This is a genomic window from Pseudoxanthomonas sp. PXM02, assembly GCF_014851805.1.
Lineage (GTDB): Bacteria > Pseudomonadota > Gammaproteobacteria > Xanthomonadales > Xanthomonadaceae > Pseudoxanthomonas_A.
In genome coordinates this window covers 1,181,265-1,634,301 of the sequence record NZ_JACVAK010000001.1, presented here as the reverse complement: position 1 = coordinate 1,634,301, position 453,037 = coordinate 1,181,265, and the positions used below count along the sequence as shown (strand labels likewise).

Genomic DNA, 453,037 nt, shown 5'->3' with positions numbered 1-453,037 from the left:
ACGGCAAGGTGGCGGGCGATGTCTATCTGAAGCCGGGTGACCGCCTCTATCTGCCGTTCAACGATCGCAAGCAGGTGTACGTCATCGGCGAGGTGCTGCGTCCGCAGGCACTGACGTTCAAGACCACCGACATGAGCCTGACCCAGGCGCTGGGGCAGACGGGTGGCCTGAATCCGATCACCGCCAAGGGCGGCGCCGTCTATGTCATCCGTGGCATGGAAGACAACTCGCATGAGCAGGCGAAGGTGTACCACCTGGACGCCACGTCACCGGTCGCGTTCGCGCTGGCGGACCGCTTCCCGCTGCGCGCAGGGGATGTCGTGTGGGTCGGCCCAGCGGGCGTCACCCGCTGGAACCGCTTCCTGACCCAGTTGCTGCCGCTGTCGGGGATCATCAGCAACGCCGCGTCGGCGCAGTACAACTTCGACCGCAACTGATCGTGGGCCGATGCGCGTCATGCATCCAGAGGTTCTTCTTCCCGCGCGTAGGGCCGCGGCCGGGAGACCAGCGACAGCGCGGGTGAGGGCCGCGCTTCGCCCAGATGGCGCGGTGCGTTCCGGCGCGCCGCCAGCACGCGCAGGCGGTCGGTGCGCGCCAGCGCCCAACGCGCGGACCAGCGCATGCCTGCAGGCACCGAGCGCACGGCGACATTGGCCTGCGGCTGCCGGGGGTCGTCCATCAGCACGACCACCAGCCAGCCGCCACGGCATGCACTCACTTCCAGCACCGGATGTCCATCGAGATCCAGACGCGCGCCGCTCCAGTCGTCATCGGGTGCCGCCTCCACCCACTGGAAATCGTCGGGAAGTTTCATCGGAACTGCTTTCGTCATGGGGGAGGCCTTCTCGTTTTCACGGGGGGAGGTGTGATCGCAAGGCGCGATCGGGTCCGTCACCAGTGACGGACGCAACGTGGTTACGCGAGGAAAACGCAGACGTTCTTTGCGGACGTTCTTTCTTGTGTGTTCTTGCGCTTCCCGATAATAAGGATTGCGAAGGCGTCACGACGATTTCTGCTGAGTCCGCTTCAGCAACAAGCCGGTGTTGTGGACATGCGAGCACTGCGTCACATCGAGTCATGTGCATGAACGACGTTCACGCGCTCATCGCATCGCATGCGCTGAATGCGGCATTGGTGATGACACTTCGATGTCAGTGGTTCGTGCGTCGCGATCGAACAGGTGCGATACATGGATGAGCGCAAGCGCAAATCGGGATTCGCCCTGCTCACGCCAGAGCAGCGCAAGGAAATTGCGCGCAAGGGTGGGCGGGCCGCGCAGAAGCGGGGCCGTGCGCATCAGTTCGGCAGTGACGACGCGCGCGAGGCCGGCAAGAAGGGTGGTGCGAAGGTCAGCCAGGATCGCGCGCACATGGCGCGCATCGGTGCGAAAGGCGGTCGCGTGCGCCCGAGCGAACGGCAGACGCCGAGTAATGAAGAAGAGGAGTGACTCGCGCGATGCCGCGCGGCGAGGTCAGTCGACCCAGCCGCTGATCTCGCCGTGCGTGAACGGGCCGATCTTCTGGCGCGCGATGCGACCGTCGGCGTTCACCAGCACCGTGTAAGGCAGCACGCCCTTGGCATTGCCCAGCCACACGCTGGCATCGGCCGGTCCCGGCGTGTCCAGCACGATCGGATAGCGCACCGGCACCTGCGCGGTGAAGTCGCGCACACCTTCGGGCGTGTCGAGCGCGAGGCCGATCACCTGCACGCCGTCCTCGCCCTGTGCGGCAGCGAAGCGGTCCAGCTCCGGCATCTCCTCGATGCACGGCCCGCACCAGCTCGCCCACACGTTGATCAGCAACCGCTTGCCCGTATAGCGCGTGCGCAAGTCGACGACGGCGCCATCCAGTCCGGGCAGTGCGATCGCGGGCATGGGGTCGCCGATGCCGGCAGGCGTCACGCCCGCAGGCGGTGCCGGCGCGGTGGCGTTCGTGGCGGCATGCAGCGCGCGTTCGCCCACCTGCGTGCGCCAGAACGGGTTGCCGTTGAACCACAGGCTCGCCGCGAGGCCGAGGCCGCCCGCCAGGATCGCGACGGCCACGATGCGCGGCGTAGTGATCTTCATCGCGCGGCCCGTTCGAACGCCTGGCGCATCGTGTCGTGCGTCAGCACGGTCGGCAGCACTTCGCCTTCGCCGCCGTCGCGCGGATACATCACGTACAACGGCACGCCGACCGCTTTGTGCTGTTCGAGGAACGCCGTGATGGCCGGGTCCACGTTGGTCCAGTCACCGGTCATGATCACCGCGTCGTGTGCCGCGAGCAGGTCGCGGAACGCGGACGTGTTCAGCACGGCTTTTTCATTGGCCTTGCAGGTGACGCACCAGTCCGCCGTCATGTCGACGAACACGATGCGGCCTTCGGCGCGCAGTGCGGCCAGACGCTCCGCGGAATACGCCACCTGGCCTTCGGCGGTCGGTGCGGCGATGGACGCCGTCGGCAACCGGTGCACCATCGCCAGCGGCACCAGCGCCGTGGCGGCGAGCACCAGCGCCAGCACGCGTTGCAGCGGCGCGACAGCGAAACGCACGCGCTGGAAGCACCACAGGCCCAGCGCCAGCAGCACCAGCCCGACCAGCGCCAGGCCGATCGCGTCGACGCCACGCTGCTTGCCCAACACCCACAGCAGCCACGCCGCAGTCAGATACATCGGGAAAGCGAGCACCTGCTTCAACGTATCCATCCACGCGCCGGGACGCGGCAGCCGGTTCGCCAGCGCCGGTACGAAGCCGATCAGCAGGAATGGCAACGCGAGTCCCAGGCCGAGCACCGCGAACACCAGCAGCGCCAGCGGAGTGGGTGCCGTGAAGGCATACGCGAGTGCCACGCCCATGAAGGGCGCGGTGCAGGGACTCGCCACGACCACCGCCAGCACGCCGGTGAAGAAGTCGCCGACCGGGCCGCGACGCGACGCCAGACCATGTCCCGTGCCGGCGAAGCGGTGGCCGACCGCGAATACGCCCGACAGGCTCAGGCCCACGGCGAACATCACGTAGGCCAGCAGCCCCACCACCCACGGCTGTTGCAACTGGAAGCCCCAGCCCAACGCCTGGCCTGCGGCACGCAATGCGATGGCCAGAGCACCGACGGCGACGAAGCTGGCCAGCACGCCGGCCGTGTACCAGAGCGCACGACGACGCGCATCGCCGCCATCGCGTCCGCTTTCGGCCAGCGACAACGCTTTCAGCGACAGGATCGGCAGCACGCACGGCATCAGGTTGAGTACCAGGCCACCGAGCAGCGCCAGCGCGAGCGCGGCGAGCAGCGAGGTCGCGCCAGGCTGGTTGCGCGCCAGTACCTCTTCCGGCGGGCGCGTGCGCTCGACGTCGGCGTTGGCAGGCGCGGTCGCCGCAACGGCTTCCGGGGCAGTCGCCGCCGCGTCGACGGTTGCTGTCGTCGTCGGCGCCGGCGCAACAGCGACAGGCGCGGGCACGTCCGGTGTACTGGCCGGCGTCATCGTGCCGCCCGGGATGGACAACGCAACGCGACGCGTCATCGGCGGATAGCAGATGCCGTCGGTCTGGCAGCCCTGGAAGGTTACGCGCAGCGTCGCTTTCGCCGCCTCGCCATGCGCGCGTCGTAGCGGTACCGGCACTTCGGCCTGGTCGAAGTAGACCGTCACCTCGCCGAAATGCTCGTCGCGATGCGCCTTGCCGGTCGGCCAGCGTGGCGCCTGCAGCGCGATGCCCTGTGCGCCTTCGAGCGCCATCGAGGTACGGTCGCGGTAGACGTAGTAGCCGCGTGCCGGCGTGAAGCGCAGCAGCAGTTCGTTGCCGTTGAACGCGATCGCTTCGAACGCGAACGCCTGTTCTGCCGGCAGCGGCAGCGCGTCCATGCCGGCCTGCGGTTTCTGGCCCAGCAGGCCGCCGGTGAGCGCGCCGGATCCGAGCGGTACGAACGCCGCGTCGGCAGCCTCGGCCGATGGCAGCGGCACCTTCAGCGTGCGCGTCTGCGGCGGGTAGCAGATGCCGGCGTCGGCGCAGCCCTGGTACTTGATCTTCAGGGTGACGGTGTCGGCGGAAGCGCCCGGCTGACCGGGCAGGGTGGCGAGCAGCTCGCCGCGGTAGGTCTCGACGTCGCCGAAGAACTCGTCGCGGTAGGCCTTGCCCTTCGGCAGCTGCAGCGGCTGTGCGGCGAAGCCGGTGTCGGCTTCCACGCCGGTGCGGTGCCGGTACAGGTAGTAGCCGTCGGTGATCTTCCAGCGGATCTCGATGCGGTCCCGGGTCGGCGCCGTGGCGGTCAGCACAAAGGCCTCGTCCACCGGTAGCAGGTCGTCCTGGGTGATGGCCGTCGCCGCGCCGGGCGCGAACAGGCCGATCAGGAACAGCAGCAGGGCGGGCAGGGCACGGGTCAACGTCATCAGGGCACTCGGGTCAGGCGTCCGGCCGGGTTTCGGTGGCGACCCAGTCCAGGTAGGCGGGCAGGCCGGCGGCGGTTTCGACCGCCAGGATCTCCGGCAGTTCGCACGGATGGAGTTCCGCCAGCCGCGCCATCAGGGCGTCGCGGCGGTCGGCGCTGGTCTTGGCCAGCAGCTGGACTTCGTCGGCCTGCTCCACGCGGCCTTGCCAGCGGTAGGTCGACCCCACGCCGGGCAGGACGTTCACGCAGGCGGCCAGCCGTTCGTCCACCAGCGTCCGCGCCAGTCGCTGGGCGGTGTCGGCATCGGGGCAGGTGGACAGGATCAGGAAGACAGGCATCGGCCACCGATTATCGCAGACCCGTCCGCGCGGGCCGGCGACGCCGAAATTGTTTGCCCGCCGGCCCTTGAAAGCCCGCCGTGGCCCCCCGATATCCCTCGCATCCCGGCATTGCCGGGTTTTTGTCCCCGCGGCGTTGGCAGTCCCTTGAGGCGAGTGCTAACATCGCTGCCCCTTTCCCAGTCCAATCAATCACTTAAGAGGATTGACATGAGCAACATCAAGCCGCTGTACGACCGCCTGGTGGTCAAGCCGATCGAAGCCGAAGAAACCTCCCTCGGCGGCATCATCATTCCCGACGCTGCCAAGGAAAAGCCCACCAAGGGTGAAGTCATCGCCGTCGGCGAAGGCAAGTTCGTCGAAGCCACCGGTGGCGTGCGCGCCCCGAAGGTCAAGGTCGGCGACAAGGTGATCTACGGTCAGTACTCCGGTTCGGCCTACAAGCAGGACGGCATCGAGTACAAGATCATCAAGGAAGACGACGTCCTCGCGATCCTCGGCTGATCGCGCGCGGCGGCTCTGCGCCGCCGCCCACGTCACCGCAATCCTCTTGATGGCGGGCCCCGCGCCCGCCGCACGAACCCCACTCAATATTCCCGGAGTTGCACATGGCAGCCAAAGATATCCGTTTCGGTGAAGACGCCCGTACGCGCATGGTGCGCGGCGTGAACATCCTCGCCAATGCCGTCAAGGCCACCCTCGGCCCGAAGGGCCGCAACGTCGTGCTCGAGAAGAGCTTCGGCGCCCCGACCATCACCAAGGACGGCGTCTCCGTCGCCAAGGAAATCGAACTGGCCGACAAGTTCGAGAACATGGGCGCGCAGATGGTCAAGGAAGTCGCTTCCAAGACCTCCGACAACGCCGGTGACGGCACCACCACCGCCACCGTGCTGGCGCAGGCGTTCATCCGCGAAGGCTCCAAGGCCGTCGCCGCCGGCATGAACCCGATGGACCTGAAGCGCGGTATCGACCAGGCCGTGAAGGCCGCCGTCGAAGAGCTGAAGAAGCTCTCCAAGCCGACCGCCGACGACAAGGCGATCGCCCAGGTCGGCACCATCTCGGCCAACTCCGACAGCAACATCGGCGACATCATCGCCGACGCCATGAAGAAGGTCGGCAAGGAAGGCGTGATCACCGTTGAAGAAGGCTCGGGCCTGGACAACGAACTCGACGTCGTCGAGGGCATGCAGTTCGACCGCGGCTACCTGTCGCCGTACTTCATCAACAACCAGCAGTCGCAGCAGGTCGAATTCGACGACCCCTTCATCCTGATCCACGACAAGAAGGTCTCCAACGTCCGCGAACTGCTGCCGGTGCTGGAAGGCGTCGCCAAGGCCGGCAAGCCGCTGCTGATCGTGGCCGAGGAAGTGGAAGGCGAAGCGCTGGCCACCCTCGTGGTCAACACCATCCGTGGCATCGTCAAGGTCGCCGCCGTCAAGGCGCCGGGCTTCGGTGACCGCCGCAAGGCCATCCTGGAAGACATCGCCACGCTGACCAACGGCACGGTGATCTCCGAGGAAGTCGGCCTGCAGCTGGAAAAGGCGACGATCAACGACCTGGGTCGTGCGAAGAAGGTCGTGGTCTCGAAGGAGAACACCACCATCATCGACGGCGCCGGCGATGCCGAGCGCATCCAGTCGCGTATCAAGCAGATCAAGGCGCAGATCGAGGAGACCTCTTCGGACTACGACCGCGAGAAGCTGCAGGAACGCGTGGCCAAGCTGGCCGGCGGCGTGGCCGTGATCAAGGTCGGTGCCTCGACCGAAATCGAAATGAAGGAAAAGAAGGCGCGCGTCGAAGACGCCCTGCACGCCACGCGTGCGGCGGTGGAAGAAGGCGTGGTCCCGGGCGGTGGCGTGGCGCTGATCCGTGCGCTGCAGACCATCGGCAACCTGAAGGGCGCCAACGAAGACCAGAACCACGGCATCCAGATCGCCCTGCGCGCGATGGAAGCCCCGCTGCGCGAGATCGTCACTAACGCCGGTGAAGAGCCGTCGGTGATCGTCAACCGCGTCAAGGAAGGTTCGGGCAACTTCGGCTACAACGCCGCCAACGGCGAGTTCGGCGACATGATCGAGTTCGGCATCCTGGATCCGACCAAGGTCACGCGCTCCGCGCTGCAGAACGCCGCTTCGATCGCGGGCCTGATGATCACCACCGAAGCGATGGTGGCCGAGGCTCCGAAGAAGGACGAGCCGGCGATGCCGGCCGGCGGTGGCATGGGCGGCATGGGTGGCATGGACTTCTAAGTCCCGCTACCGGCTCCACCGTTCCACGAAAAGCCCCGCAGCGATGCGGGGCTTTTCTTTTGGAGGGGCAGGTTCGTCAGGCCAACCCGTAGGGCAGGTTCTGCGAGGACACGACCTTGTCGCCGACGGTGGCGCCCGCGAGAAAGCGCACGCAGTCGTGAAGCACCGACGGATCCGCCAGGACGCCGTGGTGACCCAGGTCGAGCGTGGTCAGCAGGCGCGCGGCGGACAGGTGCCGGGCGAAACGCTCGCCCTCGTGCCATGGCACCTCGTCGTCGAGCAGGTCGTGCACGACCAGCACGGGGATGCCGATCGCTGGCGCAAGGTGATGCACTTGCAGGGCGTCCAGCGTCTGGCCCATCCGCGCTTCGAGCAGGTCGCGCACGCACGCGCCTGCGCGCGAGCCGATGCCGGTGCGGCTGACGAACCGCTCCAGCGTGGCGTGCGGGTCCGCCTGCGCGGAGATCAGGATGGCGCGCTTCGCACGCAGGCCCTGATGCAGCGCGACGGCGACCGACATCGCGCCGAGCGAGTGCCCGATGACCGCCGCTGCTTCGCCACAGCGACGTCCCACTTCCAGCATGTCGTTGGCCAGGTCCAACCATGTCGATGTGCGTGAGCCCTGCCGGGCGTGCTCGCGCGCAAACGCGACGACCGCGAAGCCGGCGTCGCGCAGCACGTCGATCCATGGCGCCATGGCGTCGGCATGGGCTGCGTCCTGCGGCGGTATCAGCACGTAGGGCTGATTCTGCGGATCACCCCAGCGCATCAGCCGTATACGCCGGCCGCGCAACGACAGGACGTCCTGTTGCATGCCGTCGCCGCCGTCGAGGGCCGGCAGGCCTGCGAAGGCGGTTTCCGCGTCGAAACGCGTGAGCGCCTTGCGGGCGGCATGCCGCGGCGCAACCAGGCCGGTTACGCGGTTCAGCGCGTTGCTCCAGCGTGTCGCCGCGATGCCCGGGGGAGGAGCAGGCAGATCGGTCGGCGATGCGGGAGCGGGCAGCATGTCGTCCGTATCCGGACGATCGTCAGCGAGGGGCAAGGAGTGGCGGGTGAGCAGCATGGGAGTCCTGTCTATGCGTGTGGGTGCATGGACAAGAGCGCGCTGGCGTACCGCCGACTGACATGCGGCCGGCGCTCCGGCTGCGTTGGTTCAGGGAGCGTTGGCTGTCGTGATGGTTTCGGCCGAACGCAATGCGTCGCGTGCCGGATGTGTCGCGGGAATGGCCATGCGGTCCGCATACGCAAGGCCCTCGCGCTGCACGCGTGCAGCGGCGACGGTATCGCCACTGCGGGCATGCAGTTGCATCAGCGTGGCGTACCACGCCAGGCGGTCGTGGGGGAACGACCGGTAATGCGCTTCAACATGCACGGCCTGGTCGATCAGGCGGATGGCATCCCCATCATCACCCTGATGCGCATGCGCCAGCCCGCGGACGTACAGCGCGGTTGCGCTCAGCTGGACTTCGCCGAGCGCATCTGCGCGCCGCTGCAGGTCGAGCGCGTCGTGGCGCAGGTCGGTGGCGGCGCCGGAGAGCAGCCTCAGTCGCATCTGGCGCAGCTCCGCATCGAGCCGCTGCTCGTGCCGCGCGGGAAGCACGGCTGCCAGGTGGGCGAAGGCCTCCTCGGCGAGTCTGCGCGCACCGTGCAGGTCGCCCCGCAGCTCATCTATGCGCGACAGTTTCGCGAGCGAGAAGCCGATCCCGGGTGCGCGCGTGCGCCCGATCGCGTGCTCGATGGCCATGGCTTCGCGCAGCAGCGGCTCGGCGTCGTCCAGGCGGCCGAGCGCGAGATAGGCACTGCCCAGGTTGTGCACGCGCGGCGCCAGGTCGGCGTGCGGCCTGTCGTAGATCTTCCGCGCGATTGCAAGGGACTCGGTCAGTACCGTTTCGGCTTCCGCCAGATGTCCGCCCGCCATCAACGCGATGCCGAGGTTGCTCAGCCGGCGACAGGTCTCCTGGTGGGCGTTGCCGTAGATCCTGCGGGTCAGCGCCAGGGCGTGCCGTTGCCAGCGGATCGCCGGCTCTGGTTGATGTGCGCGCGTGTAGGCGGTGCCGAGCGCGCCATAGCTCTTGATCAGGCGCGGATCCTGCCGGGTGAGGCGCGCCTGCTGCAGGGCGATGGCCGCCAGATGGTCGCGGATGGCGGCCTGGTGCTGGTCCATCTCGCTGTGCACGATCGCGCGGCGATGGAGCGTCAGCGCAGCGGCGAGCCCTTGTGGATTGTTGCGCTGCTGTACCGCCAGCGCTTCGTCCAGCAAGGTGATCGCCGTGGAATAGTCCTGCTCGCTCGAGGCCAGCTGCCCCTGTTGGCTCAACGCCATGCCGAGCGCGCCCTGATCATCGGGTGGCAGGCGGCGCGCGACGGTGACGGCGTGGTCCAACAGCGGGCGTGCATCGTCGTAGCGCGACATCTCGTTGTAGATGCGTGCGATCACCACCAGCATCTCCACCTGCAGCGCGGGCGTGCCGGCGAGGTCCGTGCGTGCGCGCTCGGCGCCGCGTTGCAGCAGCGTCGCGGTATCCGGCAGTGCCGCACGCGGTCCGCTCGGCGCTTCGTTCTCGAACAGTTGCACCAGCAGATCACGGACGGCGTTGGCGCGCTGCGCTTCATGGCGGGCGAGGTTTGCTTGTGCCCGTGCCTGCGCGGCCGCCTGCCGGGCCGTGTGTGCCTGCCACACGGCGACGGACAGGCTGGTCAGCACCGCAGCGACCAGCACCGTCGCCACGGCCACACCGCCCCGATGGCGACGTGCGAACAGGCGGGCGCGATACAGCGGTGTGCGGACGCGCGCGCGTATCGGTTCGTGGTCCAGATACCGCTCCAGTTCGTCCGCCAGCTCGCCCGCCGACGCGTAGCGGTCTGAAGGGTGCGCAGCCGTTGCCTTGGCGATGATGTGGGCGAGGTCGCCCTTCACCCGCGCGGATACATCCGCGTCATCGGGATGTTCGCCAAGCAGCAGCTCCTGTAGCAGGATGCCGAGGGCATGCACGTCGGTCGCCGTGCTCACCGGAGCGCCGAGATACTGCTCGGGCGCGGCGTAGCCGGGCGTCAGCCCCGGCGACGCGACGCCCTCGTGTTCGTCGCCGGTCGCATCCAGCAAGCGCGCAACGCCGAAATCGAGCAGCCGCGGCGTTCCGTCCGCCGCGACCAGGATGTTGGAGGGTTTGAGGTCGCAATGCACGACCAGTTGGCGGTGTGCGGTGTCGACGGCGCGGCACACCTCGCACAACAGGCGCAGGCGTGCGGCCACGTCGAGTCCGTGCTGTGCGGCATGGCGCGTGATCGGCAGGCCATCGACATGGTCCATCACGAGATAGGGCACGCCCTGTTCCGTCACGCCCCCGTCTATCAATCGGGCGATGGCGGGATGCGTGAGGGCCGCCAGCGTTTGCCGTTCGCGACGGAACAGCTGCTGCTGAAGATCGGAGTGGAGGCCGCGGCGCAGCAGCTTGACCGCGACGCGCTGCTGGAAGTCGACATCCTCGCGTTCGGCCAGGAACACGTTGGCCATGCCGCCCTGTCCCAGTGGTTCGATCAGCCGAAACGCACCGACGCGCTGGCCGATCCATGCATGTACGGGCGAGGTGTCCTCCACCTGCAGCGCGTCCACCAGCGCAGCGACCGGGGTGTCGAGTACCGAGGGTTCGGTGCGCAGGTGGGCTGCCAGCAACGCCTCCAGTTGCCGACGTTGCACCGGATTGGCGCAGTGCCGGTCCATCCAGTCGCGCTGCTCGGGACTGGGCAGGTCGACGACGGCATCGAACCAGTGACGGAGGGAAGACATGGCGGGACTCGCAGGAAGGGATCTGCCTTTCAGCGCTTTCCAGCGGCGAACCCTGACATGCCGGCGTGCCTAGGCCGCCAACTGGGCGCCGAGGAAGGCGCGCGCGTACTGCCAGTCGCGATACACGGTGCGCACGCTGAGGTCGCAGAGTTCTGCGATGCGTTCCAGTGGCAGGCCGGCGAAGTAATGGAGCTCCACCACCTCCGCGGCCCGGGGATCGTCCTGCGCCAGGCGATGCAGGGCCTGGTCGAGCTCCAGCGCGTGCAGGGGATCGACCGTGACCTGTCCGGCCATCGTGTCGCGTAGGTCGGTGCGGCGCAGGTCGCCGCCATGCTTGATGCGCGCGCGCTGGCGTGCGCGGTCCACCAGCATGTGCCGCATCGCGCGTGCCGCATAGGCGTAGAACTGGCGGACGTGCGCGAACTGCGGCTGCTGGTGGCTCATCTCCAGATACAGCTCGTGTACCAGCGCCGTCGTGTCCAGCGTCGCGCCATCACGCGGCAGCCGTTGCCGGTGCGCCAGCCGTCGGAGTTCCTGGTAGACCTCGCCGAACAGGGGATCCAGCGGGCGGGGCGCGGCATCGTTTCGGGACATCGGCAATCCATCGGGGGGTCTGGGTGCCGTCGCCATGACCGGCACTGGATCCAACGCACAAGCACCGCCAGATGGGTCACCGCCTGGCGGTCGAGGACGTGTCAGGCCTCGCTGACGCTATCCAATGGTCGCGCCGGGATACGGGGAGACGCCCGAACAGCCGTTTCGCGCGCCGCTCCAGCGTTGCAGATGAAACATTCGACAAGCGCCGGCAGGCGTGGCCCAATGCAGCCGTGAACATTTCCCGCGCCCGCTATTGGTTTTGGTACGAAGGCTTTCCGATGCCAACGGCGGAAGCGAGGACGCATTCATTCTAGGTAAGACCCAAGAAGAATCCCCTTGAAGCCGCCAGCGAACCTGGCGGCTTTTTTGTTGACCCGGAGAACCCCATGGCCCCCCATACCGACGACCTGCGCATCCGCAAACTCGATGAGCTGGTCACGCCTGCCGCCGTCACGGCGGAACTGCCCTGCGACGATGCCGTGTCGCAGACCGTGTCCGACGCACGCGGCGCGCTGCACGACATCCTGCACGGACGCGATGACCGGCTGATCGTGGTGATCGGTCCCTGCTCGATCCACGATCCCGCATCGGCGATGGACTACGCACGTCGGCTGAAGCCGCTGCGCGATGCGCTGGCCGGCGAACTGGAGATCGTGATGCGGGTGTACTTCGAGAAGCCGCGCACGACGGTGGGCTGGAAGGGCCTGATCAACGATCCGGCCCTGGACGGCAGCTTCGACATCAACCGCGGATTGCGGCTGGCGCGCGGCCTGCTGCGCGACATCAACGCGCTGGGTCTGCCGGCGGGCTGCGAGTACCTCGACACCATCTCGCCGCAGTACATCAGCGATCTGGTGGCTTGGGGTGCGATCGGCGCGCGCACCACCGAGAGCCAGGTGCATCGCGAGATGGCCAGCGGCTTGTCGTGCCCGGTCGGCTTCAAGAACGGCACCGACGGCAACGTCAAGATCGCGGTCGATGCGGTGGGCGCCGCTTCGCATCCGCATCATTTCCTGGCGGTGACGAAGGAAGGCCGCTCGGCGATCGCGGCCACCGCGGGCAATCCCGATTGCCATGTGATCCTGCGCGGCGGCAAGGCGCCGAACTACGATGCGGCCAGCATCGACGCCGCCAGCCAGGTGCTGGCGAAGTCGGGGCTGCCGGCGCGCCTGATGGTCGACGCCAGCCACGCCAACAGCGGCAAGAATCCCGACAACCAGCCCGCCGTCATCGACGACATCGCGCGCCAGATGGAAACGGGCGAATCGCGCATCGTCGGCGTGATGGTGGAAAGCCACCTGGTGGGCGGACGACAGGATCTGGTCGATGGCCAGCCGCTGACGTACGGACAGAGCATCACCGACGGATGTCTTGGATGGGAGGCGTCGGTGGCAGTGCTCGAACGATTGGCGGCTGCCGTGCGACACCGCCGGGATCACGTGGTGTCGCGCGCCGCGTGACGTGACGCCCGCAGGTTGCGGTGAGGTGCGCGCTACCCGCTAATATCCCGGCTGCAAGTCATTGATTAATGTGAATTTCTCACATTGCTGGACGCAGCGCCTGGAGGAGACAGGCCATGCGGGGGTTATGGGAACGGCTGCGCGCGTGCTGGGCGCTGCCTGGCGCCGACGAGAGCGCCAATGGATTGTTGTTGAGCAGGCAGCTGCGCGCGCTGTTCCGTGTGGTGCCCTGGTACGTGGCGTCGAATTTCTACACCACGGGTGGCGTGCTCTGGGTCATGCGGCCCTTCCTCGACGCACGCAGCGTATGGCCGTGGCTGGCGTTCTTCGTGCTGGCCCACGCGGGTTGGGGCTGGCATGCATATCGTTGCCTTCGCCGGTCGCCGCATGAAGGCGCGCCTTCGCTGGGGCGCAGTGATCTGCGCATCGGTGCTTTGTGGTGCGGGCTGTGCGCCCTCGCTTGCGGGTCCGGCATCTACATGGGCGCTCCGCTCGCCGCCAGCGATGGCAGTCGTCTGTTGCTCAGCGCGTACACGCCGGGGTTGATCGCCACCGGCGTGCTGGTGGGGATCACCACGCCGCTACTCTCGTTCACGTGGTTGTCGGTGCTGACCGTGTCGGCCTGCCTGATGGTGGTGCGGCTGGACTTCCTGGCGCAGGGCATGACGGTCACGCTGTTGTGCAGTTATGCCTTGATGCTGTCGATCGCGCTGCTCTTCGCGTCGCACCTGTTCGTCCGTCGTGTCGAAGCAGAGCTGGCCGCGGACCGGCAGGGCCAGATCGTAGGGCTGTTGCTGCGCGACTTCGAGAGCAAGGCCAACGACTGGCTGTGGGAGAGCGACCGTGAGGGTGTCCTCACGCGTGCGGCGCATCGCCTGGCGCAGATGCTGGGATACGGCCACGCCGATCTGGTCGGCAAGCGCCTGGATGCCCTGTTCGCATCGCAACGTCTGGTGGAGGTGCAGGGCGATGGCGACGTGGGTGCTGCCGCGTTGCGGCCGCGCCTGCGGATGGGGGAGGCGTTCACGGGCGTGGTCGTGGAAGCGATGGTCGAAGGCCGGCCGCGCAGTTGGATGCTCAGTGCCAAACCCCTCCATGGATCCGGCGGCGAGTGGATCGGCTGGCGCGGCGTAGGATGCGATGTCTCCGACGCGCGCCTGCGCGAGGCCGATGCGCGCGCCCGCGAGCGCCATCTGCACCATCTCGCCCACCACGACCCGCTGACGGGCTTGCCCAACCGGCGCGCGTTCCTTGACGCCCTGGAGGCCGGAAGCGAGACATGGCATGCCGTGGCCATGATCGACCTGGACAACTTCAAGACGATCAACGACAGCCTGGGCCATGCCGCCGGCGATCACGTGCTGTGCATCGTGGCGGATCGCCTGCAGAGGGCGTGCCGCCCCGGGGACATGCTGGCAAGGCTGGGCGGAGACGAGTTCGCCGTGCTGCTGCGGGCGTTGCCTCCGCAGCATGCCGAAGAAGAAGTCCGTGCGCGCCTGTCCCTCATTCTCGAGGCGCTTCGCGTTCCCGAGCAGATCGACGACTACCGCGTCGATGTACGCGCCAGCGTCGGCGCCTCGCTGGCGTCGGACATTGCCGGTACGGGAGAACTCCTGCGACAGGCCGACAATGCGCTGTATGCGGCCAAGCGCGAAGGCCGTGACATGTTGTGCCACTACTCGCCGAGGATGAGCGAGCGGCTGCAGGAGCGCCTGGCGATGGTCAGCGATCTTGCCCTGGCCGCCCAGGCCGGTCAGCTCGAGCTCGACTACATGCCGTTGCATGCAACTGATGATCGCGGCATCCGGGGTTACGAAGCGTTGTTACGCTGGCGGCATCCGTTGCACGGACGCATCCCGCCGATGGACTTCATTCCGACGGCTGAAGAGTCCGGCCTGATCATCCCGATCGGGCTGTGGGTCCTTGAGCGGGCCTGCCGCGACGCATCGGCGTGGAGTCCGGACACCACGCTGGCGGTCAACGTCTCCGCCGTCCAGCTCGCATCCCCGACGCTGGTGGAATCCGTACTGGACATCCTGCATCGGGCCGGCATGCCGCCGGGCCGGCTGGAACTGGAGATCACGGAGTCGGTGCTGGCGCGCGATCCGGCAGCGGCGCGCAGCATGTTGCAGCGCCTGCGGAAGGCGGGCATACGCGTCGCCATCGACGACTTCGGCGTGGGTTATTCCTCGATGGCGCAACTGCGCGAACTGCCCTTCGACGGCATCAAGCTGGACCGGTCGTTCGCCACGGCACTGCTGCAGGACGAGGCACGGGACATGACCTGCTCGATCATCGCTTCCGTGGTGCACCTGGCGCGGTCGATGCATCTGACGGTGACAGCGGAAGGTGTCGAAACGGAGCTGCAGTTCCAGGCGCTGCGCGGGCTGGGGTGCACCCTGGTGCAGGGCTATCTGTTTGGGCTTCCGGGTCCGGTGAAGGCGCCATCACTAGGGGCGCCTGCCGTGAAGTGACTTCCGGCACGTCGAAGAGATGACGGCTGGCAACTGACCGGTGGCGGGTGGCGGACGAGACTGGCCGCACACACCCGCCACCGGAGCCCGCCATGTCCCGCCCCAACCATTACACGCTGCCGCTTGCCGTTGTCCTCGCCTGCTTCGGTGCTTTCCAGGTGCAGGCCGCCGACCTCACCGTGACCCTGCACGATGTACGCGCGCAGACCGGCCTGTTGAAGTTGGCGGTCGTCGATTCGCAGGCCGGCTGGGATGGGCAGGCAAAGCCGGTGAACGCCGACGGCGCGCCACCGCAGGGCACTACCGCCACCTTCGTGTTCAAGGGGCTGAAGCCCGGCGCCTATGCCGTGCTGGTGACCCACGACGAGAACGGCAACGGCACGCTCGACAGCAACATGATCGGCATGCCGATCGAAGCCTATGGCTTCAGCAACAATCCGAAGGTGATGCGCAAGCCGACCTGGGACGAAGCCCGCTTCGACGTCGGCGTGCAGGATGCCGCCATCGACATCCACCTGCGTTGAGGCGCGCCGCCATGGATCGCCGCCGCTTCCTGCGCAACCTCCTGTCCGGCGCCACCGCGCTGGCCGTCGCGCCCACCCTGCTGCGTGGCGAGAATGCCTTTGCCGGCGATCCCGCGCGCTTCGCTTCCGGCCTGCGCGAACAACCATGGCTCGCCGGCTGGAAGTCCGTGCAGTCCGAAACGCTGGGGCCGGCGACTGTGCAACTCGAAGGTCGACTGCCCGCCGGCTTCGCGGGCACGCTGTACCGCAATGGCCCGGCATGGACCGAGCGCGCCGGGTTCCGCTACGAACACTGGTTCGATGGCGACGGCATGGTGCACGGCTGGCGCTTCAACGGTGATGGCACGCTGAGCCACCACGCGCGCATGGTCGCCACGCCGAAGTTCACCCGCGAGCAGAAGGCGGGACGCTTCATGTACCCGGTCGCCGGCACGTCCATCCCGGACATGCAGCCGATCCGCAACAACGACGACGCGAATACGGCCAACACCTCCGTGACGATGATCAACGGCCGGCTGTTCGCGCTGTGCGAAGCGGGATCGGCGTTCGAGCTGGATCCGGACGACCTAACCACGCTGGGTCCGGTCACATGGCGCCCGGATCTCGCGGCGATTCCGTTCTCCGCGCATCCGCTGGTGGACCGCGATGGTTCGTCATGGAACTTCGGTTCCATCTCGATGATGGGCGGCAACGGACTGGTGGTCTGGCATATCGGGCGCGATGGCGTGCTGGCCTCGGCCGATGTGCTGGAAACGCCGGTGCCCGGTTACCTGCACAGCTTCGCGATGACCGACCGGCACCTGGTGTTCGCGCTCATCCCGTTCCGTTACCGCGAAGGATCGGGGGCGTTCTTCGAGCGCCTGCGCTTCCAGCAGGACCAGCCGTTGCGCATCGCGGTGGTCGACAAGGCCACGCCGTCGAAGGCGCAGTGGTTCGAGGCCGATTTCGCGGCGATCTACCACTTCGGCGACGCGCACGAACGCGATGGCCGCATCACCGTGCGCGCGGTGCAGCACCTGGACCTGGAGCACGCCCGCTCACCGATGCAGGCGGCGATGAACGGCGATGGGCACGGCGACGCCCACGGCGGCAAGGGACCGCTGCGCGATCTGGTCCTGGACCTGCGCACCGGCAAGGCGCGCTGGGAGGACACGGGCATCGTCGGCATCGAGTTCCCCGTGTTCGACGTGCGCACGCCATCGCGCGACGCCGCGCGCCTGTATGCGCCGGTCCATGTCGATGGATCCACCGCGCCTTACTTCAGCCGCATCGGTGCCTTCGACATCACCCGCGCGCGTCAGCAGGTGCACGACTACGGTCGCGACGTGCTGGTGGAAGAGCATCTGTTCGTCCCGCGGCCCGGCAGCACGCGGCCGGACGATGGCTGGCTGGTCGGCACGCTGCTGGATGCCGCCAAGGGCCGCAGCGGCATCGCGGTGCTGGATGCGCGGCGCGTCGACGACGGTCCGCTGGCGCAGGCGTGGCTGCCGTACACCGTGCCGCTGGGGTTCCACGGGCATTTCGCCGCGCGATGAATGCCGCACGCGCGGGCGATGCGGCATGCTGTGCGGATGGAACGGACATCCTTTCGCGCAACGGGCCTGCGCTGGCTGCGATGGGGGCTGATCGCCCTCGTCGCGGTCTACGCCCTCTACCTGGTCGCCGGCAACCTCTTCCTCAACACCGCACTCGGTGAGCGCACGCTCAATCGCAAGCCCGATCGTTTCCAGATGCGCTGGTCGTCGGGTTACACCTGGTGGCCGGGCCGGGTAAGCCTGCAGGACGTCTCGCTGCAGGGACAGGCGCGCCGCATCGCCTGGGAGGCGCAGGCGGGACGTGTGGAAGGGCGGATCGCGTTGTGGCCTTTGTTGTCGCGTCGTCTGCACGTGCCCGAGGTTCGCGCGGACGACGTGCGTGGCGGCGTGCGTCGCGTGACGAAGGAACTGGCACCGCCGCCGCCCCGCGCAGGTGGCTGGGAGTTGCAGTTCGACCGTATCGCCAGCGATTCGATCCGGCGGGGGTACTTCGACGGGATGGAACTCATCGGCACGGGACGCGCCGAGGTCGGCTTCTACAAGCAGTTGCGCGGCGGGCCGATGGAACTGATGCCTTCGATCGCGGAGTTCGTCCAGGCAAAGTTGGTCCGTAACGGCGATGAAGTCCTGCGGGACGCCACGCTGGATCTGCGATTCGCGATCGACCGGCACCGGCGCGAGGAGGCAGCCGGCCTCGACAAGCTGCTGAAGACGCGGCTGGACGTGAAGCTGGCCGGTCGCACTGCCGGCTTGAACATCGCCGTCAGCCCGCGGGGCGAGGTGGCGACGGCGCTGGTGCCTGGTGAAGGGCAGGCGGACATCGACCTGGGTTTCGAGCGGGGGCTGCTGAAGCCCGGTGGGCGCGCGACGTGGACGATGGCGGTGGCCGGCAACGACATCGCCGGTGCGAAGCGCAACGACATTCTCGGCATCGACGTGGCGGTGGACGAGGACATCGTGCTGAAGGCGGCCGTGCCGCCGCAGGCCGATGGCCGGCTGGCGGTAGAGGCGGACCTTCGACTGCGTGGGCGGCAGGTGCCCCTGCGCGATTTCGCCGGCCTGCTGCCGCGCGCCTCGGGTCATGTGGTGGGCGCCTGGCATTTCGATTCGCTGCGCTGGCTGTCGGACCTGTTCCCGCAAGCGCCGTGGCTGAAGCTCGACGGCGCCGGTGCGATCAGTGCCGACGTGCAGGTGATGGACGGCAAGCTCGCGGCAGGCAGTCGCATCGCTGTGCCCGGTGTCGACGCGACGGCCGACGTGATGGGCAACCGCATCCGCGGCCGGGCGCGCGCCGACATCCGGCTGGACGCCGGTGCGCAGGGCGAACTGGTGCCGCGCCTGCAGGCGGTGATGGAAACGTTCGATGTCGCTGCGGTGAAAGCGCCGTCGAAGTCGTACGTACGCGGCCGCAACCTGCGGCTGTCGGTCAATGCCGACGGTCCGCTCGCGCAGGCACGGGACACGCTGAAGGCACGCGTCGTGTTCGACGGCGCCACCGTGCCCGACCTGCGCGTCTACAACCCGTTCCTGCCGCGGCGGCACATGCGTTTCGAGCAGGGGGCAGGGACGCTGAGTGGGGATCTGTCGCTGGATGCGGCCGGCAACGTAGGCCATGGCGTACTGCGCATCGCTGGCCGGCGCACGCGGATGCATCTGGCCAACCTGGAGTTGCGCGGTGACATCGACCTCGACCTGAAACTTCGCCGCGCCGACCTTCGGCAGCGGTGGTTCGTCGTCGACGGCAGCACCGTACATGTCCGCAATGTCGGGTTCACCGAGCCCGGCGGCGAATCGCGCCGCGGCTGGTGGGCACGCGTGAAGCTGGACCGCGCACGGCTGGATGTCGACCGGCCGATCAGCGCCGGTGGCGGCGCCGACGTGACGATGAAGGACGTCGGCTTCCTGTTGGCGTTGTTCTCGCGGCAGAAGGAATACCCGGCGTGGGTGTACCGGCTGGTCGACGCAGGCCAGGCGCGGGTCCGGGGCCGCGTGCAGTGGCGGGACGACGTCCTGGTCCTCGACCGGATGCAGGCGAGCAACGATCGTTACGACATGCTGGCGCGGCTGCGCCTGCAGGGTGGCCAGCGGCAGGGCGACCTGTACGCCCGCTGGCGGGCCCTGAGCATCGGGATGGAAGTGCAGGGCGATCGGCGCAAGCTGCATCTCGTCCGCGCAAGAGACTGGTATGAGGGGCGCCCCCACTACCTGGATTAGGTCACTGAAACGGGGCGTTTGCGCGAGGAGGGAGGGCTAGCCCTGTTCAGGTAAATGCGATGAAGAACGTAACCGCTGTTCTGACCGTCATCTCATAAATTGGTCTGATATCGGTAACACGCAGCAACGGCGGGGGTTTTGCTCGCATTCATATTCGTGACATCACGCCTGGGTCCACTGAACCGTCCGGTTCTGTTTTGCAGTGCAGCGTGCAAGACCTGTAACCCACCCTTCACGATGGCCCCGCATCCCGACGTGGGGGAGGGAGCAAGCCCGCAATAGCCTAGCTGTTGCGGGCTTTTTTATTGCCTGCTGCCGGGGCGGCGAAGCAAGGTCGGGACGCTGGATTCCCGTTGCGGGATGCCGCGGCTGCGCCGATGCGGGAGGGCCGGGGAGTAGAATTGCCCCATGACTGATTCCGCCCGCCCGGCCAGCGCCCGGGAAATCCCCCTGCAGATCGTTTCCGCCACCGCCACGGCGCCGCTCGAAGCCGGCGCCAAGCAGCTCGGCGGCGACAAGATCGCGCGCTCGCCGGTGCAGTTCGCCGACGCCCCGGTACTGCGCAAGCCGTCGTGGATCCGTGTGCGCATCCCCTCTGACGGGGCGGTGGCCAAGCTCAAGGCCAAGCTGCGCGAGAACCGCCTGGTCACCGTCTGCGAGGAGGCCAGTTGCCCGAACATCCACGAGTGTTTCAGCCACGGCACCGCCACCTTCATGATCCTGGGTGAGGTCTGCACGCGGCGCTGCTCGTTCTGCGACGTTGCCCACGGCAGGCCGAAGCCGCCGGATCCGTCCGAGCCGCTGAGCCTGGCGAACACCGTGGCCGACATGGGCCTGAAGTACGTCGTGGTGACCAGCGTGGACCGCGACGACCTGCGCGACGGCGGTGCCCAGCACTTCGTCGACTGCATCGCGGCCATCCGCGAGCACTCGCCGGTCACGCGCATCGAGATCCTCACCCCGGACTTCCGCGGCAAGGGTCGCATGGATCGCGCGCTGGAGATCCTGGCGGTCAATCCGCCGGACGTGTTCAACCACAACATCGAAACCGTGCCGGACCTGTACACCAACGTCCGCCCGGGCGCCGACTACCAGTGGTCGCTGACCCTGCTGCAGCGCTTCAAGCAGCAGCATCCGCATCTGCCGACCAAGTCGGGGATCATGCTCGGCCTCGGCGAGACCATGGAGCAGGTGCTGGGCACGCTGCGCGACCTGCGTGCACACGACGTCGACATGGTCACCATCGGCCAGTACCTGCAACCCACCCCGCATCATCACCCGGTGCTGCGTTACTGGACGCCGGACGAGTTCAAGCAGCTGGAGGAGTACGGCATGGCGCTGGGCTTCAGCCATGTGGCCTCCGGACCGCTGGTGCGCTCGTCCTACCACGCCGACCAGCAGGCGGCGCAGGCCGCGTTCGCGACCCGTCAGGCGGTCTGAACCGTATCAGGACAGCGTGACGCCGGTCGCCGACGGCGGGGATCGCCATGTCCCGCGCCCGGTCATGGCAGGGCCGCGGTTCACCTTTCCCTACACCGTGGCCCTTAGGCTGCCGATAGACAGATGACAAGGCACGCAACTTTGTGCACTGTCCTTCTGTCGAATCCGCAATCCGTTCCAGCCTGACGGGCCCCCGGGCCATGAGTACGCAATGACACTGAAGAAAGCCCCCATTTTGTTGTTGGCCTTGGCCCTGTCGACCCCGCTGGCGCTGCTCGCGCGCGGTGATGGCGACCCGATCGCGGTGGCGCCCACCGCCGACCAGTCCAACACGTCCAAGCTGGTGTACGGGCTGCTGTCGGACAGCCGCTACGCGTATCGCCCGCGCCCGCTGGACGACGCGCTGTCGCAGCAGATCTTCAAGCGCTATTTCGAAGCCCTCGATGGGGGCAAGCAGTTCTTCACCGCCGCGGACGTGGAACGTTTCGCGCCGTACAAGACCAAGATGGACGACGCGATCCGCTCGGGCGATCTCGCCCCGGCGTACGAGATCTTCACCGTCTACAAGCAGCGCGTCGGCCAGCGCGTGGCCTATGCGCGTGCACTGCTGAAGCAGGACTTCGACTTCACCGGCGACGAGCGCTGGGAATACGACCGCGAAGATGCTCCGTGGGCAGCCGACGGCAAGGTGCTGGATACGATCTGGAAGAAGTCGGTGATGAACGACTGGCTGCGCCTCAAGCTGGCCGGAAAGAAGCCCGACGAGATCCGCAAGACGTTGGACAAGCGCTATGCGAACCTGCAGCGCAGCATCAACGAACTGAAAACCGAGGACGTGTTCCAGACGTTCCTCAATGCCTACACCAGCGCGATCGATCCGCACACGGATTACTTCACGCCGCGCACCGCCGAGAACTTCAACCAGTCGATGTCGCTATCGCTGGAAGGCATCGGTGCCGTGCTGCAGCGGCAGGACGATCTGGTGGCGATCCGCGAGATCGTGCCCGGTGGCCCGGCTGACCTGAGCGGCAAGCTGAAGGTCGGCGACCGCATCGTCGCGGTGGGGCAGGGCAAGTCCGGGCCCATGACTGACGTGATCGGCTGGCGCATCGATGACGTGGTGGCGCAGATCCGCGGCAAGAAGGACACGCAGGTCCGCATCGAGTACATCCCGGTCGAAGCCGGCATCGACGGCAAGCACGCGCAGATCACCATCGTCCGGCAGAAGATCAAGCTGGAGGAGCAGGCTGCCAAGTCCGAGATCATTTCGCTGCCCGCCAGCGCCGACGAACCGGCGCGCCGCATCGGCGTGATCAAGCTGCCCGCCTTCTACCAGGACTTCGAAGGCCGTCGCCGCAACCCGAACGACTTCAATTCCGCCACGCGTGACATCGCCAAGCTGCTCGCCCAGTTCAAGACGCAGGACGTGGATGGCGTGGTGATGGACCTGCGCAACAACGGTGGTGGTTCGCTGGATGAAGCCGTGCAGTTGACGGGCCTGTTCATCGACAAGGGGCCGGTGGTGCAGCAGCGCCAGTCCGGCGGTCGCGTCGATGTGTACAGCGACCAGGTGGCGGGCGTGGCGTGGGATGGTCCGCTGGCGGTGCTGATCAATCGCGCCTCGGCCTCGGCCTCGGAAATCTTTGCGGGCGCCATCCAGGACTACGGTCGTGGCCTGGTGATCGGCGAGACCAGTTTCGGCAAGGGCACCGTGCAGAACATGGCGGACCTGGATCGCTGGCCGGCCAACGAGGCCCCGCGCTTCGGCTCGGTGAAGCTGACCATCGCGCAGTTCTTCCGCGTCGCCGGTGGCAGCACGCAGCACAAGGGCGTGGTGCCGGATATCGCGTTCCCGGTCAGCGTCGACGCCAGCGAGTATGGCGAGAGCACCTACGACAACGCGTTGCCGTGGACGCGCATCTCGGCCGTGCCGCACACGCAGTACGGCAACTTCGCGCCGTTGCTGCCGCGGCTGCAGGCGCTGCATGCGGCACGCTCGACCAAGGACAAGGAATTCCAGTGGTGGTCCGAGGACGTCGCGCAGTTCCGTGCCGAGGCCGCCAAGAAGTACGTTTCGCTCAACGAAGCCGAGCGCCGCGCCGAGCGTGACCGTCAGGAAGCGCAGCGCAAGCAGCGGCAAGCTGAGCGCAAGACGCTGGGGCTGGCGCTGGATCCGCTGGCCGAGGACCTGGCGGACGACGGCCTGGGTGCGTCCGAGCGCGACATCGTGAAGGATGCGCAGCGCGAGAAGCTGGCCGACAAGCGCCCCGATCCGCTGCTGCGCGAATCCGCCGCCATCCTCTCCGATGCCATCGGCATCCTGGGCCAGGACCGCAAGCTGTCGGCTCAGGTGCTGCCCGAATCGCCCGGTCCGGGTCGCTGGGCCCAGTGAAGGCGTGCGCGGGAACATCGTTCCCGCGCAAGATCCGGATAGCGTCGCCTTGTCGGGCGACCTAGTCTGGACGCATGGACACCATGCCGCGCCGATCGCTTCCCACCTCTCCCTCCCTTGCCGCTGATCCACTGGACGCGGCGCGACGCCTGCTCGACGAAGGGGAACCCTCGTTGTCGGAACTGGCGTCGTACACCGGCCTGAGCGCTTCGCATCTGCAGCGACGCTTCCGCGCGCGTTTCGGATTGAGTCCGGCCGAGTATCTGGCCCGCAAGAAGCTGGGCACGCTGAAGAGCGCATTGCGCGAAGGGCGCGACGTCACCACGGCGTTGTACGACGCCGGGTACGGCTCACCGTCGCGCCTGTACGAACAAGGCGCCGCCAAGCTGGGCATGACGCCCGCCACCTACCGTGCCGGCGGGCGCGGCGTCGCGATCCGCTGGACCTTGGTGGACACCGTGCTGGGCCGCACGCTGGTGGCGGCCACCGAGCGCGGCATCTGCGCGGTGGAGCTGGGCGACGACGACGCGGCGCTGGAGCAGCGGCTGCGCGAGGAGTTTCCGCTGGCGCAGCTCGAGCGCGTCGAAGCCGGGCGCGATGATTTCCTCGCGCCCCGCCTGCGCGCCGTCGCGGAGCGGTTGGCGGGTGGCGATGCAGAGGTGCCGGTGGATCTTCTGGGCACCGGCTTCCAGCAGCGCGTGTGGGATGCGCTGATGAAGATCCCGGCCGGTGAAACCGTCAGCTACGCCGGCCTGGCGCAGTCGCTGGGCGCGCCGCGCGCCGCGCGTGCCGTGGCCAGCGCCTGCGCACACAACCGCATCGCCGTGGTCGTGCCCTGCCATCGCGTGATCCGCGGCGATGGTTCGCTCGGGGGATATCGCTGGGGACTGCCGCGCAAGCAGCAGTTGCTGGCGCGCGAACAGGCCTGACGCAGACCGCGTCCGACTTGAACTGAATTCAACACGGGCCGGAAAGGTTTCAAGCGCCGGGGCACGGGTCCGTCATCCCGTCCGCGGGCGGCTGGCCTAGAATGCATGCACGCCGTCTCCTTCCCCCGCGAACTCCCATGACTTCGTCCGCTTCCGCCGCCGCGCCTGCGCGTGGCGGCCTCGCCGTCGCTGCTGCCCTGGCCATCGTCTACGTGGTGTGGGGGTCGACCTATCTCGGCATCCGCTTCGCACTCGAAGGCGGCTTCCCGCCGTTGCTGATGGTGTCGGGCAGCCGTTTCGTGGCCGCTGGCCTGGTGATGTTCCTGTTCCTGCTGTGGCGCGGCGTCACGCCGCCGACGCGGGCGCAATGGAAGAACCTGCTGGTGATGGGCGCGCTGCTGCTGTTGATGGGCAACGGCATGGTGGTGCTGGCCGAGCAGACGGTGTCGTCCGGGCTTGCCGCTGTCGCCGTGGCGTCGATGCCGCTGTGGATGGGCCTGTTCGGCGCGATGCGCGGACAGCACCCTACGCGCGGCGAATGGCTGGGCATCATCGTCGGCTTCGCCGGCGTGGTGTGGCTCAACGCGGGCAGCTCGCTGACCGGTTCGCCGGTGGGCCTGGTGCTGCTGCTCATCGCGCCGATCGCCTGGGCCTACGGTTCGGTGTGGTCGCGCGGGCGCGATCTGCCGTCACCGTTCATGACGGCGGCGGCGCAGATGCTGGCGGCCGGCGTGATGCTGGTGGTCGCCGGTCTGTTGCATGGCGAGCGTTTCAACACGGCGGACTGGACCGTGAACGGTGCGTTGGCCGTGGCATACCTGGCGGTGTTCGGCTCCATCATCGCGTTCACCGCGTACGTGTGGCTGCTGCATCACGCGCGCCCGGTACTGGTGGGCAGCTATGCCTACGTCAATCCTGTCATCGCGGTGGCGCTGGGCGCCTTCATCGCTGGTGAAACCTTCACCCGGCACGATCTCGGTGCCATGGCGGTGATCCTCGCGGGTGTGGTCGTCATCACCCTGGCACGCGCGCGGCAGGCGAAATGAGCGCCGCACCCATCGACCGCAAAGGACTGGCGATCACCGCCGGCACGTTCCTGATCTGGGGCATCGTGCCGCTGTACTGGCACCTGCTGAAGGCGGTGCCGTCGTTCCAGATCATCGCGCACCGCATCGTGTGGAGTGCGGTGCTGGTGATCGGCTGGCTGCTGCTGAAGAACGGGCGTCGCTGGTGGCGGGAGGTGCGCGCACAACCACGTGCCGTGCCGTTGCTGGGCGTCAGCAGCCTGCTGATCGCATTCAACTGGGGCCTCTACATCTGGGCGGTCAACGCCGGCCATGTGGTGGAAACCAGTCTCGGCTACTTCATCAATCCGCTGATCAACGTGGTGCTGGGCGTCGTGGTGCTGCGCGAACGGCTGTCGCCGGCGCAATGGGTCGCGGTGGGCTTCGCGCTCGCCGGCGTCGCATGGCTGACGTTGCAGGCGGGTTCGCCGCCGTGGATTGCGCTGGGACTCGCGTTCTCGTTCGGCCTGTATGGCCTGGTGCGCAAGCTGGTGGCAGTGGATCCCGTCGCCGGCCTGGGCGTCGAAAGCCTGTACCTCTTCCTGCCGGCGCTGGCCTATGTCGTGTGGGGTGAGTTCGGCCACGGCGGTGGCTTCGTCAGCGGCTACGGCTGGAAGAACGACCTGCTGCTGATATTCGGCGGGGTGGTGACCGCGGTGCCGTTGATCGGCTTCGCCTACGGCGTGCGCCGCATTCCGTTGTCGGTGGTGGGCCTGCTGCAGTACATCGCACCGAGCATCCAGTTGTTGATCGGCGTGCTGGTGTTCAAGGAAGCCTTCGGGATGGAGCGTGCGATCGGCTTCGCGGCCATCTGGACGGGCCTGGTGATCTTCGCCAGCGATGGCCTGTGGCGTGCGCGCCGCCGCGATGTGCTCGCGGCGACGGCCACGGGACGCTAGTCAGCCGGAGGTGGTTGCGGCCGGCGTCGGGCAGGGGCCGCCTGCGGCCGTCCATGTCTTGAACGCGGCAACGAACTGGTCGTGCGGCACCGGTACCGGGGCGCGCTCGCCGCCGGGGTTCCAGCCCCACAACACTAGTTTGTCTTCCGCCACGTGCTTCACCAGCGCGTCGAAGTCGCGGTCGCCGTTGCGCTTCTTGTCCTGGATCATCGCGCACAGCTGGTCGGCGGGCAGGCCGATCCACGCCATCTTGTGGTCCGGTGGCGGCAGCTGCCAGTGCGGTGCGCCGGGTGGCGCATGCGGGCCGTAGCTCGCCGGCGAATTCTGTTCGCTGTGGCAGGTGGAACACGGCAGGCCGGGCGCGCCCTTGCCGTCGGGGCCGCGCACGACGTTCATCGCATGCGGCGTCTGCGCATCGAACTGCAGCGGCGCATCGCCCGGGATATGGCAGTTGCTGCAGCGGGGATGCTGGAACACTTTCTCCACCGTCGCGAATGCGGTCAGCGCCTGGGCTTTCTGTTCCTCACTGATGCGGGGCTTGCAGGCCACCAGCAGGAGGACGGTCAACGACATCATCAGGATGCGCATGGCGGGCCTCAGGCGGTCGGTGTGGTGGAAGCGGGCGTCGGCAGGCGCAGCGGCAGTTCGCGCAGGCGCTGCCCGGTGAGCGCAAACACCGCGTTGGCCACCGCCGGTGCGATCGGCGGCGTGCCGGGTTCGCCGACGCCGCCCATCTTCTCGGTGCTCGGCACGATGTGCACCTCGACCTTCGGCATCTCGTTCATCCGCAACACCTGGTAGTCGTGGAAGTTGGACTCCTGCACCTGGCCGTCGCGGATCGTCAGCGTCGAATGCAGCGCCGCGCCCAGGCCGAAGGCGATGCCGGATTCCATCTGCGCCTGGACGCCGGCCGGATTGACGGCCACGCCGCAGTCGATCGCGCAGACCACGCGGTGCACGCGTATCCGGCCATCCTCGATCGACACCTCGGCGGCCTGCGCCACGAAGCTGCCGAACGATTCGTGCACGGCGATGCCATGGCCGCGACCCTGCGCAGGCGGCGTGCCCCAGCCGAACTTCTCGGCGGCCAGGTTCAGTGCCGCGAGATGGCGTGGATGGTCCTTCAGCCGCTTGCGCCGGTACTCCACCGGGTCCTGGCCTGCGGCGTGCGCCAGTTCGTCGACGAAGCTCTCCATCACGAAGCCGTTGACGCTGTGGCCGACCGAGCGCCACCACAGCACCGGGATGCCGGTCACCGGCGAATGCAGATCCACCCGGTGCGCGGGCGTGCCGAGTACGTACGCCGAATCGGCGACGCCTTCGACCGACGTTGCGTCGATGCCGTTCTTGACCATCATGGCTTCCATGAAGGTGCCGGCCATGATCGACTGGCCGACCATCACGTGGTGCCACGCCACCGGGTTGCCATCCTTGTCCAGGCCGGCACTGATCTTCTCGACGAAGGCCGAGCGGTAGTAACCGCCGCGGGTGTCGTCCTCGCGCGTCCACACCGTCTTGACCGGCGCCTTCGCGGCCTTGGCCACTTCGACGGCTTCGGCGACGACGTCCGAGGTCGGCGTCGCACGACGGCCGAAACCGCCGCCCAGGAACGGCGTATGGATGCGGATCTTCTCCGGCGGGATGCCGAGGATCTTCGCGGCGCTGTTCTGGTCCAGTGTCGGGAACTGCGTGCCGCACCAGATGTCGCACTCGCCGTCGCCGATCTTCACCGTGCAGTTCAGCGGCTCCATCGCCGCGTGTGCCAGATATGGCACGGCGTACTCGGCTTCCAGCGTCTTCTCGGCCTTCGCCAGTGCGCCCGCCACGTCGCCGGCGCGGGCGGCCACGGCGCCTTCGGTGCGCGCAAGCTGCGAGAACTGCTCGCGCAGCGCCGTACTGTCTAGCTTGGCATTGGCATCGCCTTCCCAGACCACCTGCAACGCGTCGCGGCCGAGTTTGGCAGCCCAGTAGTGATCGGCGATCACCGCCACGCCGCTGGGCACCTGCACCACGTTGCGCACGCCTGCGACGGCACGGGCCTTGGTCGCGTCGAAGGATTTCACGGTGCCGCCGAACACCGGCGAGCGCAGCACCACCGCGGTCAGCAGGCCCTCGAACTGCATGTCCATGCCGAACTTGGCCTTGCCGGTGATCTTCTCCGGCGTATCCAACCGCTTGGTTGCCTTGCCGATCAGTTTCCAGTCCTTGGGATCGCGCAGCTTCAACGCATCGAGTGTGGGCGGCGTCTGCTTGCCGGCGTCGTCGGCCAGTTCGCCGTAGCGCAGGCGCGTGTTGCCGGAGACCACCGCGCCGTTCTCGGTGCGCAGCTGGTCGACGGGCACGTTGAGCCGTGCGGCGGCGGCCTGCAGCAGCATCGCGCGCGCGGTCGCGCCGGCCTGCCGGTAGCGGTCGAACTCGGACCAGGTGGTGGTCGAGCCGCCGGTGCCCTGCATGCCGAACACCGGGCTGGTGTAGGCCTTGTCGGCCGCGCCATGTTCGACGCGGATCTTCGACCAGTCCGCATCCAGTTCTTCGGCGATCAGCATGGGCAGCGTGGTCCAGATGCCCTGGCCCATTTCGGCGTGCGCCAGTTGGACCGTGATGGTGTCGTCGGCCGCGATGCTGAGGAACGCATTGGGGACGAAGGCGGTGGGTGCGGCCGCGGCGCTTTCCTGCGCCATGGCGTAGCGTCGCGCGCCGGGCACGAGGAAGCCGATGACCAGGCCGCCACCGGCCAGTGCGGTGCCGCGCAGGAAATTGCGGCGCGAAGAAGAGGTTTCGAGGTTCACGGAACAGCCTCCGTCGAACGGGGAGAAGCGGACGGCGACGCGCGTCGCCGCGCCAGGTCAGGCCTTGCCGATATCGGCGGCGCGATGCACGGCCGCGCGGATGCGCTGGTAGGTCCCGCAGCGGCACAGGTTGCCAGACAGGGCCTGGTCGATGTCGGTATCGGTGGGCGAGGGCACCTTGGCCAGCAAGGCGGCCGCGGACATGATCTGGCCGGACTGGCAGTAGCCACACTGCACCACGTCCAGTTCCGCCCATGCCTTCTGCACGGGATGCGAACCGTCGGCCGAGAGGCCTTCGATCGTGGTGATCTTCTTGCCGGCGACGGTGGAGGCGGGCGTCACGCAGGCCCGCAGTGGCGAGCCATCGACGTGTACGGTGCAGGCACCGCATTGGGCGATGCCGCAGCCGAACTTGGTTCCGGTGAGGCCCATCAGGTCGCGCAGGACCCAGAGCAGCGGCATGTCGTCGGGGGCGTCGATTTCGCGCTCCGACCCATTGACGTTCAACTTCATGGTGTCTCCCTGGCGGCGGCGTGGGACCGGTCGACAATACTCCGTGCCTCCGTGGGCTGCCAGTGAAAGCGCGGCTTCGTTCTTGCACGATCCTGCGGAATGGTTGCCCGATGTCCCGAACACTCCGCGGGCCGTTGCCATCGGGGCCGCGCTTGCGCCATCGTGGTGCGCATGTCGGTTGCCCGCCATCCACTGGAAGTCTCCGCACGCGCCAGCGACGCCGGCGACGGCAGCGCGCTGGTCGTGGTCACCGCGACCGAAGGCTCGACCTACGTGCGGCAGGGCGCCATGGCGGTGTTCGCTGCCGACGACACGCAGACCGGTTGGCTCAGTGGCGGCTGTCTTGAGCCTGAGATCGCCCGTCGTGCGCGGCACGCGGTCGTCGACGGCCATCTCGATGCGATGGAGATCGACACGCGCGACGACGAGGATCTTCTCGCCGGGTCGGCGGTCGGCTGCCGGGGGCGGTTGCATCTCGCGCTGTTGCCGCTGGACCGCCTGGCGGGCTGGTCGCAGGTAGTACAGGCGTGGTGGCAGGGTGCGGGTCCGTTGTCGTTGCGCCTGGAGGCGAGCGGTGAGGTGCATGCCTCTGCGGGTGACGAGCGGCGGCAGTGGACGCTGCCGCTCGCGACCACGGACGTCACGCTCGTCGGCGAGGTAACGGTCGCGCCGCCGCCGCGCGTGGCGATCTTCGGCGCAGGCCCCGAAACACGGATGCTGGTCGCGTCGCTGCGGCAGCTGGGTTGGCACGTCTCCGTGATCGAGCGGCGCGCCCGCTGGATTCCCGCCGACGAGATCGCCGATGCGTGGTCGATGCAGGCGCCGGATGAAGCGGCGCGTGGCCTGCATCCTGCGCCCGATGCCGCGCTGGTGATGCACCACCATTTCGAACACGATCGGGAAGCACTGGAAGCGCTCGCGCAGACGACGATCCCGTTCATCGGCCTGCTCGGCCCGGTGCGGCGACGCGAAGACCTGTTGCGGGTGATTCCCTCCGTTCTGCATGCATCGCTGTTGTCGCGGCTGCGTTCGCCGATCGGAATGAAGCTCGGCGGGCAAGGGCCCGAGGCGATCGCACTCAGCATCACCGCGCAGCTGCAGGCCTGGCATCACGGCGAACGCGAATGACGGCGACACATGCCGCTGTCGTGCTGGCGGCCGGTGGCAGCACGCGGTTGGGACGACCGAAGCAGTTGCTGACGCGTGATGGTGAAGCGCTGGTGCATCGCGCGGCGCGACTGGCGTTGGCATCCGATGCGTCGCGCGTGCTGGTCATCGTCGGCGCGCTCGCTGATGACGTCGCCGCCGCGGTGAGCGATCTGCCCGTGGAGTGTCTGGTCAACGCGACGTGGAACGAAGGTTTGGCAGGCAGCATGCGCATCGCGGCGGATGCACTCGCGGCGCATGATCATGCAACGTTGCTCCTGACCTGCGACCAGCCTGCGCTGGACGTTGCGCATCTCCAGGCACTGCTGGCGGCATCCCGGCGCGCACCCTCGGGTTCCGCCGCGACACGCTTTGGTGATCGTGTGGGTGTTCCTGCCGTCGTCGCGCCGTCGCTGCTGCGTGCTGCGCTGGCGGTGCAGGGAGATCGCGGACTGCGTGACGTGCTGAATGTCACGGGTGCGGGTGTCGTCGCCTGCGATGCACCGGAGCTCGCACATGACATCGATACGCCGGACGACATCGCGGCGGCCATCGCGAAGGGCTGGCTGGATCCGGTGTAGCGACCCGGGATCCGCATGCGGATCCCGGGGCACAGGCGTTGGTCAGGCCGCGCGCAGGGCGTCGGTGACCGGCAGGGTCGAGGCGCGCAGGGCGGGGAACAGGCCGCCGATGAAGCCGATCGCCAGCGCCCACTTGAGGCCCTCCCACAACAGCGCCGGCGTGACCTTGAACTCGAAGCTCAACTGCGCCACGCCTCCCGCGAGCGTCGAAGCGGTGTAGCCGTTGAACACCAGCCAGGCCAGCAGGCCGCCGAGCGCGCCGCCGAGCGCGGCCAGCAGCATCGTTTCCAGCATCACCGCGACCACGACGGGCGTGCCGCGGAAACCGATGGCACGCAGTGTCGCGATCTCGCGCGCCCGGGCGGCGACCGTGGCGAACATCGTGTTGAGCGCACCGAAAATGGCGCCGATCGCCATAATCGATCCCACGATGATGCCGATGATGCGCAGCACCTTGGTGATTCCTTCAGACTGCTTGCCGAAGTAGCCGCGGGTGGTATCCGCCTCGACCTGCAGGCGCGGATCGGCCTTCAGCGTCGCCTTGAAGGCCTTGAACGCCTTGGCATCGGTCAGCTGGGCGAATACCGAGGCGCGGCTGCTGCCGCGTCGGTAGGTCGTCGCCACGACCTCGGCGTCGGCCCACATCTCCGATTCCATGCCGTCGCCGGACTCGAACACGCCGACCACCGACCAGGTCTGGTTGCCCAGGCGGACGTCCTTGCCGACCTCGAGCCCCTGGAACTGCTTGCGCGCGCCTTTGCCGACCACCAGTTCGCGACGGCCGGTCTCGAAGCGGCGGCCTTCGACGAGTTTCAGGTTCGGACGCACCGTCCAAGCCATGTCGCCGACACCGCGCAGGGTTACGCTGCCATCGTCCTTGCCACCGACGCGCGGCAGGTTGGCGGCGACCACCAGTTCGGCCGACGCCATCGGGCGGCTGTCCTTGTCGCGAGCGATCTCGGGGGCACGCTCGATGGCGTTGATCTGGTCGCGCGACAGCACCGACATCAGTTCGGCGGCCGAACCGCCGCGCAGGACGATGGCGGTCTCGTCGTTGCCGGCCGCGGTCACGGTCTGGCGGTAGCCTTCGGCCATCGCCAGCAGCGCGACCAGCACGCCGACCACGCCGGCGATGCCGACGATGATCACGGACGACGCCCCAAGGCGCTGTCCCAGCGTGCTGACGCCGACCTGTGTCACCGATGCTGCCTGGCGACCGCTGCGCGTAAGCAGCATCCACAGGGCGAACAGCACCGCCGCGCCGAGCAGGGCGGGCCAGGGCAGGAAGATCCACGCGCCCAGGAACACGATCAGGACCACCACCAGCGCCGAGCCGCGGAGGAAGGATTTCAACAGTTTCATCGTGGGGTCTCCTTCAGCGGCCGGCGAGGGCATCGACGATGTTCAGGCGCATCGCCCGCAACGCGGGAAGCGCACCCACCAGCAGGCCGATGGCGATCATCAGTCCCAGTCCCAGTGCCCAGCTCTGCAGACCGATCGCCGGCAGGTTGATGACGCCGCCGCTCACCGCCGTGACGATCGGACCGATCACCGCGGCCAGGCCTAGGCCGAGCACGCCGCCCAGCATCACCAGCAGGATGGACTCGGCCAGCACCATGCCCAGCACCGAGGCGCTGGTGAAGCCGATCGTCTTAAGCACGGCGAGCTCCGAGGTGCGCTCGCGCACCGCCTGCGCCATGGTGTTGCCGGTCAGCAGCAGCAGGGTGAAGAACACCGCGCCCATGATCGAACCGACGATCAGGCCGATGTCCGCCATCTGCTTGAGTTGGGACGCCATCGCCGCCTGCTCGCTCATCGTCTTGGTCTCGTGCGGCGAGTTCATAGACAGCGCATCGATGGCCTTGGCCGCGGCATCGCTGCGGCGCACGTCCGACACGCGGCTGACGTACCAGCCCACGTCGCCGTCGACGTAGGGCGTCGATTCCTCGAAGTACTTGTAGTGCATCAGCAGCATGCCTTCGGTGAAGCCGGCGCTCTTCTTGTCCTTGGCCTTCAGCGTGCCGACGATGTCGAACGACCAGTTAAGCGTGCCGTCGCTGTTGGGGAAGATCGTCGATTGCAGCGGGATCTTCTGGCCGACCTTCCAGCCAAACCGCTTCATCAGCGCATCGCCGACCAGCACGCCGGTGCGCGTACGCGCCCAGGCTTCGCGTTCGGAGGCCGCGACTTCGATTTCCGGATAAAGGTCCAGGTAGTTCGGCGCCACCGCGAAGGTGAAGAGCTGGTTGCGCGGGTTCTGGTAGGCGCCGCCGAACCAGTTGGCGTAGGTCACCGCCTGCACGTTGTCGATCTGCTTGAGCCGTGGCTCGAGCGAGAGCGGCAGCGTCTCGATGAAGGACAGTTTCGACGCGGTCTGCAGGCGCTGCGCGCCGTCGGCGTTCTGCCCGAGTTGCGCGAACGAGGTGCGGATGCCGTCCAGCAGGCCGAACAGCAGGAACGCGGCCAGGATCGATGCCAGCGTCAGGAAGGTGCGGGTCTTGCGCCGGAAGAGCGCCGCCCAGATCAGATGGAAGTATTTCATCGCGAGGCCTCCGCTCAGGCCGCGTTTGCGGGCTGTTCGACCAAGGTGCCCTTGTCCAGGTGCAGCGTATGGGAGGCGTACTCGGCGGCCTTCGGATCGTGCGTAACCATCACGATGGTCTTGCCGTGTTCGCGGTTCAGCATCTGCAGCAGGCCGAGGATCGCCTCGGCGGACTGGCGGTCGAGGTCGCCGGTCGGTTCGTCGCAGATCAGCAGCGTGGGATCGGAGACGATGGCGCGCGCGATCGCCACGCGCTGCTGCTGACCGCCCGACAGTTCCGACGGCTTGTGCGAGGTGCGGTCCGCCAGTCCAACCAGCTGCAGCGCGATCTGCGCGTTGCGCTTGCGCTGCGCACCGCCGAGCTTGGTGAGCAGCAGCGGTAGTTCGACGTTCTTCTGCGCGGTCAGCGCCGGCATCAGGTTGTAGAACTGGAACACGTAGCCCACGTTCTGGCTACGCCAGTGCGACAGCTGGCCACCGTTGAGCTGGTCGATGCGCTGGTCGGCGACTTCGATGCTGCCGGTGGTGGGCGTGTCCAGGCCGCCGATCAGGTTCAGCAGCGTGGTCTTGCCGGAACCCGAGGGACCCATCAGGGCGACGAAGTCGCCCTCCTGGATATCGAGGTCGATGCCATGCAGCACTTCGACCTTCTCGGGGCCGCGCTGATAGGTCTTGGTCAGATTGCGGATCGATACCAGGGCAGCCATGGGAACCTCGTCGTAGTGGATGGCCGGGAACGTCCCGGCGCCGTGATGCTGGGGTGGTTCGCTAGCGGGCAGGGAACGTCACGCCCGATGGCGGTTATTCCTCTTCGTCGCCGATGGTGACCAGGCCACCGTCGGCGAGTTCCGCGGGCGGATCGAGCACGACGGTCTCGCCGGGCGCCAGGCCGGAAGTGACCTGGCGATCCTCGCCCAGCGGGCCGCCGACCTGGACCTTGCGCAGTTCCACGCGGTTCTCGTCGCCGACGACGAAGGCGGCATCGCCCCCGTCGCGCTGCACGAGGGCCGCGGCCGGCACGCGCACCCCCGTCTGCTTCGTTTCCGCAGATCCTTCCTCCGCCTTCTCCAGGAAGCTCACCGTCACGCCCATGTCGGGCACGATGCGCGGGTCCTTTTCCTTCAACGCCACGCGCACCTTCACGGTTGCCTTGCCGCGGTCGGCGGTGGGGATGATGGCGATGACCTCGGCCGGGATCTTCCAGTCGGGGTAGGAGTTCAACGTCGCCTGGACCGGCATCTTGGCCTTGACGCGACCGATATAGGCCTCGCCGACATCCACTTCGATTTCCAGCGAGTCCATGTCGACGATCGTGCCGATGCCGGTACGGGTGAAACCGCCGCCCGCCGACAGCGGCGAGACGATTTCGCCCGGCTGCGCGGCCTTGGCGATCACCACGCCGGCGAACGGGGCGCGCACGATGGTGTTGTCCAGACCGATGTCGGCGATCTTCAGGCGATCCGCCGCGGTGCGTTCGTTGCGCTGCGCAGTCTGCAGCTGCGCGCGCAGCAGGTCGCGCTGGGCGACGGCCTGGTCGTACTGCGCCTTCGACACGAGCTGCTGGGCGACCAGCGAGGACAGCCGGCGCGCATTGGCCTCGGCTTCCACCAGCTGCGCCTGCACGCCCGTCGTCTGGCTGCGCGCGGCCTGCAGCTGGCTCTGCGACAGGGCGCGGTCGGCGTCGGCATCGATCGGTTCCAGCCGCGCCAACACCTGGCCGGCTTCCACGCGCATGCCTTCCTCGATCAGCACTTCCTGCACCTTGCCGGTGACCTTGGCCGACACCGTCGCCATGCGGCGGGCGACCACATAACCGGACGCATCCAGCACCGAGGCAGCCGCACCGCCGCCGCCCAGCGCGACCGTCGGTGCCGTGCGCACCTCCAGTGGCTTCTCGCGGCCGAGCACGACCCAGGCCGCGGCAGCCAGCACCAGCAGCACGACGACCACGCCCAGCGTGATCCACAGCCCGCGGCGCGACGGCGGGGCCGGCGGCGGCGCCTTGCGGTCGATGCGGAGTTCCTTCAGCAGGTCGGCAGACGTATTCATGCGTATCCAGACGGTGAATGCGGGAAAGTGTGACCAGCAAGGGTAACGGAAGCCTAGTTGCCGGAAGTCACTTCGTGCGATCGGGGGCGGCCCGGGCCTGCCACGGGGCGCATCGTGGGCCAGCACCGGCCGGCGTCCCAGTGACAACTGTCACCTGATTCGCCTGAGGAGCCGCACTCATCACACGCCGCGTCGGCGCGCAGGATGGCCACACCTTCCGACGGGACCGTCGCATGAACGTGGCAAGCCTGACCTCCGCACCGCTGGCCCGCCTGCGCGGCGTGCGGCACCACTATGGCAAGACCCTGGCGTTGGACGGCCTGGACTTGGCGCTGCCTGCCGGCCAGGTGCTGGCGCTGCTCGGTCCCAACGGCGCGGGCAAGAGCACCGCGATCGGCCTGCTGCTGGGCCTGCAGCGCGCCGATGCCGGCACCGCCGAGCTGTTCGGCCTGCCGCCGCAGTCGCTGGCCGCGCGTCGCCGCGCCGGCGTGATGCTGCAGAGCGCCGCCGTGCCCGACACGTTGAAGGTACGCGAGCTGATCGACCTGACGCGCGCCTACTACCCGCAACCGCGCAGCGTGGCCGACCTGGTCGCGCTGGCCGGCCTCGACGGCCTGATGGAGCGCGGCTACGGCCAGCTGTCCGGTGGCCAGCAGCGTCGCGTGCAGTTCGCGCTGGCGGTGTGTGGCCGGCCGGAGCTGCTGTTCCTCGACGAGCCGACCACCGGCCTCGACATCGATGCGCGGCAGACGCTCTGGAAAGCGATCCGCGAACTGAGTGCACAAGGTTGTGCGGTGCTGCTGACCACGCACTACCTGGAGGAAGCGGAAGCGCTGGCCGACCGCGTGGTGGTGGTGAACCACGGTCGCGTGGTCGCCGAAGGCTCGGTCGCGCAGATCCGGGCGCACGTCGCCCAGCGTCGCATCCGCTGCATCAGTGCGCTGCCGACGGCGCTGGTGCAGGGCTGGCCCGGCGTGCAGCTGGCGCAACGCGACGGCGCGCGGCTCGAGGTCATCGCCGACGCCGCCGAGTCCGTCGTCCGTCGCCTGCTGGCCGAGGACCCGGCGCTGTCCGATCTGGAAGTCCAGCGCGCCGGCCTGGCCGAGGCCTTCCTTGCCCTTACCCGTGATGCCGCCAACCAGGAAGCCGCCTGATGGATACGACCGCCGCCGTTCCGTTCTCCTCTACGCGCGCCTATGTGCTGGAAGCGCGCTACGAGTTCCTGCGCCTGCTGCGCACACCGTCGTTCTCGTTGCCGTGCCTGCTGTTCCCGCCGGTGTTCTATCTGCTGTTCGGCGTGCTGCTGGGCGGCAAGGGCGGCCCGGCCGCCGCGCAGTACATGCTGGCGGGTTACAGCGTGTTCGGGGTGATGGGCGTGGCGCTGTTCGGTTTCGGCGTCACCGTCGCGATGGATCGCGAACAAGGCCTGCTGACGCTGAAGCGCGCACAGCCGATGCCACCGGGCGCGTACCTGGTGGCGAAGATGGCGATGGCCGTGCTGTTCGCGGCCATCATCCTGCTGCTGCTCGCGGTGCTGGCGATCGGCGTGGCCGGCGTGCACCTGACGGGGCTGCAATGGCTGGCGCTGGTCGCCACCTGCCTGGTCGGCGTGCTGCCTTTCAGTGCGCTGGGCCTGTGGCTGGGCACGCTGGTGAGTGGTCGCGGCGCGCCCGCGCTGATCAACCTGGTCTACCTGCCGATGGCGTTCCTGTCGGGCCTGTGGGTGCCGTTGAGCATGCTACCGTCGTTCCTGCAGACCGCCGCGCCCGCATGGCCCGCGTATCATCTGGCGCAGGTCGCGCAGAAGGTGGTCGGCGTGGATGCGGGGCGTCCGCTGCTGCTGCATGCCGGTGTGCTGGTCGCGATCACGGTGGTGTTCTTCCTGCTGGCGCGTCGCCGGCTGGCATCCTGAGCCGGCGCGCAGGCGCAAGGAGTCGTCGATGAATCTTTCCACTTCCCCATGGCTGCGCACGCTGACCCGCCTGCGGGATCGCCTGGTGCCGGAGGCGCTCGGCCTCGGCTGGATGCCGATCTTCCTGCTCGGCTACCTCGTGTTCCTGTTCGTGCCGGTGCTAGTGCCATCCAATGCCAACTGGGGCCAGAGCGTGCGCTGGTACCTGTGGCCCACGCTGCTGTCCGTGGCCGTGTTCCTGCCTATGTATTTCCTGGCGTACCGCGGCAGCGCGATGACGCGCGTGCTGTGCACGCTGGGCATCGCTGCGCTGGGCTACGGCCTGATGTCGTTCAATGCGTTCTCCAACACCTACGTGATCTACGCGGCGGCGTTCGTGGCGCTGCTGCCGGGCAGCTTGTGGACACGCGTCGGCGCGCTGCTGGTGCTGCTGGCCGGCTACTGCGGCATGGCGGCATGGTTGGGATTCCCGGCGTTCGTGCCGGCAGTGACCGCGATCATCTCGGTGGCGGTATTCACCGGCAATTACTTCCAGTCCGAGACGGTGCGCAAGCGCGCCGAGCTGAAGCTGTCGCACGACGAAGTCCGCCGCCTCGCCGCACTGGCCGAACGCGAACGCATCGGCCGCGATCTGCACGACCTGCTCGGGCACACGCTGTCGCTGGTGGCGCTGAAGTCCGATCTTGCGGGGCGATTGATCGAGCGCGATCCACAGGCGGCGCGCAACGAGATCACCGAGGTCAGTCGCGTCGCCCGCGATGCGCTGGCGCAGGTCCGTCGTGCGGTGACCGGCATCCGTGCCGCCGGACTGGCGGCCGAACTGGCCTCCGCGAAGCTGCTGCTGGAGTCGGACGGCGTCACCCTGCGTTACGACGCGCAGGAGGCCGTGGTGCCACCCGATCTGGAAACCGTGCTCGCCCTGGCGCTGCGCGAAGCGGTGACCAACATCCAGCGTCATGCGCGCGCCACGCTCGCCGAGGTGTCGCTGACGTCCACGCCCGACCACGTGCACCTGCGCATCCGCGACAACGGCGTCGGCAGCGCCGCCGTGCCGGGGAACGGCCTGGCCGGCATGCGCGAACGGGTCGAGTCACGCGGCGGACGCCTGCGTGTCGATTCGACACTGAGGCAGGGCACGAGCGTGGAGATCACGTTGCCGCTGCCGTCGCGGGAGATGGCTGATTCGGTCGAGCGGCAGTCAGCGAGCACGGAAGCAGGTGTGGGAGCGACGTAAGTCGCGATGCAATATCCCGGATGGTTCAGAGGTGTGGAAACGTGGCGAGGCGCCCGGACGCGGACTTCATGCGATCGCGACTTACGTCGCTCCCACATCGGAACTCTCCGCTTCGTCACCGGGTGAAGGGGAGATGCCTCCCAAGACCCCGCACGATTTGCTAGCGTGTCGCGCATCCCTTCCACCACGACGTGCCGATGATCCGCGTACTGCTTGCCGAAGACCAGGCCATGGTGCGGGGCGCATTGACCGCGCTGCTGGGCATGGAAAGCGACATCGAGGTCGTCGGCAGTGCCGCAGACGGCGAAGCCGCGTGGCGCGATCTGCAGCGGTTGAAGCCCGACCTGCTGGTCACCGACATCGAGATGCCGGGTCTGAGCGGGCTCGAACTCGCCCAGCGCATCCAGCGCCATGAGATGGTGTGCAAGGTCGTCATCGTCACCACGTTCGCCCGTGGCGGCTTCCTGCGGCGGGCGCTCGATGCCGGCGTGTCCGGCTATCTGTTGAAGGATGCGCCGGCCGAAGACCTGGCCGAGGCGCTGCGCAAGGTGCATCGCGGCGGTCGTGCGATCGATCCGCAACTCGCGCTGGAAGCGTGGTCCGATGCCGACCCGCTCAACGACCGCGAACGCCAGGTACTGCGGCTGGCCGGCGAGGGCCAGTCGGCGGGCGACATCGCCAAGCAGTTGAACCTCTCGCAGGGCACGGTGCGCAACTACCTGTCCGAAGCGATCGGCAAGCTGGGTGTGGCCAACCGCATCGAGGCGTATCGGATGGCGCGCCAGCGCGGCTGGCTGTAACCGCGCGAAGATGTGCCGCAGTTGGCACTTCGAGTGTGCGCCGGGTTGTCTCCTGGCGCGACGCGACCTAGTCTTCCCGTCATCGATTTCCGCACCCCACACGGAATGCCCAAGCGTCGTCTCGCCAACCGCCTCGGCCTGCTCGCCGCCGCGCTGATCTTCGTCGCGGTCGGCGTCGGGGTCGTGCTGGGTGCGCACCGCTTCATCTACGATGCCGGTCGCGTCTCCCATACCAATGAGGTGATCGCACTCGTCGGCGCGGTGGAGGCCCACCTGCGCGACGGCGAATCGGCGCAGCGCGGTTACCTGCTGACGGCCGACGTGGGCTACCTCGCCGACTACCAGCGCAGCCGCGATGAACTGCCCGGCATGATCGCGAACCTGCAGGACCTGGTGCGCGACAACCCCGAGCAGAGCCGACTGGTGCTGGCATGGAAGATCGAGATCGAGCGTCGCCTGGGCCAGATCGACGCCACGCTGGGCAACTATGCGATCGGCGGCCTTCCGGCCGCGCAGCGCTCCATCGGCAAGCAGGTGCGCCAGACGTCCGCCGCATTGCGTGCGCAGGCGCGCCAGCTGGTGGCCAATGAAACCGAGCTGCTGGTGCTCCGCGCGGAGTCCAGTCGCGACAGCGCCAATCTGCTGCGCGCGCTGGCGATCCTGGGCATTCCGCTCGGCCTGGTCATCATCGCCGTGGTGTATGGCTGGTTGGCCGCGGAGATCCGTCACCGCGCACGCGCCGAGGACGCCGGTGACCTGGCGCGCGCCGAGCTGCTGGACAACATCGATGCGCTCGAACGCCAGGGCACCGACCTCAACGAGCTCAGCCGCTACGGCGGCATGCTGCAGAGCTGCGTGAGCGTGGAAGAAGCGGTCGGTCTGGCCACGCAGTACTTCTCGCGCCTGCTGCCGGACACCGGCGGCACGCTGTACCGCGTGCGCGCCTCGCAGGATTACGCCGAAGAGGTCGCCCACTGGGGCGAACACGCGCTCAACGGTCCGGCGATGTTCCCGCTGCCGGATTGCTGGGCGCTGCGCCGCGGACAGCCGCACGTGCATCGCGCCCACCATGAGCTGCTGCCGTGCGCGCACGTCACCACCCCGACGCTCGGTGCCACGCCGACCTACGTCTGCGTGCCATTGATCGCCCAGGGCAGCCAGCTGGGCCTGCTGTACCTGTCGGCGCACGATGACGCCTTCCTCGCCCGCATGGACCTGGTGAAGACCGCGGCCGAGCAGCTGTCGATGGCGCTGTCCAGCCTGGAACTGCAGTCGCGCCTGCGCGTGCAGTCCATCCGCGAACCGTTGACCGGCCTGTTCAACCGGCGCTACCTGGAAGAGTCGCTGGCGCGCGAACTGGCGCGCTGCGAGCGCCGCGGCATGCCGCTGGGCCTGATGATGCTGGACGTGGACCACTTCAAGCGCTTCAACGACGTGCACGGACATGCCGGCGGCGACGCCCTGCTGGCCGAGTTCGGCCGCCTGCTGCAGGCGCTCTCGCGCGACGAGGACATCGCCTGCCGTTACGGCGGCGAAGAATTCACCCTGATCCTGCCCGAAGCCGACCCGATCACCGTGCAGGCGCGCGCCGAGGCGATCCGCGCCGGCGTGGAAGGCATGCGCGTCGTCCATTTGGGCCAGGAGCTGCCGCACGTCACCGTGTCCATCGGCGTCGCGATGTTCCCGCAGCATGGTGGACTGGGCGATACGCTGTTGCGGCAGGCCGACGTGGCGCTGTACCGCGCCAAGCACGCCGGCCGCAACCGGGTGGAGATTGCGGCGACCGATGTCGCCGTGGTGCAGGCCGTGGCGCCGTAGCGCGCCTTCGGCGTCGCGCAGTCCCGTAGTGCACAGCAATGGTGCCTGCCGACGCAGGGTCGCTACGTCAGGATGCGCAGCAGCACGAGGAAGGCGGCTATCGCGCTCAGGATCCAGAGGGTCTTCTTCGTCCGCGCCATCCGTTGCGCCGACGCGTCGAGCGCGTTCCGGACATGGGGGCGCAAGGCCTCGCTGCGGGCGGCATAGGCCTTGATGCGGGCATCGAACCGCGCCATCGCCGCCGGCTGTTCGTCGGGGTCTGACGCTTCAAGCTCGTCGGCGATGTCCCGCAACTCATCCTGCAGCGCGTGCGATTCCAGCCAGGTAGCGATCTCCGCATCGCGCATGCCGGTACTCCAGTGCGGAAGCAGCGGAGCCGCGTGCGTCTCGCGCAAGGCGCGGGCGCAGTGATGGATATGCTCGGCGTCCTTGTCCAGCGTATTGAGCGGGATGGGCAGCGGACCGAACGACGCATGGCGGTGTGAGCGCTGTTCGTTGATCCAGCGCACCGGACCGGACGCGTGGCGCAGGTAGCGGTAGGGGGTGCGGACGCCGAGCCACAAGGTATGCACGGTGTTGTGCCTTACCCGGATCGTCTGCAGCGTCAGGCCGATCACGTCGTCCCACGGGATGGGGCCGTACAGGGCGTGATCGATGCCCTGGCGATCGATCCTGAGCATCGGCCCCTGGCGCCATACCTGGCGCAACAGGCTCCAGCTCACGGCGATCATCACCACCAGCAGGCCCAGCGCCAGCAGTGCCAGACCGGCCCGATTGCTCATCAGGGCCGCCCAGGCGCCGACGCCGAACAGCAGGCACAGGCCGGCCAGCAGGATCATGTGGCGGGCACTCGCGGAGGCTTCGAACACGCCGGTGTGGTCGAGGGCGTCCTGCTCCTGCCGGCTGCGGTCGCGGATCAGACCGGTGATCGCGATGCCGACCAGCGCCGACGCCGCCAATACCGTCGCGGACAGGATCCAGGTGAGCTCAAGACGGGAGGAGATCGGATCGCCACCGTTCCGCGCCTTGAACCACAGGATGGTGGCCATCAGCAGGGCGAAACCGGCGACCCACGTGATCAGCCGGACCAATGATCGGAGTGTGCTCAACACGGTGTGCGCTCCCTGCACGATGACGCCGGCGCCCCGGCGGGGCGATCAGGATCCGTATCGCGCCTTCAGCATCGCATAGGCGCTGCGCAGCGCCAGCGCTTCACCGCCGGCCGGGCGTCCGGCGCGGTCGCTGTCGTTCCAGGCGTACACGTCCAGGTGCGCCCACTTCATGCCGTCCGGCACGAAGCGTTCCAGGTACAGCGCCGCCGTCACAGCGCCGGCCATGCGCGAACCCGCATTGGCCAGGTCGGCGATGCCGCTGGTCAAATAGCGCAGGTACGGACGCCACAGCGGCATGCGCCACACCGGATCGCGCATGCGCTCGCCGGCGGCGATCCAGTCGTGGGCGACGGTGTCGTCGTTCGCGAACAGCGCCGGCAGGTCCGGGCCCAGTGCGATGCGCGCCGCGCCGGTCAGCGTGGCGAAGTCCAGCAGCAGCTCCGGCGACTGCTCGCCGGCATAGGTCAGCGCATCGCACAGGATCACGCGGCCTTCGGCATCGGTGTTGTCGATCTCGACGCTGACGCCCTTGCGCGTGGCGATCACTTCGCCCGGACGGAACGCATTGGGACCGATGCTGTTCTCCACCGCCGGCACCAGCAGCGTCAGCCGGACCGGCAGGTTGCGCGCCATCACCAGGCGCGCCAGCGCGATCGCGTGCGCGGCGCCGCCCATGTCCTTCTTCATATGGCGCATGCCGTCGGCCGGCTTGATGTCCAGGCCGCCGGTGTCGAAGCACACGCCCTTGCCGACCACCGCCACGTGCGGTCGCGACGCATCGCCCCAGCGCAGCGCGATCAGGCGCGGCGCGCGGTGCGAGGCGCGGCCGACGGCATGGAGGGCGGGAAAGTTCTGCGCCAGCAGCGCATCGCCGGCGACGACGTCCACCTCGGCGCCGTGCGTGGCGGCGAGCTCGCGCACCGCGGCTTCCAGTTCGTCCGGACCCATGTGCTCGGTCGGCGTGTTGACCAGGTCGCGCACCTGCACGCTGGCGGCCAGCAGGTCCAGCGCTTCGGCATCGGCCTGTGGCAGCACCAGGCGCGCCGGCTTGCGCGGCGGCTGCTTGTAGCGATCGAACTTGTAACTGCCCAGGCCCCAGCCGAGCTGCAGCGCGACGCGGGCGTCATCGGACAGGTCGCCCGCGATCTCCCAGTCGCCCGCCGGCAGCCCAAAGGGCGCGTGCGCGTAGGCATACGGGTCGAGCGGATCGCCGATGCCGATCACCGCGCCGGCCAGTCCGTCTTCGCCAGGCAGCAACAGCAGCGAACCGGCCGAGGCGGAGAAGTTCTGCGCCTCGATCCAGGCGTTCACCGCCGGCGACTGCGTCGCGCGCCATGCGGTCAGGTGGGTGCGCTCCAGTACGTGCAGCGGACGCGCGTGGGTGGAGGAATCGGTGTAGGCGAGGGCAGCGCTCATGCGGCGGCGTGTTCCGTGGCGAAATCGGGGTGGGCGTCCAGCCAGTCGGCCAGCGCGGTCAGCGTGTTGAATTCCAGGTCGGGGCGCAGCGCGTCGTGCGGCCACGCCTGCGGTATCCCGTCGTGGTCTTCCGGACGGTTGATCCAGCAACTGCGCAAGCCGGCATGCAAGGCACCGACCACATCCATCTCGATGTGGTCGCCGACGTGCAGCACCTCGGCCGGCGGCACGTCGAGCAGGTCGCAGGCGGCGTGGAAGATGCTGGCGTCCGGCTTGGCGGCGCCATGTTCGCGCGAGTGGATCTGGTGCTTGAACAGATGGGTCAGGCCGATGCGCTGCAGGTCGGCGTTGCCGTTCGTCACGGCGGCGACCGGCAAGCGGGCGGCGATGCGCTCCAGCGCGGCCAGGGCGTCGGGGTAGTACTCGACCTGGTTGCGCGCGGCGTAGAAGGTTTCGTAGGCCGGTTCCAGCAGCGCCATGTCGGCGCCGCTCTCGCGCAGGGCGTGTTCCAGGGTCATGCGGCGCAGGCGGCTGAGGTCGTGCTTGTACTGCGGGTGGGCGAGGAAGATGTCCTCGCGCACGGCGCGCATGCGGTCGACGGGGAACATGTCGGCGGTGGCGGGGCTGTGTTCGCGCAGCCAGTCGTCGAGCACGCGTTCGATCCGGGCGCCGATGGGGGCGAACGGCCAGAGGGTGTCGTCGAGGTCGAGGGTGATGGCGCGGACGGGGAAGCTCATCGGGGCGATTTTACACCGGGGCGGCGGGCGTCCTTTCACTTGGCCGTGGTTTAGCCCCTCTCCCTGCGGGAGAGGGGTTGGGGTGAGGGGCAACGAAGTCCATTGCCTGTGCGTGTCATTGGCCTCTCAGGGCCTTGCGTTGGATTGTTGAGCCTGTCGGGATGCTTCCTCAGCGACCAGGCATGGCACCGCTCGCCGCGGGGGCCTTACTTTTCTTTGCTTGTGCAAAGAAAAGTAAGCAAAAGAAACACACCCCGGCGGTCCGCCCGCCGCTGCGCGGCGGGTTCGCAGTCCCAGCGGGAATTTTCGGACGGGGCATCCTGCCCCGGCCGAAAACGGCGCACGTCCTGTGCGCCGCCCTGCGGGTTTTACCCGCCGTGACTGCCGGACCTCAGGGGCCCCGGAAGCCGACACGGATAGATTCGGAGTGCACGCTTTTGACGTGGCTTCTTGGGTCCCCATGAGGCACGGCGAGAAGGGCGGGTACAACCCGAAGGGCGCCGTCATGGATGACGGCGTTTCCGTATGGCACAGGGATGTGCCTTACGGAAATTCCCGCCCTGCTCGCGGACCCGGAGCGAAGCGGAGGGCGTGCCGCCTGGGGTGTGTTTCTTTGATTCTTTCTTTGCACAAGCAAAGAAAGAATGCCTCCGCGGCGAGCGGCACCATGCGTCAAAAAAGAAGATCCATCCCGCAAGGCCGCAAAACCAGCGCCATCGCGGATCTGGTGAATAACCCAGGCCAGGAAAGACCGCGTCTTTGTCGCCCCTCACCCCAACCCCTCTCCCGATGGGAGAGGGGCTTCAATCACTCCAGCAACCGCGCCCATCCTTCCATGCCTTCCACCCGCGCCAGCACCAGCTTCACGCAGACCAGCAACGGCACCGCCAGCAACAACCCGATGATCCCCCACAGCCACCCGAACAACATCAGCGCCAGGATCAGCACCAGCGGCGACAGCGCCATCCGTTTGCCCAGGATGATCGGCGTGATGATCTGGCCTTCGATCGTGTGCAGCACCAGGTAGGTGATCGCCGGCAGCATCGACTGGAACGGCTGCTCGAAGCTGATGAAACCCACCAGCAGCATCGCCACCATCCCGATCAGCGGGCCCACGTACGGCGCGAAGTTCAGCAGCGCCGCCATCGTGCCCCACAGCAGCGCTTCGGCCAGCGGCAGGCCCAGCAGGTACAGCACGCCGGCGAACACGAAGCCCACCACCGTGTTGATGATGCTGATGGTCAACACGTAGCGCGACACCTCGCGCTCGATCGAGTGCAGGATCTCCACGGTGAACTTCTTCTGCTGCCGTCCGGGCAGCAGCGCGATCGCGTTGCGCTGCAGGTTTTCGCCGTAGACCATGAAGAAGAACGTCAGCAGCACCACCGCCAGCAGCGAGGCCAGCACGCGCGGCGTGGCCAGCAGCTTGCGGTAGGGATCGTCGGCCGCGGCCTGCACGATCTGCGGCTGCCGGTTCGAGGTCTGGCTGCCGGCCGCGGCGCGGGCGAAGTTTTCGGCGGCCTTGTTGGCGTCCTGCACCGGCTTGGTCAGTTCGCGCAGCTTGGGCGCCAGCTGGCGCATCTCGCGCGGTGCCTGCTGCGCCCACTCCATCGCCGACGGCAGCATCTTGTGCGCCAGCAGGCCGGCGACCGCCATGCCGCCGACCAGCACGATCAGCGCACCGACGAAGCGCGGCACGTAGATCCGTCGCAGCGTGCGGATGATGGGGTTGCCGACCAGGGCGAAGAACATCGCCAGCAGCACCGGCAGCAACACTTCCTGCGCGGCCCACAGCGTGTAGCCGACAGCGAGCGTCGCCAGCACCAGCAGCGGTGTGGAGGCGCGCGGGCGTGAGGGGGGCGGGGTGACCGGCGTGGGCGGTGCGTCGGGTGGAGCGGGTGTGCTCATGGGCGGGGCGCGACCGGGAGGAAGGCGCGATTGTGCGGGCAATCCTGTGGGAGCGACGTGAGTCGGGACGGGTGGGGGTGGCCGTCGCGGATGACGCGTTCATCCGCGCGCAAGGCAGCGGGGGGCGGATGGAAAGAGCTCGCGACTTACGTCGCTCCCACAAGAGCGTTTGTGGTCAGCGTTCGGACAGTTCGGTGGCGGCTTCGGCCGGGCGCGGTGCGACGACCACGATCTCGTCCTCGTCGAAGGCCTCGTCGACCATCGGTTCGTCGTCGGCCTGCATGTCCTCGGCGCGCTCCTGCATGTCCTGCGCGGTGTCGGCGGCGTCTTCGGCGGTCTCGGCCGCGGCGGCGGCCTGTGCCGTGGCCACGAAGCTGGAGACCGCGGTGAACATCTGCATCCAGCGCGCGCCGGTCATCGCGCGCAGCGGGTCGCTGCGTCCGGCCAGGAAGCCGCTGACCACGCCGGCGATGACGATGCGGCCGGGCGTCCAGCCGTCCTTCCACGATTGCTTGAGGATGGTCCAGTACAGCGAGGTCTGCGCGCCGCGCAGTTCCACCCGCTTCTCGGCGCGCTCCACGTGCTGCTGCAGTTGCTCGAAGCGCATCAGGGCCCTCCGTTGCCGGCGGCGGGCGGCGGGGGCGCGTCTTCTTCGTCCGCGCGGTCCTCGTCGAACAGGCCGAGCTTGGACAGCTGACGGCGCGTCGCATGCATGCCCGTGTAGTCGAAGTAGCGGCCGACCTTCCACGCCGCGAAGACCGTCACCGCCAGGCTCAGCAGCGCGGCGAACGACAGCGACTGCAGCCACGAGAAACCGAAGCGCTGCATCAGCGCGATCAGCGCGCCGGCCACCAGCAGCCAGGCCGAGGCGCCGAACACGATCGCCACGCCGGCCCACGCCAGTGCACGGCCGAACGCGCTGCGCGCCAGTGCGAAATCCGCCGACACCAGCGCACGCATCGCGCGGCCGGTGTCCTTGGCCGAGCCGAACGCCGCACGGCCGGCCTCACCGACCTCCTTCAGGCTGTCGATCAGGTCGGGCGGCGGCGGTGCGTCGGTGTCGCGGGGCGCGTCGCTCACGCGGCGGGCTTACTTGTCGCCGCCGCTGCGCGCCAGCTTGGCGATGATCCAGCCGGCCGCGAAGGCCACGCCGAACGAAGCGATGGGACGCTCGCGGATCAGGTCGGCGGCGCTGTCGATCAGGTCGCGGCCCTTGTCCATCAGCGCATCGACCTGCTCGCGCGCGGCGCCGCCACCGGCTTCGGCCGCGGCGATGCCCGACAGCGCGCTGTCGGCCAGTTCGGACTTCACGTTCGCCTTACCCAGGCGAAGTTCGTCGCCCGCGGCGCTGGCGGCGCCCTTGATGGCTTCACCGGCGGCGGCGGCGGCCGAGGCGAGGTGCGAACCGGCTTCGCCCAGGTTGGACTTCAGCGCATCGGTGTTCGTGGGCATGGTCATCATTGGCTCCTGCGGGCGGGGATGGGGTCACTCTAATGCACGGCGGTGAACGGGCTGTTATGCCGTCCACCGCCGCGGCCTCACTGCATCAGCACGCGGCCGGTGCCGCGGCCGCGCAGGATGTTGAGCACCAGCTGCGCCGGCTTGCGCTCGAAACTGGCGCGGAACCCCGGCAGGTCGCCGAACTCGCCACTGCTGCTGGCGATGATGATGTCGCCCGGACGCAGGCCGCTGTTCCAGGCGCGGCTGTCGCGCGCCACGTTGCCGACCTGCACGCCGCCCTGCGCACCGCGGATCATGCCGCGCAGCGTCTGGCGGGCGGATTCGTCCAGTTCCTTCAGCGTCGCGCCGGTCAGGCGCGCATCCAGCGATGCGCCATCGGCGGTGCGTTCGCCTTCCTTCAACGCCGCGTTGAGCTGCAGCGGCTTGCCGTCGCGGCGCACGTCCAGCGCCACGCGGGTACCCACGGGCTGCAGGCCTTCGAAGTTGTGCAGGGCCGCGCGGTTGTCGATGCGCTGGCCGTTGGCCGACACCACCACGTCACCCGGCTGCAGGCCCGCCGCGGCCGCGGCCGACCCCGGATACACGCGCGTGATCAGGGCGCCGCGGGCCACGTCCAGGCCCAGGCCGCGCGCGGTGCGCTCGTCCACGTCCTGCGATTCCACGCCGAACGCGCCCCGACGCACCACGCCGTTGTTGGCGATCAGCTGGTCCATGATCCCGCGCGCCATGTTGATCGGGATCGCGAAGCCCAGGCCGATGTTGCCGGCCATGCTGCCGCGCGGGTTGAAGCTGGCGGTGTTGATGCCGACCAGCCGGCCCTGCAGGTCGACCAGCGCGCCACCGGAGTTGCCGGGATTGATCGAGGCGTCGGTCTGGATGAAGTTCTGGTAGCCCGCCACCGGAATGCCGCTGCGGCCCACCGCCGACACGATGCCCGAGGTCACTGTCTGGCCCAGGCCGTACGGGTTGCCCATCGCCACCACGAAATCGCCGACCTCCAACTGGTCGCTGTTGGCCATCGGCACGGCGGTCAGGCCCTGGGTCGGGATGCGGATCAGCGCGATGTCGGTATCCGGGTCGGAGCCGATGAACTCGGCTTCCACCTGGCGGCCGTCGCTCAGCGTGACCGACACGCCGTCGGCGTTCTCCACCACGTGGTGGTTGGTCAGCACGTAGCCGCGCGTGGCGTCGACGATCACGCCCGAGCCCAGCGCACGCTCCACGCGTTCGCGCGGCATGTCGGGGATGCCTAGGATGCGGCGGAACACCGGGTCGTCGCCGAACGGTCCCAGCGGACTGGCCACGCGCACGGTCTGCCGGCTGTACACGCTGACCACCGCCGGGGTGACCCGCTTGAGCATCGGCGCCAGCGACGGCAGCACCTGCCCGTCCACGGCGGCGGGCAGCGCGGCGGCGGCCGGAACCGCGGCCGCGGCACTGGGGGCGGCCTGGGCGGGTTTCTGGAAGAGGTCGTTGAGGCCGGTGGCGGCGAAACCGCCGAACGCGGCAGCCGCAGACAGGGCGATCAGGGTGGGGAACGGGCGCAGCGCTTTCTTCATGGTGGGTCGGCAGCTCGTTGCGTCGGAGGGAGCGGGTGGCCGGTGGCCCCCGCGAACCTGAATGAGTCTGCTGACGGACCCCTAAACCTGCAATGAAGTTCACCCGCCGCGGCCGTCCGCCGCACCCCGCCGCGTGATGACGAACGGAGGGTGCAATGCCATGCAATTGTCATGTCAATCCGGTTGACAGGGGGGGAACCCGGGCGTAGTTTGACCACTTCGTGCTGACACAAGATGTTGCGGTCCAGCACGGGGCGGACCCAAGCACTGGTGTTTCTTTGACAAAGCCTGCGGGCATTGCGCTTGGGAAATCGGGCGCCTTTGGGGATTGGCGCATGAGGGCGAGGGAAGCAGTGGGCACCACGGCAACGGCAGGTCCCACTTCCACAATCCGGCAACCGGCGCGGCGCATCCTGTGCGGCCGCCCGCGGCGCCGTCCCCGTCGTCCGGGGCCGCACTGAATTACCGGGGCAGGCCCAGGCCTGCCCGCCACCACAGTCTTAATTAAGTAGTTCCAGTCGTTTTCAGGAGAACAACACAACCATGAGTACGGTGCGCCTCGAGGCGGTCAAGACGGAACAGCCCACCCTGATCCCCCTGCAGCCGGCATCCCAGGACATCTGGGACAAGAAGTACCGGCTGAAGACCAAGCAGGGCGAAGCCCTGGACGCCGACATCGATGGCACCTACCAGCGTGTCGCCCGCGCCCTGGCCGACGCCGAAGCCACCCCCGAGAAGCGCGCCTACTGGTACGAGCGCTTCGTGTGGGCGCTGCGCCGCGGCGCCATCCCCGCCGGCCGCATCACCTCCAACGCCGGCGCCCAGCAGCACAAGCCGGCCACCAGCACCATCAACTGCACCGTCTCCGGCACCATCGAAGACTCGATGGACGGCATCCTCGAGAAGGTCCACGAAGCGGGCCTCACCCTGAAGGCCGGCTGCGGCATCGGCTACGAGTTCAGCACCCTGCGTCCGAAGGGCGCCTTCGTCGCCGGCGCCGGCGCGTACACCTCCGGCCCGATGTCCTTCATGGATATCTACGACAAGATGTGTTTCACCGTGTCCTCCGCCGGCGGCCGCCGCGGCGCGCAGATGGGCACGTTCGAAATCTCCCACCCGGACGTCAAGGACTTCATCCGCGCCAAGCGCGAAGACGGCCGCCTGCGCCAGTTCAACCTGTCGCTGCTGATCACCGACGGCTTCATGGAAGCCGTGGACACCGACGCCGACTGGCCGCTGGTGTTCCCGGTGAACATCAAGGAGAAGGGCGACATCAACGTCGAAGACGCCAACCAGGTCGTCTGGCGCGAGTGGCCCACCCACAAGAACTACATCGTCCGCGACGACGGCCTGGTGGCCTGCAAGATCTACGGCCACATCCGTGCCCGTCATCTGTGGGACATGATCATGGTCTCCACCTACGACTACGCCGAGCCGGGTTTCATCCTGATCGACCGCGTCAACGAGATGAACAACAACTGGTGGTGCGAGACGATCCGCGCCACCAACCCGTGCGGCGAGCAGCCGCTGCCGCCGTACGGCGCCTGCCTGCTGGGCTCGGTCAACCTGACCACCTTCGTGCGTGATCCCTTCACCGACCAGGCCACGTTCGACTGGGAGGAATACAAGGAAGTCGTGCGCGTGTTCACCCGCATGCTCGACAACGTGGTCGAAGTGAACGGCCTGCCGCTGGAACAGCAGCGCCAGGAGATCCTGCGCAAGCGTCGCCACGGCATGGGCTTCCTGGGCCTGGGCAGCACGCTGACCATGCTCAAGCACAAGTACGGCAGTGCCGAGTCCTGCGAGTTCACCGAGGCGATCGCCCGCGAGATGGCCGTGGCCGGCTGGGAAATGGGCCTGGCGCTGGCCAAGGAGAAGGGTGCCGCCCCGATCATGGAAGAGCGCTTCACCGTCACCGCCGCCATGCTGCGCCAGCGCCCGGAAATGGCGACCGACGGCTGGAAGGTCGGCCAGGAAATCCCCGGCAAGGTCCTGCACGCCCGCTACAGCCGCTACATGCAGCGCGTGGCCACCGTGGCCCCGGATCTGGTGGACGAGCTGGCCGAAACCGGCAGCCGCTTCACCCACCACAGCTCCATCGCGCCCACCGGCACCATCAGCCTGTCGCTGGCCAACAACGCCTCCAACGGCATCGAGCCCTCGTTCGCGCACCACTACAGCCGCAACGTGATCCGCGAAGGCAAGAAGACCAAGGAAAAGGTCGACGTCTACTCGTACGAGCTGCTGGCCTACCGCGAGCTGGTCAACAACAAGGCCATGCCGTTCTCCGACGAGGCCGACGCCAAGCTGCCCGACTACTTCATCGCCGCTGACGACATCAGCCCGAAGGAGCACGTCGACGTGCAGGCCGCCGCGCAGAAGTGGGTGGACAGCTCCATCTCCAAGACCGCCAACGTGCCCACGGACTACCCGTACGAGCAGTTCAAGGACATCTACCGCTACGCCCACCAGCAGGGCCTGAAGGGCTGCACCACGTTCCGCTTCAATCCCGCCGCCTTCCAGGGCGTGCTGGTGAAGGAAGCCGACCTGGAAAACACCACCTACCGCTTCGAGCTGGAAGACGGCAACGTCATCGAGGTGAAGGGCAACGAGCAGATCGAGTACGACGGCGAGATGCACACCGCCGCCAACCTGTTCGATGCGTTGAAGGAAGGCTACTACGGCAAGTTCTGATGGTTCTCCTCCCCCGCGTGCGGGGGAGGATGCCCGAAGGGCAGGTGGGGGGAGCGAGCGCCGCGAGTTGCTTCTGCTCTCAGCGAAAAACGCCCCCATCCCAACCTTCCCCCGCACGCGGGGGAAGGGGCTCATCCCGGCAACTTGAACCACCGATTCATCCGCTTCACCGTTCCACCCCGCGCCATCGGGTATAGCATCGGCAGCGTCAACCAACCTCGCCCACAAGGAGGGCAACATGAGCAACGGTAATGGTGTCACGGCGACGCTTTCCGGCGCGGCCGAAAGCGTGAAGGAAACAGTAGCGGGCATCGGCGAGGCAGTGGCCAGCACGGCCAGCGAAACCGTCGCCAAGGCGAAGAAGGCCGCCAAGAAGGCCAAGAAGACGGTGACCGCCGACATCGCCAAGGCGAAGAAGGCCGTGGCCAAGCGCACCGACAAGGCCGCCAAGGCGGTGAAGAAGACCGTCGCCAAGGCGAAGAAGAAGCTGGCCGCCGCCAGCACCGCCGCCAAGGCCGAAGCCGCCACCCTCACCAAGAAGGTGACCGGCAAGAAGACCGCCAAGAAGGCCACGAAGAAGGCGGCCAAGAAAGCCACCAAGAAGACGGCGGCCAAGAAGGCCGTGAAGAAAGTCGCCAAGAAGGCCGCCGCCAAGAAGGCGCCGGTGAAGAAGGCAGCCAAGAAAGCCGTGAAGAAGGTCGCCAAGAAGGCGCCCGTGAAGAAAGCCGCCAAGAAGGCGGCGCCCAAGAAAGCGGTCAAAAAGGCCGCCAAGAAAGCCCCGAAGAAAGCTGCGAAAAAAGCAGCCCGTAAGTAAGACCTGATGCTTCACCCCTCCTCCCCCGTTCGCGGGGGAGGGTTTGGGGAGGGGGCCGCTCTTAGCGCTTCCGTCCCGTTACCTAAAACACCAAGAACACGAACAGGATTCCACCGTCATGGCCGTCAAGATCGACAAGAAAATCAAGGGCTACAGCGTGCTCACCCCGGAAGACAAGGCGCGCGAAGCCGCAGCCGCGGTCCCGGTGGCGTCGGTGCCGCGCGAGACGGTGGAAAAGGAAACTCCGCAGGACAACATCATCCAGATGCACGAGCGCATCGAGCGCCCGGAAGTCCTGATCGGCAGCACCTACAAGATCAAGTCGCCGCTGGTGGAGCACGCCATGTACGTGACCATCAACGACATCGTGTTGAACGCGGGCACGGAGCACGAGCTGCGCCGTCCGTTCGAGATCTTCGTCAACAGCAAGTCCATGGAGCACTTCCAGTGGATCGTGGCGCTGACGCGCATCATGTCGGCGGTGTTCCGCAAGGGCGGCGACGTGACGTTCCTGGTCGACGAGATGAAGGCGGTGTTCGATCCGCGCGGTGGTTACTTCAAGGCCGGTGGCGTGTACATGCCGTCGCTGGTGGCGGAGTTGGGCGCCATCGTGGAAGAGCACATGAAGTCGATCGGCCTGATCCACGATCCGGAAATGAGTGCGCACCAGCGCGCCATCCTGGCCGAGAAGCGCAAGCAGTACGAAGACCGCGCAAAAAAAAACTCTGACGTAACGGAAACTGTGACCGTTGCACCGGCCGCGCCCACCCAGGGCGCCGCCGAGGACATCGCCGTGACCGGCGATGGCGCCAGCTTCCCGCCTTCCGCGACGCTCTGCCACAAGTGCAGCACCAAGGCCCTCGTCATCATGGACGGGTGCGCGACGTGTTTGAACTGTGGGTATTCGAAGTGCGGGTGAGACTTAATTTTTAGTGAGCACAAAGCAGCTAAAGAAATGCCTTTCGCAGGCAGAGCTTGAGCTGCTAATCCACGCGTGCACCGCGATCACTCGCATCTTGCCTCATGTCGAGGTTGTGGGTTGGGTTGAAACAAAGTGGATGCCGAGCGGTGCTGTCTGGGCGTCCACAGAACGCCAAAAAATTACCTTTGTGGCGGGCGTAAAGGCGCGAGGAATTCCATCTGGCCGTGCTCTTGAGGCGACGATTCGGCGCCGTCGCGAGAGCTTAGCCTCCGGTGTTGCAAAGAGCACGTTGGATGGCCGTGAGCACAACATCTGTGCATTGATCGCGGAAGAGATTGGCGACATCTTCTCCGGTCACCGCCCCTTGCCAGAAGTGGCGCTGCCGGCGGTTACGAAAGCTTTTGATGAAAGGATTGTGGCCAGGCACTTAGCCGCACACCATGAGGTCACTCTCCCTGTCGGCGAGATGTTGAATGCACTGCATACGCTCGCGGAGCAGACCTACGAGAACAAGGCTGTCGCATTTGGTTGCGTCGTAGAGCCTCGTGTCGAAGTGGTTAATAGAAGCGCCTTTCCGAAGGAATTTCTTAAACTGAAGAAATTCAAGGCGCTGTCCGATGGGTACAGAACGGCCTATGTCGTGTCAGGGAACGGCGCGATCATCAGGTTCGTGGATCTCGATCGCTTTTCCTTGAAGCCGCTTACAGGCAAGCACTTCTATCCAGAGTGGGCCGAGGCAATGGCTAAAGCGAGCCGTGATCGACGTTTCGGAATAGTTCTTAGTCGGCAGGGCGATGTCCTCGTCTTGGAGGAAGGAACCCTTAGGTTTAGCTATCGATTCGGGAAATGGCAGTACTGGAATCATGGTCATTTGGTGAACTTGATCCGAGATTGGGCGCGTGCTCAGAAGATTCGAAAGTCGATTCTTGGGAACGTAGTGGGTGCAATCTATCGCGCAGCAATTGATGTCTCGTTTAGGCGGACTGGAGGCCTCTTCGTAATCCTAAAGAATCAAGCGATGCTGAAGGATGTAGTAAAGGCCGAGGATGTGCTTGGCGGTCAAAAAAGATCCACACAGGATGCGGAATTCGACCTGCTCCTAAAGCGTAAGACGATACAGTCATTGCCGCGAAGAGTAATGGTTGAGCTTGCAGCACTGGATGGTGCGCTGGTCATCAACAAGAGTGGAACCATACTTGCTTACGGCGCAGTGATTCAGCCAAAAAGGGCCGGTCGTTTGAAGGGGGCCGAAGGAAGTAGAACCAAGGCGGCCATCGGTGCTTCAAATTACGGGATGGCTGTCAAGATTAGTTCGGACGGCGACATCACCGTCTACAAGGAAGGTCAGCAGTACCTAACTATTTGATTGCGATTGACTGCCTCGCCAAACCGGCCAGGCTTTGTTCTTTTGGGGAGGAAAGGATGTCCGAAGGTGTTGCATCGAGCCGTCGAGAGCCGCTTCGCATACTGACCTTGGATGGCGGTGGCGCGAAAGGCTTCTATACGCTGGGAGTGCTCAAGGAGTTGGAGGCGTTTCTAGGGTCGCCGCTGCACTCGCACTTTGATCTTATCTACGGAACAAGCACCGGCTCGATCATCTGCGCTCTCCTTGGTCTTGGACACGATATCGAACACATCTTCGAGCTCTACCATCGCCATGTACCGATACTGATGAGTAAGCGGCTAGTGAGAAGTAGGACGGCAGCGCTTGAGAGTTTGGCCAATGAAGTTTTTGGTGATGCTTCTTTCTCTGACATGAAGACCAATATCGGGATCGTGGCAGTAAATTGGTTGTCCGAGCGTCCGCTAATATTCAAGTCAAGCGTTGCTCAGACTCATGGAGCGAAGCACAGCTTTGTTCCTGGGTTTGGCGTAAAAGTTTCTGATGCTGTTCGGGCATCCTGCTCCGCTTTTCCATTCTTCAAGCGAACCACCATTACTACTGCGCATAAGGAAAATGTTGAGCTCCTTGATGGTGGTTATGCGGCAAACAATCCGACGTTGTACGCCATAGCAGATGCCACTGGCCCAATGGGGTATGCGACTCACGACATCAGGGTTCTTAGCGTGGGTGTTGGTGTCTATCCGCCCAAGAAAAGGATGCTGGTTTCCTTGGCTAAGAGCATTCCCTTCAACTCGATATCTCTGCTGCAGAAGACTCTTGAGATAAACACTCAGTCTATGGATCAGCTGCGGGCCCTTCTGTATCACGATGCCCCAACGCTTAGGATCAGTGAGACGTTTGAACAGCCTGAGATGGCTACCGATCTAATGGAGCACGACATTGCGAAGCTGAATGTTCTTTGGCAGCGTGGGCGCGCTTCGTTCGCTAGAAACGAGAAGGCGATAGAAAAACTTCTTACGTGAGGGTGTCATGCCTTTTCCAGATCATCAGCTTGAAACTTGGGCGCACCAAGGATCTGTTACGCAGTCCGCATCTACTTACGCTACGGTGAAAGATGCCCTGCAGAGGTCTACGGGAAGAATATTCCTGCGCGACTACGACATATTCTTGCAAGGTTCCTACGGTAATAGCACGAATATTTGGGCTGAGAGCGACGTTGACATAGTAATAAAGCTGAAAGAGACGTTCTACAGCAATGCGGAAGATCTTCCTCCGCCGCAGTACATTCAGTGGAGAAGCGACACTTCGCCCGTAACTTATGACTGGCCACAGTTCAAGCAGGACGTCTATGAAACCTTGCGAGCGAGCTTTGGTGCTGATGTTTCATATGGAGGGAAGGCGATCTCTGTGGCGGCTAGAAATGGCCGGAGAAAGGTGGACGTAGTTGTAGCAACTTCATATAGGAAGTACCTCAGCTATGATCCCTGGAATCGGACCAACTATGTTGAGGGCATATGCTTCTGGACATCTCTTGGTGATCAGATTGTCAACTTTCCGCGGCAGCACAGTGAGAGCCTGACCACAAAGCATCAGGCTACGGGCCGGAATTTCAAGCCGCTGGTCAGGATCGTTAAGAACATGCGGTCGAGAATGCAGTCTGAAGGATTCATATCCGAAGGGGTTGCTCCTTCTTACTTCATCGAAGGAATGCTCTACAACGTGCCGCATCAAGATCTTGGTACCAGCAACGCTGGAAATCTCGTTGCGGCGTTGAACTGGCTTAATGGTCAAGCTAGCCTGCCGCACCTTATGTGTGCGAATCATCAGTCTAGATTGATTGGTGATAACGACTCAACGCGCTGGCCGTTGGCTGATGCAGCGACCTTCCTTCAGCAGCTCATCGCCTATTGGAATAGAGGTTAGGTCATTGATCTTTGGCGGCCTAGGCTTGGTTATGCGCCATTCGTTCGGGCAAGGTGGAGCTTTGCGACTTGAAGTCAGGGTTTTGACTGCAGTTTGGGTGGGTCTACATGAGGAAATTTGAAGCTCCTATCGAGCTTACCCCTCGGCAGTTCGAGTTGGCTGTCAAAGGGATTCTGGATGCAGCATGCGGGGGCTTAGAGAGTTATGAGTCGAAGCACCTGGAGAAGTTCTCTGCTTCAGATGGTGACTACGAGATAGACGTAACCGCGAGGTTTAATGCTCTCGGAGCTAATTTTCTTGTTCTTGTTGAGTGTAAGCATCACAAGAGAAAGATCGAGCGCCAGGACGTTCAAGTTCTAGATGCGCGGATCAGGTCGATGAACGCCCACAAAGGTATGATTTTTTCGACATCCGGATTTCAGGCCGGAGCAATAAGCTATGCCGACGAACATGGGATAGCACTTGTGCGCTTGGTCGATGGGAAGAGCAACTGGTTTACTAAGAGTTATGGCTCTGAAGTTCCGCCGCCGCCGTGGGTTAGGTTCTCGGAATACATCGGTTGGTGGTGTCATGGAAGTTCAATGTCGTTGATGTCTGACGATCATGTTGAGTACACCCGAATAGCTTTGGGGCTTTCAGCAGATTTCGTGCCTGATACTTAGATCGAGCGACGATCAGGCGCACTCGGTACTGGCGCATCAAGGCCCATCCAGAAATGTAAATAGACACCCCGCGATCCCCTCTGCAAACTCGCCTCCAAGGAGCGTCGAATCTCCCCTCTAGCGGCACCCACCCCGGCAACTCAGGTGGGTTTTTTGTGCCCAATGCATCGGGCGCCTCCGACGCAGTCCGTTCTACGTCGGGAGGGAGGCGGAATAGAACACCCTTCGGGGAAATACGCCCGGCCAGCTAGCGGTGGCTTCGACCCTCCCGACACCCTTGCGGACGCACGACGCGCCCGCAGGCACGCCACGTACCACGCACGCGGAAGGACTCCCGCCATGACGCACGGAAAGCACAGCGACCCCGGTTACCACCTGCCCATCGAAGCCCACGAAGAACTGCAGGCCCTGCGCCACCACCTGCACCTGCTGGCCCAGCTCAGCATCCCCGAAACCCAGAACCCCGACGACCTGGTCCTCTCTCGCACCGGCCTGGCCCACTGCTTCAGCCACCTCGCCGACACCGCCGACCGCATCGTCGCTGCCGTGGCCACGTGATCGCGTGGCCTCGCCACCACCACCGACACCACCGCACACCCACAGGAGAGCGCCACCGCCATGAGAGCGCGCATCGTGGAACTCGACGCATCGCAGGCCAGGCACTTCTGCATCCGCCTCTGGCATGAGCTGACGATCGCCGGCCGCGCTATCTGGGCCGACGAAACACTGGACCCCGCCGCACAGCTCAATGCCCTCAAGTGGCTCAACGAAATCCAGCATCGCGTAGGGGGCGCCCATGCAAACACCCGCCCCGATGCCTTGGCACACCTGCTGGACCTCATCATCAGCCACTGCGAACAAGCACCCCCGCTGCAATTCCCCGTCCGCGTGGCCTTGGACAGCGCTCTCCGCGCCACCACCGGCGCCGACGCCACACCTGACAGCAAGTAGGGCGGGCTCAAGCCCGCCGTCGCACACCTTCCGCACTCGTCGAACGGTGGGCCAAGGCCCACCCTACGATGCGCCGACGAGATCGCCTCACCGTGGCGGCTCAACCCATGTCGTCATGGCATAGTCCTGGCCCATAGGCTTTGGGGAACGCCATGGACACACTCAGTTTTACCGAACTGGACCGCCGCCTGCGTGCCGTGCCGGACGGCCCATCGGGCATCCTCAACACGCCACCGATCTACCGCAGGGCCAACATCGTTGGCGGCATCGCGGCGGTGGCCACACTGATCCCGTTCGTGCTGGTCCACGTCATGACGCCGGGCCAGTGGATGATCACGTGGGCACAGATCAGCTTCTCGGTGTTCCTGCTCGCATTGCTGCCTGACATGGTCCGTTCCTATGGCGTGCTGGGCTGGACGCTGTGGACATGGCGAGCAGATCAGGTAAGCCAGCTCGACCACGACCTGCCGCAGTTCCATACGATCCTGACGTGGCTGAGCGAGCGCCCCACGTCGGATCTGCAAGAGCATCAACGCTTGGCACGGCTCATGCTGCCGCAAATCTCGGCAAAGATCGGCCTGTTCACGGGCGGGCTGGAGCGACTGGGTGTACTGCCGGTGCTCGTGTCGGCGTATCTGTTCTTCCGCAACTGGGACGAACTGATGGAGATGCCGTACTGGCAACTCATCATCGGCTTCGGCTTGATCCTGTTCTATTTCGTCATGATGGTCGGCAACCTCAAGCGCATCCGTCTGCATCTCTACGAATCCCTGCTCTCCGAAGCGCTGACGATGAAGACGCAACGGGAGACAGTCACCCGATGAGCGAGTCGCCCAATCCTTACCAGGCACCGGCCGCCACGCTGCCAGTGCCCGCGAATCCGTCGATGCCTCCGGCGTTGCTGGCGACACTCGCGTGCTATTTGCTGCACTACGTGCTCGAAGTACTGTCCCTGTGGAAGAGTGCGGCCGGTGAGGCCGGGCTATTTCTTCCGGTGGCGACGATCAACGGCATCTACTGCATGGCTATGTGCCTGGCGCTGTGGCGGCGCTGGCAATGGGCGAGGGTGTGATTGGTGATGACGACGGTGATATCCGCCTTCGTCCTGTTGATGCTGGTGCGGCGCGGTGTGTGGGCGACGGAGTGGCTGTCCACGCTCTCGTCCGTCCTGCGTATCGCCGTGGCCGCCATGCTCTTCCTGCCCCCGGTACGCCACTGGTTCGCTCCCGCCGCCGCGCGGGAACCCGCGTAGCCCGGGTAGCCCGGGTAAGCGCAGTGCACCCCGCCGCCAAGGCGGGGAGTCTGGCGGCCGAAGCGGCATTGGTCGCATCCCGCGCTCCGCTGTCGAGAGACGAGAACTACCTGCGCGCGCTGAGGGAGCGCGTTGCGCGATCGCGCGATCCGGAGGCATTCCTCGCCATGGCCGATGCGATGGGGCCCGAGGCTTCCTCGCTTCCCCATGTCTTCGGCCCCGAGTCCGGCACCGAGGAGGCCACGCTCGCCTGGACGCTCGCGGCATGCAGGACGGGACTGGACTGCCGTTCAAACGGCGCGTTGATGACGACGTACTGCCTGGCGGGGATATGTGGCCCCTACAACAACTTCGAACAGCTCGTGTTCGAAGGCTTGCTGCCTGCCTCGGAGCGTAACAGGATCAATGAAATGGTCGGCAGGGTGATCTCGTACGGAGAGTGAAGGTTATGAAGCGTGCCCGGAATCGTTTCACGTAGTGGCCGGTGCTGAAAGCCAGCACGGGTCATGCAGCGCAGGTAGGGCGGGCTCAAGCCCGCCATCACGTACCACCGGTACCCGTCGAGTCGGGGTGGGGCGCCCACGACCGCCCATGCGCTAGCGACGGAGGGGTCGTCGGGTTACTTCCCTCCTCTTGACCGCACGCGCGATAAACTGCGCGCCGCAAATACCCATCCCCAAGAGGAACACCCCATGGCATTCACCACCACCGCGTCCGGCCTGCAGTTCGAAGACACCGTCGTCGGCAGCGGCGCCGAAGCCCAGCCCGGCCGCAACGTCGTTGTGCACTACACCGGCTGGCTGTACGAGAACGGCGAGCAGGGCGCCAAGTTCGATTCCAGCAAGGACCGCGGCGAACCCTTCATCTTTCCCCTCGGCGGCGGCATGGTCATCAAGGGCTGGGACGAAGGCGTGCAGGGCATGAAGGAAGGCGGCGCGCGCACCCTCATCATCCCCGCCAACCTCGGCTACGGTGCCCGCGGCGCCGGCGGCGTCATCCCGCCCAACGCGACGCTGAAGTTCGACGTGGAACTGCTGGGCGCCTGAGGCACGCAGGGCGGGCTCACGCCCGCCATCGCACGGGGAAGCGCCCATCGCGCGGTGGGCCGCCCCCGTCGTCGTACCTGGCGCCAACGCGCTTCGATCCGGGGCGCGTTGGCCGTAAGCTGCACCCGGGCCGGGGGTGCCTCCACCAGACGGGGGCCGCCGGGAACGACGATCAGGGAGAGAAGGGATGTCGACCTATTTCGATGCGGACGCGACCAGGCAGCTGTACCGGGAATACGACGTCGATCGCTTGATGGCCATCGCCTTGGCGACGACGGACGAGTACAGCGAAGAAGCGATCGGCCTGGCACGGCAGGAACTCATCGCGCGTGGCGTCCAGGATGCACGCTTCGATACGCCACCGGGCAGTCATGCCCCGCCGCCCATCCCCGGTGCGGACTCAGCGGACACACTGCCGCTCGTCATCAAGGTGCTGTGCGTGCTGCTGCCCGGCATCGTGATCATCCTGGCCGCCGCCTATCTGATGGCGAACAAGAAGAAAGCGGCAGGCGAAGCCCTGTTCCTGATGATGATCGGCTGGTTCTTCTGGTTGCTGCTGTTCAAGGTGCTGGGCAACTAGCTCCTGGGGCCATCGCCTAGGAAAGGCCCGAGCCTCGGCCCGGCGTTGCGTAGTACGACGGCTGTGACGGCATGCGAGGTGGCTGGTCCCGACGGCGTCAGAACGAAGTATCCGTCGCCGTTAGCCGAGGGGATCACATTCCGACAATGAGAAAACGCGCGCCAATCGCGCGCGTAACGTGGTCCTCGTGAGCAACACTTGCAGTTGGTCACCGACAGAGTTCATCGTTGGCGCTCGGCCAGCCGTCAGAACGAGGTCAGGAGGACCCCATGGCAATCCGGAGATTCACAATCGAGACGCTTGCGATGTTCTTTGCAGTCGCATGTGTTGGATTGGCAGGCTGCGTATCCGGCCCTCCCGCGCGAGCCGCGAAGCCCGACTTCAATGGTGACTGGTCGGTGAAGTGGTGTGACAGAACGAACCCGGCACTCGATTGTGGCGGCTTCAGCGTGACGCTAGTGCAGGAAGGCGACCGTATCTGTGGCGACTTCGGTGGCGCACTCGTCAATCTACGACAGATCGACGATGGAAGTGTGATCGGTGCGGCGGTTGGGAACACGGCCGTCATGGCGGTTGAAAGCTATCGAAATGGATCAATAGCATTGGTGCGCGCCACGCTGGAGGGCAGCGAGCTTCACTGGAGAGAAGTGGATAGCATCAGGCGTGGAGGGACGGATATCGCCATCATTGCCACGAATGACGTGCTAGTGAAGTCTGAAGAAACTCCGTCGCCGCCGCATGAGCGGCAAGGAGAGGAAGCGAAAGGAGCGCGTCCATGCCCGTGAGGGTGGTAGGACGACGGCATCATCGTCAATAAGAACGGAAATGAAAAAAACGCAAGGAGCAGGCGCGTGATCTACGGAAACGGTTGGACAAGTAGCTCTGAGATTTCTCACGCTGGCGTGTTGCTATCTCGCGCAGGGATCCTGAAAACAGGCGTGGCGTTCCTTGCTCTCGCGCTCGCTGCATGCCAACACGCGATACCAATGGCACAGTCTGTGCCTTCTTCGGAAGAATCTGTTGTACAGGCGGTCTCAGCGCCTAGGGTCGCTCCACCCGACCCATCAATGGTGGTGAACGAGCTGTCTGCCAGAAGTCGTATCCCGGCATCAGAACTTCTGTCGTTGCTGGATGACTGTACTCTCACGCAGCTCAGCATGAACATCTGTGCTTTCCGAGACTTTGTCGCTTCAGATCTGGAACTGGATGCGGTAATGGACGCGAAACGGGCGTCAGCGCTGCCTCAGTGTCTAGCGGGTATGGATCGTAAGCACGCTGCTTGGGAGACGAAGCGCGACAAGGCTTGCCTTGAAGAGACGGAAGAGGATAAGGGAGGATCGATGTACCCCATGCTTCTCAGCTCCTGCAAGACGGAAGCCACCAGGGAGCGCATCAGCTTCGTGAAACAGAGCGATTCGTGTTCCCTGGGGCGGTAGAACGGAATCTCCATCGCGCTTGGCGATGGCAAATCACATCTAGGAAAGGAGGCGATCATGCCGATCGATTACCAGGGGCGCACGGAAGAGCAGTATCGCCATCGGGCCAGCGTGATGATCCAGAACTTCGAAGGCTACCGTGCTGCGCCATATGACGCGGAGGACTACAAGGCCACCATCGGATTCGGCTACACGTTTAATCGCAACAATAACGTGGAGCTGTGGGACGGGGCTGGTGTACAGCTATCCCAAGCCGAGCGTCAGCAATTGTTGGCCATCGATAGAGCGCCGAACGAACAGAAAACCGCGCTCGGGCTCGCATTCGATGTTCGGATCACGCGCGAAGAAGCCAGAAGCCTGCTGGAGAGCGTTAGCCTGGCGAGGTATGAGCGTCACGCGGAGCATCTGGGGATGCCGTTCTCGGATGAGCGTGCCATTGTGGTTTCGCTTACTTACAACCGTGGCCCAGGGCGCATGGCAACTCACATGCAAGGGTTCAATGATGCAGTTGCCGACGGCGATCGCGCAGAAGCCTGGTATCAACTGCGCTACAACAGCCGAGGGACCAACGATAATGTCGGCTTGCAGCTTGGGTTGCGGGCTCGTCGAAACATGGAGTCGGAGATCTTCGGCCTCTACGATGATCCGCTCAATGTGACGGCCGACGAAGCGCGCAGTGTCTATCGGATGTTCCAGCTCCATCGTGACGACATTCTGGAGAATGAGCGCAATTGGGGTGTTGACTTGGACGGGAACCAGGCGCGAAGAAACGCCATCGCCCAAGCCAACAACAACTACCCCGATCTGGTGCGGGAATACGGGCCAGTTCAGACACTGGCATCTGCTCTCGAACCTGCCAGGAGCAGACTGCTGGAAGATCTCAGAACCGAGAATCCCGATCTGGCCGAACGTCTGAGGAATGAAGATTTCGCCACGACGGCGATCTATCTTGATCCGGGGAGAGAGCTTCGCACCGGCGCCAACCTTCGCCGGGACCAGCGCAACAACACCCCGCAGGATGTGGACCAGAGCCATGCTGCCACCCTCGACTCCCGCAGGATGCAAGGCAACGTCGAAATCGCGAGCAATGACCTGCTGATCGGCGAAGGCGGCAACGACACGCTGCGCTCGCATCGCGGGGACGACATCCTGATCGGCGGGCAGGGCCACGACCGATTGGAGGGCGGTGAAGGGCGCGACACCTACGTGGTCGATGCTGGCGATACATTGAGGGACAGCGACGGGGTGGGTGAGGTGCGCTGGAGCGGACGGCCACTGACGGGTGGCGCGCGCAGGGAATCCGATCCCGCCGATACCTACCGCAGCGACGATGGGCGCTTCGTCTACACCCTGGAGAACAACAATCTTTCGGTGATCGACACGCTGGCGTCCGATCAGACGCGACGAGAGCCTGTGGTGATCGAGAATTTCGAGAGTGGCCAGTTGGGGATAGCCCTGAGGGGGCCCACTGGCGACGGCGAACGACCGCGGGCAGACGGGCAGCGGCCGGAACATCAGGGGCGAGGACAGACGATCGAAGCGGAGCGCGCGCCCGGCGATGCCGTTCCGATGCCTTCGGCCGCCGATGCAGCCATCGACGATCGCCGAAGCGGACGTGAGCCCGAGCGTGGCCCGTTCAACGATCCCTATGTCGACAGCGTCTACGCAGCCCTATTGGCCGGCGATAGCAAGGAGCTCGACCGCATGGCCAGGGAGTTCTCCCGATCTCCGGAAGGGCAGCGCTTCATGCAGATGGGCGAGCAGATGCTGGCCCAGCAGAAGCCGCAGGAGCAGGCGCCGTTGCAGGAGCAGGGTCGAGGGTTGGGCTGAGCACGCCGCATGGCCGGGGTAGGCGACGCGGTTATTTCTCTTTCTGGAGCAACCGCGTGACCTGCGCTTCCAGCTCCCTGATGCGGTGGTCGCGCTCGTCGATGGCGCGCTGCACGTCTTCCGCTTCGAAGCGCACCGGGATGTACTTGGGGCAGTTCCAGTCGAACGCTTCCACGTGGATCCGCATCTCGCGCTGCGTGCGTCCTGTCGCCGATGATTCCTCCACTGCCAGCCGGCCCAGCAGCTTCAAGCGGTGCCGGTGTGCGTAGTCCATCAGGATCAGCGCCACGCGGTCGTCGTTGGCCAGGTTGCCGACGCTGATGAACTGCCGGTTGCCCGGCAGGTCGGTGAACGACAGCGTGGTCGGATCCACCACGCGCAGGAACCCCGGCTCGCCGCCGCGATGCTGCACGTACGGCCAGCCGGTTTCCGACACGGTGGCCATGTAGAAACTGCGCTGCGCCTGGATGAAGGCGGCTTCGTCTGGGCCGAGTTCGGCATTGCGCACGCCGTCGCCGGATTCGAAGGCACGTGCGTACTGCGCACGGCTGCCGTCGCGCGCCTGGACGTCGCGGACCGCGGGCGTGAAAGCGATGTTCGCGAAGGCGTGTCTCATCTCGTTCTCCAGCGCTCATAGAGTGGTCCCGATCCGACCCTCGCACGGTACCCGCCCGCGCCGGACGAGGGCAGGGACTTGCGTGCGGACTTACTGCGCCGGCAACTCCTGCGCAGGCCCGCCGGTGACCTTGCCGCGGGTCTTGGCGGTTTCGCCCAGGTAGGCCAGCGCGAACTGGGTGAACTTGACGCTGTGCTGCGCCGACTCGCCCATGGTCGCCAGCGTGTCATAGGACGTGTGGATGTAGGGGAAGCTGCCGCCCGGATCGCCGGCTTCGAACATCATCGCCGCCGGGTAGCCCGCGTTCGTCCACGACGCGTGGTCCGAGCAGGCATAACCGCAGGCCGTGCTGCTGCGCGTCAGGCCCATCGGGGCCAGGTAGGTGTCGAACAGGGTGATGAAGAAGTTCTTCAGGTCGGTGTTGGAGTAGTCGCTGATCAGCTTCATGTCCGTCACCGCGCCGGCCTTGTAGTTGGTCATGTCCACCTGCAGCACGCTGACCACGTTGACGCCGCTGCGACGGAACGACTGCGCGATGGCGTGGGAACCGCGCAGGCCGACTTCCTCGGCGGCATAGCCCATGAACTTCACCGTGCGGCGCGGCTGCCAGCCATCGGCCAGCGCGATGCGCAGCGTCTCGGTGAGCGTGGCGATGCCCGAGGCATCGTCGTCGGCGCCGGGTGCGTGCTGGTTGGGGTCGGGATAGGTGTTGACGTTGATCGAATCCAGGTGCGCGCCCAGCACCACCACTTCGTCGGGCAGGTCCCAGCCACGGATGGTCAGGATGACCGACGGTTGCGTGGAGCAATTGCCGCAGGCGGTGAACAACTCGGTGGTGACGTCGCTGCGGCCGGCGGCCAGCGACTGCCAGTGGTCGCGGATCCATTCGGCCGACGTCTTGCCGTGCGGGCTGGAGAAGTAGCGGTTCTGGTAGCTCGACAGGTGATTCATGGTGGCGTAGAGGCGCTGCTCCTGTACCTGCGGCAGCCAGCGGTTCACGGTGGTCTGGTTGTTCAACGTGTAGGACGCAAGCAGGGTCTTCGTCATCGCCTGCTTCGCGCGCCCCTCGCGCACGAACGCCTCGGCCTGCGCACGGCTGGGGAACGCGAAGTAACCGCCGCAGCGACGCTCGTTGACGTGCACGTAGCGGCTGATCGCGCCCAGCCGGTCGGCCCGGCTTTCGGCAATCAGCACCGGTGCGCCCGTGCTGTCGCGATGCTCCACCGCCTTGCTGGCGAAACCGCGGATGCCCTGGTAGGTGTCGCGCGAGGTGACGACATAGACGGGCGCGAACGGATCGTTCGGCAACGGCGCGGTGGTCGTTGCGGGCGACGCGACCGTTCCGCCGGTCCGGGTGCGGTGCGACGAAGACGCATCGGCAGTGTCGGCCATGCGCGGTGTGTTCCACCGCATCGCGACGGCAGGAACACCCGCGGCCTGCATCGCCCGCCCGGTGTCCGAGCGCAACAGCACCACGAACAGCAGCGCGGGGACCAGGAACGTCATCGGGCCGAACAGGAACGGTTTCATCGTGGCCTCCCCCGGAGGACAGCCTGCATCAGGGCGGCTGCCACGCTATCACTTCCATGCCCTGCCACGCTTACCGCAGGGCGGGCCCTCCGTACGCGGGGGCGGCAAGCCGGTAGCACGGGCGACGCTGGGCCAAGCCGCGTGGCGTGCGCTAGACTCCCGGCGAATACAGGGGACCCTCATGCATCGATTCTTCCGCCGCGGCCTCGGCATCGCCGGGCTGTATCTGCTTGCACCCATCGTGGCGGCGAAGTCGCCCCGCGATCCAGCGGCAGACCTGGCCGTCATGAAGACGCTGCCGGTCTACGTGATCGCGCCAGCAGTGCCGCTGCGCGCCACCATGCCGGTCCTGCAGAACAACGAGCAGGCCTCGATGCGCGCCGCCCGTACCTACGGCTTGCTGTTCAATATCGCCAGCAAGTCCCCCCTGCTCCAGTTGGTCACCTTCAAGTCGGTGCAAACGCGCGTCAACAACCTGGCCGTGCCCGGCTTGCGCACGCTCCGAGAGGGCGGCTGCCTAGTCGACGACAGTGGCGCCAACATGGGAGTTGTCGATGCCGCGCTGGAGGCGGCGGGCCTGGGCGCGGCGCCGGTCACGCGCGTCGAATCGGACAAGGACATTCCCAAGGACACGCCGCGCATCGTGATGTTTGCCGCATCCAGTTTCACGCCGGACTACGCCGCGCTCATCACGTCCTATGGCGTGGAGGTGTATGCGCCCACCATGCCGGACGCTCCGTCCCGGTGGAAGGTGAGGCCATCGCTGTCGAGCGGCATCGCGGTGGTGGCCGATAGCCTCCAGCCGCCGACCCTGGCCCGCGATGCCACGGAGGAGGTTCCGCTTCCCGCCGAGCCCGAAAGCGACGACGACGGCTCTTCCGGCACCTGGCCGCTGGCCATCGCCGCCCGCGACCGTGCCGCCACGTGGGCGCAAGATGCGTGCGCGCGCGTGAATGCCGCACTCGAGGGCAATCGTGGCGAGGGCATGCGTTTGCTCTCGCTGGCCCTGGTCGGCCAGATCCCCAAGGACCTGCCGGACGACTGGAATGCGCCCGTCTTCGGGCGGCTCCACCGCACGCTGCCGACCACGCTGGAGGAAGCGGCGCAACGCCGTCTTTATGCCGATGGCCAATGGCTCACCGTGTCGCGCCGCGCCGGTGACGACGTGGTGGTCGACTATCGCTTCGCCTGGCTTCCCAGCGACGTGGAGGCCAGCTACGACAAGCAGCACGCCGCCACGTCCAAGTGAGCGGCCGCCGTCGGGCGTCCTCCGGTGGGACGATACCTACCGGCTTCACGCTTGCGCGCTTAGGCTGGTGCTCCCTCCCACGAGGCACCGCCATGGAACCCACCATCCATCCCTTCTCCGAGCTCTTCGCCCAGCTCGGCCTGCCGAACGACAACGCCAGCATCCAGCAGTTCATCGCCACCCACTCGCCGTTGCCCGATGACGTGCGCCTGGAAGAAGCCCCGTTCTGGTCGCCTGCGCAAGCGCAACTGCTGCGCGAAGAACGCCTCGACGACGCCGACTGGGCGATGGTGGTGGATCGACTGAACGTGGCGCTGCACGCCACGCCGGCGTAAGCCCGCGATCGCAATGGATTGCGTGCAGCAGGGACGAAGGCTCGATGCGTCCGCTGACGCCCGCGCGCATGCGTGGCATAGTCGCCGCGCCCGGGCGCAGGGGTGCGCCGGACACACAGGGGACACCATGCAGGACTTTTCGAACCTGACGTTCAATCAGGACCACGGCCGTTCCATGCGGCGCCAGGCGCTGGACCACGATGTGGCCACCGGTCAGAAGATGATCATCTATGCCGTGCTCATCAACCTGCTGGTCCTGGGAATGACGGTCGCACTGCCTTCCGCCAATCTCATGCCCGACATCGGCGGCCTGCTTCTATTGGGGGGATGGGTGTTGAGCTTCGCGGCCGGCGTGGTCGCGCTGCTGGGTCTGATGCGGATCGGCAAGGGGTTCGAATGGCCGGTGATCGGCCGGCTGGCACTGGCGGTGCTGGCCTTCCTGCCCTGCATCAGCCTGCTCATGCTGTTGAGCATCAACGCAAGGGCGACCGCCCACCTGAAAGCCGCGGGCTACCAGGTGGGGCTGATGGGTGCCCGGCCCAAGCACTGACGCCATGCGACAGACGTCGCCGCCGTATCCCCGCATGCCATGAGCAAGGAGCCCGCGTCATGCATCACCCCGATATGCCGCCTGTCGAATTCCGCGACAACTCGCCGTCCGCGCATGGGTGGCGGCGGTATGGATTCCTGGTGTGGGCGGCCATCGTCCCGCTGGCCGTTGCGCTGACGCCCCGCCAGATCGATCTGCTGCCGTGGCTGGAAGAGGCACTGCGCGTGGTGCCGTTGTTGCGCAGCATGCTGGACGACGCCTCCAGTCCCGGCAAGGTGGCTGCGTTCGCCCTCGCCACGCTCGCGGCGTACCCGCTGCTGCACAAAACCTTGCTCGCTTCGCGATACACCCGGCCGAAGCCACGGCGGCCCTGGATGGGCGAGTCCTCGCCGCCGCCATGGCCGGCCTACCTGCTTGCGATCGCGATCGCGGACGTCGTCGTGCTGATCTACCTCAACGCGGATCTGCCTTCAGCGGACGACGGTCTGTCCCGTCGCGCACGGGCATTGCTGGCCTTCGTCTCGCCCGACAGCGGGGTGTTCGCGTTGGGGGCCGCCGCGATGTCCAGCGTCCTGCAGGTCACCATCGCCGCCCACGTGCTGATCCTGGGCATGGTGTTCGCGCCTGCCCGCGGCCGGCGCTAGCCCGCGTGGTGCGGCCAGCACGGCAAGTCCGGGTTTCCCATTCACCCCATCGCGATGCGCAGGGCGCTTCGCCGGAGCAGCCATGAACCCTCACGTCATCCGCGTAGTAGGCAAACACTCGCTGCTCGGCGCCGTGCTCGTGTTCTCTGCGTCCTCCTGCAATGCGCCGTCCATTGACGCCTGTCCGCGCGAGTACGTGCCGCTCAACAACATCGCGATGCCGCAGTCGCCGGACGAAGCGAGTGGTGCGTACTCGGCCCTGGTGAAGATCGGATTCGTCGTCGACGAGGAAGGTCGCGTGCGTTCCCCGGAAATCCTGTCCGAACTGTGGCGACGGGAGGGTGAACTCGAAAGCGTGCCGGACAGCTACAACGAGGCGCTGATCACGGCCGTCGAGCAGTTGCGCTACCCCGCCCAACGGAAGCCCTGTAAAGCCAGCACGGTGCTGCAGGGCAACGTGTTCGGCATGGATGAAAACTAGGTTTCCGCCACGGGCCAGCGAGGTTCGTCCGGGTGGGCGGCGTGTCCAGCCCCGGATGCAGCCTTCACCCTCATCCGGGCTACGCTTGCACCGTTGACCCGGACCCTCACCCTCGACGGCGCGCGCATCCATGACATCCCGTCGTTCTACGACGAAATCAACCGCGTCTTCATGCAGGACGTCGACTGGACGCTGGGGCCCGGCCTGGATGCCCTCGACGACCTGCTTTACGGCGGCTACGGCGCGCTCGATGGCGATGCCCCGGTGACGCTGGTCTGGACGCATTTCGCCGCCAGCCGCAACGCGCTCGGCGTCGAAGCGACGCGGCAGTACCTGCTCGCCAAGCTGGCCCAGCCCGAACGGTTCAACGCCGCGCGTTTCCAGCGCGAACTCGACGCGCTGGACGCCGGCGCCGGACAGACCTACTTCGACATCGTGCTCGAGATCATCGCCGCGCACCCGAACATCACGCTGGTGCCGGAAGGACCGGCGTAAGGCGGGCTCACGCCCCCCGCCGCACGAGATCCGCGTCGTGACGCCTGTTACCAGGTGAGGCGTTCGGCGTCACCCGCCCCACGCATCTTCACGCGATCGCGGCTACGCTGGACCTCTCCCTCACGAGACGCCGCCATGGAACCCACCATCCATCCCTTCTCCGAGCTGTTCGCCCAGCTCGGCCTGCCGAACGACAACGCCAGCATCCAGCAGTTCATCGCCACCCACTCGCCGTTGCCCGATGACGTGCGCCTGGAAGAAGCCCCGTTCTGGTCGCCCGCGCAAGCGCAACTGCTGCGCGAAGAACGCCTCGACGACGCCGACTGGGCGATGGTGGTGGATCGACTGAACGTGGCGCTGCACGCCACGCCGGCGTAAGCCCGCGATCGCAATGGATCGCGTGCAGCACGGCCGACGGCTTGATGCGCCCGCTGGCACGCGCGCGCACCTGGTGGCTCATGCCGCTTCCAGCTGACCCGCTTGCGCCAGGGCGCCGGTGATGGCCACCTCCGCATGTGCAGGGCTCAACCGCACGCCTTCTGCGCGCACCACCTCGATGCGGGTGACGCCGAGGAAGCCGAAGAAGCTGAGCAGGTACGACTCGTGATGGTCGGCCGATGCGAACGGCGAGCCGCCGGCATAGACATTGCCGCGCGCCGAGGCGATGACCACGCGCTTGTCGCCCAGCAGTCCCTGCACGCCGTGCTCGTCGTAGCGGAACGTCCTGCCCGGCACCGCCAGCGCGTCCAGCCATGCCTTCAGCTGGCTGGGCACGCTGAAGTTGTACATGGGCGCGCCGATGACGATGACGTCCGCCGCCAGCACTTCCTCCAGCACGCGGTTCACGGTCGACACGTCCTTCTGCAGACCGCTCTCGGGGGCCGGCGTGGCGATGCCGGCCGCCACGGCCAGCAACGGGCCGGATGCCTGCGGCAGCGGTTCGATGGCGACATCGCGATAGGTCACCTGTGCGTCCGGGGCAAGCGCGCGCAGGCGTTCGACCGCCGCGGCGGTCAGCTTGCGACTGACCGAATCATCACCGGTGATGCTGGAATCGATATGCAGGATCTTCATGGGGGTCATGCGCCTTGTAGGGGGAGAGTGCGGTCGCATGCGCATCGTTCTCGTGACGCCGCGGCCACCGCGTCGCGAAAATCTAGTGGCGTATAGTCGATGCAACAAGAAGGATTGATTTGAATACCAGGTATGCAAAACCATACTGAGCAGGCATGCGCGAGCATCGCCGACAACATTGACGAAGTGCACGGCGAGATCCGCAAGGCGATCGCCATCTTCGGCGGAAAGTGGAAGCTGGAGATCCTCTGGCTGCTCAGCCAGCGCATGCACCGTTTCAACGAACTGCGCCGCGCCATCCCCGGCGTCACCCAGCACATGCTGACGATGCAGTTGCGCGAACTGGAAAGCGACGGACTGGTACGGCGCACGCTCTATCCCGAGATCCCGCCGCGCGTGGAGTACGAACTCACTGACCAGGCCATGCGCCTGCGCCCGGTGTTCGAAGCACTGCTGACCTTCATGCAGGGTAGGGAACAGCCTGCGTAGGGCGGACTTGTTCGTCCTGTGGGGCACGCGGACAGATGCTGCGCGTGGCCTGACCCTCAGGGCGATGCCGTTGGGGTTCCATGTAGTGGCATCCCCCTTCTTCCCGAGACGCCCATGTCCGTGATTCCCAGTCATTCGTCGACATCCGTGCCGATCCATCGCATCACCTGCAACGGCATGCCGCTGCCCGCAACGTCGCAGTTGATCGCGCTCGACACCACGCAGGCCATCGACCGTATCGGCACCGCGACGCTGCGCTTTGTCGCGGTGGCAGCGGACCGCACGTGGGATGACCTACTACGGGAAGTACCGCTGGGTGCGATGCTGGAGATCGCGCTGGGTCACGGCGCGCAGGCGGATACCGTGTTCATTGGGACGGTACATGCGCATCGTCTGCTGTTGGCTGATGGCGGTGCGCCGGAGATCGTGCTGGACGCCGCCACACCGTCCGCCTTCAGTGCGGCGAGCGACGACGTCACCCTGACTGCGCAGTACGGTGCCACGTTGCGTGCACTCGATGTCGAGCGTTCGCTGGATGACGCCGGTGCGATACGTCTGCAGGGCCAGGCCATACTCGCCGGCACCGCACGCGCACTCCCCGGCAACCGCCTCGCCCTGCAAGGTGTGGCTGACGCCTTCGGTGGGACCTACTACATCGATGCTGTCCACCACCACGTCGATCGCGAGGGATGGATGAGCCGTTTCGATGTCCGTGCGGATGCACGCTGATAACCATTGAGCGGGCTCCTTCCCACCATCGTGATGCCTGACGTTCATCTGGTTGGCATGGCATAGTCCCGCACATCGGTGTGATGTGCGTCATGACGGCGCAGTGGAAGTGGCCAAGCCCGCCGTGCATCGGACACCGCACATCACAAGACAGGCAACGACTCGTACCAAGGCTGACAAGGAGTCAAAGTGAAGTCTGCGGATCCCGTATCGCCATGAGTCAGCCGGAAAATCCTTACCAGGCGCCGACGTCCACCATTGCGGTGGATCGCCCGGCTCCTGTCCCCCGCACGGGTCCCAGACCGCGAGCACTATGGGTGCTTCTGGGCTGTTACGCGATCACCTATGTATTGGAAGTAGTGGCACTCACGTCGATGGGTCCTGACGGAGGGCAGCAGATCACCGGCCCCCTCGGGATGGGGGCGTACTCGCTGATGATCGGCATCTGTCTGTGGCGCGGTGTCAACTGGGTGCGAATGTGGGTTGTGTTGTCGACGGTACTGACGTTGTTGGTGCTTTGGATGCTGGCGAACCGCGGCATGGTGGGTGAGCAGCCGGTGCTGGTGATGGCCTGTCTGCTAAGGATTAGTGTGGCCGTCATGCTGTTCCTGCCATCTGTCCATCGATGGTTCTCGCCACGCGGGACCTGATGCTGGCGTAGGGCGGGCTTCGGCCCACCACAAGACTACATCCTCGCAGTTCGAAGGATGGGCCAACGTCCACCCTACGTAGCCTGTCCCCGTCCGCTTGCGGACCGCGTTGGGAAGGAAGTAGGCCGGTGAGCCGGTCGTGTCCGAGGGATGTGCACGATGATCGGTGCGATGACGCGGTGTCGAACGATCCTGTTGGCGATTTTCGTGTTGCTGATGCTGAGTGCCTGCACCACCAGCCATCTGGATCCTCCCGAGGTCGCCGGTCGACCCGCCCTGGTCGACGATGCCGGTACGCCGCGACTGTGGGTGCTGACGAAGCAGGAAGAGCAGCGGCAGGTGTCGGTGCGCGGTTCGACCCTGAATTCCGGACGGTTCCGCATCGACACCTTCTTCCACTTCGACCTGCAGGCGATCGATCCCGAGACGGCGCGCCCGCTGTGGAAGGAACGGCTGCTGACGATCGGTGACGACAAAGCGCAGGGCACGCGGCCATCGCGCGTGATCGGTTCATCGGCGGAAGGCCGGCTGCTGGGCCAGGACGGTGCGGTGGTGTGGCTGCTGCTGGACAACGAGCCGTGGGCAGTCGGTGCTGCCGACGGCAAGCCATTGGCGAACGGCGAAGGTCTGGAGCAACGCAATCCGGCGCTCAAGGGGCTGCTCCCCAGCGAATCGAAGTTCTACGGCTTCGACCGGGGGCTGGTGCTGACGGCGGCCGACGCACGTCCGTTCGTGATCCGCGGTCCTGACCTGAAAGCGGTGCCGTACGCGCCCACGCCAGTGCCCGTCGCACCGCCCGAACTGAAGTCCAACGGCAGTCCGCGCATCGTGCCCCTGCGTCCACCGATCGGCGATGTCCCCGCGCGGCTGGTCGAACTCGACGGGCGCCGCATCGGCCTCTACTCCGAGAAGGAAGCACGCGACGCCGCGGACGACACGTTCGGCGACCACCTGCGCTATCCGTACAGCATCGACAACGAAGGCGTGCAGGCGCGGCGCATGTTCTGGAACGCGAACACCGTCGCCACGCAGCGGTTCGACGAGCGCTTCGACCGGTTCACCGACTTCACCCCCGTCGACGGTGCGCCGGGCTTCCTCAACGGGCGCTTCGTGAAGGTCCACGGCACGGACGATGCGGTACTGCTCGACCAACCTGCCGGCGTCCTGGTCTGGCACAACACGCGCATCGACAACCGTGGCCGGCTGGCGGTGACGCGCCTGGATACCGGATTGAAGGCGCGCTGGACCACCGAGTTGCCGATCAGCGAAACGCCGCACAGTCCCTCGATCGGTTACTGGCTGCTGCCGGGTCGCCTGCTGGTGATGGGGGCGGCGGAAAGCCTGGACGATGGCGTCACGTCGTGGAAAACCCACGTGGTGACGCTGTCCCTGGCGGACGGCAGCAGCGCGACGTGGGGCTTGCAGGACTAGCAGGGCAACGGATCAACCCGCCAACCGCACCACCAGCCACAGGAACAGCGGTGGCAGAGCCACGGCCGCGGCGTAGAGCGCGATACGAGGCGCGCACGTGCGCGACGGGGCAGGCGTGACCGTGTCGTCGTGCGGCTCCCAACCCTGGTAATGGTCCACTACGCGTGTGGCGATCGACACGGCGTAGCCGACGAGCAGGGCGAATCCACCCGCCAGGCGCAACGTCGTCGTCGCCTGCGGCATCGTCGTGGCCAGCGAGGCCAGCAACAGGGCGACGCCCAGGCCGATGGCGAGGGCCTCGTAGAGATACGCTCGCCGTCGCGCGAGTGCGGGCACTCCGGTCGCCAGGCCGTCGCGCAGGCGACGGACCCAGCGGGGGACTTCGACGAATTCGTCGGTCGGCGTGTTCATGGCGTACAACGCACGCTCCAGCACATCCACGTCCATTTTCAGAGCCAGGGCGAGCGCACGCAGCGAGGCATAGCTGACCCGATGGCCGGCCTCCAGGCGCTGCACGGTACGCAGGCCGAGGCCGCTGATCTCGGACACCTTCTCCTGCGACAACAGGTGTTTCTCGCGCAGCGTCTTGAATGACATCGGGGCCTCCGGGGACGGCGCAGGATAGGGTGGGGTGCCCACCGCCGCCACGCCAGTTTGCCGCCAATGGCCGCCGCGACGCCGTCAGGGGTGCGTGAGGGGGTGCGCCGGCGCCGGGCGAAGCGGCTGCTACCATCGGGCCGCCGATTCCGGAGCGCACCGCATGAAGTTCCTGATTGCCCTGCTGTTGCTCATCATCGCGGGACTGCCGCTGCACGCCGATGCGTGTTCCTGCGTACCGCCAGGTACGCCCGCGGAAGAGAAGGCGCAGAGCTCGCTGGTGTTCGTGGGACGTGTGCAGTCCGTCGAGGAGCGCACGCCGCGGATGGACAAGGGCTGGGTGACGGCTTTGTCCGACTGGTTCAAGGGCGTGTTCGGCAACGAGTCCGCATCGGACGAGATCAGCGACTTCCCCTACAAGCGCGTCCGTTTCGCGGTCAGCGAGACCTTCAAGGGAACGCCCGTCCGGCAGCAGACGGTGCGCACCGGCATGGGGGGTGGCGATTGCGGCTACTTCTTCGAAACCGGGCAGGAGTACGTGGTGTATGCCTGGGAAAACGGCGGTACTCCATCGGCTGGTATCTGCTCGCTTACCGGCCCGGCGTCGGATCCGCGCAGCGGGCTCAGGGAACTGCGCGCCGACAAGTAGTGGGCGCTCGGACGGCAAGCAAGTGTCATCGGGTGCGCCGCGCCGAGGGAAATACGCGCCGGATGGATCACGCATGGCGCGATGCCGTGTCTAGGATGACGGCATCCCGGCCCTGATCCACGACACCCGATGAAGCGACGTCTGTTTCTCTACGTGCTGTCCTGCATGGCGATCGCGTCCGCGCATGCGGAATCGCCTCTCCGCGAATCTTTCGACCTGAGCGTGCCGATGGCGCCGACGCGGGTCGCCATCGAGGGGCAGACGCGTCTTTTCTACGAACTGCACCTGGCGAATTTCTCACGACGACCGCTCGACCCGGTGCGCGTGGCCGTGTTCGACGCGGCTTCCGGTGCTGCACTGGCCACGTTCGAAGGCGAGGCGCTGGAGCGGCGGTTCGATCGCTCGGGCCTGCAATGGCAGGCGAAGGCAGGCGCGCCGATCGAACCCGGTCGCCGTGGCATCGTCTTCTTCGAACTGGCGCTGCCGGCGGGCACGCCCGCGCCCGGCGCGCTGCTGCATCGCGTGCACTACCGCGTGACGGAGGGCGAGGGCGAGACCGCGCGGGTGGATGGCGCTCGCGTGCCGGTCGCGCACGAGGCGGCGATGGTGATCGGTCCGCCATTGCGGGGCGGGCCGTGGATCGCGATCCATGATCCCTCCTGGGAGCGCGGCCATCGGCGCGTGGTCTACGCCATCGACGGCAAGGCGCGCACGCCCGGACGGTTCGCGGTGGACTGGGTGAAGCTGGATGCGCAGGGCCGCAAGTCGCGCCGTGATCGCGGGCTGACCGCCGATGCCTACAGCCATGGCGAGGATGTCCTGGCAGTCGCCGACGCCACGGTGGTGAGCGTGCGCGACGATCTATCGGAACGCCGACGTCTGGACGAGCGGTCGGACCACACGCTCGATACCGGCAGCGGCAATGCCATCGCCCTGGATCTGGGCGGTGGACGCTACGCCTTCTACGGTCACCTGCGCCCCGGCAGCGCGCGCGTTGCGCCGGGAGACCGCGTGCGCAAGGGGCAGAAGATCGCCGAGGTCGGTTTCACCGGCAGCGCCTCGGATCCGCAACTGCATTTCAATCTCGCCGATCAACCCGCGGCAGTGGGGAGCGAGGGCCTGCCATTCGCGCTCGACCGCTTCCGCTCGCTGGGGACCTATGCGCGGATCGACGACGTGGGAACGACGCCTTGGATGCCACGCGACGGCGGCGAAGAAGATCGTGTGCGCGAACTTCCCGCCGGCAACAGTGTGGTGATGTTCGAGGACTGAGCGACGCGGGATGCAGGAGCGGCGCGATGGTCAGCGCGTGCCCCAGCCGCTGGCGCGGGCGAGCGCGATGGCGGCGCGCTCTGCGGCTTCCGCCGTCGCATGGCGCATCGTGGTGACGACGTCGCCGCGCGCGCGACCGCCGGCCAGTTGGAACATGGCGCGTCCCTGCCAGTAGTCGTTCCCCAGGACATCGGTCCTGCGCAGCACCTGCACGGTGATCTGCTGGTCGCCTTCGACGATGGTCCTCACGCTCATCGCGTCCCCTGGTGCGTATCTGCAACGTCGATTCTAGGAATGAGGCGCCGCGACGCAAGCGGCGTGCTTAGCGTACCTGCCGCTGATAAGCGATGCTGACCTTCGGTGGCCGGACGTATCGGCGATACCGCGGGGCGACCGTTGATCGGCATGGCATGTCGTTTTTTCCACGGGGTTAATCAATGTGGACAGCGTCTCACGCAATGCTCACCGCAGGGGCGACAGGGTGGATGCCTGATCGTAGTGGAGTAACACGCATGTGGGCTTCGATGGCCATCAGGATCCGCCGCGCCCGGCTGGGCGCAGCGATGACGCAGTCGGAACTGGCCCGCCACACGGGCGTCAACCGTAGCGCCGTGGCGCAGTGGGAGCGCACGGACGGCGGCACCACACCAAGCGTGGCGAACCTCGCCGGCATCGCCGTGGCCACCAAGGTCGCCTTCGAATGGCTGGCCACGGGGCGGGGCACGCATCCCGCGCACGCACTGGAAGTACCGACGGGTCCCGTGGCCTACGCGATGGATGAGTTCGAGGCCCATTGCCTGGACAGCCTGCGGCGCCTGACCAAGCAGAGCCAACGCCTGGTCTGCGAATTGCTGGAGGAGATGACGGGCCAGCGTTGAGCGGGCCGCGGGCACGGATCCGGGCAGCAGCATCGACATGGATGGTCCGGGCGCGATGGCATACCGGGCCGAGGCATGCTGTAGTGCGGATCGAGCGTCCGACCGGGGTTTCCAACGTGACGCGTCCCTCCTTGCAGGCGGTCACCGTGAAGCGTCCCTGTCCTTCGTGCGATTCGAAGACGATTCCGGTCATGCGGTTGATGCTGTTCCGCCATCCCCACTGCGTGGCGTGCCGATCGCGCGTGGGGTTCACCTGGGCGTCCGAACTGGTGTTCCACCTGCTGACCAACATGCCGATCGCGCTGATCTCGCTGGTGCTCATCCTCACGGAGGGATTCGCCGTGGGTGCCGGCGTGGGATTCGGCCTGCTGTGCCTGCTTGTCTTCCTGTTCGCGCGGACGGCGCCGTTGCAGGTGAAGGCCGCGCGTCCTGGATGATCCTGAGGGGGCCGCCTGCATCGGTGCCTCGACCCCGCCGCGGCACACTACACTCGGCCGCATGCTCAAACACCTGACGCGTCTGTTCTCCCGCCCACACCCTGTTGCCGCCATCGCCCGTCCGCGCGTGGCGGTGCAGTTGCCTTGGTTCGCCGACACCGAGCTGCCGATCGTCGACTGGGAACGCCTGCACGAAGGCGACGCCGCGGGTCTGGAAGGCGACGCCGCGCACGCGTTGTGGGATTCCGCGGCACAGGGCTGGCTGGAAGCGCTGCGCGATGCGCTGGGCGATCACTACCGCATCACCGGATCCGACGACTTCCTGCTGCTGTCCAGCTTGGAATCGCGTCCGGCGGAGCTGTTCCTGGCTGCCTGCCAGCGCATGCGGGCGCGCATCCTGCGCAACCTCGGCACGCTGGCCGGCGACGACGGCTGGGGGCGCCACGTGGTGATGGTGTTCGAGGACCCCGACGACTACTACGCCTACGTCGGCCACTACTATCCGGAAGGTGGCCAGTACGCGATGTCGTCGGGCATGTTCATCCAGGCCGGCTATGGCCACTTCGTGATGCCGCTGGAGCAGATCGATGCGATGGAGCCGGTGATCGCACACGAACTGACCCACTGCCTGCTGGCGCACCTGCCCATCCCGGCCTGGCTCAATGAAGGGCTGGCGGTGAACACCGAGCACACGATGTTCCCGCAGCTCGCTGCACCGCACGCGCAGCTGTACTTCCCGCACGAACTGGCCGCGCAACATGCGGCGTACTGGAACGCCGACAGCATCCAGGCGTTCTGGTCGGGCAAGTCGTTCCTCGCCACCGACGACGGCAACCGGCTGTCCTACGACCTGGCGAAGAAGATCACCGCGCTGGCGGCGCGCGACGAAACCGCGTTCCGTGCCTTCGTGTCACACGCGCATCTGCAGGATGGCGGCCTGGCCGCCGAGCATCACCTCGGCTTCCCGGTCGCACATCTGGTGGAAGCGGTGCTGGGGGATGGGCCGTGGCAGCCGCAGCCGGCGACGTGGCGCGACGGGATCGAGCGCGGGCAATTCTGATCCCGCATCGTGCCGCAAGCGGGCCCGTTCTCTGTTCGGTAGATGACGTCGCGGGCCTCGATAACGTGAGGTGACGGCGGTTGCGCGAGGCACCGGTCGCGCAGCCTGCCGTTCGGTGCCTTCCCGCTGCCGCCCGTCGCCCGGCCTGTCCGGCGCGCCGGGCGTGCGTGCCCTTGCTGTGACAACATTCGCATTGAAACGTGCAACTCGTCACAGATCAGGATCGGCATGGGATACACCTCAGGGGGATGGAGCGGATGGTCTGCTCCATCGGTAGACGTGCAGGGCGCAGGCAGGGCGGGAGAATCGCAGCGCGGGGCAGGCAAGGCAGGGCGTGCAGGCGGCGTGGGTCGCGTGCTGGCGGCACTGCTGCTGGCGATGGCCGTTGCGCCGGTCGCGCAGGCGCAGGTCTTCCGCGCGTTCGACCAGCGCTACACCACCACGCTCAACGGCGACCTGGTGTTCCTCGCCAACAGCAACATGACCTGCAACAGCACGAGCGGCAGTTGCACCGGCACTACCAACGACGGGCAGACGATGGTGACGACGAAGCTGGCCACCGACACGGCGGACAGCAGCATCACCAATTCCAGCAGCGCGAACCTGGTGGCCGCCGATCTTCCGGCCGGAGCGCAGGTGGTGCGCGCGATGCTGTACTGGGGTGGCCTGGTCGCCAGCGACGCAAGCAGCCAGCCCAGTCCGTCACCGGCCACCACGGCGATCCGCTTCGGTCGCCCGGGGCTGGGTTACCAGGCGCTGTCGCCCGCCGGCTGCGATGTGTCGCCGCGCTCCACCATCTGGGGCACCGCGCAACCGCACCACGTCTACGGCTGCCGTGCCGACGTCACCGCCGCCGTGCAGGCGAGCGGCGTGGGCACCTACCGCGTCGCCAACCTGCCGCTGCAGACCAACCTGGTGAACCGCTTCGGCGGCTGGACGCTGGTGCTGGTGATCCAGAACCCCTCGCGTCCGCTGCGCAACTTCACCATCAACGATGGTCTGGCGGCCATCGCGACGACCGGCTCCAATCCGGTCAACCAGGTATCGCTGACGGTCTCCGGCTTCCGTACGCCGTGGAGCGGCGCCGTGTCGGCGCAGCTCGGCTGGATGGCGATGGATGGCGACCGCGGTGCGCCGGACGGGTTCACCTTCCAGGGGCAGGGCTCGTCGGCGATCAACGTGTCCGACGCCTGCAACCCGGCGGGCGACGTGTTCAACTCCACGATCTGCCGGCTCGGCAGCACGGTGACCCAGCGTAGTGTCGCCAACAACAACCTGGCCAACACGCTGGGCTTCGATGCCGACATCGTGCAGCTGGCGAACACCGGCAACGCGGCGCTGGCCAACGGCGCCACCTCGGCCACGCTGACTGCGCGCACCAGCAGCGAGGGTTATGCCATCTCGCTGCTGACGACGGCGATCGATGTCTTCCAGCCCACCGTCGATGCCGCCACGGCGAAAACGCAGACCAACCTGACCAACCCCAGCTTGCCCGCCGGCCAGGCACGTGCGGGCGACCGCATCCGCTACACCATCAGTCTGCAGAACACGGGTCAGGACAATGCCGTGGACGTGTCGATCCGCGATGCCATCCCGGCGAACACCGAGTACGAAGCCGGCAGCCTGCAGGTCACGGGGGGTGCGGATGTTGGCGCTCGGACGGACACGGGCGGCGACGATGCGGCAGAAGTGGCGACGGGCACCGCGGTGTTCCGTGTGGGCACCGGCGCCAACGCGAGCCAGGGCGGCGTGCTGCGCTGCCTCACGTGTATCGGTAGCCAGCCCACGGCGACGACCGTGAGCTTCGTGGTGCGCGTGCGTACGGATGCGGCCGACGGCACGGTGGTCCGCAACTCGGCGCAGGTGCGTTACACCGGCGCGGCCAGCGGCGAGGTGTTCAACGACAGCACCAACATCACCGAGTTGCGCGTGCAGGCGCCGCCGCGGCTGACGCTGGTGAAGACCATCGCCGGGCGCGCGGTGGCGACCGACCAGTTCACCGTCGCCATCGACAACGGAGGCCCCAGCGCAACCACCAGCGGCACCGCCACCACGGTGTCGACCAGCACGTTCGTCGCGACCGCAGGTACCACATACACGCTGTCGGAAAGTGCCGCCGGCACGCCCGTGGCCAACCTGGCCGTGTATGACACAAGCTACAGCTGCGTGAACAGCATCACCGGCACCACCGACGTGACGCCGGGACAGGGACGCAGTTTCCAGGTCACGCCGGTCGCAGGCGATGAGCTCACCTGCACCTTCGTCAACACGCCGCGCACGGTCGACATCGCCGTGAACAAGACCAGCGCCGTCAGCCAGGTCGTGCAGGGGGACATCATCGACTACACCGTGACCGTGGCGCATCTGAGCGGCACCGTGGCGGGCGACGGCACCGTGGTGCGCGATGTGCCCGGGACCGGACTGAGCGCGTGCATGGTGACGGGCTGCACGCCGAGCGGCGGCGGCACCTGCCCCGCAACGCCGGGCGATCTGCTGGGCACGGGCGGTACTGCGATTCCCCTGTTGCCGCCAGGCGGGCGCATCGCGTTCGCGGTGCGCTGTACCGCGGACTGACAGCTCATCGCGGATTGGCAGAGAGGGGCAGGCGCAAGCCTGCCTTTTTCTTTTGCGCGCATATGGATGTATGCCTGCTGCTCAGTGCGCAACGTGGCTGATCACCGGACACCTCACAGTAGAGGTGCGCCACACGCGCCCGTGCTTCCGCCTCTTCCTGTGACGAATGTCAGCAACAGGCTGTCCCCTAGCGGGCAGGCACTGCGAAATGTGCTGGTGTGCATCTGGCTGGGTGCGGGCTCGTCGGCATGGCTGCCGATGTCCTGAAGCACCGCGCACCGGTCGGGGAACGCGATCCCTGGAGTGGCGATGACGTCCGCAGAGGGCGTGTCCACGTCTGTCGTGGCACGCGTGCTGAGGCACGGTCATATGCGGGATCGAACTGAAACGTGGAGAAGAACATGGGTTATCGGAATTGTCAGGCGCGCCTCCGCGCATTCGCCTGCGGGATGTTTGATCGGCGCGCGCGTACTCGCGGAACAGGAAGCGCCATCGGGCATGCGACGGGTGAAAACAACGGCACGTCGTCGCTGCCGCTGGTGAGTGGCACGCTTCTCGCTGTTCTGCTGTCAGCGACGGCGAGCGTTCACGCTCAGACCTGCCCAGCGGCGCCCAGCAGGGACGTGATCCTGTTTCTGGACAACTCCGGCTCGATCACCAATGAAGAATTTGACGGGGCGCAGCAGGCCATTGCGAGCGTGGCGACCTCCATCCTCAGCCGGCCCGGCTACCGGCTGGCCGTGGTCAACTGGTCATGTACTGGCGTGGACTCGCGGGATGGTTGCCGTATCGATCTTGCTACGGCGGTGGGCGCGAACGGCGGGTGGTACACGACCGCGTCCAGCTTCGCCTATGCCGGCAACAACAGTGCGTCCAATCGGGTGTGCCGCTCGTTCGGCAACAACTCGGTTGGCGACTTCCTGCATCGGAACAACTGTGGCGGCCCCAACTTCGTCACCGCCATTCCAAACGACAACGCGCAGGATGCCTACAAGCGACTGAACACGAATCTCTACCTGGGCGGTGGAACGGGGGGCACCGACAGTTCCAATGCCGCCACGGTGGGCCTGGTTGCGCCCGTTCAGCCCTTGATGATCATCCACATGACCGATGCCAGCAACGTCTGGATGATGCGGGAGCCTGCCGCCAGTGAACTGCCGACATTGGGCTATTACTACTACACCAACTACTTCAAGAATGTACGTGATGCCCTGATAGTAGGTGTGGGGATCAACGACACCACCGCCACGCTCGCTCCGAGGAGGTCGTTGGGAGCGATGTCCAGCAAGGGGGGAAGCAGCACCGAGTACGACACGACTCACTCAGTACAAGCCTCCACGCAGGCATACGACACGGGCGCACCGCGCCTGGCCACCTATTCCTCTACCTTCAGCGCGGCGCAGATCGTGTCGGCCGCGAACACCGCCATCAACGCCACGATCCCGGCCTGCGTGATCCTGCGCAAGCAGAGTGTGGGCGGGCACGCGAGCTTCGATTTTACCGGCGGCACCAACGGCCTTCCCACCAGCCTGACGCTGACCACGTCGGCCGCCACCAATCCTGCCGGTGCGGCCTACAACCTGACTCGGTTCAACACCGCCACCGGGATTACGGAAACCCTTTCCCCGAACTGGGCCATGACCAACGTGTCGTGCGTCAATGCGTCCAATGTCGCCGTGGCGGTCACGGCCGATCCGGCGACGGGCGCGATCGCGTTGCCTGACAGCGCGATCGTTTCCGGTGCCCGACTGACGTGTACCGTAACCAACACCGTGCAGACGGATATCAGGGTGGTGAAGACCGCGTCGGCGGATCCGGTGGCGAACGGTGACGTGGTGGGGTACACGCTGGCGGTGACCAACAACGGACCCACCGATGCGACCAACGTACTGCTCACCGACTCGGCCGGCGCCGGGCAGAACTGCACGGTGCCGAGCACGACCGCCACATGTTCCGCTACGGGCGGTGCCAGCTGTCCGTCGCCGACGGTATCGGTGAGCAGCCTGCTGGGCGCGGGCATCACGATTCCGAGTTTGCCGGTCGGTGGGCAAGTCACCGTCGCGTTGCAGTGTCTGGTCACAGCCAGCGGGACGCCCTGACGCCAGCAAGTCATCTCACAAGAGACTGCGGTCTGCGGACCGCACGCAGCGGGGCATACCTGCGCGCGGCTGTCCAGCTGCGCTGGATAGCTGCGTTTCCCCGACTCGGTTCTGTTGACACTGTCACGTCTCGGACCAGCGGATGTCCTGCCTGAGAGCGTTGGCGCGAACATCCCAGTCGAGTGGGGAAGATGCCGCTGCTGACCTGTCGACGCCATGGTCAGCGACCCCCGCGTCCTCCGCGTCCTCCGCGTGATGCGAAGAGGCGCAGGCGCCGTCGATCGTACTTCGGGGAACAAGATGGACATCAGCACGCACGACGACGTTACGGTTGACGGGCCGGTTGCACGTTCGCCACTGCGCGCGCTGTCCGAACCCTGCGCATGATCAGGCGAGGTCGAACATCGATCCGCCTGCATGTGCCTGTCCGCTTGACGTTGCTTCTGCTGTTGGGCCGGGGCACGCAGGCGGATGCCAACGAGATTCCAAGCGTATCGAATTTGGATTCCACACGGGCTCGATCAGCATGAAGAAACTGGCAATCAACCCGCGGCAGTGTGCCGGTGTCAGCCGAAAAGCGTTGCTCTGGCTGATGGCGTTGCTGTGCTTTCCCGTGACGCCGCATGCATTTGCCCAGACCTGCACGGCTGTCGGCCAGCGTGTCGCCAACCCGGCGTTGGCGAACAGCTTCACTAGCTGGACACTTGCGCCTGCTTCCGGTGCCTGGACTGTCAATGCCTTGGGTTCACAGAGTGCGCAACATTCGAACGACCAGGGCGGCGTGACGGTAACGGTACCTACCGCGTTCAATACATTCACACAGGCCATCAATCGCGTTTCCGGCGGTGCGGTGCTCAGCTTCGACGTGGCCTGGAATAATGCAGACGATTCCCTGGGCGGAAATGACTCGGACGGCAACCAGGCGCGCCTGGTGTTGAGCTACAACGGTGTTCAATATGCGCAAGTCCTCACGGCGCCCTATGTGAGTGCTGCCAGTACGCCGATACCTGGCCCAACGGCCGGTTCGTCAGTGTCCGCCTTGAATGGCGCGACGCTACTGTCCGGCGCGATCCCCGCGCCGACGGCGCTTACCGCTCCCGTCCAGTTCGTCTGGGCCACGATCCGCATCCAGCTTCCCGACAGCATCGCGCAGACCGGCAATCTCGTGGTGGGCGTGCAGCGGATGGAGAATGGATTCGCAGGTGGCGCCACCGACGATTTCTATGTGCGCAACGTCAATGTCGACGACAGGACGTTGTGCCTGCGCAAGAGCACGCCCAATGGGGCCGGAAACTTCGCCTTCACCACCACCAATCTGGACACCAACCATGTAACGGCGGGCAACCAGAATGGGTCGCTGGCCATGAACACGACGGGTACCACGCCGGTGGTGATGCCGGATTCGGATACCGCCACCGCCGGCGTGCAGCCTGCATTGGTGATGGCGAATCCGGTGACGGTCACCGAATCCGCTTTGGCGGCGGGTTACAGGCTGACCGGTGTGCAATGCGACCAAGGCGTGACCGGAACCATCGGCGGCACCGCCACCGTACCCATCGCGCAGCTCAGCGCGATTCCACCCGGAACGCAGGTGACGTGTACGCTGAGCAATGAAACCTCCATCCTGCGGTTGCAGAAAGCGCTGCCCAGCGGTCGCGTGCTGTCAGGCGACCAGTTCACCCTGTCGATGACCGGCACGGGCGCGCCGGCAGCCGTGACGACCACAGGCACCGGCTCAACGGCCACCGGCACGTTGACCCACCTCAATGCGACGCCGGGCACTGCTTACACCCTCAGGGAAGCCGCCGCAGGCACGACAGCGCTGGCGAACTACACCACGACCTACCGCTGCACCAACACGCGTACAGGCGGGCAAACGCCGAGCGGCAGTGGGACCACGTTCAGTGTGACGCCAGTGGCAGGCGATGATCTGACGTGCACTTTCGAAAATGCATGGTCGCTACCGAATTTCGGCACCTGCGATGCGCGCATGTTCCTGGATCAGACCAACACTGCATTGACGTCGACTACGCTGTACAACGTGGACTACGCCAGCGCACCGTTCACTTTTACCGGTCTCGGATCGAGCATCCCGCGCCAAGGCGTGGGCTACAACCCGCTGGACAACTATATCTACGGCATCGAGTGGGGCGGCGCCAGCGGCAACGAGCTGATCCGGATCGGTGCGAATGGCAGCGCCATCAATCTGGGGGTCGTCACGGGACTGCCGGTGTCCAGCTACCACAACGGTGTCATTTCGCCGACAGGGGACTACTACGTTCTGGATGCCCTCAACGGCGGAAGCAACATGTACCGCATCAACCTTACCACCCGGGTAGCCACGCTTGTCCCGTTGAGCCGGGGCGGCATCAATTCGGCGGACATGGCCTGGTACAACGGGTTGCTCTGGGGCGTCGACAGCGTTCTCGGCGAGTTGATCAGCATCAATCCGACGACAGGGGCGGTGACGACGATCGGCTCCCCGTTGCCGCTCACCGTCGCCGTCGCGATGTGGGGCTACAGCAACGGCCTGTTCGCCAGCAGCAGCAGCACGATCTACGCCATGGACCCGGTATCGGGCGCTCCGACGGTGGTGAGCACCATGCCAACGGCAAACTATGCCGACGGCGCCAACTGTGCCGGCGCGAGCATCCAGTTCAACGCCGACCTTTCGATGACCAAGACCAACACACCCGCGTCGGGCCCGAACGATTTGCCGACTGACACGTTCGTGCCCGGCGAGACGCGCACCTACAGCATCGTGGTGACCAACCTCAATGGCTCCTTCGGCGCGCAGAACATCACGGTCAGCGACCCGGTTCCCGCAGGCATCGATGCGTCGACGGTGAGCTGGACCTGCACCAACACGTCCGGCGGTTCGCGTTGCGGCGCAACCAGCGGTACCGGCGCACTCAACGACACCGGGCTGGACCTGCCGCCGGGTGCCGTGGCGACCTATCTGGTCACGTTGACGGTGCCGACCACCTTCACGGGTGCCCTGTCCAATACGGTCACCATCACGCTGCCGAGCACGATCAACGACACCAATGCCGCCAACAACACTGCCAGCGATGTGGACCAGTCCGCACCGCAGCTGTCAATCTACAAGATCAGCCTGGGCGGCGTGGACAGCTTCGGTTTCACCGGCACCAATGGCGTGGTCGCGCAAACCTTGACCACGACGGTTGCCGGTAGCCCGGTGAGTGGCGCGACCCAGGCGCTGGGTGCGCCGGGCACCCTCACGACGATTACCGAAGCGACCACACCGGCGACGTATCGGGTAACGGACATCGTGTGCACGGGACTCGGCGCCGGCGGCACCGCCACGCCCGACCTGGCCAATCGCACCGTGACGCTCGATGCCGCGGCGACGGCGCTGGGCGCGAACATCGTGTGTACGTTCACCAATACCCTGCAACAGACCGACATCCAGGTGCTGAAGACCGCATCGCCGGGCTCAGTCGTGACTGGCGGGGTGGTGACCTACACCATCGTGGTGAGCAACGCCGGTACCGCCGCTGCCACGAACGCCGTACTGACAGACGCGCCGGGCGCGGGCCAGACATGCACCGTTCCCAGTACGACCGCCAGTTGTACCGCGACGGGTGGTGCAAGTTGCCCGGCACCGGCGGTACCGGTGGCGGACCTGCTCGGCGCCGGCATCACGATTCCCAGCCTGCCGGTCGGCGGGCAGGTGAACGTCGTCGTGCAATGCACCGTCAGTGCCAGCGGCACGCCATAACAGGGCGAACACATCGGCGCGGATAGGCTGGCGACCTTCCAACACGGAGTCGTGCCATGACCCAGACCACCCGCGAGGCCGTCATCCTGCAACTTGACCGCGTCGATACCGCACTCGAAGCCCCGGAAGCCGACAAGACCGCGATCCTGCGCGACGCGGTCGATTGGCTGGCGGACCATCCGCCCGAAAAGGCCGCGGATGCGCTGTACTACCGCGAACGCCTGCAGGTGATCCGCGAGCGCCACGGCGTGGCATGACGCTGTGCGGCATGGCGGGTTGCCGGCACATGGCATGATGCGGCGGTACTCACCGGACGCCCTGGAGATCGCATGCGCATGCTGTTGAAGGCGGGACTCGCCTCCCTCCTGTACGTTGCCGCCACGGCGGCGTCCGTGGCACGGGCCGAAGCCCCCTCGCAGGTGCGCATCGTCCACGAGGACGGTCGCTATCTCATGCATGTCGATGGCAAACCTTTCCTGGTGAAAGGCGCCGGCATGTCGGGAGACGAGCAGGAAGAGCTCGCCGCCCGCGGTGGCAATTCCTTCCGTACCTGGAGCACCGGCACCGACACGGCAAAGGTGCGCGCCATGCTCGACCGCGCGCAGCGCAATGGATTGAAAGTCGCGATGGGCATCGAAGTGGGCAATGAGCGCCATGGCTTCGATTACGACGACGCGGCCGCCGTGGCCAAGCAACGCGAGCGCATCCGCCAGGAAGTGCGCCTGTACAAGGATCATCCTGCCGTGCTGATGTGGGTCGCCGGCAACGAGCTGAACCTGCACTACGAGAATCCCAAGGTATGGAATGCCATCGGCGAGATCGCCGACACGATCCATGCCGAAGATCCTAACCATCCCGTCATGACCACGCTGGCGGGCTTCGACAAGAAATTGATCGATCTGCTCAAGGCGCGCGCACCGTCGCTGGATCTGATCGGCATCCAGCTGTACGGCGATATCGGCGCGCTGCCGGAGAAACTGGCGAGCAGTGGCTGGACGGGTCCCTACGTCGTCACCGAGTGGGGACCGACGGGGCATTGGGAAAGCCCGCTGACGTCATGGAAGGCGCCGATCGAGGATGACGCCTCACGCAAGGCGGCGTTGCTGCAGCAGCGCTACGAACAGGTGATCGCCGCCGACAAGACGCAGGGGCTGGGCTCGTACGTGTTCCTGTGGGGCAACAAGCAGGAGCGCACGCCGACGTGGTACGGGCTGTTCCTTCCGAGCGGCGAGAGCACGCCGTCCGTGGACGCGATGGAGTACGTGTGGACGGGCCGCTGGCCCGCCAACCGCGCACCGTCGATCCAGCCGCTGACGCTGGAAGGACGCTCCGCGCTGGACAGTGTGACGGTGAAGGCGGGTCAGTCCGCGGTCGCCCGCGTCGATGCACGCGATCCGGACGGCGATGCCGTGCGTTACCGGTGGACGGTGCTGCACGAGAGCACGGCCACCAGCATCGGTGGCGACCGCGAAGACGTGCCGCCGACGCTGGACCTGGCGATGGAGGACGACGGCAAGGGCGGCCTGCGCTTTACCGCGCCCGACGCACCGGGCGCCTACCGTCTGTTTGTCGAAGTGCGCGATGGCCACGGCCACGCAGCCTACGCCAACCTGCCGTTCCGGGTGGACGCGCGCTGATCACCCGGCGACGGGTGCAGCGGGTCAGGCCTGGTACTGCTTCTCTTCGATGAAGCGCGAGCCGGCCTGACGGTTGATCGCGTTCTTCACGCCGATGCGGTCGCCGTTGTGTTTTGCCACCGAGCGCGCGAGTTCGACAAACTCGGCGTCGAAGGACTGCGCGGCTTCCTTCGCGCGCAGCGCATCCTGTACGTCCCACATGCGTTCGTTGATCCGGCGCAGGTCATCCTTCAGTGCGGCCAATTCCGGCTGCGCGGTCGCGAGCTCCTGCCACAGGGTCTGCAGGCCCGCGCGCTCGACGTCGACGTGCGCGCGCTTGGCCGCATCGTCGATGCGTTCGGCCTTGATTTCGAGGATGGACAGCTTGTCGGCCAGTTCGCCGATGGCGACGGGGATCAGGATGGTGTTCATGGGGGCATTCTAGCGCCGTGCAGCGCGATGAAGCGCCTTAATCGCGCACGTCTCCCTTGGTCCGCAGATTCTCCATGGCCCGTTTGATTGACACGACCAGGCGATGCTCCGGGGGGTAGTCCTTGGACGTGACGGCGAGCGCTTCTTCCAGGATCTCCTTTGCACGTTTCCTGTCGCCGCGATCGGCCGCGATCGTGGCACGGATCATCAACGCGGCATTGACCAGGATGTGCGCCTTGGGCTTGGGCAGCCGTGGCCGGTTCTGCGCTTCCACCATCGCGAGCAGCGGATCGGCTTCTTCTGGCTTGCCGAGCTCCACCAACAGGTTGGCGAGGATGATGCGGTTGTTGTCCAGGTGGCTGTGCGCTGGCGGATAGTGCGCGGCAAGGAAGGTCGCGTTCTGCTTCAGCAGCAGCTCCGCCCGTGCGTCGTCCTCGACCGACGGCGAATCGACCAGAAAGCGGGCCAGTTGGACCTTTGCCAACGGCGGCGGCGGCAGCTTCTGCCGTTCCGAGATCGCGATCACGTCCTCCAGGATGTCCCTGGCTTCGCGCATGCGACTGATCCACTCGGGAGCATCGCGGGGCGACACGGTCAGGTTGTTGGCAAAGTTGGCGCGGGCCAGGAGAAGCACATCGTTGCCGGGCGGGTAGTGGCGCTCGAGGATCGCCAGCCCGCGACGGGTGAGCGCGGCGAGATCGTCCCAGTTCCATTGACTGTTCTCGTAGCGGAGCAGTGCAGCCTGGGCCAACAGCGCGCTGCCATAGGCGGGATGGTCTTCACCATAGGCCGTGCGTATCAGCGCCGTGCCCTGTTCGATCGCCTCGCGGCACCCGGGCAGATCGCCGGCCAGGCAGCGCGCATTGCCGAGCGCAATCAGGGCGCTGCCGGTCTTTGGGTGGTTGGCGCCGAGGAACTGCACCGTGTGCTGCCATTGCGCCACGGCGAAGGGCAGGGCCTCGTCGAAGCGCTCCTGGGCCAGCAGGCTGGTCGCCAGCGCGCGCTCGGCGTCTGCGGCCTGCAGCGGATACACGCTTAACGCCATGCCGAGCGCATGGCGCAAGTCCGTGTCGGCGGGCTTGAAGTCCTGCAGCCGCATCCGCCACTGGCCGCGCAGGGTCAGCAAGGCGACCACATCGCTGGGTTCGCTGTTCACCTGCGCCGCCGCCAGGCCGAGGGTACGGTCCAGCGTCCGCATGGCCTCATCGTGCTGTGCGAGATTCCATTGCGCTTCCGCCACCTGGGTGAGCAGCTGCAGGCGCACGCGCGACGTCGCTGCGGCCGGTTCATCGTCCATCGTCGCCAGCGCCGCCTGCGCCGTCGTCAGGGCCGTGCCGGGTTCGCCTGCGAGGGTCTGCATGGCGGCGAGCGTGGCCTGCACTTCCAGTGCCGTGTCGCCATCCGTACCGGGCAGAAGGGCGGCTTCGTCGGTCAGCGCCTTGGCCTGCCGGTAGTCCCCGATCACGGCGTAATTGCGCGCCAGTATCAGCAGGCCGCGGGCGAGGACGCCGGGGTGTTCCTGCAGCGGCAGTGTGCGCATCCGCGCTTCGGTCTGCTCGAGCAACGCCTTGGAGGAAAATGACTGCCGGCCCAGCCCGGACAACGTGGCATTGCCCAGCGTGTGCTCGAAGATGGTCGAGAGTGCAGCGTAGGACTCGGCCTCCTTCGCGGTCTGACGCGACTGCAGGTGGGCCGCCACGCCGCCAGCGCCCAGCGACGCCACCAACAGCGCGACCAGCCCGCACGCAAGCCGGTGACGGCGGACGAAGGTGAGGGCCCGATACCCCGGCGCTCCTTCGCGCGCTGCCACCGGTTGTATCCGCAGCCATCGTTGCAACTCATCGCGCAGTTCGGCGGCCGAGGCATAGCGGCGTGCCGGGTCGGGCGCACAGCAGCGGGTCAGGATGGCGTCCAGGTCACCTCGCAACTGACGCGACAGGGCACGGCCGTCGCGCACGCCGCGCGCCTGCGCCATCTGAGCCGTCGCCTCCCGCGCAAGGTGCGATGCCGGCTCGGCATGGGTGCCGGCGGAGGCGGTCAGGCGCATCCTGCCCGACGCATGCGGCAGGCGTCCGCACAGCAGCAGGTACATCACCGCGCCCAGCGAATAGACGTCCACCGCCATCGTCGGCCGGTCCGGCGACAGCGATTCGGGTGCTGCATAGCCGTGGGACACCGCGATGCGCCGCAGCGGCCGATCGCTTGCCAGCGTGGCGGCCAGGCCGAAGTCGACCACCTGCAGCTGGCCTTCCGCGGTCACCAGCAGGTTGGACGGCTTGATGTCCTGGTGCAGCACCATGCGGTGATGGGCGAATGCGAGCGCCTCGCACGCTTGCAGCACCAGCTCGATCCGTTGCCGCACGGTACTGCGCTGGTGATCGCACCATTGGTCGATGGTTTCGCCTTCGACGTAGCGCATGGCGAACCAGGGCACGCCGTGGGCGTCGATGCCGCCGTCGAGCAGGTGGGCGATGCCGGCGTGGTCGAGCTGGGCCAGCGTATTGCGTTCGTTGAGGAAGGCCTCGATCAGCGTGGGCGAGGTCAGTTCCTGGCGGATGCACTTGAGCGCCACGCGCTGCTGGTACTGCCCATCGTCACGCTGCGCTTCGTAGACGGTGCCCATGCCTCCGCTGGCGAGGACTGCCGTGATGCGCCAAGGACCGATACGGCTGCCCACGCGCAGGTCGAGTGCGGAGGCGGTCCCTGCCGGGATGTCATCCAGCAACACGCCGGGCGGTGCGTGATCGACGAGTTGCGACTGGGCATCGGCGATCAGCATGGCCTCCAGCGCGAGGTGCACGTCCGGTTCCCGCGCACGCAGCCGCTCAAGCGCCTGCGCTCGCTCGCTCGGTGCCAGCGCTACGTAGTCTTCGAATAACGACAGTGCCCGGAGTTTGGCGGCATGCGTGTTCATGGCAGAGAGGCTTCCGGCAGGCAGGAACGACGGCACCGGATCAGTCACAGAAAACCGCGCTTCCGTGCAGCGACGGATCAGCTTTTGCGGGGGCATTGGCGCTCCGTTGTACTCCATGTCGTGCACATTTGTGAACGTGCCGGCGCTCGATTCGCAGTCGAGCGTAATGAGAAGTTGCAGGGCGCTGACACAGCGTTCCACTGCAAGGGGCACGCGGGTTTGCTGCCATGCAGCATAATGAGACATGACCACGTCCTCGTTGCCGCCGGCCTCCGCGTCGAGCGCCCATCCGCTGCCCCCACGCCAGGTGGGATTGATCCTGTTCGCGCTGACGCTGGGTGGCTTCGCCATCGGCACCAGCGAGTTCGCCAGCATGGGCCTGATGCCGAACATGGTGGCCTCGCTGGGCGTGACCGAACCGCAGGTCGGGCACCTGATCAGCGCCTATGCGCTGGGCGTAGTGGTCGGTGCGCCGCTGCTGGCGATCCTCGGCGCCGGCTGGAAGCGCAAGACGCTGCTGCTGGCATTGATGGGCTTCTACGCGCTGGGCAACCTCGCCAGTGCGTTGGGCCCGACCTACGAAAGCCTGCTGGTGTTCCGCTTCATCGCCGGCCTGCCGCATGGCGCCTACTTCGGCGTCGCCGCGCTCACTGCCGTGGCGATCAGTCCACCGAACAAGCGCGGCCGCGCGATCAGCCTGGTGATGCTGGGCCTGACGCTGGCCATCCTGATCGGCAATCCGCTGGCGACCTGGCTGGGCCAGGTGATCGACTGGCGCTGGGTGTTCGCCGTCGTGGCGCTGGTCGCCTTGGCGACCGCGGCCCTGCTGGCGATCTGGCTGCCGGCCGGCATCGACGGTGAGAAAGCGCACCCGCTCGACGAACTGCGCGCTTTCAACCGCCTGCCCGTCTGGCAGGCGCTGGGCATCGGCGCGATCGGATTCGCCGGCATGTTCTCCGTCTTCAGTTACCTCGCCCCCACGATGCTGGAAGTGACACGCGTGTCGCCGGCATGGATCCCGCTGGGGCTGGCCGGATTCGGCGTGGGCGGCGTGATCGGCAATTTCGTCGGCGGCTGGCTGTCCGACCGCTACCAGTTGCGCGGCGCGTGGATGGTGCTGGCCTGGGCGCTGGTGGCGTTGCTGCTGTTCCCGCTGCTGGCGGAAGGCCTGCCGACGATCCTGCTGGCGACGATCACGATCGGATTGATGGGCGCGCTGGGGCCCATCCTGCAGTCGCACCTGATGGACGTTGCCGGCGACGCGCAGACGCTCGCGGCCGCCTCGCACCACGCGGCGTTCAACACCGCCAATGCACTTGGTCCGTGGCTGGGCGGCATGGCGATCACGGCCGGTTTCGGCTGGACCTCCACGGGTTATGTGGGCGCGGCCATGGCGGTCGCCGGCCTGCTGATCTATCTGTGGGCACAACGCACGCTGCGCGGCGCTGCGCCGCCGGCAGACGTCGCCTGCGACGCGGCGTCCTGAGTCGTGTCATCCCCGCGTCATGCGCCAACACACTGAGTACGCGCGGGATTTCGGGTGTGGTTGTGATGGCTGCGCAGGATTGTCACGAAACTGCAATAAAAAACGCCGTCGTGCGCACGTCAGTGTGACTTAACTCGTCGCGGGCGAGGCCGTTAAGAAGGGCGTCCCTCCCTTGCCCGTGTCGTGCCCCCATGTCTTCGTCCGCTTCCCGTTCCTACAGCCTGCAGGTCAAGCTGCTGGGTTCGCTGACCCTTGGTCTCGTGGTGATCCTGCTGTGCGCGCTTGCCGGCCTGGGCTCCGCCTGGCTGAGCCTGTCCACCGAAGTGCCGCCGCAGGTGGCGCAGGCCGCGGACGGTGAACGCCTGAGCCGCGACTTCCGCGTGCAGGTGCAGGAGTGGAAGAACATCCTGATCCGCGGGCACGACGAAGAGCAGCGCACGAAGTACGTGACGGCCTTCGACGAAAGGGGTCGCGAGGTCGCTGCGCTTGCCGGCTCACTGTCGACCGCGCTGGCCGATCCGCAGGCACGGCAGCTGGCCAAGGACTTCCTGGCGCAGCACACCACACTGGAGACCAACTATCGCGCGGCGCTGGAGCAGTTCGCCGCCGCCGGCTACGACACGCAGGAAGGCGACCGCCTGGTGAAGGGCATGGATCGCGAACTCGGCAAGACACTGGAAGCGCTGATCGCGCGCACCAAGGTGCTCGCCGACGAAGCGGTGATCGCACGCTCGCAGGACGCACGCAGCACGCTGGTGCTGTGCGCGGTGCTGTCGGTGCTGGCCGCCATCGCCCTGATCGCGGTGCTGGGCTGGTGGATCCGCCGTTCGGTCATCCGGCCGGTCGTCGATGCCGCCAACGTCGCCCGTGCCGTGGCGTCCGGCAGCCTGGATCCGCGCATCCATGTGCGCAGCGGTGACGAGATCGGGCAGCTGGGCAACGCCATGCTGGCGATGACGTCGACGCTGAAGGGCGTGATCGCCGCACAGGGCGAAATGGCCGAGCGCCACGATGCCGGCCAGCTCAGCTTCCGCATGGACGATGGCGCGTTCCCCGGCGAATACGGTCGCATGGTGCGCGGTACCAACACGCTGGTGGCATCGCACATCGCGGTGAAGATGCGCCTGGTCGAGATCATGCAGCGCTACGCGATCGGCGATCTGTCGATGGACATGGACCGCCTGCCCGGCGAGAAGGCGGTGCTGACCCAGGCGATGGACGTGACCAAGGCGAACCTGTCGGCGATCAACGGCGAAATTACGCGCCTGGCGTCTGCGGCGGCGGCCGGCGACTTCTCGCAGCGCGGCGACGACACGCGCTACCAGCACGATTTCCGCGCCATGGTCGGCGGCCTGAACCGCCTGATGGAAACCACCGATGCCAACCTGGCCGAGGTCTCCGCGCTGCTGCGTGCGATCGCGCGCGGCGACCTGACGGTGCGCATGGAAGGCGACTTCCATGGCGTGTTCGCCCGCATGCGCGACGATGCCAACGCGACGGTGACGCAGCTGCGCGACATTGTGGCGCATATCCAGGCGGCCTCGGGTTCCATCACGACGGCGGCCGGCGAGATCGCCGCCGGCAACGGCGACCTGTCGCGCCGCACCGAGCAGCAGGCGGCCAACCTGGAAGAGACCGCCGCCTCCATGGAGGAGCTGACCTCCACCGTGCGCCAGAACGCCGACTCCGCGCGCCAGGCCAACCAGCTGGCGATCGGCGCCGCCTCCATCGCCTCTGAAGGCGGCGCGACGGTGTCCCGCGTGGTCGCGACCATGGTCGACATCGAACAGTCGTCGAAGAAGATCGCCGAGATCATTTCGGTGATCGACGGCATCGCGTTCCAGACCAACATCCTGGCGCTCAATGCGGCGGTGGAAGCCGCCCGTGCCGGCGAGCAGGGCCGGGGTTTCGCCGTCGTGGCGAGCGAAGTGCGCACGCTGGCCCAGCGGTCGGCCAATGCAGCCAAGGAGATCAAGGGCCTGATCGAGACCTCCGTGGAGAAGGTGGCCGATGGCTCGGCGCTGGTGAACCAGGCGGGCGCCACCATGGGCGAGATCGTCGCGTCCGTGCAGCGCGTGACCGACATCATGGCCGAGATCTCCGCCGCGTCGCAGGAACAGAGCGCGGGCATCGAACAGGTCAATCAGGCCATCGTGCAGATGGACGAGACCACCCAGCAGAACGCAGCGCTGGTGGAAGAGGCCACGGCCGCTGCGCGCGCCATGGAAGAGCAGGCGCATCTGCTGACCGATGCGGTGGACGTGTTCGTGCTGGACACGCAGGAGGCGGCGCCAGTGCGGTTGCGCGCCGCCGCTTGATCCGGCGCGGACATCAGGACGCGGCGTCGACCGCGTCCAGGATGTGCAGGCCCAGGTTGAGCCGCTTCGCCCGACGCTTGGCAGCGGCGGCCTGCGAGGCGACTTCCTCGGCGGTGGAGAAGCGGCCGGGCTCTACCGGCGCCACGCCGATCGTCAGCGTGGTGAGCGGGAACGTGGCGTAACGGCCCGCCCGGTCTTCGCCTTCCAGTACGCCCCGGGCCACGTCCGCCTCGTCGAACAGCGCGCGGCTGGCGGTGTTGAACTCGCCGACCATCTCCTGGCAGCGGCGCTCCCAGTCGTCGCTCTGGAACAGCACCACGAAGTCGTCGCCGCCCACGTGGCCGACGAAGTCCCAGCGTGGTTCCGCATGCTTGACCAGCGTGCTGGCGACCAGGCGGATCATGCGGTCGCCGCGGAAGTAGCCGTACTGGTCGTTGTACGGCTTGAAGTGGTTGAGGTCGCAGTACGCGGCCATGAACGACTGCCGCGCCTCGATCAGCCGCGCGATGTGCTCGGCGATCGGGATGTTGCCCGGCAGCAGCGTCAGCGGATTGGCGTACCGTGCGGCCTCGATGCGCAATTCGGTCACGCGGCGCACCAGCGCCTCGCCGGTGCCGACGCCGGCATAGCGGCCGTCGCGCGTGATGATGAAACCATCGGACAGGTAGCGCTGGTCTTCGCCCAGCAGGATCTCCGACATCGCATCGATGCTCTGTCCCACGTCGGCCATGATCGGTGAGGCATGCATCAGCTGGATGCAGGGCTTGCGGCCCAGCAGTTCGCGCGCGAACGGCACGGCCATGCGCTCATTGAACACGCGCCGGTTGATCAGTCCCTGCGGCCGCCCATCGTGGTCGATGACGGGCAGGGCCGGCAACTGCGGATGCTGGCGGAACAGTTGCTCGGCTTCGAAGTTGCTGGCCTGGTCATCGATCGACGGGGCTTCGATCAGCAGGTGCGCGGCGGTGACCTTGGGGAACGCGGAGCGTCGGCCATCGAGCGGCCAGACCGGCAGCTTCTCGCGCGTCGCCTGGCGGATTTCCTCGGGTGCGGTGTCGGAGACGACGCTGCTGGGTCGGCCCAGCAGATAGCCCTGCGCGAAGCGGATGCCGAGGTCCTGGATGATCGCCAGATCCTGCAGGCGTTCGACGCCTTCGGCGATCAGATCCGTGCCGAGACTGTCGGCGACCTGCACCAGCGCGCGCACGATGCTCAGGCGGCCGGGGCTCTGCGCGATCTCGTGGATCAGGTAGCGGTCGATCTTGACGTACTCGGGTCCCAACTCGTGCCACAGCTCGAAGTTGGAGTGCCCGTTGCCGAAGTCGTCCAGCGCGATGCGGATGCCGGCGGCGCGCAGATAGCCCAATGCGTCCGCGAGCCGGCCCACGTCTTCGACGATGTCGCGTTCGGTGATCTCGATGACGAAGCGGCTCAGGTCCCGTCCTGCCGACTGCAGGCTTTCGATGACCTGCTGTGGACGCAAGGCGCCCTGCAGGATGGCGTGCGCGCTGAGATTGACCAGCAGGCGTCCGCCACGATCGAAGTCGAACGCCTGCGCCAGCGTGCGCGCAGCATGCGTTTCCAGTTCGCCCAGCCGTCCTGCCGTGCGCGCGCGATCCAGCAGGCGCAGCGGCGACATGTCCGCGTGGGCATGGCGCATCAGGCCTTCATGCGCGACGACCTGGCGATCCTCCAACCGCACGATCGGCTGGAACAGGGCGCGCAGACCGCCGGGGCGCAGCGCGCCGTCCAGCAGTGCGTCGAGGGAGTCGGGGAGCGGGGAGGCGAGCATGGGGGCGGCACGCTAGCGCGCTTCCGTGACAGTTCCGCGTCAGTCGCCGTCGTCATCGTGCTGTAGCGCACGCGCTGTACAACGACGGCATCGCGGAACCGCACACGTGCCGTTCGATCGGGCGCTAAAGTTCCTGCGGGAACGGCCGATACCGATGCGTCATTCTGTCCGGAATACGCGCATGGCCTCCCCCGAATCCCTGAAGTCGTCTTTCCTCCGCGCCGCCGACACCGTCGTCCGCAGTTTGCGCGGCGTGTCGTCCACGCGCCTGGCCCGCATGAGCCTGGCGGGCAAGATCCAGGCCAGTCTGCTGGTCTCCGGCCTCGGCCTGCTGGTGATCGCGCTGGCCTACTGGCGCGCCAGTGTAGGCGCGGAGCGCGCGGGCGACACGTTCGCCGGCCATCAGGCGCAGGCGGTACTGGCCGGCACGCTGGCGCAGCAGGTCGCCGAGGCGCGCCGCCTGCAGACCGCGTACGCGCACAGCCTGTCGGACGTGCATCGCAACGAGCTCGACGCAGCGCGGCAGCAACTGGCGTCCACGCTGGAGACCGCGACGAAGGTCGCGACAGGCGTGCGTCGCTCGCCCCCGTTGCAGGATGTTGCCGCGCAGGTCGCGCAGTTCGGCGACGGCATCACGTCGCTCAATGCCCGCGTGGACGAAATGGGCCAGGGCGAGACAGGGTTGCGCGCGTTGCTCGATGCGGCTGCCACCACGCTGGAGACCGACGTCGAAGCACAAGGCTCCACCGCCCTGATGGCCCACGTGCAGCGGATGCGGCGGCACGAAAGCCAGTTCCTGCTGACCGGCGATACCGCGCATACCGATCGCGTCAGCGAAGAGAAGCTGCCGTTCGACCTTGCGCTGGGCGCATCGGCGCTGCCCGCCGACGCTCAGGATGCGCTGCGCGCCGGGATGGACGCCTATCAGGGCGCGTTGCTGGCCTACACGGCGGCGCGCGTGGGGCTGGATGTCGAAGCGCAGGCGCTGGAAGACACCGCCGCCGCCATCAGTCCCGCGTTGATCGCGTTGCAGGACAGCCAGGCACAGGCGCTGGCGGCGGCACGCGCGGAACAACGCGCACGCGGCCGCTGGATCGACGGGTTCTTCATGCTGACGTGGCTGCTGGTGTCCGCCGCACTGATCGCGACGTTGTCGATGGTGTTGCGCGCGGTCCGCCGCCCCATCGAAGACACGCTGCGCTTCGCCACCGACATTGCCGAAGATCGTCTGGACACCCCGCTGACGGTACACAACCCGCACGATGAGATCGGCAGGCTGGCCGCAGCACTGACGCACATGCGGGGCCGCCTGCGCGCGCGCATCGAGGCCGAGCGGGCCGCTGCACGCGAGAACGAACGCGCACGACAGGCACTGGATTGCGCGCAGACCGGGCTGATGATGCTGGATGCCGACGGCGTGGTCGTGTATGCCAACCGGACCTTGCAGGCCGAGGTGCCGGACGTCGCGACGCTGCACAGTGCACCGGCCGCGCAGCTGCATCCGGCGTTCGGCGGCGTGCAGCACCGGCTGGGGGCGGGCGAGGCGGCGTTCGAGGAAGAGGTCGAACACGGCGGCGTGCGCTACCAGTGGGCCATCACGCCCGTTGTGGTGGAGGGGGTGCGGATCGGCGCGGCTGTCGAGTGGCGCAGCCGCGCGGTGGAGACGCTGGTCGAACGGGAGATCGCAGCGGTGGTGGATGCTGCCGCGCGTGGGGACCTGCAGGGGCGCGTGGTGCTGGAGGGCAAGCAGGGGTTCGTGCTGACGCTCGCAAGCAGCACCAACCGGCTGCTGGAGGCTTTCCAGTACAACCTGTCATCGCTGCAGGGGCTGTTGGCCGCGCTGTCGCAGGGCGACCTGACCGCGCGCATGGAGGGCGACTTCCACGGTGTCTTCGCCCGCATGCGCGACGACGCCAACGCCACCGTCGTCCAGCTGACGGAGATCGTGGGGATTATCCAGCAGGCATCGGCCTCGATCACCACCGCCGCCGGCGAGATCGCGGCCGGCAACAGCGATCTGTCGCGCCGCACGGAGCAGCAGGCGGCCAATCTGGAGGAGACGGCCGCGTCGATGGAAGAACTGACCTCCACCGTGCGGCAGAACGCCGAATCCGCCCGTCAGGCCAACCAGCTGGCGATCGGCGCGGCGAGCGTCGCTTCGCAGGGCGGCGAGGTGGTCGGCAAGGTGATCACGACCATGCAGGACATCGAGCAGTCGTCGAAGCGGATCGCCGAGATCATCGCGACCATCGACGGCATCGCGTTCCAGACCAACATCCTGGCGTTGAATGCCGCGGTGGAAGCGGCGCGCGCAGGCGAGCAGGGTCGCGGATTCGCGGTCGTCGCGTCGGAAGTGCGGGCGCTCGCCCAGCGTTCGGCCAACGCGGCCAAGGAGATCAAGGGCCTGATCGAGACCTCGGTGGACAAAGTCGCCGATGGTTCGGCGCTGGTGAACCAGGCTGGCGCCACGATGGGGAAGATCGTGGCCTCGGTGCGTTGCGTCACCGACATCATGGCCGAGATTTCCTTGGCATCGCAGGAGCAGAGCTCAGGAATCGAACAGGTCAACCGCACCATCACCCAGATGGACGAGGTCACGCAGCAGAACGCCGCGCTGGTGGAGGAAGCCTCCGCGGCGGCCCGCGAAATGGATCAGCAGGCCCGCGGACTGGAGCAGGCCGTGGCGATGTTCAGGACCGGCGTGCAGCGCCGGCCATCGATGCGCGTGGAACGGCCCGTTCCTGCGGGTTGAAGCAAGACGACGCTTACTCCGGCGACGTGGCCGCCGGAGGCGAGCCGGAACGCCAGCGCCGTGTCGTGCGCTGGAAGAACTGGCTGTTCGGAATCTGCAGCACGGTGTCGCCGCGCAGCGCGTCTTCTTCCAGCAGCGTGGTGTAGAGCAGGTTGATGTCGATGACGCGACCACGCAGGCCGGGCTTGTCGCCGTTCTCCAGCACTTCGATGTGGTCGTGCACGCGGAACGGCCGCGTGGTGAGGATCAGCACGCTGCAGAAGATGTTCGACAGCACGCTCCATGCGGCGAAGAACGCCACCGCGGCGACGGCCGTGAAGCCGGTGAGCGCCGTCCACAGGACGCTGCCGGACACGCCCAGTCGCCCCAGTGCCAGCATGAAGGCGGACATGTACACCAGCACGCCCAGCAGGCGGCGCGCGCTGACCGCCACCTGGGCCGGAAGGTGGTAGCTGTCGCAGATGCGGCGCACGATGATCCGCAGCACGCGCAGAAGCAGCCATGCGCCCAGCAGGATCGCGAGCGCCTGGGCGATCGGAATCGCGACACGGGCGCCTTCCTGCAGCCAGCCATTGAGCTCGGGCCACGACATCAGCGCACCTCAGCGGAGGGGAGGGAAGCGCACGGCGAGCAGGAGAAGAAATGCGGGATCATGCGGAAAGGGTGACGGTGCGGGCGTATGCGGTCAACCTCGCGGGCCGCATCAGGGCTCGAACGGATGCGCCTTGCCGCACGCCACGACGTGGTTGTAGTCGCTGGACATGCACTGGTAGAAATCGCGCCGCGTGCCCGTGGCGGCCTCGCAGTCCGGTACGGTCAATACGCCCAGCAGCGACTGCAGGGCGGGCGCCATGGCTTCGTAGGCGGCCTGGGTCATGTAGCCGTCCCGCCGGTTCTTTTCGGCGACCTCAAGCATCGTTTCCACGCCATGGCGCGCATTGTCCACGGCCTTGCCGCAGGCCAGCGTCGCGTCCACTTCCTGCACCTGCGCCAGGTGCTCCGCGATCGCGACGACGTCCGCCTGGACGTTCGCAGGCAGGGTGCGCGGTGGCGGTGCATCGCGGCCATGCGCGCCAGTGGCGAGCGACAGAAGGCCGGCGACAGCAACGATGCGGAGTGGGTGCCGGCGTGCGCGCATCGTGTGTTCCATGGTGCGGATTTGATGTCTGTTTGAAGTGGAAGGCGAGATTCTAAGGTGCAGGGAGCTTGTGATGTGTTGCCCGACCTTGCCAGAATGCCGTGGGGACGGATCCTTCGCGGGTGGGGAGCATGGCGCGTTGTGTCCGGGATGCCCGCTACTTCCACTATGTGAGGACCACATGACCAACAAGCTACTTGCCGCCATCGCGTTCGCCCTGGCGAGCGTGGCGCCCGCGGCCATCGCGGGTGAATGCGAGGACAACTTCAGCAAGTCCGGCAGCATCTTCTCCGGCACCGATTTCTCCAGCCGCGTCACCGTGCCCGACCAGTCGGTGAAGGATGCGATGGCGCAGATGCGCGGCATCATGATCGGCGAGAAGATGGACGTGATCACCGAAGACGTCGAAACCGGCGCGATGCTCGTCGAGCAGCGCTCCACCGGCACCACCCGCGCGATCCCGACGCTGATCAATGTCAGCGAGGAAGGCAGTGCGGCGGTGGTGCAGATGACGGTGAAGACCGAGAAGGGCCAACTGGCCAAGCAGGACGCGATGCGTCCGTACATGTGCGAGATCCTGGCCAAGCTCAAGGGTGGCAAGGAAGGTCGTACGGCGGCGGCACAAGGCGCGAAAACGCAGAACAACGCCGACGTGACCGTGAAGGACGTGTACGTGTTCTCGCGCGAGATCGCGCGCGAGGCCAAGGGCAACGCGGTGGCGGTGACCGCACGCCACAAGGGACGCAACTACGCGCTGCGTGGTCGTGTGGACTACGTGCAGGAGGATGGCGAGGACTACAACGTCTCGTTCGAGATTCCGCAGCCCGGCTCCGGTCTGCTGCAGGTGCCTGGCGACAACGAGCCGCGCGTGGGCGTGGCCTGCCTGTTCAAGCCGAACCAGCTGGCCAACGTGCTGACCTTCCGCAAGGGCGACCGGGTCGTGTTCAAGGGGCAGTTCCTGCGTTACGACGATTTCAAGCGGGTGCTGTGGCTGCAGAACTGCGTGCAGACGCGCTGAGGCCAAGGCCCTCGAACCATTGCCGCCTTGAGCGGAACGAAAAAGGGCGCCCCAGGGCGCCCTTTTTTTGCCTTTCGGCATGAGGAACGTCAGGCCATCCCGTCAACTGTCCTGGCGACGGAACACGCCGACGTTGGTGTAGCTGCGTCCATCGCTGAGGTGGCCGCGCATGCGGATCACCAGGGTATCGGCGTCGACCAGTTCGCGCTCCGACCACTGTACTTCCTGGCCGTCATGCCACGTGGTGGAGTGCAGCTGCGTGGGCGATACCGATTCGAAACTCAATGCATCCGCATGCGGAGTGCCGTGATAGGGATAAGGCGTGCCGTCGGCGCGCCCATCGAACGCCGCCCGATGGCGCTTGCCGTTCCTGCCGAACCATTCCGAGGCGATCGACAGTGCGCCGTCATCCGCACAGTCCAGACGGTAATGTCCGCGGCGGGGCGCGTGCCCCAGCTGGTAGTCGCATTGTTCGGGCAACAGCTGCCAGATGCCGGAGAACGCGGTGGCTGCATGGATCGTCATCTGCACTCCTTGTGCGGAAAACCGATGTGGGAAAGAGGCCACCATGCTAGCGAGAGCGGCGGGTGGGCTGGCTGCTAACGCCGTCTCACTTCCGTGCGTCCGCGTCACATCGGATGCGGTACGTGACCGGGTGCCGTCTTGAATGTGACGCGGAATGCGACGGACGACACAAGTACGAGTTGCACTGGGTAGCAGGGGATGCCGTTCGCATCTGTGTGGAGTTCCCGATCGATGGCGGAGGGCATTACGACCGTGCTTCCTGAAGGGCAAGCGTCACTTCCCGTCGCAGCAGGGCGGGTCATCGATCTCATCATCGTCTGCAGGTGCAGGGACGGCACCGGCAAGCCAGGGGCGCGCGTCGAGGGTATGGTCCAGGACATCGGTGACGAGCAACTGGACCAGGGCGTCATGGACGGCGGGGTCGACCGTCCGGAGGGTGGCCAGGGCCTGCGCCTGCTCCTCGTCCCCCATCTCGGAGTAGGTGTCGAACAGGAGCATCGCGAGGGCCCTGGCCTGCTTCATCGCGACGGCTTCGCAAAGAAGGTGGCGTTGGCCGGTGCGCCTTGCCGCATGGCACGGCAGTAGGCGAGAGGGCGCGAAGGGCGGGGAAGATATCGGGGCACATCAGGGCACTTCGGATATCGAATGTGATACCGGACATGCCCGCCGCTACCAAGCGGCGCTGGACTCAGAGCGGGTCAGGCAACTCGCCGTCGCCCAGATGGCTGAACAGGAACGCCCGGGCTTTACGCCAGTCACGGCGCACGGTGCGTTCGGTCACTTTGAGGACCCCGGCGATTTCCAGTTCGCTGAGACCGCCGAAGTAGCGCATCTCGACCACTTGCGCCAGCCGGGCATCCAGGTTGGCCAGGTCGTTCAGGGCCTGGTCGAGGATCAGCAGCTGTTCCAGCCGGGAGCTCTGGCCGGGCTCGGTGCTCTCGTCCAGCGGCAACAGGTCCATGCCTTCGCCGCGCTTCTCGGCGAGTGCGCGGCGGACCTCATCCAGCAGGACGAAGCGCATGGCGCGGGCGACCAGGGCCACCAGATGGGCACGGTTCTCCACGCTGAAATCGGCGCTGGCGAGCTTCAGCCATGTCTCGCTGATCAGCGAGGTCGGCGAGCGGACATGGCCCCGCCGCTGCTGCCGGATCTGCGAGCGGGCGATCTGGTGCAGGTCCCTGTACAGGAGCGCGTAAATGCGGTTCCACGCACCCGGCTGCCCGTTCTGGACCTCGTTCAGCAACTGGGTGACCGAGTCCGGGTCTGGGGGGGGGATCGACCCGACGTCGAGGGCGCCCGGCAGGTCGGTTCCCGCGGGCCACGTCCCCCCGATGTCTTGCTTGCCGGTCATGTCCGGAATGTGCCTGTCATCACGATCTTGTCCCTTGCATATATGACCCCTCCGGCGATTTTCATGCAAGCCGTAACGCCGGCTTCGCGGGATTGATTGCCGGAACGCAAGGAGTCACGGGGCGCTGGGAAGGGATGGAAGAGGTGTACAGGAACGCGACGGCCACAAGAGGATGTCATGCGGAGTTTGAAGAGTGTGGGTGGTGGGGCGGCAAAGGGGATTGAGGCAGCAGCGCATCGGAGGCCGGCACATGGGAAGTGATGCCGCGCTGCGTAGTGAAGAGGAAGCAGCGGGCGCGCGCGTCGAGTTGCCGGCGACGACGGCACCGTCCGCCACCGCGGCCACGCCACACGGCATCGGGCCGCGTGCGTTGAGCCAGTGGCCGATCATGCAACGGCTTACGCCGGAAGAATGGAAGCAACTGATGCAGGCATTGCCCGGTCGCGTGGGGGCCCGGGCGCGCCATGGTGGCAACGCGCGCCGCTTCATCGAGGCCGTCCTGTGGGTCGCACAGACCGGTGCCTATTGGTCGGACCTGCCCCCCGAATTCGGCTCTTGGCACGGCATCTACGTGCGCTTCATCCGCTGGGCGCAGGACGGCAACTGGGCGCAGGTCCTGGCGCATTTCGATCCACAGGACCCGCGCGCGCTGGACCTGAATGCGCTGATCCAGCGCTATCTGCTCCGCAACAACACCAAGTACCTCAGTCGCGCGATGCGGGCGTCCTGACGATGTCCTGCTCCCCGTGCCCTGATGCGAAGGCTAGGGGCAGGTTATTTAAAAGCGAGGTGGCTCGGCGCTGCCCGGATCCGGCCTCTCGCACACCGCTACCCGCTGGTGTTCCCCTGCCGGCGGCTAGGTGGGGCACTCCAACCCCAAGGAGTGCACCCATGCCGTCCATGCCCGACACATGGCCGGCTTCGCGCTCACGCGCCGGAGGGGGAGGTGCAACGCCTCCCCCTCTTTTTGTTTGGATGGCGCGACGAATCACTGACGTTCCACGCCGCGAGGCTTAACACCGGGTCACCTATCCTCGGGTTCCCTGTCACTGCATGCAGGAGTTCCCATGACCACGCATGTCTTCACCGCGCAGGATGCTTCCGGCCGTCGCTGCCGCATCCAGGTGAACCGGGCCGATGATGCCGAGGCCGCGCACGGCAAGGCGGCGCAAGCGCCCACCTATGTGCTCGAAGATGGCAGCCACGTGCGCCGCGTCGACAACGACACCTTCCAGATCCTCGGAACCGGTGCCTACGTCACTCGCGTAGCGGACTGAGCAGGAGCGCGCGGGCCGCGGCCAGCGATCCGGCAGTCACGTCAGTACACCGCCGCCGCGTGCAGCGGCGCAACGTGCTCCCAGGCATCGCGTGCGTGCAGGAAGCCGAGTTCCACCAGCACGCCCGTGCCGACAACCACCGCGCCCTGCTGTTCGACCAGCTGCACGCCGGCCTTCAGCGTGCCGCCGGTCGCCAGCACGTCGTCGATCACGATGACGCGTGCGCCGGCCGGCATCGCGTCCGCGTGTATCTCAAGCCGGTCGCGCCCGTACTCCAGTCCGTATTCCAGCGACAGCGTGTGTCCCGGCAGCTTGCCCGGCTTGCGCACGGGGACGAAGCCGACATCGAGTTCGCGTGCGAGCGCAGCACCCAGAATGAATCCGCGCGCTTCGATGCCCACGACGGCATCGAGCGCCACGCCGCGCCAGGGTTCCGCCATTGCGGCGATTGCGCCCGCGAAAGCCTCCGCGTCCGCCAGCACCGGCGTGATGTCCTTGAACAGGATGCCGGGCTTCGGGAAATCGGGGATATCGCGGAGCAGGTCGGTCCAGGCAGGCATGGGGCAACTCGAAGACGGGGGGCGCTGATGCTACCCCAGGCGGCCTGCCCGAGCGCTTCGAGCGCGCCTCCGCTGGGATGCACTCTCCCGCGATGACCGGCTAATCAATGTCCGCGCAGGCGCCTATCCTCACGCACCACTCTCCAGGAACGCCCTCCATGAGCGCAGCGCTGTCGATGTACCAGGTTTCCGTCCCCGTCTTCCTGCGCGCGCTGGGCAACCTGCGCCATGTGTTGGAGAAGGGAGAGGCGCATGCCCGCGAGCGTGGCGACGATCCCGCCGTCCTCCTGCAGGCGCGCCTGTACGAGGACATGCTGCCGCTGGTGCGGCAGGTGCAGATCGCGACCGACACCGCGAAGTTCGGCGCTGCGCGCCTGGCCGGGCTGGAGTCGCCGCGTTTCGAGGACACTGAAACCACGTTCGACGAACTCTACGCCCGCCTCGATGCGGTCTCGGACTACCTGCGCACGTTCGACGAAGCGGCACTGCAAGGCAGCGAGACGCGCGCGGTCACCCTGTCCACGCGTACGCGCGGCGACCTGCAGTTCGACGGTCGCGGCTACCTGTTCGGATTCGCGCTGCCGAACCTGTTCTTCCACGTCACCACGGCGTACGCGATCCTGCGCCACAACGGTGTGCCGCTCGGCAAGGTGGACTACCTGGGTCAGTGAGGCGGCTCATGCCAGCCCCTGCGCCGGCAGCGGCCAGGCAGGGGCGGGTGCATCAGCGGCCACCAGGTCGCCGCGCCACTTCCGCATCGCGGTGTCCGCCATCGCATAGCCCCAGTTGACCAGTCGCTCGTCCATGCCGGCGTCGAAGGGCGCCAGCCGCGTGGCGATGCGCCGCAATGGCTGCGACTTCTCTTTCTTCACCGGCATGGCGTCGTCGAAGCGGTAGTCCTCGACGTCGCTGGCGACGCCCCAGTACGCGCCCATCACATGTCCGGGTGTACCCGCCTCTTGGTTGAAGCGCGAGAGCAGCCAGCGCTTCCGCAGGCCACGCGACTGGTCGGTGGCGATCTCCATCGCGGCGTTGACGAGCGAGAACCAGTCGGTCTTCACCTCCGCGTCTTCCACGTAGGGCGCGCCGGCATCGCTGACCAGCACGTAGTCGTAGCGCTTCATCCAGACGGGCTCCAATCCCAGGTTGTCGTACGCACCGCCGTCAGTCAGGTGCAGCGTCGCGGGCGCGCCCGCACCCGTGGCGCGACGGTGCGAGGACAGGCGCCACAACGCCGGATCCAGCGTCAGATCCATGGGCGACAGGAACGGCGGGAATGCGCTCGAGGCTGCCACCGCTTCGCACAGGGTGGCGACATACGGATGCTCGCCCACGCGATAGTCGCTGACGCCATCCCGTTCCAGATAGACCTGCCGCCCGGTCGACAGGTTGGTGGCGCAGAAGGTGAAGCGCGGCGCGACCGGCAACTGGTCGAGTCGGGGGTTGTCGCGGAAAAGATGCTTCCGATAGGCACCGATCAATGTCTCGTTGACGCTCTTGAAAGGGTTGAGGACGCCGCCGATGATCGTGCCGGTGTCGATCCTTTCCTTGCAGAACGCCAGGATGCGCGCTTCGATGCGTCGCGCGCGATCGCGTGCATCGCCGCCAGGATGCGTGCGCAGATCATCGGCCCATACGCCCGCCGCGATGGCACCACCGGATACCGCCGACACGTGCGTGACGCGGTCGAGCACACCCAGTTCCGCCAGGCGACGCAGCGCGCCGGCATGGAACAGCGTGGCGCGGTAGCCGCCGCCGGAAAGACTCAACGCGATCGTGGGGGACATGCGGGCCTCGCAGGGCAGGAACAGGAGGGAAGTGTCGCTGACGCAGGTCTCGCGCGTTGCGACCTGTACGAGGGCAACGCGACGGGGTGCGCACTGCGGACAGCGTGCGTGCGACTCGCGACTACATGCATGTATGTCGTGAGCGGTTGGCCGATGGCCCAACGGGCGCGCGTTGGCTGGGTTGCAGGGGCAGACAAGGGCGGGCGCCGTCGATTCGATGGCGACGCCTTGCAGGGAGCGCGCGTTGAGCGTCCTGACCGACCAGATCCAGAAGGCACTCGAGCGCGACGCCGGGGTCGACGTCAGGAAGATCGCGTCCAGCAGCCGCGATGCGCCCCCCGACGAAATCGCCACCGAGCGGCAGAAGGCGGAGCGGTTGCGTTTCCTGCGCGACAGTCTCGGCGATGCGGGCGAAGCCAGGCGCGTCTACGAACGCATCATCCACGGCAACGAGATCCAGCCGGTCAACTATCTGGCGAAGGGCGCCAGGGTGGCCGATGCGGTCGCCAGGATTGCCATCCGTGATGGCGCCGGCCGGTTGCGTGGCTGGGGCACCGGATTCCTGATCGCCCCCGGGGTGCTGATCACCAATCACCATGTGTTGCCGGAAGCGGCGATCGCCGCCACGTCGCAGGCCAATTTCCTCTATCAGGCCGATCTGCATGACCGCCCGATGGCGCCGCAGGTATTCGCGCTGGAACCGTCGCGCCTGTTCTTCGCCGACGAAGCGTTGGACTTCGCCGTCGTGGCGGTGGCGGCGCGGTCGGACAACGCCGACTCGGAATTGCATGAGTTCGGTTTCCTGCCGCTGATCGGCGCCACGGGCAAGGTGGCCGACGGTGAATGGCTGACCGTCGTGCAGCATCCCAATGGTGAGCGCAAGCAGTTGTGCGTGCGCGAGAACAAGTTGCTGAAGCGCACGGAAGACGTGCTCTGGTACTCCACCGACACACTGGGCGGATCGTCTGGATCGCCGGTGTTCAACAACGACTGGCACGTGGTGGCGTTGCACCACTCCGGCATTCCGGAGATGCACGACGGCCAGATGCTGACGCACGACGGACAAGCCTTCGATCCCGCGCGCCATGCCGAATCGGACATCAAGTGGATCGCCAACGAGGGCATCCGCATATCGCGCATCGTCGACACACTGCGCGGTGCATTGCCCGACCACCCGCTGCTGCAGCCGATGCTGCGCGCCGATCCCGACTACACGCGGCTGCAACTCGATGCTGCCGCACCCTTACCGCCCACTTTCGACGAACCCAGGGAGTCCGCCATGACCACGTCGTCATCCCGCTACATCAACGTGATGCTGGAAGTGGATCCGCGCGGCACGGTCAGCATCGCCCGACAGGGCGCCCGTGCCGAGGAGTCTGCTCCATCTTGGCAGGAGGCGCGTCGCCGGCCCGAAGCGCCCGCGTCGGAGCGCGAACTTCCCTTCGACGACGGTTACGCCAATCGCAAGGGCTACCGCGCGGACTTCCTTGGGCGGGACGAACGCCTGGTGCCGCTGCCCCGGTTGTCGGACGCGCTGCAGGCCGCCGCCGCCAAACTGATCGTGCAGAAAACCGGCGCCAAGGATGACTGCGTATTGAAGTACCACAACTTCAGCGTGGTCATGCATGCCGAACGGCGTTTCGCCATCTACACGGCGGCCAACCTGGATGCCGCGAACCGTTACCACATGACGCGCCCGGCCGATGTCTGGCGTTTCGATCCGCGCATTCCCGAGAAGGCGCAGGTGGGCAACTTCTACTACCGCAACAACCGGTTCGACCGCGGGCATCTGACCCGCCGTGAGGACCTGGAGTACGGGCCGACGCGCAAGGACGCCCTGCTGTCCGCGGCCGACACCTGTCACTGGACCAACTGCACGCCGCAACACGAGCGGTTCAACAAGAACCACGAGCTGTGGCATGGCCTTGAGCGCTACATCCTGGAGGAGACCGCGGGCGAGGACGACGACCTGCGCGTGCAGGTCTTCACGGGCCCGCTGCTTGAAGAAGACGATCCCGTCTACGACGCCTTCCCGAAGATCCAGTATCCGGTGCGCTTCTGGAAAGTGGTGGTGGCCAAGCGCCGGGACGGGAAGTTGTCGGCCACGGCCTATCTGCTGGACCAGAGCGACGTCATCGCCGAACACGGTATCGAAGCGGCACCGCAGGCGCCCTACGGCGCGTACGGCACCTTCCAGGTCAAGGTCTCTGAGATCGAACGCCTCACCGATCTCCAGTTCGGCTATGGCAAGGCGGGCCTGCTGCGGAATCTCGATCCTCTGGAGGTGCTGCGTCGTCGCACGTCACGCAGCCGGGTGCGCATGCAGGAATCGGCGATCGCCAGTGGACAGCCTGCAGGCTATCTGGCGCTGGACGGACTGGCGTCGATCATCCTGGACGATTGAGCTCCCTGTAAGGAGGTGCGCGACATGGACAGGAGCCTGCAACACCATCGCTGCTGGAGGCTGCTGTGTGCAGGGTGGCTGATACTGCTGTGGGCGGTGCCCGCGTGGGCGATTGCGCCGGAGGCCGACGGCACGCAATCACCCACCGATCCATCGTCGACGTCAGCGGGCAGTGTGGTCTACCGGCAGTTCGATCCCGACGCCGATGTCGTCGAGGCGTATGCGCGCGTATCGGAGGTGTCGTTCGCCATGGCCAGCGTGCCCGACCCGCGCGTGCCGCGGCATCGGCGCATGTACGACCTGAGTGTCAGCGCGATCATGCAGGGCATGCAGGACCAGGGGTATTCGCTAGACCGCTACAGCTTCCCATGGCAAAGCGTGTTGTCCGGCGATGGCGCGTCGACGGTCCAGGCCACTGATGACTGCAGCTTCGGCATCATGCTGTTCCGGCGCGATCCATGGCGAAAGGATCTGCGGCAGGCAGGCGTGCCCGCGGCACCCTCGCTGCGCGCACTCTACGTCGTGCCGGAAACCGCGACCTACGGCATACCGTTGGCATCCGCACACGCAGCCGCGCGACGCATCCTGGCCCAGACGCTTTCCTCCGTTTCGCTGCCCGCGCCTTGCCCGGCGCCGGAAGAACAGGAGACCGCCGAGTCGACCTCCGGCAATGGCGTGATCAACGAGGTGTCCACACCGCCACGGATGATGGGGCGGCTTTCGATCCATGACCTGTGCGGCGCGTCACCGCACCTGCTCTTCTCCGGGCCGCACTTTTCCGGATCGCTGGAGTCGTTGTTGCAACTCAATGCGCTGGTGGTGAAAGACGGTGCGCCGCCGTTGTGCGCCATTTCGCCGTCGGCGACCGCGAGTTCCAACCGCCATGCCGATGGGGGAAGCCGTGGATTGCGCTTCCGCTCGATGGCGGTGGATGACGACACCAAACTCGCTGCGCTGTGGACCCTGGCGGAGCGTATCGGAACGCGCAGGACGGCGTCCGGTATCGCGATCCTGCACGACACCACCCTGTTCGGTGGCGAAGTCTGTCCGACCCTGGCCTCCTTGGGGTCGGCAAGTACGCCGATCTGCGATCCTGCACCGAAGGACGCGGCAACTGCACGCCTCTGCCTGTGCGCACGCTCCCACCAGATTTCGTATCCCTCCAACATCGCCGACATACGCGCGGCGCTGCAGCCGGACACGGAGGGCGACACGTCGCTGACACGCAAGGTGGCGCTGGGGAAGTACCTGCCGCTGGACCATGGGGCCGGCAACGGCAGCGAATTCCCCGACGGCCGGCAGTCCAAACTGACGGCCGCCGGCGGCTATCTCCAGCTCCAGCGCACGATGAACGTGCTGAAGAACCTCGATCCGCAACTGGTCATCGTGGTCGGGACCGACGTGCGCGACAGGATGTTCCTGTTCGAGCAGCTGCGCGAAGCATTGCCAAGCGCGCAGCTCGCCGACCTGGAAGCCGACACGCTGAGTGCACATCCCCAGTACATCCACGCCACACGCGGGGCGGTACTGATGGCGTCCGAACGTATTACCTGGTTCACCGCGGCACCCGCGGGCGGCATCAACATGGCGGTGGGCGCCACCGATACCCAGGTCCTGCAGCGTGCACTCGTGCGCGGTATCGATGTTGGTGGACCAGAAAGCAAGCGCACGCCGCTGCCCAAGTGCGCATCTTCGCTAGACCGCCCGCCCGTGATGCACGTGGTAGGGCGCAAGGCCGTACTACCCGTGATCTGTCCCGGCAAGAAAGAACGCTATCTGCGTTTGTACGCAGCGCCCGCGCTGGCGTTGGCTTCGTTCGGACTTTTGCTGCTGACCGCACCGATCGCGCGGGCCGTGCGGGTGGGGGAACGGCCTTCTGTCTGGTGGACTACCGGCTACCGGCACCTGCGAAATGCCGTCGGCGGCTACGACCCGGCGTTCAATCCGCGCACCGTATGGGCACTACTGGCGTTGGCGGCCATGCTGGCGATGGCCGCCGTGCTCGGCAATCGTGTGTTGGCCGCCATCGCCGTGGTGGTCGGGCCGGCCTACTGCTGGGCCATCGCCTATCTGGCGGGCGCGTTCGACACCCTGGGTGGTCCGGGTCCACGGCACGCGCGACCGGCCTACCTCCGCGCGATGGCTGGCCATGGACTGGCGGCCGTTGCCCTGTTGCTGGCCGCGACGGCGGTGGCGTTGTGGATCGGGGCCGACGCATTCGGCCAGGCGGTGATGGTGCGGCTGGGCTTCGCCGCTGGGTACGGCATGGCGCTGTGCATCGCGGTGATGCTGGCGGTGCTTCTGCTGTTGCTGGCAGACAGCGCGCTGACGGTCGCGCGAGGCGCGTCGCGCCGCAATGCCGGCGTCGTGGTACAGGCGCTCGGACTGGGCGATGACTCCGACGAGCGGCTGCGCTTGCGGCGGATGTTCCAGTGTTCGTTGTTTCCGCTCTCACCGCTGATGGCGGTGGGTGCAATCGCGCTGGTGCTGTGCGTGCTGTATGCGGTGCCGGTGAAGCTGACGCTTTTCGGCAAGGCCGCGTCGGTGCTGGCGCTGGTCTGCATGATCGCGATGAGCTACGTGTCGTTGCTGTTCCTGGTCACCGCGATCCGCATGCGGCAGCGCGCACACCGGATCGCGGCCTTGTTGAGGGACACGGTACGCGCGGCTGAAGCGGTGGAGGAAGGCGACAGTGAGGCGGTCGGCCTGTGGCCACCGGCATCGACGGCGGGCGTGCGCTTTGCCAGCACGCCGGCCGTGGCGCGTGTGCAGGATGGAGGACGCCAGGCCGTCCATCTGCTGACACCTGCGGGCCGCCCGGACTTCGCGCGCGCGTTGGCGCCGCTGACGACGCCCACCGCTGGCAGTGCCGCGAGCGCATTGCCACGCGACGCGCGGCTCGCCCTGTACGTCCTCCTGGCCAGCGAGGTATCGCTGGTGCGATGGGCGACGTTCTGCGGCGTGGCGTCCTGCCTGGCCGTGACCGGCTTCGTCTACCTGTTCCCTGTCTCGGGGGCGGATGCCTTCATCCTGTTCAACCTGGCGGTGCTGGTCCTGACCGGCGCGTTTGCCGGACACACGGCGATGTCGTTCGAGCGCAATGACGTGATGAGCAACCTGCTGTGCAATCGCAGTGCAAAGATGGAATGGTCCGGCACACTGTTCAACTACATCGCCGTGCCGTTCCTGGTGCTGGCCATCGTCATCGCCATCACCCAGATCCCGGGCGTGATCAATCTTGGCGGCGGCATGTTCGATTCCACCCTGAACCAGTTGGCCAGGACCGTGTTCGGTGGCCTGTGATGGCAATCAGTGTCAGGCGGCGCACTCGCGCGCGCGCGCCAGCAGCAGGGCCTGCTCGCGTGCATTGCGCGTCAGCGCGGCGGCACGCTCGAACTCCAGGCGTGCTTCGTCGCGACGATCCAGCTTGAACAGCAGGTCGCCGCGCACGCTGGGCAGCAGGTGGTACTGCTTCATTGCCGGCTCTTCCATCAGGCGGTCGACCAGGGGCAGTGCGCTGGCCGGCCCGGTCGCCATCGACACGGCGACGGCGCGATTGAGTTCGACCACCGGCGACGGATGCACCTGCGCCAGCGCCGCGTACAGGGTCGCGATGCGGTTCCAGTCGGTGGCGTCGGCGGTGTGCGCACGCGCATGGCAGGCGGCAATCGCGGCCTGCAGCGCGTAGGGACCGAATGCACCGCCCAAGCGTTCGGCACGTGCCAGCGCGTCGAAGCCACGCTGGATCAGCAGGCGATCCCAGCGACCACGATCCTGGTCCAGTAGCAGCACCGGCGCGCCTTCCCTGTCGACACGCGCGGGCAGTCTTGACGCCTGGATCTCCATCAGCGCGAGCAGTCCATGCACCTCCGGCTCGCGCGATGCCAGCGCGGCCAGCATGCGGCCCAACCTCAGGGCTTCCTCGCATAGCGCCGGACGCATCCAGCCTTCGCCGCTGGTCGCCGAATAGCCCTCGTTGAACACCAGGTAGATCACCCCCAGCACCGACGACAGGCGCTCCTGCAACTCGTCGCCGCGCGGCACTTCGAAGGCCACGTCGGCATCGGCCAGCGTGCGCTTGGCGCGCACGATCCGTTGCGCCACCGTCGGCTCGGAGGTCAGGAATGCGCGCGCGATCTCGTCCGTGGTCAGGCCGCACAGCAGGCGCAGCGTCAGTGCTACGCGCGCGTCCATCGACAGCACCGGATGGCACGACACGAACACCAGCCGCAACAGGTCGTCGTCGATGTCGTGGTCCAGCGCGTCCTCGTCGCGGGCACGGCGCTCCTCGTGTGCGTCGTCCAGCTCGCGCGCGAGTTCCTCGTGCTTGCGGTCGAGCAGCTGCAGCCGGCGCAGGCGATCGATCGCGCGGCGCTTGGCGGTGGTCATCAGCCACGCCCCCGGATTGTCCGGTACGCCGTCACGGGGCCAGGTCTCCAGCGCGGCGACCAGCGCGTCCTGCGCCAGTTCCTCGGCCAGGTCCAGGTCGCGCAGCATGCGGGCGAGGCCGGCGATGACGCGCGCCGATTCGATGCGCCAGACGGCGTCGATCGCGCGATGGGTAGGTGAGCTCGACATGCCGCGCATCAGACCACGGCACTGCGGCGGGCGAAAGCCGCAGTGCAGCGGGCGGGGGCATCAGGGTGGACACGACATCCCCGCGCAGGCATCACGCATCCTTTTCGCAGTTGATCATCCACGGCACGCCGAACTTGTCGACCAGCATGCCGAAGCGCACCGCCCAGAACGTCTGCGTCAGCGGCATGGTCACCTGGCCGCCGGCCGACAGCGCGCCGAAGATGCGCTCTGCATCCTTGATGCTGTCCACCGACAGCGACACCGAACAGCCCTTCACGCCCTCGTAGGGATAGTTGGGATGGTTGTCCGAGCCCATCAGCACGGTCTGTCCGAACATCACGTGCGTATGCATGATCTTCTGCTTGTGTTCGGGCGGGAAATCCTCGCAGCCCTCGGCGCCGTCGAATCGCATCAGCGGCCCCAGCTCGCCGCCGGTCGCTTGCGCATAGAAGGTGAAAGCGGCTTCGCAGTCGCCGTTGAGGATAAGGTAGGGATTGACGTTCATGTCGTGCTCCTTGGGTGGGTAAAGAAGGGGTGCCAAGACAGGGCACCGGGGCGGTCTTCCTGCAGTCGACGAACCGGCAGGTCCGGAATCGACAGGGCAGGCGGGATTTCATTCGGACGGTTGGCCGTTCAGCGGACGGGGACGCCGGTATCCGGTGCATCGTCGAGGATCGCCGCGCGCTGGCGCCGCGTCAGCCGGTCCCAGGCGTAGCCGTAGGACCAGCCCACCAGCGCCTTCAGTTCTGCAGTCGGCACGGAGGCCACGTCCACCACGGTGATCCAGCGATGGATGCCCAGCCAGCGCGCCGGCTTGATGCCGGGCTGGTCGGTCAGTTCCAGGAACCGTTCCGGCGCCACCTTGAAGCTGAAGCGCCAGCGCTCCGGTTCACTGGTCTTGAAGTAGGCGAAGCGCTTGCCGCCCACGCTGTACACCAGGATGTTGGCGGGATCCGCATACAGCTGTTCAGCGCTGCCCGGCAGCGAACGGCAATGGCGTTTGAGGGCGGCGACGTCCATGCGGGCATGCTACGCCCGCAACGGTTCTGTGCGGTGACGCTGCGATGCGCTTGCGGTCAGCCGCTGCCCTCGATCTCCGGTGCGATGTCATGCCGTCGACACGTTGCCTACCGCGGGGATGAGATGCTCTCGCCATTCATACAGCGCAGGTCGGAGCCGATGCCGCTGTCTTAAGGCGAACATACATGAAGCCACGACACACCCCTGACGGACGTTATCTCGTCGTGCGCGGACGGCTGTGGCGTGCCGCCAATCCGCACCTTCCTGCTGCCTGCCACGATGCGCTGGTGCAGGCGTTGATGCAGGCCCGGCGTGATGTGAAGGCGGCGCTCCGGAACGACGACGCAGCGTCGCTGCGACAAGCCCGTGACGCGGTGCACGCCGCCAAGCAGGCCTTGGGCGAGCGCGGGCCGGTGTGGTGGCAGGACGGCGCCAAGGACTACAACCGTCATCTGGTTAAGAACACGCCCTATGCCGACTGGTACGCGGAACTGGAAGACGACACGCTTGCGTCCGGGTGAAGGCCCTCGCCCTGGACCGACACGGACATTTCACGCAGGATTCGCGCGGTCGTGCGGCACAGTCCGGGCATGACCGATCTCAGCATCCTCTACGTCGATGACGACGACAAGCACCGCGCCCTGGTAGCCGAAGCCCTCGAACTGGCAGGCCACCGCGTCACCCAGGCGGCCACGGGAACCACCGCGCAGGCGTTGTTGCAGCAGCAGCGCTACGACTGCGTGGTGACGGACTACGACATGCCCGGCATCACCGGCGCCGCGGTGGCATCGGAAGCCCGCCGCCTGCAGCCGCATGCCACGGTCTGCATCGTGTCGGGCCATTCGCGCGACCACATGCGCGACCTGCCCACCGGTGCGCTGCTGATGACCAAGCCCTTCAGCGTGCCCTTGTTGCTCGACGTGCTGTCACCGCGTTGATCCGGTCGCATGGAGCGTATGGGTAGCTGACGTTCTGCGCTCCGGCGCACTGGCGGTGTTGCGTTTGCGGGCAACGCCATCAAGCCGGCAGGATACGGGCGGCGGTCGTCCAGTACGGTTAGCGGAAGGGGCAGGGATGCTTACAGGATTTGTTTCAATCGGGGTCATCCGAATGGTCGACGGCGTGCACGTGTCGGTGTGCACGCTGATGGGGCGTCGAAGGTTTCCCGAACTGCCCGAGATCGGCGATGTGATGTCGTTCCCTCCACGGCGCGCAGCCCGCCTGGACTTCGATGTGTGGCCGCTGGGCGGATCGCCAACCGGGGACGCCGTTCGGGCCGAGGTTTATTCCGCCAGTCGTGACCCCTTGGCGATGATGTCCGGTACGGATATCCATGTCCTCGCTTTCGAGCTTGAAGTGCCTGATCTCGACGACGCCCGCAAGCTGTGCGATTTCATGCAGCGGGAGCACGGCTTCGAGATCGATCTCTATTCGATCAATGCACTCGATCCGGGCGCGTAGCGCACACGGTTGTGGAAGTTGGAGCAGACTGTCCGCAAACCCGAATGGAGTCGCGCCATGAGCAGTCCATCCGCTTTCACCCGCCTCGCCAAGAAAGCCTCCACCTTCACCGGGCGTCCCACCTGTTTCGCGCTGGCGCTGGGCACCATCGTGGTGTGGGCGATCACCGGGCCGCTGTTCGGCTTCAGCGATACGTGGCAGCTGGTCATCAATACCGGCACGACCATCATCACCTTCCTGATGGTCTTCCTGATCCAGAACACCCAGAACCGCGACACCGAGGCCATGCAGATCAAGCTGGACGAACTGATCCGCGTCTCGCGCAGTGCCAACAATGCGCTGCTGGACCTGGAGGAACTGGAAGAGAAGGAGCTCGACGACCTGCGCGCGCACTACGAAGAGATGGCGCGGCAAGCGCGCGAGGTGCAACAGGTGCGGAAAGTGCGATGATCGGGGCACGTGGCGATAGCCAGGGATGGAGACACGGCATGAACCTGATGGCGCGCGTGGTGTTGGCGATGATCCTGTCTCCCGCAGTGGCGTGGGCACAGTCGGTGCCGAGCGTGGGAACGTTCCGTTTCCCCGAGGGCGGTCAGACGACTTACCACGAGGTCGTGCGTGGCGATGCGTCCGCCCTGGACACCCTGGTGTTCACGTACGGCGGTTCCGGCTGCGCGGACCTGGGTCGGTACTGGTTGCCCACGCTGGCCGATGGGCTGGGCATCGACGCGCGGTATGTGGCGCTCAACAAGCGCCACGTAGAGAAGGGCGCGATCGGCGACGGTGGCGGCGCGACGTGTTCGGCCGCGTTCAACCAGCACAACACGCCGCGTCAGTGGATGGCCGACTACATGACGTTCATCTCGCAGACGCTGGAGGAGCAGCCGCAGCGCTGGAAGAAGATCGTGCTGGTCGGCGGATCCGAAGGGGGTGCACTCGCGGCGCGCGTGGCACGGGCGCGTACCGACGTGACCCATCTGGTGGTCATTGGCGACGGTGGATGGAGCATGCGCGAGAACCTGTCCTCGCTCATGGGGGCCGATGTCGTGGAGGCCGCCTGGAAGCAGATCGCACGCCATCCCGACAGCGCCGACAGGACATGGCTCGGCCACCCGTACCGGTACTGGTTCGACACCTTCGACCACGTGCCGCTGATCGACTACCAGGCGCTAGAAATCCCGGTGCTGATCGCCATGGGAGAGCGCGACCTCAGCGTGCCGGTGGCATCCGGGCACGAAGTCCTGCGTGCGGCGAACGCGGCGGGCAAGAAGAACATCGGTCTGGTCGTATACCCCGGCGCCGACCATAGCCTGCGTGCCGACGGCCGTGACTACCTGCCAGAGTTCCTGCGCGGTGCAGGGCAGGGCATCGCCGGCGGACAGCTGGACTGAGCTTCGTCTGGTGGCCTGAGTCGCCGCGTCACCACCATTTCTCCATCCGGTAGTTGTGGATGGCCACGCCCGCCAGATCCAGGTCGTTGCGGCCGAGGATGAGGAAGCCACGCCGCTCGAACAACGGACGTGCCAGCTCGCTGGCCTCGACGAAGATCCTCGACAACCCCAGTCCGCGTGCATGGTCTTCCAGCGCGGCGTACAGCAGCGAACCGACGTGCTGGCCTTCGGCTTCCGGCGCCACGTAGAGGAAATCCAGGTGGCCGTCCGCTTCCAGGTCGCCGAAGCCCAGCACACCACCAGCGGCATCCTGGGCGACCAGCACGTGGCGTCCGTCGGCACAACGTGCTGCTGTCCGTTCAACGGTCGCCAGCGCCGCCCACGCTGCCACCTGTTCCTCGCTATAGGCGCGTGGCCCGTAGTGCAGGACCGAACGTGCATACAGATCCGTCAGCAGGGGCGCGTCGTCGGAACGATACGGACGTAGCGTGGGCGAGGGCATGCAGGGCGAAGAGGTGGAGACGGCGCCAGTATGACGTTCGGCGCATGGGGCGATGTCGACGACGTTGCCGGTCAGCCGGGCAGCAGGTCGCGAAGCGCGTCTTCCAGTACGGGGAAGCGGAACGCGAACCCTTCCGCCAGCGCATGCGCCGGCAGCACGCGTTGGCCGGTCAGCAGCAGCTGCGCCATTTCGCCGAACCCGGCCTTCAGCACGATCGCCGGTGTCGGCAACACGGCGGGACGACGCAGGACCTTGCCGAGCGTGCGGGCGAAGTCGCGGTTGGTCACCGGCGTGGGCGCGGTGCCGTTGTAGGCGCCGCCCGCGCGGTCGCTGTCCAAGAGCCAGGCGATCATCCGCACCAGGTCGTCGCGGTGGATCCAGCTCATCCACTGACGGCCGTCGCCCATCGGGCCGCCCAGTCCCAGCCGGAATGGCGGCAGCATCTTCGCCAGCGCGCCGCCGTCGTTGCCCAGCACGATGCCGGTGCGCACGCGGCAGGTGCGTACATCCAGGCCTTCGGCCTGCATCGCGTCGGTTTCCCAGTCGCGGCACAGCAGCGCGGCGAAGTCGTCGCCGGGGGCGGCCGATTCGTCCAGCGCTTCGTCGTCGCGCGGGCCGTAATAGCCGATCGCCGAGCCCGACACCAGCACGCGCGGCCGCACCGACTGCCGCGCCATCCATGCGATCAGCGCCTGCGTGGTGCCCAGCCGCGAGGCACGGAACGCGGCCTTGCGCGCGGTGTTCCAGCGGCCGGCCATCAGCGGTTCGCCAGCCAGGTTCACGACGGCTTCCACATCGCGCGCCTCGTCCAGGCTGGCCAGCACGCGTGCGGCGACCGGCAGCTGCGTGCGGGCGCGGACAGGATCGCGGGTCAGCACGCTCAGCGTATGCCCGGCCTGCAGCAGATGGCGGCCGAGTGCGTGGCCGATGAAGCCGGTGCCGCCGGTGAGCAGGACGTGCATGCAGGGGTTCCTGAGCGCGAGGATCGTGGAGCTTACGGCGGTCCGCGCGTTGCGGGCGTGGAACGGACCGTCGGCGCCGACTGCCGGTCAGCCGAGGTTGCGGCCACTACACTACGCAGATGGCGTCATTTCCCCTGCTCCTGTTGCCCGGCCTGCTGTGCGACGACCGCCTGTGGCACGAGCCTGCCGAGGCCCTCGCCGATGTGGCCGACATCCACCACGCCGACCTGACCCGCGACGACAGCGTCGCCGGCATGGCCGCGCGCGTTCTGGCGTCTGCGCCGCCGGTGTTTGCCCTCGCGGGGCTGTCGATGGGCGGCTACGTCGCGTTCGAGATCCTGCGCCAGGCGCCGCAGCGGGTGGCGCGGCTGGCGCTGCTGGACACCAGTGCGCGGCTGGATCCGCCCAAGCGCCTGCTGGTGCGGCAGGCCGGCCTGGCGATGGCCGAGGCCGGTCGCTTCGCGGGCGTCACCCGCAAGCTGTTGCCGCAACTGGTGCACGAGAGTCGCGTGGACAGCGCGGTGGGCGAGGAGGTCATGGCGATGGCGCAACGCGTCGGCCTTCCAGCCTTCCTGCGCCAGCAGCGGGCCATCATCGACCGCCCGGATTCGCTGCCGCTGCTGCCCACGATCCGCGTGCCCACCTTGCTGGGCGTGGGTGAGGACGACCGCATGACGCTGCCGGAGGAAACCCGGTTGATGCATGAGCGCATCCCCGGCGCACGGCTGCACGTGTTCGCGCGCTGCGGCCACCTGCCGCCGATGGAAGTGCCGCAGGAAACCGCGGCCGTCCTGCGCGACTGGCTGACGGCGCCGTGACGCGATCCCGCGCCTGCGCACGCGCCTGCACGCGCCGGGGCGGGGGATGACGGACAATGGCGGCCACTTTCTTCTTCGATTGAACCCACGGGAGTACACATGGAACTGGCGATGATCGGACTGGGGCGCATGGGCGCCAACATGGCCGAACGACTGGTGCGCGGCGGCCACGTCGTGCGTGGCTACGATCCGGGCGAAGCGGCGCGGCAGCAGGCCGAAGCCCGCGGCATCGTCCCGCACGCCAACCTGCAGAACGCCGTGTCCGCGCTGCCGTCGCCGCGCGTGGTGTGGTTGATGGTGCCGGCGGGGCAGGTGGTGGACGACACGCTGGCGCAGCTGCGTCCGCTGCTCACCGCCGGCGACATCGTCATCGACGGCGGCAATTCCAACTACAAGGACAGCCAGCGGCGCGCGCAGGATCTCGGCGACGCCGGCATCCGCTACGTGGACTGCGGCACCAGCGGCGGCGTGTGGGGCCTGGCCGAAGGCTACAGCCTGATGATCGGCGGCGATGCAGACGCTGTGGAGACGCTGACGCCGGTGTTCGCCACGCTGGCGCCGACGCCGTCGACCGGCTGGGGCCACGTGGGACCGAACGGCGCCGGCCACTTCGCCAAGATGATCCACAACGGCATCGAGTACGGAATGATGCAGGCCTTCGCCGAAGGCTTCGCGATCCTGAAGAAGAAGGAGGCGATGGACTTCGACCTCGGCGCGCTGGCCGAGATCTGGCGACACGGCAGCGTGGTGCGCTCGTGGCTGCTGGACCTGACCGCCAATGCATTGCAGAAGAATCCGGACATGGCCGGCATCGCGCCGTTCGTCTCCGACTCCGGCGAGGGCCGCTGGACGGTGGCCGAGGCGATCGACCTGGACGTGTCGGCGCCAGTGATCACCATGTCGCTGCTGGAACGCCTGCGTTCGCGCGAACACGATTCCTACGCCGACAAGCTGCTGTCGGCGATGCGCAACGAGTTCGGCGGTCACGCGGTCAAGAAGCAGGACTGATCACCCGGCCTTATCGCGCGGACCGGTAGGGTGGCGGCTTCCACGGGAGGAGCCGCCGATGAAGATCCTGATGGTGCTGACCTCGCACGACCGCCTCGGCGATACCGGTCAGAAGACCGGATTCTGGCTGGAGGAACTGGCTGCGCCGTACTACGTGTTCAAGGACGCCGGCGCGGACATCGTGCTGGCGTCGCCGAAAGGCGGGCAACCGCCACTCGATCCCAAGAGCGACGCGCCCGATGCGCAGACAGCGGCGACCGTGCGCTTCAACGAGGATGCCGAGGCGCTGTCGGCGCTGGCATCCACGCAGAGGCTGAAAGACGTGGTGGACGCCGAGTTCGATGCCGTCTTCTATCCCGGCGGACACGGTCCGCTGTGGGACTTGGCCGAAGACCAGGACTCGCTTCGCCTGATCGAACAGACGTTCTCCGCCGGCAGGCCACTGGCCGCGGTCTGCCACGGTCCGGCGGTGTTGCGCCATGCGCGCGGTGCGCTCGGCGAACCGCTGGTGAAGGACAAGCGCGTCACCGGTTTCTCCAACGAAGAAGAGGCCGCGGTGGGTCTGGCTGACGTGGTGCCGTTCTCGCTGGAAGACGAACTGAAGAAGAGCGGGGCACGCTACGAGCGGGGACCGCTGTGGCAGCCGTACGTGGTGACCGACGGTCGCCTGGTGACCGGGCAGAATCCCGCCTCATCCGCCGACGCGGCCGAGGACGTGCTGCGGCTCTTGCGCTGATGTATTCACGCATCGTTACCGGCGTGCGGGTAGCGTGGTCGCCAGGCAAGCACGGAGGTCGGTCATGACCGAGGCGCCCCCGCATCTCTACACGCAGCAGGCCGACATCGCCCGTCTCGAGGCGATGATCGGACAGCTCCCGGACGAAGCCGTGGTACGGCTGGACCTCAACGACGGCGGCAGCATCACCGGCACCGTCGCGGTACGACCCAGCGTCCAGGTATTCCGCGACGCCGACGGCCACGAGGGTTTCAACGCCGTCGTCCGCATCGACGACCGCCGCCGTCCGCAGGTGGCGCATTACCTGTGGCTGGACCGCATTGCCACGGTCACCGCGCTGGGCAGTGCCTGATGTCGCACCTGCCCACCGCCGACATCGCTTGCCCTTACTGCGGCGAAACCATCACGCTGGTGGTGGACGACTCCGCCGGTGACCAGCAGTACGTCGAGGACTGCCACGTGTGCTGCAAGCCGATCGAGGTGCGCGTCAGCGTGGACGAAGACGGCGAGGTGGACGTGGCGGCCTGGGGACAGGACGAGGCCTGATCGCCGCCGTTGATTGACGCAGCGTTCGCACCGGCACGCCTACGCTCGCGCCACCCGTTCCGGAGTGCGTGCGATGACGCCGATCCGCTGCCTGTTGCCGCTGCTGCTGGTGGGCTGTCTGTCGTGTTCCGGGCACGCCCAATCGCCTGCAGAAACCGGCCCGCAACCGACGTTGCCGGCGCCGCAGAAGCGCTGGATTCCCACCGTCAACGTGGCGCCTGCCACCGGCTGGCCGGAAGGCATGGCGCCCGCTGCCGCCGCAGGGCTCTCGGTCGCCGCGTTCGCGCGCGGACTGGACCATCCGCGCTGGCTGTACGTGCTTCCGAACGGTGACGTGCTGGTCGCCGAGACCAATGCGCCGCCCAAGCCCGCGGAGAAGAAAGGCCTGCGCACCTGGTTCATGAAGCGCACGATGAAGAAGGCCGGCGCCGCCACGCCCAGCGCCAACCGTATCACCCTGCTGCGCGATGCCGACCAAGACGGTGTGGCGGAGGTGCGCGAGGTCTTCCTGACGAACCTGATGTCGCCGTTCGGCATGGCGCTGGTGAAGGACCGTCTGTACATCGCCAATGCCGATGCCATCGTCAGCGTGCCGTACCGCGACGGGCAGACGCGCAGCACCGACGTGCCGGTGAAGCTGGTCGATCTGCCGGGCGGACCACTGAACCACCACTGGACCAAGAGCCTGCTGGCCAGCGCCGACGGTCGGCATCTGTATGTCGGCGTGGGATCCAACAGCAATGTCGGCGAGAACGGGATGGACATGGAGGTCGACCGTGCGGCCGTGCTGCAGGTGGAGCTCGCGACCGGCAAGCGGCGGGTATTCGCGGGAGGCCTGCGCAATCCGGTGGGACTGGCGTGGGAACCGAAGAGCGGCGCGCTGTGGACCGTGGTCAACGAGCGCGACGAACTCGGCGATGCGCTGGTGCCGGACTACCTGACGTCGGTGCGCGAAGGTGCGTTTTACGGCTGGCCGTACAGCTACTACGGCCAGCATGTGGACACGCGCGTCGAGCCGCCAAGGCCGGATCTCGTCGCCTCCGCCATCGCACCGGACTATGCGCTGGGTGCGCACGTCGCAGCCCTGGGGCTGGCCTTCCATGATGGCGCGGGCTGGCCGGCGGCCCTGCAGGGCGGCGCATTCATCGGCGAACATGGCTCCTGGAACCGGCGCGAACCCGCCGGCTACAAGCTGGTGTTCGTGCGTTTCGTCGACGGGCGACCACAGGGTGCGCCGGTCGACGTGCTGACTGGCTTCCTGGATCGCGAGGGCAATGCGCGCGGACGCCCGGTCGGCGTGGCGGTGGATGCGCGCAACGGCGTCCTGTTGGTCGACGACGTGGGCAACGTCATCTGGCGGGTGGCGCCGGCCGGCGGACCGTAACGTCCGTATCGCACAGGGCGGCGCTATGCTCCCTCCCGTTCCGACAACCGACCCTGGGGAGGGAAGCGATGACGAGCACGACAGGTGGGAAGCTTTCGGTGGGTTACTGGATCATCGCGGTGTTCGCGTTGATCTGGAACATGATCGGCGTGGCGATGTGGTATCTGCAGATCAGCATGACGCCCGAGCAACTGGCGATGCTGCCGGAGGCGCAGCGACAGGTGTACGAGGGCACGCCGGGCTGGCTCAACATCGCGTTCGCGGCGGCGGTGTTCGCGGGCGTGCTGGGCAGCATCGGCCTGCTGGCGAAGAAGCGCTGGGCGGCGACGATGTTCGCGCTGTCGCTGGTGGCGCTTTTGATCCAGGTGATCGCTGCGTTCACCGTCACGCCTGCGTGGACGGCCTACGGGCCGGCCGGACTGGTGATGCCGGCGGTGCTGGTGGTGATCGCACTGTTCCTGCTGTGGCATGCCAACAAGGCGAAGGCGCGCGGCTGGCTGTCCTAAGCTGCGCTCAAGCGTAAAGAAAAGCCGCCGGGACACCGGCGGCTTTTTTGTTTCTACCCTGGAAGGAAGCCCTCTCCCCCGTTGTACGGGGAGAAGGACTTCAAGCCTCGGCGTCTTCCAGATCCACGCCGATGAAGCCGCCGGACTGCCGACGCCACAGGGCGGCGTACAGGCCGTCCTGTTGCAGCAGTTCCTCATGGCTGCCGCTTTCGATCACGCGGCCGCCGTCCATCACGATCAAGCGGTCGAGCACGGCGATGGTGGACAGGCGGTGCGCGATGGCGATGACGGTCTTGCCTTCCATCAATGCGTACAACTGCTCCTGGATGGCGGCTTCGACTTCCGAGTCCAGCGCCGACGTGGCTTCGTCCAGCACCAGGATCGGCGCGTCCTTCAGCAGCACGCGCGCGATGGCCACGCGCTGGCGCTGGCCGCCGGACAGTTTCACGCCGCGCTCGCCCACCTGTGTGTCGTAGCCGCTGCGACCCTTGGCGTCCGTCAGGCCCTGGATGAATTCATCGGCATGTGCGCGCTGCGAGGCTTCCAGCAGTTCCGCTTCGGTCGCATCGGGACGGCCGTAGCGGATGTTGTCGCGGATCGAGCGGTGCAGCAGCGAGGTGTCCTGGGTGACCATGCCGATGTTCCGGCGCAGCGATTCCTGGGTCACGTGCGAGACCTCCTGGTCGTCGATCAGGATGCGACCACCCTCCACGTCGTAGAAGCGCAGCAGCAGGTTGACCAGCGTCGACTTGCCCGCGCCGGAGCGACCGACGATGCCGACCTTCTCGCCCGGCCTGATGGTCAGCGACAGGTCGTCGATCACCTTCGCCTCGCGCCCGTAGTGGAACTGGACGTGGTCGAAGCGGATCTCGCCCTGGGTAACGGTCAGGTCTTTCGCGTCCTTCGCATCGGCAATGGCCAGCGGCTGCGCCAGCGTGCCCATGCCGTCCTCGACGGTGCCGATGTTTTCGAACAGACCGGCGACTTCCCACAGGATCCAGTCGGACATCGAGCGGATGCGCATCACCAGTGCGATGGCGACCGCGATCGCGCCCATTGAGATGGACGACTGCAGCCACGCCCAGATCGCAACGCCGGCCACGCTGGCCAGCAGGAAGGCATTGAGCGTGTGTAGCGCCACGGTCAGCTGGGTGACCAGGCGCATCTGCGCGTGCACCGTGACCATGAATTCGTCCATGGCGCCGCGCGCGTAGTCCTGCTCGCGCATGGTGTGGGCGAACAGCTTGATGGTCTGGATGTTGGTGTAGCTGTCGACGATGCGGCCCGTCATCTGCGCGCGCGCGTCGGACTGCGCCATCGACACCTTCTGCAGGCGCGGCACGAAGTGGAACACCAGCAACAGGTAGCTGACCAGCCAGACCACGAGCGGCAACACCAGCCACACGTCGGCCTGTGCGACCAGCACGACGGTGCCGACGAAGTAGACGACGACGTAGACGAACACGTCCATCAGCTTCATCACCGTCTCGCGGATCGACAGTGCGGTCTGCATGACCTTCTGCGAGATGCGGCCGGCGAACTCGTCCTGGAAGAAGCCCACGCTCTGCCGCAGCAGGTAGCGGTGCGACAGCCAGCGGGCGATCATCGGGTAGTTGCCGAAGATGGTCTGGTGGATGACCAGCGACTGCACCAGGACCAGCAGCGGGTAGGCCACCACCACCAGCACGCCCATCCACAGCAGGCGCTCGCCGTGCACCTGCAGGAAGCTGTCGCGGCCCGTGCTGCCCATCCAGTCGACCAGCTGGCCCATGTAGTCGAAGAAGGCGATTTCTAGCGCGGAGATCACGCCGGTCAGCACCGACATCACGATCAGCCACGGCAGCAGCGGCCGCGAGTAGTGCAGCAGGAACGGCAGCAGTTTCCGCGGCGGCGTGGTCGGCTCGCCCTTGGGGTACGGATTGATGCGGGTTTCGAAGAATCGGAACATCGGTCGGTCCATCGTGGCGCGGTCGCGCCGCGCGTCAAGATCTGCCGGCTTCAACCGGCGGGATAGGGCCAGGCGGCGCGCGCCTGCCGCAGCGCGTGCCCGTACCAGGCGAGTTGGTCCAGCATGCGTCGCGCGGCCCGCTCGCTGGCGTCGGCAGCGTGCGGTCTGCCGGCGGCATCGAAACGGTCCCAGGCCTGGCTGAAGTACACGCCATCGCGGATCGGCACGGCATGCAGGCCGGAGAACACCTGGCGCAGCTGTTCGGCTGCGCGGACACCGCCGCTGTGGCCCCCGTAGGCGACGAACGCGACCGGTTTGGCCTGCCAGTGGGCCTGGACCGAATCGATCACGAACTTCAGCGCGGCGGGATAGCCGTGATTGTACTCCGGCACCACCACCACGAAGGCGTCGGCACGCCAGATGCGTTGTTGCAGATTCACCAGGTCGGCACTGGGCACCGCGCCGTGGCGATGGGGCAGGTCGAGCAGGGCCGGATCGATCGCATCGATCGTGTAGTCGTTGCGCCGGTCCAACTGCGTCCGCAGCCAGTCGGCCACGGTGCTGCAGAAGCGGCCTTCGCGTGTGCTGCCGTACAGCAGCGCCAGGTGCAGGGGATCGGACATCGGTCGCACTTGCGGGAGAACAGGAGTGCAGGGTAGAACCTCAAGCAATCTTGAGGTCAACCCGCCATGCCCGGAACACCGCATCCCCGTATCGAGACAGAGCTCACCGTCGGCCAGGTGGCGGCACGCGCCGGCGTGGCGGTGTCCACGCTGCACTTCTACGAGGCCAAGGGCCTGATCCACAGCTGGCGCAACGCGGGCAACCAGCGTCGCTATCCGCGCGAGGTCCTGCGCCGCGTGGCGGTGATCAAGGTGGCGCAGCGCACTGGCATTCCGCTGGCGGAAATCCAGGCCGCGCTGTCGTCGCTGCCCGAGAACCGCACGCCCACGGCGGCGGACTGGAAGAAGCTCTCCGCGCGCTGGCGCGACGCGCTCGATGCGCGCATCGCCAGCCTGACCCGGCTGCGCGACCAGATGGAAGGCTGCATCGGCTGCGGCTGCCTGTCGCTGAAGGTCTGCCCGCTGCGCAACCCGTGGGACGAACTGGGCGAGGACGGTCCGGGTGCGCGCCTGCTGGAAGAGGCATGACGGTGGATCTGGCCCTGTTCGATTTCGACGGCACGCTGACCACACGCGAGACGTTTCCGGACTTCATGCGTTATGCGGTGGCGCGGCCGAGGTTGCTGTTCGGCGGTGTGCTGCTGGCGCCGGTGGTGTTCGGTTACCGGCGTGGCTGGATAGCGGGCAATCCGACGCGGGCGAGCATCGTGCAGGTCGGACTGCGCGGCGTGGACGCGGCGCGCCTGCGCATGCAGGGTGAGGCGTTCGCGCGTGACGTGTTGCCGGGCGTACTGCGGCCTGAGGCGATGGCGCGCCTGCAATGGCATCGTGATCGTGGCGACCGGGTCGTGGTCGTCTCCGGTGGTCTGGACGTCTACCTGGCCCCCTGGTGCGCGATGCAGGGTGTCGAACTGTTGTGCTCGGTGCTCGCCGAGCGTGGTGGTCGCATCCGCGGGTATGCGGGTGCGCAATGCGTGGGCGAGGAGAAGGTGCGCCGCGTACGCGCCCTGTGCGACCCGCAGGCGTATAGCGCCGTGCATGCCTATGGCGATACGCACGAGGACCTCGCCATGCTGGCGATGGCGCACTACCGGACGTATCGCGGGGAAGCGGTGGCGTGAGGCCGATGGGGTAATCGGTGTGGGAGCGACGTAAGTCGCGATGCTTTCTGATCGATGCTAGGAAGATCTGTCGAAAGGTGGGCCTTAGGCTACCGCGATCGTCCATCGCGACTTACGTCGCTCCCACACCCGTACATCAAGGCACTCCTGACGCTGACCTCCTCAGCCCAGCGCGATCTCGCGGCGTTCCTCGCTGCTGCGCGCTCCCAGCTCGATCAACCGCATGACCTCCAGTGCCTTCTGCGGTGTCACCGGTACCGGGCCACCGTGCAGGATCGCGTCGCGCATGCCGGCGTAGTACGCCCGATAGTCGCCGTGCTCGGCACGGGCGACCTCCGTCACGAGCCGGCCATCGCGCTCCTGCACCAATTCGCCGGAACGCGGATCGACCCCCCATCCTGGCGTACCGGGCACCATGCCGGCGCGCAGCTGGTCTTCCTGGGCGTCCAGCCCATGCTTGAGGTAGCTGCCACGGGTGCCGTGCACGGCGAAGCGCAGTCCATTGCCGGCGACGAGTGCGGAGGCATGCAGGATCGCGCGGTGTCCCGGATAGCGCAGGGTCACGTCGAAATAGTCCGGTGCCTGTGCGCCGTCGCGCAACCGCGCGATGTCGGCGTTGATCGCCTGCGGCAGGCCGAACAGGTGCACGGCCTGGTCCAGCAGGTGCGGGCCGAGGTCGTACCAGAGGCCGCCGCCGGGTTCGCCGCGCTCGCGCCAGCGGTCCTGCACGACGCGACGGAAGCGGTCGAAGTGCGAGTGGAATTCCGCTACGCGCCCAAGGGCGCCTTCTTCGATCAATCGCTGCACGGTAAGGAAGTCGGCATCCCAGCGCCGGTTCTGGAAGACGCTGACGAGACGGCCCACCCGTTCTGATGCGGCGATCACGTCCTGCGCTTCCTGCAGTGTCAGCGTGAACGGCTTGTCGACCACCACGTGCTTGCCCTGGTTCAGGGCGGCGATCGCCAGCGGCGCATGCGAGTCGTTGGGTGAGGCAATCACGACCAGGTCCACGGCCGGATCGGCAAACGCCGCGTGCGCATCCGGCGTCACCGCGGTATCGGGCCAGTCGGCGTGCACCTTGGCGGCATCGCGCGACACGACCGTGTGCAGCCGCAGGCCGGGTGTGGCCTGGATCAGGGGTGCATGGAAAACCTTGCCGACGAAACCGTAGCCGACCAGTGCGACGTTGAGCGGTGTGTCCATGCGCGGTGCATCCTCATGCGGACGGTCATCGTACCGGAATGCGCGCGTTGACTTCGTGTGCACGTGCATGAACCCCGTGCAACGCCAAGCTTAACCGCCGGCATGATTTCACGCGTGTTTTCTGCATCGGCGCCGACACTCGGCACGCAACACGACCAGGAGAAAGATCATGAAAACCTTGAAGACCCGTTCGTTGCTTGCCGCCGCCCTGTCGACGGCGCTGCTGTTCTCCGCTTCGCACGTCATGGCGGCCAATCCGCCGAACGAGCCGGAAGAGAACGCGCAGAATGATTCGAACCAGCCGGTGACCGATACCTGGATCACCACCAAGGTGAAGGCCGACCTGCTGGCCACCGAGAACGTGTCCGGCCTCGACATCAAGGTCGAGACGGTCGATGGGGTGGTGACGCTGACGGGCGCGGTTGCCAACCAGTCGCAGAAGGACAAGGCGGTCGCCGTCGCCAAGCAGATCAAGGGCGTGAAGTCGGTCGAGGCCGGTGGCCTGACCCTCGCCTCGAAGTAAATCCTCATCCCGAGGTGTGGCACGAAGCGGGTGCATCCCAACGCAGGATGCATCCGCTTCTCTTTCTGCGCCGTAGGGACTGCGTCCTGTCCATCGCCGTAAAGGAGTGAACCGATGACACGCCGATCCTTCTCTTCCAGAGTGGCGCTTGCGCTGTGCCTGGGTGCCAGCGTGTTCGCTGCGCAAGCGGCCGAACCGGTCACCTCGGTGCCGCAGCTCGACATCTCGCGCTACGCCGGCCAGTGGCACGAGATCGCGCACCTGCCGATGTTCTTCCAGCGCCAGTGCGTGGGCGACATCACCGCGCGCTATTCGCTCGACGGGCCCGGCAAGATCGGCGTGCTCAACGCGTGCCGCACGAAGGACGGCAGCATGGACCAGTCCAGCGGCACCGCGCGCACCGTCGAAGGTCATCCGGGAAGGCTGGAGGTGCGGTTCGCACCCGACTGGCTGTCGTGGGTGCCGATGGTGTGGGCCGACTACTGGGTGATCGCACTGGATCCGGAGTACCAGTGGGCGATGGTCGGCGAGCCGGACCGAGAATACCTGTGGATCCTGTCGCGCGAGCCCACGATGGATCGTGCGCTGTTCGAGCAGCTGAAGGCGAAGGCCGAAGCGATGGGTTACGACCTGGAGCCGTTGATCATGGCGGCGCCGCTGCGGTGAACCGCGCCCGCTGACAGGCGTGGGAAGCCACAGGTGTGGAATGTTGGGTGTGGGAGCGACGTAAGTCGCGATGGTCTCGCCTGCCATGCAGCACTGGCACCGATCCGCCCCGATCGCGACTTACGTCGCTCCCACACCCCAATTCGAAACCCCCTCTTGCAGGGGCGACTTACAGCCGATGCGTATAACGGAACTGCAGGAAGTTCTCGCCCGGGTTCGGGCGCTTGATGCGGGCGTTGGAGAAGTGCTGGAAGCGCAATGACCACTCATGCTGGTCGTCGCTGCCGAAGCGCTTGCCCACGGCGATGTGGTCGCCGAAGTTGAAGGTGGTGCTGAATTCCTTCGAGTGCGTGTTGTACTTCGGGAAGATCACGTTGACACCGATGCCGCCCTCGACGAACCAGCCGTCGCTCCAGCCGTTCGGGCGCCAGCGCAGGGCCGGCGTCACGCCCAGCTGGGTGCTGTTCTCGCTGTCGCTGTGCCAGCGACCGACTTCGCCCTGCCACTGTCCGCTGACATGCCCGTAGCGGTACTGCTTTTCCCAGCGCCAATCACGGCTGACGCCGACCGTCAGCGATTCGGCGTCTTCGGCCGCGCCGCCCTGGACGTACCAGGCGGTGCGTGGTTCCGCGGCGAGGGCCTGCACGCTGGCGATCGCCAGCAAGGCGCCGAGCGCCAGCCGTGAGGCGACGCGCGAGGGCAGGAAGGACAGGGAGGAGGTGAGCGGGGGAAGAGGATATGCAGCGGGCACGGATGACACTCGATCAGGGGTGGGCTGCGCCCGTGGGCGCAGCATGCAATGCACTATCGGAAAGGCGGTGTGACGGCACGGGATCAGGGCAAGGCGGCGATGGCGGGGGCCACATCCTGTTCGCCCCAGCCACCCAGCGACTTGTAGATCGTCACGACGCCGACATTGACGCCGGCCTCGGCCTGCGCCAACGCATCGTCCGCCGCGAGTTGCGTGCGTTGTGCGTCCAGCAGGGTCAGGAAGTCCGACGAGCCGGCACGATACCGGACTTCGGCCAGCTCTGCTGCGCGGCGGGCGGCAACGGATTGTTCCAGCCTGAGCTTCAGCTGTTCCTGCTGCTTGGCATACGACAGCAGTGCGTTCTCCGTTTCCTCCAGTGCGCCCAGCACGGCCTTCTCGTACTGCGCGGCTACGCCGTCGGACTGCGCCTCGCTCGCACGCAGGCGTGCGCGGACGCTGCCCATGTCGAACGCGGCCCAGCTGATCGAGGGCGTCACCTGCCAGGCGCGGTTGTCGCCATTGACCAGGTTGCCCCAGCCGCCGGACAGGAAACCGATGAAGCCACGCAGGCTGACCCGCGGGAACAGGTCCGCCGTGGCCACGCCGACGCGCGCCGTGGCGGCCGCCAGGCGACGTTCGGCCGCGCGGACATCCGGACGCTGGCGCAGCAGCTCGGTGGTGTCGCCGATCGGCAATGCCTTGGCGAACGCCGGCGCCTCGCGCGGGACAAGCACGGCATCGAGTTCGCCCGGACGCTTGCCCACCAGCACCGCCAGCCGATGACGCGACTGGCCTTCGGCGGCTTCCAGCATCGGCACTTCGGCTTCGACGGCGCGTACGCGGGCGAGGCTGCTCTGCACCTCGAGCTGGCTGCCGGCGCCCAGGTCGAAGCGCGACTCGGTCAGGCGCTGCGTGTCGCCCAGCGTCTGCAGGATGCGCCGCGACACGTCCAGCCGCTTCTGCGTGCCGCGCAACTCGAAGTAGTTGCGCGCCACTTCCGCGGCCACGGTGACCTGCACGGCTTGCAGGTCATTGCGCTGTGCCTGCAGGTCCGCATGCGCGGCCTCGGCGCTGCGGCGCACGCGGCCGAACAGGTCCAGTTCCCAGGCGGCGTCGAAGCCGGCGGAGTAGCTGTCCGTCTCCACGCGGCCCTGGCCTTCGACCGGCTGCTTGCTGCGCGTACCTTCCACGCCCATCGTGACGTGCGGCGCCAGGTCCAGCCGGCGTTCGGAGAACACCGCACGGGCCTCGTTGACGCGCGACACCGCGATGCGCAGGTCCAGGTTGGCCAGCAACGCTTCGCGGACCAGCTGGTCGAGCACCGGATCGTCGAACTGGCTCCACCACGTGGCGACGGGACTGGCGGACACAAAGTCCGCCGCGCCCGCCTGCTGCAGCGTGGCCGGTGCCGTCTGCGGGGCCGCGTAGTCCGGCCCCACCGTCACGCAGCCGGCCAGCAGCACCGTTGCGATACCGATGACGAGCGAGCGGATCACCATGGCAGCACCTGGTCGAAGTAGTAGTAGCCACCGGTCGGGCCGTCGTTGTCGATCAGCGCCAGCTGCACGCTGGTGCGCGCGCCTTCCGGCACGGACAGCTCACCGTTCTGCTGGTCGCCCGACTTGTTCATGTCGGTCTGCACGTAGCCGGGGTGGATGGTGTTGACCTTGATGCCGGTGTCCTTCAGTTCGTGCGCCAGGTGGATGGTCCACGCGTTCACCGCACTCTTGGACACGTTGTAGGCCGGCACGCCCTTGAACTCGTAGATGAAGGATTCCGGGTTCTGGTGTTCCGACAGCGAGCCGAGCAGGCTGGACACGTTGACGATGCGGCCGGCGCTGGACTTGCGCAGCAGCGGCAGGAACGCCTGCGTGGTCTCGATCAGGCCGAACAGGTTGGTGTCGAACGTGGTGCGCCAGGTGTCCAGCGACTGACCGGATACGCCCTTGGTGCCGTCGTCGACCAGGATGCCGGCGTTGTTGACCAGGATGTCGAGGCGGCCGTGGCGCTGCTCGACCTCCTTGACGGCGGCGGCGATGCTGGCCGAGTCGGTAACGTCGAGCGCGATGGCCTCGACCGGCAGGCCCTGGGCCTGCAGGTCCAGCACGGCTTCGACCGCCTTGTCGCGGTTGCGGCCGGCCAGCAGGGTGTGGACGCCGGCTTCGGCCAGCTGGCGGACGGTCTCGCGACCGATGCCGCGGGTGGCACCGGTGACGAGGGCGATCTTGGAAGAAACGTTCATGGCATGACCTCGTTGGGGTAAGGGGAATTCAATCAGGCGTGTGTCGTCGCCGTGTCGGCGGCGGGGGCATGGGACACCAGCGGCTTGTTGGCCAGCTTGCGCAGGGCCACGTAGAACACCGGGGTCAGGAACAGGCCGAACAGGGTGACGCCCAGCATGCCCGCGAACACGGTGATGCCGGTGACGGAGCGCACCTCGGCGCCTGCACCGCTGGACAGGACCAGCGGGACGGTACCGGCGATGAACGCCACCGACGTCATGATGATCGGGCGCAGGCGCAGGCGACAGGATTCCAGTGCTGATTCGATGATGCCCTTGCCCTGCAGCTCCAGCTCGCGGGCGAACTCGACGATCAGGATGGCGTTCTTGCACGCCAGGCCCATCAGCACCACCAGGCCCACCTGCACGAACACGTTGTTGTCGCCACCGACCAGCCACACGCCGGCCAGGGCCGAGAGCAGCGTCATCGGCACGATCAGGATCACCGCCAGCGGCAGGGTCCAGCTTTCGTACAGCGCGGCCAGCACCAGGAAGGCCAGCAGCACGGCCAGCGGGAACACCACCAGCGCCGCCTTGCCCTGCGTGGCCTGCTGGTAGCTCAGGTCGCTCCAGCCGATGCCCATGCCGGTCGGCAGCGCCTGCTGGGCCAGTTCGGTGACCTTGGCCATCGCTTCGCCGGACGACAGGATGCGCGGGTCGGCGTCGCCCAGCAGGTCGGCGGCGGGATAGCCGTTGAAGCGGATCACCGGGTCGGGGCCGTAGGTCTGCTTGACGTTCACCATGCTGCCGATCGGCACCATCTCGCCGTTGGCGTTGCGGGTGCGCAGATTGGCGATGTCCTCGACGTTGTCGCGGAACGAGCCGTCGGCCTGGGCGATCACCTGCCAGGTGCGGCCGAACATGTTGAAGTCGTTGACGTAGGCCGAGCCCAGGTAGGTCTGCAGCGTGTCGAACACTTCGGTCAACGGCACGCCCTGCGCCTTGGCCTTCACGCGATCGACCTCGGCATCCAGCTGCGGCACGTTGGCCTGGTAGCTGCTGATCGGGAAGCCCAGGCCCGGCGTCTGCGACGCCGCACCCTGGAAGGCCTGCACCGCGCTCTGCAGTTCGCCGTAGCCCAACCGCGTGCGGTCCTCGACGAACAGCGACCAGCCGGAGCCGTTGCCCAGGCCCTGGATCGGCGGCGGCATGAAGGCGAAGGTGAAGCCTTCCTGGATGCTGGAGAACTTCTGGTTCAGTTCGGCAGTGATCTCTTCGGCACTGCGCGAGCGTTCGTTGAACGGCTTCAGGGTGAAGAACACCACGCCGTTGTTGGGCGTGTTGGTGAACTGCAGCGGATTCAGGCCCGGGAACGCGACCTCGTGCTCCACGCCTTCCACCTTCATGGCGATGGCAGCCATCTTCTTCAGCGTCGCATCGGTGCGTTCGATCGAAGCGCCTTCGGGCATCTTCACGCCGGCGATCAGGTACTGCTTGTCCTGCACCGGGATGAAGCCGGCCGGCACCGCGCGGAACATCAGGCCCGCGCCCACCAGCAGCACGGCATACACCAAGAACACCGCGCCACGACGGCCCAGCGTGCGACCCACCGCGCCTTCATAGCGCTCGGAGTTGCGCTTGAAGAAGCGGTTGAACGGACGGAACAGCCAGCCGAACAGGCCATCGATCACGCGCGACAGGCGATCCTTCGGCGCATCGTGCGGACGCAGCAGCTTGGCGGCCAGCGCCGGCGACAGGGTCAGCGAGTTGATCGCCGAGATCACCGTGGAGATGGCGATGGTGACCGCGAACTGCTTGTAGAACTGGCCGGTGACGCCGGTCAGGAACGCCATCGGCACGAACACTGCACACAGCACGAGGGCGATCGCGATGATGGGTCCGGACACTTCCTTCATCGCCAGGTGCGCTGCTTCCAGCGGCGTGGCGCCGTGTTCGATGTGGCGCTCCACGTTCTCGACGACCACGATGGCGTCATCCACCACGATGCCGATGGCCAGCACCAGGCCGAACAGGGTCAGTGTGTTGATCGAATAGCCCAGCAGGTACAGCACGGCGAACGTACCGACCACCGACACCGGCACCGCCAGCAACGGAATGATCGACGCGCGCCAGGTCTGCAGGAACAGGATCACCACCAGCACCACCAGCAGCGTGGCTTCCAGCAGCGTGCTGATCACCGACTTGATCGAGTCGCGCACGAACACCGTGGTGTCGTAGATCGACTGGATCTCGACGCCCGGCGGCAGGGTCGGGCGCAGCTCGTCCATCTTGGCCACCACCGCGTCGCGGATATCCAGCGCGTTGGCGCCGGGGGCCTGGAAGATGCCGATGGCGGACGCGTTCTTGCCGTCCAGGCGGGCGCGCAGGGTGTAGTCGCCGGCGGCCAGTTCGATGCGGGCCACGTCGGCCAGGCGCACGATCTCGCCGTCACCGCCGCTCTTCAGCACGATGTCGCCGAATTCCTCGACGGTCTCCAGGCGGCCCTTGGCATTGATCGGCAGCAGGAAGTCGCTGCCGTTCGGCATCGGTTCGGCGCCCAGCTGGCCGGCCGAGACCTGCACGTTCTGCTCGCGCACGGCACGCAGCACGTCGCTGGCGGTCATGCCGCGCGAGGCGACCTTGTCCGGGTCCAGCCACAGGCGCATGGCGTAGTCACCACCGCCGAACTGCTGCGCGTCGCCGACGCCGGGGATGCGCGCCAGTTCGTCCTTCACGTGCAGGCGCATGTAGTTGCGCAGGTACAGCGAGTCGTACTTGCCGTCGCTGGAGGTCAGGTGGACGACCATCAGGAACACCGGCGACTGCTTCTGCGTGGTCACGCCCTGGCGGCGCACGTCTTCGGGAAGGCGCGCCTGTGCCTGTGCCACGCGGTTCTGCACGCGCACCGCGGCTTCATCCGGATCGGTGCCCGGCTTGAAGGTGACGGTCAGCGAGAGCACGCCATCGGAACCGGCGACGGACTTGATGTACATCATGTCCTCGACGCCGTTGATGGCTTCCTCAAGTGGCGTTGCCACGGTTTCGGCGATGACCTTGGGGTTGGCGCCCGGATAGACCGTGCGCACGACCACCGAGGGCGGCACCACTTCGGGGTATTCACCGATCGGCAGCAGCGGGATCGAGATCAGGCCGGCGGCGAAGATCACGATCGACAGCACGGCGGCGAAGATCGGCCTGTCGATGAAGAAACGGGAGAAGTCCATGGGTGGATTTCCTGGAAATGGAGATGCAAAGGGCTGGCCACTGCCCGCAGGGGCAGTGGTTGGAATCGTGGATCCGCGTTGGAAGTGGCGGCTGTCGTTCCCGTCAGTGCGGGAACGACGTGTCGCTTACTTCATGGCGACCGTTGCGGCCGGCGCCTGGCTGGCGCCCATCGCGACGGCCTTGGCCTGCACCGGCATGCCGGGGAAGAAGACCTTCTGCACGCCGCTGACGATGACCTTGTCGCCGGCTACCAGGCCCTGCTCGACGATGCGCAGGCCATCGGCCATGCGGCCCACCTTCACGTCGCGGCGCTGCGCCTTGCCTTCCTTGTCGACCACGTAGACGTACTTGCGATCCTGGTCGGTCAGCACGGCCTTGTCGTCGACCAGCGCGGCCTTGAACTCGCCGCTGCCCAGCAGGCGCACGCGCGCATACAGGCCCGGCGTGAACGTGCGGTCGGCGTTGTCGAGGACGGCGCGGGCGCGGATGGTGCCGGTGCTGCGATCGACCTGGTTGTCGAGGAAGTCGACCGTGCCCGCGTGCGGGAAGTCGGACTCGTTCGCCAGCGCGACCTGCACCGGCACCTTGCCTTCGCGCTCGCTCGGGCGCTCGCCCTTGCGCGCCATCTCGGCGTAGCGCAGGAAGGCGCGTTCGTCGGCGTCGAAGTGCACGTGCACCTTGTCCAGCGAGACCACCGTGGTCAGGACGCTGGCGGCATCGCCGGCGCTGACCAGATTGCCGGCGGTCACCAGCGCGCGACCGGCGCGGCCATCGATGGGCGCGCGTACCTGCGTCCATTCCAGGTTGAGGCGTGCGGTCTCGACGGCGGCCTGCGCGGCGGCGACGTTCGCCTGCGCCTGGTCGGCGTTGGCGCGGCGCTGCTCGTACTCTTCGGTCGACAGCGCCTGCAGGTCGGACAGGCGCTTGGCGCGCGAGGCTTCGCTGCGGCCGAGTTCGGCCTGGGTGCGGGCACGTGCCAGTTCGGCCTGCGCGCGCGCCAGTTCGGCACGGTAGCTGCGGGCGTCGATGGTGAACAGCACGTCGCCCTTCTTCACTTCCTGGCCTTCGGTGTAGACGACGCGGTCGATGTAGCCGGACACGCGCGGACGCAGGTCGACATGCTCGATGGCTTCGACGCGGCCACTGAATTCGTCCCACTGGCTGACGGTCTTGACCGGCACGGCGGCAACGCTGACTTCGGGCGGCGGCGGGGCGCCGTTCTCGGCGGCCTGGCCGCTGCAACCGGCCAGCACGGCGATGGCGAGGGCACTGAACGCACCGAGTGCCAGCAGGCGCGACGAACGCGGGGAAACGGAAAGAGGCGTGTTCATGGGTGGTGGTCTCTTGGGGGAGAGGGGGAAACGGGTGGGAAGGGTGCGACCTGAAGTCAGGTTGAGGTCAAGCGGAAGTTCGATAGCAAGGCAGGGACGACGGACGAAGCGGTGGCGTGACAGTCAGGCGGAGGCGCGGCCGTTGCGATTCGCCCCGGCGACCGCCCACAGCGCATCCTCGAAATCGCGCGCGAGGGTCTGCTCCGGCGGTTTGGCGTCGTGCGCGGACCAGGTGACGATGGACTGCGCGGCGCGGCCGTTGCGCGACAGCAGCGACACCGCGCTGCGGCCGACCGCCAGCGCATTCGGCCACTCGGCGCACGCATTGATGGCGTTCTCGGGCGTGCACACCGGCTTGTCGACCGACAGCAGCTGCACGCGGACGCCCATCGTCTGCGCTTCTTCGTGCAACACCTGCGTCAGCATGCGCATCGCCGCGCCGGTCACCGAGGCGTGGCCATAACCGGACCAGCCGCGTTCGGCATACGGACCGCCGATCAGCACGTAGTTCGCCGCGGTCTGGCTTTCGGACAGCAGCGGCAGCAGATGGCGTGCGGCAGCGAGATGCGGGATCAGGTCCGCTTCCAGCTTCTCCAGCAGGAACGATGCCGGGCGATCCAGCAGGCGACCCGCCTGCAGCGGCGTGCCCATGCTGGCGAACACCGCACGCAGCGGGCGGCCGCGCTCGCGCACTTCGTCGGCCAGGCGCGCGGCGCCGCGGTCGTCGTGGATGCACGGCGAATGCAGCAACTGCAGCCCCGGCTCGTCGTCGAAGTGCTCGGCCAGCGCGCTCATGCGTGGTCCTTCGCGACCGACGGCCAGCACCGGGCAGCCGGCTTCGAGCAGCGCGCCGACAACGCCGAAACCGACGTTGCCACTCGCGCCCATCACCAGTGCGCCCGGGGTCAGCGATTCGTTCGTCGCGTTCACGGCTTGCTCCGTACCGGCAGCGAGGCGATGCGCGCGCTGAAGCCGGCCGACTTCACCCGCAGGCGCAGCGCGCCGCCGTCGGCCAGGTGGCGCGGCAGGGTGAATTCGCGAAAGCCGGCACGCTTGCCGGCGAACGGCAGGCGCACGGCGGACCGACCCGTCGCGGGGGAGGATGTCGACGGGTCGGTCGGCCTGCGGAAGCGTTCGACCAGCGTGCGGGCAGCGGCACGCAGCCAGCGCAGGGCGGCGCTTGTGGGAGAGGAGGGCATGGGGGCCAGTCTGGCGACCGGTGCGCCGATGGCGATATCCGGATCCTGCTGTGCGATTGCCTGATCCTGCGCGCTGTCGATGGTCGGCGCGACGTAGGCGTCGCAGCGCGCCAGGCGCAACCGCGAGGCGCCGGCGCAGCGCAGCCGATGGGCGCTGCCGTTCGTCGGAACGCGGCGGGCGAGTGTCCCGCTCATGGGATGAATCCTCCCGCGACCGGGATAATCCCAGAACCCGACATCAGGCTGCCCAGGCGGCGGCCACCTCCCAGCACACCGCCACGCTGCGAGCGCGGAGCCGCCACATGACCGGAAATGTCATGTAACAGCAGGCTCTTGCTGCGACGGAAAGCCCGCTCGGACGGGACTTCGCGAGAGTCTTCAGGGTGTTCCAGCGACTGGAAGAGGCGGGCGAACAGCATGGGGGCGGTACCCGGTGGAGGACGATGGACGCCACGTTACGCCCCCAATGAGGACTTGATTAGTCCTGATTTAGGGGAATAATCATCCCGTCAGCGGGCCAATGTGCCCTTCGCCTACCGGAGTCCCCACGATGAGCCACGATCTCAACGACACCCTGATCTTCGTCAAGGTGGTGGAGCAGGGCAGCTTCATTGCCGCCGCCAACGTGCTGCGCCTGCCGAAGACCACCGTCAGCCGCAAGGTGCAGGAACTCGAGACGCGCCTGGGTGCGCAACTGCTGCACCGGACCACGCGCAAGCTCGGCCTTACCGAAGCCGGCAACGTCTACTACGAACACTGCCAGCGCATCGCGCGTGAGTTGAACGAAGCAGCGAGCGCGGTCAGCCAGCTGCATGCCGGTCCGCGCGGCTGGCTGCGCTTCACCGCGCCGTATTCGATCGGCATCGACAAGATCGCGCCGCTGCTGGGTGAGTTCCACGCGCAGTATCCCGAGATCCGGGTCGAGATGCTGCTCGCCAACGACACCCTCGACCTGATCTCCGGCGAGATCGATGTCGCGCTGCGCATCGGCAGCCTGCCCGATTCCAACCTTGTCGCGCGTCGCCTCAGCACGCTGCGCACGCAGGTGTATGCCAGCCCGAAGTACCTGGCGCGCTATGGCGAACCGCTGCATCCGAACGACCTGCAGCATCACCGCGTGCTGGCGATGCCGAAGAACCGCCGCGGCAACGGCTTCGCGCTGACGCTGCGTGATGCCAACGGCGAGCAGGACTATCCGATCAATCCGATCCTGGTCGCCAACGATCCCGCTGCGCTGAAAGGCGCGCTGCTGTGCGGCGAAGGCCTGATGGTCGGCGCGGACGTGATGGTCAAGCCATACCTGGAACAGGGCCACCTGCAGCGCGTGCTCGCCGGCTGGGCAGGGCAGGAATACGAATTCAACGCGGTGTTCCCGCGTGGCCACGTGCAGTCGCCGAAGGTGCGCGCGTTCGTCGACTTCCTGGTCGAGCGCATGAAGTTCGACGTCGACTACATGATGCAGCACTGCCCGGTGTACCTGCAGCAGCAGGCCGAGGCGCGCGCCGCCGTGGACGCGGCGCCGGAAGTCGAGGCGGCGGCGGCCGTGGGTCGCAAGGTGCTGGCGGATGTGTTGAGCTGATGCCGTCTTCCCAGCGCACGCTGGGACCCATCTTGCTCTTGCATCCTGCTGCGGATCCGTACGGGCAACTGCCAAAGCCAATGGATCCCAGCGTGCGCTGGGATGACGGCAAGGGCAGGTGTGTGCTGTCGGTAACGCGGAGCACCCGATCCATGGGCGAACCGCGTCGACTAACGATTCCCGAACGCAATCGATCGCAGGGCTGGCTAGGATGGGAACGCATCGCCGGAGTTGGGTAGTCGCCATGGACAGGCTTCCGCACCGCGTCTCCCCCTGACCAGGAATCCGCACGATGAAGACACCGATCGCCGCGCTCGCGGCGCTATGGCTGGCGGCCTGCACGCCGGCCACTCCCGACACCACGACGTCGACACCGGAGGTGAAGCCGGCCCAGCCTGCCGCCGACGCGACACCGGCAGCGCCCGCTTCCGTGGCCGAGGTCGTCGATGATCCGCTGGCGGTCAACCAGGCTATCGACGAGGTGCTGGGCGACCACACGCGCTACGAGACGGTGATTCGCCAGTTGCAGCAGGCGGTGACGGCGAACGACACCGCGGCCGTCGCGGCGCTGGTGAACTACCCGTTCGCCACCGTGCGTGAAGGGCAGTCGATCAAGGTGGACGATGCCGATGCCTTCGTGCGGGAGTACGACCGGATCATGACGCCGGCCATCGCCGAGGCGATCAAGCGGCAGAAGTATTCGCAGTTGATGGTCAACTACAAGGGCGTGATGTTCGGCAATGGCGAGGCGTGGGTAAACGGCATCTGCAAGGACGACGCCTGCAAGGATGTCGACGTGCGCGTGGTGGCGTTGCAGCCCACGTCCTGATCGTTTCCCGGCGTCTGAAGAAAGAAGGGCGGCCCATGGGCCGCCCTTCGTCGTTCCGCATCGTGCGACGCGTTACTCCACCAGCACGTCCACGCGTCGCGCCTCGTCGGCATCACCGCTGCCGGTGGTCTGCGCAGGCTTGTCGAGCGTGATGCGCTCGGCAGCCACGCCGTTGACCACCAGCCATTGCTGGATGGCCTCGGCCCGCTGCTTTGCCAGGGCCTCGTTCGCCGCCGCGTCGCCACTGGCGTCGTGGAAGCCGGAGACGCGTGCTTGCGTCGCAGGGTCAGCCGCCAGCGTGCCCAGCACGCCGGACAGGCGTGCGCTGGTGTCCGACGGCACGACCGCCGAGCCGCTGTCGAACAGGATGCGTGCGCTGCGTCCATCCACCACGTCGCCTGCGGTCATCGGCGCGGCATGCGCGGCGACGTCGGGCGAGGTGGCGCTGCCCAGCCAGCCGTTCACCGGCAACACCGGCACCAGCAGCAGCGCGACGATGTTGATGATCTTGATCAGCGGGTTGATCGCCGGGCCTGCCGTGTCCTTGTATGGATCGCCGACGGTGTCGCCGGTGACCGCCGCCTTGTGCGCTTCGCTACCCTTGCCGCCGTGGTGGCCGTCCTCGATGTACTTCTTGGCGTTGTCCCACGCACCGCCGCCGGTGGTCATCGAGATGGCGACGAACAGGCCCGTCACGATCGTGCCGATCAGCAGGCCGCCCAGCGCCTGCGGACCCAGCAGCAGGCCGACGATGATCGGCACGATGACCGGCAGCAGCGACGGCACGATCATTTCCTTGATCGCCGACTTGGTCAGCATGTCCACGGCCTTGTCGTACTGCGGCTTGGCCGTGCCTTCCATGATCCCGCTGATCTCGCGGAACTGCCGGCGCACTTCTTCCACCACGCTGCCCGCCGCGCGGCCGACGGCTTCCATCGCCATCGCGCCGAACAGGTAGGGGATCAGGCCGCCGATCAGCAGGCCGACGATCACCAGGTGGTTGGACAGGTCGAAGGTGAAGATCGTGCCGGGGTGCGCCGTCTGCAGGTTGTGCGTGTAGTCGGCGAACAGCACCAGCGCGGCCAGGGCCGCCGAGCCGATCGCATAGCCCTTGGTCACCGCCTTGGTGGTATTGCCCACGGCGTCCAGCGGGTCGGTGATGTTGCGGATTTCCGGCGGCAGTTCCGCCATCTCGGCGATGCCGCCGGCGTTGTCGGTGATCGGGCCGTAGGCATCCAGCGCCACGATCATGCCGGCCATCGACAGCATCGCCGTCGCGGCAATGGCGATGCCGTACAGGCCGCCGAGCGAATACGCACCGAGGATCGCGATGCACACCGCAACCACCGGCCAGGCCGTCGAACGCATCGACACGCCGAGGCCGGCGATGATGTTGGTGCCGTGGCCGGTGGTCGACGCCGCGGCGACGTGCTTGACCGGCGCGTACTGCGTGCCGGTGTAGTACTCGGTGATCCACACGATGGCGCCGGTCAGCACCAGGCCGACCAGTGCGCACCAGTACAGGTTCATCGCACCGTAGGACGAATCCGCCATCAGCTGCGTGGTGATCGGATAGAACGCGATGGCCGCCAGCACGCCCGACACGATCACGCCCTTGTACAGCGCGCCCATGATCGAGCCGCCCGCCTTCACCTTCACGAACATCGCGCCGATGATCGAGGCGATGATCGATACGCCGCCGAGCACCAGCGGATAGAGCACCGCATGCTGGCCGGCCTGCGCGGCCATCAGGCTGCCGAGCAGCATGGTCGCGATGATGGTGACCGCATAGGTCTCGAACAGGTCGGCCGCCATGCCGGCGCAGTCGCCGACGTTGTCGCCCACGTTGTCGGCGATCACCGCCGGGTTGCGCGGATCGTCCTCGGGAATGCCGGCTTCCACCTTGCCCACCAGGTCCGCGCCGACGTCGGCACCCTTGGTGAAGATGCCGCCGCCCAGGCGCGCGAAGATCGAGATCAGCGAAGAGCCGAACGCCAGGCCGACCAGCGCATGCAGCGCATCGGCCTGGGTGTAGCCCATGTGGAGATGCAGCACGGCGTAGTAGCCGACCACGCCCAGCAGGCCCAGCCCGACGACCAGCATGCCGGTGATGGCGCCGCCCTTGAAGGCCACGTCCATCGCCGCGCTCATGCCCTTGTTGGCCGCTTCGGCCGTGCGCACGTTGGCGCGTACCGAGACGTTCATGCCGATGTAGCCGGCGGCGCCGGACAGCACGGCGCCGATCAGGAAACCGATCGCGCTGGGCCAGGAAACGAAGAAGCCGATCAGCACGAGCAGCACGGCGCCGGCGATGCCGATGGTGGCGTATTGGCGGTTGAGGTAGGCGCTGGCGCCTTCCTGCACGGCCGCCGCGATTTCCTGCATGCGGGCGTTGCCCGCGGGCTGTTTCAGGATCCAGCGCGCAGCCACCACGCCGTAGATGATCGCCACGCCGGCGCAGATCAGCGCCAGCGTCAAACCGTGTTGTTCCAGCATGACCCCTCCCAAGGTAGATGGATGTCGTCCAGCGAAACGCATGAACACGCAACCCAATCCCGGTGGAGCCTGTTGAACGATTGAGCGCACTCGACCGCTGCGATGGACTGCAGCACGAAACCCTTGTTCAGACATCCCTGGAGCTGGCCCGAGTATGACCGGATGCGCTGCGCGCCGCCAGCGGTGACGGGCCGGTTCAGGCTTTCCGTGCCAGCCTTGCGGCCCTGATCCTGTTTCCGCATCCGTTTCAAGGAGTTGCCATGCGCCAGACCGTCGCACTTCCCTTGCTCGCCGCGTGCTTGCTGGCGGTGTCGCCGCTGCGCGCAGCCGAGCCTGCGCCGGAGATCCAGCGTCCAGCCGGTACGCCGCAGGCCGTCGGTGCGGTGCACAGCCTGCGGCAGATTCCCGAGGCGTGCGCGCGTCTGGAAGGTGCGTTCACCGGCGACGCGGCGCAGCCCTATCGCTACGCACCCGTGCGCACCAGTCCGCAATGCCAGCCGCGGGCGCGCTTCGTCGACTTCGACAAGGCGAAGCCGTCCGTTGCCGCGGGCTGGAAACTCAACGACGTGATCCGCGTGCCGAATGCCGCGTGTCCGTCGCAGCAGGCGGTCGTACGCGTGTGGCGCAAGCCCGGCAGCGCGACACCGCCGCCGCTCGATGGCCAGGGACAGTCGCGCATCTACCTGCAGGACGCGAAGCAGCAGGCCGGTACTGCGGCGCAGGCGCCGTCACTGACGCTGTTCGCGGCGAAGCTGGATGTGGAAGGCAAAGCCTGTCGCTAGGAACCGGCCGGCGATCGTCTATCGCCCCACGCTAGTCGAGAGGAAGATCGCTCAGGCCTTGGTGCCCGCGGTCGGCGCCGCGTCCTTGTGCGACAGGTATTGCCCGAAGCGATAGCCGGCGCCGGCTACCGCGAGTCCGATGGCGATGGCGAGCACGCCGATTACCAGTTTTCGGAACATGGGGTGGATCCCGTTGTGGCGACGAATGCCACGCTAGCACCGCCGTGCACGCCGCAACGGTGCCTGAGGTCACCCTGCCTTGAGGCGGGCGCCGCGCTCGGCAAGCAGGTCGCGCAAGACCGAGCGATGGCAGTGCGCTTCATCCTCGCAATAGCAGCCGACAGAGAAATCGCTGCCGTGCGACAGCGCGGCGAGCAGGTCCAGCGTGCGCGCATTGTCGGGCGTCGCCATCTCGGTGCGGTATTTCTTCACGAAGGCGGCCCACGACTTGGGCGTGGTCGCGTCCTGCGCTTCCTTCACCAACTCGGCACTGGGCGCGAGGTTGGGGTACCAGACGTCGTACCAGTCCTGTGCCGCGAACTCGGACTTGGGCACGCCACGCGGTGGCCGGCGCACCGTGCCGATGCGCAGGCCTTCGTCTTTCGCGCGCGGACTGCCGAGACGGACGATGCGGACGGACATCCGTCCGTCAGCCTTCCCACGCAGGTAGCTTCTTCTTCACCGCCACGTTCTTCAGCGCCACGTATTTGGGCAGGCCATCCGTGCCGTACGGCGGATAGGCTTCGCCGCGGATCAGTGGCTGCAGGTAGGTGCGCGCCTTGTCCGTGATGCCGTAACCATCTTTACGGATAAAGGCGGGTGGGAATTTCTTCTCGTGGTTGGCGACCTTCGACAGCGGTGCGGCTTCGATCTTCCAGCGGAACGGCGCATCGGAGGTGCGCACGATCACCGGCATCACCGCGTTCTGTCCCTTCAGCGCGTACTGCACGGCAGCCTTGCCGACCGCCTGCGCCTGTTCCCAGTCGGTCTTCGAGGCGATGTGGCGTGCCGAACGCTGCAGGTAGTCGGGCAGGGTCCAGTGCACCTTCATGCCGAGCTGGTCCTTGACGCGCCCGGCCAGATAGGACGCCACGCCACCGAGTTGCGTATGGCCGAACGAATCCTTGCCGCCGCCGGCATCGGCCACGAAGCGGCCATCGGCGTACTGGATGCCTTCGCTGGCCACCACCACGCACCAGCCCACGCGATCGACGGTCTTCTTCACCTGGGCGAGGAAGTCGGCTTCGTCGTACGGACGCTCGGGGAACAGGATCAGGTGCGGCGCCTCATCGCGCGTCTGCCCGGCCAGGCCGGCCGCGGCCGCCAGCCAGCCGGCATGCCGGCCCATGGCTTCGTAGACGAATACCTTGGTCGAGGTCTCGGCCATCGCGGCGACATCCAGCGCGGCTTCGCGCACCGACACGGCGGTGTACTTGGCGGCCGAACCGAAGCCCGGGCAGGTGTCGGTGACGGCGAGGTCGTTGTCGACCGTCTTCGGGACACCGATGCAGGTCAGCGGGTAGTCGAAGGCCCGCGCCAACTGCGAGACCTTCCACGCCGTATCGGCCGAATCGTTGCCGCCGTTGTAGAGGAAGTAGCGCACGTCGTGCGCCTTCAGCACCGCCAGCAGGCGCTCGTACTTGGCGCGGTCGGCTTCCAGCGATTTCAGCTTCACCCGGCAGCTGCCGAAGGCGCCGCCGGGCGTGTGGGCGAGGGCGCGGATGGCCGCCGCCGACTCCTTGCTGGTGTCGATCAGCTCCTCGCGCAGGGCGCCGAGGATGCCGTTGCGCGCCGCCAAGACCTTGATTTTGCGGGCGCGGGCTTCGGTGATGACCGCCGAGGCGGAGGCGTTGATGACGGCGGTGACGCCGCCGGACTGCGCATAAAGTAGGGTGCCAGTAGCCATGTGGGGTTCGTTCCGGGTTGCCGGGATGCGGTAAGCTTCACACAGATGACGCGATGCAGCGCGGCGCCTGGCGCCTGGCGCCATGCACCGCCCGCAGGATTCTAGTTCGGGAGAGTTACAGCATGCGATTGGTTCTACTGGGCCCACCCGGGTCGGGCAAGGGCACTCAGGCAGCGCGCCTGAAGGACTACCTGCAGGTACCGCACATCTCCACCGGCGACCTGCTGCGCGCCGAAGTCGCCGCCGGCAGCCCGCTGGGCCTGCAGGCGAAGGAAGTGATGGCGCGCGGCGAGCTGGTCAGCGACGACATCCTGCTGGGCATGCTGGAAGACCGTTTCTCCCGCGACGACACCAAGGCCGGCTTCATCCTCGACGGCTACCCGCGCAACCTGGTGCAGGCGGCCGCGTTGGGCCAGTTGCTCGCCAAGCTGGGGCAGAAGTTCGATTTCGCCGTACAGCTGGAAGTGCCGACCGAGCTGCTGGTCGAGCGTATCGCCGGTCGTGCCAAGGCCGAAGGCCGCGCCGACGACAATCCGGAATCCGTGCGCAAGCGCCTGCAGGTCTACACCGACCAGACCGCGCCAGTCATCGACTTCTACCGCCAGCAGGGCGAACTGACCGTCGTCGATGGCGTCGGCTCGCTGGACGAGGTATTCACCCGCATCACCGAGGCGCTGGCGCCGGCGAAGGAAGTGGGCTGACGCCCGTTCCGCACTGCGCATGACCCTCAGAAGCCCCGCCCATGCGGGGCTTCTGCTTTCCGGGGGTGTGATGGCGGGCTGCGCTGGGACGACGTTGCGGCTGATATGGTCCGGGTCCCGAGGGATCGCCCGGAGTCGTCGATGAAGCGCATCGCCTGCCTGCTGCTTGCCTGCCTTGCCGCATCGCCCATCGTGCAGGCCAAGGACTTCCTGCGCACGCAGGGCACGCAGATCGTCGATGCCAGCGGCAAGCCGGTGATCCTGCGCGGCATGGGCCTGGGCGGCTGGATGCTGCAGGAAGGCTACATGCTGGACATTGACGGCGTGGGCACGCAGCGCAGCATCCATGCGCGCATCGCCGAACTGATCGGACCGGAGAAAGCCGACGCGTTCTACCAGGCCTGGCGCGACAACCACACCACCAAGGCCGACATCGACGCGATGGGGCGCTGGGGTTTCAACTCGGTACGCCTGCCGATGCACTACGCGCTGTACACGCTGCCGGTGGAACAGGAGCCTGTCGCCGGCCGGCAAACCTGGGTGGAGGAGGGCTTCCGCCGCACCGACGAGCTGCTGGCCTGGGCGAAGGCGAACGATCTCTATCTGATCCTCGATCTGCATGCCGCGCCGGGCGGCCAAGGCAACGACAACAACATCGCCGATCGCGACCCCACGAAACCTTCGCTGTGGGACGACCGGCGCCACCAGGACAAGATGGTCGCGCTGTGGAAGAGGCTGGCGCAGCGCTACAAGGACGAGCCGTACATCGCCGCCTTCGACATCATCAACGAGCCGAACTGGGGCTTCGCCGACAAGGCCGACAGCAACGGTTGCAAGGAGGAAGGCAACGGGCCGCTGAAGGACCTGCTGGTGCGCACCACCCGCGCCATCCGCGAGGTCGACAAACGCCACATCATCGTCATCGAGGGCAACTGCTGGGGCAACAACTACCGGGGCGTGCTCGACGACGGCCCGTGGGACGACAATCTGGTGATCAGCTTCCACAAGTACTGGAACGTCACCACGCGCGAAAGCATCGCGGACTCGCTTGCCCTGCGCGACAAGCACCGCATGCCGCTTTGGCTGGGCGAGACCGGCGAGAACTCCAACGACTGGTTCGCGCGCACCGTGGCGCTGGTGGAAGGCGAGGGCATCGGCTGGGCGTGGTGGCCGCTGAAGAAGATCCGCTACAACAACCCGCTGCAGGTCATGCCCAACGACGGCTACCGCCAGGTGCTGGCCTACTGGAAGGGCGAAGGCCCGAAGCCGTCGGCGGAGGAGGCCGAAGCCGCCCTGATGCGCTTTGCCCGCGAGGACGTGCGCTACGAGAACAACGTGCAGCATCCGGACGTGATCGATGCGCTGTTCCGCGCGCCGCATTCGGACCAGTCGGTGCCGTTCAAGGCGCACGTGATCGGCGAGGCGGGCGGCACGATCGCCGCCATCGACTTCGACATGGGCCGCAACGGCGTCGCTTACCACGACCTGACGCCGGCCAACCACCACATCTCCGACGGCGGCGAGCGGGTGGTCTGGAATCCCGCCATGACCTACCGCAACGACGGCGTCGATCTCGGCAAGGGGGCGGACGGCCAGCTGCACGTCGCTGGCTTGCAGCGCGGCGAATGGCTGAAATACACGTTCGATGCCGGCGCCGGCGGCAACTACCGCCTGGCGCTGGACGGGCGTGGCGAGGGACGTGTCTCGCTGCTGCTCAACGGTATGCCGGTGAAGGCGGTCGACCGCGCGCGCGGCTTCCGCGGGCTGTTGCTGGCGCCAGGGCGCAACACGCTGGTGGTGAAGGGCGAAGGCGGCAGCATGGACCTGCAGGCGCTGCGCTTCTCCCGCTGAACCTCTCACAGATCGGAGGCGTGCCGAACCGCGCGCGCTCCGCTACAGTCTGCGCAGTTTCCACGGAAGTCCCGTCTTGAAGATTCACATTCTTGGCATCGCCGGTACGTTCATGGGCGGCGTCGCCGCGCTGGCACGCGAACTCGGCCACACGGTCGAAGGTAGCGACCAGGCCATCTATCCGCCCATGTCGACGCAGCTCGAAAAACTGGGCATCGCACTGGCGCAGGGCTACCAGCCGCAGAACATCGCACCGGACTGCGACGATATCGTCATCGGCAACGCGCTGTCGCGCGGCAATCCCGCAGTGGAAGCCGTGCTGGACCAGGGGCGCCGCTACATCTCCGGCGCGCAATGGCTGTCCGAACGCGTGCTGCCGGGTCGCGACACGCTCGCGGTGGCCGGCACGCACGGCAAGACCACCACCACGACCATCCTGACGTACCTGCTGGATGCGGCAGGCCGCTCGCCCGGTTTCCTGATCGGCGGCGTGGCCGAGGATTTCGGCGCGTCCGCGCGCATCGGCGGCGGGCGCGAGTTCGTCGTCGAGGCGGACGAGTACGACACCGCGTTCTTCGACAAGCGCAGCAAGTTCGTCCACTACCGCCCGCTGGTCGCCATCCTCAACAACCTGGAATACGACCACGCCGACATCTTCCCGGACGTGGCCGCGATCCAGCGCCAGTTCCACCATCTGGTGCGCACCGTGCCGCGTCGCGGCCGTCTGATCGTCAATGGCGAGGATGCACGGCTGGCCGAAGTGCTGGCGATGGGGTGCTGGACGCCGGTGGAGCGATTCGGCTTCGATGCCTCGCTGGAATGGAGCGCGCGCCTGATCCGCGAGGACGGCAGTGCGTTCGCCGTGCGCCACAACGGTGTCGAGATCGGCGAAGTGAACTGGCCGATGCTGGGTCGCCACAACGTGCTGAACGGCCTCGCCGCGCTCGCCGCCTGTCATGCGGTCGGCGTCGATGTCGCCACCGTGCTGTCGTCCCTGGGGGCCTTCCGCAGCGTGAAGCGGCGACTGGAAGTGATCGGCCAGCACGACGGCATCACCATCTACGACGATTTCGCCCATCATCCCACCGCCATCCACACCACGCTGGAAGGCCTGCGTGCGCGGGTCGGTGCGGCGCGCATCCTGGTGGCGATGGAGCCGCGCAGCAACTCGATGCGCTCCGGCGCGCACGCCGAGGCGCTCGCGCCCTCGCTCGACATCGCCGACGGCGTGGTGTTCCTGCATCGTCCGGAACTGGCGTGGGATGCGGGCAAGGTGGTCGCCGCGATCCGGGGCGACGCACGCACCGTGCCGGATGCCGATGCGCTGATCGCTGCGCTGAAGACGCTCGCGCGCCCAGGTGACCACGTGGTGTTCATGTCGAACGGTGGCTTCGACGGCGCACCGCGCCGCTTCCTGGCGGCCCTTCAGGGCTGAGGTCCGGCATGGCGCACGAGTCGCTGCCGCTGTTCCCGCTGCACAAGGTGTTGCTGCCCGGTGCGGCGATGGACCTGCGCATCTTCGAGCGCCGCTACCTGGACCTGGTCCGCGACTGCGGGCGGTCCGGTGGCGGCTTCGGCGTCTGCCTGATTCTGGAAGGCAACGAGGCCGGTGCGCCGGCCACGCCGGCAGCCTATGGCGTCGAAGCGCTGATCGAGAACTTCGACATGGGCGAGGATGGTCTGCTGTCGCTGCGCGTGCGCGGCCACCGGCGCTTCCATGTACTGCGCACACGGGTGCGCGACAACGGGCTGGTGATGGCGGACGTGGAGTGGCTGAGCAAGGACGAAGACTTCGAAATCCTTCCCGAGCACGCGCTGCTCGGCACGTTGCTGCAGACCATGATGGAGAAGGTGGGCACAGACGTGAGCAAGCTGCCTGCGCGTGTCTTCGAACACGCAGGCTGGGTGGGCTGGCGGCTGGCGCAGGTGCTCCCCATCACCCCGGAACAGCGCGTGTCGCTGCTGCAGGAGGACGACGTGAACGCCCGCCTGCAGCGCCTGCTGGAGTGGATCGACTGACGCCACGGCCGTAGAGCCGGGCTTGCCCGGCTCCGCGGACGGACTCGGCCGATCGCTCGCACAGGCAAGCGGAGCAAGCCCCGCTCTACGTTCGCTTCGGAAGGTTCAGGGAGGTGGAACCTGTTCGCCGTCCGTACGCAGGCGCAGCACCGGCAGCCCGGAATCCGGGTGCGGCGCGATCGCATGATCGAGGTCCGAGGTGGCCTTCGTCACCGCATCCAGCGCGGTCCGTGCTTCGCGCAGCGGCCGCCACAGGCGCACCAGGTTGAACGCGCGCTGCTGCTGCAATACCTGCGCGCTGCCGATCCATAGCGGCACGTCGCCGGGTTGCAGGCGCGTATCGGCCGGCCACAGACGCAGCACGTAGACCTCGCCGGGCTGGTCGCCCTGGCGCACCATCAGCAGGCTCTCGGCACGCGTATCCAGCGTGGCGGGCAGCACGGGCTGTTCGTCGTCGGACAGGTCGCTGTCCAGTAGGTTCAATGCGTCCTGCCACCCCGCCTGCGGCTGCTCGCGCCAGCCAGCGGCAGTCAGCGTTGCCTTCAGCGGCGCCAGCGGGCCGGCGACCTGCACGTCGAGCGGCCAGCGCTGTTCGTCATCGAATTCGTTGCGGCGCGCGGGCAATGACTGCCAGCCCTCGTTCCACCAGTCCTGCAGCGCGACGCGGCCCTCGATCACCGGCGCCTGGAACTGCGCCAGCATGTGCTCGACGTTGCGCGGCGCGTGCCACAGGCCGGCCAGCACGAAGCTGCCATAGAACAGCCAGGCGATCGGCTTGATCCAGAACGAGCGCACCATGCGGCGCCGGTAGGCGATGCCCAGCACCAGCAGCCACACCAGGCCGAACAACATGCCGCCGATGATGTCGCTCAGCCAGTGGGCGCCCAGGTAGATGCGGGCGAAGCCGATCAGCGCCACCACCAGGCCTGACACCAGATAGGGCCACACCCGCGTGCGGCCCGGCAGTTCGCGCGCGATCAGCACGGCGAAGAAGCCGAAGGTGATCGTCGACATCGTCACCGCGATGGACGGGAAGCCGAAGCCGCTGCTGACGCTGGGCGGCTTCGGAATGTCGACCGATGCACCCAGCCATGCGGTCAGGGCGAGACCGAACGCCAGCGCCGCCAGCCAGTGCCCGGCCGCCATCCAGCGCTTGCGCCAGCACAGGTAACCGAGCACCAGCAGCGATGCCGGGGCCAGCACCTGTTCGTCGCCGAGCGACGCGATCGCCGCGAGCGGGTAGTCCGCCAGCGGGTTGCGCAGCGCGCGCATCAGTTCGTAGACCCACAGGTCGGCCGCCAGCGGCTCACCGTGGCCGATCACGATGACCAGGAAGGCGAACCAGACCCACACGATGGCCAGCAGCAGGATCGCCAGCAGTGCCAGCGGCACCGACTCGCGCCGCGTGGGTTCGAACACCGCGGCCGTGTAGCGACCAAGCACGGGGTGCGCATGCGACCACGCCAGTGCCCGCGCCAGCAGCGCGTCCGCATGCGCGGCAAACCAGCGGTAGGTGTACAGCACCAGCGCCCACGCCACGGCCAGCACCACCACCATGAGGCCGAGCACCAGCGCCAGCCGGCCGGCGACCGCCGCAACGGCGTCGTAGGCATGCCCCAGCACCCAGCCCGGTAGCAGGAACGCGGCGGCCCACGCCACGCAGGCCGCACCGCTGGCGACCAGGTACCGCCGCATCGGCATGCGCGAAATGCCCGCGACCGCGGGCACGAACGGGCGGATAGGGCCTACGAAGCGCGCGATGAAGATGCTCTTCCATGCGTTGCGGCGGAACAGCAGCTCGCCGCGGTCCAGCAGTTGCGGGTACTTGCGGAACGGCCACACGGTGCGCAGTTGCTGGCCCCAGCGGTGGCCGACCCAGTAGCTGGTCGCATCGCCGACCAGCGCGCCGAGCGTGGCGCAGATGACGGCGTAGGGACCGGAGATCTCGCCCAGCCCGATCAGCACGCCGACTGCGAACAGCAGGGGCAGCGCCGGCACGATCGCGCCCAGGATGATCACCGCATCGCAGAACGCGATCGCGAAGATCACCAGGCCCGCGGCCACGGGATGTGCGCTGATCCAGGCCAGCAGGTTGTCGAACCAGGAGGCTTCCATCGGCGGATTATAGGCGGGGCCACCTGACCGGCGTCTGCGACCTATGGACGGTAGAATGACGTCGTGGACTTGCGCTCGCCTTCCGAAATCACCGCACTCAAGGCCGACAGCTTCGGCCGTATCTCATTGATGCAAGGGGCCGAGGGCCCGTTCGTGCGGCGTGACCTCGCGCACGTTCCGCTGTGGCTGCGGCTGCCGGCATGGTGGCTGGCGCGACGCGAGGCACTGGCCTTGCGCAAGGTCGACGGCATGGCCGATGTCCCCCAGTTGCTGGACTGGACCGGCCGTCGCCTCGATCGCAGCTACATGGAAGGTGCTGCCATGTACCAGCGTCCGCCGCGCGGCGACCTGGCGTACTTCCGCGCGGCGCGTCGGTTGTTGCAGCAGTTGCACCGTCGCGGCATCGCGCACAACGATCTGGCGAAGGAAGCCAACTGGCTGGTCTTGGCCGACGGGCGCCCGGCGATCATCGATTTCCAGCTCGCCACCCGCGGCGACCCGCGCTCGCGCTGGATGCGCCTGCTCGCGCGGCAGGACCTGCGCCATCTGCTCAAGCACAAGCGCATGTACTGCGGCGCCTCGCTGACGCCGGTCGAGAAGCGCGTGCTGAAGCGCACATCCTGGCTGCGCGACCTGTGGTTCCGCACCGGCAAGCCGGTGTATCGCTTCATCACCCGTCGCCTGCTGAAGTGGGAAGACAACGAAGGGCAGGGGCCGAAGCCGTGATGCCGTCTTCACGCCGCAATAATCGTTTCGTCATCCCAGCGAATGCTGGGATCCATCTTGATCTTGCTTTTCAATGTGCAAGCGAAGAGCAAAGTCAAAATGGATCCCAGCATTCGCTGGGATGACGGTAAACCTATTTTCAGTTTTCTCGGAAGTCGCACGCGAATCCGGATACCAAGGAACCACCATGACCACCCTCGCCGGCAAGACCCTTTTCATCACCGGCGCCTCGCGCGGCATCGGCCTGGCCATCGCCCTGCGTGCCGCACGCGATGGCGCCAACGTGGCGATCGCCGCCAAGTCGTCGGTGCCCAATCCGAAACTGCCCGGCACCATCCACACCGCCGCGCAGGCGGTGAATGATGCGGGTGGCCGCGGACTGGCGCTGAAGTGCGACATCCGTGAAGAGGACGAGGTAAAGGCCGCGATGGCGGCTACCGCCGATGCGTTCGGCGGCATCGACATCCTGGTCAACAACGCCAGCGCCATCTGGCTGGCCGGCGCGCTGGACACGCCGATGAAGCGCTTCGATCTGATGCAGCAGGTCAACGCGCGCGGCAGCTTCCTGTGTGCGCAGGCCTGCCTGCCGTACCTGAAGCAAGCCGCGAACCCGCACATCCTGACGCTGGCACCGCCGCCGTCGCTGGATCCGAAATGGTGGGCGCCGCACACCGGCTACACGCTGGCGAAGATGGGCATGAGTTTCGTGACGCTGGGGCTGGCCGGCGAGTTCGGCCCGCAGGGCATTGCCGTCAACGCGCTGTGGCCGCGCACGATCGTCGCCACCGATGCGTTGAACATGATCCCCGGCGTGGAGATTCCTCGCTGCCGCACGCCGGAGATCGTGGCCGATGCCGCGCATGCCGTGCTGGTGCGCGAGGCGCGTGGTTTCCACGGCCAGTTCCTGATCGACGAAGACGTGCTGCGCGAGGCGGGCGTCACCGACTTCGCGCCGTACGCCGTCGACCCTTCGAAGACGCTGTTGCCCGACCTGTTTCTCGATCCCTGATCCTCGGCCACCGCTGTTCTCCCACCAGGAGCCACGATGATGTCGTCCATGGAACCCTCGGCACGCCAGTCACTGGCCTTCATCCGCATGGCCCTGGCCACGCTGCTCTTCATCCATGGCGTGGCGCGCGTGCTGGCTGAGGGCGTCACGCCCTTCGGAGCCTTCCTGGAGGCGCAGGACTTTCCATTCGGGCTGGGCATCGCGTGGTTCGTCACCGTGTTCGAACTGGTCGCGGCCCCGGTATTCGCGGCGGGCCGATGGGTCACGCCGATCGCGCTGGTGTTCGCGGCCATCTACACCTGCGGCATCTGGCTGGTGCATGCACAGGCCGGCTGGTTCGTCGTGGGCCTGGGTCGCAACGGCGTGGAGTACAGCGTGCTGATCCTGGCCTGCCTGCTGGCCAACGCGTGGGCGCATCGCCCGCGTGCTTCCCTTCCCACATGAGGTTGCCATGAAGTACCTGCACGCCATGATCCGTGTCCACGACCTGGACGCGACCAGCCGCTTCCTTACCGAAGGCCTGGGCCTGACCGAAACCCGTCGCATGGAAAGCCCGCAGGGCCGCTTCACGCTGGTGTATTTCGGTGCCCCGGCCAATCCGGAAGCCGAGGTCGAACTGACCTACAACTGGCCGCCGGAAGACGGCGCGCCGGCCGAGGACTACGGCAGCGCGCGCAACTTCGGCCACCTCGCCTTCGAGGTCGACGACATCTATGCGCTCTGCACGCACCTGCAGTCGCAGGGCATCACCATCAACCGCCCGCCGCGCGACGGACGCATGGCCTTCGTGCGCACGCCGGACCTGATCTCCATTGAGCTGCTGCAGAAGGGCAGCGCGCTGCCGCCGCAGGAGCCCTGGCTGTCGATGCCGAACACCGGCGCCTGGTGACGCCCGCAGGCCCCGGCGTGTCGATGCGCGTGGCCTGTTAACACCTGCACCCGTCGTCGCGTCCTTGGTAGTGGAGACAGGCAAGGAGTGGCGTGGACGCAACCGAGACCCTGGCGGCACTGGTGAAGGCGGCACGGACGGGACAGCGCGCGGCGCTGGAGGACCTGTTCCGTCGTTTCGCGCCCGTGGTGCACGGCATCCTGCTGGCGCGCCTGGAGCCGGCCGATGCCGATGACCTGACCCAGGACGTGTTCGAGACCGCGCTTACGCGGCTGCCTTCGCTGCGCGAGGACGCCGCGTTCCCGGGCTGGATCGTCAGCATCGCCCGCCACGCCGCACTGGACGCCGCGCGGCGACGCACACCGTTGACGGGCGTGGCGATGGACGAGGTGGCGGATAGCGCGGACGTCGAGGAACGCGTGGAGGCGCAGCGCTCGCTGGAGGCGATCCGCACGCTGCCCGATGCCTATCGCGAGACCCTGCTGCTGCGACTGGTCGAGGGGATGACCGGGCCGGAGATCGCCGAGCGCACCGGGCTGGCACCCGGCAGCGTGCGGGTGAACCTGCATCGCGGCATGGCCTTGCTGCGAACCGCCTTGTCGACACCGGCACGAGGAGCATCGACATGAACCCGAACGATGATGCACCGCGCGACGACGACTATCTGTGGGACCGCAATGGTCCTGTCGATGACCAGGTGGCGCGACTGGAACGGCAGCTGTCAGCACACCGGTGGCGCCGCGCACCGCTGCGCCAGGCCGTGCGCACCGATCCGCCACCGCAACGCCGCCTGCGTCCCCGCGTCCGCTGGGCCATGGCCGCCGCGCTCGCCGTCCTGGCCGTCGGCCTGTATGGAGGCTACGAGCATCGCCTGCGCTGGCCGGCGGGACAGGCGTGGCAGATCGCGTCGGTCAGCGGAGCGGTCCGGGTCGACGGTGCGCCCGCCGATGCGCACGCGACGCTCGACACAGGCAGCGTCCTCGAGACGGGGCAGGGCGCGCACGTTCGCGTCCGCGTGGCGCGCATCGGTGAAATGGTCCTGGGCGAAGGCGCGCGCTTGCGGCTGGTGGAAACGCGCAGTGGCCGCCATCGCACGCAGCTCGAACACGGCAGGCTGTGGGCGCGCATCTGGGCGCCGCCCGGGTCGTTCGGCATTGCGACGCCGGCGGGCGATGTCTTCGACCTGGGGTGCGAATTCGTTCTCGACGCAGGACCGCAGGGCGCGGGCTCGTTGGCCGTGCGCAGCGGCTGGGTGCAGGTGGACAACGCGTGGCGCGAGGTGCTGGTGCCGCAGGGCGCACGCGTCGACTTCGGGCCCGGTGGCCGCCCCGGCATTCCCTACGACGCCGGTGCCAGTGCGGCCTTCCTGTCGGCGCTGCGCGAAGTCGATGAGGATCCCGCACAGCGGCAACCGGCGGGCGCTGCCGTCGCACGCCTGATCGAACACGCACGGCCACAGGACGCGATCAGCCTGCTGTCGCTGCTGCAGGCGCATCCGGTGCTGGCCGAAGGACCGGTGTTCGATCGACTGTCGTCGTTCCTGCCCGCGGATGCACGCGTGACCCGCGCGGCGATCCGGGCATCCGGTGCATCGGCGTTGTCGCCATGGTGGGATGCCTTGCCGTATCCGCGCATCAAGCGGTGGTGGATGCAGTGGCCGGACGTGTTCGACGCGCACGCCGATGCAGATGCGCTGTTGCAGCAGGAACCCGCCGGGACGCGATCACCGGATCGATGAGTTAACGCAGCGCCCGCGCATGGCGTCCTCTTCCAGCGCGGCGACGTCGCGCGGCCCGCCGCACGGCGCGGTCTTCCCTACGGAGATTCGTCATGAAGACATTCGCACTGCAGGCCCGCGCCTGCGCTGTCCTGCTGGGACTTTCGCTGTTGTCCATGCCGGCGCATGCCGGTCCGCCCCTGCTCTGCGAACCGTTCGACACGGCAGGCGCGCCGTCGCTGCCCTGGGGCACGGGCTGGAACACACCGTCGCCCGATTACGGTCTCGACCACCTGGTCGCGGATACCCAGCGGCTGCTGGCGGCCGATACGCCGATCATCGCGCGCATGGAGACGCTGCGCCGTGCCGCGATCTACGCCAGCCGCGATGGTGCCCTCCTGCGTGACCTGTCGACGCGACTGGAAGCGCGCGTTGCGACCGCTACCGGCACGTCGTCCCGTGCGTTGGCGCTGTTCGATGCCGGCTACTTCCGCGAGACGCTGCAGGACCTGTTGCGATTGCAGACCTACGACATGCCGCGGACCGGCCGTGTCGACGTGGCCGCGCTGCGCGCGCACCTGGCGGGCGAGGATGGCAGCGCGCGGATCGCACAGGCATTGGCATTGCGCCCCAGCGACGCCTCGATGCGCTTCGCCGCCGCGCTGGTGGCGCAGGCAGACCAGCGTGCTACCGACGCGGGACGCCTCGCGGTCGAGGCGCGACAAGGGGTCGCAGGGGATGCGTTGCTGGCCCGCAACATCGCGCAACTCGCCGACTGAGGACCCCACGCGGTCCCGCGGATGATGAGGAAGTGAACGATCATCGCGCCCGCACCTTGGCAGTGCGGGCGCGATGAGGGAAGCTGGTGGCCTGTTCCCGTTTCGCAGGTGACCGATGAATCTCGCCCTGGTGGTGATCGACGTGCAACGTGGCCTGTTCGAGCCATCGCCGCCGGATGCCGATGCGGTGATCGAGCGGATCAACGCACTGGCGGACAAGGCGCGCGAGGCCGCCGCGCCGGTGGTTTTCGTGCAGCACGAGCGGGCGGGCGACCTGGAAGCGGAATCGTCCGGCTGGGCGCTGCATCCGGCGCTGCGCGTCGTCGAGGGCGACCATCGCATCCGCAAGACCACGCCGGATTCGTTCCTGCGCACCGGGCTGGACGAGGTGCTGTCGTTCTGTGGTGTGGAAGGCGTGGTGCTGTGCGGCTATGCCACCGAGTTCTGCGTGGACACCACCACCCGCAGTGCGGCCGCGCACGGCTACCACGTGGTGCTGGCCGCCGATGCGCACACCACGCATGACAAGGCGCATGCCGACGCGGCGCAGATCCGCGCCCACCACAACGCCACGCTGCCGGCGATCCGCAGCTTCGGCGTGGGCATCCGCGCGCTGCCGGCCGACGGGATCGCCTTCGCCGGCTGAGTCCGGCGTGCTGCACCGCCCGCTGGTGCGGGCGGCGCGATGAGCGACAATACGCGGCCCCTTCCGCCGCCGAGCCGTCGCCATGAGCGCCACGACCCCCGACCTGCTGTCGAACGGACAGCGCTACTACCTGCCGGTCTACCGTCCGCGCGAGGTGATCCTGGAGCGCGGCCAGGGCGCGCGCGTCTGGGACAGCGAGGGTCGCGAGTATCTGGACCTGTCGGCCGGCATCGCCGTCTGCGGGCTGGGTCACAACGATCCGGACCTGGTGGCTGCGCTGACCGAACAGGCCGGCAAGCTCTGGCATACCAGCAACGTCTTCTACAGTGAACCGCCGCTGCGGCTGGCCGAGGAACTGGTCACCGCTTCGCGCTTCGCCGAGCGCGTGTTCCTGTGCAACTCCGGTGCGGAGGCCAACGAGGCGGCGATCAAGCTGGTGCGCAAGTGGGCATCCTCGCAGGGCCGTGCGCCCGACCAGCGTGTCATCGTGACCTTCCGCGGCAGCTTCCATGGCCGCACGCTGGCCGCGGTCACCGCGACCGCGCAGCCCAAGTACCAGGAAGGCTACGAGCCGCTGCCCGGGGGCTTCCGCTACGTAGACTTCAACGACCTGACCCAGCTCGAGATCGCGATGTCCTGCGGCGACGTGGCCGCGGTGATGGTGGAGCCGGTGCAGGGCGAGGGCGGTGTGATGCCAGCCGCATCGGGCTTCCTGCGCAGCGTGCGCGAACTGTGCGACCACCACGGCGCGCTGCTGGTGCTGGACGAGATCCAGGCCGGCATGGGCCGCACCGGCACGCTGTTCGCGCACTGGCAGGACGGCGTGGTACCCGACATCGTCACGCTGGCGAAGGCGCTGGGTGGCGGCTTCCCGATCGGCGCGATGCTGGCCGGCCCCAAGGTGGCCGAGGTGATGCAGTTCGGCGCACACGGCACCACGTTCGGCGGCAATCCGCTGGCCGCAGCGGTGGCGCGCGTGGCGCTGCGCAAGCTGGCCTCGCCGCAGATCGCCAACAACGTGGCGCGCCAGTCGGCGGCGCTGCGCAAGGGCCTGGATACGATCAACGCCGAGCTCGGCCTGTTCTCGCAGGTACGCGGTCGGGGCCTGATGTTGGGCGCAGTGTTGAATACCAAATACGCCGGACGCGCCGGCGAAGTGCTGGACCTGGCGGCTGCGCAGGGCCTGCTGATGCTGCAGGCCGGCCCGGACGTGCTGCGCTTCGTGCCGTCGCTCAACATCACCGATGCGGAAGTCGCCGAAAGCCTGAAGCGCCTGCATGCGGCGCTGCGCGCGTTCGCGACCTGATCGATGGCGTGATCAGGCCGCGGGCAGCGTGAAGCGCGCGACCGTCCGGCCGGAAGCGCTGTCGATCCGCAGCGCGATACCGTGGCGCTCGCAGAGCCGTTGCACGATCGACAGGCCCAGGCCGAAGCCGCTGCTGTCGGCCCCTTTGGCGAAAGGTTCGAAGTCGCTTTGATGGACGTCGCCACCGGGATTGGCGATGCGCAGTGTCCGCGCTTCCATGTCGATGATGATGCGGCCCTCGCGTGTATGCGCGAATGCGTTGCCAACGAGATTCGACAGCAGGACGTTCAATACGGACGCCGGCAGCGTGGTGAAGACGTCGCTGGCGACGTCGACCTGCACCTCCACCGGCTTGCGTTCCAGCAGCGGCGACTGCTCGACGATGACGCGTTCCAGCACCGGCAACACCGGCGTCGCCATCTCTGCTTCGAGCGAAGCTTGCTCACGCGCCAGCGACAGCAGCAGCACGACGGTCTGCTCCATCTGGCGGGACGACTGCGCGATATGGTCCAGATGACGCCGTGCGGTGTCCGACAGACCGGCCTCCATGCCGAGCCGCTCGGTCGCCGTGCGGATGACCGTCAGCGGTGTGCGCAGCTCGTGGCTGGCGTCGCGCGTGAACTCGCGCTCGCGTTCGACAAAGTCCCTGACGCGCGCGATCAGGTCGTCGAGCCGGCGCGCGACCACGCCTACTTCATCGTCCGGGAAGCTGTCGGCGAAGCCGGGGGGCAGCCGGTCCGGCGTCGCGTCGCCGACCGCATCGGCCAGCCGCGACAGCGGCGCGGTGGTGCGGCGGGCCAGCCAACCGCCGAGCAGCAGCGCCAGCGCCACCATGGCGACGCCGGACCAGGCGAGCAGTTGCAGCATCTTCGCGCGCATCGGCCGTACCACTAGCAGGGCGCTCACCTCTGCGACCAGCCACGACGGCGGTTCGTTCGCATCGTCTGATTGCAGGACACGCAGGTGATAGTGGCGACCTTCCGCACCCGCGAACTCGCGTCGCCGCGGCTCCTCGTGAAGCACGTCGCCGATGCCGTCCGGCAGGTCCGATGCCGTCGCCACCACGGACATGAAGCCGTCGCGTGGCGTGGTCCAGCGGCCGTGTCCGGCGTGGTACGCCTGCTGTGCAGCGACCTCGCGGTCCAGCATGGACTCGAACAGCTGGTCTTCGACCGTGTAGACGAATAGCACCACGTACAGCGCGAACAGCGCAGCGACCAGGAAGGTGAAGCCGGCGAATGCCAGCATCAGGCGGTTGCGCAGATGCCGGCGCGGCGATGCGGGAGTGTGCGTCATGCGTCGGCCTCCAGCCGGAAGCCGACGCCGTGCACGGTCTTCAGCATCGGCGTGGCGAACGGTTTGTCCAGCGCCTGCCGCAGGAAGTACAGGTGCGTGCGCAGCGGGTCCGATTCCGGTGGCGCGTCGTTCCACAGGCGCTGGATCAGTTCGCTGCGCGTCAGCGTGCGCGGCCAGGCCTCAGCCAGTGCCAGCAGGATCTGGTAGCTGGTGGCGTGGAGGTCGAGCGGGCGGCCGTCCCGCAGTGCGACGCCGTGGCGGCGATCGATCTGCAGCGTACCGATCCGCAGCACATGCGTCTGCCCGCTGCGATGGCGCTGCGAGAGCGCGATACAGCGCGCCAGCAGCTCCGCGCCGGCGAAGGGTTTGACCAGGTAGTCATCGGCGCCCGCGCGAAAGCCTTGCAGCTTGTCTTCCAGTGCGTCGCGCGCGGTCAGCATCAGCACCGGCACATGCCGGTCGGCCTCGGCGCGTAACCGTTCGCACAGACGCAGACCATCCAGGCCGGGCAGGCCCAGATCGAGCACCAGTACATCCGGTGGCGAAGCCAGCGCCATCTGCAGCCCGCTCAAGCCATCGCCCGCGAACTCGACCTCGATGCCCTCCGCCACCAGCAGCCCTTCGAGTTGTGTGCGCAGCAGCGGGTTGTCTTCGATCACCAGCAGACGCAAGGGGGAAGCCGTCATCATTCAACCGTCGATGCGTTGCAGGAGGGCCTTAGCTTCCGCCATGTCGGGCATGGCGGCCAGCACGCGCTGCACCAGCGCCTTCGCCTGATCCCGTTCGCCCAGCCGAAGATGCGCTTCCGCCGCGCCAAGTTTCAGCTGGGGCGCCGTCATGTACGGCATCGCCAGTTGCATCAGCTGCAGCGCATGTCGCACGTTGTCATCGCCGGTAGCGGCCTGGGCCTGGTAGTAGCCCAGCAGGCCGAGCAGGTCGACGTGGTAACGGGCCGTGTCCTTGGCGAGTGCAGTGGCGACGTCCTGCACACGACCATCGCGTGCCTCGGCCGCCAGCGCCATCGTCAGTTCATCGCGCCACGGTGTACGCGCGGCCGGGGTGCGTCCCGTCGCACGGACGATGGCATCGGCGACGCCCGGCGTGGAATAGGGGTTCTGCCCGGTGACCAAGCGTCCATCGACGACCACCTTCGACATCATCAGTGGCGCTTCCTGCCAGTGTGCCCCATCGCCACGCAGCCGGTCTTCCAGCAACCATGGAAATTCCTTCATCCAGCGCTTGCCGAACAGGGCTTCTTCCTCGTTGGTGAAACCGGTCATCGTCTTGCCTTGCACGAGCAGCGTGCCGTCGCCAAGACGCACGTCCACGAACGCAGCGGGGCCATGGCAGACCGCACCGATCACGGCGCCGTGATCGTACGCGTCGGCGAGCAGTGTCCGAAGTGCTCGATCCTGGGGTAGATCGAACATCGCGCCCTTGCCGCCGACAACGTAGATGGCCGCGTAGTCGGTCGCTTTCACCTCGCCGGTCTTCCGTGTGTCGGCCAGCGTGCGCATGGCGTCCGTATCGGCCAGCAGGGCGGCATTGAAGGGTTCCTGCGCGTTGTACTTGTCGGCGTCGACCGCGCCGCCCTGCGGACTGGCGACATCGACGGCAAAGCCGTTCGCCTTGAAGATCAGCCACGCCTGCGACAGTTCGTCGAACTCGTAGCCGGGACGCGTCTTGCCCTGGTCGCGGCCTTCGCCGCTGACGACGATGAGGATCCGGCCAGTCTCGCTGGCATGGAGCGGGGTGGTCGTGGCGGCGAGCAGCAGGCCACTCAGCAGGATGCGGGTGATGAAGGACATGGCGACAGGTCTCCGGTGAATGGACACCAGTCTCCCGTCGCGGCATCAATCAAGTTTCAAACGGCGCGGCTCACCAGCCGGTCTGCGGCCCGAACACGTACCGCTTCAGCGCCTTGCCGAGGCTGCGCCCATCGATGACGGTCTCCGCATGCAGGCCGGCCTCGCGCGCCCCCTGCACGTTGGTGAACAGATCGTCGACGAACAGCGTACTGGCGGCATCCCAGCCCAGCAGGTCGAGCGCGTGGGTAAACGTCGACGGCAGCGGCTTGCGCCGCTGCAGGCCGCCACTGGTCAGTACGCGGCCTTCGATGCGGGCCGCCACCGGCGCGACGATGCGCGGGATGGCCTGCATCATCAGCGCGCCGTTGTTGGTCAGGACGCCCATCGCCACGTCCGGGTGGATGGCGACGATCCGGACCAGTACGTCGTCGATGGCGGTGCTGCCGGCCATGCGCGAGGCGATCCATGTCTCTTCATCGATCGCCGCGCCGATGCCGTCGCCAAGCCGGCGCAGGTAAGTCGCGGTGTCGATGGCACCGCTGTCGTACTCGGTTTCCAGCCCGGAGACGAACAGGGCGTCGCGCACATGCTCGTGTTCGCAACCGGCATGCGCCGCGAGGTGCGCGATGCGCACCTCGTGCCGGTAATGCGCCAGGACGCCGTCGAAATCGAACAGCACCTGGTGGATGCGGGGCTTCATCCCGCGGCGACGACCTTGAACGCCTCGCGGGCGGCGGCGATCGTCGCTTCGATCACATCCGGCGTGTGCGCGCTGGACATGAAGCCGGCCTCGAATGCCGACGGCGCCAGGTACACACCGCGCTCCAGCATCGCGTGGAAGAAGCGGTTGAACGCGGCGGTGTCGCAGGCCACGGCTTGCGCGTAGGTGTCGACGTGCTGGTCGGTGAAGAACAGGCCAAACATCGCGCCGACGCGGGTCGTGGTCAGCGGCACGCCGGCTTCGCGTGCGGCGGCCTCCATGCCTTCGCACAGTGCATCGGTTGCGGCAGCGAGGCCGTCGTGGAAGCCTGGCGCCTGGATCAGCTCCAGCATCGCCAGGCCGGCGGCCATCGCCACCGGATTGCCGCTCAGCGTGCCGGCCTGGTAGATCGGGCCCGCGGGTGCGATCTGCTGCATCAGGTCGCGGCGACCGCCATAGGCGCCTACCGGCATGCCGCCGCCGATGATCTTGCCGAACGTGGTCAGGTCCGGCGTGATGCCGTAGTGCGCCTGTGCGCCGCCGAGCGCGACGCGGAAGCCGGTCATCACCTCGTCGAAGATCAGCAGCGCACCGTGCTGCGTGCACAGCGCGCGCAGGTGCTGCAGATAGCCTTCGCGCGGCGGCAGGCAGTTGGCGTTGCCGACGACAGGTTCGATGATCAGGCAGGCGATCTCGCTGCCGTACTGCTCGAACAGCGCGGTCGCGCCGTCGACGTCGTTGTAGCTCAGCGTCAGCGTCAGTTCGCTGAGGCCCGCCGGGACGCCGGGTGAGGTCGGCACGCCCAGCGTCAGCATGCCGCTGCCGGCCTTGACCAGGAACGAGTCGCCATGGCCGTGGTAGCAGCCCTCGAACTTGACGATGCGGTTGCGCCCGGTGGCGCCGCGGGCCAGGCGGATTGCCGACAGCGTGGCTTCGGTGCCGGAGTTGACCATGCGCACCATCTCGCAGGACGGCACCAGCCGGGTGATGGTTTCCGCCATCGTCACTTCGGCCGGGCACGGTGCGCCATACGACAGGCCGTTCTGGATCGCGCCCTGTACCGCGTCGCGCACGGCCGGATGATTGTGGCCGACGATCATCGGGCCCCACGAGCCGACATAGTCGATGTAGCGGTTGCCATCGACGTCGTGCAGGTAGGCGCCGTCGGCGCGCTGCACGAAGAACGGCTCGCCCCCCACCGACTTGAACGCGCGCACCGGCGAATTGACGCCGCCAGGCAGCAGCTGCTGGGCGCGGGCGAAGAGGGCGTGGGACTGGTCGCGTTTCATGGGCATTCCTGGGGAGATGTAGGAGGGGCTTCAGCCCCGGCCTTTCTGGATGTGCTGTCGGGGCTGAAGCCCCTCCTACAGGACGGGTCGGAAGCCCTGCCGGTAGGCGATCGCTGCCGCCACCGGATCGGGCGCTTCGAACACGCCGCCGATCACGGCGACCAGATCGGCGCCGGCAGCCACCAGCGGGCTCATATTGTCCGGGGTAATGCCCCCTATCGCCACCCGCGGGACGTCCAAAGCCATGGCGCCGGCCAGCAGCTCAGGCGTCGCGCGGCGCGTCGTGACCTTGCTGGTGGTGGGGAAGAAAGCGCCGAACGCCACATAGCTGGCACCGGCCGACACGGCGCGCTCGGCGAGGAGCGCGTCGTCGTAGCACGAGGCGCCGACGATGGCGTGTTCGCCGAGGCGCGCGCGCGCGGCGGCGATATCGCCATCGTCTTCGCCCAAGTGCACGCCAGCGGCACCCACAGCGTCGGCGAGGGCGACATCATCGTTGATGATCAGCGGCACGCCGGCTTGGGCGCACAACGCCTGCAGCGCCGTTGCCTGTGCGTGGCGGCGTGCGCTGTCCGCCACCTTCTGTCGGTACTGCAGCCAGGTCGCCTGCGGCAGCACCGCAGACACGCGTGCCAGCAGGCGGTCGGTGTCGGGTTCCTCCGGGGTGATCAGGTACAGCCCGCGGGCATTGCGGACGGACGGCGGCAGGGATGTCATCGGCGAACTTCCGGTGCGTGGGCGGCGATGGGACAATGACCGCTCCTCCAAGCCGGCATTATCCCGTGACCGACGCCACCGACACCATGTTCCGCACCTGGATGTGCGTGGTCTGCGGTTTCATCTACGACGAGGCCGATGGGCTTCCCGAAGAAGGCATCGCCCCGGGTACGCGTTGGGAAGACATCCCGGCCGACTGGACCTGCCCTGATTGCGGCGTGGGCAAGGACGATTTCGAGATGGTGGAACTGGAGGACTGAACCTCTTGCTGCATCCTGTGGGAGCGACGTAAGTCGCCAAGGACTCCAAGAATCCTTGCGGGTGGTCATCGCGACTTAAGTCGCTCCCACACCTATTGCCATTAATACTGCCTCAATGCATCCGCGACGTGCGCACCGCATTGATCTCCACCAGTTGCTCGCGCAAGTCGGGCGCGTCCTTGGCATCCGGTGACAGGTGCAGGTAGCGGGCCAGGTCGCGCTGGGCGCCCGCCTTGTAGTCCATCTTCAGATAGGCCAGGCCGCGATCGCGCAAGGCTTCTGGCTGATCGGGCGTCAGCTTCAGCACGCGGTCGGCGCTGCGTGCGGCGCGATCCCATTCCTCGCGCTCGGCGTAGACGCCGTGCAGGTTGCGTAGCGTGCGTACCAGGATCGCGCGCGGCGACGCAGGATTGAGGATGTGCAGCAGCGCGGCATCGTCCGGGATATCGCCGCCGAGATGCGGCTTGGCGCGTTCGCGCAGCTCATCCACGCCCAAGGGTCGGCCGCCGTTGAACGGGTCCATCACCAGCAGGCCATCGTCGACCGGCAGCCGCACCAGGAAGTGGCCCGGGAAGGACACGCCGTCCAGTGGCACACCCAATCGGCGAGCGACCTCGATCTGCACCATCGCCAGCGATACCGGATTGCCCAGACGTCGTTCGAACACCTGGTTGAGGTAGCTGTTGCGCGGGTCGTAGTACTCGTCGTGGTTGCCGGTGTAACCGAGTTCGTCGAACAGGTGCCGGTTGATGGCGGCCATCTTCAACGGCCACGGCTCGATGGTGGCGATCTCGTGGCGCAGGTGCTCGGCGTGGCTCTGGACCAGGGTGTCGTACAGGTCGGCGTCCAGATCGGGGTATTCGTCGCGCGCGATCAGCAGCGCGGTTTCCAGCAGCGGCACGGTTTCATCCGCCTGGCTGGCCAACGCATTCCATTCCGGCAATGTCAGTCGATCCCCCATGGCCACAGACTGCGGCCAATCGCCCCCACAATCAAGCCTCAGCGGACGGGCGGAATGCCCTTGCCGAAGCCCATCTCCGCACCGTCCTGCAGCTTCAGCCGTTCGGCCTCGCCAGCGTTGAGTTCCAGCACGTAACGGGCCGGCTTGTCGCTGGGATAGGACGGGCACTGGTCGCCGCCGGAGCAGGGCGGGACGTTGCGCTGCTGGGTCACCAGCTTGCGGGCATTGTCGAAGTACAGGATGTCCAGCGGAATGCGGGTGTTCTTCATCCAGTACGCCTGCGGCTCTTCGGCGTCGTGGATGAAGAGCATGCCGGTGCCGGCCGCCAGCTCGTCACGAAACATCAGTCCACGCGCGCGCTCGGTGTCGTCGTCGGCGATCTCCACCGCGAACCGTTCACCACCGACTTCAACCCATGGGCCGCCGTTGGCGCAGGCGCTGAGGAGGAGGGTGGCGGCGAGGACGGACCACTGTGAAAGACGCATGTCGGGATCCCGCATCGAAGAAGGGGCGTAGTGTAGCGCCGCCTCCATCGCGTGGCCGTGGTCAGTCCGGCCGGAGCCTTGCGGCGATACGCTCCGCCACCTGCCGGTTGTCGCGGTAGTAGGCCGCGTTGTCGGCCAATGCCTGCCAGCGATGCTGGTCCTCCACGTGATGGCGCAACTGGCGGACTACCTCGGGCATCAACCGTCGTGGGTGTCCACCCTCGGCATGCTGTGCGAGCTGCAGCAGATCGAGCAGCAGCAGGATGCCGTCGTGGTTGCGCTCGGCCTGGCGACGGGCGGCGAGGAACAGGCGGTCGAGGCCTGCGGGCGTCAGTCGTGCGAGGCCGGGGTCCGCGAGGCTGTGGCCGGGATCGGCCTGCAGCAGGTGCAGGGCGTCGTCGAGCGGCACGAGGGGAGGTGAAGCCTCTGCCGCAGGACGGGCGGCAGAGGGCGGGGGCGCATCATGCGCGGGGGTCTCGTCGAGCGACATCGACATCTCCTTCTGTCGGCGGAAACGTGACGCGAAATCCCGTGGCCTGTGGCAGCGCATCCGGCAATCGCGACGCGGCTCGACTCTAGTAACTCGATAAGTTCCAGTCAATTAACTTAACTAGTGAATAAGTGTGAGTCGCCGTCGCTAACGTTGTCGCCATGGGCAACGAGCATGAAAAATTCTCGCAGCGACTCGCACACGCCATGCAGCAGGCGGGCTATGAGCCTCGCCCTTCCGTTCTGTTCCGTCTGTTCAACACGAACTATCGTGGTCGCTCGGTCACGGCCCAGACGACGTCACGCTGGCTGAGCGGGCAGGCGATGCCGGCCCAGGACAAGTTGCAGGTGATCGCGGATCTGCTGGGTATGGAACCGCACACCTTGCGTTTCGGTGCATCGGCCCGCTCACGCGTCGCGGAGCCCCGTGCGGTCTGGCCTGCCGGCGTCGGCAGTCGCGAGCGTCAGGTGATCGATACGTTCCTGCAATTGCCACCGAAAAAGCGGGAACTGGTCGGCGACCTGGTCAAGGCACTTTCGGACAACGGCTGAGCATGCCGCCGCGCGCTCAGTCGCCGGCGACGAAGTACTGGATGCCCCAGCCGCCGTCGTCCTCGCGGACGAGCGATAGCCGGTAGTCAATCGGACTCCGCAGCAGCGGTGTGGCGATATATCCCTCCTGGCCCGAGGCCCGGCGTACGCGCACCCAACCGATGGCGGAGTCGGCCGGGTCATCGACGCGCGTCAGTACGGCATGGCTGACGCGCGTGACGATCGAGGACTGCAGATCCGGCTGCGCCCTGAGGGCGACATCGCGACCCAGTACGACCTGCGCGTCGAACACATCGATGTCTGCCGGGTAGGGCAGGCAGAAGACGTACGGCGCGCAATAGAGGTCCTTGCCGTCTTCCTGCTGTGCGACGCCCGGCAGGGCAAGCAGGGCGTCCAGCACGCGCCACAGCTCGCGTGTCGTGACGGGATCGCTGAGCCAGACGGCATCGAAGCCTTCCGGTCCCGTGTCGCCGCCGAAGCTCAGCGTGGTGTCCTCGCGCACGTGTGCACGCAGGGCCTTTAGATCGCGTGCTGCCACGATCCGTTGCAGGTCGTCACGCATCGCCTGGATCGCCGGCGGCAAGGGACCCGTCGGTGGCGCGAGGACGGGATCGTTGCCCGCCGCGACGGTGCCGGCCGCCATCAGGACGGCGAAAAGCAGGATGCGCGCGGCGGACATGGAAAGGAATCCGCTCAGGTCAGCACGATCGGCGGCTCGCCGCCGACGATGACGATGTCCGCCGGGCGGCGGGCGAACAGGCCCACGGCGACGACGCCGGGGATCTGGTTGATCTCGCGCTCCATCGCCACCGGGTCGGTGATCGACAGGTTATGGATGTCCAGCACCACATTGCCGTTATCGGTGGTCACGCCGTCGCGCCACACCGGCTGGCCGCCGGTCAGGGCGAGAATCTCGCGCGCGACCAGACTGCGTGCCATCGGAATCACTTCCACCGGCAACGGGAACTTGCCGAGCACCGGCACCTGCTTGCTGGGGTCGACGATGCAGACGAACTGCTTGCTGGCTTCGGCGATGATCTTCTCGCGCGTCAGCGCGGCGCCGCCGCCCTTGATCAGGCGCTTGTGCGGATCGCATTCGTCCGCGCCGTCGACGTACAGCGACAGCGTGCCGGTGTGGTTGAGGTCCAGCACCTCGATGCCGTGCTGCTTCAGGCGTGCCGTGCTCTGTTCGGAGCTGGACACCGCGCCCTTGATGCGGTCCTTGATGCCGCCCAGCGCGTCGATGAAGTAGGCCACGGTGGAGCCGGTGCCGACGCCGACGATCATGCCGTCTTCGACGAATTCGATGGCCTTCTCGCCGGCCAGGCGCTTTGCTTCGCTCATGGGGATCGCAGTATCAGGAAAGAAAAGGGGAGGTCATTCCAGCGCCAGCAGGAATTTCCATTGCGCGGCGGTGACCGGCAGCACCGACAGGCGGCTGCCGCGCTGGATCAGCGCAAAGCCCTCGCCCAGGTCGTCCGCGTGCTGCTTGATCTCGTCCAGCGTGATGGTGCGCTTGAGCTTGCGTTCGAACTTCACTTCCACCAGCGACCAGCGCGGTTCTTCGCGCGTGCTTTTGGGATCGTGGTAATCGGACTTGGGATCGAACTGGGTCTCATCCGGGTACGCCGTTGCCGCTACGGTGGCGGTACCGACGATGCCCGGTTCCTTGCAGTTGGAGTGGTAGAACAGCACGCCGTCGCCGACCTGCATGGCGCGCATGAAATTTCGCGCCTGGTAGTTGCGTACGCCGTTCCACGGCTCGGTGCCGACCTTCTTCAGGTTGTCGATGGAGAAGGCATCCGGTTCGGACTTCATCAGCCAGTAGTGCTTGCGCGCGGTCATTGCAGGACGTCCAGCGGAGAAGGGGAGGGAAGCAACGTGTCGCGCTCGGTGCAGATGGCATCCAGCGGCACGTCCCACGCTTGCGCGCCGATCGATTCGACACGCTGTGTCTCGAAGCCCACGCCGACCAGCCAGGGCGGTGCGGGCCGCTGCAGACGCGCGGCCAGCGTGCGGTCGTACCAGCCGCCGCCCATGCCGAGGCGATGCCCTGCGGCGTCGAAACCCACCAAGGGCACCACGATCAGGGACATGTCGGCGGCCGGCAGTCCGGAGCGCGGATCGACGTCTGGTTCGGGAATGCCGTAGCGGTTGGTCACCAGTTCGTCGCCGGGTCGCCAGGGCGCGAAGCGCAGCGTTTCGTCATCGGCCAGCACCGGCAGGCAATAGACCACGCCTGTCGGCAACCGCAATTGCCAGCTGTGCAGGCCGATCTCGCCATCCATCGCCCAGTAGCCGGCGACGTAGCCCGTGGCCGGGAAGAACGGCAGTGCGAACAGGCGTGCCGCCAGCGCGTCGGCACCGGCGATCCGTTCGGCGGCCGGCAGGGCGCGGCGACGCGCACGCAGTTCGCGCCGCAGCGCATCGCGCTCGACGGTCATGGCGAAGAAGGAGAGGGGGAAGGCATGCGCGAATTTTACGGCATGCGCACCGGTGTTGCCGGCGTGGGACCGCGGGAGCGGCGTCAGTCACGGCCCTGTGCGTCGGATCCCTAGTGCAGTCGGCTTCGTTTCGAAGTCATCCCGCTCAAGGGCGGGTGCAACAGGACCGGCCGGGTCGCGGCTGATGCCGCTGCCGCGGGAAAAATACGTCCTCCGCCATGCACGATGTTCGCGAAACGACCTTGAACCCGGGGTTCAAGTGGGAAGGTTGGGCAACCATCGGGCTTTCCGCTGCGAGGCAGACCTGCACTCCCGGTTACGTCACCATCCCGTGGTCGTCATTAAGGGACAAGGCGAATGTTTGCGCTCACTGTCGAGTACAGCAGAGGACGCAGGGCCAGTATAGCGAGTGAGGATTTTTTGCCTAGCCCGTTCGTCGGCGGATTCAGTGCGCAGTCGGCGACGTGCGCAGGAAGTTATGGCGTGCCGAGCGCGCCATCGAGCTTGCGATGCAGATTCTGCAAGGTGCGTTCGACCTCGCGGTTGCGTGCGTGCTGCTCGTCGCGCAGCTGCTGCAATTCATGTGCCAGATTCAGCGCGGCCAGCACGGCGACGCGATCGACGGCGGCCATGCGGTTGCTGCCACGCACTTCGCGCATGCGGCTGTCGAGCAGCTTGGCGGCGGCCATCAGGCTGGAGCGTTCGTCCGGTGCGACGCCCACGGTGTATTCGCGGTCCAGGATATGGACGCTGACCGGTTCGTTGGCGCTCACGTGTGCTGCTCCAGGGACTTGAGGCGGCTGATCATCGCTTCTACCCGCGAACGCGCCTGCTCGTTCTTCGCCAGCAACTGCGAGCGTTCGCCCACCAGATGTTCCTGCTGCTGGCGCAGGCTGCGGTTTTCATCCGTAAGACGCTGGCACCGGTCGGCCAGGTCCTGGATGCGCGTGCTGAGTGCGCGGAGCTGGTCGAGGAGGTCGGCGGTATCCATGGCGGCCACGATAGGCATGCGCCCGAGGGCGGGTCAAGGGCAGGTGGGCAGGTCGGTCGCGATTAAGGGCCCGGTATCGCGACCGACGTCGCTCCCTCACGAGTTCAGGAGGCGACGCGCATGCCTGAACCGGGGTAATAGTCGCGGATGAAGCGCAGGCACTGGTCGGCGCTCAGCGCCTGCGAGACCCAGTGGCCCTGCACTTCGTCGCAGCCGTGGTTGCGCAGGAACTCGTACTGGTCCCAGGTCTCCACGCCTTCGGCCACCACCTTCAGCGCCAGCGACTGGCCCATCGTGATGATGGTGCTGGTGATCGCCTCGTCGTCGGTGTCGTGGGTCAGGTCGCTGATGAATTCGCGGTCGATCTTCAGCGTGGTCAGCGGCAGGCGCTTCAGGTACGCCAGCGACGAGTAACCGGTGCCGAAGTCGTCGATCGCCAGCGAGATGCCCAGGCGGCGGCAGGCGCGCAGTGTGTCGGCGTTCTGCTCGGGGCTGGCCATGACCACGCTCTCGGTCAGCTCCAGCTCCAGCCGGTTGGCCGGCACGCCGGTTTCCTCCAGCGTGCGCGCCACGACGGTCTGCAGGTCGCCGCGCTGCAACTGCGTGGCGGAGACGTTCACCGCCACGCTGAGCTCTTCCAGGCCGGCGTCGTGCCACTCGCGCATCGTCATGCAGGCGTGGCGCAGGGCCCAGGCGCCCAGTTCGAGGATCATGCCGGACTCTTCGGCGAGCGGAATGAACTGGGCCGGCGAGACCATGCCGAATTCCTTGCTGTCCCAGCGCAGCAGCGCCTCGACGCCGGTGATCCGCTGGCGCGAGATCGACAGGCGCGGCTGGAACACCAGCGACAGTTCGTTGCGGTCGATCGCGCGACGCAGCGCGCTGGCGAGGATGGCGCGATGGCGGTTCTTCTCGTCCATCGACTCCGAATACACCTGGTAGGTGTGCCGGCCCATCGCCTTGGCCTGGTACATCGCGGTGTCGGCGTGCTTCAGCAATTCGGTCGGTACCTGCGCGTGCTCGGGATAGAGGCTGATGCCGATCGACGGCGACACCGCCAGTTCCAGTCGCTCACCGAAGTTCAGCGGTGCGCGGAAGGCCTGGATGATGCGCTGTGCGACCTCTTCGGCGTCCGGCATGCCGTTGATGTCTTCCAGCACCACGGTGAACTCGTCGCCGCTCAGGCGCGCCACCGTGTGCTGCGTGCCCACCGTCTGCTGCACGCGTGCCGCGGCAGAGCGCAGGATGCGGTCGCCGGTGGCGTGGCCGAGCGAGTCGTTGATGTCCTTGAAGCGGTCCAGGTCGATGAACAGCACTGCGACGTGCCCGTGCTCGCGACGCGCCCGCACGATCGCGCGCGACAGCCGCTCCGACAGCAGCGAACGGTTGGGCAGGCTGGTCAGCGTGTCGTAGTTGGCCAGGTAGCGCAGTTCCTGTTCGGCGCGCTTCTGCTCGGTGATGTCGGTGAGCACCTGCACGTACAGCGGACGTTCGCCGCTGGCGTCGGGCACCACGTTGGTCTCGATGCGGCAGAGGATCTCCTCGCCGTCCTTGCGGACCTTCCATACCTCGCCCGACCAGCGCCCGGTGAGGCGCAGCTCGCGGTTCATCCGCTCGAAGAAGGCGTCCTCGTGCTGGTCGCTGTCCAGCATCGTCATCGGCTGGCCGATGATTTCCTCTTCCGCATAGCCGGTGATGCGGGTGAAGGCCGGGTTGATGGTGATGAACTGGTGCGCCCAGTCCAGCACGGCCACGGCCTCGTTCATGCTGCGCATCACCTCGCCGGCGATGCGGTGTTCGTACTCGGCATTGCGGCTGGCGGTGATATCGCGCGCGGTACCGGCAATGCGGATCGGCTGGCCTTCGCCGTCGCGCTCGACCACGCGGCCGCGTGCGCGCACCCACACCCAGGTGCCGTTGCCCTGCATGTCCATGCGGTGCTCGGACATGAAGAGCGGCGTCTTGCCCTGCAGGTGCAGGCGCAGGCGCTCCTGCACCATCGGCAGGTCTTCCGCGTGGATCGTCGGCACTTCGCCCTGGCGCGTGAGCACGGTGATGTCGGCGGTCTGCACGGCGGTCTCGTCGGCACGCATGCGGTACAGGCGGCGCTGGCCCAGGTCGTAGTCCCAGAACTGTTCGCCCGAGGCCCACAGCGCCAGCTTCAGGCGCTCGTCACGGTTGCGCAGCGACTCGCTCCGCAACGGTTCCTGCGGCGCCTGGCGGCTTTCCAGCCAGGCCTGCCACCAGCGCCGCGTGCCGATCACCACCACGCCCAGCAGCACCACGCCCGCCAGTCCCATGGCCAGCCGGGACGACAGCGGGGAAGCCGTTGCCAGGATTGCAGCGACAGAAGAGGCGTGCATGGAGGGAGGACGGGCGCCCGGAGCGTAGGCAATATGCGAGTGTAGGCATGCGTACACATGCACAACAAGGAGGGAGGCGGGTTTTCGTTGGTACACTGACGGGGTTGTCCGAAACCCCTGACGGATTGCGTTCTTCTATGCCCGACCTTCCCGATATCGCCGACGTGGCGGCCGCTTCCCGCCAGCTCGGCCTGGCCATGGACGCCTCGGAACTGCACGGCGCGCTGTGCGGCTGGCTGGCCGGCGGCGGCACTGCCGACGACACCTGGCTGGCCCGCGCGCTGGCCGACGACCAGCTGCCCGCGCCTGCGGCAGGCAGTGCGCTGGACCAACTGCGTGCGTGTGCCGTCGCCCAGCTGGAAGACCGCAGCTTCGCCTTCGACCTGCTGCTGCCTGCGGCCGACCGTCCGCTCGACGAGCGTGCCGAAGCGCTGTTCGGCTGGTGCCAGGGATTCCTGGGCGCCTTCGGACTCGCCGCGGGTGCATCGCCGCCGCTGTCCGAGGAAGGCCAGGAAGCGCTGCAGGATCTGGCGCGGTTGGCGCAGGCCTCGGCCGAGAGCAGCGACGATGAGGAAGACGAGGACGCACTGGCCGAACTGGAAGAGTTCGTCCGCGTCGCCGTCCTGCTGCTCCATGGCGATTGCGTGCTCGGGCCCCGGCACCGCCGGAGCCTGAACTGATGAAGGCCGTCGCCGGCATCAGCGCCGCGGAGTTCGCCCGCCGCCGCAAGCAACTGATGCGCCTGGCCGGCAACGACGCGATCCTGGTGCTGCCGGCCGCCGCCGAGCGCGTGCGCAGCCACGACACGCACTATCCGTACCGGCAGGACTCGGACTTCTGGTACCTCAGCGGCTTTCCCGAGCCGGACGCGGTGCTGGTGCTGGTGCCCGGCCGCAAGCACGGCGAGACCATCCTGTTCTGCCGCGAACGCGACCCCGAGCGCGAAGGCTGGGACGGTCCGCGCGCCGGCCAGGACGGCGCCGTCAACGACTACGGGATGGACGACGCCTATCCCATCGACGACCTGGACGAGATCCTGCCCGGCCTGCTGGAAGGCCGCTCGCGCGTCTACTACCACTTCGGCCGCGATGCCGACTTCGACCTCAAGCTGATCGGCTGGGTGCGCCACGTGCGCGCGCACGTGAAGCAGGGCGCGCAGCCGCCGCACGAATTCCTCGAACTCGGCCACCTGCTGCACGACCTGCGCCTGTTCAAGTCGAAGGACGAGATCAAGCTGATGCAGCGCGCCGCCGACATCAGTGTCGATGCGCATCGCGCCGCCATGCGCGCGGCCCGCCCCGGCATCCGCGAGTACGAACTGCAGGCCGACCTGGAGCGCGTGTTCCGCGCCAATGACGCGTGGCCGGCGTACAACAGCATCGTCGGCGCCGGCCACAACGCCTGCGTGCTGCATTACCGCGCCAACACCGCGCAGGCGCGCGACGGCGAACTGGTGCTGATCGATGCCGGTGCCGAATACCGCGGCTATGCGGCCGACATCACCCGCACGTTCCCGGTCAACGGCCGCTTCACCCCTGCGCAGCGGGCGCTGCACGACCTCGTCGGTGAAGCGCAGAAGGCCGCCCTGTCCTGTGCACGCGTTGGCGTGCCGTACGAAGCCGGCCACGTGGCCGCCGTCGAGACGCTGACCGAAGGCCTGCTCAGGCTCGGCCTGCTGAAGGGCAGGCTGGAAAAGAACCTTGCCGAAGGCACCTACCGCCGCTTCTACCGCCACAAGACCGGCCACTGGCTGGGCCTGGACGTGCACGACGTGGGCGACTACCGGATCGACGGCGAATCGCGCCTGCTGGAAGCCGGCATGGTGTTCACCATCGAGCCCGGCCTCTACATCGGCCACGACGACGACACCGTCGATGTGAAGTGGCGCGGCATCGGCATCCGCACCGAAGACGACGTGCTGGTCACCGCCGGCGAGCCGGTGGTGCTGACCGATGCACTGGCGCGCAGCGCCGACGAGATCGAAGCGGCGATGGCGGCGGGTTGACCCTTCCGTCGGTTCCGGATGCGCGCGCGCTGTATCGGTCGGTGCCAGAGGGGGAGTGACACGCACCGGCGGCGACCCGGGCAGGGCGGCTGACAAGCCTGCGCAGCCCGGACGCAAGCCGATCGATCTTGCGCGCAAGTCTCTGCGCCTTGCGCACAAGACGCGGAGGCTCGCCTCTCTCACATTGAGACGTGCGCGCAAGCCTCGGCATCCGACACGCGAGACGGGCGCACCTTGCGCGCGACACGTAACGCCTTGCGCGCGGGGTTCCACCGTGTTGCGCGCAAGGCGGAAAGACTTGCGCCCGATTGACGGAGGGTTGCGCACAAGGCGCCGGGGCTTGCCCGCAAGGCGCCCATACCCGCGCGCCACTCCTGACGGCTTGAGCCGACAAGGTTCGGCCGCTTGCGTGTCTCACCTTCATGCTTGCGCGCAAGCCTCGACGCCTTGCGCGCGAGTGTCCGCGGTCGGAGGTAGGGAATCGGAACCTTGCGACGCGTCAGGCGGCGCCACTCACGCCTGTATCTGCACGTCGCGAATCCACAGCTGCCGCCACCGCGCCGTCTTTTCAGCCGGCGCCAGCGTCTGCGGCGAGGCGGTCACGGCGGGCGCGAACGTCTCGCGCGCGGCCAGGCATCCGGCGTTGACGGCCGCGTACGTGTCGCCGTCCTCGTCGAACACGACCGCCACCAGCACGCCGCACGCGCCGCACAGCAGGAACTGTGCGGTCTCCGATCCCTGCCGGTAGCGCCGAAGATGCTCCGGACGGTGGGCGTGGACGATCAACTGCGCGTTCGCGTTCGCGTCCGACAGCCAGGCGGCCCCATGCGCACGGCAGAAGCTGCAATCGCAGGCGCGCGCCGCCGTAGACGCGGGCACAAGCGCAGTGGAGAAGGCGAGGGTGATCGCGCCGCAGTGGCAACCGCCTTCCAGCAGCGGAATCCCGGCCGTCATCGACGCGGCTCAGCCGGCGTCAGCACGCCACGCCGCCGGCGTTTCGTTGGTGACGACTTCCGCGCGCGCCCGTGCGGCTTCCAGCGGACGGATCTCCAGCGTCAGGCCGAACGCGAGGCAGGGATTCTGCGCGGCGATCTGCGCGGCGTGGTCCAGCGAGTCGGCGACGATGAACCAGTAGCCGCCCACCAGCTCCTTCGCCTCGGCGAACGGTCCGTCGGTGATCCCGCTGCGCGACACCTGCTTGCCGCGGTGCTCCAGCCGGCTGCCGGGCTTCAGCACACCGTCGGCCAGCCCTTGCTCGTACCAGACGTAGAAACGGTCGATCGCGTCCTGCACGTCTTCCTTCGAGGCCGATTCGTCCCACTGGCCGCGGGAGATGAGGAGGTAGTCGGAGGTTGTCATGGGAGCGTCCTGGAGGAGGGTTCGCCGGCGTTCCGCGCCAGCGCATGATGCCGGAACAGGAGGAAGGCCAGGCGCTTCCGGCAGGCCGCGCAGTACAGGTCCTGGGCGATGTACGGGTGCGCGACCCGTCGGATCAGCTGCAACGGGTAATCGGGCAGGGGTCCTGCGGGCAGGCCCCAGTAATCGGGGAGGTAGGAACCGAAATCCGCATCGCAGAAATCGCAGAGCACCAGCTCGCGGCCCCACAATTCGAACACGTGGTACTCGTGCTCACCACGCCGGCACTCGTCCAGCTCGCGAGGGACATGCCCGCAGTCGAAGCAGGGCGCCACCTCGATGCGGCTCAGCGGGCCGCAACACACGGGGCAGTCGTTCACGGGGCGGCCTGCTCATAGACCCAGAAGCCCAGCGCGATCATGGCGATCCAGAACACCAGCCCGGTCAGGATCGCCGTTGCGTCGTCCGGCTCGTGCCGCGGACGGATGAGCCGCAGGATCAGCGCGCCGGTGCCGCGCAGCAACCACTCGACCACGATCTCGAAAACAACCCGCGCGATGAAGCGGAACACGCCGCCCAGCGCTTCGCCTGCGATGTCTCCCAATGGCATGCGCGCTCCTCTGTCCCTGTCGGACGATTATGCGTGTTCGATGGCGGCCCGCAGCAGCAGGCCCCACAGGCCGAGCACGGCGAGGAAGTTCACCGTGAACACCAGGCCGCGCAGGCGCACGTTCGTCGTGAGCACCTGCACGCCGCTGTGGAGCAGGCGGCCGCCGACGAAGGCCCAGGCGAATACGACCGCCGTCGTGCCGGTGCCCAGCAGCATCAGCAGCACGCAGGCGATGTGGAAGAACAGCGGCCACTCGAACTGGTTGGACAGGTTGGCGCTGATGCGCGGCTCGATCTTCGCCCACGGATTGCTGCCGTCCGCGCGACGGCCGATGCCCCAGATCGCCGGGGCACGCGCGACGGTCAGCAGGACGTAGAGGAAGGCCGCGAGCGCGATGTGCGCGGTCATCGGCAGAAGCAGCGTCGTGTCCAGGGCCGTCGCGCCGATGGTCATGCCAGGGGTCCGTTCGCCACGTAGGCCGCGCCGAGCGCAGCGAACAGACCCAGCAGGATGACCAGGCCGAAGCGGAGGCGGAACGGGATGTCCGGCTTGCCGTAGCGCTGTTCGGCCAGCCGGCGATCCAGTCGCCAGCCGTGGTGGCACTCGGGACAGGCCAGTTGGTAGCGCCTGCCGTAGACGAAGCCGAACAGCAGGTCGAATTCGCCGTACTTGTAGGTGAGCTGCGGCTGGAAGTCGCGCTCCTGGTCGCAGCGCGGGCAATGCTGCGGCTCGGGTTCGCCCACCGGCACCACGCGTTCGCCCTGGCCGATCATGAACATCATGCGTGCAGTCCTGTTGCGGGCATGCCGGTTACTCGGAAGTCGACGGGATTCTGTGGGGGTGCCGCGATGGCGTCAAACCCGCAAGAACAGGCCCGGGTGGAGCCGGGCAATGGTGGCGATTCAGTCGCCGCCGTCGCCGCCGCCCCCACAGCCGTGCTCTCCATCGGGCTTTCCGTCCACGGCGCAGGGGCCATCGACGAAGGCCGTCCTGTCCAGGCCAGCGGCTTCGTCGCGCGATTGCGATGCCAGGAAGACGAAGCAGACGATGGCGCCCACCACGGGAATCAAGCAGACCGCGAGGATCTGAAGGGTGCGCTGCGAACCGTTGAAGAACGGGCTGCGCAGGATGGCGACGGACGTGACGATGTTCAGCGTCGACAGCAGCACCAGGGCAACGATCAGCATGAGTGTCATCGAATTTCCTTAGCGGGAGCTGGAATCACGCCATGTCGCGCTGGGCGGGGGGCGGAGCCGCGTCAGGCCGGATGAAGCCCGTGATCGCGATCCAATGCCTGCTCAGCCTGAGGGGAATGAGAATCGCAGCGACCAGGCCCGCCGCAAAGGAGATGATCGGTGCACCCTGCTCCGCGAGAACGAAGATGGTGTTGCCGAGCACCACATGCCCACGATCGTGCAGGTCGGGAGCGATGAACGTCTTGAAGATATCCAGCGGCAACAGCAGAGCACCTGCCAGCATGATGAAGCCGTAGCTCAACAGAAGGCAGACCAGCGCGAATGAGCGCCGGTACGCCGTCGGCATCCCGGATCGCCACGCGATCATCCATGCAATCCACGCAGGTAGCAGAACCACGATCACCACGGCGATGGCGGCCAGACCGGTCACTGAGGTAATGAAGATCAGATCTGTGTCCATGGAGGCTTTACGTTCGAGGGGTGAGGCAAGCGTGGCCCGGGTAAGCGTAGCGCACCCGGGAGGTTTTACAGGCAACGGACGGGATCCCCTGGGCGTGTCCGTCGGCCTTGCCCGGGCGACGACGGGCTGCGGTGCGGTACGCCATAGGTTGGGGTGAGCTTGCGAACCCCAACATGCGGGGACGATGATGAGTCATGGACTATCGACGCACCCGCCAGGAAGGCGGCACGTATTTCTTTACCGTCAACCTCGCTGATCGTTCCAGCACCTTGCTCGTGGATCGCATCGATGATCTGCGCAATGCGGTTCGCACCGTCAAGCGACGGCATCCCTTCGATATCGTGGCGTGGGTCGTGCTGCCAGACCATCTGCATGCGGTCTGGACGCTGCCCGAAGGTGACGGCGACTGCGCTACCCGCTGGATGTTGATCAAGGCCGGGTTCTCGCGCGCCGTTCCAAAGGGAGAGCGGATAAGCGCCACGCGTCTTCGCAAGGGCGAGCGCGGGTTATGGCAGCGCCGGTTCTGGGAACACCTGATCGTCGACAAAGCCGATCTTGGGCATCATGTGGACTATGTGCACATCAATCCGGTGAAGCATGGTCATGTTGTGCGTGCGTCGGATTGGCCGTACAGCTCCATCCACCGCCACATTCGATCCGGCGTGATGTCGATGGACTGGGCGGCGCAGGTGGATCGGAGCTCGCTTGTCGGTGAGGGATGACGATGTTGGGGTTCGCGTTGCTCACCCCAACCTATGTCGTTCTGAACTTCCGGATCACGCTTCCGCGAACGCCGGCCGCGTCAGGTTGTCCGCATCGCCGTCCGTGCACCGCACTTCGTCTTCGATGCGGATGCCGCCATAGGGACGGAACGCGTCGACGCGTGCCCAGTCGATGCTGGCGGCGTGGCCGTTCTTCTTCACCTCGTCCAGCAGCATGTCGATGAAGTACAGGCCCGGTTCGATCGTCACCACCATGCCGGGTTCCAGCACGCGGGTCATACGCAGGTAGGGGTGGCCGGCGGGACGCTCGATGCGGCCGCCGCGGTCGCTGGCGGCGAAGCCGGCGACGTCGTGCACCTGCAGGCCGATGGGATGGCCCAGGCCGTGCGGGAAGAATGCCGCGCTGACGCCGGTGGCGACCGCCGCTTCCGGCGACACCGTGATGACGCCGAAGTCCTTCAGGATGCCCATCAGCGTGTGGTGTGCCTGCACGTGCAGCTGCTTGTAGTCCACGTTCGCGCGGACGCCGGCGCACATCTGCTGCTGGGCGGCGTCCACCGCATCGATCAACGCCTGGAACTCGCTGCCGGTGTCGTAGGCGTACGTGCGGGTGATGTCGCTGGCGTAGCCGTGGAAGCTGGCGCCGGCGTCGATCAGGAAGCTGCGAAGCGGATCGGGCGCCACGCGCTGCAGCTCCATGTAGTGCAGCACGGCGGCGTGTTCGTTGAGGCCGATGATGTTGCCGTAGGGCAGGTCGTTGGCGTCCTGGCCGACGGCGGCGCAATAGGCCATGTGGATGCCGAACTCGCTCTGGCCGGCACGGAAGGCCGCTTCCGCCGCGCGATGCCCGCGCACGGCCAGGCGCTGCGCCTGCCGCATCAGCGCGATCTCGTAGGGCGTCTTGTACGAGCGCTGGTATTCCAGGTACTGGATCACCGGCTCGGGATTGTTCGGCACGTGCCCGCCGAGCGCGCTCTGCGGCTCGCCGAGGATGGCGCTGTGCGTTGCGGTGGGCAGCAGCGGGCCCGCGTCTTCCGGCGTGCGGATGATGTGGATGTCGAAGTGGTCCACCCACCAGCCGCTGGGCGCATCCGGCACCACGTGCCAGTAGTCGAACGGCTGGTAGAAGATCACCTTAGGCCGCTCGCCCGGCGTGTAGACCAGCCAGCTGTAAGGCAGGCGCGTGAGCGGCAGCCAGGCCTTGAACTGCGGATTCACCGCGTACGGGTAATCGCGGTCGTCGAACACCTGCCAGTGCTGCGTGCCGCTGGGCACGACCAAGTGGTCGAAGCCGCCGCGCGCCAAGGCTTCGTCCGCACGGCGCTTCATCGCCGCCAGGTGGTCGGCGTACAGCGGGACGAGGTCGGTGTCGAAGGAGGCGGGGGCGTTCATGGCGGCGGCTCGTGCGAATGAGCCGCCATTTTGCCGCAATCGTCCGGCACGGGCGTTGCGCGGACGGTCGCCTTGCGCGCTATTCGGCTTCCGGGCCGGCGTTCACCCACTGGCGCAGGCGCTCCAGCGGTTCGCGGTCGATGGTCAGGAAGCGCAGGCCGGCGAAGGCCTGGCCGGGCGTGTTCGCGGCGGCGGACCACACCAGGTGCGCGCCCACGTCGATCGGCTGGTCCTGGCCGCGTTCGTCCTGCAGGTGGAAGCGCAGCTGGTACAGCGCATCGTCGACCACGGGTTCGGTGGCGACCAGCAGCATGCCGGATTCGGACAGGTTGCCCAGCCGGCCGATGACCTGTTCGGTCATCAGGTCGAACACCGGCACCGGTTTCGGCACGGCGCGCCGGCGGGCGCGGCGGAACTCGCGCATCATGCGGCGTCTCCTGCGGGTTCGCCGCTGCGGCCGGTGAGGCTGCGCAGCGCGTTGAGGGTGGCGTTCCAGGCGCGGTCGATCAGGCGGCCGCGGTCCTCGGTGACCACCTGCGCCTGGCCCTTGGCCATCAGGTGCGCCAGCGTGTCCAGCGAGTGTTCGCCGACGCGCTGGCCGCGCTGGTTGACGAACAGCGCATTGCCGGTGACCGGACTGAACCACGACAGGCGCTGGCGCTGCACGTCGCCCTGCTGGTTGCGGGTGAACTCGAACCACGTGCCGAACGGCAGCGAGCGCAGGTAGTCGTAGCACTCCTGTTCCTGCGGCGTGCGCGGCTGGGTGGGCTTCTTCTTGACCTCACCCTGGCCGCCGAGACGCGCGCGTGCTTTCAGGCGTGCGGTCAGCTCGGTGCGCGAAGTGCTCTCGTCTTCTTCGGCGCTGGACAGGCGGCGCGAGATCGCGGCCGCTTCGTCCTCGTGGTAGCCCACCTGCACCAGCGATTTCTCGATCTTGCTGGCCAGCGCCGGATCGGGCGGCTGGTTGGCCGTCGTGGCGGCGACGATTTCCAGCGTGGTCTGCAGCTGCTCGGCCCACTCCGTGGACGACTCGCCGTTGCGCAGCTGGGTCAGCGTGAGCACGTCGGCCCACGCCTGGCTGAGCAGCGCCTGCACGAACTTCTGCGGCTTGGCCTCGGCCATCGCCGACTCGATGGTGTCGGCCGCGCGCTGCTTGGCGATTTCCAGCCGGTCCTTGCCGCGCGCGGCTTCGATCTGCCGGCGTTCGGCCAGCTCGGCCTTGCGCGCCGCTGCCTGCAGGTGCTGCTGCACGTCGCGGTTGGCGTCTTCGAAGACGGCTTCGTCGCCCTCATACGTCTCGACGACGGTTTCGACGGCCTTGTGCAGTCGCTGCACCAGGTGCGGATCGACATCTTCGTCGCCCAGCCAGGTCGCGCCGGATTCGGCGACCGTATTGAGCAGGTCGCGCGCGGGATGCTGCGCGCGCAGGAAGAAGTTGCGGTCGCGCAGCGCGGCCTGTACCACTGGCACCTGCAGTCGCACCAGCATGTCGGCGGCGGGTGCATCGTGCTGCACTTCGCGCTCGATCTCGTTGTAGAGCAGGTCGAGCAGTTCGAAGGTGTCCGAATCCGCGCTGGCCAGCGCGGCGCCAGGGCCGTGCTTGGCGCGGACTTCAGCCAGCATCAACTGCTGCAGGTCCGCCACGGTGCGGCGTGGCTGGTCCGGTGCGCGCGCGGGCAGCGGCGCGGTCTGCAGCGTCTGCAGTGTGCTCAGTACGTCGGGCGTGGGCAGCAGGCGGCGCGGCGCACTCCCCGCGCCTCCGCTGGCCTGGCCACCCTGCGCGGCGGGGGCACCGCCAGCGCCTGCACCTGCATCCGTCATGGCTGGCGCGCCAGTGCCGTCGGCGCTTCCACCGGCGTCACCGGAGATCGAGTCGATGTCGCCCGCGCGGGCGAGCGCGTCCGCCTGCAGGCCACCGCGGCGGATGGAGAGCAGTTTCTGCAGGACTTCGAACGAGCCCGCCATGTCCTGCGATGCCTGTCCGGCCGTCGCCGCGCCCTCGGCCGGTGTGCCGGCTGCGGTACCCGCCGTGGCCGGTGCCGGCGCTGCCGTGCCCGGCGTGGTGCCGGTCAGTGCGCCCGCCACCGCCTGCAACTGTTCGGGCGTCAGCGTGGCCCAGTGCGACGCGCCGGCCTGGCTCTGCCAGGCGGTCATCGGGCGTGCGCCGCCGCGGGCTTCGTCGCTCGGCGGCCGCACGACTTCAAGGTTGCGCACGCGCCGCGGCATGTAGGCCAGGCCCGGCAGGATGCCTTCGCGGGCGAGGAACTGGTTCACCGTGTTGGCCCACTCGGTGTAGTTCAGCATCACCTTGTGGTCGAAGCTGCGGTACAGCACCAACTGCGCGTCGATGGACAGTTCCAGGCACGCAGCGGCGTCTTTCAGCAGGTGACTCAGGCGATGCGGGCCCAGCGGCAGGTTCTCGGCCTCGTAGGCCGGACGGCAGGCGAGTACACCGAAGCGCTGGCCCAGCATCAGGATCTGCGCATTGCCGCGCTGCTCGTGCCGGCGCGCGACTTCGCGCAGCACGATCTCCTCGTCCATCGCGGCGTCTTCGACCAGGGTCAGTGTCTGGTAGTCGAGCCGCACCTGCGCCTGTTCGCCTGCTGCGCGTGCGCTGCGGATGCCCGCCAGCTCCGCTTCCAGCGCGAACATGTAATGCGGGACCAGTTCGACCCGGTTCTTCTGCAGCGAGCGCAGGTCGACGAAGATCTGCGTCTGCGCGTGGTTGCTGCGGGCCTGTTCGGCCTGCTTGAACAGCTGCTGCTCGAACTCCACCAGCATGCCGTTCAACGCGGCGACGAAATCGGGGGTGATGTGGTCGAACAGGTTTTGCAGCACGCGCCGCACGCGCGGCGGCAGGGCCGACGATGCGATCGTGGTCGGCGCGGCAGCGGACGTCGGCGGTCGTGTCGCGGTCATCGGTGCAGTGGGCTCCCCTCTCTCCGCATCATTATCACACCCTGCATCGCCTGCGCACCCATCCGTCGCCGTGGCGCGGGCACTGCGGACGTCAGGTGTCCAGGAACAGTTCGATCACATCGTTGGTGAAGCGCCGGCCCAGCGCGGTGGGACGCGCATGGGTATCGGACACCTCCAGCCAGCCTGATTGCAAGGCCTGTTCCAGAGCGGGCGCGATGCTCGACAGCGGCAGTCCGGTCGTCGCGGTGAAGTCGGCCAGTGCAAAGCCTTCCTGCAGGCGCAGGGCGTTGAGCATGAACTCGAACGGACGCCGCTCGGGCGTGATGTCGTCGTCGCCACCGATGGCCGCCGGCGTACCGGCCGCGGCCAGGTAGGCCGTGGGGTGCTTGATCTTCCAGCGGCGCAGGACCTGCTGGGTGGCGCCGACGGTGATCTTGCCGTGCGCACCGGCACCGATGCCGATGTAATCGCCATAACGCCAGTAGTTGACGTTGTGCGCGCAGCGGCGCCCCGGGCGCGCGTAGGCGCTGACTTCGTAGTGCTGGTAGCCGGCGTCGGCCAGCAGCGCCTGGCAGTGCTCCTGCATGTCCCAGGCGTGGTCGTCGTCGGGAATGCCCTGCGGCGGCCGCGCGAAGAACACCGTGTTCGGTTCAAGCGTCAGCTGGTAGTGCGAAATGTGTGCCGGCTGCAGGGCGAACGCGCGCTGCAGGTCGTGTTCGGCCATCGCCAGCGTCTGCCCGGGCAGGGCGTACATCAGGTCGAGGTTGAAATTGTCGAAGCCGGCATCCTGCGCCAGCTTCACCGCGTACTCGGCTTCATGGCTGTCGTGGATGCGGCCGAGTTTCTTCAGGCTGTCGTCGTCGAAACTCTGGATGCCGAAGCTGATGCGGTTGATCCCGGCGGCGCGGTAGTGCTCGAAGCGGCCGTGTTCGGCGGTACCGGGATTGGTCTCCAGGGTGACTTCCAGTCCCGGCGCGAAACGCAGCCGGCTGCTCGCGCCCTGCAGGAAGCGGTCGATCGCCACCGGCGGGAACAGGCTGGGCGTGCCGCCGCCGAAGAACACGCTGTGCACGGTGCGTCCCCACACCAGCGGCAGGTCGTGGTCCAGGTCGCGCAGCAACGCGTCGACGTAGTCGTCGAACGGCAGTTCGCCCTTGCCCTGGTGCGAATTGAAGTCGCAGTACGGGCATTTGCGCACGCACCACGGCATGTGCACGTAGAGCGAGAGGGGCGGGGGAATCAGCATGGGTCAGGGCAGGTCGAGCAACCGTTGCTTCAGGCCGGCCAGCGCCTTGCCGCGATGGCTGATTCGGTTCTTCTCCGCCAGCGGCATCTCTGCCGCGGACTGCCCGTGCTGCGGATCGAAGAACACCGGGTCGTAACCGTGGCCGCCTTGGCCGCGGCGTTCATGCAGGATGCGGCCGCGCCACTCGCCTTCCACGATCAGCGGCTGCGGGTCGTGCGCGTGGCGCAGCAGCACCAGCACGCAATAGAAGTGCGCACCGCGTTGCTCGCCGGCGACGTCCTTCAGCGCGTCCAGCAGCTTGTCGATGTTGCGTTGCGCGTCGCCGTGGCCGCCGGCATAGCGCGCCGAATACAGGCCGGGTGCGCCGTTGAGCGCATCCACGCAGATGCCGGAGTCGTCGGCCAGCGCGGGCAGGCGGGTCTGCAGGCTGGCGTGGCGCGCCTTGATCAATGCGTTCTCGACGAAGGTGGTGCCGGTCTCGTCGGCGTCCTCCACGCCCAGGTCGGACTGCGCAACCAGTTCGATGCCGGTATCGGCCAGCAGGTCGCGGAGTTCTTCCAGCTTGCCCTGGTTGGAGGAGGCGAGGACGAGTTTCATGGTGGATCAGCCCTTGGGTTGCAGCAGGTCCCAGCGATTGCCGTAGGCATCGCGGAACACGGCGACAGTGGCGTAGATCTCTTCGCGCGGTGTCTCGAGGAACTCGACGCCCGCGGCCGTCATCCGTGCGTGATCGCGCCAGAAATCATCGGTCTTCAGGAAGAACCCCACGCGACCGCCGGTCTGGTCGCCGATGCGCGCGCGCTGTTCGTCGGTGGTCGCGACTGCCAGCAGCAGGTCGGTGGTGCCTTCGCCTGCCGGCGCCACGCGCACCCAGCGCTTGCCGCCGCCAAGGTCGGTGTCCTCGCGCAGTTCGAAACCCAGCGCATCGCGGTAGTGGGCGATGGCGCGGTCGTAGTCGTCGACCAGCAGGGTGACCAGGCTCAGCAGGGCCATGGCGTCAGCCCGCCAGCGCCGCGCGCTGGGCGGCGAACAGTTCGCCGATGCCCTTCTCGCCGAGCGCGAGCAGCGCATCCAGTTCGTCGCGACGGAAGGCATGGCCTTCGGCCGTGCCCTGCAACTCGATGAAGCCGCCGCCGTCGTTCATCACCAGGTTCATGTCGGTGTCGCAGTCGCTGTCCTCGGCGTAATCCAAGTCCAGCACCGGCTCGCCGCGGTAGATGCCCACCGAGACCGCGGCGACGGCGCCGTGCACCACGTCGCGCTTGATCTCGTTGCGGGCCTTCAGCCAGTTCACCGCATCCACCAGTGCGACGTAGGCGCCGGTGATGGCGGCGGTACGGGTGCCGCCATCGGCCTGCAGTACATCGCAGTCCAGGGTGATGGTGCGTTCGCCCAATGCGCCGCGGTCGACGCAGGCGCGCAACGTGCGGCCGATCAGGCGCTGGATCTCCAGCGTGCGCCCGCCCTGCTTGCCGCGCGAGGCTTCGCGATCGCTGCGCGTGTGGGTGGAGCGCGGCAGCATGCCGTACTCGGCGGTCACCCAGCCTTCGCCCTTGCCGCGCAGGAAGCCCGGCACCTTGTTCTCCACCGTCGCCGTGCACAGCACGCGCGTATGGCCGAAGCTGACCAGCACCGAGCCCTCCGCGTGGCGCGTGTAGTTGCGCAGGATGCTGACGTCGCGCATCTGGTCGGGCTGGCGGCCGCTGGGGCGGGAAAAGGACATGGGGGCATCCGCAATGAGGGGGGCGAAGTTTACCAGCCCGGCCCGCCGTGCCCGGCCGGCAGCGCGGGGGCTGCTAAGATGCGCCGCTCACTGGTCCGATGGGCACCTGCATGATCCGCAGCATGACGGCGTTCGCTACCGCCGAACGCGCCACCGACGGCGGCACGCTGGCGGCCGAACTGCGCGCAGTCAACCACCGCTTCCTGGAACTGGGCGTGCGCCTGCCGGACGAACTGCGCGTGCTGGAACCGGCGCTGCGCGAGCGCGTGGCCTCGCGCGTGTCGCGCGGCAAGCTGGACCTGACCCTGCGCCTGCGCGCGCCCGAAGGCGGCGGCGCGCTGCAGTTGAATCCCCGTGTGGTGGCGCAGCTGTCCGAACTGGCGCAGGACCTGTCCGCGCGCCTGCCCAACCTGCGCACCGAGCTGACCGACCTGCTGCAGTTCCCCGGCGTGCTGCAGAGCAAGGGCGTGGACATGGAGGCGCTGCAGGCCGAGGCGCTGGCGTTGCTGGACGCCGTGCTCGACCAGTTCGTCGCCGGGCGTGAGCGCGAGGGTGCCAAGCTGGTGGCGGCGATCCTGGAGCGCGTGGACGGCATCGCCGCGCTCGCGGCGGAGGTGCGCACGCTGATCCCGCAGATCCGCGCCGGCCAGCGGCAGAAGCTCGAAGCGCGCATGGCCGACGTGGCGCAGAACATGGAACAGGGCCGGCTGGAGCAGGAACTGGTGCTGTGGCTGCAGAAGCTGGACGTGGACGAGGAGCTCGACCGCCTCGACAGCCACGTCAAGGAGATCCGTCGCGTCTTCACCCAGAAGGAACCGCAGGGCCGCCGGCTGGACTTCCTGCTGCAGGAGTTCAACCGCGAGGCGAACACCCTGGGTTCCAAGTCCGTCGACATCCGCACCACCAACATCGCGGTGGAACTGAAGGTGCTGATCGACCAGATCCGCGAACAGGCGCAGAACATCGAATGAAGCGCGGAACCCTCTACATCGTCGCGGCGCCGTCGGGCGCGGGCAAGAGCAGCATCGTCAACGCCGTGCTGGCGCGCGACAACGAGATCGCGCTGTCCATCTCGTTCACTTCGCGCGCCGCGCGCCCGGGCGAACGGCATGCGCAGCACTACCACTTCATCAGCGCGGACGAATTCAAGGCGATGATCCGTGCCGGCGACTTCTTCGAGTACGCCGAAGTCCACGGCGACTGGAAGGGCACCGCGCGCCAGTCGGTCGAGCCGCAACTCGATGCCGGCAAGGACGTACTGCTCGAGATCGACTGGCAGGGCGCGCGCCAGGTGCGCGAGAAGGTGCCGGATGCGGTCAGCGTATTCATCCTGCCGCCTTCGCGCGATGCGCTGGAGCAGCGCATGCGTGCCCGCGGGCAGGACAGCGAGGAGGTCATCCAGCGTCGCCTGGCCGCCGCCCGCGAGGAGATGTCGCATTACGCCGAGTTCGATTACGTCATCGTCAATGACGTGTTCGAGGACGCGGTGGCGCAGATGCACACCATCTTCACGGCCAGCCGCCTGCGCCGGGAGGCGCAGGACGTGCGCCACGCGGACCTGATCGCCGCCCTGCTGGCGGAATAGCGCCGCGCCGGGCGGTTGTAGGAGGGGCTTCAGCCCCGACCGCACAGCCGCTGCGTTGACGGGATTTGGTCGGGGCTGAAGCCCCTCCTAAGACGATTCCGAAAATAAGTATTTGATTTTCAAGGAAAGGCTTGCATTGCCGGGGCCGGCTGCCTACAATCCCGGCCCCTTTCCGTATTCACTGGGCGACCTGCCGGTCGCCGGGAGCCCGCATGGCCCGCATCACCGTCGAAGATTGCCTGGAAGTCGTCAACAACCGTTTCGAGCTGGTCACCATGGCCGCCAAGCGCGCCCGCCAGCTGGCCAACGGCGTCGAGGCCCAGATCGACAACACCGAAGCGCAGGACAAGCCCACCGTGCTGGCGCTGCGTGAAATCGCCGCGCGCAAGATCGACAACGAGCTGATCGACCGCGTCGAGAAGGCCGAGCGCGAGCGCGCCGAACGCGAAGCGCTGGAGTGGGCCGCCGCCGAAGTGGTGGCCGACGACGACCTGTCGAAGGGCGACGACTGAGATCAACGTCATCTGACGTTCCCATCGGAACGGACGATCGCCGGAAAGCCCGCGAAAGCGGGCTTTCTGCATTTCCGGAGCCCGGATCCGCGTTGCCGTGGCGACGTGACTGGCATAGTCTGGCGGCATGAATTCAGGTCGCACCGCCAAGGCACTCCGCAGCCCCGCTTCTTCGCGTGACGAGGGCGTGCCGGAGTACGTGGTGCAGTTCGAGAAGATGGCGAAGTACCTGCCGAAGGAGCAGCTGCCGCTGCTGCGGCGGGCCTGGGAAGTGGGGGCGGCGGCGCACGCGGGGCAGACCCGCAAGTCGGGCGAGCCGTACATCACCCATCCCGTGGCGGTCGCCGGGGTGCTGGCCGAACTGGGGATGGACGCCGAGACGCTGATCGCGGCGATCCTGCACGACACCATCGAGGACACGCCGCTGACCGGCGCCGACATCGCGGCCGAGTTCGGCGAATCGGTCGCGGAACTGGTCGAAGGCGTCACCAAGCTGGACAAGCTGAAGTTCCGTGACCGCCAGGAAGCGGCGGCCGAAAGCTTCCGCAAGATGCTGCTGGCCATGTCGCGCGACCTGCGCGTGATCATGATCAAGCTGGCCGACCGCCTGCACAACATGCGCACGCTGGGCGCGCAGAGCGCCGAGGCGCGCGGACGCATCGCCCGCGAGACGCTGGAGATCTACGCGCCCATCGCGCAGCGGCTGGGCATGAACCTGGTCAAGTCGGAACTGCAGGACCTGGGCTTCCGGGCGCTGCATCCCTGGCGCCACGCGGTGGTCGAGAAACACATCCGCAGCCAGCCGGTGATGCGCCGCGAGTCCATGGCGCAGATCGAGGCCCACCTGTCGCAGCGACTGGCGAAGGAAGGCATCGAGCACCGCTTGGTCAGCCGGGTGAAGACGCCCTGGAGCATCTACAACAAGATGCGCGGCGAGGGTAAAAGCTTCGACCGGGTGATGGACGTGTTCGGCTTCCGCGTCGTCGTCGATTCGGTGCCGGACTGCTACCACGCGCTCGGCGCGGTGCATGCGCAGTACAAGCCGCTGGACGGGCGCTTCCGCGATTTCATCGCCATCCCCAAGGCCAACGGCTACCAGTCGCTGCACACCGTGCTGTTCGGGCCCTATGGTTCGCCGATCGAAGTGCAGATCCGAACCACCGAGATGGACCTGGTCGCCGAACGCGGTATCGCGGCGCACTGGACCTACAAGTTCGGCACCGATTCGCCCAACAGCGCGCAGAACCGCGCGCATGCCTGGATCGTGGAACTGATCGACAACCAGCGCGCCGCCGGCTCGTCGCTGGAGTTCCTCGACAACGTCAAGGTCGACCTGTTCCCGGACGAGGTCTACCTGTTCACGCCGAAGGGCAAGATCCTGTCGCTGCCGCGCAATGCCACTGCCTTGGATTTCGCCTATGCGGTGCATACCGACGTCGGCAACCAGGCGGTTGCTTCGCGCGTGGACAAGAAGCTGGTGCCGTTGCGCACCAAGCTGGCCAGCGGACAGAGCGTGGAGATCATCACCGCCAAGTCCGCGGCCCCGAAGCCGCAGTGGCTGGAATTCGTGGTGACGAGCAAGGCGCGTACGGCGATCCGCCATCAGCTCAAGCAGCTGGAGCACGAGGACGCCGTGCAGCTCGGCCACCGCATGCTCGACCGCGCGCTGGAAGACCTCGACAGCTCGCTGGAGCGGCTGCCGCAGCAGCGCCTCGAAGCCTTCCTCACCGAGCACAAGTACCCGCGCCTGGAGGCCTTCCTCGCCGACGTGGCGCTGGGCAACTGGATGCCGTCGCAGGCGGCGCAGGCGCTGACGGCGTTCGCCGAGCTTCGCGCGGGCGGACACTCGAAGCATTCGCAGGAAAAGATCCTGATCACTGGCGGCGAGCGCGGCGTGGTCAGCTTCGCGCAATGCTGCCAGCCGATCCCGGGCGACGAGATCATGGGCTACCACACGGCCGGCAAGGGCATCGTGGTGCACCGTCTGGACTGCCCCAACGTCACCGAATTCCGCAAGTCGCCGGAGCGTTGGGTGCCGATCGCGTGGGATGCGAAGGTCACCGGTGACTACGACGCCGCGCTGCTGATCGACGTGGAAAACCGTCCCGGCGTGCTGGCGCAGGTCGCCGCCGCGGTGGCGAAGAGCCAGTCGAACATCGAGCGCGTCGAATATCTCGAGCGCGACATCAACGTCGCCGTGCTGCGCTTCTCGATCCAGGTGCGCGACCGCAACCATCTGGCGGAAGTGATGCGCCGGCTGCGACGCCTCAACGTCGTACACGGCGTGCGTCGCCAGTGACGTAGGGCGGGCCCAGGCCCGCCGTCGCGGTGATCCTGTAGGAGGGGCTTCAGCCCTGAGGCTTTGGGATCTGCCGATCGGATCGCGCAAAGAGCATTGGGGCTGAAGCCTCTGCTGCAACGCCGATCATTGCCGCTGCAATCCGAGTGGTCGCGATGGCGGGCCTGGGCCCGCCCTACGTAGAATCACGGGTTCTTACTGGAGCTCGCCCATGACCAAGCAGATCATCCACACCGACCAGGCGCCCGCCGCGATCGGGCCGTATTCGCAGGCCGTGCGAGCCGGCAACACGGTGTATTTCTCCGGGCAGATTCCGCTGGATCCGGCGAGCGGCAATCTGGTCGATGGCGACATCGCCGTGCAGGCGCGCCGCGCGTTCGACAACCTGAAGGCGGTCGCGGAAGCCGCGGGCGGTTCGCTCGACCGCATCGTGCGGCTGGGCCTGTACCTGACCGATCTGTCGCAGTTCGCCGCGGTCAATGCGGTGATGCAGGATTACTTCGCCGCGCCGTATCCAGCACGCTCGACGATCGAAGTTTCCGGCCTGCCGAAGGGCGCCGCGTTCGAAGTCGATGCGGTGATGCTGCTCGACTGAGCGGATGACGCTCAGGCCGGACTACGTCGGGTCTCGCTCGGCGTATGCCCGGTCCAGCGCTTGAACGCACGACGGAACTCGCGCACGTCGTTGAAACCGATCTGGCTGCCGACGCTGGCGATGGTCACTTCCGCGTCCTGCAGAAGTTCCAGTGCGCGTTCGGTGCGCACGCGGTCGTGCACGGCGCTGAAGCTGGTGCCTTCCTCGGCAAGCTGGCGGCGCAGCGTGCGCTCGCTCAGGTGCAGCGCGGTGGCCACATCCGTCATCTGCGGGTTGTCGCGCAGGCGTGGCCGCAACTGGCGCTCGACTGCGGCGGTGGTTTCGCCGCGCAATGACATCGCGGTCAGCTGTGCGCGGCACAGCGCCAGCGCCTGTCGCGAGGTCACCGGGTTGTAGCTGGCGAACGGCAGCTCCAACCATCGCCGGTCGACGACCATCGCGTGCCGGGGCTGGTCGAAGCGCACCTCGCAGCCGAACAGTTCCCCGTAACGCGCCGCGTAGCGTGGCGCGGGATACCCCAGGTCCATCCGCACGGGGCGGAACTCGGGGCCGGCCAGTTCGCGCGCCAGCATCAGCGTGCTGGCGAACATCTCTTCGCACAGGAAGGGCAGCAGGTCCGCCGCCTCCTCGGGTGCGGTGGCCACGACGGCCAAAGCACCGTCGTCGCCCTCCTGCATGTCCAGGTCCATCAGCGGGCCGAGGTTGCGCTGGTATTCGAGGCCGATCTGCACGGCGTCGCCGAAGGTCGGCGCAGTTTTCATCGCCAGCCCGAGCAGGCCGAAGTTGCCGCCGTTCTGCTTCTCGCCCATGGCCAGGCCCACGCCGTCGATCGGCAGGGTGGGCAGGGCGCGTCGGATGATCTCGCTGGCCTGGCGGTAGGACACGCGCGCCAGCGGATCGTGGATCTCCTGCACGTTCATCCGCATGCCGGCGAACCAGCTTTCCGCATTCACGCCGAATTCGCCGGCCAGCAGCACCAGGCCGCACAGCATGTTGGTGGGCAGGTTGGCGATCGAGAGGCGATTGCCCAGTCCGGTTTTCCAGCGCATCGAGGCCGCTCCAGCTTGTCCGCTTTGCCCCCCGTAGTATGCCGCTCCCGCCCTCTGTGTCACATAGGCCGCCGCACCAGACTGCTTGGCACTACGCAGGCGTATGGGAGGGGAGACTCATGCAGCGCACCATTTCGGTGGCAGTGGCTGGCGCATTGGCGCTCATGGCCGCCGGCTGCCAACCCAAAGCACCGGACACCGCCGCCGTGGCGGCCGCCGACGCCGGCTTCGCCGCGACCTTGCAGGAGCGTCTACTGGACGCCAAGCCGGGCGACGTCATCGAGATTCCGGCCGGCCGCCACAGCTTCGACCGCAGCCTGACCCTGCGCGCGGACGGGGTGACCATCCGCGGGGCCGGCATGGACAGCAGCGTGCTGAGCTTCAAAGGGCAGAAGGCCGGCGCCGAGGGGCTGCTGGTCAACGGAAACGACTTCACTATCGAGAACCTCACCATCGAGGACTCCAAGGGCGATGGCCTGAAGATCAGCGAGTCGTCGAACATCACGATCCGTGGCGTGAAGGTGCAGTGGACCGGCGGCCCGAGCACCAAGAACGGCGCCTATGGCATCTATCCGGTGCTGACCAAGAACGTGCTGATCGAAGACACCGTGTCGATCGGTGCGTCCGATGCGGGCATCTACGTAGGCCAGTCCGACGGCGTGATCGTGCGCCGCAGCCGCGCCGAACAGAACGTCGCCGGCATCGAGATCGAGAACACCATCAACGCCGACGTCTACGAGAACGTCGCTACCGGCAACACCGGCGGCATCCTGGTCTTCAACATGCCGGGCCTGTCGCAGCAGGGTGGGAACATCCGCGTCTATGCGAACAAGGTGATCGCGAACAACCACGAGAACTTCGGCGCCAAGGGCACCCCGGTGGCCAGCGTGCCGGCCGGGTCGGGCATCGTGATCAATTCCAACGACGACATCGAAGTGTTCGGCAACGAGATCCGCGACAACGCGACCGCCAACATCATCGTGTCCAGCGTCTATTCCACCGGTTACAAGGACAGCAGCGCGTCGCCGAACTTCGATCCGTATCCCGAGCGCATCCATGTCCACGGCAACACGCTGTCCGGTGGCGGCGATTCGCCGGACGGCTTCGACCTGAAGGCGCTGAAGGTGGCCACGTACGGCCTGCGCGGCAATTTCCCCGACGTGCTGTGGGATGGCTACTTCAACAAGGAGCGCGTCGTCGACGGTAAGAAGGTGGGACCGGAGATCTGCCTGCGCGACGTCAACGGCGTGGTCAACGCGGACGGCCCGGGCGGTTACAAGAGTCCGAGCAAGGACGCCAAGGTGCACGACTGCGAGCTGCCGCGGCTGCCGGCGGTCGATCTGAAACGCGGTTGAGGACGGCGCATGCGGTATCGCGTCATGGCGTTGCTGGGGGTCGTGGCGGCCTGCATGGTGCTGGCCGCGTGCCGGCCCGCGCAACGCGTGCATTTCTTCGCGGAAGGCCAGCCAGCTTCGCTGGAAGAGTGGGGCGTATTGCGGATCGAGGACGGTCGCCTGCGCCTCAACGACGGCGTGGTGCCGTACGATCTCAACACGCCGCTCTTCAGCGACTACGCGCACAAGTTGCGCACGGTGTGGATGCCGGAGGGCACCTCGGCCACGTACCAGCCGGAGCGGAGTTTCGACTTCCCGGTCGGCACCATCCTCAGCAAGACGTTCTATTACCCGCTGCCGGAAGGGCAGGCGTGGGATGGCAAGTCCGTGGCGCGGACACCGCCTTCGCAGTCATCACTGGAAGGCGAGGCGCTGGATCTGTCCAAGGTGCGGCTGATTGAAACCCGGCTGCTGGTGCATCGCGCCGAGGGCTGGGTCGCGCTGCCCTATGTGTGGAACGATGCGCAGACCGAAGCCACACTGAAACGGACAGGCGACCTGGTCGCCCTCGAACTGGTCGATACACAGGGGCGGCGCGAGGCCGCCAACTACCAGGTGCCCGACCAGAACCAGTGTGGCGGCTGCCACATCACCGACAACAAGTCGCGCAAGCTGCTGCCGATCGGTCCGAAGGCACGGCATCTGAACCGCGATTTCGACTATGCGTCCGGTCGCCAGAACCAGCTGGCCCATCTGGCGGGTGTCGGCTATCTGGCCGGCGTACCAAGCACGCCGCCGCGACTGGCCGATGCGATGGATACGCAGGCGCCGCTTGATGCGCGCGCCCGCGCCTACCTGGACGTCAATTGCGGCCATTGCCACAGCGCCACGGGTCCGGCGATCACCTCGGGCCTGTGGCTGGATGCGCAGACGCAGGACCGGCTGAAGCTGGGCTTCTGCAAGCAGCCGATCGCCGCGGGCAAAGGCACGGGCAACCGGCGCTACGACATCGTGCCGGGGCATGCGGCCGATTCCATCTTCGATTACCGGTTGGACAGTGACGACCCCGCGATCATGATGCCGGAGCTGGGGCGCTCGGTCGTCCACCACGAAGGGGTGCAGCTGATCCGGGCATGGATCAATGCGCAGGCGGGCAGTTGCGATACGGGGACAGGTACAGGCAGTGAACCATCGCCGGCCACCTGAGGCCGGTATCCGCACAACGCTTCCGGGAGGGCGTGATGAGAGTGATGCAACGGAATCTGGTCGTAGGGCTTCGGCGCGCGCTGTTCGGCAGTTGCGTGGTGTTGGGCGCGAGCGGGACGGCCTGGGCCCAGGCGACGCCGGAAGGCGAGCAGCAGGCCACCAACCTCGACACCATCACCGTCACCGCCCAGAGCCGCCAGCAGGAATTGCAGGACGTGCCGATCGCGCTGCAGGTCGTCGACCAGCAACTGCTCGATGACGTGGCGGCGGAGAACCTGGGCGATATCGACGCGTTCGTGCCGGGCCTGGTGGTGGATGCCGCGCAGCCCACGCAGCCGTCCTTCCGCCTGCGTGGCGTGGAGACCAACGACTTCGGCATCGGCACCGACCCAGCCGTCGGCATCTTCGTCGATGGCGTGTACGGCGGTCGCGGCGGCGGGGTGCTGCTGCCGTTCCTCGATGTCGAGCGCATCGAGGTGCTGAAGGGGCCGCAAGGAACGCTGTTCGGCCGCAACACCGCCGCGGGTGCGATCTCGCTGGTGACGCGGCGGCCGCAGGACGAGACCGAAGCCCGCCTGCGACTGCGGCTCGGCAACTACGGCAAGCAGTACGTGGATGCGATGTGGAATGTCCCCGTCAGCGATGTCTCGGCGTTCCGCGTGAACGCGCTGTTCAACCACAGCGACGGCTGGTTCCAGGATGGCGCCACCGGCAAGGACCTGGGCGGCGAGAACGTGTGGGCTGCGCGTGCCGCATGGCAGCTGCGCATCGGTGACCACACCACCGCGCTGCTGAGCTGGGACCACGAGAGCCTGGACCAGAATGGGCGCGTCACCACCGGCATCGTGCCGTTGCCTGCGTTTCCGCAACGGCCGCCTGTGCCGGTCGATCCTGACGATTACCTCGACCCGCGCAAAACGCCGACCTACAGCGATGCGGAGAATGCCGAGTGGCGCACGTTCGACGGCGTCAACGTGATCGTCGATCACGCCTTCACCTGGGGCAACCTGACCTCGACCTCGTCGTGGCGCGAGTACGACTCGAAGAACCAGACCGAGGAAGACGGCACCAACCGCACCGATCTCTACATCGATTCCGTCAACACCGAAAGCAACGAGACGTTCTACCAGGAGTTCAAGTTCTCCGGCAGCAGCGCGCGGCTGGACTGGGTGGCAGGCGCCAGCTATTTCAAGGAGGACGCCGAGCAGACCAGTGAGGTGAACACCAATACGACCGCGCTCGGAAGCATCCTGGCGAACCAGGGGTTCGCGGCGCCGGCGGGCTTTCCGTTTGCGCCCGAAGGGACCCCCTTGCTGTTCGTCATGTCGCAGATCGGGCAGGCGAACGGTTTGCCGTCGCTGCTTGGCTACGGTTGGAACGAAGTCTTCAACAACACCCTCGAAACCACCGCCTATGCGGCCTTTGGCGATGTCATCTGGCGTGCGACCGACAGGCTGAACGTTACCTTCGGCCTGCGCTACACCCGCGACGAGAAGAGCTTCAGTTGGTTCAACGGGCCGCGCAACGCAGCCACGTTCGATGCGGTGCTAAACGCGTACCTTGGTGCCGGCATTCCGCAGATGTTCCTGGCGGATCTTCCGCCGGAAGCGGCGGCCCAGATCATGTACGCCCTCACTACGTCGGTGGCTTTCGTCGACCCGCCGGCGGTCGTCAACAAGGGAATCACCAATCGTGACAAGAAGAGCTGGAGCGACTTCAGCCCGCGCTTCGTGGTGGACTACCACCTCAACGACAAGACCATGGTCTTCGGTTCGCTGGCCAAGGGCTACAAGGCGGGTGGCTTCAACGCGCTGCAGATCGGTCCGGCCTTCGAGAACGAGGACGTCTGGAACCTGGAAGCCGGCATCAAGCAGTCGCTCGGCCGCTTCGCCTGGAACGCCTCGGTGTTCCACTACCGCTACGACAACCGCCAGTCGGTGCGCCTGATCGATCCGGACCCGAACAACCCGGTCGACATCCCGCGTTTCGTCTTCGACACTGGCGATCTGGAAGCCACCGGCATCGATGTCGACCTGCGCTGGAAGGTGACTGACGGCTTCACCCTGGATGCGCAGGCCGAGTGGATCGACTCCAAGTACAAGGACTACGTGACGCCGGAAGGCGTGGACCTGGACGGCGAACCGACCGGCGAGCCGCGCTTCACCGCCTCGGTCGGCGCGGCGTACAAGGTCGATCTGTCCGAGCGTGGTGAGCTGCGTTTCTCGGCGCGGCATGCGTACCGCGGACGCAGCCGCTGCAATGCGGGCTCGGACCTGCAGGGCGACTGTGGCGTCAATGCACTGCTCGACATCGGTGAAGCGCGTGACCGTACCGACGTGCGCATCGGCTGGACCGCGCCGCAGGGGCACTGGAGCTGGGCGATCTACGGCAACAACGTGTTCGACAACCAGTACGTGAAAGGGCTGAACACCTATGGTCGGGGACCGCTGGGCGTGGTGGGCGCCACCATCACCGAGCCGCGCACCTACGGCATGGAAGTAGCCGTGAAGTTCTGATCCGCGCGGCGACGTGACGGACGTGGGCCCCGGCATCGTGAGATGCCGGGGTTTTTGTTTGGCGGCGTTCCCGGCATCCTTGTGCGATGCCTGCACGTCGCGACTCGCCGTCCATCGAACTTTCCGCCGAACCCCTGAGTCGCCTTGCCGGCGTGGGCCCGCGCGTGGCGGAGAAGCTCGCGGCACGTGGACTGTTGACCTTGCAGGACCTGTGGCTGCACCTGCCGCTGCGCTACGAAGACCGCACCGCGATCACGCCGATCCGCCTGTTGCAGCCGGGTGTGCCGGCCCAGGTCGAGGGACGCGTGGAGGCGGTCGAGCGCGGCTTCCGCTACCGGCCGGTGCTGCGTGTGGCCGTGGCCGATGATGCGGGCGGCTCGCTGGTGCTGCGCTTCTTCCATTTCCGCGCGGCGCAGGTCGGGCAGTTCGCGGTCGGCGCTCGCATCCGCTGCTACGGCACGCCCAAGCCGGGGCAGAACGGCCTGGAGATCATCCATCCCAGCTATCGCGTGCTGGGCGATGACGACGATGCGGCGCTGGGTGAAGCGCTGGATCCGGTCTATCCCGCCATCGAAGGACTGGGCCCGGCGAGCATTCGCAAGCTGGTCGGCCAGGCGCTGGACCGGTTGCCGGGCGACGACCGTCTGGAACTGCTGCCCGTCGGACTGCTGGAAGGGCTGGGGTTGCCCTCGCTGAGGCAGGCGCTGCTGACCATGCACCGCCCGCCCCGCGATGCGGATGTCGCATCGCTTGCATTGGGTACGCATCCGGCACAACGTCGCCTGGCGATCGAGGAACTGCTCGCCCATCACCTCAGCCTGCGCCGGCAGCGGCTTGCATTGCAGCAGCACAAGGCGCCGGCGCTGAAAGGCAAGGGCACACTCGTGAAGGCGCTGGTGAAAGCGCTGCCCTTCACGCTGACCGGCGCGCAGCAGCGCGTGTTCACCCAGATCCGTGAAGACATCGCCAAGTTTTCACCGATGCTGCGGCTGGTGCAGGGTGATGTGGGTAGCGGCAAGACCGTCGTCGCGGCGCTGGCAGGCATGCTGGCAGTCGAAGCGGGCAAGCAGGTGGCGCTGGCGGCGCCGACCGAGCTGCTGGCCGAGCAGCATCTTGCCAACCTGCGTGCCTGGTTGGAGCCGCTGGGTGTACGTGTAGCGTGGTTGGCCGGCAAGGTCACCGGCAAGGCACGCGCCACCGTGCTGGCGCAGGTGGCGTCGGGCGAAGCGCAGGTCGTGGTTGGCACTCATGCACTGATGCAGGAAGCGGTGGTCTTCCATGACCTGGGCTTGGCCATCGTCGACGAGCAGCATCGCTTCGGTGTGCACCAGCGACTCGCACTGCGCGACAAGGGGGCGGGCGGGGACAACGTGCCGCACCAGCTGGTGATGACTGCCACACCGATCCCGCGCACGCTGGCGATGGCGGCCTACGCGGACCTGGACGTATCGGCCATCGACGAACTGCCGCCTGGCCGCACGCCGGTGCAGACGGTTGCGCTGAGCGCCGAGCGACGGCCGGAACTGGTCGAGCGCATCCGAATGGCGTGCGCGGAAGGGCGGCAGGCGTACTGGGTCTGCACCCTGATCGACGACAGCGACGAAGTGGTCGCGCAGGCCGCGCAGACCACGTTCGAGACCCTGTCCGCGTCGTTGTCCGCGCTGCGGGTCGCGCTGGTGCACGGGCGCATGAAGGCGGCCGACAAGCAGGCCACGATGCGCCGCTTCAAACAGGGCGAGATCGACCTGCTGGTCGCGACCACGGTGATCGAGGTCGGTGTGGATGTTCCCAACGCGTCGCTGATGATCATCGAGAACGCCGAGCGACTGGGGTTGGCCCAGTTGCACCAGTTGCGCGGTCGCGTGGGCCGCGGTGCCACGGCATCCACCTGTGTGCTGATGTACCAGGCGCCCCTGTCGATGATGGCCAAACACCGGCTGGCGACGATGCGGCAGACCAATGACGGCTTCGTCATCGCCGAGAAGGATCTGGAACTGCGCGGCCCGGGCGAGCTGCTGGGCACGCGGCAAACGGGACTCGCGGCCTTCCGCGTTGCCGATCTCGCGCGCGATGCGGGACTGTTGCCGCAGGTGCACGCATTGGCCGAGCGATTGATGACCGAAGATCCTGCCGCGGCGGATTGGGTGATCCATCGGTGGGTAGGTGGGGCGGCGCGTTACGCGTCTGCGTAGCCCTCCCGCGGGTCGTCGCGCTTCCATGGCATCGCCCGCGGTGCGAGACTCGGCGGCCAAGAAGACGAAGAGAAGAAGATGACGGACAGGATTCCCCTGCTGGTCGACACCGATCCGGGCGTCGACGATGCGCTGGCCCTGCTGATGGCCTTCAACGATGCGCGCCACCACATCGTCGGCCTGACCATCGCGGCCGGCAACGTAGGCCTACAGCACACCGTGCGCAATGCATTGAAGCTGTGCGAAGTCGCGGGCCGCGACGATATTCCCGTGTTCGCCGGTGCGCCTGCGCCGTTGCTGCACCCGTCGCCGGATGCGGGCTACGTGCACGGCCAGGACGGCTTCGGCGATGTCGGCTACACGCCGGCATCGCTCCAGGTGGATGCCGAACATGCGGCGCTGGCGATCCTGCGTCTGTCGCACGAACATGCAGGCCGACTGGTGCTGGTCGCGCTCGGGCCGCTGACCAACGTCGCGCTGGCGCTCAAGCTGGACCCGACACTGCCGCAGCGGATAGCGCGCTTCGTGGTGATGGGCGGCGCGGTCACCTGCCACGGCAACATCACCCCGGCGGCGGAGTTCAATTTCTATTTCGACCCGGAGGCGGCGCACCTGGTGCTCGAGGCCTTCGACCGCTACGACCTGGCCGACTGGGAGGCGACCATCGCCCATGGGTTGCACCATGAACGCGTGGCGGGCTGGCTGCGGGCCGATTCCGCCCGCGCCCGTTTCTACGACCAGATCTCGGAGAAAACCCGGCTGTGGTCCGCCGACCGCCGCGGCGACCACTGGTATGCCGCCGATGCGCTGGCCATGGCGTTCGTGTTGGCGCCGGAAGGCGCGCTGGAGCTGGCCGAGCGCCCCCTCGCCATCGAGCTGCAGGGTGCCCATGCCCGCGGGGCCTCGATCGTGGATTGGCGCCGGGAAGGGGGGCGGCCCGACCAGGCCAACATCCTGCTGCGTTACGACCAGGCCCGGTTCGAGGCCCTGATCGAGGCGGCACTGGCCGCTGGCTGAGGGGCCGGGTTGCGCCGGCAGGGCAGGGCGGTCTACAATGCCGCTCTTCCATTCCCTGCTACACGGTGTTCCCGCCATGAAGGCCGACATCCACCCGAATTACCGCGAAGTCGTCTTCCACGACGTGACCTCCGATTTCAAGTTCCTGACGCGCTCCACGCTGGGCAGCAAGGAAACGACGAAGTGGGAAGACGGCAACGAGTACCCGCTGATCAAGGTCGAAATCTCTTCGGCTTCGCACCCGTTCTACACGGGCAAGCACAAGGTCATCGACACCAGCGGCCGTATCGACAAGTTCCAGAAGCGCTACGCGCGCTGATCGAACCGTCGTTCGCCTGATCCGCCTGCGGCCGCGCCTAGTGCGCGGCCGTTCGCGTTTGCGCGTACTCATCGTGCGACGTGCCGGAACGCAAGGTTGCGTCCGCGGCCTTAGTCTTTGGTCTGACTTTGGTGTCGTATCGAGCGACGGCTCCAGACCCGCTATGCGATAATTCGGCTCATCCAAGGTTCACTCCCTGGACTCCCGTCACGCGCCGACCGGACCTCTGGCCGGCGTTACCCCACGAAGGAGCGCACACTGTGTCCGAACTTGACCAGGTCACGCTGAATGCCGGCGACAAATCCGTCGTCCTGCCAGTCCTGAAACCCACGCTTGGCAACGACTGCGTCGACATTTCCAAGCTGACCAAGGAAACGGGTCTTTTCACCTACGACTCCGGTTTCACCGCCACGGCCAGCTGCAAGTCGGCCATCACCTACATCGATGGCGACAACGGCGTACTGCTGTATCGCGGCTACCCGATCGAACAGCTGGCGCAGCACTCGAACTTCCTGGAAGTCTCGTACCTGCTGATGAACGGCGAGCTGCCGACCCCGGCCGAATTCGCCAAGTTCGAGCACGAAGTCACGCATCACACGATGATGCATGAGTCGTTGAAGAACTTCCTGCACGGTTTCCACTACGACGCGCACCCGATGGCCATGCTGGCCGGCACGGTCGCCTCGCTGTCGGCGTTCTACCACGACACGCTGGACCTGGAAGACCCCGAGCAGCGCCGCCTGGCCGCCATCCGCCTGCTGGCCAAGATGCCGACGCTGGCCGCCGCCGCGTACCGCTACTCGATCGGCTGGCCGATCCGCTATCCGCGCAACAACCTCGACTACGTCGACCGCTTCCTGCACATGATGTTCGAAGTGCCGAGCGAGCCGCTGGAGCTGAACCCGGTCGTCGCCAAGGCGCTGGACCTGCTGTTCATCCTGCACGCCGACCACGAGCAGAACGCGTCGACCTCGACGGTGCGCCTGGTCGGTTCGACGGGTGCGAACCCGTACGCCTCGGTGGCCGCGGGTATCACCGCCCTGTGGGGTCCTGCACACGGCGGCGCCAACGAAGCCGTTTTGAAGATGCTGGAAGAGATCGGCGATGCGAAGAACGTCGCGTCTGCCGTCGCCAAGGCCAAGGACAAGGAATCGGGCTTCCGCCTGATGGGCTTTGGCCACCGCGTCTACAAGAACTTCGATCCGCGCGCCAAGATCATCCGCGAGATGACCCACAAGGTGCTGGGCGAACTGGGCGTGGACGATCCGCTGCTGGAAGTGGCGATGCGACTGGAAGAGGCGGCGCTGAAGGACGAGTACTTCATCCAGCGCAAGCTGTACCCGAACGTCGACTTCTACAGCGGCATCATCTACAAGGCGCTGAAGATCCCGACCGAAATGTTCACCGTCATGTTCGCCATCGGCCGCACCGCCGGCTGGGTGTCGCACTGGCTGGAGCAGCAGGTCGATCCGGAAGCGAAGATCGGTCGTCCGCGCCAGATCTACACCGGCTACGCGCCGCGCGACTACGTGCCGAACGACAAGCGCTGATATCGCGAGCAACAAGAAAAAGGCCCCGCAAGGGGCCTTTTTCTTTGGCTGCATCAGGCGTCAGGTTGCACCGCCACACGAGTCGTCAAGGCATGCAGGGCGAACCCGTGGATCATTCCGTCCGTGGTGGTCGTGCAGTCGGATAGCACGCTGACCCGATAGCGGGCCGCTGCGGGCGATAGCGCCGTGAAGACCACGCAGTTCTGCGTCATCATGCCGGCGAGCCGCAGGTCGGTGGTGCCTAGTCGGTCCAGTTCGCGGGAAAGATCGGTCTGGTGGAAGCTGTCGGTATGCCGTTTCACCACCACGGGAGCATCAGGCGCAGCGGAAATGATCCGGGCATGGAGGGCGACGCCGTCGGTGCCCGCCTGGAACAGCGGACTGTCTGCGGCTGCGGCGATGTGCTGGACCAGCATGACGTGTTCGCCACGTGAGCGGGCCCGGCCGATGGCCGCGACGATGGCATCGAGGGTGGCGTCGGCGTTCCACAGCGGGAGCGCACCGCCGGGGAAATAGTCGTTCTGTACGTCGATGACGAGCAGGGCGGTGGTCATGGGGTACCTTGGGAAGGAAGGGGTACGACACCGTAGTGACGGGCCTTGCCAGCGGTAATTGCAGTCCGCAAGAAGCCGCACCGTTTTCCTTGAGGATCGAAAGACATGCCCTTGGACAAGATGGACCGCACCATCCTGGCGGCTCTGGCACGCGATGCGCGCATGACGTGGCAGGCGGTGGGGCGCCAGGTGCACCTGACCGGCCAGGCGGTCGCCATGCGCGTACAGCAGATGGTCGACGGCGGCACGATCCGAGGCTTCACGGTGGTGCGTGGCGACCTGCGGCGCTACTTCATCACGGTCTTCATGGACACGCCGCAGTTCGACGCGTTCGAAACATTCCTGCAGGCCCATGCGGACGTGGAAAGCGCCAGCAAGACCGCCGGTGAAGGGTGCTACCAGGTGACCCTGGCGTGCGATAGCGAGGCTGGCCTCGATGCGTTCACGCAGTCGCTGCTGCGCTACGGGCGCTACAAGGTGGCGAGCGAAATGCGGCGCGTGAAGCCTTAAGGCACTGCCTCAGCGACGCGCGGTATCCAGTTCGTAGCTTGCGATGTCTTCTTCGGCGAGCAGCTGCCGGAGCTGCGCAGCGGAGGCCCGTTTCATCGGCTTCTCGTCGACGCTGGATAGCGGGGCCTGGCGCAACGCGTCGTGCGGCAACACGGTCAGGTCGAAGCCCAGGTCCTCGGCACTGAACACCCAGACCGGCAGGTCGGCCACGCGCTCGCGATCGATGCGCAGCCGCCGCTCACGCGACTCGGCAGGAATGCGGTGCTCCTCAAGGAAGCGGGTGATGGCGTCCGGATCGTCACTGTGGACGTGCATGTGGACGGGGGTGTTGGCATCCGCCGTGCCCTCGAGCACCGGTCCGACCAGGCGCGGGGAGAATCCGGACAGGAACTCCATTGCACGTAACGCCGCTTCGCGTCGCTGCCGCAGGCGGGTTGCGTGGGATTCGCCGGCGAACAGGCGCTGGTACTCACGCAGCGCATCCTCGATCTCGCGATTGCGGGGCAGGGAGGCATCGTCGTGGATGCCCAGCCGGCTGGCGGCCTTTAGCTTGGCCTGATGGAAGTCGCGGATGCCGCCTTCGGCCATCAGCCGGGCGGCTTCGTGCGCCAGTCGCTGGCGGCGCTCGCGGGTACGGGTTTCGGCGTGCTGACGGGCGTGGTGCATGGTGAGCCTCCGCGTCGAAACTGACCGCGAATGTACACCATGTCCCTGACGCGTCCATGACGGCGCCCTGGCGCCGTCATGAAAGGGTTTCAGGCCGCCTGCGGTCAGAAGATGTCGAAGGCTTCCTCGTCGGGAACGGCATCCTCGGGGCCATACAGGTCGTAGTCCTGGATGCGCTCCATGTCCTCGACCTTCACCCACTCGGTGACGCCGTTGAGCGTGGCCTGCACCATGCCTTCCGGGGGATCGTTCTGTGCGACCGGCGTGTCCTTCAGGGCCGCACGCATGTAGTCGATCCAGATCGGCAGCGCCGCCTTGCCGCCATACTCGCGATAGCCCAGCGACTGGAAGTTGTCGCGACCCACCCACACCACGGTGGCGTAGGTGCCGCCGAAGCCGCCGAACCAGGCGTCGCGGTGGTCGTTGGTCGAGCCGGTCTTGCCACCGACATCTTCACGCCCCAGCACCTTGGCCGCCGTGCCGGTGCCGCGCTGGACCACATCGCGCATCATCGAGACCAGCTGGTAGGCCGTGCGCTCGTCGATCGCGCGCGGTGCGGTCACCGTGTTCGGGTCGACCGGCTTTTCTTCGACCTTGGGCGTCGAGGCCGCCGTCGCCGGCTTGGCCGCTTCGGCGGGGCCGAAGTTGAATCCATCCACCACCTGCGAGGCCGGCGTGCTGGCGCCGAACTGGCCTGCGCCGCAGCCGCGGCAGGCGACAGCCGGGTTCTCCTTGAACACCACGTTGCCTTCGCGGTCCTTCACCTGGTCGATGAACCAGGGTGTCACGCGCGAGCCGCCGTTGGCGAACACCGCGTAGCCGCGGGCGACCGACAGGGGCGTGAGCGAGGCCGTGCCCAGCGACATCGACAGATTGGGCGGCAGTTCGGCCTCGTCAAAGCCGAACTGGCTGATGTAGGTGCGCGCGAACGGCACGCCGATGCCGTCGAGCAGGCGGACCGACACCAGGTTGCGCGACTGCACCAGCGCCTCGCGCAGCCGCATCGGGCCACGGAAGCCACCACCGTCGTTCTGGGGCCGCCACATGTGGCCGCGGCGGTCGCGGAACACGACCGGCGCATCCAGCACGATCGAGGCCGGGTTGAAGCCCTTTTCGAACGAAGCGGCATACAGGAAGGGTTTGAAGCTGGAGCCCGGCTGGCGGCGCGCCTGCGTGGCGCGGTTGAACTTGTTGCCCGCGAAGCTGTAGCCGCCGACCAGTGCGCGCACCGCGCCGGTGTTCGCGTCGAGCGAGACCAGCGCGGCTTGCGCGCGCGGCACCTGGTCGATCACGTAGCTGCCTTCTTCCTTGCCGGCCTTGATCCGGGTCAGGTCGCCGCGCTTGAGCAGCTTGGCGGGGGTGCGACCGGTCCACTTGCTGGCAGCGACCGGCAGGGTGATTTCCTTGCCATCCGCCATCACCACGGTCGCACTGCCATCGTCGGCAACGCGTGCGACGACCACCGGGAGCAGGCCGTTCTGCGCGGGAATGCCCCGCAGGTGGGTCGCCAGGGCCGTTGCATCCGCATCGGCAGCCACGTCGAAATGCTGCTCCACGCCGTTCCAGCCATGGCGGTGGTCGTACAGGCCCAGGCCGTCACGGACGGCGTCGTTGGCCGCGGTCTGCAAGGTGGCATCCAGAGTCGTGACCACGTGGTAACCCTTGGTCAGGGCTTCGGCGCCGAAGCGCGCGATCATCTCCTGGCGGACCATCTCGGCCACATACGGGGCGTAGACCTCGATCGGCCGCTCATGCGGCTTGGCGTGCATCGGTTCTGCCTTGGCCTGGGCAGCTTCCGCGGCACTGACGTAGCCGTCCTCGCGCATGCGCTCGACGACATAGGCACTGCGCTGCTGGTTGCGACCGGGATTGCTGATCGGATTGCCGCTGGAGGGGAACTTCAGTGCGCTGACCAGGGTGGCGGTCTCGGCCAGGGTCAGCTGGTCCAGCGTCTTGCCGTAGTAGTACTCGGCTGCGGCCGCCACACCGTAGGACCGGTTACCGAAGAAGCTCTTGTTGAGGTACAGCTCCAGGATCTCGTCCTTCGTCAGCATGTTCTCGATGCGCATCGCCAGCATCATTTCCACCAGCTTGCGGGTGTAGCTGTACTCGGAGCTGAGGAACCACTGCCGGGCGACCTGCTGGGTGATCGTGCTGCCACCGGCCACGCGCCCTTCCTTGCGGCTGACGATCTGCCAGACGGCGCGGGCGATGCCGGTCGGGTCGATGCCGTTGTGCTCGTAGAACTTGCTGTCCTCGGCCGCCACGAAGGCCTGCTTGACCCGGGCCGGAACCTTGTCGATCTGGACGGGGTAGCGGCGGATCTCGCCGTACAGGCCCATCAGCCGGCCGTCGCTGGCATAGATGTAGAGGGGTTCCTGCAGCTCGACGTTCCGCAGGGACTGGACGTCCGGGACCTTGGACGAGACCGTGTAATAAAGAACCCCCAGGCCAACGGCGCCAGCCAGGGCAAGTATCAGGAACGTGATGAGGGTCCAACGGAGAAGACGACGGAACCGGGACATCCAGTGCTTTCCGATTGCAGAATTCGTAGCGGCAGAGTATAGATGACCGCCGGGATCGCCACAGGTGATTCCATGGGGAACAGGGACTTGGGGAACAACCCTCGTGAAACGTGACAAGCCGCACAGCCACGTCATCGGCGGTTGCCAAGCGTAAAAAGTTAGTTATTAATGGCGGCGCCAGTCGTGCGCCCAGTGCCCGTCGGAAGGGGAAAGACCGTGGGGCTAATCCCAAAAAGCCAGTCGCCGCTGATCGGCGTCGACATCAGTTCGACTGCGGTGAAACTGCTGCAGCTGTCGCGCGTGGGCAACCGTTACCGGGTTGAACACTACGCCGTCGAGCCGCTGCCGCCGAATGCCGTGGTCGAGAAGAACATCGTCGAGGTCGAGGCCGTCGGCGAGGCCATCCGCCGCGCGGTCAACCGCGCCGGCAGCAAGGCCAAGCATGCGGCAGCCGCTGTAGCGGGGTCGGCGGTGATCACCAAGATCATCCCCATGCCTGCCGACCTTGACGAGAGCGATCTGGAAGCCCAGGTCGAACTCGAGGCCGTCAACTACATTCCGTATCCCATCGAGGAAGTGAACATCGACTTCGAGGTGCTGGGCCCGATGCCCAACAACCCGGAGATGGTGCAGGTCCTCCTCGCCGCGTCCCGCTCCGAAAACGTGGAGCTGCGCCAGTCGGCGCTGGAACTCGGCGGCCTGACCGCTAAGGTCATGGACGTGGAAGCCTTCGCGGTGGAGAACGCCTTCGCCCTGATGGCCACCGACCTGCCGATTCCGCAGGACGGCGTGGTGGCCCTGGTCGACATCGGCGCCACCATGACGACGCTCAATGTGTTGCGGCGCGGCCGCAGCCTTTACAGCCGCGAACAGGTGTTCGGGGGCAAGCAGCTCACCGACGAAGTGATGCGCCGCTACGGGCTGACGTATGAAGAGGCCGGCCTGGCCAAGCGTCAGGGCGGGCTGCCGGAAAGCTACGAAGTCGAAGTGCTGGAGCCGTTCAAGGAAGCCACCGTCCAGCAGATCAGCCGTCTGCTCCAGTTCTTCTATGCCGGCAGCGAGTTCAACCGCGTCGACCAGATCGTGCTGGCCGGCGGTTGCGCGGCGTTGCCCGGCCTGCCCGAGATGGTGGAAGAACAGCTGGGCGTGCCGACCGTGGTCGCCAACCCGCTGGCGCAGATGACCCTCGGCCCGCGCGTGCAGGCGCATGCGCTGGCGCAGGATGCCCCCGCGCTGATGATCGCCACCGGCCTGGCTTTGAGGAGCTTCGACTGATGGCAAGAATCAACCTACTTCCATGGCGTTCCGAACGCCGTGTGCAGCGCCAGCGCGAGTTCTACCTCATGCTGGGCGTGGCGGCGGCCACCGGTCTTGCGCTGTCATTCCTGCTCTGGCTCCACTTCGATCTCCAGGTGTCCGGCCAGACCGAGCGCAACAATTTCCTGAAGGACGAGATCGCCAAGGTCCAGGCGCAGAACAAGGAAATCGAGAAGCTCGACGAGCAGAAGCGCCGCCTGCTCGCCCGCAAGGATGTCATCGAGAAGCTGCAGGCCAACCGCTCGCAGATGGTGCATCTGTTCGACTCGTTGGTCCGCACGATCCCCGATGGCGTAATGCTGGCGAACATCAAGCAGGATGGCGAAGTGCTGACCCTGCAGGGCCGCGCGCAGTCCAACGCCCGCGTCAGCGCCTACATGCGCAATCTTGAGACCTCCGGCTGGATGACCAAGCCCGAGTTGTCGATCATCGAAGCCAAGCCGGAAGAGGTCAAAACGCTGACCAACACCGGCGCCGGTAGCGCGCTGCCCTACGTGTTCACCTTGCAGGTGAGGTTGGCCAATCCGACCGCCGAGCAGGAAGCCGAAACCGCTGCCGAAGGCGCAACCCCGGCTGATCCGGCAGCGCCCGCCGCGACACCGACACCCCTGGAAGGGCAGCCTTCCACGCCCGCACCGGCGGCACCCGCACCGGCGGCACCGGCAAGCAGCACTCCGGCTTCCGGGAGCAACTCATGAGCCAGAAGACGTCGCTCAAGAACCTGGACTTCAACAACATCGGCGGCTGGCCGAAGAACGCCAAGATCGGTTTCTGCGTGGTGCTGGTGATCTTCATCCTGGCCCTCGCGTACTTCGTCCTCGTGCGGGGCAAGACGCAGACGCTGGACTCGCTGGAGCAGGAAGAAGTACGCCTGCGCCAGGATTTCGAGAAGGAACAGGCCAAGGCTGCCAACCTCGAACCGCTGAAGCAGCAGCTTGCCCAGATGGAGCAGGTGCTACAGCAGATGCTGCGCCAGCTGCCCAGCAAGACCGAGATGCCGGACCTGATCATCGACATTTCGCAGACCGCGCTCTCCAGCGGCCTGACCAACGAACTGTTCCAGCCCGAGCCGGAAACGCTGAAGGAGTTCTACGCCGAGAAGCCGATCCAGCTGCGCATGGTGGGCAACTACCACCAGTTCGGTGCCTTCGTCAGCGGTGTCGCTTCGCTGCCGCGGGTGGTCATCCTGACCATGCATGACATCTCGTTGCAGCCGAAGGAAGGCAAGGGCGGTATCAACCGCGGCGCGCTGGAGCTGTCCGGCACGGTGAAGACCTATCGCTACCTCGATGAGACCGAAGTGGCCGAACAGGAGGCCGCGGCTGCAGAAGCGGCCAAGGCGGAGGGCCGTGGCAAGAAGAAGGCGCCCGCATCGGGAGGAGCCCCATGATGCGCAGCAAGTGGCATTGGATGATCCTCGCCGTCGTCGTGACGTCGGGTTGCGCCCGCGGCATCACCAGCACGCCGGGTGACGCGCCGAACCTGGAGAAGTGGGTGGAGGACGTGCGTGCGCGTCCCGCGCCGCCGCTCGAGCCGCTGCCCGTGATGCAGCAGTTCGAGACCTTCGAGTACGCCGCGCAGACGTTGCGGGATCCCTTCAGCAATGCGTGGAGTAACGCCGACGCGGGCGGGCTGCGGCCTGATCCGAACCGGCGCAAGGAAACACTGGAGCAGTACCCGCTGGACAGCCTGGACATGGTCGGTACGATCGGTAAGGGGGCAGGTCTGGTGGCACTGGTGATGGGGCCCGACAAGGTCACCTACCGGGTACGTCCGGGGAACTACCTGGGCCAGAGCGACGGCCGGGTCACCTCGGTCCGCGAAGATGGCGTGGAACTTGTCGAACTAGTGCCGGATGGCGCGGGTGGCTGGCTGGAACGGCCGGCATCGCTTGCGCTTGAAGATCAATGATTGGGGGATACACGATGACCGCTACGAATGCCTACCGCCTGCGGCCGTCCCGGCGCCTGGCCACCTTCCGGCTCTGCTCTCTGGGGCTGGCCATCGGCCTGCTTGCTGCGGCCAGCACTGTGGGCGCCGTCACTCCGACGACGCACGCGGCGTCCCCCGCGACCGTCACCCAGCCCGCATCGGCCGTGTCGGTTTCCAACATCGACTTTCGCCGAGGGGAAGACGGCGCCGGTCGCCTGATCATCAAGTTCGATGGCCAGGGCGCCGCGCCTGACCTGCGCAACCAGGGCGACAGCGTCGTGGTGAGCGTGGGCAATGCCACGCTGCCGGCCTCGCTGCAGCGTCCGCTCAACGTGGTCGACTTCGCCACGCCGGTGCAGCGCGTCGATGCGCAGAGCAAGGGTGTCGGCACCCAGCTGGTGCTCAGCACGCGCGGCGACTTCGAGTCGCTGGCCTACCAGTCCGGCAACGAGTACGTGGTCGAGATCGTGCCGCGTGCCGGCCAGAAGGCGATGGGTGACGCGAGCGCCCCGGCCGCTACCAGTGCCTCGGCCGTGGTGGCCGCTGCGCAGAGGATCGCTTCCGAAGCGCGCCGCTACAGCGGCCGCCCGGTGACGTTCAACTTCCAGGACGTGCCGGTGCGCACGGTGCTGCAGCTGATCGCCGAAGAGTCGAACCTCAACATCGTGGCGTCCGACACCGTGCAGGGCAACGTCACCCTGCGCCTGGTCAACGTGCCGTGGGACCAGGCGCTGGACATCGTGCTGCGCGCCAAGGGCCTGGACAAGCGTCGCGACGGCGCGGTCATCTGGGTGGCTCCGCAGCCCGAACTGGCCAAGTTCGAGCAGGACAAGGAAGACGCCCGCATCGCGATCGAGAATCGCGAGGACATGGTCACCGACTACGTCCAGATCAATTATCACAGCGCTGCCGCGATCTTCAAGGCACTGACTGAAGCCAAGGGCATCGGCAACCAGGGCAACAGCGGCGGCGGTGGCGGCGGTGGCGGTGGCCGCGACCAGGAGAATGGGTTCCTGTCGCAGCGTGGCCGCATCGTCGCCGACGAGCGCACCAACATGCTGATGATCAGCGACATCCCGAAGAAGGTCGCGCAGATGCGCGAGCTGATCTCGCGGATCGACCGCCCGGTCGACCAGGTGCTGATCGAAGGCCGCATCGTGATCGCCACCGATACCTTCGCGCGGGACCTTGGCGCACGTTTCGGCATCAACGCCCGCCGCTCCGGCGACCGCACGCAGATCATCGGCGGCAACGTCACCGACAACGTCAACACCGGCAACGGTGACGACCGTGTCCTGCCGCGCGATCTGAACGTCAACCTGCCCGCCGGTGGCTTCACCCAGGCCACCGCCGGTGCGATCGCCTACACGCTGCTGGGCCGCAACTTCGACTTGGACATCGAGCTGTCGGCGATGCAGGAAGAAGGTCGTGGCGAGGTGATCTCCAATCCGCGCCTGGTCACTGCCAACCAGCGTGAAGGCGTGATCCGGCAGGGCAAGGAAGTCGGCTACGTGACCATCACCGCAGGCCAGGGTGGCGTCGCTACGCCGAACGTGCAGTTCAAGGAAGCGTTGCTGGAAATGAAGGTCATGCCGACCATCACCAACGACAACCGCGTTTTCCTGAACCTCAACGTCAAGAAGGACGAGGTGAACCGTTACATCACGCTGGAAGGCTACGGCGCCGTGCCGGAGCTGGACAAGCGCGAGATCAACACCGCCGTGCTGGTGGAAGACGGCCAGACGGTCGTGATCGGCGGCGTATACGAGTTCACCGATCGCAGCAGCGTGGCCAAGGTGCCGTTCCTGGGCGACATCCCCTTCCTTGGCAATCTGTTCAAGAAGAAGGGTCGCAGCAAGCAGAAGGCCGAGCTGCTGATCTTCATCACCCCGAAGGTGCTGTCGGTCAACAAGCGCTGATCGCCGACATCCAGCGTAGATGCAGACGACGGGCCGCTTTGCGGCCCGTCTTCATTTGCGGCTCTGGTGCGAACTCCCGCTGAACCCATGCCGTTCCTCACGGGGAGGGCGGGAACCTGCGTGGCACACTGGCGGTCCCACGCGCACCCCGCACCCTCCGGACGCCCATGGATCTCCCGTCGTCAGCCGCCTCCCTGTTCGACCGCTTCGCCGCGCTGCGAGAGGACCTGTCACAGACCATCGTCGGGCAGGCTGCCCTTGTCGAGCGGCTGCTGATCGCCCTGCTGGCCGACGGCCACCTGCTGGTCGAAGGAGCACCAGGGCTGGCCAAGACCACGGCCATCCGCGCATTGGCGTCGCGGTTGCAGGCGGACTTCGCACGTGTCCAGTTCACGCCCGACCTGCTGCCGGCGGACCTGACCGGCACCGAGGTATGGCGACCGCAGGACGGGAGGTTCGAGTTCCAGGCGGGCCCCATCTTCCATCCGCTGCTGCTGGCGGACGAGATCAACCGCGCACCGGCCAAGGTGCAGTCGGCGCTGCTCGAGGCGATGGGCGAGCGGCAGGTGACGGTGGGCCGCCATACCTATCCGCTGCCGGCGCTGTTCCTGGTGATGGCGACGCAGAATCCGATCGAGCAGGAGGGCACGTTCCCGTTGCCCGAAGCCCAGCTCGACCGGTTCCTGATGCACGTGAAGATCGGCTATCCCGAAGCGGCTGCCGAGGCCGACATCCTGCGCCTGGCGCGCGATCGTGCGCGCGAGCAGATGCAGTCCGCGCCCGCTGCCATCGGGCGGATGCCGCTGGAAGATGTCTTCGAAGCGCGCAGGCAGGTGCTGGACCTGCACCTGGCGCCGGCGCTGGAACGCTACCTGATCGAACTGGTGCTCGCGTCGCGCGATGCGTCGCGTTACGACGCGGCGCTCGCGCGACGCATCGCGTGGGGCGCGAGTCCGCGCGGCTCCATCGCGCTGGAACGTTGTGCGCGTGCGCGGGCCTGGCTTGCGGGGCGCGACTATGTCACCCCTGATGATGTCCGCGCCATCGCGCCCGACGTGCTGCGCCATCGCGTGCTGCCCAGCTACGAAGCCACGGCGGAAGGCTGGGATGGCGATCGCCTGGTGAAAGCGCTGCTCGACGTGGTCCCGCTGCCCTGAACCCGGTTGCGCCGGTCCATGAGCGAAGGCATCACTCCTACCCTGACGGAACTGATCGCGCTGCGCGCCAACGCGCAACGCCGACCGCCTGCACGCCGTGGCCGCCACTCGGTCACCGGTCCGTCCGCGTCGCCGTTGCGCGGACGTGGCATGGAATACGCGGAGTCGCGCGAATACGTGGCGGGCGACGACGTCCGCCACATCGACTGGCGCCTGACGGCGCGCAGCGGACGCACGCATACCAAACTGTTCCAGGCCGAGCGCGAAAGGTTGACGTTGATCGTCGCCGATACATCGCCGCTGCTGTACTTCGGCACGCGTACGCGTTTCAAGTCGGTGCAGGCGGCACGAGCAGGCGCCGTTGCCGCGTGGCAGGCCGTCCGCGAAGGCGATCGCCTTGCCACGCTGCGTGGCAGCGCGATGGAGGCCCCGGTCCCGCCCGCATCCGGCACACGCGGCGCATTGCGCGTGCTGGATGCGCTGGTGCGCTGGTATACGGCGCCACCGTCGGATGATCTCGGTCTGGCATTTGCTCTCGATCATGCCGCGCGCGTGCTGCGGCCTGGCTCGCGACTGCTGGTGCTCGCCGATCCCCACAGCCTGATGTCGATTCCCGAATCACGCTGGCCTGCGCTCGCGGCGCACCATGACGTCATCGTCCTGCTGTTGACCGATCCGCTGGAGACGGCCCCCCCGGCACAGCGCCTGCCGTTCGTCGTGGGCAGCCAGCGCGTCGATCTGGATCTCGCCAGTGACGCCCAGCGCGAGGCGTGGCGCGCCGAGTTCCAGCAGCCGCTCGAACGCGCGCTGGAGCGTTTGCCCGCGCGTGGCGTGCAGGTACGCACGCTGTCCACCGATGCGCCCAGCGATGCGTGGCTTGTCGCCCTGGGTCGCGCGCAACCGCAGGTGGCATGAGGATGTACATGGCGACGCTGGTGCTGCGCGACGTACATGTGCCGGTCTCGCCCTCGTGGTGGCCGCCCGCACCGGGGTGGTGGCTGGTCTTCTTCGTCATCGTGCTGCTGGTCGCCGGGGTCGGGACGTGGCGATTCGTCGTTCGCCGCCGGCATCGCACATGGCAGCGCTGGTTCGATGCCACGGAGGACGCGCCCTCCGCTGCGGAACAGGTGGCAGCGATGTCCGAGCGCCTGCGCCGCGCCGCGCGTCGTCTCGATCCGGCAGCCGACCGGCTGCAAGGCGAAGCGTGGCTGCAGTTCCTGGATGGCAAGCGTGGTCATGCATTCTCGCAAGGCCCGGGTCGCCTGCTGCTTGAGGGCGGCTATCGCCGCGACGTTCCACCCAAAGAACTCGCCGCCGCCGCGGCCGTCGCGCGCGTCCGTTTCCTCGAACTGATGGCGGGCGTGCGATGAATTTCTCGCTGCCCACGCTGCAATGGTTGCAGGACGGCTATGCAGGCTTCGCGTGGCCGTGGACCTGGCTCGCATTCCCCCTGCCGTGGCTGGTGCGATGGTTGCTGCCGGCAACGCGCACGCAGGCGGACGCGCTGAAGGTGCCGTACGGCTCGTCGATGCAGGCCATTGCGCAACGTGGAGGGCGCGGGTTGCCGCGTCGCGCCGCCGCGCTCGCATGGCTCGCCTGGTTCCTGCTGTGCGCGGCCGCTGCACGGCCGCAGCAGTTCGGCGATGCGGTGACGCCGCCCGTGAGTGGGCGCGACCTGATGCTGGCGGTGGATCTGTCCGGCAGCATGACCGAACCCGATATGGAACTTGGCGGTGCGGTCGTCGATCGCCTGACTGCGGCCAAGGCTGTGCTGGCGGATTTCCTCGATCGTCGTGATGGCGACCGGGTTGGTCTGCTGGTGTTCGGCCAGCGTGCGTATGCGATGACGCCGCTGACCCGCGATCTGCGCACCGTGCGGGATCAGTTACGCGATGCCGTGGCCGGGTTGGCCGGGCGCGAGACCGCCATCGGCGATGCCATCGCGCTGGCAGTGCGCCGGTTGCGCACGCAGGAAGACGGCCAGCGCGTCCTGATCCTGCTGACCGACGGCGTCAATTCCGCCGGCGTGCTGACGCCGCAGAAAGCGGCGGAACTGGCGAAGGAAGAGCGCGTGCGCATCCACACCATCGCCTTCGGCGGAGACGGAGGCATGAGTCTGTTCGGCATCCCGTTGCCGATGCCGAGCAGTTCGCCGGAAGCCATCGACGAAGCCACCCTGCGCGATGTCGCCGCGCAGACCGGAGGCCGCTTCTACCGCGCACGCGATACCGGCGAACTCGCCGGCATCTATGCCGAACTGGACCGGCTGGAGCCGGTGGAGCAACCGGGCAAGGCGGTGCGTCCCCGCATCGAGCGCTACGCATGGCCGCTGGCCGGTGCGGTGCTGGTGTCGTTGCTGGCGTTCGTGCTGCCGCGGAGGCGCGCATGAGCCTGGATTGGCAGGCCCTGCACTTCCTGCGCCCGCACTGGTTGTGGTCACTGGCCGCGCTGCCCGTGCTGGCATGGGCATGGCGCGCGCAGCGGCAACGGCGCAGCGCATGGCGCGGCCATGTGGACGCGCACCTGTTGCCGCATCTGCTGGTTCGCGGAGGCGCGGAGGCGCGCATGGGCCTCGCCGCTGCGGTGATCGCCTATGTTCTCGCCGTACTCGCGCTGGCAGGTCCCAGTTGGAGGCAGGCCGAGCAGCCGCTCTGGCAGGTCACTCGACCGTTGGTCGTGGTGCTGGACTTGTCGAGCCGCACCACCGCCAGCGATCTGCCGCCTTCGCGACTGCTGCAGGCACGCGCGAAGCTGGCGCAGGTGCTCGAGGCGCGCGCCGGCAGCCCGGTCGCGCTGGTGGCGTACGCCGAGGACGCATTCACCGTCACGCCATTGACCGACGACACGGCGAACATCCGCGTGTTCCTTGATGACCTGGCGCCCGACATCATGCCGGTGGATGGGCAGCGCACGGATCGCGGCATCGCGTGGGCGGCGCAGCTGCTGACGCAGGCGGACGCGCGAGGCGGCGACATTCTCGTCCTCACCGACCGTGCGGACGCGGCCGCGGTGACGGCCGCAGCGAAAGCACGCACGCAAGGCTACGCGGTGTCGGCGCTGGGAGTGGGTACCGCAGCTGGCGCCGCCTATCGCGGCGGTGACGGCGTGATCGCACGCGCGTCGCTGGATGCCGCATCGTTGCGCGGGCTGGCGGTGGCGGGCGGTGGTCGCTATCACGCGCTGACCGGCGACAACGGCGATCTCGCGTCGCTGGGTGTGTCGTCTCCGCAATCTACGACGGGAAGCGCGACGTCCACTGGCGGCGGCAAGGCCTGGCGCGACGAAGGCTACTGGTTGCTGATTCCGCTGATGGTTCTTGCGCTGCTCGGGTTCCGTCGCGGCGCAGCGCTCGTGCTGGTGGGCGCTCTGTGGCTTCCCATGGCCTCACCGGCATCCGCGGCCGGCATCGACTGGTGGCAGCGAGCGGACCAGGCCGAGCATGCGCGCGTTGTCCGCGGAGCCGATGCGTACCGGCAGGGCGACTTCGCGGCGGCCGAAGAAGCCTTCACTGGCGTCAACACTGCCGACGGTTGGTACAACCTGGGCAATGCGCTGGCCAAACAGCAGCGCTACGACGATGCCATTGCAGCCTACGATCGCGCGCTGCGCGCACGTCCCGGCATGCCGGATGCGGTGGCGAACCGCGCTGCCGTCGATGCGGCGCGCAAGCGGCCGCCGTCGTCCGGGGGCGGGCAGGGCAAGGCCGGGCAACAGGGCGATGGGAAGAACGCGTCCAGCGGCTCGCAGGGCGGGCAGAAATCCGATCCCGGTGACCAGAAGAACGCATCGCCGTCGCCGGCGGACGGCGAGCCGGCACCGCGCGATCCCGGCAAAGCGCCGTCGCAGGGGAAACCCCCGTCGACGGGAACGCCATCGCCGGCCACCCCGGATGCCGCTGCGCAGTCCGCGGCCGACGCCGCACAACGGGAACGCATGCGTGAGGCGATGGCACGCGGCAATGAGCAGCGGGCGGGGAACGAAACGCAGGGCAAGCCGGCCGTGCAGGCCGAAACCGCCGAGCAGCGCGAGCGCCGGCAGGCGGTGGAGGCGTGGCTGAAGCGCGTGCCGGACGAACCCGGCTCGCTGCTCAAGGCGAAATTCCAGCTTGAACAGGAACGCCGGCAGAGGGAAGGACGATGAAGTATCGGATGGGACTGCTGCTGTGCCTGCTGCTGGCGCTGCCGTTGTCGTCGCTGGCGGCGACGCGTGCATGGCTGGAACAGACGCAGGTGACGCTCGGCCAGGCGGTGACGTTGAACGTGGAGACCGATGCGGTGTCCGCCACCCCCGACGTCACGCCACTGATGCGCGACTTCGAAGTGGAAGGCCAGTCGGACAGTCGCAGCGTGCGACTGGTGAACGGACGCATGAGCAGCAGCATGACTTTCGCGCTGACCTTGCGTCCGCGGCGTGCCGGCACGCTGGCGATCCCCGCGCTGCAGGTGGGTGCTGACCGCACGGTCCCGCTGGTGCTCGACGTCAGCGCGACGCCGACGGCAAGCGCGGCGTCCAACGGGCTGGTGTTCGTGGAAACCGAAGTCGACGACGAAACCCCTTACGTGCAGCAGTCGGTCGGCGTTACGGTGCGCCTGTTCTACGCCACGCCGCTGGTGTCCGGCCAGCTCGACCTGGATCCACCGGATGGCGCGCTGCTGCAACGGGTCGGCGAGATCGTGCAGTCGAGCCGCGAGATCAATGGGCGCCGCTACAACACCGCCGAGCGCCGCTTCCTGCTGGTGCCCGAACGCAGCGGTCCGCTGGCCCTGCCCGGCGCGCGCTTCAGCGGGCGCGGCGCGGGCGGCTGGATGGATGACCTGCTGGGCGGCAACAGCGGCGAGGTCAACATCACCGGCACGCCGCGCACGTTGCAGGTTCGGCCGCAACCCGCGAACGCACCGCAGCCCTGGCTGCCTGTGCGCGACCTGCGCCTGCGCTACACCGCCGTGCCCGAGCAGATGCGCACGGGCGAAGCGGCCACCTTCGCGATCGAGACCACGGTCGTCGGTGCGACGCAGGCGCAGTTGCCCGAGCTGCCGGCGCCGGTGGTGCCGGGGGCGCAGGTGTTCGCGGAACCGCCCCAGTACGACGAGACCTTCACCGGCGGCACGCCGCAGGTGAAGTTGACGCGTCGCTATTCGATCGTGCCGTCACAGCCGGGCACGCTCACCGTACCCGGCGTGGCGATGGGGTGGTGGGATGTCCGTGCCGGTGCGGCGAAGCGTGCATCACTCACGACGTTGTCGATCCCGGTCGTTGCGGGGAGCGGTCAGCCATCGCGCCCGCTGGCGAAAGATGACGCGACGCCGGCCCGGCAGGACGCGACCGATGACGGTGTCATCCCGCTCGCGGGTGGACGCAGCGTACCCGCGCATCTGTGGCCGTCGCTGGCCGCCGGTTTCGCCCTACTCTGGCTGGCGACGCTGGTATGGGGCTTGTCGCGACGGCAGGGTGCCCCGCAGGCCGGCCGCTCGCGTCACGCGCCTGCCGACGTCCCGCATGCGTTGACGCATACGGCGTCCGATCTCAAGCGCGTGCTGGATGCCGGCGATCTCGACGACATCGAAGCCGTGCTCTGCGGCATGGCGCGGCCAGTGGCCATCGATCTCGACGACCTGCAGCGTCGTCTCGCCCAGCCGGCGCAGCGCACCGCCGTGGACCTGTTGCGCCGTGCGCGCTGGGCGGGTGGTGATCCGGCGCAGGCCCGTGTGGCACTGCGCGAGGCCTTCCGGGGAGGGCCGCAGTGGCGAGTCACAAGCGTAGTGCAGAGGGACGAGCCCTTGCCGCCGCTGTATCCGCGATAAGGGAAGCCGGGCCCACGTTCGTCTTCCCCTTGGCCGGCCATGCCGTGCCCTCCCTGCAGGGACGGGACGTCATGCCCGGTTTGCTAAGCTCCCGACTTTGTCTCCGCAGGACCCGCCGATGACCGACGCCACGCCCGCCACCCGCGCCAAGCTCCCGTTGCACTGGAAGATGGCCATCGGTTTCGGTGTCGGCCTGCTGGTGGGACTCATCGTCCATGCGACGGGACAGGGCGACGCGGCGTGGGTCGACCAGGTGACGAAGTACGTCACCACGCCGTTCAGCAAGATCTTCCTCAACCTGATCTTCATGCTGATCGTGCCGCTGCTGTTCTCGGCGCTGGTCTGCGGCATCGCAGAGATGGGCGACATCCGCGCGCTGGGCCGGATCGGCTGGAAGACGCTCGCGTACACCATCGTGCTGTCGGCGGTCGCCGTGCTGCTCGGCCTGGTGCTGGTCAACCTGTTCAAGCCGGGTGTCGGCGTGGATCCTGCGCTGGCGCAGCAGCTGATCGCCGAGAACGCGGAGCGCACCAAGGAAATCGTTGCCAGCGTCGGCACGCAGCCGACCGGCATGGACATGCTGCTGTCGATCGTGCCGGACAACGTGATCGGCGCGGCCTCCAGCAATGCGGCCATCCTGTCGCTGATGTTCTTCGCGGTGATGTTCGGCATCGGCCTGGTGCTGACGCCGTCGGAAAACACCGGCATCCTCAAGCGCGGCATCGAAGGCGTGTTCGAGATCTCGATGACGCTGATCGGCCTGGTGATCCGCCTGGCGCCGTACGCGGTGGCCTGCTTCATGTTCAACCTGGCGGCGATCTTCGGCTTCGACCTGCTGGTGCGGCTGGGCCAGTACGTGTTCGTGGTGGTGCTTGCGCTGGCGCTGCACCAGTTCGTCAGTTATTCGATAGCGCTGAAGCTGGCGGGCTATTCGCCGCTGAAGTTCTTCCGCGGCGCGCAGGAAGCGATGGTGATGGCGTTCTCCACCGCGTCGAGCAATGCGACGCTGCCCACCGCGCTGCGCGTGGCCGACGAGAAGCTGGGCCTGCCGCGCACGGTCTCGCGCTTCGTGCTGACCGTGGGTGCGACCGCCAACCAGAACGGCACCGCGCTGTTCGAGGGCGTGACGGTGATCTTCCTGGCGCAGTTCTTCGGCGTGGACCTGTCGCTGGGCCAGCAGTTCATGGTGATGCTGGTCTGCATCCTGGGCGGCATCGGCACGGCCGGCGTGCCGTCCGGCTCGCTGCCGGTGGTGGCGCTGATCTGCGCGATGGTGGGCGTGAATCCCATCGGTATCGGCCTGATCCTGGGCGTGAACCACTTCCTCGACATGTGCCGCACCACGCTGAACGTCACCGGCGACCTGACCCTGGCCTCGCTGGTGGCCAAGGGCGAGCGTGCCGACGTGAAGCTGCCGGGCCAGCCGGGCTAACACCCCGGCCGGGGTCCCGCAACCGCGACAGGGCGGGCGGGGGGTGGGACAATGGGCGGCCCGCAGCCCGCCGGGCGCCGCCCCCTCTGCCCCGATTCCCATGACGACGCCCACCCGCCGCCAGCTCGCCAACGCCATCCGTTTCCTCGCCGCCGACGCGGTGCAGGCCGCCAATTCCGGCCATCCCGGCATGCCCATGGGCATGGCCGACATCGCCGAAGTGCTGTGGAACGACTACTACCGCCACAGCCCGTCGAACCCGCACTGGTTCAACCGCGACCGCTTCATCCTGTCGAATGGCCACGGCTCGATGCTGCAGTACGCGCTGCTGCACCTGGCCGGGTACGACCTGCCGCTGCAGGAGCTGAAGAACTTCCGCCAGCTGCACAGCAAGACCGCCGGTCACCCCGAGCGCCACGAGACGCCGGGCGTCGAGACCACCACCGGTCCGCTCGGTCAGGGCTTCGCCAACGCCGTCGGTTTCGCGCTCGCCGAGAAGCTGCTGGCACAGCGCTTCAACCGCGAAGGCCATGAGCTGATTGACCACCGCACCTTCGTCTTCATGGGCGACGGCTGCCTGATGGAAGGCGTGTCGCACGAAGCAGCGTCGCTTGCTGGCACCTGGGGCCTGGGCAAGCTGGTCTGCTTCTGGGACGACAACAAGATTTCCATCGACGGCAACACCGACGGCTGGTTCACCGACGACACGCCGGCCCGCTTCGAGGCTTACGGCTGGCAAGTGGTGCGTAACGTCAACGGCCACGACCCGGTCGAGATCAAGACCGCCATCGACACCGCGCTGAAGGCCACCGACAAGCCGACGCTGATCTGCTGCCGCACCACGATCGGTTTCGGTTCGCCGAACAAGGCCGGCAAGGAATCCAGCCACGGCGCGCCGCTGGGCAAGGACGAACTGGAGGCCACGCGCGCCGCGCTGGAATGGCCGTACGGTCCGTTCGAAGTCCCCGCCGACATCTACGCCGGCTGGAACAAGGTCGACGCCGGCAAGGCGCTGGAAGCCGACTGGAATGCGCTGCTCGACGCCTATACCGCGCAGTTCCCGGAACAGGCCGCGGAACTGCAGCGCCGCGCGTCGGGCGAGCTGCCCGCCGACTTCGCCGCACAGGCCGATGCCTACATCGCCAAGGTGCAGGCCGAAGGCCCGGTCATCGCCTCGCGCAAGGCCTCGCAGAACGCCATTGAAGCGTTCGCGCCGCTGCTGCCGGAACTGGTCGGTGGTTCGGCCGACCTGGCGCACTCCAACCTGACGCTGTGGAAGGCCAGCAAGTCGGTCTCCACCACCGACCCGAACGCCAACTACGTGTACTACGGCGTGCGCGAGTTCGGCATGACCGCGATCGCCAATGGCCTGGCGCTGCACGGCGGCTTCGTGCCGTTCGATGCCACCTTCCTAGTGTTCAGCGACTACGCGCGCAACGGCGTGCGCATGAGCGCGCTGATCCCGGCGCATGCCATCCACGTGTACACGCACGACTCCATCGGCCTGGGCGAAGACGGCCCGACCCACCAGCCGGTCGAGCACCTCGCCTCGCTGCGTTACATCCCGAACAACGACGTGTGGCGCCCGTGCGATGCGGTGGAATCGGCCGTGGCGTGGAAGCAGGCCATCGTCCGCCAGGACGGCCCGAGCTGCCTGGTCTTCTCGCGCCAGAACCTGCCGCACCAGCCGCGCACCGACGCGCAGGTGGGCGAGATCGCACGCGGCGGCTACGTGCTGGCCGATGCCGACGGCACGCCGGACGTCATCCTGATCGCGACCGGTTCGGAAGTCGGCCTCGCCACGCAGGCGAAGGCCACGCTCGATGGGCAGGGCATCAAGACGCGCGTGGTGTCGATGCCGTCGACCGACGTGTTCGATCGCCAGGACGCGGCGTATCGCGAAGCGGTGCTGCCGAAGGCCGTTCGCAAGCGCGTCGCGATCGAAGCGGCGATCGCCGACTTCTGGGGCAAGTACGTGGGTCTGGACGGCGCGGTGATCGGCATGACGAGCTTCGGCGCCTCCGCGCCGGCCGACGCGCTGTACAAGCACTTCGGCATCACCGCCGAGGCGGTGGTCGAAGCGGCGAAGTCGCTTTGAGGCGATCTGTCGTCAACCAGTAAATGAAAAAGCCGGGCATTGCCCGGCTTTTTTCTTGATCGGACTCAACGGGTCTCGCGCAATCCGAGTGCCAGCAGCCTGGCCTCAAGCCGCTCGCCCACGTTGCCTGGCGCCGCCAGCCCCATGCGTGCCATGGTCTCGGTGTCGTCCGATCGCGTACCCAACGCCCGCAACACCGTGCCCATCTTCTTCCCGGTCGTCGCGGTATTCGCCTTCAACCAGCCCAGCGCCTTGACGATGCGCTGCTCGACCTCGGTGAAGTCGCTGCCCAGCGGATAGTCGGGCAGCGTGCCGTCATGGCGGAACGCGCGCAGGCGCGCCGACAGGTGCACCGGCGTGTTGTCGATCCAGTGGCCCGGCGCATGGAAGCTCGCACGCAGCTTGCCGGCGCGCTGTGCCTGTTCCATCAATCCCTGCTGGAACCGCGCATCGGTGATGCCACCCATGGCAATGATGCAGTCCTCGTCGTTCTTGCCGCGCACGTCGGCAATGCCGTACTCGTTGACGTAAAGGTCGCGCAGATGGCGTGGGATCGTCGTGTGGCCGTAGTTCCAGCGCACGTTCGATCCGGCAGCGCCGGCATCTTCGCGTACGGCGCGGAACATCAGCACGCTGCGCGCGCCGTCCAGCGCGTTGGACATGTCGACGAAGTTGTACTGCCCGCCGACGCCGGAGACCACGCGGCCGTCCTCCAAGCCGTCGGAGACGGCGGCGCCGAGCACGGTGGCCATCATGCAGGAATTGAAGAAGCGTGCATCGTGGCGCTGCAGGCGGGCCAGCGACTCGCGTCCGCGCTCCAGTTCGTTGATCAGGCTGATGCGGCGCATGCCGATGGCGCGGCGCTGGTCATCCGGAAGGTCGCGCAGCCAGTCGTAGAAGGCAGGCGAACCAAGGTAGAACGCGCCGTGCAAGTACTCGCCGTCGCGCTCCAGCCGCGCCTGGTCGCCGAGGTTGGCGGTGCCGTCAGCGAGGCGTTGCATCAGCGCTTCGTCGTCGACCACCTTGCGGCGGATCACACCGGTCTCGACCAGGCGCTTGAAGCCCTCGTTGACCATTTCGCTGCAGCCGTACAGGCCGACGGCGAAAGGTTCGAGGCCGCCGCTGGCGATCACCGCGGGATGGCGTTCCAGCTCCGGATCGAGTGCTGCCAGCACGCGCCGGTAGGTCGCATTGTCGGTGTGGCGCAACACCAGCGCATGGCACAGCGCATCGGCCAGCGCACCGATGCCGATCTGCAGCGTGCCGCCATCGCGCACCAGCGCGCTGGCGTACAGGCCGATGGCGTAATCGACGTCCGACACCGGCTGGCGCGGCAGACCGAAGAGGCGCGGGTAGGGCCCTGGAGGTGAAATGACCAGGTCGAAGTAGTCCTCGTCGACCGCCGCCGTGCCGCCGATCCACGGCAGGTCGGGATCGACCTCGGCCACCAGCAGCGGCCGCGGCAGTCCGCGCGCGACGATGGCATCCACCGCGTCCTGGGTCAGATCGTTGTTGCACGAGAACGACAAGCGCGTACCGTCCGGCTCGCGCGCGACCTTCTGCACGATCACGTTGAGCTCGCGATCCGCCAGCGCACGCGCCACGTGGGTGTAGTTGAGGCTGGCGTACAACCGCTGCGCCGTGGTCGAGCGCAGCAGTGCGCCGCCCTGCATGTAGAACTCTTCCACTTCGATGTTCGCAGGCAGCGCATCGCGCTTGATCGCCTGTACATAGGCGAGTCGCGGGAAATCCTCGCCGAAGTGTCGCGCCGCGAATGGCTTCACGAAGCGCGCTTCCAGGCCCTTGCCACCCCCCGGCGGGTCCAGCGACAGCGCCGTGTACAGCGTCCACGATCGCGAAGGATCGGCGGCGATGCGCGCATACAGCGCATTGAGCAGCCGGTGTGGCTTGCCGATGCCGAGCGGCGCCCCCATCCGCAGCGGCCCATAGGTATGGGACAGGATGAGGTCCACGGCTTCTTCGAGGTCGGTGAGGTGCTTGGCCATGCGCAGAGCGTACCCAGACCGGTGTTAACCGGCCATGGGCTCACTGTTCCAGCATGTCCGGCCGGAACAGTCTCCGTCGCGACACCTCACGCCCGGACACCATGAAGCGGCCATCGCCGCGGTAATGCACGGTGCGGGGCAGGCGGGGAGAGGTGGCGATGCGGGCATGCACGATGCGCCAGACGAACAGCGGGTAGTCCGCGGTGATGCGGGTCTCGTGCAGGCGGCATTCGAAGCGCGCATGGCACTCCCCGATGCCGGGCGCGTCCACGTCGCGTGAGGGCAGGGCGGTCAGGCCGAAGCGCTCGAACTTGTCCTGCTCGGTGCTGCTGCAGTTGCCGATCCGTACCACCGTGTCGAGCAGGTCCTCGGTCGGCAGGTTGATCACGCATTCGCGGCTGGCACGGGCCCGTGCGTGGCTGCAGTTGGCCTGCCAGATGTACGTGCCGACCAGGTCGTAGCCCAGCATCATGTGCCAGCCCAGCGTCATGATCGCGCGCTCGCCCTTGTGTGCCGTGCTGAGCAGCACAACGGGTCCAGGCTCCAGGTAACGCCGCGCCTGGTCCGTGGGCAGATCCTTCCAACGCGTCTGCTTGCTCATGGCGCCGCTCCGAATTCCCGCGGCAGGATAAGCGCCGCTCAGTCGAGGGTATGTGTGGAGTCGGCGATGCGCCGGACTTCGTCCGGATGATGGCTGACGTAGACGATGGGCAGGCGGATCTCGTCGCGTACACGCTGCAGGTAGGGGATCAGTTCTTCGCGGCGGGCTTGATCCAGGGCCGACAGCGGTTCGTCGAACAGCAGCAGCGACGGCTGCGACAGCAGGGCACGACCGATCGCCACGCGCTGGGCTTCGCCGCCGGACAGATTGCGCGTGCGGCGTCCCAGCAAGGGGGCGATGCCCAGCAGCTCGACCACCGCATCGAAGCCGAACCGTGGCGCGCCGCGCCCGCCGTGGCGGCCGTACTGCAGGTTGCGCCGCACGTCGAGATGCGGGAACAGCCGTGCATCCTGGAACACATAGCCCACGCGTCGACGGTGCACCGGTTCATCGATGCGCGCTGCGCTGTCGAACAGGCAGTGGCCATCCACCTCGATGCGACCGGCCACCGGCGTCACCAGGCCGGCGATGGCATTGAGTACCGAGGTCTTGCCGGCGCCTGACGGTCCGACCAGTGCGATCACGCGGGCATCGTCGTCGATGCGTACATGACGATGGAAGTGGCCGCGCCGGAGTTCGATGTCGACCTTCAGCATCAGCTGTCCTCGCCCTGGCGCGTGTAGTGGCGCCGCACCAGCCACTCCGAGAACAGCAGCGCGGCCAGCGAGATCACGACGGCGACCGCAGCGAGACGCCAGATGCCGGCTTCGCCACCCGGCACCTGCATCAGGCCGTAGATGGCCGACGAGAGTGTCTGCGTTTCACCGGGAATGTTGGACACGAAGGTGATGGTGGCGCCGAACTCGCCCAGCGCCTTCGCGAACGCCAGCACGCTGCCGGCGACCAGACCGGGCCACGCCAGTGGCAGGGTGATGGTGAAGAACACGCGCCACGGTCCCGCGCCGAGCGTGGAGGCGGCCTGTTCAAGACGCCGATCGGTGGCTTCGAGCGACAGGCGGATCGAGCGCACCATCAGCGGAAACCCCATCACCGCGCAGGCCAGGGCGGCGCCGGTCCAGCGGAAGGCGAACACGATGCCGAACTGCTCCTTCAGGAACGCACCGATCGTGCCCTGCGTGCCCAGCGTGACCAGCAGTGCATAGCCCATCACGACCGGGGGCAGCACGAGGGGCAGGTGCACGACGGCGTCCAGCAGCGCCTTGCCCGGGAATCGCGTACGCGCCAGCAGCCAGCCGACCACGACGCCGAAGGGCAGGCTGGCCAGTGCCGCCACCAGCGCCACCTTCACGCTGAGGCGGATGGCGGTGAGCTCTTCCGGCGAGAACGCGTCGAGCACGCGCGGGTCAGTCCTTTACGGCGAAGCCGCGACGTTCGAAGATCGCATCGGCGGCAGGCGAGGCCAGCCACTGCACGAAGGCGGTCGCGCGCGCGGACTGCGCACCGCGCAGCGCCGCCACCGGATAGACGATGGGCGGATGCGAGTCTTCGGGGAAGGTGGCGACCACACGCACGGCGGGCTCCGCCTTCGCGTCGGATGCATAGACGATGCCCAGCGGCGTCTCGCCGCGGGCCACCAGCATCAGCGCTGCACGCACGCTTTCGGATTCGGCCAGGCGTGCCTTGACGCCGTTCCACAGCGACAGCGATTCCAGCGACGCCTTGGCGTACTTGCCGGCCGGCACGGTCTGCGTCTGGCCCACGGCCAGGCGACCGTCACCCAGTGCGGCGAGGAAGGTCGCCGGCCGCTTCAGGTCCACCTGTGCCTTGCTGGCCTTCGGCGCGACCAGCACCAGCTGGTTGCCCAGCAGGCTGCGACGCGTGGCGTTCTCCAGCTTGTTGCGTTCCTGCAGGTAGTCCATCCATTCCAGGTCGGCGGAGAAGAACACATCGGCTGGCGCGCCCTGTTCGATCTGCCGTGCGAGCGCCGAACTGGCGGCGTACGACACGCGTACCGGCGTGCCGGTCTGCTTCTGGTAGGCGGCCGCGGCCTCGTCCAGCGATTCCTTCAAGCTGGCGGCAGCGAAGACGGTCAATCCTGCGTCGTCCTGCGCGCGTACCATCGGGGACGCGAAGGCCGTGGCGAGCAGCAGGGCGGAGGCGAAGACGGGGCGGAGCAACGCGGACAGGTTCATGCGAACAACTCCTGTGGGGACGGTGGACTATTCGATGACGAAGGTCTGGATCTGGCGGGCGCTGCGCGCTGGTCGCGCATCGCTGGGAATCAACAGTCTCGCCGGACCGGCGTCGGCGGGCAGCGGCTTGCCGTCGCACTGGTCGGCCACGTAGACGCGTTGCTTGCCGAGCGTCGGGTCCAGTTCGCCCAGCGAGAACACCACCGTGTAGCCGTCGCGTGCGCGTACTTCCACGCGTCGGGCGAGATGTGCGCCGCGCAACGGGTCGGCAGGCATCGCGCCGGCGCGCCGCAGCAGGTCCACGAGATCGACGCCACTACACCGCAGCGCCCGGCCGTGGACCTCCATGCCGACGTCGTGCCGCGGAAGGTTGTGCAGCAGCTCAGCGCTCCACGGCAACTCGATGCGGCCCGGAGGCGGCGTGGAAGGCGCGTGTGCACCATGCGATTGCGCCGCGGCGGACAGCGAGCCGGTGGCGACGTACGCAGCGATCAGAAGTGGAAGACAAGGCCGGAGGTTCATGGGTGGACTCGCGGTGTCGGGTGGGGTCAATGCCTGGCAAGCGCCTTGTTAAGCACGGCAGCCAGCGCCACGCCACCGGCACGCAGTTGCTGCTCGGCGATGGGCAGGTGCTTGTCCACGTAGGCCTGTTCCAGCTTCGCGCGACGCGGATAGAAATCCGGCTGGGTCACCACGCGGCACGATTTTTCAGCCCAGGCCGCCGCGAGCGGCGGCAGCGTGATCGCGCCGAGCGCCGGTTTCGGCAGTGCGCGCAGGTGGCGCAGGTAATCCGCTTCGCTGCGGCCGGTGGTCACCAGCATGCGGCTGTCCCATAGCGTGTGCAGGTTGGTGCCGCGGTTGTTCCAGTTCACCTGCACGTCGTTGCCGCCCTTGTCGCGGCCGTAGCCGGCATGCAGCGGCTGGTGCACGTCGCCAACGAAGTGCACCACGAACTTCAATGCCTGCAGGCGCTCGGCGCGTGGACGCTTCGTGTCCGCCAGGATCGTGGTCTGCGCCCTGATCGCTTCCACCACGCAGTTGCCGCCCGGACAGTCGCGCGACTTTTCGTAAGCGCACTCGTGTTCGCCGATGTTGACGAAGTGCCAGCGCGAGGTCTTGCGGCCGAGCACCGGATCGTTCTCGCGCAGGTCATCGGCCCAGCTGGCAATGCCGGCCAGCGAAGGATCCGGTTCGCCTTTCAGTAAGGCTTCGATCTGGCGACGGACATCGGGCGTCAGGTCGTCCCACGCCAGCAGCGCCACCAGACGGTGGCCGAGAGGACCCCATGCGTGCGCGGGCACCGGCAACAGGGCGAGTGCAAGGGAGGCGACAAGGGCGAATGCGAAAAGGAAGGGACGGACCATGCCGGTACTTTAACCGACACAGGCCGTCCCCAATTTACGGCAGGCGCCGGATCGCCCGCCTGCTCAGAACTTCAGGACATAAGCCACGCCGTACACCAGCGGGTCGATGTTGGCGGTGCCCAGCTTGGCGCCTTCGACTTCGACCTTGGTGTCGATGTCGGCCCAGCGCACGTCGACGCGCACGGCGCTGCGTTCGCTGACCTTGAAATCCAGGCCGGCGTGGGCGGCGAGGCCCCACGAGTCGTCCAGCTTCAGCTTGGCGCCTTCGAGCGCGCCGGTCGTGTCTTCGCTGAAGAACGTGGTGTAGTTCAGGCCCACGCCGAGCAGCGGCGACACCTTGCCCTTGCTGTTGAAGTGGTACTGCAGCGAGACGGTCGGCGGCAGGTGCTTGGTTTCACCCACCTTGCCCACGCCCTTCACCGAAATGTCGTGCTTGAACGGGAGTGCGGCCAGCACTTCCAGGCCCAGGTTGTCGCGCAGGAAGTATTCGAAGGTCACGGTCGGCTTGACGTCGCTGTCGATCTCCAGCGGCAGCGTGCCGCCGGCAATCGTGCCGTTGTCGGACTTCGGGTTGACCCGGTGCACGCCCACGCCCAGCGTCCAGTCGCCCTTGGACTGTGCGAAGGCGGGAACGGCGGCGCCCAGGGCAAGGGCGATGGCAATCGGGATCAGGGTCTTCTTCATGGTGGTGACGCTCGTTGGAATGTGGCGCCAGTCTCTGCCCCCGTTTATGCCGATGCCTTGATCCTGATCAATGTCCGCGGGGCCTTCGCCACCGGGACGGCCTGTTAGAATGACGCCCCCCGTCAACCCCGCCGCGCCGCGCGCGGCTGCAGGAGTCCTGAGCAATGTCGATCAAGGTGGGTATCAACGGCTTCGGCCGCATCGGGCGCAACGTGCTGCGTTCCGCCGTGCAGAATTTCGGCAACGACATCGAGATCGTCGCCATCAACGATCTGCTGGAGCCGGACTACCTGGCGTACATGCTGCAGTACGACTCCGTGCACGGTCGCTTCGACGGCGACGTGAAGGTCGAAGACGGCGCGCTGTTCGTCAACGGCAAGAAGATCCGCCTGACCCAGGAACGCGATCCGTCCAACCTGAAGTGGGATGAAGTCGGCGCCGATGTCGTCATCGAATCCACCGGCCTGTTCCTCGACAAGGCCACCGCGCAGAAGCATCTCGATGCCGGCGCGAAGAAGGTCATCCTGTCGGCGCCGTCGAAGGACGACACGCCGATGTTCGTCTACGGCGTGAACCACGACACCTACAACGGCGAGGCGATCATCTCCAACGCTTCGTGCACGACCAACTGCCTGGCGCCGATCGCCAAGGTGCTGCACGACAAGTGGGGCATCAAGCGCGGCCTGATGACCACCGTGCACGCCGCCACCGCCACGCAGAAGACCGTCGACGGCCCGAGCAACAAGGACTGGCGCGGCGGCCGCGGCATCCTGGAGAACATCATTCCGTCGTCCACCGGTGCGGCCAAGGCTGTCGGCGTGGTGATCCCGTCGCTCAACAAGAAGCTGACCGGCATGTCGTTCCGCGTGCCGACCAGCGACGTGTCGGTGGTCGACCTGACCGCCGAACTCGAGAACCCGGCGACGTACGACGAGATCAAGGCCGAGATGAAGGCGCAGAGCCAGGGCGCGCTGAAGGGCATCCTGGGTTACACCGAGGACAAGGTGGTCGCCACCGATTTCCGCGGCGACACCCGCACCTCGATCTTCGACGCCGAGGCCGGCATCGCGCTGGACCCGACCTTCGTGAAGATCGTCAGCTGGTACGACAACGAGTGGGGCTATTCCAACAAGTGCCTGGAAATGGTCCGCGTGGTCGCCGGCAAGTAAGCCGATCCGTTTCCGCTGTGCTGCACGGGCGCCTCAGGGCGCCCGTGTCGTTTCCGGGTATAGCAAAGTGATACGAAGCGGGCCGGATCGCGCCACTCCTGGCTTGGATTCTTGCAAATCCGGGCGCATTGCCCGAGGCTGCCGCGAGGCTGAATGGACGGCCCGGGGACGGATGGGCCCCTTCTTGCACCGAACACGCAGAGACGGGGTAGGCGATGGATGATCTGGCGGGGATCCTGGTGTTGCTCGGCCTGGCCGTACTGGCGGTGCCGGTACTGCTGATCGTGGCGCTGGTCGCCATCAGCGGGCTGAAGCGACGCGTCACTGACCTGGAAAGGCAGGTCAGCCAGTTGCGCGCGTCCCCTGTCGCTGCGGCGACACCGGATGCAGTAGCGACGCCTGCACGCGCCGATGACGAACCGACGCTCGCGGAACTGGTGCGGTCGCCGCCCCCGCGCACGGAGACGCCGCCTCCCGTGCAGGCCGCCACGCCTCCGCCGATTCCACCGCGACCGCCTGCACCCGCAGCGGCCGTACCGCCCCAGCCCGCGCCCGCCCTGCCGCCGCGTCCGCCACGCGCCGAAGCGCCGTCGCGCCCGGCGACGCCGGACGTGGTCAGCGTCGTATTGCGCGCGGTGCGTCGCTGGTTCACCGAAGGCAACGTGCCGGTGAAGATCGGCGTGACGGTGCTGTTCTTCGGCGTGCTGGCGCTGCTCAAGTACGGTGCCGACCAGGGCTGGTTCACGCTACCGCCGGAACTGCGCTTGGCCGCCATTGCCGCGGCCGCGCTGGGTGCGCTGGTGTTCGCGTGGCGCAAGCGCGAGAGCCATCGTGCGTTCGCGTTGAGCCTGCAGGGTGGCGCCATCGGCGTGCTGCTGCTGGTGGTGTTCGCCGCGTTCAAGATCTTCGGGATGATGCCGGTGGGTGCGGCCTTCGCGCTGAGCATCGTGCTGGTGGCTGGTGCGGGCGTGCTGGCGGTGCTGCAGGATGCGAAGGCGCTGGCCGTGTTCGCGTTGCTGGCCGGCTTCTTGGCGCCGATCTGGCTGTCGACCGGTAGCGGTAACCACGTCGCGCTGTTCTCTTACTACGCGGTGTTGAACGCGGCGATCGTCGGCATCGCCTGGTACAAGTCGTGGCGCGTGCTGAACCTGCTCGGCTTCGTCTTCACCTTCGGTATCGGCACGGCGTGGGGCCTGTTCGACTATGCCCCGCACAAGTACGCCAGCACGCAGCCGTTCCTCGTGCTGTTCTTCGCGTTCTACCTGCTGATCCCGCTGCTGTTCGCGCGCCGGCAGCCGGTCAGTCGTCGCGACCTGATCGATGGCTGCCTGGTGTTCGGTATGCCGCTGGTGGCGTTCTCGCTGCAGGCCGGTCTGATGCAGGGCGGCAGTTTCGAAGACAGCCGCCTGCCGCTGGCGTTCTGCGCGCTGGGCCTGGGCGTGCTGTACGCGGCGCTGTCGTGGGCCTTGCGCCGTCGCACGAACTACGACGTGCTCGCGCAGTCGTACGCCCTGCTGGCGGTCGGCTTCGCCACCTTGTCCGTGCCGCTGGCGCTGTCTGCACAGGCCACGGCCTGCGTGTTCGCACTCGAGGGCGCGGCGCTGGCCTGGCTGGGCCTGCGACAGTCGCGGCTGCTGCCGCAGCTGACCGGCGCCGGCCTGCAGTTGGCGGCCGCCACGGCGTTCTTCATCGCGCGCGTCGACACCGTGTCGTGGCACGAGGCGGAGACGGTCGCGCCGATGTTCGCCAACGCCACCTTCATGAGCGCGCTGCTGATCGCCGTCGCCGGCTTCGCCAGCGCGTGGGCCTACCGCGCACGGAGCGCTGCAGTGGCACTCGTGTATTACCTGTGGGCGCTCGCGTGGTGGCTGGGCAATGGCACCGTCGAGATCAACGACTACCTTGGCCATCGCGACGAGCCTGACGCGATGCTCGCGTTCATCGCGCTGACCGGTTGGCTGGCGGCGGAAGTGCATCGCCGGCGTCCCGGTACCGCGCTGGCCTGGACCACGCTGGTCGGCCTGGCGTCGGCGGCGCCGCTGGCGCTGTGGCAGGCCGAGGTGCACCAGCAACCCTTCGCGGGGAACGGCGTGTGGGCGTGGCTCGCCTATGCGGTGCTGGGCGTGCGCAGTCTGATGTGCCTGCGCGACAGCGACCACCGCCTGGCCGGCGCGGCGCAGTTCGTGTGGTGGCTGGTATGGCCGCTGGTGGCCAGCCTGCTGCTGGCCTGGCTGCCGGGGCATGTGCAGGGCATGGGCGGCGGCTGGCAGGCCGGGCTGATCGCGTTGCCGTGGCTCGTCGTCGTGGCGCTCGCCCTGTTCCGCTGGAACTGGCTGGCATCACCGCTGGGCGAACGGTTCGATGGCTGGCGTACGCCGCTGCTGGGCGTGCTGTTTGCGGTGCTCGGCCTGTGGTGGCTGGTGTCGTTGTTCCTGTCGGGCAATGCCACGCCGCTGCCGTGGATTCCCGTGGTGAATCCGATGGAACTGGCGCAGCTCGCCACGCTCGTGTTGCTGCTGCGCTGGTGGATGCCGGAAGGTCGCGTGCTGCCGCCGGCTCGCATCGTGCTGCTGTCGTCGCTGGCCTTCGTGTGGATCACGTCGGTAGTGCTGCACGCGGTCCATCACTGGGGTGGCGTGCCGTGGAACGACAGCCTGGTGTCCGGCAGCTTGGCGCAGACCAGCCTGACGATCACCTGGAGCGTATTGGGCGTGCTGGGCTGGGTGATCGGATCGCGTCGCGGCCAGCGCATGCTGTGGCTGGGCGGCGCCGTGCTGATGGCGGTGGTGCTGGCGAAGCTGATGGTGGTCGACCGCCAGCACCTGGGCAACCTGCTCGGCATCGGCTCCTTCATGGCCTATGGCCTGTTGTGCACCGTGGTGGGTTATCTGGCGCCCGCGCCGCCGCGCCGCATCGAGAACGAGGAAGCGTCCGCATGAAGAAGTTCCTGATGGGCCTGGCATTGCTGCCGGTGATGGCCGCCGCACAGGCGCCCGCACCCGCGCCGTATGCGAAGCGCTGGCCGTTGGTGCTGTCGGCCGAACAGGCCGGCGCGTACCGCGTGGTGCTGGATCGCGACATCTACACCACCACGGCATGGCCGGACCTGCGCGATGTCGACGTGCTGGACGCGCACGGCAAGCCGGTGGCGGCTGCGCTGTTCGGTCCGGAGCAGCCAACCGCACTGCCGGCGCGGCGTGTCGTCGTGCCGTGGTTTCCGTTGCCTGCATCGCCGCAGGATGCGTCTGCGCCGTCGCGCGTGTCGGCGCAGTTCGGCGAGAACGGGCGCATCGTCCGCATCGAAGCCGATGGCGGCGGCACGGCTGCCGCCGGTCCGGCGCGTGCGTTCCTCGTCGACCTGAGCGGCATTCGCGACCACGCCGAAGCGCTGGAATTCACCTGGGACGCCGGCACGCCGCGCGAAGCCCGTTACCGCGTGGAAGGCAGCCAGGACCTGCAGGCATGGGAGGTCGTGCAGGATCGCGTGACGCTGGTCGAACTGCAGCGCGGATCGCAACGTCTGTTGCGCGACGAGGCGCCGATCCGTGGCGGGCTGCGCTACATCCGCTTCGTGCCGCTCGACGCATCGCCCGCCTTGCCGATCCGCGAAGTACGCGTCCGCCTCGATGAAGTGCACCAGCAGCAGTCCGTGCTGTGGTCTGAACTGAAGGGCCGTCGTGTCTCCGAGCAGGGCGTGGACGGGTTCGCGTACGAGAGCGATGGGCGCTATCCGGTGGCGCTCGCCGATCTGGCGGTCGATGACTACGCGGTCGGCGAATGGACGCTGGAAAGCCGCGATGCGCTGGATGCGCCCTGGCGCCTGCGCGCAGGCCCGTGGGTGGCCTACCGGGTCGCCGGCCAGCAGCCCAGCAGTTCAGCCGCGCAGCCGCTGTCGAGCGATCCGTCGCGAGATCGCTACTGGCGTCTGCGCAGCCGCGGCGCGCTGCCGGAACAGGCGCCCACGCTCCGGTTGGGGTATCGGCCGGAGGTCATCGTGTTCCTTGCGCAGGGCACGCCGCCCTACGCGCTGGTAGCGGGAAGCGCGAGCGCACGTCGCGCGTCGGTGCCCATGCCGGAACTCGTCGAGGCCCTGCGCCGCGACCGCGGTGAGGACTGGCAGCCCGCGCCTGCTTACCTGTCGCCGGCCTCCGCGCTCGCCGGTGATGCGGCGCTGATTCCGCCACCGACCCCGCGCGATTGGAAGACCTGGTTGCTGTGGGGCCTGCTGGTGCTCGGCGCGGCACTGGTGGCGGCGTTCGCCTTCAGCCTGTTGCGCAGCCGGCCTTCGGCGTAGTCCCGCCTTCGTTTGCGGCAGGGGAGGGCAGGCGGGACAATAGTGGTCTTTCCCGCTGCCCAGGACCTCCCATGCCCATCGTCCGCATGACCGACCTCGACCTCGCCGGCAAGCGCGTGCTGATCCGCCAGGATCTGAACGTGCCGATCGACGCGGGCCGCATCACCTCCGAGCAGCGCATCACCGCATCCCTGCCGACGCTGAAGCTGGCGCTGCAGAAGGGCGCGGCGGTGATGGTTACGTCGCACCTGGGTCGTCCGAAGGAAGGCGTGTGGAGCGAGGCCGATTCGCTGGCGCCGGTCGCCGCGCGCCTGTCCGAGCTGCTCGGCGTGGACGTGCCCCTGGTGAAGGACTGGGTCGATGGTGTCGACGTCGCACCGGGCCAGATAGTGCTGCTCGAGAATTGCCGCATGAACGTCGGTGAGGGCAAGGACGACGAAACGCTGTCGAAGAAGTACGCCGCGCTGTGCGACGTGTTCGTCATGGATGCGTTCGGTACCGCGCATCGCGCGCAGGCCTCCACGCACGGCGTGATCCGCTTTGCGCCGGTCGCCGCAGGCGGCCCGCTGCTGATGGCGGAACTGGATGCGCTGGACAAGGCGCTGGCCAACCCGGCGCGCCCGCTGCTCGCCATCGTGGCCGGCAGCAAGGTCTCGACCAAGCTGGAACTGCTGACCAGCCTGGTTGGCAAGGTGGACCAGCTGATCGTCGGTGGCGGCATCGCCAACACGTTCATCGCCGCCGAGGGCCATGCCGTCGGCAAGTCGCTGTACGAAGCCGACCTGATCGATACCGCGAAGAAGATCGACGCCGATGCGAAGGCGCGTGGCGCCGAGATCCCGCTGCCGACCGATGTCGTGGTCGCCACGGCGTTCGCGGCCGACGCGCCCGCAACGGTGAAGAACGTCGACGCCGTCGCGGCCGACGACCTGATCCTCGATATCGGCCCGCAGACGGCGCAGCGCTACGCCGAACTGATCAAGTCCGCCGGCACGGTGGTGTGGAACGGCCCCGTGGGCGTGTTCGAGTTCGATGCCTTCGGCAAGGGCACCGAGACGCTGGCGCGCGCGATCGCGCAGTCGAAGGCCTTCTCGATCGCCGGTGGCGGCGACACGCTGGCGGCCGTGGACAAGTACGGCATTGCCGACGACGTCAGCTACATCTCGACGGGCGGTGGCGCGTTCCTGGAGTTCCTGGAAGGCAAGACGCTGCCGGCCGTCGCCGCGCTGCAAGCGCGCGCCGCGTGAGTCGCGACACGCTGTTCTTCGATCTCGACGGCACGCTGATCGATTCGGCCGTCGGCATCACCCGATGCATCACGCATGCGCTGACGCAGTTGGAGCATCCGGTGCCGACGGAGGCCGAGCTGCGTGGGTGGATCGGTCCGTCGCTGCGGACCAGCTTCATGCCGCTGCTCGGCGATCCGGCGAAGGTGGAGGCCGCGGTCGAGCTCTACCTCGAACGCTTCGAGTCGCATGGCTGGCTGGAGCACCAGGTCTACGCCGGTATCGGTGATGCCATCGAGGCGCTGCACGCGGACGGACACCGGCTTGCGGTGGTCACCGCGAAGAATGAGCCGCATGCGCGCAAGATCCTCGCGCACCTGCCCTTCGGCCATCGCTTCGAGGACATCATCGGCGCGACGGCCGATGGTCGGCTGAGCCACAAGAAGGATCTGATCGGCGAAGCACTGCGCCGCCTGTCGCTGACGCCGGACACTTGCTGGATGATCGGCGACCGCCACATGGACATCGACGGCGCGCGCCACCATGGCATGCGTAACGTCGGCGTGCTGTGGGGATTCGGTGGCGAGCAGGAGCTGCGCGACGCGGGCGCGACCCGGCTCGCGGGAACACCGGACCAATTACGGCCACTGTTTTCCTGAAAGAGCGAACGCGCGATCAAACGCGCGTTTCATCGCCGCGTTTTTTGCGCACTCGGGTGTGCGTGCGCAGCATCCGACGCTCGTGCAGAGACCAAAAAAATACCAGTCCGGCGAAGTCGGCAACTCGCGCGAAAGTGCTTGAAAACAGCGCTTTCAGCGCATCGTTTATGTGCGCATCGTTGCTGTCCCGGGACAGCTTCATGACCTGAAGATTGTCGGTCGCAACGGCCCCGTTTCGCTGTGGTAGCGTTTGCGCGCTCACAGGGAATCCGCACCATGACCGAACGCCAGCGCCGCACCAAGATCCTCGCCACCCTCGGACCGGCGACCGACCCGCCCGGCGTGCTGGAGGACCTGTTCCGCGCCGGCGTCAACGTGGTGCGCCTGAACTTCTCGCACGGCGATCCGTCCGGTCAGGCCAAGCGCGCCGCCGCAGTCCGTCTTGCGGCGCAGCGTGTCGGTGCGGAAGTCGGCATCCTGGCCGACCTGCCGGGCCCGAAGATCCGCGTCGAGCGTTTTGCGGAAGGCAAGGTGGTACTGAGGACGGGCAACCGTTTCGATCTGGTAGCCAATCCCGATGCACCTCCCGGTGATGCATCGCAGGTGGGCGTCAGCTACCTCGGCCTGCCCGGCGATGTGGAAGCGGGCGATGTCCTGTTGCTCGACGATGGCCTGATGCAGCTGAAGGTCGTGTCGGTCGAGGGTGAGCGCATCGTCTGCACCGTGCTCAACGATGGCGTGCTGTCGGATCGCAAGGGCCTGAACAAGCAGGGCGGCGGCCTGTCGCTCGGCGCGCTGACCGAGCGCGACCGCGAGCTGATCGCCTATGTGGCCGAGAACATCGGCGTGGATTTCATCGCCGTGTCGTTCTGCCGCAATGCCGACGACATGAACGAGGCGCGCCGCATCGCACGCGAGCACGGTTGCGATGCCGCACTGGTGTCGAAGATCGAGCGCACCGAAGCGATCGAGAACCTGGCCGAGATCGTCGATGCCAGTGATGTGGTGATGGTCGCGCGTGGCGACCTGGGCGTGGAGATCGGCGATGCCGAGCTGCCCGGCCTGCAGAAGAAGATCATCAAGGAGTCGCTGGCACGCAACAAGGTGGTGATCACCGCCACCCAGATGCTGCAGTCGATGGTGGACAGCCCGATTCCCACGCGCGCCGAGGTGCTCGACGTCGCCAACGCCGTCATCGACGGCACCGACGCGGTGATGCTGTCGGCGGAAACCGCCGCTGGCAGCTATCCGATCCGTGCGGTGGAAGCGATGGCGCGCATCTGCCTCGGCGCCGAGAAACAGTTCGAGATGGACACCGATTTCGAGAAGGCGCCGCGCAACCTCGAGTTCGTGGACCAGGCCATCGCGATGGCGACGATGTTCCTGTCCGAACACATCGGCGTGCGGGCGATCGTCGCGATGACCGAATCCGGTGGCACGGCTCGCTTCCTGTCGCGCTTCCGTTCCAGCGCGCCGATCTACGCGTTCTCGCGCCATGACGGTGCACGCCGCAAGATGGCGATGATCCGCGACGTGTTCCCGATCGCGTTCGACAGCCGTGGCCTGGCGCCGCGCGAGGCCGCCCGCGATGCGATGCGCGTGCTGCACGATCGCGAACTGCTGGCCGAAGGCGATCGCGTGATCTTCACCAGCGGCGACCACATGGAGAAGCACGGCGCCACCAACACGCTGCGTCTGCTGCAGATGGGCGAGCGCGGCAAGGCCGAGGGGCTGGGCGAGCTGTAACCGGTTTCCTGGCCAAGCGCCACCGCCCGAAGCTTCTGGATCCGGGCGCGTTGCGGCGCGCTCATCACCGCGATCACCCGCTGTCGGCGGGGCGCGGTCTATAATTGGTCTCTTTTCCGCCCCGCCACAGGAACCCCATGAGCATCGAACAGCTTGCCGAAACCGCCCAGGCCATGGTGGCCGCGGGCAAGGGCATCATCGCGATCGACGAGTCCACCACCACCATCGCCAAGCGGTTCCAGGGCGTGGGCATCGAGAACACGGAAGAGAACCGTCGCGCCTACCGCGAGCTGCTGCTCACCACGCCGAAGCTGTCGGACTATATCTCCGGCGCCATCCTGTTCGACGAAACCCTGCGCCAGTCCACCAAGGACGGCGTGCCGTTCGCCAAGTACATGGCCGACCACGGCATCATCCCCGGCATCAAGGTCGACAAGGGCACGCACGCCCTGGCCGGCTGCCCGGGTGAAGTGGTCACCGAAGGCCTCGACGGCCTGCGCGACCGCCTCAAGGAGTACTACAAGCTGGGTGCGCGCTTCGCCAAGTGGCGTGCGGTCATCACCATCGGCGAAGACATCCCCTCCGGCACCTGCATCGAAGCCAATGCGCACGCGTTGGCCCGCTATGCCGCGCTGTGCCAGGAATGCGGCCTGGTGCCGATGGTGGAGCCGGAAGTGCTGATGGACGGCGACCACAACATCGAAGTCTGCTACGAAGTGACCGAAGCCGTGCTGCGCTCGCTGTTCGGCGCGCTGTACGAGCAGAACGTGCTGCTGGAAGGCACCATCCTGAAGGCCTCGATGGTCATCGCCGGCAAGGACTGCGAAGAACAGGCCGATGTCGACGAAGTGGCCGAGTCCACCGTGATGTGCCTGAAGAGCACGGTGCCGGCGATCCTGCCGGGCGTGGTGTTCCTGTCCGGCGGCCAGACCGACGAGCAGTCCACTGCCCACCTCAACGCGATGAACCAGCTCGGCAACCTGCCGTGGCCGCTGAGCTTCTCGTACGGCCGTGCCATGCAGTCCGCCGCGCTGAAGCTGTGGTCGCAGGACCTGACCGGCAACTTCGCCAAGGCCCAGGCCGTGGTGTACGAGCGCGCCAAGGAAAACGGCATGGCCGCGCTGGGCAAGTGGGAGGGCTGAGCCTCCGCGCCCCCGCGAAGTGATTCCGACGCCGGCCTCGTGCCGGCGTCGTCGTTTCCGGCGCCGGGAGGCCTAGGGTCCCAGCTGTCTTCGGCGCCCGGACAGCCATCCCTGTTCAGGAATCGCCCAGAACTCCCTTGAATAACAGGATCTTGGATCGCCCCAAGGCTGAATGGGGTTTCTCGCCATGAACATTATTGCTTAAGCAGCTATATCATAGGCACCCATGAAGACACCTGCCGGCCAAAGCACCATCGGATACCTCATCGCGGACCTGAGCCGGTTGTTCGGCCGCGTGTTCGATCGCCGCGCTGCCCACCTGGGCCTGACCCGTGTGCAGTGGCGCGCGCTCAAGCGCATCCATGCGAGCGAGGGCATCACCCAGTCCGAACTGGCCGACCTGCTCGACATGGAACCGATCGCCGTCGGTCGCGTCATCGACCGGTTGCAGAAGGCGGGCTTCGTCGAGCGCCGCAGCGACCCGGATGACCGTCGCGTGTGGCGCCTGCACCTGCTGCCGCAATCCGACGCGGTGATGCACGACATCGAGGCCGTCGCCACGTCCGTCCGCGAAGACTGCCTGGCCGGCATCGATCCCGGCGAACTGGCGACGGCGCTGAAGGTGCTCGGCCAGATCCGCGAAAACCTCTCCCTGCTCGACCGCGCCAGCCGCGGCGATTCCTCTCTCCGCAAGAGCTGATACCCACCATGACCAGCAAGATCAACGAGGCCGCCGAGAATGCGGCCAAGACTCCCGCTCCCAAGCGTCGCCGTGTGCCGGTGTGGCTGTGGATCGCCGGCCCGCTCGCCGTCGCCGGCTTCTTCGGCTGGGAGTACGTCGCCTCCGGCCGCGAAGTCAGCACCGACAACGCCTACATCAAGGCCGAGCGCATCCTGATCGCGCCGCAGGTCGGCGGTCGCGTGGTCGAAGTCGCCGTGCAGCAGAACCAGCCGGTGAAGAAGGGCGACCTGCTGTTCCGCATCGACGCCGATCCGCTGACCATCGCGGTGACCCAGAACGAAGCGCTGGTTGCGCGTATGGCCAATTCGGCCAGCGCCAGTCGCGCCAAGGTGGTCGGCACCGGCACCTCGATCCAGGCCTCGCGCGAAACACTGACGTGGGCGCAGCGCGACCTGCAGCGCATGCAGCAGCTCGCCAGCCAGCAGCTGGTCTCGCGCAAGATGCTGGACGACGCGCGCCATGCCGTCGCCGAAGCGCGCACCGACCTGGCCGATGCGATCGCATCGCAGTCCGAAGCCACCGCTTCGCTCAGCGGCAGCCCCGGCACGCCGACGCAGGACCTGCCGGAATACCGTGCCGCGATGGCGATGCTGGCCAAGGCCAAGCTCGACCTGGCGCATGCCGAAGTCCGCGCGCCGGTCGACGGCATCGTCGGCCTGCACGACCTGCAGGTGGGCGAGTACATCAATGTCGGCCAGACCGCGATGCCGCTGGTGGCGACTTCGCCGATCTGGGTGGAAGCGAACTTCAAGGAAACCGAGCTGACCAAGATGCAGGTCGGCCAGGCGGCGACCATCGAAGTCGATTCCTATCCCGGCGTGAAGTGGAAGGCGCATGTCGCCTCCATCGCGCCCGCCTCCGGCGCCGAGTTCAGCGTGCTGCCGCCGCAGAACGCCACCGGCAACTGGGTGAAGATCGTGCAGCGCATTCCGGTGCGCCTTGAGATCGACAGCGCCGCGGCCGACGCACCACAGCTCCGCGCCGGCATGAGCGCCGACGTGCACGTCGAACTGCGCGACGGCGGCACCGCCTCCAGCCGTGCGACTGCCGCGCGCTGAGGTCCTGTTTCCATGTCATCCCGGGCGTGCGCGGATGCGGGCGAGGGCACTGTGGTGGGGCCCGGCCCCGCTGACGCCGCGCCCCGGGTGACCTCTGGATCGCCGTGCATCGTGCGCGTCGATCCCTTCCGGAATTCCCCATGAGCACAACCACCGTTCCCGCTGCCCCCGCGCAGGAAGACACCGGCAAGCGCACGCTGCTGGTCGGCTCGGTGATGCTGGCCACGCTGATGCAGGCGCTGGACACCACCATCGCCAACGTCGCGCTGCCCGACATGCAGGGCTCGCTGTCGGCCACCCAGGACCAGGTGTCGTGGGTGCTGACCAGCTACATCGTCGCCGCCGCGATCCTGACGCCGGTCACCGGCTGGCTCGCCGGCCGTCTCGGCCGTCGCCGCCTGCTGATCATCGCGGTCAGCGGTTTCACCGTTGCCTCGCTGCTGTGCGGCATCGCCAGCGGCATCGGCGAAATGGTGGCGTTCCGCATCCTGCAGGGCGTGTTCGGCGCCTCGCTGGTGCCGATCTCGCAGTCGCTGCTGCTGGATGCGTTCCCGAAAGAGAAGCATGGCGCCGCCATGGCGATGTGGGGCATGGGCATCATGGTCGGGCCGATTCTCGGCCCGCCGCTGGGCGGCTTCCTGACCCAGAACTACAGCTGGCACTGGGTGTTCCTGATCAACCTGCCGATCGGCATCCTCGCCTTGCTAGGCATCATGGCCAGCGTCAAGAAGGACGTGCCGCACGAACGTCCGCTCGATGGCATCGGTCTCGGCCTGCTGGCGTTGGGCATCGGTGCGCTGCAGCTGTTCCTCGACCGCGGGCAGAGCGAGGACTGGTTCGGCAGCGTGGAGATCCAGATCGAAGCCGCGCTCGCCTTCCTCGCGCTGTACATGTACGGCTTGTGGTGGTGGCGCAAGCGCGACCACGCGCTGCTCGATCTCGGTTTGTTGAAGAACGCCAACTTCGCTGTCGGCTGCGCGCTGATCTTCGTCGTCGGCATCGTGCTGTTCGCCACGCTGGCGCTGCTGCCGCCGTACCTCAGCACGTTGATGAACTATCCGGTGCTGACCATCGGCCTGGTGCTGGCACCGCGTGGTGTCGGCACGATGTTCAGCATGATGATCGTCGGTCGCCTGTTGGGCCGCATCGACGCACGCTGGCCGATCCTGGTCGGCATGGGCCTGATGGTGGTGTCGCTGCACGGCATGACCCAGTTCGGTCCGAACGCATCGATGGAGTCCATCGTCTGGCTGGGCGTGGTGCAGGGCATGGGTCTCGGCCTGGTGTTCGTGCCGATCTCCACCGTCGCCTACGCGACGCTGGAGCCGCATCAGCGCACGGAGGCCGCCGGCCTCTTCAGTCTGGTGCGCAATATCGGTTCGTCGGTCGGCATCTCGGTGGTGATGACGATGCTGTCGCGGGCGATGCAGGTGAACCATGCCGAGATCGGCGCGCGCATTCCGGCGTTCGGCGCGGAGACGACGCTGCTGCCGGCGGCGATGGATCCGTCCACCGCCACTGGCCTGGCGCTGCTCAATGCCGAGGTCAACCGGCAGGCGGCGGCGATCGGCTACCTCAACGACTTCAAGCTGATGATGCTGCTGACACTGGTGTCGATGCCGCTGGTGCTGCTGATGCGCGGCGGCAAGGCGCCGTCCGGTGGCAATGCCGGCGCGGACGCCGCTGCGGCGCACTGACATGCGCCTCGCCGGCCTGCACCACGTCGCGATCATCGCGTCCGACTATGCGCGGTCGAAGCGCTTCTACACCGAGTTGCTCGGATTGCGCGTGGTCGCCGAACACTTTCGGGCCGAGCGCGATTCATGGAAGCTCGACCTTGCGCTGCCCGATGGCACGCAGGTCGAACTGTTCTCCTTCCCGTCGCCGCCACCGCGCGTCTCGCGACCGGAAGCCTGTGGCCTGCGCCATCTGGCGTTGCGGGTGACGGATCTCGATGAGGCCGTCGCCCATCTCAATGCCCACGGTGTGGCTACCGAGCCGGTGCGTGTAGACGAGTACACCGGCCGCCGCTTTACCTTCTTCGCTGATCCTGACGACCTGCCGCTGGAGCTCTACGAGGCGTAGGGCGATCTGTCGAGCGTGGCGCTTCGCCTCACGGCATGCCCGTATCGCCATGCAGGGTGGCATCGATCAGCTCACGCGGACGGACGCCCGCAAGCGCGACCAGTTCGCGTGTCAGATGGGCTTGATCGGCATAACCCAACGCGTGCGCCACTTCGGCGGCCGATGCATGGGGTTGCGACAGCCGTTGCAGACTGTGTTGCATGCGCCGTATCCGAAGATAGGTCTTCACGCCCAGGCCGGTGCCGTGGAGGAACCGGCGTTCCAGCGTTCGACTGGAGACGCCTAGCTGGCGCGACAGTTCCGCTACGCGCTGGCTTGGCGCGGACTCGGTGCGTTGCAGGGCTTCCTGTACCAGCGGATCGAAGCCAAGGGCATCGCGGGCCAACGTGCGAAGCACTGCGAGGATGGCGGAGTACGCGGTAGCGATCGAGGCATGCGCATCCCCCGCTCGACGGTGGCGTAGGCGGCGATCGAGCTGCGCAAGTTCCAGTGGCTGCGCCAGCAGCGCCGATCCGCCTACGCGCAACAAGGGCGCCACGGCGTGGGGATGGAAGCGCACGGCCAGCAGTGTCATTCGCCGGTCGGCATGCAGGTGCAGCGGACCGTTCAACTGCCCGAACAGGAACTCGCGGGGCTGCCGGACCCAGTGTTCACCGCGGGCCATCGATGGCGGCTCGCCGACATGCACGATCCATTCGCAGCACCCGTCCGGTGCGATGGGCGGATCAGGCTGTGTGTCTCTCTCGCCGTGCAACGTCCAGATGCAGCGCACCCAGGGTCGCAGATCGGCCGGCGTATCGAGCAAGGCGAACATGGCGCGGAACTCTGCGCCGGTTGTCGCAAATCTTCAAGACGATGCCCTGGCGTCGCGCCATCCTGTACAAGGACGGTCGACCGGCCGTCGAATCCACATGTCGAGGAGGCACCCCGTGGCACGAGGATGGAAAGCGAGCGGTATCGCGTTGGCGGCTCTGGCCCTGTCATCACCGGTGCAGGCATCGGAACTGGACTGGCTGGCCGGCCACTGGTGCGGCCAGCAGGGCAAGACCTTCAGCGAGGAAACCTGGATGGTGCCGCGCGGTGGCCTGCTGGTCGGCATGCATCGCGATACGCGCGACGGCAAGGCGGCCGGGTTCGAGTTCATGCGCATTGCGCAACAGGACGGACGCTGGGTGTTGCTCGCGCAGCCAGGTGGGGCGGCAGTCACGGCATTCGTGGCGGAACGCGTGGAAACGGATCGCATCGTGTTCGCGAATCCCGCACACGATTTTCCGAAGCGGGTGATCTATTCGCGGCCTGATGCCGACACGCTCAAGGCACGCATCGACGATGGCCAGGACGGCGGCCAGGCGATGGAATGGACATGGCGGCGCGATTGCGTCGCGCCGCCGTCCAGTTGATCGGTTACGGCAGCGTGGCGTCGCCGAGCGAGGCCAGCCACTCGTCGTCCGAGCCTTCGTTGACACCTTCGAACAGCGGCGTGGAGAAGTAGCGCTCGCCGGTGTCCGGCAGCACGGCCAGCAGCACGTCGCCCGGCTTGGCCTTCTGCGCAACCTGAAGCGCAGCAGCAACGGTGGCGCCGGCGGAGATGCCGACGAAGATGCCTTCTTCCGCGGCCAGCCGGCGCGAGGTGGCGATGGCGTCCACGTCGGTGATCGACAGGATCTCGTCGGCCACTTCGCGGTTCAGCACCTCCGGCACGAAGTCCGGCGTCCAGCCCTGGATCTTGTGCGGCTGCCATTCCTTGCCCTGCAGCAGCGATGCGCCAGCCGGCTCGGACGCGGTGATGCGCACTTCAGGGCGAGCGACCTTCAGCACTTCGCCCACGCCGGTCAGCGTGCCGCCCGTGCCCCAGCCGGTGACGAAGTGGTCGAGGCGTTGGCCGGCGAAATCGCGCAGGATTTCCGCGGCCGTCGTCTGCCGGTGATACGCGGGGTTGGCGGGATTGGCGAACTGGCGGGCGAGGAACCAACCGTGCTTCTTCGCCAGTTCTTCCGCGCGACGCACCATGCCGCTGCCGCGCTCGGCGGCGGGGGTCAGGATGACCTTGGCGCCGTAAGCGCGCATCAGCTTGCGGCGTTCGATCGAGAAGGTTTCCACCATCGTCGCGACGAACTTGTAGCCGCGCGCGGCGGCCACCATCGCCAGCGCCACGCCGGTGTTGCCCGACGTCGCCTCGACGATCGTGTCGCCGGGCTTCAGCAGGCCCTTGGCTTCGGCGTCGAGGATGATCGCCAGCGCCAGGCGATCCTTCACCGAACCGCCCGGATTGAACGATTCGACCTTGGCGTACAGCGTGACGTGCTCGGGCGCGACGCGGTGCAGCTTGACGACCGGGGTGCGGCCAATGGTGTCGAGGATGCTGTCGTAAACGGCCATGGGATCTCCGTAGGGGCGTGGGCTCAGGCGGCCTGCAGTGTGGGCGCCGGAAGGTTGCGGGAATGTATTGGGTGGATGGCACCGACCGGTGGCGCGCCGAACCAGTGCAGCGTGCCGGCGAGCGCGGTGACCTCGCCGAGGATCAGCAGGGCAGGCGAACGCACCTGATGGAAACGCGCGGTTTCCGGCAGATCGGCCAGCGTACCGGTCACCACGCGCTGGTCGCGGCGGGAACCGTTCTCGACCAGCGCGAACGGCGTGGACGCGGCGCGACCGTGGGCGACCAGCCGGTCGCGCAGGCCTTCCAGTCCGGCCACCCCCATGTAGACGGCCAGCGTCTGCCGCTCCTGCGCAAGCGCCTGCCAGTCGAGCGTGTCAAACGAATCCTTGCAGTGCGCCGTCACCAGCCGCACCGCCTGCGCGTGGTCACGATGCGTCAACGGAATGCCGGCATAGGCAGCGCACGCGACGGCGGCGGTGATGCCGGGCACCACCTCATAGGGAATGCCGTGCGCGCGCAGATACTCCAGTTCCTCGCCTCCACGCCCGAACACGAACGGATCGCCCCCCTTCAGGCGCACGACGCGCTTGCCGACGCTCGCGTGCTCCCGCATCAACGCGTGGATGTCTTCCTGCCGCGTGCTGTGTCCGGTGGCCGACTTGCCGACTTCGATGTAGGTCGCATCGCGACGGCCGAGACGCAGCACGTCCTCGCTGACCAGGCGGTCGTGCAGGATCACGTCGGCTTCGTTCATCGCGCGCAGCGCGTTGAGCGTCAGCAGGCCGGCATCGCCCGGGCCGGCACCGACCACCGCGACGCTGCCGCTGCGCGTGGGTGCGGCGTGTTCGTCCAGCATCGCCTGGAAATGCTGCTCGGCCTGCGTGTGCAACCGCTGCCGGTACAGGCGCGGCAGCGGCCCGGCCAGCAGCTTCTCGAAGAAGCGACGTCGCTCTGCAGGTTGCGGGAAGCGCTTGCGGATGCGCGTGCGCTGGCGCGTGAACAGGTCGGCCAACGACGCCCACGAATCATCGAGCAGGGTTTCGAGCTGGCGGCGCAGATGACGCGCGAGCATCGGTGCGCCACCGCCGCTGGAGATGGCGACCTGCAGCGGACCGCGTTCGACGATGGCGGGCACCTGGAAGGAAGAGAGTTCGCCGTCATCGACGACGTTGGCGAAGACATGGCGCGCTTCGGCGACGGCAGCGACCGCGCGGTTGACCTCGGCGTCGTCGGTCGCGGCGACCACCAGCCACGCGCCCGACAGCCAGTGCGCATCGAACCGCCCGGCGATCCACTCGATCCGGCCTTCCTGCTGCCAGGCTTGCAGGCGCGGAGTCAGGTCGGGCGCGCCGACGCGGGGGCGGGCGCCGGCATGCAGCAGGGCCTGCGTCTTCCGCTCCGCGATCGGACCGCCACCGACAACCAGGACCCGGCGGCCTTGCAGGTCGGCGAACAGGGGAAACAGCGGAGCGCTCACGGGCGTCGGAGAATGGCGGCTGGGCTGCTGACCGTACTGGCCCCTCATGGTGGTCGGAAATGACATCCCACCAAAACCATATGCCTTGCAGTTATAAGCAGGCCCGGCTACGGTCCCGGCAAATCCTCTACAGTCCAAGGCCCCCTCCCGGTGGGCCCCACGCCCGCACGCCGATGACGCTGACCCAACTCCGCTATCTGGTGGCGATCGCCGATGCCGACCTGAACATCACGCTGGCGGCCGCGCGTGTTCACGCCACCCAGCCGGGCCTGTCCAAGCAGCTCAAGCAGCTGGAAGACGAACTCGGCTTCCTGCTGTTCGTGCGCAAGGGCCGCAGCCTGGAGAGCGTGACCCCGGCCGGGCAGGAAGTGATCGACCGCGCGCGACTGGTGCTGGCCGAGGCCAACAACATCCGCACCTACGCCGCCAACCAGCGCCGCGAGAGCCAGGGCCAGCTGGTGCTGGTCACCACGCACACGCAGGCGCGCTTCGTGCTGCCGCCGGCCATCGCGCAGATCAAACGCGACTTCCCGCAGGTCAGCGTGCACCTGCAGCAGGCGCCGGAAAGCCAGGCGCTGGACCTGCTGACGCAGGGCGACGCCGACATGGCCGTCGTCAGCACGGCCGGCGACCAGCCGCAGGCCGGCATCGCCGTGCCGCTCTATCGCTGGCGGAGGTTGGTGCTGGTGCCGCGCGGGCATGCGCTGGAGCAACTGGGCCGCGTGCCCGGCATGGCCGATCTGGCCGACCAGCCGCTGATCAGCTACGAGTCGTCGACGCGCCCGGGTTCGTCCCTGCAGCGTGCCTTCGCCAAGGTCGGGCTGGAACCGAACATCGCGCTGACCGCGCTGGATGCCGACCTCATCAAGACCTACGTGCGCGCCGGCCTCGGCGTGGGATTGCTGGCCGAGATGGCGGTGAATGCCACCGACACCGACCTGCGTGCCTGGCCGGCGCCGCCGGAAGTGAAGGAATGCATCGCGTGGGCGGTGCTGCCGCGCGAACGCGTCCTGCGCGACTACGCGCTGGACCTGGTGCGCGCGCTGGCGCCGCAGATCGACCGTCGCGACCTGCGCCGGGTGATCGACGGCAACCAGGATCCGGACTGGCCGGAGCCGCCCACCTGGCAGTCGCTGACCCAGACGATCACCAGCTGAGGGTTCCCCCCGGCCGTGTGATTGACGTGGCGTGCCTGCGGGAGCGAGTCTGCGCGTCATCGCCCTCACGCTGCTTCCGATGAACCGCATCTCCCGGATGGTTACCCGCATGTACGCCCCGGCCGTGGTGCTCGCGGTCGGCGGATTCGCCACGGCGGAAGTGGTGACGCGCACCGAACGCGCATTCGGCGATCTCACGCCGCAGCGGCTGGCCTCGCTCTCGTTCCTGCTCGCGATCCTGCTGGGCACGGCGTGGGCGCTGCATTCCAGTTGGCGGCTCTACCGCTGGGCGCGCGGCCGCGAACTGCGCTGCGCCTGCGGCGGCATGATGTCGCGTGTCCGCTACAACCGGCAGCGGCAGAAATACCGCAAATGCCTGGCGTGTGGCGGCAAGAGCCTCGAGGGCGCGCATTGCGGCAGCGCGTGAGGTGGCGCTTCCACCCGGTCGCCGCCGGGTGGGCGCTGGGTCTGTTCGTGTTGCTCGTCCTGTTGGCCACCGTGGGCGCGGGCCTGGGCTGGGTGCGCAGTTTCGTCGGCGACGTCTTCGCCGTCGTCTGGGTGCATTGCGTGCTCGCCAGCCTCGTGTGGATGCGCCCGACGCGACGGCCGCTGATCGCCCTAGCGGTCGGCCTCATGGTCGAAGCGGCGCAGTACGTCAGCCAGCAGGCCGGCTGGCAGGTTTCGTCTCCGGTATTGCGCATCGTGCTGGGCAGCACACCGGACCTGCTGGACGTCGTCGCCTACGTGATCGGCTTCGTGCTGGCCTGCCTGCTGGAGCGACGCATGGACGACGCGCCGGCAGGGTGATCGCTCACGAAGGGCAACGCTCGCCGACCGCCTGCTGCGCCACGCATTCGCGATAGCCGTCGGGCAGGCCGCGGATCTCGTGCGTCCTGCCGGGCGCCAGTACGAAGTCCTCCAGCGTCGTGCGCGCACAGGCCAACGGCTGCTCGCCCGGTGCGGGTGCCGCCGGACAGTTCTCGGTGTAGACGCGGTAGTGGCACTGGCCGCTCTCGCTGGCGTAGCACTCGAACCGCGCGACGCCTTCCTTCAGCGTGCTCTTGCTGAAAAGCGTGTCCACGCCGTTCGCCGTGCTGTGGTGGATGGTGGTGACGCTGGGTTTGTCATCGCATCCTGCCAGGGCCAGCAGGCAGGACATCAGGGACGTGATGATGCGCATGGCGTTTTCCTTGGTGTTCCGTTGGGCAATGACATGCCCTCCACGACGCGGGTGCGTCGTGCCGGCGATGCCACGTTGGATGCCGCGCATGGCGGCGGGGTTTAAAGCGGCGCTACATGTTGCGGAACAGCGTCATGAAGGGCTGGCTGACGGTCAGCACTTCCGGTCGCGTCTTCAGCTTCAACCGGCCGCGGCCGGGGTCGTCGCGACTGACCGAGGCGACCGCCTTCATGTTGACGATGGTGGAGCGGTGGATCTGCTTGAACGTATGCGTGTCCAGCGAATCGAGCAGCTCGCGCAGCGGCGTGCGCAGCAGCGACTCGCCTTCGGCGGTCACCACGGTGGTGTACTTGTTGTCGGCCTGGAAGTAGGCCACGTCGTCCACCATGATCAGCTTGGTGTCCTTGCCCACGCTGGCGGTGATCCACACCAGCGGTGGCTTGGATGACGCGACCTGACGGGCCGACAGATGGCGCAGCAACGCGTCCAGCGTGGCGCCGTCCGGATGGCCCGCCGCCGCTCGCGCCTGGATGCGCTGCACGGTGCCGAGCAGGCGTTCGCGCGTGATCGGCTTCAGCAGGTAGTCGATCGCGCCCTGTTCGAACGCGTCGATCGCGTACTGGTCGTAAGCGGTGACGAACACCACCTGCGTGCGCGGGCTCGCGTCGGCCAGGCCGCGCGCGACCTCGATGCCGGTCAGGCCTGGCATGCGGATGTCGAGGAACACCACGTCCGGCTGCAGTTCGGCGATCGACTCCAGCGCGCTGGCGCCGTCCTCGCACTCGGCCACGATATCCAGCTGCGGCCAGGCTTCTTTCAACAGCGAGGACAGCGCGGTGCGCAGCAGTTCCTCGTCTTCGGCGATCACGCCACGGAAGTTCATGCCGCACCTGCCTTGCCGGCCAGCGGCAGCGTCAGCGTGGCGGCGACGCCACTGGGGAAGTTGGACACGATGGCGAACGAGGCCTCGCCACCGAAGGTCAGGCGCAGGCGTTCGCGCAGGTTCTTCAGGCCGATGCCGGTGCCGGTGCTCTGGCCGCCGAAGCCCTGGCCATCGTCGGCAACGGTCAGCGTCGCATGGTCGTCGAGCTGGCGCGCCAGGATCCAGACGGTGCCGCCGCCGGTCTTCGGCTCCAGCCCGTGCTTGATCGCGTTCTCGACCAGCGTCTGCAGCATCATCGACGGCATCGGCACGGGCTTCAGCGACTCGGGTACTTCCACCTGCATCGACAGGCGATTGCCCATGCGGATCTTCAGGATCTCGAGATAGGCCAGCGTGCGCTCCAGTTCCTCGCCCAGCGTCGACAGGCTGTCGTCGGTGCGCGGCAGCGAGCTGCGCAGGTAGTGGATCAGGTGGCCCAGCATCACGTCGGCGCGCGGCGGATCGGTGCGCGTCAGCACCTGCGCGCTGGCCAGCGTGTTGTAGAGGAAGTGCGGCTCCACCTGCGCGTTGAGCAGGTTCAGGCGCGCCACCGTCAGCTCCTTCTCGCTGACGGTCTTCACGACATCGGCCTGCTCCTGCCGGCGCTGGTCGGCGACGCGGCGGGTGATGGCGCGGGTGACGGCTTCGGCGTTCTCGACGTTGACGCCGTCATCCAGCACGAACAGGTCCAGCCACGCGCTCGCATCCGGGCCGACCATCAAGGTGATGCTGCTGGTGCCGTTGCCCGGCGTGACGGTGGCCTGCACCAGGTCACGCTTCACCGCGAACCGCGACATGATGTTGAAGCGCGAGGGCTGGCCGGGACCATCGAAGGTGTCGACGCGGCGCACCTTGACCCGCACCTGCAGGCTGTCGGCGGCGCTTTCGGCCTCCTCGGCGCGGGGCAGCTCACGCAGCGCGCCTTCGATCAGCGCGAACGCGGCGGCGGTGTCCAGCGGTACCTCGATCTGCCGACGCTGGCGGCTCGACAGCGTGGCGCTGTCCAGCCGGCCGGTCATCAGCCAGACGCGACGCAGGTGGCTGATGGTGCCGATCAGCACCGATGCCATCACCAGCGTCATCGCCAGGTTGAACAGCCAGCTGGCGCCGCCGGCCATCATCGTCCGCTCGAAGATGCCGTTCCACACCAGCCCCGCAATGAGGACCGCGCCAAACCAGGCGGCGAGGATGCGGATGATCAGGAGCAGGCTGGGGAACACGTCGGGCACCACGGCTTCGGGAGTGCCGTGGAGGATAGCCCGCCGTTCCGGAGAGGGAAGGGGGAGCGCGACGGACCTGATGATTCGGCGACGAAACCGGGGAGGATGGGCGCGAACGGATCAGCCCGGGACCCCGAAAGCGGGCCTCAGACGTCCAGGTGGATGCCGCACTCGCGCTTCAGGCCGTAGAAGCGCGTGTCTTCCTCGCGCATGCCGGGTTCCCAGCGGCGCGTGGTGTGGAAGTCGCCGATCGACACGTAGCCCTGTTCCCACAGCGGGTGGTAGGGCAGGTCGTGCTGCTTCATGTACTGCCAGACGTCGCGGTCGGTCCAGTCGACGATCGGGTTGATCTTCCAGCGCTCTTCGCGCTGCTGCAGTACCGACGCATTGGCGCGGCTGGTGGCCTGGCTGCGGCGCAGGCCGGTGAACCAGGTGCCGGTGCCGAGTTCTTTCAGCGCGCGCTTCATCGGCTCGACCTTGCGCAGGCTGTTGTACTGCTCGATGCCGACCAGCCCCTGTTCCCACAAGCGGCCGTGGCGCGCTTCCATCCACGCGCGGCTGACCAGCGGGCGGAACACCTGCAGGTTGAGCTGCAGGCGCTCGACCAGTTCGTCGGCGAAGCGGTAGGTCTCGGGGAACAGGTAGCCGGTGTCGATCAGCACCACCGGGATGTCCGGCTTCTGGCGGGTCACCATGTGCAGCAGCACGGCGGCTTGAGCACCGAAGCTGGACGACATCGCCGCTTCCGCGGGTCCGTGCTTGAGCGCCCACGCGACGCGCTGCTCGGCCGTCTGCGTTTCCAGCCACGCGTTGTGCTCGGCGATCTGGTCGGTATCCAGGGAAAGGGCGAGGGCGCTCATGCGTGCAGTTCCAGTGCGATCTGTCGGTGTGTGGGATAGGCGGGCAGGGCGACCGTGCCGCTGCGGTGCAGGAAGTCGCCGAAGCCTTCGCCGTCGTCGCGTTCGCCGGCGTAGCGGGCGAACAGGCCGTCGAGCGTGTCGAGGATGGCGGCCTCGTCGATGTTTTCGCGGTACAGCGTGTTGAGGCGCTGGCCGCGGGCGTCGCCGCCGAGCATCAGGTTGTAGCGGCCGGGGGCCTTGCCGACCAGGGCGATCTCCGCAAGGTACGGGCGCGAGCAGCCATTCGGGCAACCGGAGATGCGCAGCACGATCGGCGTCTCGCGCAGGCCGTGCTTCTCGAGCAGCGGCTGCAGGCGATCGGTGAAGTCGGGCAGGTAGCGCTCCGCTTCGGCCATCGCCAGGCCGCAGGTCGGCAGCGCCACGCAGGCGACGGCCGCGCGCTGCAGGGCCGTGCCCAGGCGTTGGCCCGCGTCCAGTCCGTGCGTCTTCGCCAGCGCGTCGATGCGCTCGCGCTCGCTGGCGGGCACGCCGGCGATGACGAGGTTCTGGTTCGCCGTCATGCGGAACTCGCCGCAGTGCACGTTGGCGATCTCGCGCAGGCCGGTCAGGTGCGTGGCGTGTGCGGTGTCGGCGATGCGGCCGGCATACAGGTGCAGCGTCAGGTGCCAGCGGCCGTCCTCGCCCTCCACCCAGCCGTAGCGGTCGCCGTTGTGTTCGAAGCGGAACGGACGCACCGGCTGCAGCGTCACGCCGCTGCGGCGTTCGATCTCGGCAACGACCGTCTCCAGGCCATGATCGTCGATGGTGTACTTGAAGCGCGCGCGCTTGCGCTGCACGCGGTTGCCGAGGTCGCGCTGGGTGGTGACCACCGCGGTGGCGACGTCCAGCAACTGCTCCGGCGTGATGAAGCCGACCACGTTGCCGACGCGCGGATAGGTTTCGGCATCGCCATGGGTCGCGCCCATGCCGCCGCCGATGACCAGGTTGAAGCCGGCCAGTGCACCGTCTTCCAGCACGGCGATGAAGCCGAGGTCGTTGGCGAACACGTCCACGTCGTTGACCGGCGGCACCGCGAAGCCGACCTTGAACTTGCGCGGCAGGTAGGTGGCGCCGTAGATCGGCTCTTCTTCCTCACCGCTGCCGGCGACGCGCTCCTCGTCCAGCCAGATCTCGTAGTAGGCGCGGGTGTTGGGCAGCAGGTGCTCGGACAGCTTCGCTGCCCAGGCCTGCACCTCGGCGTGCGCGCGCGATTCCAGCGGATTGGCGGCGACCAGCACGTTGCGATTGACGTCGCCGCAGGCCGCCAGCGTGTCGATCAGCGCGGCGTTGATGGCCTGCATCGTCGCCTTCAGTTCGCGCTTGATCACGCCGTGGTACTGGAAGGCCTGGCGCGTGGTGATGCGCAGCGAGTGGTTGGCGTACTGCGTGGCGATGGCGTCCAGCTTCAGCCACTGCTCCGGCGTGACCACGCCACCCGGCGTGCGCGTGCGGATCATGAACTGGTAGGCCGGCTCCAGCTTCTGCCGGCGACGCTCGTCGCGCAGGTCGCGGTCGTCCTGCTGGTAGCTGCCGTGATACTTGATCAGGGTCTGGTCCGACTCGCGCAGCGCACCGGTAACCGGATCGGCGAGGCTGTCCAGCAGGCTGCCGCGCAGGCGGTTGCTCTCGGATTTGATGTCTTCGACGGAATGGCTGCTCATGATCTGATCTTCGGTGTGGGAGCGACGTCAGTCGCGATGGCTTCGTCCGGCGTCCTGGGATCGCGACTTACGTCGCTCCCACAACCGCGCGGGACTCAATACACGTCGCGGCTATAGCGTCCCTCCGTCTGCAGCTGCACCAGGTACTCGCGTGCCGATTCCTCATCCAGTCCACCGTGCTCGGCCACGATGGCCTGCAGCGCGGCGTGCACGTCCTTGCCCATGGCGATGGCGCCGCACACGTACAGGTGCGCGCCGCTCTGCAGCCAGTCGTAGACGTCGCGACCGCGCTCGCGCAGGCGGTCCTGCACGTAGATCTTGCGGGCCTGGTCGCGCGAGAACGCCAGGTCCAGGCGGTGCAGTTCGCCGCTGCGCAGCGCGTCCTGCCATTCGCTCTGGTAGAAGAAGCCGTGGTTGAAGTGCTGCGCGCCGAAGAACAGCCAGTTGCGGCCCCTCGCGCCGGTCTCGGCGCGTTCCTGCACGAAGCCGCGGAACGGCGCGACGCCGGTGCCCGGACCGATCATCAGGATGTCGCGGCTGCCGTCGGCCGGCACGCGGAAGCGCTCGTTGGTTTCGATGTAGACCGGGACCTGGTCGCCTTCCTCGCGCGCGGCGAGGAAGCCGCTGGCCGCGCCGCCGTGCGCGTGGCCGAAGGCGTCGTAACCCAGCACGTCGACGGTCAGGTGGGCTTCGTCGCCGACGCGCTTGCGGCTGGAGGCGATCGAGTACAGGCGCGGCGCCAGCGGGCGCAGGGCGGCCACCAGTTCCTGCGCCGACCAGCCGGCCGGCCAGCGGCGCAGCACGTCGATCAGCTGGTGCGTATTGAACAGCTGCGCCAGCGTCGCGTTCTGCGCGGGCGCGAGCAACGTATTGAGTTCATCGGCCTGCGCATGGGCGGCGTGGGTGGCGAGGAACGGGCGCGACAGGCGCGTCAGTTCGCGACGCGCGGCCAGCCACTCGCGCAACGGCAGCGTGTCGCCGCTGTCGCTGACCGGCGTGTTGCCGTCGAGCCGCAGCGCGTCGAGCACGCCGTCGACCAGCGCGGCGGGATTGCGGTGGCGCACGCCCAGCGCATCGCCGGGCTCGTAGTGCAGGCCGCTGCCCTCCAGCGACAGCTCGAGATGGCGCACATCCTTGTCGGCGACGCCATGCTGGCCGAAGCGCGGACCCTTGAAGTCGCGCCCGCTGATGCGCTGGTTGGCCAGCAGCTCGGCGGGGAAGGGGTGCTCATGCGACCACGCGGCGGCATGGCCGGGGCGCAGCGGGGTGACCGTGGCCAGCGGCGTCGCGGCAGCGGCCGGCGCCTTCAGCAGGTCGCGGGCGTGCGTCAGGGCCTGCTCGCGCCACGGGGTGGCGACGGTATCGATGTCCAGGTCGGCCAGGCCGGGGGCGAACAGCCGGCTGCCGCCCAGTTCAGCCAAACGGGCATCCAGCCGGGTGGCGATGCCGCAGAAGTCGGCGTAGCTGGAGTCGCCCAGGCCGAGCACGGCGTACTTCAGCTCCGGCAGCTTCGGCGCGCGCTTGCCGCGCAGGAATTCCACCAGGCCGATGCTGTCGTCCGGCGGGTCGCCTTCGCCCTGGGTGCTGATGACGATATAGAGGAGGCGTTCGCCGGCCAGTTCGCGCTGCGGGTAGGCATCGGCCCGCAGCAGGCGGACCGTGAGGCCGGCGGCTTCGGCCTGCTGGGCCAGGGCCTCGGCGGCGCGGCGGGCATTGCCGGTCTGGCTGCCGTAGATGATGGTCAGGCGCTGCGCGGTCTGCGCACCGGCGGCGGGGGCGATCGCCTTCGGCAGCGGTGCGGCGGACGAAGCCTGCGGTGCCAGTTGGGCCTGCGCCAGGCCGGCGGCGTAGCCGGAGACCCACCACAGGCTGGCGCCGTCCAATCCGGCCACCGCCTGGGCCAGCAGCGCCCGCCGTTCCTCCGCAAGGGGGATGGGGGCGAGGACAGGCTGGGTGGCGGACATCGGCATGGCCCGTGGGCGCGACTGGGAGCACCGATGTTAGGAAGGCGTTGCCCCTGCCAGAAAGGACGCATGGTTATGGGCTTATGTCGCCCGCTTATTTCGCCCGCATGAGCGCCCGGCCGAATACTGCGCTGCCTCCCGGACCCTGCGGCGACGCCTGCTAGGCTAGCGCGTCCGGTCCACCGACCCCGCTGCCTGCCTCGATGACCGCCGTACCCCGCCTGTCCCACCTCGACCGCCTGGAAGCGGAAAGCATCCACATCCTCCGGGAGGTCGCCGCCGAATTCCGCAATCCCGTGCTGCTGTACTCGGTGGGCAAGGACAGCTCGGTGCTGCTGCACCTGCTGCTGAAGGCGTTCGCGCCGGCACGGCCGCCGATCCCGCTGCTGCACGTCGACACGCGCTGGAAGTTCCGCGAAATGATCGCCTTCCGCGATCAGCGCGCCGCCGAGACCGGCGTGGACCTGCGCGTGCACATCAACCCCGATGGCATCGCCCGCGACATCGGCCCGATTTCCCACGGCGCCACCGTCCATACCGACGTGATGAAGACCCAGGGCCTGAAGCAGGCGCTGGACCACTACAAGTTCGATGCCGCCATCGGTGGCGCCCGTCGCGACGAAGAAAAGTCGCGCGCCAAGGAGCGCGTGTTCTCGTTCCGCAACGACAAGCACCGCTGGGACCCGAAGAACCAGCGTCCCGAGCTGTGGAACCTCTACAACGCGCGCATCAACACCGGCGAGAGCGTGCGGGTGTTCCCGCTGTCGAACTGGACCGAGCTGGACATCTGGCTCTACATCTTCCGCGAAAACATCCCGGTGGTACCGCTGTACTTCGCCGCCGAGCGGCCGGTGGTCGAGCGCGACGGCGCGCTGCTGATGGTCGACGACGCGCGCCTGCCGCTGCGCGAGGGCGAAGTGCCGCAGCGGCGTCGCGTCCGCTTCCGCACGCTGGGCTGCTATCCGCTGACCGGTGCCATCGACTCCGAGGCCGATTCGCTGGAGAAGATCATCGCCGAGATGCTGGTGACCACCAGTTCCGAGCGCCAGGGCCGCGTGATCGACCACGATCCCGGTGCGTCGATGGAGAAGAAGAAGCTGGAGGGCTATTTCTGATGAACGCCCCTACCGATATCGGCAGCTACCTGAAGCAGCACGAAGCCAAGCCGCTGCTGCGGTTCATCACCTGCGGCAGCGTGGACGATGGCAAGAGCACGCTGATCGGCCGCCTGCTGTACGACAGCAAGCGCCTGTTCGACGACCAGCTGGCCGCACTGGAGAAGGACAGCCGCAAGCACGGCACCCAGGGCGAGCGCATCGATTACGCGCTGCTGCTGGACGGCCTGGCCGCCGAGCGCGAGCAGGGCATTACCATCGATGTGGCGTACCGCTACTTCGACACCGACCAGCGCAAGTTCATCGTCGCCGACTGCCCGGGCCACGAGCAGTACACGCGCAACATGGCCACCGGCGCGTCGACCGCGGACCTCGCGGTCGTGCTGGTGGATGCGCGCAAGGGCCTGCTGACGCAGACGCACCGGCACAGTTACATCGTCTCGCTGCTCGGCATCCGCCACGTGGTGCTGGCGGTCAACAAGATGGACCTGGTCGATTTCGACGAAGCGGTGTTTTCGGGCATCGCCGCCGACTACCGCGCGCTGGCCGAGCGACTCGGCATTGCGGAGGTCACCTGCATTCCGCTGTCCGCGCTGGAAGGCGACAACCTGTCGTCGCGTTCGGCGCGCACGCCGTGGTACGGCGGTCCCGCACTGCTCGAGCATCTGGAGCAGGTACAGGTCGATGCGCAGGAGACGGGCGCCACCCTGCGGTTGCCGGTGCAGTGGGTCAACCGCCCGCACCAGAATTTCCGCGGCTACGCCGGCACCATCGCCGCGGGCGAAGTGAAGGCGGGCGACGAGATCATCGTACTGCCGTCTGCGCGTCGCACACGTGTCGCACAGGTGTTCGGTGCCGATGGCGAAGTGGCCTCGGCGTCCGAGGGCCAGGCGGTGACGCTGACGCTGGCCGACGAGATCGACATCAGCCGCGGCGACGTGATCGCTGCTGGCGGCGACCCGCCGGAAGTGGCAGACCAGTTCGCCGCGCACATCCTGTGGATGTCGGATGCGCCGCTGCTGCCGGGTCGCCCGTACTGGCTGAAGATCGGTGCGCGCACGGTGTCGGCTACGGTCACCGAGATCAAGCACCGCATCGATGTGAACACGCAGGAGCACCTGGCCGCCAAGCGGCTGGCGCTCAACGAGGTGGGCTACGGCAACCTCAGCCTGGACGAGCCGATCGCCTTCGAGGCGTACGCACGCAACCGCGCGCTGGGCGGCTTCATCCTGATCGACCGCTACGACAACAGCACGGCCGGTGCCGGCACGCTGGACTTCGCGCTGCGGCGCGCCGGCAACGTGCACTGGCAGCATGTCGACGTCGACAAGGCTGCGCGTGCACGCCAGAAGGGCCAGGCGCCGAAGGTGCTGTGGTTCACCGGCCTGTCCGGCGCGGGCAAGTCGACGATCGCCAACCTGGTCGACAAGCGCCTGCATGCGCTCGGTTACCACAGCTTCCTGCTGGACGGCGACAACGTGCGCCATGGGCTGAACCGCGATCTCGGCTTCACCGACGAGGATCGCGTGGAGAACATCCGCCGCGTGGCGGAAGTCGCGAAGCTGATGACGGACGCGGGCCTGATCGTGCTGGTCAGTTTCATCTCGCCGTTCCGCGCCGAGCGGCGCATGGCGCGTGAACGTTTCGCCGACGGCGAGTTCATCGAGGTCTTCGTCGACGTGCCGCTGGCGCTGGCGGAGGAGCGGGACGTGAAGGGTCTGTACAAGAAGGCGCGCGCAGGACAAATCCCGAATTTCACCGGCATCGATTCCCCCTATGAGGTGCCCGAGCATCCCGACGTGCACCTGCTGGCGGGTGAGCACGATCCCGAGGCGCTCGCACTCCAGGTACTGGCGAAGTTGGGCCTGGAGTAAGCTCCCGACCGGTCCGCGGAGGCCGGCAAGGGTCATTGGTCATGGTCCGGCGTGTGCACCACACGCCCTTTGGCGCGTTTACGGCACCAACCGCCGCATCCGCAGCACCTTGCGTCATGCAGGCCCGTTAAACTGCCTGAATAACGACGATTACGGGATGGTCCATGCTCAACCGATTCGCCCCCCGCGCCTTGCTGGTCGCGCTCCCCCTGGTAGTGCTTGCCGCCTGTGGCGGTGACAAGGGGGCGCAGGCGAAAGCCAACGGCAACGCGGCCGAGCGTCCGATCCCGGTCACCACGCAGGTCGTCCAGCCCAGCGCATGGAACGACACCCTGCAGGCGCTCGGCACCGCCAAGGCGCGCGAATCCGTCACCCTGACCGCCAAGGTCAGCGAGATCGTGCAGGATGTGCACTTCGAAAGCGGCCAGCAGGTCGCCGCCGGCCAGACCCTGATCACGCTGAAGGGCGATGCCGCGCAGGCCGCCCTGGTGCAGGCCGAGGCCACCCATGCCGAAGCCGAACGGCTCTATCGGCGGCAGAAGGAGCTGGCCGACCAGCAGCTGATCGCGCGCTCGCAGCTCGACACCCAGTTGGCCCTGCGCGATGCCGCTGCCGCGCGCGTGCGCCAGGCACGCGCCGACATCGGCGACCGCAGCGTGCGTGCGCCGTTCGCCGGCGTGCTCGGCATCCGCCAGGTCAGCCCCGGCTCGCTGATCACCGCCAACAGCACCATCGCCACGCTCGACGACATCTCGCGCATGTACGTGGATTTCCAGGTGCCCGAAGCGGCGCTGGCCACCGTCGCCAGCGGCAACGCGGTGACCGCCGGTGCGACGGCCTACCCGGGCGAAACCTTCGAAGGCACGGTCGAGACCATCGATGCGCGCATCGACGCGGCCACGCGCGCGGTGACCGTGCGCGCCGTGTTCCCGAACCCCGATCGCAAGCTGCGCCCCGGCATGCTGCTGGACGTGCGCCTGTTCCGTCCCGAGCGGCAGGCGCTGGTGATCCCCGAGATCGCCGTGGTGCAGGTCGGTCGCGATTCCTTCGTCTACCGCGTGAAGGCCGATGGCAGCGTCGAGCAGGCGCCGGTGACCGCGGGCGTGCGCCGCGACGGGAAAGTCGAAATCCTCAAGGGTGTGGCCGCAGGTGATCGCCTGGTCATCGACGGCACCGGCAAGCTGCGCCCCGGCGTGAAGGTCGCCGATGCCGCGCCGGCCGCGCCGGCGAAGCAGGACGCGCCCGCCGCCGACGGCCAGGGCTGAGCGCCATGATGCTCTCCGATCTGTCGATCAAGCGCCCCGTCTTCGCGGTGGTGGTGAGCCTGCTGCTGGTGGTGCTGGGCGTGATGTCGTTCCTGCGCCTGACCCTGCGCGAGCTGCCCAACATCGATCCGCCCATCGTGTCGGTGGAAGTGAACTATCCGGGTGCCTCCGCGGCAGTGGTGGAAACGCGCGTCACCCAGATCCTCGAGGACGGCCTGTCCGGCATCGAAGGCATCAAGACCATCCAGTCGAGCAGCCGCAACGGCCGCTCGGACGTCACCATCGAGTTCAACCTCAGCCGCGACATCGAAGCGGCCGCCAACGACGTGCGCGATCGCGTCAGCCGCGTGATGGACCGCATGCCGGATGAAGCCGACCCGCCGGAAATCTCCAAGGTCGAGGCGGATGCCGACGTCATCATCTGGTTGAACATGCGCTCCACCGTGATGGACACGATGGAGCTGACCGACTACGCCGACCGCTACGTGCTGGACCGCCTGTCCTCGCTGGACGGCGTCGCCCGCGTGCAACTGGGCGGCGGCCAACGCTACGCCATGCGCATCTGGCTGGACCGCGAGGCGATGGCCGCGCGTGGCGTCACCACCAGCGACGTCGAGACCGCGTTGCGTGCGCAGAACGTCGAATTGCCGGCCGGCCGCATCGAATCTCAGACGCGCGACTTCACCTTGCGGGTCGAGCGAGGCTACCAGCGGCCGGAGCAGTTCGCGCAGCTGCCGCTGCGCAAGGGCACGGACGGTTACGTCGTGCGCCTGGGCGACGTGGCGCAGGTGGAACTGGGTGCGGAAGAGCGCCGTTCCTACCTGCGCAGCAACGCCGTGCCGAACGTCGGCCTGGGCATCGTGCGCACCTCGACCGCGAACGCGCTCGACGTGGCGCGCGCGGCACGCGCCGAAGCCGAGGTGATCCAGCAGACGCTGCCGGAGGGCACCGACATCTTCGTGGCGTTCGACAGCACCACCTTCATCGAAGCCTCGATCGAGCGCGTCTACTGGACGCTGGCCGAGGCGATGGTGCTGGTGTTCCTGGTCATCTGGCTGTTTCTCGGCAGCCTGCGCGCCGCGTTGATTCCCGCGGTGACGGTGCCGGTCTGCCTGATCTCGGCCTTCATCGCGCTGTATGCCTTCGGCTTCTCGATCAACCTGCTGACCCTGCTCGCGCTGGTGCTGTGTATCGGCCTGGTGGTCGACGACGCCATCGTGGTGCTGGAAAACGTGCAGCGCCGCGCCGACCTCGGCGAGCCGGCGTTGGTGGCCGCGCGTCGCGGCACCACCCAGGTGGCGTTCGCGGTGATCGCAACGACAGCCGTGTTGGTGGCGGTGTTCCTGCCGGTCGGTTTCATGGAAGGCAACACCGGCCGCCTGTTCCGCGAGTTGTCGGTGGCGTTGGCGGCGGCAGTGGCGATCTCCGCCTTTGTCGCGCTGACGCTGACGCCGATGATGTCGTCCAAGCTGGTGCGTCCGCATACCGAGCCGCGTGGCCTGAACGCCTGGACCAACCGCACGCTGACCCGCATCAGCGACGGCTACGGTCGCCACGTGGAGCGCCTGGTCGGCATGACCGGCAAGCGCATCCTCGGCCTGGTGCTGGTGGCGATGGCGCTGTGCGGCATCGCGATCGTCGTGCTGGGCCTGCGCGTACCGAGCGAACTGGCGCCGGCGGAAGACCGCGGCCGCTTCTTCGTCATGGTCGACGGTCCGGAAGGTGCGGGCTTCGACTACATGGTCGACCAGATGCAGCAGGTCGAACGCATCGTCATGAACCAGGTCGGTGGCGACAACCCCATCCAGCGCGCGAACTCGCGCGTGCCGCGTGGTTTCGGCGGCAGCGAGGACATGCATACCGGCCAGGTGATCGTGTTCCTGCAGGACTGGCACGAGCGCAAGGCGACCACCGACGACGTGGTCAACGGCCTGCGCGCCGAGCTGTCCAAGCTGCCAGGCGTGCAGGCGCGCGCGAACGTCGCCGGCGGCCTGGTCGGCAGCCGCGGCCAGCGCTACCAGCTGGTGCTGGGTGGTCCGGACTACGCCGAACTGGCGCAGTGGCGCGACCGCATCCTGCAGCGGATGGAAGGCAATCCCGGCATCCAGGATCCGGACTCGGACTACAAGGAAACGCGGCCGCAGATGCGCGTGAACATCGACCGCGACCGCGCCGCCGATCTCGGCGTGTCGGTGCAGGAGATCGGCCGCACGCTGGAAACGATGATGGGTTCGCGCCAGGTGACCACGTACGTGGACAACGGCGAGGAATACGACGTCATGCTGCAGGCCGGCCGCGACAAGCGTGCCAACACCGAGGACCTGGCGCAGACCTACGTGCGCGGCAGCGATGGTGCATTGATCCCGCTGTCGAACCTGGTGACGCTCAGCGAGATCGCCGAACCCGGCACGTTCAACCGCTTCAACCGCCTGCGCGCGATCACCATCAGCGCGGGCCTTGCGCCGGGCTACACGATGGGCGAGGCGCTGGAATGGACGCGCCAGGCCGTTGCCGAGGAACTGCCGGAGTACGCGCAGATCGACTGGAAGGGCGAGTCGCGCGAGTACCAGGAAGCCGGCGGCGCGATCCTGCTGACCTTCACGCTGGCGCTGCTGATCGTCTACCTGGTGCTGGCGGCGCAGTTCGAAAGCTTCATCCACCCGCTGGTCATCATGCTGACCGTGCCGCTCGCGGTGCTGGGCGCCCTGATCGGCCTGTGGGTGACCGGGGGCACGCTCAACCTCTTCAGCCAGATCGGCATCGTCATGCTGATCGGCCTGGCGGCGAAGAACGGCATCCTGATCGTCGAGTTCGCCAACCAGTTGCGCGACGACGGCGCCAGTGTCGCCAGCGCCATCGCAGAATCCGCGCGCGTACGCCTGCGCCCGATCCTGATGACCTCGGTGGCTACCGTCGTCGGCGCCATCCCGCTGGTCGTCGCGGGGGGGCCTGGTTCCGCCAGCCGCGCGACGATCGGCATCGTGGTGATCTTCGGCGTGACCTTCTCCACGCTGCTGTCGCTGTATGTCGTGCCGGCGTTCTACGCACTGCTCGCGCCGTTCACGCGTTCGCCGGAAGCGGTGGCGCACGAACTGAGCAAGCTGGAGGCGGAAACACCGTCCGTCGGCGGCCATGGCTGAGGAGGGCGTACGTCCGCATGCGGGCGTGCGCATCGAGGGCGACGGGTTCCTGCTGCGTGCCTGGCGGCAGGACGACCTGGCATCGCTGCTGCGCCACGCGGACGATCCGAGGGTGCCGCGCGGCCTGAGCGACCGTTTCCCGCATCCCTACACGCGTGCCGACGGCGAGGCTTTCCTCGCCGGTCGCGTGGTTGACCTGGCGCATCCGGTATTCGCCATCGAGATCGACGGCGAGGCTTGCGGCGGCATCGGCCTGCGTCCGCATGCCGGCGAAAAGGCGCACAGCGCCGAACTGGGCTACTGGCTCGGCAGCGCGCAGTGGGGCCACGGCCACATGACGCGTGTCGTCGCGGCCTGTCTGGCCTGGGCCGTTCCGGCGCTGGCGTTGCACCGGATCGAGGCCAACGTGCTGGATACCAATCCCGCTTCCGCGCGGGTGCTGGAAAAGAACGGTTTCGCCGAGGAAGGCTGCCGGCGCAGCGCGATCCGCAAGCCGGACGGACTGCACGATCTGAGGCTGTTCGGACGGGTCTGGCCGGGCTGAAACGCCTGCGGGGACTGCGCAGCGGCGCGTGTTGCGGTTATCTTTCAGGGACCCGGCGGCGCCCTGCGCCGCCTTCCCGTATCCCAGCGCACGCACGAACGAACGGAGACGCATCCCCGTGGAAGCCTTTTTCAACTGGTTGAACGGCATCATCTGGAGCAACGCGCTGATCGCGCTGTGCCTGGGTGCCGGCCTGTGGTTCACCCTCCGGACCCGCGTCATGCAGGTCCGCGGCTTCGCCGAGATGTGCCGCCTGACCGTGACCGGGCAGAAATCCGAGGCCGGCGTGTCCTCGTTCCAGGCGCTGGCCATCTCGATGGCCGGCCGCATGGGCATCGGCAACATCGCCGGCGTCGCCACGGCGATCGCCTACGGCGGTCCCGGTGCGGTGTTCTGGATGTGGGTGATGGGCTTCCTGGGCGCGTCGACCTCGTACATCGAGTGCACGTTGGCGCAGATCTACAAGGAAAAGGACGGCGAAGGCCGCTACCGCGGCGGTCCGGCCTATTACATCGAAAAAGCGATGGGCCTGAAGTGGTATGCGGTGGCGTTCGCCGTGGCCACGGTCATCGCCACCGGCCTGCTGTTGCCGGGCGTGCAGGCCAACGCCATCGCCGACAGTGCGACCAACGTGCTGTGCAGCGCCGGCGTATGTGACGCCGTTGGCGGCGCATCAAGCCTGAAGCTGTGGATCGGCATCGCCGTGGCGGCGGTGCTGGCGATCATCATCTTCGGCGGCATCAAGCGCATCGCCACCTTCGCCGAGGTCGTGGTGCCGTTCATGGCGCTGGGCTTCATCCTGATGGCAGTGATCGTGATGATCGCCAATGCCGGCAAGGTGCCGGCGATGTTCGCCGACATCTTCTCCAGCGCCTTTGGTGCGCACGCGGCGTTCGGCGCCATCATCGGCCAGGCGATCGCCTGGGGCGTCAAGCGCGGCATCTACGCCAACGAGGCTGGCCAGGGCACCGGCCCGCACGCCGCCGCCGCCGCCGAAGTCTCGCACCCGGCCAAGCAGGGTTACGTGCAGGCGTTCGCGATCTACTTCGACACCATGCTGGTGTGCACCTCGACCGCGTTCCTGCTGCTGTCCACCGGCATGTACAACACGTTCAAGACGGTGACCGAGAACGGCAAGGACACACTGGTCGAGATCTTCTCCGGCGTGCCCGGCGTGCAGCCGTCGGAAGGCGCGCAGTTCACCCAGGCGGCGGTGGAATCGGTGCTGCCGGGCTGGGGTGCGGGCTTCGTGGCGGTGGCGCTGTTCTTCTTCGCCTTCACCACCATCATGGCCTACTACTACATGGCCGAAACCAACCTGACCTACCTGGCCGGTACCAAGAAGACCCACCCGCTGGCGACCCTGCTGCTGCGCGTGGGCATCGTCGGCATGGTCGTGTTCGGTGCGTACCACAACGCGGCGATGGCCTGGACGCTGGGCGACATCGGCGTGGGCCTGATGGCGTGGTTGAACGTCATCGCGATCCTGATCCTGCAGAAGCCGGCGCTGATCGCGCTGCGCGACTACGAGCGGCAGAAGAAGCTGGGCGTGGACCCGACCTTCGACCCGGACGCGCTGGGCATCCGCAACGCGGACTTCTGGAAGACGAAGGCCTGACGTGAGCAATCCCTGGAATACCCGTCCGCCGCGTCCGCCGGGCAATCCGCCGGACCGGCGACGTCCGCCGCGCACGCATGACGACGGTCCTGCGCGCGGGGCGGCAACGCAGGAAGCTCGCGCGCCGTCGGCGGCGCGCAGCGAGCTGCGGCTGTACGGACTCAACGCGGTCCATGCGGTGTTCGCCCGTCGGCCCGAGGCCATCCGCAAGGTCTACCTGGCCGAATCGCGCATTCCCGCGTTGAAGCCGCTGCTGGCGTGGTGCGTGAAGCAGCGTGTCGGCTATCGCGTGGTGGAAGAGGGCGACCTGGATCGTCTCGCCGCCAGCACGCACCACGAAGGCGTGGTCGTCGATGTGCTGAAGGTCGAACCGGTGCCGATGGGCGATTGGCTGCGTGCGTTGCCCGAAGGCAAGCCTGTGGCCGCGCTATGGCTGGACGGCGTGGGCAATCCGCACAACTTCGGCGCGATCCTGCGCTCGGCGGCGCATTTCGGCGTGGCCGGCATCCTGCTGCCGCGCGATTCGACACTGGCGATTTCCGGCGCAGCCGCGCGTGTCGCCGAAGGTGGTGCCGAACAGGTGCCGCTGGTGCGCATGGGGCAGACCGACAATGCCGCTGCCCAGTTGCGGAACGCCGGATTCTCGCTGGCCGCCACCGTGGTGCGTGGCGGCGACGACCTGTTCGCGGCGAAGCTGCCGCAGCGCCTGGTCTACGTGATGGGTGCGGAAGGCGAGGGCATGGACGCACGCCTCGCCGAAGCCTGCGATGCGCGCCTGTCGATTCCCGGCACCGGCGCCGTCGAGAGCCTCAATGTCGCTGCGGCGACGGCGGTGTTCCTGGCGCAGTGGAAGCAGCGCCAGCGCTAAGCCCCGTCAAGCAAGACGGGATGAGTGTGGGAGCGACGTAAGTCGCGATCGGCAACAAATCGACAGCGATCTCCCCGTTGCGACTTACGTCGCTCCCACACCGGCTTTCACTCTTTCAACTGGCTGCCGAAATCCCCATCGGCTTCCGCCGCGAGATAGGCGAACACGGTGTACGCGGCCACGTTCTGCGCCAGCGCCGCAGGATCGATCTTGTCCAGCGTGTCGTCGGCATTGTGGTGCAGGTGGAAGTAGTCGCTGCCGTCCTGCGCCAGCCACGCCCACGCCATGCCCTTCGCCGCGAACGGGCTGATGTCCGGGCCCGCGCTGCCCTTGCCGGGCGCGTACTCGATACCCAGCGGTGCCAGCGCCTGCGCGATCTGTTCGGTCGCCTTGCGTGCATGGTCGGGTGCGCCGGTGTTGAACGCATAGATGCGGCCTGCGCCGAAGTCGCTTTCTGCGGCGAGCTGGTGGCGGGTGATGTCGGCCAGGTGCTTCTCCGCATACGCCTTGCCGCCGTAGAGGCCTTGTTCCTCGTTCGCGAAGGCGATCACGCGGATCGTGCGCTTCGGTGCCTGCTTCAGCTGGCCGATCAGATGGCCGGCGGCCATGGTGATGCCGATGCCCGCGCCATCGTCGATCGCACCGGTGCCCAGGTCCCACGAATCCAGGTGGCCGCCGATCACCACGACCTCCTTCGGCAGGCTGCGCCCGGTGATCTCGCCGATGACGTTGTGCGAGGTGTATTCGCCGTCCCAGCCGCAGTCCAGCGCCAGCGACACGCGCACCGGGCCGCGCTGCAGCAGGCGTGCAAGCTGGTCGGCGTCGGGAATGGTCAGCGACGCCGACGGTACCGGCGTTAGGCCTTCATCGAAGCGGGTGATGCCGGTATGCGCGACGCGATGGTGGTCGGTGCCGGCCGAGCGCATCAGGAAAGCGATCGCCCCCTTGCGGATCGCGGCGGAGGGGCCCTTCGAACGGATCGCGCCGCCGTTGCGGTAGTCGTTGCCATCGCGTGCGGCCTTCATCTGGTAATCGACGAAGGCGATCTTGCCGGCCAGCGAGCCGTCCGGCGCGGCTTCAAGCGCGGCCAGGTCGGCGAAGCGGACGATCTCTGCCTCCACCGTGCCGGCCGGACTGCCGCCGAGTGCGGTGACGGTGATGGGTTGCGCGTGCGCACCGACGATCGCGGCGTGCTCGCTGCGACGCACCCACTTGGGAAAGGTCACCGGCTCCAGCCACACCTTGTCGAAGCCGAGCGCCTTGAACTTCGCCTCGGCCCACGCCACCGCCTTCGCGTCGGCGTCGCTGCCGGCCAGGCGCGGGCCGATTTCGGTGGTCAGCGATTCGACCACCTTCCAGCCGGTGTCGTCGGCCAGTGCCTGCTCGCGCAGTGCGGCAGCAGTGGCAAGTGCAGCGTCGGGAATGCGTGTCTCGCGCTGGGCGGCGAGGGCTGGCGCGGCGAACAGCAGGGCAAGCAAAAGCGGAGCAAGGCGCATGGCATATCCCGGAAAAACGAAGGCCACGAGCTTAGCAGCCCGTGGCCTCGCGGTTCCTTTGCCGGTGTTGCCGGCTCGGAATGCAGCGTCCGCTTATTTCTTCAGCGAATCGCGGATCTCGCGCAGCAGCAGGATGTCCTCGGGCGTGGCCGCTGCCGGCGCCGGTGCACGCACGCGGTTGTAAGCCTTCAGCACCAGGAAGATCACGAAGGCGATCAGCAGGAAGTCGATGGTCGTCTGCAGGAAGGCGCCGTATTTCAGCAGAAGCGCGGGGGCGATTTCCTTGCCGGCGGCATCCAGTTCGGCGGCGCGCAGCGTTACTGCCAGGTCGCCGAACTTGACGCCTCCCAGCAGCAGGCCGACCAGCGGCATGACGATGCCATCGACCAGGCTGCTGACGATCTTGCCGAACGCGGCGCCGATGACCACACCGACCGCCAGGTCGACCACGTTGCCGCGCGAAATGAATTCCTTGAACTCGCTGACCATGCCCATGCCGTGTACTCCTTCGCCGTCGGCGCCGCTGCGCCATCGCGCCGCACTATACCGCGAGTGCTTGTGGGCGCGATGTCGTGCAGGAAGACTCAGCCGGAAATGCGTCCCTGCAGGGTAACCACGCCATCGAGCGATGCCTCGAACGTATCGCCCGGGACCAGCGCCGCCACGCCTGCCGGCGTGCCCATGAAGACCAAGTCGCCGGCTTTCAGGGCATAGAGCTTCGATAGCTCGACGAGGATCTCGGGCACGTCCCAGATGAGATCGTGCAGCGCGCCGTGCTGGCGGGTTTCGCCGTTCACGCGCAGGGTCAGCGTGCGTTCTTCCAGGGTGCTCACGCTGGCGGCTGGTACCAGTTCGCTGATCGGAGCGGAATGATCGAAGCCCTTGCCGGTGTCCCACGGCAGCCCTTTGGCCTTTGCGGCGGCCTGCAGGTCGCGGCGGGTCAGGTCAAGTCCCACGCCGTAGGCGATCACCAGCGAGGGGGCCACATCGGGGCTCAGTTCGCCGGGTGGCGCATCGGTGCCCAGCGCGGCGACCAGTTCGACCTCGTGGTGCAGGTCCTGCGTGCCGGGCGGGTAGGGCACATCGGCATTGCCGGTGACGATGGCATCGGCCGGCTTGTGGAAGAACACCGGAGTGCCGCGCTCGGCCTTCGAGGCCGGCGCACTGGCGCCCATCTCGCGTGCATGGTCGGCGAAGTTGCGACCCACGCAGAAGATGCGTCGCACGGGGAACGTTCCGCCGCCGTGCACGGAAACACGGGGCACCAACGGAGCAGGAATGATGTCGGTCAAGGCAGCGGTCCGGGATCGTGGGCCGCAGAGTGTAGGCGGGAACGGGGTTCCCGCGGGTCGATCAACGCGGCAGCGGCAGTACCGGCTTGCGGACCACGCGGTACTCCGCGTCCACCACGCGCGCGTCGCGCGCAGTCGGCTTGCCGCGCTGGCGGACCAGCTTGTAGACCAGGCCGGCGGCGATCATGGCGGCACCGACAAACACGCTGAAGAACACCAGCACGCCCAGCAGCGCAACACCCAACAGGCCCAGGCCGACCCGCAGGAGCGGGTGACGCGGCTTGCGCGGCGCGAAGACATTGCGGAAGGCGTTGAACTGGAAATGGCGTGCGTACATGGCGTTGCGTCGTGACAGAATGCGGCCGGAGCCGGTGCGCGCAGTATCGGATGACGGTTAGATGACCGTGTGAGGACTTCGTTAAGCGACATGCGACTCAGCGCACTGAATGACATCTCCGAGGGCGGTTTCGCCGAGGTTGAAGCCACGATCGGCGACGATGCCGAGTCGTTGATCCTGTATCGGGATGGCGATGAAGTGCGTGCGTGGCTGAACGTGTGCCCGCATGCGGGGCGACGCCTGGACTGGGCGCCGGGCCAGTTCCTCAAGAGCAAGGATGGCCATCTGGTCTGTGCCGCCCACGGTGCCTCGTTCGAACTGGTGCAGGGCGACTGCGTCGCCGGCCCGTGTCGTGGGGATTCGCTGCGGGCCGTCGCCGTGCAGGTGCGCGACGGCGAGGTATGGCTGGCCTGAGAGGCGGGGCCTCAGTCGACGCTCTGGACGATCACGCAATGCCAGCCGGTGCGATAGGTCTCGTAGCCGGGTGACGCCGCCTGCGCCACGCAGTGCGGGCGGCCGTCGATGAGCAGGTCGGCCGCAGCGCGGGGTTCTCCGAACAGCGACGCGCGGCCGGGAAAGTCCAGCCGGGGCGAGGCCGCGTCGCCGCGCAGCGTGTCGGCCAGGACCTGGCCCTGTCCGTCCACGATGCAGACGCGGCTGCGTCGCCATTCGGCCTCCGACAGCGGCGTACGTTCGACGATGGTCTGTGCGAGCGCATCCCAGCGGAACACGATGCCGAGTACGCCGAGCGGACGACCAGTGACGCGCCCGCCATCGCGCACGGTGCAGGCATACACCAGCACGCGCTCGCCGCCGGCCAGCGGACTGGCGTGCATCGACTGGAACCCGAATTCTTCCCCGTTTGCGGTCGCCATGGCCGACTGGAACCACGCCTGCTGCGCAACGGACTGGCCGGCCGAACGGTACTGCCGTGGACGGCCATTGGCGATGACGTTGCCGTGCAGATCGGCGAGCACCAGGTCGAAGTAGACGGTGTACGAATCCAGGATCTGGCCGAGCCGCTGGCTGGCATGCGCCAGCGCCGCAGGCTGCGGATCCTGCACGGCGGACACCATGGCGGCATCGGTGGCCCACCAGCGCACGTCGCAGCTGCGTTCGTAGAGGTTGCGGTCGATCAGGTCGATGTTGGCCAGCGCCAGGTCGGTCAGGCGGGTGCGACGCACGTTGGTCTGCAACTGGTCCAGCCGTTCGCGCAGGTCGGTACTGGTGTGCCCGGCCATGCGATCGATTTCCTGTGCGGTGTCGCTGACTCGCCGCGACAGCGTATCCATCTCTTCCGCGATCACGCCGAAGCTGCGGCCGGCCGTGCCGATGCGGACCGCTTCGATGCGGGCATTCATCGAGATGATGCGGGTGACGCGGTTGATCTCGTCGATCTTCTGTAGCGACTGGCGCAACTGCTTCAGCAGCGAATCCGACAACCCGGACACGGACTGGATGTGGTCATCGATGCCGGCGTCGGGCACAGGGACGGCAGTGCATGCGTTCATGGATCTCCTTGCGCAATGGGGGCGGGCGGCACGGCACTGCGCTGCGGAATGGCGACGTGCGATGCGACCCGGTGTTGAGGCGCTATCGGCGGATCGGCTGGACGCTTTAATCGGCACCTTGGCGGTGCAGGATTTCCCCGTGATGGGGCGATCCTCGGCCGTCGGGCGCGATGGCGTAGCCGCTCCGTGCGACCATGGTGGTCCCACGGAGCGCTGCGTGACCGGCATGATGATTCCCTCGCTGCTCGACACCGATCTCTACAAGCTGACGATGATGCAGGCGGTGCTGCACCAGCATCCCGGTGCGCAGGTGTTGTATCGCTTCAAATGCCGTACGCCGGGCGTGGACCTGGTGCAGCACCTGGAGGAGATCTCGGCGCAGATCGACCAGCTCTGCACGTTGCGCTTCAGCGATGAGGAGCTGCGCTTCCTCTCCACGCTGCGCTACATCAAGGCGGACTTCGTCGATTTCCTTGAGCAGTTCCAGTTGCGCCGGCGGCACGTGCACATCGCGCCGTCGGCGCAGGTGCCGGGCGAACTGGACCTGACCATCGACGGACCGTGGCTGCAGACGATCCTGTTCGAAGTGCCCGTGCTGGCGATCATCAGCGAAACCTGGATGCGCGCGCAGCCCGGCGGCGACCTGCAGGAGGGCGAGCGTCGCCTGCGCGCCAAGCTGGGCCGGCTGCGCGATGCCGCGCCGGATTGCACCATCACCGACTTCGGTACGCGGCGGCGTTATTCGCACGACTGGCATGCACGGCTGCTGCCGATCTGCCAGGAGGTGCTGGGCGGGCAGTTCGTGGGCACCAGCAACATCCACTTCGCCCGCCTGTACGGCATGACGCCGCATGGCACGATGGCGCACGAGTGGCTGCAGGCGTTCCAGCAACTGGGGCCGCGCCTGCGTGATTCGCAGCGCGCTGCGTTCGAGGCCTGGGCGCAGGAGTACCGGGGCGACCTTGGCATCGCGCTGTCGGACGTGGTGGGGCTGGACGCCTTCCTGCGCGATTTCGATCTGTACTTCAGCAAGCTGTTCGACGGCATGCGCCACGACTCGGGCGATCCGCTGGCCTGGGGCGATCGCGTCATTGCGCACCTGGAGTCGCAGCGGATCGATCCGCTCGGCAAGACGCTCGTTTTCAGTGACGGCTTGGATGTCGACGCCGTACTGCGCATACACGCGCACTTCCGTGGTCGTTGCAAGGTCGGCTTCGGCGTCGGCACCAATCTGACCAACGACGTCGGGCCGAAGCCCTTGCAACTGGTACTGAAGATGGTGCGTTGCCAGGGCCAGCCGGTCGCCAAGGTCAGCGACACCCCCGGCAAGGGAATGAGCGACGATCCGGACTTTGTCGCCTACCTGCGCAAGGTGTTCGGGCTGCCGATGGAGTAGGCCACGCGCCGCCTCCCCTAAGACAGGGCCGCCCCTCTAGAATGCGATGCTTTCCTGCCATGGGGATGGCGATGTCGGATGTGGGGAAGTGCGCCAACTGCGCACGCGTGATCGATGGTCCGGAGCAGAAGTTCTGTCCCGCCTGCGGACAGGCCACGCCGGCGCACCGTATCGACTGGCACTTCCTGGGGCACGAACTCGAGCACAGCGTGCTCCACATGGATCGTGGCGTCCTCTATTCGCTCAAGGAGCTGATGCTGCGGCCGGGGCACCTGATGCGCGCCTATCTCGACGGGCAGCGAGCGAAACAGGTCAAGCCATTGCTGCTGATCATGATGAGTGCGGCTGCCGTGGTGCTGCTGAGCAAGTACCTCGGCGGAGGTGACGTGCTGGGCGGGATGGAGGCTACGACGAACCACGCCGCGGATCTGTCCGGCCCGCTGGCCACCGTGTCCCGGTCGATCGGCGACTGGATGAATGCCTATTTCGCGATGGCGACCCTGATGTTGCTGCCGTTCGAAGCGGCGGCGTTCCGGCTGGCTTTCTACCGCGTAGGCGCGCTGAACTATCCGGAGTGGCTGGTAATCACCGCCTTCCTGACGGTGCAGACGTTCGTGTTCTGGTCGATCGCGTTGCTGCTGCAGCGCTGGGTGCCGGGGGCATCGGCGTGGTCCGTACTGGTGTCCAGCGCGTACGGCGTCTTCTCGTTGATGCAACTGTTCCGGCCATACCCTCGCTGGAAGTCGTTGCTGCGCGGCGTGTTGGGCTACGGGATCTTCCTCGTGCTCAGCCAGGTGGTCCTGGCGACGTTCGTGCTGGCAGCGATGGCCGTAGCGGTGAAGGGGTAGCGCGCCCCAGTCTGCCAGGTCCCGTCCGCCCGCCAGACTTAGGAAAAAGAACGCCGGCGAAAGGCCGGCGTTCTTCGCGGAGCGGAGCGGAGGTCGCCCGCGTGGCGGTCGGGCGCCTTACTTCAGCGCCTTGAATCGCAGGCGGTGCGGACGCGCGCCTTCTTCGCCCAGGCGACGCTTCTTGTCTTCCTCGTACTCGCGGTAGTTGCCCTGGAAGAACTCCACGTGCGAGTCGCCTTCGAACGCGAGGATGTGCGTGGCGATGCGGTCCAGGAACCAGCGGTCATGCGAAATGACGAACGTATTGCCGGGGAACTCCAGCAACGCGTCTTCCAGCGCACGCAGGGTTTCGATGTCCAGGTCGTTCGACGGTTCGTCGAGCAGCAGCACGTTGCCGCCCTGCAGCAGCGTCTTGGCCATGTGCAGGCGACCGCGCTCACCGCCGGACAGCGAGCCGACCATTTTCTGCTGGTCCTGGCCCTTGAAGTTGAAGCGACCGATGTACGCGCGCGACTGGATCTCCACGCCGTTGATGTTGAGGATGTCCAGGCCGCCCGAGATTTCCTGGAAGACGTTGTGGTTGCCCTCCAGCTTGTCGCGGCTCTGGTCCACGTAGGCCAGCTGGACGGTCGGGCCCTTGACGATTTCGCCGGAGTCCGGCTTCTCCTGCCCGGTGATCATCTTGAACAGCGTCGACTTGCCGGCGCCGTTCGGACCGATGATGCCGACGATGGCGCCACCGGGCACCAGGAAGCTGAGGTTGTCGATCAGCAGGCGGTCGCCGAATTTCTTCGACACGTTCTTGAACTCGATCACCGAGTTGCCCAGACGCTCGCCCGGCGGGATGAAGATCTCGTTGGTCTCGTTGCGGCGCTGGTAGTCGACCGACTGCAGTTCTTCCAGGCGCGCAAGGCGGGCCTTGCCCTTCGAGCGGCCGCCCTTGGCGTTCTGGCGCGACCACTCCAGTTCCTTCTGGATCGCCTTCTGGCGGGCCTTCTCCTGGTTGTCTTCCTGCTTCAGGCGCTCGTCCTTCTGCACCAGCCAGTCGGTGTAGTTGCCCTTCCACGGAATGCCGCGGCCGCGGTCGAGTTCGAGGATCCACTCGGCGGCGTTGTCGAGGAAGTAGCGGTCGTGGGTGACGGCCACCACGGTGCCGGTGTAGCGGGCGAGGAACTGTTCCAGCCACTCGACGGACTCGGCGTCCAGGTGGTTGGTCGGTTCGTCGAGCAGCAGCATGTCGGGCTTCTGCAGCAGCAGGCGGCATAGCGCCACGCGGCGCTTTTCACCGCCGGACAGCTTGCCGACGATGGCGTCCCACGGCGGCAGGCGCAGTGCGTCAGCCGCGACGTCCAGCTGGTTTTCCAGGGTGTGCGCGTCACCGGCGGCGAGGATGGCTTCCAGGCGCTCCTGCTCCTTGGCCAGCGCGTCGAAGTCGGCGCCTTCTTCGGCATACGCGGCATAGACGGCTTCCAGTGCGGCCTGCGCCTGCAGCACGTCGCCCACGCCTTCCTCGACGGCCTGGCGGACGGTGTGCTCGGGATTCAGTTCCGGCTCCTGCGCCAGGTAGCCGACCTTGATGCCGGGCTGCGGGCGGGCCTCGCCTTCGAAATCGGTGTCCACCCCGGCCATGATCTTCAGCACCGTCGACTTGCCGGCGCCGTTCAGGCCCAGCAGGCCGATCTTCGCGCCCGGGAAGAACGACAGCGAGATGTCCTTGATGATCTGCCGCTTGGGCGGGACCACCTTGCTGACCCGGTTCATGGTGTAGATGTATTGCGAGGACATGCAGGCTCCGGTACGCAGGCCCCGGCGCCCGGCCGGGCAGCGGCGGGCGGGGAGGCAGAGGGGAAGGCGGCGATTATAGCCGCTTGCACACGGCCGACCGCCGGCTGAATACATTCCGTGTACGCGCCGTTGACGCCGCCGTAACCGTTTTCCAGCTGGAATCGGTTCAGATGTGATCGGCATGATGGACTCACGTGCCACACAGAGGGCTTTCCATGAATACCAAGCGTCTTTTCCAGGGCATGGCCTGCGCCATCCTGGCCTTCGCCGTCACCGCCCCCGTCCTGGCGCGCGACCATGATCGCGGCAACGACCGGGGCCGCTCGCATCACCAGGACCGCCGCGATGATCGTCGGGACGACCGCCGCGACTGGCGCGAAGACCGCCGGGACGATCGTCGTGACCATCGCGACCAGCGCCAGGCCTACCGCCACGGTTACCACGACGGCCGTCGTGATGACCGCCGATACGACCGTCGCTACGACGACCGTCGTTATTACGCCCCGCCGCGTGTCGTGTACCGTCCCGCGCCGAGCTACCACCGCTGGGCCCGTGGCCAGCGCTACCATGACTACTACCGGGGCCCGGTCTACGTGGTGAACGACTACAGCTACTACCACCTGCGTCGTCCGCCCCGTGGCTATCACTGGATCCGAGATGACCGCGGCAACATGCTGATGGTCGCCATCGCCACCGGCATCATTGCCGACCTGCTGCTGCACCACTGAGCCAGCCGGCCCGATGTCCCCGAAAAGCGCGCTCCGGCGCGCTTTTCCTTTTGCAGGAACGAATGCGCCTCAGCGGGTCTGGAACGACCACGTCCGTGGCGACAGGGGCTCGCCTGCCGCACTTCTGAAGCCAGCGGCGTCTTCGTTGTTGAGCGACATCTCGTAAAGGGTCCCGGGGCGCAGGCTGACGGGAATGCGCAGCACGCTGGTGTCCGCGTTCCATATGGGTTCTCCGGACACATCCGGAACATGGTGGCCGAATACCGCCATGCCTCCGTCCATCGGCCGGTCAAAATGGATCTCGATGGCCTTCAGGGTTGGATCGACACCGATCGCGCCGGCGGCGGGAACCAGTTCCAGGATCTGCGGGCCTTTGCCTTGACGTTCCTGCTCTTCAGCGGCCAACCGCCGCTGCACGCTGGCGATGCGGAGCCCTGGCTCATCGGCCCAATCGCTGAAGAAGGCGAAGACCCTGGCTTCCGAGGCAGTGAACCGCGGTGGCGACGCCTGGTCGTCCAGTGCCAGGTGTTGGGCCAGAGACTCTGTCCACCAGAAGCCTTTCTGGCGGTCATCTGCCAACGCTTCACGCCAGGGCTTCTTCGAGTCGTGATCGGCGAAATAGTGCAGCGTGTTGGCGCGTACGAGGCTTTCGTAGAGCATGATCCGCCAGTCTCCGTAGGCTTGCTCGGTCATTTGCCTGGAGAAGGCCGAGTAAAGGCGTTCGCCGTCCTGCTGAAGTTGCGGCGCATGACGATCCACCCAAGGGTTCAGATAGGCGTGGCCCAACTCGTGAACCAAAAGGCCCAGCATCTGCTGCACGGGAAACTCGAGCGGTTCGCCTGGCTGGAAGGAAGGGGTGCCGAGCACCGAATAGATCTCGACAGCACCGCCCGGAAGCTCTACATGCGGCCCATAGCTGTTAGGGCCATTGAGCAGCCCTGGAATCAGCACGAACATGGCGTCGCGGTGGGCGCCGAATTCCCGCTCGAACCAGGCTAGATCCAGTTGCTCTGCCGCGCCCGCGCGGATGTTGGCTTCCACTTGTCTGTACAGCGAACCGTGTTGGGCGAAGAACGCGCGCGCCCCGGTATCGCGCTCGAATCTGGCCGCGGCATTCAGGAATTGGCGGGCGTTTTCGGGATCCAGCCAAACCTCTTCCCGCGAGCTTTTCCCCCACGGCCCAAGTGGCAGGCGGGCTTTCCAAGTGCCGGGCCGGGCCATCAGGGTGAGGCTGACCGTCGCACTGTAGCCGGCGCCGTGTTGCTCGCGGAGCCTGCGCAGCAATTCGACGCTGGGATGATGCTGATAGCGGCGGAAGTGAGCTTCCACCGCGTGGTCATACGCCGGAATGCCGGGGGACTGGTACTCCTCGAACCCAGCCAGCCGGCACATGATCGCCGCGAGCTCGATGCGGGGGTCTACCTTCACCTGGATCGAGGGGGTCCCGGCCCATGCGGGGAACGGGCAGGACAAGGCCAATACAAGCCACAGGGAAAGACTTCTCCACATCGGGTCCATTCCTCCGCCCATGGCGGCTGGGGCAGTTGACTCCCCAAGGCTCGCGGTCCGGGGCCGGAACCGGCCACTGGCGGGAAACGGTACAATTTGCCGACGCCTTCTACCCTCCGGAGTGCCAATGTTCCCGCGCGACGCCCGCATCGAATCCTACGATCCCGAACTGGCCCAGGCCATCGCCCACGAGGCGCGCCGGCAGGAGGATCACGTCGAGCTGATCGCCAGCGAGAACTACGCCAGCCCCCGCGTCCTGGAAGCCCAGGGCAGCGTGCTGACCAACAAGTACGCCGAGGGTTACCCGCACAAGCGGTACTACGGCGGCTGCGAGTACGTGGACATCGCCGAGCAGCTGGCGATCGACCGCGTGAAGCAGCTGTTCGGCGCCGACTACGCCAACGTGCAGCCGCACTCCGGCTCGCAGGCCAACCAGGCCGTGTACTTCGCGCTGCTGAACCCGGGCGACACCATCCTGGGCATGAGCCTGGCCCACGGCGGCCACCTGACCCACGGTGCCAAGGTCAACGCCTCCGGCAAGATCTTCAATGCCGTCCAGTACGGCGTGAACGACCAGGGCCTGATCGACTACGACGAAGTCGAGAAGCTGGCGCTGGAACACAAGCCGAAGATGGTCGTGGCCGGTTTCTCCGCGTATTCGCAGGCTGTCGACTGGGCGCGCTTCCGCGCCATCGCCGACAAGGTTGGCGCCTACCTGTTCGTCGACATGGCGCACGTGGCCGGCCTGATCGCCGCCGGCGTCTACCCGAACCCGCTGCCGCACGCCCACGTGGTCACCTCGACCACCCACAAGACGCTGCGCGGGCCGCGCGGCGGCATCATCGTCGCCAAGGGCGCGGGCGAGGAGATCGAGAAGAAACTGCAGAGCATCGTCTTCCCGGGCATCCAGGGCGGTCCGCTGATGCACGTCATCGCGGCCAAGGCCGTGGCCTTCAAGGAGGCGCTGGAGCCGGAGTTCAAGACGTACCAGGCGCAGGTGGTCAAGAACGCGCAGGCGATGGCCAAGACGATCATCGCGCGCGGCTACAAGATCGTGTCCGGCGGCACCGAGAACCACCTAATGCTGGTCGACATGATCGGCAAGGACGTCAGCGGCAAGGACGCGGAAGAGGCGCTGGGCAAGGCGCACATCACCGTCAACAAGAACTCCGTGCCGAACGATCCGCGCAAGCCTTTCGTGACGTCCGGGTTGCGCATCGGTACGCCAGCGGTCACCACGCGTGGCTACGGCGAGCAGGACTGCGTCGATCTGGCCAACTGGATCTGCGACGTCCTGGACGCGCCCAGCGACGAGGCCGTACTGGCGAAGGTGCGTGACAACGTCACTGCGCAGTGCAGGAAGTATCCCGTCTACGGCTGATCGACGACGATGCATTGCCCCTTCTGCCAGCACACCGACACCCGCGTCATCGATTCGCGCGTCTCCGAAGACGGCGCGACGATCCGCCGACGTCGCGAGTGCGAGGCATGCGGGGAGCGGTTCTCCACGCTGGAGAACATCGAGATCAAGTTGCCGGCAGTCATCAAGGGTGACGGTCGGCGCGATGGTTTCGATGCACGGAAGCTGCGTGCCGGTTTCGACCGCGCGCTGCAGAAGCGGCCGGTGTCGGAAGAGCAGATCGAGGCTGCCGTGCGCGCCGTCATCCATGCCATCCGCATGAGCGGCGAGCGCGAGATCGCGTCGCGCAGGATCGGCGAATTCGTCATGAACGAACTGCGCAAGCTCGACCACGTGGGCTACGTGCGCTTCGCCTCGGTCTACCGCAGCTTCGAGGACGTCGCCGACTTCCGTGACGAGATCGAGAAGCTGGAGCGCGACCTGCCTGCCGGAGCGGGCCAGCTGTCCCTGTTGAGCGGCGACGTGGTTCCGTTCGACAAGCACGCGGACAAGAACAAGAAGCGCTGAGCCGTGCGCATCGAGCCGATCGGGCAGCACCCGGCGTGCATCGAGCCGCTCGCGCGCCTGCATCATGCGGAGTGGGCCCCGCTGTACGACGACTGGACGCTTGAGGCTGCGACCGCGGAACTCCACGACCATGCTGCGCGCACGTCATTGCCGACGACATTGGTGCTGGTGGACGACGATCGCGTGCTCGGCTCGGTCAGCCTGTTGATCGAGGACGCGCCGGCCTTGCAGGATCGCGGCAGCCCGTGGCTGGGCAGCCTGTTCGTGCTGCCCGAGGCGCGGGGCCGTGGGAGCGGGCGATTGCTCGTCGATGCCGTGGTCGCGCATGCGGCGCGCGAAGGCGTGGTGTTGCTGCGGCTGTTCACGCTGTGGCACGAGGACTTCTATGCGTCGCTGGGCTGGCAGGTGGAAGAGCGCACCTCCCTGCACGGTACGCCGGTGGTGATCATGTCGATCCGGCCCGCGCAGCGCGTGGCGCATACTGGCGCCCCTTCCGATGCCGCGTGGACGATGCATGACTGACACCGCCTTCTCCGCGTTCGACCACCAGTGCATGGCGCGCGCGCTGCGGCTGGCCGAGCGTGGCGCGTACACGACGCGGCCGAACCCGATGGTGGGTTGCGTGATCGTGCAGGGCGAGCAGGTCGTCGGCGAAGGCTGGCACCAGAAGGCCGGCGGCCCGCATGCGGAGGTGTTCGCGCTGCAGGCGGCAGGCGAGCGTGCGAAGGGTGCGACCGCGTACGTCACGCTGGAGCCTTGCGCGCATACCGGCCGCACCGGGCCATGCGCGGACGCGCTGGTCGCGGCCGGCGTCGCGCGTGTGGTTGCGGCGATGCGCGATCCGTTCCCGCAGGTCGACGGGGCCGGCTTCGATCGGTTGCGTGCGGCCGGCATCGCCGTGCAGGCCGGCCTGATGGAGGCGCAGGCGCGTCGCCTGAATCGCGGATTCCTTTCGCGTGTCGAGCGCGGTCGGCCATGGATGCGGGTGAAGCTGGCGACCAGCCTGGATGGCCGCACCGCGATGGCGAACGGCGACTCCAAATGGATCAGTGGCGAGGCCTCGCGACGCGACGTGATGCGCTGGCGTGCGCGTGCGGGCGCCATCCTGACCGGCGCCGGCACGGTGCTGGCCGACGATCCGTCGCTGACGGTGCGCTTCGGCGACGAGACCGCGTTCGAGCCACCACTGCGCGTGGTGCTCGATCCGGGCCTCGCTACCGTTGCGCGCGGCAACGTACGCCAGGGCGAGGCGCCGACGCTGTATGTCCACACCGCCGACGCCAAGCCGCCGCGCGATGTCGATGTGCAGCGCGTGGTGGCGCCGGCAACGGGCAGCAACTTCGACCTGAAGGCGGTGCTGGAACTGCTGGCCACGCGCGGCATCAACGAAGTGCATGCCGAAGCGGGTGCCACCTTGGCCGGCGCGTTCCTGGCGGCGGGGCTGGCCGACGAGGTGCTGCTGTACGTCGCGCCCGTGCTGCTGGGCGACCAGGCGCGTCCGCTGTTCGGTGGCCTGGGCATCCAGGCGATGGCGGACCGCATGAAGCTGGAGATTGTGGACAGCCGCGCGATTGGCGAAGATCACCGCCTCCTGCTGCAACCTGCCCGCTGAACGCACGCCATGGTGGCCTTCAAGGATCATTTTTCCGGCGTCGCCGACGTCTACCTCGCCTCGCGTCCGACCTATCCGGATGCGCTGTACGACGTGATCGCGGCGGCCGTGCCGGCGAGTGCACAGGTCTGGGAGCCGGGCTGCGGCAGCGGCCAGGCCACGCGCGGACTGGCCGCGCGCTTCGCCCATGTGCATGCCACCGATCCCAGCGCCGCCCAGATCGAGCGCCACTGGGCGAACGGGAAAGCGGGCGCCAACGTCAGCCTGGCCGTCGAACCCGCCGAGACCACCGCGCTGGCCGATGGCAGCGTCGATCTGGTCGCCGTGGCGCAGGCGCTGCACTGGTTCGACCGTTACCGCTTCTTCGCCACCTGCGAGCGCGTACTGCGCCCGGGGGGCGTGCTGGCAGCCTGGACCTACCAGGACATCATCTTCGAGGACGATCTGGCCGAGGTGGCCGAGAAGGTCCGCGACGACATCGACCCGTACTGGCCGCCCGAGCGCGCCGACGTGGACATGGGCTACGGCGACTACGTGTGGCCGTTCGAGACCATCCCGACGCCGCGGCTGTGGCTGACCGCCGAATGGAACCTGCCCACGTTGCTGGGTTATTTCGGCAGCCTGTCGGCCACCGGCAGCTACCGGGCGGCGACGGGCGAGGACCCGGTCTACGCCCATACGCCGGCCCTGGCCGAGATCTGGGGCGACCCGCAGCGGGCCCGCACCATGCGCTGGCCGCTGATCCTGCACCTGCGCCGGAAGCCGGCTGCCTGATCCCGCGGAACGCTCCGTTCAGAGCGGTCGCCGGACCCGGCGTGTAAACTGCGCGGGCCGGTCCGCCGGCACACCACCAACGACGTCTTCAGGGCGGGGTGCAACTCCCCACCGGCGGTAGGTCGCTCAGCGACAAGCCCGCGAGCGCCTTCGGTCCCGCCGAAGGGTCAGCAGATCCGGTCCAATGCCGGAGCCGACGGTCATAGTCCGGATGAAAGAAGACGGCATCGCCGAACCGCGCGTCAGCGCGGCGTCGTGCGCCTGCCTTCGCGCCCCGGAGGCGTCTCCGCTTTGCTGTCGCGAGAGACGTCCATGCCTTCCACGAACCCCCGTGCTTTCCCCGCCCTCCGTCTGGAGGCCTGCTGATGTTCACCGGCATCATCGAAGGCGTCGGCCGTATCGCCGCGCTGCAACCGCTGGGCGGTGACGTCCGCCTGACCGTCGCCACCGGCACGCTGCCGTTCGACGCCGTGCAGTTGGGCGAGAGCATCGCGGTGAATGGCGTGTGCCTGACCGTCATCGCGTTCGACGCCGCCAGCTTCCAGGCCGATGCGTCCACCGAAACGCTGTCGCTGACCACGCTCGGCGGGTTGGCCGAGGGCGCGGTGGTGAACCTTGAGCGCGCGATGCGCCCGACCGATCGCCTGGGCGGCCATCTGGTCAGCGGCCACGTCGATGGTGTCGGTCGCGTGCTGTCGGTGCACGACGACGCACGCGCGCAGCGCTGGCGCTTCGCCGCGCCGGCGCCGCTGCTGAAGTACATCGCGAAGAAGGGCTCGATCTGCGTCGACGGCGTCAGTCTGACCGTCAACGAGGTCGATGGCGAAGGCTTCGAGGTCGCGCTGATTCCCCACACGGTCTCGCAAACCGCATTCGCGCAGACCGCCGTCGGCGATGCGGTGAACCTGGAGATCGACCTGGTGGCGCGCTATGTCGAGCGCCTGCTGGGCGAAAGGAGCGGCGCATGAACTTCGCCCCGATCCCCGAGTTGCTGGAAGAGATCCGCAACGGCCGCATGGTCGTCATCGTCGACGACGAGGACCGCGAGAACGAAGGCGACCTGATCATGGCCGCCGAGCTGGTCAAACCGTCGGACATCAACTTCATGGTCACGCATGCGCGCGGCCTGGTCTGCCTGTCGCTGACGCGCGAGCGTTGTGCGCAGTTGGGACTGGCACCGATGGTGCAGACCAACACCGCGCAGTTCCATACCAACTTCACCGTCAGCATCGAGGCGGCCGAGGGCGTCACCACCGGCATTTCCGCCTACGACCGCGCACACACCGTGCGCACCGCCGTGCGGCCGGATGCGAAGCCGAGCGACCTCAGCCAGCCGGGCCACATCTTCCCGCTGATCGCGCAGCCCGGCGGTGTGCTGACGCGTGCGGGCCACACCGAAGCGGCGAGCGATCTGCCGCTGCTCGCGGGCCTGGAGCCGGCCGGCGTGCTGGTGGAAGTGCTGAATCCCGACGGCAGCATGGCGCGCCGTCCGCAACTGGAAGTCTTCGCACGCGAGCACGGGTTGAAGATGGGCTCGATCGCCGACCTGATCGCCTACCGGCTGGCGACCGAACACACCGTCGAGCGGATCGATGCGCGCGACATCGAGACCGAGTTCGGTCCGTTCCAACTGGTGACCTACCGCGACCGCATCGCGCACGATCTGCACTTCGCGCTGGTCCGCGGCACGCCCGACAAGGCGACGCCGACGCTGGTGCGCGTGCAGGTGGAAAACCCGCTGAGCGACCTGCTGCACTGGCGCCGCGACGACTTCGGCGTGCATGCGACCGATGCGCTGCGTGCGATCGCGGCGGAGGGGCAGGGCGTGATGGTGGTGCTGTCCGAGCCGCGCAGCGCGGACGCGCTGCTGGCGCGCCTGCGCAAGCAGCCGGAAGTGCAGGCCAATGCGAAGGATGTGGGCCAGTGGCGCCGCAACGGCGCCGGCGCCCAGATCCTGGCTGACCTCGGCCTGGGCAAGCTGCGGGTGCTGGGCACGCCACGCCGGCAGGTCGGCCTGGCCGGCTTCGGCCTGGACGTGGTCGAGTACGTCCAGCCCTGACCCCCGCCGGCAGACCGGCCGGTCGCCCCGGCTGGTAGACTTGCCCACCCCCAAGGAACCCGCCATGTCCCACTACGAAGGCGATCTGCGCGCGCCCGACGGCGCCCGCTTCGCGATCATCGCCAGCCGCTGGAACCCGCGCATCACCGATGTGCTGGTGGCCGGCGCGCGCCAGAGCCTGGCCGGCAACGGCGTGGGCGAGGACGCGATCGACGTGGTGCGGGTGCCGGGCGCGTGGGAAATCCCGCTGGTCGCCGCGCGCCTCGCCGCGGGCGGCGACCATGCCGCCATCATCGCGCTGGGCTGCGTGATCCGTGGCGATACCCGCCACTACGAACACGTCGCCGACCGCTGCGCCGAAGGCCTGATGCGCGTGCAGCTCGACACCGGCGTGCCGGTGATGAACGGCGTGCTGGCGGTGGAACGCATCGAGGATGCCGAGGCCCGCGCCGGCGGCAGCCATGGCAACAAGGGCGAGGAAGCCGCGCTGGCCGCCATCGAGATGGCGCAGCTGCTGGAACAGTTGCCGTAACTACAGAATCGCAGGAGCAGACGTGAGCCGACATCATCATCCCCACCGCAAGGACGGCGTCGACCCGGTCACGCGCGCCCGTGCGCGCCGCCGCGCGCTGCAGGCCGTCTACGCGTGGCAGATGTCGGGTGGCGAAGTCGGCCAGGTCATCGCGCAGTTCGCGCACGAGCAGGCGCACGAGATCGCCGACCTCGAATATTTCGAAGACCTGGTGCGCGGTGTCGTCCGTCATCGCGCCTCGCTGGACGAGGCGCTGCTGCCGTTCCTCGACCGTACGGTGGAGGAAGTCGATCCCATCGAGCGCGCGGTGCTGCGCATCGCCGCCTACGAACTGATCCATCGCCTCGACGTGCCGTACCGCGTGGTGCTCAATGAGGCCATCGAAACCGCCAAGCGGTTCGGTTCCGAACACGGCCACACCTACATCAACGGCGTGCTCGACCACGCCGCCGTCGAATGGCGTCCGGCCGAGGCGCAGGCGCGCCGCTGACATGGCGGCCGGCGACACGCGCTTTGCCGCCGACGAACGCGATGCGCTGCTTGCGCTGAAGGGTGTCGGTCCCACCGTCGTGCAGCGCCTCAAACAGATGGGCATCGCGTCGCTGCGGCAGTTGGCCACGGCGGAGCCGTCGGAGATCGTCGCCAGTGCCGCCGGCCTGACCGGTTCTTCCTGCTGGAAGAACAGCCCGCAGGCGCGCGCGGCGATCCAGGCCGCCATCGACCTGGCGCGCACGCGGGGCTGACCACGCCATGGCGACCGGCGAATTCGACCTGATCGCCCGCATCCGCGCTCGCGCGGGCACGCGCGACGACATCGTGCTCGGCATCGGCGACGACGCCGCCCTGCTGGCGCCGCCTCCGGGCCGGCACCTGGCCGTCACCGCCGACACGCTCAACGAGGGCGTGCATTTCCCGCGCCGTACCGCGCCCGCCGACATCGGCTGGAAGGCGCTGGCGGTGAATCTCTCCGATCTCGCCGCGATGGGCGCCGAACCCGCCTGGTGCACGCTGTCGCTGTCGTTGCCGCAGTCCGATACGGCATGGATGGACGCGTTCCTCGATGGTTTCCTCGCGCTGGCCGGCGAACACGGCATCGCACTGGTGGGCGGTGATACGACACGCGGTCCCTTGTCGCTGTCGGTGACGGCCATGGGCTTCGTGGATGCCGGCAGCGCGCTGCGTCGTGATGGCGCGCAGGCAGGCGACGATGTCTGGGTGACCGGCACGCTGGGCGATGCCGCCGGTGCGCTCGTACTGCTGGATCGTGAACCCGCGCATCCGCTGCGCCGTCGCCTGGACCGCCCCACGCCGCGCGTGCATGCGGGGCGAGCGCTGGCAGCGCTGGCAAGCGCCTGCGTGGATGTGTCCGACGGCCTGCTCGCCGATCTTGGCCATATCTGTGCCCGCAGCGACGTAGGCGCACGGATCGACATCCCGTCCTTGCCCGCGTCGGAAGCACTGATGGACGCGTTCGACGACGTTGCGCGCCCTGCGCTGCAGGCCGCGGGTGGCGACGATTACGAGCTCTGTTTCACGGCCGATGCATCGCACCGCGAGCGCATCGCGTCGCTTGCTTCCCGGCTGGATCTGCGCGTCACCCGCATCGGCCGCATCACCGCCGGCAGCGGCGTGGTGGCGGTCGATGCCGCCGGAGCCGTCTGGCAGCCGCCACGCACGGGTTACGACCACTTCGGCTGAGTCCATACGGTCAGCGCTGCACCGCAGCGTGGCCCATCCCATACCTGATGGTATGGTCGCATGGCTCGTTCCCCCCCGACGGGTTCCATCGCATCGCTTTCCAGCCAGGCCCTCCCGCCTGGCCTCGCCTGTGAGGAACCTCTGCATGAACCGATCCGTCTGGCGCGGCCTGCTGGCCGTCGTGTTGCTGGTGTTCTCTTCGGCGGCCCTCGCCGCCGGCTACAGCAAGACCTACGAACGCATCCGCAGTTGGGACGGCACACAGCTCGGTGCGCTGGTGCTGGTACCGCAGGGGCAGGGCAACGGCCCGTTCCCGCTGATCGTCATGCCGGCCAGCTGGGCGCTGCCTAACCTGGAGTACGTCGGCCGCGCCAGCCAGCTCGCCTCGAACGGCTACGTCGTCGTCAGCTACACCTCGCGCGGCTTCTGGGATTCCGCCGGGCAGATCGATATCGCCGGACCGGCGACGGTCGAGGACGTCAGCGCGGTCATCGACTGGGCGCTCGCCAACACGCCGTCCAACCCGAGCGCGATCGGCGCGTCAGGTATTTCCTACGGTGCGGGCACCAGCCTGCTGGCCGCGGCACGCGATCCACGCATCCGTGCGGTGGCCGCGCTGAGCGGCTGGGCGGACCTGGAAGCCTCGCTGTACGCGAACCAGACCGTCTCCGAGCAGGGCGTCACCCTGCTGGTCGCCGCGGGCGTGGCGACGGGTCGCCCGGGACCGGATCTCGCACGCATCACCACGCGCGCCGTGCTCGGCGATTTCGATGGCGCGGTGCAAGGCTTCCTGCCGCAGGCGTCCAGTCGCGGCGTGGTGCACGAAGTCGACGCGCTGAACCGGCAGGGCACCGCGGTGCTGCTGGCGAACGCGTTCAACGACGGCCTGTTCCCGCCGAACCAGTACGTGGACTTCTACAACCGCCTTCGTGGACCGAAGCAGTTGATCTTCAGCCAGGGCGATCACGCGACCGCGGAGCTGCCGGGCGCGCTGGGCCTGCCGAACCAGGTCTACGACGCGACGACGCGCTGGTTCGACCGGTATCTGAAGGGACGGGTCAATGGCGTGGAAGGTGAAGCGCCGGTGCGCTTGTCCACGCGCGAAGGCCGCTGGCTGTCGTATGCGGACTGGAATGCGGTGCAGGCAACGCCGACCGAATACGGATTGGCTGCACCGACGGGCTGGCTCGCGCCCACCGGCGCACTGGTGAGTGGCGCGTCGACCGGCTGGAGCCATCGCATTGCCACCGGCGTGCCGACCGTCGCCGATTCCGGCGTGGTGCTGTTGAGCGGATTGCTGCAGGGCCTGGGCGCACCCACGACGGCCTCGGTGCCGCTGGTGAATCGCGCCGGTGCCGGCGTGTGGGTGGGGCCGGCGATAGCGGGCGAGCGCACGCTGGCCGGATCGCCGACGCTGCGCGTGACGGTGACGCCCAGCCAGCGCAACGTCACCCTGTTCGCCTATCTCTACAGCATGGACGCGTGGGGCATCGGCACGCTGATCACCCACAAGCCTTACAGCCTGCGCGACGTCACCGCCGGCCAGGCGCGCACGATCGACATGACCCTGGAAGCGAATGCCGCGCGTGTACCGGCTGGCCATCGCTTGGTGCTGGTGGTCGACACGCACGATCCGCGCTACACGGAGGCAGTGGGTCTGGGTGGGACGGTGACGTTCTCGTCGCCGGCCGCCGCGCCGTCGCGGTTGCGCGTACCGCTGCGCTGATCGACGTCCGCGCCGTCAGGGCGGCAGCACCTTGCCCGGATTGAGGATGCCGTCCGGGTCGAGGGCCGTCTTTATGGCGCGCATCGCTGCCAGCGTCGCCGGCGAGAACGCGTCGGACATGTAGGCGCGCTTGCTCAGGCCGATGCCGTGTTCACCGGACAGCGTGCCGCCCAACGCGAGCACGGTGGCGAACACCGTGGGCAATGCCGCATACGCGCGTTCCGTCTCGGCGGCATCGGCATCGTCGTACATGATGTTGACGTGCAGGTTGCCGTTGCCGGCGTGGCCGAACACCACGATCGGCAGCGCCGCATTGACGGACAGGGCTTCCATCGCTGCGACCAGATCCGGGATGCGCGATACCGGCACCACGACGTCCTCGTTGATCTTGCCGGGCTTGATCGTGCGCAGTGCGGGCGACAATGCCCGCCGCGCCGCCCACAGGCGATCGCGCGCGCTGCCGTCGGCGGCGACGTCGAGCGCGATCATGCCGTCGCCTTCCGCCGCGTCGGCCAGCGCCTGCAACGCGTAGGGCAGCGTGTCGTCGTCGCCATCGGCTTCGACCAGCAGCATCGCGCCCGCGTCCGGCACGTCGCTGCCGTTGCGGCGGATCAGCGCGATGGCGCTGCGGTCCATGAACTCCAGCATCGCCGGCGTCGCCGGTCGCGCCATGATGCGCGACACCGCGGCGGCGGCGGTCGCGGCATCGCGGTACAGCACGCGCAGGCCTGCCTGCGCGCGCGGTCGCGGCGCGAGTTTCAGCGTCGCTTCGACGATGATCGCGAGTGTCCCTTCGCTGCCGACCACCAGGTGGGTGAGGTCGTAGCCGGTCGCATCCTTGGTGTAGGCACCGCCGCAGCGGATCAACTCACCCGCGCCGGTCACGGCCACCAGGCCCAGCACGTTGTCGCGCGCGGTGCCGTACTTCACCGCGCGTGGACCGCCGGCATTGGTCGCGAGATTGCCGCCGACACTGCAAAGGTCGGCGCTGGACGGATCCGGCGGCCAGAACAGGCCGTGCGGCGCGAGCGCGTGCTGAAGCTCGCCATTGAGCACGCCCGGTCCCACCACCACGCAGCGATCGGCAGCGCGCACGTCGACGATACGGTTCATGCGCGCGAACGACACCACCACACCACCTTGCGTGGGTACCGCGGCACCGGTCGTGGCCGTGCCGGCACCGCGCGCGATGATCGGCATGCGGTGTTCACGGCAGGCGCGCACCAGCGCGACGACATCGTCCTGCGTGCTCGGCAATGCGACGGCCGTCGGCATCGCCCAGCGTCGTGAATCGTCGCCGCCGAAAGGGCGGCAGGCCTCGCCGGTCAGCCAGCCATCGCCGAGTCGGGCCGACATCGCATCGTGCAGCGCAGGGGGCAGTGTTCCATCCATGCCGGCATTGTACGGATCGCGTGCGCGCTGTCCTGCACTGATGCTGCGGCGGCATGTGCACATGGCGGTTCGCCATGTCGGTGCGCGCGGGCGTGTCAGCGCCGGTAAATCAATGTCTTCGCGTTCGACACGCACGCGTGACGACGAAAGGTCGTGCCGCGCTAACCGATTCCTTACAACCGCGCGAACAGTGGCTGCTAGAAATCGCCCGGCCCATTCGACCGGAGGACACACATGCGCATCACCATCGTGGGAGCAGGTTTCAGCGGCAGCGTACTGGCCAGCCAGCTGGCATCGACCGAAGACGGTGCGCCCGACATCTGCCTGGTCGGCGTCGGCGAGACGTTCGCGCGTGGCGTGGCTTACGGGCAGGCGCGTCCGGAACACCTGCTCAACGTGCGTGCCGGTCATCTCGGCGTGCATCCGGATGCGCCGGGTGATTTCGCCGCGTGGCTCAGCCTTGGGCCGCGGGGCCGTGACGAATTCCTGCCGCGTGTCGCTTACGGCGACTATCTCGCAGAGCGTCTGCGTGAAGCGCACGAAGTTGCGGGCAACCTGTCGCTGGTGCGGCAGGAGGCCATCGCGATCAGTCGCGTGGGCGAGGGATATCGCGTGCACCTCGATGATGGTGGTTATTTCGCCAGCGACCGCGTGGTGCTGGCCCTGGGTGCGCTGCCGCCGCAACGGCTGGCCGGCATCGGGCCGCGACTCGCGCAAAGCCAGCGCTACATCGGGTGGCCCTGGCAGGACGACGCACTAGAGCGCATCGAAGCCGACGCCCGCGTGCTGATCGTCGGCACCGGACTGACCATGGCGGACGTGGTATCGACACTCGCCGCGCGTGGACATCGCGGCGAGCTGACCGCGATCTCGCGTCACGGACTGCTGCCGCGTGCGCATGCAGACGTGCCCGGTCCGGTGATCGAACTGCCGCCCAGCGTGCGCCAGGCGCTCGGGGGACGCGACGTACGCGCGTTGCTCGCGGCGGTACGCTCGCTGGTACATGTGGCGCCCGACTGGCGCAGTGTGGTCGATGGCCTGCGCCCGCACACGCAGGCGTTCTGGCGCAGTCTGCCGGACACGCAGCGTGCGCGCTTCCTGCGTCATCTGCGCTCGCACTGGGAAGTGGCGCGGCACCGCATCGCGCCGCGCGTGGCCGAGGTACTCGACACCCTGCAGGCGAGCGGACAGCTGCGCGTTCGCGCCGCACGGCTGCTGCGTGCCGGCCTGCGCGCACACGGGGCCGAAGTGCTGCTGCAGGGCCGCGGGCAGGAACACGCGGACGTGTCGCAATACGACTACGTGATCCGCGCCACCGGACTGGACACCGACATCGTGCGCACCACGCATCCGCTGGTATCGCACTTGGTGGACGCGGGCCTGCTAACGCCCGATCCGCATGGCCTGGGCGTGGAGGTGGGTGACGACCTGCAGGTGCGCGACCGCCACGGCACAACGGTACGCGGGCTCTACTGCCTGGGGCCACTGCTGCGTGGGCGCTTGTGGGAAATCACGGCCGTGCCCGAATTGCGCTCCGCTGCCGCCGCGCTGGCGAGCACCCTGCGTGCAGGAGTCCCCTCGTCGGTGCGCAGGAAGGGAGACGGACTCGCGCGCGAGCTGCTGCTGTCGGCCGGCTTGTAGCGGTCAGACCTCGTCCGCGCGGAACGCGTCGCGGATCCATTCGAGCCGCGGCGAAGCGGGATCGCCCTGCGCATCGATCACGTCGAACCGGCACGGCGCGTCGGCGAGGGCAGGGTGATCCTGCAGGAAGCGCTGCGCCGCATGGACCAGGCGGCGGCGCTTGCCGGCATCGATCGACGCCGCGCCGCCACCGAAGGCCTGCGACTGCCGATAGCGTACTTCGACGAACACCACCGACGGCGTGCCCGGTCGGGTGGCGTCGCGCATCACCAGATCCAGTTCGCCGCCACGATAGTTCGCGTTGGTGGCGAGTTCGGTCAGCCCTTCGCGCCGCAGCAGATCGCGTGCGGCGACTTCGATGGCGTGCCCGCGGGCGCGCCGGTCAACCGCCATCCGCGATCGGGGCAGGACGGCCGCCGGTGAAGGTCGACCACGAGGGCGTGCGAACCACGTTGCCGAAGCCGTCCAGTTGCAGGCGCCCGGTGGCGCCACGCAATTCGGCGTTCGCGCCGGTGGCCAGCTTCTCAAGATAGGCGGTCAGCAACCAGGCGTCGTAGCCGAACGCGAACAGGCGGGCCGCAGGGCCGCGCGCCGTCGGCACGCGCTCGCCGGTGACGCTGGCGGCGGGCAGGGCCGGCACGCCCCGCGATGTCCAGGCTTCGGTCGGGAAGGCGATGCCGTCCAGCGCCATGTCTTCTTCCGGCTTGCCGGTGCCCGAAGTGAGCTGCGAGGTGCCCACGCGTGTCTTGCCGCCCAGGCCAGCCAGCGCCAGCTGCGGCGTCAGTGCGCGCGCGGTGCCGCCACGTACGGCCAGGAACACGGCATCGGCACCTTCCTGAGCAGCGCTCGCGAGCACGGCTGCGAGATCGCCGGGGGCGTCCTGCACGCGGATCACCCGCGTGACCTTGCCGCCACGTTCGGCGAACCGCTCGGCGAACGCCTGCGAGGCGCGTCGACCGTTGTCGTCGCTGCCTTCGATGACCAGTGCAGCGCGGCGTTCGCGGGCGAACAGGTATTCCGCCGCGGCCAGGCCATCATCTTCCGGCGCCAGCGAGAAGCCGGCGTTGCCGTCGGGCACGGCCACGGTGCCGCGGTTCAGCACCAGCAGGGGGGTAGCGAGCTGCGGTTGCTGGAACAGCGCGCTGACCTCGTCGCGGCCGAGCGGGCCGACGACGAAGTCGGCGCCTTCGGTGGTGGCGCGCGCGTAGGCGGCGGTCGCGCCGGCGGCGGTGCCGGTGGTGTCGTAGAACTGGATGTCGGGACGGCGGCGGCGTTCACCGTAATAGCCGGCCAGCAGGCCGTCGCGCACGGGTGCGGCGGCGGTGGCGAGGTTGCCCGACAGCGGCAGCAGCACGGCGAGCTTCACTGGCGGGCGGTAGCCGTCGGACTCGGCCGGCGGACGGTTGGCGGTGTCGAAGCGCCATTGCGTGCCGCGGTCGAACGGGCGCGGCAGCGGCAGGCCGCGGCGCTGCAGGGCGCGGCCTGCGAAGTTGTACAGCGGATCGCCCGACGGTAGGGCGGCGGCGTCGCGGGTCAGGGTGGCGTCGTCCAGCGTGGCCAGCAGGCGGTCGATCTCGCGCGCGTTGTCGATGCGTGCCTGATCGGTGAGGGCGGCATCCTGGCGGGCCAACGTCGCGGCGCTGGCGAACGCCGGCGCAAAACGCGCCGCCGAGGTGGTGGGACCTGCGCCCGGGGTTGTCGCGCAGCTGGCCAGGACGGCGACCAGCAGCAGGGCCACCAAGGTCCGGGCGGGACGGATGCGTGCAGAAAGCGTGCGTACGACAGGCAGGTCCAAGGGCATCGTCGGTGTTCAGGCAGGGGAACCGGCTACGATTCTACCCCCAGCCATCGAGCCCCACCGGAATGCCCGCAGGAACCCTGTTCATCGTCGCCACCCCGATCGGCAACCTGGGCGACCTGACGCCGCGTGCGCTGGAGACCCTGCGGAGCGTGGCGGCGATCTGTGCGGAGGACACCCGCCGCAGTGGCCAGCTGATGTCGCACTTCGGCGTGTCCACGCCGTTGTTGGCCCTGCACGAGCACAACGAGGACGCGCTGTCGCAGCGCGTGGTCGAACGGCTGCTGGCCGGCGAGTCGCTGGCCCTGGTGAGCGATGCCGGCACGCCGCTGGTCAGCGATCCCGGTTTCCGCCTGGTGCGCGCAGCGCGTGCGGCCGGCATCAAGGTCAGTCCGCTGCCTGGTGCGTGCGCGGCCATCGCGGCGCTCAGTGTGGCAGGGCTGCCCAGCGACCGGTTCACCTTCGAGGGCTTCCTGCCGGCCAAAGCGTCGGCACGGCGCGAAACGCTGCAGCGCTTGGCCGGCGAGACGCGCACGCTGGTGTTCTACGAATCCTCCCACCGCATCGCCGAGTCGCTGGCCGACATGCGGGCAGCCTTCGGTGATGACCGTCCGGCGGTGCTGGCACGCGAGCTGACCAAGCTGTTCGAAACCGTCCTCGATGGCTCGCTGGCCAACCTGCTGGCGCAGGTCGAAGCGGACGACAACCAGCGCAAGGGCGAGTTCGTGGTGATGGTGCAGGGCGCCGGCGACGACATGGACGCGCGCCTGGTCGAGGGCCGACGCGTCTACGCGCTGCTCAACGAGCACCTTCCTCCGTCGGCTGCCGCCAAGCTGGCGGCGGAGATCACCGGCGCGCCGAGAAAGGCCTTGTATGGAAGCTAGTGAAGGCAATCCCTATCGGCCGCCGGCAGCCTCCGGCCCCGACGCTCCAGTGAGGGACACGTCGAGGTGGAACCGTGTGATTTTCCAAGCGGCACCCCTGTATCTGCTGGCATCGGCCATTGCGATGGTGGTGACGGTCGGACCGCTGGGTCTACTGCCGATGCTGCCGACGCATCCGTCCGCGTGGATGCTGGTGGCGTTCATCGTGGCGTGGTTGATGCTGGCGTTGCTGGCCCGGCCCATTCTCGTGGGCTGCTGGCAACGGGCGCGGGAGCTGTCGCGGTAACGCAGCCCTGCCCGGCATGAGACAATGCGCGTCGGCGGAGCCGGCCAGACAGTCGCGTCATTGGAAACAATGCCGAGGAAAGTCCGGGCTCCACAGGGCACGGTGCCAGGTAACGCCTGGGCGGCGCGAGCCGACGGAAAGTGCAACAGAAAGATACCGCCGAACGGTTCTTCGGAATGCGTGGCAAGGGTGAAATGGTGCGGTAAGAGCGCACCGCGAGTCCGGTAACGGACCGGCACGGCAAACCCCACCGGGAGCAAGACCAAATAGGGAGGCTATGCTGCGGCCCGCAGTGTCTCCGGGTAGGTTGCTTGAGCGTAACGGTGACGTTGCGCCTAGAGGAATGACTGTCCACGACAGAACCCGGCTTACCGGCCGGCTCCGCCGCTTTTCAAAGCGCCACCGGCGCTTTGAAAAGCCCCAAGGTTTGCGGCGCAAACCTTGGGCCCCAGGCCATTGGCCTCCATACCCCCGCTCGCGCTAAGCGCTCGCCGCCCCCTGACTCAGGGGGCTCAAAAGAGCGCCGGATAGCATGGCGCCCCTGTAGGAGCGACGTAAGTCGCGACCGCAGACCCTCTGTGTATCGGCGGCTGACTACTCGCCGGGTCCGATCCGCAACGTCGTTTCCCCCTCAGGCACGCCTCCCGGCCCGAATCTCCGTTCACTGATCCAGCCATGCCCCGCATGGTCGATCGCGATCAGGGTGCTGGCGCGCGTGCCGTAGCGGTCGCCGCGGATGAAGGCGGGGGACAGCATGCGTTCCAGCTCAAGGCCCACGCCCGTGTCGGGCAGGCGGTCGTCGGGCGCCTGTGCCTCGTCCGCCAGCGCCTGCCAGAGCGCCGACACATCGTCCTCTTCCGTCGCCAGCCACGCCGCCAGCCGTTGCTTGAGCGCCACCGTCTTCGGCCAGGGCTCGTCCAGGTCGCCATTGGAGAGGCCGTGCAGCCCTGGCGCCAGCGTGGTGCGCCGGGGCGTGGGGTAGTTGCTGACGTACTCGCAGTCCGCCTCGTCGGCCAACAGCAGGTTGAAGGGAGCAAAAACTTCGGCTGCCACCAGCAGTCCGGTCGCGCGGTGATCCGCGCTGTCGGCCGATTCCAGAAACCCCGCCGCCAGCTGGCCGCGGGAGGGCGCGCCCGGTATCTGGATCGCCGGGTCGCGCACGTTGGTCACCACCGCCATCCGGCCGCCGGCGTTCACGCCGGCCCAGGTTCCGCCGGATTGCAGGTCCTGGCCCGCCATCAGGTCCGGTGACCCTGCCCAGTGGGCTAGCGGTGCGGTGGGGCGGCCGTGGAATTCATCCCGGTTGCCGGCCAGCACAAGCCGCCAGCGTGGGTGGACTTTCCAGGCGAGGGCGACAAGGCACATGGCCCGATTCTGGCCCCCCGGTTTGCGCAGTTCCACTCCCTTCGCCGGCCTCGGTTACCGCTCCATGTGAAACCGCGGTCACCTCACTGAATCATTCCTCAATCTCAAAATTTGAGACGAAACAGCAACTTGTGGATAAGGCTTGAACAAGTCTCTGAAGTTTGCTGCAAGCCATTGATCCGCCAAGTGATTTCCGGTCCGCATTCCTGTTGACAACCCTGTGCGCGGTGCTAAGGTGGGCAACAGAGGGAAAACCGGGTTTTACGTGGTTTTTCGTGGTTCAATTGATCGCTCATTTGGGCGTCGGGAAGGCAGGGGTCGTGTTTCAGGGTGAGACCGCCATCACAGTGGACGACAAGGGACGGCTCGCGGTGCCCACCGCGTACCGCGACCTCGTCGCGCGCGAGTGTGGCAATCGCCTGGTGATCACCTACAACCCGTTCGAGGCCGGCAGCCTGTACCTGTACCCCGAAAAGGTCTGGCAGCGCGTCCGCGACGACGTCAGCAAGCTGCCCAGCACCCAGAAGGCGCACCGCAGCCTCCAGCTGAAGCTCATCGGTGCGGCATCGCCGGTCGAACTGGATGGCAACGGGCGCATCAGCGTTCCGGCCAGCCACCGCAGCGCGGTGGGCATCGAGAAGAAGGCCGTGCTGCTCGGCATGGGCGAGAAATTCGAACTCTGGAGCGAACAGGCGCACCACGCGCAGATCCGTCAGACCCTCACTGACGACGATCTGAGCGCACACATGCTCGAGTTGCGCTTGTGAGCAAGGGTGACGGCAAGCGGCAGTCCGCGCCGGCCGGTCACCTCCCAGCGCTGCACTTGCCGGTGTTGTACACGCAGGTCATGGAAGGGCTGCAGGTGAAAGAGGACGGAACATACCTGGACGGCACCTTCGGGCGCGGAGGCCACGCGCGCGGCGTGCTGCAACAACTCGGCCCGGGAGGCCGGCTGCTGTTGATGGACAAGGATCCCGAAGCGATCGCGCATGCCGAACAGACGTTCGCGGGCGATGCGCGCGTGTCGATCTTCCGCGGCAGCTTCGCTTCGCTCGCGCAATGGCAGGAAACCGCCGCGGGCCTGGATGGCGTGCTGCTGGACCTGGGCGTGTCGTCGCCGCAGCTGGACGTGGCCGAGCGCGGTTTCAGCTTCGGCAAGGACGGTCCGCTCGACATGCGCATGGACCCGGAGTCCGGCGAGAGTGCGGCCGACTGGATCGCACGTGCGGATGAGCGCGAGATCGCCGACGTGCTGTGGACCTACGGCGAGGAAAAGCAGAGCCGCCGCATCGCGCGCGCCATCGTCGCGCGTCGCGCCACCCAGCCGTTCACCCGCACCGGCGACCTGGCCGCGGTGATCGCGTCGGTGATGCCGCGCAGCGAGAAGATCCATCCGGCCACGCGCAGCTTCCAGGGCATCCGCATCCACATCAACCGTGAGCTGGCCGACCTCGAAGCCGGACTGGACGCCGCACTGGCGCGACTGAAGGTCGGTGGCCGGCTGGCGGTGATCAGCTTCCATTCGCTGGAAGACCGCATCGTCAAGCAATTCATCAACAAGCACGCCAAGGCACCGCCGGCCAACCGCCGCCTGCCGGTGGCGATCGACTTCACGCCGACGCTGCGCGCCATCGGCAGTGGGCAGAAGGGCGAGGCGGACGAAGTCTCGTCCAACCCGCGCGCCCGCAGCGCCGTGCTGCGCGTGGCGGAAAAACTGGAGGTGGCCGTATGAGCCGCCTCCTGATCATCGTGCTGGTGCTGGCCAACATCGCCTCGGCGATCGGCGTGGTCTATGCGCGCCACCGCCATCGCGTGCTGTTCGACGAAGTGACGCGGCTCGAGCGCGCGCGCGATGAGCTCAACGTCGAATTCGGTCGCTTGCAGCTGGAGCAGGCCACGGTCGCCGAAGCCACGCGCATCGACCAGGTCGCCCGCGTGCGCCTGGGCATGAAGTTCCCGGAGGCGGCGGACGTGGTGGTGATCCGCCCATGAACGCCGCGCCTTCCAAGAATCGCAATCGCGCCCGCTTCAACCTGCGTGGCCGCCTGGCGCTGGTGCTCGGCGCGATGGGCCTGTGTTCGGTCAGCCTGGTCGGGCGCGCGGCCTACGTGCAGCTGATCAACCACGACTTCTACCAGCGCCAGGGCGATGCGCGCTTCCTGCGCGAGATTCCCATCCCGACCTCGCGCGGCATGATCACCGACCGCAATGGCGAGCCGGTGGCGGTGTCGTCGCCGGTGGAATCCGTGTGGGGCAATCCGCAGGAGCTGCTGAAGGCGCCGGACCGGCTGCCCGAGCTGGCGCAGGCGCTGGGCGTGCCGCTCGACCACCTGACCAACCGCCTGTCGCAGAAAGCCGACAAGGAGTTCCTGTACCTCAAGCGCCGGATCAATCCGGACGAGGCGCAGAAGATCCTGGCGCACAAGATTCCGGGCGTGTTCTCGCAGCGCGAGTTCCGTCGCTTCTACCCGCAGGGGCCGGCGATGGCCCACGTGCTGGGCTTCACCAACATCGACGACCGCGGCCAGGAAGGCCTGGAGCTGGCCTTCGACGAGTGGCTGAGCGGCACGCCGGGCGCGCAGAAGGTGATCCGCGACAACCGCGGCCGCATCGTCGAGAACGTCGACCTGATCCGTTCCGCGCAGCCGGGCAAGGACCTGACGCTCAGCATCGACCGTCGCATCCAGTACCTCGCGCACCGCGAGCTGCGCAACGCGCTGATCGAACACCAGGCCAGCAGCGGCTCCATCGTGATCATGGATGTGGCCACCGGCGAAGTGCTGGCCATGGTCAACCTGCCGACCTACAACCCCAACGCGATCGATCGGGTGAAGCCGGATGCGCGCCGCAACCGCGCGCTGACCGACATGATCGAGCCGGGTTCGACGATGAAGCCGCTGACGGTGTCGACGGCCCTGAAGGCCGGCGTGGTCACGCCGTCGACGCTGATCAACACCAACCCCGGCTACATGGCGTTGAACAGTCGCTACACCATCCGCGATGTGCCGCGGAACAACGGCGTGCTGACCGTGACCGGCGTGATCACCAAAAGCTCGAACATCGGCTCGATCAAGATCGCCGAGAAGCTGCCGAACGCCTACTTCTACGAAACCATCCACAGCTTCGGCTATGGCGAGAAGCCGGGCAGCGGTTTCCCGGGCGAGTCCGCCGGCATGCTGGCGCCGCCGGATCGCTGGAACGGCCTGCAGAAGGCGACCATGTCGTACGGCTACGGCCTGGCGGTGACGCCGCTGCAGATCGCACGTGCGTACTCGGCGCTGGGCAACGGCGGCAAGCTGGTGACGCCGACGTTCGTGAAGGGCCAGCGCGGCGAAGCGCCGCAGGTGCTGGATCCGGCGATCGCGCACGAAGTCGTCGGCATGATGGAAACCGTGGTGACGCAGGGCGGCGCCAAGCGCGCCGGCGTGCTGGGCTACCGCGTGGCCGGCAAGACGGGTACGGCCCGCATCGCCTCGGGCGGCGGTTACGCAAAAGGCCGCTACGCCTCGTTCTTTGCGGGCCTGGTGCCGGCCACCAATCCGCGCTTCGCGGCGGTCGTCGTGATCAACGATTCGCAGGAAGGCGGCTACTACGGCGGTCTGGTGGCCGCGCCTGTCTTCCACGACGTGATGGATGGCACGCTGCGCCTGATGGACGTGCCGCCGGACGATATCGAAGCCTGGCTGGCCGCGCAGGCGAAAGGATCGCAGAAGCCCGGCGCCCACGCGGCGGCGGCAGCGGCGCCGACGCCCATCGCCGATGATGCCGTCGACACGACGGACCCGTCCGCGTTCGACGCACCGCATGCTGCACTGCCGGCGACGGGGGCGACGCGATGAGGCGGATGATGGCCCTCGCCGAACTTCTTCCGGATGTCGACGTGCCGCGCGACATCGTCGTGCGCGGATTGACGCTGGACAGTCGCGCCGTGCAGTCCGGCGACGCTTTCGTCGCGATCGCCGGTTTCGGTGCACATGGCCTGAACTTCGCGGCACAGGCGAAGGAAAACGGTGCCAGCGCGATCCTGTTCGAGCCGCCGGTACCGGATGGCCTGGAAGCGCCGCGCGATGCGATTGCGGTGCCGGGCCTGCGCGCACGCATGGGCGCGATGGCGGACCGTTTCCACGCTGCGCCGTCGCACGACATGAAGATGGTCGGCGTCACCGGCACCAACGGAAAGACGTCGACGGTGCAGCTGCTGGCGCAGGCCTGGCATCTGCGCGGTGTGCGCTGCGCGACTGTCGGCACGCTCGGCGCGGGCATGTATGGCGAAGTGGTGCCGACCGGCTTCACCACCCCGCTGGTGCTGCAGATGCATGCGCTGCTGGCGCAGTTCCGCGATGCCGGTGCCAAGGCCGTCGCGATGGAAGTCAGTTCGCACGCGCTCGATCAGGGGCGCGTGGACGCGGTGCATTTCGACGTTGGCGTGTTCACCAATCTCACCCGCGATCACCTCGACTACCACGGCGACATGGAGCGCTACGGCGCGGCCAAGTCGCTGCTGTTCGCGCGCGAAGGCCTGAAGGCTGGCGTCATCAACCTCGACGACACCTACGGGCGGGACCTGTTCGGACGCCTGCCGCACGGCCTGCAGCGCATTGGCGTGAGCTCGCGCGGGCAGGGCGATGCGGTCGTTCGCGCGGAAGCGCTGCGGCTGGATGGCCATGGCATCGCGTTCGACCTGGTGATCGGCGACGACACCCAGCCGGTGCAGTCGCGCCTGCTGGGTCGCTTCAACGTCGACAACCTGCTGGCGGTCGCGGGCGTGCTGCATGCGCTGGGCGACACGACGGCCGAAATCGCACGCACACTGGCGCGGCTGGCGCCGATCCATGGCCGGATGAACCGCCTCGGTGGCGACAGTGATGCTGCCGGCAACCGCCGTCCGCTGGTCGTCATCGACTACGCGCACACGCCCGACGCGCTGGAACAGGCGCTGGCCAGCCTGCGCGACCACGTGCAGGGCCGACTGTTCTGCGTGTTCGGCTGCGGCGGCGATCGCGACACCGGCAAGCGTCCGCAGATGGCGGCCATTGCCGAGCGCCTGGCCGACGTGGTGCTGGTCACTGACGACAACCCGCGCACAGAAGACGGCGACCGTATCGTGGCCGACATCATGGCCGGCTTCGCCAAGCCGGACGCGATCTTCGTGCAGCGCGACCGCGCGCAGGCGATCGCGCAGGCGGTTGCGCAGGCCGGGCCCGACGACATCGTGCTGGTGGCCGGCAAGGGCCACGAGCCCTATCAGGAAATCCAGGGTGTGAAGCATCCGTTCGACGACACCGCCGTCGCGCGCCAGGCGCTGGAGGACCGTCGATGAAGCGGCTTCCTCTTTCCCTGTTGGCGCACTGGGCAGGTGGTGAACTGCTGGGCGACGATCTGGTGATCGGCTCGCTGACCCACGACACCCGTACGCTGGTGCCGGGCAGCCTGTACGTAGCGCTGCACGGTGAAAGGTTCGACGGCCACGACTTCGCCTACGACGCCTCCATGCGTGGCGCTGCGGCGGTGCTGGTCGACCATGAAGTGAAGGTCGAGGTGCCGCAGGTGGTGGTGCCGGACACGCTCGTCGCGCTGGCGCGCATCGCCGCCGGCCTGCAGCGCGATCGCGTGGAGAAGGCGGTCGCGATCACCGGCAGCAACGGCAAGACCTCGGTGAAGACGCTGGTGGTGTCCATCCTGCAGCGCGCCGGCGTCACCTACTTCAATCCGGGCAACCGCAACAACGAGATCGGCCTGCCGATGGCCGTGATCGACGGGCCGGACGATGCCGACTTCTCGGTGTACGAGATGGGCGCGGGCAAGCCGGGCGACATCGCCTACCTGACCGATATCGTCACGCCGGAAGTGGCGCTGGTGAACAACATCGCGGCTGCGCACCTGGAACGCATGGGCTCGCTGATGGGCGTGGCCGAGACCAAGGGCGCGATCTACGAGGCGCTGCCCGCCGACGGCACCGCGGTGATCAATGCCGACGATGCGTTCGCCGAGTATTTTGCCAGCCGAGTCCCCGACCGACGCATCCTGCGCTTCGGCCTGGAAGCGACCGCCGACCTGACCGCGCGCGACATCCGCGTAATCGAAGACGGCTCGACGTTCGTGCTGGTGGCGCCGCATGGCGAAGTCGGCGTCGACCTGCACCTGCCGGGGCGCCACAACGTGCTCAATGCGCTAGCCGCCGCGGGCATCGCCATGGCTTGCGGCGTCTCGCTGGCGATCATCGCCGATGGCCTGTCGGCCGCGCAGCCGGTCGCGGGGCGCCAGGTGGCGCATACGCTGCCGAACGGCGCGGTGGTGATCGACGACAGCTACAACGCCAATCCGGGCTCGTTGGTGGCCGCCATCGACACCCTGGCCGCCGCAAGCGCGCAGGCGCGCGGCGAAGGCTGGCTGGTGCTGGGCGACATGCGCGAACTCGGTGCCGACGAGCAGGCCTTGCACGCCGAGATGGGTGCCCGCGCCAAGGCCGCAGGCCTGCGTCGCCTCTACACGCTGGGCCCGCTCAGTGCCGCCGCCGCCGCCGCCTTCGGCGAAGACGCGCATTCATTCCAAGACCACGCCTCGCTGACGGCTGCCCTGCGCGCCGATCTGCGGGCTGGCGTGCGCTGTCTGGTCAAGGGTTCGCGCGGCAGCGCGATGGACCGGATCGTCGCCGCCCTGTTGTCCACCGGGGAGGACACATCGCATGTTGCTTGAACTGGCTCGCTGGCTGCAGAGCCTGGAAAACTTCTTCGGCCTGTTCGGCTACCTGACGTTCCGCGGCATCCTGGCCGCGCTGACGTCGCTGGCGCTGTCGCTGTGGCTGGGCCCGGCGGTGATCCGCAAGCTCGGTCAGCTGAAAGGCGGCCAACCGATCCGCAAGGATGGCCCGCAGTCGCACTTCTCCAAGGCCGGCACGCCGACGATGGGCGGCGCGCTGATCCTGATGACGGTGCTGCTGTCGGTGCTGCTGTGGGGCGACCTGCGCAACAAGTACGTGTGGGTGGTGCTGCTGGTGATGCTGACCTTCGGCGCCATCGGCTGGTACGACGACTGGATCAAGATCGTCAAGCGCGATCCCAACGGTCTGAAGTCGCGCTGGAAGTACCTGCTGCAGTCGATCTTCGGCCTCGCCGCGGGCCTCTATCTCTATCTGTACGCCGACGTGCCGGCGGCGACGACCTTCTACGTGCCGTTCTTCAAGTCGATCGCGTTGCCGTTGGCCGGTATCGGCTTCGTCGCCATTGCGTACTTCTGGATCGTCGGCTTCTCCAACGCGGTCAACCTGACCGATGGCCTGGACGGCCTGGCGATCATGCCGACCGTGCTGGTGGCGTGTGCGCTGGGCGTGTTCGCCTACGCGTCGGGCAATGCGGTGTTCTCCAACTACCTGCAGATCCCGCAGGTGCCGGGCGCGGGCGAGCTGACCATCATCTGCGCCGCCATCGCCGGTGCGGGCCTGGGCTTCCTGTGGTTCAACACCTATCCGGCCATGGTGTTCATGGGCGACATCGGCGCGCTGGCGCTGGGCGCCGTGCTGGGCACCATCGCGGTGATCGTGCGCCAGGAACTGGTGCTGGTGATCATGGGCGGCATCTTCGTCATCGAAACGCTGTCGGTGATGATCCAGGTGGCGTCGTTCAAGCTGACCGGCAAGCGCGTGTTCCGCATGGCGCCGATCCACCACCACTTCGAGCTGAAGGGCTGGCCGGAGCCGCGCGTGATCGTGCGCTTCTGGATCATCTCCGTCGTGCTCGTCCTCATCGGCCTGGCCACGTTGAAGGTGCGCTGATGAACGACACGCCGCGCCAGGCCACACGACTGGAAGCCATCGGGGGGCGCTTCGACCCCTGGTTGCTCGGCGCCATGCTGGCGCTGGCGTCGTTGGGCGTGGTGATGGTGGCGTCGGCCTCGATCTACCAGCACGGCAATCCGTTCTACTACCTGATCCGCCACGGCATGTTCCTCGTGGCCGGCGCGGGCCTGGCGTGGTGGGTGACGCGCACCGAACTGAAGAGCATCGAGGCGCGCAACCACCTGCTGCTGCTCGGTTGCGTGGTGCTGTTGCTGATGGTGTTCGTGCCGGGCCTGGGCGTCAGCGTGAAGGGCGCGCACCGCTGGATCAACCTGGGCGTGTCGAACTTCCAGGTGGTCGAGGTGGTGAAGGTGTTCTTCATCGTCTGGCTGGCCAGCTACCTGGTGCGCTTCCGCGATGAAGTGAACGCCACGTGGGCCGCGATGCTGAAGCCGCTGGGTGTGGTGGTGCTGCTGGTCGCGCTGCTGCTGATGCAGCCGGATTTCGGCTCGTCCTCGCTGCTGCTGGCGATCACCGCCGGCATGCTGGTGCTGGGTGGCGTCAACATGCCGCGCATGTTCGGTCCGGTGCTGGTGGGCCTGCCGATCCTGGCCATCATCGCGATCGCCGAGCCCTACCGCATGCGCCGCCTGACGTCGTTCTCGGATCCGTGGGCCGATCCGTTCGGCAGCGGCTACCAGCTGACCAATGCGCTGATGGCGATCGGTCGCGGCGAATGGGGCGGCATCGGGCTGGGCGGCTCCGTGCTGAAGCTGAACTACCTGCCGGAAGTGCACACCGACTTCATCTTCTCGGTGATCGGCGAGGAGCTCGGCTTCGTCGGCATCTGCCTGGTCATCGCGCTGTATGCGCTGCTGGTCGGTCGCGCCTTCGTCATCGGTCTGCGCTGCGTGGAGATGCGCCGCCACTTCGCCGGCTACGTCGCCTTCGGTGTGGCGCTGTGGATCGGCATGCAGAGCTTCGTGTCGATGGGCGTGAACCTCGGCCTGCTGCCGACCAAGGGACTGACGCTGCCGCTGATCTCGTCGGGCGGTTCCAGCATCCTGATGACCTGCGTCGCGATGGGCCTGCTGCTGCGTGTGTCTTACGAACTGGAGCGCACGCAGCGCCAGGTCGCGCTGCGCGGTGAAGCCGCGCAGGGTGCCGGTGAGTCGCCGCGCGCACCGGTGGAGCCGCGCCCGTCTTCGCCGGCGCCTGCCGCCGCGATGTCGCTGTCGCAGACGCTGCGCGGCACCAGCCGCCTGCAGCAGCGCGTCGAGCCGACGTTCGAGAGGCTTGCATGAGTGTTGCGATGCCCGCGCCCGTGATGATCATGGCCGGCGGTACCGGCGGTCATATCTTCCCCGCGCTCGCCGTGGCGAAGGTGCTGCGCGCGCGCGGCGTGCCGGTCGTGTGGCTGGGTGCGGACGGCGCCATGGAAACGCGCCTGGTGCCGCAGCACGACATTCCGCTGGACACGCTGGCCATCACCGGTTTGCGCGGCAAGGGCACGCTGGCGTTGCTGGGTGCGCCCGTGCGCGTGCTGCGCGCCGTCCGTGCCGCGGGTTTCGTGCTGCGCCGTCGTGCACCGCGCGCGGTGGTCAGTTTCGGTGGCTTCGCATCCGGTCCGGGTGGCGTTGCTGCACGACTGATGGGCACGCCGTTGCTGGTGCACGAACAGAACCGCGCGGCCGGTTTCACCAATCGCGTGCTGGCCAAGGTGGCGCGCCGGATCATGTCGGGGTTCCCTGGCGCGTTCCCGGGGCGCGAGGATGTGGTCGGCAATCCGGTGCGCGACGAGATCGCGGCGGTCGCGCCGCCCGCATCGCGTCTTGCCGGTCGCGAAGGTCCGTTGCGCCTGCTGGTGCTGGGTGGCAGCCAGGGCGCCCGCGCCTTGAACATGGCCGTGCCGCGTGCGCTGGCCACACTCTCGGCAGGCAGCATCGACGTGCGCCACCAATGTGGCGAGAAGCTGCGCGACGAAGCGGCGAAGGCGTACGCCGATGCCGGCGTCACCGCCAGCGTGGAAGCCTTCATCACCGACATGGCCGCCGCGTACGCATGGGCGGACCTGGTGGTCTGCCGTGCCGGCGCCTCCACGCTGGCCGAGCTGTGCGCCGTGGGCGTGGGCGGTGTGCTGGTTCCGTTCCCGCAGGCCGTCGACGACCACCAGACGCGCAACGCCGAGTACCTGGTGGAGCGGGGCGCCGCCCAACTGCTCAAGCAGGACGACGCGCTGGCCGATGCGCTCGCGACGACGCTGCGCCGCCTGGCCGATGACGCGGCCACGCGCCTGTCGATGGCGGAAGCGGCGCGCACGCTGGCGAAAACCGATGCGGCCGACCGCATCGCCGACATCATTCTCGAGGAAGCAACGAACATGAGGACGCAGGCATGATGATGGCCGCCGCACGCGAGCGCCGCCTGCAGCACACCGGCAACCTGGCCCAGGCCTTCCGCCGGGTGCACTTCGTCGGTATCGGCGGTTCCGGCATGAGCGGCATCGCCGAAGTGCTGTGCACGCTGGGCTATGAAGTGTCCGGCTCGGACAACGCGGACAACGCGGCGACCCGCCGCCTGGCGTCGCTGGGCGCGCGCGTGATGCGCGGCCACAACGCGTCCAACGTGCTGGGCACCGATTGCGTGGTGGTCTCCAGCGCGATCAAGCACGACAACCCGGAGCTGATGGAAGCGCGCAGCCAGCGCATTCCCATCGTGCCGCGCGCCGCGATGCTGGCCGAACTGATGCGCTTCCGCCGCGGCATCGCCGTGGCCGGCACGCATGGCAAGACGACCACCACCAGCCTGGCGGCGGCGGTGCTGAGCGAAGGCGGACTGGATCCGACCTTCGTCATCGGTGGCCAACTGCTCGCGGCCGGCGCCAACGCCAAGCTCGGCGATGGCCAGTGGCTGGTGGCCGAGGCCGACGAGAGCGACGGCAGCTTCCTGCGCCTGAACCCGCTGATCTCCATCGTCACCAACATCGATGCCGATCATCTGGAGAACTACGGCAACGACTTCGAGCGCGTGAAGGCTGCGTTCGCCGAGTTCCTGCAGCGCCTGCCGTTCTACGGCCTCGCGGTACTGTGCATCGACGATCCGGAAGTCGCCGCCATCGCCGCGGACACGCCGCGCCACGTGATGAGCTACGGCTTCGCCGAGCACGCCGATGTGCGCGCCGAGGACGTCGAGCAGGAAGGCGGTCGCATGCACTTCACCCTGCGCCTGCCGGAAGACGCCAGCATCCGGGTCAGCCTGGCGCTGCCGGGCCGGCACAACGTGCAGAACGCGTTGGCCGCCGCCGCGATCGGCTGGCAGCTCGGCGTGTCGCCGGAGAACATTGCCGCCGCGCTGGAGAAGTTCGCCGGCATCGGTCGCCGCTTCAACGACCTTGGCGAGATCGCCACGCCGCAGGGCGCGCGCGTCCAGCTGGTCGACGACTACGGGCACCATCCGAAGGAGCTCGCCGCCGTGTTCGCGGCCGCGCGTGGCGGCTGGCCGCACAAGCGCCTGGTCGTCGCGTTCCAGCCGCATCGCTACAGCCGCACGCGCGACCAGTTCGATGCCTTCGCCGCGGTGCTGTCGGAGGCCGACGCGCTGGTGTTGAGCGAGGTCTATCCGGCAGGCGAGCAGCCGATCGCCGGCGCCGATTCCAAGTCGCTGGCGCGAGCCATCCGTGCGCGCGGCCGCAATGAACCCGTGGTGGTCAGCCAGGTCAGCGACCTGGTCGATGTGCTGCCCGACGTCCTGCAGGACGGTGACCTGTTGCTGCTGATGGGCGCCGGCGACATCGGCCACATGTCGCAGCACATCGCGGCGCACGGCTTCGCCGTCAAGGACTCCGCATGAGCGCGATCTCCGTACCGCCGCTGCGCATCACCGACGCGTCGCGCTTCGGTCGCGTCGCCGTGCTGCTGGGCGGTACGTCCAGCGAGCGTGAGGTGTCGCTGAACTCCGGCCAGAACGTACTCGACGCACTGCTCGCGCGCGGCGTGCAGGCGTTCGCCGTGGATGGCGTGCCGGCGCTGGTCGAGGCGATCCGCGCCGGCAAGGTCGATCGCGTGTTCAACATCATGCATGGCGGTGACGGCGAGAACGGCGTGCTGCAGGGCCTGCTGCAGTCGCTCGGCGTGCCGTACACCGGCCCCGGCGTGCTGGGCTCCGCGCTGACGATGGACAAGATCCGCACCAAGCAGGTGTGGCAGGCCGCCGGCCTGCCGACCGCGAGCTTCGTGCGCATCGCGCCGGGCGACGATCTGGTGGCCGCGGTGCGCTCGCTCGGTTTCCCGGTGTTCGTGAAGCCGTCGGCGGAAGGCTCCAGCGTCGGCGTGTTCCAGATCCAGGGCGAGGACGACCTGGCGCCTGCGGTCGCCTTCGCGTCGTCGTATCCCGGCGAACTACTGGCCGAGCAGATGCTGACCGGTGGCGAATTCACCGTGGCCATCCTCGGCGACCTGGCGTTGCCGTCGGTGCGCATCGTGCCGGCGACGGGCTGGTACGACTACCACGCCAAGTACATCGCCGACGACACGCAGTACCTGTGCCCGGGCCTGGATGATGCCGGCGATGAAGCGCAGATCCGTGCGCTGGCGCTGGCCGGTTTCCGCGCAGCGGGATGCAGCGGCTGGGGTCGCGTAGACGTGATGCGTCACGCGGATGGCCGTTTCCTGTTGATGGAAGTGAATACTGCGCCGGGCATGACCAGCCACTCGCTGGTGCCGAAGGAAGCGGCGCAGGTCGGCATCGGATTCGAAGAACTGTGCTGGCGCATCCTCGAGCAGACGGTGCCGGAGGTGGCGGGCTGATGAACGCCGCCCTGCGCATCCTGACCTGGCTGATCGCGCTGGCGCTGGTCGCGCTGCCGGTCGTGGCCGTGGTCAACGGCTGGATCGGCGCCGATCGGTGGCCGCTGTCCCGCCTGCGTGTGCAGGGCGAACTGGCACGCGTGGATGCTTCGCAGCTGCAGGCGACCGTGCTGCCGTACGCACGTCGCGGTTTCTTCGCCGTGCGCCTGGAGGATGCCAAGCACGCGGTCGAGAAGCTGCCGTGGGTCGAACGCGCGGAAGTGCGCAAGCGCTGGCCGGACGTGCTGGAAGTTCGCATCACCGAGCACAAGCCGTTCGCGCGCTGGGGCGACGACAAGCTGCTGTCCGAGCACGGCCGCCTGTTTCCGATGCCGAAGGAACTCGCCGGCCTGGACCTGCCGCAACTCGGCGGCCCGGAATCGCAGGTGCAGGAAGTCACCGCGCTCTACAACGAGTCGCGCCAGCTGTTCGCACCGATGGGCCTGGACGTCACCACGCTGGTGATGGACGCCCGCGGCAGCTGGTCGCTGCTGTTGGGCAATGGCACGCAGGTGGTGGTGGGGCGCGCCGATGCGCGACCGCGCCTGGGCCGCTTCGCGCGGATGCTGCCGCAGCTGCTCGCCGCACAGGCACAGCCGCTGGTGCGCGCCGACCTGCGCTACACCAACGGCTTCGCGCTCAGCTGGGGCGAAGCGCCCAAGGCGCCGCCGCCGGCTTCCACACCGACTCCATTGCCTGCGCCGATCGCGGTCGCAGGCCGTCTTCTGCAGGGCACTACATGAATCGCAAGGGTGACAAATCGCTGATCGTCGGACTGGATATCGGCACGTCCAAGGTGACGGCGCTGGTCGGCGAATACGCACCGGGCAATCCGATCGAAGTGATCGGCATCGGCTCGCACGAGTCGCGCGGCCTCAAGCGCGGCGTCGTCGTGGACATCGAGTCCACCGTGCAGTCGATCCAGCGCGCGATCGAGGAAGCCGAGCTGATGGCCGGCTGCGAGATCCGCTCGGTCTACGCCTCGATCTCCGGCAACCACGTGCAGTGCCGCAACTCGCCCGGCATCGTGCCGATCCGCGATGGCGAAGTGACCTGGGGCGACCTGGACCGCGTGCTCGAAGCGGCGAAGGCCGTCGCGATCCCGGCAGACCAGAAAATCCTCCACGCCATCCCGCGCGAGTACAAGCTGGACAACTCGCAGGAAGGCATCCGCAATCCCGTCGGCATGACCGGCGTGCGCCTGGAAGTGGACGCGCACCTGGTGTTCTGCGCGCAGTCCGCGGCCGCCAACATCAGCAAGTGCGTGCAGCGCTGCGGCCTGCAGATCGACGACCTGATCTTCTCGTCGCTGGCCTCCAGCGTCGCCGTGCTGACCAGCGACGAGCGCGAACTCGGCGTGGTGCTGGTCGACATGGGCGCGGGCACCACCGACCTGGCGGTGTTCGTGCAGGGCGCCATCTGCCACACCGCGTCGCTGCCGATCGCGGGCGACCAGGTGACCAACGACATCGCGCACATGCTGCGCACGCCCACGCCGGAAGCCGAGCAGATCAAGGTGCGTTACGCCTGCGCGCTTGCGCAGCTGGCGACGGCGGAAGAAAGCATCCAGGTGCCCAGCGTCGGCGACCGTCCGCCGCGTCGCCTGCCGCGCCACGCGCTCGCGCAGGCCGTGCAGCAGCGCTACGAGGAGATCTTCGAGATGGTGCAGGCCGAACTGCGCCGCTCGGGGTTCGAGGAGCGCGTGCGCGCCGGCATGGTGCTGACCGGCGGCGCCGCCAAGATGGAAGGCGTGGTCGAACTGGCCGAAGAGATGCTGCAGATGCCGGTGCGTGTCGGCATTCCGCAGCACGTCACCGGCCTGGGCGAAGTGGTCGGCAATCCGGTGCATGCCACCGGCGTCGGCCTGCTGCTGATGGGCAGCCAGATCGAACACCCCCGGCGTCCGTCGTTGCCCACGGGCAAGGCGGGCAGCTGGTTCAAGAAACTGCAGAACTGGTATCGCGGCGAGTTCTGAGTGAGGCGACACCAACCGCGAAGTTGAAGGCGTCACGACGTTCGTTCCACCCAGCACCACATAACTAAATAAACGAGGACAAGGACATGGCACATTTCGAACTGGTTGAAAAGATGGCCCCGAATGCGGTGATCAAGGTCGTGGGCGTGGGCGGCGGCGGCGGCAACGCCGTGGCGCACATGGTCAACGGCAGCGTGGACGGCGTGGAGTTCATCACCGCCAACACCGATTCGCAGGCGATCAAGAACTGCGGCGCCAAGCTGCAGCTGCAGTTGGGCAGCAACGTCACCAAGGGCCTGGGCGCAGGCGCGAATCCGGAAGTGGGCCGCCAGGCCGCGCTGGAAGACCGCGAGCGCATCATCGACGCGCTGGACGGCGCCGACATGGTGTTCATCACCGCCGGCATGGGCGGCGGCACCGGCACCGGCGCCGCGCCGGTCGTGGCGCAGCTGGCCAAGGAAATGGGCATCCTGACCGTCGCCGTGGTCACCAAGCCGTTCCCGTTCGAAGGCCGTCGCCGCATGCAGGTCGCGCTGAAGGGCATCGAGGAACTGAGCCACCACTGCGACTCGCTGATCACCATCCCCAACGAGAAGCTGATCACCGTGCTCGGCCGCAACGCGACGATGATCCAGGCCTTCCGCGCCGCCAACGACGTGCTGCTGGGTGCCGTGCAGGGCATCGCCGACCTGATCGTTCGCCCGGGCCTGATCAACGTCGACTTTGCTGACGTGCGCACCGTGATGAGCGAGATGGGTCTGGCCATGATGGGCACCGGCTCGGCACGCGGCGACGACCGCGCGCAGGCCGCCGCCGAGGCCGCGATCCAGAACCCGCTGCTGGACGACGTCAACCTCAACGGCGCCAACGGCATCCTGGTCAACATCACCGCCGGTCCGGACTTCACCATGGCCGAGTTCGACGAAGTGGGCCGCACGATCGAAGGCTTCGCTTCGGAAGATGCGACCGTGGTCGTCGGTACCGTGCTGGACCCGGACATGCAGGACGAAGTGCGCGTGACCGTGGTGGCCACCGGCCTGAACCGCAACGCTGCCCGCCAGCCGGTCGGCCGTGGCGGCGACCTGCGCGAGCCGATGCGCGCGCCGATCAAGCTGGTCCGCGACGCCACCACCGGCATGCCGATCGACGACGGCTTCTCGATGGACCCGATCAGCGCCGCCACCAGCGGCCTGGGCCTGCGTCGTGGTTCGGCGTCGCCCGCGCCGTCGGCCCCGGCCTCCGCGCCGGTCTCGGCGGAACTGCCGTCCGACTACCTGGATATCCCGGCGTTCCTGCGCCGCCAGGCGGACTGATGTGTCGTACCCCTTCCCCTGCGTGCGGGGGAAGGAGGGGATGGGTGTCGCGCCACGTCGCCTGACGTCGACAAAGCAACGACAGGTCGACGTCAAGCTTCGATGCGCGCCCACCCCCGACCCTCTCCCGTCAACAGGGGAGGGCGCAGATAGCGGTACCGTTCCATCGCCATGTCCCTTCGCTGCCGGACCTTCGCCGGTCCGGCAGCCCTTTCCCGACGGCCTAGCAGACCGTTGTTGCAGGGGTGGGACAGACCGGTTCTTCCGTTAAGATTCAGTGGTCTGCGTGATATTCTCGCTGCCCGCTCAGGTCCCCCCCACCTGCGATTTCCTCCCATGGCCCAGCAACGCACCCTCAAGAACGTGATCCGCGCGACGGGCGTGGGGCTGCATAGCGGCGAAAAGGTCTACATGACCCTGCGCCCGGCCCCGGTGGATACCGGCATCGTGTTCCGCCGCATCGACCTGGCGCCGGTGGTGGAGATTCCCGCCAGCGCGGAACTCGTCACCGAGACCACGCTGTGCACAGGCCTGACCTGCGAAGGCGCCAAGGTGCAGACCGTCGAGCACCTGATGTCGGCCATGGCCGGCCTGGGCGTCGACAACGCCTACGTGGAACTGTCCTCCGCCGAACTGCCGATCATGGATGGCTCCGCCGGTCCGTTCGTGTTCCTGATCCAGTCCGCCGGCATCGCCGAGCAGGACGCGCCCAAGCGCTTCATCCGCATTACCCGCACGGTGGAAGTCACCGACGGCGACAAGGTGGCGCGCTTCGAGCCTTACGACGGTTTCAAGCTGGGCTTCACCGTCAAGTTCGACCATCCGATGATCCCGGCCTCGCAGTCGCGGGCGGAGGTGGATTTCTCCACCGGCGCCTACGTCAAGGAAGTCGCACGTGCGCGCACGTTCGGTTTCATGCGCGACCTGGAGTACATGCGCGAGCGCAACCTCGGCCTCGGCGGCTCGATGGACAATGCCATCGTGCTGGACGAGTTCCGCGTGCTGAACGAGGACGGCCTGCGCTACACGGACGAATTCGTCCGCCACAAGATCCTCGATGCCATCGGCGACCTCTATCTGGCCGGCCGGCCGATCCTGGGGGCGTACGAAGGCTTCAAGTCGGGCCACGCGCTCAACAACAAGCTGGTCCGCGCCCTGCTGGCCGAGACCTCGGCGTGGGAAGAAGTGACCTTTGAAGACCGCGGGACGCCGTCGCCGGTCACCTACGCGACGCCTGCCCTCGCCATCTGAGACCCCCGTTCCGCTGGAACGGTGAACCCGCTGTCGCCCGGTTTCCCAACCCCGTCACGCGCTGGCATGGGATTGGTTACGCTTGTGCGAAAGTGTGACCTGAGTCGGATTCCGGGCTGAATCCTAACGACTTGTTAACTTCTGACTAACGCCCCGACCGGCGGTGGCCGGTACCATGCCCCGTCCTTCGTGATGGCCGGGTCAATTTTTTCGCCGCCCACGATGACCGCCCCGCGGGGTGGGGGTATCGGCGGAGTCCGGTGCCGACAGGAGGTCGAGGGCCGCTTGCAGCCCTTTGCGGGAAGCCTCCGATACGGGTACGACCGGGTCCTGCGCAGGCTTCAAAGGCGGCGCGAGGCTCGTCTTGGCGGTGACTTCGGTGACCGCCAGTCCGATGGATTGGGCCACGTTGATCAATTCGGGTGCCGCCAGGCGAAGCCGGGCGTTCCACACGGGGGAGTCGACGATAAAAACGAGCCGCTTGCCTGCCACGTTCGCCAATCGGCAATGGGGCGCCAGGGCAGGCGGAAGGCAGGGGCGAAGCTGCTGTTCCAAGGCGTCGAGCCACATGGCGCGACGCACCGGGTCGGTAGCGGCATCCGTCAGGGCGGCCTGCAAAGCAGGTTGCGCGGTGCCGGTACGGCGCGGCTTGGACTTCGAATCAGACATCGGTATCTATGAGCTTTAAGACCATCGTAAACAATTCGCGGACCTGGTGGACCCACGCGTCCGCCCATGGTGCCTACCGCATCCGCCTCGCGTTCCACGCACGTCCGCTGGCCAGTGCCGCGGTGCTGGTCGCCGCCGGCCTGTTGGTCGGCGCCGCCGGGCGCAGTGCCGCCGGCATGGGCCAGGTCTCGTTCCTGCAGGCCAAGGCCGAGCAGCGCGATGCCGAACTGGACCAGGTGCGCCGTGGCGCCCAGCAGGAAATCAATGCCATGGCCGCCCGTCTGGGCGAGCTGCAGGCGCAGGCCAACCGCCTGAATGCGCTCGGTGAGCGCCTGACCCGCGTGGGCCAGCTGCAGGACGGCGAGTTCGACTTCAACGAGCCGGTCGGCGTCGGCGGTAACGACGTCTCCTTCGACATGAAGCCCGCCGACCTGAAGGACGGCGTGGACAACCTGGAGCGGCAGTTCGCCGCCTCCGGCCGCCAGCTGTCGGTGCTGGAAGCGCTGCTGTTCAATCGCGAACTGGACAAGAACGCGACCCCGGGCCGCATGCCGATCGCCAACAGCTACATCACCTCGGGCTTCGGCGGCCGCGCCGATCCGTTCGGCGGTGGTGGACAGAACCACAAGGGCATCGACTTCAAGGCGCGCGTGGGCGACCCCGTGCTGTCGGTGGCCGATGGCGTGGTGAGCTTCGCCGGCGTGAAGGGCGGCTACGGCAACGTCATCGACGTCGATCACGGCAACGGCTACGTCACCCGCTATGCACACAACTCGCGTCTGAGCGTGCGTGCGGGCGACCTGGTCCGCGTGGGCCAGGAAGTCGCGAAGGCCGGCTCCACGGGCCGTTCGACCGGCGCGCACGTGCACTTCGAAGTGTGGGAGAACGGGCGCGTGGTCAATCCGCGCAAGTTCCTGGGCGAAGGCCCGACGCCGGTGGGCCAGGTCACGCGCGGCTGATCGCGCGGAACCAATCCGGGATGGGGTGGTCTGACGGCCGCCTTGATTCCCCGGGCGGCGCCCCAAGCTACAATACGGTGTTGCCAGACAGGGCGCCTTGCGCCCTGTTTCGTTTTGGGGCCGCACATGCTGCGCCGCCCCGGCGTTCCCTTCCTTTCCGGTTCCCTACATGATCAACAACCTGCTCACCCGTGTCTTCGGCAGCCGCAACGAGCGCCTGCTCAAGCAGCTGCACCGCACCGTCGACAAGATCAACGCGCTGGAAGCGGAGCTGCAGAAGCTCACCGACGAGCAGCTGAAGGCGAAGACGCCGGAGTTCCAGCAGCGCATCGCCGGCGGGGAGTCGCTGGACAAGATCCTTCCCGAAGCCTTCGCGGTCTGCCGCGAGGCCAGCCGCCGCGTGCTGGGCATGCGCCACTACGACGTGCAGCTGATCGGCGGCATGGTGCTGCACCTGGGCAAGATCGCCGAAATGCGCACCGGTGAAGGCAAGACGCTGGTCGCCACGCTGCCGACCTACCTCAATGCGCTGGAAGGCAAGGGCGTGCACGTCGTCACCGTGAACGACTACCTGGCCCGCCGCGACTCGGCTTGGATGGGTCGCCTGTACAACTGGCTGGGCCTGAGCGTCGGCGTGGTGTACCCGGGCATGCCGCACGGCGACAAGCAGGGCGCCTACGCCGCCGACATCACCTACGGCACCAACAACGAATTCGGCTTCGACTACCTGCGCGACAACATGGCGATGTCGCGCGCCGACCGCTTCCAGCGCGGCCTGCACTACGCCATCGTCGACGAAGTCGACTCCATCCTGATCGACGAAGCGCGCACGCCGCTGATCATCTCCGGTCCGGCCGACGAGTCGCCCGAGCTGTACATCCGCGTCAACCGCATCGTGCCCCAGCTGATCAAGCAGGAGAACGAGGAAGCCGAGGGCGACTACTGGGTCGACGAGAAGGGCAAGCAGGTGCACCTGTCCGAAGCGGGCATGGAGCACGCCGAGGAATTGCTGCTGCAGGCCGGCATCATCAGCGAGGAAGAGCCGCTGTACGGCGCCAACAACCTGTCCGTCGTGCACCACCTCAATGCGGCGCTGCGCGCGCATGCCATCTACCAGCGCGACGTGGATTACATCGTGCGCGATGGCGAGGTGGTCATCGTCGACGAATTCACCGGCCGCACGCTGGCGGGCCGTCGCTGGTCCGACGGCCTGCACCAGGCGGTCGAAGCGAAGGAAGGCGTGCCGGTCCAGCGCGAGAACCAGACGCTGGCCAGCGTGACGTTCCAGAACCTGTTCCGCATGTACAACAAGCTGTCCGGCATGACCGGTACGGCCGACACCGAAGCGTTCGAGTTCCAGAGCATCTATGGCCTGGAAGTCATCGTCATTCCGACCAACCGCCCGACCGTCCGCAAGGATTCGCCGGACCAGGTGTTCCTCAACCGCCAGGGCAAGTTCAAGGCGGTGCTGGCCGACATCCAGGAGTGCTACCAGCGTGGCCAGCCGGTGCTGGTGGGCACCACCTCGATCGAGACGTCGGAAATGCTGTCCGACTTCCTCAACAAGTCGGGCGTGCCGCACGAAGTGCTCAACGCCAAGCAGCACGAGCGCGAAGCGCACATCGTCGCGCAGGCGGGTCGTCCGGGCGCGATCACCATCGCCACCAACATGGCCGGTCGCGGTACCGACATCGTGCTGGGCGGTTCGCTGGAAGCCGAATACGAAGCGCTGGGCGAAGAAGCCGATGACGCCGCGCGCGCCGCGGTGAAGGCCGACTGGCAGCAGCGCCACGACGCCGTGAAGGCGGCCGGCGGCCTGCATATCGTCGGCACCGAGCGCCACGAATCCCGCCGTATCGACAACCAGCTGCGTGGCCGTTCCGGCCGCCAGGGTGACCCGGGTTCGTCCCGCTTCTACCTGTCGCTGGAAGACAACCTGATGCGCATCTTCGCCTCGGACTGGGTCCAGAAGGCGATGAAGCTGATCGGCATGAAGGAAGACGACGTCATCGAGGACAAGCTGGTCAGCCGGCAGATCGAGAAGGCGCAGCGCAAGGTGGAAGCGCACAACTTCGACATCCGCAAGAACCTGCTGGATTTCGACGACGTCAACAACGACCAGCGCAAGGTGATCTACGCCCAGCGCGACGAGCTGCTCGACGCCGAGTCGGTGCAGGACAACATCGACGGCATCCGCGGCGACGTGGTCGCCGAGACGGTGGCCCGCTTCGTGCCGCTGAACTCGGTGGACGAGCAGTGGGACCTGCGCGGCCTGGAAAGCGAACTGGGCGAGGAGATGGGGGCGGAAATCCCCGTGACCCGCTGGCGCGAAGAGTCCGAGGAGCTCGATGCCGAGACGATCGAGCGCCGCGTGCAGGAGGCGATGGACCAGCACTTTGCCGACAAGGAAGCGGCGATCGGTGGCGAGACCATGCGTGCACTGGAAAAGCACATCATGCTGACCGTGCTCGACAAGAACTGGAAGGAGCACCTGGCGCGCATGGACTACCTGCGCCAGGGCATCCACCTGCGCGGCTACGCGCAGAAGCAGCCGAAGCAGGAGTACAAGAAGGAAGCCTTCGAGCTGTTCTCCAGCATGCTGGAGCGGGTGAAGAGCGAAGTGGTCACGCTGTTGTCGCGCGTGCGCATCCGTAGCGAGGAAGAGGTTGCGGCATTGGAAGCGCAGGAGCGCGCGATGGCCGAGGCGCAGGCCCGGCAGATGCAGTTCCAGCACCAGGACGCCGGCGGCTATGGTGCCGACGAAGAGGCCGAGCAGGCACAGCGCCAGGCGGCGGCACAGGGCGGTTACGTGCAGTCCGGCCCGATGCCGGCGCAGCGCGAGGCGCCCAAGGTCGGCCGCAACGATCCATGCCCCTGCGGCAGCGGCAAGAAGTTCAAGCACTGCCACGGCCAGCTGGCCTGACGCTTCGCTGCGTCGCCTGATGGAAAAAGCCGCGCACTGCGCGGCTTTTTCTTTGCGCCGGGCCAAGCCTGACAAGACTATTTGCGTCTACCTGCCGGTTCCCGGCAAGCTGCCTCCATGCTCACCCCTTTGCGCTCGATCCACGTCATGGCCGCGGTCATCACCGACGCCCGCGGCCGCATCCTGCTCGCACGCCGGACGGAGGGGCGGGATCTGGCGGGCCGCTGGGAGTTTCCCGGTGGCAAGCAGGAGCCAGGCGAAAGCCCGGAGGATGCGCTGGTGCGCGAGTTGCGCGAGGAGCTCGGCATCGAGGCGAGGGTAGGCGACCACGTCATCAGCGTCCCGCAGCAGTACCCCGACAAGCGGCTGTGCCTGGAAGTGCGGCACCTGACCGGCTGGACCGGCACGCCGCGTGGGCATGAAGGGCAGGCATTGGCCTGGGTCGCCCCGGACAAGCTGATGCGGTACGACATGCCGCCGGCCGACCGCCCCGTGGTGGCGGCGCTGATGCAACCGGACCGCTATCTGGTCACCCCGGAGCCGGAAGACGCGGGCCGTTGGCTGGCTGCGCTGGAGCGGGCGCTCGCCGCCGGGATACGTCGCGTCCAGATCCGCGTCCGTAGCCTGTCGGGAGACGCTTGGCGGACACTGGCGACGCAGGCCGTCGCGCGCTGCCGGGAAGCTGGCGCCGAGGTGCTGCTCAATGGCGACATCGCGTTGGCGCAGGAGCTGCAGGTGGGTGTCCATCTGCGCGCGTCCCAACTCGGGGACCTGTCAGCCCGCCCGTTGCCGGCCGGACTTCCGGTCGCGGCGTCCTGCCATGTGGCAGCGGACCTGCGGCAGGCGGAAGCGCTGGGCTGCGATTTCGCGGTGGTCGGGAGCGTCTATCCGACCCTCAGCCATCCGGGCGGCGAGCCGCTGGGATGGCCTGGCTTTGCCGGCCTGCGCGAGGGTGTTTCGCTGCCGATCTATGCGATCGGCGGCATGACACCAGCGGATCTGCTCCAGGCGCGCCGCCATGGCGCGCAGGGGATTGCCGCGATCCGGGGTCTCTGGGAGGGTTAGGCGTCAGGCAGGCGACGTTGTCGCTGCCAGCGCCAGGTAGCGTTGGTGGAGTGCATCGGCCGCGCGCTGCAGGTGGCTGATGTCGCCGTCATTGACCACGATGTCGTCGGCCAGCGCCAGTCGGTCCGCGCGCGATGCTTGCGCTGACATCATCTTTTCCGCCAGCGCCGCGTCGATGCCGTCGCGCTGCATCAGCCGCGCCTTCTGCACGGACGTTGGCGTATCGACCACCAGGATGCGGTGCAGCCAGGGATAGTTCGTTCGGCCGCCGCCTTCGGCCAGCAGCGGGATCGTCGCGATCGCGTAAGGGCTCGTGGCGTTCTGGCAGATCTCCTGCAGGCGCGTACGGATGGCGGGATGCAGGATCGCTTCCAACGCACGACGCTCCTCTTCGTCACCGAACACCCGTTGGCGCAAGGCGGCGCGGTCGAGCTGGCCGTCCGCCAGCAGAACGGTCCGGCCGAAGCGTTCCATCACGGCCGCCAGCGCAGGGGCACCCGGTTGCACCACTTCACGTGCCAGCAGGTCGGCATCTGCGACCACGATGCCATGTGCGGCAAAGGCCCTTTCCAGCGCGCTCTTGCCCGAGGCGATGCCGCCGGTCAGTCCGATGAAGTACTCGCTCATGGGCGGATTATGGGGCAGGGCGCGCGCTGCCTTGCAGACGGACTATCTGAATCCGGCGTACTGCAGGTAGGCGTCAGCGATCTGGTTGGGACCCCAGAAGAACACGATCAGACCCGCAACCGCGAGGTAGGGCCCGAACGGAATCGGCGTGGCGCGATCGCGACCCTTGATCAGCAGCCAGGCCGAGCCGATCACCGCCCCCACCAGCGAGGAAATCAGGATGATCGGCAACACGCCGCTCAGGCCCACCCAGGCACCCAGCGCTGCCAATAGCTTGAAGTCGCCGCGGCCCATGCCTTCCTTGCCGGTGAGCTGCTTGAACAGCCACCACACCAGCCACAACGATACGTAGCCGGCGATCGCGCCCAGCAGGGCGGGCTTGGCCGGCATGTAGAGATTGTCGAGGCTGCCGATCAGGCCGAGCCACATCAACGGCAGGGTCAGCTGGTCGGGCAACAGCCGTGTACGCAGGTCGATGCCGCTCAATGCCACCAGATAGCAGCTCAGCAGTGCAGCGCCGAAGCCCTGCCAGCCGAAACCGAACCGCCAAACCGAGGCCACCGCAAGCAGGGCGGTCAGCAGCTCGACGATCGGGTACTGCGGCGAGATGGGCGCCTTGCAGTGCCGGCACTTGCCGCGCAGCGCCAGCCAGCTGAAGAGCGGGATGTTCTCGTACCAGGACAGCGCGGTCTTGCAGTGCGGGCAGTGCGAACGTTCGACCACGATGCCTGGCGGCGGCGGATCGTAGAGTTCCGGCTCCTCCAGCACTTCACGCGCGTCGCGCTTCCACTCCCACTCCAGCCGCCGCGGCAGCCGCAAGATGACCACGTTGAGGAAGCTGCCCACCAGCAGGCCGAGGCCTGCCACCACCGGGTACCCCAGTTCGGGGTGCTGATCGAGGAATGCCACGTATCAGCCGACGACCGTCGCTGCGATCTTGAAGATCGGCAAGTACATGCCGATGACCAGGCCGCCGACCAGCGTCCCGATGATCACCATGATGAAGGGCTCAAGCAGGCTGGACAGGGCATCCACTGCGTTGTTCACCTCTGACTCAAAATACTCGGCCACCTTGAACAGCATGGTATCGAGTGCACCGGCTTCCTCGCCGATGGCGGTCATCTGCACCACCATGTGCGGGAACAGCTGGGTCTGCTTCATCGCCATGTTCAGCGGGTAACCCACAGACACGTCATCGCGCATGCGCAAGACCGCTTTTTCATAGACCAGGTTGCCGGTAGCGCCAGCCACGGTTTCCAACGCCTCGACCAGCGGCACGCCTGCCTTGAAGGTAACCGCGGTCGTGCGGGCAAATCGCGCGATCGCCGAGTTGTGCATGATCTGGCCGATCACCGGTACCTTCAGGATCATGCGGTCCAGTGCGTGCTGCATCGCGGGCGAGCGTTTGTACAGAAAACTGAAGCCTAAGGCGCTGGCAATAATGATGAGCAGCAGCAGCCACCAGTAGCCGACCATGAAGCGCGAGGCATACATGATCATCTGGGTGAAGGCAGGCAGCTCGGTGCCGAAACTGGCGAAGGTCTTCTCGAACTCCGGAATCACGAACATCAGGATGACGGCCGTGACCAGAATGGCTACGGCCACCACCGCTGCCGGGTAGAACAGCGCCTTCTTGATCTTGCCCTTCAGCGCTTCGATGTTCTCCTTGTAGTTGGCGACGGTGTCCAGCACCGTCTCCAGTACGCCAGCGGACTCGCCGGCCCGCACCAGATTGCGGTACAGCTCGTCGAACTGCACAGGATGCTTGCTGATGGCCTCGTACATCGACGAGCCGCTTTCGATGTCGAAGCGGATCTGCTCGACCATCTTCTTCATGCGGATGTTCTTCTGTCCGCTCTCGATGATCTCCAGCGATGACACGATCGGCACGCCGGACTTCATCATCGTCGCCATCTGGCGACTGAAGAACGCGATGTCTTTCGGAGAGACTGGCTTACCCGCCGAGCCGAACAACGGCTTCGGCTTCACCTTCACCACGCTAGGGGTGATGCCCTGCTTGCGCAGTTCGGCGCGCAGGAAGTTGGCGTTCTTCGACTGCTGCTCGCCCTTCATCTTGACGCCGCGCTTGTCGGTGCCTTCCCAGACGAACAGGTTCAGCGGATTCTCGCGAACGGGCGCGCTTGTGGTCTTCTTCGCGGCAGAACGGGTCACGGCCATCGGTAGTCCCCTGTCCGGATTTCCCCACCCGGACTGTCAATGCCGCATGGTAGCCGGTAATCGGCCCAATGGAAGCGTCGCGCCTGTGACGGGGGCCGGGTTTCGGTGATACGGATCGATCTCAGGCGTGATGCAGGCGCCCGCGTGCTCCCGGGCGCTGCAGTACGGCGCTCAGCGGGCAACCAGCCTCAGTCCTTGGTAACGCGGTTGATCTCGGCCAGGCTGGTAACGCCATTGCGAACCTTCAGCAGCGCGGACTGGCGCAGGTCGTTGATGCCGACCTTCTGGGCCGCCTCGGCGATCTGCAAGGCATTACCGCCCTCCAGCACGATCTCCTGGATGGCCTCGTTCATCGGCATTACCTGATAGATGCCGGTACGGCCCTTGTAGCCGCTGGTGCATTCGTCGCAGCCAACCGCCTCGTAGACGGTGAAGCCGGTGGCGATCTCGGCTTCGCTGAAGCCCTCTGCCAGCAAGGCCTGGTGGGGCACCTGCTCTGGTCGCTTGCACTTCGAGCATAGGCGCCGCGCCAGGCGCTGGGCGATGATGAGCGTCACCGAACTGGTGATGTTGTACGGCGCGATGCCCATGTTCATCAGGCGGGCGATCGTCTGCGGGGCGTCGTTGGTGTGCAGCGTGGACAGCACCATGTGGCCGGTCTGCGCAGCCTTGATGGCGATCTCGGCGGTTTCCAGGTCGCGGATTTCGCCGACCATGATGATGTCCGGATCCTGGCGCAGGAAGCTGCGCAGCGCGGCGGCGAAGGTCATGCCGCGCTTGTTGTTCTGCTGAACCTGGTTAACACCCGGCAGGCGGATTTCCACGGGATCTTCCGCCGTGGAGATGTTGCGGGTCTCGTCGTTCAGGATGCCAAGCGCGGTGTACAGGCTGACCGTCTTGCCCGAGCCGGTAGGACCGGTGACCAGCACCATACCGTAGGGCTTCTGGATGGCTTCTTCGAACAGCTTCTGCTGGTTCGGCTCGTAACCCAGCTTGTCGATGCCCAGCTTGGCGGCGCTGCCGTCCAGGATACGCAGCACGACCTTCTCGCCGAACAGCGTCGGCAGCGTGCTGACGCGGAAGTCCATCTGTTTGCTCTTGGACAAGTTCAGCTTGATGCGGCCGTCCTGCGGTACGCGCTTTTCCGCGATGTCGAGTTGCGCCATGACCTTGATGCGCGCGGCGATGCGGTCTTTCAGCTTGGTCGGTGCCTTGGCCACCTGTTTCAGGATGCCGTCCACGCGCAGGCGCACGCGGTAGTCGTTCTCGTAGGGCTCGAAATGGATATCCGAGGCGCCGCGCTTGATCGCATCCACCAGCACCTTGTTGACGAACTTGACCACCGGCGTGTCGTCGCCCTTGGCGTCCACCGCGCTTTCGCTGCTGCCTTCGTCGTCGCTGGCGTCCACGTCCAGGCTGTCCAGCCCGTCATCGTCGTCGCCGAAATTGCTGGACAGCGCATTCGCGGCGTTCTGCCACTGTTCCAGAGTCCGACGCAGTTGATCCTCATCGACCAGCACGGGCTCGATGATCAGGTTGGTGTGGAACTTGATCTCGTCCAGCGCGCCGTGGCTGCGGGTCGGATCGGCCACGCCCACGAACAGCTTGTTGCCGCGCTTGAACAGCGGCAGCACCTGATGCTTTTGCAGCAGTTCCTCGCTGACCAGCTTGATCGCACTGTGCGAGGGATCGAACGCCTGCGTGTCCAGCAGGGGCATGCCGAATTCCATGGCGTTGGCGGCTGCCAGTTGCGGAGCGGTCACCAGACGCTTTTCTGCGATCCATTGCGGTAGAGGCAGTTTTGCCTCTGACGCATGGGCCATCGCGGTACGGGCAGTCGCTTCATCTAGCGCGCCATCCTGTACGAGTCGACGTGCCAGACCAGTTATGCCGACAAGGTTCGGTGCGGGGACAGCGCTCATGATAAATCTCCAGATCGGCTCGCGATCTCAATCTTATGCTTTCATCACCTTGTGCAGCGTGATTTGAAGAGCATCGTGCGGTCCAGTTGCCTGAGTGGGGCTGAACCGCAGGCCACGTTACTCCAGACGGCAGTTGCCCGTCTCCATGTCGCACAGGGTCCGGCGGAGACCGGGGTCGACGGGAGTGCCGGTTATGTCTGCGCCAATGACGGTGGCATCGTCCGCCAAGCGGCATGCGCTACGGGGAGCTTCGCCGGGCGTATCTTGGTTGTTCAAGGTGGCGAGCGCGAAATTGGCGTAGTTCTTCATCTCTGCCTGGCACGCGCCCTCCGCAGCCCGGATACGATAGTTGTTATAGGCAGGCAGCGCGATGGCCGCCAGGATGGCAATGATCGCGACGACAATCATCAGTTCGATCAGCGTGAAGCCACGTGCCGTGCGCGACATGGTGTTCCTCAGATAATGGTGTTTCCCCATCTGTAATAAGCAAGTTGTGCGCCACAAGCTGGAGGTTGGCGCCGACTTTCGGGAAATGTTCTCGATAAGTGACGATGAGCACATTATCTTCCCGGGACCTCCGAATGACGGGCAAAAAAAAGCCCCGCCTAGCGGGGCTTTTTTCTTGCGAAGCGCTTACGGCAGGGTGCAGGTCGCGCTCGAGATGTTGCAGGTGGTGACTTCGTCGCCCGGATCCTGCGGGGTGAAGGTGACTTCGGCAGTATCGTCGGCGTAGTTGGCCTCGGTGATGCTGGCTTCCTGGCCGTCATCCACGCACGCGCTGGCGGTGTATTCCGGCACGCCGTCGGGCAGGTCGGACACGAGCGCCGAGACGGCCGAGTTGATGTAGGCCTTCGCTTCGCCCAAGCAGGCGTTTTCGGCCGACTTGATGCGGTAGTTGTTGTAAGCCGGCAGCGCGATGGCGGCCAGGATGGCGATGATGGCGACGACGATCATCAGTTCGATCAGGGTGAAGCCCTGGGCGTTCTTCTTCATGGTATTTCCCCTTTCAGGATTGGCTTGATGGTTTAGGGACACAAGCCCCGTGTCCCTACATGGACCGTGGGCGCCGCGTACAACCGCTTACGACGCGTGCAGGGATGTAGAGCAGGATGCGTGCCAACTTCTGATACCCCCAGCGATTCCCCCACACTTCCCCGGAAGAAACCCTGACACCGAAGTCGGGCGGGACTATCGCATCATTTTTTTACGTTGGGTATCGGGAAGTGCGGCCAATGCCGGCCCATGTCACAGATTGGGCAATCGGGTGTTTTTAGGCGCCCCGTGCCAATCCTCTGACGCTCCATTGGTGAGGTGACCAGTCGCGTCAGAATGTGACGCTGCACGTCACCCGGGTCACTGTGCGATGCGGCGCACGCTTGCGCCGAGACTTATATATAGGTGTGGCGTAAGGCCTTGAATGGCCTACTCCATGCCCAGCTTCTTGAGCTTGTAACGCAACGCCCGGAAGGTGATGCCCAACTGCGCGGCCGCCTTGGTCTTGTTCCAGCGGTTCTCTTCCAGTGCCTTCTGGATGGCGGCTCGCTCGAGTTGCTCGATGTAGTCGGGCAGGGCGCCGCCGGCGGCAGGGTCCACGTCCACCGCGCCTGGTGCGTCGCGGACCACCTCGCCGGGGCTGAAGTCGCCGCCGAACTTCTTGCCGGCCGGGGCCTGCGGCAGGTACAGGTCGTCGATCTCGATGCTGTGGCCCTCGGACATGGCCAGCGCGCGCTCCAGGATGTTCTCCAGTTCGCGCACATTGCCCGGGAACGGGTAGCGGCCCAGCGCTTCCATCGCCTCGGGCGAGACCGAGGGCGCCATCCGGCCATGCTGGGCGGCCAGCCGCTCAAGGATGGCGCTGGTCAGCTGGGCCAGGTCGCCGGTGCGCTCGCGCAGCGGCGGCACGCGCAACTCGATGACGTTGATGCGGTAGTACAGGTCGTGGCGGAAGCGGCCGTCGGCGGCCAGTTCGCCCAGGTCCTTGTGGGTGGCCGACAGGATGCGCACGTCCACCTGCACCTCGCCGGAGGCGCCGACCGGGCGCACCGCCTTCTCCTGGATGGCGCGCAGCAGCTTGACCTGCATCGGCAGCGGCAGCTCGGCCACTTCGTCGAGGAACAGGGTGCCGCCGTTCGCTGCCTGGAAAAGCCCCTGCTTGTCCGCGTGCGCGCCCGTGAAGCTGCCTTTCTTGTGGCCGAAGAACTCGCTCTCCATCAGCTCGGCCGGGATGGCGCCGCAGTTGACCGGGATGAACGGGCCGGGTGCGCGGGCACCCTGCTCGTGGATGGTGCGGGCGACCAGCTCCTTGCCGGTGCCGGACTCGCCCATGATGTAGACCGGCGCCTGGCTGCGGGCGACCTTGCCGATGGTCTCGCGCAGGCCGTCCATCGCGGCCGAGGCGCCGAGCAGGCGGCTGGCCTGTTCCGGCGGTGGCGGCGGTGGCGGGGCGCGTTCGCTGTTGTTCAACTCCAGCGCGTGCTTCACCAGTCCACGCAGGACGGTCAGGTCCACCGGCTTGCTGACGAAGTCGAAGGCGCCCGCCTTCAGCGCTTCCACCGCCAGTTCGATGTTGCCGAATGCGGTGATCATCGCGACTGGCGTGCTGGGGTAGTTGCGCGAGATCTCGCCGACCAGGTCGATGCCGTTGCCGTCCGGCAGGCGCATGTCGGTGAAGCACAGGTCGTAGGTGTTGCGGCCCAGCAGTTCGCGGGCCTCGCCGAGGTTGGCGGCGGTGTCGATGCGCAGGCCCATGCGGCCCAGCGTCAACGTCAGCAGTTCACGGATATCGCGTTCGTCGTCGACGATCAGGGCGCTACGGCTTTGATTCATGCATCTCCCCTCGTGCCCCTGTGCGACCAGTGTATAGGCTGAATGTGAATGATGGTACGCGAGGTCTCGCCGAGGGGAAAACGCACTGCGGCCCGCCCGTCACGCCGGCAGCAGTGCGTGCGGACCGGGCAGGGTGACGCGGAAGCAACTGCCACCGCCGGGAACCGGCACGTATTCCAGCGTGGCCTGGTTGGCCCGGCACAGTTCGCGGGCGATGTAGAGCCCCAGCCCGGTGCCGTGCTCGGAGGTGGTGAAGAACGGGCGGAACAGCTGCGCCGCGACGGCTTCCGGGATGCCCGGGCCGCGGTCCATCACGTCGACGGTGGGGCGTCCTTCGGCATTGAAGACACGGACGCGGATGCGCGCGGACTCGCCCGGCAGGCGGCCGTAGTTCAACGCGTTCTGCACCAGCACCGTTACCACCTGCTGCAGGTGGCGCGGATCGACCAGGGCTGGCACCGGCTTGGCGCCGAGGATGGTTTCCAGCGTGTCGGTCTCGATGGACAGCGTCTGCTGGTAGTCGTCGACAAAGCGCCGGACGAACGTGTTGAGGTCGACATGCTCGGGCGTGGCGCGTTCGCGCCGCGCGAGGCCTAGGACGCTTTCGACGATGCCGTTGGTGCGCTGGCATTGCTGGTGGATGATCTGCAGCAGCCGGCGATCGCCGTCGTTGACCTGCTGGGATTCCTCCAGCAGCTGCACCGCATAGTTGATCGCGGCCAGCGGGTTGCGGATCTCGTGCGCAAGACTGGCCGAAAAGCGGCCCAGTGCGGCCAGGGTCAGCGACTCGGCCCGGCGCGACACCACCGTGGCGTCATCCAGGAAGATCAGCGAGGTCTCGCTGTCGGCGAGCAGGCGGGCGAAGCGCGGCTGGACTTCCGGCTGGTCGGGCGAGAACTGCATCGGCGTCTCGTCGGTCTGCCAGCCGTTGCGCCAGCGCTGCAGGCGACGGGCCAGTTCCGGCGCGGCGTGCAGCAGCGACACGCCCTTGCCGTCCGCGCCCTGGCCGTCGCCGCCATCGCCCAGCAGCAGGCTGGCGGCCTCGTTGGCCAGCTTGATGTGGTTGTCCGCATCCACCACCAGCACGCCGGTGCGCATGCGTCGGATGATCAGCTCGTTGACCTCGAACAGGTTGGCCACTTCCTCGCCGCGCTTGTCCGCCAGGGCCTGGCTGGTGCGCGCCTTCTGGCCGGCCTGGTGGGCCAGATAGGCCAGTGCCAGGTAGCTCACCGCGAACATGATGACCTCGGCGGCCGAGCGCGCGGTGCTGCCATCGTGGAACTGGGTGAACAGGTATTCCCCGAACAGGCCGGCGATGGCCAGCAGGGCCACGGCAAGCGCCATCCGGGTGCGCGGAAGCAGCAGTGCCGCGGCCGACACGTTGAACAACAGCATCATGGCCACGCCGGCGGTGGCGCCGGGCAGGGCATGGGTGATCAGCGCGGCGACCACGATGTCGGCGCAGACGCTGAAAAAGACGATCCAGACCAGCCACTGCACGCTGCGGCCGACGAAGAACAGCACCAGCGCCAGCACCAGGTAGACCACCGTGACCGCGGTGCCCAGGTCGGGATGGCGGGGTTCGCCCAGAACAGCCCCCAACGGGCTGAACATCAGCGCGGCCAGGATGCCTGCTTCCAGGACGCGGTACAGCGCGAAGAAATACAGTTCGCGGCGCGGTACCGATTCGATGCGGGACAGGAGCGACTGGGCCTGGCGCAAACGCGTACTTCCCCTGTAGCGAGGCCCACAGTATAGGCATGCGGGCCGCCGGATCGCCCAGCCAGCCCCTTTGCCACCAAAGGCTTAGATGCCGGGTTTTGCGCCCCCCGGCCGCGTCGGCGACAATAGGGGGCTTGCCCGGCCGCCGCCCCCCATGGCCCCGGCCCGGGCAGTGTCTTCTGTTCCCTACCCACGGTGACGCATGAATTTCCACGAATATCAGGCCAAGCAGCTGCTGGCCGAATACGGCATCCCGGTCCCGGCCGGCAAAGTCGCGGCCACGGCAGATGAGGCGGTTGCGGCAGCGCAGTCCCTCGGCAACGGACCCTGGATGGTCAAGGCCCAGATCCACGCAGGCGGCCGCGGCAAGGCTGGCGGCGTCAAGTTCTGCAAGACCACCGACGACGTGAAGGCGGCCGCCGGCAAGATGCTCGGCACCAAGATGGCCACCTACCAGACCGCCGGCGTCGAACTGCCGGTCGACCTGGTGCTGGTGACCACCGCCGGCGAGATCGTCAAGGAGCTGTACCTGTCGGTCCTGGTCGACCGCGGCACCAAGACCATCACCTACATCGCCTCGTCCGAAGGCGGCGTGGAGATCGAGCAGGTCGCGGCCGAGACGCCGGACAAGATCCACACGCTCAACGTCGACTTCGTCGAGGGTGTGCAGGGCTACCAGGGCCGTGAGTTCGGCTTCAAGATGGGCCTGACCGCCAAGCAGGCCGGCCAGTTCGCCAACATCATGGTGAACCTGTACCGCATCTTCAACGAGAAGGACCTGGCGCTGGTCGAGATCAACCCGCTGGCGATCCTGGACGACGGCAACCTGTACGCGCTGGACGGCAAGTTCAACAGCGACGACAACGCCAACTTCCGCCAGAAGGCCCTGGTCGCGATGCGCGACAAGAGCCAGGAAGACGAGACCGAAGTGCTGGCCTCGGAGATGGACATCAACTACGTGACCATGGACGGCAACATCGGCTGCATGGTCAACGGCGCGGGCCTGGCGATGGCCACGATGGACGTCATCAAGCTCAACGGCGGCGAGCCGGCGAACTTCCTCGACGTGGGCGGCGGTGCCAACAAGCAGCGCGTGATCGAAGCCTTCAAGCTGATCCTGTCCTCTGACAAGGTCGAAGGCATCTTCGTCAACATCTTCGGCGGCATCGTCCGCTGCGACATGATTGCCGAGGGCATCATCGCCGCGGTGAAGGAAGTGGGCGTCAAGGTGCCCGTGGTCGTGCGCCTGGAAGGCACCAACGTGGAAGAAGGCAAGCAGCTGCTGCGCGACAGCGGCATGGCCATCATTCCGGCCGACAACATCAACGACGGCGCCAAGAAGGTCGTTGAAGCGGTCAAGAACGCCGCCTGATCCCGACACCAAGGAATTCACATGTCTGTTTTGATCAACAAGAACACCAAGGTGATCGTGCAGGGCTTCACCGGCCAGCAGGGCACCTTCCACGCCACCCAGATGATCGAGTACGGCACCCAGGTCGTCGGCGGCGTCACCCCGGGCAAGGGCGGCACCACCCACATCGACCTGCCGGTGTTCGACACCGTCGCCGATGCGGTCAAGAGCACCGGCGCCGACGCGTCCGTCATCTACGTGCCGCCGCCGTTCGCGGCCGATGCCATCCTTGAAGCGGCTGCGGCCGGCATCAAGGTCATCGTCTGCATCACCGAAGGCATCCCGGTGCTGGACATGCTGCGCGTCAAGAACGTGCTGACCCGCGCCCATCCGGATACCGTGCTGGTCGGTCCGAACTGCCCCGGCGTGATCACCCCAGGCGAGTGCAAGATCGGCATCATGCCGGGCCACATCCACATGCCGGGCAAGATCGGCATCGTGTCGCGCTCGGGCACGCTGACGTATGAAGCGGTCAAGCAGACCACCGAAGTGGGCCTGGGCCAGTCGACCTGCATCGGCATCGGCGGCGACCCGATCAACGGCCTGAACTTCGTCGACTGCCTCAAGCTGTTCAACGAAGACCCGCAGACCGAAGGCATCATCATGGTCGGCGAGATCGGTGGCGACGCCGAGGAAGCCGGCGCCGAGTACATCAAGAACCACGTGAAGAAGCCGGTCGTCGGTTTCATCGCGGGCGCCTCGGCCCCGGCCGGCAAGCGCATGGGCCATGCCGGTGCGATCGCCTCCGGTGGCAAGGGCACGGCGGAAGGCAAGTTCGCGGCGATGGAAGCCGCGGGCGTGACCACCGTGCGTTCGCCGGGCGACCTGGGTGCGGCCATCGCGGCGCGCTTGAAGAAGTAAGCCTCGCCCAACGGCGATACAGGAAGCCGCCTCCGGGCGGCTTTCTGCTTTTTGTTATCGGAAGTAGGTGTTTGGGTTATCCCGGTTGCATCCAGATGCGCGTGTTCCGTCGGCCCCCACCCCAACCCTCCCCCGCAAGCGGAGGAGGGGGCTGGTCCAAGGGGGCCTGCATGTTCCCCAGATCCAAGTCCCGATCCCTATCCCGGTCCTGATCCTGAAACGCGCGCGATCAGCCCCTTCCCCCGCTTGCGGGGGAAGGTTGGGATGGGGGCAGAATGCCTCCGCAGCCACCGCACAGGATGTGCCCATGCGACAAGGACAGAAACGCGACCGCGCGCGCGAGTTGCGGCGGAACATGACGCTGGCGGAGCGGAAACTCTGGAGTTTCCTCAAGGATCGCCAACTGGAAGGCTTTCGTTTCCGGCGCCAGCATCCCATCGGCCCCTACATCGCCGATTTCGTCTGCCTGGAAGCAGGATTGATCGTCGAAGTGGATGGCGGGCAGCACATGGACGCCAAGATCGACGGCCCACGCGATGCATTTCTCCGAGGGAAAGGGTTCCGCATCCTGCGCTTCTGGAATAATGAGGTCATGGTGAACCTCGAGGGTGTCCGGGCGCTGATACTCAGCGAACTCGGACACTTGCCCCCATCCCAGCCTTCCCCCGCGCACGGGGGAAGGGGCAGATCCTGAAGGCCGATATGACCCCCATGCTTCGCATCGCCATGGCGCAGTTCGATTTCCCCGTCGGGGGTGTCGCGCAGAACAGCGACAGCATCCGGCGGATGATCGCCGAGGCGCGCGACGAGTACGGCGCGGACGTGGTGCTGTTCCCCGAGCTGGCGGTCAGCGGCTATCCGCCGGAAGACCTGCTGTTGCGGCCGCGCTTTCTGGCGGACTGCGAGGCTGCGTTGGCGGAGATCGCCGCCACCACGCATGGCATCGTCGCGGTGGTGGGCTGGCCGCAGAGCGCGGGCAGCGTGGTCTACAACGCGGCCAGCGTGTTGCGCGACGGCGCCATCGAAACGACCTACCGCAAGCGCGAGCTGCCGAACTACGCGGTGTTCGACGAGCGCCGCTACTTCGACGTGGATCCGGATGGCGGCGCCTGCACCTTCGAAGTGAAGGGGGTGCCGCTGGGGCTGGTGATCTGCGAGGACCTGTGGTTCCCGGAACCGCTGGCCGAGACCGGCAAGGCCGGTGCGGTGCTGACGCTGGTGCCGAACGCCTCGCCGTTCGACCGCGACAAGCACGCCCAGCGCGATGCGCTGATCGCCGAGCGCACGCGCGAGACCGGCATGGCGCTGGCTTATCTCAACGTGGTGGGCGGGCAGGATGCGGTGGTGTTCGACGGCGCGTCCGTCGTTGCCGATGGCAATGGCACCGTGCATCCCGCCGCGGCGGCATTTACCGACCAGTGGCTGGTGGTGGATTTCGACGTCGCCACGCGCAAGTTCAGTCCGGTGGTCTGGATGGACGACGGCGACGAAAGCCGTGACGCGCTGGCATGGCGTGCCATCGTGCGCGGCCTGCGCGATTACTGCGGCAAGAACGGATTCTCGAAGGTGTGGTTGGGCCTCTCCGGCGGCATCGACTCGGCGCTGGTACTCGCACTTGCCGTGGATGCGCTGGGCGCGGACAACGTCACTGCGGTGCGGCTGCCGTCGCGCTATACCGCTGGCCTGTCCAACGATCTGGCCGCCGAGCAGTGCGCGGCGCTGGGCGTGAAGCTGGAAGCGATCTCGATCGAAGCGCCGTTCAAGGGATTCCTTGAAGCGCTTGGCCCGGTGTTCGGCGACAAAGCGGCCGATACCACCGAGGAGAACCTGCAGTCGCGCAGCCGTGGCGTGATCCTGATGGCACTGAGCAACAAGTTCGGCGGCCTGCTGCTGACGACCGGTAACAAGAGCGAGTACGCGGTCGGCTATGCGACCATCTACGGCGACATGTGCGGCGGTTACGCGCCGATCAAGGATCTGTACAAGACCGAGGTGTTCGCGCTGGCGCGCTGGCGCAATACCGTGGGCGGCGCGCCGGTGATTCCGCCGGCCGTCATCGACCGTCCGCCGTCGGCGGAACTGCGCGAGAACCAGAAGGACCAGGATTCGCTGCCGCCGTACGACGTGCTGGACGCCATCCTGTTCCGCTACGTCGACCTGGAACAGTCGCGCGACGAGATCGTCGCCGCCGGTTTCGATGCCGCCACCGTCGACCGCATGTTGCGCCTGGTGCGGATCAACGAATGGAAGCGCCACCAGGCCGCGCCGGGGCCGAAGGTCTCGCGCCGCGCGTTCGGTCGCGAGCGCCGCTACCCGATCACCAACAAATACGCGCTTTGACGCCGGCCCGTCGCCGCGCACCGCCGACACGGAGAACACGATGAGCAGGAAGAAGAAGAGCACGGCGCACCGCGACCGTCCGGCGACCCCCACGCCGCGTCCGGCGACCCCGCCGGATCGGGTGATGTTCGCGCTGGCGGCGCTGGGCCTGCTGATCACCGGCTACCTCACGTGGACGGCGGGCAGCGGTTCGGCTTCCGCGTTCTGTACGGCCGACGGTGGCTGCGATGCCATCCAGCGCAGCGGCTGGTCCACGCTGCTGGGTCTGCCAATGGCGCTGTGGGGCTTCGGCCTGTACGCGCTGGTGGCACTGGTGTCGCTGTCGCGCAAGGCCTCGCTGTTGCTGCGCTGGCAGCGGCAATGGCGGCTGGCGCTGCTGGGGCTGGCGATCAGTGTCTACCTGACGCTCGTCGGCAAGCTGGTGCTCGATGCCTTCTGTATCGGCTGCCTGGCGTCACTTGCCGTGCTGGCGGCGATGTTCGTGTGGCTGCAGCTGCGCCGTCCTGCGTCTGCTCCCGGGCAAGCCTGGGGACGCTGGTGGGGCGTGCACGCTGTGCCGGTGGTGCTGGTTGTGGCCCTGCTGCACGTCCACCAGAGCGGGCTGCTGCACCAGCGGCCGGAAAGCCGCCGGGCCGAGGCGCTGGCGCAGCACCTGTCCGACTACGGTGCGAAGTTCTACGGCGCGTCCTGGTGCGTGGAATGCAGCCGGCAGAAAAGCCACTTCGGGCATGCGGCGGATCGGCTGCCGTACGTGGAATGCGCGCCCGGCGGGCGCAATACCCCGATGACGTCCGCCTGTGCGGCCGCGGGCGTCACCGTGTTCCCCACCTGGGTGATCGATGGCATCGAACACAACGGCGTGATGGAGCCGCAGCAATTGGCGGTGCTGACGCGCTTCGACTGGGATGGCGCCGGCACCGCCGACTGATCGGGCCACGACAGGGTGGCAGGTAAAGAAAAAGGGCCGTGAGGCCCTTTTTCTTTTTTCTTGTTATGTCAGGACGGTCAGTCGTCCTTGCGCTGCTCGACCGTGTTGCTCGACTTCTCGCCGGCGAACGGGTTCAGGCGGCGCACCATCCACGGATAGTCGGGGAACTTGCCGACCAGCCAGGGGTGCCGCGGGTCATTGAGCTCCAGGACGCGCTTGGCATCGGCCGCCAGGGTCTGGTTGCCCAGATGGGTGTAGGCCTCGCCGAGCACGGCGATGGCGTCGTTCTGGTAGGCGCTCTGCGGGTAGGTTTCCAGCAGGTAGCGGGCGCGGCTGGCGGCCGACACCCACGCGTCGCGACGCAGGTAGTAGATCGCGGTGTCCAGCTCATGCAGTGCGAACTGGTCGCGCAGCTGGATCATGCGCTGGCGCGCGTCGGCGGCATAACGGCTGTTGGGGTAGTTCTCGGCGACGCGGGCGAAATCGTTGTAGCCCTGCATCGGCGTGGCCAGGTCGCGGCGGCTGGCATCCAGGCGCCAGACCTTCTGCAGGAACACCGTGTCGCGGTTGGAGTTGGCCAGCCCGCGCAGGTAGTACATGTACGGGATGTTGCGGTGGGTCGGGTAGGTGCGGATGAAGCGGTCGACCGTGGTCACGGCGTCGTCCAGCTTGCCGGCCTTGTACTCGGCGTAGGCGGTTTCCATCAGCGCCTGCTCGGTGTACGGGCCGTACGGGTACTGGGCGATCAGGCGGCGGAAGTTCTGCAGGCCGCGGTCCCAGTTGTTGTTCTGCATCGCCCCGTGCGCTTCCTCGTACATCACCTCGACGGGCTGGTTCTCGACTTCCTTCTTCTTGAAGATCTTGCCGCAGCCGGTACCGGTGAGGGCGACGACCAGGGCCAGCAGGACGACGCGGGAGGTCGCGGAGGAGCGGGAGAAGCGGGTGAGGGCACGCTGGGTCATGGGCTGGCGGCAGGCCGCGGCAGGGAAACAGGCCGTCGATGATAGCCTAGGCGCCGCCCTTGCCATGAACAATCGGCCAATACGACCGGAACATGGCCTTCCTGGATGTCTTTCCCGCATGACCGATACCGACTCCCCCGAGACCCCCGACACCCCCCGCACGGCCATCGTGCCCGCCAGCGCGTCCGGCCGGCGCTTCGACGCCGTCCTGGCCGAGCTGTTCCCCGAATTCTCCCGCTCGCGCCTGACCGAGTGGATCAAGTCCGGCAATGCCCTGCTGAACGGTGAGACCGTGCGCCCGCGCGACCCCGTGCGTGGCGGCGAGACCGCCAGCCTGGACGTGGTGCTGGACACCCAGACCCATGCCGAGCCCGAGGACATCCCGCTGGACATCCTGTACGAGGACGAACACGTCTTCGTGCTGGACAAGCCGGCCGGGCTGGTCGTGCACCCCGGTGCCGGCAATCCGACCGGCACGCTGGTCAATGCGCTGCTGTTCCGCGATCCGTCGCTGTCGGCGCTGCCGCGCGCGGGCATCGTGCACCGGCTGGACAAGGACACGTCCGGCGTCATGGTGGTCGCGCGCACGCTGCCGGCGCACACCTCGCTGGTGGCGCAGCTGGCCTCGCGCGACGTGCACCGCCAATACCTGGCGGTGGTGGTCGGCGCGATGGTGTCCGGCGGTACGGCGAATGCGCCCATCGACCGCCATCCGCGGGACCGCCTGAAAATGGCGGTGCGCGAGGACGGCCGTGATGCCGTGACCCATTACCGCCTGCGCGAACGCTTCCGCGCACACACGGCGCTGGAATGCCGGCTGGAGACGGGCCGCACGCACCAGATCCGCGTGCACATGGCGCACATCAAGTACCCGATCATCGGCGACCCGCTGTACGGCGGCCCGCTGCGCCTTCCGAAGGGTGCCAGCGACGAACTGGTCGCGGTGCTGCGCAGCTTCCGCCGGCAAGCGCTGCATGCGGAGACGCTGGAGTTCGCCCATCCCGTGACCGGCGAACCGGTCCGCGTCACCGCGCCGGTGCCGGCCGACATGGTCGCGCTGCTGGCGGCATTGCGCGCGGACAGCCAGGCCAAGCGCGGATGAACCGTGCGCCGGTGGTGCCCGCCGACTGGCCGGCACCCGCCGGCGTGCATGCATTCACGACACTGCGGCAGGGTGCCGGGTTCTCCGCAGCGCCGTTCGATACGTTCAACCTAGGCAACAAGTACGCCGCCGACGGAGACGATCCCGCCGTCGTCACGCGCAATCGCGCGCAGCTGGTCGAGCTCGCCGGCCTGCCTTCCTTGCCGCACTGGCTGAAGCAGGTCCACGGCATCGATGTGCTGCGCGTCGACGCGCCGGCCGATCCCGAGGCGGCCGAGCCCGTCGCCGATGCGCTGGTGACGTCGACGCCCGGCGTGGTGCTGGCCATCCTCACGGCCGACTGCCTGCCGGTGGTGTTCGCGGCGAAGGACGGTCGCGAAGTGGCGGCGGCGCACGCGGGCTGGCCGGGTCTGTCGAGAGGCATGCTGGAGGCCACGCTCAACGCGATGCGGACGCCTGCCGTGGATGTGGTCGCCTGGATCGGCCCCGCCGCGGGGCCGGCACGCTACGAGGTGGGGAAGGACGTGTTCGACGTCTTCGTCAGCCATGACGCCGGTGCCGCAGCGTGCTTCGCGCCGACGCGCCAGGACCATTGGCTGGCCGACCTGCCCGCGCTGGCGCGCCGACGGCTGGTGGCGCGCGGCATGGTGCCAGCCGATATCCACGGTGGCGATCTCTGCACGATCAGCGAGCCCGCGCGTTTCTTCTCGCATCGCCGCGATGGTCGCAGTGGACGCATCGCCACGCTCGCATGGATGCAGCCGTAGCCTCGCTGTTCGCGCAGGTGCTGGGGCCAGCGTTCGATACGCTGCCCACGCCGGTGCGCGCGCTGCATGTGGCGCAGGGGATGAACCGGTACCGCGGTGAGGTCGAGGTGAGGCGCGGCAGCGGCCTGCTGTCGCGGTTCGTGGCGGCAGCCACCCGACTGCCGCCGGCGGGCGCCGGTCCGTTGTGCGTGGAGATCGACGCGTCGCCGTTGCAGGAACGGTGGACCCGCTTCATCGGCGGTCGCGCGATGCCGTCGCGTCTGTGGCGCGAGGGCGAGGTGCTGTGCGAGCAGCTGGGACTGGCGACGTTCGGATTCCGGCTCGAGGTCGTCGACGGCGTCATCGCATGGCGGGTTGCGCGTGTCCGCGTGTTCGGCCTGTCGCTGCCGGTGCGCTGGTTCACCGGCGTTGGCGCACGCGAATCCGCCGACGGCGAGCGCTACGCGTTCGATGTGTGGGCGTCCCTGCCGTTCGTGGGCTTGCTGGTGCATTACCGCGGGTGGCTGGATGTCGGTTGAGTCGCCGCAGCCCGACGGTCCGATCATTGTCTTCGACGGCGTCTGCGTGCTGTGCAACGGGTGGGTGAAGTTCCTGCTGAAGCACGATCGCGAAGGACGCTATCGCTTCGCGGCCATGCAGTCGGACGCCGGGCGTGCGTTGCTGGCAGGACACGGCCTGGATCCTGACGATCCGGCCTCGTTCCTGCTGGTGGATGGCACGCAGGCCTGGACGGACAGCGATGCGATCCGGCGCGTGCTGACGGGGTTGGGTGGCGTGTGGCGGCTCGCGGCGGTGATCGCCGTGGTACCGCGCGTAGTACGTGATCCGCTGTACCGCTGGGTTGCGCGAAATCGCTACCGTTGGTTCGGCACGACGGAATGTCGCGTACCGACGGACGAAGAGCGGGCGCGCTTCCTGTAGGAGCGACGTGAGTCACGACCGTGGCAACGAGTCGCTCGTTGCGTCAGGAAGGATGCTTCACGCGTCGCTGCAAATCGGTGCCCACGTTGTTCCCCATCCCGGCGCATTGCGATGCGCGCTTCTCGGGCGTGTCGTAAAGCGGTGCCCCTGTTGTTCATCACTCGGGCGCGTGGCGACGCGTTCTTCTCCTTGACTGCCGCACGCTTATTGCTGCGCGGTCTGATCGTCCGGACGCCGGCGCGGGGAGGGCCAGCCTGCCCTCCGGCGCGCGACGGTTGCCCGCCCGTTCCCGTGCCGCGGCGCCCGTCCGACCAGTTCGTGTGCCGCCTCCGTCACGGAGGCGGCGATGCCCGTGCAACTCAGAACGTGTAGCGCACCCGCGTGTAGTAGTACGCGCCGTTGCTGCCGATCGGCGAGAGCACGTCGTACGGCAGGTTGCCGAAGTAATAGATGTCCTCGTTCGACAGGTCCGGATACTCGTCGGTCAGGTTCAGACCGCCCAGCGCCATGCTCCACTTCGGAGTGATCCTGTATTCGACTTCGGCGTCGAGCTGCCACTCGGCACCGTAGCGCTGTTCGGGTTCGAAGCCGCCACCGAAATTGAACACGCGCTTGGCGCTGCCGTGGCGGCTGACGCGGCCGAGCAGGTTCCAGTGGTCGTTGTTCCAGTTGGCGGAGAGCTGCGCGCGGGTGCGCGGGGCGGCGTCGGTGAGGGTGTTGCTCTCTTCCACGCCGAACAGCTGGTAGGACGGATCCAGCGCCAGCAGCTGCGCGGGCGTGGCGACGATGTTCTTCAGCTCGGTCTTGGCGTAGCTGTAGGTGCCGGTGAGCAGCAGGTTGCCGCCGGCCAGCGCCTGCCGCCAGTTCGTCACCAGTTCCACGCCCTGCGTGCGGGTGTCCGCCGCATTGGTGAAGAAGTTGACGCTCTGCACGCCGCGCACGCCGAACTCGTCCTCGACGAAGTCGGTCAGTGCGTCGCCGGTGATGCTTTCCGACAGCGCGATGCGGTCATCGATCTCGATGTGGAACACGTCCAGCGACAGGTCGAAGTGCTCGCCGATGCGGCTGGTGAAGCCGAGGCTGGCGTTGATCGACTTCTCCGGGTCCAGTGCCTGCGCACCGAGCGCGCGGGCGATCGGGTTGTTGACCGACAGCAGGCGGCCCTGGGTCAGCTGGCCGGCGGCGCTGTAGCCGGTCGACGTGGACTCGTAGCCGATCTGCGCCAGCGATGGTGCGCGGAAGTTGTTCGACAGTGCGCCGCGCAGCGCGAACGCCGGGGCGAACTCGTAGCGGGCGGCGACCTTGCCGGTCAGCTCGCCGCCGAAGTCGCTGTAGTGCTCGTAGCGCAGGGCGACGTCGGTGGTCAGCTTCTCGCCGAAGCTGCTGGACAGTGCGGCGTAGACGCTGGCGACATCGCGGTCGAGGTTGGCCACGTCCTGCGGAGTCAGGCCGCCACCGGCCTGCGAACCGGTCGGGCGGTCGATGTACGGGCCGGCGGCGTAGCTGGCGGGATCGCCGGCGCCGGTCTCGTATTCCTCGAAGCGGAACTCCGCGCCGAAGGCGACGTCATGCGTGGTGTCGCCGCTGCCGAAGCCGCGGCTCAGGTCGAGGTTGGCCAGCGTCTGCGACGACTCGTAGTCGCCGGTCTTGAAGCGCGTCGGGCTGGTCGGGCCGAGCGAGGCATTGAGCGAATCGCGCAGGCGGTAGGTGAAGCTGTTGCCGCCATGATTGAGGCTGGCATCGTAGTCCCAGCTGCCCCACTGGCCGCGCACGCCGCCGACGATGGCCACGTCCTGGTTCTCGCCCAGCGACACCGGGCGGTAGCCGTTCGGGTACACCTCCGGCCAGTTCGACACGCCATCCGGATAGCGGAAGTAGTTGGCGCCGACGGTGTCGCGCTTGTTGTAGGTACCGAAGACGTAGAACTCGGACGCTTCGCCCAGCGGCAGGCTGGCGTTGACCCAGGCGTTGAGGTCCTTCGACGCGCCATCGCCCAGGTGGTAGTTGCGCTGGCCCTGCACGGCCAGGTTGGCCGGCGACTGGTCCCACGGTGGCACCTGGTCGAAGCCGGCGCGGTTGGTGGCCTCGCGGTTCTTCAGTTCGAAGCCGACACGGAAGAAGCCGCCGTCGCCGATTGCGGTGCCGACCTTGCCCGACAGGAAGCTGGTCTGGCCGTCGGTGAGGGTCTGGTTGATCGGTTCGACATCGGTGTGGTGCAGGCCGAAGCTCGCTTCCCACGCGCCGCCCTCGGGCGCGTCGTCGAGGATGATGTTGACCACGCCGGCGACCGCGTCGGAGCCGTACTGCGCACCGGCACCATCGCGCAACACTTCGATGCGCTTGATCGCGGTGACCGGGATCGCGTTGAAGTCGACCGGCGTGGTGCCGCGGCCGATCTTCGAGCCGGTCGTCACCAGCGCGGTGGTGTGGCGGCGCTTGCCGTTGACCAGCACCAGCACCTGGTCGGGCGCCAGGCCGCGCAGCTGTGCCGCACGCACGTGGTCGGCGCCGCCGGAGTTGGACTGGCGCGGGAAATTGAACGACGGCAGCAGCGCCTGCAGCGCGCTGCCCAGCTCACCGTTGAGCACGCCGGCCTTGCGGATGTCCTCGGCGGTCAGCACGTCGATCGGCGAGGTCGATTCCAGCGCGATGCGGTCGCTGGCGCGGGTACCGGTGACGATCACCGCATCCAGGTCGGTGGTACCGGCGGCGGGCGCCTGCTGGGCGAACGCGGGGAAGGCGAGGGCAAGCGCGATGGCAGCGCCGAGCGGCGCCACGGTGAGGCGGGACATGGAAACTCCTGAAGGGTGGGGTACGGGAAGGGGAAGCGGACGACGACGGCCGGATCAGGGGCAACGACAACCGCAGCCGCCGGTCCCGTGTGGGGAGAGACCAAGGGGGACGTGGGCGGCTACGGGTCGTGCGATCGGCATCGGGACAAAAGGTGTCGTGTGGGTCGTCGTCCCCGGTCATTTGGCTGTGCCGGGGTGACGGAACCTTACCGCGCCGGTTCACCTGCATGACCGTCCGAGGCCATGGCGTGATCCCATTTGCTCATAACCAGTGGCTATTTCGATGCGCGATGATGTCCGCCGACAGTACGCGTCCCTACTGGAGTTCCCCATGTTGTTGAGAAGTCTTTTCCTGGCCACCGCATTGCTGGCCGTGTCCGGATGCGCCAGCGTCCGCAACCCCGACAGCCCGTCCTCCACCACGTCGTCGCTGCAGGGCGACGCCTTGCGTCCGTCGCAGGCCGCCGGTTGGGTACGCAGCGAGCTGTACTTCGGCGTGGGGAAAGAAACGGGGCCCGCGGACCGCCCGCAGGCCGAGACGATTACCGAGGAAACGTGGCGCGCCTTCCTGGACAAGGAAGTGACCGCGCGCTTCCCGGATGGCCTGACCGTGTTCGACGCCTACGGCCAGTGGCTGTTCCGCGGCGCCGGCGAACCCAACCGCCTGAAGACCAAGGTGCTGGTGGTGCTGCACGAAGACACCCCGCAGCGCCGCGCCGACATCGAGGCGATCCGCCTGGCGTGGAAGCAGGCCACCGGCCACCAGTCGGTGCTGTGGTCGCGCCACGCGGTGGACGTATCGTTCTGAACCCGGTGCGCCCGCCGTCCGTGCGGGCGCTTATGCTGGCGGCCTTCCGCCCTCCCCACTGATTGCTGCCTTCCATGACCGCATCGGCTACTCCCGTGCGCCGCTGGTTCGTTCCCGGCGACCTCAACGGTTTCTTCGGCCTGGTGGTGGACAACCTGTCCATCCTCGGCTTCATCGCCGCCGCGCTGGTCGGCATCTTCCAGTTCCCGGCCGACGTGGTGTTCACCCGCATGTTCCCCGGCACCGCGCTGGGCGTGCTGGTCGGCAACCTGATCTACACGTGGATGGCGCACCGGCTGGCGGCGAAGACCGGTCGTGACGATGTCACCGCGATGCCGCTGGGCCTCGACGCGCCCACCAGTATCGGCATGGCCTTGCTGGTGCTGGGCCCGGCCTTCATCGGCTTCAAGCAGGCAGGCCTGGACGAACAGGCGGCCGCCACGGCCACGTGGCAGCTCGGCATGGCGTCGCTGGTCGTGATGGGCGTGCTGAAGCTGGTGCTGTCGTTCTTCGGCGATGCGGTCACGCGCGCGGTGCCGCGCGCCGGCCTGCTCGGTTCCATCGGTGGTGCGGCGCTGACGCTGCTGGGCTTCCTGCCGCTGATCGAAACGCTGCGCCAGCCCATCGTCGGCTTCGTCACCTTCGGCCTGCTGCTGTACGTGCTGGTCGCGAAGGGCAAGTTGCCGGTGAAGATCCCGGGCGTGCTGCTGGCGTTCCTCGTCGGCACCGCGCTGTACTACGGGCTCGGCCTGGCCGGCCTGGGTGCGCCGGGCTTCAAAGTGCCCGACGCGGTGCCGCTGGCTTTCACCCTGCCGCTGCCCACGCTGGGCTGGCTGGAGGGCCTGGCCTACACCGTGCCCTACCTGCCGCTGTTGCTGCCGTTCGGCCTGCTGATGGTGGTGGGCGGCATCAACGTCAGCGAAAGCGCGCGCGCGGCCGGCGACGACTACCGCACGCGCGACGTGCTGCTGGCCGAAGCCATGTCCACGCTGGTCGCGGGCTTCTGCGGCGGCGTGGCGCAGACCACGCCCTACATCGGCCAGCCTGCGTACAAGCACATGGGCGCGCGCAAGGGCTACACGCTGCTGACCGGCCTCTTCATCGGCCTGGGCGGCGTGCTCGGCTACGTGTCCGGGCTCGTGCAGTGGCTGCCGGTCGCGGTGCTGGCGCCGATCATCGTGTACGTGGGCCTGGACATCACCGTGCAGGCCTTCACCGAGACGCCGCGCAAGCACGCCATCGCGGTGGCGCTCGGCTTCCTGCCATCGGTGGCGTACCTGCTGACGATCAAGTTCGGCAATCCGGCGTGGATCGCGCCAGACCATTTCGCCGGCCTGTACGAAGGTGTGGATGGCCACGGCCTGCCGGACCTGGCCACCATCGTCACGCTGGGTAACGGCTTCATCATCACCGCGATGATCTGGACCACCGCGCTGGTGGCGATGATCGATGGCCGCAACGGCCGTGCGGTCGTCGCGCTGCTGGTCGGTGCCGTGCTGACGCTGTTCGGCATCATCCACTCGGTGGATCCGCGCGGCGGCATCTACCTGCCGTGGGAGGTCGAGGGCCTGCGCGCGACGATCCTGTGGCAATTCGCCGGCGCCTACGCCGCGTTGGCCGTGCTGCTGGGCGCACTGTCCCTGCAGAAGAAGGCCTAGGGCGAGCCTTGGCCCGCCACCCTGTTACGTGCGAAGACGGTGGGCCAAGGCCCACCCTACGGTGAATCCCGGTCTCAGCGGGCCTTGAAACACCGGCGCTTAACCGCATCTGGGTAGCATTGGCTGGCGTTCGCCGGCCCCTTTCTTCCTAGAGGTTCTCCCGATGCGGATGGACAAACTGACCTCGCGTTTCCAGCAGGCGCTGGCCGACGCACAGTCGCTGGCCGTGGGCCGCGACCACACCATGATCGAACCGGTCCACGTGCTGACCGCACTGCTCGAGCAGCAGGGCGGCAGTTCGCGGCCGCTGCTGGCGCAGGCCGGCGTCAACGTGCCCGTGCTGCGCGAACGGCTGACGGAAGCGCTCGACAAGCTGCCGAAGGTGACCGGACAGGCCGGTCAACTCTCCATCGGCAACGACCTGTCGCGCCTGCTCAACGTCACCGACAAGCTGGCGCAGGACGCAGGCGATACCTACATCGCCGGCGAGTGGTTCCTGCTGGCCGCGCTGGACGACAGCGGGGCCGCCGGCCAGGAGCTGAAGGCCAGTGGCGCCGACAAGCAGAAGCTGCGCACCGCCATCGAGCGCCTGCGCGGTGGTGAGAAGGTGCAGTCCGAGAACGCCGAGGACCAGCGCCAGGCGCTGGAGAAGTACACCATCGACCTGACCGCGCGCGCCGAAAGCGGCAAGCTCGATCCGGTGATCGGCCGCGACGAGGAGATCCGCCGCACCATCCAGGTCCTGCAGCGCCGCACCAAGAACAACCCGGTGCTGATCGGCGAGCCCGGCGTGGGCAAGACCGCCATCGTCGAAGGCCTGGCCCAGCGCATCGTCAACGGCGAAGTGCCCGAAGGCCTGCGCGGCAAGCGCGTGCTGTCGCTGGACATGGGCGCACTGATCGCCGGCGCGAAGTTCCGCGGCGAGTTCGAGGAGCGCCTGAAAGGCGTGCTCAACGACCTGGCCAAGAACGAAGGCCAGATCATTCTCTTCATCGACGAATTGCACACGATGGTCGGCGCCGGCAAGGCCGAAGGCTCGATGGATGCCGGCAACATGCTGAAGCCCGCGCTGGCGCGCGGCGAGCTGCACTGCATCGGCGCGACCACGCTGGACGAGTACCGCAAGTACGTCGAGAAAGACGCCGCGCTGGAGCGCCGCTTCCAGAAGGTCTTCGTCGGTGAGCCCAGCGTCGAGGACACCATCGCCATCCTGCGCGGGTTGAAGGAGAAGTACGCCGTGCACCACGGCGTGGAGATCACCGACCCCGCCATTGTCGCCGCGGCGCAGCTGAGCCATCGCTACATCGCCGACCGCCAGCTGCCGGACAAGGCCATCGACCTGATGGACGAGGCCGCCAGCCGCATCCGCATGGAGATCGATTCCAAGCCGGAAGAGATGGACCGCATGGAGCGCCGGCTGATCCAGCTGAAGATCCAGCGCGAAGCGCTGAAGAAGGAAAAGGACGCGCAGTCGAAGCAGCGCCTGGCCGACCTCGAGACCGAGATCGAAGCCCTGCAGCGCGAGTTCAACGATCTCGAGGAAATCTGGAAGGCCGAGAAGGCCACGCTGACCGGCGCGACCAAGGTCAAGGAACAGATCGAGCGCGTGAAACTGGAACTGGAAGCCGCGCAGCGCAAGCAGGACTACGCGCGCATGAGCGAGTTGCAGTACGGCCAGCTGCCGGAGCTGGAGAAGCAGCTCTCCGCTGCGCAGGAAGCTGAGCAGAAGGGTTTCCGGCTGCTGCAGGACAAGGTGACCGACGAGGAGATCGCCGAGGTCGTCAGTCGCTGGACCGGCATCCCGGTCAGCAAGATGCTAGAGGGCGAGCGCGAGAAGCTGCTGCAGATGGAGCAGTCGCTGCGCGGTCGCGTGATCGGCCAGGAGGAGGCGATCAAGGTCGTGTCCGATGCGGTGCGCCGTTCGCGCGCCGGCATTTCCGATCCCGACCGGCCGAGCGGTTCGTTCCTGTTCCTCGGCCCGACCGGCGTCGGCAAGACCGAGCTGTGCAAGGCGCTGGCCGAATTCCTGTTCGACAGCAGCGACGCGATGATCCGCATCGACATGAGCGAGTTCATGGAGAAGCACGCGGTCAGCCGGCTGGTCGGTGCGCCTCCTGGCTATGTCGGCTACGAGGAAGGCGGCTACCTGACCGAGGCCGTGCGTCGTCGCCCGTACAGCGTGATCCTGCTGGACGAGGTGGAGAAGGCGCATCCGGACGTGTTCAACATCCTGCTGCAGGTGCTGGACGACGGCCGCCTGACCGACGGCCAGGGCCGCACGGTCGACTTCCGCAACACCGTGATCGTGATGACGTCCAACCTCGGCTCCAGCCTGATCCAGGACATGTCGGAGAACGACGGCTCGGCGGACAGTCCGGAGCGCTACACGCAGATGAAGGCGGCGGTGATGGGCGTGGTGCAGGCGCACTTCCGCCCGGAGTTCATCAACCGGCTCGACGACATCGTCGTGTTCCATCCGTTGGACAAGGCGCAGATCCGCGACATCGCGCGCATCCAGACACGCTATCTGGCCAAGCGCCTGGCCGAGCGCCAGATCACGCTGGAGCTGGACGACTCGGCGCTGATGCTGCTGGGCAATACCGGCTTCGATCCGGTGTACGGCGCGCGTCCGCTGAAGCGGGCGATCCAGGCGCAGTTGGAGAATCCGCTGGCGCAGAAGATCCTGTCCGGCGCCTTCGGTGCGGGCGATACCGTGCGCGTGCGCGCCGAAAGCGGGCAACTGGTGTTCGACGTCACGCGCTGACCGGCGGTCGGCGCGTGCGTGTCCTGTTTCCGTCCACGGCCCCGTAGTAGTACGTTATTGGGCGGACTGCGATCGTGCAGGTCCGCGTCAGATGACCTCCGCACTCGCGGAGGGGCGCAAGGGGCAAGGACGGACCGATGGCCGATCATGCAGGGCAGCCGGTGCGTGGCCTGGGCGGGAGCATGCAGGTGCTCCTGCTCGGCGGCATGTGCGTGCTGCTCCAGCAGGTCCCGATCCGGTACCGCATCGATTTCTTCGGTCAGCTGGCCGACGCCTCGCTGATCCACTTGCACACCGGGCTGTTGCTCGCCATCGCCATGCTGGTGCGCGACCGCCGCGTGGTTGCCGGCTGCTTCGCCATGGCGTTCGCCGGCTGGACGCTGCGTCAGCTGTATCTCTTCGATGACGGTCGTCCGACCTGGATGCTGGCCTGGGGAGCAGGCAGCTATCTGCTCCAGTTCGCCTGGACACTGGTGTGCGCGCACTGGATGGAGTGGCCACGGAACCTTGGTGCACGCTTGCACCGGCCCGACCTGCTGCGGTTTGCCGCGTTCGGCCTGCTGCTGTATCCGCTGGGGATGGCGCTGATCGGCCTCAGCATCATGCTGGTCTCGTCGCAGTCCGGTGCAGTGAGCACGGCGTTCCAGATGTTCTTCGCCAAGCAGTTTGGGGTCGTGGTGGTGACGCTGCCGCTGGTCATCGGCTGGCTGGAGCGCAGGACCCCCACGCCTCGCGCCGACGTGGGCACGCACTGGCTGTTGCCGGTCGTGCTGGGGCTGGGCCTGCTGGTCAGCCTGTGGGCCGCCGTGCAGGTGCGGCATGCCTTCAACGGCCTGTCCACCCTGACGTCCGGTCCGGTGCTGATGGACTACCGCTTCGCGGTGCTGGTCGTGCTGGCCTGGTGCATGCTGCGGCTGCCGCCGCGATGGGCGATGCTGGCGTTGTCGCTCACCCTGCTGCTGCTGGTCGGCATGGTGGCGGGCACGGCCGAGTACGCCAACACGTCGGTGGGCTTTTTCAATCTGCTCCACATCGCGGTGGAGTTGAACATCCTGCTGCTGGCCACGCTCTACCTGTGGCTGACCAACCGCGACCGCTCCGCGCTGGCCGAGCAGCTGTCCGAAGAAACCCTGCGCGACCAGGTGACGGGATTGCCCAACCTGAAGGCGCTGCGCGAGCGCATGGACCGGCCGCTGCCGCGCACGGAACTGGGCTACCTGCTGCTCGACCAGACCGACACGCTGGTCGCCGGCTTCGGGCTGGACACACAGGCGCAGGCGATGAACGCCACGGCGCGGCGGTTGGAGGATCTGGTCGAGACCTACTACGTGGGCACCGGCCAGTTCGCGCTGCTGCCCCGGCCCGGGCGCGATGCTGATCTATGGGAGCGCGTGATGGCGCGCGTGGAGCATGCCGAGATCGATGTCGGCGGCGAGCCGATCCGCCTGCTGCCGTACCTGGGGGTCGCCGCGTTCAATGGCGTCCATGCAAGCGTGATCGACGGAGCCGTGCTGGCGGCCTCGCACCTGGCCTTCGAAGCGCGGCAGCACGGCGAATTGCGGCCGCGCTACAGCGACATCGGCGATACCCAGGTCCGGCGCACGCATCGTCGCCAGCTGCACGATGCCACCGAGGCGCTGGCCAGCCTGCGCAGTGAGCGCGTGGCGCTGTACTTCCAGCCCATCCGCGATCTCGCCCCCGACATGCAGACCGAGTCGCGCATGCTGGCCGGTGAAGTGCTGTGCCGGTTGCTGGACGAGAAAGGCGAAATCATGTCGCCAGCGCGCTTCATGGCGCCGCTCGAGGCCGCCGGTCGCGGCGCGGAGCTCGACCTGGCGGTGATGCGTGCGCTGTTCCGGTTGCTGCGCAAGTCGCCGGGTGCGCTGCCGTACTGCCGCGAGATCGCGATCAACCTCACCGGCCAGAGCCTCGCGTCGATGAGCTTCCAGGTGGAACTGCGCACGTTGCTGGCGGGTTCGCCGTTGCCGATGAGCGCCCTGTGCTTCGAGGTCACCGAAACCGCCGCCATCTCCAATACCGCGGCCGCCAGCCACCTGCTCGCCGACCTGCGCGCGCTGGGCTGCCACATCGCCATCGATGACTTCGGCACCGGCATGCAGAGCTTTGCGCGCCTGCGCGAACTGCCGGTCGACGTGATCAAGATCGACGGTTCGTTCGTGCGCAACGTCGCGCAACTCGGCAAGGATTACGCGGTGGTGCAGGCATCGGTCGCCGTGGCGAAGGCGTTCGGCGCGACTACCGTGGCCGAATTCGTCGAGGACGAGGACACTGAATACTGCCTGCGCCGTCTCGGCGTGCACCGCGTCCAGGGCTACCTCTACGGGGCGCCGCGACCGCTGGCCGAAGTACTGGCGGAAGTCGCGGCGGAAGCACCGGCCGCGCGCGATTGACCCGCGACCTCAGGTGGTCGCGCGCTGCGGTCGGTAGGGCGGCGTGGACATCACCATTTCGGCCAGCGAGAACGCCAGTTCGCGCTCGGCCAGCACCGCGCCGTCGGCGCCATGCGACAGCAGATGCTTCACTTCGCCCTCGCTGTGCGCGCGCGCCAGCAGCGTCAGCCCCGGATTGATCGCACGCAGTTTGGCCAGGGCCTCGCCGGCTTCCAGCGGCTGCGGGATCGCCAGCACCGCGATCTTGGCGCGCTCGGGATGCGCTTCGGCCAGCACCTTGTCGGCGGCTGCGCTGCCGCGGATCGCCGGAATGCCGGCGTCATGCGCGCGGGCGACATGGTCGCCGTTGTCGTCGATCACGATCAGCGGCACGCCGCGGTCGCGCAGCACGCGCGCCAGTTCGCTGCCCACGCGGCCGTAGCCGATGATGATGGCGTGGTCGGTGACGTCCAGCGACGGGCCGGGCGGCGCCTCGGGTGCGACCGGCACCGGCGCCAGTGCGTCCTGCTTCTTCTGCCAGCGGTCCAGCCAGGTGAACAGGAAGGGGTTGGCGATGATCGACAGCAGCGAGCCGGCCAGGATCAGGTCGCGGCCCTCCGGCGGCAGGATCTTCAGCGCCACGCCGAGCGCGGCGAGGATGAAGGAGAACTCGCCGATCTGCGCGAGGCTGACGGAGATCGTCAGCGCGGTGCCGGTGGGGTGCTTGAACGCCTTGACGATGTAATACGCCGCCACCGACTTGCCGATCACGATGATGCCGAACGTGGCCAGCACCTGCCACGGATGCGCCATGACGATCGCCGGGTTGAACAGCATGCCGACCGAGACGAAGAACAGCACCGCGAACGCATCGCGCAGTGGCAGCGAGTCGTTGGCGGCCTTGTGGCTGAGTTCCGATTCGTTGAGCAGCATGCCGGCGAAGAACGCGCCCAGCGCGAACGACACGCCGAACATCATCGCCGAGCCGAATGCCACGCCCAGCGCGATGGCCAGCACCGACAGCGTGAACAGTTCGCGCGAGCCGGTGGCGGCGATCTTCTCCAGCGTCCACGGGATCACGCGGCGGCCGACCAGCAGCATGAAGGCGACGAACGCGCCCAGCTTGATGAAGGTCCAGGCGATCTCCACCGCGAAGCGGCCGAAGGTCGCCGGTTCGCCGCCATTGTCGGGGCCGAAGGTGGACGCCAGCACCGGCAGCATCACCAGCGCCAGCACCATCACCAGGTCTTCGACGATCAGCCAGCCCACCGCGATGCGGCCGCGCTTGGTTTCCAGCAGACGGCGTTCTTCCATCGCCCGCAGCAACACCACGGTGCTCGCCACCGACAGCGCCAGACCGAACACGAAGCCGTTGAGCGGCGTCCAGCCCATGCCCCAAGCCAGTGCCCAGCCCAGCCCGGTGGCAACCACGATCTGCACGATCGCGCCGGGAATGGCGATCGCCTTGACCTCCAGCAGGTCTTCCAGCGAGAAGTGCAGGCCCACGCCGAACATCAGCAGCATCACGCCGAGTTCGGACAGCTGGGTGGCGAGTTCCTGGTCGGCGACGAAGCCGGGTGTGAACGGGCCGACGAAGATGCCTGCAACCAGATAACCGACCAGCGGCGAGAACCGCAGCTTGTGGGCGAGCGCGCCCAGCACGAAGGCCAGCGCAAGGCCCACCGCGATGATGTTGATCAGGTCGGTGTCATGGTGCATCGAATAGTGAAGTTCCTCGGCATCTGCCCCGAGTGTCGCCGATGCGGGCGTCATGCCGCAAACGGAAACTGTCCGACGGGTCGCGTGATCGCCTTTGCATGGAAGCGTGCAGCAACGAGAACGCCCCGCACGGGGCGGGGCGTTCCGATGCACCATGAAGAATGCGGGTTACCAGGAGTAGCTGATCCGGCCGTAGGCGTAGGCACCATTGAAGCCGAACGGACTCTGCGACGGATACGGCAGCTGGCCGGTGGTCGAGGTGTTGAGCGCCGGGGAGAGGAACACGTTCTCGTCCGGATACTCGTCCAGCACGTTGTCGCCGCCCACGGTGAACTGCCAGCCACCGGTCTTGTAGCTGAAGGCCAGATCGAACAGCCACTTCGCATCGAAGGTCTGGTCCAGCACCGGGTTGGCGTTGAGGATGGTGAACTCGCCGTAGCGGGTGGCAGTGGCGCTGACGCTGAAACCGCCCTTGGTCCAGATGCTGTTGAGGAAGAACTTGTCGCGGGGCGAGCCGACTTCGAAGCGGGCCAGTTCGACGCGGCCGAAACGCAGCGCGGTGGGATCGATGGCCGTCAGCGCGGCCGGATTCGGCGCCACGCGGTCGATCTCGGTCTTGTTGTAGTTGTAGCCGGTGGTGAAATCCAGCGTGCTCGACGCCAGCGCCCACTTGTAGGTGCCGACGATGTCGACGCCCTGGGTGGTGGTGTCCAGCGCATTGGTGAAGTAGCGGCCACCGGCGACATCCGGGAATCCGTTCGTGTTGAGCCAGGTGCGTACCGCGGTGCTCGTCAGGTTCTCCGACAGGGTGATCCGGTCCTTGACCTTGATGTGGTACGCATCGATGGTGATGTACAGGTCGTCGATGGGCGTCAGCACCAGGCCCAGGCTGAGGTTGTCGGATTTCTCCGCCTTCAGGGGTTCGGCGCCCAGCGAGATGCCGGCCGGATTGGTCACGCGGAAGGTCACCAGGTCGAACGGCAGGCCGCCGATGAAGTTGGTGGACGTGGTCTGGTAGTACTGCTGCTGCAACGACGGCGCGTGGAAGCCGGTCGATGCGGTCGCGCGCAGTGCCACAGCGTCGTTGAACGCGTAGCGGCCGGTCAGCTTGCCGGTGGTGGTGTCGCCGAAATCGCTGTAGTCCTCGTAGCGGACGGCCACGCCCGCCGACAGCTTCTCGGTCAGGTCGCCTTCCAGGCCGGCATAGAACGAGACGTTGTTGCGGTCGAAGCTGCCGCTGTCGTTGGGACGGAAGCCGGGGAACACCTGTGCCCCCGACGGTGCCGGCGCGCCACCGACCAGTACGCCGCCATTGGCATACGAACCGGGCTCACCGGCCCCGATGGTGAACTTCTCGCCGCGCCATTCCGCGCCATACGACAGCGTGAGCGGATAGGCGAAGCCCCAGTCGAGCTGCTTGTTGAAATCGAAGTTAAGCACGTGCTGTTTGAATTCCAGCGAGCCGGCGTAGAACTCGGTGGGGGACGTCGGCCCGATGCTGCGGTTGAGGGTATTCCGGATGTCGAATTCCAGCTCGTTCGAACCGAACGTGTAGCTGATGTCGATGTTGGTGCCGCCGTCCGTGGAGGTCTTGATGCCGCTGGAGAAGCTGACGTCGGTGGAGGTGTTGAAGATCTGCGGCAGGAAGCCGTCCGGATAGATCGACGGGATGTTGCGCGAATCGCCGGCGGGGCGGAAGAAGCCGTTAGAGAGTGTCTCGCGCTTGGTGTACAGGCCGTAGGAATAGACCTGCAGGTAGTCGGTGATGTCGATCTCGCCGTTGTAGAGGAAGGAGCCGTTGTCCACTTCGGGATCGCCGTAGCGCTGCACGACCTTGCCGCCTGGCGCACTGGTGGGTGTCACCGTGCCGAGAAAGGGGCGCGCGCGATCGGTCTGGTCCTGGTGGCCGGCCTGCGCGGCGAAATGCACCTTGCCGCTTTCGCCCAGCGAGAAGCCGGCATCGGCGAGCGCCTGGTATTGGCGCCCGTCGCCGGCGCTGTAGCCGCCGCCGGTCACGCTGACGCTGCCGCCGCTGCCCGCTCCCTTCAGCACGATGTTGATGACGCCCGCGATGGCGTCGGAGCCGTATTGCGCCGATGCGCCATCACGCAGCACTTCCACGCGCTCGATGGCGGAAATCGGAATCGAGTTCAGGTCGACCGGCGACGAACTGCGGCCCTGGCTGCCGTTGACGTTCACCAGTGCGCCGGGGTGGTAGCGCTTGCCGTTCACCAGCACCAGCGTGTGGTCGGGCGCCAGGCCGCGCAGCTGCGCCGGACGCATCGCGTCTGTGCCGTCGTTGATCGCCGCGCGGGGGAAGTTGAGCGAGGGCACGGCGCGCGACAGCGCGGTGGCGAGTTCCACCGTGCCCGTCGATTCCAGGACGGCGGGCGTGATGATGTCGATGGGCGCGGTGGACTCGGCCACTGTGCGATCGGCCACGCGGGTGCCGGTCACGATCAGGGTGTCGAGGGTCTGGGCTTCGGACGGGCTGGTCTCCTGCGCCAGGGCGGTGGGTGCGACGAGCACCACGGCGATGGCGAAGGCGAGTGGCGAAAGCTTGCGGGTCATGGTGGCTCCAACAGGATGGAAGGACGGCGCAGCGACGAACGGAGAGGGCGGGACGGTTGCGGTTGAAATCACTTTTGTGCGGTGCATCAATGTCTTTGTTACCGTCCTATGACATGGATGTCAATGTGTCGTTAATGTGCATTGAGCTGCGGCATCCTGAAAGCGAAACGCCCCGCACGGGGCGGGGCGTTTTGGGTGGATCAGGTAAGGGCGTGTCTCACCACTTGTACGCGATGCGCCCGTACACGTAGGCGCCGTTGAAGCCGCCCGGCGACTGGCTGCTGTAAGGGAATTGGCCGCTGTTGGAGTTCGGGAAGATGGTGCGATCCGGGTACTCGTCGAGCAGGTTGTCCGCGCCCAGCGTCAGCGTCCAGTTCTCGCTCGGGCGGTAGCTGGCGGAGGCATCCAGGATCCACTGGGCACCGTAGGTCTGGTCGTTGGCCGGGTTGCCGGTCTCGCTGACGCGCGTGGTGAACTCGCCGTAGCGGGTGGCGCCGAAGGTGAAGTCCCAACGGGTCAGGTTCCAGGCGGCGGTCAGCGTGGTCTTGTCGCGCGGATAGCCCTCCTCGATGCGACCCTGCTCATCGCGACCGATGCGCCACAGGTTTGCGCCCAACGCGGCCAGTTCGGGCGGATTCGGTGCGATCCGCTCGATCTCGGTCTTGTTGTAGTTGTAGCCGGCGGTCAGGCTGAGGCTGCTGTTGGCAAGCGGCACGGTGTACTGCGCGATCACGTCGACGCCGCGCGTGCGGGTGTCGGCGGCGTTGGTGAAGTAGCGCGCGCTGGTCACGCCGTTGACGCCCAGGCTGGCCAGCAGCGCCTGCGCCGCCGCGTTGCCGCCCAGCAGCAGGTTCGACGACAGCACGATGCGGTCATCGATATCGATCTGGTACGCATCGATGGTCACGTACAGGCGGTCCACCGGCTGCAGCACCAGGCCCAGGCCGTACGACAGCGAGGTCTCCGCGGTCAGCGGATCGGCGCCCAGTGCCTGCGCCACGGCGCCGGTGGCCGGGAACGTGCCCGACTCGAAGAAGCGGTCGAGCGTGGCGTTGTACTGCGACGTCACCACCTGGTAGTACTGCTGCGCCAGTGCCGGCGCGCGGAAGCCGCTGGCCACGGTCGCGCGCAGCGCCACCGCATCGGTGAAGGCGTAGCGCGCGGACAGCTTGCCTGACACTTCGCTGCCGAAGTCGGAGTAGTCCTCGTAGCGGCCGGCGATGCCGGCGGAGAACTTCTCCGTCACGTCGGCTTCCAGTCCCGCATACACCGCATAGCTGTCGCGGTCGGAATGCACGGCGTTGGTCGGCGTGAAGCCGCCGAAGCCCTGCGCGCCCCCGCCGGTGTACGAGTTCACTTCACCCGGCGACTGGTTCCACTTCTCCTGCCGGTATTCGGCGCCGAACGACAGGGTGGCCGGATAGGCCAGACCGATGTCCAGCGGCTTGCTGACGTCGGCGTTCAGCACATTCTGGGTGTACTCCAGCGCGCCATCGTAAAAGCGGCGCGGGCTGCTCGCGCCCAGGCTGTAGTTGATGCTGTTCTGGGTATAGAACTTCAGGTGGTTGTAGCCGTAGTTGTAGCTGATGTCCCACTTCCAGCCGCTCTCGGTGTCGCCTTTCACGCCCGCGACCAGCGAACGATCCTGCGACAGCTGGTTGATCTCCGGCACGTAGCCGTCCGGATAGACCTGCGGGACGAGTGCGTTGTGGCCGATCGAGCGGTAGAACGCGAACGAGGTGATGTCGCGGTTGCTGGCGATGGCGGTGGCGTAGCCGCTGACGCTGTCACTGAACTCGAAGCCGGCGTTCGCCGACACCGCACCTGCATCCACCTGCGGATCGCCGTAGACGAAGGCGACGCGACCGATGGCCGGGTTGTTGCCGGTGTTCGGCGCGGTGCCCTGGTACGGGCCGGCACGGTTGGTTTCGTCCTGCTGGGTCAGCTGGCCTGCGACGTGGACGAAGCCACGACCATCGCCGAACGACACGCCGGTATCGCCCGACAACTGGGTGCTGCGGCCGTCGCCGGCCGAATAGCCGCCGACATCCGCAACCAGGCTGCCGCCCTTGCCGGAGCCCTTCAGCACGATGTTGACCACACCGGCGATTGCGTCGGAGCCGTACTGCGCGGAGGCGCCGTCGCGCAGCACTTCCACGCGCTCGATCGCCGACACCGGAATGGCGTTGAGGTCGACCGCCGACGAACCGCGGCCGATGCTGCCGTTGACATTGACCAGCGCCGAGATGTGGCGGCGCTTGCCATTGACGAGGATCAGCACCTGGTCCGGCGACAGGCCACGCAGCTGCGCCGGGCGCACGCCGCTGGTGCCGTCGGTGACGGCAGGACGCGGGAAGTTCAGCGAGGGCAGGGCGCGCGCAAGAGCGGTGGCCAGCTCGGGGGTGCCGGTGGCTTGCAGGGCTTCCGGCGTGATGATGTCGATGGGAGATTGCGATTCGGCCACTGTCCGGTCGGAGACACGGGTGCCGGTGACGATCAGGGTGTCCAGCGTGCGCGTGTCGGCGGGGGCCGATTCCTGCGCGAGCGCGGCGGGGGCCACCAGCGCCAAGCTGATGGCGAGGGTCAGGGGGGACAAGGTGCGGGTCATGGGAAAGCTCCAGGAAGAACGGCGAAGTCAGACTTCGAAGTGGATCAAGGCTCGCAAAGTTTCCTTTGAAACCATGGACTTAGGTGCTACGTGCTCTGGTTACAGGGGGAGGCAGGGGGTGTCAATGCTTTGTTAACAAGTCTGAGAAGGTGCGCTATCGATAAACTACGCGGCCGCGTCCCCCCAAATCCCCGTAGGTTGTTTCTTGATCGCCCTTCGTAATTTCGCGCTCCGCCGCGGCGAGCGCCTGCTGCTGTCCAACGTCGACCTGACCCTGCACGCGGGCTACCGCGTGGGCGTGGTCGGTCGCAACGGCGCCGGCAAATCCAGCCTGTTCGCCGCCGTCCAGGGTGAACTGGAAGCCGACAAGGGCGACCTCGACCTGCCCGGCAAGGTGCGCATCGCCAGCGTCGCGCAGGAGACCCCGTCGCTGCCGGATCCGGCGCTGATGTTCGTGCTCGGCGGCGATACCGAGGTCGCGGCGGTGCTGCAGGCCGAGGCCGACGCCAGCGCGCGCGAGGACTGGGAGGCGGTCGCCAACGCGCACCAGAAGATGGCCGAGCTGGGCGCCTACGATGCAGAAGCGCGCGCCGGCAAGCTGCTCCACGGCCTCGGCTTCCCGGCCGACACGCATCACCGTGCGGTGTCGTCGTTCTCCGGTGGCTGGCGCGTGCGCCTGAACCTGGCGCGCGCGCTGATGATGCCCAGCGACCTGCTGCTGCTCGACGAACCCACCAACCACCTCGACATGGACGCGGTGCTCTGGCTGGAGCAATGGCTGCTGAAGTACCCGGGCACGCTGCTGCTGATCTCGCACGACCGCGAGTTCCTCGACAACGTCGCCACCCACACGCTGCACCTGCATGGCGGCGGCGCCAAGCTCTACACCGGCGGCTACACCGACTTCGAACGCCAGCGCGCCGAACAGCTGCGCCAGCAGCAGATCGCGCACGAGAAGGAACAGGCCGAGCGCGCCCACTTGCAGAGCTTCATCGACCGCTTCAAGGCCAAGGCCTCGAAGGCGGCGCAGGCGCAGAGCCGCATGAAGCGCCTGGCCAAGCTGGCCGGCACCGAGGCGGTGCGCGCCGAGCGCGAGTTCCGCATCGAATTCGCCGAGCCGGCCAAACTGCCGTTCTCGCTGATCCGCCTCAACCACGTCGAGGCCGGTTACGGCCCGGACGCAGTGATCCTGCATCAGGTCGGTTTCGGCCTCGAGGCGGGGCAGCGCATCGGCCTGCTCGGTCCCAACGGCGCCGGCAAGACCACGCTGGTAAAGACGCTGGTGGGCGAACTGCCACCGATGGCCGGCGATCGCATGGCGCACCCGGACCTGCGCATCGGCTACTTCGCACAGCACACGGTGGAGTCGCTGCACGAAGGCCAGTCGCCGATGGACCACTTCCGCGACCTGTCGCCCGATGGCAGCAACCAGTCGTTCCGGGATTTCCTGGGCAAGTGGAACTTCCCCGGCGACCGCGCATTCGAGCCGGTCGATGGTTTCTCCGGCGGTGAGCGCGCGCGCCTCGCGCTGGCGCTGATCGCGTGGCAGCAGCCGAACGTGCTGCTGCTCGACGAACCGACCAATCACCTCGATCTGGAAATGCGCGAAGCACTGGCCGAGGCGCTCAGCGATTTCGACGGCGCCATCGTGATGGTGTCGCACGACCGCCACCTGATCGGCCTGGTCTGCGATACGTTCTGGCGCGTCGCCGATGGCGTGGTCGAGCCGTTCGCGGGCGACCTGGACGAATACGCGGCGTGGCTGCGCACGCGCGCCTCCGCACAGGGCAGCAAGCCGCTGCGCGCCGAACCCGCGCCGGCGCCGAAGACCGCGCCGACACCCGCGCGCAAGGTCAATCCGGTGAAGCTGGCCGCCGCCGAAGCGAAGGTGGCCGAGCTGGAAGGCAAGCTGGCCGACGTGGATGCGCAGCTCGCGGATCCGGCCAGCTATGCCGATGCCGAGCTCGCCGCGCGGCTGGGGCGCGACCGTGAAGCCCTGCAGCAGCAGCTTGCCAAGGCCGAGGAGGCCTGGTCGGCGCTGTACGAAGAAGCTTGATCCGCGCGCTTCCCGTCCCCACCCCTACGCCACACCGCCCGATAGACCGCCATGCCCATCTACGCCTTCGAATGCACCCAGTGCGGCCACAGTTTCGACCGCCTGCAGAAGCTGTCCGATCCGGATCCCGATACCTGCCCGGCGTGCAGCGCGCATGCGGTGAAGCGACAGCTCACGGCGCCGTCGTTCCGGCTGGCGGGCAGTGGCTGGTACGAGACCGACTTCAAGAAGGATGGCGACAAGAAGCGCAACCTCGCCGATGGCGGTGAAGGCGCCAAGCCGTCCACCGAGTCGAAGCCGGCCGCCGACACGTCGTCCGCAGCCAAGAGCGAAGCGCCGAAGGCCGAGGCCAAGCCCAGCGCGGCCAAGCCCGCAGCCGAGTAACACGGGTCCGCGCCGCTTCAGGCGGCGCGGCTGCTCCCGTCAGGAGCGCGGGCGGCCCGAGACGCGGGTCATGGCGATGCCTTCCAGCGGCATCTCCTCGGTGTAGTCCAGCCACGCGCGGATCACCAGGTCGTCGACCGCGGTATCCAGCCACATCGGCAGGCGGATCTGGCCGCCGGCACCCGGCGCCACGTTCACCCATTCGCGCGCATGGATCACCTTGCCGTCCGCGGACACGGCTTCCAGCCAGAACGGATGGCTGGGGAGGCGTTGCGGGCGCAGGCGGACCTGGTACTGGCCCGCCAGCATGCGGCGTGATTCCTGGCTCAGCGTGAGCGGACGGCGCGGACGCGGGCGCGGCTCGTTGCTGGCTTCCAGGGGTGTATCGATCTTCACGCCGTTCGCGAGATCCGCATCGGCGTAGAGCTTCAGGTCGTTGTTGCGATCGACCAGCAGTGCGCACCATTCGCCCAGCGGCAGCGCATCCTCGAACGCGGTGCACCGGTCGATGTAGGCCAGCACGTTGTCGGGATCGCGCATGAACTGGCGCGGCGCGTCCTCCAGCACGATCGAGCTGATGTTCCAGGTCTTGTCGTATTCGAGCATGACCGGCGGGCTGATCTTCTGGTCGCCCACCACCACGTGATCGCCATCCATGCGCAGCGTGCCGGTGTCGCGGCCCGTCCACAGCTGGCGCGCGTAGCCGAGATAGGGGCGATACGCCGATGAATCTTCACCACGAGCGGCGAGACTGGCGCCGTCGCGGGCGGGCTTCGCCAGCAGTGAGCGACCGAAGCCCAGCGCGGTCTGCCGCGGATCGATCAGGTTCAGGACGGTGGCGCCGGTATCCAGCGTGCTGCCGCCACGATCGATCTGTCCCGCCGGGACGTCCGGCCCCAGCATCAACAACAGGTTCTCGCGATGCATGTCCGCCAGCACCGAACTGAGGTCATTCGGCATGGCCAGGTGATCCGATGCGATGACGATCAGCGTGTCCGCGCCGTAGGGACTGCTGCGGATCCTGTCCACCAGCGACGAGATCAGGCGATCCGTGCACTTCAACGCGTTGAGCAGTCCGACGTCGCCATGCCGGCTCTCGTAGCGTTCGCCTTTGCACGATACCGGCAGGTGGCCGGCGGGATGATGGGTGTCCATCGTCAGCGTGGTGAGCATGAAGGGCGTGCCCTTCGCCGACAGCGTCATGAAGTCGGCGAACACGTCATCGAGCAGGACGTCGTCGTGAATGCCCCAGTCGGAGAAGTGCTCGCGCGCAACGCCGGCCTTCTCGTAGTAGCCGCGTTCCTTTACGTGGTCGAAGCCATGGCTCGACAGGAAGCTGCCTTTCGCTGCGAACGCGGCATCCGCACCGCCGGAGAAATGCAGGCGGTAACCCTGCTGCTTCAGGTAGTCGCCCAGGCAGTGCGCGCCGGGCAGGAACCGGCCCATGCGGCCCATGCTGTTTTCATCGCCACGCGACGTGGTCAGGGGCACGCCGCACAGCGACGACACCAGGCCGGCGATGGTCCAGCCGCTGCCTTCCGGTGACGCGATTCCGCGGAAATCCGCGGACTGGCTGGCGAGGCGCGACAGGTGCGGCATCAGGCCCGGGAAGACCTGCTGGTCCAGGTACGTGCGTTCGAGGCTCTCGCCGTAGATCCAGACGATATTGCGTGCGCGCTGCACCGGTCCATGCGGCGTCGCGTACTCGGATGCCACTGTGGTGGCATCGATCGGAAGTGTGGCGCGGTAGAGGCGCAACCCGTCCGCGAACAGCGGACTGGCCACGATCGCCACGACGAAGACACCGGTGAAGGCGGCCGACAGCCATCCGCCATGTCGGGGCGCCTGGAAACGGCGCACGCGCAGCAACAGCAGCGACGCCAGGGCCAGCATCGCGAACGCGAGGAAGCCGGCGATCACGCCGCGGAACTCCGCGATGCCCGCGCCTTTCAGTCCGGTCTGCAGGTGGTACAGCGTGGCGGCATTGATGCCATCGCCACTCAGGCGATCCACCAGCCACCAGAGTGACAGCGACAACAGCCACGCGCACAGCAGTGCGGCTTTCACGCGACGCCAACGCGGAGAGGCCAGCAGCAGGCCGGCCAGCATGAGGGTGCACACGATCAACCAGGGAGACATCGTTCAGGTCCCCCGCATCGTTGCGCGGCTCCTTGCCCGCGAGGGCGCGTTCGGTCGCAAAAACATCATGATTTCGTCAATCCCCTGACACACTGATGTGCTGACGCTGCCATGCCCTAACTGAACATGATGTCGTGATGCCTGCATGGCGTTGTGGGGCGCGTGGATCTCTCGCGACGTGCGACATGCGGTGATCGCGCGGTATAAAGCATCTTTGCACCAGTACGGGGAAACTGAATGAAGCGTGCTTTGTCGACGAAATGGGGCTGTGCGTTGCTGGCGTTGAGCGCAGCGACCTCGGCGCATGGCAAGGAGGCATCGCTGCCCGCGGATGCGTTCCTCGCATCGCTGGCGACGCATTGCGGAAAGGCCTACGCCGGCCGCATCACCGCGAACCAGCCGGCATCGACCACGCCGGATCCGTTCGAAGGCAAGACGCTGGTCATGCACGTGCGTGGATGCGATGCGCCGACGCAGGAGATCCGCGTGCCGTTCCATGTCGGCGACGACCACTCGCGCACGTGGGTGATCACGCGCACCGCGGGTGGATTGCGGCTCAAGCACGATCATCGCCACGAAGACGGCAGTCCCGATCCGGTGACGATGTACGGCGGCGACACCGCGGACGCGGGCACCGCGCAGCGCCAGGCGTTCCCGGTGGACGCCGAATCGATTGCGATGTTCGAACGCGAAGGGTTGGCGGCGTCGGTGACCAACACGTGGGCGATGGAGCTGACGCCGGCGAAGACCTTCGTCTACGAACTGAGCCGGCCGAACGGGCGGCTGTTCCGCGTGGAGTTCGATCTCACCACGCCGGTCGCGTTGCCGCCGGCGCCATGGGGCGCCGACGACGAGGATTGAGGTCCCGGCTCAGCGCGGTCCGAAGCGACCGCGGCAACCGCGGTCCACCCAGACCTGGTTGCCGCTGTAACCCCAGCTGTAACCCTCGCGGCAGCTGGTGTTCGACAGCTGCTGCTGCAGGATCGGCCGGCCCTGGCGCGCGTCGTAGGCGCAGGTGCTGCGGCGGTTGTCCGCGCTGCTGCAGGTGATGCTGTAGTTGCTGTTGCCGCCACTCCCGCCACCATCACGGGCGGCGAACTCGGCCCGGCAGCCATTGCCCACGTACACCTGGCCCTGCTGCGACTGCCAGCTGCGGCCCTCGACGCAGGCCGCGCTGGACAGTTGCCGGGTCAGGCGCGAGTGGCCACGCCACGGCGTGCGGCAGGTGCGGCCGCGACCGTCTGCGCTCTCACAGCGGATCGTGCCGGTGGACGACGAGGTAGCGGCGGCGAACTCGCCACGGCAGCCCTTCCAGACGGTGATCAGGCCGTCCTGCGAATTCCAGGTGGTGTTCTCCACGCAGCGGCTGCTGGACAGCTGCCGCACCAGCCGGGAGGGGCCACGCCACGGCGGCGTGCAGCGGCGCGCATCGCCGTCCTTGCTCTCGCAGACGATGGTCTGCCCGGTGACCGGCGGCGGGTTCGGGTTCCAGCCCCCATTGTTGCCGCCCAGCGACTGGGCGATGTCCTGCTTGATGCGGCTGAAGGTCCAGTTGGAGCGGTTGACCTGGTCCAGGTAGAAACGCAACTGGTCGTCCGGGATGCGGCGGCCCCGGGACTGCTCCGAGTATTCCAGGCTGATCACCCGGGTCTGGTCCTGCACCGACAGCGTGCGCAGGTTTTCCGGGGCGTAGGCCTTGGGCGTGATCTGGGCGACGGCGCTGCCGGCCACCAGGGCCAGCAACAGTACGAAAACGGACTGCAACAGCGGCTTCTTCATGGCGGCACCCTCCTGGGGAGCCGCCAGCATACGCCGGGAGTGTTAATCGGGGGCAGAGGCCGGCGGGGGACGGGTTAAACTATCCGGCTAGGGCGGCCCATGGCCGTCGCAACCCTTCCGGCCCCGGCCGGACGACCCTGTGGAGCCCCCATGCGTACCCATTTCTGCGGCCTCGTCGATGAGGCCATGATCGGCCAGACCGTCACCCTGTGCGGCTGGACCGACGTCGCCCGCAACCTCGGCGGCGTCTGCTTCATCGACCTGCGCGACCACGAGGGCATCGTGCAGGTGACGGTGGAACCCGACAATGCCGAGGTCTTCGCCGTGGCCGCCAGCCTGGGCTACGAGGACGTGCTGCAGGTGGAAGGCGTGGTGCGCGCCCGCCATGCCGTCAACGACAAGATCCGCACCGGCAAGGTGGAAGTGATCGCCACGAAGATCACCGTGCTCAACAAGGCCGAGCCGCTGCCGTTCCACCACCACGAGAACCCCGGCGAAGACGTCCGCCTGAAGTACCGCTACCTGGACCTGCGCAGCCCCGACATGCAGCGCAAGCAGCGTACCCGTATCCGCCTGGTGCAGGCGCTGCGCCGCTGGCTGGATGCGCGCGGCTTCCAGGACATCGAGACGCCGATCCTCACCAAGGCCACGCCGGAAGGCGCGCGCGACTTCCTGGTGCCGGCGCGCATGCACCCGGGCGAGTTCTACGCGCTGCCGCAGTCGCCGCAGCTGTTCAAGCAGATCCTGATGGTGGCCGGCTTCGACCGCTACTACCAGATCGCGCGCTGCTTCCGCGACGAGGCGCTGCGCGCCGACCGCCAGCTCGAGTTCACCCAGCTCGACATGGAATTCGCCTTCGTGCGCGAGCGCGACGTGCAGGACGCGGTCGAGGGCATGATCCGCGACATCTTCGCCGAAGTGATGGACGTGCAGCTGGATGCGCAGTTCCCGCGCATGACGTGGGCCGAGGCGATGCGTCGCTACGGCTCGGACAAGCCCGACCTGCGAATCGCGCTGGAACTGGTGGATGTGGCCGAGCTGGTGAAATCCAGCGAGTTCGCCGTGTTCACCGGTGCTGCCAACGATCCGGATGGCCGCGTGGCCGCACTGCGCATCCCGGGCGGTGCTTCGCTGAGCCGCAAGCAGATCGACGAGTACGCCGCGCATGCCGCCAAGTACGGCGCCAAGGGCCTGGCCTACATCAAGATCGACGACGCCGGTGCGGTCAGTTCGCCGATCCAGAAGTTCTTCGCCGAAGACGCCTTCGCCGCGCTGCTGAAGCACGTCGGCGCCGGCAACGGCGACATCGTGTTCTTCGGCGCGGGCGGCTACAACAAGGTCAGCGACTTCATGGGCGCGCTGCGCCTGAAGGCCGGCAAGGACTTCGGCCTGGTCCAGGACAGCTGGAAGCCGTTGTGGGTTACCGACTTCCCGATGTTCGAGTGGGACGACGAAGCGCAGCGCTACGTCGCGCTCCACCATCCCTTCACCGCGCCGGCAGTGGACGACATCGCCGACCTTCGCGCCAACGCCAAGACCGCCGTGTCGCGCGGTTACGACATGGTGCTTAACGGCAACGAGATCGGCGGTGGTTCGATCCGTATCCATCGTCCGGAGATGCAGAGCACGGTGTTCGAGCTGCTCGGCATCGGTGCGGAAGAGGCGGAAGCCAAGTTCGGCTTCCTGCTGGACGCGTTGCGTTTCGGCGCGCCGCCGCACGGTGGCATCGCCTTCGGCATCGACCGCATCGCGGCGCTGATGGCCGGCACGGAGTCCATCCGCGACGTCATCCCGTTCCCGAAGACGACCACCGCGCAGTGCCTGATGACCGGCGCGCCGTCTCCCATCCCGGATGAGCAGCTGGCGGAAGTGCACATCCAGGTTCGGCCCAAGAAAGACTGATCGAGAGAACTCAAGAAATGACGGAAGTTGCTTTTTCGCTGGAGTGGGAACGCCTGGGCAATGAAGGCGCCGATGCGGCGCTGGTGACGGAGCGTGCGCGCGTGTTCGGTGGCTGGCTGGTGCGCGTCGGCACGTCGCCGGCGGCGATGGCGGTGACCTTCGTGCCGGACGGCCAGGGACGCTGGGACGGCGAGGATTTCGGCGAAGACGATTACGAAGAAGAAGACGAAGAAGAGTACGAAGAGGAAGAAGACGAGGACGCCGACGAGGAAGACGAGGCGGACGAAGACGAAGAGGAAGAAGAGGACGCGTAAGCGTGCGGATCCGTCGCGCCACCGTCGATGACGCCACGGTCCTGTCGGATCTGGCGTCGCGCACGTTCACCGAGACTTTCGGTCATCTGTATCCGGCGGAGGATCTGGCCGCGTTCCTTGCCGATGCTTACGAGGTCGGCAAGCAGCGGACGATCCTGGCGCATCCGGACTATGCGGTATGGCTGCTGGAAGACGAGGGCGTGGCCGTCGGTCATGCCGCCGCCGGGCCGTGCGGGTTGCCGCATCCGGAGGTGCGGGCGGGCGATGGCGAGCTGAAGCGGTTGTACGTGCTGGCCTCGCACCAGAACGGCGGATGGGGCGGGAAGCTGTTTGCCGACGTCGAGCGGTGGTTGTTGAGGGATGGGCCGCGGACGGTGTGGATCGGGGTGTGGTCGGAGAATTTCGGTGCGCAGCGGTTTTATGAGCGGCAGGGGTTCTCGCGCGTGGGTGGGTACAAGTTCGCGGTGGGGAAGACGCTGGATGATGAGTTCATCCTGCGGCGGGATGCTTCTGCTGGTGGTTGATGTGGAAGCTTCCGCTAGCCCTTCGGTCTAGCGGGTAACTTTTCTTTGTCTGGCCAAAGAAAAGTCACCAAAAGAAAGGCCATTCCCCGACGAAGCAATCTCATGGCTTGAATGCTATCGGGATTTTCCGACTCGCCTTCCTGGCGAGGCGGAAAACGGCGGACATCCTTGTCCGCCGCCCTCCGGGTCTGGTGGGCTCGCTGGCGCATCGGGGTGGGGGAGCAAAAGCAAACGGCCGCGTGAGCGGCCGTTGCTGTTTGTGCGTCTGTTCTTACTTCTGCAGGAAGTCGAGCAGGTCCTGGTTGACGCGGTCCTTGTGGGTGTCGGTCAGGCCGTGGGGCGCGCCGGGGTAGATCAGCAGTTTGGCGTTCTTGATCTGCGCGGCGGAGGCCTTGCCGGAGTTATCGATGGGAACGATCTGGTCGTCGTCGCCGTGGATCACCAGGGTGGGGATGTCGAACTTCTTCAGGTCGGCGCGGAAGTCGGTGGCCGAGAACGCGGCGATCGAGTCGTACGTGTTCTTGTGGCCGGCCTGCATGCCCTGCGCCCACCAGCTGTCGATCAGGCCCTGCGACACTTTCGCACCCGGGCGGTTGAAGCCGTAGAACGGGCCCGAGGCGATGTCCAGGTACAGCTGCGAGCGGTTGGCCAGCGAGCCGTTGCGGATGCCGTCGAACACTTCGATCGGCAGGCCGCCCGGGTTGTCGGCGGTCTTCAGCATCAGCGGGGGCACGGCGCTGATCAGGACGGCCTTCTTGACTCGGCTGGTGCCGTGGCGGCCGATGTAGCGCGCCACTTCGCCGCCGCCGGTCGAGAAGCCGACCAAGGTGACGTCCTTCAGGTCCAGCGTGTTGATCACGGTGGCCAGGTCGTCGGCGTAGTGGTCCATGTCATTGCCGTCCCAGGGCTGGCTGGAGCGGCCATGACCGCGGCGGTCGTGGGCGACCACGCGGTAGCCCTTGGAGGCCAGGAAGATCATCTGCGATTCCCAGCTGTCCGAGGACAGCGGCCAGCCGTGGCTGAAGGTAACGACCGGGCCGTCCTTCGGGCCCCAGTCCTTGTAGTACAGCTGCACGCCGTCGGCGGTGGTGAGGGTGCTGGCGGTGCGCTCGACGGCGACCGGCGCGGTGGCCGGCGCCGCGTGGGCGGAGAGGCTGGTCTGGGTGGCGACGGCCAGCAGGCTGACGGCGAGGGTGCGGGTGAAGACGTTCATGGTGTCGGTTCCTGCAAAAGTGTGGTGGGTCAGGAAGGAGGGGATCAGTCGGCGATCACGAGCGTCACGTCGATGTTGCCGCGCGTGGCATTGGAGTACGGGCAGACGATGTGGGCCGCGTCGACGAGGGTCTGTAGCTGCTCGCGGGCAACGCCCGGGGCGGCGATGGTCAGTTCGGCCTGGATGCCGAAGCCGGTGGGGATCTGGCCGATGCCGACCTTGCCGGTGACCGTGGTGGTCGAGGGCAGGGCGACCTTCTGCTTGCCGGCGACGAACTTCAGCGCGCCGAGGAAGCAGGCCGAGTAACCGGCCGCGAACAGCTGTTCCGGATTGGTGCCGTCGCCGCCAGCGCCGCCCAGCTCGCGCGGGGTGGTCAGCTTGACGTCCAGCACGCCGTCGGACGAGGTGGCCTGGCCTTCGCGGCCGCCCGAGGCGGTGGCGGTGGCGGTGTAGAGGATCTTTTCGATGGACATGGCGGTTTCCTTGGTGGGTTGGGTGGTGGTCCGGCGGGTGGCCGTCCGGTGAGGTGTACTTTGCGCCGTCCGTCAGTACGGTTGGTGATGTAGAATCCTGAAAACTTGATCAGGAGTTCCTTCATGGTCGATCGACTGGCTGTCCTGCTGGAGCGCTTCTCGGTGACGGCGCAGGTCTTCCACGCGGGTGCGCTGTGCGGCATCAACACGCTGGAGGCCGAGCCCGGCGTCGGCCAGTTGCACCTGATCCAGCGCGGGCCGCTGGAGGTGTTCCATGGGGACACCTCGCTGCGCATCGACGAGCCCAGCCTGCTGCTCTATCCCCGCGCGATGACGCACCGCTTCGTCAGCGACGAAGCACGCGGTGCCGACATGGCTTGCGCCAGCGTGCGGTTCGAGGGCGGCGCGCAGAATCCGATCAGCGCGGCCCTGCCGGACGTGATCTGCGTGCCGTTGGCCAGCCTGCACGGCGCGCAGGACGTGCTGCCGCTGCTGTTCGAAGAAGCCTTCACCCAGCGCTGCGGACGCACCGCGCTGGTCAACCGGCTGTTCGAGGTGGTGATGATCCAGGTGCTGCGCCAGCTGATGGAAACCGGCGAGGTGAAGGGCGGCATGCTTGCCGGGCTGTCGCATCCACGTCTGCGCAACGCGATCGTCGCCATGCACGAAGCACCGGCGAAGGACTGGACGCTCGAAGAACTGGCGCGCGTCGCCGGCATGTCGCGCAGCGTGTTCGCCACGCACTTCCGCGAGGCGCTCGGCATCACGCCGGGCCAGTATCTGCAGGGCTGGCGCGTGGGCCTGGCGCAGCAGGCGCTGCGCCACGGCAAGCCGTTGAAGGTGGTGGCGTCCGACGTGGGTTACGGCAGCGAGGCGGCGCTGTCGCGCGCCTTCAAGGCGCACAGCGGGTTGTCGCCGCGCGAGTGGAAGCGCCAGGCCGCGGCAGCGGCCTGAGGCGGATCAGGCGTCCTGCTGCGCCGCCGGCTGTGCACGCAGCTGCACGATCTCCGAGCGCGGCGGTGCGCCGAACAGGCGCTTGTATTCGCGGCTGAATTGCGAGGCGCTTTCATAACCGACGCGGCGTGCCGCGGCGTTCGCTTCCAGGCCTTCGCCCAGCATCAGCCGGCGCGCTTCGTGCAGGCGCAGGTGCTTCTGGAACTGCAGCGGCGACATCGACGTGGCCGCCTTGAACTGGTGGTGCAGCGAGGACACGCTCATGTGCAGCGACTCGGCCATCGCGTCGATGCTCAGCGGCTCGTGGAAGCGGTCGCGCAGCGCCTGCACGGCGCGCGCGATCCGGTGCGAGCGGCTGCCGGCGGTGACCAGTTCGCGCAGGCGATGGCCCAGGTCGCCGGTCAGCGCGCGGTAGTAGATCTCGCGCTGGATCAGCGGCGCCAAGGCGTCCACATCCTCGGGCTCTTCCAGCAGGCGCATCAGGCGCAGTACCGCGTCGAGCAGGGCGCCGCTGGCCCGCGCCGAGTACAGGCCGCGATCGACGGGTTCCGGACTGCGCGAGGCCGGCGTCTCCAGCATCAGGTCTCCAAGCTGCTCCATATCGATGTCCAGGCGCAGGCTGAGGTAGGGATGCTCGGGCGTGGCCTCGATGATCTGGCCCAGCGCCGGCAGCGTCATCGACACCACCAGGTAGTGCAGCGGGTCGTAGTGGTAGGTCTCGCCGGCGAGGATGGCGATCTTGCGGCCTTGCGCCACGATGCACAGGCGGGGCTCGTACAGCACCGCCGCACACGGGCGGGGTTCGCTGAAGCGCATCAGGAACAGCGAGGGGATGGCAGTGGCATGCACGCCGTCGTCGGTTGCCAATCGGGCAATCCGGTCGGCCAGCTCGGCCTGCGGGGCGTGGTTCGGCAAGTGCGCGACACTGTCGGTGAAACCGTTGGCATTCATGGCGTGGGGGTCCATGCGGTGAAGCGTGACTTTAGCGCGATGAAGTGTGGGGTCGCATCGGCGCGCTGGTGTGATTTGCAGAATCAGGCAAGTTTCGCGCAGCAATGCACTAACCGCCAGCCTGCGCGCTGTCCTATCGTGCATCCGTGCCGTCGCGTTGCGCGATGCGGCGGCATCACCTCCCCCAAGGCTGACGGAAAACATCCCGATGTGGATCGTCGAATACGCGCTGTCGCGCCGATACACCATCGGCGTGCTGGCCATCCTGATCCTGCTGTTCGGCGTGCAGTCCGCACGCCGCATGCCCACCGACATCCTGCCGGAAGTCGGCATCCCGTCGGTCAATGTCATCTGGACGTACAGCGGCCTGCCCGCGGCGGAGATGGCGGCCAAGCTGACCTCGTTCTCCGAGATCGCCGTCCTCAACAACGTCGACGACATCAAGGAAGTCCGCTCGGAAAGCCTGAGCGGCGTCGGCATCGTGCGGGTGGATTTCCAGCCTGGCGTGAACCTGGAGCGCGCGCTGGCGCAGATCACCGCCGTCTCGCAGACCATCCTGCGGCGCATGCCGCCCGGTACGTCGCCGCCGCTGGTGGTGCGCAACAACCTCTCCAGTACGCCGGTGCTGCAACTGGTGCTGTCGTCGGACGGCCTGAGCGAAGCGCAGCTGTTCGACTACGCGCGCCTGCAACTGCGGTCGCAGATCCAGTCCATTCCCGGCATCCGCATGACGCTGCCGTACGGCGGCGCGGCGCGGCAGATCATGGTCGACCTGGATCCGCGCGCGCTGCAGACCTACGGCCTGACGCCGGCGCAAGTCACCGGTGCGCTGGAGCGCGGCAGTCCCACGCTGCCGTCCGGCACCATCCGCGAAGGCACGCGCGAGCTGCAGATCGCGCTGGAAACCAGCCCGGCCGAGGCCGCCGGCTTCCTCGACCTGCCCATCCTGGCGCGCGGCGGAAACGTCATCTATGTGCGCGACGTGGCCTCCGTCCGTGACGGCGGCGCGCTGCAGAGCAATATCGCCCGCATGGATGGCGCCAGCGCCGTGTCGGTGGCGCTGATCAAGATGGGCGGCGCCAGCGCGGTGGAAATCGTCCGTTCGGTGCGCGAACGCCTGCCGGAAATCGAAGCCTCCGCACCGCCCGGCATGCGCATCGTGCCGATCTTCGACCAGTCGGTGTTCGTCGACAACGCGATCGCCTCGATCCAGCACGAGGCCGTCCTCGTGGGCGTGCTGGTGGCGCTGGTGGTGCTGGTGTTCATCGGCTCGTGGCGTTCCAGCCTGATCGTCCTGTCGGCGATCCCGCTGGCGCTGCTGGCCTCGGTGACCATGCTGTACCTGCTCGGTTACACCTTCAACGTGATGACGCTGGGCGGGCTGGCGCTGGCCATCGGCATCCTGGTCGACAACGCGGTGGTCGACGTAGAGAACACCAACCGCCACATCGCCGAGGGCAAGGACGTGCGCAGCGCGATCCTGGCCAGCGCGAAGGAAGTGGTGTTCCCCGAATTCGTCTCCACCGTGTCCATCTGCATCGTGCTGACGCCGATCCTGCTGATGACCGGCCTGTCGGCGTGGGTGTTCACGCCGCTGGCACTGGCGGTGATCTTCGCGATGGCGGCCTCGTTCCTGCTGTCGCGCACGCTGATCCCGGTGCTCTGCTACCTGCTGCTGCCGGCCGACATCCGCAGCCGCGCGGCGCCGCGCTGGGCGGCCGAGCGCCGCCTGCTGGCGGTCAACCACAAGGTCGAACACGCGCTCGACGGATTGCGCGAACGCCACCATGCGCTGCTGGTGCGGCTGGGCCATCACGGTGGCGTGCTGCTGCTTGTCGCGTTGCTGATGGTGGGCGCGGGCGCGGTGTCGGCGCTGTCGCTGGGCCGCGAATACTTCCCGCATGTCGACGCCGGCCAGGTGCGCCTGCAGGTGCGCCTGCCGACCGGCCTGCGGCTGGAGGAGACCGCGCAGCGGCTGGCCGACATCCAGCGCGAGATCCGCGACATCGTGCCGGCGGCCGAACTGCAGACCGTCTACGAGCAGATCGGCATTCCCGACGCGGTCAACCTGGCGTGGGTGGACAGCGCGGTGGTCGGCGCGTTCGAAGCCGAAGTGATGCTCCAGCTGCGCAGCCCGCATGGCCCCAGCGCGGACTACCTGGCGAAGATCCGCGAGCGCGTGGCGCAGAAGTATCCGGACGTGAAGGTGTTCGAGCGTCCACCCGATGCCACCAGCCGCACGCTGGCCGGCTCCGCGGTCGGTGCGCTGGAAGTGCGCGTCAACGGTCGCGATGCCGCCGGCAACCTGGTGCTGGCGCGCGAACTGGAATCGCGCCTGCGCGACGTACCCGGTGCGGTCGACGTGATGCTGCGCCAGGTGCTGGACCTGCCCGAGTACTACATCGCCATCGACCGTACGCGTGCGGCGCAACTCGGCATCAGTGCACAGGATGCGAGCCGTGCGGTGCTGGCGGTGCTCGGTTCGGCCGGCACGGTGAGTCCGGTCTACTGGGTGGACCAGGCCAATGCGACGTCCTACACCGTGCAGGTGCAGGCGCCGCCGGCCAGCCTGTCCGGCATCGAGACCCTGCTCAACACGCCACTGCGCATCGGCGCGGACGGCCAGACGGTGCTTCTGCGCAACATCGCGCAGGTGTCGCCGCGCACGGTGCCGGCCAGTGTCGGCCGCACGATGATGGCGCCTACCGTCAGCGTGATGGCGAACGTGCAGGGCACCGACCTGGGCGCGGTCTACACCGCACTCGGCGGCATCGTGAAGGAGCTGGAGCCACGGTTGAAGCCGGGCAACCGCATCGAGATCGTCGGCCAGGCGGGCGAGATGCAGAACGCCTATGGCGAGCTGGCCAGCGGCCTGCTGATGTCGGCGGTGCTGGTGTTCCTGGTGCTGGTGGTGAACTTCCAGTCGTGGATCCAGCCGCTGGTGGCGATGTCGGGACTGCCGATCGCGATTGCCGGCGCCGCGGTCGGCCTGCTGGTCACCGGCACGCCGCTCAGCGTGCCCGCGTTGATGGGCGTGATGATGGTGATCGGCGTGTCCACGGCCAACAGCGTGCTGGTGACCAGTTTCGCCCGCGGCCTGATCGCCGACGGGCACGATCCCGAACTGGCCGCGTACGAAGCCGCTGCCGTGCGCCTGCGCCCGGTATTGATGACGGCCGCGGCGATGGTGCTGGGCATCATCCCGATGGCGCTGGGCATGGGCGAGGGTGGCGAACAGAACGCGCCGCTGGGCCGCGCGGTGATCGGTGGCCTGTTGTTCGGCACGCCGGCCACGCTGGTCATCGTGCCGTCGATCCTCGCCGTGCTCGGCCGCCGCCAGCGTCGCCAGCAAGAATCCCGTACAGAACCCGGCGCAGAACCCGCCGATGGAGTTGCGATATGACCGCGATGCCAGTCCCGCACCGGCGGACGCCGGCCCTGATCCTCACTGCGTTGGCGCTTGCGCTGTCCGCGTGCAGCCGTGGCGAAGCGGAAGCACCCGCCGCGCAGGCCGTGCCGGAGGTGCTCACCGCGCAGGCGCGCGCAGCTGAGGCCGAGTTCACCATGACGCTGCCGGCACGCGCGCTGGCCGGCGAGACCGCGCAGATCTATCCGCGCGCCACCGGCTTCGTCACCGAACGGCGTGTGGACCTGGGCGATGCGGTGCAGGCCGGCCAGGTGCTGGCGGTGATCGCCAACCCGGAAGCCGACCAGTCGGTGCGCGAAGCGCAGGCCGAACTGGTGCGCGCACGCGCGTCGCTCGAACTCGCCCGCGTGAACTATGACCGTGCCGCAGCGCTGGTGGAGTCCGGCGCCATCTCGCGTGAACTCTTCAGTGATCGCAGCGCCAATCGCGATGCCGCGCAGGCGGCGTTGGCGGCGACGCAGGCGCGACTGGACAGCGCACGCGACCGCCAGGGTTTCCAGCAGGTGCGCGCGCCGTTCGCGGGCGTCATCGCCGCGCGCAACGTGGATCGCGGCGACCGCGTGGTTGGCGATGCCGCCACGGCGACACCGTTGTTCGAACTCAACGCGCTCGATCCGCTGAGCATCTTGGTCGACGTGCCGCAGGGCGCGGCCTTACAGGTGCGCCCGGGCCTGAAGGCGGGCGTCGCGTTCCCCGAGCTGCCCGGTCAGCGTTTCGATGCGGAGATCGTGCGCAGTGCGCAGAGCATTTCCGACGATGCCGGCGGCATGCGCGTGGAACTGCGGTTGCCGAATCCCGAACACCGCATTCCCGCCGGCATGGTCGGGCAGGTCAGCCTGCAGGTGCCGCGTGCCGCGCCTGCGGTGATCGTGCCGCTGTCGGCGATCTCGGGACCGGCCGGACGTTCGCGCGTGGCGCGCGTCGGTGCCGACTCGACGCTGGAATTCAAACCCGTCCTGCTCGGCCGCGATCTCGGTGGCGAAGTGGAAGTGCTGGATGGCCTCGCCGTCGGCGACCGCGTGGTGCTGGCACCGAACGCGCTGCTGCAAGCGGGCGCGCGCGTGACGGTGAAGGCGCCGCCGCCCGAAAAGAAGCCCTGAGGACGTTGGCGGATGCCGCCCGCTTGAACGACACTGGCGGCATGGAACATGTCACGGAAGAACCCGCGTCGCGCATCGTGCTCGTACACGGCATCTGGAACGCCCGCTCCTGGCTGATGCCACTGGCGCGGCGGCTGCGCAGCGAGGGATTCCAGGTCGATGTCTTCGGCTACCCCAGCATCGTCGGCGGCCCCGAACCGGCCATCGCCGCGCTGACGGCGCGACTGCGCAACGGCGGCCCCGTGCATGTCGTCGGCCACAGCCTGGGCGGCCTGGTCGCGCTGGAAGCGCTGCGGCGCGCGCCCGATCTGCCGGTGCAACGCGTGGTCTGCCTGGGCTCGCCCCTGCTGGGCAGCCACACGGCGCGCACCCTCGGGCAGCGCCGGTGGACCGCGCCTGTGCTGGGCCGAAGCGCGGGCCTGCTGCAGGCCGGCTGCCCGCCGTGGGAGGGAACGGTGCCGGTCGGCATGGTGGCGGGCAATGTCGCCCGCGGCATCGGCCGCCTGATCGCCCGCTTCGACGATGCCTCGGACGGCACCGTGGGCCTGGCCGAGACCCGTCTGCCCGGGCTCGCTGCGCACTGCATCGTGCCCGCCAGCCATACCGGCCTGGTGTTTTCCGCCGACGCCGCGCGCCAGGCCGCCCGTTTCCTGCGCGAAGGCCGTTTCGAGGGGCAGGACTGACGCCCGCACGGGCGCGCGTATAATCCGCGCCCTTGTCAGTGCACTCCGGATGTCACCATGGGCAGAGGCCCGTCAATCGAAGCCCGCAAGAACGCCACCGACGCCAAGCGGGGCAAGATCTTCACCAAGATCATCCGCGAGATCGGTGTGGCCGCCCGCGCCGGCGGCGGTGATCCGGCCAACAACCCGCGCCTGCGCGCGGCGGTGGACAAGGGCCTGTCGGCCAACATGTCGAAGGACGTCATCGAGCGCGCCATCAAGAAGGCGACCGGTGAGCTGGAAGGCGTGATGTTCGAGGAAATCCGTTACGAAGGCTATGCCCCTGGCGGCGTCGCCGTGATCGTCGACTGCCTGACCGACAACCGCGTGCGCACCGTGGCCGAAGTGCGCCACGCCTTCGGCAAGCACGGCGGCAACATGGGCACCGAAGGCTCGGTCGCCTTCATGTTCAAGCGCCTGGGCGTGCTGAGCTACGCGCCGGGTGCCGACGAAGAGAAGATCACCGAAGCCGCCATCGAGGCGGGCGCCGACGACATCGTGGTGTATCCGGACGATGGCTCGATCGACGTGGTCACCACGCCCGACGCCTTCCAGGCGGTGAAGGATGCGATGACGGCCGCCGGCCTGGCGCCGGACCATGCGGAGACCACCTATCGCGCCGACAACGACATCAGCGTGGAGGGCGAAACCGCCCTGCAGGTGAAGAAGCTGCTCGACATGCTGGAAGACCTGGACGATGTGCAGGACGTCTATTCCAATGCCGACCTGGGCGCCGACGCGTACGCGTAAGCTGATCCCGTGACCCGCATCCTCGGCATCGATCCCGGCTCGCAGCGCACCGGCATCGGCATCATCGATGTCGATGCCGCGGGCAAGGTGACCCATGTCCACCACGCGCCGCTGGTGCTGCTGGGGGCGGAGGATTTTCCGCAGCGGCTGCGCGTGCTGCTGGACGGACTGACTGCCGTCATCACGACCTGGCAGCCGGACGAAGTGGCGATCGAAAAAGTGTTCATGGCGCGCAATCCCGACTCGGCGTTGAAACTGGGGCAGGCGCGTGGTGCCGCCATCAGCGCGGTCGTGCTGCGCGACCTGCCGGTGCACGAGTACGCGGCCAAGGAAGTGAAGCTGGCCGTCGTCGGTCGCGGCAGTGCCGAGAAGACGCAGATCCAGCACATGGTCGGCATCATGCTGAACCTGCACGGCAAGCTGCAGGCCGATGCCGCCGATGCACTGGCGGTCGCCATCACCCACGCACACGTGCGCGCCACGGCCAAGCGCCTGGGCGTGAGTTCGCAACTGGCCTGGAGCAGGAAATGATCGGACGTCTTCGCGGCATCCTGGCGTACAAGTCGCCGCCCTGGCTGGTGATCGATGTCGGCGGTGTCGGCTACGAGCTGGAAGCGCCGATGAGCACGTTCTACGACCTGCCGGACGTCGGTCGCGAAGTGCTGCTGTTCACCCACTACGCGCAGAAGGAAGACAGCGTGTCGCTGTACGGCTTCCTGCGCGAAGGCGAGCGCCGGCTGTTCCGCGACGTGCAGAAGGTCACCGGCATCGGCGCGAAGATCGCGCTGGCGGTGCTGTCCGGCGCCAGCGTGGACGAGTTCGCGCGCATGGTGCAGGCCGGCGACATCACCGCGCTGACGCGCATCCCGGGCATCGGCAAGAAGACCGCCGAACGCATGGTGGTGGAACTGCGCGATCGTGCCGCGGACCTGATGGGCACGGGCGTGGGTGGCATTACCGCCTTGCCGGTCGATCCGCAGTCCGAAGCCACGATCGCCTTGCAGCAACTGGGCTACAAGCCGGCTGAAGCCGCCCGCATGGCGCGCGATGCCGCCGCGCCCGGCGACGATGCGGCCATGATCATCCGCAAGGCCTTGCAGTCCGCGTTGCGCTGACCGTTGCCCTAGAGCATCCCTTCACTTTCACAGCGCTACCCTTCCGGCCGCCATGTCCACCCCTTCGCATCCTGCGTCGCCCGCCTCCCATGGCCATCACCACGGGCACGGCAATGCCAGTCTCGCCACCCTGGTCATCGGCGCCATCGGCGTGGTGTTCGGCGATATCGGCACCAGCCCGCTGTACACCCTGAAGGAAGCGTTCTCCGGCCACTACGGCCTGGTCGCCAACCACGACACCGTGCTTGGCGTGCTGTCGCTGGTGTTCTGGGCGCTGACGATGGTGGTCACCATCAAGTACGTCACCATCATCATGCGCGCCGACAACGAGGGCGAGGGCGGCATCATGGCGCTGATGGCGCTGGCCCAGCGCAGCCTGGCCAAAGGGTCGCGATCGGCGTACCTGGTGGGCATTCTCGGCATCTTCGGCGCATCGCTGTTCTTCGGTGATGGCGTGATCACGCCGGCCATCTCGGTGCTGTCGGCGGTCGAAGGCCTGGAGGTCGTCGCGCCACAGATGCACAGCTGGATCGTGCCGATCACGCTGCTGGTGCTGGTCAGCCTGTTCGCCACGCAGCGGTTCGGTACCGCCAAGGTGGGCAAGGTCTTCGGCCCGATCACCGTCACCTGGTTCCTGGTGCTGGCCGTGCTGGGGGTGATCAACATCACCCATGAAACCGAGGTGCTGCATGCGATCAACCCGGTATGGGCGGTCAATTTCTTCCTGACGCACCACTGGCACGGCATCTTCATCCTGGGTGCCGTGGTGCTGGCAGTGACCGGTGGCGAAGCCATCTATACCGACATGGGCCACTTCGGCGCACGGCCCATCCGGCTGGCGTGGTACTGGTTCGTGCTGCCGGCGCTGATGCTGAACTACCTGGGGCAGGGCGCGCTGATCCTCGAGAATCCGGCCGCGATCAAGAATCCGTTCTACATTGGCGTGCCCGAGTGGGGCCGCATCCCGATGATCGTGCTGGCCACCGCGGCCACGGTGATCGCGTCGCAGGCGGTCATCACCGGCGGCTTCTCGATCGCGCGCCAGGCCATGCAGCTCGGCTACATCCCGCGCATGCACATCAAGCACACCTCGCACGACACCATCGGCCAGATCTACATCCCCGGCATCAACTGGATGATGATGATCATCGTCATCGGACTGGTGCTGGCGTTCCGCAGTTCGTCTGCGCTGGCGACGGCGTACGGCATCTCGGTGTCGGCCACCATGCTGATCGACACGCTGCTGCTGGCCATCGTGGCGCGCGCGCTGTGGCCGAAATGGCGCCGCTGGGTGCTGCCGCTGTGCGCGCTGTTCCTCGTCGCCGACGTTGCGTTCGTGATCGCCAACGGCGCGAAGATCCTGCAGGGCGGCTGGTTCCCGGTGGTGCTGGGCACGATCCTGTTCACCCTGTTGCGCACCTGGCGTCGCGGCCGCGAACTGCTGACGGCCGAGATCCGCAAGGACGGCATCCAACTGGATACCTTTCTGCCCGGCCTGATGCTGGCACCGCCCGTGCGGGTGCCGGGAACCGCTGTGTTCCTGACGGCACAGACCGGCATGGTGCCGCACGCGTTGCTGCACAATCTCAAGCACAACAAGGTGCTGCACGAGCGCAACGTGTTCCTGACCGTCGAGACGCTGACGGTGCCGTATGCGCCGCCGGCGAAGAAGCTGAAGATCGAATCGATCGGCGACGACTTCTATCGCGTGATCGTGCGCTACGGTTTCATGGAGACGCCGGACGTGCCGGCGGCGCTGATGCGCTCGTGCGACAAGGGCGGCATCTACTTCGATCCGATGGACACGACGTATTTCGCCAGTCGCGAGAGCGTGGTCGCCATCCGTCGCCGTGGCATGCCGATCTGGCGCGACAAGCTGTTCGCGGTCATGCACCGCAATGCCGCGCCGGCGACCGGCTTCTTCCGCATTCCCGGCAACCGGCTGGTCGAACTGGGCGCGCAGGTCGAGATCTGACCGCGCATGACGGGCGAGGCGGTGCCGTACACTCGGTCATCGCCCACGCCAGGATGCCGGATGCCAGTGCATGACCGATTGACGGTACTCGATGTCCTCCGTGGCATCGCGATCCTCGGCACGCTGGGCACCAACATCTGGATCTTCATGTATCCCGGCGGCCTGCTGGGCTATCTCGAAACTGGCTGGGGCCAGTCGGACGACATGCACTGGGGTGTGCTCGCCCTGCAGCAGCTGACACAGGGCAAGTTCCTCGGGCTGCTGGCGCTGATGTTCGGCATGGGCATCGCCCTGCAGCAGCGGTCCGCGATCGCCGCGGGCATCCGCTGGCCGGGTCCGTATCTGGTGCGTGCGGCGCTGCTGTTTCTCGATGGCGTGCTGAACTATCTGTTCGTCGTCGAATTCGACGTGCTGATGGGCTACGCGCTCACCTCGGTGGTCGTTGCCTTCATGTTGCGGCTGGGAAGCCGCGGCAGGACGGCGTGGCTGGCGGTCGCCGCCAGCGTGCATTTCATGTTCCTGGGTCTGGTGGTACTGGCACTGGCGGTCTTCGGGGGCGATATCTCGACTGGGGAGACCGCTGCCGGCGGATCGGGCTGGTGGGACATGGTGCGGTCGCGCATCGAGCACGTCTGGCTGTTCCGCGAAGAGATGTTCTTCATCGCGCCGATGAGCGTGGCGCTGTTCCTGCTGGGCGCGCGCTTACTGGAGGCGGGGGTCTTCGAAGCGCGAGGTGCACGCTTGCGCCGCTGGCTGATGGGGGTGGGGCTCGGCATCGCATGGCCCCTCGACATGGCGTTGGGTGTGTTCGGCAGTGATGCCGGGATCATGGCCGGGCGCTACGGCACGGCCCCGTTTGTCGCGATGGGCCTGCTTGCGGCGGTAGCCGAGGCTTTCCACCGGCGCCCGCAGCCCGGTGTGCTCGGGCGCAGGCTGGCCGAGGTAGGGCGCATGGCGCTGAGCGGTTACGTGCTGCAGAACCTGCTGGCATCGGTGCTGTGCTACGACTGGGGCCTGGGTCTGGCGCGACGCGTGCCCGAGGCCTGGTCGGTGCCGGCCACCGTGGGGATCTATCTGCTGGTCGCGGCCTGCGTGATGCTATTCGCCCACCTGTGGCAGCGGCATGCGAAGCGGGGGCCACTCGAGTGGCTGTGGCACGTCTCGTATCTGCGACTGACGCGCGGGTCACGAACGGGCGGTGCCGTCGCGGTCTGATCGAGCGGCCGCGGGACGGATCCCTCCGTCATAATGGGCGCATGACCGCCGACCGCATCATCGACTCGTCCGCCACGCGCGAAGACGACGCCATCGAGGCCAGCATCCGCCCCAAGCGACTGGACGAGTACCTGGGCCAGAAGCCTGTCCGCGAGCAGCTGGACATCTACATCCAGGCGGCGAAGGGGCGTGGCGAGGCGCTCGACCATGTGCTGATCTTCGGGCCGCCGGGCCTTGGCAAGACCACGTTGAGCCACGTGATCGCCAACGAGTTGGGCGTGAACCTGCGGGTGACCTCCGGCCCGGTGATCGAGAAGGCCGGTGACCTGGCCGCGCTGCTGACCAACCTGCAGCCACACGACGTGCTGTTCGTCGACGAGATCCACCGCCTGTCACCGGTAGTCGAGGAAGTGCTGTATCCGGCGATGGAAGACTTCCAGATCGACATCATGATTGGCGAGGGCCCGGCCGCGCGTTCGATCAAGCTCGACCTGCCGCCGTTCACCCTGATTGGCGCCACCACGCGCGCCGGCCTGCTGACCGCGCCGTTGCGCGACCGCTTCGGCATCGTGCAGCGGCTGGAGTTCTACTCGCCCGAGGAGCTCACCCGCATCGTGCAGCGCTCGGCCCGCATCCTCGGCATGGACTGCGTGCCGGAAGGTGCCGCCGAGGTCGCCCGTCGCGCACGCGGCACGCCGCGCATCGCCAACCGCCTGCTGCGTCGCGTACGCGACTACGCCCAGGTCAAGGCCAACGGCCACATCGACGTGGATGTCGCCCGCGCCGCGATGCGGATGCTGAAGGTGGATCCGGAGGGCTTCGACGAACTCGATCGCCGCATGCTGCGCACCATCATCGACAGCTTCGACGGCGGTCCCGTGGGCGTGGAGTCGCTGGCGGCGGCGCTCAGCGAGGAGCGCGGCACGCTGGAGGACGTCATCGAGCCCTACCTGATCCAGCAGGGCTTCCTGATCCGTACCGCACGCGGCCGCATGGCCACGCGCAAAGCCTACCTGCATCTGGGACTGACGCCGAAGGGCAGGGTGCCGGAATCGGGCGACGCGTCCGGCGAACTGTTCTGAGCCCGACTGGTTTCAGGTTGGTATGCACCACACCGTGCGGGAGCGCATGCTTTGACGACTGATTCGACGACGATCGCCGTGGATGCGGCTCCGTTCATCTTTCCGACACGCGTCTATTGGGAAGATACCGACGCCGGTGGCGTGGTGTACCACGCGCAATATGTCGCCTTCCTGGAACGGACCCGTACCGAATGGTTGCGGGCCGGGGGTTACGCCCAGGAGCGACTGCGCCAGACCCACGACCTGGTGTTCGCCGTCCGCGCGATGCGTCTGGATTTCCTGCGCCCCGCCCGGTTGGATGATCTGCTGCAGGTGAGCGCGCGCATCCACCAGTGCAAGCGGGCCAGCGTGGTCTTCGCCCAGTCCATCGAACGGGACGGCGAGGTGCTGCTGACCGCCGAAGTGAAGGTCGCTGCGCTGCGCGCGTCGACGTTCAAACCCGTTGGGCTGCCTGACACGTTGTACGAAGAGTTCCGCCGGCTCGAGAACCCGGGCCAGCCGCTTTAACCCGATACGCAATACGAACCGAGAGACGAGGAACGACGGATGATCGCAACGCTGCTGGCCTTCCAGGAAGTCGTGACGGAGGCGCTGCCCCCGGAAACCACGGCTGCCGCCGCAGAGGCTGCCGCCGCCACCACGCACAGCGGGATCAACTACATCGACCTGATGCTCAAGGCGAGCCTGCCGGTGCAGCTGATCGTGCTGTTGCTGCTGGTCGGATCGGTGATCAGCTGGGTGATCATTTTCCGCAAGGGACGCGTGTTCAAGACCGCGAACCGGGACGCCGACGAGTTCGAGGGCCGGTTCTGGTCCGGTGCCGAACTGCACAAGCTCTATGCCGGCGCCGCCGACCGCAACCGCGTGGTCACCGGCCTGGAAGCGATCTTCGAAGCGGGCTTCCGTGAGTTCACCCGCCTGCGCGACAAGCGCGGACTGGACGGACGCGCGCAGCTTGAAGGTGCCCAGCGCGCCATGCGCGTGACCTACACGCGCGAAGTCGACCAGCTGGAGCGCAACCTGGAACTGCTGGCCAACATCGGCTCGACGGCGCCTTACGTGGGCCTGGTCGGCACGGTGTTCGGCATCATGGTGACCATGCACGACATGCTCAACAGCGGTGAGCAGGCCGGCATCGCCGCCGTCGCGCCGGGTATCTCGGAAGCGCTATTCGCCACTGCCATCGGCCTGTTCGTCGCCATTCCCGCCGTGTGGGCCTACAACCGTTTCACCACCCGCGTCGAGCGGCTGGCCGTGCGCTACGAGAGCTTCGCCGAGGAGTTCAGTTCCATCCTGCAGCGCCAGAATTCGGGCGAGTAAGCGGAGCTGCCCATGGCCGGAAGCATCATCCATCGCAAGCGGCGCAAGCTGAAGTCCGAGATCAACGTCGTGCCGTACATCGACGTGATGCTGGTGCTGCTGATCATCTTCATGGTGACCGCACCGCTGCTCACGTTGAGCGTGGACGTGAAACTGCCGTCGTCGAACGCGAAAGCGGTCGAGACGCGCAACGAGCCCGTCATCGTCATCGCCTATCCGGATGGCCGCTATGGCCTGAAGCTACCGGAGGCCAAACAGCCGCAGGTGCTGGATGCGGCCGCGCTGGAGGCACAGGTCGCTGGCATCCGCGCCGAGCAGGGCGATGAGTTGCGCATCATGGTCGCCGCCGAAGGCGCCGCGCCGTACCAGAAGGTGCTCGACGCGATGGACGTGCTGCGCCGTGCCAAGGTCGGCAATGTCAGCCTGATGACCAACGCGGGTGGCAATGCACGCTGAGGTGATCCAGCGCCAGCGCCCCCCGCAGGACGAGGGGCTGGGCCGGGCGGTGGCGTGGGCCATCGGCCTGCACGTCCTGCTGCTTGTCGTGCTGCTGGTGTCGCCCTACTTCAAGTGGGATCGCGAGCGCCTGAATGCCGCGGGCTCGCAGTCGATGGAGGCCACGCTCGACGTATCCGCCGCCGACCAGCGCGCGGTCGAGCGCGCGCTCGACTTCCAGCCGGAGCCGGTGCCCGAGCCCGTGCAGGAGTCGGCACCCGAGGACACCATCCCGCCGCCGCAGCCGATCCCCGAACCTGCGCCGCAGGACGCCCCGGTCGAGCGGCAGGCGCAGGCGCAGGAGCGCATCCCGGTCCCGGACGATATCGACCAGGACGAAGCCCGCCGCGATGCCCTTTCGCAGGAGAAGGCGCGCCAGGAACAGGACGCCAAGCGTCGTCAGGAACAGATCGACCTGACCGAACGTAAGCGCCAGGAGCAGGCCGAGCAGCAGCGTCGCCTGGCCGCCCAGCAGGAAGAGGACCGGCAGAAGCGCGTCGCCACCGAGGCGGCGCAGAAGGCTGAAGCCGAGCGCCAGAAGAAGATCGAGGACATCCGTCGCCAGCGTGCGCAGGCCCAGCGTGAGCAGCAGTTGGCCGAACAGAAGCTTCGCCAGCTGGCGGATGCGCGTGCGCGGCAGGCCGCCAGTGCGGCGACGCCCACGACCGCGCCCGCCGCCGGTCCGGCTGGTAGCGGCGGCACCGACGAGGACCTGCGGGGTCGCTACGCCGCCGCCATCCAGGAGGCGGTGCTGCGCCAGTGGACGCGGCCCGAGTCGATCCCGGTGGGGACGCGTTGCCGGGTCGTGATCCGCCAGCTACCGGGAGGCGAGGTGGTCAGTGCGGAGGTCCAGCCGGGCTGCGCGATGGATGCCGCGGGCCAGGATTCGGTCGAGCGCGCCGTGCTGAAAGCCCAGCCGCTGCCGTATCGGGGCTACGAATCGGTGTTCGCCCGGACCCTGACACTGAACTTCGAAGCCCGGGACCGCTGACTTCACGCGGCGTTTCGCCGCACTCCGTTCACAATTGTTAAAACGTTCACGCGTGGGCTGGTATCCCTTTGCCGCCCCGTTCAACCGCAGAGCCGTTGCCCATGAAGAAACCGCTGCGCTGGTTTGCCCTGTTCCTGCTCGCTCTCGTCCCCGCGCTGGCATCCGCCCAGCAGCAGGGGCTGGAGATCGACATCATCGGCGGCAACGCCTCGGCCCTGCCCATCACGGTGGTGCCGATGCCCTACCAGGGTGGCGCGGCGCCGCCGACCGATGTATCGGCCGTGGTCCGTGCCGACCTCGAGCGCTCGGGTGCTTTCCGCACCCTCCCTGAGGCCCGCATCACCGAGCGCCCTACGCGGGGTAGCGAGGTCCAGTACCCGACGTGGCGCGCGCTGCGGCAGGATTACCTGGTGGTCGGCCGCGTGGCTGATGCCGGCGATGGCAGCTACCGGGTGGAATACGAGCTGTTCGACGTGGCCAAGCAGGAGCGGCTGCTGGGCGAGGTCAAGACCGCGCGCGCCAACGCGCTCCGCGATGTCGCCCACCAGATGGCCGATGCGATCTACGAGAAGATCCTCGGCGTGCGCGGCGCGTTCTGGACCCGCATCGCGTATGTCACCGCCGCGGGCACCGGCAAGGCGACACGCTATGCGCTGATGGTCGCTGACTCCGACGGTTTCAACCCGCAGACGGTGGTGCGCTCGGCCGAGCCGCTGCTGTCGCCGTCGTGGAGCCCGGATGGCCGCAAGCTGGCCTATGTCAGTTTCGAAAGCGGCAACTCGGCCATCTACATCCAAGACATCTCGACCGGCGCGCGCGAAAAGGTCGCCAGCTTCCGCGGCATCAACGGCGCGCCTTCGTTCTCGCCCGATGGTCGCCAGTTGGCGCTGACCCTGTCGCGCAGCGGCAACCCCGAGATCTACGTGATGGACCTGGGCAGCCGTTCGCTGCGGCAGCTGACCACCACGTCCGCGATCGATACCGAGCCGGTGTGGAGTCCGGACGGCAGCAGCATCTACTTCACCTCCGACCGCGGTGGTCGTCCGCAGATCTATCGCGTACCGGCTGCCGGTGGCAGTGCCAGCCGCGTGACGTTCGAAGGCAACTACAATGCCACCGCCAGCCTTGCCTTCGATGGCAAGAAGATCGCGGTAGTGCAGGGCAGCGGCAACAATTACCGCATCGCCCTGATGGACAGCAGCCTGGGCGGTGCCCGCTGGACGTCGCTGTCGCCGGGCTCGCTGGACGAGTCTCCGAGCTTCGCCCCCAACGCGAGCATGGTGCTGTATGCCGCGCGCGAAGGCGGACGCGGTGTGTTGTATGCGGTCTCGGCCGATGCGCGCGTACGCCAGCGTCTGGTGGTCGCGAATGCCGATGTCCGTGAGCCGGCGTGGTCGCCCTACCGCACCCAGCGTTAATTTTGTGTCTACAATGTGCTCCCCGGTTCCACCGATCCCCCGTTCAAACGACGCAAGGAATGATCATGAACAAGACCACCCGTGTTCTGCTGCTCTCCATGATGTCCGTCGCCGTGCTGGCTGGCTGTAAGAAGGACGTCAAGCCGACCGCGCCGACCGACACCACGACCACCACCCCGACCACCCCGACGACTCCGACCACCTCCGGCCTGTATGGCCCGGACGATCTGGATACCGACGCCTGCCTGCGCCAGCGCGTGGTGTATTTCGATCTGGACCAGGACGCCCTGAAGCCGGAGTTCCAGGCCATCATGGCGTGCCACGCCAAGTACCTGCGTGACCGTCCGTCCTCGCGCATCTCGCTGGAAGGCCACGCCGACGAGCGCGGCAGCCGCGAGTACAACCTGGGCCTGGGCGAGCGCCGCGGCAATGCCGTGAACTCGGCCCTGCAGGCGAACGGTGGTTCGGCCAGCCAGCTGACCGTGGTCAGCTACGGCGAAGAGCGTCCGGTCTGCACCGATTCCAGCGAGTCCTGCTGGTCGCAGAACCGTCGCGTCGAGATCGTCTACACGGCGAAGTAAGCCGTCATCGTCACGATGATCGCGAAGAAGACGTACATGCTGGTCCTGGCGGCGGCCCTCGTGGCCGCCGCTCCCGCGCACGCGCAACGCGTCAGCCTGGCCGATCGCGTGGCCGCGCTGGAAGCGAAGGCCAACAATCCGCAGCAGAACCTGGACCTGCTCAACAAGGTCACCCAGCAGGAAGCGGAGCTGCGTGAGATGCGCGCCCAGCTGGAGCAGCTGCAGAACGAGAACGAGCAGCTCAAGCAGCGCGGCCGCGACCAGTACCTCGATCTGGACGGTCGTCTCAACCGTCTGGAAGGCGGCGCCGCACCGGCTCCGGCCGGCACCACGCCTGCCGCTCCGCCCCTCGGCACTGCCCCTGTCTCCGCGCCGGCCACCGCGCCGGCGCCTGTCGCGGCAGCCACCGCCGAACGCCCCCCCAGTGTCCACGGTGACATGGGCGCCATGTCCGCCACCGGCGACGAGCGCACCGCCTACAACGTCGCTTTCGACCGGTTGAAGGCCGGCGAGTACGCCGATGCGGCACAGCTGTTCACCAGCTTCCTGCAGCTTTATCCCGGTGGCGTATACGCGCCCAACGCGCTGTACTGGCTGGGCGAAAGCTATTACGTCACCCAGAATTACGCGCTGGCCGCGGATCAGTTCCGCGCGCTGCTGGCGCAGTACCCGACGCACGACAAGGCGCCGGGCGCCCTGCTGAAGATCGGTCTGTGCGATTACGGGCTGGGCAAGCTGCCCGAGGCCGAACGCACGCTCGGCGAGGTCATCGCCAAGTACCCGGGCACCGATGTCGCCCGCACGGCCGACGACCGCCTGCGTGCCATCCAGATCGGCCGTTTGCGCTGAGTCAGCGGTGTCCGGCGGCCCATAGCGGAGACGTCGGGCCGCCAGGGCGTATCATGCGCACCCCATGAACGACGCCGCCCGCCCCAGCGAGATCGTCCAGTCCCCGCTGGAACGCCTCAAGATCACCGAGATTTTCCTTTCCCTGCAGGGTGAGGCGAATGCGGTCGGCTGGCCCACGGTCTTCGTCCGCCTGACCGGCTGCCCGCTGCGCTGCCAGTACTGCGATACCGCCTACGCTTTCCACGGTGGGCAGTGGCGCGAGATCGACGACATCGTTGCCGAGGTCGCAGGCCATGGCGTCCGGCACGTCTGTGTCACCGGTGGCGAACCGCTGTCGCAGAAGCGCTGCCTGCTGCTGTTGAAGAAGCTTTGCGATGCAGGCTTTGACGTGTCCCTGGAAACCTCCGGTGCGCTGGATGTCGCCGATGTCGATCCCCGCGTGTCGCGCGTGGTCGATCTGAAAACGCCGGGTTCGAAGGAAATGGCACGCAACCGGCTGGAGAATCTGCCGCTGCTTACTGCGCGCGACCAGGTCAAGTTCGTGCTGTGCGGACGTGCCGACTACGAGTGGGCGCGCGACATGCTCACCGAGCACCGGTTGGCCGAACGCTGCGATGTGCTGTTCTCGCCCAGCAAGTCCGAGCTGTCGCCGCGCGACCTGGCGGACTGGATCGTCGAGGACCGCCTGCCGGTGCGCTTTCAGATGCAGCTGCACAAGCTGCTGTGGAACGACGAACCGGGGCGCTGATCGCACGCCTGCGGTAGCCTATCCCTTACCCCACGAAGCAACGCCCCATGAAGAATGCCGTCGTCCTCCTGTCCGGAGGCATGGACTCCGCCGTCGTCGTCGCCATCGCCCGTGAGCAGGGCTTCGCCGTGCATGCATTGAGCGTGCGTTATGGCCAGCGGCACACGTCCGAACTGGACGCCGCCGCGCGCGTCGCCAGCACCCTCGGCGCGGCCGCGCACAAGACTGTGCATGTCGACCTGCGCAGCATCGGCGGCTCCGCGCTTACCGACGACATCGACGTGCCCGAAGCAGGCGGCCCCGGCATTCCGGTGACCTACGTGCCGGCGCGCAACACCATCATGCTGTCGGTCGCGCTGGGCTGGGCGGAAGTGCTGGGCGCCAACGACATCTTCTGCGGGGTCAACGCGGTGGACTATTCGGGCTATCCGGATTGCCGTCCCGAGTTCATCGAAGCGTTCGAGAAACTCGCGAACGTGGCGACCAAAGCAGGCGTCGAGGGTGCCGGCCTGCGCATCCAGGCGCCGCTGCTGCGCATGAGCAAGGCTGACATCGTGCGCGAAGGCGTGCGCCTGGGCGTCGATTTCGCGCAGACCGTGTCCTGCTACCAGGCCGATGCGCAGGGCCGCGCCTGCGGGCATTGCGATGCCTGCCGCCTGCGCGCCGCCGGCTTCACCGATGCCGGCGTACCGGACCCCACGCACTACGTGTGATCCGGACGGATTTCGCCCCATCGCGGACGATGCGCTAGAATGCGCGTCCCGGTGCAAGGCCGGGGCGCGTTTCCGGGCCGTTAGCTCAGTCGGTAGAGCAGAAGACTTTTAATCTTTTGGTCGAAGGTTCGAATCCTTCACGGCCCACCATATAAATCAGGCGCTTATCCTCGCGGAAAGCGCCTTTTTCATGGCCTCGGTAAAATTCCCGGTAAAAAGAACGCCCGCGCAGTGTTCCACGGGCGCATGCGTTCCTCACTCGCCAGTGCTTTCCGGCGCCGGCAGTTTCGGCGGCCGCACGTGCGGAACTTGATGCGCGTATCGACGCACGGTCTTGTCGCTGGTGTGACCGCTGCTGTCCTGCACGTCGCCGAAATTGCCCTCGGTATCGGTGACGCCACGGTGTTTCAGGCCGTGCAACGCGAAACGGTCCTCTTCCGCGATGACTCCCTCTCGCATGGCCATGTGGATGGCGCGCTGCCAGGCGCTGTCCAGTGCCGATTTCGTCAAAGGCGTGCCGCTCTGCGACACGATCAGGCGCCTACGTTCGGGCTGCAACTGCGTGGGGCGACCGTGTGCCGCCATGCGTTCCTTACGGTACGTGGCCAGCCAGTCCCACGCCCACCGCATGTCGTCATTCCACGCAGTCACGTTGTCGCGTGAGCCCTTGCGGCGGTTCGTCCTGATGCCATCGGCATGGTGGTGCGCGTCCGTCAGCGTGGTCACCTCGATGCCGCGCAGGCGCACGTTGTACGCCAGCACCATGACCGCCGGCAGGTAGGGCGAGACGCTGCCCTCGGTGTGTGCCTTGCGCGTGGCGCGCTCTCGCACGAACGCGAGCATGGCCAGGTAAACGTCCGGCCTGGGCATGCGGAATTCCTTGGCCTCGCGCACCTCACGCACGCCTTGCGCCGGGTTGTTCTCGCATAAACCGAAGCGAATGCCCCAATTGAACACGCGCCGCAGGTAGCGCATCACGTGGTTGGCCTTCGATGGCCTCGGCTCCAGCGCCGGCAGCTTCCCCCTGGCCGTGCGGCCGCTGGCAAGGATCTCCACCATGCGCTGAATCGCCGGCACGCGCAGCTTGGCCACGGCCACGTCGCCCAGCTTCGTGCCATCGCTCAACACGAAGCCTTTGGCCTCGGCGGCGCACTCGCGGTAACCCTTCTGCGTGCCCGCGCTCAGTTCCTTGAACTCGGTGCACTTCTCGAACTGATCCAGCACGTAGGCCAGCGTTCCGCGCACCTCGCCTTTGCTCTGCAGCTCGATGATCGCGTGCAGCTCGGACAGCCGGGCATTGGCGAAAGCAACCGTCCGCTTGCGCGGACGGCCATCCTCCGGATGTGGCTCGAAGATGTACCAGCGGTTATCCGCCCAATAGATGCCGCGTGGCAGCGCCTTTTGATCGATGTGCGCCGGCAGGTGCGGGTTGAACTTCCTTTCTCGTCCGGGCGTCATTGCATTAGATCCTCGATGCGGGTTTCTTCATTGGCGGCAGACAGGGCAGCGTGCAGGCCCACAGCGGCGTCCAGCGCGGCCTGAGTCGTCCAGATCCCACCGGCGCCGTCGTACTTGTACCGGATATGTTGCCTGTCCGCCCACTTGGCCACCGTGGACGCTCGCGGTGCCGGCCCGTTGGGCCGACACATGCGCTGCAGCGCGGTGAAGGGAACAACGTTGGCGGTCATAGCGGTGCACCCTTCCACCAGGTGAAGCGCGCTTTCCACTGCTGGCGCATTTCGTCGCGCAACGCGTTGGCGGCCGCACTGCCGCGCTTGGTCGCCACGCGCTGCATGAGTTCGTCCACCTTCGCCTCGGTGATGAAGCCATTGCGCAGCCATTGCCGCGCCTCACAGGCGCGGCGGTGGGCCTCCGTGCTGCTGTCCGTCATCGGATCTTGCCCCCGGTGTTGAACAGCCCGAACTGCAGCACGTTGTCGGCGACGGCCGGCGCTGCCGGCGGACGCGGCGTGCGCATGCGGTGCATGCGTTTCCACTCCTGCAGGGCACCGTCGAAGTCGGCGCAGCGCTTCGTTGCGCCACAACGGCATTCGATAAAGTGGCCACCGCCGGAAGCAGCCTGCCGGCAGTCGTGGATATGACGCGCCAGGTGCCCGGCTCGGCAGCGCGGCAGGGGACGTTCGTGGTCGACCTGCCGTTGCGTCATGCCAGACCCTCCCGCACAACGTGGGCGTCGATCTGTGCGGCGACCAGGGCGCCCGCCTTAACCAGCTCGCGCAGGCGGTCGCGGGGGGCCACGTACGCATTGCCTTGCCCATCGCTGGTCACTGGCGCGGGCTTCCACCAGCGTTTTGCGAACGGCCAGCCCTCCGGCGCGGTGTTGAAGCACATGCCATCACGGCGACGCATGTCCTTGAGGGGCAGCGCGTAGCAGGCCGCAGCCATGGCCAGCTCTTCGCCGCCATATGCGGTATCGCCCGCGACGGAAAAGCCTTCCTGCTCGCACTGACGCGCGCGCTCCTCGGCGATCAAACCAATGCCGAAATGCGTCGAGGAACGGCGAACGCGGGTGGCGATGCGGTTCAGCTCGTCAACGGCTAGCTGGTCGGCGCGACCGAGCGTGATCAGTTGGCCCACCATGCCCAGCACGTGCGCGGTATGCGGCGGCAACACGGGGCGATCAGCCGCCAAGCCTTCGGCCGCGCTGATGGCCGAGCCGCGCTCATCGGAGCGCAGTGCGCCGTTACCCTCGATCCCTGCATCACGCACGCGCGTCTGCAGCAGCTGCAGATCCGTGCGGTTCATGGTGGCCACGGCCAGTTCGATGATGGCGTGCGCGGCCCGCAGCTCGCGCTCCATGCGCCAGAAAGCGTCAGACATGGGCCACCTCCCGGCGAACGGCCATGGCGCGGCGCGGGCGGCGCGTCAGGGGAATCTGGCCGACCGCCAGCGCGGCGCGTCCCGGCGCCTTCGCGCGGGTGCGGACCAGGTGGTACATGAGCGCGCCGCCTACGGCGGGCGCGAGGCTGATCGACATGAGGGCGATGACCTTAAGCATTGGCCAGCTCCTTTGCCGCCGCTTCACGCGCGGCAGCGCCGGCCGCCGTCGCCGGGCTAGGCAGCAGGTTGGCCACCTCGAACGGGAAGCGCAGGCCGTCCAGATACTCGGCCAGCTCGCGCCCCAGCAGATCCTCGCCGCACTGGACGAAATCAGGCGTGCGGGTGACCCAGCCGCCCCCCTTGCCGGCGTGGCGCTCCCACGTCTTGACCAGCTCATGCCGGCCGCCCATCTGCAGGACGCCGGTCAGCACCACGCGGCTGCGCTCGATGCGGATATGCACCTCCGCGTGGCACTCGGTGTTCAGCACACCCAAATCCACGCCGTTAACCGCCGCCGTGGTACTGTCCGCGCCGGGTCCGGTGGTGGATCCCGGCGAAGGTGTAACGCTTGTTGTGGGGCTATTCCCGCTCATCTGTTGCATGGCTCTCATCTCCTGAGCTTCGTTTGGGGAAACCCTCGGGGTGGTGTTGGCGCACCGCCCGCCGGGCTCACTTTTTCCGGCTACCTGCCGGCAGGGTTTGGGTTCGTGGTCATGCTTGGAATACCCAGCACTTCACGGTGGATGGCTTGTCGGTCGAACCGGCATTGATGTAGCTGTTCACGGCCGTATTGGCGTCGAGGAACTTGTGCCGGCGCGAGTTGCGCAGCAGGGCGCGAATCACGTTGAGATCGGGCAGCCGCTGCGAGTGGTACGCGGCCTTGGCATAGAACTCGTTGAGGTTGATGCAGATGCGCTTGTCATCGCGCGAGTGGTTGACCACGTGCCCGCCCGCCTTCATGGCTTCGAGGTATTCGTAGACCTCCCAGAACTCGACCACCAGCGGGTTGTCGGCGTTGATCGCGGTCTGACGATCCAGTGCCATCTGCACCAGCGCGTCGCGCGTGGCCTTCACCATGGCCTCGGGGATCTCCAGCACCAGGCGCAGGCAGTCGAACAGCGCCAGCATCTGCGCGTGGTTCTTGATCACGCGCTCGACGCGGATCTCTTTCCGCTCGCGCAGCGCCGCTTCGAAAAATCGGGCGCGGTCGGCGAACCGCTCCAGAATCTTCCCCTCGGCGCTGATCGCCTTGATCAGGAAGTGGCTTAGAGCCTCCACCGGCAGCGCGTTGAGGTTGTCGGCGGCAATGCGGCTCTCGGTCGTGACCTCGGGCCGCTTGAAATGCAGCTTGACGATACGCGTCAGGATCGCCTCGCTGGCGTCCACCGCGGCGTTCTGGCTGATCACGATAGTGCCGCGAAAGGGCGGCTCATACGTGTCATTGCCGCCGTTGCGCACGCCGCGCGTGGCCAGCGTGCCGCCGCCGAAAAAGTCTTTCAGCTCGTCCCACTCGAACGTCTTGGAATGAGCCTTGTCCGGCTCGTTGCGGTCGGCCTCCAGCAGCACCACCGGCATGCCCGAAATCTGGCCCATGGCGCGCGCACGGCCCGCCTTGGACGACTTGGCCGGATCGAAGCCTTCGTAATCGCTGCGGCCCAGCAGCTTCCACAGGAACGTCAGCAGCGTGGTCTTGCCCGCGCCGGCCTCGCCCGTGGCTTCGAGGAACGGATAGCTCTTGTGTGCGGCGCGGATCTGCTCGGCGAACAGCGAGCCGAACCAAAACGTAAGGGCGACCATGCCGTGCGTGCCAAAGCACGTCCACAGCCACGGCAGCCAATCGGTGCGGTAGCCGTCTGAGTCGCGCTGGATCTCCAGCCTGATGGACTTCTGCGTGGTCTTTAGGCGCAGCTTGTCGAACTCAAAATAATCCTCTTCGTTGGCCACCACCAGCTCGCCGGCCCGCACCGCCATGTCGCCCAGCAGGTACGCGCGGTGTTCCTTGCTGTAGCCCACGAAGTCGATGGCGTCGACCTTCTTGATGTTGTAGAGCTGGTCTTTCATCACGTGGATCAGTTCGGATGCGGTGCCGTCGAACACGGCGCCGGGCGCGAAGGATGCCAGGCGGTCGCGGAAGGCGGGACCGTTGAGCGTCTGTGACGCGGTGAACGTGCCGCGCACGCTCGGGGCTTCATGCGGGAAGTCAACGCGGAAGTAATACCAGGACTCGTCGGTGACCTCGTTGCGCTGGAAATACAGCGCTTCCGGGTAACAGTTGGCGATCTCGCGCACGGACGATGCCGAGGCCTGCAACTTGGGCAGGTGTTCCTCCAGATCCTCCTCGCCCTTTTCGTTGACCCATTCCTTTTTGACCTTCTCGAAGCGCGCACTGTCGAAGTCGAACCACCACAGGCGGGCGCGGTACTCGAAATGGAACTCATGCCGGCCATCGTGGTTGAAGATCAGCAGCGCCTTGTCCTTGGCGGTCTTGGCCAGCACCAGGTCGCCCTGATACCGGGCTTCCGCCACGTCGTCGTCCCACTGCTTTGCCTGATCGACCTTGTCGCCCTGCGATAGCGCGCGCAGGTGCAGATCGTTCCAGTCCACTTTGCGGTCGTTGCGCTGGGGGATCAGCGCCGCCCTGCAGGTGAAGCCCATGGCGCGCGCACGTGCCACGTGCTTGCGCAGGTAGTCGCGTGCGGTCACCTCGTTGTCCGGCGCCCAGATCAGCGTCGGCAGGTTGCCTTTGCGCAGCTCGGCCAGCTTGCGCAGCGATGCCTCGGGGAACTGATTGGACGACATGGCCGACACGGCGTCATTGCCGTGATGCACGTGCGCCAGCGAGTCGAAAATGCCCTCCACGATCCACAGCTCTTTGACCTCGGCCAGGCGCTCGGTCACTTCGGGCGCGGCCCACCACACGCCTGCGAAGCTGGCGCCGGGCTTGAATCGCGCTTTCATCTTGCCGAAGCGGTGCGGCCGGTCGATCAGTCGCTCCCACCACTCGCCGCGCTCCAGCACGAAACGCACCGTGGCGCTGCCTTGCTGCAGCGTCGGGTTCCAGTAATTGTCCTGCGTGAACAGACCGCGCACGCGGGCCAGATCGAAGCCACGCGAATGCTGCAGGTAGGCCTCGGCTGCCGCGTGCGGGTTGGTGTCGGTGACCGGGTGGCGCTTGCTCCAGTCGTCGAACAGATCGTCATACTGATCCTTGACGTGGATCTCGCGGCCACACTTTGCCTGCCGGCCGCAGCGCACCACCCACGGGTGCGTGTGATTGCAGTACAGCTCCTTTTTACCGCACGACGGGCACTTGCCGCCGCGCATGTATTCGGTGCCGTTGCGCAGCTTGAGGCCGTAGTCGCGCTCCAGCCGTGTGATTACTTGTTGGCGCAGATCTTCCTGCATGTGCTGGTCAACCTGCCGCCTTGATGGACACGTGGTGTTGCATGGCTCTCTCTCCTGAGTGGTACTCAGGCCGAGCGGTGTTGGCGCACCGCGTCGGCCTGCGGGGTGTTGTTAGGGTTGCCCGCCGGCGGGCGTGGAGTGCGTGAGAATGTCCAGCATGTCGTCGCGGATGTACTCGGCGACGGCGGCCGTGCTGTCGTGGGAGATGCCGCGATCTGCGGCGGCGTCGTTGTTGAGCGCGGCCAGCAGCGTCACCGCCTGCTGTGCGCGCCACAGGCGGTCGTAGTCCTGCCCGTTGATCACCTGGGCGTTGTCTACGCTGCCGCGCTCGGCGGTCGGATGCTTACGAACGTTGCTCATGCGCGCGCCCCTTCGGTTGCCGTGACCGGATCGGTTTCCAGCCACTCCAGCAGGCGCTCCGGCTCGCCGAGCTGCAGCAGGAACAGATTGGTGCCGATGAACAGCTCGCCACGCGCACCGGCGCCGCGCTTGATCGCGTCGGGCGTGGTGGTCATGACTGTGAGGCACGTGTGCGTGGCGTCCTGCAGGGACGCGAATAGGGGCACCTTGGCAACGCGAGAGACGCGCAGGTGAACGCCTGCGACGACGGTCTGCAGTTCGATTGCAGCGGCCATTAGCGACCACCTTCGCGCGCAGCGCGCACGGTGTCGGTATGGCGGGGAAGGGTGATGACGATCTGCCGCGCGTGGCTGCTGCCGGGCGTGGCTTGGGTGTCGTTGTGCATGCTGGATTCCTCAGGTGAAGTGGAATCCGCCGCCCCAACGCCAATCGGGGTGGCGGACGGCACGGGTTGGCGTACCGGCCTGAGGACCGGCGGGGCCGAAGCCCCCCACGTACCGCCCGCCATTGAAGTGGCTGGCATGTGCCCAGTGCGATGCCGGGCGAAAAAAAAGCGCCTTGCATCGTGCGATGGGCGCTGGTGCGCCTCAGGTGTCGGGACGCCAATCCCGGTCGCCGATTTTGCGGCGACGTGGGAATGGTTGCTCCGCTCGGGCGCACCTGTCAAGGGGATTTTGTGGGTAAACGCGTGAACGCCCACAACATGCTGTGTCGTCACGGCTTACTCCGCAGCAGTGCCATGGCGTAGATGATTGCCGCGCCCGTGGTGAACACGGCGGCGGCGGTTGTGTTGCCGGTAAGCGAGGACGCGCAGCTGGCGCCCAGCAGGGTCCACGCGATGATGCGGACGGGCTTCATGCGAGCCTCCCGAAGCGCGGCACCACCGGCGCGGCAATCACCTCGTGGTGACCGCCGCTGGCGATGTGCGCCTCAACGGCCGCGCGCAGGGCATCGGCTTCGTTCTTGCGCTTGGATGGCGCCACAGACTCGTCCGGCAGCTGGTGCCCGGCGACCAGGCGCGGCGCCTGTGCCGATGACCATCCGTCGCGCTGGGGGCTTCGTGTGTTGCGCTTCATGCGCGGCCTCCGCGCCAGAAACGTGTCCATGCCAGTGCCACAGCCTCGAACAGCGAGGCGTTGCGACGACGGTCGGGCATGCGCTTGAATTCCAGCTCGTTGAGCCACCACGCGCCGCCCTCATCGAAGCGCACGCGGTAGTTCCCATCGCGTGCCGACTCCTCCACCGTGCCGGCCTGTCCCTTGCGGAACATCGCGGCACAGCCGCGCGTCGTGACGATGCGGGCGCCGTGTTCATAGCGGTCGCGGCTCATGCGTGCACCGCACGTTCGGCAGCCACGCCGTTGAACACCGCAATGCCATCGTCGGTCGGCAGCGCCGCGCCGACGCCATCGCACAGGGTCAGCAGTCCGCGTCGGGCCAGGCCTGCAATAGGCTGGATCAGGTGGACGCTGCTGCCTTCGTGGGCGTGGTAGTGCCGGCCTACCCACCCTATCGCGCAACGGCTCAGGCCGTTGCAGCGCACCGCTGTGACAAGACAAAGCTGCTGATCTCGCGGGAGATCGGCGAACGCGATACGAGTCTGCATGGAAACCTCAGAGGGTTGCGTCGTCCGGCTCAGAGCCGGCGGGAGGGAGTGCCATGGCCATCTGCGCGCCTTGGTTGCGGGCGTCCTCGACGGCTTGGTCACGAGCGCGGCGTGCGCGCTCGGTTTCGGGGAGATCGCATCCCAGCGCGTCCGGAATGCCGGACGGGCTGGCTATGGCGGTCAGTTCGCTGTGACCGGTGTAGGCCGCCGAGCACAGCGGGTTGCTGCACACGTAGGTGTCATGTCGCAGGAACTGGTGCATGAGGTAGCTGGTGCGCTTGACCAGCACGTAAGTGCACACCGCACACGAAAAGATCGCGCGCCGGCCAACCGTTTCGATGGCCATGGGCTTAACCCCGTCGTGCGGTTTGGCGTGACACGGTGGGGATTTGGGGGTTAGGCTTCATCCCGAGCGCCACGGCGGCGTCATGGCGGCTGCCAAAGTTGGCTTTACTCCGGCCGCCGAGGACGTCCTTTACCGCATCGAGACTGAGCTGGTTGTCTCGCGCGAACTGAGAGGCGCTGAGACCGATGGTGCGCAGCCACTCCTTAGCTTGATCGGCGGTGCGCAGGGCGGGGGAGCGGGAAGGCTTACGGCGAGCGTTACGAGTAGACATGCGCGGGTCATCGCGTGAATTTGCGTGAAAGCTTGGTGCATAATAATGCACCTGTCAAGCGCAGTTTTGTTCACCTCATGGAGAGAGACATGGAACTGGGTAAGCGGCTTAAAGAGGAACGCCAGCGGTTGGGTCTGACGCAGCAGGCGATGGCAGAGGCCTGCGATTCGTCCAAGCGAGCGCAGCTCAATTACGAAAGCGGCGACCAGGTGCCGGGAGGCATGTATCTCGCGGCCGCTGCCGATCTCGGCGTGGATGTAGTGTTTGTCCTGACAGGCCGAAGCAGCGCGCAAGCGAGCGCATCCGCAGAGGACGCGGCTTTACTGGCGCACTTCCATCGCATGAAGCCTGAGGTGCGCAACCTGATTCTGGAAATCCTGCTGCAGCTAAACACGTCGGCACCGACCTCAAAGCGCGGCATTACCATCAAGGGCGGCGAACAGGCGCAGGTCATACAGGGAAATCCTGTCCAGCCAGACCTGACGATCAACGTCGGTGGTGGACGCGGCGCACGCAAAAAGTGAATCAAGGAAGTGTGACGGTGGCCGATGTTATCGGCTATCGATCAAAGGAATGCATATGCGTCCACGCGACATCACGGCCGAGAACATTGGTCAGGTAATCCAAGGCAGCGTCCACGCCAACACGCTCGTGTTGAACGTGGGCGGACAGCCGCACCCCCTCTGCGAAATCAGTAGCGATCAGGTGGCTCACCTGCGCCGCGTTGTCACCAAAGCCATCGCGTTCCGTACAAAGCTGGCTTTCGCGCCTCGGCTAGTCACCGGCGCCCTCATCGTGTGGTTGTGGTGGAACATACCCGCTGCAGTGGGCATGCCTGAGGGTCTAACTGACACCGAGCGACTGATTGCTGCGCTGATGATGGCGGGCAGCAGCGTCGTTTCTGCGTGGGGCGTGGTGCAGATCAACATGGGGGCGTGGATGCGCCGTCACCGCAAAGCCATCGGGGAGCTGGAGAGCGTGCTGGCAAAAATCGACGCCGAGCTGGATATGCGAAAGCCGCTTACTGAGTTCGGCGCGGGGGCACTGTTCCGGAGCTTGTTTCCTCCGGCGCAGTTTCGGTCGTTTCAATAATCACAAGGGGAAATCTGATGAATGCAACAGTCGCACCAACCCGCAGCGCACCGGTGAAAGGCACGTGGATCTGCCTCGTTATCGCGTGGGTGCTGTTCCTGATCCCGCTGCCGGGTGCCGGTCTGTTCGTGGGCTGGCCGCTGAACCTGGTCGCCTTCATTCTCGCCATCGTGGTGATGGCTCGCGGCAAGACGGTGGCTGGGTTGATTCCTCTGCTGGCGTCGATCATCGTCTCGCCCATCGTGTACTTCGTCGGGCTTGCGGTGCTCGGAGCTGCGGCCGTCAGTGGTGACGCTTATCAGGACTACAAGGAACGCGCGGAAGCGGCCAGCACGCAGCAGGAAGCGCCGCAATCCAGCGCCGCGCTCGACCTCAAGCCGGTAGCGATGGAAGTCACTGCTGCCGACCTGTTTGCTGCCTATGACGCCAATGAAGTATCGGCGGACGACAAATACAAAGGCCGCCAGTTGGCGGTGACCGGTACGGTCGCAGGGATCAACAAAGACATTACGGACTCGGTTTACGTTGAGATTGCAACGCCCAATGAGTTCTCGACTATCCACGCTCGCGGCATTGAGCCGGCAGTCGCTGCTGGCCTGACCAAAGGCTCGCAGATCACCGTGGTGTGCGAAGGTGGCGGCCTATTGATCGGATCGCCGCAGCTCGATGAGTGTTCCGTACGCTGATCGCACCGCGCTCCGGATAGAAATAGGCCGCCTTACGGCGGCCTTTTCTTTTACTTGGTCGTGTCGATCGGCTCGCGCCCGCCGGGACCTTGAGGCGGTGCGGGATCTGCCTTCGCCTTCTGGCGCTTGCGCACGAAATAGTACAGCGCCACGCCGATGACGACGATGACGATCAGGGTCTTCATGTGGTGTTTCCTTCGGTAGTGGAAGATTCGCTCCCGACTGTTTCCAGATCGAGCGCGGTGGTGAACCCGGCGCTGCCGGTGACGGTGTGCACGACGCGGGACGCCAGCCATTCCCCGTCGATGCCTTCCTTGAAGCCGGCAACGTCAATGCGCTGCTCGGGATACAGATCCGCGCGTCCCAGCGCGAGCGTGATCGAGAACTTTGCGCCGCCGCGCCGGATGCGGTTCCATTCGGCCGTCGCCTGCTCGCGCGCCTCTGCCTCGTTGGCGTAGGACTCGCGCAGGCGCTTTGCGTTGCCACTCTGGCCCACCACCACCGACTTCCGTTGCGCAGCGCCCTTGTCGTGCCAGTACGCGCGAACGCCGGTATACACGTCGCGGTCGGCGGCCATGTAACGGTGCTGATCGCCCATGTCCCGCGTGATCGACGCGCCGGGCAGCGGCTTGCCCGTTGCGGTCTTGCCCGATCCGATGGGCGCGAACAGCAGCGCGCCGGCCTTGACGGTGGCCACTGCGTCGTAACGCTTGGCCAGGCGCGTGAGCAGGTTGGCATCGCTCTCTTCGGTCTGATCCAGATGCGCGATGGCGATGCTGTCCAGCGGGGCCGCGATGCGCGGCTGCAGGCCATGCTCGCCGGCAATGTTGCGCACCACCTTGCCCAGCGTCGTGGCGTGCCAGCTGCGATCACGGCGCGTGCGCATCTGCTGCGTCAGATCCGCGCTGCGGGCGCGCACGGTGATCACGTCGGGCGTGCCGCTATGCTCGACCTCATCCACCTTGAAGGTGCCTTTGTCGATCAGGCCGGAGTCCTGCCAGCCCAGCGACACCTGCAGCAGCACGCCCTTGCGCGGCATCGCCACTGCGCCGTCGTGGTCGTGAATCCGCAGCTCCAGCTGATCGGCCTCGCCACCGCGGCATTCGGTCAGCGTCAGATCCAGCAGGCGAGGGCGGAACCGCTCGGTCAGATCCTTCCCGTCCAGCACGACCTTCCATGCTGGGATCGCGTACAGCGCCTCATTGCTCATGCACTAGCACCGGACGCCTTGGCCACGTCATCCACGCGCGAGAGCGACAGCACGAACTCGATGCGGCGCGGCGTGCCGTCCTGAAACAGCAGCGTGCTGGTGGTGCGCGTGGACACGATGACGAACGCGCCGCGCACCTTGCCCGAGCCGTCCACCAGCGCCAGCGGCCGCCCTTCGCTGGCCATCTTCTCCAGCGTCTCCAGCGAGGCGACGCGACCGGTCAGCTCCGGCGCCACGACGCCGGACAGGTCGATGGTTTCCTCTCCCGGCCCGAGGTACTGGCGCGCCGGCCGCGCGCCGACGCGCTCGCTGGATGCGTGACGCCAGGTGGCGCTGCGCTCCACCGTCTGCGGCGCGAGTTCGCGCAGGGAGAACACGAAGGTGCCGAGAGCCATTAGCACGGGGGAAAACCTCGTTAGTCGTCAGTGAGCCGGGATCGATCGCGCGCGTGCTTGTCGCGCTGGCAGCGTTCAATCTCGGCACGCACCATCACCGCGATCTCCTGCGCATCGACACCGGAGCGGGGATAGATGTTGATGGTGAAGCTGTCGCCGGCCGCTGCCGGCGCGGCGCGCGGGGCTGCGATGACCGGCGGCCGGTTGTCGATGGCCATCGCCGGGGACGCCACAGCGGCGCTCATGGCCACGCCGGCCCCGATGCGCTGCAGGCGCTCGCCCATGCCCTGCATCGCGCTCAGTGGGCCGCCTTGTGCGCGCAGCAGGCCGTTGGCGAAGCCCTGCATGGTGAAGCCGCCCAGCTGCGTGAATACGCGCGACGGACTGCGGATGCCGAGCAGCGACTTGAAGCGCGTGATCACGCCAGTGCCGACGCTGGCCACCGCATCGTTCGCCTTGCCGAGCATCGACCTGATCCCGGTGATCAGGCCGGTGACCAGGTTGACGCCGGCTTGCATCATCTTCGCCGGCCAGCCGGCCAGCACGCTGTTGATCGACGTCCACATGGCCTGCAGGCCGGCACGCACGCGGCCGCCGTCGCCTGCAAACAACCCGGTGATCGCCAGCCACGCATCGCGCACCATCGCGCGCATGCGCAGCCACAGCGAGGCCAGCGAGAGCAGCACGCCATCGGTGCGCTGGGCGATGCCTCGGCCGATGGCGGCCACCAGCTGCACGCCCACCTGCAGGAGCCGCGCCGGCCAGCCGGTCAGCACGGCGTTGGCGGCAGACCACATGGCCTGCAGTCCAGCGCGCACGCGGCCAGGATCGGCGGTGAACAGTCCCGCCAGCGCTGACCACGCGCCCCCGAGGTAGGCCTGCAGCTGGCCCCACAGCGCACGCGCAGCGCTCAGGACGGCGCCGGCACGCTGGGCGATGCCGAGCGCCATGGAGCGCACGAGACGGCCGCCAGCGGTCTGCAGGCGCGCCGGCCAGCCCGCCATGACGGCATTGACGCCCGACCACATGGCCTGCACGCCAGCGCGGACCTTGCCCAGGTCGCCGGAGAACACGCCGGACAGCAGCGCGCCGAAGCCGCGCACGTAGCTGACGATGCCGCCCAGAACGCGCGAAACGACGCGGTGCACCGTCAGGAAGCCCGTGACCAGCCATCCCAGCGCCTTGACGGCCAGCCGTACCTGTAGCGTCAACACGGCGCCCAGCACGCGGCCGAAGCTGCGGCCGTGGCCAGTGGCGCTGGCCAGCTGCTCGTTGGTGGCCTGAAACGGCGTGAACAGCTCGCGCAGCACGCCCCACAGCTTGCCGGCGGCGTCGCTGATCAGGTTCCAGACCGGCGCCAGCGGCGCGAGCGCGGTGCGGATCTCTTCCAGCACCGGACCGGCGGCCTCGGTAAGCCCCTGCCATACACCGAGCATGAAGGCCTTGATCGGCTGCCAGTAGCGCCACACCAGCGCAGCGACGACGGCCACGGCCGCGCCGATGGCCAGCACCGGCGCACTGATACCGCCCAGGATCGGCAGCAGCATGCGCGCACCGTTGAAGATCCACGGCAGTACGCGGCCGGCAAGCTGGCCACCAGACTGCAGCAGTGCGCCGAGACCCTTACCGCCGCTCAGGATCGCAACGGCGCGGTGGATCTGCGAGAACGCCATCGCCGCGAAACCGCCCGTCATGAGCAGGCCCCCCAGCAGCGTGGCCAGGGCAGTGCCGCCGACCACCACGCGCGCGATTCCGCGCACCAGCTCGGGGTTGGCGCGGATCCACTCCACGATGCGGCCGACCACCGCGCCGGTGCGCTCGGCAAACACCTTGAAGTCGGGAATCAGCGTGGCGCCGATGGACTGGGCCAGCACCATGGTGGTGTTCTTCAGCAGCTGCAGCGTGTTGGCGGAGGTGGACACGCGGGAGGCGTACTCGGCCTCCATGCTGCCGGCGTACTTCTGCGCGTCGGTCACCTTGTCGAAGTTGGTGGCCAGCAGTTCGAGGTTGGTCAGCAGCGGTGCGATGGCGCCGATGGACTCGCGCCCAAACAGCGTCGTCATCGTCGCGGCCTGCTGGAACTTCGGCAGCTGCCGCAGCTTCTCCAGCACGAACATGATCGCGCCGCCAGCGTCATCCTGCATGCGCTTGGACATGTCCACCGCGTCAACGCCGATGGCCTTCATGGCAGCGCGCTGGCGCTTCGTGGCAGCCGATCCCGACGCCAGCGTGAGCAGCATGTTCTTGATGCCCGTGGCCGAGACTTCCGACTGGATGCCCATGCCGGCAACCGTGGCCGCCATCGCCGCCAGCGGGCCAGACTGCAGGCCGGCGACTTCGCCCAGCGCGCCGATCCGGTTCACCACGTCGGAGATCTTCTGCACGCTGGCCGGGCCGGTGTTGCCCAGGTAGTTGATCCGGTCCGCCAGCTGTACAACGTCGCGCTGGCCCATGCGGAACGCCGTGCGCCACGTGGCCATCGTCTGGCCGGCATCCTCGGCCGTGGTGTCGAACGCCACGCCCATCTTCACCGCGTCCTCGGTGAACAGCAGCAGCTCGTTGCGCGCGATGCTCGCCTGTCCGGCGGCCGCCACGATCTTGGCGATCTCTGTCGGCAGCATCGGCAGGCGGCGGGAAAGATCCTGCACGTCGCGCCCCATCGCCGCGAACTGCTCCGGCGTGTCGAAGTCCACGACCTTGCGCACGTCGGCCATGGCGGACTCGAAGTCCATGGCGGTGGCCAGCGGCAGCATTTCAGCGCGCAGGGCACGCTGGCCAGCGAACAGCATGCCGGCGCCGTGCAGCGATGCGGTCATGCCGGCGCGGTGGATCTTCTGCGCCTGCTCGCTGGCGCGCTTGAGGCGTGTGAGCTGGGCGTGCTGATCTTTCAGCTTGCGGTTGGCCTGATCGATATCGCCGGACAGGCGGCGCTGGTGCACGGCAAAGCGGCTGCCCTCGATTCCGGCGGCGGCGAGCGCCTGACGCTGGCCCGCCAGCTGCGTGTTCTGCCGCTGCTCGATGGCGACCAGGCGGCCGACTTCGGCGGCCTGCTGTTTCAGCTCGCGCGTCTGCCTTTTCGTGGGCGCGTCGAGCTGGTTGTACTGCGCCGTGAGTTCGGCCAGCACGCGGCGCTGCGCCTGCAGCTGCTGCGAGGTCTGCGAGGCCTGCGTCTCCAGACGACGGAAACTGTCCATCCCGCGCTGCTGCTCGTTGAGCTGGCGCAGCGCGGTCTGGGACTTGAGGATGGCAGCGGAAACGCCCTTGCTGCCGGCCATGATGCGACGGAAGGGGCCGGTGGCCTTATCGACAGCCGCCAGCAGCACCGAGAGCTTGAGGTTATCGCCGGCCATATCAGCCGGCTCCGTGCGCGGTTACGGCGCGTCGCGGTCCTGCGTGCCGTGCACGGCATCGCCGATGCGCCGATACACCGGCGCCAGTGCGAGAAACGAGGCGGCGCCGATCAGCAGCGCGAACACCAGGGAGAGGACGATGACCATGCGCGCACATTACCACTACTCCGCTCCACTCCGTAAACGGGCGCGCTCGCGCCACTGCATGAGTTCTTCCACGCTCCAGTCAGCCATGACGGTGGGCGGCCAATGGAAGATGGCCGCGACGTCCGCCATCGCGTCCTCTACGCGGGCAGGGATGCCAGATCCGCCTGCGTCACGAAAAAACCCGACACCTCCATGCCCAGCGCGAGCAGATCGGCCGGATCGAGGTTGGCCACTTCGTGCGGCAGCAGCGTGGGCAGCGTGACGCGCGGCAGCACGGTGGTCAGTGCGCCCACGTCCATGGCCACCAGCATGGCCAGCTGCACGCCCATCAGTTCGCCGGCACGCGGCTTGCGTACGTCCACGCGGGCGATGGTCTGCTCGCCGCGCTGGATCGGCTCCTGCAGCGTCACGCTGCGCAGGACGGGCTTGCGCGTGGCGGCAGCGGTGGCAGCCAATGCGGTGGCGGCCAGCGCCGGGGCTTCGTTCTCTTTGGACATAACGTCTCTCTCTCAGGGAAGGGAAGAGGCCCGGCTTGCGCCGGGCCGGTGAGGATCAGGCAACGCCGATGGCTCGGCGCTGTGCAGCGAGGCGGTCCACGCCGTTGACGATCTCGATCATGTTCACCAGGTCGATCTCGATCTCGGTGCGACCGTTGACCGTGAGCTTGTAGTAGCTGCACGCGGTCTTGACCTTGAACTCGGTGTCTTCGCCGGGCTTGCCTTCGCCCATGTCGATCTCTTCGTGCCGACCGCGCACGACGATCTCCACGGCGTCCACCGCCGCCGTGTCGTCGCGCTGGTAGGCGCCGACGAAACGCAGCTGCACGGCGTCGTGCCGGGTGGTGGCGTACTGGCGCACGATGGGGCGCATGAAGCCACCGAAGGTGGACTCGATCTCCAGCGCGTCCTGACCCTGATCGATCTTCACGGGGCCGTTCATGCCGCCACCGCGGTAGGCCTCCATGATGCGGGTCAGGGTTGGAAGCTTCACCGAGACGACTTGGCCGAGGAAGCTTTCGCCATCGCCGAACAGGTTGAGATTTTTGAGCTTGCGGGGCAGGGACATGGATCAGTCTCCAGAAAGGGCGAAGGGCGAGGCGACGGGGGTTAGCCCGTCACCGCAGCGGCGAAGGTGGCGAGGTAACGACTGGTGATGCGCTGACGCAGGGTCAGGTCCTCCAGCGGCGGCACCGGCGTGTAGTCGTAGTCGATGTAGAGCTTTCCGCCCGACAGCGTTGCCTCGGTGTTCTGCGTTTCGTCGTACCAGGCAGAGCCGCCGATCAGGTAGCCCGAGGCGATCATTTCGCGCAGCTTGGCGTTGATCGATTCCACGATGTCGCGCACGAGGGTGGGGTGCATGGGCTTGTCGATGGCCCAGGCCACGCCCTCGGCGATGGTGTCCTGCAGTACCTGCGCGGTGCGCACGGCCGACTCGAAGGCGAACAGCGGTTCATCCGAGCAGGTGCGCGAACCCCAGAAACGGTAGCCGGTGAAGTTGATCAGCGTGGTCACGTCGGCGGCGTTGAGGTAGCCCGCATCGGTAGCCGGGTTCTGCAGGTCGAAGAAAACATCCCGGCTCAGACCGGTGACGCCGTTCACCGCCACGTTGGAGAGCGTCTTGTGCCAACCCTGCTCGGCGTCGATCTTTGCGCGCAGGCCGAGCGCGCGGGCTACGGCGAAGGCGGGCACGCTGGTGCTGGTGGTGGTATCCCACGCCACGAAGTCCGGCCAGATCACCATGAGTTCGCGCGCGGCGAACTCTTCGCGGTACTCCGCCGCGTCTTCCTTCGTGGAAGCGGCACCGGCGCTCACGTAGGCCATCGCGCGCAGCTTCTGCGCGACCACGGCGAGGGCGGCCGCCACCGGCTGCGTGTCGAGGCCCGGCGCGCCCAGGATGCGCGGGGTGACGCCCAGCTGCGCCTGTGCGGCCAGCAGCGCCTGCATGCCGGTGTAGGCACCTGCGTCGCTGGCGCCGATCACATTCGTGGTGGTGTCCGAATCGGTGGCGCCGGCCTCCACGCGTACGACCACCACAACGGGGTCGGCCTGATCGGCAATGGCCTGCAGGCTCTTGGCCAGCGTGCCCTGTACGCCTGCGTTGGCGATGGCGGCGCGCACATTGGTCAGCAACACGGGCTTGTTGAGCGGGAAGGCGGCGGCGACCGCATCGGTGGCAGTGGCGACCAGGCCAACGATGGCCGTGGACACGGTGCGGATGGGACGCACGCCCTCGTTGATCTCGATGACGCGAACGCCGTGGTGGTACTGGTCGGACATGGTGATTCTCCGGGGCGGGTCAGTTGGTGCGGAAGTTGAGAGGGATCTGCAGGCGCGTGTACTCATTGGACGCCGGCACGTCGGTGCGCTGGCCTTGCACGTCAACGAGGAAGGTTCCCGGCTCCGTGCCGGGCGAGATCTGCACGCTGGTAAGCACGATTCGCGGCTCCCAGCGCAGCAGGGCGGTGGCCACGGCGCCGTAGAGCTGCACGCGGGTGGTGCCGTTGAACGGCGCGTCGATCAGTTCGGGCAACAGCGAGCCGTAATCGCGGCGCATCACGCGCGTGCCCAGTGGCGTTGTGAGAATGTCGGCGATGGACTGACGCAGGTGCGCCTCGCCTTCGATCGCGCGGCCCGTGGTGGCGCTTACGCCCCTCACTGCGGCGGTCCCGACACGCCACCGCCGGTCTGCACGCCGGTGTGTCTGTGATTCTTGAGGCTCTTGCCGCCGCCGATCACGTCGGTCTGCGCCGTCAGCGTCTTGCTGACGCCGGTGTCGCCATTTATCTGCGTGTCACCGTTGACGGTCAGCGGGCCATTGATCGTCACGCCGCCATCGGCGGTGATCTCCGCCGTGCCGCCGCCGGGCAGCGTTGCGGTCAACGCATGGCTGGCGTGGTCGTACTGGATCAGCGCGCCGTCCGGATACTTGACCAGGTGCAGCGCTTCGCCGTGCGCCGGGGCAGGGTGCTGGTTGGAGTAGATGCCGCGCACGGCCACCGCGCTGTTCACGTCGCCGCCCGGTGCCAGCACCATCACCTGCTCGCCCGCGCTCGGTGCGGACCACTCGATGACGGCACCGGCACGCGGCACCAGCCACGGAATGAAATCGGTGACGATCTCGCCCGTGGACACGCGGCACAGCGCACGCGCCAGATCCACCTCGGCGACGGTGCCAAGGCGGATCTGATTCAGTGACTGACGCGGGATATCGCGGGCGCTTTCCATTCCCGCATGGTGCTTGCGCGCGCGAGGCCGGACACGCGCCGCCGTCTGTATGCGCGGCGGCTACACGGCTCGACTACGCAGAGCCGTCCGTCTCAGTCTCGAAGTAGATCGTCGTTGACGAAACGAGGGCGCCTGTTGCGATGCGCTGGATCTCGATCAGGATCGTATCGAAGGAGTTGCGCGTTCCGCTAGAAGGCCCCGAAGGTCCCACGGAAACCGTCACGTCTGTCGTCGCGCCGATGGCGCTGAAGACCGGGGCCGTGTTCGCGGCCTGTCCGACGACACTGCCTCCGGTGTGCGTGAGGGTGTAGCGGACGCGGAAGTCGGCGGCCACGCTTCCGGCCGGCACGAATGTGCCGACAATATCTGGGAGCGCCGCGCCGTGCGTGCGCGTGCGGATCACTCGATATTCGCCGGTGTCCGTCAGGCGAAAGCGGCACGCCGCGCTGCCCTGTTGTCCAGGCGGCACGATATTGCTCACGCGGTAGCGCTGGCCGTTGATGGGCAACGAGTACAGGGCCGTGCCCTTCGCGGCCCACAGGTTCGATACGTCAACGTCGGCACTGTCCCTGTAGCCCACGTCCGCACGCTTCGTGCCGTAGCTCAGTGCGGCGTACTTGAGCGGCACGCCGCCAGATTTCAGGAACGTTGCCGAGGGGCCGTCCCCCATCACGTCGGGGTCGAACAGATCGTCAAAGTCAACGCCGCCGCTGCGGATGTTCTTAGCCATGTCGTGACCGCTTCTCCAGCACAGCGACGCGCTCGGTCAGGCACTGCAGGGCAGCGCACGCGGTCACGAACAACACCTGATAGTTGACCGCCTCAGGCTGTCCATGCTCATTGAGCCGCACAGCGAATCCCAGCGGGCCATCCAGCAGATCATCGGCGATCACGCCCCGCTGCAGGCTGCCGTCGCTGCGCAGCGCGTACGTCTTGAAGGCCACCGCCATGATGTCGGCCAGCGCATCATCGGGGTGCAGATCCTCAATGTCCTTCTTGAGTCGGCGGGCAGACCCTTGGTCGAATACCGGCGCCGTCACGACGCCCGTGAACACTGGATTGTTGACGGGCGCTTTCGAGTTCGGATCGAAGTTGGCGGATGACCAGCTGCGCGCCCACGCCGACCAGGTGCCGCCCTGCAGGTGACGCGTGCACAGCTCTGCTGCGCTGCCGTTGTAGGCCCATGCGGTTTGCTGTCGCGTGGTGGCGCCGGTGTAGCTGTTGCGGCATTCCACGTACCAGAACGAAACACCCGCGACCGCCGGGGGCAGGTTGAGGTTGCCCACCTGAGACACCAGCGCCCGAGTGCCCACCGGCATGTCGTTGCAGTCGAAGCTGCTATTGCCGGCTTTGTACTCGGGGTTTGTGCCGGCAGCATCCGCGAAAGAGCCGTTGACGCTGATCTTCGTGGACGGCGAGATGGTGCGCCATTCACCCAGCGTGCCGGCGTCGAACACCTGCGTCCAGCCGATGGAAAGCGCCGACTGGTGCTGCGTGACGCTGGCCACAGAGATACGTGCGGCTGCAAACGTGCCACTGGTCACGTCTCCGGCCGCATGGGTGTGCGCGCTGTTCGCCTTGGAAGCGGGATCGAAATTGCCGGCGTGCCACATGGCGTTGCCGTTCCATGTGGCGCCCGTGATCGATACTGACAGTTCGCCGGTGGCGCTCAACCGGCCGTTCGGACGCATGCGCAGGCGGCCGTCAGCGTACTCACTGAACAGGCCAACGTCGCCAATACCATCGTTGGCGAAGTTGCACATACCACCGTTGCGGCCGCCACTCACACCAATGCCGATGATGGAGCTTGCCTTGCTTACCAGCAGATCGCCGGTCTGCGTGGGGATGTTGGTCGGCGTGAAGGTGCCGGCGTGCCAGACGGGGAAGCTGTTGACCTGCAGTGCACTGGTGAAGTTGTACGTGGCGGTCTGGAAGGTCACCGTGGAGCCGGCGCCGCCGGAGATCACGGATTGGCTACCCGCCGCGCCCAGCAGTCGCCAGCCGCCGCCGTTGCTCGCAGCATTGGCGCCGTTGAGTTCGAGGATGGCGCCGCGCGCCGTGCTGAACGCACCGCCGGACTGCAGGCGCAGCTGCAGAATGTCGTTGCCTTCGGCGGTACCAGCCGCTAGGCGCCAATCGGTCATGCTGGCGGGAATGGTGTTCTGGTTCGCATCCTTGCGCACCACCGCATCCAGAATCGTCTGCAGGTTGGTGATCAAGCTGATCGGAAGCGCGGGGATGCGCTCAGCAGCGAGCGTGCCCGAGGTGATATCACCAGCGGCGTGCGTGTGTGCGGCGTCAGCCTTCGCGGCCAGTGCGGCGATCAGACCCACGATCTCGGCGATGGCGTGCGAGTGTGCAGACGGGGGATAGGTGCCGGGCTTGTTGTCGATGGCAGCCCAATCGTGCGTATGGGCCACGGGCGACTTGCCGTCCAGCGCCGTCTGCAGGCCGGTGGTCTTGCTGATCGCCAGCGCCGGAATTCGGGCGTCGGCGAATGTGCCCGAAGTGATATCACCGGCGGCATGCGTGTGCGCAGAAGGCGGGTAGCTGGCTGGCTTGTCGGTGACCTCTGCGTACGTGGGCCACCGGGAGGCGAAGGCAGGAACGCCGCTCAGATCGCCCCAGGCGTGCCCGTGCGCGGACGGCGGAAAGGTCGGCGGCTTGTTGGTGAGGTTGGCGTAGTCCCTGTAATACGCGCCCTGCTGGCCGTCCAGCAGGTCCGCATCCAGACCATTGCCCGCGCCCATGTTGCGCGTGGCAGCGGTGCCCAGCTCCAGCGCGGTGCGGAAGAGAGCAGCCGATGCCAGGTTGAGCAGCGTCTTGACGAAGGCGGTCGGTGCACCTGCACCGAATCGGGTATCCAACGCGTACTTGAGACCGGCCGGGGTGACACCCCGCTGCGCGTCGGTGCCCGCGTCCGTTTCTCCATTGGTCGCCAGCTCCAACACACCCATCCGTTCGGTTGTGGCCGGTGGGTTCAGCCAGTTGCTGTCCCCAAAAGTCACGTTGGTGATGTTCAGATCGAGGAACTGGATATCCGTGGACAGCAGCAGCATGGCCTGCGCGGACTTCTCCATGATCACGCCGGCCTGCCAATAGCCACCGATCAGCGTGCCGTCGTCGGCGTACAGTGCGAACGCCCGGAGCGGGTACACGCTATCGCTATCGTCGCGGATGGTGATGTGGATCGTGTCGTCTGCCACGGCTTCGCCTGCGAAGGTGGTCAGGCGCTTGATCTCGCCCACGAGGGCGCCACCAGCGACACCGGTGCCGGACGAACTTACGCCGACGTGCGTGATCTCGAAGCCGTTGGTGCCGGTGTTCTGCGCGTTGACGAGCTTCGCGCGGCCGGCGGGGGTCAGGTAGAACGGAAGGGCGGACACTGCGGCTCCTATGGGTTCACGGCCTGCAGCGTCAGGCGGCGATACGACGCCACACGCGAACGCGCGCAGATGCCGATGCCCCCGACGCTCTGCACGCCTTGGGTGAAGGTGTAGTGCGAGCGGACGGGCTTGGTGCGCTCCACCTCCGCGATCACGTCGTCAACGAACTGCGCGGAGGCGGTCTCGCCGCCTTCGCCGGAGAGGTTCAGCACCATCTCGAAGGTGTGCGGTGGGCCGGGCGGTGACTTCTGCCACCACTCGCGCAACTGCACGTTGCCGCCGAATGCGGCGACCACCTGCCGAACGCTGTTGGCGGTTCCCTTGGCGCGCTGGATCTCGATGGCATTGCGCACGCGAGCGCGCTTGATGTGTTCCGGCCAGCTGCTGCGCCAGGCATCGATCGACAGCGCCCAGGCCAGCCAAGGCAAGAGCCCGAGCGCGATCTTGTCCGGGTCCCATTGGTCCGTGATGGGCACAGGCACGGCGCCGATGCGCGCGGTCGCGCTTTCCAGAGCGCGCTCTGCCTTGCTGGCGTTCGGCGGCAGCAGGCTACTCATCGACGCCGCCATGCGTAACGGTGACGGACGTGCAGTGGGAGGCCTGCGTGCGGCTAATCGCCACGTCAGCGGCGGGCAGATCGATCTCCACGCGCTGCACGCCCTCGGTGTGCAGCACGGAGTAGATGCCCGACAGAGGCACGTCACGGCCGAGTCGGTGCGATTCTTCGATGTACCGCTCAAGCCGCTGCAGCGATTCGGCCAGCACCAGCGCCGAGTCCGGACCGGCGTAGGTGTACACGCGCGCCACCACGGCGAAGTTGACGATCTCCGCGCCCTGCACGGTGACGTGATCGGTCATCGGGCGCACGTTGTCCGATGCCAGGGCAGCGGCCACGTCGGCGATCAGCTCCGGCGACGGGGCGCCCGTGCCGGTGCGCGCCAGCACGGTGACCACCACCTCGCCCGGCGTGGGGCTAGTCGCACTGGCGTCCAGCACGTCCGCATCGGCGTTGAGCGCATGGAAGATATACGCGCCCTCGGGGCCGGCAACGCTGAAACCCTCAGGCGCCAGCTGGATGCGGCGACGAAAGTCCGCGTCCGTCTCGTAGGTCGGCGGGATGCTGTTGTCCGGGTCGCCTTCGGTGAGCTGGTAGCGCTCCACACCGAACAGCGCGCCGAGCTGGTCCAGGTCCGACCCGGTGGCATAGGCGAGCATCACGCCGCGCGCGGCGTCGTTGACGCGCTGGCGCAGGTTGAGTTCGCGATAGGCGACCACCTGCAGGATCTTGTAGGCGGGGTCTGATTCGGTCAGTGCATCGAACTGCGGATCAAGCGCGCGCAGCTCGGCCAGCATGCCGCCGAAGATGGACTCGAAGTCAAGCGGCTCGACCACGGCCGGTGCCGGGAGGCGCGAGAGATCGACTGCGGTGAAGGTGGACATGGCGCGCCGGGAAGCAGGAGGTTCCCGTTAGGGTCTTGCGCGCGCGTAAGGGCGAACACGCACATGGCGTGTTACGCGTTCGGCTACACGGACCCGAAGTGATCCAGCAGCAGGTTGCGCACCAGTTCGCGGTTTTCGGGGGAGAAACCCAGCAGCCGACGGCGCTCATACCGCACGCGCGGACCTTCGGGACGCACGCGATCCATGCGGCCCTCTTGGTGAATGCGCGCGATGTGTGACACGCGGCCGAGGAAACCCACGGTCACCTCGTTGGGATTGGCGCTGATCTTGAGGTGCCGCGCCTGCCGCAGCTTTTTGAACATCACGCCGCGTTTGATCTGACCGGCACGTGCACGCAGCCGCTGCGGCTTACGTGGCGCGAAGGGCTGGCCATCAGGCTCGGTCTGCCGGCGGATGCGCTCGCTTTCGTGCTTGCGCAGCGCGTTGCCGATGCGGCGGGCGAGCGCGGAGCGAGCGGCCGGCGCCATCTGCGCCAGCAGCGGCTCCAGCCAGTCCTCCAGCTGCTGCAGGTCATCCATCCACGGGCCAGGTGGCCGGCGCGTCCCATTCGGCGATCAGGATCTCGCCGGGGCGCAGATACAGCTGCCAATGCCGCGGTGGGTAGTCGCCAGGGATCTCCGGCTCCGGGTAATGCTCGACATGCACCGTGCCGTCTTCCTGCTTATGCACGCCCACGCGCTCAGTGAGCGGCAGTGTCAGCTCCAGATCCACCTTGTCGTTGGCCAGCACTTCGGCCTCGAAGCGAACCTGATCGCGCAGGGCGGGGTTGGCCAGCAGCTCGGGCTGGTGGATGCGCAGCCAGTCCAGCAGCGGCACCATCACCGCGTCCGGATGCAGCCCGAAATCGGTGATGACCAGCTTGAGGGTATAGCGGTACTCGAAGGACCGGCCCGGCGCCAACGTGGACGCCAGGCTGCCGCCGGTGATGAACACCAGCAGGCGGTCCGGACTTTCCTGCAGCTCGCGGATCGCGCCCGTCAGGAAGTCGCGCAGGGACTGCGGCTTGTTCACGGGCTGGCCTGTGCCGCCGGGCACGAGGTGCGCACGTAGTCCTGCAGGCCGATCAACTGCTCGCCGAGCGCGTGGTACTGCGTGTAATTGTCGGCGACGGTTTCGGCGACGGCAGAGAGCGCAATGCCGGCGGCGGGCGCATCAGGATCTCCGGGGGCGGGTTCCGGGGGGGTGTTGGCGGCGGCGGCGTCATGGATGCGCACGAAGCCAAGAGGAACAGTGCAAGCGGCGTCAGCTTCCGGGGTGACATAAACCGGGATCTCCTTGGTGATGGTCTTGCCGGCCACGTAGACGGTCTCCACGCGGTCCACGTACTTCGTCACCACACGCACGTTCTCGCGCGCCAGGCGCGTTTCCTCGCGTGCCGTGTCCCGTTCGCCCTCCACGGCGCGCAGGCGGTTCTCCGCGCTGCGCGTTGCGTTCTTGGCGGCGTCGATGCGGCTCTGCTGCCAGACCCCGCCACCAATCAGGGCAGCGATGACCAGCAGGATCAGCAGGGTGACGATGGCGCGGGGCGAGGGCATGGATCAGGCTCCCAGCAGGGCGAGGGCGCGATTGGTGCGCGTGATGCGGTCGGCTTGGCCTTCGGCGGGACGCTTGGCCTTCGCGTTGCCCAGGTTGATCCGCTTGGACAGGCCCACGGTGTCGTTGGCGTCGGCCAGCAGGTTGAGGTTGTTGAGCTTCCAGTAGGCAGCCGCTGCACGGGCGCCGGTAGCGATGTCGAACAGCAGATCCGGCTGCTGCACCAGCGGCAGGCCCAGCATGGCGCCGATAGCGGCGTACTGATCCTTGAGCGTGCATTGGATCGGGCCGCGCCCGCGATAGCGCCAGCCGTCGCCGCTGGCCACGTTGCCGTTGCCGCCGCGCCCGGCATAGACCAGGTTCGCCAGTGCCTGCGGGTTGCGCACGTACTTAGGTGCGTCGGCGAGCGTGATGCGGTGACCCCACACCTCCATGAGGCGCGCGTGCGAATAGCTCAGGCCTTCCTCGATCTTGGACAGGCTCAGGCTTTCGTGGCCGGTCTGCGCGTAGAAGTGCGCGGCGCGACGTTTGGTGTTGATCCCGAACTCGCGCATGGCCGCGCTGAGTGCTTCATTCCAACGCTCGGCGCGTGCGAGCGGGCACTGCATGATCTGTGACAGGAGTTGCGGGGTGACCATCAGTCCACCTTCAGGATGCGCGCCACGTTGCCGCGTGCACGGAATGACAGGATGGCCAGCACCAGCAGGACGCCGAGCTGCCAGAGGTTCGGATGCGCTCGCGCGCCGATCAGCAGGATCTGCAGGGCTTGCCCGCCTGTGCAGGCGATCAACAGCCAGGCGCACAGGCTGACGCCCATGCGGTAACGCGTGCCGGGCATGCGGCGGTAGGTCACCAGCCGGGCGCACACGGCGGCGTTGGCGGCGAGGGTCAGCAGGGTGATCAGGTCAGGCACTGGGCGGGCCTCCACGGCGCAACCAGCTGAAATCGAGCTTCTTGCCTTTCTCGATCACGGCCAGCGTCACCGACACGATGACGGCCGACGCGAAGAACGCCGCCAGCCCGGACGATTTGAAGGGGATCCACGCCAGCAGATCCGGCGTGGCCATGTAGCCGGCAATCGCACTGATCAGGAAATAGATCACGCGCTGCCACAGCGGCATCGAAGGCGTGGAGACGACGAACAGCGTGCCTCCGGCGAAGGCGCCGATCAGTGCGTCACCATCGATGCCAGGCACCAGCGCGGCGAGGCCCAGGCCGGTGGCCAGCATGGCGAGGGTGGGGGAGGTCGGTTCGGCCACTAGGTCAGTCCCATAGCTGGACCAGCGCACGCTTGGCGGGCAGCTGGGCGGTGTTGAGGGTGGGGAGCTGCACGGCGGTTCCGTGTGGCAACACGGTGCCGAGCTTGGCCAGTCCGGGGTTGAGTTCCAGCGTCTGTTCCACCACGCCTGCAGTGGCGCCGAGGTGGCGGTAACAGATCTGATCGAGCGTATCGCCCTGACGTGCGTGCACGCGCACTAGATCAGCTCCACCGTGACGCGACGGATGCCTTTCAGGTCGCGGATCGCCCATCGCTGATCGCGGCGCAGCTCATCGATCGATGGCGTCAGATCGTCAGCACGCTGGGCGGCGCTGTCGTTGGCGTCGAAGGATCGATAACGCTCGGTCAGCTCGGCGGCCGCACAGCAGCCTACGGCGCGCAGGTACAGGTTGACCAGGCGCGACTTGCCGCCAACCTCATCGGCGGGCACGTCGGCCAGCGCGGCGCGGCCTTCGGCTTCGCGCTGCATGCGCCACTCGGCCAAGTCATCGTTGACCATCATCACGGCCGCGATGATCGAAGCCCGCAGACGCTCGGCGGAAATGGAACCGTCCAGCCGATGCGACTTGCGCACGTCGTCAGGATTGACCTCGGGCCAGAACGCACCCGAGGTAATCGCTGCAGCGGCTTGCGGGGTTCCGTTGTAGACCAGACCGCTCATGTGCACTCGATAAGTTCGCCGGTGGTCGGGGCTTCACCGCAACGGGAGAGAGACGTTACGGATCAGCCCCGAGCCGGCGGGGTCGCGGGGACGCTCGGTTAGCCGCCTGCGTTGTCGGACGCACCCTTGGCGGCGTCGGCGCTGTCGGCCTTGGCGTCACCTTCGGGGTTGTCGGACTTGGCTGCTGCGGTGTCTGCAGCGGCGGTCTGTTTCTTCAGGAGGCGTTCGGCACGCTCCAGATCCTTCTTGCCACCGCAGCTGCCGTGCAGCTCGATGGCGCGTTTCAGGCTTGCCACGCATTCCTCCAGCTCGAAGATGCTGGCGGGCGCTTCGTCGGTGCAGCTGCGAAGCACGTCGCGGCCCATGGCCAGGTGAAGCTTGGCGCGCACTTCGTCCGGCATGTCCTGATCGGCCGTCATGCGCAGCGCCATTCCCAGCACGCCGGCCTCGAAGGTCTTGCCGGTGGCATGAGCTGCCAGCGCCGCCTCGGCGATCTCCTCGGCGATGACGCAGCCCGTGGTGCGGCTGAATCGGTCCGGCATGGCCAGCTTGTGCCGCAGCACGTACTCGGCAACGCCCAACGCTGCGGCATACAGGCCCGCGTCGATGGCCCACAGCATCACCGTGGTGACCACCTCATCGTCGCCGCCTGCGTCCGCTTTGAGAACGCCGTCGAGGTAGTCGGAGAACTCATGCAGCGCACCGGCCTTGTACGTCGCCTTGGCCTCGGCCGACTGGATCTGTTTCAGACGCAGCCGGTGTTCCTGCAGCAGCATCATGTGCTGCTCGAAGACCGTGCCACCGGCGCGGAGCGCGCCGTTGGCGGCCTTGCTTGCCTCCTGTGCCGCGAGAACGCGGGTCAGGTGGCGCTTGGCGGGACTCTGTGCCATGGCGGTTTACTCCGCGATCTCGATCTTCTCGACCAGGCAGCCGCGACCGTAGTCCTCGATCACGTAGGCATCGTTGGACTGCTCGTAGTTGGCCACCCGGTTCTTCTCCGGCTCTTCCTTGAGGTAGCGACGGCGGCCACCGCGCTGCCAGTACAGCGACAGGTTGTCCAGCGTGGTGATGAACAGCGCATCGTCCGGGCAGTAGGGCACCTCCGCCGCCTGCAGGCCGCCGATGCGGCGCTGCGACAGGATCACGTCCGTGGCCAGCTTCTCGGTCGGGGTCTGGTTGTCGTTGACCAGCGGGAAATACTTGTCGTGCAGCAGGTTCCGGCCGACCACGACGACCAGGCCGGGGTCGCGGCGGTGCCACGGGTCGATCAGCGTGCTCACGGCGTCGTACACGAGCGCGTCGAGGTTCTTGTAGTCGGCGGTACCGCCGGAGCCGATCACCACCTTGCCAGCGGTCTGGCCTTCGTCCATCACGCGCTGCGGCGCATGTGCACGGTACTGCTGCAGCCAACCGATGTTCACGTCCTGCAGCAGCGGATTGGTGGCGCGGTTGGTCGTCGCAGCGGCGCTGACGCCGTTGAAGCCGATCAGCAGGCGGTCCAGCGCCTGACGACGCACGATGGCATCGCGCAGCAGCGTCTGGAACTCCGGACGGTGTGCCCAGGCGTCGAGCTGCGAGTAGCGGATGGCGGTATCGAAATCGGTCTGCTTGCACTCGTAGTCGTTGGCATCCAGCTGGCCCACGTCGCGCGGCGTGCGCACGCCGGCTCCGGTGGTGTCGGTGCGGCTGGCGATGGTGCCGCTGACGCCGATACCGACCTTTTCGCCCTTCAGTTCCTCCACGCCGATCATGTTGATACGGGACAGGAACTCGCTGGATTCCTGCGTGCGCTGTTCCAGCGTCTGCTGCACGGCCGGATCCACGTTGAAGGACAGGGTGGCGTCGCCGACCTGATTGAGCTGAGCAACCTGCGCCAGAAAGGCGGTGTACAGCAGGCGGGTGTTGTTACGCATGGCGTTGTGATCTCCGGGGAAACTGAAAGGGCGGTGACGTTGCGTGGTGTGGTGCGATCAGCAGTCGGTGACGGCGCTGGTGCCCTTCGTGCCATTGGCGGGCGGCCGCACGGGCTGCGCGCCGTTGGGCGTGTTGTCCAGTCGCGAGTACAGGTCCGCGAAATCGGTCTGCAGCTTCTTGACGGTGGCGTTCTGCTCGGCGCTTTCACGCTGCAGCTGGGCGAAGCTTTCGCCCTGCGTCTTGAGGTGGTCGCCGATGCCTGCCAGCGCGGTGGCAATCGCGCTGAAATCCTGCGTGGCGGCCGGCGGGGCGTCGGGCTTCGGTTCGACCTTCGTGGCCGCGCCCGTCAGGCGCTCGGCGAGCGTGGAAAGCACGTTGAACAGCTTGTCGGTGGCGGTCGGCTCGGTGATGACTTCCTCGAAAGCCATCTCCACCTCGCCGGCAGCACTGAACAGGTTGTCGGCGTGTTGCTTGCGCTCGCCGAACAGCTTGGCCTCCGGATGCTGCGCGGAGAACGCCAGACGCTCGGTGCCCAGGCTGGCCGGCGAGTCGGTAATGCCGAGGCCCGTCAGGTACGCCTTGCCGGTGTTGGCGAACTTCGGGGAGATCTCCATGCTGGTGTACAGCTTCTGTTTCTGCACGTTGACGATCTTCACCAGGTCGTCGGTCGGCTCGATCTGCGCGAACAGCGCCAGCTTCTTCTTGCCGTCGATCTCGACCTCTTCGGTCTTGAGCGCGGTCACGTCGCCATAGGCGCGGAACGGGCTATCCGGCAGCATGCTGCGGAAGTGTTCCATCCAGATGCGAGCCGCATAGGTGGTCTGGCTGTAGGTGGCCGCAGCATCCAGCAGCCACTGCCGTTCGATCACGCGACCATCGGTGGCGTCACCTTCCACGGCAATGCGGAAGAACTTGGAGCGGAATTTCTTGGTTTGACCGGACATGCTTTCCTCTGCTCGGCGGGTGGCTGCATCGTCAAATCGACGTGATGAGCCATGGTCGGCAGCGCGAAATGCCCCGGCAATGAAGGCAGCATGTAAACCGCACGCTTACGCGGGCGATTTGTGTTGAACAAGGTGTGTGGCGGTCACGCTATCGAGGTGAATAGCGCACTTGCCCAGCTCCCTATCGATGCCCGCCAACAGGCTAAGTACCTGTATTGGATGGGATGGCGTGTCTGCGAGATCGCCGAGGCCACCGGGGAGAACGAAAAGACAATACACAGCTGGAAGTCCCGTGACGAGTGGGACCGCGCTGATCACGTCGAACGCATCGGCGGCGCGCTGCATGCGCGTCTCGTCACGCTGATCATGAAGGATCAGAAGTCAGGCGCCGATTACAAGGAAATCGACCTGCTGCACCGGCAGTTGGAGCGACAGGCGCGCATCCAGCGCTACCAGGGCGGCGGCAACGAGGCTGACCTGAACCCGGCCGTGGCCAACCGCAACGCCGCGCCTAAGAAAAAGCAGAAGCGAAACGAGTTCACCGAGGAAGAGATCGAGCGGCTGGAGTCGGCTTTTATCGAGGGCTGCTTTGACTATCAGCGGGATTGGTATCGCGCCAGCAACCTGCGCACGCGCGTCATCCTGAAATCGCGCCAGATCGGCGCCACGTTCTACTTCGCCCGCGAGGCCTTCATGGATGCGCTCAAGACCGGGCGCAATCAGATCTTCCTCAGTGCCTCGAAGGCGCAGGCGTTCCTGTTCCGGGGCTACATGCAGGCATTCGTGCGCGAAGTGCTGGACCGCGAGTTGAGCGGCAGCGAGACCATCCTGCTGCCCAACGGCGCCGAGCTGTTCTTTCTCGGTACCAATGCGCGCACGGCGCAGGGCTATCACGGAAATTTCTATTTCGATGAGTTCTTTTGGACGTATGGCTTTGACGAGCTGAACAAGGTCGCCAGCGGCATGGCGATGCACAAAAAGTGGCGCAAGACCTATTTCAGCACGCCGTCGAGCATGGCCCACCAAGCGTATTCCTTCTGGACGGGGGAGCGCCGGAACCGCGGCAAGCCGGCAGACCAGCGGATCAAGATCGACGTTTCGCACGACGCGCTCGGTCAGGGGCGTGCGTGCGAGGACCGCGTGTGGCGCCAGATCGTCACGATCATGGACGCGGCGCGCCGTGGCTGTGACCTGTTCGATATCAACGAGCTGCGGGAGGAGTACTCGCCGGACGCGTTCGCCAATCTGCTCATGTGCGAGTTCGTCGACGACAGCGCCAGCGTGTTCCCGCTCTCGCTGCTGCAGTCGTGCCACGTGGACAGTTGGGTGGACTGGGGGAACGTCTATAAGCCGTTCGCGCGTCGGCCGTACGGCGATTTTCCCGTGTGGATCGGCTATGACCCCGCCGAGAACGGCGACAGCGCCGGCCTTGTCGTGTTGGCGCCGCCGCAGGTGCCAGGCGGTAAGTTCCGCGTGCTGGAGCGCCACAAGTTCAAGGGCGGTGACTTCGCGTCGCAGGCGAAATTTATCAAGGGAATCACCGAGCGGTATTGGGTGACGTATATCGGCATCGACACCACCGGCATGGGCACGGGCGTGGCGCAGATCGTCAAGACGTTTTTCCCCAACCTTGTGACGTTCAGTTACTCGCCGGAGGTCAAGTCGCGGCTGGTGTTGAAGGCTTACGACGTGATCTCCAATGGCCGGCTGGAATACGACGCCGGCTGGACGGATCTCACGCAGTCGATCATGGCGATCAAGAAGACCATGACGCCGAGTCAGCGGCAGATCACATACAAGGCCGACCGGTCGGAAGAGACCGGGCACGCCGACCTCGCGTGGGCGCTGTTCCACGCATTGCACAACGAGCCGCTGGAAGGGCCGCACGCCCAGAAGCGCGGCAGCACCTTGGAGATCTCATGAGCGACACCGTAGCTGCGCCGAAGGGCGTACAGGCTTTCACCTTCGGCGACCCGACGCCTGTGCTGGATTCGCGCGGCATCTTCGATTACGTGGAGTGCTGGCATAACGGCCGGTGGTACGAACCGCCGGTGTCGCTGGACGGATTGTCGAAGACCACGCGCGCCAACGTCTACCTGCAGTCAGGTCTGCGGTTCAAGGTCAACATGCTGGCGCGCAGCTTCATTCCGCATCGTCTGCTGAGTGCGGAGGCCTTCGAGCAGTTCGCAACCGACTGGGTTTACTTCGGCATGGCGTACCTGGAGCGGCGCAACAGCATGCTGGGCAACGCCATGAAGCTGGCGCCGCTGCTGGCAAAGTACATGCGGCGCGGTGTCGAGCCGGGCATGTTCTACCAGGTGCACGGCTGGAAGAGTGAGCACGAGTTCGAGCGCGGTACGGTGTTCCAGCTGCGAGAGGCCGACGTCGATCAGGAGATTTACGGTCTGCCGGAATGGTTGGCGGCGCTGCAGTCGGCGCTGCTCAATGAATCGGCCACGCTGTTCCGGCGCAAGTATTACACCAATGGATCGCACGCCGGGTTCATCCTGTATCTGAGCGATCCGCAGGTGGACGACGGCGACGTGACCGCGTTGCGCGAGGCGTTGAAAGGCGCTCGCGGGCCGGGTAATTTCCGCAACCTGTTCCTGCACTCGCCCAACGGGAAGAAAGACGGACTGCAGCTGATCCCGGTCAGCGAGGTGGCAGCGCGTGACGAGTTCACCGGGATCAAGGGCGTGACACGCGACGATGTGCTGGCGTCGCTCCGCATTCCGCCGCAGCTGCTGGGCATCGTGCCGCAGAACGCCGGGGGCTTCGGCAACATCGGCGACGCGTCGGGCGTGTGGGAAGCCAACGAGCTGGCGGCGATCCAGCGCCGCCTGCTGCGCGTCAACGAGTGGGTGGGATCGGAGGTGATCCGGTTTACTCAGGTCGATTAGCTCGAACAACTATTCCTAAAGTGCGGTCGGGAATATGGTCGAGAGTTGCCGCTTGCGGTTACCCCACTTCTTTGGGAAGTCGGAGTAGTTCTTCTTCGACGTCCGTGCCGTGCAGGCTTCAACGTCGAGCGTGTCGTATTCTGGTTTAGGCCGTCCAGCATGGGGTTCGTACATTTTGCGCAGGCACTTTGATCGCGGCCGATAGGAAAGCGTTGGATTGAAGCCAGCGACGGCCATGTCAGGGTGATAGCGATACAGACAGTCAAAGTGCGCGACTACCCAACGTCGCGTGAGCCAGAATAGTGCGCGCTCACTTCTAGTACTGAATACGCTCGCCCGTCGGGCGTTCCCAGCGACACCGATGATGTTCAGGCACGAGCCCAATAGCATGGTGCCGACGTAGTTCGGGAAGTATTCGAGTTTGCGAATCTGGATCCATATCATTCGGGCGACGCGAGCGTGTACTTCAGCCATCACCGCATTACCGTGACGGAGATGAGCATTGAAGACGCCTGACCAGACTAGGTTGTGCTGTATCGACCAACTAGTCTGCATTGGCTCGGTTACCGAAGACGCAGCAAAAATCAACTTGCACGAAATCTCTGCGAGCCGGTTTATCGGGTTGTCATGGTCGTCAACTCTGTTCCAGTCCGCGACGGGTATTCCGCCTTTGCCCAGTGCGTCAGCAACCTGTTCGATGAACTCCAGAATTGCCCGTGCTGATTCGGCATGAGGGCTCTGTCCGTCGTCACTTCCGTTCAAAAGCCTGACGGTAGAAGTGGCACGCCCTACAGCGCTGAATATCTGATTCACCGTGATGGAATGTGTAGGCCTATCCCGTGAGGCGTAATTCTTGAGCACCACCGTTGCTGCCCGTAGGTATGCCCGCAGCTCCGAGGGGCGCCATTGATATGAGTAGAAGTCGACGAACACGCCGTCCATCCGGTCAAGCAGATCGCAGTCACCGAACACGCGCCGTGTGATTTGCTGGCCGCGCGATGCGAATCCAGCGTAGAGGTCGGAGTTCTCTCGATGAAGAAACGAGCCCTCCACTGAAATGGCAGCACTTAGAACGTTGTGAGAGAAAACCGACATTGCTCTCGCCGCTTGCGGATGCGCCGAAGCCGCGCCGAAAATTGCGTACAGCGTGACGGGCGCCGATTTAACAACTGCGGCGCAGAATTGAGGATCTTCGAGCGTATGCAACAGCCGGCGTGCATTGAGGGCTATATCTTTGTCGCCAGGCTGGGGGAGGAGGTCTTGTGCAGCAGCACTTACGATGCGCTCAGCCGAGGGGCCAAGCGCCTCCGCTAGTTGCACGAGCTCGTCGGGGCTGCCCTTGCGAACTATTCCGTCTGCAACGGATACGAACCGCCTCGCGTTGAACCGGCTGAATCGCGGCGGCCATAGGAAGGCGACTGCCATCCAGGCAAAGAACGTGAACAACAAGGCTCCGGCCATCAGTGCCTGCCAGAGAGCGGGTGAAATCAACGACCCGCGAATGACGGGCCACCCTTGCGCGCGCCATAGGTCGGTGATGAGGGTGAGCACTCCTACTGCGGCGATCACATAGAACGCCGCGCGACGAATATCGATCTTCGCCACCTCAAGTCTGAGGCGGTAGCGGGGCTCAACTATGGTCCACAAGACCACGATCAGCGCCAGCGCCGCCAAATACTCAGCGAAGCCGAATAGACGTGCTCCATCGGAGCGCAGCGCCTCGGTGCAGATGCCAAGCCCACAGCTCATCGACGCCCCCTCCTAGTGGCTGGGGGAATCTTAACACTTCGTTCAGTTTCACGTCGGTTGACCCCCGGCGCGCGCAGTCGTCGCCCCGCCACGCCTGCGGTCTTCATGGCCCCTTTTTTCCGCAGCCCGCGCCCACCGCCGCCGGCCGCCAGAACGGGCGCACACGGCCCGCGCAGGCAATCGGACAACCCTGCGGAACCCCGCGCAGAGGCGGGGCGTCACGGAACACTCAGGGCGCGATCTGCGGGCAGTGGGCAGTGCCCGGATTTTTAGGATGCCCATCGGAAAGAGGTAATCGGTAACCTGCCGCCCTTGACGGGAGGTAAGTAATTGAATGGAAAGGACAAGTGTATGTTACCTGCCAGGGTAATCCGGGGTAACCCGAAAGGTAATCGGAGGTTATGTCATTGATTCGTAAGGGCCGGATTTCGGAAAGAGGTTACTTCCTGAAAAGGTAATCTGGTAACCCAGAAATTACCCTTTTGTTACCTTTGAAATACGGTCATAAGTCATTGATGTATACGGTTAAAACGCTTTGAAAATTCTCTGATTACCTTTATTACCTCGTCCCGATGGGCATCCTAAAAATTCGATATAAAGGCAGGGTGGCTGCCCTCCGCTTGATCTCGTTGGTGCTGGCCAGCGAAACCGGCGCCGGCGACTGCAGGCGCTGCAGACCAGCCCGAGGAGGGGGGACATGGATCGAGTGGTGACGTTTGTCGGCGGGCCGTTCCACGACCGGCGGGAGTACATGCGGGATCTGCCGTCCGTGATCGAGAAGGTCGGCGAGGATGGCCAGGTGCACCGTTACGAGCGGTGGTTCGGCTGGAAGGAAGGCACGAAGCCGGCAGCGTTCGAGTCGCTGGCCAACGCCACGTATGTGCTGCGGGGCCTGAGTCCGGATGACCTGTTCGCCGCACAGCGCACGCTCTCATCGCCGCCGTTCATCACGAAGGAAGACGAGTAGCGCAGTGGATGACCAGGTGCCGGCATGGGTGACGCGAGATCGGCGTACCTCGCTGGTGTATCTCGGTTACCCACTCGTCCACTACGACGTCGACGACGGCGAGGGCGTGCGGGTGGTCACTCGCGCCTACATAGACGGTTTCCAGAACTCCCGCGTGGTGGCCTCTGCCGAAGGCGCACGCCGCTATGCGGACGCATGGATGGCCAAGTGGGGCGAGCAGGCGATGGGCGAGGTGCGCAACAAGGTTCTGGCGGCCGAGGCCGCGAAGCGCACAGCGCCATTGCTCGATGCGTTCGGTCAGCCTTACCCCGTGATCGAGGTCAAGCGCAGGCCAGCGCGCAAGGGACGGCGCTGAGAAAGCTAGAGCGTCCGGCTGCCATGATGCGGGTCAGTGGACGCGCGCTCGTTCAGCGTGGCCTTTCTGTTCCATCTTCCGCAGCACCTTTGGCAGAACCTCTTGCAGCTGGAGCAGAGCGCGGTGCGGGATTATGTACCGCCCCCCGGTTGTCTCCTGCCTCGCCTCGTCGCGCAGTTCGATGTACGCCATCGCGGCGCCCTGGGCTGGCAACGTATCCTCGAAGAAGCCGAAGCCCGTGCAAAAGGCGCGCATGTCCATCGGGCCTTTGAAGCGGGGTCCCTCGTTCCAAGCTGGCAAGCGTGACCTCGGCGGGTCCATGCGATCGACGTTGGATCCTTCCGCTTTCATGTGCTCCAGCAGCCGCGGGAGGTTGTCCCGGAGATCGGCGAGAACAGAGTAGTGGATCATGATCGGGTCGCGCTCGCCCTCGCGCACGGTCCCATCCGTGGCCACTAGGCGCACCTGCAGGCCGACGAGCACGCACGGTAGGCTGGGGACGAGGTCGCCGAAGCAGATACCCAGTAGCTCGGCCGGTCGATCACCGCCCGGATTGGTGTCCACCTCCTCGGCATCCATGAACGCTTGCGGATCGTCCGTGGGTTTTTCGTTGCTCATCGTTATGCGGCCTGCGCGATCTGGTGTTCGTAGTAGGGGTGCTGCTTGTCGTCGAAGATGTCGTAGAGCGCCTGCAAGTTAGCAGGGTCCGGGCTCAACCAAGCTTCGACGTGCTCGGGCTTGATGTTGATGATGGTACGGTCGTGGCCAGCTGCGGCGACCTCCGGCTCCGGCTCGTCAGTGATCGCGGCGAAGCAGGGCATGTCGGGCTCAATGCCCTCCGGGTCAGTCCAGTTCGCCCAGAGGCAGGCGACCAGCATCGGTTCGCCAGCCTTGGGGCGGAACTTGATGCGCTGGCTGCCCCCGCCTGGCTTGTCGACGTTCTCCCAAAACTCGTCGATCACCATCAGGCCGTGCGTGTAGCCGAACTGGTGGCGCCAGAAGCGCTCGAGATTGTCGCGGCGCGCGTTGTAGGTCCCGCTCATCTCGCCCTTGCGCGTGAAATCGCTCGACGCCGGCATGCCGGGCTGGCGCAGCTGGTAGCGCATCGGACGCACCACGTAGTCATCACCCTCGCGCACGATCACCGGCACCCACCACTGCGGAAAGAACTGCCAGTCGCGGGCCTTGAGTTCAGTGCGGTGCAGATCCGCAATCCAGCCCTTCAGCTGCTCGATCTTGTTGCCGGCGATGCGGACGTGCTCGCTGGCGGCCTTCGTGACCTTGGTCTGCAGCTTCCGCTCATTGTCGGCCTTGCGCTTGGCCTGCTTGAAGATTGCCGCCTGCCACTCGGCCTCGTCAGCGGCGAAGCGGTCGTCGAACGCGGCACGCACCTCGGGCGGTAGCAGCGGGCCGACCGTATCGATCACGCCCTTGGGCACTTTCTCCCGCTCCAACCCGTTCTCTCGCAGCCACAGGGCCGCGAACGCCTTCAGATCCATCACCGGGCCGTTGTGGCGCAGGAACTTGTTGTAGTCGGACTTGATCTGGGCGGAGTAGCACATATGACGTGTCTCACGGCGTAAACGAGGACGGGCTATCCTGCGACGAATGAACGACCTAGAAGACGACAGCGAGCTAACCCTCGGAAAGCTTACCCCGTTGGAGCGGGACCTTATTGCCTTCCTCCGAAAACGCGGGATCACATCGGAGGACGACGTCAGCTTTGTGATCCATCGTATTCGGCCAGCGTTGCGCGTGGTGCAGTTGGGCCAACTGCTGGGGCGCCAGCTGACGCGGAAGGAGCGAGCGAAGGTCTACCGGCGGTTGCAAGATGGCGATAGCCCCGAAGATGTCATTCGGTGGCTCCTCGAGAACTCCGGTAAGCCGCCTGCCTAGGGTTCGAAGTCGCCCGGCGTAGCCAGGCCGCGGCGGTTCAGCTCCGCCTGTACAGCGGTCTCGATGATCGCGCCATCTTCCTCGGTCACCCCATCGAATAAAGGCGCTTTGGCGTGGTCGATCGCACGCCAGAAGATCAGCTCGTCTTCCCTGGCGTCGGGCAGCTCTTCCAAGGCAGCCAAGAACATGTCCCACTGCGGTCCGGCCAGCCTTTCTTCGGGCACGCTGGTGTGCCGGATACCGAGCAGTTCACTCAGCCCCAAAAGCCGCTGATACGCGCCAATGCGAGCCTCCGGAGGACACTCTTCGAGCACTTGAGCCCAGAGCGTCTCGATGAATTCATGAGGGTTGCTGCCAATTTGGCCGTCCCGGATGGCGGCCTCGGCTTCGTTCAGGCGGATGGTGACCTGGTCGACGGTGAGCATGGGCCAACTATCGGATGCGGGGGGTCTTCATAGCGTGATGGCCTACGGGGCCATAGACGGGGGGAGGTACCCGCAGGCGACCAGGTATCGCATGGCATCCTCGTACACCTGCGCATGATCTTTCGGATCGGCGGAGGCATAGAGCGGAACGAATGCCTGCTCCACGCGCTTCCAAAGAGCGTCACCGCGGATGCCATGGGCGTGGAGTCTACGCACCTCCAGCTTGAAGGCGTCCCATGCTTGTAAGTCCCAGATGAGCCGCTTCTCAACCATGTTGGCTCCGGCTAAGACGCGGTCCGCGAGGAGTGCGGAGCGCGAGCGAGTTTGGCGCCATAGAACTTGGTGAGGGCCTCAAGGCGCTGCCAAGCCCACCGCGTCACCCAGCCCCTCCCGTGATCGAGGGACTGGACGGAGACGCGGAACGCGGCCTCCCCGTGCGCCGAGAACAGGATGCTTACGACCCACCCCATGCGGCGGGGCGCCACCTGCGCAATCGGCTCTTTGCCTATGCACAGCGTGTATCGATCACCATCGTCACGCCACGAAAAATCCGGGGGAAGAGGTCGGTACCCAGCCACACGTCACGCTCGCTATGAGGTGCGGTGACCGTAAAAATTCGCCGGTGGACGATCTGTCAAAAAGGCTCGAGTTGTTGTGCACCATTCAGGGCGGCGCACAGCCACTCGACCCCCTTTGGGATCGGTAAATTGGGTGGCCCGTGCACGGTGTGTCGCGCGTTTCACAGGCTCAAACCGGTAAAACTCGCGGTCCTAAGTGCTTGTTGTGCCGGCTAAATTTAGGTGACTTTTAATCTTTTGGTCGAAGGTTCGAATCCTTCACGGCCCACCACTACGGATCATTCATCTAGGCCGACTTTCGCAGTCGGCCTTTTTGCTTCAGCCATCGCGCCGCTCGACTGTCTAAACAAGCACCTGAAGGCGGAAATCGATACACACGACATCGCTCTGCACGTCCTTCTCCACGTGGGGTGCGTACTCGAACGAGTCCCACGCCTTGGATACCCTGAGGCCGACCCAGGTGGGCTCGGATTGCACGACATGGTAGTTGTGCATCCGACCTTCATCGGAGCCCTGCAGCCAAGGTGAAGCGCCGGACAGGATCTTACCGACGACATGGAACATGACGCGGAAGTCCAGTCTGCCTTCGTGCCGGCCGTACACGTAAAGATCCGTCGGCTTGTCCTTTTCGATGCCGAGCCTCTTCAGTTGCTCGTCGAGTCCGGATGGAAGCGCCTTGGCAGCTACGCGCTTCCAGGTCATGCAATCCGCGCAAAGGCACTCCTCGGCAGGATGTCCGCCCTGGCGCCTGATCGATCGCGTGGCATCCAGGTCGACGGCGATTATCCATGTGGACAGCGGGAGTGTCGGACGCATGCGTTTACTCGCTCGTTGCACGCTTCAGACGTCAGTTCGGCCATGGGCCAAGTACATGCACCACAGCGTCGCGTCTCCCATCGTCCCGCGCCCGGCTTCGACGAAGCCTGCGCGTTCGTAGAACCGCACGTTCGACGGCTCTCCGGTCTCCAGGTACACGCCATGGGAGAGACCATCGGCTTCGGACAGGGCGCAGAACGATGAAATCAGGCGCAGGCCGATGCCTTGGCCATGCAGGGCAGGATCGACGCCGATGACGCCGAGATAGTAGTGCGGCGCGGCGGGCGCGAACTGCGCCGCGAGCCCTTCGTAGATCGCCAGCCGATCGACCATGCCGGGGACGGCCTTCTCGAAGTTCTCCCACTCCTGGGCAATGTCGGCGGGCCATGCGGGAGGCGAGGGGATGTTGCCCATCACGATGCCGTGGACCGTTTCGCCGTCGCGCGCCACCAGCACGGGCATCCCGAGCGCGAGGCGCGCCCGCATCAGCAGTGCGAAGAATTGCGCCAGGCGTCCCGGATACGTGGGACCGTCCTGCAGCAGGAAGCCCGTGATGGGATCGTGGGCGAAGGCGTGGGTCAGCCGGTCCACGGCCTGGTTCAGGTCGGATAGCGTTGCGCGTGAGATGTCCATGGCGCCTCATTGCCTGAAGGCGGAATACTGGAAGCCGGTTATACGCCATATCCGGCGCATGCCGGGGCGGGCTTCGCCTGCGGCTTGCCCGGTGCTCGGTCGCCCCCGGTAGGTTGCGCCAGTAAAATGGGCGGGCGGCCTTTGCGGGTGTTCCCGGCGCCCCCATGTTTCTGCCGATCCAGCGCTCGCGCATGCCGCCATCCCCGCGTGCCCGTGGCCCGCACGAACAACGTCCCCTTCAGGTGTTCCCATGACCAACCCCTTGCTCGATTTCTCCGGTCTGCCGCGCTTCGATGCGATCCGTCCCGAGCACATCGCGCCCGCGATCGATCAGTTGCTGACCGAAGCTGAGGCAGCGGCAAGAGCGGCCGAGGGTGTGGTGCCCGTCAGCTGGGAGACGTTCGTCGTACCTCTCGATGACGCCACCGAGCGGCTTGCGCGTGCCTGGAACCAAGTGACCCATCTGGAAGCGGTGGTGAACACGCCGGTGCTGCGCGCGGCCTACAACGCGCAGCTGCCGAAGGTGACGCGCTTCTGGGCCGCGCTCGGCCAGAACTTGGCGCTGTACCGGCAGTACCGCGCACTCGCCGACGCACCGGAAGCGGCGCAGTACGACGAAGCGCGTCGCAAGGTGCTGGACAACGCCCTGCGCGATTTCCGCCTGGGCGGCGCCGAGTTGCCGGACGAACAGAAGGCACGCTTCGCTGCGGTGAAGGAAGAGCTTTCCGGGCTGTCGGCGAAGTTCTCGCAGAACGTGCTGGACGCCACCGACGAGTACGAGTTCTGGATCAAGGACAAGCAGCACCTCGGCGGCCTGCCGCCGGACGTCGTCTCCGCTGCGCGTGCGGCGGCGAAGGCCGACGACGAGCCGGGCTGGAAGTTCACCCTGCAGATGCCGTGCTATCTGCCGGTGCAGGCGTATGCGGATGACCGCGCGCTGCGCGAGACGCTGTACCACGCCAACGCAGTGCGCGCCTCGGAACTGGGCGGCAACGAGGAACTCGACAACTCTGCGCTGATCGATCGCATTCTCGCGCTGCGCGCCGAACTCGCCGCGCTGCTGGGCTTCGCCAGCTACGCCGAGTATTCCCTGGCGACCAAGATGGCCGACACGCCCGATGAAGTCCTGCACTTTCTCCGTGACCTCGCCGCGCGCGCCAAGCCGCATGCGCAGCGTGACCGCGCGGAGCTGGAAACCTTCGCACGCGGCGAACTTGGCCTGGACACGGTCGAGGCCTGGGATCTGTCCTACGTAAGCGAAAAGCTCAAGCAGGCGCGTTACAGCTTCTCCGCGCAGGAGGTGAAGCAGTACTTCACCGAGCCGGCGGTGCTCGGCGGCCTGTTCGGCGTGATCGGCGACCTTTACGGTTTGCGCGTGGAGCAGGATGCTGCGCCGACGTGGCATCCGGATGTGCGTTTCTATCGCCTGGTCGATGGCGACGGCACCCTGGTCGGACAGTTCTATCTGGACCTGTATGCGCGCGAAGGCAAGCGCGGCGGGGCCTGGATGGACGACTGCCGCAACCGGCGCGACACTGCGCGTGGCACGCAGACGCCGCTGGTGTATCTGGTCTGCAACTTCGGCAAGGGCCAGGACGGCAAGCCGGCGACCTTCAGCCATAACGACGTCACCACGCTGTTCCACGAGATGGGCCATGGCCTGCACCAGTTGCTGACCCGGATCGGCGAGCTCGGCGTGGCAGGCATCAATGGCGTCGAGTGGGACGCCGTCGAGTTGCCCAGCCAGTTCATGGAGAACTTCTGCTGGGAGTGGGAGCGCGTGCAAGCGATGACCGCGCACGTGGATACCGGCGAACCGTTGCCGCGTGCGCTGTTCGACAGGATGGTCGCGGCGAAGAATTACCAGAGCGGCATGATCACCGTGCGCCAGCTCGAGTTCGGCCTGTTCGACATGCAGTTGCACAGCAGTTTCGACGCGGCGGGCGACAGCGTGTTGGCGCTGCTGGATCGCGTGCGCGATGAGGTGGCGGTGAACATCCCGCCGGCGTTCAACCGCTTCCCGCACCAGTTCAGCCACATCTTCGCCGGCGGCTACGGGGCGGGGTACTACAGTTACAAATGGGCCGAGGTGCTCAGCGCCGATGCGTACGCGGCGTTCGAGGAGGCCCCGGCGCAGGTGGCTGAAACCGGCGCCCGCTTCCGCCACGAGGTGCTGGCCCGCGGCGGCAGCCGCAGCGCGGCGGAGAATTTCCGTGCGTTCCGGGGCCGGGCACCAAGGATCGACGCGCTGCTGCGGCACGCCGGCATGGCCGGCTGAGGCCCTAAACCGTCCCTCGCGCAGCTTCCGGTCGGCGCCTGGGGCGTCGTGGTGACGGGTTTGACCCTGACTGTAAACGTTTTCATAATGGCTCCCCCGTAACACCCGCGTTCCCGGGAGGACCGCTTACATGCCGCATCAGCGAAGGATCGAGGGCCTGATCGCCGAGATGACGCTGGAGGAAAAGATCGGCCAGCTCGGCGCCTTCGCCGACGCACTGCGGCCGTTCGCCTTCGAGGTCAATCCGGAGACCTTCGCGCGCGATGCCGAGCAGGTACGCGAGCAGATCCGCAGCGGCCGCGTCGGTGCGCTGTTCAATGGCGTGGGTGCCGCCGAAGGCCGCGAGGCGCAGCGCATTGCCGTGGAGGAAAGCCGTCTGGGCATTCCGCTGCTGCTCGGTGCCGACGTCATCCATGGCATGCGCACGGTGTTCCCGATCCCGCTGGGGGAAGCGGCCAGCTTCGAACCCGACCTGGCAGAGCGCACTGCGCGCGCGACGGCGAAGGAAGCCACCGCCGCCGGCATCCATTGGACGTTCGCGCCGATGGTCGACATCGCACGCGACCAGCGTTGGGGCCGGGTGGCCGAGACTTCCGGCGAAGACGTGCACCTCTCCTGCGAATTCGCCGCCGCCCGCGTGCGCGGCTTCCAGGGCGATGACCTGACCGCCGCCGATTCGCTGCTGACCACGCCGAAGCACTTCGCCGCCTATGGCGCGATCTCCGCGGGCCTGGACTACAACTTCGTGGACATGGCGCCGCAGACGCTGCGCGATGTGCACCTGCCACCCTTCAAGGCGGCCATCGACGCCGGCGCGCTGACGCTGATGAGCTCGTTCAACGACATCAATGGCGTGCCGGCCTCGGCCAACCGCGAACTGCTGACCGACATCCTGCGCGGTGAGTGGAAGTTCGAAGGCTTCGTCGTCTCCGACTACACCTCCGACCTGGAACTGATCGCGCACGGCTATGCCAGCGACGAAGCTGACGCAGCACAGAAAGCGCTCTCTGCCGGCCTCGACATGAGCCTCCAGAGCGGCATCTACGCCGGCCACGTTGCCACGCTGGTCGCCGAAGGCCGACTGAGCATGGACGAAGTCGACGAGGCCGTGCGCCGCGTGCTGTACGTCAAGGCTGCGGTCGGCCTGTTCGACGATCCCTACCGTTGCCTCGATGCCGAACGCGAAGCCGACCAGTCGCACATCGCCGCGCACGATGCGCTGGCGCGTGACTGCGCGCGCCGCTCCATCGTGCTGCTGAAGAACGAAGGCGACGTGTTGCCGTTGAAGAAAGCCGGCCAGCGCATCGCGCTGATCGGACCGTTCGCGCAGGACACCGCCAACCTGGGTGGCTGCTGGAACATCTTCGGCGACGCCTCGCGCATGGTGGACATGGAGACCGGCGTGCGCGCCGCGCTGGCCGATCCGACCGCGCTGGTCGTCGTGCCTGGCAGCGGCATCGAGGACGCGATCGAAGGTGGCATCGATGCCGCCGTTGCGGCCGCACGCGAGGCCGATGTCGTGCTGCTGGCGGTAGGCGAACCGCACGAATTCTCCGGCGAAGCGCAGTCGCGTACGCAGATCGTGCTGCCCGCTGCGCAGCAGGCGCTGGCCGAGGCGGTCGCCGCCAGCGGCACGCCGGTCGTCGTGGTGTTGCGCAACGGTCGCGCGCTCGCGCTGGACGGCGCGGTGCGCGAGGCGCAGGCGATCCTGGTGGGCTGGTTCCTCGGCACGCAGACCGGCCCGGCCATCGCCGACGTCGTGTTCGGCGACTACAACCCGTCCGCGCGCCTGCCGGTGAGCTTCCCGCAGGATGCCGGCCAGCAGCCGTACTTCTACAACCATCCCGCCACCGGCCGTCCCAACGTGCCGGGCACGCCGCGTTACTTCCAGACGCGCTGGCGCGAGGTCACCCACGCCGCGCTGTACCCGTTCGGCCACGGCCTGACGTACACGCGCTTCGACTACGGCGTGCCGCAATTGAATACGCAGACGCTGGGCTGGAACGACACGTTGACCATCCGCACGCGCATCACCAACAGCGGCACGCGCGATGGCGAGGAAGTCGTGCAGCTGTACCTGCGCGATCGTACCGCCAGCCGCGTGCGTCCGGTGCGCGAACTGAAGCGCTTCCGCAAGATCGCGCTCGCTGCCGGCGAATCGCAGTACGTCGAGTTCACGCTGGCGCGTGCTGATTTCGAGTTCCATGGCGTCGACAACCGTCCTGTCGCCGAGACCGGCCTGTTCGACCTGTGGGTCGCACCGTCCAGCGCGGTCGGCGACGCGGTGCCGTTCGAACTGCTGGCGCCCTGAGTCGCATGGCAACGCTGGACGCGGCGCCGCCGGTCCTTGGCGCGCGCGAACGCATCGCCACCCGCATCGCGTTCTTCATCGGCGGCTTCGCCATCTCGGCCTGGGCGCCGCTGATCCCGTTCGCCAAACGCAAGCTCGCGCTGGACGACGGCCAATTGGGCCTGATGCTGCTGTGCCTGGGCGTGGGCTCGGTGCTGATGATGCCGCTTGCAGGCGGGTTGGCCGCGCGCTTCGGTTGCCGTCGCATGATCCTGGCGGCGGGCGCGATGATCTGCCTGTGCATGCCGGCACTGATGCTCGCGCCCAGCATTCCTGTCCTCGCGCTGGTGCTGGCCGTGTTCGGCGCCAGCATGGGGGTGCTCGACGTCGTGATGAACGTGCAGGCGGTGATCGTCGAGCGCGACAGCGGCCGCGCCATGATGTCCGGCTTCCATGGCATGTACAGCGTCGGCGGCATCGCCGGTGCGGGCGGCGTGGCGGGGGCGTTGACGCTGGGTGCGTCGCCGCTGCTGGCGATTGGCGGCATGGCGATCGTCGCCGCGCTGCTGCTGGCGGCATCACGCCGCGGACTGCTGGTCGAGGGCGGCGACGGGGACCACCCGGCGTTCGTGCTGCCACGCGGACGCGTGCTGCTGATCGGCGCCGTGTGCTTTGCGATGTTTCTGTCCGAAGGCGCGGTCCTGGACTGGAGCGCCGTCTTCCTCACATCGATGCGCAACGCCGATCCGGCGACCGCCGGCTTCGGCTACGTCGCGTTCGCGGTGACGATGACGATCGGGCGCCTGACCGGCGATCGCATCGTGCAGGCGCTGGGTGCGTTCCGTGTCGTCGTGTGCGGCGCGCTGGTCGCGGCGTCCGGGTTTGCGCTGGCGATCTTCGTGCCGTCGCCGCTGGCCGGGCTGGCGGGCTTCGCCCTGGTGGGCGCGGGCGCGGCGAACGTGGTGCCGGTGATGTTCTCGGCGGCGGGGCGTCAGCGTGGCATGCCCACGCATCTGGCGGTCGCGGCGGTCACCACGATGGGCTATGCAGGGGTGCTGTTGGGGCCGGCGGCGCTGGGCTTCATCGCGAAGGGCACCTCGCTGGCGGCGGCGCTCGGACTTCTGGTCGTGCTGCTGGTGGCCGTGTCCCTGGTCGCGCGCGTCGCCACGCGCGACTGATCAGCTCACCAGCGCGGCGCGCCGCGCATCACCGGGCCGCCGGGGTAGCCGCCATACGGGCCACCGTAATATCCGCCGGGGCCGTCGTACTGGTCGATGTTGATGTTGAAGTTGAACGTACGCGGCTTGCCTTCGTCGTTGTACGTGGTCTTGCACAAGTTGAGGTTGACACCGTTGTAGGTGCTGCGGCCGTGGCCCTTGCTGTAGCCGATGCCGGTGGTGAAGCTGCCCGACACGCCGTCGCCATCGTCATCGCCGTAGTAGACGCAGGGATCGACGGGGGCAGCGGACGCGGCGTCCTTCTTGGGCCGGGCCGGCTGCGTGTCGCCGTACCAGGTGCCCGGCGGATCCTTGGCGTAGGTCGCCGACTGGGGCAGGCTGAGGTCCAGCGCTTCGGCGTTGGACTGCGCCCACGCAGGTGCGATGGTGATCAGGGCCAGCAGGGCGACGGGCAGGGTCTTCATGGGGAGTCCCGGAAGCGCGGCCCGCCGGACGACGGACCTGTAAAGCAACCTAACAGCCGCGGATTGAATGCCGGCTGATGCCCACGATCGCACCCTGGGAACTTCATCCGGGCGAAGCGCCCAGCAGGTCCAGCACGCGCTGTCCGTAGCGCTCCAGCTTGGCCCCGCCGATGCCGCCCACGCGCGCCAGTTCGGCCAGGGTGGTGGGCTGCTGCTCGGCGATGTTGCGCAGCGTGCTGTCGTGGAAGATGACGTAGGCCGGCACGTTCTGTTCGCGTGCGAGTTGCGCGCGCAGGTCGCGCAGCGCCTGGAAGCGCGGCAGGTCGGCGGCCTGCACGGGCACACCGCTGCGCGGGGTGCGGTCGCGTTCGCGCCGTTCACGCTGTTCCTTGCGCAGCTGCAGGCGTCGCTCGCCGCGCAGTACCGCACGACTGCCTTCGGTCAGGCGCAGGCTGCCGAATTCGACCTCCACTTCCAGCAGGCCGCAGGCCACCAGCTGGCGGAACACGCTGCGCCACGCGGTGGCGTCCAGGTCCTTGCCGATGCCGTACGTGGTCAGGTGGTCGTGGCCGCACTGCCGGATGCGTTCGCTCTCGCTGCCGCGCAGGACATCGATCACGTGGTTCACGCCAAAGCGCTGTCCGGTGCGGTAGACACAGCTCAGCGCCTTCTGCGCGGCCTCGGTGGCATCCCAGGTTTCGGCCGGGCTCAGGCAGTTGTCGCAGTTGCCGCAGTCGTGCGGGTAGACCTCGCCGAAGCCGGCCAGCAGCACCTGCCGACGGCACTGGGTGGATTCGCAGTAGCCCAGCAACTGGTCCAGCTTGCGCCGCTCTAGCCGCTTGCGTTCCTCGCCGGCTTCGCCCTGTTCGATCATCTGCTTGAGCAGCACCACGTCGCCCAGGCCGTAGCACAGCCAGGCCTCGGCGGCCTCGCCGTCGCGGCCGGCGCGGCCGGTCTCCTGGTAATAGCCTTCCATCGACTTGGGCAGGTCCACGTGCGCCACGAAGCGCACGTCGGGCTTGTCGATGCCCATGCCGAAGGCGATGGTCGCCACCATCACGATGCCGTCCTCACGCAGGAAGCGGCGCTGGTTGTGTGCGCGTACGTCGGCATCCAGGCCGGCGTGGTAGGGCAGGGCATTGAACCCCTGCTCGGCCAGATAGTCGGCGAACTGCTCCACCCGCTTGCGCGACAGGCAGTAGACGATGCCGGCCTCGCCGCGGTGCTTGCGCAGCATGTCGCGCAGCTGGTGGCGCGCGTTGTCCTTCTGCACCACGGTGTAGCGGATGTTCGGACGGTCGAACGAACTGACGAAGCGCTGTGCGTCCACCAGGTTCAGGCGCTCGGCGATCTCGCGCTGGGTCGGCGGGTCGGCGGTCGCGGTCAGCGCGATGCGCGGCACGTCCGGCCAGCGCTCGTGCAGCAGGGTCAGCTCCAGGTATTCGCGGCGGAAGTCGTGGCCCCAGGCGGACACGCAGTGCGCTTCGTCGATCGCGAACAGCGCGATCCGGCTGCGGTCGAGCAGCGACAGGAAGCGCCCGGTCAGCAGCCGCTCGGGGGCGACGTACAGCAGGTCCAGTTCGCCGCGCAGCAGGGCCTGCTCGACCTGCTGGGCTTCGTCCGCCGCCAGCGAGGAATTCAGGAACGCCGCGCGCACGCCCAACTGGCGCAACGCATCCACCTGGTCCTGCATGAGCGCGATCAGCGGCGAGACGACGATGCCGGCGCCCTCGCGCAGCAGCGACGGGACTTGGAAGCACAGCGATTTGCCGGCGCCGGTCGGCATGAGGACCAGGGCATCGTGGCCGGCGGCGAGGTGTTCGACGATGGCCTGCTGGTGGCCACGGAAGGCGCTGTAACCGAAGACGCGCTGCAGTGTTTCAAGTGCGGGGGACGACATGTGCACAGGATAACCCGCCCGTCCGGCCGTCCTGTCGGCGACAGGCGTGCAGGCGGGTCGGGAAAATCCGCGCCGGCCCGGAAACAGAACGCCCGGCCAGGGGCCGGGCGTTCGAGTGTCGCCGGGGGGCGCTTACTGCAGCAGCGAGCGCAGCATCCAGGCGTACTTTTCGTGGGTCTGCAGGCGCTGGGTCAGCAGGTCCTCGGTCGGGGCATCGTCGGCATCGTCGGCGATGTCCAGCACCTTGCGTGCCGTACGGCAGACCGCCTCGTTACCAACCACCAGCTGGCGGACCATTTCGCGCCAGTCGGCGCTGTCGCTCAGGCCCGGCTCTTCCGGGATCGAGGTCAGGCTGACGAACTCGCGGTACGACCCCGGTGCGTTGAAGCCCAGCGCGCGGATGCGCTCGGCGATCTCGTCCAGCGCGGTCCACTGCTCGGTGTACTGGGTCTCGAACATCGTGTGCAGCGAATTGAACATCGCGCCGGTGATGTTCCAGTGGAAGTTGTGGGTCTTCAGGTAGAGCGTGTAGCTGTCGGCCAGGAAGCGCGACAGGCCGTCGGCGATCTTCTTGCGTTCGCCGCCGCTGATCCCGATATCGATGTTCGGCGCCGACGGAGCCGAGGCGAGCGGCGCGGCGACAGGCGCGGCCTTGGTCTTCGTTTTCGCGGGCTTGGTCTTCGGCTTGGCCATGCGGATTCTCCTGAGGGTGGGTTGAGGCGGCACAATAGGCACACTAGAACATGTGGCGTGAGCAAAAAGTTTCAACCGCTTGCTGAAAAATGAATACCCCTCGTGACCCGTCCCCGACGCCTCCCGACCGCGCCGCCCTCGACCAGGGGCGACGGTCGCTCGACCGTGCGCTGAGCCGCGATCGCGGCCGCCTGCATGGGCTGTTGTCGCGGTGGCAGGGCAAGCCCGCCGACGCGGGTGTGCGGCAGGCGTTCGAACAGGCATTGAACGCGTCGATCGCCATGCGCGAGCGTCGCCTATCGACGGTGCCGGAAGTGACGCTGGACGAGGCGCTGCCCATTGCCCGCGAAGGCGACCGCATCATCGAACTGATCCGCAACCATCAGGTGGTGGTGATTGCCGGCGAGACCGGTTCCGGCAAGACCACGCAGTTGCCCAAGCTATGCCTGGCGGCCGGCCGCGGCGTGGCCGGCATGATCGGGTGTACGCAGCCGCGCCGCATCGCCGCGCGGGCGGTGGCGCGCCGCGTGGCCGAGGAATTGAAGACCGAACTCGGCCGCGGCGTCGGCTTCCAGGTGCGCTTCACCGACCAGGTGGGCGAGGACACCCACATCAAGTTCATGACCGACGGCATCCTGCTGGCGGAGATCGCCAGCGATCGCTGGCTGTCGGCGTACGACACGATCATCGTCGACGAGGCGCACGAGCGCAGCCTCAACATCGACTTCCTGCTCGGCTACCTGAAGCAGTTGCTGCGCAAGCGCCGCGACCTGAAGGTCATCGTCACCTCGGCGACCATCGACACCGAACGCTTCGCGAAGCACTTCGACGATGCGCCGGTGATCAGCGTGGAAGGCCGCACCTATCCGGTGGAGGTGCGCTATCGCGCGCTTGAAGGCGAGGGCGAGCAGGAAGGCGAACGCACGGTCAATGACGGCATCGTGGCAGCGGTGGACGAGATCACCCGGCTGGACGCGCGCGGCGACGTGCTGGTCTTCCTGCCCGGCGAGCGCGAGATCCGCGATGCGCACCAGTCGCTGGAGCGCCGCAAGTACCGCAACACCGACGTGCTGCCGCTGTATGCGCGCCTGTCCAACCAGGACCAGGACCGGGTGTTCAACCCCGGAGCCAACCGACGCATCGTGCTGGCCACCAACGTCGCCGAGACCTCGCTGACGGTGCCCCGCATCCGCTACGTGGTCGATCCCGGCTTCGCGCGCGTCAAGCGCTACAGCCCGCGCAACAAGCTCGACCGCCTGCACATCGAACCGATTTCGCAGGCCAGCGCGAACCAGCGCAAGGGCCGTTGCGGGCGCATCGCCGAGGGCATCTGCTATCGACTGTATGCGGAAGCCGATTTCCAGGCGCGCGCCGAGTTCACCGATCCCGAGATCCGCCGTTCCAGCTTGGCCGGGGTGATCCTGCGCATGCTGCAGCTGGGCCTGGGCCGCATCGAGGACTTCCCGTTCCTCGAGCCGCCGGACGAGCGTGCCGTCGCCGACGGCTGGCAGCAGCTGGCTGAACTCGGCGCGGTCGACAACGAGCGGCGCATGACCGCGATCGGCAAGCAGATGGCACGTCTGCCGGTCGACGTGAAGCTGGCGCGCATGCTGGTGGCCGCACAGGCCGCGGGATGCCTGCGGCCGATGCTGGTGATCGCGTCGTTCCTCGGCATCCAGGATCCGCGCGAGCGTCCGGCCGACGCGCGCGGCGCGGCCGATACGGCGCATGCGCAGTTCGCCGACGGCCGCTCCGAGTTTGTTGGCGTGCTGCGTCTGTGGGATGCCTATCGGCAGGCCCACGAGGACTTCACTCAATCGAAACTGCGCGACTGGTGCGGCCGTCATTTCCTCGGTTTCCTGCGCATGCGCGAATGGCGCGAACTGCACCGCCAGTTGCGTCTGCTGTGCGAGGAACTGGGTTGGAAGGAAGAAGCCAGCGAAGCCTCGCTGGCGCCACTGCTGGCCGGCAGCAGCGCACCGCCGGTGGCGCGCGATGACGCGGCGGCGGTCAAGGCGACGCGCGGTCAATTGCATCGCGCCGCGCGTCTGGCGCGCGAGGGCAAGACCGACGCCACGCTGGCGCCGGTCGCCGTCAGTGCGCAGAAGGAACAGTCGCCGACCGCCGGTGGCTTCAGCGAGCGCGCGCGCGCCGCGGCTTACCAGACGTTGCACCGCGCGCTGGTAGCCGGCCTGCCGACGCAGATCGGCCACCGCACCGACAAGAGCGATTTCCAGGCGCCGCGCCAGCGCCGTTTCCTGCCGTTCCCCGGCTCGCCGCTGTCCAAGCGTCCGCCGCCATGGCTGCTGGCGGCCAACCTGCTGGATACGCAGAAGGTGTGGGGCATGACGCTGGCCGCGATCGAGCCGGACTGGGTGATCGCCGAGCTGTCGCATCTGCTGCTTCGCAAGCACTTCGACCCGCACTGGTCGCGCGCGCAGGGCCAGGTGCTGGCGTCGGAGCAGATCAGCCTGTTCGGCCTGGTGCTGGCGCCGAAGAAGCCGGTGCACTACGGTCGCATCGCACCCGCGGAAGCGCATGATCTGTTCGTGCGGCAGGGGCTGGTGACCGGCGAGATCAACACGCGCGCGTCGTTCGTCGCCGACAACCTGAAGGCGCTGGAACAGGCGCGCGAAGAAGAAGCCAAGCTGCGCCGCGCCGGCCTGGTCGCAGACGAGGACTGGCAGGCGCGCTGGTACCTCGACCGCGTGCCGGCGGATATCCATTCCGCGGCTGGACTGGATAGCTGGTGGAAAGCCTTGCCGGCCGACAAGCGCCGCGCGCTGCACTGGTCGCTGGCCGACCTGCTGCCGGGCGAGGGCAGCGAGGAGGACCGTTACCCGAAGTACTTCGCGCTGGGCGATGCGCGACTGCCGCTGCATTACAAGTTCGAGCCGGGATCCGTCGATGACGGTGTGACGCTGGAAGTACCGCTGCACCTGCTCAATGCGCTCGACGCCACGCGCCTGTCGTGGCTGGCGCCGGGCTTCGTCGCCGACAAGGCGGCCGGCCTGATCCGCAGCCTGCCCAAGGCGATGCGGCGCAACTACGTGCCGGCGCCGGATTACGGCCGCGCGTTCTTCGAGGCCTTCGCCAAGCCGACCGCCGACGATATCCGCGGCGAACTGGCGCGCTTCCTGTCGCGCGCGACCGGCGTGGCGGTGAGCGCGCTCGATTTCGACGAAGCCGCACTGGAGCCGCACCTGCGCATGAACCTGCGCCTGCGCGAGGACCCGCGCGGCGGCGAAGGCAAGGTGCTGGCCGAGTCGCGCGACCTCGACGAACTGCGTGCACGTTTCGGCACGAAGGCGGGACAGGCGTTCGCCGCGCGCGCGGGCCGCGAGATGGCGGCCACCGGATTGCGCGACTTCCCTGCACAGGCGATTCCGCGCGAGGTGCCCGGCGAAGCCGGCGTACCCGCGTATCCCGCGCTGCGCGATGAGGGCGAGACGGTGGCGCTGCAAGTGTTCGCTGACCGTGCGGAAGCCGCCGCCGCGCATCCGGGTGGCGTGCGCCGCCTGCTGGAGATCGCGCTGGCCGACAAGGTGAAGCAGGCGCGCAAGCAGCTGCCGGTGTCGCCGAAGACCGGGCTGCTGTATGCGGCCATCGAATCGCAGGAACGGCTGCGCGGCGACATCGTCGATGCGGCAATGAATGCGGTGCTGGCCGACGGACTGGGCGCGATCCGCGACCGTGCCGCATTCGAACAGCGGCGCGACGACGCCGGCAAGCGGCTGTTCGGCGAGGCGATGGAGCGGCTGAAGCTGGCCGAGGCGATCCTGTCTGGCGTGGCGGAACTGAAGCCGCAACTGGATGCGCCGCTGATGGGCTGGGCGCGCGGCAACCTCGACGACCTGCGCGCGCAACTGGCGGCGCTGGTGCATCCGGGCTTCCTGCGAGACACGCCGGCCGACGCGCTGGCGCAACTGCCGCGTTACCTGAAGGCGATGACCTTGCGCGCCGAACGCGCCAAGCGCGATCCCGCCAAGGACCAGGCGCGCATGCTGGAACTCAAGCCGTTTGCCGATGCGATCGTGCAGGCGAACGAGGATGGCGTCGCGCACACGCCCGACTGGCAGGCGCTGCGCTGGGACCTGGAGGAGCTGCGGGTGTCGGTGTTCGCGCAGGAATTGGGCGCGAAGAGCGGCATTTCGCCGAAGAAACTCGCGCAGCGCCTGCAGGCGCTGCGTGGATGAGACACGCCGTCAGTCGATGCGGGTGACCTTGGGTTTGGGTATATGGCCTTCAACGCTCAAGTACCAGGCGCCCACCAAGCCGGGCGTGATCACCACGTTGGCATTGGAGATCCGCTTCAGCGAAGTGTATTCGCCTTCTGTAACGCGCCAGCGCTGGCCGTTGGCAAGGGTGATTTCGGTGCCGCGCGACCAGCCACGCAGTTCGCCCACCAGTGTGCTGGCGATGGCGTTGACGCCGTCACCTGCGAAAGAAGCGCCACGCACCCTGGTGGCGCTGTCTTCGCGCGTAGCCTTGACGACCGCCTGCTGGTCTTCGTTGAGCAGGCTGTTGAGCAGGGCCAACTGCCCGCTGCTCAGTTGGTCCAGGCCAGTGGCTTTCATCTGTTCGGCGGACAGCCGTTTTTCGATTGCCACGTAGTCGGCGGCGTTAAGGGGGAGGGCGCTCGCCGACAGCAGGGCGAGCAGCAGAAGGCGGGTCTTCAGGCGCATGGTCATCCTCGGGAAGGGCATTACTTGATGCGGCGGACGGGAGCGGCGGTGTTGTAGCCGTCGATCTTCATGAACCACTTGTTGCCGAAGCGCGACGGCGTGATCTTCACTGCGGGATCCGTGCGGCGCACGCCAGCGAGGGAAACGGCTTCGACCTGTTCCCACACTTGGCCGTTGGCGAGCGTGTACTGGCGACCCTTGGCGAAGCCGTTGAACTCGCCGACGATGGTGCTGGCAATGGGTTCGGCGGTACCGAAGTCGAAGAACCCGCGGGTCTCCTGTTCGACCTCCTTGCGGCCCTCTTGCTTGGCCTGCTCCACCGCCTGTGCGGTCTGCTGGCCGACGCGCTGTTGTAGCCACGCATCAAGTGCGGCGAGTTCGGCGGGGCTCAGCTTGTCCAGGCCGGCGGCCTTGAATTCGCTTTCGCTCATCGCATCGCGCAGCGGCTCGAGCGTGCGTTCCTGGGCGAAGGTGCAGGTGGATGCGACCGCCAGTGCGATGGATAGAAACAAGCGGCTCATCTTCATGGTTGTCCCTTCGGTCGGCTGGCCGGTAGTGTAGTCATTCCGGCGACGCTTGGTCGCCCATCCCCACGGCCATGGTTCCCCCCGTCCACGACATCGCCACGCTGCTGCAACGGCCCGCCCTGCTGGCGCTGCCCGCGCCGTTGCGTCGCGTGCTTGCCGACGCGGCGACACCGGTCCCGGTACACGACGGCATGCCCGATGCCATCGATGTGCTGGCCGACACGCTGGATACGCTGGCGACACTCGGGGCGGATGGCGACGTCATTCTTGCGGCCGTGCTGCACGGATTGCCAGCGCTGCAGCCGGCGTTCGCCGGCGCCGTCGGCAAGCAGGTCCCTGGACTGGCCGATTTGCTGGAAGGGCAGGTGGCCGCCGCCCAGGTCTGGGCGCTGCACGCCGAGCAGACGCGTGGCGTGAACACGGAGGGCCTGCGCCGCCTGCTGCTGGCGATCGTGCGCGACCTGCGCGTGGTGACCATCCTGCTGGCGCGCCAGCTTGCCCGCATGCGCGCCGCGGGGGCGTTACCCGACGCCGAGCGCCAGGCGCTGGCGCGGCTCACGCGCGATATCCATGCCCCGCTGGCGAACCGGCTGGGCATCTGGCAGTTGAAGTGGGAACTGGAAGACCTGGCGTTCCGCTACCTGCAGCCGCAGGTCTACAAGCAGATCGCCACGCAGCTGGACGAGAAGCGGTTGGGGCGCGAGCGCTACATCGGCGCGGTCACCGATGCGTTGCGCGCGGCGCTTGCCGAACACGGGATCGCGGCGGAGGTCAGCGGGCGACCGAAGCACATCTACAGCATCTGGCGGAAGATGCAGCGCAAGCAGGTCGGCTTCGACGAGCTGTACGACCTGCGTGCGGTCCGCATCGCGGTGGACGACGTGGCCGCATGCTACGCCGCGCTGGGCATCGTGCATGCGCTGTGGGTGCCGATTCCCAGCGAGTTTGACGACTACATCGCGCGGCCCAAGGCCAACGACTACCGCTCGCTCCACACCGCCGTGGTCGGTCCGGAAGGCCGCACGCTGGAAGTGCAGATCCGTACGCACGAAATGCATGCGCAGGCCGAACTGGGCGTGGCCGCGCACTGGAAGTACAAGGAAGGCAAGGGCGGCGGCGACGCGTTCGACCGCAAGATCGCCTGGATGCGCCGGCTGCTGGACGGCGCCGCGGAGGGTGCCGGTGGCGAAGGCGCGCTGGCCGGTGAACTGGATGCCGAACTGGTCGAGGACCGGGTCTACGCGCTGACGCCGAAGGGCGAAGTGGTCGACCTGCCGCAGGGAGGCACCGTGCTCGATTTCGCCTACCACGTGCACACCATGGTCGGGCATCGCACGCGCGGCGCGAAGGTCAACGGCCGGATCGTGCCGCTGAACCATGTGCTGCGCAGCGGCGACCGGGTCGAGATACTGACGTCGAAGGAGCCCGAACCGCGTCGCGACTGGCTGCTGCAGGCCAACGGCTTCCTGGCCAGCGGACGCTCGCGCGACAAGGTGCGGGCGTGGTTCCACAAGCTGGACCGCGCGCGCAACCTGCAGGCCGGCCGCGAGCTGCTGGAGAAGGAGCTGAAGCGGTTGGGGCTGCATCACGCCGACCTGTCGGGCGCGGCGAAGAAATTCCATGCCGACAGCGTCGACGAGCTCTACATCCAGGTGGCGCTGGGCGACGTGGGCCCGCACCAGGTCGGGCGCGCGCTGCACGAAGAGCAACGCGCGGCGGCCGAGCCGGAAACACCATCGCTGCCGGTGCTGCGGCCGCCGCGCAAGGTCGCCAAGCCGGGCAAGTCCAAGTTCACCGTGCAGGGCGTGGGCAACCTGCTGGTGCAGCTCGCCAAGTGTTGCCAGCCGGTGCCGGGCGAACCGATCGCCGGCTACCTGACGCGCGTGCGTGGCGTCACCGTGCACCGCACCGACTGCGCGGCGTTCGCGCGATTGGCCGCCACCAGCCCGCAGCGCGTGCTGCCGGTGGAATGGGGCCAGGCCGGCGGGGGTTACGAGGTCGACGTGCAGGTCACCGCGCTCGACCGCAAATGGCTGCTCAAGGACATCACCACGTTGATCGCCCAGGAAGAAGCCAACGTGCTGGACATCAACAGCCAGAGCAACCGCGCCAGCGGTCGCGTGCATCTGCGCCTGCGCCTGAAGGTCGCCGACTTCGGCCAGCTGTCGACGCTGCTGGGCAAGCTCGACGCGTTGCCCGGGGTGGAAGACGCACGACGTTCAGGCTGACTGGTTATGCTGCGGGCGTGACCCGCGAAGACCACCCTGAGGCCGGACGGGGCCGACGCATCGAGCCGCGCATCGACTGGACGCGCGCCGCCGCGCCCGCCGCCGACCGGCACCGCAGTGCGGGTTCCGCATGGCGCGAGCGCCGTTACCTGCGTTGGGTCGTGGCCGTTGCCATCGTCTTTGTCCTGCTCGTCATCGTCCTGCGCCAACCCCTGGCCGACTTGCTGTGGCCGCAGACCCGCGTCCAGGTACTGCTCGACCAGGCGGACCAGGCGCTGCGTGCCGGGCGCCTGGATGCCGACGATGGCAGCGGCGCGCGCCAGCTCTACGAAGCGGCACAGGCGCTGGATACCGATCGTGTCGAAGCTTCCGATGGCCTGCGCCGGGTTGGGCAGGCGGCGTTGCGCTCGGCGGAGACCGCCCTGCGGCAGAACAGCTTCGATGAAGCTCGCGCCCAGTTGGCCCTGGCGCGCGATCTGCAGGTGCCGCGGCCGCAGGCAGAGGCGTTGGCAGCGCGATTGCGTGCACGCGAGGTCGAGCATGCCGGGGTAGATGGTTTGTTGGCGGCGGCCGCACGCGCGCAGGCCGACGAGCATCTGTGGGGCGACGAAAGCGCGGCCCTGCCGCTGTACCAGCGCGTGCTGGCCCTGCAGCCAACCCGCATCGAAGCGCTCGAGGGCAGGGAGGACGCCTTGTCCGACCTGTTGCAGGAGGCGGGCGTCGAATTGCGTCGTGATGAGCTTGGCGAAGCCGCGCGCAGGATCGCGGCGGCGCGCACCTTCGATGCCGGGCATGTCGATCTGCCGCAGGCGGAAGCCGCACTGGTCGCCGCGGTGGATGCTCGGCGCCGCACGGGTGCACGCGATCTGGCACGCGGTCGGCTGGATGCGGCGCGATCCGCGTACGAGGCGGTGCTGGCGGCCGTGCCCGGCGACGGCGCCGCGCAGCAGGGCCTCGAACAGGTCGGCATCGCCCATGCGCGACAGGCGGAACGCGACGCGGGCGATTTCGATTTCGCGCGGGCGCAACGCCAACTGGAGTTCGCTCGCTCGCTGGCACCGCGGTCGCCGCGCGTAGGACAGGCGGAACAGGCCGTGGCGCGTGCGCGCGAGGTGCGTCAGCGCCAGAATGCGGGGCCTTCGCTCACCGCGCGCGAGCGCGAACGGCGCGTCAAGGCGCTGCTTGCACGCATGGCCCAGGCCGAAGCGCAGGGCCATTGGCTGACACCGCCCGGTGAAAGCGCGTACGACACGCTGCGCGCCGCGCAGGCGCTCTCGCCCGACAGCGCCGCGGTGAAGCAGGCCGCGACGCGCCTGCTGCCGTCCGTGCGGGCCTGCTATGAAGAAGAACTGCGGGCCAACCGCGTCCGTCGCGCACAGGCGTGCCGGGAGGCATGGCAGACCCTGCAGCCGCGCGATCCCGCCCTGCCGGATACGCGACGGCAGCTGGCGGAGAAATGGATCGCGGTCGGAACGGAGCGGCTGGGAGCAGGCGACCTGGCGTTCGCCACGGAAGCGCTCGACCAGGCGCGTGCACTGGATGTGCAGGCGGGTGGGTTTGCCGAGTTCGAACAGCGTGTGCAGTCCGCGACGGCGGGTCGAAGCCCCTAGCGTCCCGGGACCAGCGATCGCGCCAGCGCGTCGACCTTCGCGGCGGACGCACGCCAGTGCCAGGGCGCCACCGACGCGATGCCGAGATCCAGGCCCTCGGCGAAGCGGCCGGCAGCCTTGTCCGCGATCAAGTCGCGCAGGCGGTCGGCGATCGGCCCGCTGCGGTTCTCGGTCGACCAGCCACGACGGAGATCGGCCACGAACCGGGCGATTGCATCGTCCGGGTTGCCGAGATGGAGGATCGGGCGGCAGGCGCCCAGGTACTCGTAGATCTTGCCCGGCACCTGGCTGGGATCCGCGTTCCCGATGTTGACCAGCAGATCCGCCTGCCGCTGCAGGTCGAGCGCCTGCGCGTGCGGCAGGAAGCCCAGCACGCGCACCTGGTCCGGGCGCTCGCGGGCGAACTGGACCACGCTGTCGGGCAGGCTGATGGAGGCGATGTTGAGCCGCGCTTCCGGGAGATCGCGAAGTGCTTCCAGCAGCGCCTCCGGCCGGCGGAAGCTGTAGAAGCTGCCGGTGTACAGCAGTTCCAGACGATGGGCACCGAAGGGTGAGTCGCCCGTGGAAACAGGACGATCGCCGGCATGGCCCTGGGTCACCACGGTGACGTTCGCGTGCCGACCATGGCGCTCTGCGAGCAGGGCGGCAGCGGCCGGTGTCGTGACCAGGATGTGGTCTGCGGCATCCGCGACATCACGCTCGAGGTGCAATGCGCGTTTCTGCCATCGAGGTGGCGTGTAGGGCGCCAGCACGGGGTCGCCCAGATCGGCGATCCAGGGCAGTCCACGTCGCTTCGCGCGCAGCCCGAGTTGCAGCGAGGTCGCCGGCTCGTGCGAGCTGATGACCAGATCCGGCGGATCCGTGTCGAGCATCCGGTCGAGCCGGCGCTGCGCCCACGGCAACCACTCGCCGCGGACATCGGGGAACACGATCTTCGCCGCGGCGCCCTGCAGCAGGTCCGACACCGCCTGCTTCCAGCCCTGCCGGCTGGGTGCGTCCGCGGGTGCGATCCGCGCGTCATCCGTAGGGGCGGTCGTCGCAGGGCGCGCGCGACGATGACGCCGTTCGCGGAGTGCCGCCAGGCAGCCGCGGACCGGTCCCGCGAACGTCCGGTTCACCTCGATAGCGTCGGGCAGCGCCGGAAGTCCCACCGACACGCCGCCCAGGTCGATCGTGAGCACGCTCAGGCGATGACCGTGCTCGGACAGGTATCGCGCCAGGTAGACCCAGCGCAACGATTGTGGCGACGGGCTGGGTGGAAACTCGTAGGCGATCAGCAGGATGTGCATCAGGCGGCGCGATCGGGTCGGCGAAGGGCGAGCGTGGCCTGGATCCCGGGGATGGCGGACTCGATCGAGAAATGGCGCCGCACATTCTCGCGGCCGTGCTGCGACAGCAAGGCCCACAGCGTCTCATCGTCCAGCAGCCGTTGCACCGCGTCCGCGAATCCGCTGGCATCGCCTGCCACCAGCACGTCCCGGCCATGCTGCAGATGCATGCCATCGACGGCGCTCGGCGTGGCGACGGTAGGGACGCCGAAGGCCATGTAATGGTTGACCTTCCCTTTCACGCCTGCGCCGAACCTGAGAGGCGCAAGGCCAACGCGGCATGTCTCGAAGAGCGCGCTTACATCGTCCAGCTGACCATGGAAGACGACACTGGGCGGCACGGTGAGGCCGTGCGCCGCCGCGTCCAGACCGCGCCCGACCAGATGCAGTTCGCAGTCAGGCCGGCGATGCAGGATCAGCGGCAGGATGTCGGCCAGTAGCCAGCGGACCCCATCGAGGTTGGGCGGGTGCTGCGCACCGCCCACGAATACAAGCCTTGCGCCGGGCGGCCTGCGATGGGTCGCCGCCGGCAGCAGATGGACGTTCGAAATGACTTCGACGCGCGCTCCCGGTGCGATGTCGTGCAGCAGATCGCGCTCCGCCTCGCTCACCACCCAGGCGACGTCCGCGTCTCGGATGGCGCGCAATTCGTGGCGGCGCGTCGCCTCTGCGGCAGACCGCAATCCTGCATGGTCGCGCAGGCCCGCCTCGCCTTGTTCCCTGACGTGATGGAGATCGACGGTGTCGACGATCTTCAGTGCGCGCGGATGGACACGACGCAGCAACGGGAACCACGACCATGCCAGGTGGTAGCGGCTGACGATGACGGCGTCGTAGCGCGTGCCCTCGCGTGCGAACCACGCTTCGGGCCGCTGTGTGCCGATGTCTGCGCAGCGCACGCCGATGTCCTGCAGGCGTTGTTGTCCCGTCGTACTGGTGTTGCGGGACAGCGGCAGCACGTCGACGCGGTGGCCCATCGCCACGAGCAGGCGCAGCAGATTGAACATCCTCAGCGAACCCGAATCGCGCGAAGGCTCGGGCAGTTGTTCGTCCACCCACAGCACGGACATGGGCTGATCCGTTCGCGGCACGTCGGGCATGTTGGCGTGCGCGACGGCTGACGGCGGGATGGTTGCAGCGGGGGCAACGGCCGTGGCGCGGGAGAGAAGCGCCTTCCATCCCCTGGCGTGCAGCAGGACCCTGGCGCGATGCAGGCGGGACAACGCGTTGTCTAGCTGGTAGCGGAGCAGGGGCGGCACGGGTCTCAGTCTGAATCGATGGATTCCGGCGGCCGGCCATCCCTGGAGGACTGCGCTAGACTCGCCCGAATTCCCATTGTCGCATCCCCTGTGGCCCGCAACGACTACGACGACGAAGCGCTGGACGAAGACGATATCGATGACGGCGAGGGTCCCGGCTGGCGGCAGCGCCTGCTGACGTGGGGCCTGGCCGCGGTGGGCTTGGGCCTGGGATTCATGATTCCGTACACGCTGTACCTGAACCATCAGGTCACCGAGCGTTTCGGCGAACTGCGCTGGCAGATCCCCACCCGCGTCTACGCGCGACCACTGCAGGTCGCACCGGGCCTGGCGATGGATGCGCAGACGCTGAAGACCGAACTGGACGCGGCGGCGTACCGCGATGACGGCGCCGGTGAGCGTCCCGGCACCTACACACGCGAGGGCGGACGCTTCACCATTTCCAGCCGCGGCTACATCGATGTTGATGGACGCGTTGCGCCGCGCAGGCTGCAGGTCAGCCTGTCCGATGGGCGGATCGCGGTGGTGCGCGACCTGGGGCGCAAGCAGAACCTCAAGGCGGCGCGGCTGGATCCGGCGCGCATCGCCACGCTGTACGGACAGAAGCAGGAAGAGCGCCGGCTGGTGCGGCTGGAGGAAGTGCCGGAACTGCTCGTCACCGGCCTGCAGGCGGTCGAGGACCGCGATTTCAAGGACCACCATGGCATCGACCTGTCGGGCATGGCGCGCGCGGCCTGGCTGCTGGTGCGCTCGGGCGGCGACACCAAACAGGGCGCCAGTACGCTGACCCAGCAGCTCGCACGCAGCGGTCTGCTCGGCATCGGCAAGGAACAGACGCCGACGCGCAAGTTCAATGAGATCCTGTATGCGCTGATCCTGGAAGCGCGTTACGACAAGCGCACCATCCTGGAGGCTTACTTCAACCAGGTGGACCTGGGCCAGCGTGGCAGCCAGGCGATCCACGGTGTCGCGTCGGGTGCAGAGTTCTGGTTCGGCCGTGACCTGGACAGCTTGACCACGGAACAGGTTGCATTGCTGATTGGCCTGGTGAAGGGCCCTTCCTGGTACAACCCGAGGCGGAATCCCGAGCGCGCCACCGAGCGTCGCGATTACGTACTCTCCAAGCTGCACGAAACCGGCCTGATCGACGACGCCGAGTACAAGCGCGCACGCGCCGCACCGCTGGGCGTGACCAAGACGCCGGGCATGGCCGCCGCCAACCGTTTCCCCGCCTACGTGGATCTGGTACGCCGCCAGCTGGCGCGCGACTACCCCGAGAGCGCACTGCAGGGCGCCGGCCTGACCGTGCTCACCGGCATGTCGCCGTCGGCACAGGCCTACGCGGAAGCGTCGGTGACGCGCACGATCAAGGCGCTGGAGAACAAGCGCCGTCCGCCGCTGCAAGCCGGCATGGTGGTGACCGATGTGCATGACGGCGACGTGCTGGCCGTGGTCGGCAGCCGCAACGTGTCCGAAGTCGGCTTCAACCGGGCGGTGGAAGCGCAGCGCCCGGTCGGCTCGCTGCTCAAGCCGTTCGTCTACCTGCTGGCGCTGGCGCAGCCGGACCAGTACTCGCTGGCGTCTTGGGTCGATGATTCGCCGGTGACCGTGCAGCTCGGCAAGAACCGGCGCTGGACACCGGCCAACGCCGACCGCCGCAGCCATGGCACCGTGCGCCTGGTCGATGCGCTGGCGCGGTCCTACAACCAGGCCACCGTGCGGGTGGGCATGAAGGTCGAACCGGATCGGCTGGCCCAGCTGATCCGCGTGCTGGCCGGCATCCAGGCCGAACCGAACCCGGCGTTGATCCTGGGCTCCACGGACCAGAGCCCGTACGCGATGGCGCAGCTGTACCAGTTCCTTGCTTCCGGCGGCGAGATCCAGCCGCTGCACGCGGTGCGTGGCGTGCTCGATCCCGAGGGCAAGCTGCTCAAGCGCTACGACAAGACGCCGGCACCGGCACAGGAAGGCGATTCCATCGCCGCCAACCTGATCACGGTGGCGTTGCAGCAGGTCGTATCCAACGGCACCGGGCGCCAGTTGATCGGCGACGGCCTGGGCCGGCTGCAGTCCGCAGGCAAGACCGGCACCAGCAACGACAGCCGCGACAGCTGGTACGCCGGCTACACCGGCGA

General features: G+C 67.2%; 435 protein-coding genes, 1 tRNA gene, 2 other RNA genes, 4 pseudogenes and 1 riboswitch (2 of these 443 only partly in view). Of the genes and pseudogenes, 244 read left to right on the top strand and 198 right to left on the bottom strand.

Translation table 11 applies throughout. From position 1 onward, the window contains the following. Positions 1 to 437, top strand: the 3' end of a protein-coding gene (locus IB225_RS07940) for a polysaccharide biosynthesis/export family protein (RefSeq protein WP_192310632.1). It extends 643 nt beyond the left edge of the window; only the last 437 of its 1,080 coding nucleotides appear in the window; the start codon falls outside the window, past its left edge; its stop codon occupies positions 435 to 437. A gap of 17 nt (positions 438 to 454) precedes the next feature. Here IB225_RS07940 and IB225_RS07935 read toward each other — a convergent pair whose 3' ends face one another. Next, positions 455 to 814, bottom strand: a complete 360-nt coding sequence (locus IB225_RS07935; protein WP_192310631.1) for a hypothetical protein — start codon at positions 812 to 814, stop codon at positions 455 to 457. Positions 815 to 1,171: 357 nt separating this feature from the next. Between IB225_RS07935 and IB225_RS07930 the strand changes: the two genes are divergently transcribed. Then, entirely contained in the window at positions 1,172 to 1,447 is a 276-nt protein-coding gene (locus tag IB225_RS07930; protein WP_192310888.1) for a KGG domain-containing protein, read from the top strand. A gap of 24 nt (positions 1,448 to 1,471) precedes the next feature. Here IB225_RS07930 and IB225_RS07925 read toward each other — a convergent pair whose 3' ends face one another. From IB225_RS07925 to cutA, 3 genes are read right to left on the bottom strand one after another with little or no spacing between them, the layout of a single operon-like run. After that, positions 1,472 to 2,065 carry a TlpA disulfide reductase family protein gene (locus tag IB225_RS07925; RefSeq protein ID WP_192310630.1) on the bottom strand — a complete coding sequence of 198 codons (594 nt, stop codon included), beginning with the start codon at positions 2,063 to 2,065 and terminating at the stop codon, positions 1,472 to 1,474. Further along, positions 2,062 to 4,359, bottom strand: coding sequence for a protein-disulfide reductase DsbD (locus tag IB225_RS07920; protein WP_192310629.1), 2,298 nt, complete (start codon positions 4,357 to 4,359; stop codon positions 2,062 to 2,064). The genes IB225_RS07925 and IB225_RS07920 overlap by 4 nt, the downstream gene beginning before the upstream one ends. Positions 4,360 to 4,372: 13 nt before the next feature. After that, entirely contained in the window at positions 4,373 to 4,696 is a 324-nt protein-coding gene (cutA, locus tag IB225_RS07915) for a divalent-cation tolerance protein CutA (protein ID WP_192310628.1), read from the bottom strand. A gap of 210 nt (positions 4,697 to 4,906) precedes the next feature. Here cutA and IB225_RS07910 point away from each other — a divergent pair, with 210 nt between their 5' ends. Both IB225_RS07910 and groL read left to right on the top strand, forming a co-directional pair. Beyond that, complete coding sequence (locus IB225_RS07910; RefSeq protein WP_093301702.1) at positions 4,907 to 5,200, top strand: co-chaperone GroES; 294 nt, start codon at positions 4,907 to 4,909, stop codon at positions 5,198 to 5,200. Between the two features lie 104 nt (positions 5,201 to 5,304). Then, positions 5,305 to 6,945: a chaperonin GroEL gene (groL, locus tag IB225_RS07905; protein WP_192310627.1), complete on the top strand. Its 1,641-nt coding sequence runs from the start codon at positions 5,305 to 5,307 to the stop codon at positions 6,943 to 6,945. A 76-nt stretch (positions 6,946 to 7,021) separates the two neighbouring features. Here the strand turns inward: groL and IB225_RS07900 are convergent, their stop codons facing one another. The 3 genes from IB225_RS07900 to IB225_RS07890 form a co-directional block, all read right to left on the bottom strand. Beyond that, positions 7,022 to 8,008 (bottom strand): alpha/beta hydrolase, encoded by a 987-nt coding sequence (locus IB225_RS07900; RefSeq protein WP_192310626.1) that lies wholly within the window; start codon positions 8,006 to 8,008, stop codon positions 7,022 to 7,024. A gap of 90 nt (positions 8,009 to 8,098) precedes the next feature. Continuing rightward, a complete protein-coding gene (locus tag IB225_RS07895) occupies positions 8,099 to 10,732 on the bottom strand; it encodes a serine/threonine-protein kinase (RefSeq protein WP_192310625.1) in 2,634 nt (877 codons plus the stop codon). A 69-nt stretch (positions 10,733 to 10,801) separates the two neighbouring features. After that, positions 10,802 to 11,326: an ECF-type sigma factor gene (locus IB225_RS07890; RefSeq protein ID WP_192310624.1), complete on the bottom strand. Its 525-nt coding sequence runs from the start codon at positions 11,324 to 11,326 to the stop codon at positions 10,802 to 10,804. Positions 11,327 to 11,715: 389 nt separating this feature from the next. Here IB225_RS07890 and IB225_RS07885 point away from each other — a divergent pair, with 389 nt between their 5' ends. The 10 genes from IB225_RS07885 (at position 11,716) to rarD (ending at position 26,260) form a co-directional block, all read left to right on the top strand. Next, on the top strand, positions 11,716 to 12,789 hold the full coding sequence (locus IB225_RS07885) for a 3-deoxy-7-phosphoheptulonate synthase (RefSeq protein WP_192310623.1): 1,074 nt from the start codon (positions 11,716 to 11,718) through the stop codon (positions 12,787 to 12,789). A gap of 116 nt (positions 12,790 to 12,905) precedes the next feature. After that, positions 12,906 to 15,263, top strand: a complete 2,358-nt coding sequence (locus IB225_RS07880; protein ID WP_192310622.1) for an EAL domain-containing protein — start codon at positions 12,906 to 12,908, stop codon at positions 15,261 to 15,263. A gap of 92 nt (positions 15,264 to 15,355) precedes the next feature. Beyond that, positions 15,356 to 15,787, top strand: a complete 432-nt coding sequence (locus IB225_RS07875; protein ID WP_192310621.1) for a DUF2141 domain-containing protein — start codon at positions 15,356 to 15,358, stop codon at positions 15,785 to 15,787. An 11-nt stretch (positions 15,788 to 15,798) separates the two neighbouring features. Continuing rightward, a complete protein-coding gene (locus tag IB225_RS07870; RefSeq protein WP_192310620.1) occupies positions 15,799 to 17,322 on the top strand; it encodes a carotenoid oxygenase family protein in 1,524 nt (507 codons plus the stop codon). 36 nt (positions 17,323 to 17,358) lie between these two features. Continuing rightward, on the top strand, positions 17,359 to 19,536 hold the full coding sequence (locus IB225_RS07865) for a hypothetical protein (RefSeq protein ID WP_192310619.1): 2,178 nt from the start codon (positions 17,359 to 17,361) through the stop codon (positions 19,534 to 19,536). Positions 19,537 to 19,944: 408 nt separating this feature from the next. Then, a complete protein-coding gene (lipA, locus tag IB225_RS07860; protein WP_192310618.1) occupies positions 19,945 to 20,976 on the top strand; it encodes a lipoyl synthase in 1,032 nt (343 codons plus the stop codon). Between the two features lie 211 nt (positions 20,977 to 21,187). Next, entirely contained in the window at positions 21,188 to 23,368 is a 2,181-nt protein-coding gene (locus IB225_RS07855; protein ID WP_192310617.1) for a carboxy terminal-processing peptidase, read from the top strand. Positions 23,369 to 23,451: 83 nt separating this feature from the next. Next, positions 23,452 to 24,297 carry a methylated-DNA--[protein]-cysteine S-methyltransferase gene (locus tag IB225_RS07850; RefSeq protein ID WP_192310616.1) on the top strand — a complete coding sequence of 282 codons (846 nt, stop codon included), beginning with the start codon at positions 23,452 to 23,454 and terminating at the stop codon, positions 24,295 to 24,297. Between the two features lie 137 nt (positions 24,298 to 24,434). Then, positions 24,435 to 25,343 carry a drug/metabolite exporter YedA gene (gene yedA / locus IB225_RS07845; protein WP_192310615.1) on the top strand — a complete coding sequence of 303 codons (909 nt, stop codon included), beginning with the start codon at positions 24,435 to 24,437 and terminating at the stop codon, positions 25,341 to 25,343. Continuing rightward, positions 25,340 to 26,260: an EamA family transporter RarD gene (rarD, locus tag IB225_RS07840; protein ID WP_192310614.1), complete on the top strand. Its 921-nt coding sequence runs from the start codon at positions 25,340 to 25,342 to the stop codon at positions 26,258 to 26,260. Before yedA ends, rarD begins: the two co-directional genes overlap by 4 nt. Here rarD and IB225_RS07835 read toward each other — a convergent pair whose 3' ends face one another. From IB225_RS07835 to IB225_RS07825, 3 genes are read right to left on the bottom strand one after another with little or no spacing between them, the layout of a single operon-like run. Beyond that, positions 26,261 to 26,848 (bottom strand): hypothetical protein, encoded by a 588-nt coding sequence (locus IB225_RS07835; RefSeq protein WP_192310613.1) that lies wholly within the window; start codon positions 26,846 to 26,848, stop codon positions 26,261 to 26,263. It lies immediately after the preceding gene. 8 nt (positions 26,849 to 26,856) lie between these two features. After that, positions 26,857 to 29,049: a xanthine dehydrogenase family protein molybdopterin-binding subunit gene (locus tag IB225_RS07830; RefSeq protein ID WP_192310612.1), complete on the bottom strand. Its 2,193-nt coding sequence runs from the start codon at positions 29,047 to 29,049 to the stop codon at positions 26,857 to 26,859. 57 nt (positions 29,050 to 29,106) lie between these two features. Continuing rightward, positions 29,107 to 29,562 carry a (2Fe-2S)-binding protein gene (locus IB225_RS07825; RefSeq protein WP_192310611.1) on the bottom strand — a complete coding sequence of 152 codons (456 nt, stop codon included), beginning with the start codon at positions 29,560 to 29,562 and terminating at the stop codon, positions 29,107 to 29,109. Positions 29,563 to 29,733: 171 nt separating this feature from the next. On the opposite strand from IB225_RS07825, the gene IB225_RS07820 reads away from it, so the two are divergent. Then, positions 29,734 to 30,690 carry an XdhC/CoxI family protein gene (locus IB225_RS07820; RefSeq protein WP_192310610.1) on the top strand — a complete coding sequence of 319 codons (957 nt, stop codon included), beginning with the start codon at positions 29,734 to 29,736 and terminating at the stop codon, positions 30,688 to 30,690. After that, positions 30,687 to 31,289, top strand: coding sequence for a nucleotidyltransferase family protein (locus IB225_RS07815; protein WP_192310609.1), 603 nt, complete (start codon positions 30,687 to 30,689; stop codon positions 31,287 to 31,289). Before IB225_RS07820 ends, IB225_RS07815 begins: the two co-directional genes overlap by 4 nt. A 42-nt stretch (positions 31,290 to 31,331) precedes the next feature. On the opposite strand, the gene IB225_RS07810 is transcribed toward IB225_RS07815, so the two are convergent. The 4 genes from IB225_RS07810 to IB225_RS07795 form a co-directional block, all read right to left on the bottom strand. Continuing rightward, positions 31,332 to 32,651 (bottom strand): ABC transporter permease, encoded by a 1,320-nt coding sequence (locus tag IB225_RS07810; protein WP_192310608.1) that lies wholly within the window; start codon positions 32,649 to 32,651, stop codon positions 31,332 to 31,334. 13 nt (positions 32,652 to 32,664) lie between these two features. Continuing rightward, a complete protein-coding gene (locus IB225_RS07805; RefSeq protein WP_192310607.1) occupies positions 32,665 to 33,831 on the bottom strand; it encodes an FtsX-like permease family protein in 1,167 nt (388 codons plus the stop codon). A gap of 14 nt (positions 33,832 to 33,845) precedes the next feature. Further along, the gene (locus IB225_RS07800) at positions 33,846 to 34,538 is read right to left on the bottom strand and encodes an ABC transporter ATP-binding protein (protein ID WP_192310606.1); all 693 of its coding nucleotides are present in this window, start codon (positions 34,536 to 34,538) and stop codon (positions 33,846 to 33,848) included. 94 nt (positions 34,539 to 34,632) lie between these two features. After that, on the bottom strand, positions 34,633 to 35,880 hold the full coding sequence (locus tag IB225_RS07795) for an efflux RND transporter periplasmic adaptor subunit (protein ID WP_192310605.1): 1,248 nt from the start codon (positions 35,878 to 35,880) through the stop codon (positions 34,633 to 34,635). A gap of 233 nt (positions 35,881 to 36,113) precedes the next feature. On the opposite strand from IB225_RS07795, the gene IB225_RS07790 reads away from it, so the two are divergent. The 5 genes from IB225_RS07790 (at position 36,114) to IB225_RS07770 (ending at position 41,644) form a co-directional block, all read left to right on the top strand. Then, the gene (locus IB225_RS07790; protein WP_192310604.1) at positions 36,114 to 37,034 is read left to right on the top strand and encodes an ABC transporter ATP-binding protein; all 921 of its coding nucleotides are present in this window, start codon (positions 36,114 to 36,116) and stop codon (positions 37,032 to 37,034) included. Further along, positions 37,034 to 37,792 carry an ABC transporter permease gene (locus IB225_RS07785; protein WP_192310603.1) on the top strand — a complete coding sequence of 253 codons (759 nt, stop codon included), beginning with the start codon at positions 37,034 to 37,036 and terminating at the stop codon, positions 37,790 to 37,792. Before IB225_RS07790 ends, IB225_RS07785 begins: the two co-directional genes overlap by 1 nt. Positions 37,793 to 37,820: 28 nt before the next feature. Next, positions 37,821 to 39,026 (top strand): sensor histidine kinase, encoded by a 1,206-nt coding sequence (locus IB225_RS07780; RefSeq protein WP_225583320.1) that lies wholly within the window; start codon positions 37,821 to 37,823, stop codon positions 39,024 to 39,026. 197 nt (positions 39,027 to 39,223) lie between these two features. After that, positions 39,224 to 39,826: a response regulator transcription factor gene (locus IB225_RS07775; protein WP_192310602.1), complete on the top strand. Its 603-nt coding sequence runs from the start codon at positions 39,224 to 39,226 to the stop codon at positions 39,824 to 39,826. A 105-nt stretch (positions 39,827 to 39,931) separates the two neighbouring features. Continuing rightward, complete coding sequence (locus IB225_RS07770) at positions 39,932 to 41,644, top strand: diguanylate cyclase (protein ID WP_192310601.1); 1,713 nt, start codon at positions 39,932 to 39,934, stop codon at positions 41,642 to 41,644. A 62-nt stretch (positions 41,645 to 41,706) separates the two neighbouring features. On the opposite strand, the gene IB225_RS07765 is transcribed toward IB225_RS07770, so the two are convergent. The 8 genes from IB225_RS07765 to IB225_RS07730 all read right to left on the bottom strand — a co-directional run bounded on the left by IB225_RS07765 (position 41,707) and on the right by IB225_RS07730 (position 49,825). Further along, the gene (locus tag IB225_RS07765) at positions 41,707 to 42,753 is read right to left on the bottom strand and encodes a hypothetical protein (RefSeq protein ID WP_192310600.1); all 1,047 of its coding nucleotides are present in this window, start codon (positions 42,751 to 42,753) and stop codon (positions 41,707 to 41,709) included. A 48-nt stretch (positions 42,754 to 42,801) separates the two neighbouring features. Continuing rightward, the gene (locus tag IB225_RS07760; RefSeq protein ID WP_192310599.1) at positions 42,802 to 44,172 is read right to left on the bottom strand and encodes a leucyl aminopeptidase family protein; all 1,371 of its coding nucleotides are present in this window, start codon (positions 44,170 to 44,172) and stop codon (positions 42,802 to 42,804) included. After that, positions 44,169 to 44,909 carry an HAD-IA family hydrolase gene (locus IB225_RS07755; RefSeq protein WP_192310598.1) on the bottom strand — a complete coding sequence of 247 codons (741 nt, stop codon included), beginning with the start codon at positions 44,907 to 44,909 and terminating at the stop codon, positions 44,169 to 44,171. Before IB225_RS07755 ends, IB225_RS07760 begins: the two co-directional genes overlap by 4 nt. A gap of 807 nt (positions 44,910 to 45,716) precedes the next feature. After that, positions 45,717 to 46,817 carry an AI-2E family transporter gene (locus IB225_RS07750; RefSeq protein WP_192310597.1) on the bottom strand — a complete coding sequence of 367 codons (1,101 nt, stop codon included), beginning with the start codon at positions 46,815 to 46,817 and terminating at the stop codon, positions 45,717 to 45,719. A gap of 175 nt (positions 46,818 to 46,992) precedes the next feature. Continuing rightward, positions 46,993 to 47,424, bottom strand: a complete 432-nt coding sequence (locus IB225_RS07745) for a hypothetical protein (protein ID WP_192310596.1) — start codon at positions 47,422 to 47,424, stop codon at positions 46,993 to 46,995. Next, positions 47,424 to 47,897, bottom strand: coding sequence for a phage holin family protein (locus IB225_RS07740; protein ID WP_192310595.1), 474 nt, complete (start codon positions 47,895 to 47,897; stop codon positions 47,424 to 47,426). Before IB225_RS07740 ends, IB225_RS07745 begins: the two co-directional genes overlap by 1 nt. A 9-nt stretch (positions 47,898 to 47,906) precedes the next feature. Further along, complete coding sequence (locus IB225_RS07735) at positions 47,907 to 48,278, bottom strand: hypothetical protein (RefSeq protein WP_192310594.1); 372 nt, start codon at positions 48,276 to 48,278, stop codon at positions 47,907 to 47,909. Between the two features lie 77 nt (positions 48,279 to 48,355). Beyond that, positions 48,356 to 49,825, bottom strand: coding sequence for a Do family serine endopeptidase (locus IB225_RS07730; protein ID WP_192310886.1), 1,470 nt, complete (start codon positions 49,823 to 49,825; stop codon positions 48,356 to 48,358). 555 nt (positions 49,826 to 50,380) lie between these two features. Between IB225_RS07730 and IB225_RS07725 the strand changes: the two genes are divergently transcribed. From IB225_RS07725 to IB225_RS07640, 17 genes are all read left to right on the top strand, one after another. Next, entirely contained in the window at positions 50,381 to 52,531 is a 2,151-nt protein-coding gene (locus IB225_RS07725) for an adenosylcobalamin-dependent ribonucleoside-diphosphate reductase (protein ID WP_192310593.1), read from the top strand. A gap of 238 nt (positions 52,532 to 52,769) precedes the next feature. After that, complete coding sequence (locus tag IB225_RS07720; RefSeq protein WP_192310592.1) at positions 52,770 to 53,345, top strand: hypothetical protein; 576 nt, start codon at positions 52,770 to 52,772, stop codon at positions 53,343 to 53,345. 118 nt (positions 53,346 to 53,463) lie between these two features. Continuing rightward, positions 53,464 to 54,264 (top strand): NrdJb, encoded by an 801-nt coding sequence (locus IB225_RS07715; protein WP_192310591.1) that lies wholly within the window; start codon positions 53,464 to 53,466, stop codon positions 54,262 to 54,264. Positions 54,265 to 54,277: 13 nt separating this feature from the next. After that, positions 54,278 to 55,633 carry a hypothetical protein gene (locus IB225_RS07710; RefSeq protein ID WP_192310590.1) on the top strand — a complete coding sequence of 452 codons (1,356 nt, stop codon included), beginning with the start codon at positions 54,278 to 54,280 and terminating at the stop codon, positions 55,631 to 55,633. A gap of 56 nt (positions 55,634 to 55,689) precedes the next feature. Next, positions 55,690 to 56,634, top strand: a complete 945-nt coding sequence (locus tag IB225_RS07705) for a patatin-like phospholipase family protein (RefSeq protein WP_192310589.1) — start codon at positions 55,690 to 55,692, stop codon at positions 56,632 to 56,634. Between the two features lie 7 nt (positions 56,635 to 56,641). Continuing rightward, a complete protein-coding gene (locus tag IB225_RS07700; RefSeq protein ID WP_192310588.1) occupies positions 56,642 to 57,535 on the top strand; it encodes a nucleotidyltransferase in 894 nt (297 codons plus the stop codon). 107 nt (positions 57,536 to 57,642) lie between these two features. Beyond that, a complete protein-coding gene (locus IB225_RS07695; protein ID WP_192310587.1) occupies positions 57,643 to 58,197 on the top strand; it encodes a restriction endonuclease in 555 nt (184 codons plus the stop codon). Positions 58,198 to 58,536: 339 nt separating this feature from the next. Further along, on the top strand, positions 58,537 to 58,755 hold the full coding sequence (locus IB225_RS07690) for a hypothetical protein (RefSeq protein ID WP_192310586.1): 219 nt from the start codon (positions 58,537 to 58,539) through the stop codon (positions 58,753 to 58,755). A 60-nt stretch (positions 58,756 to 58,815) separates the two neighbouring features. After that, positions 58,816 to 59,148 (top strand): hypothetical protein, encoded by a 333-nt coding sequence (locus tag IB225_RS07685; RefSeq protein ID WP_192310585.1) that lies wholly within the window; start codon positions 58,816 to 58,818, stop codon positions 59,146 to 59,148. A gap of 152 nt (positions 59,149 to 59,300) precedes the next feature. Beyond that, positions 59,301 to 59,972 carry a hypothetical protein gene (locus IB225_RS07680; RefSeq protein ID WP_192310584.1) on the top strand — a complete coding sequence of 224 codons (672 nt, stop codon included), beginning with the start codon at positions 59,301 to 59,303 and terminating at the stop codon, positions 59,970 to 59,972. After that, positions 59,969 to 60,220, top strand: a complete 252-nt coding sequence (locus IB225_RS07675) for a hypothetical protein (RefSeq protein ID WP_192310583.1) — start codon at positions 59,969 to 59,971, stop codon at positions 60,218 to 60,220. Before IB225_RS07680 ends, IB225_RS07675 begins: the two co-directional genes overlap by 4 nt. Before the next feature lie 6 nt (positions 60,221 to 60,226). Further along, a complete protein-coding gene (locus tag IB225_RS07670) occupies positions 60,227 to 60,400 on the top strand; it encodes a hypothetical protein (protein WP_192310582.1) in 174 nt (57 codons plus the stop codon). A gap of 23 nt (positions 60,401 to 60,423) precedes the next feature. Next, positions 60,424 to 60,843 (top strand): hypothetical protein, encoded by a 420-nt coding sequence (locus IB225_RS07665; protein WP_192310581.1) that lies wholly within the window; start codon positions 60,424 to 60,426, stop codon positions 60,841 to 60,843. Positions 60,844 to 61,092: 249 nt separating this feature from the next. Then, complete coding sequence (locus IB225_RS07660) at positions 61,093 to 61,446, top strand: FKBP-type peptidyl-prolyl cis-trans isomerase (protein WP_192310580.1); 354 nt, start codon at positions 61,093 to 61,095, stop codon at positions 61,444 to 61,446. Positions 61,447 to 61,633: 187 nt separating this feature from the next. Then, a complete protein-coding gene (locus tag IB225_RS07655) occupies positions 61,634 to 62,026 on the top strand; it encodes a hypothetical protein (RefSeq protein ID WP_192310579.1) in 393 nt (130 codons plus the stop codon). Positions 62,027 to 62,295: 269 nt separating this feature from the next. Further along, a complete protein-coding gene (locus IB225_RS07650) occupies positions 62,296 to 62,811 on the top strand; it encodes a hypothetical protein (protein WP_192310578.1) in 516 nt (171 codons plus the stop codon). 708 nt (positions 62,812 to 63,519) lie between these two features. Continuing rightward, positions 63,520 to 65,292 (top strand): hemolysin, encoded by a 1,773-nt coding sequence (locus IB225_RS07640; protein ID WP_192310576.1) that lies wholly within the window; start codon positions 63,520 to 63,522, stop codon positions 65,290 to 65,292. Between the two features lie 31 nt (positions 65,293 to 65,323). On the opposite strand, the gene IB225_RS07635 is transcribed toward IB225_RS07640, so the two are convergent. Next, positions 65,324 to 65,908 carry a pyridoxamine 5'-phosphate oxidase family protein gene (locus IB225_RS07635; protein ID WP_192310575.1) on the bottom strand — a complete coding sequence of 195 codons (585 nt, stop codon included), beginning with the start codon at positions 65,906 to 65,908 and terminating at the stop codon, positions 65,324 to 65,326. A 90-nt stretch (positions 65,909 to 65,998) separates the two neighbouring features. Further along, entirely contained in the window at positions 65,999 to 67,438 is a 1,440-nt protein-coding gene (locus IB225_RS07630; protein WP_192310574.1) for a M20/M25/M40 family metallo-hydrolase, read from the bottom strand. 181 nt (positions 67,439 to 67,619) lie between these two features. On the opposite strand from IB225_RS07630, the gene IB225_RS07625 reads away from it, so the two are divergent. The 7 genes from IB225_RS07625 to IB225_RS07595 all read left to right on the top strand — a co-directional run bounded on the left by IB225_RS07625 (position 67,620) and on the right by IB225_RS07595 (position 71,570). After that, on the top strand, positions 67,620 to 68,687 hold the full coding sequence (locus IB225_RS07625) for a hypothetical protein (RefSeq protein WP_192310573.1): 1,068 nt from the start codon (positions 67,620 to 67,622) through the stop codon (positions 68,685 to 68,687). A gap of 92 nt (positions 68,688 to 68,779) precedes the next feature. Then, positions 68,780 to 69,022 (top strand): DUF2789 domain-containing protein, encoded by a 243-nt coding sequence (locus IB225_RS07620; protein WP_192310568.1) that lies wholly within the window; start codon positions 68,780 to 68,782, stop codon positions 69,020 to 69,022. A 13-nt stretch (positions 69,023 to 69,035) separates the two neighbouring features. Further along, positions 69,036 to 69,572: a hypothetical protein gene (locus tag IB225_RS07615; protein WP_192310572.1), complete on the top strand. Its 537-nt coding sequence runs from the start codon at positions 69,036 to 69,038 to the stop codon at positions 69,570 to 69,572. Between the two features lie 59 nt (positions 69,573 to 69,631). Then, positions 69,632 to 70,216, top strand: a complete 585-nt coding sequence (locus IB225_RS07610) for a hypothetical protein (protein ID WP_192310571.1) — start codon at positions 69,632 to 69,634, stop codon at positions 70,214 to 70,216. A gap of 82 nt (positions 70,217 to 70,298) precedes the next feature. Continuing rightward, positions 70,299 to 70,697 carry a hypothetical protein gene (locus IB225_RS07605; protein ID WP_192310570.1) on the top strand — a complete coding sequence of 133 codons (399 nt, stop codon included), beginning with the start codon at positions 70,299 to 70,301 and terminating at the stop codon, positions 70,695 to 70,697. Positions 70,698 to 70,790: 93 nt separating this feature from the next. Further along, entirely contained in the window at positions 70,791 to 71,192 is a 402-nt protein-coding gene (locus tag IB225_RS07600; protein ID WP_192310569.1) for a barstar family protein, read from the top strand. Positions 71,193 to 71,327: 135 nt separating this feature from the next. Beyond that, positions 71,328 to 71,570 carry a DUF2789 domain-containing protein gene (locus IB225_RS07595; protein WP_192310568.1) on the top strand — a complete coding sequence of 81 codons (243 nt, stop codon included), beginning with the start codon at positions 71,328 to 71,330 and terminating at the stop codon, positions 71,568 to 71,570. A 78-nt stretch (positions 71,571 to 71,648) separates the two neighbouring features. Here the strand turns inward: IB225_RS07595 and IB225_RS07590 are convergent, their stop codons facing one another. Further along, positions 71,649 to 72,266 (bottom strand): NAD(P)H-dependent oxidoreductase, encoded by a 618-nt coding sequence (locus IB225_RS07590; RefSeq protein WP_192310567.1) that lies wholly within the window; start codon positions 72,264 to 72,266, stop codon positions 71,649 to 71,651. Positions 72,267 to 72,398: 132 nt separating this feature from the next. Here IB225_RS07590 and IB225_RS20520 point away from each other — a divergent pair, with 132 nt between their 5' ends. The 4 genes from IB225_RS20520 to IB225_RS07570 all read left to right on the top strand — a co-directional run bounded on the left by IB225_RS20520 (position 72,399) and on the right by IB225_RS07570 (position 75,565). Further along, positions 72,399 to 72,755 (top strand): helix-turn-helix domain-containing protein, encoded by a 357-nt coding sequence (locus IB225_RS20520; protein WP_192310566.1) that lies wholly within the window; start codon positions 72,399 to 72,401, stop codon positions 72,753 to 72,755. A 114-nt stretch (positions 72,756 to 72,869) separates the two neighbouring features. Then, entirely contained in the window at positions 72,870 to 73,484 is a 615-nt protein-coding gene (locus IB225_RS07580) for a hypothetical protein (protein ID WP_192310565.1), read from the top strand. Between the two features lie 215 nt (positions 73,485 to 73,699). Continuing rightward, a complete protein-coding gene (locus tag IB225_RS07575; RefSeq protein WP_192310564.1) occupies positions 73,700 to 74,134 on the top strand; it encodes a hypothetical protein in 435 nt (144 codons plus the stop codon). Between the two features lie 171 nt (positions 74,135 to 74,305). After that, complete coding sequence (locus IB225_RS07570) at positions 74,306 to 75,565, top strand: PA2928 family protein (RefSeq protein WP_192310563.1); 1,260 nt, start codon at positions 74,306 to 74,308, stop codon at positions 75,563 to 75,565. A gap of 12 nt (positions 75,566 to 75,577) precedes the next feature. On the opposite strand, the gene IB225_RS07565 is transcribed toward IB225_RS07570, so the two are convergent. Further along, positions 75,578 to 76,162 carry a helix-turn-helix transcriptional regulator gene (locus IB225_RS07565; RefSeq protein WP_192310562.1) on the bottom strand — a complete coding sequence of 195 codons (585 nt, stop codon included), beginning with the start codon at positions 76,160 to 76,162 and terminating at the stop codon, positions 75,578 to 75,580. 163 nt (positions 76,163 to 76,325) lie between these two features. Between IB225_RS07565 and IB225_RS07560 the strand changes: the two genes are divergently transcribed. Further along, a complete protein-coding gene (locus IB225_RS07560) occupies positions 76,326 to 76,811 on the top strand; it encodes a hypothetical protein (protein WP_192310561.1) in 486 nt (161 codons plus the stop codon). A gap of 129 nt (positions 76,812 to 76,940) precedes the next feature. Beyond that, a complete protein-coding gene (locus IB225_RS07555) occupies positions 76,941 to 78,083 on the top strand; it encodes a M23 family metallopeptidase (protein ID WP_192310560.1) in 1,143 nt (380 codons plus the stop codon). Positions 78,084 to 78,113: 30 nt separating this feature from the next. Here IB225_RS07555 and IB225_RS07550 read toward each other — a convergent pair whose 3' ends face one another. Further along, positions 78,114 to 78,338 carry a hypothetical protein gene (locus tag IB225_RS07550; RefSeq protein ID WP_192310559.1) on the bottom strand — a complete coding sequence of 75 codons (225 nt, stop codon included), beginning with the start codon at positions 78,336 to 78,338 and terminating at the stop codon, positions 78,114 to 78,116. A 257-nt stretch (positions 78,339 to 78,595) separates the two neighbouring features. Between IB225_RS07550 and IB225_RS07545 the strand changes: the two genes are divergently transcribed. The 8 genes from IB225_RS07545 (at position 78,596) to IB225_RS07510 (ending at position 90,510) form a co-directional block, all read left to right on the top strand. Then, positions 78,596 to 78,961 (top strand): helix-turn-helix transcriptional regulator, encoded by a 366-nt coding sequence (locus IB225_RS07545; RefSeq protein ID WP_192310558.1) that lies wholly within the window; start codon positions 78,596 to 78,598, stop codon positions 78,959 to 78,961. 116 nt (positions 78,962 to 79,077) lie between these two features. Continuing rightward, a complete protein-coding gene (locus IB225_RS07540; protein WP_192310557.1) occupies positions 79,078 to 79,398 on the top strand; it encodes a hypothetical protein in 321 nt (106 codons plus the stop codon). Between the two features lie 61 nt (positions 79,399 to 79,459). Beyond that, positions 79,460 to 80,458 (top strand): hypothetical protein, encoded by a 999-nt coding sequence (locus tag IB225_RS07535; RefSeq protein WP_192310556.1) that lies wholly within the window; start codon positions 79,460 to 79,462, stop codon positions 80,456 to 80,458. A gap of 345 nt (positions 80,459 to 80,803) precedes the next feature. Further along, complete coding sequence (locus IB225_RS07530) at positions 80,804 to 83,032, top strand: DUF11 domain-containing protein (protein ID WP_192310555.1); 2,229 nt, start codon at positions 80,804 to 80,806, stop codon at positions 83,030 to 83,032. A 389-nt stretch (positions 83,033 to 83,421) separates the two neighbouring features. Continuing rightward, the gene (locus IB225_RS20620) at positions 83,422 to 85,131 is read left to right on the top strand and encodes a DUF11 domain-containing protein (protein ID WP_192310554.1); all 1,710 of its coding nucleotides are present in this window, start codon (positions 83,422 to 83,424) and stop codon (positions 85,129 to 85,131) included. A gap of 526 nt (positions 85,132 to 85,657) precedes the next feature. Then, positions 85,658 to 88,873: a DUF11 domain-containing protein gene (locus IB225_RS07520; RefSeq protein ID WP_192310553.1), complete on the top strand. Its 3,216-nt coding sequence runs from the start codon at positions 85,658 to 85,660 to the stop codon at positions 88,871 to 88,873. A 56-nt stretch (positions 88,874 to 88,929) separates the two neighbouring features. Continuing rightward, entirely contained in the window at positions 88,930 to 89,130 is a 201-nt protein-coding gene (locus IB225_RS07515) for a hypothetical protein (RefSeq protein WP_192310552.1), read from the top strand. Positions 89,131 to 89,202: 72 nt separating this feature from the next. Then, on the top strand, positions 89,203 to 90,510 hold the full coding sequence (locus IB225_RS07510; RefSeq protein WP_192310551.1) for a glycoside hydrolase family 2 TIM barrel-domain containing protein: 1,308 nt from the start codon (positions 89,203 to 89,205) through the stop codon (positions 90,508 to 90,510). Positions 90,511 to 90,534: 24 nt separating this feature from the next. Here IB225_RS07510 and IB225_RS07505 read toward each other — a convergent pair whose 3' ends face one another. Next, positions 90,535 to 90,921, bottom strand: coding sequence for a DUF6165 family protein (locus IB225_RS07505; protein ID WP_192310550.1), 387 nt, complete (start codon positions 90,919 to 90,921; stop codon positions 90,535 to 90,537). 37 nt (positions 90,922 to 90,958) lie between these two features. Continuing rightward, positions 90,959 to 93,835, bottom strand: a complete 2,877-nt coding sequence (locus tag IB225_RS07500) for a serine/threonine-protein kinase (RefSeq protein WP_192310549.1) — start codon at positions 93,833 to 93,835, stop codon at positions 90,959 to 90,961. 244 nt (positions 93,836 to 94,079) lie between these two features. Between IB225_RS07500 and IB225_RS07495 the strand changes: the two genes are divergently transcribed. Continuing rightward, complete coding sequence (locus IB225_RS07495) at positions 94,080 to 95,321, top strand: MFS transporter (RefSeq protein ID WP_192310548.1); 1,242 nt, start codon at positions 94,080 to 94,082, stop codon at positions 95,319 to 95,321. 191 nt (positions 95,322 to 95,512) lie between these two features. Continuing rightward, positions 95,513 to 97,639, top strand: a complete 2,127-nt coding sequence (locus IB225_RS07490; protein WP_192310547.1) for a methyl-accepting chemotaxis protein — start codon at positions 95,513 to 95,515, stop codon at positions 97,637 to 97,639. Between the two features lie 13 nt (positions 97,640 to 97,652). Here IB225_RS07490 and IB225_RS07485 read toward each other — a convergent pair whose 3' ends face one another. Then, positions 97,653 to 99,431, bottom strand: coding sequence for an EAL domain-containing protein (locus IB225_RS07485; protein WP_192310546.1), 1,779 nt, complete (start codon positions 99,429 to 99,431; stop codon positions 97,653 to 97,655). Positions 99,432 to 99,612: 181 nt separating this feature from the next. On the opposite strand from IB225_RS07485, the gene IB225_RS20580 reads away from it, so the two are divergent. Next, positions 99,613 to 102,183: a methyl-accepting chemotaxis protein gene (locus IB225_RS20580; protein WP_305076404.1), complete on the top strand. Its 2,571-nt coding sequence runs from the start codon at positions 99,613 to 99,615 to the stop codon at positions 102,181 to 102,183. Positions 102,184 to 102,196: 13 nt separating this feature from the next. Here the strand turns inward: IB225_RS20580 and IB225_RS07475 are convergent, their stop codons facing one another. Both IB225_RS07475 and IB225_RS07470 read right to left on the bottom strand, forming a co-directional pair. Beyond that, complete coding sequence (locus tag IB225_RS07475; RefSeq protein WP_192310545.1) at positions 102,197 to 102,775, bottom strand: mechanosensitive ion channel family protein; 579 nt, start codon at positions 102,773 to 102,775, stop codon at positions 102,197 to 102,199. 111 nt (positions 102,776 to 102,886) lie between these two features. Continuing rightward, complete coding sequence (locus IB225_RS07470; protein WP_192310544.1) at positions 102,887 to 103,321, bottom strand: hypothetical protein; 435 nt, start codon at positions 103,319 to 103,321, stop codon at positions 102,887 to 102,889. Positions 103,322 to 103,502: 181 nt separating this feature from the next. On the opposite strand from IB225_RS07470, the gene IB225_RS07465 reads away from it, so the two are divergent. Continuing rightward, entirely contained in the window at positions 103,503 to 104,339 is an 837-nt protein-coding gene (locus IB225_RS07465) for a hypothetical protein (protein ID WP_192310543.1), read from the top strand. A 102-nt stretch (positions 104,340 to 104,441) separates the two neighbouring features. On the opposite strand, the gene IB225_RS07460 is transcribed toward IB225_RS07465, so the two are convergent. The 3 genes from IB225_RS07460 to IB225_RS07450 all read right to left on the bottom strand — a co-directional run bounded on the left by IB225_RS07460 (position 104,442) and on the right by IB225_RS07450 (position 106,215). Then, a complete protein-coding gene (locus IB225_RS07460) occupies positions 104,442 to 104,864 on the bottom strand; it encodes a hypothetical protein (RefSeq protein ID WP_192310542.1) in 423 nt (140 codons plus the stop codon). Between the two features lie 273 nt (positions 104,865 to 105,137). Next, on the bottom strand, positions 105,138 to 105,386 hold the full coding sequence (locus IB225_RS07455; RefSeq protein WP_192310541.1) for a hypothetical protein: 249 nt from the start codon (positions 105,384 to 105,386) through the stop codon (positions 105,138 to 105,140). 166 nt (positions 105,387 to 105,552) lie between these two features. Further along, entirely contained in the window at positions 105,553 to 106,215 is a 663-nt protein-coding gene (locus IB225_RS07450; RefSeq protein ID WP_192310540.1) for an ECF-type sigma factor, read from the bottom strand. 250 nt (positions 106,216 to 106,465) lie between these two features. Here IB225_RS07450 and IB225_RS07445 point away from each other — a divergent pair, with 250 nt between their 5' ends. Continuing rightward, positions 106,466 to 106,945 (top strand): transposase, encoded by a 480-nt coding sequence (locus IB225_RS07445; protein ID WP_192310539.1) that lies wholly within the window; start codon positions 106,466 to 106,468, stop codon positions 106,943 to 106,945. A gap of 337 nt (positions 106,946 to 107,282) precedes the next feature. Then, on the top strand, positions 107,283 to 107,492 hold the full coding sequence (locus IB225_RS07440) for a hypothetical protein (RefSeq protein WP_192310538.1): 210 nt from the start codon (positions 107,283 to 107,285) through the stop codon (positions 107,490 to 107,492). Positions 107,493 to 107,533: 41 nt separating this feature from the next. Here IB225_RS07440 and IB225_RS07435 read toward each other — a convergent pair whose 3' ends face one another. Further along, complete coding sequence (locus IB225_RS07435; RefSeq protein WP_192310537.1) at positions 107,534 to 108,052, bottom strand: adenine phosphoribosyltransferase; 519 nt, start codon at positions 108,050 to 108,052, stop codon at positions 107,534 to 107,536. A 158-nt stretch (positions 108,053 to 108,210) separates the two neighbouring features. On the opposite strand from IB225_RS07435, the gene IB225_RS07430 reads away from it, so the two are divergent. After that, positions 108,211 to 108,723 (top strand): DUF1993 domain-containing protein, encoded by a 513-nt coding sequence (locus tag IB225_RS07430; protein WP_225583319.1) that lies wholly within the window; start codon positions 108,211 to 108,213, stop codon positions 108,721 to 108,723. Between the two features lie 6 nt (positions 108,724 to 108,729). Here IB225_RS07430 and IB225_RS07425 read toward each other — a convergent pair whose 3' ends face one another. Next, the gene (locus IB225_RS07425) at positions 108,730 to 109,839 is read right to left on the bottom strand and encodes a patatin-like phospholipase family protein (protein ID WP_192310536.1); all 1,110 of its coding nucleotides are present in this window, start codon (positions 109,837 to 109,839) and stop codon (positions 108,730 to 108,732) included. 244 nt (positions 109,840 to 110,083) lie between these two features. On the opposite strand from IB225_RS07425, the gene IB225_RS07420 reads away from it, so the two are divergent. Beyond that, complete coding sequence (locus IB225_RS07420; RefSeq protein WP_192310535.1) at positions 110,084 to 112,243, top strand: DNA/RNA non-specific endonuclease; 2,160 nt, start codon at positions 110,084 to 110,086, stop codon at positions 112,241 to 112,243. 24 nt (positions 112,244 to 112,267) lie between these two features. Then, positions 112,268 to 115,546, top strand: coding sequence for a hypothetical protein (locus IB225_RS07415; protein ID WP_192310534.1), 3,279 nt, complete (start codon positions 112,268 to 112,270; stop codon positions 115,544 to 115,546). Positions 115,547 to 115,558: 12 nt separating this feature from the next. On the opposite strand, the gene IB225_RS07410 is transcribed toward IB225_RS07415, so the two are convergent. The 3 genes from IB225_RS07410 to IB225_RS07400 form a co-directional block, all read right to left on the bottom strand. Then, on the bottom strand, positions 115,559 to 116,821 hold the full coding sequence (locus tag IB225_RS07410; protein WP_192310533.1) for an RNA polymerase sigma factor: 1,263 nt from the start codon (positions 116,819 to 116,821) through the stop codon (positions 115,559 to 115,561). Positions 116,822 to 116,912: 91 nt separating this feature from the next. Next, entirely contained in the window at positions 116,913 to 117,326 is a 414-nt protein-coding gene (locus IB225_RS07405) for a VOC family protein (protein ID WP_192310532.1), read from the bottom strand. A 128-nt stretch (positions 117,327 to 117,454) separates the two neighbouring features. Then, entirely contained in the window at positions 117,455 to 117,841 is a 387-nt protein-coding gene (locus tag IB225_RS07400) for an MmcQ/YjbR family DNA-binding protein (RefSeq protein ID WP_192310531.1), read from the bottom strand. Positions 117,842 to 118,026: 185 nt separating this feature from the next. On the opposite strand from IB225_RS07400, the gene IB225_RS07395 reads away from it, so the two are divergent. The 5 genes from IB225_RS07395 to IB225_RS07375 all read left to right on the top strand — a co-directional run bounded on the left by IB225_RS07395 (position 118,027) and on the right by IB225_RS07375 (position 120,693). Continuing rightward, a complete protein-coding gene (locus tag IB225_RS07395; RefSeq protein WP_192310530.1) occupies positions 118,027 to 118,362 on the top strand; it encodes a hypothetical protein in 336 nt (111 codons plus the stop codon). Between the two features lie 69 nt (positions 118,363 to 118,431). Then, entirely contained in the window at positions 118,432 to 118,779 is a 348-nt protein-coding gene (locus tag IB225_RS07390) for a response regulator (RefSeq protein WP_192310529.1), read from the top strand. Between the two features lie 172 nt (positions 118,780 to 118,951). After that, positions 118,952 to 119,302, top strand: coding sequence for a hypothetical protein (locus IB225_RS07385; protein ID WP_192310528.1), 351 nt, complete (start codon positions 118,952 to 118,954; stop codon positions 119,300 to 119,302). Positions 119,303 to 119,359: 57 nt separating this feature from the next. Next, positions 119,360 to 119,752, top strand: a complete 393-nt coding sequence (locus IB225_RS07380) for a low affinity iron permease family protein (protein ID WP_192310527.1) — start codon at positions 119,360 to 119,362, stop codon at positions 119,750 to 119,752. Positions 119,753 to 119,790: 38 nt separating this feature from the next. Further along, positions 119,791 to 120,693, top strand: coding sequence for a prolyl oligopeptidase family serine peptidase (locus IB225_RS07375; protein WP_192310526.1), 903 nt, complete (start codon positions 119,791 to 119,793; stop codon positions 120,691 to 120,693). Positions 120,694 to 120,721: 28 nt separating this feature from the next. On the opposite strand, the gene IB225_RS07370 is transcribed toward IB225_RS07375, so the two are convergent. Together IB225_RS07370 and IB225_RS07365 are read right to left on the bottom strand one after the other, a co-directional pair. After that, complete coding sequence (locus tag IB225_RS07370) at positions 120,722 to 121,195, bottom strand: GNAT family N-acetyltransferase (RefSeq protein WP_192310525.1); 474 nt, start codon at positions 121,193 to 121,195, stop codon at positions 120,722 to 120,724. A gap of 71 nt (positions 121,196 to 121,266) precedes the next feature. Next, positions 121,267 to 122,157, bottom strand: coding sequence for a TIGR01777 family oxidoreductase (locus IB225_RS07365; protein ID WP_192310524.1), 891 nt, complete (start codon positions 122,155 to 122,157; stop codon positions 121,267 to 121,269). A 119-nt stretch (positions 122,158 to 122,276) separates the two neighbouring features. On the opposite strand from IB225_RS07365, the gene IB225_RS07360 reads away from it, so the two are divergent. From IB225_RS07360 to IB225_RS07330, 7 genes are all read left to right on the top strand, one after another. Further along, the gene (locus IB225_RS07360) at positions 122,277 to 122,975 is read left to right on the top strand and encodes an alpha/beta hydrolase (RefSeq protein WP_192310523.1); all 699 of its coding nucleotides are present in this window, start codon (positions 122,277 to 122,279) and stop codon (positions 122,973 to 122,975) included. 99 nt (positions 122,976 to 123,074) lie between these two features. After that, positions 123,075 to 123,983: a phosphogluconate dehydrogenase (NAD(+)-dependent, decarboxylating) gene (gene gnd, locus IB225_RS07355; RefSeq protein ID WP_192310522.1), complete on the top strand. Its 909-nt coding sequence runs from the start codon at positions 123,075 to 123,077 to the stop codon at positions 123,981 to 123,983. A gap of 58 nt (positions 123,984 to 124,041) precedes the next feature. After that, positions 124,042 to 124,719, top strand: a complete 678-nt coding sequence (locus IB225_RS07350) for a type 1 glutamine amidotransferase domain-containing protein (RefSeq protein WP_192310521.1) — start codon at positions 124,042 to 124,044, stop codon at positions 124,717 to 124,719. Positions 124,720 to 124,783: 64 nt separating this feature from the next. Further along, positions 124,784 to 125,071 (top strand): DUF3247 family protein, encoded by a 288-nt coding sequence (locus IB225_RS07345; RefSeq protein ID WP_192310520.1) that lies wholly within the window; start codon positions 124,784 to 124,786, stop codon positions 125,069 to 125,071. Next, on the top strand, positions 125,071 to 125,265 hold the full coding sequence (locus tag IB225_RS07340; protein WP_192310519.1) for a CPXCG motif-containing cysteine-rich protein: 195 nt from the start codon (positions 125,071 to 125,073) through the stop codon (positions 125,263 to 125,265). The genes IB225_RS07345 and IB225_RS07340 overlap by 1 nt, the downstream gene beginning before the upstream one ends. Before the next feature lie 73 nt (positions 125,266 to 125,338). After that, positions 125,339 to 126,649 (top strand): sorbosone dehydrogenase family protein, encoded by a 1,311-nt coding sequence (locus IB225_RS07335; protein ID WP_192310518.1) that lies wholly within the window; start codon positions 125,339 to 125,341, stop codon positions 126,647 to 126,649. Between the two features lie 68 nt (positions 126,650 to 126,717). Further along, positions 126,718 to 127,155, top strand: coding sequence for a hypothetical protein (locus IB225_RS07330; RefSeq protein WP_192310517.1), 438 nt, complete (start codon positions 126,718 to 126,720; stop codon positions 127,153 to 127,155). Between the two features lie 100 nt (positions 127,156 to 127,255). Here IB225_RS07330 and IB225_RS07325 read toward each other — a convergent pair whose 3' ends face one another. Together IB225_RS07325 and IB225_RS07320 are read right to left on the bottom strand one after the other, a co-directional pair. Further along, entirely contained in the window at positions 127,256 to 129,103 is a 1,848-nt protein-coding gene (locus tag IB225_RS07325; RefSeq protein ID WP_192310516.1) for an ABC transporter ATP-binding protein, read from the bottom strand. Positions 129,104 to 129,153: 50 nt separating this feature from the next. Further along, positions 129,154 to 129,726: an NAD(P)H-dependent oxidoreductase gene (locus IB225_RS07320; protein ID WP_192310515.1), complete on the bottom strand. Its 573-nt coding sequence runs from the start codon at positions 129,724 to 129,726 to the stop codon at positions 129,154 to 129,156. Between the two features lie 66 nt (positions 129,727 to 129,792). Between IB225_RS07320 and soxR the strand changes: the two genes are divergently transcribed. Together soxR and IB225_RS07310 are read left to right on the top strand one after the other, a co-directional pair. Continuing rightward, positions 129,793 to 130,254 (top strand): redox-sensitive transcriptional activator SoxR, encoded by a 462-nt coding sequence (soxR, locus tag IB225_RS07315; RefSeq protein WP_192310514.1) that lies wholly within the window; start codon positions 129,793 to 129,795, stop codon positions 130,252 to 130,254. Beyond that, positions 130,251 to 130,847: an HAD-IB family hydrolase gene (locus IB225_RS07310; protein ID WP_225583317.1), complete on the top strand. Its 597-nt coding sequence runs from the start codon at positions 130,251 to 130,253 to the stop codon at positions 130,845 to 130,847. Before soxR ends, IB225_RS07310 begins: the two co-directional genes overlap by 4 nt. 162 nt (positions 130,848 to 131,009) lie before the next feature. On the opposite strand, the gene IB225_RS07305 is transcribed toward IB225_RS07310, so the two are convergent. Then, complete coding sequence (locus IB225_RS07305) at positions 131,010 to 132,050, bottom strand: oxidoreductase (protein ID WP_192310513.1); 1,041 nt, start codon at positions 132,048 to 132,050, stop codon at positions 131,010 to 131,012. A 169-nt stretch (positions 132,051 to 132,219) separates the two neighbouring features. Between IB225_RS07305 and IB225_RS07300 the strand changes: the two genes are divergently transcribed. Both IB225_RS07300 and IB225_RS07295 read left to right on the top strand, forming a co-directional pair. Further along, positions 132,220 to 132,573 (top strand): BON domain-containing protein, encoded by a 354-nt coding sequence (locus tag IB225_RS07300; protein WP_192310512.1) that lies wholly within the window; start codon positions 132,220 to 132,222, stop codon positions 132,571 to 132,573. Between the two features lie 114 nt (positions 132,574 to 132,687). Then, positions 132,688 to 133,239: a lipocalin family protein gene (locus IB225_RS07295; RefSeq protein WP_192310511.1), complete on the top strand. Its 552-nt coding sequence runs from the start codon at positions 132,688 to 132,690 to the stop codon at positions 133,237 to 133,239. 169 nt (positions 133,240 to 133,408) lie between these two features. On the opposite strand, the gene IB225_RS07290 is transcribed toward IB225_RS07295, so the two are convergent. From IB225_RS07290 to IB225_RS07255, 8 genes are all read right to left on the bottom strand, one after another. Continuing rightward, positions 133,409 to 133,990 (bottom strand): acyloxyacyl hydrolase, encoded by a 582-nt coding sequence (locus IB225_RS07290; protein ID WP_192310510.1) that lies wholly within the window; start codon positions 133,988 to 133,990, stop codon positions 133,409 to 133,411. 83 nt (positions 133,991 to 134,073) lie between these two features. Continuing rightward, on the bottom strand, positions 134,074 to 135,489 hold the full coding sequence (locus tag IB225_RS07285) for an efflux transporter outer membrane subunit (RefSeq protein WP_192310509.1): 1,416 nt from the start codon (positions 135,487 to 135,489) through the stop codon (positions 134,074 to 134,076). Next, positions 135,483 to 136,232 (bottom strand): SDR family oxidoreductase, encoded by a 750-nt coding sequence (locus IB225_RS07280; RefSeq protein ID WP_192310508.1) that lies wholly within the window; start codon positions 136,230 to 136,232, stop codon positions 135,483 to 135,485. The genes IB225_RS07285 and IB225_RS07280 overlap by 7 nt, the downstream gene beginning before the upstream one ends. A 32-nt stretch (positions 136,233 to 136,264) precedes the next feature. Next, positions 136,265 to 139,435 (bottom strand): multidrug efflux RND transporter permease subunit, encoded by a 3,171-nt coding sequence (locus tag IB225_RS07275; protein WP_192310507.1) that lies wholly within the window; start codon positions 139,433 to 139,435, stop codon positions 136,265 to 136,267. Positions 139,436 to 139,561: 126 nt separating this feature from the next. Next, on the bottom strand, positions 139,562 to 140,767 hold the full coding sequence (locus IB225_RS07270) for an efflux RND transporter periplasmic adaptor subunit (protein WP_192310506.1): 1,206 nt from the start codon (positions 140,765 to 140,767) through the stop codon (positions 139,562 to 139,564). A 123-nt stretch (positions 140,768 to 140,890) separates the two neighbouring features. Next, positions 140,891 to 141,697 carry an SDR family NAD(P)-dependent oxidoreductase gene (locus tag IB225_RS07265; RefSeq protein ID WP_192310505.1) on the bottom strand — a complete coding sequence of 269 codons (807 nt, stop codon included), beginning with the start codon at positions 141,695 to 141,697 and terminating at the stop codon, positions 140,891 to 140,893. Then, entirely contained in the window at positions 141,694 to 142,161 is a 468-nt protein-coding gene (locus IB225_RS07260; protein WP_192310504.1) for a hypothetical protein, read from the bottom strand. Before IB225_RS07260 ends, IB225_RS07265 begins: the two co-directional genes overlap by 4 nt. After that, the gene (locus tag IB225_RS07255) at positions 142,158 to 142,385 is read right to left on the bottom strand and encodes a hypothetical protein (RefSeq protein WP_192310503.1); all 228 of its coding nucleotides are present in this window, start codon (positions 142,383 to 142,385) and stop codon (positions 142,158 to 142,160) included. The genes IB225_RS07260 and IB225_RS07255 overlap by 4 nt, the downstream gene beginning before the upstream one ends. A gap of 131 nt (positions 142,386 to 142,516) precedes the next feature. Between IB225_RS07255 and IB225_RS07250 the strand changes: the two genes are divergently transcribed. Both IB225_RS07250 and IB225_RS07245 read left to right on the top strand, forming a co-directional pair. Continuing rightward, the gene (locus IB225_RS07250; RefSeq protein WP_192310502.1) at positions 142,517 to 143,545 is read left to right on the top strand and encodes a LysR family transcriptional regulator; all 1,029 of its coding nucleotides are present in this window, start codon (positions 142,517 to 142,519) and stop codon (positions 143,543 to 143,545) included. Between the two features lie 292 nt (positions 143,546 to 143,837). After that, the gene (locus tag IB225_RS07245; protein ID WP_192310501.1) at positions 143,838 to 144,374 is read left to right on the top strand and encodes a hypothetical protein; all 537 of its coding nucleotides are present in this window, start codon (positions 143,838 to 143,840) and stop codon (positions 144,372 to 144,374) included. A gap of 72 nt (positions 144,375 to 144,446) precedes the next feature. Here the strand turns inward: IB225_RS07245 and IB225_RS20360 are convergent, their stop codons facing one another. Beyond that, positions 144,447 to 144,782, bottom strand: a complete 336-nt coding sequence (locus IB225_RS20360; RefSeq protein ID WP_225583611.1) for an OmpA family protein — start codon at positions 144,780 to 144,782, stop codon at positions 144,447 to 144,449. A gap of 60 nt (positions 144,783 to 144,842) precedes the next feature. Beyond that, positions 144,843 to 146,870 (bottom strand): annotated as a pseudogene (locus IB225_RS07240) (sodium-translocating pyrophosphatase); the annotation flags it as partial. 260 nt (positions 146,871 to 147,130) lie between these two features. Here IB225_RS07240 and IB225_RS07235 point away from each other — a divergent pair. Next, the gene (locus IB225_RS07235) at positions 147,131 to 147,652 is read left to right on the top strand and encodes a hypothetical protein (RefSeq protein WP_192310499.1); all 522 of its coding nucleotides are present in this window, start codon (positions 147,131 to 147,133) and stop codon (positions 147,650 to 147,652) included. A 51-nt stretch (positions 147,653 to 147,703) separates the two neighbouring features. Here the strand turns inward: IB225_RS07235 and IB225_RS20505 are convergent, their stop codons facing one another. The 3 genes from IB225_RS20505 to IB225_RS07225 all read right to left on the bottom strand — a co-directional run bounded on the left by IB225_RS20505 (position 147,704) and on the right by IB225_RS07225 (position 149,558). Beyond that, positions 147,704 to 147,832 (bottom strand): hypothetical protein, encoded by a 129-nt coding sequence (locus tag IB225_RS20505; RefSeq protein ID WP_255527972.1) that lies wholly within the window; start codon positions 147,830 to 147,832, stop codon positions 147,704 to 147,706. 69 nt (positions 147,833 to 147,901) lie between these two features. Continuing rightward, on the bottom strand, positions 147,902 to 148,294 hold the full coding sequence (locus IB225_RS07230) for a DUF488 family protein (RefSeq protein ID WP_192310498.1): 393 nt from the start codon (positions 148,292 to 148,294) through the stop codon (positions 147,902 to 147,904). A 7-nt stretch (positions 148,295 to 148,301) separates the two neighbouring features. Further along, positions 148,302 to 149,558: a 6-phosphofructokinase gene (locus tag IB225_RS07225; RefSeq protein WP_192310497.1), complete on the bottom strand. Its 1,257-nt coding sequence runs from the start codon at positions 149,556 to 149,558 to the stop codon at positions 148,302 to 148,304. A 122-nt stretch (positions 149,559 to 149,680) separates the two neighbouring features. Between IB225_RS07225 and IB225_RS07220 the strand changes: the two genes are divergently transcribed. The 4 genes from IB225_RS07220 (at position 149,681) to IB225_RS07205 (ending at position 154,129) form a co-directional block, all read left to right on the top strand. After that, positions 149,681 to 150,259, top strand: a complete 579-nt coding sequence (locus IB225_RS07220) for an adenylate kinase (protein ID WP_192310496.1) — start codon at positions 149,681 to 149,683, stop codon at positions 150,257 to 150,259. Positions 150,260 to 150,400: 141 nt separating this feature from the next. Then, complete coding sequence (locus IB225_RS07215; protein ID WP_192310495.1) at positions 150,401 to 152,110, top strand: cellulase family glycosylhydrolase; 1,710 nt, start codon at positions 150,401 to 150,403, stop codon at positions 152,108 to 152,110. A 76-nt stretch (positions 152,111 to 152,186) separates the two neighbouring features. Continuing rightward, positions 152,187 to 153,545 (top strand): UDP-N-acetylmuramate:L-alanyl-gamma-D-glutamyl-meso-diaminopimelate ligase, encoded by a 1,359-nt coding sequence (gene mpl, locus IB225_RS07210; RefSeq protein WP_225583301.1) that lies wholly within the window; start codon positions 152,187 to 152,189, stop codon positions 153,543 to 153,545. An 8-nt stretch (positions 153,546 to 153,553) separates the two neighbouring features. Then, the gene (locus IB225_RS07205; protein WP_192310494.1) at positions 153,554 to 154,129 is read left to right on the top strand and encodes an LON peptidase substrate-binding domain-containing protein; all 576 of its coding nucleotides are present in this window, start codon (positions 153,554 to 153,556) and stop codon (positions 154,127 to 154,129) included. Positions 154,130 to 154,234: 105 nt separating this feature from the next. Here the strand turns inward: IB225_RS07205 and IB225_RS07200 are convergent, their stop codons facing one another. Further along, on the bottom strand, positions 154,235 to 156,244 hold the full coding sequence (locus IB225_RS07200) for a bifunctional DedA family/phosphatase PAP2 family protein (RefSeq protein WP_192310493.1): 2,010 nt from the start codon (positions 156,242 to 156,244) through the stop codon (positions 154,235 to 154,237). Between the two features lie 129 nt (positions 156,245 to 156,373). Between IB225_RS07200 and IB225_RS07195 the strand changes: the two genes are divergently transcribed. From IB225_RS07195 to IB225_RS07155, 9 genes are all read left to right on the top strand, one after another. Continuing rightward, positions 156,374 to 156,970, top strand: a complete 597-nt coding sequence (locus IB225_RS07195; RefSeq protein WP_255527981.1) for a phosphotransferase — start codon at positions 156,374 to 156,376, stop codon at positions 156,968 to 156,970. A 187-nt stretch (positions 156,971 to 157,157) separates the two neighbouring features. Beyond that, positions 157,158 to 157,979, top strand: a complete 822-nt coding sequence (locus IB225_RS07190; protein WP_192310492.1) for an NAD(P)-dependent oxidoreductase — start codon at positions 157,158 to 157,160, stop codon at positions 157,977 to 157,979. A 36-nt stretch (positions 157,980 to 158,015) separates the two neighbouring features. Beyond that, positions 158,016 to 158,423, top strand: a complete 408-nt coding sequence (locus IB225_RS07185; protein ID WP_192310491.1) for a DoxX family protein — start codon at positions 158,016 to 158,018, stop codon at positions 158,421 to 158,423. A gap of 7 nt (positions 158,424 to 158,430) precedes the next feature. Next, complete coding sequence (locus IB225_RS07180; RefSeq protein ID WP_192310490.1) at positions 158,431 to 158,868, top strand: VOC family protein; 438 nt, start codon at positions 158,431 to 158,433, stop codon at positions 158,866 to 158,868. Positions 158,869 to 158,960: 92 nt separating this feature from the next. Then, entirely contained in the window at positions 158,961 to 159,497 is a 537-nt protein-coding gene (locus tag IB225_RS07175; protein WP_192310489.1) for a sigma-70 family RNA polymerase sigma factor, read from the top strand. Beyond that, complete coding sequence (locus tag IB225_RS07170; protein ID WP_192310488.1) at positions 159,494 to 160,606, top strand: hypothetical protein; 1,113 nt, start codon at positions 159,494 to 159,496, stop codon at positions 160,604 to 160,606. The genes IB225_RS07175 and IB225_RS07170 overlap by 4 nt, the downstream gene beginning before the upstream one ends. A gap of 92 nt (positions 160,607 to 160,698) precedes the next feature. Then, a complete protein-coding gene (locus IB225_RS07165) occupies positions 160,699 to 161,364 on the top strand; it encodes a hypothetical protein (RefSeq protein WP_192310487.1) in 666 nt (221 codons plus the stop codon). A gap of 115 nt (positions 161,365 to 161,479) precedes the next feature. Continuing rightward, positions 161,480 to 162,010 carry a cysteine hydrolase family protein gene (locus IB225_RS07160; RefSeq protein WP_192310486.1) on the top strand — a complete coding sequence of 177 codons (531 nt, stop codon included), beginning with the start codon at positions 161,480 to 161,482 and terminating at the stop codon, positions 162,008 to 162,010. An 82-nt stretch (positions 162,011 to 162,092) separates the two neighbouring features. Beyond that, complete coding sequence (locus IB225_RS07155; RefSeq protein ID WP_192310485.1) at positions 162,093 to 163,316, top strand: acetylornithine transaminase; 1,224 nt, start codon at positions 162,093 to 162,095, stop codon at positions 163,314 to 163,316. 12 nt (positions 163,317 to 163,328) lie between these two features. Here the strand turns inward: IB225_RS07155 and IB225_RS07150 are convergent, their stop codons facing one another. From IB225_RS07150 to thiE, 6 genes are all read right to left on the bottom strand, one after another. After that, positions 163,329 to 164,612, bottom strand: a complete 1,284-nt coding sequence (locus IB225_RS07150) for a HAMP domain-containing sensor histidine kinase (RefSeq protein WP_192310484.1) — start codon at positions 164,610 to 164,612, stop codon at positions 163,329 to 163,331. Continuing rightward, complete coding sequence (locus tag IB225_RS07145) at positions 164,609 to 165,298, bottom strand: response regulator transcription factor (protein WP_192310483.1); 690 nt, start codon at positions 165,296 to 165,298, stop codon at positions 164,609 to 164,611. Before IB225_RS07145 ends, IB225_RS07150 begins: the two co-directional genes overlap by 4 nt. Before the next feature lie 3 nt (positions 165,299 to 165,301). Further along, a complete protein-coding gene (locus tag IB225_RS07140) occupies positions 165,302 to 166,420 on the bottom strand; it encodes a DJ-1/PfpI family protein (RefSeq protein WP_192310482.1) in 1,119 nt (372 codons plus the stop codon). Between the two features lie 70 nt (positions 166,421 to 166,490). Next, positions 166,491 to 167,120, bottom strand: coding sequence for an HAD-IA family hydrolase (locus IB225_RS07135; RefSeq protein ID WP_192310481.1), 630 nt, complete (start codon positions 167,118 to 167,120; stop codon positions 166,491 to 166,493). Continuing rightward, a complete protein-coding gene (gene hemL / locus IB225_RS07130; protein ID WP_192310480.1) occupies positions 167,117 to 168,409 on the bottom strand; it encodes a glutamate-1-semialdehyde 2,1-aminomutase in 1,293 nt (430 codons plus the stop codon). Before hemL ends, IB225_RS07135 begins: the two co-directional genes overlap by 4 nt. 75 nt (positions 168,410 to 168,484) lie before the next feature. Next, entirely contained in the window at positions 168,485 to 169,126 is a 642-nt protein-coding gene (gene thiE / locus IB225_RS07125; RefSeq protein ID WP_192310479.1) for a thiamine phosphate synthase, read from the bottom strand. Between the two features lie 35 nt (positions 169,127 to 169,161). Between thiE and IB225_RS07120 the strand changes: the two genes are divergently transcribed. Next, positions 169,162 to 169,386 carry a rubredoxin gene (locus IB225_RS07120; protein WP_192310478.1) on the top strand — a complete coding sequence of 75 codons (225 nt, stop codon included), beginning with the start codon at positions 169,162 to 169,164 and terminating at the stop codon, positions 169,384 to 169,386. Positions 169,387 to 169,498: 112 nt separating this feature from the next. Here IB225_RS07120 and IB225_RS07115 read toward each other — a convergent pair whose 3' ends face one another. The 3 genes from IB225_RS07115 to IB225_RS07105 form a co-directional block, all read right to left on the bottom strand. After that, positions 169,499 to 170,347: a SirB1 family protein gene (locus tag IB225_RS07115; RefSeq protein ID WP_192310477.1), complete on the bottom strand. Its 849-nt coding sequence runs from the start codon at positions 170,345 to 170,347 to the stop codon at positions 169,499 to 169,501. A 38-nt stretch (positions 170,348 to 170,385) separates the two neighbouring features. Continuing rightward, positions 170,386 to 170,832 (bottom strand): DUF192 domain-containing protein, encoded by a 447-nt coding sequence (locus IB225_RS07110; RefSeq protein WP_192310476.1) that lies wholly within the window; start codon positions 170,830 to 170,832, stop codon positions 170,386 to 170,388. 61 nt (positions 170,833 to 170,893) lie between these two features. Further along, positions 170,894 to 171,322 carry a hypothetical protein gene (locus tag IB225_RS07105; protein ID WP_192310475.1) on the bottom strand — a complete coding sequence of 143 codons (429 nt, stop codon included), beginning with the start codon at positions 171,320 to 171,322 and terminating at the stop codon, positions 170,894 to 170,896. Between the two features lie 161 nt (positions 171,323 to 171,483). On the opposite strand from IB225_RS07105, the gene IB225_RS07100 reads away from it, so the two are divergent. Next, on the top strand, positions 171,484 to 171,873 hold the full coding sequence (locus IB225_RS07100; protein ID WP_192310474.1) for a transcriptional regulator: 390 nt from the start codon (positions 171,484 to 171,486) through the stop codon (positions 171,871 to 171,873). 16 nt (positions 171,874 to 171,889) lie between these two features. On the opposite strand, the gene IB225_RS07095 is transcribed toward IB225_RS07100, so the two are convergent. The 8 genes from IB225_RS07095 to IB225_RS07060 form a co-directional block, all read right to left on the bottom strand. After that, positions 171,890 to 172,552, bottom strand: a complete 663-nt coding sequence (locus tag IB225_RS07095; RefSeq protein ID WP_192310473.1) for an SH3 domain-containing protein — start codon at positions 172,550 to 172,552, stop codon at positions 171,890 to 171,892. 14 nt (positions 172,553 to 172,566) lie between these two features. Further along, a complete protein-coding gene (gene rpiA / locus IB225_RS07090; protein ID WP_192310472.1) occupies positions 172,567 to 173,217 on the bottom strand; it encodes a ribose-5-phosphate isomerase RpiA in 651 nt (216 codons plus the stop codon). Positions 173,218 to 173,250: 33 nt separating this feature from the next. Next, complete coding sequence (locus IB225_RS07085) at positions 173,251 to 173,718, bottom strand: EVE domain-containing protein (protein ID WP_192310471.1); 468 nt, start codon at positions 173,716 to 173,718, stop codon at positions 173,251 to 173,253. Next, positions 173,715 to 174,317: a 5-formyltetrahydrofolate cyclo-ligase gene (locus IB225_RS07080; protein WP_192310470.1), complete on the bottom strand. Its 603-nt coding sequence runs from the start codon at positions 174,315 to 174,317 to the stop codon at positions 173,715 to 173,717. Before IB225_RS07080 ends, IB225_RS07085 begins: the two co-directional genes overlap by 4 nt. A gap of 206 nt (positions 174,318 to 174,523) precedes the next feature. Next, a non-coding RNA gene (gene ssrS, locus IB225_RS07075) (6S RNA) lies at positions 174,524 to 174,709 on the bottom strand. An 84-nt stretch (positions 174,710 to 174,793) separates the two neighbouring features. After that, complete coding sequence (locus IB225_RS07070; protein WP_192310469.1) at positions 174,794 to 175,090, bottom strand: cell division protein ZapA; 297 nt, start codon at positions 175,088 to 175,090, stop codon at positions 174,794 to 174,796. Next, positions 175,087 to 175,308 carry a TIGR02449 family protein gene (locus IB225_RS07065; RefSeq protein ID WP_162336742.1) on the bottom strand — a complete coding sequence of 74 codons (222 nt, stop codon included), beginning with the start codon at positions 175,306 to 175,308 and terminating at the stop codon, positions 175,087 to 175,089. Before IB225_RS07065 ends, IB225_RS07070 begins: the two co-directional genes overlap by 4 nt. Before the next feature lie 104 nt (positions 175,309 to 175,412). Continuing rightward, on the bottom strand, positions 175,413 to 177,671 hold the full coding sequence (locus IB225_RS07060; RefSeq protein WP_225583300.1) for a GGDEF and EAL domain-containing protein: 2,259 nt from the start codon (positions 177,669 to 177,671) through the stop codon (positions 175,413 to 175,415). Between the two features lie 137 nt (positions 177,672 to 177,808). On the opposite strand from IB225_RS07060, the gene IB225_RS07055 reads away from it, so the two are divergent. Then, entirely contained in the window at positions 177,809 to 178,351 is a 543-nt protein-coding gene (locus IB225_RS07055) for a UPF0149 family protein (RefSeq protein ID WP_192310468.1), read from the top strand. Next, positions 178,351 to 179,676, top strand: coding sequence for an aminopeptidase P N-terminal domain-containing protein (locus tag IB225_RS07050; RefSeq protein ID WP_192310467.1), 1,326 nt, complete (start codon positions 178,351 to 178,353; stop codon positions 179,674 to 179,676). Before IB225_RS07055 ends, IB225_RS07050 begins: the two co-directional genes overlap by 1 nt. Positions 179,677 to 180,189: 513 nt before the next feature. On the opposite strand, the gene IB225_RS07045 is transcribed toward IB225_RS07050, so the two are convergent. The 8 genes from IB225_RS07045 to IB225_RS07010 form a co-directional block, all read right to left on the bottom strand. Further along, a complete protein-coding gene (locus IB225_RS07045) occupies positions 180,190 to 180,630 on the bottom strand; it encodes a GFA family protein (RefSeq protein ID WP_192310466.1) in 441 nt (146 codons plus the stop codon). A 9-nt stretch (positions 180,631 to 180,639) separates the two neighbouring features. After that, positions 180,640 to 181,035: a YciI family protein gene (locus IB225_RS07040; protein WP_192310465.1), complete on the bottom strand. Its 396-nt coding sequence runs from the start codon at positions 181,033 to 181,035 to the stop codon at positions 180,640 to 180,642. Further along, a complete protein-coding gene (locus IB225_RS07035) occupies positions 181,032 to 181,412 on the bottom strand; it encodes a hypothetical protein (protein ID WP_225583299.1) in 381 nt (126 codons plus the stop codon). Before IB225_RS07035 ends, IB225_RS07040 begins: the two co-directional genes overlap by 4 nt. Next, entirely contained in the window at positions 181,409 to 181,642 is a 234-nt protein-coding gene (locus IB225_RS07030) for a hypothetical protein (protein ID WP_192310464.1), read from the bottom strand. Before IB225_RS07030 ends, IB225_RS07035 begins: the two co-directional genes overlap by 4 nt. Before the next feature lie 27 nt (positions 181,643 to 181,669). Further along, on the bottom strand, positions 181,670 to 182,095 hold the full coding sequence (locus tag IB225_RS07025; RefSeq protein ID WP_192310463.1) for an MAPEG family protein: 426 nt from the start codon (positions 182,093 to 182,095) through the stop codon (positions 181,670 to 181,672). Beyond that, the gene (locus IB225_RS07020) at positions 182,092 to 182,424 is read right to left on the bottom strand and encodes a hypothetical protein (RefSeq protein WP_345776578.1); all 333 of its coding nucleotides are present in this window, start codon (positions 182,422 to 182,424) and stop codon (positions 182,092 to 182,094) included. Before IB225_RS07020 ends, IB225_RS07025 begins: the two co-directional genes overlap by 4 nt. Before the next feature lie 120 nt (positions 182,425 to 182,544). Continuing rightward, on the bottom strand, positions 182,545 to 182,838 hold the full coding sequence (locus IB225_RS07015; protein WP_192310462.1) for a hypothetical protein: 294 nt from the start codon (positions 182,836 to 182,838) through the stop codon (positions 182,545 to 182,547). A 25-nt stretch (positions 182,839 to 182,863) separates the two neighbouring features. After that, entirely contained in the window at positions 182,864 to 183,298 is a 435-nt protein-coding gene (locus tag IB225_RS07010; RefSeq protein ID WP_192310461.1) for a hypothetical protein, read from the bottom strand. Positions 183,299 to 183,492: 194 nt separating this feature from the next. Here IB225_RS07010 and IB225_RS07005 point away from each other — a divergent pair, with 194 nt between their 5' ends. Then, positions 183,493 to 184,020 carry a transposase gene (locus IB225_RS07005; RefSeq protein WP_192310460.1) on the top strand — a complete coding sequence of 176 codons (528 nt, stop codon included), beginning with the start codon at positions 183,493 to 183,495 and terminating at the stop codon, positions 184,018 to 184,020. A gap of 54 nt (positions 184,021 to 184,074) precedes the next feature. Here IB225_RS07005 and pepQ read toward each other — a convergent pair whose 3' ends face one another. The 7 genes from pepQ to rph form a co-directional block, all read right to left on the bottom strand. Further along, entirely contained in the window at positions 184,075 to 185,412 is a 1,338-nt protein-coding gene (gene pepQ / locus IB225_RS07000) for a Xaa-Pro dipeptidase (protein ID WP_192310459.1), read from the bottom strand. Between the two features lie 79 nt (positions 185,413 to 185,491). Continuing rightward, complete coding sequence (locus IB225_RS06995; protein ID WP_192310458.1) at positions 185,492 to 185,839, bottom strand: PilZ domain-containing protein; 348 nt, start codon at positions 185,837 to 185,839, stop codon at positions 185,492 to 185,494. Beyond that, positions 185,836 to 188,331 (bottom strand): DUF1631 domain-containing protein, encoded by a 2,496-nt coding sequence (locus IB225_RS06990; protein WP_192310457.1) that lies wholly within the window; start codon positions 188,329 to 188,331, stop codon positions 185,836 to 185,838. The genes IB225_RS06995 and IB225_RS06990 overlap by 4 nt, the downstream gene beginning before the upstream one ends. A gap of 91 nt (positions 188,332 to 188,422) precedes the next feature. Then, positions 188,423 to 189,577, bottom strand: coding sequence for a radical SAM family heme chaperone HemW (gene hemW / locus IB225_RS06985; RefSeq protein ID WP_192310456.1), 1,155 nt, complete (start codon positions 189,575 to 189,577; stop codon positions 188,423 to 188,425). A 3-nt stretch (positions 189,578 to 189,580) separates the two neighbouring features. Next, positions 189,581 to 190,174 carry an RdgB/HAM1 family non-canonical purine NTP pyrophosphatase gene (gene rdgB, locus IB225_RS06980; protein ID WP_192310455.1) on the bottom strand — a complete coding sequence of 198 codons (594 nt, stop codon included), beginning with the start codon at positions 190,172 to 190,174 and terminating at the stop codon, positions 189,581 to 189,583. A gap of 6 nt (positions 190,175 to 190,180) precedes the next feature. Continuing rightward, positions 190,181 to 190,570 (bottom strand): VOC family protein, encoded by a 390-nt coding sequence (locus IB225_RS06975; protein WP_192310454.1) that lies wholly within the window; start codon positions 190,568 to 190,570, stop codon positions 190,181 to 190,183. Between the two features lie 4 nt (positions 190,571 to 190,574). Continuing rightward, entirely contained in the window at positions 190,575 to 191,300 is a 726-nt protein-coding gene (gene rph / locus IB225_RS06970; protein WP_192310453.1) for a ribonuclease PH, read from the bottom strand. Between the two features lie 110 nt (positions 191,301 to 191,410). Here rph and IB225_RS06965 point away from each other — a divergent pair, with 110 nt between their 5' ends. The 5 genes from IB225_RS06965 (at position 191,411) to IB225_RS06945 (ending at position 196,291) form a co-directional block, all read left to right on the top strand. After that, complete coding sequence (locus tag IB225_RS06965) at positions 191,411 to 192,271, top strand: YicC/YloC family endoribonuclease (protein ID WP_192310452.1); 861 nt, start codon at positions 191,411 to 191,413, stop codon at positions 192,269 to 192,271. Then, positions 192,268 to 192,885: a guanylate kinase gene (gene gmk, locus IB225_RS06960; protein WP_192310451.1), complete on the top strand. Its 618-nt coding sequence runs from the start codon at positions 192,268 to 192,270 to the stop codon at positions 192,883 to 192,885. Before IB225_RS06965 ends, gmk begins: the two co-directional genes overlap by 4 nt. 212 nt (positions 192,886 to 193,097) lie before the next feature. After that, complete coding sequence (gene rpoZ / locus IB225_RS06955) at positions 193,098 to 193,397, top strand: DNA-directed RNA polymerase subunit omega (RefSeq protein ID WP_192310450.1); 300 nt, start codon at positions 193,098 to 193,100, stop codon at positions 193,395 to 193,397. Between the two features lie 127 nt (positions 193,398 to 193,524). After that, positions 193,525 to 195,696, top strand: coding sequence for a bifunctional (p)ppGpp synthetase/guanosine-3',5'-bis(diphosphate) 3'-pyrophosphohydrolase (locus IB225_RS06950; RefSeq protein WP_192310449.1), 2,172 nt, complete (start codon positions 193,525 to 193,527; stop codon positions 195,694 to 195,696). Positions 195,697 to 195,907: 211 nt separating this feature from the next. Beyond that, entirely contained in the window at positions 195,908 to 196,291 is a 384-nt protein-coding gene (locus tag IB225_RS06945; RefSeq protein WP_192310448.1) for a RidA family protein, read from the top strand. A gap of 11 nt (positions 196,292 to 196,302) precedes the next feature. Here the strand turns inward: IB225_RS06945 and IB225_RS06940 are convergent, their stop codons facing one another. Then, the gene (locus IB225_RS06940) at positions 196,303 to 197,340 is read right to left on the bottom strand and encodes an AraC family transcriptional regulator (protein ID WP_225583298.1); all 1,038 of its coding nucleotides are present in this window, start codon (positions 197,338 to 197,340) and stop codon (positions 196,303 to 196,305) included. A gap of 119 nt (positions 197,341 to 197,459) precedes the next feature. Here IB225_RS06940 and IB225_RS06935 point away from each other — a divergent pair, with 119 nt between their 5' ends. The 7 genes from IB225_RS06935 (at position 197,460) to IB225_RS06905 (ending at position 207,474) form a co-directional block, all read left to right on the top strand. Beyond that, complete coding sequence (locus IB225_RS06935) at positions 197,460 to 198,695, top strand: parallel beta-helix domain-containing protein (protein WP_192310447.1); 1,236 nt, start codon at positions 197,460 to 197,462, stop codon at positions 198,693 to 198,695. Between the two features lie 9 nt (positions 198,696 to 198,704). Beyond that, entirely contained in the window at positions 198,705 to 199,880 is a 1,176-nt protein-coding gene (locus tag IB225_RS06930) for an SO2930 family diheme c-type cytochrome (protein WP_192310446.1), read from the top strand. A 44-nt stretch (positions 199,881 to 199,924) separates the two neighbouring features. Then, entirely contained in the window at positions 199,925 to 202,396 is a 2,472-nt protein-coding gene (locus IB225_RS06925) for a TonB-dependent receptor (RefSeq protein ID WP_192310445.1), read from the top strand. Positions 202,397 to 202,482: 86 nt separating this feature from the next. Beyond that, a complete protein-coding gene (recG, locus tag IB225_RS06920) occupies positions 202,483 to 204,588 on the top strand; it encodes an ATP-dependent DNA helicase RecG (protein ID WP_192310444.1) in 2,106 nt (701 codons plus the stop codon). A 78-nt stretch (positions 204,589 to 204,666) separates the two neighbouring features. Continuing rightward, entirely contained in the window at positions 204,667 to 205,605 is a 939-nt protein-coding gene (locus IB225_RS06915) for a nucleoside hydrolase (RefSeq protein ID WP_192310443.1), read from the top strand. Between the two features lie 76 nt (positions 205,606 to 205,681). After that, on the top strand, positions 205,682 to 205,924 hold the full coding sequence (locus tag IB225_RS06910; RefSeq protein WP_162336762.1) for a type B 50S ribosomal protein L31: 243 nt from the start codon (positions 205,682 to 205,684) through the stop codon (positions 205,922 to 205,924). Between the two features lie 260 nt (positions 205,925 to 206,184). Next, positions 206,185 to 207,474, top strand: coding sequence for a citrate synthase (locus IB225_RS06905; RefSeq protein ID WP_192310442.1), 1,290 nt, complete (start codon positions 206,185 to 206,187; stop codon positions 207,472 to 207,474). A 53-nt stretch (positions 207,475 to 207,527) separates the two neighbouring features. On the opposite strand, the gene IB225_RS06900 is transcribed toward IB225_RS06905, so the two are convergent. After that, entirely contained in the window at positions 207,528 to 208,028 is a 501-nt protein-coding gene (locus IB225_RS06900) for an isochorismatase family protein (RefSeq protein ID WP_192310441.1), read from the bottom strand. Positions 208,029 to 208,133: 105 nt separating this feature from the next. On the opposite strand from IB225_RS06900, the gene IB225_RS06895 reads away from it, so the two are divergent. After that, complete coding sequence (locus tag IB225_RS06895) at positions 208,134 to 208,538, top strand: Lrp/AsnC family transcriptional regulator (RefSeq protein WP_192310440.1); 405 nt, start codon at positions 208,134 to 208,136, stop codon at positions 208,536 to 208,538. A 9-nt stretch (positions 208,539 to 208,547) separates the two neighbouring features. Here IB225_RS06895 and IB225_RS06890 read toward each other — a convergent pair whose 3' ends face one another. After that, complete coding sequence (locus IB225_RS06890; RefSeq protein WP_192310439.1) at positions 208,548 to 209,204, bottom strand: hypothetical protein; 657 nt, start codon at positions 209,202 to 209,204, stop codon at positions 208,548 to 208,550. Positions 209,205 to 209,308: 104 nt separating this feature from the next. Continuing rightward, a complete protein-coding gene (locus IB225_RS06885) occupies positions 209,309 to 211,729 on the bottom strand; it encodes a penicillin-binding protein 1A (protein ID WP_192310438.1) in 2,421 nt (806 codons plus the stop codon). A gap of 216 nt (positions 211,730 to 211,945) precedes the next feature. Here IB225_RS06885 and IB225_RS06880 point away from each other — a divergent pair, with 216 nt between their 5' ends. The 13 genes from IB225_RS06880 to tkt all read left to right on the top strand — a co-directional run bounded on the left by IB225_RS06880 (position 211,946) and on the right by tkt (position 227,385). Beyond that, positions 211,946 to 213,004: a pilus assembly protein PilM gene (locus tag IB225_RS06880; RefSeq protein WP_345776577.1), complete on the top strand. Its 1,059-nt coding sequence runs from the start codon at positions 211,946 to 211,948 to the stop codon at positions 213,002 to 213,004. After that, the gene (locus IB225_RS06875; RefSeq protein ID WP_192310437.1) at positions 213,004 to 213,744 is read left to right on the top strand and encodes a PilN domain-containing protein; all 741 of its coding nucleotides are present in this window, start codon (positions 213,004 to 213,006) and stop codon (positions 213,742 to 213,744) included. Before IB225_RS06880 ends, IB225_RS06875 begins: the two co-directional genes overlap by 1 nt. Beyond that, positions 213,741 to 214,436, top strand: coding sequence for a type 4a pilus biogenesis protein PilO (pilO, locus tag IB225_RS06870; RefSeq protein WP_192310436.1), 696 nt, complete (start codon positions 213,741 to 213,743; stop codon positions 214,434 to 214,436). Before IB225_RS06875 ends, pilO begins: the two co-directional genes overlap by 4 nt. Further along, positions 214,433 to 214,957, top strand: a complete 525-nt coding sequence (locus IB225_RS06865) for a pilus assembly protein PilP (RefSeq protein ID WP_192310435.1) — start codon at positions 214,433 to 214,435, stop codon at positions 214,955 to 214,957. Before pilO ends, IB225_RS06865 begins: the two co-directional genes overlap by 4 nt. A 14-nt stretch (positions 214,958 to 214,971) precedes the next feature. Beyond that, entirely contained in the window at positions 214,972 to 216,897 is a 1,926-nt protein-coding gene (locus IB225_RS06860) for a type IV pilus secretin PilQ family protein (RefSeq protein ID WP_192310434.1), read from the top strand. A 167-nt stretch (positions 216,898 to 217,064) separates the two neighbouring features. Continuing rightward, complete coding sequence (locus tag IB225_RS06855) at positions 217,065 to 218,054, top strand: MoxR family ATPase (protein WP_192310433.1); 990 nt, start codon at positions 217,065 to 217,067, stop codon at positions 218,052 to 218,054. 18 nt (positions 218,055 to 218,072) lie between these two features. After that, positions 218,073 to 218,969 (top strand): DUF58 domain-containing protein, encoded by an 897-nt coding sequence (locus IB225_RS06850; RefSeq protein ID WP_192310432.1) that lies wholly within the window; start codon positions 218,073 to 218,075, stop codon positions 218,967 to 218,969. A 2-nt stretch (positions 218,970 to 218,971) separates the two neighbouring features. Then, positions 218,972 to 219,424 (top strand): DUF4381 domain-containing protein, encoded by a 453-nt coding sequence (locus IB225_RS06845; RefSeq protein ID WP_192310876.1) that lies wholly within the window; start codon positions 218,972 to 218,974, stop codon positions 219,422 to 219,424. Continuing rightward, complete coding sequence (locus IB225_RS06840; protein WP_192310431.1) at positions 219,421 to 220,443, top strand: VWA domain-containing protein; 1,023 nt, start codon at positions 219,421 to 219,423, stop codon at positions 220,441 to 220,443. Before IB225_RS06845 ends, IB225_RS06840 begins: the two co-directional genes overlap by 4 nt. Beyond that, positions 220,440 to 222,194: a VWA domain-containing protein gene (locus tag IB225_RS06835; RefSeq protein WP_192310430.1), complete on the top strand. Its 1,755-nt coding sequence runs from the start codon at positions 220,440 to 220,442 to the stop codon at positions 222,192 to 222,194. The genes IB225_RS06840 and IB225_RS06835 overlap by 4 nt, the downstream gene beginning before the upstream one ends. Beyond that, positions 222,191 to 223,855: a BatD family protein gene (locus IB225_RS06830; RefSeq protein WP_192310429.1), complete on the top strand. Its 1,665-nt coding sequence runs from the start codon at positions 222,191 to 222,193 to the stop codon at positions 223,853 to 223,855. The genes IB225_RS06835 and IB225_RS06830 overlap by 4 nt, the downstream gene beginning before the upstream one ends. 118 nt (positions 223,856 to 223,973) lie before the next feature. Further along, a complete protein-coding gene (locus tag IB225_RS06825) occupies positions 223,974 to 225,287 on the top strand; it encodes a dicarboxylate/amino acid:cation symporter (protein ID WP_192310428.1) in 1,314 nt (437 codons plus the stop codon). 100 nt (positions 225,288 to 225,387) lie between these two features. Next, positions 225,388 to 227,385 carry a transketolase gene (tkt, locus tag IB225_RS06820; protein WP_192310427.1) on the top strand — a complete coding sequence of 666 codons (1,998 nt, stop codon included), beginning with the start codon at positions 225,388 to 225,390 and terminating at the stop codon, positions 227,383 to 227,385. A gap of 65 nt (positions 227,386 to 227,450) precedes the next feature. Here tkt and IB225_RS06815 read toward each other — a convergent pair whose 3' ends face one another. The 8 genes from IB225_RS06815 to IB225_RS06780 form a co-directional block, all read right to left on the bottom strand. Beyond that, the gene (locus IB225_RS06815; RefSeq protein WP_192310426.1) at positions 227,451 to 229,391 is read right to left on the bottom strand and encodes an acetyl-CoA hydrolase/transferase C-terminal domain-containing protein; all 1,941 of its coding nucleotides are present in this window, start codon (positions 229,389 to 229,391) and stop codon (positions 227,451 to 227,453) included. 40 nt (positions 229,392 to 229,431) lie between these two features. Then, a complete protein-coding gene (locus tag IB225_RS06810; RefSeq protein WP_192310425.1) occupies positions 229,432 to 229,992 on the bottom strand; it encodes a flavin reductase family protein in 561 nt (186 codons plus the stop codon). A 38-nt stretch (positions 229,993 to 230,030) separates the two neighbouring features. Next, the gene (modC, locus tag IB225_RS06805; protein ID WP_192310424.1) at positions 230,031 to 230,648 is read right to left on the bottom strand and encodes a molybdenum ABC transporter ATP-binding protein; all 618 of its coding nucleotides are present in this window, start codon (positions 230,646 to 230,648) and stop codon (positions 230,031 to 230,033) included. Then, positions 230,648 to 231,349, bottom strand: coding sequence for a molybdate ABC transporter permease subunit (gene modB, locus IB225_RS06800; protein ID WP_192310423.1), 702 nt, complete (start codon positions 231,347 to 231,349; stop codon positions 230,648 to 230,650). The genes modC and modB overlap by 1 nt, the downstream gene beginning before the upstream one ends. Before the next feature lie 7 nt (positions 231,350 to 231,356). Continuing rightward, the gene (modA, locus tag IB225_RS06795; RefSeq protein ID WP_192310422.1) at positions 231,357 to 232,145 is read right to left on the bottom strand and encodes a molybdate ABC transporter substrate-binding protein; all 789 of its coding nucleotides are present in this window, start codon (positions 232,143 to 232,145) and stop codon (positions 231,357 to 231,359) included. A gap of 27 nt (positions 232,146 to 232,172) precedes the next feature. Then, the gene (locus IB225_RS06790; protein WP_192310421.1) at positions 232,173 to 232,667 is read right to left on the bottom strand and encodes a molybdopterin-binding protein; all 495 of its coding nucleotides are present in this window, start codon (positions 232,665 to 232,667) and stop codon (positions 232,173 to 232,175) included. Positions 232,668 to 232,693: 26 nt separating this feature from the next. Then, on the bottom strand, positions 232,694 to 233,509 hold the full coding sequence (locus tag IB225_RS06785) for a S1/P1 nuclease (RefSeq protein ID WP_192310420.1): 816 nt from the start codon (positions 233,507 to 233,509) through the stop codon (positions 232,694 to 232,696). Positions 233,510 to 233,572: 63 nt separating this feature from the next. Next, positions 233,573 to 234,193, bottom strand: coding sequence for an OmpW family outer membrane protein (locus IB225_RS06780; protein WP_192310419.1), 621 nt, complete (start codon positions 234,191 to 234,193; stop codon positions 233,573 to 233,575). A gap of 164 nt (positions 234,194 to 234,357) precedes the next feature. Between IB225_RS06780 and gap the strand changes: the two genes are divergently transcribed. The 5 genes from gap (at position 234,358) to IB225_RS06755 (ending at position 241,541) form a co-directional block, all read left to right on the top strand. Next, positions 234,358 to 235,362 carry a type I glyceraldehyde-3-phosphate dehydrogenase gene (gene gap / locus IB225_RS06775; protein ID WP_192310418.1) on the top strand — a complete coding sequence of 335 codons (1,005 nt, stop codon included), beginning with the start codon at positions 234,358 to 234,360 and terminating at the stop codon, positions 235,360 to 235,362. A 224-nt stretch (positions 235,363 to 235,586) separates the two neighbouring features. Then, positions 235,587 to 238,301, top strand: coding sequence for a DUF2339 domain-containing protein (locus IB225_RS06770; protein WP_192310875.1), 2,715 nt, complete (start codon positions 235,587 to 235,589; stop codon positions 238,299 to 238,301). Continuing rightward, positions 238,298 to 239,656 carry a DUF3999 family protein gene (locus IB225_RS06765; protein WP_192310417.1) on the top strand — a complete coding sequence of 453 codons (1,359 nt, stop codon included), beginning with the start codon at positions 238,298 to 238,300 and terminating at the stop codon, positions 239,654 to 239,656. The genes IB225_RS06770 and IB225_RS06765 overlap by 4 nt, the downstream gene beginning before the upstream one ends. Positions 239,657 to 239,727: 71 nt before the next feature. Further along, on the top strand, positions 239,728 to 240,903 hold the full coding sequence (locus tag IB225_RS06760; RefSeq protein WP_192310416.1) for a phosphoglycerate kinase: 1,176 nt from the start codon (positions 239,728 to 239,730) through the stop codon (positions 240,901 to 240,903). Beyond that, entirely contained in the window at positions 240,900 to 241,541 is a 642-nt protein-coding gene (locus tag IB225_RS06755) for an HAD hydrolase-like protein (protein ID WP_192310415.1), read from the top strand. The genes IB225_RS06760 and IB225_RS06755 overlap by 4 nt, the downstream gene beginning before the upstream one ends. A gap of 16 nt (positions 241,542 to 241,557) precedes the next feature. On the opposite strand, the gene IB225_RS06750 is transcribed toward IB225_RS06755, so the two are convergent. Continuing rightward, positions 241,558 to 241,743 carry a hypothetical protein gene (locus IB225_RS06750; protein ID WP_192310414.1) on the bottom strand — a complete coding sequence of 62 codons (186 nt, stop codon included), beginning with the start codon at positions 241,741 to 241,743 and terminating at the stop codon, positions 241,558 to 241,560. Positions 241,744 to 241,817: 74 nt separating this feature from the next. Between IB225_RS06750 and pyk the strand changes: the two genes are divergently transcribed. From pyk to IB225_RS06720, 6 genes are all read left to right on the top strand, one after another. Further along, positions 241,818 to 243,287, top strand: a complete 1,470-nt coding sequence (gene pyk / locus IB225_RS06745) for a pyruvate kinase (RefSeq protein ID WP_192310413.1) — start codon at positions 241,818 to 241,820, stop codon at positions 243,285 to 243,287. Positions 243,288 to 243,424: 137 nt separating this feature from the next. Further along, the gene (locus tag IB225_RS06740; protein WP_192310412.1) at positions 243,425 to 244,429 is read left to right on the top strand and encodes a class I fructose-bisphosphate aldolase; all 1,005 of its coding nucleotides are present in this window, start codon (positions 243,425 to 243,427) and stop codon (positions 244,427 to 244,429) included. 226 nt (positions 244,430 to 244,655) lie between these two features. Continuing rightward, complete coding sequence (locus IB225_RS06735) at positions 244,656 to 245,129, top strand: MarR family transcriptional regulator (protein WP_192310411.1); 474 nt, start codon at positions 244,656 to 244,658, stop codon at positions 245,127 to 245,129. A gap of 8 nt (positions 245,130 to 245,137) precedes the next feature. After that, complete coding sequence (locus tag IB225_RS06730) at positions 245,138 to 246,229, top strand: HlyD family secretion protein (protein WP_192310410.1); 1,092 nt, start codon at positions 245,138 to 245,140, stop codon at positions 246,227 to 246,229. A gap of 140 nt (positions 246,230 to 246,369) precedes the next feature. Continuing rightward, on the top strand, positions 246,370 to 247,926 hold the full coding sequence (locus IB225_RS06725) for an MDR family MFS transporter (protein ID WP_192310409.1): 1,557 nt from the start codon (positions 246,370 to 246,372) through the stop codon (positions 247,924 to 247,926). A 1-nt stretch (position 247,927) separates the two neighbouring features. Continuing rightward, the gene (locus IB225_RS06720; protein ID WP_192310408.1) at positions 247,928 to 248,314 is read left to right on the top strand and encodes a VOC family protein; all 387 of its coding nucleotides are present in this window, start codon (positions 247,928 to 247,930) and stop codon (positions 248,312 to 248,314) included. A 28-nt stretch (positions 248,315 to 248,342) separates the two neighbouring features. On the opposite strand, the gene IB225_RS06715 is transcribed toward IB225_RS06720, so the two are convergent. Beyond that, the gene (locus IB225_RS06715) at positions 248,343 to 249,128 is read right to left on the bottom strand and encodes a helix-turn-helix transcriptional regulator (RefSeq protein WP_192310407.1); all 786 of its coding nucleotides are present in this window, start codon (positions 249,126 to 249,128) and stop codon (positions 248,343 to 248,345) included. Between the two features lie 115 nt (positions 249,129 to 249,243). On the opposite strand from IB225_RS06715, the gene IB225_RS06710 reads away from it, so the two are divergent. Further along, complete coding sequence (locus IB225_RS06710) at positions 249,244 to 249,714, top strand: DUF6265 family protein (protein ID WP_192310406.1); 471 nt, start codon at positions 249,244 to 249,246, stop codon at positions 249,712 to 249,714. 4 nt (positions 249,715 to 249,718) lie between these two features. Here IB225_RS06710 and cysK read toward each other — a convergent pair whose 3' ends face one another. Together cysK and cysG are read right to left on the bottom strand one after the other, a co-directional pair. Further along, on the bottom strand, positions 249,719 to 250,693 hold the full coding sequence (gene cysK, locus IB225_RS06705; protein ID WP_192310405.1) for a cysteine synthase A: 975 nt from the start codon (positions 250,691 to 250,693) through the stop codon (positions 249,719 to 249,721). A gap of 23 nt (positions 250,694 to 250,716) precedes the next feature. Continuing rightward, complete coding sequence (cysG, locus tag IB225_RS06700) at positions 250,717 to 252,171, bottom strand: siroheme synthase CysG (protein ID WP_345776576.1); 1,455 nt, start codon at positions 252,169 to 252,171, stop codon at positions 250,717 to 250,719. Between the two features lie 173 nt (positions 252,172 to 252,344). Between cysG and IB225_RS06695 the strand changes: the two genes are divergently transcribed. The 3 genes from IB225_RS06695 to IB225_RS06685 all read left to right on the top strand — a co-directional run bounded on the left by IB225_RS06695 (position 252,345) and on the right by IB225_RS06685 (position 254,135). Next, entirely contained in the window at positions 252,345 to 253,328 is a 984-nt protein-coding gene (locus tag IB225_RS06695; protein ID WP_162336798.1) for a LysR family transcriptional regulator, read from the top strand. A 79-nt stretch (positions 253,329 to 253,407) separates the two neighbouring features. After that, on the top strand, positions 253,408 to 253,755 hold the full coding sequence (locus tag IB225_RS06690; RefSeq protein ID WP_192310404.1) for a hypothetical protein: 348 nt from the start codon (positions 253,408 to 253,410) through the stop codon (positions 253,753 to 253,755). Then, positions 253,752 to 254,135, top strand: a complete 384-nt coding sequence (locus tag IB225_RS06685; protein WP_345776575.1) for a DUF2809 domain-containing protein — start codon at positions 253,752 to 253,754, stop codon at positions 254,133 to 254,135. Before IB225_RS06690 ends, IB225_RS06685 begins: the two co-directional genes overlap by 4 nt. Positions 254,136 to 254,139: 4 nt before the next feature. Here IB225_RS06685 and IB225_RS06680 read toward each other — a convergent pair whose 3' ends face one another. The 6 genes from IB225_RS06680 to IB225_RS06655 form a co-directional block, all read right to left on the bottom strand. After that, positions 254,140 to 254,508, bottom strand: a complete 369-nt coding sequence (locus IB225_RS06680) for a hypothetical protein (protein WP_192310402.1) — start codon at positions 254,506 to 254,508, stop codon at positions 254,140 to 254,142. A 112-nt stretch (positions 254,509 to 254,620) separates the two neighbouring features. Further along, positions 254,621 to 255,391 carry a LytTR family DNA-binding domain-containing protein gene (locus IB225_RS06675; protein ID WP_192310401.1) on the bottom strand — a complete coding sequence of 257 codons (771 nt, stop codon included), beginning with the start codon at positions 255,389 to 255,391 and terminating at the stop codon, positions 254,621 to 254,623. Further along, positions 255,388 to 256,650, bottom strand: coding sequence for a histidine kinase (locus IB225_RS06670; RefSeq protein ID WP_192310873.1), 1,263 nt, complete (start codon positions 256,648 to 256,650; stop codon positions 255,388 to 255,390). Before IB225_RS06670 ends, IB225_RS06675 begins: the two co-directional genes overlap by 4 nt. Positions 256,651 to 256,796: 146 nt before the next feature. Further along, complete coding sequence (locus IB225_RS06665; RefSeq protein ID WP_192310400.1) at positions 256,797 to 257,510, bottom strand: phosphoadenylyl-sulfate reductase; 714 nt, start codon at positions 257,508 to 257,510, stop codon at positions 256,797 to 256,799. Then, entirely contained in the window at positions 257,507 to 259,210 is a 1,704-nt protein-coding gene (gene cysI / locus IB225_RS06660) for an assimilatory sulfite reductase (NADPH) hemoprotein subunit (RefSeq protein ID WP_192310399.1), read from the bottom strand. The genes IB225_RS06665 and cysI overlap by 4 nt, the downstream gene beginning before the upstream one ends. Positions 259,211 to 259,305: 95 nt before the next feature. Then, entirely contained in the window at positions 259,306 to 261,174 is a 1,869-nt protein-coding gene (locus IB225_RS06655; protein ID WP_192310398.1) for an assimilatory sulfite reductase (NADPH) flavoprotein subunit, read from the bottom strand. 203 nt (positions 261,175 to 261,377) lie between these two features. Between IB225_RS06655 and cysD the strand changes: the two genes are divergently transcribed. The 7 genes from cysD (at position 261,378) to IB225_RS06620 (ending at position 271,598) form a co-directional block, all read left to right on the top strand. Next, positions 261,378 to 262,289 (top strand): sulfate adenylyltransferase subunit CysD, encoded by a 912-nt coding sequence (gene cysD / locus IB225_RS06650; protein ID WP_192310397.1) that lies wholly within the window; start codon positions 261,378 to 261,380, stop codon positions 262,287 to 262,289. Then, the gene (gene cysN / locus IB225_RS06645) at positions 262,289 to 264,163 is read left to right on the top strand and encodes a sulfate adenylyltransferase subunit CysN (protein WP_192310396.1); all 1,875 of its coding nucleotides are present in this window, start codon (positions 262,289 to 262,291) and stop codon (positions 264,161 to 264,163) included. Before cysD ends, cysN begins: the two co-directional genes overlap by 1 nt. Before the next feature lie 164 nt (positions 264,164 to 264,327). Beyond that, positions 264,328 to 265,428: an efflux RND transporter periplasmic adaptor subunit gene (locus IB225_RS06640; RefSeq protein ID WP_192310395.1), complete on the top strand. Its 1,101-nt coding sequence runs from the start codon at positions 264,328 to 264,330 to the stop codon at positions 265,426 to 265,428. A gap of 5 nt (positions 265,429 to 265,433) precedes the next feature. Next, positions 265,434 to 268,568 (top strand): efflux RND transporter permease subunit, encoded by a 3,135-nt coding sequence (locus tag IB225_RS06635; protein ID WP_192310394.1) that lies wholly within the window; start codon positions 265,434 to 265,436, stop codon positions 268,566 to 268,568. Further along, positions 268,561 to 269,112 carry a GNAT family protein gene (locus IB225_RS06630; protein WP_192310393.1) on the top strand — a complete coding sequence of 184 codons (552 nt, stop codon included), beginning with the start codon at positions 268,561 to 268,563 and terminating at the stop codon, positions 269,110 to 269,112. Before IB225_RS06635 ends, IB225_RS06630 begins: the two co-directional genes overlap by 8 nt. Before the next feature lie 118 nt (positions 269,113 to 269,230). Then, a complete protein-coding gene (locus tag IB225_RS06625; protein WP_192310392.1) occupies positions 269,231 to 270,730 on the top strand; it encodes an alanine/glycine:cation symporter family protein in 1,500 nt (499 codons plus the stop codon). Position 270,731: 1 nt separating this feature from the next. Further along, positions 270,732 to 271,598 carry a TrmH family RNA methyltransferase gene (locus tag IB225_RS06620; RefSeq protein ID WP_192310391.1) on the top strand — a complete coding sequence of 289 codons (867 nt, stop codon included), beginning with the start codon at positions 270,732 to 270,734 and terminating at the stop codon, positions 271,596 to 271,598. 107 nt (positions 271,599 to 271,705) lie between these two features. Here the strand turns inward: IB225_RS06620 and IB225_RS06615 are convergent, their stop codons facing one another. From IB225_RS06615 to IB225_RS06600, 4 genes are all read right to left on the bottom strand, one after another. Further along, entirely contained in the window at positions 271,706 to 273,094 is a 1,389-nt protein-coding gene (locus tag IB225_RS06615) for a M28 family peptidase (protein WP_192310390.1), read from the bottom strand. A gap of 93 nt (positions 273,095 to 273,187) precedes the next feature. Next, positions 273,188 to 273,589, bottom strand: a complete 402-nt coding sequence (gene mscL, locus IB225_RS06610) for a large-conductance mechanosensitive channel protein MscL (protein ID WP_192310389.1) — start codon at positions 273,587 to 273,589, stop codon at positions 273,188 to 273,190. An 89-nt stretch (positions 273,590 to 273,678) separates the two neighbouring features. Further along, positions 273,679 to 274,386, bottom strand: a complete 708-nt coding sequence (locus IB225_RS06605; RefSeq protein ID WP_225583288.1) for a fumarylacetoacetate hydrolase family protein — start codon at positions 274,384 to 274,386, stop codon at positions 273,679 to 273,681. 61 nt (positions 274,387 to 274,447) lie between these two features. Next, entirely contained in the window at positions 274,448 to 274,723 is a 276-nt protein-coding gene (locus IB225_RS06600) for a hypothetical protein (protein ID WP_192310388.1), read from the bottom strand. A 90-nt stretch (positions 274,724 to 274,813) separates the two neighbouring features. On the opposite strand from IB225_RS06600, the gene IB225_RS06595 reads away from it, so the two are divergent. Beyond that, complete coding sequence (locus IB225_RS06595) at positions 274,814 to 275,137, top strand: Rieske 2Fe-2S domain-containing protein (protein WP_192310387.1); 324 nt, start codon at positions 274,814 to 274,816, stop codon at positions 275,135 to 275,137. Between the two features lie 11 nt (positions 275,138 to 275,148). Here IB225_RS06595 and IB225_RS06590 read toward each other — a convergent pair whose 3' ends face one another. Next, positions 275,149 to 276,234 (bottom strand): cache domain-containing protein, encoded by a 1,086-nt coding sequence (locus IB225_RS06590; protein WP_192310386.1) that lies wholly within the window; start codon positions 276,232 to 276,234, stop codon positions 275,149 to 275,151. 226 nt (positions 276,235 to 276,460) lie between these two features. Between IB225_RS06590 and pncB the strand changes: the two genes are divergently transcribed. Both pncB and IB225_RS06580 read left to right on the top strand, forming a co-directional pair. Beyond that, positions 276,461 to 277,630: a nicotinate phosphoribosyltransferase gene (gene pncB, locus IB225_RS06585; RefSeq protein ID WP_192310871.1), complete on the top strand. Its 1,170-nt coding sequence runs from the start codon at positions 276,461 to 276,463 to the stop codon at positions 277,628 to 277,630. Positions 277,631 to 277,701: 71 nt separating this feature from the next. Then, on the top strand, positions 277,702 to 278,478 hold the full coding sequence (locus tag IB225_RS06580; RefSeq protein WP_192310385.1) for a DUF3667 domain-containing protein: 777 nt from the start codon (positions 277,702 to 277,704) through the stop codon (positions 278,476 to 278,478). A 117-nt stretch (positions 278,479 to 278,595) separates the two neighbouring features. Here the strand turns inward: IB225_RS06580 and ettA are convergent, their stop codons facing one another. Further along, positions 278,596 to 280,263: an energy-dependent translational throttle protein EttA gene (gene ettA, locus IB225_RS06575; protein ID WP_192272905.1), complete on the bottom strand. Its 1,668-nt coding sequence runs from the start codon at positions 280,261 to 280,263 to the stop codon at positions 278,596 to 278,598. Positions 280,264 to 280,478: 215 nt separating this feature from the next. On the opposite strand from ettA, the gene IB225_RS06570 reads away from it, so the two are divergent. Then, positions 280,479 to 280,991 carry an RcnB family protein gene (locus tag IB225_RS06570; RefSeq protein WP_192310384.1) on the top strand — a complete coding sequence of 171 codons (513 nt, stop codon included), beginning with the start codon at positions 280,479 to 280,481 and terminating at the stop codon, positions 280,989 to 280,991. Positions 280,992 to 281,060: 69 nt separating this feature from the next. On the opposite strand, the gene IB225_RS06565 is transcribed toward IB225_RS06570, so the two are convergent. Next, on the bottom strand, positions 281,061 to 282,509 hold the full coding sequence (locus tag IB225_RS06565) for a DUF4932 domain-containing protein (protein ID WP_192310383.1): 1,449 nt from the start codon (positions 282,507 to 282,509) through the stop codon (positions 281,061 to 281,063). A gap of 118 nt (positions 282,510 to 282,627) precedes the next feature. Between IB225_RS06565 and glyA the strand changes: the two genes are divergently transcribed. The 12 genes from glyA (at position 282,628) to IB225_RS06505 (ending at position 292,828) form a co-directional block, all read left to right on the top strand. Then, positions 282,628 to 283,881 carry a serine hydroxymethyltransferase gene (glyA, locus tag IB225_RS06560; RefSeq protein WP_192310382.1) on the top strand — a complete coding sequence of 418 codons (1,254 nt, stop codon included), beginning with the start codon at positions 282,628 to 282,630 and terminating at the stop codon, positions 283,879 to 283,881. A 9-nt stretch (positions 283,882 to 283,890) separates the two neighbouring features. Then, a complete protein-coding gene (gene nrdR, locus IB225_RS06555; protein ID WP_192310381.1) occupies positions 283,891 to 284,427 on the top strand; it encodes a transcriptional regulator NrdR in 537 nt (178 codons plus the stop codon). Positions 284,428 to 284,430: 3 nt separating this feature from the next. Further along, positions 284,431 to 284,949 (top strand): GNAT family N-acetyltransferase, encoded by a 519-nt coding sequence (locus tag IB225_RS06550; RefSeq protein ID WP_192310380.1) that lies wholly within the window; start codon positions 284,431 to 284,433, stop codon positions 284,947 to 284,949. Continuing rightward, complete coding sequence (gene ribD, locus IB225_RS06545; protein WP_192310379.1) at positions 284,942 to 286,039, top strand: bifunctional diaminohydroxyphosphoribosylaminopyrimidine deaminase/5-amino-6-(5-phosphoribosylamino)uracil reductase RibD; 1,098 nt, start codon at positions 284,942 to 284,944, stop codon at positions 286,037 to 286,039. Before IB225_RS06550 ends, ribD begins: the two co-directional genes overlap by 8 nt. Positions 286,040 to 286,048: 9 nt before the next feature. Next, complete coding sequence (locus IB225_RS06540) at positions 286,049 to 286,813, top strand: class I SAM-dependent methyltransferase (RefSeq protein ID WP_192310378.1); 765 nt, start codon at positions 286,049 to 286,051, stop codon at positions 286,811 to 286,813. An 80-nt stretch (positions 286,814 to 286,893) separates the two neighbouring features. Next, a riboswitch (FMN riboswitch) is annotated at positions 286,894 to 287,040 on the top strand. Between the two features lie 138 nt (positions 287,041 to 287,178). Next, positions 287,179 to 287,781 carry a riboflavin synthase gene (locus IB225_RS06535; protein ID WP_192310377.1) on the top strand — a complete coding sequence of 201 codons (603 nt, stop codon included), beginning with the start codon at positions 287,179 to 287,181 and terminating at the stop codon, positions 287,779 to 287,781. Further along, entirely contained in the window at positions 287,778 to 288,872 is a 1,095-nt protein-coding gene (gene ribB, locus IB225_RS06530) for a 3,4-dihydroxy-2-butanone-4-phosphate synthase (protein ID WP_192310376.1), read from the top strand. Before IB225_RS06535 ends, ribB begins: the two co-directional genes overlap by 4 nt. A 64-nt stretch (positions 288,873 to 288,936) precedes the next feature. Continuing rightward, complete coding sequence (ribH, locus tag IB225_RS06525) at positions 288,937 to 289,404, top strand: 6,7-dimethyl-8-ribityllumazine synthase (RefSeq protein ID WP_192310375.1); 468 nt, start codon at positions 288,937 to 288,939, stop codon at positions 289,402 to 289,404. Between the two features lie 22 nt (positions 289,405 to 289,426). Continuing rightward, on the top strand, positions 289,427 to 289,894 hold the full coding sequence (gene nusB / locus IB225_RS06520; protein ID WP_345776574.1) for a transcription antitermination factor NusB: 468 nt from the start codon (positions 289,427 to 289,429) through the stop codon (positions 289,892 to 289,894). Between the two features lies 1 nt (position 289,895). Further along, the gene (locus IB225_RS06515) at positions 289,896 to 290,147 is read left to right on the top strand and encodes a helix-hairpin-helix domain-containing protein (protein ID WP_192310373.1); all 252 of its coding nucleotides are present in this window, start codon (positions 289,896 to 289,898) and stop codon (positions 290,145 to 290,147) included. 7 nt (positions 290,148 to 290,154) lie between these two features. Beyond that, a complete protein-coding gene (gene thiL, locus IB225_RS06510) occupies positions 290,155 to 291,102 on the top strand; it encodes a thiamine-phosphate kinase (protein WP_192310372.1) in 948 nt (315 codons plus the stop codon). Positions 291,103 to 291,247: 145 nt separating this feature from the next. Further along, a complete protein-coding gene (locus IB225_RS06505) occupies positions 291,248 to 292,828 on the top strand; it encodes a CocE/NonD family hydrolase (protein ID WP_192310371.1) in 1,581 nt (526 codons plus the stop codon). Between the two features lie 15 nt (positions 292,829 to 292,843). Here the strand turns inward: IB225_RS06505 and IB225_RS06500 are convergent, their stop codons facing one another. Next, positions 292,844 to 294,220 (bottom strand): FAD-linked oxidase C-terminal domain-containing protein, encoded by a 1,377-nt coding sequence (locus IB225_RS06500; RefSeq protein WP_192310370.1) that lies wholly within the window; start codon positions 294,218 to 294,220, stop codon positions 292,844 to 292,846. A gap of 234 nt (positions 294,221 to 294,454) precedes the next feature. Here IB225_RS06500 and IB225_RS06495 point away from each other — a divergent pair, with 234 nt between their 5' ends. Beyond that, positions 294,455 to 295,861: an FAD/NAD(P)-binding protein gene (locus tag IB225_RS06495; RefSeq protein WP_192310369.1), complete on the top strand. Its 1,407-nt coding sequence runs from the start codon at positions 294,455 to 294,457 to the stop codon at positions 295,859 to 295,861. A gap of 3 nt (positions 295,862 to 295,864) precedes the next feature. On the opposite strand, the gene IB225_RS06490 is transcribed toward IB225_RS06495, so the two are convergent. Further along, positions 295,865 to 296,254: a YraN family protein gene (locus IB225_RS06490; RefSeq protein WP_192310368.1), complete on the bottom strand. Its 390-nt coding sequence runs from the start codon at positions 296,252 to 296,254 to the stop codon at positions 295,865 to 295,867. Next, positions 296,244 to 297,509: pseudogene (locus IB225_RS06485) on the bottom strand (penicillin-binding protein activator); the annotation flags it as partial. The gene IB225_RS06490 and the pseudogene IB225_RS06485, both read right to left, overlap by 11 nt. Before the next feature lie 215 nt (positions 297,510 to 297,724). On the opposite strand from IB225_RS06485, the gene rsmI reads away from it, so the two are divergent. The 3 genes from rsmI to rnpB all read left to right on the top strand — a co-directional run bounded on the left by rsmI (position 297,725) and on the right by rnpB (position 299,216). Then, positions 297,725 to 298,543 (top strand): 16S rRNA (cytidine(1402)-2'-O)-methyltransferase, encoded by an 819-nt coding sequence (gene rsmI, locus IB225_RS06480; protein WP_192310366.1) that lies wholly within the window; start codon positions 297,725 to 297,727, stop codon positions 298,541 to 298,543. A gap of 76 nt (positions 298,544 to 298,619) precedes the next feature. Further along, positions 298,620 to 298,829 (top strand): hypothetical protein, encoded by a 210-nt coding sequence (locus IB225_RS06475; RefSeq protein WP_192310365.1) that lies wholly within the window; start codon positions 298,620 to 298,622, stop codon positions 298,827 to 298,829. Positions 298,830 to 298,865: 36 nt separating this feature from the next. Next, positions 298,866 to 299,216, top strand: an RNA gene (rnpB, locus tag IB225_RS06470) — RNase P RNA component class A. Between the two features lie 207 nt (positions 299,217 to 299,423). On the opposite strand, the gene IB225_RS06465 is transcribed toward rnpB, so the two are convergent. Then, positions 299,424 to 300,194 (bottom strand): NRDE family protein, encoded by a 771-nt coding sequence (locus IB225_RS06465; protein ID WP_192310364.1) that lies wholly within the window; start codon positions 300,192 to 300,194, stop codon positions 299,424 to 299,426. 320 nt (positions 300,195 to 300,514) lie between these two features. Between IB225_RS06465 and mraZ the strand changes: the two genes are divergently transcribed. From mraZ to lpxC, 15 genes are all read left to right on the top strand, one after another. Then, positions 300,515 to 300,961, top strand: coding sequence for a division/cell wall cluster transcriptional repressor MraZ (gene mraZ, locus IB225_RS06460; RefSeq protein WP_192310363.1), 447 nt, complete (start codon positions 300,515 to 300,517; stop codon positions 300,959 to 300,961). Further along, positions 300,958 to 301,926 carry a 16S rRNA (cytosine(1402)-N(4))-methyltransferase RsmH gene (gene rsmH, locus IB225_RS06455; protein ID WP_345776573.1) on the top strand — a complete coding sequence of 323 codons (969 nt, stop codon included), beginning with the start codon at positions 300,958 to 300,960 and terminating at the stop codon, positions 301,924 to 301,926. The genes mraZ and rsmH overlap by 4 nt, the downstream gene beginning before the upstream one ends. Continuing rightward, on the top strand, positions 301,923 to 302,186 hold the full coding sequence (ftsL, locus tag IB225_RS06450; protein WP_192310362.1) for a cell division protein FtsL: 264 nt from the start codon (positions 301,923 to 301,925) through the stop codon (positions 302,184 to 302,186). The genes rsmH and ftsL overlap by 4 nt, the downstream gene beginning before the upstream one ends. Beyond that, positions 302,183 to 304,033, top strand: a complete 1,851-nt coding sequence (locus IB225_RS06445; protein WP_192310361.1) for a penicillin-binding transpeptidase domain-containing protein — start codon at positions 302,183 to 302,185, stop codon at positions 304,031 to 304,033. Before ftsL ends, IB225_RS06445 begins: the two co-directional genes overlap by 4 nt. Next, a complete protein-coding gene (locus IB225_RS06440) occupies positions 304,030 to 305,514 on the top strand; it encodes a UDP-N-acetylmuramoyl-L-alanyl-D-glutamate--2,6-diaminopimelate ligase (protein WP_192310360.1) in 1,485 nt (494 codons plus the stop codon). The genes IB225_RS06445 and IB225_RS06440 overlap by 4 nt, the downstream gene beginning before the upstream one ends. After that, positions 305,511 to 306,890: a UDP-N-acetylmuramoyl-tripeptide--D-alanyl-D-alanine ligase gene (gene murF / locus IB225_RS06435; RefSeq protein ID WP_192310359.1), complete on the top strand. Its 1,380-nt coding sequence runs from the start codon at positions 305,511 to 305,513 to the stop codon at positions 306,888 to 306,890. The genes IB225_RS06440 and murF overlap by 4 nt, the downstream gene beginning before the upstream one ends. Continuing rightward, entirely contained in the window at positions 306,880 to 307,965 is a 1,086-nt protein-coding gene (gene mraY / locus IB225_RS06430; protein WP_192310358.1) for a phospho-N-acetylmuramoyl-pentapeptide-transferase, read from the top strand. Before murF ends, mraY begins: the two co-directional genes overlap by 11 nt. Beyond that, positions 307,965 to 309,272 (top strand): putative lipid II flippase FtsW, encoded by a 1,308-nt coding sequence (ftsW, locus tag IB225_RS06425; protein ID WP_192310357.1) that lies wholly within the window; start codon positions 307,965 to 307,967, stop codon positions 309,270 to 309,272. The genes mraY and ftsW overlap by 1 nt, the downstream gene beginning before the upstream one ends. Further along, the gene (gene murG / locus IB225_RS06420) at positions 309,269 to 310,366 is read left to right on the top strand and encodes an undecaprenyldiphospho-muramoylpentapeptide beta-N-acetylglucosaminyltransferase (protein WP_225583287.1); all 1,098 of its coding nucleotides are present in this window, start codon (positions 309,269 to 309,271) and stop codon (positions 310,364 to 310,366) included. The genes ftsW and murG overlap by 4 nt, the downstream gene beginning before the upstream one ends. Further along, the gene (gene murC, locus IB225_RS06415; protein ID WP_192310868.1) at positions 310,366 to 311,817 is read left to right on the top strand and encodes a UDP-N-acetylmuramate--L-alanine ligase; all 1,452 of its coding nucleotides are present in this window, start codon (positions 310,366 to 310,368) and stop codon (positions 311,815 to 311,817) included. Before murG ends, murC begins: the two co-directional genes overlap by 1 nt. After that, positions 311,814 to 312,773 (top strand): D-alanine--D-alanine ligase, encoded by a 960-nt coding sequence (locus IB225_RS06410; RefSeq protein WP_192310356.1) that lies wholly within the window; start codon positions 311,814 to 311,816, stop codon positions 312,771 to 312,773. Before murC ends, IB225_RS06410 begins: the two co-directional genes overlap by 4 nt. Then, positions 312,773 to 313,555, top strand: coding sequence for a cell division protein FtsQ/DivIB (locus IB225_RS06405; protein WP_192310355.1), 783 nt, complete (start codon positions 312,773 to 312,775; stop codon positions 313,553 to 313,555). The genes IB225_RS06410 and IB225_RS06405 overlap by 1 nt, the downstream gene beginning before the upstream one ends. Next, entirely contained in the window at positions 313,552 to 314,787 is a 1,236-nt protein-coding gene (ftsA, locus tag IB225_RS06400; protein WP_055940270.1) for a cell division protein FtsA, read from the top strand. Before IB225_RS06405 ends, ftsA begins: the two co-directional genes overlap by 4 nt. Before the next feature lie 86 nt (positions 314,788 to 314,873). Then, positions 314,874 to 316,100, top strand: a complete 1,227-nt coding sequence (gene ftsZ, locus IB225_RS06395) for a cell division protein FtsZ (RefSeq protein WP_062357732.1) — start codon at positions 314,874 to 314,876, stop codon at positions 316,098 to 316,100. Between the two features lie 336 nt (positions 316,101 to 316,436). Then, a complete protein-coding gene (gene lpxC / locus IB225_RS06390) occupies positions 316,437 to 317,351 on the top strand; it encodes a UDP-3-O-acyl-N-acetylglucosamine deacetylase (RefSeq protein WP_192310354.1) in 915 nt (304 codons plus the stop codon). A 201-nt stretch (positions 317,352 to 317,552) separates the two neighbouring features. Here lpxC and IB225_RS06385 read toward each other — a convergent pair whose 3' ends face one another. Then, complete coding sequence (locus tag IB225_RS06385; protein WP_192310353.1) at positions 317,553 to 318,020, bottom strand: DUF721 domain-containing protein; 468 nt, start codon at positions 318,018 to 318,020, stop codon at positions 317,553 to 317,555. Between the two features lie 8 nt (positions 318,021 to 318,028). Between IB225_RS06385 and IB225_RS06380 the strand changes: the two genes are divergently transcribed. From IB225_RS06380 to IB225_RS06370, 3 genes are all read left to right on the top strand, one after another. Then, positions 318,029 to 318,979 carry a M23 family metallopeptidase gene (locus IB225_RS06380; RefSeq protein ID WP_192310352.1) on the top strand — a complete coding sequence of 317 codons (951 nt, stop codon included), beginning with the start codon at positions 318,029 to 318,031 and terminating at the stop codon, positions 318,977 to 318,979. Between the two features lie 169 nt (positions 318,980 to 319,148). Next, complete coding sequence (secA, locus tag IB225_RS06375) at positions 319,149 to 321,902, top strand: preprotein translocase subunit SecA (protein WP_192310351.1); 2,754 nt, start codon at positions 319,149 to 319,151, stop codon at positions 321,900 to 321,902. 117 nt (positions 321,903 to 322,019) lie between these two features. Then, entirely contained in the window at positions 322,020 to 322,967 is a 948-nt protein-coding gene (locus tag IB225_RS06370; RefSeq protein ID WP_192310350.1) for a Nudix family hydrolase, read from the top strand. 3 nt (positions 322,968 to 322,970) lie between these two features. Here the strand turns inward: IB225_RS06370 and coaE are convergent, their stop codons facing one another. The 8 genes and pseudogenes from coaE to IB225_RS06330 form a co-directional block, all read right to left on the bottom strand. Then, the gene (gene coaE / locus IB225_RS06365; RefSeq protein ID WP_192310349.1) at positions 322,971 to 323,594 is read right to left on the bottom strand and encodes a dephospho-CoA kinase; all 624 of its coding nucleotides are present in this window, start codon (positions 323,592 to 323,594) and stop codon (positions 322,971 to 322,973) included. Between the two features lie 42 nt (positions 323,595 to 323,636). Next, positions 323,637 to 324,503, bottom strand: coding sequence for an A24 family peptidase (locus tag IB225_RS06360; RefSeq protein WP_192310348.1), 867 nt, complete (start codon positions 324,501 to 324,503; stop codon positions 323,637 to 323,639). Positions 324,504 to 324,506: 3 nt separating this feature from the next. After that, the gene (locus IB225_RS06355) at positions 324,507 to 325,772 is read right to left on the bottom strand and encodes a type II secretion system F family protein (protein ID WP_192310347.1); all 1,266 of its coding nucleotides are present in this window, start codon (positions 325,770 to 325,772) and stop codon (positions 324,507 to 324,509) included. A 188-nt stretch (positions 325,773 to 325,960) separates the two neighbouring features. After that, entirely contained in the window at positions 325,961 to 327,694 is a 1,734-nt protein-coding gene (gene pilB / locus IB225_RS06350; RefSeq protein ID WP_192310346.1) for a type IV-A pilus assembly ATPase PilB, read from the bottom strand. Positions 327,695 to 328,027: 333 nt separating this feature from the next. Beyond that, positions 328,028 to 328,141: pseudogene (locus IB225_RS20355) on the bottom strand (prepilin-type N-terminal cleavage/methylation domain-containing protein); the annotation flags it as partial. A gap of 453 nt (positions 328,142 to 328,594) precedes the next feature. Then, positions 328,595 to 328,687, bottom strand: a pseudogene (locus tag IB225_RS20350) (prepilin-type N-terminal cleavage/methylation domain-containing protein); the annotation flags it as partial. Positions 328,688 to 329,116: 429 nt separating this feature from the next. Continuing rightward, on the bottom strand, positions 329,117 to 330,520 hold the full coding sequence (locus IB225_RS06335) for a sigma-54 dependent transcriptional regulator (protein WP_192310343.1): 1,404 nt from the start codon (positions 330,518 to 330,520) through the stop codon (positions 329,117 to 329,119). Between the two features lie 99 nt (positions 330,521 to 330,619). Continuing rightward, positions 330,620 to 332,242 carry an ATP-binding protein gene (locus IB225_RS06330; protein WP_192310342.1) on the bottom strand — a complete coding sequence of 541 codons (1,623 nt, stop codon included), beginning with the start codon at positions 332,240 to 332,242 and terminating at the stop codon, positions 330,620 to 330,622. Between the two features lie 202 nt (positions 332,243 to 332,444). On the opposite strand from IB225_RS06330, the gene sucC reads away from it, so the two are divergent. The 5 genes from sucC to IB225_RS06305 all read left to right on the top strand — a co-directional run bounded on the left by sucC (position 332,445) and on the right by IB225_RS06305 (position 337,782). Next, positions 332,445 to 333,614 carry an ADP-forming succinate--CoA ligase subunit beta gene (gene sucC / locus IB225_RS06325; protein WP_192310341.1) on the top strand — a complete coding sequence of 390 codons (1,170 nt, stop codon included), beginning with the start codon at positions 332,445 to 332,447 and terminating at the stop codon, positions 333,612 to 333,614. Between the two features lie 21 nt (positions 333,615 to 333,635). Further along, positions 333,636 to 334,514 (top strand): succinate--CoA ligase subunit alpha, encoded by an 879-nt coding sequence (gene sucD / locus IB225_RS06320; protein ID WP_192310340.1) that lies wholly within the window; start codon positions 333,636 to 333,638, stop codon positions 334,512 to 334,514. A gap of 307 nt (positions 334,515 to 334,821) precedes the next feature. Further along, the gene (locus IB225_RS06315) at positions 334,822 to 335,208 is read left to right on the top strand and encodes an endonuclease domain-containing protein (RefSeq protein WP_192310339.1); all 387 of its coding nucleotides are present in this window, start codon (positions 334,822 to 334,824) and stop codon (positions 335,206 to 335,208) included. Between the two features lie 8 nt (positions 335,209 to 335,216). Further along, positions 335,217 to 336,854 carry an NAD+ synthase gene (locus IB225_RS06310; RefSeq protein ID WP_192310338.1) on the top strand — a complete coding sequence of 546 codons (1,638 nt, stop codon included), beginning with the start codon at positions 335,217 to 335,219 and terminating at the stop codon, positions 336,852 to 336,854. A gap of 40 nt (positions 336,855 to 336,894) precedes the next feature. After that, positions 336,895 to 337,782, top strand: a complete 888-nt coding sequence (locus tag IB225_RS06305) for a vitamin K epoxide reductase family protein (protein ID WP_192310337.1) — start codon at positions 336,895 to 336,897, stop codon at positions 337,780 to 337,782. Positions 337,783 to 337,859: 77 nt separating this feature from the next. On the opposite strand, the gene IB225_RS06300 is transcribed toward IB225_RS06305, so the two are convergent. Continuing rightward, positions 337,860 to 338,744, bottom strand: a complete 885-nt coding sequence (locus IB225_RS06300) for an outer membrane protein assembly factor BamD (protein ID WP_192310336.1) — start codon at positions 338,742 to 338,744, stop codon at positions 337,860 to 337,862. 118 nt (positions 338,745 to 338,862) lie between these two features. Here IB225_RS06300 and rluD point away from each other — a divergent pair, with 118 nt between their 5' ends. From rluD to IB225_RS06280, 4 genes are read left to right on the top strand one after another with little or no spacing between them, the layout of a single operon-like run. Further along, positions 338,863 to 339,846, top strand: coding sequence for a 23S rRNA pseudouridine(1911/1915/1917) synthase RluD (rluD, locus tag IB225_RS06295; protein ID WP_192310335.1), 984 nt, complete (start codon positions 338,863 to 338,865; stop codon positions 339,844 to 339,846). Next, the gene (gene pgeF, locus IB225_RS06290) at positions 339,843 to 340,613 is read left to right on the top strand and encodes a peptidoglycan editing factor PgeF (protein ID WP_192310334.1); all 771 of its coding nucleotides are present in this window, start codon (positions 339,843 to 339,845) and stop codon (positions 340,611 to 340,613) included. Before rluD ends, pgeF begins: the two co-directional genes overlap by 4 nt. Continuing rightward, complete coding sequence (locus IB225_RS06285) at positions 340,598 to 341,131, top strand: DUF4166 domain-containing protein (protein ID WP_192310333.1); 534 nt, start codon at positions 340,598 to 340,600, stop codon at positions 341,129 to 341,131. Before pgeF ends, IB225_RS06285 begins: the two co-directional genes overlap by 16 nt. Further along, a complete protein-coding gene (locus IB225_RS06280) occupies positions 341,121 to 341,534 on the top strand; it encodes a thiol-disulfide oxidoreductase DCC family protein (protein WP_192310332.1) in 414 nt (137 codons plus the stop codon). The genes IB225_RS06285 and IB225_RS06280 overlap by 11 nt, the downstream gene beginning before the upstream one ends. Before the next feature lie 359 nt (positions 341,535 to 341,893). Here IB225_RS06280 and IB225_RS06275 read toward each other — a convergent pair whose 3' ends face one another. Further along, complete coding sequence (locus IB225_RS06275) at positions 341,894 to 344,326, bottom strand: TonB-dependent receptor (protein ID WP_192310331.1); 2,433 nt, start codon at positions 344,324 to 344,326, stop codon at positions 341,894 to 341,896. Between the two features lie 331 nt (positions 344,327 to 344,657). Here IB225_RS06275 and IB225_RS06270 point away from each other — a divergent pair, with 331 nt between their 5' ends. The 4 genes from IB225_RS06270 (at position 344,658) to IB225_RS06255 (ending at position 351,967) form a co-directional block, all read left to right on the top strand. Further along, positions 344,658 to 345,134 carry a DUF3574 domain-containing protein gene (locus IB225_RS06270; protein ID WP_192310330.1) on the top strand — a complete coding sequence of 159 codons (477 nt, stop codon included), beginning with the start codon at positions 344,658 to 344,660 and terminating at the stop codon, positions 345,132 to 345,134. A gap of 74 nt (positions 345,135 to 345,208) precedes the next feature. Next, positions 345,209 to 346,792, top strand: coding sequence for a hypothetical protein (locus IB225_RS06265; protein WP_192310329.1), 1,584 nt, complete (start codon positions 345,209 to 345,211; stop codon positions 346,790 to 346,792). Positions 346,793 to 346,955: 163 nt separating this feature from the next. Next, on the top strand, positions 346,956 to 349,556 hold the full coding sequence (gene clpB, locus IB225_RS06260) for an ATP-dependent chaperone ClpB (protein WP_192310328.1): 2,601 nt from the start codon (positions 346,956 to 346,958) through the stop codon (positions 349,554 to 349,556). Positions 349,557 to 349,693: 137 nt separating this feature from the next. Further along, positions 349,694 to 351,967, top strand: coding sequence for a bifunctional diguanylate cyclase/phosphodiesterase (locus IB225_RS06255; RefSeq protein WP_192310327.1), 2,274 nt, complete (start codon positions 349,694 to 349,696; stop codon positions 351,965 to 351,967). 9 nt (positions 351,968 to 351,976) lie between these two features. On the opposite strand, the gene ybaL is transcribed toward IB225_RS06255, so the two are convergent. The 3 genes from ybaL to IB225_RS06240 form a co-directional block, all read right to left on the bottom strand. Beyond that, on the bottom strand, positions 351,977 to 353,665 hold the full coding sequence (gene ybaL / locus IB225_RS06250; protein ID WP_192310867.1) for a YbaL family putative K(+) efflux transporter: 1,689 nt from the start codon (positions 353,663 to 353,665) through the stop codon (positions 351,977 to 351,979). Between the two features lie 168 nt (positions 353,666 to 353,833). Further along, on the bottom strand, positions 353,834 to 356,236 hold the full coding sequence (locus IB225_RS06245; protein ID WP_192310326.1) for a TonB-dependent receptor: 2,403 nt from the start codon (positions 356,234 to 356,236) through the stop codon (positions 353,834 to 353,836). Between the two features lie 217 nt (positions 356,237 to 356,453). After that, complete coding sequence (locus tag IB225_RS06240) at positions 356,454 to 358,844, bottom strand: TonB-dependent receptor (RefSeq protein ID WP_192310325.1); 2,391 nt, start codon at positions 358,842 to 358,844, stop codon at positions 356,454 to 356,456. A 205-nt stretch (positions 358,845 to 359,049) separates the two neighbouring features. Between IB225_RS06240 and IB225_RS06235 the strand changes: the two genes are divergently transcribed. Both IB225_RS06235 and IB225_RS06230 read left to right on the top strand, forming a co-directional pair. Then, positions 359,050 to 360,900 (top strand): ABC-F family ATP-binding cassette domain-containing protein, encoded by a 1,851-nt coding sequence (locus IB225_RS06235; RefSeq protein WP_192310324.1) that lies wholly within the window; start codon positions 359,050 to 359,052, stop codon positions 360,898 to 360,900. A 51-nt stretch (positions 360,901 to 360,951) separates the two neighbouring features. Beyond that, positions 360,952 to 361,284 (top strand): zinc ribbon domain-containing protein, encoded by a 333-nt coding sequence (locus IB225_RS06230; protein WP_192310323.1) that lies wholly within the window; start codon positions 360,952 to 360,954, stop codon positions 361,282 to 361,284. Positions 361,285 to 361,323: 39 nt separating this feature from the next. On the opposite strand, the gene IB225_RS06225 is transcribed toward IB225_RS06230, so the two are convergent. Further along, positions 361,324 to 363,423 carry a phosphoglycerol transferase I gene (locus IB225_RS06225; RefSeq protein ID WP_192310322.1) on the bottom strand — a complete coding sequence of 700 codons (2,100 nt, stop codon included), beginning with the start codon at positions 363,421 to 363,423 and terminating at the stop codon, positions 361,324 to 361,326. 237 nt (positions 363,424 to 363,660) lie between these two features. On the opposite strand from IB225_RS06225, the gene IB225_RS06220 reads away from it, so the two are divergent. Next, positions 363,661 to 364,284, top strand: a complete 624-nt coding sequence (locus tag IB225_RS06220) for a hypothetical protein (RefSeq protein WP_192310321.1) — start codon at positions 363,661 to 363,663, stop codon at positions 364,282 to 364,284. 9 nt (positions 364,285 to 364,293) lie between these two features. On the opposite strand, the gene IB225_RS06215 is transcribed toward IB225_RS06220, so the two are convergent. Beyond that, positions 364,294 to 365,202 (bottom strand): DUF3011 domain-containing protein, encoded by a 909-nt coding sequence (locus tag IB225_RS06215; protein ID WP_192310320.1) that lies wholly within the window; start codon positions 365,200 to 365,202, stop codon positions 364,294 to 364,296. A 150-nt stretch (positions 365,203 to 365,352) separates the two neighbouring features. Between IB225_RS06215 and aspS the strand changes: the two genes are divergently transcribed. Genes aspS through IB225_RS06200 form a run of 3 tightly spaced genes read left to right on the top strand, consistent with a single transcriptional unit; the run spans position 365,353 to position 367,942 of the window. After that, entirely contained in the window at positions 365,353 to 367,104 is a 1,752-nt protein-coding gene (gene aspS, locus IB225_RS06210) for an aspartate--tRNA ligase (protein WP_192310319.1), read from the top strand. A gap of 17 nt (positions 367,105 to 367,121) precedes the next feature. After that, positions 367,122 to 367,418 carry a DNA primase gene (locus IB225_RS06205; RefSeq protein ID WP_175455731.1) on the top strand — a complete coding sequence of 99 codons (297 nt, stop codon included), beginning with the start codon at positions 367,122 to 367,124 and terminating at the stop codon, positions 367,416 to 367,418. A gap of 2 nt (positions 367,419 to 367,420) precedes the next feature. Then, positions 367,421 to 367,942 (top strand): GNAT family N-acetyltransferase, encoded by a 522-nt coding sequence (locus tag IB225_RS06200; protein ID WP_192310318.1) that lies wholly within the window; start codon positions 367,421 to 367,423, stop codon positions 367,940 to 367,942. A 271-nt stretch (positions 367,943 to 368,213) separates the two neighbouring features. Here the strand turns inward: IB225_RS06200 and IB225_RS06195 are convergent, their stop codons facing one another. Next, positions 368,214 to 369,155 carry an alpha/beta hydrolase gene (locus IB225_RS06195; RefSeq protein ID WP_192310317.1) on the bottom strand — a complete coding sequence of 314 codons (942 nt, stop codon included), beginning with the start codon at positions 369,153 to 369,155 and terminating at the stop codon, positions 368,214 to 368,216. Positions 369,156 to 369,199: 44 nt separating this feature from the next. Next, positions 369,200 to 369,628, bottom strand: a complete 429-nt coding sequence (locus IB225_RS06190) for an organic hydroperoxide resistance protein (protein ID WP_192310316.1) — start codon at positions 369,626 to 369,628, stop codon at positions 369,200 to 369,202. Between the two features lie 123 nt (positions 369,629 to 369,751). Here IB225_RS06190 and IB225_RS06185 point away from each other — a divergent pair, with 123 nt between their 5' ends. Then, positions 369,752 to 370,582, top strand: a complete 831-nt coding sequence (locus tag IB225_RS06185) for an AraC family transcriptional regulator (RefSeq protein ID WP_192310315.1) — start codon at positions 369,752 to 369,754, stop codon at positions 370,580 to 370,582. A gap of 6 nt (positions 370,583 to 370,588) precedes the next feature. Here IB225_RS06185 and IB225_RS06180 read toward each other — a convergent pair whose 3' ends face one another. Further along, positions 370,589 to 371,533, bottom strand: coding sequence for an AraC family transcriptional regulator (locus IB225_RS06180; protein ID WP_192310314.1), 945 nt, complete (start codon positions 371,531 to 371,533; stop codon positions 370,589 to 370,591). A gap of 208 nt (positions 371,534 to 371,741) precedes the next feature. On the opposite strand from IB225_RS06180, the gene IB225_RS06175 reads away from it, so the two are divergent. From IB225_RS06175 to IB225_RS06085, 19 genes are all read left to right on the top strand, one after another. Beyond that, positions 371,742 to 374,936: an efflux RND transporter permease subunit gene (locus IB225_RS06175; RefSeq protein WP_192310313.1), complete on the top strand. Its 3,195-nt coding sequence runs from the start codon at positions 371,742 to 371,744 to the stop codon at positions 374,934 to 374,936. Continuing rightward, complete coding sequence (locus IB225_RS06170) at positions 374,933 to 376,060, top strand: efflux RND transporter periplasmic adaptor subunit (protein ID WP_192310312.1); 1,128 nt, start codon at positions 374,933 to 374,935, stop codon at positions 376,058 to 376,060. The genes IB225_RS06175 and IB225_RS06170 overlap by 4 nt, the downstream gene beginning before the upstream one ends. A gap of 41 nt (positions 376,061 to 376,101) precedes the next feature. Continuing rightward, complete coding sequence (locus IB225_RS06165) at positions 376,102 to 376,743, top strand: alpha/beta fold hydrolase (protein ID WP_192310311.1); 642 nt, start codon at positions 376,102 to 376,104, stop codon at positions 376,741 to 376,743. 57 nt (positions 376,744 to 376,800) lie between these two features. Beyond that, on the top strand, positions 376,801 to 377,532 hold the full coding sequence (locus IB225_RS06160) for a YebC/PmpR family DNA-binding transcriptional regulator (protein WP_192310310.1): 732 nt from the start codon (positions 376,801 to 376,803) through the stop codon (positions 377,530 to 377,532). A 9-nt stretch (positions 377,533 to 377,541) separates the two neighbouring features. Continuing rightward, positions 377,542 to 378,063 (top strand): crossover junction endodeoxyribonuclease RuvC, encoded by a 522-nt coding sequence (ruvC, locus tag IB225_RS06155; RefSeq protein WP_192310309.1) that lies wholly within the window; start codon positions 377,542 to 377,544, stop codon positions 378,061 to 378,063. Then, positions 378,060 to 378,647 carry a Holliday junction branch migration protein RuvA gene (ruvA, locus tag IB225_RS06150; RefSeq protein WP_192310308.1) on the top strand — a complete coding sequence of 196 codons (588 nt, stop codon included), beginning with the start codon at positions 378,060 to 378,062 and terminating at the stop codon, positions 378,645 to 378,647. Before ruvC ends, ruvA begins: the two co-directional genes overlap by 4 nt. A gap of 52 nt (positions 378,648 to 378,699) precedes the next feature. Beyond that, complete coding sequence (locus tag IB225_RS06145; RefSeq protein WP_192310307.1) at positions 378,700 to 380,622, top strand: potassium transporter Kup; 1,923 nt, start codon at positions 378,700 to 378,702, stop codon at positions 380,620 to 380,622. Positions 380,623 to 380,682: 60 nt separating this feature from the next. Next, positions 380,683 to 381,837 carry a DUF418 domain-containing protein gene (locus IB225_RS06140; RefSeq protein WP_225583286.1) on the top strand — a complete coding sequence of 385 codons (1,155 nt, stop codon included), beginning with the start codon at positions 380,683 to 380,685 and terminating at the stop codon, positions 381,835 to 381,837. A gap of 41 nt (positions 381,838 to 381,878) precedes the next feature. Next, positions 381,879 to 382,919 (top strand): Holliday junction branch migration DNA helicase RuvB, encoded by a 1,041-nt coding sequence (gene ruvB / locus IB225_RS06135; RefSeq protein WP_192310305.1) that lies wholly within the window; start codon positions 381,879 to 381,881, stop codon positions 382,917 to 382,919. Between the two features lie 51 nt (positions 382,920 to 382,970). After that, complete coding sequence (ybgC, locus tag IB225_RS06130) at positions 382,971 to 383,426, top strand: tol-pal system-associated acyl-CoA thioesterase (protein ID WP_225583285.1); 456 nt, start codon at positions 382,971 to 382,973, stop codon at positions 383,424 to 383,426. Between the two features lie 39 nt (positions 383,427 to 383,465). Further along, a complete protein-coding gene (gene tolQ, locus IB225_RS06125) occupies positions 383,466 to 384,239 on the top strand; it encodes a protein TolQ (RefSeq protein WP_192310304.1) in 774 nt (257 codons plus the stop codon). Between the two features lie 12 nt (positions 384,240 to 384,251). After that, positions 384,252 to 384,695, top strand: a complete 444-nt coding sequence (locus IB225_RS06120; protein ID WP_192310303.1) for an ExbD/TolR family protein — start codon at positions 384,252 to 384,254, stop codon at positions 384,693 to 384,695. Next, positions 384,685 to 385,725, top strand: a complete 1,041-nt coding sequence (gene tolA / locus IB225_RS06115) for a cell envelope integrity protein TolA (protein ID WP_192310302.1) — start codon at positions 384,685 to 384,687, stop codon at positions 385,723 to 385,725. The genes IB225_RS06120 and tolA overlap by 11 nt, the downstream gene beginning before the upstream one ends. A gap of 101 nt (positions 385,726 to 385,826) precedes the next feature. After that, the gene (gene tolB / locus IB225_RS06110; RefSeq protein WP_192310301.1) at positions 385,827 to 387,143 is read left to right on the top strand and encodes a Tol-Pal system beta propeller repeat protein TolB; all 1,317 of its coding nucleotides are present in this window, start codon (positions 385,827 to 385,829) and stop codon (positions 387,141 to 387,143) included. A 65-nt stretch (positions 387,144 to 387,208) separates the two neighbouring features. Continuing rightward, positions 387,209 to 387,724, top strand: a complete 516-nt coding sequence (gene pal, locus IB225_RS06105; RefSeq protein WP_192310300.1) for a peptidoglycan-associated lipoprotein Pal — start codon at positions 387,209 to 387,211, stop codon at positions 387,722 to 387,724. A gap of 15 nt (positions 387,725 to 387,739) precedes the next feature. Next, a complete protein-coding gene (ybgF, locus tag IB225_RS06100) occupies positions 387,740 to 388,573 on the top strand; it encodes a tol-pal system protein YbgF (protein WP_225583284.1) in 834 nt (277 codons plus the stop codon). A gap of 64 nt (positions 388,574 to 388,637) precedes the next feature. Then, on the top strand, positions 388,638 to 389,321 hold the full coding sequence (gene queE, locus IB225_RS06095) for a 7-carboxy-7-deazaguanine synthase QueE (protein WP_192310299.1): 684 nt from the start codon (positions 388,638 to 388,640) through the stop codon (positions 389,319 to 389,321). Positions 389,322 to 389,368: 47 nt separating this feature from the next. Next, positions 389,369 to 390,034, top strand: a complete 666-nt coding sequence (gene queC, locus IB225_RS06090) for a 7-cyano-7-deazaguanine synthase QueC (RefSeq protein WP_192310298.1) — start codon at positions 389,369 to 389,371, stop codon at positions 390,032 to 390,034. Between the two features lie 74 nt (positions 390,035 to 390,108). Next, positions 390,109 to 390,184 (top strand) — tRNA-Lys (locus IB225_RS06085). A gap of 105 nt (positions 390,185 to 390,289) precedes the next feature. Here IB225_RS06085 and IB225_RS06080 read toward each other — a convergent pair. From IB225_RS06080 to IB225_RS06005, 16 genes are all read right to left on the bottom strand, one after another. Further along, complete coding sequence (locus IB225_RS06080) at positions 390,290 to 391,492, bottom strand: integrase (protein WP_192310297.1); 1,203 nt, start codon at positions 391,490 to 391,492, stop codon at positions 390,290 to 390,292. Then, complete coding sequence (locus IB225_RS06075; protein WP_192310296.1) at positions 391,489 to 391,722, bottom strand: hypothetical protein; 234 nt, start codon at positions 391,720 to 391,722, stop codon at positions 391,489 to 391,491. Before IB225_RS06075 ends, IB225_RS06080 begins: the two co-directional genes overlap by 4 nt. After that, positions 391,719 to 391,925, bottom strand: a complete 207-nt coding sequence (locus IB225_RS06070; protein ID WP_192310295.1) for a hypothetical protein — start codon at positions 391,923 to 391,925, stop codon at positions 391,719 to 391,721. The genes IB225_RS06075 and IB225_RS06070 overlap by 4 nt, the downstream gene beginning before the upstream one ends. Further along, the gene (locus tag IB225_RS06065) at positions 391,922 to 392,200 is read right to left on the bottom strand and encodes a hypothetical protein (protein WP_192310294.1); all 279 of its coding nucleotides are present in this window, start codon (positions 392,198 to 392,200) and stop codon (positions 391,922 to 391,924) included. Before IB225_RS06065 ends, IB225_RS06070 begins: the two co-directional genes overlap by 4 nt. Beyond that, entirely contained in the window at positions 392,197 to 392,874 is a 678-nt protein-coding gene (locus tag IB225_RS20345) for a hypothetical protein (protein ID WP_225583283.1), read from the bottom strand. Before IB225_RS20345 ends, IB225_RS06065 begins: the two co-directional genes overlap by 4 nt. After that, a complete protein-coding gene (locus tag IB225_RS06055) occupies positions 392,867 to 393,052 on the bottom strand; it encodes a hypothetical protein (RefSeq protein WP_192310293.1) in 186 nt (61 codons plus the stop codon). Before IB225_RS06055 ends, IB225_RS20345 begins: the two co-directional genes overlap by 8 nt. Next, positions 393,045 to 393,374: a hypothetical protein gene (locus IB225_RS06050; RefSeq protein WP_192310292.1), complete on the bottom strand. Its 330-nt coding sequence runs from the start codon at positions 393,372 to 393,374 to the stop codon at positions 393,045 to 393,047. The genes IB225_RS06055 and IB225_RS06050 overlap by 8 nt, the downstream gene beginning before the upstream one ends. 211 nt (positions 393,375 to 393,585) lie before the next feature. Further along, positions 393,586 to 396,279, bottom strand: coding sequence for a toprim domain-containing protein (locus IB225_RS06045; RefSeq protein ID WP_192310291.1), 2,694 nt, complete (start codon positions 396,277 to 396,279; stop codon positions 393,586 to 393,588). Between the two features lie 111 nt (positions 396,280 to 396,390). Continuing rightward, a complete protein-coding gene (locus IB225_RS06040) occupies positions 396,391 to 396,639 on the bottom strand; it encodes a hypothetical protein (protein ID WP_192310290.1) in 249 nt (82 codons plus the stop codon). Further along, a complete protein-coding gene (locus tag IB225_RS06035) occupies positions 396,636 to 396,794 on the bottom strand; it encodes a hypothetical protein (protein WP_192310289.1) in 159 nt (52 codons plus the stop codon). The genes IB225_RS06040 and IB225_RS06035 overlap by 4 nt, the downstream gene beginning before the upstream one ends. A 559-nt stretch (positions 396,795 to 397,353) precedes the next feature. Next, the gene (locus IB225_RS06030; protein WP_192310288.1) at positions 397,354 to 397,497 is read right to left on the bottom strand and encodes a hypothetical protein; all 144 of its coding nucleotides are present in this window, start codon (positions 397,495 to 397,497) and stop codon (positions 397,354 to 397,356) included. Continuing rightward, a complete protein-coding gene (locus IB225_RS06025; RefSeq protein ID WP_192310287.1) occupies positions 397,494 to 397,715 on the bottom strand; it encodes a hypothetical protein in 222 nt (73 codons plus the stop codon). Before IB225_RS06025 ends, IB225_RS06030 begins: the two co-directional genes overlap by 4 nt. Next, positions 397,712 to 397,969 carry a hypothetical protein gene (locus tag IB225_RS06020; protein WP_192310286.1) on the bottom strand — a complete coding sequence of 86 codons (258 nt, stop codon included), beginning with the start codon at positions 397,967 to 397,969 and terminating at the stop codon, positions 397,712 to 397,714. Before IB225_RS06020 ends, IB225_RS06025 begins: the two co-directional genes overlap by 4 nt. After that, positions 397,966 to 398,244: a hypothetical protein gene (locus IB225_RS06015; RefSeq protein WP_192310285.1), complete on the bottom strand. Its 279-nt coding sequence runs from the start codon at positions 398,242 to 398,244 to the stop codon at positions 397,966 to 397,968. The genes IB225_RS06020 and IB225_RS06015 overlap by 4 nt, the downstream gene beginning before the upstream one ends. 7 nt (positions 398,245 to 398,251) lie before the next feature. Beyond that, positions 398,252 to 398,590, bottom strand: coding sequence for an ogr/Delta-like zinc finger family protein (locus IB225_RS06010; RefSeq protein ID WP_192310284.1), 339 nt, complete (start codon positions 398,588 to 398,590; stop codon positions 398,252 to 398,254). 4 nt (positions 398,591 to 398,594) lie between these two features. After that, the gene (locus IB225_RS06005) at positions 398,595 to 398,861 is read right to left on the bottom strand and encodes a DNA-binding protein (RefSeq protein WP_192310283.1); all 267 of its coding nucleotides are present in this window, start codon (positions 398,859 to 398,861) and stop codon (positions 398,595 to 398,597) included. Between the two features lie 89 nt (positions 398,862 to 398,950). Here IB225_RS06005 and IB225_RS06000 point away from each other — a divergent pair, with 89 nt between their 5' ends. The 3 genes from IB225_RS06000 to IB225_RS05990 are packed head-to-tail and all read left to right on the top strand — an operon-like array spanning position 398,951 to position 400,639. Continuing rightward, positions 398,951 to 399,385: a helix-turn-helix transcriptional regulator gene (locus IB225_RS06000; protein ID WP_192310282.1), complete on the top strand. Its 435-nt coding sequence runs from the start codon at positions 398,951 to 398,953 to the stop codon at positions 399,383 to 399,385. Positions 399,386 to 399,440: 55 nt separating this feature from the next. Further along, positions 399,441 to 399,953 (top strand): hypothetical protein, encoded by a 513-nt coding sequence (locus IB225_RS05995; protein ID WP_192310281.1) that lies wholly within the window; start codon positions 399,441 to 399,443, stop codon positions 399,951 to 399,953. A gap of 17 nt (positions 399,954 to 399,970) precedes the next feature. Then, the gene (locus IB225_RS05990) at positions 399,971 to 400,639 is read left to right on the top strand and encodes an OB-fold putative lipoprotein (protein WP_225583282.1); all 669 of its coding nucleotides are present in this window, start codon (positions 399,971 to 399,973) and stop codon (positions 400,637 to 400,639) included. Positions 400,640 to 400,689: 50 nt separating this feature from the next. Here the strand turns inward: IB225_RS05990 and IB225_RS20500 are convergent, their stop codons facing one another. From IB225_RS20500 to IB225_RS05870, 26 genes are all read right to left on the bottom strand, one after another. After that, positions 400,690 to 400,824: a hypothetical protein gene (locus tag IB225_RS20500; protein ID WP_255527971.1), complete on the bottom strand. Its 135-nt coding sequence runs from the start codon at positions 400,822 to 400,824 to the stop codon at positions 400,690 to 400,692. After that, positions 400,821 to 401,849: a phage late control D family protein gene (locus IB225_RS05985; protein ID WP_192310280.1), complete on the bottom strand. Its 1,029-nt coding sequence runs from the start codon at positions 401,847 to 401,849 to the stop codon at positions 400,821 to 400,823. Before IB225_RS05985 ends, IB225_RS20500 begins: the two co-directional genes overlap by 4 nt. After that, positions 401,846 to 402,250: a phage tail protein gene (locus IB225_RS05980; protein WP_192310279.1), complete on the bottom strand. Its 405-nt coding sequence runs from the start codon at positions 402,248 to 402,250 to the stop codon at positions 401,846 to 401,848. The genes IB225_RS05985 and IB225_RS05980 overlap by 4 nt, the downstream gene beginning before the upstream one ends. A 14-nt stretch (positions 402,251 to 402,264) precedes the next feature. Continuing rightward, positions 402,265 to 405,594, bottom strand: a complete 3,330-nt coding sequence (locus IB225_RS05975) for a phage tail tape measure protein (RefSeq protein WP_192310278.1) — start codon at positions 405,592 to 405,594, stop codon at positions 402,265 to 402,267. Between the two features lie 21 nt (positions 405,595 to 405,615). Next, complete coding sequence (locus IB225_RS20495) at positions 405,616 to 405,741, bottom strand: hypothetical protein (RefSeq protein WP_255527970.1); 126 nt, start codon at positions 405,739 to 405,741, stop codon at positions 405,616 to 405,618. A gap of 15 nt (positions 405,742 to 405,756) precedes the next feature. Next, complete coding sequence (locus IB225_RS05970; protein WP_192310277.1) at positions 405,757 to 405,870, bottom strand: GpE family phage tail protein; 114 nt, start codon at positions 405,868 to 405,870, stop codon at positions 405,757 to 405,759. 8 nt (positions 405,871 to 405,878) lie between these two features. Next, positions 405,879 to 406,238, bottom strand: a complete 360-nt coding sequence (locus IB225_RS05965) for a phage tail assembly protein (RefSeq protein WP_192310276.1) — start codon at positions 406,236 to 406,238, stop codon at positions 405,879 to 405,881. Positions 406,239 to 406,293: 55 nt separating this feature from the next. Continuing rightward, positions 406,294 to 406,806: a phage major tail tube protein gene (locus tag IB225_RS05960; protein WP_192310275.1), complete on the bottom strand. Its 513-nt coding sequence runs from the start codon at positions 406,804 to 406,806 to the stop codon at positions 406,294 to 406,296. A gap of 41 nt (positions 406,807 to 406,847) precedes the next feature. After that, positions 406,848 to 408,017, bottom strand: a complete 1,170-nt coding sequence (locus IB225_RS05955) for a phage tail sheath protein (protein ID WP_192310274.1) — start codon at positions 408,015 to 408,017, stop codon at positions 406,848 to 406,850. A 19-nt stretch (positions 408,018 to 408,036) separates the two neighbouring features. Continuing rightward, on the bottom strand, positions 408,037 to 408,396 hold the full coding sequence (locus tag IB225_RS05950) for a GPW/gp25 family protein (protein ID WP_192310273.1): 360 nt from the start codon (positions 408,394 to 408,396) through the stop codon (positions 408,037 to 408,039). Beyond that, positions 408,393 to 408,965 carry a phage baseplate assembly protein V gene (locus IB225_RS05945; protein ID WP_192310272.1) on the bottom strand — a complete coding sequence of 191 codons (573 nt, stop codon included), beginning with the start codon at positions 408,963 to 408,965 and terminating at the stop codon, positions 408,393 to 408,395. Before IB225_RS05945 ends, IB225_RS05950 begins: the two co-directional genes overlap by 4 nt. 73 nt (positions 408,966 to 409,038) lie before the next feature. Continuing rightward, on the bottom strand, positions 409,039 to 409,695 hold the full coding sequence (locus tag IB225_RS05940; protein ID WP_192310271.1) for a hypothetical protein: 657 nt from the start codon (positions 409,693 to 409,695) through the stop codon (positions 409,039 to 409,041). Continuing rightward, on the bottom strand, positions 409,688 to 412,351 hold the full coding sequence (locus IB225_RS05935) for a pyocin knob domain-containing S74 family peptidase (protein WP_192310270.1): 2,664 nt from the start codon (positions 412,349 to 412,351) through the stop codon (positions 409,688 to 409,690). The genes IB225_RS05940 and IB225_RS05935 overlap by 8 nt, the downstream gene beginning before the upstream one ends. An 8-nt stretch (positions 412,352 to 412,359) precedes the next feature. Continuing rightward, complete coding sequence (locus tag IB225_RS05930) at positions 412,360 to 412,908, bottom strand: phage tail protein I (RefSeq protein ID WP_192310269.1); 549 nt, start codon at positions 412,906 to 412,908, stop codon at positions 412,360 to 412,362. Beyond that, positions 412,901 to 413,791, bottom strand: a complete 891-nt coding sequence (locus IB225_RS05925; protein ID WP_192310268.1) for a baseplate J/gp47 family protein — start codon at positions 413,789 to 413,791, stop codon at positions 412,901 to 412,903. Before IB225_RS05925 ends, IB225_RS05930 begins: the two co-directional genes overlap by 8 nt. 83 nt (positions 413,792 to 413,874) lie before the next feature. Beyond that, complete coding sequence (locus IB225_RS05920; RefSeq protein WP_192310267.1) at positions 413,875 to 414,330, bottom strand: phage virion morphogenesis protein; 456 nt, start codon at positions 414,328 to 414,330, stop codon at positions 413,875 to 413,877. Next, positions 414,323 to 414,823: a phage tail protein gene (locus IB225_RS05915; RefSeq protein WP_192310266.1), complete on the bottom strand. Its 501-nt coding sequence runs from the start codon at positions 414,821 to 414,823 to the stop codon at positions 414,323 to 414,325. The genes IB225_RS05920 and IB225_RS05915 overlap by 8 nt, the downstream gene beginning before the upstream one ends. Continuing rightward, positions 414,820 to 415,329 carry a hypothetical protein gene (locus IB225_RS05910; RefSeq protein ID WP_192310862.1) on the bottom strand — a complete coding sequence of 170 codons (510 nt, stop codon included), beginning with the start codon at positions 415,327 to 415,329 and terminating at the stop codon, positions 414,820 to 414,822. The genes IB225_RS05915 and IB225_RS05910 overlap by 4 nt, the downstream gene beginning before the upstream one ends. Positions 415,330 to 415,350: 21 nt before the next feature. Beyond that, positions 415,351 to 415,983: a glycoside hydrolase family 19 protein gene (locus IB225_RS05905; RefSeq protein WP_192310265.1), complete on the bottom strand. Its 633-nt coding sequence runs from the start codon at positions 415,981 to 415,983 to the stop codon at positions 415,351 to 415,353. Continuing rightward, the gene (locus IB225_RS05900; protein ID WP_192310264.1) at positions 415,983 to 416,258 is read right to left on the bottom strand and encodes a phage holin family protein; all 276 of its coding nucleotides are present in this window, start codon (positions 416,256 to 416,258) and stop codon (positions 415,983 to 415,985) included. The genes IB225_RS05905 and IB225_RS05900 overlap by 1 nt, the downstream gene beginning before the upstream one ends. Next, the gene (locus IB225_RS05895; RefSeq protein ID WP_192310263.1) at positions 416,251 to 416,604 is read right to left on the bottom strand and encodes a putative holin; all 354 of its coding nucleotides are present in this window, start codon (positions 416,602 to 416,604) and stop codon (positions 416,251 to 416,253) included. Before IB225_RS05895 ends, IB225_RS05900 begins: the two co-directional genes overlap by 8 nt. A gap of 4 nt (positions 416,605 to 416,608) precedes the next feature. Beyond that, positions 416,609 to 416,821 (bottom strand): tail protein X, encoded by a 213-nt coding sequence (locus IB225_RS05890; RefSeq protein ID WP_192310262.1) that lies wholly within the window; start codon positions 416,819 to 416,821, stop codon positions 416,609 to 416,611. Next, a complete protein-coding gene (locus tag IB225_RS05885) occupies positions 416,821 to 417,285 on the bottom strand; it encodes a head completion/stabilization protein (protein WP_192310261.1) in 465 nt (154 codons plus the stop codon). Before IB225_RS05885 ends, IB225_RS05890 begins: the two co-directional genes overlap by 1 nt. A 98-nt stretch (positions 417,286 to 417,383) precedes the next feature. Then, complete coding sequence (gene gpM / locus IB225_RS05880) at positions 417,384 to 418,175, bottom strand: phage terminase small subunit (protein ID WP_192310260.1); 792 nt, start codon at positions 418,173 to 418,175, stop codon at positions 417,384 to 417,386. A 6-nt stretch (positions 418,176 to 418,181) separates the two neighbouring features. After that, entirely contained in the window at positions 418,182 to 419,198 is a 1,017-nt protein-coding gene (locus IB225_RS05875) for a phage major capsid protein, P2 family (RefSeq protein ID WP_192310259.1), read from the bottom strand. A 57-nt stretch (positions 419,199 to 419,255) separates the two neighbouring features. After that, positions 419,256 to 420,143, bottom strand: a complete 888-nt coding sequence (locus tag IB225_RS05870; RefSeq protein WP_192310258.1) for a GPO family capsid scaffolding protein — start codon at positions 420,141 to 420,143, stop codon at positions 419,256 to 419,258. A 156-nt stretch (positions 420,144 to 420,299) separates the two neighbouring features. Here IB225_RS05870 and IB225_RS05865 point away from each other — a divergent pair, with 156 nt between their 5' ends. Next, positions 420,300 to 422,066 (top strand): terminase family protein, encoded by a 1,767-nt coding sequence (locus tag IB225_RS05865; protein ID WP_192310257.1) that lies wholly within the window; start codon positions 420,300 to 420,302, stop codon positions 422,064 to 422,066. Next, entirely contained in the window at positions 422,063 to 423,043 is a 981-nt protein-coding gene (locus tag IB225_RS05860) for a phage portal protein (RefSeq protein WP_192310256.1), read from the top strand. Before IB225_RS05865 ends, IB225_RS05860 begins: the two co-directional genes overlap by 4 nt. A 15-nt stretch (positions 423,044 to 423,058) precedes the next feature. Here the strand turns inward: IB225_RS05860 and IB225_RS05855 are convergent, their stop codons facing one another. Then, positions 423,059 to 424,792, bottom strand: coding sequence for a hypothetical protein (locus tag IB225_RS05855; RefSeq protein ID WP_192310255.1), 1,734 nt, complete (start codon positions 424,790 to 424,792; stop codon positions 423,059 to 423,061). Positions 424,793 to 425,489: 697 nt separating this feature from the next. On the opposite strand from IB225_RS05855, the gene IB225_RS05850 reads away from it, so the two are divergent. Together IB225_RS05850 and IB225_RS05845 are read left to right on the top strand one after the other, a co-directional pair. After that, positions 425,490 to 425,759 (top strand): hypothetical protein, encoded by a 270-nt coding sequence (locus tag IB225_RS05850; protein ID WP_192310254.1) that lies wholly within the window; start codon positions 425,490 to 425,492, stop codon positions 425,757 to 425,759. A 28-nt stretch (positions 425,760 to 425,787) separates the two neighbouring features. Further along, positions 425,788 to 426,114 (top strand): hypothetical protein, encoded by a 327-nt coding sequence (locus IB225_RS05845; RefSeq protein WP_192310253.1) that lies wholly within the window; start codon positions 425,788 to 425,790, stop codon positions 426,112 to 426,114. 33 nt (positions 426,115 to 426,147) lie between these two features. On the opposite strand, the gene IB225_RS05840 is transcribed toward IB225_RS05845, so the two are convergent. From IB225_RS05840 to IB225_RS05820, 5 genes are all read right to left on the bottom strand, one after another. Continuing rightward, complete coding sequence (locus tag IB225_RS05840; RefSeq protein ID WP_192310252.1) at positions 426,148 to 426,732, bottom strand: hypothetical protein; 585 nt, start codon at positions 426,730 to 426,732, stop codon at positions 426,148 to 426,150. 2 nt (positions 426,733 to 426,734) lie between these two features. Continuing rightward, complete coding sequence (locus IB225_RS05835) at positions 426,735 to 427,676, bottom strand: SOS response-associated peptidase family protein (RefSeq protein ID WP_192310251.1); 942 nt, start codon at positions 427,674 to 427,676, stop codon at positions 426,735 to 426,737. Between the two features lie 330 nt (positions 427,677 to 428,006). Then, the gene (locus IB225_RS05830; protein WP_192310250.1) at positions 428,007 to 428,435 is read right to left on the bottom strand and encodes a hypothetical protein; all 429 of its coding nucleotides are present in this window, start codon (positions 428,433 to 428,435) and stop codon (positions 428,007 to 428,009) included. A gap of 920 nt (positions 428,436 to 429,355) precedes the next feature. Beyond that, entirely contained in the window at positions 429,356 to 429,829 is a 474-nt protein-coding gene (locus tag IB225_RS05825) for a hypothetical protein (protein ID WP_192310249.1), read from the bottom strand. 24 nt (positions 429,830 to 429,853) lie between these two features. After that, positions 429,854 to 430,462 carry a GNAT family N-acetyltransferase gene (locus IB225_RS05820; protein WP_192310248.1) on the bottom strand — a complete coding sequence of 203 codons (609 nt, stop codon included), beginning with the start codon at positions 430,460 to 430,462 and terminating at the stop codon, positions 429,854 to 429,856. A 250-nt stretch (positions 430,463 to 430,712) separates the two neighbouring features. Between IB225_RS05820 and IB225_RS05815 the strand changes: the two genes are divergently transcribed. The 3 genes from IB225_RS05815 (at position 430,713) to IB225_RS05805 (ending at position 436,208) form a co-directional block, all read left to right on the top strand. Next, entirely contained in the window at positions 430,713 to 432,740 is a 2,028-nt protein-coding gene (locus tag IB225_RS05815; protein ID WP_192310247.1) for a M3 family metallopeptidase, read from the top strand. Between the two features lie 130 nt (positions 432,741 to 432,870). Then, positions 432,871 to 435,051: a beta-glucosidase BglX gene (gene bglX, locus IB225_RS05810; RefSeq protein WP_192310246.1), complete on the top strand. Its 2,181-nt coding sequence runs from the start codon at positions 432,871 to 432,873 to the stop codon at positions 435,049 to 435,051. A gap of 5 nt (positions 435,052 to 435,056) precedes the next feature. Continuing rightward, positions 435,057 to 436,208, top strand: coding sequence for an MFS transporter (locus tag IB225_RS05805; RefSeq protein WP_192310245.1), 1,152 nt, complete (start codon positions 435,057 to 435,059; stop codon positions 436,206 to 436,208). A gap of 5 nt (positions 436,209 to 436,213) precedes the next feature. On the opposite strand, the gene IB225_RS05800 is transcribed toward IB225_RS05805, so the two are convergent. The 3 genes from IB225_RS05800 to IB225_RS05790 form a co-directional block, all read right to left on the bottom strand. Continuing rightward, on the bottom strand, positions 436,214 to 436,672 hold the full coding sequence (locus tag IB225_RS05800) for a hypothetical protein (protein WP_192310244.1): 459 nt from the start codon (positions 436,670 to 436,672) through the stop codon (positions 436,214 to 436,216). 103 nt (positions 436,673 to 436,775) lie between these two features. Next, entirely contained in the window at positions 436,776 to 438,572 is a 1,797-nt protein-coding gene (gene recQ, locus IB225_RS05795) for a DNA helicase RecQ (protein WP_192310243.1), read from the bottom strand. A 132-nt stretch (positions 438,573 to 438,704) separates the two neighbouring features. Continuing rightward, positions 438,705 to 439,265 (bottom strand): Dps family protein, encoded by a 561-nt coding sequence (locus IB225_RS05790; protein WP_192310242.1) that lies wholly within the window; start codon positions 439,263 to 439,265, stop codon positions 438,705 to 438,707. 89 nt (positions 439,266 to 439,354) lie between these two features. Here IB225_RS05790 and hrpA point away from each other — a divergent pair, with 89 nt between their 5' ends. Continuing rightward, the gene (gene hrpA, locus IB225_RS05785; protein WP_192310241.1) at positions 439,355 to 443,461 is read left to right on the top strand and encodes an ATP-dependent RNA helicase HrpA; all 4,107 of its coding nucleotides are present in this window, start codon (positions 439,355 to 439,357) and stop codon (positions 443,459 to 443,461) included. Positions 443,462 to 443,470: 9 nt separating this feature from the next. On the opposite strand, the gene IB225_RS05780 is transcribed toward hrpA, so the two are convergent. Together IB225_RS05780 and IB225_RS05775 are read right to left on the bottom strand one after the other, a co-directional pair. After that, positions 443,471 to 443,950 carry a hypothetical protein gene (locus IB225_RS05780; protein WP_192310240.1) on the bottom strand — a complete coding sequence of 160 codons (480 nt, stop codon included), beginning with the start codon at positions 443,948 to 443,950 and terminating at the stop codon, positions 443,471 to 443,473. Positions 443,951 to 443,970: 20 nt separating this feature from the next. Then, the gene (locus IB225_RS05775) at positions 443,971 to 444,477 is read right to left on the bottom strand and encodes a hypothetical protein (RefSeq protein ID WP_192310239.1); all 507 of its coding nucleotides are present in this window, start codon (positions 444,475 to 444,477) and stop codon (positions 443,971 to 443,973) included. A 71-nt stretch (positions 444,478 to 444,548) separates the two neighbouring features. Here IB225_RS05775 and IB225_RS05770 point away from each other — a divergent pair, with 71 nt between their 5' ends. After that, on the top strand, positions 444,549 to 446,705 hold the full coding sequence (locus IB225_RS05770) for a bifunctional (p)ppGpp synthetase/guanosine-3',5'-bis(diphosphate) 3'-pyrophosphohydrolase (RefSeq protein WP_192310238.1): 2,157 nt from the start codon (positions 444,549 to 444,551) through the stop codon (positions 446,703 to 446,705). Between the two features lie 17 nt (positions 446,706 to 446,722). Further along, complete coding sequence (locus tag IB225_RS05765) at positions 446,723 to 448,315, top strand: hypothetical protein (RefSeq protein WP_345776572.1); 1,593 nt, start codon at positions 446,723 to 446,725, stop codon at positions 448,313 to 448,315. Here IB225_RS05765 and IB225_RS05760 read toward each other — a convergent pair. Beyond that, positions 448,312 to 449,604, bottom strand: a complete 1,293-nt coding sequence (locus IB225_RS05760; protein WP_192310237.1) for a glycosyltransferase — start codon at positions 449,602 to 449,604, stop codon at positions 448,312 to 448,314. The two genes, IB225_RS05765 and IB225_RS05760, sit on opposite strands and share 4 nt — an antisense overlap. After that, positions 449,604 to 450,713 carry a glycosyltransferase family 4 protein gene (locus tag IB225_RS05755; protein ID WP_192310236.1) on the bottom strand — a complete coding sequence of 370 codons (1,110 nt, stop codon included), beginning with the start codon at positions 450,711 to 450,713 and terminating at the stop codon, positions 449,604 to 449,606. The genes IB225_RS05760 and IB225_RS05755 overlap by 1 nt, the downstream gene beginning before the upstream one ends. A gap of 279 nt (positions 450,714 to 450,992) precedes the next feature. On the opposite strand from IB225_RS05755, the gene mrcB reads away from it, so the two are divergent. Next, a protein-coding gene (mrcB, locus tag IB225_RS05750) for a penicillin-binding protein 1B (RefSeq protein ID WP_345776571.1) crosses the window boundary here: on the top strand, positions 450,993 to 453,037 show its 5' portion. 370 nt of this gene lie beyond the right edge of the window; 2,045 of the gene's 2,415 nt are visible here — the first part of the coding sequence; the start codon lies at positions 450,993 to 450,995; its stop codon lies beyond the right edge, outside the window.

Coding starts and splice junctions, on each gene's coding strand:
- IB225_RS07935 (WP_192310631.1), bottom strand. CDS start 814: ATGAAACTTCCCGACGATTTCCAGTGGGTGGAGGCGGCACCCGATGAC.
- IB225_RS07925 (WP_192310630.1), bottom strand. CDS start 2,065: ATGAAGATCACTACGCCGCGCATCGTGGCCGTCGCGATCCTGGCGGGC.
- IB225_RS07920 (WP_192310629.1), bottom strand. CDS start 4,359: ATGACGTTGACCCGTGCCCTGCCCGCCCTGCTGCTGTTCCTGATCGGC.
- cutA (WP_192310628.1), bottom strand. CDS start 4,696: ATGCCTGTCTTCCTGATCCTGTCCACCTGCCCCGATGCCGACACCGCC.
- IB225_RS07910 (WP_093301702.1), top strand. CDS start 4,907: ATGAGCAACATCAAGCCGCTGTACGACCGCCTGGTGGTCAAGCCGATC.
- groL (WP_192310627.1), top strand. CDS start 5,305: ATGGCAGCCAAAGATATCCGTTTCGGTGAAGACGCCCGTACGCGCATG.
- IB225_RS07900 (WP_192310626.1), bottom strand. CDS start 8,008: ATGCTGCTCACCCGCCACTCCTTGCCCCTCGCTGACGATCGTCCGGAT.
- IB225_RS07895 (WP_192310625.1), bottom strand. CDS start 10,732: ATGTCTTCCCTCCGTCACTGGTTCGATGCCGTCGTCGACCTGCCCAGT.
- IB225_RS07890 (WP_192310624.1), bottom strand. CDS start 11,326: ATGTCCCGAAACGATGCCGCGCCCCGCCCGCTGGATCCCCTGTTCGGC.
- IB225_RS07885 (WP_192310623.1), top strand. CDS start 11,716: ATGGCCCCCCATACCGACGACCTGCGCATCCGCAAACTCGATGAGCTG.
- IB225_RS07880 (WP_192310622.1), top strand. CDS start 12,906: ATGCGGGGGTTATGGGAACGGCTGCGCGCGTGCTGGGCGCTGCCTGGC.
- IB225_RS07875 (WP_192310621.1), top strand. CDS start 15,356: ATGTCCCGCCCCAACCATTACACGCTGCCGCTTGCCGTTGTCCTCGCC.
- IB225_RS07870 (WP_192310620.1), top strand. CDS start 15,799: ATGGATCGCCGCCGCTTCCTGCGCAACCTCCTGTCCGGCGCCACCGCG.
- IB225_RS07865 (WP_192310619.1), top strand. CDS start 17,359: ATGGAACGGACATCCTTTCGCGCAACGGGCCTGCGCTGGCTGCGATGG.
- lipA (WP_192310618.1), top strand. CDS start 19,945: ATGACTGATTCCGCCCGCCCGGCCAGCGCCCGGGAAATCCCCCTGCAG.
- IB225_RS07855 (WP_192310617.1), top strand. CDS start 21,188: ATGACACTGAAGAAAGCCCCCATTTTGTTGTTGGCCTTGGCCCTGTCG.
- IB225_RS07850 (WP_192310616.1), top strand. CDS start 23,452: ATGCCGCGCCGATCGCTTCCCACCTCTCCCTCCCTTGCCGCTGATCCA.
- yedA (WP_192310615.1), top strand. CDS start 24,435: ATGACTTCGTCCGCTTCCGCCGCCGCGCCTGCGCGTGGCGGCCTCGCC.
- rarD (WP_192310614.1), top strand. CDS start 25,340: ATGAGCGCCGCACCCATCGACCGCAAAGGACTGGCGATCACCGCCGGC.
- IB225_RS07835 (WP_192310613.1), bottom strand. CDS start 26,848: ATGCGCATCCTGATGATGTCGTTGACCGTCCTCCTGCTGGTGGCCTGC.
- IB225_RS07825 (WP_192310611.1), bottom strand. CDS start 29,562: ATGAAGTTGAACGTCAATGGGTCGGAGCGCGAAATCGACGCCCCCGAC.
- IB225_RS07820 (WP_192310610.1), top strand. CDS start 29,734: ATGTCGGTTGCCCGCCATCCACTGGAAGTCTCCGCACGCGCCAGCGAC.
- IB225_RS07815 (WP_192310609.1), top strand. CDS start 30,687: ATGACGGCGACACATGCCGCTGTCGTGCTGGCGGCCGGTGGCAGCACG.
- IB225_RS07810 (WP_192310608.1), bottom strand. CDS start 32,651: ATGAAACTGTTGAAATCCTTCCTCCGCGGCTCGGCGCTGGTGGTGGTC.
- IB225_RS07805 (WP_192310607.1), bottom strand. CDS start 33,831: ATGAAATACTTCCATCTGATCTGGGCGGCGCTCTTCCGGCGCAAGACC.
- IB225_RS07800 (WP_192310606.1), bottom strand. CDS start 34,538: ATGGCTGCCCTGGTATCGATCCGCAATCTGACCAAGACCTATCAGCGC.
- IB225_RS07795 (WP_192310605.1), bottom strand. CDS start 35,880: ATGAATACGTCTGCCGACCTGCTGAAGGAACTCCGCATCGACCGCAAG.
- IB225_RS07790 (WP_192310604.1), top strand. CDS start 36,114: ATGAACGTGGCAAGCCTGACCTCCGCACCGCTGGCCCGCCTGCGCGGC.
- IB225_RS07785 (WP_192310603.1), top strand. CDS start 37,034: ATGGATACGACCGCCGCCGTTCCGTTCTCCTCTACGCGCGCCTATGTG.
- IB225_RS07780 (WP_225583320.1), top strand. CDS start 37,821: ATGAATCTTTCCACTTCCCCATGGCTGCGCACGCTGACCCGCCTGCGG.
- IB225_RS07775 (WP_192310602.1), top strand. CDS start 39,224: ATGATCCGCGTACTGCTTGCCGAAGACCAGGCCATGGTGCGGGGCGCA.
- IB225_RS07770 (WP_192310601.1), top strand. CDS start 39,932: ATGCCCAAGCGTCGTCTCGCCAACCGCCTCGGCCTGCTCGCCGCCGCG.
- IB225_RS07760 (WP_192310599.1), bottom strand. CDS start 44,172: ATGAGCGCTGCCCTCGCCTACACCGATTCCTCCACCCACGCGCGTCCG.
- IB225_RS07755 (WP_192310598.1), bottom strand. CDS start 44,909: ATGAGCTTCCCCGTCCGCGCCATCACCCTCGACCTCGACGACACCCTC.
- IB225_RS07750 (WP_192310597.1), bottom strand. CDS start 46,817: ATGAGCACACCCGCTCCACCCGACGCACCGCCCACGCCGGTCACCCCG.
- IB225_RS07745 (WP_192310596.1), bottom strand. CDS start 47,424: ATGCGCTTCGAGCAACTGCAGCAGCACGTGGAGCGCGCCGAGAAGCGG.
- IB225_RS07735 (WP_192310594.1), bottom strand. CDS start 48,278: ATGATGACCATGCCCACGAACACCGATGCGCTGAAGTCCAACCTGGGC.
- IB225_RS07725 (WP_192310593.1), top strand. CDS start 50,381: ATGAGTACGGTGCGCCTCGAGGCGGTCAAGACGGAACAGCCCACCCTG.
- IB225_RS07720 (WP_192310592.1), top strand. CDS start 52,770: ATGAGCAACGGTAATGGTGTCACGGCGACGCTTTCCGGCGCGGCCGAA.
- IB225_RS07715 (WP_192310591.1), top strand. CDS start 53,464: ATGGCCGTCAAGATCGACAAGAAAATCAAGGGCTACAGCGTGCTCACC.
- IB225_RS07705 (WP_192310589.1), top strand. CDS start 55,690: ATGTCCGAAGGTGTTGCATCGAGCCGTCGAGAGCCGCTTCGCATACTG.
- IB225_RS07700 (WP_192310588.1), top strand. CDS start 56,642: ATGCCTTTTCCAGATCATCAGCTTGAAACTTGGGCGCACCAAGGATCT.
- IB225_RS07695 (WP_192310587.1), top strand. CDS start 57,643: ATGAGGAAATTTGAAGCTCCTATCGAGCTTACCCCTCGGCAGTTCGAG.
- IB225_RS07690 (WP_192310586.1), top strand. CDS start 58,537: ATGACGCACGGAAAGCACAGCGACCCCGGTTACCACCTGCCCATCGAA.
- IB225_RS07685 (WP_192310585.1), top strand. CDS start 58,816: ATGAGAGCGCGCATCGTGGAACTCGACGCATCGCAGGCCAGGCACTTC.
- IB225_RS07680 (WP_192310584.1), top strand. CDS start 59,301: ATGGACACACTCAGTTTTACCGAACTGGACCGCCGCCTGCGTGCCGTG.
- IB225_RS07675 (WP_192310583.1), top strand. CDS start 59,969: ATGAGCGAGTCGCCCAATCCTTACCAGGCACCGGCCGCCACGCTGCCA.
- IB225_RS07670 (WP_192310582.1), top strand. CDS start 60,227: ATGACGACGGTGATATCCGCCTTCGTCCTGTTGATGCTGGTGCGGCGC.
- IB225_RS07660 (WP_192310580.1), top strand. CDS start 61,093: ATGGCATTCACCACCACCGCGTCCGGCCTGCAGTTCGAAGACACCGTC.
- IB225_RS07655 (WP_192310579.1), top strand. CDS start 61,634: ATGTCGACCTATTTCGATGCGGACGCGACCAGGCAGCTGTACCGGGAA.
- IB225_RS07650 (WP_192310578.1), top strand. CDS start 62,296: ATGGCAATCCGGAGATTCACAATCGAGACGCTTGCGATGTTCTTTGCA.
- IB225_RS07640 (WP_192310576.1), top strand. CDS start 63,520: ATGCCGATCGATTACCAGGGGCGCACGGAAGAGCAGTATCGCCATCGG.
- IB225_RS07635 (WP_192310575.1), bottom strand. CDS start 65,908: ATGAGACACGCCTTCGCGAACATCGCTTTCACGCCCGCGGTCCGCGAC.
- IB225_RS07630 (WP_192310574.1), bottom strand. CDS start 67,438: ATGAAACCGTTCCTGTTCGGCCCGATGACGTTCCTGGTCCCCGCGCTG.
- IB225_RS07625 (WP_192310573.1), top strand. CDS start 67,620: ATGCATCGATTCTTCCGCCGCGGCCTCGGCATCGCCGGGCTGTATCTG.
- IB225_RS07620 (WP_192310568.1), top strand. CDS start 68,780: ATGGAACCCACCATCCATCCCTTCTCCGAGCTCTTCGCCCAGCTCGGC.
- IB225_RS07615 (WP_192310572.1), top strand. CDS start 69,036: ATGGATTGCGTGCAGCAGGGACGAAGGCTCGATGCGTCCGCTGACGCC.
- IB225_RS07610 (WP_192310571.1), top strand. CDS start 69,632: ATGCATCACCCCGATATGCCGCCTGTCGAATTCCGCGACAACTCGCCG.
- IB225_RS07605 (WP_192310570.1), top strand. CDS start 70,299: ATGAACCCTCACGTCATCCGCGTAGTAGGCAAACACTCGCTGCTCGGC.
- IB225_RS07595 (WP_192310568.1), top strand. CDS start 71,328: ATGGAACCCACCATCCATCCCTTCTCCGAGCTGTTCGCCCAGCTCGGC.
- IB225_RS07590 (WP_192310567.1), bottom strand. CDS start 72,266: ATGAAGATCCTGCATATCGATTCCAGCATCACCGGTGATGATTCGGTC.
- IB225_RS20520 (WP_192310566.1), top strand. CDS start 72,399: ATGCAAAACCATACTGAGCAGGCATGCGCGAGCATCGCCGACAACATT.
- IB225_RS07580 (WP_192310565.1), top strand. CDS start 72,870: ATGTCCGTGATTCCCAGTCATTCGTCGACATCCGTGCCGATCCATCGC.
- IB225_RS07575 (WP_192310564.1), top strand. CDS start 73,700: ATGAGTCAGCCGGAAAATCCTTACCAGGCGCCGACGTCCACCATTGCG.
- IB225_RS07570 (WP_192310563.1), top strand. CDS start 74,306: ATGACGCGGTGTCGAACGATCCTGTTGGCGATTTTCGTGTTGCTGATG.
- IB225_RS07565 (WP_192310562.1), bottom strand. CDS start 76,162: ATGTCATTCAAGACGCTGCGCGAGAAACACCTGTTGTCGCAGGAGAAG.
- IB225_RS07560 (WP_192310561.1), top strand. CDS start 76,326: ATGAAGTTCCTGATTGCCCTGCTGTTGCTCATCATCGCGGGACTGCCG.
- IB225_RS07555 (WP_192310560.1), top strand. CDS start 76,941: ATGAAGCGACGTCTGTTTCTCTACGTGCTGTCCTGCATGGCGATCGCG.
- IB225_RS07550 (WP_192310559.1), bottom strand. CDS start 78,338: ATGAGCGTGAGGACCATCGTCGAAGGCGACCAGCAGATCACCGTGCAG.
- IB225_RS07545 (WP_192310558.1), top strand. CDS start 78,596: ATGTGGGCTTCGATGGCCATCAGGATCCGCCGCGCCCGGCTGGGCGCA.
- IB225_RS07535 (WP_192310556.1), top strand. CDS start 79,460: ATGCTCAAACACCTGACGCGTCTGTTCTCCCGCCCACACCCTGTTGCC.
- IB225_RS07520 (WP_192310553.1), top strand. CDS start 85,658: ATGAAGAAACTGGCAATCAACCCGCGGCAGTGTGCCGGTGTCAGCCGA.
- IB225_RS07515 (WP_192310552.1), top strand. CDS start 88,930: ATGACCCAGACCACCCGCGAGGCCGTCATCCTGCAACTTGACCGCGTC.
- IB225_RS07510 (WP_192310551.1), top strand. CDS start 89,203: ATGCGCATGCTGTTGAAGGCGGGACTCGCCTCCCTCCTGTACGTTGCC.
- IB225_RS07505 (WP_192310550.1), bottom strand. CDS start 90,921: ATGAACACCATCCTGATCCCCGTCGCCATCGGCGAACTGGCCGACAAG.
- IB225_RS07500 (WP_192310549.1), bottom strand. CDS start 93,835: ATGAACACGCATGCCGCCAAACTCCGGGCACTGTCGTTATTCGAAGAC.
- IB225_RS07495 (WP_192310548.1), top strand. CDS start 94,080: ATGACCACGTCCTCGTTGCCGCCGGCCTCCGCGTCGAGCGCCCATCCG.
- IB225_RS07490 (WP_192310547.1), top strand. CDS start 95,513: ATGTCTTCGTCCGCTTCCCGTTCCTACAGCCTGCAGGTCAAGCTGCTG.
- IB225_RS07485 (WP_192310546.1), bottom strand. CDS start 99,431: ATGCTCGCCTCCCCGCTCCCCGACTCCCTCGACGCACTGCTGGACGGC.
- IB225_RS20580 (WP_305076404.1), top strand. CDS start 99,613: ATGGCCTCCCCCGAATCCCTGAAGTCGTCTTTCCTCCGCGCCGCCGAC.
- IB225_RS07475 (WP_192310545.1), bottom strand. CDS start 102,775: ATGTCGTGGCCCGAGCTCAATGGCTGGCTGCAGGAAGGCGCCCGTGTC.
- IB225_RS07470 (WP_192310544.1), bottom strand. CDS start 103,321: ATGCGCGCACGCCGGCACCCACTCCGCATCGTTGCTGTCGCCGGCCTT.
- IB225_RS07465 (WP_192310543.1), top strand. CDS start 103,503: ATGACCAACAAGCTACTTGCCGCCATCGCGTTCGCCCTGGCGAGCGTG.
- IB225_RS07460 (WP_192310542.1), bottom strand. CDS start 104,864: ATGACGATCCATGCAGCCACCGCGTTCTCCGGCATCTGGCAGCTGTTG.
- IB225_RS07455 (WP_192310541.1), bottom strand. CDS start 105,386: ATGAAGCAGGCCAGGGCCCTCGCGATGCTCCTGTTCGACACCTACTCC.
- IB225_RS07450 (WP_192310540.1), bottom strand. CDS start 106,215: ATGACCGGCAAGCAAGACATCGGGGGGACGTGGCCCGCGGGAACCGAC.
- IB225_RS07445 (WP_192310539.1), top strand. CDS start 106,466: ATGGGAAGTGATGCCGCGCTGCGTAGTGAAGAGGAAGCAGCGGGCGCG.
- IB225_RS07440 (WP_192310538.1), top strand. CDS start 107,283: ATGACCACGCATGTCTTCACCGCGCAGGATGCTTCCGGCCGTCGCTGC.
- IB225_RS07435 (WP_192310537.1), bottom strand. CDS start 108,052: ATGCCTGCCTGGACCGACCTGCTCCGCGATATCCCCGATTTCCCGAAG.
- IB225_RS07430 (WP_225583319.1), top strand. CDS start 108,211: ATGAGCGCAGCGCTGTCGATGTACCAGGTTTCCGTCCCCGTCTTCCTG.
- IB225_RS07425 (WP_192310536.1), bottom strand. CDS start 109,839: ATGTCCCCCACGATCGCGTTGAGTCTTTCCGGCGGCGGCTACCGCGCC.
- IB225_RS07415 (WP_192310534.1), top strand. CDS start 112,268: ATGGACAGGAGCCTGCAACACCATCGCTGCTGGAGGCTGCTGTGTGCA.
- IB225_RS07410 (WP_192310533.1), bottom strand. CDS start 116,821: ATGTCGAGCTCACCTACCCATCGCGCGATCGACGCCGTCTGGCGCATC.
- IB225_RS07405 (WP_192310532.1), bottom strand. CDS start 117,326: ATGAACGTCAATCCCTACCTTATCCTCAACGGCGACTGCGAAGCCGCT.
- IB225_RS07400 (WP_192310531.1), bottom strand. CDS start 117,841: ATGGACGTCGCCGCCCTCAAACGCCATTGCCGTTCGCTGCCGGGCAGC.
- IB225_RS07395 (WP_192310530.1), top strand. CDS start 118,027: ATGAAGCCACGACACACCCCTGACGGACGTTATCTCGTCGTGCGCGGA.
- IB225_RS07390 (WP_192310529.1), top strand. CDS start 118,432: ATGACCGATCTCAGCATCCTCTACGTCGATGACGACGACAAGCACCGC.
- IB225_RS07385 (WP_192310528.1), top strand. CDS start 118,952: ATGGTCGACGGCGTGCACGTGTCGGTGTGCACGCTGATGGGGCGTCGA.
- IB225_RS07380 (WP_192310527.1), top strand. CDS start 119,360: ATGAGCAGTCCATCCGCTTTCACCCGCCTCGCCAAGAAAGCCTCCACC.
- IB225_RS07375 (WP_192310526.1), top strand. CDS start 119,791: ATGAACCTGATGGCGCGCGTGGTGTTGGCGATGATCCTGTCTCCCGCA.
- IB225_RS07370 (WP_192310525.1), bottom strand. CDS start 121,195: ATGCCCTCGCCCACGCTACGTCCGTATCGTTCCGACGACGCGCCCCTG.
- IB225_RS07365 (WP_192310524.1), bottom strand. CDS start 122,157: ATGCACGTCCTGCTCACCGGCGGCACCGGCTTCATCGGCCACGCACTC.
- IB225_RS07360 (WP_192310523.1), top strand. CDS start 122,277: ATGGCGTCATTTCCCCTGCTCCTGTTGCCCGGCCTGCTGTGCGACGAC.
- gnd (WP_192310522.1), top strand. CDS start 123,075: ATGGAACTGGCGATGATCGGACTGGGGCGCATGGGCGCCAACATGGCC.
- IB225_RS07350 (WP_192310521.1), top strand. CDS start 124,042: ATGAAGATCCTGATGGTGCTGACCTCGCACGACCGCCTCGGCGATACC.
- IB225_RS07345 (WP_192310520.1), top strand. CDS start 124,784: ATGACCGAGGCGCCCCCGCATCTCTACACGCAGCAGGCCGACATCGCC.
- IB225_RS07340 (WP_192310519.1), top strand. CDS start 125,071: ATGTCGCACCTGCCCACCGCCGACATCGCTTGCCCTTACTGCGGCGAA.
- IB225_RS07335 (WP_192310518.1), top strand. CDS start 125,339: ATGACGCCGATCCGCTGCCTGTTGCCGCTGCTGCTGGTGGGCTGTCTG.
- IB225_RS07330 (WP_192310517.1), top strand. CDS start 126,718: ATGACGAGCACGACAGGTGGGAAGCTTTCGGTGGGTTACTGGATCATC.
- IB225_RS07325 (WP_192310516.1), bottom strand. CDS start 129,103: ATGTTCCGATTCTTCGAAACCCGCATCAATCCGTACCCCAAGGGCGAG.
- IB225_RS07320 (WP_192310515.1), bottom strand. CDS start 129,726: ATGTCCGATCCCCTGCACCTGGCGCTGCTGTACGGCAGCACACGCGAA.
- soxR (WP_192310514.1), top strand. CDS start 129,793: ATGCCCGGAACACCGCATCCCCGTATCGAGACAGAGCTCACCGTCGGC.
- IB225_RS07310 (WP_225583317.1), top strand. CDS start 130,251: ATGACGGTGGATCTGGCCCTGTTCGATTTCGACGGCACGCTGACCACA.
- IB225_RS07305 (WP_192310513.1), bottom strand. CDS start 132,050: ATGGACACACCGCTCAACGTCGCACTGGTCGGCTACGGTTTCGTCGGC.
- IB225_RS07300 (WP_192310512.1), top strand. CDS start 132,220: ATGAAAACCTTGAAGACCCGTTCGTTGCTTGCCGCCGCCCTGTCGACG.
- IB225_RS07295 (WP_192310511.1), top strand. CDS start 132,688: ATGACACGCCGATCCTTCTCTTCCAGAGTGGCGCTTGCGCTGTGCCTG.
- IB225_RS07285 (WP_192310509.1), bottom strand. CDS start 135,489: ATGGTGATCCGCTCGCTCGTCATCGGTATCGCAACGGTGCTGCTGGCC.
- IB225_RS07280 (WP_192310508.1), bottom strand. CDS start 136,232: ATGAACGTTTCTTCCAAGATCGCCCTCGTCACCGGTGCCACCCGCGGC.
- IB225_RS07275 (WP_192310507.1), bottom strand. CDS start 139,435: ATGGACTTCTCCCGTTTCTTCATCGACAGGCCGATCTTCGCCGCCGTG.
- IB225_RS07270 (WP_192310506.1), bottom strand. CDS start 140,767: ATGAACACGCCTCTTTCCGTTTCCCCGCGTTCGTCGCGCCTGCTGGCA.
- IB225_RS07260 (WP_192310504.1), bottom strand. CDS start 142,161: ATGAGCGGGACACTCGCCCGCCGCGTTCCGACGAACGGCAGCGCCCAT.
- IB225_RS07255 (WP_192310503.1), bottom strand. CDS start 142,385: ATGCTGTTCGCCCGCCTCTTCCAGTCGCTGGAACACCCTGAAGACTCT.
- IB225_RS07250 (WP_192310502.1), top strand. CDS start 142,517: ATGAGCCACGATCTCAACGACACCCTGATCTTCGTCAAGGTGGTGGAG.
- IB225_RS07245 (WP_192310501.1), top strand. CDS start 143,838: ATGAAGACACCGATCGCCGCGCTCGCGGCGCTATGGCTGGCGGCCTGC.
- IB225_RS20360 (WP_225583611.1), bottom strand. CDS start 144,782: ATGACCGCAGGCGACGTGGTGGATGGACGCAGCGCACGCATCCTGTTC.
- IB225_RS07235 (WP_192310499.1), top strand. CDS start 147,131: ATGCGCCAGACCGTCGCACTTCCCTTGCTCGCCGCGTGCTTGCTGGCG.
- IB225_RS20505 (WP_255527972.1), bottom strand. CDS start 147,832: ATGTTCCGAAAACTGGTAATCGGCGTGCTCGCCATCGCCATCGGACTC.
- IB225_RS07230 (WP_192310498.1), bottom strand. CDS start 148,294: ATGTCCGTCCGCATCGTCCGTCTCGGCAGTCCGCGCGCGAAAGACGAA.
- IB225_RS07225 (WP_192310497.1), bottom strand. CDS start 149,558: ATGGCTACTGGCACCCTACTTTATGCGCAGTCCGGCGGCGTCACCGCC.
- IB225_RS07220 (WP_192310496.1), top strand. CDS start 149,681: ATGCGATTGGTTCTACTGGGCCCACCCGGGTCGGGCAAGGGCACTCAG.
- IB225_RS07215 (WP_192310495.1), top strand. CDS start 150,401: ATGAAGCGCATCGCCTGCCTGCTGCTTGCCTGCCTTGCCGCATCGCCC.
- IB225_RS07205 (WP_192310494.1), top strand. CDS start 153,554: ATGGCGCACGAGTCGCTGCCGCTGTTCCCGCTGCACAAGGTGTTGCTG.
- IB225_RS07200 (WP_192310493.1), bottom strand. CDS start 156,244: ATGGAAGCCTCCTGGTTCGACAACCTGCTGGCCTGGATCAGCGCACAT.
- IB225_RS07195 (WP_255527981.1), top strand. CDS start 156,374: ATGCAAGGGGCCGAGGGCCCGTTCGTGCGGCGTGACCTCGCGCACGTT.
- IB225_RS07190 (WP_192310492.1), top strand. CDS start 157,158: ATGACCACCCTCGCCGGCAAGACCCTTTTCATCACCGGCGCCTCGCGC.
- IB225_RS07185 (WP_192310491.1), top strand. CDS start 158,016: ATGATGTCGTCCATGGAACCCTCGGCACGCCAGTCACTGGCCTTCATC.
- IB225_RS07180 (WP_192310490.1), top strand. CDS start 158,431: ATGAAGTACCTGCACGCCATGATCCGTGTCCACGACCTGGACGCGACC.
- IB225_RS07170 (WP_192310488.1), top strand. CDS start 159,494: ATGAACCCGAACGATGATGCACCGCGCGACGACGACTATCTGTGGGAC.
- IB225_RS07165 (WP_192310487.1), top strand. CDS start 160,699: ATGAAGACATTCGCACTGCAGGCCCGCGCCTGCGCTGTCCTGCTGGGA.
- IB225_RS07160 (WP_192310486.1), top strand. CDS start 161,480: ATGAATCTCGCCCTGGTGGTGATCGACGTGCAACGTGGCCTGTTCGAG.
- IB225_RS07155 (WP_192310485.1), top strand. CDS start 162,093: ATGAGCGCCACGACCCCCGACCTGCTGTCGAACGGACAGCGCTACTAC.
- IB225_RS07150 (WP_192310484.1), bottom strand. CDS start 164,612: ATGACGCACACTCCCGCATCGCCGCGCCGGCATCTGCGCAACCGCCTG.
- IB225_RS07145 (WP_192310483.1), bottom strand. CDS start 165,298: ATGACGGCTTCCCCCTTGCGTCTGCTGGTGATCGAAGACAACCCGCTG.
- IB225_RS07140 (WP_192310482.1), bottom strand. CDS start 166,420: ATGTCCTTCATCACCCGCATCCTGCTGAGTGGCCTGCTGCTCGCCGCC.
- IB225_RS07135 (WP_192310481.1), bottom strand. CDS start 167,120: ATGAAGCCCCGCATCCACCAGGTGCTGTTCGATTTCGACGGCGTCCTG.
- hemL (WP_192310480.1), bottom strand. CDS start 168,409: ATGAAACGCGACCAGTCCCACGCCCTCTTCGCCCGCGCCCAGCAGCTG.
- thiE (WP_192310479.1), bottom strand. CDS start 169,126: ATGACATCCCTGCCGCCGTCCGTCCGCAATGCCCGCGGGCTGTACCTG.
- IB225_RS07120 (WP_192310478.1), top strand. CDS start 169,162: ATGACCGCTCCTCCAAGCCGGCATTATCCCGTGACCGACGCCACCGAC.
- IB225_RS07115 (WP_192310477.1), bottom strand. CDS start 170,347: ATGGGGGATCGACTGACATTGCCGGAATGGAATGCGTTGGCCAGCCAG.
- IB225_RS07110 (WP_192310476.1), bottom strand. CDS start 170,832: ATGCGTCTTTCACAGTGGTCCGTCCTCGCCGCCACCCTCCTCCTCAGC.
- IB225_RS07105 (WP_192310475.1), bottom strand. CDS start 171,322: ATGTCGCTCGACGAGACCCCCGCGCATGATGCGCCCCCGCCCTCTGCC.
- IB225_RS07100 (WP_192310474.1), top strand. CDS start 171,484: ATGGGCAACGAGCATGAAAAATTCTCGCAGCGACTCGCACACGCCATG.
- IB225_RS07095 (WP_192310473.1), bottom strand. CDS start 172,552: ATGTCCGCCGCGCGCATCCTGCTTTTCGCCGTCCTGATGGCGGCCGGC.
- rpiA (WP_192310472.1), bottom strand. CDS start 173,217: ATGAGCGAAGCAAAGCGCCTGGCCGGCGAGAAGGCCATCGAATTCGTC.
- IB225_RS07085 (WP_192310471.1), bottom strand. CDS start 173,718: ATGACCGCGCGCAAGCACTACTGGCTGATGAAGTCCGAACCGGATGCC.
- IB225_RS07080 (WP_192310470.1), bottom strand. CDS start 174,317: ATGACCGTCGAGCGCGATGCGCTGCGGCGCGAACTGCGTGCGCGTCGC.
- IB225_RS07065 (WP_162336742.1), bottom strand. CDS start 175,308: ATGGATACCGCCGACCTCCTCGACCAGCTCCGCGCACTCAGCACGCGC.
- IB225_RS07060 (WP_225583300.1), bottom strand. CDS start 177,671: ATGCACGCCTCTTCTGTCGCTGCAATCCTGGCAACGGCTTCCCCGCTG.
- IB225_RS07055 (WP_192310468.1), top strand. CDS start 177,809: ATGCCCGACCTTCCCGATATCGCCGACGTGGCGGCCGCTTCCCGCCAG.
- IB225_RS07050 (WP_192310467.1), top strand. CDS start 178,351: ATGAAGGCCGTCGCCGGCATCAGCGCCGCGGAGTTCGCCCGCCGCCGC.
- IB225_RS07045 (WP_192310466.1), bottom strand. CDS start 180,630: ATGACGGCCGGGATTCCGCTGCTGGAAGGCGGTTGCCACTGCGGCGCG.
- IB225_RS07040 (WP_192310465.1), bottom strand. CDS start 181,035: ATGACAACCTCCGACTACCTCCTCATCTCCCGCGGCCAGTGGGACGAA.
- IB225_RS07030 (WP_192310464.1), bottom strand. CDS start 181,642: ATGCCATTGGGAGACATCGCAGGCGAAGCGCTGGGCGGCGTGTTCCGC.
- IB225_RS07025 (WP_192310463.1), bottom strand. CDS start 182,095: ATGACCATCGGCGCGACGGCCCTGGACACGACGCTGCTTCTGCCGATG.
- IB225_RS07020 (WP_345776578.1), bottom strand. CDS start 182,424: ATGATGTTCATGATCGGCCAGGGCGAACGCGTGGTGCCGGTGGGCGAA.
- IB225_RS07015 (WP_192310462.1), bottom strand. CDS start 182,838: ATGACACTCATGCTGATCGTTGCCCTGGTGCTGCTGTCGACGCTGAAC.
- IB225_RS07010 (WP_192310461.1), bottom strand. CDS start 183,298: ATGGACACAGATCTGATCTTCATTACCTCAGTGACCGGTCTGGCCGCC.
- IB225_RS07005 (WP_192310460.1), top strand. CDS start 183,493: ATGGACTATCGACGCACCCGCCAGGAAGGCGGCACGTATTTCTTTACC.
- pepQ (WP_192310459.1), bottom strand. CDS start 185,412: ATGAACGCCCCCGCCTCCTTCGACACCGACCTCGTCCCGCTGTACGCC.
- IB225_RS06995 (WP_192310458.1), bottom strand. CDS start 185,839: ATGATGCGCGAGTTCCGCCGCGCCCGCCGGCGCGCCGTGCCGAAACCG.
- IB225_RS06990 (WP_192310457.1), bottom strand. CDS start 188,331: ATGACCGCGACACGACCGCCGACGTCCGCTGCCGCGCCGACCACGATC.
- hemW (WP_192310456.1), bottom strand. CDS start 189,577: ATGCTGATTCCCCCGCCCCTCTCGCTCTACGTGCACATGCCGTGGTGC.
- rdgB (WP_192310455.1), bottom strand. CDS start 190,174: ATGAAACTCGTCCTCGCCTCCTCCAACCAGGGCAAGCTGGAAGAACTC.
- IB225_RS06975 (WP_192310454.1), bottom strand. CDS start 190,570: ATGGCCCTGCTGAGCCTGGTCACCCTGCTGGTCGACGACTACGACCGC.
- rph (WP_192310453.1), bottom strand. CDS start 191,300: ATGTCCTTTTCCCGCCCCAGCGGCCGCCAGCCCGACCAGATGCGCGAC.
- IB225_RS06965 (WP_192310452.1), top strand. CDS start 191,411: ATGATCCGCAGCATGACGGCGTTCGCTACCGCCGAACGCGCCACCGAC.
- gmk (WP_192310451.1), top strand. CDS start 192,268: ATGAAGCGCGGAACCCTCTACATCGTCGCGGCGCCGTCGGGCGCGGGC.
- rpoZ (WP_192310450.1), top strand. CDS start 193,098: ATGGCCCGCATCACCGTCGAAGATTGCCTGGAAGTCGTCAACAACCGT.
- IB225_RS06950 (WP_192310449.1), top strand. CDS start 193,525: ATGAATTCAGGTCGCACCGCCAAGGCACTCCGCAGCCCCGCTTCTTCG.
- IB225_RS06945 (WP_192310448.1), top strand. CDS start 195,908: ATGACCAAGCAGATCATCCACACCGACCAGGCGCCCGCCGCGATCGGG.
- IB225_RS06940 (WP_225583298.1), bottom strand. CDS start 197,340: ATGCGCTGGAAAACCGGACTGGGCAATCGCCTCTCGATCGCCAACCTG.
- IB225_RS06935 (WP_192310447.1), top strand. CDS start 197,460: ATGCAGCGCACCATTTCGGTGGCAGTGGCTGGCGCATTGGCGCTCATG.
- IB225_RS06930 (WP_192310446.1), top strand. CDS start 198,705: ATGCGGTATCGCGTCATGGCGTTGCTGGGGGTCGTGGCGGCCTGCATG.
- IB225_RS06925 (WP_192310445.1), top strand. CDS start 199,925: ATGCAACGGAATCTGGTCGTAGGGCTTCGGCGCGCGCTGTTCGGCAGT.
- recG (WP_192310444.1), top strand. CDS start 202,483: ATGCCTGCACGTCGCGACTCGCCGTCCATCGAACTTTCCGCCGAACCC.
- IB225_RS06915 (WP_192310443.1), top strand. CDS start 204,667: ATGACGGACAGGATTCCCCTGCTGGTCGACACCGATCCGGGCGTCGAC.
- IB225_RS06910 (WP_162336762.1), top strand. CDS start 205,682: ATGAAGGCCGACATCCACCCGAATTACCGCGAAGTCGTCTTCCACGAC.
- IB225_RS06900 (WP_192310441.1), bottom strand. CDS start 208,028: ATGACCACCGCCCTGCTCGTCATCGACGTACAGAACGACTATTTCCCC.
- IB225_RS06895 (WP_192310440.1), top strand. CDS start 208,134: ATGCCCTTGGACAAGATGGACCGCACCATCCTGGCGGCTCTGGCACGC.
- IB225_RS06890 (WP_192310439.1), bottom strand. CDS start 209,204: ATGCACCACGCCCGTCAGCACGCCGAAACCCGTACCCGCGAGCGCCGC.
- IB225_RS06885 (WP_192310438.1), bottom strand. CDS start 211,729: ATGTCCCGGTTCCGTCGTCTTCTCCGTTGGACCCTCATCACGTTCCTG.
- IB225_RS06875 (WP_192310437.1), top strand. CDS start 213,004: ATGGCAAGAATCAACCTACTTCCATGGCGTTCCGAACGCCGTGTGCAG.
- pilO (WP_192310436.1), top strand. CDS start 213,741: ATGAGCCAGAAGACGTCGCTCAAGAACCTGGACTTCAACAACATCGGC.
- IB225_RS06865 (WP_192310435.1), top strand. CDS start 214,433: ATGATGCGCAGCAAGTGGCATTGGATGATCCTCGCCGTCGTCGTGACG.
- IB225_RS06860 (WP_192310434.1), top strand. CDS start 214,972: ATGACCGCTACGAATGCCTACCGCCTGCGGCCGTCCCGGCGCCTGGCC.
- IB225_RS06855 (WP_192310433.1), top strand. CDS start 217,065: ATGGATCTCCCGTCGTCAGCCGCCTCCCTGTTCGACCGCTTCGCCGCG.
- IB225_RS06850 (WP_192310432.1), top strand. CDS start 218,073: ATGAGCGAAGGCATCACTCCTACCCTGACGGAACTGATCGCGCTGCGC.
- IB225_RS06845 (WP_192310876.1), top strand. CDS start 218,972: ATGTACATGGCGACGCTGGTGCTGCGCGACGTACATGTGCCGGTCTCG.
- IB225_RS06840 (WP_192310431.1), top strand. CDS start 219,421: ATGAATTTCTCGCTGCCCACGCTGCAATGGTTGCAGGACGGCTATGCA.
- IB225_RS06835 (WP_192310430.1), top strand. CDS start 220,440: ATGAGCCTGGATTGGCAGGCCCTGCACTTCCTGCGCCCGCACTGGTTG.
- IB225_RS06830 (WP_192310429.1), top strand. CDS start 222,191: ATGAAGTATCGGATGGGACTGCTGCTGTGCCTGCTGCTGGCGCTGCCG.
- IB225_RS06825 (WP_192310428.1), top strand. CDS start 223,974: ATGACCGACGCCACGCCCGCCACCCGCGCCAAGCTCCCGTTGCACTGG.
- tkt (WP_192310427.1), top strand. CDS start 225,388: ATGACGACGCCCACCCGCCGCCAGCTCGCCAACGCCATCCGTTTCCTC.
- IB225_RS06815 (WP_192310426.1), bottom strand. CDS start 229,391: ATGGCCAAGCACCTCACCGACCTCGAAGAAGCCGTGGACCTCATCCTG.
- IB225_RS06810 (WP_192310425.1), bottom strand. CDS start 229,992: ATGAGCAAGCAGACGCGTTGGAAGGATCTGCCCACGGACCAGGCGCGG.
- modC (WP_192310424.1), bottom strand. CDS start 230,648: ATGCTGAAGGTCGACATCGAACTCCGGCGCGGCCACTTCCATCGTCAT.
- modA (WP_192310422.1), bottom strand. CDS start 232,145: ATGAACCTGTCCGCGTTGCTCCGCCCCGTCTTCGCCTCCGCCCTGCTG.
- IB225_RS06790 (WP_192310421.1), bottom strand. CDS start 232,667: ATGAACCTCCGGCCTTGTCTTCCACTTCTGATCGCTGCGTACGTCGCC.
- IB225_RS06785 (WP_192310420.1), bottom strand. CDS start 233,509: ATGGTCCGTCCCTTCCTTTTCGCATTCGCCCTTGTCGCCTCCCTTGCA.
- IB225_RS06780 (WP_192310419.1), bottom strand. CDS start 234,193: ATGAAGAAGACCCTGATCCCGATTGCCATCGCCCTTGCCCTGGGCGCC.
- gap (WP_192310418.1), top strand. CDS start 234,358: ATGTCGATCAAGGTGGGTATCAACGGCTTCGGCCGCATCGGGCGCAAC.
- IB225_RS06765 (WP_192310417.1), top strand. CDS start 238,298: ATGAAGAAGTTCCTGATGGGCCTGGCATTGCTGCCGGTGATGGCCGCC.
- IB225_RS06760 (WP_192310416.1), top strand. CDS start 239,728: ATGCCCATCGTCCGCATGACCGACCTCGACCTCGCCGGCAAGCGCGTG.
- IB225_RS06750 (WP_192310414.1), bottom strand. CDS start 241,743: ATGAAGCTGTCCCGGGACAGCAACGATGCGCACATAAACGATGCGCTG.
- pyk (WP_192310413.1), top strand. CDS start 241,818: ATGACCGAACGCCAGCGCCGCACCAAGATCCTCGCCACCCTCGGACCG.
- IB225_RS06740 (WP_192310412.1), top strand. CDS start 243,425: ATGAGCATCGAACAGCTTGCCGAAACCGCCCAGGCCATGGTGGCCGCG.
- IB225_RS06735 (WP_192310411.1), top strand. CDS start 244,656: ATGAAGACACCTGCCGGCCAAAGCACCATCGGATACCTCATCGCGGAC.
- IB225_RS06730 (WP_192310410.1), top strand. CDS start 245,138: ATGACCAGCAAGATCAACGAGGCCGCCGAGAATGCGGCCAAGACTCCC.
- IB225_RS06725 (WP_192310409.1), top strand. CDS start 246,370: ATGAGCACAACCACCGTTCCCGCTGCCCCCGCGCAGGAAGACACCGGC.
- IB225_RS06720 (WP_192310408.1), top strand. CDS start 247,928: ATGCGCCTCGCCGGCCTGCACCACGTCGCGATCATCGCGTCCGACTAT.
- IB225_RS06715 (WP_192310407.1), bottom strand. CDS start 249,128: ATGTTCGCCTTGCTCGATACGCCGGCCGATCTGCGACCCTGGGTGCGC.
- cysK (WP_192310405.1), bottom strand. CDS start 250,693: ATGGCCGTTTACGACAGCATCCTCGACACCATTGGCCGCACCCCGGTC.
- IB225_RS06695 (WP_162336798.1), top strand. CDS start 252,345: ATGACGCTGACCCAACTCCGCTATCTGGTGGCGATCGCCGATGCCGAC.
- IB225_RS06690 (WP_192310404.1), top strand. CDS start 253,408: ATGAACCGCATCTCCCGGATGGTTACCCGCATGTACGCCCCGGCCGTG.
- IB225_RS06680 (WP_192310402.1), bottom strand. CDS start 254,508: ATGCGCATCATCACGTCCCTGATGTCCTGCCTGCTGGCCCTGGCAGGA.
- IB225_RS06675 (WP_192310401.1), bottom strand. CDS start 255,391: ATGAACTTCCGTGGCGTGATCGCCGAAGACGAGGAACTGCTGCGCACC.
- IB225_RS06665 (WP_192310400.1), bottom strand. CDS start 257,510: ATGAGCGCCCTCGCCCTTTCCCTGGATACCGACCAGATCGCCGAGCAC.
- cysI (WP_192310399.1), bottom strand. CDS start 259,210: ATGAGCAGCCATTCCGTCGAAGACATCAAATCCGAGAGCAACCGCCTG.
- IB225_RS06655 (WP_192310398.1), bottom strand. CDS start 261,174: ATGTCCGCCACCCAGCCTGTCCTCGCCCCCATCCCCCTTGCGGAGGAA.
- cysD (WP_192310397.1), top strand. CDS start 261,378: ATGACCGCCGTACCCCGCCTGTCCCACCTCGACCGCCTGGAAGCGGAA.
- cysN (WP_192310396.1), top strand. CDS start 262,289: ATGAACGCCCCTACCGATATCGGCAGCTACCTGAAGCAGCACGAAGCC.
- IB225_RS06640 (WP_192310395.1), top strand. CDS start 264,328: ATGCTCAACCGATTCGCCCCCCGCGCCTTGCTGGTCGCGCTCCCCCTG.
- IB225_RS06635 (WP_192310394.1), top strand. CDS start 265,434: ATGATGCTCTCCGATCTGTCGATCAAGCGCCCCGTCTTCGCGGTGGTG.
- IB225_RS06630 (WP_192310393.1), top strand. CDS start 268,561: ATGGCTGAGGAGGGCGTACGTCCGCATGCGGGCGTGCGCATCGAGGGC.
- IB225_RS06615 (WP_192310390.1), bottom strand. CDS start 273,094: ATGCGCCTTGCTCCGCTTTTGCTTGCCCTGCTGTTCGCCGCGCCAGCC.
- mscL (WP_192310389.1), bottom strand. CDS start 273,589: ATGGGCATGGTCAGCGAGTTCAAGGAATTCATTTCGCGCGGCAACGTG.
- IB225_RS06600 (WP_192310388.1), bottom strand. CDS start 274,723: ATGTACGCACGCCATTTCCAGTTCAACGCCTTCCGCAATGTCTTCGCG.
- IB225_RS06595 (WP_192310387.1), top strand. CDS start 274,814: ATGCGACTCAGCGCACTGAATGACATCTCCGAGGGCGGTTTCGCCGAG.
- IB225_RS06590 (WP_192310386.1), bottom strand. CDS start 276,234: ATGAACGCATGCACTGCCGTCCCTGTGCCCGACGCCGGCATCGATGAC.
- pncB (WP_192310871.1), top strand. CDS start 276,461: ATGATGATTCCCTCGCTGCTCGACACCGATCTCTACAAGCTGACGATG.
- IB225_RS06580 (WP_192310385.1), top strand. CDS start 277,702: ATGTCGGATGTGGGGAAGTGCGCCAACTGCGCACGCGTGATCGATGGT.
- ettA (WP_192272905.1), bottom strand. CDS start 280,263: ATGTCCTCGCAATACATCTACACCATGAACCGGGTCAGCAAGGTGGTC.
- IB225_RS06570 (WP_192310384.1), top strand. CDS start 280,479: ATGAATACCAAGCGTCTTTTCCAGGGCATGGCCTGCGCCATCCTGGCC.
- IB225_RS06565 (WP_192310383.1), bottom strand. CDS start 282,509: ATGGACCCGATGTGGAGAAGTCTTTCCCTGTGGCTTGTATTGGCCTTG.
- glyA (WP_192310382.1), top strand. CDS start 282,628: ATGTTCCCGCGCGACGCCCGCATCGAATCCTACGATCCCGAACTGGCC.
- nrdR (WP_192310381.1), top strand. CDS start 283,891: ATGCATTGCCCCTTCTGCCAGCACACCGACACCCGCGTCATCGATTCG.
- ribD (WP_192310379.1), top strand. CDS start 284,942: ATGACTGACACCGCCTTCTCCGCGTTCGACCACCAGTGCATGGCGCGC.
- IB225_RS06540 (WP_192310378.1), top strand. CDS start 286,049: ATGGTGGCCTTCAAGGATCATTTTTCCGGCGTCGCCGACGTCTACCTC.
- IB225_RS06535 (WP_192310377.1), top strand. CDS start 287,179: ATGTTCACCGGCATCATCGAAGGCGTCGGCCGTATCGCCGCGCTGCAA.
- ribB (WP_192310376.1), top strand. CDS start 287,778: ATGAACTTCGCCCCGATCCCCGAGTTGCTGGAAGAGATCCGCAACGGC.
- ribH (WP_192310375.1), top strand. CDS start 288,937: ATGTCCCACTACGAAGGCGATCTGCGCGCGCCCGACGGCGCCCGCTTC.
- IB225_RS06515 (WP_192310373.1), top strand. CDS start 289,896: ATGGCGGCCGGCGACACGCGCTTTGCCGCCGACGAACGCGATGCGCTG.
- thiL (WP_192310372.1), top strand. CDS start 290,155: ATGGCGACCGGCGAATTCGACCTGATCGCCCGCATCCGCGCTCGCGCG.
- IB225_RS06505 (WP_192310371.1), top strand. CDS start 291,248: ATGAACCGATCCGTCTGGCGCGGCCTGCTGGCCGTCGTGTTGCTGGTG.
- IB225_RS06500 (WP_192310370.1), bottom strand. CDS start 294,220: ATGGATGGAACACTGCCCCCTGCGCTGCACGATGCGATGTCGGCCCGA.
- IB225_RS06495 (WP_192310369.1), top strand. CDS start 294,455: ATGCGCATCACCATCGTGGGAGCAGGTTTCAGCGGCAGCGTACTGGCC.
- IB225_RS06490 (WP_192310368.1), bottom strand. CDS start 296,254: ATGGCGGTTGACCGGCGCGCCCGCGGGCACGCCATCGAAGTCGCCGCA.
- rsmI (WP_192310366.1), top strand. CDS start 297,725: ATGCCCGCAGGAACCCTGTTCATCGTCGCCACCCCGATCGGCAACCTG.
- IB225_RS06465 (WP_192310364.1), bottom strand. CDS start 300,194: ATGTGCCTTGTCGCCCTCGCCTGGAAAGTCCACCCACGCTGGCGGCTT.
- ftsL (WP_192310362.1), top strand. CDS start 301,923: ATGAGCCGCCTCCTGATCATCGTGCTGGTGCTGGCCAACATCGCCTCG.
- IB225_RS06445 (WP_192310361.1), top strand. CDS start 302,183: ATGAACGCCGCGCCTTCCAAGAATCGCAATCGCGCCCGCTTCAACCTG.
- IB225_RS06440 (WP_192310360.1), top strand. CDS start 304,030: ATGAGGCGGATGATGGCCCTCGCCGAACTTCTTCCGGATGTCGACGTG.
- murF (WP_192310359.1), top strand. CDS start 305,511: ATGAAGCGGCTTCCTCTTTCCCTGTTGGCGCACTGGGCAGGTGGTGAA.
- mraY (WP_192310358.1), top strand. CDS start 306,880: ATGTTGCTTGAACTGGCTCGCTGGCTGCAGAGCCTGGAAAACTTCTTC.
- ftsW (WP_192310357.1), top strand. CDS start 307,965: ATGAACGACACGCCGCGCCAGGCCACACGACTGGAAGCCATCGGGGGG.
- murG (WP_225583287.1), top strand. CDS start 309,269: ATGAGTGTTGCGATGCCCGCGCCCGTGATGATCATGGCCGGCGGTACC.
- murC (WP_192310868.1), top strand. CDS start 310,366: ATGATGGCCGCCGCACGCGAGCGCCGCCTGCAGCACACCGGCAACCTG.
- IB225_RS06410 (WP_192310356.1), top strand. CDS start 311,814: ATGAGCGCGATCTCCGTACCGCCGCTGCGCATCACCGACGCGTCGCGC.
- IB225_RS06405 (WP_192310355.1), top strand. CDS start 312,773: ATGAACGCCGCCCTGCGCATCCTGACCTGGCTGATCGCGCTGGCGCTG.
- ftsA (WP_055940270.1), top strand. CDS start 313,552: ATGAATCGCAAGGGTGACAAATCGCTGATCGTCGGACTGGATATCGGC.
- ftsZ (WP_062357732.1), top strand. CDS start 314,874: ATGGCACATTTCGAACTGGTTGAAAAGATGGCCCCGAATGCGGTGATC.
- lpxC (WP_192310354.1), top strand. CDS start 316,437: ATGGCCCAGCAACGCACCCTCAAGAACGTGATCCGCGCGACGGGCGTG.
- IB225_RS06385 (WP_192310353.1), bottom strand. CDS start 318,020: ATGTCTGATTCGAAGTCCAAGCCGCGCCGTACCGGCACCGCGCAACCT.
- IB225_RS06380 (WP_192310352.1), top strand. CDS start 318,029: ATGAGCTTTAAGACCATCGTAAACAATTCGCGGACCTGGTGGACCCAC.
- secA (WP_192310351.1), top strand. CDS start 319,149: ATGATCAACAACCTGCTCACCCGTGTCTTCGGCAGCCGCAACGAGCGC.
- IB225_RS06370 (WP_192310350.1), top strand. CDS start 322,020: ATGCTCACCCCTTTGCGCTCGATCCACGTCATGGCCGCGGTCATCACC.
- coaE (WP_192310349.1), bottom strand. CDS start 323,594: ATGAGCGAGTACTTCATCGGACTGACCGGCGGCATCGCCTCGGGCAAG.
- IB225_RS06355 (WP_192310347.1), bottom strand. CDS start 325,772: ATGGCCGTGACCCGTTCTGCCGCGAAGAAGACCACAAGCGCGCCCGTT.
- pilB (WP_192310346.1), bottom strand. CDS start 327,694: ATGAGCGCTGTCCCCGCACCGAACCTTGTCGGCATAACTGGTCTGGCA.
- IB225_RS06335 (WP_192310343.1), bottom strand. CDS start 330,520: ATGAATCAAAGCCGTAGCGCCCTGATCGTCGACGACGAACGCGATATC.
- sucC (WP_192310341.1), top strand. CDS start 332,445: ATGAATTTCCACGAATATCAGGCCAAGCAGCTGCTGGCCGAATACGGC.
- sucD (WP_192310340.1), top strand. CDS start 333,636: ATGTCTGTTTTGATCAACAAGAACACCAAGGTGATCGTGCAGGGCTTC.
- IB225_RS06315 (WP_192310339.1), top strand. CDS start 334,822: ATGCGACAAGGACAGAAACGCGACCGCGCGCGCGAGTTGCGGCGGAAC.
- IB225_RS06310 (WP_192310338.1), top strand. CDS start 335,217: ATGACCCCCATGCTTCGCATCGCCATGGCGCAGTTCGATTTCCCCGTC.
- IB225_RS06305 (WP_192310337.1), top strand. CDS start 336,895: ATGAGCAGGAAGAAGAAGAGCACGGCGCACCGCGACCGTCCGGCGACC.
- IB225_RS06300 (WP_192310336.1), bottom strand. CDS start 338,744: ATGACCCAGCGTGCCCTCACCCGCTTCTCCCGCTCCTCCGCGACCTCC.
- rluD (WP_192310335.1), top strand. CDS start 338,863: ATGACCGATACCGACTCCCCCGAGACCCCCGACACCCCCCGCACGGCC.
- pgeF (WP_192310334.1), top strand. CDS start 339,843: ATGAACCGTGCGCCGGTGGTGCCCGCCGACTGGCCGGCACCCGCCGGC.
- IB225_RS06285 (WP_192310333.1), top strand. CDS start 340,598: ATGGATGCAGCCGTAGCCTCGCTGTTCGCGCAGGTGCTGGGGCCAGCG.
- IB225_RS06280 (WP_192310332.1), top strand. CDS start 341,121: ATGTCGGTTGAGTCGCCGCAGCCCGACGGTCCGATCATTGTCTTCGAC.
- IB225_RS06275 (WP_192310331.1), bottom strand. CDS start 344,326: ATGTCCCGCCTCACCGTGGCGCCGCTCGGCGCTGCCATCGCGCTTGCC.
- IB225_RS06270 (WP_192310330.1), top strand. CDS start 344,658: ATGTTGTTGAGAAGTCTTTTCCTGGCCACCGCATTGCTGGCCGTGTCC.
- IB225_RS06265 (WP_192310329.1), top strand. CDS start 345,209: ATGACCGCATCGGCTACTCCCGTGCGCCGCTGGTTCGTTCCCGGCGAC.
- clpB (WP_192310328.1), top strand. CDS start 346,956: ATGCGGATGGACAAACTGACCTCGCGTTTCCAGCAGGCGCTGGCCGAC.
- IB225_RS06255 (WP_192310327.1), top strand. CDS start 349,694: ATGGCCGATCATGCAGGGCAGCCGGTGCGTGGCCTGGGCGGGAGCATG.
- ybaL (WP_192310867.1), bottom strand. CDS start 353,665: ATGCACCATGACACCGACCTGATCAACATCATCGCGGTGGGCCTTGCG.
- IB225_RS06245 (WP_192310326.1), bottom strand. CDS start 356,236: ATGACCCGCAAGCTTTCGCCACTCGCCTTCGCCATCGCCGTGGTGCTC.
- IB225_RS06240 (WP_192310325.1), bottom strand. CDS start 358,844: ATGACCCGCACCTTGTCCCCCCTGACCCTCGCCATCAGCTTGGCGCTG.
- IB225_RS06230 (WP_192310323.1), top strand. CDS start 360,952: ATGCCCATCTACGCCTTCGAATGCACCCAGTGCGGCCACAGTTTCGAC.
- IB225_RS06225 (WP_192310322.1), bottom strand. CDS start 363,423: ATGTCTCCCTGGTTGATCGTGTGCACCCTCATGCTGGCCGGCCTGCTG.
- IB225_RS06220 (WP_192310321.1), top strand. CDS start 363,661: ATGAAGCGTGCTTTGTCGACGAAATGGGGCTGTGCGTTGCTGGCGTTG.
- IB225_RS06215 (WP_192310320.1), bottom strand. CDS start 365,202: ATGAAGAAGCCGCTGTTGCAGTCCGTTTTCGTACTGTTGCTGGCCCTG.
- aspS (WP_192310319.1), top strand. CDS start 365,353: ATGCGTACCCATTTCTGCGGCCTCGTCGATGAGGCCATGATCGGCCAG.
- IB225_RS06205 (WP_175455731.1), top strand. CDS start 367,122: ATGACGGAAGTTGCTTTTTCGCTGGAGTGGGAACGCCTGGGCAATGAA.
- IB225_RS06195 (WP_192310317.1), bottom strand. CDS start 369,155: ATGAACGTCTTCACCCGCACCCTCGCCGTCAGCCTGCTGGCCGTCGCC.
- IB225_RS06190 (WP_192310316.1), bottom strand. CDS start 369,628: ATGTCCATCGAAAAGATCCTCTACACCGCCACCGCCACCGCCTCGGGC.
- IB225_RS06185 (WP_192310315.1), top strand. CDS start 369,752: ATGGTCGATCGACTGGCTGTCCTGCTGGAGCGCTTCTCGGTGACGGCG.
- IB225_RS06180 (WP_192310314.1), bottom strand. CDS start 371,533: ATGAATGCCAACGGTTTCACCGACAGTGTCGCGCACTTGCCGAACCAC.
- IB225_RS06175 (WP_192310313.1), top strand. CDS start 371,742: ATGTGGATCGTCGAATACGCGCTGTCGCGCCGATACACCATCGGCGTG.
- IB225_RS06170 (WP_192310312.1), top strand. CDS start 374,933: ATGACCGCGATGCCAGTCCCGCACCGGCGGACGCCGGCCCTGATCCTC.
- IB225_RS06165 (WP_192310311.1), top strand. CDS start 376,102: ATGGAACATGTCACGGAAGAACCCGCGTCGCGCATCGTGCTCGTACAC.
- IB225_RS06160 (WP_192310310.1), top strand. CDS start 376,801: ATGGGCAGAGGCCCGTCAATCGAAGCCCGCAAGAACGCCACCGACGCC.
- ruvA (WP_192310308.1), top strand. CDS start 378,060: ATGATCGGACGTCTTCGCGGCATCCTGGCGTACAAGTCGCCGCCCTGG.
- IB225_RS06145 (WP_192310307.1), top strand. CDS start 378,700: ATGTCCACCCCTTCGCATCCTGCGTCGCCCGCCTCCCATGGCCATCAC.
- IB225_RS06140 (WP_225583286.1), top strand. CDS start 380,683: ATGCCAGTGCATGACCGATTGACGGTACTCGATGTCCTCCGTGGCATC.
- ruvB (WP_192310305.1), top strand. CDS start 381,879: ATGACCGCCGACCGCATCATCGACTCGTCCGCCACGCGCGAAGACGAC.
- tolQ (WP_192310304.1), top strand. CDS start 383,466: ATGATCGCAACGCTGCTGGCCTTCCAGGAAGTCGTGACGGAGGCGCTG.
- IB225_RS06120 (WP_192310303.1), top strand. CDS start 384,252: ATGGCCGGAAGCATCATCCATCGCAAGCGGCGCAAGCTGAAGTCCGAG.
- tolA (WP_192310302.1), top strand. CDS start 384,685: ATGCACGCTGAGGTGATCCAGCGCCAGCGCCCCCCGCAGGACGAGGGG.
- tolB (WP_192310301.1), top strand. CDS start 385,827: ATGAAGAAACCGCTGCGCTGGTTTGCCCTGTTCCTGCTCGCTCTCGTC.
- pal (WP_192310300.1), top strand. CDS start 387,209: ATGAACAAGACCACCCGTGTTCTGCTGCTCTCCATGATGTCCGTCGCC.
- ybgF (WP_225583284.1), top strand. CDS start 387,740: ATGATCGCGAAGAAGACGTACATGCTGGTCCTGGCGGCGGCCCTCGTG.
- queE (WP_192310299.1), top strand. CDS start 388,638: ATGAACGACGCCGCCCGCCCCAGCGAGATCGTCCAGTCCCCGCTGGAA.
- queC (WP_192310298.1), top strand. CDS start 389,369: ATGAAGAATGCCGTCGTCCTCCTGTCCGGAGGCATGGACTCCGCCGTC.
- IB225_RS06080 (WP_192310297.1), bottom strand. CDS start 391,492: ATGACGCCCGGACGAGAAAGGAAGTTCAACCCGCACCTGCCGGCGCAC.
- IB225_RS06075 (WP_192310296.1), bottom strand. CDS start 391,722: ATGACCGCCAACGTTGTTCCCTTCACCGCGCTGCAGCGCATGTGTCGG.
- IB225_RS06070 (WP_192310295.1), bottom strand. CDS start 391,925: ATGACGGACAGCAGCACGGAGGCCCACCGCCGCGCCTGTGAGGCGCGG.
- IB225_RS06065 (WP_192310294.1), bottom strand. CDS start 392,200: ATGACGCAACGGCAGGTCGACCACGAACGTCCCCTGCCGCGCTGCCGA.
- IB225_RS20345 (WP_225583283.1), bottom strand. CDS start 392,874: ATGTCTGACGCTTTCTGGCGCATGGAGCGCGAGCTGCGGGCCGCGCAC.
- IB225_RS06055 (WP_192310293.1), bottom strand. CDS start 393,052: ATGCTTAAGGTCATCGCCCTCATGTCGATCAGCCTCGCGCCCGCCGTA.
- IB225_RS06045 (WP_192310291.1), bottom strand. CDS start 396,279: ATGCAGGAAGATCTGCGCCAACAAGTAATCACACGGCTGGAGCGCGAC.
- IB225_RS06040 (WP_192310290.1), bottom strand. CDS start 396,639: ATGAGCAACGTTCGTAAGCATCCGACCGCCGAGCGCGGCAGCGTAGAC.
- IB225_RS06035 (WP_192310289.1), bottom strand. CDS start 396,794: ATGACCACCACGCCCGACGCGATCAAGCGCGGCGCCGGTGCGCGTGGC.
- IB225_RS06030 (WP_192310288.1), bottom strand. CDS start 397,497: ATGAAGCCCGTCCGCATCATCGCGTGGACCCTGCTGGGCGCCAGCTGC.
- IB225_RS06025 (WP_192310287.1), bottom strand. CDS start 397,715: ATGAAGCGCAACACACGAAGCCCCCAGCGCGACGGATGGTCATCGGCA.
- IB225_RS06020 (WP_192310286.1), bottom strand. CDS start 397,969: ATGAGCCGCGACCGCTATGAACACGGCGCCCGCATCGTCACGACGCGC.
- IB225_RS06015 (WP_192310285.1), bottom strand. CDS start 398,244: ATGCAGACTCGTATCGCGTTCGCCGATCTCCCGCGAGATCAGCAGCTT.
- IB225_RS06010 (WP_192310284.1), bottom strand. CDS start 398,590: ATGGCCATCGAAACGGTTGGCCGGCGCGCGATCTTTTCGTGTGCGGTG.
- IB225_RS06005 (WP_192310283.1), bottom strand. CDS start 398,861: ATGTCTACTCGTAACGCTCGCCGTAAGCCTTCCCGCTCCCCCGCCCTG.
- IB225_RS06000 (WP_192310282.1), top strand. CDS start 398,951: ATGGAACTGGGTAAGCGGCTTAAAGAGGAACGCCAGCGGTTGGGTCTG.
- IB225_RS05995 (WP_192310281.1), top strand. CDS start 399,441: ATGCGTCCACGCGACATCACGGCCGAGAACATTGGTCAGGTAATCCAA.
- IB225_RS05990 (WP_225583282.1), top strand. CDS start 399,971: ATGAATGCAACAGTCGCACCAACCCGCAGCGCACCGGTGAAAGGCACG.
- IB225_RS20500 (WP_255527971.1), bottom strand. CDS start 400,824: ATGAAGACCCTGATCGTCATCGTCGTCATCGGCGTGGCGCTGTACTAT.
- IB225_RS05985 (WP_192310280.1), bottom strand. CDS start 401,849: ATGAGCAATGAGGCGCTGTACGCGATCCCAGCATGGAAGGTCGTGCTG.
- IB225_RS05975 (WP_192310278.1), bottom strand. CDS start 405,594: ATGGCCGGCGATAACCTCAAGCTCTCGGTGCTGCTGGCGGCTGTCGAT.
- IB225_RS20495 (WP_255527970.1), bottom strand. CDS start 405,741: ATGGTCATCGTCCTCTCCCTGGTGTTCGCGCTGCTGATCGGCGCCGCC.
- IB225_RS05970 (WP_192310277.1), bottom strand. CDS start 405,870: ATGGCGGACGTCGCGGCCATCTTCCATTGGCCGCCCACCGTCATGGCT.
- IB225_RS05965 (WP_192310276.1), bottom strand. CDS start 406,238: ATGTCCAAAGAGAACGAAGCCCCGGCGCTGGCCGCCACCGCATTGGCT.
- IB225_RS05960 (WP_192310275.1), bottom strand. CDS start 406,806: ATGTCCCTGCCCCGCAAGCTCAAAAATCTCAACCTGTTCGGCGATGGC.
- IB225_RS05955 (WP_192310274.1), bottom strand. CDS start 408,017: ATGTCCGACCAGTACCACCACGGCGTTCGCGTCATCGAGATCAACGAG.
- IB225_RS05945 (WP_192310272.1), bottom strand. CDS start 408,965: ATGGAAAGCGCCCGCGATATCCCGCGTCAGTCACTGAATCAGATCCGC.
- IB225_RS05940 (WP_192310271.1), bottom strand. CDS start 409,695: ATGGCTAAGAACATCCGCAGCGGCGGCGTTGACTTTGACGATCTGTTC.
- IB225_RS05930 (WP_192310269.1), bottom strand. CDS start 412,908: ATGAGTAGCCTGCTGCCGCCGAACGCCAGCAAGGCAGAGCGCGCTCTG.
- IB225_RS05925 (WP_192310268.1), bottom strand. CDS start 413,791: ATGTCCACCTTCACCGCAGTCGATCTCTCGCGCCTCCCGGCACCGGCC.
- IB225_RS05920 (WP_192310267.1), bottom strand. CDS start 414,330: ATGGATGACCTGCAGCAGCTGGAGGACTGGCTGGAGCCGCTGCTGGCG.
- IB225_RS05905 (WP_192310265.1), bottom strand. CDS start 415,983: ATGGTCACCCCGCAACTCCTGTCACAGATCATGCAGTGCCCGCTCGCA.
- IB225_RS05885 (WP_192310261.1), bottom strand. CDS start 417,285: ATGAGCGGTCTGGTCTACAACGGAACCCCGCAAGCCGCTGCAGCGATT.
- gpM (WP_192310260.1), bottom strand. CDS start 418,175: ATGGCACAGAGTCCCGCCAAGCGCCACCTGACCCGCGTTCTCGCGGCA.
- IB225_RS05875 (WP_192310259.1), bottom strand. CDS start 419,198: ATGCGTAACAACACCCGCCTGCTGTACACCGCCTTTCTGGCGCAGGTT.
- IB225_RS05870 (WP_192310258.1), bottom strand. CDS start 420,143: ATGTCCGGTCAAACCAAGAAATTCCGCTCCAAGTTCTTCCGCATTGCC.
- IB225_RS05860 (WP_192310256.1), top strand. CDS start 422,063: ATGAGCGACACCGTAGCTGCGCCGAAGGGCGTACAGGCTTTCACCTTC.
- IB225_RS05855 (WP_192310255.1), bottom strand. CDS start 424,792: ATGAGCTGTGGGCTTGGCATCTGCACCGAGGCGCTGCGCTCCGATGGA.
- IB225_RS05850 (WP_192310254.1), top strand. CDS start 425,490: ATGGATCGAGTGGTGACGTTTGTCGGCGGGCCGTTCCACGACCGGCGG.
- IB225_RS05840 (WP_192310252.1), bottom strand. CDS start 426,732: ATGAGCAACGAAAAACCCACGGACGATCCGCAAGCGTTCATGGATGCC.
- IB225_RS05835 (WP_192310251.1), bottom strand. CDS start 427,676: ATGTGCTACTCCGCCCAGATCAAGTCCGACTACAACAAGTTCCTGCGC.
- IB225_RS05830 (WP_192310250.1), bottom strand. CDS start 428,435: ATGCTCACCGTCGACCAGGTCACCATCCGCCTGAACGAAGCCGAGGCC.
- IB225_RS05825 (WP_192310249.1), bottom strand. CDS start 429,829: ATGCGTCCGACACTCCCGCTGTCCACATGGATAATCGCCGTCGACCTG.
- IB225_RS05820 (WP_192310248.1), bottom strand. CDS start 430,462: ATGGACATCTCACGCGCAACGCTATCCGACCTGAACCAGGCCGTGGAC.
- IB225_RS05815 (WP_192310247.1), top strand. CDS start 430,713: ATGACCAACCCCTTGCTCGATTTCTCCGGTCTGCCGCGCTTCGATGCG.
- bglX (WP_192310246.1), top strand. CDS start 432,871: ATGCCGCATCAGCGAAGGATCGAGGGCCTGATCGCCGAGATGACGCTG.
- IB225_RS05805 (WP_192310245.1), top strand. CDS start 435,057: ATGGCAACGCTGGACGCGGCGCCGCCGGTCCTTGGCGCGCGCGAACGC.
- IB225_RS05800 (WP_192310244.1), bottom strand. CDS start 436,672: ATGAAGACCCTGCCCGTCGCCCTGCTGGCCCTGATCACCATCGCACCT.
- recQ (WP_192310243.1), bottom strand. CDS start 438,572: ATGTCGTCCCCCGCACTTGAAACACTGCAGCGCGTCTTCGGTTACAGC.
- IB225_RS05790 (WP_192310242.1), bottom strand. CDS start 439,265: ATGGCCAAGCCGAAGACCAAGCCCGCGAAAACGAAGACCAAGGCCGCG.
- hrpA (WP_192310241.1), top strand. CDS start 439,355: ATGAATACCCCTCGTGACCCGTCCCCGACGCCTCCCGACCGCGCCGCC.
- IB225_RS05780 (WP_192310240.1), bottom strand. CDS start 443,950: ATGCGCCTGAAGACCCGCCTTCTGCTGCTCGCCCTGCTGTCGGCGAGC.
- IB225_RS05775 (WP_192310239.1), bottom strand. CDS start 444,477: ATGAAGATGAGCCGCTTGTTTCTATCCATCGCACTGGCGGTCGCATCC.
- IB225_RS05770 (WP_192310238.1), top strand. CDS start 444,549: ATGGTTCCCCCCGTCCACGACATCGCCACGCTGCTGCAACGGCCCGCC.
- IB225_RS05760 (WP_192310237.1), bottom strand. CDS start 449,604: ATGCACATCCTGCTGATCGCCTACGAGTTTCCACCCAGCCCGTCGCCA.
- IB225_RS05755 (WP_192310236.1), bottom strand. CDS start 450,713: ATGTCCGTGCTGTGGGTGGACGAACAACTGCCCGAGCCTTCGCGCGAT.